The sequence below is a fragment of the Finegoldia sp. BIOML-A4 genome (assembly GCF_009679635.1).
Classification (GTDB): Bacteria; Bacillota; Clostridia; order Tissierellales; family Peptoniphilaceae; genus Finegoldia; species Finegoldia magna.
The window spans coordinates 57,672-504,715 of the sequence record NZ_WKZC01000001.1; the positions used below are offsets into that span (position 1 = coordinate 57,672).

Below are 447,044 nucleotides of genomic sequence, written 5' to 3' on the forward strand. Positions count from 1 at the left end.
GCAAAGAATAACAAGCTAAAACTTCACGACAAGATAGGTCTAAAGTTCATGAATATGAATGGAAATGGAGATACAAATAAAGAGACACAATATGAGATAGTTGGAATATTTTCAGGAAAAAAACAAGAAAAATATACAGGATTGTCTTCTGATTTCAGCGAAAACTCTATGTTTGTTAATTACAACTCAGCGCAAAATTCGTTGAATATAAAAGACGGTAACAAAATTGCCAATAAAATCTCAGTTTATACACAAAATTCAGACTTAATGGATAATGTAATAAATCAGCTGAAAAATCAAATCTCTAATTCTTCACAATACATTATCGAAAAAGATGACAATGCATTCAAAGAAGCTATTGATTCTATAAACGGTGTAAAGCACATCATACAAATGATGACATATTCCATAATGGTTGCAGGACTTGTAGTTTTATCGTTGATTTTAATATTATGGCTAAGAGAAAGAATTTACGAAATAGGAATACTTTTATCAATTGGAGTTAGCAAAGCAAAAATCATAGGACAATTCATCATGGAGCTTGTATTTGTATCCGTTCCTGCGGCAGTTTTATCATTCATTAGTGGGGATTTTATTATCAAACTAATTGCATCAGGAATAACAGAATCGGAAAATGCATCATTTACAGGTAGCCTATTAATTACTAAAATATCAGATAAATTAGAAGTGTTTATCAAAAGCTACGGATTGCTTCTATTAATAATAGCAGTTTCTGTGATTATCGCATCGATAATGATATTAATCAAAAAACCAAAACAAATATTATCACAAATAAGTTAGGAGATATAAAATGAATATTTTAGAAATCAAAAACGTATCATACAGTTATTCAAGTTCAAATGAAGAAGTTTTGTCATTAATTAACAGAGGATTTGAACAAGGAAAATTCTACGCAATCATCGGGAAATCTGGCACAGGTAAATCAACACTTTTATCTTTATTGGCTGGATTAGATTCACCAGATACAGGTCAAATTTTATTCAAAAACAACAACATCGAAGAAAAAGGACACAGTTATCATAGAAAAAACAATATATCGTTAGTTTTTCAAAACTATAACTTAATAGATTATCTGACTCCTCTTGAAAACATAAGATTAGTAAATAAAAATGCATCAGAAGATATTTTATTGGAATTAGGATTGGATAAAAGTCAAACAAGAAGAAATGTTATGAAACTTTCTGGTGGACAACAACAAAGAGTCGCGATTGCGAGAGCTTTAGTTTCAGAAGCTCCAATCATATTGGCAGATGAGCCTACTGGAAACTTGGATGATGTGACTGCTGGTGAAATTATAGATATATTGAAGCAACTTGCAATGGAAAGAAACAAATGCGTAATAGTTGTTACTCATAGTAAAGAAGTAGCAAAAGCAGCAGATATTGTTCTTGAATTAAAAGATAGAAAACTACAAGAAGTAGTTGACAATATTTAGGGAGGAAACTATGATAAAAAACGCATTTGCTTATGTAACTAGAAAAAGTCTCAAATCGATAATTATATTAATCGTAATAATGTTGATGTCAGCTTTAAGTTTGATTAGTTTATCCATCAAAGATGCCACTGACAAAGCTTCAGAAAAAACATTTGGAAATATTACCAACAGTTTTTCAATGGAAATTAACAGACAAGTAAATCCAGGAACGCCAAGAGGCGGTGGAAATGTCAAAGGACAAGACATCAAAAAAATCACAGATTCACCTGATATTGAAAGCTATGTAAAAAGAATAAATAGCGTGGCTGATTTGGATGGATTGGATATAATTGAAACACAAGAAACATTGGCTAATCAATCCCCAGAACGCGCTAAAAATTTTAAAAGCACTGTAATGTTGACTGGAGTTAATGAATCATCCAAGGAAACAAAATTTGTATCTGGAGCATACAAATTGGTAGAAGGTGAACATTTGAAAAATGACGATAAGAATAAAATTCTGATGCACAAAGATTTGGCAGCAAAAAACAATTTGAAAATAGGTGATAAATTAAAATTAAAGTCTAATTTATTTGATGCAGATAATGAAAAACAAGCCAATGAAACAGTAGAAGTTACAATTAAGGGTTTGTTTGATGGACACAACAACGGTGGCGTGAGCGCTGCTCAAGAATTGTACGAAAACACATTGATTACTGATTTGAATACGGCAGCCAAAGTATATGGTAACACTGAAGATACAGCAGTCTATCAAGACGCTACATTTTTCGTAAAGGGAAACAAAAAACTAGAAGATGTCATGAAAAATCTTTCCAAACTTGATATCAATTGGCAAGAATATAATTTAATAAAAAGTTCATCAAACTATCCAGCATTACAAGAATCAATCAGTGGAATATATGCAATAGCAGATAAATTATTTGTAGGATCACTTGCATTTGCAGGATTAGTAGTAGCTTTACTATTATTCTTATGGATGAATGCAAGGAAGAAAGAGATTGCAGTATTGTTGTCGTTAGGCATGTCCAAAGCGAAAATATTCGGACAATTTGTCACAGAATTATTGTTAGTTGCTGTACCAGCTTACATTGGTTCATTCTTCTTGGCTAGATTTGCAGGAGATAAAATTGGAAATAATATACTACAAAAAGTTACAGGAAATATCGCAGAAAAAATTGCGAAGCAATCAGCGTCAACTGGACTTGGTAGCGGTGCTGAAGTTGATGGATTCAATAAAACATTGACAAGTCTAGATATTAACATTTCATCAAAAGCCTTAGTTTATGTAGTAGTATTCATGACAATTGTGTTGCTCATATCATTGATTATTTCATCAACAAATATTCTTAGGAAAAATCCAAAAGATTTATTAATAGATACTAAGTAAAATTATCGGGGCATATGCTCCGATAATTTTGTAATTAAAATAAATATTGTATAATAAATAAAAGAGAGGAATAAATTATGAACTTACTTGTAGTAGAAGATGACAAAATGATACGTGAAGGAATTTGTGAATTTTTGTCTGAATTTGGATACAAAACATATCAAGCAGAAGACGGGAAACAAGCCATATCCATATTTGAAAATAACGAAATCAACTTAGCAATATTAGACATTCAACTTCCATACATAAATGGACTTGAAGTTCTCAAAAAAATCAGAGAAACAAGTGATATTCCAGCTATAATGTTGACTGCATTCAGTGATGAAGAATATAAAATCAACGCATTCACAAGTTTAGCAGATGGCTACATTGAAAAGCCATTCTCACTTCCTGTTCTCAAAGTTAGAATAGAATCTTTAATTAAAAAACATTATGGAAATAATGAAACATTTAATTACAAAAACACCGAAGTTAACTTCACAAGCTACACTGCAAAAATAAATGGTGAAAAAGTTGATATAAATGCCAAAGAACTAGAAATACTCAAATATATGATAGAAAATGAAGGTCAAGCACTCACTAGAATGCAAATAATCGATAGTGTATGGAAAGAAACCGATGAAATACCATTTGACAGAGTAATTGATGTTTACATAAAAGAATTGCGTAAAAAATTGCAACTAGATTGCATAGTAACCATCCGAAACGTCGGTTATAAATTGGAGAGAAAATGAAAAATTTAAAAATATTTCCGAAAATGTTCCTGCAAATATTTACAGCGTTAGCATTTACAGTTTTGTTCATACATTTTATGGTGTTTTTAATATTTCCTAAAACATATTTGGAAGATAGAAAACAAGAGATAAATAAAAAAGCAAATGAAATATCCAAGACATTAACAAATAAAGATATAGGATATGTTACACAGTCTTTGGATTTTTATTCTAATAACAACGATATTAAAGCTTACGTTAAAAATCAAAACAACGACAACGAATTAAAAATCAAAGAAATCATTGATTTTGACAAAAAAAGTGACAACAATTCACTTATAATTGAAGAACGAGATATTACAATTAACACTGGAGAGAAAATCTCACTTCAATTCGTATCAACAGCTGATATGAAAAAAGATGCCAAGAATTTGAGTCTAAGATTTCTTCCGTTTTCGCTTTTAATTTCTATGTTTTTCTCAGCAATCATTTCATTAATTTATGCTAAGTTAATCAACAATAATATACAAGAAATAAAACATATTACTGACAAGATGATGAATAGGGACAAAAACGCACTACTTGAAGTAGATTCTACCAATGAGATTGGACAGTTAAAATTGCAAATCAATGATTTGTACACTACATTGTTACATTCGATTGACGATTTGGAATCAAAAAACGAAGAAATTATCAAACTTGAAGAACTAAAATATGACTTTTTTAGAGGAGCATCACACGAACTCAAAACTCCTGTAGCGAGCCTCAAAATAATTTTGGAAAATATGAAGTATAACATAGGAAAATACAAAAACAGAGATTTGTATATAGACGAATCTCTTAAAATAATTGATGGATTGTCACATAGCATTTCACAAATACTTACATTGTCATCAATTGAAAACTTGAAAAATGACGAAGAAAATGTAGAGATTTTACCAATATTAAATGATATAATTAATAAGCAGGAAGTAATTGCAAATCAAAAACACATCACAATCGACAATCAGATTACAGATGAAAAAATTTATATAGGAAAATCGGCACTAAAAATTATACTTTCCAATGTAATTGGAAACGCTGTAAAATACACTGATGAATATGGGATAATTACCATAAAATCAGATGGAGAATGGTTTGAAGTAATTAATACTTGCGAAAAGGCAAGCGAATTAGATACCACTAAAGTGTTTGATGTGAATTGTGATTTGAATAAAGAAAACAGCAATGGACTTGGGTTGTATATCGTGGGAAATTTATTAAATAATTACAAAATCGATGCAATCATTGAAACACAAGAAGAAAACGTAACATTCAAAATCAAGTTATAAAGGAGAACAAAATGTATATTTTAGAATTGAATCAAAATGGTGAAGCGACAGAATTAGCGTTATTTGACACAATTGAAGAAGGAAGAGAATTTATCAAGAAAACAAACTGCTACGAAATCACAGAAGAAGATGGGTTTGTATATGAATATATCATTCCTGAAAAACTAGGTGAATACGTTGAACTAGAATACAATGGAAATATAATTCCAATAACCAAATTCATGTTTACAGAAGAAGGAAAAGCGGAAATATTTTGGAAAGAAATTCCGAATCTTTCAGAAAAAGGAAATGGAATAGTAGATAGTTCTACGAGAGTAGACGCTTATGTAATAGCTAACAAAGATGTGAAAACTTATATTGAAGCAAGAGAAAAATCCTACAACGAAGTAAAAAAATACTTGCAAGAAAAAGGATATGACGTAGACAGGGCTTACTTCGGATCAGAAGATGGAGAAGCAATAGTCTACAGAAAAAACGAAAAAGATGAATGGCACTTCTTAACACATATGGATCCATCATTTTTTGAAGACAAAACACCACAAGAAATAATCGACGAGATAGAAGAAGATTTAAATTAAATAGAATAAAATAGCATAGCTCTTCTTAAAGAAAATAAGAAGAGCTTTTTAATTTTTATATAATCCTTGACAAAATAATAAAAACACTCTAAAATGATAATGCAAATAATTTGCATTAATAAATTATTATTTGGAGGGTTTATGAAAAAAATTTATAGAATATTATTATTAGCTCTTATGATTGGTGTGGCATCAGGATGTACTAGACAAAACAATGATGTTAACAATCAAAAGGTTCAAGAACAAAAAGAAAAAAGTGATGACAAATCAACTGAAAAGTCAGATTCAAAGAAATTATATGTTAGTTTTTATCCGATTGAATATATGGCAAAAGAAATCGCTAAGGATAAAATTGAAGTGGTAAATGTTATGCCAAAAGGCGCTACAGTTCATGATTGGGAACCAACTGCACAAGATATTAAAAATTTATCTGATTCAAAGATGCTTATTGTTAACGGTCTTGGATTGGAAGGTTGGTTAGAAGATGTTAAATCTAGTTTAAAAAACACGGAAATAGTTGATTCATCTACAAATATTGATAAGATTAAAGCTGAAGAAGACCACGACCACGACCATGAAGAACACGACCACGACCATGACCACGAAGAAAAAGGTCACGATCATGATCACGAAGAAAAAGAACACGGACATGATCATGAACATCATCACCACGGTGAATTTGATCCACATGTTTGGATGAGTCCAAAACAAGCTAGAATTCAAATGAAAAATGTGTATGAAGCTATTATTAAATTTGACTCTGAAAACAAAGATTTCTATGAAAAGAATTACAAAGAATTAGATAAAAAGTTTGAAGAATTAGACAAAAAATACGCTGAAGTTTTGGCACCACAAAAGGACAAATATTTCATCGTGCCACATGAAGCTTTTGGATATTTAGCTAGAGATTATGAAATAAAACAAGTACCTATTGAGAGTATTAATTCAGATTCAGAACCTGATTTAAATAAGATGAAAGAATTGACTAATTTCGCAAAATCACATAAGATAAATACAGTATTTTATGAAATGGGAGAAAGCGATAAGATTGCAAATTCTTTGGCTAAGGAAATCAACGCAAAAACTGCTGGTTTGTCCACGATAGAAGCTAAGACTCAAGATATCGAAGATGGAAAGGACAATTATTTTTCATTGTTAGAGAAAAACTTGGATGCAATCTCACAAGCAAAATAATATGAATAGTATAATTAGTGTAGAAAATTTGAATTTTTCGTATAGAAACGAAAAACTATTAAGGGATATAAATTTTAATATCGAAAAGGGAGATTTCGTAGGGATAACCGGAGCTAATGGCTCCGGTAAATCTACGTTATTGAAACTTATTTTAGGATTTCTGAAAGCAGATAGTGGTGAGATTAAATTTGCCGGAGGAAGGGACAATTTTAGTTTTGGATATGTTCCTCAAAATAATCACGAAAAGAGCATTTCTTTTCCTATTACTGCATGGGAAATCGTGGCTATGAATGTAAGCGATGATGAGAATATGAAAGCTAATGAAAAAATCGAAAACGCGTTGTCTATTGTAGAAATGAAAGATAAGAAAAATTACGACTACAATAAGATGAGCGGTGGAGAACAGGAAAGAGTCATGATTGCAAAGGCGTTGGCTAACGATCCACAAATTTTGATTTTTGACGAACCTACTGCAGGACTAGATCAACGAAGCAAGGAAAATCTGTTTGATTTGTTGAAGCATTTGAATATTCATCATAATATAACGATTCTGGTGGTTACTCATGAGCTGGATTTTACTAAAGATTATTTTAACAGGATTTTTAGATTGGATAATGAATTTGTTGAGGTGAAACATGTTTGAGATGTTTTCTTATGATTTTATGAGAAGAGCTTTTATCGTGGGGATACTAGTGTCAATTATTGTTCCTTTGATAGGAACCTTTGTCGTTAACAAGAAAAACTCCATGGTAGGAGATGCTTTGAGTCACAGTTCCTTAGCTGGTGTTGCCTTGGGACTTATTTTTGGAATAAATCCTGTTATAGCGGCGATTTTCGTATGCGTGATTGCAGCTTTTGGAATAGAAATCATCAGAAAAAACTTTGCCAAGAGTTCTGATTTGTCAACTGCGATTGTGATGAGTAGCGGTATTGGACTTGCGGCGATCTTGTCAGATTTTGTTCCTGGCGCTGCGAATTTTCAATCATTTATGTTTGGATCTATTGTAGCTATTCCAGATATTGAATTGTACACAGTAATTATTGTGAGTTTTATTGTTATTGTGACTTATGTGCTGTTGTACAAAAAATTAGTGTATATTATCTTTGATGAAGATGGAGCTAGATTGTCTAATATCAACGTAGGACTTATCAATAAAATATTTACTTTTTTGATAGCTATCACTGTTGCTATTGCGTCTAGAACTGTCGGTGCACTTATGGTTTCAAGCTTGATGGTTATTCCTGTGTCTTGTGCAATAATGGTATCTCATTCTTTTAAAAGAACTGTGATTAATTCGTCTTTATTTGGAGTATTGTTTACGATTATCGGTATCAATATGTCTTATTATTTTCAATTAAAACCAGGTGGCTCAATTGTGTTGACAGGACTTTTAGTTCTGATAATTTTGATGATAGTAAATAAATTTAGAAAAAATAATTAACTGTAAACACTGCATTATGAATTGTGAATTAATTTATTTTGTGGTGTTTTTTGGTGTATAAAACGTTGTAATTTGCAATTTTTACAAGTATAATAAAAAGATAGGAGGCGATAGCATGAACAAAATGATTAAAAAAATAATGATATTAACATTGGGAACATTAATACTTACTTTTGGCTTTTTCTTTTTTATAATGCCTTTTAATTTAACTATTGGTGGAATTTCTGGTATTGCGATGAGTTTGAACGCTTTTGTTCCACAAATCCCAACGGGTATTTTTGTTATGATTATGGATACTATTTTGTATATTATAGCGTTTATAATTTTGGGAAAAAGTTTTGGGGTTTTGTCGATATATTGTTCTTTTATTTTTGCAAGTTCAACGACACTATTGGAAATTTTGCTACCAAATTTTAAACCTTTGACTGATGATATTTTGATTAATTTGATTTTTGGAATTATTATTTCCGCTGCTGGTATGGCATTGGTTATCAACCAAGGTGCATCGACTGGCGGTACGGATATTATCGCTATGATAATCAGAAAATATTTTTCAATTGATGTGGGTAAGTGTATGCTTGTAGCAGACTTTTTCGTTGTGTTACTTGGTATGTATACTTTCGGAACAAAAAGTGGAATGTATGCTATGCTTGGAATTTTCATAAACTCAATTGTCATTGACAAAGCTATCGCTGGTCTAAATACAAGGGTAAATATGATGATAACAAGCGATAAATACAAGGAAATTAACGCTTATATTATAGATCAAATTTCAAGAGGATCCACAATTTATAAAGCAGTTGGTGGTTTTTCTGATAATGAAAAATTTGTTATTAATACGATTGTTTCAAGAGGAGAGTATATTAAGATTAAAAACTACGTGAAATCTATTGATCCTAAAGCATTCGTATGTATTTCGTATGTCAGTGAAGTGGTTGGTGAAGGATTTACTTACGATCCAGTGGATAATCCAGAGCTTGAAATACTTCCTGGTGGAATGAGTTAGAATGGAGAAGAAATGTATAAATTAGGACAAAGAGAGAATTTAAAAATTGATAAGATAAATACGGAAGTTTTGTTGAAAAAAGACAACGAAAATAATTTTGTTAGAATGAATGTAGACGAACTTTCTGGAGAAAAAGTTGGCGATGTTGTAGATGTATTCATTTACAATGACAATAAAAAACTAATGGCAACGAAGAAGCAACCTAAGATTGAATTGGGTAAGATTGCAAGACTAGAAGTAAAAGATATTACTAGAATTGGTGCTTTCTTAGATTGTGGCTTAGATAAGGATATTTTGTTGCCATTTAAGGAACAAACTTCAAAATTGGTAAAAGGTCAAAAATATTTAGTGTATTTGTATATTGATAAGTCGAACAGATTGGCACTTACTATGAGAATTAAAAATTTATTGAAAAACGACAGCAACTATGTTAAGAACGATTGGGTAGAAGGCGTTATATACAACATAGTGGACGGTCTAGGAGCTTTTGTAGCTGTAGACAATAAATACGAAGGACTTATTCCTGCAAGTGAATTAACGGGCGTTGTAGACCTTGGAGAAGAAGTCAAATGTAGAGTTACAGATGTGAAGTCTGATGGAAAATTAGATTTGTCATTTTTTGAACCTGCATATAAGCATATCTCATCAGATGCTGATGTTATTATGGAAGAACTTAAAAACTCAGATGGATTTATTAATTTTAACGATAAAACAGACGCCAATAGAATTAAATCGGTATTTAATATGTCAAAATCCAGTTTCAAAAGAGCTGTTGGAAGACTATTAAAAGAAAATATGATACAATTTTATAAAGACGGAATAAAATTAACTAGTAAAGGGAGAGGTAATAATGGAAGACAACAAAGATAAAATATTAGCAGTAGTAAATGGTGAAGAAATTAAACAATCAGAAGTTGATAATTTTATTCAAGCTTTAGGTTATAGAGGAGCACAATTCAATAACGAAGAAGGAAGAAAAAGATTAACTGATGAATTAATCAATAGAAAACTTTTATTCTTTGATGCTAAGAAATCTGGCTTAGATAAAGATGAAATATATGTAAAAGAAGTTAAAAAACAATCCGAAGAATTGTTGAAGGATTTTGCTATGGCTAACATAATCAATTCTGTTAGAGTATCAGATGAAGATTTGAAGGAATATTATGAAAACCACAAAGATAATTTCAAAGTTCAACCAACATTCACAGCTTCTCACATTTTAGTTGAATCTGAAGATTTGGCTAATGAAATTAAAGAAAAAATCGATAACGATGGTGATTTTGCACAATTAGCAAAAGAGTATTCTACATGTCCATCAAAAGAACAAGGTGGAGATTTGGGAACATTCCAACAAGGTCAAATGGTTAAGGAATTTGAAAATGCTTTGATTGAAAATGAAATTGGAGATATCGTAGGACCTGTTAAAACACAATTCGGTTATCACATTATCAATATTAAAGATAAAACTGAAGGAAAAGTAAAATCTTTTGAAGAAGCTAAGAATGAAGTTAAACAAACACTATTACAATTGAGACAACAACAAGCATATATAGACGCTACAGACAAATTACAAAAAGAATACAAAATCGAAAAATTTTATTAATAACAAATGGAGAAGTTAAATGAATAATCTTAAGAAGAAGATAGTAGCTTTATGTCTAACATTTAGTATGGTATTTAGTACAGGCACTGCTGTATTTGCGAAAGAACAAGATGATAATGCAAGTCCTAAAAAAGTAGAGTCAACTATGAATAGAATTGAAGGGCGAGATAGATTTGCCGTTGCAAATAAAGTGATGGAAGATTATTATCAAAACTCTAAAAAAGTAGTGCTTGTATCAGCGATAAAATTTCCCGACAACATCAGTTCTACTGTAATGAGTCAAGGACAAATCCCGATCTTATACACTTATTCAGATAAATTAGACGCATCTACTGAAAAACTTTTAAAATCAAAAGATTTGGACGAAGTCATAATTATTGGTGGAGAAAAATCTGTTAGTAAGGCTGTTCAAAATCATATCGAAAATGATTTAAAAATAAAAGTTGTAAGATATTCTGGATACGACAGATATGCAGTTAATGCTAAAATAGTTTCTGAAAAGTTCTCTAGCAAAAATGCTGAAAAACAAAACTTGGTTGTAGCTAGTGGAGAAGTATTCGCAGATGCTATTAACGCTACTTCCTTAGCACAAAAACACAATGCACCAATATTATTAGTATCGAAAAACAAGATTTCTAGCGACACAAAAGATTATTTACAATCTTTCTATAAAGGAAATATAGGTAAAATTTTTGTAGTCGGTGGACAAAATACAGTTTCTGATAAAGTTGTTCAAGAAATCAAAGCTATTACTAATGTTAAGCCACAAAGAATTTTTGGCTCGAACAGATATATGACATCTGTCAGAGTTGCAAACGCAAGTTTTACTGCACCAACTAAAGCGATATTTGCTAGTGGTGAAGTTTTTGTAGATGCATTAGTAGCGGCACCACTTTCACAAAAGCTAAAAGCACCAATACTATTGGTTTCAAAATCATCCATTACAAGTGATGTAAAATCATATATTGGTAGTAATTCTTTTGAAGAAATGTATATTGTAGGTGGAAAAAATACAGTATCAGAAAAAGTAAAAGATTTGATTTTGGATAACAAATCAGACGAAACTATTACAACTGATCCGAAGTATCCTGGCAAGAAAGTTATTCGTAGAAAACCATTACCAGGATTAGAAAATGAACAAGAATTTCCTGTTCAAATCAGTGATGATACAATTGTAATGGTACGTGGTCATTACGATGACGAAATGGCAGATGAAATACTAAGACTTTTGAATCAATATCGCAAAGAAAATGGACTAAAAGCATTAAAACAAGATAATTCATTATCACCAGTTGCAAAAACAAGGGCAACTGAAATTGTTCATTTATTTGAACACGTTAGACCAAGAGGTGGATTGGTAACTGATATTTCTAACATCAATGGAGAAAATATCTATAATGGCCCATACACTGCAAGTGGTGCAATGGAAGCTTGGAAAAATTCTCAAGGACACAATGAAAATATGTTGAGAGAAGTGTTCACAAGAGTTAAAATAAAAGTATTCGTTACAAAAGCATATTACGAAGATTCTGATCAAACTTATGACAGATATTACGCAGTTCAAATATTTGGAATTTGATATCAGATTTTATCTAAAATTATATGATGTTATAATATTGACAAGAAATCGAAATATAAATTAAAAGAAATATTTAATTTTTGCAATTTAATAAAAAATATACGAGATTCATAATATGACCCTAACACAATATTTACAGATTATTGTAAGATTGGGGGCAGTATGAGTCTCTTTTTTTACATTAAAAATAGTGGGAAATTACGGCAGTTTGATAAAATATTATGATATTAGTGATTTTATATACGTTATTAAAATAAAATAAAACCAAGAATATAACAAAATTTAAATAAATCTGTTAAAAATCTATTGAATTACTTGCTCTTTTTTAAATTGTATTGTAAAATAATTTGGGTTTAAAATGCAATATGTATTTTACATATAAAACAACATAAAATAAGGAGTGATTTAAAGAAAATGAGTAAAACTGAAAAGAAAAAACTAGGATTAATACCAAAATTATTAATCGCGATTGGATTAGGTACTTTAGCTGGTTTGTATATGCCTCAATGGTTCGTGAAGACTGCTGTAACATTCTCATCAATGTTCGGCGCATTTCTAAACTTTGTTATTCCACTTATGATTATTGCTTTTGTAACAAAGGGAATTGCTGATCTTGGAGAGGGAGCTGGACAATTATTATTAGTAACTGTTGTAATTGCTTATGCATCTACTCTTATTGGTGGGTCATTATCATATGTTATGAGTTCAAATGTATTCCCAGCATTTATAAGTCCAGACCAAGTTTCTAAGATTCAAGCCTCAACTAAGATAGGCATGGATCCGTTTTTTGAAATTCCAATCAAACCATTTTTTGATGTAACTTCATCAATTATTTTCGCATTTATGATGGGAATTTCAATATCATGGTTAAGAAAACACGGTGAAGGAGAATATTGCTACAATTTAATCTCAGAATTTAATGACATAATCACAAAAGTATTGTCAACTGCAATTGTACCATTGTTACCTTTCTTTATTTTTGGTAATTTCTCAAAAATGGCATTCACTGGATCTGTATTTGCAGTTCTTTCAATTTTCTGGAAGATATTCTTATGTGTAATTGCACTTCACTTAATATATGTTTCTGTATTATTTATAATAAGTGGTACTTACACGAAGAAAAATCCTGTAAAGTTAATCAGAAATCAAGTAAAAGGATATTTAACAGCAATAGGAACTCAATCATCTGTTGCGACAATTCCAGTAAACTTGGAATGTGCTAAGCAAAATTCAGTAAGTAAAAGTATTAGAGATTTTGTAATTCCATTGGGAGCTACCGTTCATATGCCAGGTTCAATGATTACAATTACAGCTTGTACTTTTACAATTTTAACAATGTATGGAATGGGACATTCTTATTTACTAATGTTAAAATATATGGCAATTCTTGGGATAGCTATGGTTGCTGCTCCAGGAGCTCCAGGTGGAGCAATAATGAGTGCATTGCCATTTTTGCCAGTAGTTGGAATTCCATCTGAAGGTGAACTTGCATCATTGTTGATGACACTTTATTTGACACAGGATTCATTTGGAACTGCTGCAAATATTTCTGGAGATACTGCTATTTCAGTGGCTATCGATAAAATATTTAACAGACATATTGTAAAAAATGATGAGTATAAAGACGGTTTCAATGAAAAAGTAATAAATGAAGAAGATTTATAATAAAAAAATTTGGCTAGGCTCTGTGAGCCTAGTTTTTGTTTAGAAAATTTTTTTGATTTTTTTGATAATGAATACGAATTATTATTTATTGAATTAAATACACAGATGATATATAATGTTAAAGTAAAACATATGTTCAAGGGGTGAGTTATGGAATTTAAATTACATTCAAAATTCAAGCCAACAGGTGATCAACCACAAGCGATTGATAAACTTGCAAATGGTTTGGAAAATGGAAAAAATCATCAGATTTTAAAAGGTGTTACTGGTTCAGGTAAAACTTTTACGATGGCAAATATTATTCAAAAAGTTCAAAGACCAACTCTGGTTATAGCTCACAACAAAACTTTGGCATATCAATTGGCTAGTGAGTTTAGAGAATTTTTTCCAGAAAATGCGGTTGAATTTTTCGTTTCTTATTACGATTATTATCAGCCAGAAGCATACGTGGTTCAATCAGATACTTATATTGAAAAAGATTCAAGTATCAATGAAGAATTGGACAAGCTTCGCCACAGTGCTACGATGAGTTTATTCGAAAGAAGAGATGTAATTATAGTTTCTTCTGTATCTTGTATTTACGGTTTGGGAGATCCTATTGATTACGAAAATTTGGTTATATCTTTGCGTCCAGGAATGGAAAAAGATAGAACTGAAGTTATGAAAAAATTAATCGACATTCAATACGTTAGAAATGACATTAATTTTACCAGAGGAACTTTCAGAGTAAGAGGAGATAGCTTGGATATTTTCCCAGCATCGAGTGGAGAAAAAAGCGTTAGGATAGAATTTTTCGGTGACGAAATAGATAGAATTACTGAAATTGATGCTTTGACTGGAGAAATTGTAGGTGAAAGAAATCACGTTGCGATTTATCCTGCTAGTCACTATGCAACGACTCAGAAAAAAGTCGAAAAAGCTATCGTAACTATTGAAGAAGAATTAGAAGATAGATTAAAATATTTTAAAGACCACAATAAACTATTGGAAGCTCAAAGATTAGAGCAAAGAACTAGATACGATATAGAAATGTTAAAAGAAATGGGATTTTGTACAGGAATAGAAAACTATTCAAGACATATGTCTCAGAGAAAGCCTGGTAGCAGACCTTACACTCTTATCGACTATTTTCCAAAAGATTTCGTGACAATGATTGACGAATCACACGTTACTGTGCCACAAATCGGAGGAATGTACGAAGGAGATAGGTCCAGAAAAACTAGCTTGGTTGATTATGGGTTCAGATTGCCATCTGCATTGGACAATCGTCCTTTGAGATTCAACGAATTTGAATCGATGATGAATCAAGTAATATATGTGTCGGCAACTCCAGGAAAGTATGAAAAAGCAAAAACTAATGAGGTGGTTGAACAAATTATCAGACCAACGGGTCTATTAGATCCCAAAATTGAGGTTCGTCCCACAAAAGGACAAATCGACGATTTGGTTAGTGAAATCAATAAAACTATTGAAAAAGGTGAACGTGTTCTTATCACAACTCTTACTAAAAAGATGAGTGAAGATTTGACGCGTTATCTTGAAGATTTGGATATAAAAGTAACTTATTTGCATTCAGATATTGATACGATTGAAAGAATGGAAATCATAAGAGATTTGAGAGAAGGAAAATACGATGTACTTGTAGGAATTAACCTTCTGAGAGAGGGATTGGATTTACCAGAAGTTTCTCTGATTGCGATTTTGGATGCTGATAAGGAAGGTTTCCTACGTTCAGAGACTTCTCTTATACAAACTATAGGTAGAGCTGCTAGAAATTCAAATGGTCACGTTATAATGTACGGTGATACGATTACTAGGTCGATGGATGTGGCTATCACAGAAACTAATAGGCGTAGAGAAATACAAGAAGAATACAACGAAGAACACAACATTATTCCAACTACTATTAATAAATCTGTTAGAAAAAGAATCCAAAATACTTTCGTGGCAGAAGAAAATGAAAGTTATGATGTTAATAAAGTTACGGAATTTTCAAAGGACGAAATAGAAGTTATTATTGAAAATTTGAACACAGAAATGTTAAAAGCTGCAGAAGAATTGGATTTCGAGAGAGCTGCTACACTTAGAGATCAAATCAGGAATTTGAAAAACACTTACTAAAGGAGCAAAATGAGCAAAGATAAAATTGTTATAAAAGGTGCTAAGGAGAATAATCTAAAAAATGTTGACCTTACCATTCCTAGGAATAAAATGGTCGTGTTCACTGGATTGAGTGGGTCAGGTAAATCTTCTTTGGCATTTGACACTATATATGCGGAAGGGCAACGAAGATATGTCGAATCTTTGAGTTCTTACGCACGCCAATTTTTAGGGCAAATGGATAAACCAGATGTAGAATACATTGAAGGATTGTCGCCTTCGATTTCTATAGACCAAAAAACAACTAACAACAACCCACGTTCAACAGTGGGAACTGTTACAGAAATATACGATTATTTTAGACTACTTTTCGCAAGAGTTGGAACTGCTTATTGTCCTGTTTGCGGGAAAGAAATTGTTAGCCAAACTGTCGACCAAATTGTAGACAGTGTGAAAGAATTAGAGGAACGTTCGAGAATTCAAATTTTAAGCCCTGTTGTTAAGGGTAAAAAAGGTGAATTCAAAAAACTTTTGCAAAATTTGAGAAAAGATGGTTTCATAAGAGCTATTGTTGATGGTGAGCAAGTTGAATTAGCAGAAGATATCGAACTTGATAAAAACAAAAAACACGATATTGATGTAATTGTCGACAGAATTATAATTAAAGATGGAATTGATTCAAGGCTTACAGATTCCATAGAAACAGCTCTTAGATTGTCTGAAAATAATGTAAAAGTTGATGTTATTGGCAAAGATGTAATTTCTTATAGTACATCAATGAGCTGTCCAGACGGACATATTTCTTACCAAGAATTAGAGCCAAGAGATTTTTCGTTCAATAATCCGTTTGGAATGTGCCCTCATTGTAATGGACTTGGTTTTCATAAAAAAGTTGATGAAGATTTGGTAATTCCAAATAAAGAGTTGTCGATTTTACAAGGCGCAATAGATCCTTATCAATCTTCGAAACCAGGTGGATATTATTTCGAAATAATAAAAGCAATCGCAGATTCTTATGACTTTCCATTGGACAAACCAATTAAGGATGCTCCAAAGAAAATGATAAATGAAATCTTGAATGGATCAAAGAAAAATCTTTCATTTATTTTCGATAGTCATTTTTCTGGAAGAAAAAAATTCAACGGTAAATTTGAAGGAGTTTTGAAAAACTTAGAAGAAAGATACAACAGAAGCGCGACAGATTCTATGCATCAAAAAATTGGTGAGTATATGACTGACGTTGAATGCGATTATTGTCATGGAGCTAGATTAAAAGATGAGTATTTGTCAGTTCGCATAAATGAAAAAAATATTTATGAAATTTGTCAAATGCCTGTAAAAGATTCTCTTCAATGGTTCAAAGATTTGGAATTGGAAGAGTCCAAGAAATTTATTGGAGATGAAATATTGAAGGAAATTATCAGCAGACTTCAATTTTTGAACGATGTTGGGCTTGATTATTTAACTTTGGATAGATCTGCTTCTACTTTATCAGGTGGAGAATCTCAGAGAATTAGATTGGCAACACAAATTGGATCTGCATTGGTAGGCGTTGTGTATGTATTAGATGAACCTTCAATCGGACTTCACCAAAGAGATAATGACAAATTGATTAAAGCGCTTAGAAATTTGACGGATATTGGAAATACTTTGGTTGTAGTTGAACACGATGAAGATACGATGAAAGAATGCGATTATCTTGTTGACATCGGACCGGGAGCTGGTGTTCATGGAGGCGAAATCGTAGCTTGTGGAACTATTGATGATATTATCAAAGAAAAAAGATCCATTACAGGTAAGTATTTGTCAGGGGAACTATCAATTCCCGTTCCTGAACAAAGACGAAAACCAAATGGATATTTGGAATTTAAAGGTTGCAAAGAAAATAACCTTAAAAACATAAATGCGAAATTTGCACTTTCATGCTTCAACTGTGTTACAGGTGTTTCAGGATCTGGAAAGTCTTCATTGGTTAACGAAATTGTCTACAAGAAATTAGCCAGAGATTTGAATAATGCTAAGATGAAAAATGGTAAATTCAAATCGGCTACTGGAATTGAAAATTTGGATAAAGTTGTACAAATAGATCAATCTCCGATTGGTAGAACGCCTAGAAGTAATCCAGCGACTTATACAAAAGTATTTGATTTGATAAGAGATTTGTTTGCGTCAACACCTGAAGCAAATATGAGAGGATATCAAAAAGGAAGATTCTCATTTAACGTAAAGGGTGGAAGGTGTGAAGCTTGTAAAGGCGACGGAACTTTAAAAGTAGAAATGCACTTTTTACCAGATGTTTATGTTCCATGTGATGTTTGTAAAGGAAAAAGATACAACAGAGAAACTTTGCAAGTAAAATACAAAGGCAAAAATATCGCCGACGTGTTAGATATGACGATTGATGAAGCGTTAGAATTTTTCAGAAACTTCCCTCCTATAAAAAATAAATTGCAAACTTTACAAGATGTAGGTTTGGGCTATATTAAATTAGGACAATCTTCAACGGAATTATCCGGTGGAGAAGCTCAAAGAGTAAAACTAGCCAGTGAATTATCTAAAAAAAGTACAGGAAAAACTGTGTATATTTTAGATGAGCCAACCACGGGTCTTCATTCAGCAGATATTGACAAATTAGTTGAAGTATTGCAAAGACTTGTTGATCAAGGAAATACCGTTATTGTTATAGAACACAATCTTGATGTTATTAAGGTTTCTGATTATATTATAGATTTAGGACCTGAAGGAGGAAATGGTGGAGGACAAGTGATCTTCCAAGGAACTCCTGAAAAATTAATTAGTAAGAAAAATTCTTATACTGGTCAATATTTGGCTCCAAAATTGAATCTTTAAATTTTTGTAATAATCGCCTTCTGATTTTTAGTGTATAATAAAAGTTAAGAAGGTGATTTTTTATGTACAATATTATGGTTGTCGACGACGAAAAAGACATAGTAAAAGCCATAGAAATATATTTGAAAACAGATAATTACAATGTGTTGAAGGCTTATAATGGTTACGATGCATTAGAATTAATGGAAAAGAATAAAATAGATTTATTTTTGGTAGATATAATGATGGAAGGAATGGATGGATTAGAACTAACACAAAAAATAAGAGAAGTATCCAATGCGCCAATCATAATTTTGTCTGCAAAAAGCGAACTGAATGATAAGGTTATGGGATTGAATTTGGGTGCTGACGATTATATTACGAAACCTTTCGATGCTGTAGAATTATTGGCTAGGATAAAATCATGTTTGAGAAGATTGGAACTTAGCAAGGACAATTCTCTAAATGGAAATGTATTTTCAGCTGGAAGATTGACAATCAACGACGATAAAAAAGAAGTATTGATTGATGGTGAAGAAATAAAGTTAACTCCTTATGAGTATGGAATAATTTTACTTTTATTGAAAAACAAAGGAATAGTATTCACATCAGAAGAAATATATGAAAATGTGTGGGAAGCCCCACCTTACGATGTAAAAAAAATAGTTTCAGTCCACATATCAAGACTCAGAGAAAAAGTTGAAATCAATCCTAGAAGACCTGATTTGATTAAATCTGTATATGGAATGGGATATAAGATAGAGGACATTTAATGATAAATTGGATTAAAAAAAGTTTTCGTTCTATCGATGGTTATGTTGAAAAACAACTGGTAGATCTACTACTGTATTTTAGTTTTGGCTTCATTCTTGTATTCACTATATCATTTTTTATTGAAAATATAATTAATGTATATAATTTTTCGGTTGCCATAACGTTGATATATGCTATGTTTGCTTTCGTTTATTCAATGGTTAAAGTTGTAAGAACTATCTACAAAAAGAAGAAAAATGCTTTTTTAATATATCAATTCATAAGTAATTTCAAAGGAAAATACTACAACATTTATGTTGAGTCATTATTAACTTTGATATTTTTGATGTATACGATGGCGACTATTATGGTTTCAAACAGGAATTTGTTTGGGATTGTATTCATCGGTGCAATTTTAGCGAAAATTTACATATCAATTTTGATTAATAATCTGGGTAAAATACTGCTTAACAAAAAAGTGGAGGCTATGTATTCTGGAAAAGATATTGATGTGTTCATAGATGATGAAATTTACAAAGATTCTGTGTATCTTATAAACCATTTGCATGATTCGGTTATCAACACGATGCAAGATAAAATTAATTCAGAAAAAATGAAAACGGAGCTAATCACAAATATTTCACATGATATCAAAACGCCTTTAACTTCCATTATAAATTACGTAGATTTGCTGAATCACGAAACTGATGAATCAGAAAAGAAAAGATATATAGAAATTCTAGAATATAATGCTAAAAGATTGAAAACAATGGTAATAGATTTGATTTATGCTTCCAAAACTGGAACGGGAAATATTGATATCGAAATGGAAGTTGTGGAACTAAATGAATTAGTATTACAAGTTTACGGTCAATTTGATTCTGATTTCAATAAGATGGGATTGGAATTCGAATATATTGATAAAAGGAAAACAGTTTTGATGATGACAGATGGTGCAAAGTTATCTCGTGTAATCGAAAATATTTTTAGTAATATTGTGAAGTATTCCAAACCCAACACAAAAGTTTACGGAGAATGTGATGTAGTCAATGACAATATTATACTCAAATTCTCTAATGTATCCAAGAATAAAATTGAGGTTAGTGCAGAAGAATTGATGGGTCAATTTGTAAGAGGGGAAAGGTCTCGTCATTCTGAAGGTAGTGGACTTGGTTTATATATTGCGAAAAATTTGATAGAGTTGCTCGGGGGAACAAGTAAAATTTCAATTGATGAAGATAGATTTGTTTATGAGATTAATTTTAAAGTTACTAGAAAGAAAAAGATAGATAAATAAGAAAAAGGTTAATTTTGGAAAATTCCAAAATTAACCTTTTTTTAATTATTTCTATCATTTGACGAATCACGGTCACGATTACGTTTACGATCTCGGTCTCTATTATTTCTATCGTTTTCTTTGTCGCCGTCTTTCTTATCGTTATCTTTTTCGTCCTTGTCGTCTTTGTCCTCGTCATCTTTGTCTTCATCTTTTTTATCATCAGGTTTTAAAATATTAAAGATTGTTCTATCAGAATAACCAGGCATACTGTATTTCCAGTCTTTAGGAATAATGTTGTTATGTTCTGATGGTTTGTATGGAGGATCTCTTTTTATGAAAACTCCCCATCCTAATTCCCAAGGTGGAGTATTATCTGTAGCTAATTTTCCATCTACAACGTCAATTCTTCTAGATTCATACAAATCAGAAACTTCTGTAGGTTCTGTACCAGCTTTGTAGATTTCTTCTTTTACAATTCCACGAGGATCTCTCCAACTGTATTTGCTTGGCAATTTATTTGCCAAAGTATCGACCTTAACTCTTACGATACCGTCTGGTTCTTCAAATTTTATTGGAATTTTATCTTCCAAAGTATATCTGTTGACTGCACTCCAGATTTGTACAACTTTTTTCTGACTAATTTGAGTCATTTTCAATTGTTGATTGTCAAAGCCTAACCATGTACTAATTGTATAGTATGGGCTCATTCCGACAAACCATACGTCTTGGTAGTCGTTTGTAGTACCAGTTTTTCCACCGATATCAAAGCCATCTAGCCTAGCGTATTTTGAATAGTTGTAATCTGTAGAAGTTCTGAGTATATCTCTCATAATGTATGCGATTTGAGGGCTTACAACTTCATTTTGTTTTTGAGGATTTTCGATTATAACTTTTCCTAAACTGTCAGTAACTTTTGTAAAGGAAATAGGTTCTCTGTACTGTCCGCTATTATTGATAGCGTTGTAAGCACCTGCCATTTCTACAGGTGTAAATCCTTTAGTTAATGAACCTAGTGCCATTGCTGATGTGTTTTCATCGTTTTCTGAAGTGTTTTCAGCTGCACTTATATAGTTATCCGCTTTAGGATTTTTTGCGTTAATCAATCCAAATTTTTCTAAATAAGATTTTGATTTTTCAATTCCAATATCTTCCAAAACTTTTACGGCAGTAACGTTGATTGAATTTTCAACAGCATGTCTAAGTGAAACTAAACCTTCATAACCTTCGTACCAGTTTTGTGGCCACAATTCATGCTTTTCATTGTAGTGAGGTAAATCATCTAAGCCTGATGCAGGGGAGTACCCATTATCCAATGCAGGAGTATATACACCTAATGGTTTCATGCTAGAACCAACTTGTCTAGGAATATCGGATGCTCTGTTAGTAGTATCTTTATTATCTGAATATCTTCCACCAACTAATGCTTTGATTTGTCCAGTTGTTTTATCAACAACAACACTTGATGATTGTGGTTGTTTTATTCCATCTTTATTTATAGTGTAGAAATCCTTAGCAAAAATCAAATTGTCATTGTTGTCGTATTTGATTAAATTTGGATTTTCTTTTATATATTTGTTTGAGATTGTGATGTTACCTTCACCATCAGTATTCAAATTTTTGCTACCAATATTGATTGAAGATATTTTATGAGTTACCAAATTATTATTGTCATTTACTGAGTAATAATCTTTCAAATCCAAATAGTTTCCATATTGTTTTACTTTAATTGATTTTGAATAATTAAAAGTGACAGAACCATCTGGGTTTTTAGTATATTGTTCTGGTGAAATAAAGAACTCATCGTTGTCATTGATTATATTTTTCTTTCTAAAATAAATGACTTCATTTAAAGCGTTTGTAATGTTTCTGCCGTCATCGCTTGACCATTTTAATAAATTTGCTGATGAGCCATCTGCGATAATATCATCGACTTTTTTATCATATAATTTTTCCAAATTACTTTGCATATTCATATCAACACATGAATATATCTTTAATCCACCATTGATTAGTTTGCTTTTTGCTTCTTGTTGTGAGTATCCTTTTTCGATAAGTTTTGCAATAACTTGTTCATAGATAATATCTGAATAGTAGTTAGACAAGTTATCTACGTTTTTAATTCCCGGTTTTATATTAGCTGCGATATTTTCTTGAAGAGCTTTGTCGTATTCTTCTTTTGTGATTTTGTTGTTATCTAGCATTTTTTTAAGAACGTAATCTCTTCTGTCGATAGTTTGTTGATTGTAAACAGCTTTGTATGTTTCACCGTTTAAAGTAACTTCACCGACGATTTTTGATTGGTCTTTTACTTGACCTGGTTCAATCGCCTTGTATAACGCTAAGTTAGTAGGACTCTTCACAATTCCTGCTAAAGTAGCACATTCTGATAAAGTTAGTTCATCGATGTTTTTCTTGAAGTAAATTTCAGAAGCGGCTTGAACTCCGTAGGCATTTTGTCCCAAGAAAACAGTGTTCATATAAGTTTCCAAAAGTTTTTCTCTGCCTAGATAGTTTGTCAATTCCATTGCTAAATAAACTTCTTTGAATTTTCTGTCAAATGATCTTTCGTTAGTTAAGTACAAATTACGAGCCAATTGTTGTGCTAGAGTACTTGCTCCACGTTTCATAGAACCGGATTTTAAATTATCAAAAATAGCTGATGTGATACCGATAGGATCCACACCATTGTGTTTGTAAAATCTTTCATCTTCCACAGATGTGAAAGCATCCATCATGTATTTTGGTATCTTATCTAATTTAACAACCTCTCTATATTCAGTGGTTTTGATTTTCTCGATTAAATTTCCATCCTGATCCAAAATTTCTGATGTTTGATTCATCATATTATTTATTTCTTCTGGATTAACCTTTGGAGCTAATTGCATAGCTCGAACTCCAGCTACTCCGATTAATCCACCTACAAATGCAAATATACAAATCAAACATAATATTAAAATTTTTATGGATTTCAATATTATATTTTTATCTTTATTCATAAATTCCTCCATAAAATATATATACACTATTATACCACAAAGTGTAGATTCAACATATATTCCTAGAAATACGATGAACATTTTACTTAAGGAGAGATTATTATATAATATAAATAAAGGAGCAACAATGAAAGAAAAAACAATTTTAGTTTATTTTGAATTTAAAAACAAAAAAATAAACGATGAAGATATAAAAGAAATGGAAAGTTTGATTGAATCTTCTGGTGGTGAAGTCTGCGCAATTTCAGAAGTTAGAAAAAACTTTATTGATTCAAAATATTACATAGGAAAAGGGAAATGTCTGGAGATTAAAGATGCTGCAGAAAAAATGGACGTAACAACTTTGATATTTAATGTAGAACTATCTGGTTCAAATATAAAAAACTTGGAAGATATAACTGGACTTAAAATAGTAGACAAAACAAATTTAATTTTAGATATATTTGCAAGTAGAGCTAAAACAAAACAAAGTGTGCTACAAGTTGAACTTGCAGAATACAAATACAGACTTCCAAGATTAATTGGATTCAGAGATCACTTATCCAGAACTGGTGGTGGAATTGGAACTAGAGGTCCTGGGGAAACAAAACTTGAAGTAGATAGAAGAACTATCCAAAACAAAATTAACAATATAAAACGAGAATTAAAAAGTATCGATAAAAGCCAAGAAAACATGAGAAAACAAAGACTAAAATCTGATATAAAAATGGTGAGTATGGTTGGATACACAAATGCTGGTAAGTCTACTTTGTCCAACAAATTGGTGAATTTCTACAAAGATAAGTACACGGAAGAGTTTGAAACAGAGGATTTACTATTTAAAACACTGGATACTACTTTGAGAAAATGTACATTACCAAATAAAAAACAATGCCTTGTAATAGATACCGTTGGATTTATTAAAGATATTCCAACAGATTTAATCGAGGCATTTAAGTCAACGTTATTGGATTTGAAACATTCTGACTTGATTTTATTTATATTAGATTCTTCAAGTTCTGATTTGGACAATCAAATAACCACAACAATGAATATATTAAAAGAATTAAAAGTATTGGACAAACCAATGGTTACGTTATTTAATAAATCTGATAAAAATCCTAACATCATTTTTCCGTATAATTTAGAAAATAAAGTTAAGATATCAGCTTTTAACGATGAAGACATCGAAATGTTATTGTACAAAATTCAAGAAGAATTATATGGCAATTACAAATGTGTTAAAATGAGATTTGACTACGATCATCAGGATGTTTTGAACACAGTTTTACAAAATTTTAAATGTGAAGATGTAACATATAATAATGAAGATGTACGTCTTAAGGTTGAGATTTCTGAATCAGAGATAGAAAAATACGAGGAATTTATATATGAAAAATTATAAAAGTATTCACAAAAGCATACCTTTTTCTTTTGTAATCAACAAATCAGAATTTATTGGTAATTGTAAGTTTGTGGAATCAGAAGAAGAAGCTTTAGAATTTGTGGATAGTATAAAAACAAAATATCATGATGCAACTCACAATTGCTCTGCATATATTATAGGAGAGGACAAATTAATTCAGAGATTTGATGACGACGGTGAGCCTTCTCAAACAGCAGGGATTCCAATTCTTGAAGTAATTAAAAAAGAAGATTTGACTAATGTTTGTGTAGTTGTTACAAGATACTACGGCGGAATTAAACTTGGAGCTGGTGGTCTTATAAGAGCATACACAAAAGCTTCTAGTGAGTGTTTGAATGAGTCGGTTATTGTAGATAAGAAAATATTTAGAAATTTTCAGATGGAATTTGATTACACCAATGTTGGAAGTATTGAAAATTTTTTGATGAATAATGATATTTACGTAGCTGACAAGCAATATTTAGAAAAAGTGGTTTTTGATATTTTATTAGATGAAGATAAATACGAAGAAATAGAAAATAAGTTAATTGATTTAACAAGCGATAACATAAAGTTTACAATGATTGAATTTACTTACCAATCATCATTAAATGGTAAGTTAATATTTTAAAATGATGTAAATTGTGATAAAATTTGAGGGTGGATTAAAATGAATTACGCAAAATTATGTGAAGATATAACAAAATGGATAAAAGAAGAAGTCGAATCAGCTAATTTAAAAGGAGCGGTTTTTGGAATTAGCGGCGGAATCGACAGCGCTGTATTAGCGTGTTTGTGCAAAAAAGCTTTTGGAGATAACGCGTTAGGTTTGATTATGCCTATAAAAAGCAATCCTAAAGATGAAGAAGATGCTAGAATATTAGCAGAAGCGATTGATTTGAATTTTAAAAAAGTCGATTTGAATGATGGTTTTGATGCATTAATACAAACTTTTGAAAAAACTTCTGTAGAAATGGCAGTATCAAACATTAAGCCAAGGCTTAGAATGTTGACGTTGTACTATTATGCTCAAAATAATGGTTATATGGTATTATCCGGATCAAATCGTTCCGAATTTATGACTGGATATTTTACAAAATACGGAGACAGTGGTGCTGATCTTATGCCACTTTTGAATTTGTATAAAACAGATATTTTTGAGATGGCAAAAGTTTTGGGCGTTCCAGATGTAATTATTAATAAAAAACCTAGTGCTGGTTTGTGGGAAGGTCAAACCGATGAAGATGAGTTTGGGTTTACTTACGAAGAACTAGATAAATATTTGATGAATAATTCTGAAACTAAATCAAAAAATTTGATTGACAAAAAAATTAAACAAAGCGAACATAAAAGAAAATTTGCGAAATCATTTGAGTTCGATAGAAATAAATATTAAGGATGTGATTTTATGTCAGGACATAATAAATGGAGCAAAATAAAAAACAAAAAAGGTAGTGAAGATGCTAGAAGAGGTAAAGTATTCACAAAAATGGCAAGAGCGATAACTGTTGCTGTTAGAGAAGGTGGAGCTGATCCTGAATACAATCCTAGCTTAAAATCTGTTATAGAAAAAGCTCGTGCGGAAAATATGCCTAACGATAACATAGACAGAGCAATTAAAAAAGCGAGTGGCGACGGAGATTCTGCAAACTACGAAAACATAGTATACGAAGGATATGGTCCAGAAGGAGTTGCAGTTATAGTTGAATGTTTGACAGACAATAGAAATAGAACTGCTTCAGATGTAAGACATTATTTTGATAAATTTGGTGGAAATCTTGGACAAAATGGTTCTGTATCATTTATGTTCCAAAGAAAAGGTCTGTTATTAATTGACGCAGAATCCTTGGATGAAGAAGAAGTAATGATGGACAGCTTAGATGCTGGGGCAGAAGATTTTGAAGCTGATGATGGAATTTTTGTAATCAACACGGCTATGGAAGATTTCGCACAAGTAAGAGATACTTTATTGGATAAAGGATACAAATTTATAAAATCTGATTTGGTTTATGAACCATCAAATTACGTTAAAATTAACGACGAATCCAATGTAGATAAAATGGAAAAATTAATCGATAATCTTGAAGATAGTGATGACGTTCAACAAGTAAGTCATAACTGGGATTACGAATAAAAATGGACAGGGTAGCTTTTTCTATTTTTGGAATAGATATAATGTGGTATGGAATATTGATTACTTTAGGGGTGATTTTGGGCTATGTAGTAGCTGTAAAGTTAGCCAAATTAGAAAATATTTCAGAAAATACCATATTGGACATTTTAGTGTGGGCACTTCCTCTTGCAATTGTAGGAGCGAGGGCATATTATGTCATATTCGAATGGGATTATTATTCCAAAAATTTAGGAGAAATCATCGATATTCGCGGTGGTGGATTAGCGATTTATGGAGGAATAATTGCCGCAGTTATTACTTGTTACGTTATTTGTAAAAAGAAAAATCTTAAATTTTTGAAGTTGCTAGATATTTTTATGCCTGCGATTGCATTGGGACAAGCAATTGGTAGATGGGGTAATTTTATTAACAAAGAAGCCTATGGTACTCCAACTAATCTTCCTTGGGCAATTACAATAGATGGTGTAAAAGTTCATCCTACATTCTTATATGAATCATTAGGAGATTTTATAATATTTTTAATATTGGTGTATATATTTAAAAACAAGAAAAAATTCCATGGACAAATAACAAGTTTGTACATGGTTTTATACGGAATATTGAGATTTTTTGTAGAAGGACTCAGAACTGATAGCTTGTACATTGGAGCATTAAGAGTGAGTCAATTAGTGAGTATTGCAATTGTAATTGCAGGAATAATTTTACAAATTAAATACAAAAAGCAAGTTATTAAGTCAGATGAAAAGTAATTCATCTGGCTTTTTACAAATATAAAAGAGGTGATATATTTGTGTTCTAGATTTGAACTGAATATAAGTAAACTTGATTTATTGAAAAGATACAATAAAAAACAAATCACAAAATTTAATCCAACAACAGAAGTATTTCCTGGTCAACAAATTTTAACTTTATGTGACGAATTTGATCATATGAGGTGGGGAATAGATGTTGATTTTATGAAAAAATCTATAATAAATTCTAGAATTGAAAAGATTTATACTTCAAAGTTTTTCAAGGAAGATTTCGAATGCAGAAGATGCTTGATTCCTGCAACTGCTTTTTTTGAGTGGAATCAGAAAAACAAAGATAAGTATAGATTAACTGTTGCGAATCAACAAATATTTTCTATCGCAGGTATTTTCAGAGAATACAAAAGTGAAGAAACAAGTATAAGACATGTGAGTATGCTTACCACAGAAGCAAAAGGATTAATAGCTGAAATTCATACTAGAATGCCAATTATATTGCCGCAATCTTTTGAACAAACATATTTGCACGGAGAAAATTCCAAAGAAATACACGAGTTTTTGTTGGATAATTTTATTAACTTAGATATGGAAAATTTATCAGACAGTCAATTAACATTTTTGTAAATTTATGATATAATTTATATGAATATTGAAAAGCGAAGAAAGATAAATAATATAACAATTACAGAGAGTTAATGTGTGGTGAAAATTAACAAGTTATAACGGCAGTCTGGAGCTAATAATTCTAAGAGTGATGTTTTATCATAATTAGGGTGGAACCGCGGAAATTACATTTCGTCCCTGAAGTTTTACTTCGGGGATTTTTTATTATTCAAAAAAATGGAGGGTTTTATGAAAAACGAAGAAAAAACTATGGAGAAAATAGTAAGCTTATGTAAATCAAGGGGAATAATATTTCCTGGTAGTGAAATCTATGGAGGATTATCAAATACTTGGGACTACGGTTCATTAGGTGTTGAAATCAAAAATAATATAAAAAGAGCTTGGTGGAAAAAATTTATCCAACAAAGCCCTTACAATGTTGGTTTGGATGCAGCTATCCTTATGAATCCTCAAACTTGGGTAGTATCTGGTCATGTTGGTGGATTCTCAGACCCATTAATCGACTGTAAAGAATGTAAATCTAGGTTTAGAGCTGATAAATTAATTGAAGACTATTTCATGGATGAAAAAAATGAAGAAATAACTGGATTAGACGGAAAATCAGAACAAGAATTATTGGATATTATTGAAAAAGAAAACATCAAATGTCCTGAATGCGGTAAGCATAATTTTACTGATATCAGAAAATTCAACTTGATGTTCAAAACTTTCCAAGGTGTTACTGAAGATAACAAATCAGAAATTTATTTGAGACCTGAAACAGCACAAGGTATTTTTGTGAACTTTAAGAATGTTCAAAGAACTTCAAGAAAGAAAATTCCTTTTGGAATTGGTCAAATAGGTAAATCATTCAGAAACGAAATCACTCCGGGTAACTTTATTTTCAGAACAAGAGAATTTGAACAAATGGAACTAGAATTCTTCTGTGAACCAGGAACTGATTTGGAATGGTTCGAATATTGGAGAAACTTCTGTAAAGAATTCTTATTGAATTTGGGAATTAGAGAAGAAAACTTGAGACTTAGAGACCATGAACAAGAAGAATTATCATTCTATTCAAAAGCCACAACAGACTTTGAATATCTATTTCCATTTGGATGGGGAGAATTGTGGGGTATTGCCGATAGAACTGATTATGATTTGTCAAAACACAGTGAAGGTTCTGGAGAAAAACTAGAATATATGGATCCAACAACAAACGAAAAATATATTCCATATTGTATAGAACCATCTGTAGGTGTAGACAGAATGTTTTTAACTTTCTTATGTGATGCTTATGAAGAAGAACAATTAGAAGACAACTCTACAAGAACCGTTTTAAAAATTCATCCTGCATTAGCGGCATATAAAGTTGCAGTTCTTCCTTTAACTAAAAAATTAAATGATAAGGCAATGGAAGTTTATAATGAGTTAGCTAAGAATTTCATGACTCATTTTGATGATGCTGGTTCAATTGGTAAGAGATACAGAAGAGAAGACGAAGCAGGAACTCCATATTGTGTAACTATTGATTTTGATACTTTAGAAGATAATACCGTTACTATCAGAGATAGAGATACTATGGAACAAAAGAGAATGACAGTTGAAGAAATTATAGAATTTGTTAATAAAGAAATGGAGTTTTAATTATATGACAGAAACATTGAATCCGTTAGAAAATGCAAGATATCAAATAAAAAAAGCTTGTGATATTTTAGAATTAGATTATAGCGTTTATGAATTACTGAAAGATCCTTACAGAGTAATTGAAATAAATATTCCGGTGAAAATGGATGATGGATCAATGAAAGTGTTTAAAGGCTACAGATCACAACATAATAATGCAATGGGCCCTACAAAAGGTGGTTTGAGATTTAGAGAAGATGTTAACTTGGATGAAGTTAAAGCTTTGTCTATATGGATGACTTTTAAATGCCAAGTAACTAATCTACCTTATGGTGGAGGAAAAGGTGGAATAATTGTAGATCCATCAAAACTTTCTGAAGGTGAATTGGAAAGATTATCTAGAGGATTTGTTGATGGAATGTACAAATATTTAGGAGAAGATTTTGATATTCCAGCCCCAGATGTTAATACAAATGGGAAAATTATGAGTTGGATGGCTGATGAGTATAACAAATTAACTGGTACTAATCAAATGGGAACTTTCACTGGTAAACCAATTGAATTTGGAGGTTCCTTGGGAAGAACAGAAGCTACAGGATTTTCAGTAGCTTTAAGCGCTAAAAAAGCTGTTCTAAATTTAAATAAAAAATTAGAAGAAACAACTGTTGCGTTACAAGGATTAGGTAATGTTGGGATTTATACTTTAAAATACGTGCTTGAACATGGCATGAAAGTCAAATACATTATGGAGTATAACAAGCAAAGGGGAGTATTTGCAATTTATAAAAAAGACGGATTTAATTTTGATGAATGTTTCAAAATTTCTAAGACTAAAGAAAAAGACTTTGCTAGTATTGAAGGATGTGAAGTGATTTCTACGGAAGATTTTTTCTCAGCAGATGTAGATGTTATTATACCTGCAGCTTTGGAAAATGCAATTACAACTGAAAATGTTAATTCAATTAAAGCGAAAATCATTGTAGAAGGTGCAAATGGACCTATAACAAAGGATGCAGATGAAATCTTAAATGAAAAAAATGTAGTTATTGTTCCAGATATTTTAGCAAACTCTGGTGGAGTCACTGTATCTTATTTTGAATGGGTACAAAATAAAGCAGGATATTATTGGTCTGAGGAAGAAGTCAGAGACAAAGAATATCAATTGATTAATAAATCCTTTGATGAAATTTGGAAATTATCCGAAAAGCTTAATATAACATTAAGACAAGCTGCTTATGTACATTCAATCAAAAAGATAAGCGAAACAATGAAAATACGCGGATGGTATTAATGCAAACACAAATAGAATTTAATGATGAATTAAAACTTACTAAAATTAAACAATCATCTTTTAACCCTACCCACATTTTTGAATGTGGGCAGGCGTTTAGATGGTACAAAGAAGACGATATGTCCTATACAACTGTTGATGGTGATATGTACTGTAATGTAAGTTTGGTTGGAGATTACGTTTATATCAAAAACTGTACAGAAGATGATTACTATAAAAAATGGGAAAATTATTTTGATTTGAAAACAGATTATTCAGAAATCAAAGAAAAATTATCTTTCAATGAAACTTTAAAAAACGCCTTAGAATATGGTGATGGAATCAGAATATTAAATCAAGATAAATTTTCTACAATAATTTCATTCATAATCTCAGCAAACAATCAAATACCTAGAATTATGAAATCCGTAAATATAATTTGTGAAAATTACGGAAAATTTTTGGGAGAATTTAACGGTAGAAAATTATATTCTTTTCCTAAGCCTGAAGATTTAGCAAAAGTACCAGTGGAAGAAATGAGAGAAGTGTGCCGTGTTGGATTCAGAGATAAAAGAATTGTAGATGTGGCAAAAATGGTCGCGAATAATGAGTTTGATATTTTGGAAATAGATAACTTATCAAACGAAGAATTAAGAAAAGAATTAATTAAACTTCCAGGAGTAGGACCAAAAGTTGCTGATTGTATAATGCTTTTTTCATACAACAGACATAATACATTTCCAGTTGATGTGTGGATTAAACGAGTTATGGAATATTTGTTTATTAAAGAAGATACAAATAAAAATTTAATTGCAAAATACGCGGACGATTTATTCGGAGATTATGCTGGATATGCACAGCAATATTTATTCTACTATGGAAGAGAAAATACTATCGGAAAATAACTTTGAGAATTTCATCATAGAAAATAGAATTAAAGCGAGAAATATCAAAATAAATTGAGTTATTTGCTTTTAAATGCTAATAAATACGTTTGATTAAAACAAAAACGTGGTTTATTATATAAGAGGATTAACACTCAACAGGTTAGAGTGCTAACAAAAGATTCTGAAGGAGGATATCATGAATTTAAAACCTATTGGTGATAGATTAGTATTAAAAAAACAAGAAAAAGAAGAAGAAAAAACATTCTCTGGAATAGTTCTCCCATCTTCAGCTAAAGAAGCTCCTGTTTATGCAGAAGTTTTAGCTATTGGATCTGAAGTAGAAGAAGATGAAAAAATGAAAGGCAATATTAAAGTTGGAGATAAAGTTATATACTCAAAATACGCTGGAACAGAAATAAAACTAGAAGACACAGAATATATCTTAGTTAAATATGAAGATATTCTAGCAGTTGTAGAATAGGAGGATAAATTTTATGGCAAAACAAATCAAATTTTCAGACGATGCTCGTAAAAGCATGGTAGAAGGTATTAATAAATTATCAGATACAGTTAAAGTAACATTGGGACCTAAAGGTCGTAACGTAGTTTTGGATAAAGAATACGGCGCACCATTGATTACAAATGACGGTGTTTCAATTGCAAGAGAAATTGAACTTGAAGATGAATACGAAAACATGGGTGCACAATTAGTAAAAGAAGTTGCTACTAAAACTAATGATGTAGCAGGTGATGGTACCACTACTGCAACACTTTTAGCACAAGCAATTATTAGAGAAGGTTTGAAGAACTTAGCGGCTGGTGCTAATCCAATTGTTTTACAAAAAGGTATCAGAAAAGCTGTTGAAAAATCTGTGGAAGCTATTAAAGCAAGAAGTCACAGTGTTACTACAAAAGAAGAAATTGCAAATGTTGGTAGCGTATCAGCAGCTGATGAAACTATTGGTAAACTAATTGCAGAAGCTATGGAAAAAGTTGGAAATAATGGTGTAATTACTGTTGAAGAATCAAAATCTATGGGAACTACATTAAATGTTGTAGAAGGTATGGAATTCGATAGAGGATATGTATCTCCTTACATGGTTTCTGATTCAGATAAAATGGTAGCAGCAATGGAAGATCCATTCATTTTAGTTACTGACAGAAAAATTACAAATATTCAAGATATATTACCATTGTTAGAACAAGTTGTTCAACAAGGTAAGCCATTATTTATAATTGCAGAAGATGTTGAAGGTGAAGCATTAGCAACTTTAGTTTTAAATAAAATCAGAGGAACATTCAACTGTGTAGCAGTGAAGGCACCAGGCTTTGGGGATAGAAGAAAAGAAATGCTTGAAGATATATGTATTTTAACTGGAGCTCAATTGATCACAGAAGATTTGGGAATCGAATTGAAAGATGCATCTTTTGACATGCTAGGAAGAGCAAGAAAAGTTAATGTATCAAAAGACAAGACTACTATTGTTGACGGAAATGGTGAACAATCTAAGATTGAAGAAAGAATTAACCAAATTCAAAACAGAATTCCTGAAACTGATTCTGAATATGATAGAGAAAAACTTCAAGAAAGATTAGCGAAATTATCTGGTGGAGTTGCTGTGATTGAAGTTGGAGCAGCTACAGAAACAGAATTAAAAGAAAGAAAATTGAGAATAGAAGATGCACTTGCAGCTACCAGAGCGGCAGTTGAAGAAGGCATTGTAGCTGGTGGTGGAACAGTTCTATTGGATGTTCTTGAAGAAGTTGAAAAACTTGTCGATGAAGTTGAAGGCGATGAAAAAACAGGAGTTAAAATAATTCTAAAAGCGTTAGAAGAACCTGTAAAACAAATCGCAATTAATGCCGGAATCGACGGGTCTGTTATAGTTGAAAATGTTAAAAACAAAGACAAAGGAATTGGATTTGATGCATACAAAGGTGAATATGTAGATATGTTAAAAGCTGGTATTGTAGATCCAACAAAAGTAACATTATCTGCATTACAAAATGCAGCATCTGTTGCAAGTTTATTATTAACTACAGAAGCAGCAGTCGTTTCAATAAAAGAAGACGAACCAGCTATGCCTCAACCAGGTCCTGGAGCGTATATGTAGACAAATCAAAGGTGAGGATATATTCCTCATCTTTTTTAATGCAATGAATTAAAAATGTTAGTTGAAAATGAATATCGGGTATATATAAGATAAGTTGGTGAGATAATGAATAATTACGATTTAATAAATGAAGTGCTTGGCAAAACAAGTGAAGAAATACAAAAAATGAGTCCAATCAATATTTTATTGGTTGGGAAAACTGGAGTTGGTAAATCAACGTTAATTAATGGAATGTTTAGAGATAATTTGGTGGAGACAGGTGTAGGAAAGCCTGTCACTAAATATTTGCAAAAAATTACTAAGGAAAATATTCCTATTAATTTATACGACACTCAAGGACTCGAACTAAACTCACAAAATCAAAGAGAAGTTCTTACAGAAATAACAACTTTATTAAAAAATTTAAAACGTCAAGGTGAAAAAAATAGAATTCATTTGATATATTATTGTATTAACTCAAATGGATCTAGGATAGAAGATTCTGAAATAGCTCTTATTAATTCCTTAAAACAATTTGCACCAGTAATTATAGTCTTAACACAATCTCTAGGAGAAAATTCTGAAAAATTAAAAGACTATATTCAGAATTTGAATTTAGATGTGGCAGATGTTATAGAAATACTTGCAAAACCATATCGCATTAACGATATGGTTATTGAAGAAAAAGGGTTAAAAGAGCTGATGACTAAAAGTTTCGAACTTTTAGATGAGGAAATTAAAAATTCTTTTATTAATGCCCAACATGTCGACATTGATTTAAAAGCAAAAACGGCAAGACGTTGGGCAAAAAGATATATAAAAACAGCTTTTGGTATTGGATTTGTTCCTATACCTTTCTCAGATGCCTCCATTTTAGTGCCTATGCAAATTGGAATGATAGCTCATATTAATTCTATATTTGGAATATCGATGGATAAACAAAGAGTTGCTTCAATCATAGCGGCGATTGGAGGAACTGGGGGAGCTACTTTTGCGGGAAGATTCATAGTAACGAATGCGTTGAAGTTTATTCCAGGAGTAGGTAGCTTAGCTGGTGGATTAATATCTGCAGCGACTGCATCTATAATGACCACGGCGTTAGCGATGAGTTATATAGAAGTTTTGAGTTATATTGCTAAAAGAGAAAAATTGGGAATTAATATGGATTTTTCTGAAATTGAAAAATTAATGCAAAAAACTTACACAGAATATTTGAAGAATAGGAAGAAGAAAGACGATGAATGATTTAACTAAAAAAGATTTTATTGAAAAATACAAAGATGGAAAATTTGATTTTGCAGTTCAAAATACTTGCAGAGCTGTTGAATACGCAAAGCTTGAAGACTGTTTTAATGTAGCTGAAAGAAATAGAGAACCATCTGATATCATTATCTATGAAGATGATGATATGATTGACTATTTTCACTTTGATGGATTAAAATATCAAGATTAAAAAACACATAAGTGTGGTATAATAATAATTACAGAGTAGGGTTGATGCGTTTAGTGTAATGGGATAGGGAGTTGCCCATTAACGAAATTATTGCGATATCAATGCCGCTTCCGCTGATAATATGAATTAGTGGGAGCATTATCTTTGAAACAAAGGATAATGCTTTTTTTGTGGAGCACTCTCGGGTGCTCTTATATTTTTATAAATGAGAGGGATTTAAATGGATAAAGAAAAAATTGAACAAGCAGTATCGATGATAATAGAAGCTATTGGTGAAGATCCAAACAGAGAAGGATTATTGGAAACACCTCAAAGAGTAGCTAGAATGTACGAAGAAATATTTAGTGGATTAAATCAAAATGCAAAACTACATTTGTCAAAATCTTTTGAAATAGTTGATGACAATATGGTAATAGAAAAGGACATTCCTTTCTATTCTATGTGTGAACATCATTTACTACCATTCTGGGGAAAAGTTAATATTGCTTATATTCCTGATAAAAGAGTTGCTGGTTTATCAAAATTAGCTAGAACTGTTGACGTGTATTCAAAAAAACCACAATTACAAGAACGTTTAAATATCGAAATAGCTGATGCATTAATGGAATATTTAAATTGTAAAGGATGTTTGGTCACTATTGAAGCTGAACACATGTGCATGAATATGAGAGGAGTTAAAAAACCAGGTACTTCAACAATGACTTCAGTAGCAAGAGGAGCTTTTGAAGAAGATTTGGATTTGAAAAACGAAGCATACAGATTAATGGGATTATAATGAAAAATACCGACATTGTCCTTAAGCACAAATTATTTAATAAAAAAATAAATAAAATTGAAGATGATGAGAAAACTCGTGTGTTTTGCAAACATGATTTCTCTCATCTTATGGATGTAGCAAGAATCTGCTATATTATAAACTTAGAAGAGAATCTGAATATTGATAAGGATTTAATATATGTTACTGCGCTTTTGCATGATTTGGGAAGAGCTGACGAAGTAGATACAGGAATCAATCACAGTATATTATCACAAGAAATTGCACAAGAAATTTTGAAAGATTTAGATTTTAATGATGAGTCAAAAAAACGAATAATTAGTGCGATTAAACATCATAGAACTAATGAAGAAAACGACGACAGATTTATAGAGATTTTTTACAAAGCAGACAAGCTATCGAGGATGTGTTTCAGATGTCCTGCTAGAAGTATTTGTAATTGGCCAGAAGAAAAGAAAAATAAAACAGTTATTTATTGAAAGGATACAATATGTTAATTAGAAACAAAGAATTTGATTTTAAAAACGATGCTTATATAATGGGAATTTTGAATGTCACACCAGATTCTTTTTCAGACGGAGGAAAATGGAATGAAGTTGACAGAGCTGTGAAACATGTCGAAGATATGATAGACGAAGGAGCTAGTATCATTGATATTGGTGCTGAATCCACAAGACCAGGACACACTCCTGTATCTTCTGAAGAAGAACTTGAAAGAGTAATTCCTATAATTAGAAAAATAAGAGAAAATTTTGATATTCCAATTTCTTTGGACACTTACAAATCTAATACTTTAAGAGAAGTTGTGAAAGAAGGGGCAGATATTTTAAATGATGTCTGGGGATTGAAATCAGATCCAGAAATGTCTAAAACTGCTAAGGAACTAGATATTCCTGTAATATTGATGCACAATAAAGATAATAATAATTACAATGATTTAATGAAGGACTTAAACAGAGAAACATTAGAATCTGTTGAATTAGCAAAAAAAGCGGGAATCAAAGATGAATTAATTATATTGGATCCGGGAGTTGGATTTGCACTTGATTACGAAAAAGATTTAACCGTTGTAAACAGAATCAAAGAATTTGTCGATTTGGGATATCCTGTTTTATTGGGAACAAGTAGAAAAAGATTTATTGGTAAAGCTATGGGAATAGATGTAGCTACTGAAAGAGATTTTGGAACAGCTATAACTACTGCTATTGGTGTAATGAATGGATGTTCAATTTTTAGAGTTCACAATGTAAAAGAAAGTTATGATGCTATGAGAATGGCTTTGGCTATAAAAAGAGAAGGAAAATAATGGACTACCTATTAGTAAAAGATTTGGAAATATACGCTAACCATGGAGTATTTCAATCTGAAAAAGAATTGGGACAAAAATTTTTGGTGACATTAAAAATGGGATACAACATGAAAAAAGGCGCAACTTCTAATAATTTAGAAGATTCAATACACTATGGGGTTTTGAGTAAAGAAATTTACGATTATTTTCGTTCAGAATCGATAGATTTAATAGAAACAGTAGCTTATAAATTGGTTGAGTTTATATTTGAAAAATACAAAATCGTACAAGAACTTACTGTAGAAATTAAAAAACCATGGGCTCCAATAAATTTGCCGCTTGATACTGTAAAAGTGACAATTAATAGAAAAAAAAGAAGATATTTTTTGGGAATAGGATCCAACATTGGAGATAAACAAGAATATGTTAATTCTGCTATTGATAGATTGAAAAACACAAATAGTATTGAATTAAAAAACGTGTCTGAAATGTACACTACAAAAGCTTGGGGAAAAACTGATCAGGAAGATTTTCTCAATTGTGCCGTTGAAATAGAATCATACGAAGAGCCTGAAGATTTGCTGAAAATAACTCAACAAATTGAGTTGGATCTTGGCAGAGAAAGACACGAAAAATGGGGACCTAGAACTATAGATATAGATATTTTATTTTGCGATGGAGAAATAATATATACTGATGATTTGAAAGTTCCTCATCCTTATGTTCAAGATAGAAAATTTGTGTTGGAACCTTTGAATGATTTTGCACAATTTTTTGTACATCCTGTTCTAAATAAAACATTAAAACAATTGCTAAGTGAATTAGAAAATAGTTAATTTTTAAAATATAAATATCATAATAAACAAAGTCAAGCATAAAAAAATGCTTGGCTTTTTCTTATTCAAATTAATTGCAGAATTATTGAAATTAAAATATTTTTTTGATATAATTATATTAATAACAATGAATGGAGTGATAATATGGCAAGGGCAAGAGTATCATTAGCTGTTGTTAAGAGACTTCCAAAATATTACAGATATTTAGGAATGATCGAGCAAAAGGGAATAATAAGAGTATCAAGTCAAGAATTGAGCAGCATTACAGGTTTAACTGCTTCTCAAATTAGGCAAGATTTAAATCATTTCGGTGGTTTTGGTCAACAAGGATACGGATACAACGTTGAAGAATTGAAATCAGAAATTGAAAAAATTATGGGAATAAACAAATCTTACAAAGCAATCATTTTGGGTTGTGGAAATATTGGAAAAGCCATAATGAACTATAAAGGTTTTAAATCTTCAGGTTTTAATATTGTTGATGTATTTGACCATGGTAAAAAGGTGGGTACAAAAATTTCAGATTATGAAATCAAAGATATTGATAAAATTGAAGAGTATCTAAAAGAAAAGAAACCAGAAATAGCTGTTATTGCCCTACCAACAGATGTAGCTCAAGATGTTTGTGATAAGCTAGTTGATGGTGGCATAAAAGGTATTTGGAATTTTGCTTCATTGGATTTGAAATTACCAAAAAATGTTGTATTGGAAAATGTACATCTTGATGAAAGTCTGTACACATTAACATACTACATGAATAATTTGGCAGATTATCCAGGAACTAAAAATTAATTATATTCGGCGTTTTATAACGCCGTTTTTTATTGTAACGAATGTTACAATATTTTTTACGCTTTTATAATATAATTGTTGTATAAAAGGAGTGATAATATGGATAGTATTTTAGTTTTAGAAAAAGAACACGAAAATATAAGTAAAATAATAGGTTTAATGAAAGAAAAGTCAATTGAATTTATAAATAATAAGGATATAAATGTTGAATTCGTAGAATTATTGATTTATATTTTAAAAGAATACGCAGATAAATTTCACCACAGAAAAGAAGAAGAAATTTTGTTTAAAAAGATGAAAGAAGATTTGGGTAGAATTGGTGAAGTTATGGTTTTGAATGGAATGTTAGTAGAACACGAAATAGCAAGAGGTATAATTTTTGACCTTGGTCAAAGTATTAAAGAATACGAAAAAGAAAGATCGGATGAGAATTTTGTTGAAGTAATAGGAAATCTAATGGGATACAGAAGACATTTACAAAAACACATTGAAAAAGAAAATACAGTGGTGTATCCTTATGGAAAGAACAATCTATCTGATGAGAGATTAAAAGAAGTTGAAGATGAAACTATAAAATTTTTAGAAGAAAATAAAGAAGTTCATAATAATTTGATGGAGAAAATTGACAAATTATTTAATATGTAATGTATGAGAGGAATTAGGTAATAATTCCTTTTTTATTTGCATAAAATGTAATATTATTGTAACAAATACACACCTTTCATTTATGTTATAATCTTATGTGGAAGGTGTTTTATGAAAATATTAATAACCACAGATACATACAGACCGACAATAAATGGAGTTGTAACATCGATTGAATCTTTAAAGAAAGCTTTAGATAGATTGGGACACGATGTTAGGATTTTAACTTTTTCAGATAGTTTTAATTCAAAACAAGAAGACGACATTTATTATATGGGCTCTTTAGGAGCTGGAAAATTTTATCCAGACGCTAGAATGAATAAGTTATTTTATAATAGATTTTATGAAGATATTATGGATTGGAAACCAGATATAGTTCATTCACAAACAGAATTCACTATGTTTATCCAAGCAAAAAAGATTGCGAAGGATTTGGATATTCCACTTTTGCATACTTACCACACTGTTTACGAGGATTACACTCATTATTTTTCTTTGAATAAAAAGATTGGCAAGGAACTTGCAAAACAATTTACGAAACAAATTATTAAAACTACTGACGGTGTAGTAGTTCCAACTAATAAAATATATAATTTGCTTACAGAATACAATATACACGAAGATATATATGTGGCACCAACTGGAATTAATGTTCATAAGTTATCTGAATGTGACGATTTTGATATACGAAGTGGCTATAAAATTCCTGAAGATAAGCATATATTATTATTTCTAGGAAGAATAGGTAAAGAAAAAAATATCACCGAAATTCTTCAGTATCTTGAAAACATTGATAGAGATGATATTGTGTTCATTATTGCAGGTGCAGGACCATTTCTTTCGGAATTAAAAGATATTTGTTCAAATTCAAAAATAAGAGATAGATTGATATTTACAGGAATGATTGATTCCTCAAAAGTAGGAAACTTTTACTCCAAAGCAGATGTATTCGTATCTGCATCGACATCCGAAACACAAGGATTAACATTTATTGAGTCAATGGCATGTTCTACACCAATAATTTGTAGGCACGATGACTGCTTGGACGGGGTGTTGATTGAAGGTAAAACAGGATTCGGTTACGATACAGAAGAAGAATTTATTTATTATCTAAATCAAATTTTGGACAATAAAAAACTTAGAGATAAAATGGGTAAAAATTGTAAACAATTAGTAGATGAAAACTATACAGAAGATTCATTTGCAAATAAAATTGAGCAGATATATACAAAGGTAATTGAAAATCATGCAAAATCTGTTCAATAAGATACTCGAGGCTGACAACAAAAAATTTCAGATTATTATCCATGTTCTAAATGCACTTGGAATATTACTAAGTATATGCGTTATGATTTACGCATGGAAAACAGGAATACTTAAAGATATCGATAAGTTTCAAGAATTTATGAATCAGTTTGGGAAATTAGCTGCTCTGATATTTATCTTATTTCAGATTATGCAAGTCATTATCCCAATAATTCCTGGTGGTATAACTTGTCTCGGGGGAGTAATCTTATTCGGATCATGGATGGGATTTGTATACAACTATGTAAGTATTTGTATAGGGTCAATAATTGTATTTTTTATTGGTAGAAAATACGGTACGCCATTGATTATAGCAATTTTTGGAGAAAGGGCATATAACAAATACATCAAAATTCTTACCAAAAAGAACAGATTTGATCATGTATTTGCGGCTTTGATATTTTTTCCAATTGCACCAGATGATATGCTATGTTACATAGCTGGAACAACAAAAATGAAATTCCAAAAATATTTCTGGATAATTATATTAGGAAAGCCTATGTCTATAGCTCTTTATTCATTAGGATTAGAAGTATTATTTAAGAAACTAGTATTAAGGATTTAAGAATAAATGAAAATTTTGATATATAAAGGAGATTATGATTTAGTAAAGCAAAGTGGAGTAGGTCAAGCGATTGAACACCAGGAAAAAGCTTTGAAACTAAATAATATTGACTACACAACCGATGAAACTGACGATTATGATATTGTTCATATAAATACTATAATGCCAAAATCAAAAAAATTCGGACGAAAAGCAAAGAAACAAGGTAAGAAAGTTATTTATTATGGACATTCCACGATGGAAGATTTTAGAAATTCTTTTCGTGGAGCGAATTTATTGAGCAGACTTTTTAAAAAATGGATTATTAGTTGCTACGATATAGGAGATATTATTATAACTCCATCACAATATTCGAAAAACATACTTGAAGGATATGGAATCAATAAGAAAATATACAGCCTATCGAATGGTATTGACCTTGATAAATTTAAGGGCGACAAAGATAGCAGAAAGAGATTTCGAGATAAGTATAATTTGAAAGATGATGATAAAGTTATTATTTCTGTAGGTCATTTGATGAAGAGAAAGGGTCTGGATGATTTTATAGAAGTTGCAAGGAAGCTTCCGCAGTACAAATTTATTTGGTTTGGTCACACTAATCCTAAACTATTGACTACTCATATTAAAAAAGCAATAAAAAATAAGCCGGATAATGTAATTATGGCTGGATATGTTGATCAAAAAGAACTGGTAGATTGTTATCGAGGGAGTGATTTGTTCCTATTTATGACCAGAGAAGAGACAGAAGGAATTGTACTATTAGAGGCTTTCGCTTCTAAAATAAAAGTTTTGGTAAGAGACATTAAGATTTACGAAAATATGTTTACTGATGGTAAAGAAGTTATCAAAGCAAAAACCAATGATGAGTTTAAAAACAAAATTGTTAATATAATAAATGGCAAATATTCTACTGTTGAAGAAGCGTATAGATATGTTAAAGAACGAAGTGTTCAGAAAATTGGAGAAAAATTGAAAAGCATTTATTTAAAATTAGAAGATGCTTAAGATTTAGTGACATCTTAATCTCACAAAAATATATTATATATAAATGTTTTGTTTAATATTTACATTTATTTACAAAAGAGTTTTTTAGCGTTATAATTATATATATAAAACACAAGGTGGTGAGGTTATGCAAATTACAGATGTTAGAGTTAAAATACTAAATATTGATAACAGATTAAAAGCAATTGCTTCTGTTACTTTTGATGACGAAATAGTAATTCATGACATCAAAGTTATAGAAGGTGAAGAGGGGTTATTCTTAGCTATGCCTAGTAGAAAAATCGGTAATAATAAATATCGTGACATAGCTCATCCAATTAGTTCTCCAGCCAGAGAAAAAATTGAAGTAGCAGTTATCAATAAATACAATGAAGAATTTGAAAAGCAATCTTCTGAAGAAACTGAGCCAGTGACTGAAGAAAATATAGAAACTGCAGAAAATGAATAGTACAAAAAGCATCTATTAAGGTGCTTTTTTTAGTGCTTAAATTATCCGATTCAAATTATTTTACATATTTCGTATGTTTGATATAATAATAAAATATGGTTAATTTTGAATAAAGGAGATATTTATGGAATTAAAAGTACCGAAAGGATACAAATCCTCTTTGGATTTATTAGAAACACAGAAAGCTATTAAAATTATCAAAGATTTTTTTCAATATAGGTTGTCTGAGACTTTAAATTTGACTAGAGTTTCTGCTCCGTTATTTGTTAGAGCTAATACTGGAATTAATGACAACTTAAATGGCATTGAAAAACCTGTAGGTTTTGAATTCTTGGAAGACGGTTCAATGAGTAGGTTGGAAATCGTACAATCACTTGCAAAATGGAAGAGAATAGCATTAAAAAACTACGAGATCCCAGTAGGAGAAGGGATTTATACGGACATGAATGCTATCAGACCTTCAGAAGTTTGTGATAACACACATTCATTGTATGTGGATCAGTGGGATTGGGAAAAAGTAATTTCAAAAGAAGACAGAAATGTAGAATTTTTAAAAGATACAGTAAGAAATATATATCAATGTTTCTTAGACACTCAAACAATGTTGATTAATTCTTATGATGATTACAAAAAAATACTTAGAGATGAAATTACTTTTGTAACTACTGAAGAGTTAGAAGAAATGTATCCGGATAATACTTCAGATGAAAGAGAAACTTTGATTACTAAAAAATACGGTTCTGTGTTTTTAATTGGAATTGGTGATTCTTTAAAATCGGGTAAATCTCATTCTGACAGATCTCCCGATTACGACGACTGGAGCTTAAATGGAGATATATTAGTTTATAATCCTGTTTTAAACAATTGCCTTGAATTAAGCTCTATGGGAATTAGAGTTGATAAGGATAGATTGATTTATCAATTAGACAAAAAACAAAATAATGATAGAAAAAATTTAGAATATCATCAAATGCTACTTAATGATGCACTTCCTCAATCTATAGGCGGGGGTATTGGTCAATCTAGAATTTGTATGTTCTTCTTACAAAAAGCACATATAGGAGAAGTTCAATCATCAATTTGGCCTAAAAATATGCTTGATGAATGTGATAAATTGGGAATTAAATTATTATAATTTAGAGTTATAAAATTAGTTTTACAAAAGAGTTATTTATTTGAATAAATAAGTAACTCTTTTTTTGTAAAATGTTCAATAATTTGTTTTACTTTTAAATTCTTTTGTAGTATGATTTGTTTATGAAACATTTAAAAAAATATTTAGAAGACAATCCGCCATTGGTGTTGATTCTAAGTTTTATTTTTTTGATTATAGTAGGATCGTTATTATTGTCACTACCTATAAGTCAAAATGCAACAAAAGTTCCATACATTGATTGTCTGTTTACAGCAACATCTTCTGTATGCGTAACAGGTTTGGTTACTGTTGCTACATATAGCACATGGAGCGCTTTAGGAAAACTAATTATTATCATTTTAATCCAAATGGGCGGACTTGGTTTTATGACATTTGCAACTTTGATTGCACTTGTCATGGGAAGAAGAATTACTTTAAAAGATAGATTAATTATTAAAGAACAAACAAATAGTATTGATATGCAGGGAATGGTAAAACTAATTAGATATATACTGATATCTACTTTTTCCATAGAAACAATTGGTGCTTTTTTACTGATGACGAAATTTATACCAATGTATGGATTGAAGGGAATATTTTATAGTTTCTTCCATTCAATTTCAGCTTTTTGTAATGCAGGATTTGATATTCTAGGACCTAATTCTCTAATTGATATAAATACTAATTTTTTTATTATGCTAGTAATTGGACTTTTAATAGTAATAGGTGGTATTGGTTTTAATGTAATACTTGATGTGTTGCACAATGGTTTTGATTTTCAAAAATATTCATTGCATTCAAAAATTGTACTTACAACGACTGTATTGATGTTATCCATAACATCAGTTTTAATTTTAGCTATGGAATTTTTGAATCCTGAAACTATTGGCAATTTAAGCTTGGCAGACAAGATATCTAATTCTGTTTTTCAAGCTGTGACTTTAAGGACAGCCGGTTTTGCTTCAATTGATCAATCAAAATTATTGGACAGTTCAAGTGTTTTGTCTATATTGAATATGTTTATTGGTGGATCTCCAGCAGGTACTGCAGGAGGTATTAAAACGACAACTTTTGCACTGTTAATTATTGTGGCATTGAGTGAAATCAAAGGTCAAGAAGATGTAGAAGTATTCAACCGTAGAATTAGATTTTCTCAAGTAAAAAAAGCTTTAGCTATAATTACTTTATCAATGGTTTGGGTGATTTTTGTTACATTTGCAATTTTAGTTATAGATAAAGCAAAATATTTAGATGTAGTTTACGAAGTAGTAAGCGCATTTGGTACAGTTGGTTTAACTCGAAGTTTAACTCCGACTTTAAATATTATTTCAAAGATTTTGATAATTTCCACTATGTATATAGGTAGAGTGGGATCATTAACTATTTTATTTGCGTTGTCTAATACGAAAAACAAAAAAGCTTACAAAGAAGCTCATGAAAATATTATAATAGGTTAGGTTTTAAATATGAAACAATTTGTAGTAGTTGGCTGTGGTAGATTTGGTAGAGCATGTGCTATTGAATTATCCAATACTGGCCACGAAGTATTATTAATAGATAATAATGAAGATACTGTAGATGAAATGAGTCGTATTGTAACTCACGCAGTGTATATTGAACATTTGACGGAAAATTCATTGAGTTCAGTCGGTGTTGGAAATTTCGATGTGGCGATAGTTGCTATATCTTCAAATTTTGAAGCATCAATTCTATCTACTGTAGTTTGTAAAAAATTAGGGGTAAAAAAAGTAATCACAAAAGCTAAAGATACTCTTCACGGTAATATTTTACTTAAGGTTGGAGCAGATAGAGCAATAATTCCAGAAAATGATTCAGCGGTAAGACTTGCTAAGAGTTTAATAAGTGATCAAATCTTCGACTATATTGAATTTACTGATGATTATTCAATTGCAGAGATTACTCCCAAAAAAGAATGGATAGGAAAGAACTTCATTGATATTGGTATGAGAAGTAAATACGGCATTAACGTTGTTGCTGTTAAGAATAATGGAGAAATGAATATCAATCCTTCACCAGAATATACAGTAAAGTTTGAAGATTACTTGATAGTAATTGGATCAAATAAAGATTTGGACAAAATTACTGAAACAGGTGATAAAGATGATAACCTCTACTTCAAATAAAATATACAAACACGTAAAATCACTTTATAAGAAAAAATATAGGTACAAGTATAACGAATTTGTAATAGAAGGTTATAAGCTTTATGAAGAAGCGATTAAATCAAATTTAAATATCAAACAAATAATACTAAGAGAAGGGGAAGAATTTATTGATGGCTGTGTTTGTTTTGATTCAAAAACTTTCAACAGTCTCAGCGAAATGAACAATCCTGAAGGTATAATTTGTGTAGTTGATTTTATTGAGAACAAAGATAAGGATACAGATAAAATTCTATTTCTTGAATGTATAAACGATCCAGGAAATTTGGGGACAATAATAAGAAGTGCAGAAGCTTTTGATTATAATAATATTATTTTATCTGACAATAGTTGCGATATATATAATTTGAAAACTATTAGAAGTGCTATGGGTAGTTTATTCAGAATAAATATTTCTTATGAAAGTATAGATGTCTTAGAGAATTATAAATCAAATGGATTTAAAATTTATGAGACATCTTTAGAGAAAAATTCTAAAAGTATTCTTGAAATTAAGGACAAAGAAAAACATGTTCTAATAATTGGAAATGAAGCAAATGGAATTAGTGATGAAATAAAAAAATACGCTGATGAATTTTTGATAATTCCTATGGATAATTTAACCGAATCATTAAATGCTTCTATAGCTGCTAGTTTGAGTATGTTTTACCTATCAAAATTGACAAATTAGTAGTTATATTATAAAATAATTAAAAATGTTGAAGAAGAAAATACAAAACTAGATACAAAGAGAGATATGGGTTGGTGTGACATATTTATCGAATTTTGTTGGTTCGCTTTGAAGTTGCTAATATAGCCGTGTAGGGTGCGTTAAACTTGCGAGTGATGTTATCATAATTTGGGTGGTACCGCGGAAATACAATCTTTCGTCCCATAGGGGATGAGGGATTTTTTTATTGTTTAAGGAGAAAATAATGAAAGAAGAAATTTTGAAAATTAAAGAAAAAACTGTTGGTTTAATCGATAATGCCAGTGATCTAAAATCTTTAGAAGATATTAGAGTAAAAGTTCTTGGCAAAAAAGGTGATTTGACACTTGTTCTAAGAAATATGGGTAAACTTTCTAAAGAAGAAAGACCGGTTATGGGACAATTAGCAAATGAAGTTAGATCTGAAATTGAAGAATTATTGTCCAATAAATTTGAACAATTAAAACAAGAGCAAAAAAAGATTAAATTAAAAGAAGAAGAATTAGATGTAACTGCAAATAGAGGTGTCAGAAAGATTTCTCACAGACATCCACTTAATGAAACGATAATCCAATTGGAAAATTTGTTCCAAACAATGGGATTTGATATTGTAGATGGTCCTGAAATTGATACGGTTGAAAATACATTTGATTTATTAAATTCACCAAAATATCATCCTTCAAGATCTTTATCTGATACTTTTTATTTGGATGATAAAACTGTACTTAGACCACACACATCAAGTGTACAAATCAGAACAATGAAAGATCAAAAACCACCTATTAGAATGGTTTCTGCGGGAAGAACTTTTAGATTTGATGATGTAGATGATACACATTCACCAATGTTCCATCAAATCGAAGGATTGGTTGTGGACAAAGGCGTTACTATGGCTAACTTAATGGATACAATCAATATTTTCATCAAAAACTTATTTGGAGAAGAAATAGAAACAAGATTTAGACCACATTATTTTCCATTTACAGAACCTTCTATGGAAGTAGATGTCACTTGCTTCGATTGTAAAGGCGAAGGATGCCCAAGTTGCAACGATACAGGTTGGAGTATGGAACTTTTAGGATGTGGAATGGTTCATCCAAATGTTTTAAGAAATTGTGGAATAGATCCTGAAGTTTATACTGGATTTGCATTTGGTATGGGAGTTGACAGGATTACAATGGTAAAACACAAAATCGACAATATAAGATTGTTGTACGATAACGATAAGAGATTTTTGGAACAATTCTAGGAGGAAATATGTTATTACCTATTAATTGGCTTAAAGATTACGTCGATGTAGACGAATCGATAAAAACTATTACAGATAGACTTTCAGAAACAGGAAGTCACGTTGAATCGGTTATAGATAAAAGTAGATATTTAAACGATAAATTAATCGTAGCTCAAATAAAGAAAATTGATAAGCATCCAAATGCAGATAGATTATCCATAGTCACGTTAGATACTGGCAATTCAGAAATAGAAGTAGTAACAGGTGCAAAAAACATCAAAGAAGATATGTTTGTTTGTTATGCACAGGTAGGGGCAACTCTTCCTGGAGATATTGTTTTAAAAGAAGCTGATCTTAAAGGAATTATGAGCCCTGGAATGTTGACAAGCTTTGAAGAAATGGGATTTGAAACTTCAGTTGTAGATAAAAACTCCAAAGATGGAATTGCTGTTTTATCTGAAAACGAAATTGGCGAAACTGTTATTAATGCACTTGAAATCAATGAGCCTATAATTGAATTTGAAATCACACCAAACAGACCGGATTGCTTATCCGTTTTAGGAATGGCAAGAGAATATGCTGCCTCTTTTGGCAAAAAAATCAAATATCCTTCTATTGAAATCAAAAACTTTGATGAAGATATTAATGATTACGTAAATTCTGTTGATATTCAAACTAACAAGTGTACTCGTTATGTGGCTAGAGTTGTAAAAAATGTAAAGATAGGAGATAGTCCACAATGGCTAAAAAATAGACTTATTCAATCTGGAATTAGACCTATTAACAATATTGTTGATATTACAAATTTTGTAATGTTGGAAACTGGTCAACCAATTCACGCCTACGATTTGGATAAAATCGCAGATAAGAAAATTATAGTAAAAGAATCTGGTTCACAAAAATTTACAACACTAGACGATGTTGAACGTGAATTATCAGATGATATAATAATTTGTGACGGTGAAAACACATTAGGTATCGCTGGAATTATGGGTGGTTTTGATTCAGAAATAACATCAGATACTACAAATGTGCTTATTGAAGCTGCAAGTTTTGATAGCGATACAATTAGACTTTCATCAAGAAGATTATCTTTAAGAACTGATGCCTCCACAAGATTTGAAAAGGGTGTAAGCCAGCAATTATGTGATTTAGCATCATTGAGAGTTTGTAAATTAATTGAAGATATTACAAATGCCACTGTGATTAATAATTCTATAGATGTGATTACATGTGAAGAAAAATTAGAAGATGTAGAGCTATCTTACAAAAAATGCAATGATTTATTAGGATCAGATATTTCAAATGAAGAAATTAAAAATATATTACAATTATTGGAATTTAAAATTGTGTCAGAAGACGACGAAAGAATCAAAGTTAAAGTTCCATTCCACAGACAAGACGTTTCAATTTATCAAGATTTAATTGAGGAAGTTGGAAGAATTTACACATTTGAGAAAATTGGCGCTAAACCTCTTATCGGAAAACTAAAGAGAGGTGTTAAGAGCGAAGAAAGAATTGCCATAGATAATACGAAAAAAGCTTTGTATTCTATGAATACTTTTGAAGTGTTGTCTTATTCATTCATCAGCCCAAAGTCTTATTCTAAAGCAATGGTTGAAATGGATGATGATAAATTGATCAAACTAATCAATCCACTAGGAGAAGATTTCTCTGTGATGAGATCCACAATTATACCAAATATTTTGGATATACTATCTAAGAATTATAAAAATAAAATCAAAGATATTTGCGTATATGAATTGGGAAATACTTTCCACTTGGTCGGAAACGAAAGAATCGAAACTAAAAAATTAGCTTTGGGAATGTATGGAGATTATGATTTCTACGATGTTAGATCCATGATTTTGGCATTATTTAACGAATTGGGAATTGATAATTATGAAATCGTAAAAAACAAAGATAATAAAACTTATCACAGCGGTAGATGTGCTGATATATTTGTAAATGGTGAATTGAGCGCAACATTTGGTGAAATAAGTTATGAAGTAAGAGACAATTATGACTTTGATAATAGGGTTTATGTTGGAGAAATTCATTTTACAGAATTAATTAAACATATGGATTTCAAAAAGCTTTACTCACCAATTAGTAAATATCCTTCAATTGAAAGAGATATAGCTCTTGTGGTGGATAGAGAATTGGAAAGTATTGAAATTGAAAAAGAAATTCTAAAGCACTCTAATGGTATCATTAAGGATGTTTACTTATTCGATGAATATAAAGGTGAACATGTTGATAATGATAAGAAGAGCTTAGCTTACAGAATTATATATCAATCAAAAGATGAAACATTAAAAGACAAAACTATTGAAAAAATACAAGAAGAAATATTAAATTCATTAGAACAAAAATTCAACGCAACATTGAGAAAGTAGGAATGTATATGAACAAATTACAAGTTGTAATTCAAGGTTCAACTTACAATATTGTTACTGAAAAATCTAAAGAAGAAACAGATAAGATAGTTGAGAAAATTAACAAGGATATTGCAGATTGTAAAAACAGAAATTCAAAATTAACGACTTTGAATGCAACTATCTTAGCTCTTATGAATTTGGCAGAAACTCACGATAATTTAACAACTGAATTAAATGAATACAAAAAAGAGAATGATCCAATTATAAAGGATTATTCTAACTTAAAATCTGATTGCGAAAAATTATATCAAAATTTGGTTATTAAAGAAACAAACTTAAAGCAAATGACTAAACAATACAATGAAATTAAAGAAAATTCTGAAAAGGAAAAAGAAGATATAAAGAAAAAAGCTGAAAAATACGCTAACGAAATCAAAGCGCAATATGAACAAAACGCATCAGATTTAAATACAAAACTCAAAAAAGAAAATAAAATTACGGAAGATTTGAAAAAGCAAATTGAATTTTACGAAACAGAAAATGATGATATATCTCAAAAATACAAAGATTTAAAAGACGAATATAATAAATTAGCTTTTGAAAAAAATAAGCTAGAAAATATTTTAATGGATTATCAAAGGGATGAAATCATTGATTAGTGAAATATTAGCTCCTTGCGGAAATTGGGAAATGGTAAAAGCAAGTGTCCGTGCGGGAACTGATGCCGTTTATCTTGGAACAAAAGATTTTTCCGCAAGGGCTTATGCTGAAAATTTTACTGTAGAAGATGTTAAGGAAGTTGTAAAATACTGCCATTTAAGAAACGTAAAAGTTTATGTAACATTAAACACTCTTATAAAACAATCAGAAATTCACAAGGCAATTGATTATGTAAATAGATTATATAACATCGATATTGATGCACTAATTGTGCAAGATATTGGTCTGGCATATCTTGTAAACAAGTTATTTCCTGATATGGATTTACATGCATCTACTCAGATGAACATTAATAATTTGAATGGGGCATTAATTGCCAAAGAACTTGGTTTCAAAAGAATTGTATTGGCTAGGGAAACTGATTTAGAAGAATTAAAAAATATTAGGAATAACTGTGACATTGAAATTGAAGTTTTCATTCATGGATCATTATGTGTGTGCCAATCAGGGCAATGCTTGATGAGTTCATTAAATGGTGATAGAAGTGCAAATAGAGGAAGATGTGCTCAACCTTGTAGGAAGGATTACAATATTATTTTAGCCAACGAAACTATTAATTCAAATCTGTCTTACCTCAGTCCAAAAGATTTGTGTACTATTGATAATGTTGACGAAATCGCGAAATATTGTGATAGTTTGAAAATCGAAGGAAGAATGAAATCCAAGGAATACGTGTACTCTATTGTAAAATCTTACAGAGAAAAATTAGATAATGGTAAATACGATTATTATTTAGACGAAGTTAAAAATCGTGGATTTACAAAAGGATTAATCAATAATACAAATGGATACAATTACGTTGAACTTGGTAGGAAAAATCAAATTAAAGGTAACACAGTAGGAAAAGTATTAGGAAAAGGGAAAATAAAATTTACAGATGATGTATTTAAGAAAGATATTTTAATACTTTCTAACGGGAAAAATACTTTTCCGTTGACATTAACTGAAAATTATACGAAAAATAACATAGCTTCATTTAAAAATATAGGTGATGCTCTTGAAAATTCTGATGTAAAAAGAGTTAGTCACATTAAAATAGTTGATGAGTCAAATGAAGAAAAAAATGTGAAATTTAATTTACAAGTCAAGTTTATTTGTAAAAAATTTCAACCTATTCAAATATCTGTTAATGGACTAAAATATAACACTAATATAATTTGCGATGACGCAAAAAATAAGCCAATAGATGACGATTTTATTCGTAATCAAGTACTAAAAACAGGAAACTATCCAGTAAACATTAATAAATTGGAGATTATTCTAGATGATGGATTATTTTTATCGAAAAGTCAGATAAATCAGATAAGAAGAGATTTCATAGAATTCTATTTGAACGAAAAAGCTGATTTTAATCATAGAAAACAAAAAAATGTTGATCTGAAAAATTTAGATAAACTAATAGAAAAAAATAGAATTAATAATTCAAGTTATAAAACAGTTTATGTAGATGAAGTGGATGGTTACAGCGATAAAATTTCATCAGAATACATCGTGAGAGTTCCAAGATTTTTGAATCAAGAAAAAACGGATAAGTTTATAAAAAGGTGCAGAGAAAATAATGTATCCAAACTTTTAATCAATAATATTGGAGATATAGCTATAGCCAGGGACATTAATGCTAATTTCGTGGTTAGTGACTATCAGATGAATGTATTTAATACTTTATCAGCAAAAGTTTTAAATGATTTGGGAGTAGATGTAATAACTTTATCAGTTGAATTAAACAAATCTGAAATTAAAGAAATTGTAGAAAATTCAAATTACAATTATGAATTGGTTGTTGAAGAAAACTTAGTTAATATGATTACTATTTATTGTCCTTTTTCGAGCATAATAAAATGTAATGGGAAAAATTGTGAGTTCTGTAAGTTTAATGATTGTTATATTGAAGGAGATTTTTCTAAATATAAGGTTGTAAGAATGGACGATTACTCTTTAATTTATTCTTGTGATAGAATTAAGATAGATGAGAATGATATAGATTTTAACTTATATTCAATTAGAAAGAACAAATATGCAACTGGAAAATCTAATGAATTTCATTTTAAAAAAGGAATTTTATAAATGGATAAAAAGACATTAAACACACTTGAATACAACGAAATAAAAAATAAAATTGAAAAATTTTGCAAATCTAAATTGGGGAAAAGTATAGCCAATAAATTGGAACCTATGATTGATGAGGATGAAATCAGACAAAGCTTGGATGAAACTTATGAAGCTATGAGTATGATTTACAAATTTTCTAATCCTCCTATATATGAGATTATAAATGTTAAAGCAAGTATAATGCATGTATCAAAAGGTGGATACATAGTTCCAGAAGTTTTGTTGAAAATCGGCCAAATCTTAAGTAGCGTTCACGATATAAAAAGATACGCTGGAGAATCTGACGAAAATCACGAAAATTACCCTATGATTATGGCAATGATGGATTCTTTGGTGGAAGAGTCCGATTTAGTAGCAACTATAAATAATGCAATAATATCCGAAGATGAAATTAGCGATAATGCTAGTAGAAATCTCGCTAGAATTAGACAAACTAAAAGGCAAAAGACAGAAAATATTAGAGATAAAATTAACAGTATTTTATCTTCTAATGATCAAGCATTACAAGAAAATATCGTAACTATGAGAGATGATAGATATGTAATTCCTGTAAAAGTTTCACATAAATCATCTTTTAAAGGAATCGTACACGACCATTCATCTTCGGGTCAAACAGTATACATCGAACCGATGGAGGTTGTAGAATTAAACAATGAATTGAGAATGCTTGAAGCAGAAGAAAGAGAAGAAATAATAAGAATTTTGAAAGAAATTTCTGATAGAGTTTATGATGCTAAGGATTCGATTTTTGTGGATCAGGATGTTTTATCAAGATTAGATTTCATATTCGCTAAAGCAAAATATGCGATAGAAATTGATGCGACAAATCCCAAACTAAACACTAATGGATATTTTAATTTCAAAAATGCAAGACATCCTTTATTGGACAAGAAAAAAGTTGTGCCTATAAGTATTTATCTTGGTGATGATTATAATACATTGGTAATAACTGGACCTAATACTGGTGGTAAAACTGTAACACTTAAAACAGTAGGTCTGATAACTTTAATGGCACAATCTGGAATTTTAATTCCCGTAGATGAAAATTCGGAAGTAGCAATATTCGATAATATATTCACAGATATTGGTGATGAACAAAGTATAGAACAATCTTTGTCAACTTTTTCGGCTCACATGAAAAATATTGTACACATTGTAAATAATATTACGTTTAATTCTCTTGTGTTATTCGACGAGCTTGGAGCTGGGACAGATCCAACAGAAGGAGCGGCGTTGGCGATTGCAATTTTAAGAATTTTCTTAGACAAATCTATAAGAACAATTGCTACAACTCACTATTCTCAACTTAAAATATTTGCATTGACAGAAAGATACGTAAAAAATGGTTCAGTAGAATTTGATGTAAATACTTTATCACCAACTTATAGATTGCGAATTGGAATTCCTGGTAAATCAAATGCATTTGAAATTTCTAGAAGACTTGGTCTTGATGATGATATAATTAATAATGCAAAGGAAATCTTGTCTCAAGAAGACAAAGATTTTGAGGATGTTTTATCAGATATTGAATCTGAAAAGAAACAAATTGACGAAGATAAAAGAAGACAATTAGAACTTAAAGAAGATTTATTAAAGCTTCGTGACAGATACGAAAAAGAACTTGAAAAGACAAAACTCGAAAAAGAAAGAATTATTAATGAAGCAAAAGAAAACGCAAATGAAATTTATATTCAAGCTAAGGAAGAATCACGTGAGCTTATCAATAAATTAAAATTCTTAGAGAAAGAATCTGATGCCAGAACAGTAGCTAATGATGTTGAAAGTAAATTTAATAAAAGAATTAAAAAGAGTTCCAGTAAAAAACTATTGAACGAAACATCTAAGAAACAAAATCTTCAATTAGGAGATGAAGTCGAAATCTTAGGAATTGACCAACAAGGTACTATTGTTTCAGAGCCTGATAAAAAAGGTGATTTATTGGTTCAAGTGGGTATCTTAAAGATAAATGCCAATGTTAAGAACTTGAAGAAAATTAAAGAACAAGAAGTGATTCAATCATCAAAGAGCATTAAAAGTATTATAAAAAATAAAGCTAATTCTGATATAAAAAGCGAAATAGATTTGCGTGGTAAGAATATCGAAGAAGCGATATACGAACTTGACAAATACATTGATGACTGTGTAATTGTCGGTTTGAAAAAAGTGAATATAATTCACGGAAAAGGAACTGGTATGCTCAGAAAAGGTATCAGAGAATACCTAAGAAGTGATAAAAGAATCAAAAAGGTTGAAGATGCAGCTTATAATGAAGGCGGGCTTGGAGCTACTTTCATTTATTTAAAATAAGGGGATTAAAATGATAAATTTTAAAGAAGAAGTAAAACAAATTATACTAGGATTTGACACTGGTCTAACTGAAGAAGAAATATCAGATTTAATCGAAATTCCACCAAACAGTGATATGGGAGATTATGCGTTTCCAGTGTTTAAATTAGCAAAAACTTTTAGGAAAGCACCTAATTTAATCGCAGAAGAATTAGCTAAAAAAGAATTCAGCAATGAAAATATCAAAAAAATTGCAAATGTAGGTCCTTACGTAAACTTTTTTGTAGATAATTCAAAATTAGTAGAAAGTGTTCTAACAGAAGCTGTTAAAGATGATTTTGGAAGTAGTCATATTGGCGTTGGGAAAAATGTTGTGTTCGACTTTTCTTCTACAAATATTGCAAAGCCATTTCATATTGGACATTTACGCTCCACTGTAATAGGAAATGCCATAAGAAACATAATGAAATATCAAGGGTTTAATACAACAGGTGTTAATTACATCGGTGATTATGGAACTCAATTTGGTATGATGATATCAGCTTATTTAAAATGGGGAGACGAAGATAAAATAAATGCTGATCCAATAAAAGAACTTTTAAATCTTTACGTAAAATACAATAAAATTGCAAAAGAAGATGAAACTTACATGGATGAGGCACGCGATTGGTTCGATAAATTAGAAAAAAAAGATCCTACAGCTGTAAAATTATGGTCATGGTTTAGAGAAATTTCTCTAAAAGAATTTCAAAGAGTTTATGATTTACTAGGAGTTGAGTTTGACAATTTTAATGGTGAATCATTCCACTCACAATTTATTGGAGATGCATTAGAAGCAATTGATAAGAAAAATTTGCTAGAAGAATCCGATGGTGCAATGATAATCAATTTGGATGATGAAAACTTGCCACCTGTTTTAATAAAAAAATCAAATGGGTCTTCAACATACTTAACAAGAGATATTGCTACTGCAATGTATCGTAAAAAAACTTACGATTTTTATAAAAATGTATACGTTGTTGCTAGTCAACAAAAACTTCATTTTGAACAATTAAGAGCCGTTTTGAAAAAAATGGGATTTGATTGGTGGAATGATTGCGAACATGTTTCTTTTGGTATGGTTAGCATGAAAGATGGATCTATGAAAACAAGAGAAGGTAAAGTTATTTTCCTAGAAGATGTTTTAAATAGAGCTATTGATAAAACAAAATCAATCATAGAAGAAAGAAATCCTAATCTTGAAAATAAAGAAGAAGTGGCAAAACAAGTTGGTGTTGGAGCTGTAATATTCCAAGATTTATTCAATAATAGAATAAAAGATTATACGTTTGATTGGGATCAAGTTTTGAATTTTGATGGAGAAACTGGACCATATACACAATATACATTTGCAAGAAGCTGTTCTATATTAGACAAGGGAGAATTTGAATTAAAAGACAATAGCAAATTTGATTTATTAGTTGACGATACAGAAATCGACATTGTAAAACACTTATCAAAATTTGAAGAAGTTTTATTAAATGCTACTGAAAAATACGAACCTTCTTTCTTAACACGTTATACAGTAGAATTAGCAAAACTATTCAATAAATTTTATGCAAATTGTCCAATCAACACTGTAGAAGATGAACTAAAATATCAAAGATTGTATTTAACTTATTCTGTTAACAAATGCTTGAAATTATCTTTGAGCTTGTTAGGCATTGAAGCACCAGTTAGAATGTAGGGAGAATAATGGACTCATTTATAGAAATAATCAAAAATTCTTTTACAAGAACCGCACATACAATTAAATATTTTCCGTTGATTTTTGCATCAATGATTGTAATGAAATTATCGTTAAATATGTCGAATAATATTTTGTTTAGATTATCTGTATCTAAAGAAATATCTAGTGTGATAATAGCGGTTTTGGTTACATTTCTGTTGAGTATCCTTTTAAATATGCTTAGTATTTCGGTTCATACAAGAGATAACTATCAAATAGAACCGATTACTATTCCCAAATTAATGTTAAAGGTCGCTTTTAATGGAGGAATTTTATTGTTTTTGTATTTTTTCTTAAAAAAATACGAGGGAGCAGTAGTTGTTCTTTTATTAATATTTAATCCGTTAGTGGAGACACTTTACATGATTGACGAAGAATTTTATAAATCGATTTGCACATCATTAAAATTTAATTTTAAAAATTTTTTAACATGGAACATACCTAATGTTGTGATTTTTGCAATTTTATTTAATTTGATTATGAAAAATTACACATTTGAAGACTTTATAATGTCAAATGAAGTGGTGTCGATTTTGAAATTTGGATTACTTTTGATGTTTATTTCGTTATTCATGTTGTATAGGGCTAATTTGTACAGAATTTTAGAAACGGGGGAGAAATAAATGATTAATAAGATTGACGAATATTTCAGTAAATTTATGAATCAATTGGTTTATGTGAATTTATTAGAATCAAATGATTACATTGATAAAGATATTCCACTACCTGTTTTAGAGAAAGATTTGTTAGATGGGGTCAAGAATAATGATTTCGTCAAAAATTTTGATTTGGAATTAATAATTAAAGGCATGATTTATAACATAGCTTACGATAGATCATTCAAATACTGTGTAAACTACACAGATATTATGTACAATATTTTTCCTGATATTGAAAAATCAATAATATCTATGGGAGTTGAAAAGATTTCAAACCCAAAAGAAGCTGTTATTTATTTTAGAACAAATGATATATTAAAATCGGATATTGCAGATAATGCATATTACTACGCGTATTGTTTGAGATTAATGGCTCTTGAAGATGAATTTAATTCTAGTATTTTTATCGAAGAAGCATTCAGAGTTCTAAATGAAAATGTTGCAAATTTTCCTGATTTCTTCTTAAGTTATGTAGAACTTGCAAACTTAGAATTACTAAATCATAATTATATAAAAGCTTATGATTACTTAAAAAATACACACAAGATGGCAATTTCTCCTAATGATTACGATGAAAAAAGAGTATTAATTGTGATAAATGAAGTTGAACGTTTAATGGAGGATATAAAGCCTTTAAGAGATTTGGATTTTGCGACTACTTTAATCAATTCAAAACCACAAAAGGCACTTGAAATTTTCAGAGAACTTGAAAAAACTTCCAGAATTGTTTATCTAATGGGCAAGTGTTACTTGAATTTGAATGATTTGAATACAGCTATCGAATATTTTGAAAAAGCAGAGAATATGGGATTTGATCACGTTGATTTATATAATGATATGTCTGTGGCTTATTTCAACGATTATGATTTTGAAAAATCAATTCAGGTTTTAAATCGTGGGCTTAAAATTCATAAAGACAACGAGATTTTATTGTACAATAAAGCAGTTATTGAACTAAACTCAAATAGAGTTGCAAAAGCAAAAGACACATTGTCAACTTTGGTTTCTTATGATGATGTACACGAAGATATTTTTAATATGGCAATGCAATTATTGCAAAAAATAGAAGAAGACAATTAAATGTCTTCTTCTGTTATTTTTAGCGTATTGTCCAATCGGTCGATGATTTCCAAAGCGCTTATTATGTTTTTTCTTGCTTTGTAACAATCCAAATTAATATCTACCAATTCATTAATTTTGTTTATTCTATAAACGATTGAGTTTCTGTGAACATTCAGTCTTTGAGAGGCCTTTATTAATGAACGTTCTTCTACAAGATAAAAGTATAATGTTCTGAGAAGGTCTGTGCCATTATTTATATCGTCATATTTTAGTTTATAGATGAATTCTGGAACTAAAATTTCTATTTCAGAATCCAAGCATACCAAATCATAGATGATTTTACAGCAATTATCGTTTATGTTATCAGTTAATTCTATATTGTTTTCTAAAATTCTTCTAGATAAATCATAAGCTTTTTTCAAATTGAATAGGTTGTTTTTTAGTGATAATTTAATGCTTTTTAAGTCGTATTTTTCAGTAAAAAAGTTTAAGTTTGTCTTTACTGATGAAACATCTTTAATTTTATTATTAGTTAATAACACAAGGTATCCTTCTTGTAATACAGAATACATATACATCGGATAATCCAAAACAAACCTATTACCGTGTGAGAACATATCTTGGTATTTGAATAAACCACCTTCAATTTTTATTACATTAATATCGTAATTGTCATCTGTTTTCCAACCTATATTTGCGATATTTTCTTCGTCTTTTTCTGTAATATTTCCAGAAATCAAATTCTTAATAGTGCTGTATATGTCTTCTTTTGAATTTATCAGCCCGTTTACATTGTTATAAATATATGTTGAAATTATTTTGGAAATTTTTCTGAATTCAAATTCATATTCATCTTCAATAGTTTCAAAAGCGAGATATCCGTACAATTTGCTCAAGCTTTTCTTTTTTATTTCCAACGGATAAATCTTTTTTATAGTTGAAAAATCAAATGTATTTAGCAACAACTTTTTGTTTGAGTTCAATAGGCATACATTTACATCAAAATAATCTTTTATGATTAAAAGCAAATTATTAACGGCCTCACGGTTTGAAATTGTATTGTAAATTCTATTATAGAACTCTGCGTTTTTACGCAAAAATCCATTTATAATTTCGTAAACTTTGAAAATATCATCTTCTTTTGAATAAATAATATTTGCGTTCTCGTTTTCTATAATTTCATCTTCTGCTTTCAAAAAAAGAATATTAGAATTTTTAGGACACATAATATTTTTGCCATATTCAATTATGGATAGGGTGTTTTTCTGATCAGAAATACAATTTAACGAAATATTATCGATATCGTTTATTATTTTTATGTCTGAAGAGTTAACCAACTCATCCATTTGTTTTACCAATAACTTTATATTCATCTTATCACCTTTAATTATCGTTAGACCTGTGTTATTATCTATAGTATAAATAATATCACAACCAACAAATTTTTTAAATATAAACAGGAGATACTTATGAAAAAGACTGCAATTATACTGATGATAATTACACTACTATCAAAAGTCTTAGGATTAGTAAGAGAAACTACACTGGCATATTTTTTTCCTACAAATGGACCGGTTGCTAACGCATTTTTGGTTTCACAAATACTGCCAATAACAATAGTTAGTTTGTTTTCAGCGGGAATTTCAACATCTTTTATTCCTATATACAATAAAATAGTACATGAAAAGGGAAAGGAAGAAGGCGATATTTTTACATCAAATATCAACAATATAGTTGTTATTATAATATTAGCATTAATAGTAATACTTGAGATTTTTACACCATCTGTAATTAAAATTTTCGCTCCAGGATTTACTGGATATACAAAAGAATTAACTATAAAATTCATGCGATTGACTTTATTGTCAATGATACCGTCCATAATGTCATGTGTATTCAAGGGATATTTGAATGCGAATAATCATTTTGTAGTTCAAAATTTACAAGGTTTTATAATGAATTTTTTCATTATTCTTGCTCTTGTACTATCTAACAAATACGACAATAATATGATAGTTGGAATTGGTTTGTTATTGGGAAATGCACTTCAATATTTGCCTTACATATTTATAACGAAAAGAAAGAATTTTAAATATCATAAGATTTTAGATTTTTCAGATAAAAATGTAAAAATGATTGTATTACTATCAATTCCGATAATTTTAGGAGTATCGGTAAATCAAATTAATGTTATGGTAGATAAGTCGATAGCATCTACAGTTTCAGCTAATGGTATTCCAATTCTAAATTATGCATCAAGGCTTATTGAATTTGTAACTGGAATTGTTATAGCAAATATTTCTGTAATTGTGTATCCTGAATTGTCTAGAAATTTTATCGCAAATGATTTGAATAAAATGAAAGATAGCATAATGAAATCAATGTCTATGATTTGTATTTTAGTAATCCCAGCGACAATAGGACTTTTGGTATTATCTTATCCTATTACTAAGATGCTATTCTTTAGGGGAGCGTTCACGATGAATGATGTTGACATGACATCAGTTTGTATGTTCTTCTACGCTTTGGGAATCATAGGAACTGCTATCAGAGATATTTTATCGAAATCATTTTATGCCATGAATGATACAAAAACTCCTACGATTAATTCTGTTATTATGGTTGCTATAAATATAATAGGAAATATTATTTTATCAAGAATTTTTGGCTTAGTAGGATTAGCAGTAGCAACAAGTTTTGCAAATCTAATTGGAGCAATAATGATAATAATGAGATTACACAAAAAAATTGGGGATTTTAGCTCTACAAAATCATCATTTGTAAATATTTTTAAGATGTTGATTTCATCGTTGATAATGGGAGTTTTAGCTTATATTACATTTAAAACGACAAATATGAGATTTTCTAATACATTATCACTAATGATGTCTATAATTGTTGCAGGAATTAGTTATTTGAGTTGTATTTTAATTTTTAAGGTCGATGAACTAAACGAAATTATCGCTTTTTATAAAAACAGAAGAAAAAAATAGATGGTTTGACAATTGAAAGTTTTTTGAATATAATTTTGTTATAAAGACAAAGATAAAAAGAGCGCATTATGATTGATTTTCAGAGAGATAAGGGTTGGTGTGACTTATTATTCATAGTAATTGCAGACATTTTTGAGTCGAATTTTCCGCTTAATAGCGTTATAAATTAAAGTGAGGTTTACCTAATTAGGGTGGTACCGCGATTTAACTCGTCCCTTATCATAAGGACGGGTTTTTTTATATTTTAGGAGGTTTTTTATGAATAGTATGGGAAATCTTAGACGTACTCACATGTGTGGGGAGTTGAGATTAAGTGATGTAAATAAAGAAGTCATTCTTATGGGCTGGGTTCAAAAAGAGAGAAATTTAGGATCTCTTATCTTTATAGATTTGAGAGATAACACAGGAATAACTCAAATAGCTATAAAGGATGATAACAAAGAGATTTACGATAAAGCAAAAGATGTTAAAAGCGAATATGTTTTATGTGTAAAAGGTGATGTTAGAGAAAGAGAATCAAAAAACAATAACATTCCTACTGGAGAAATTGAAGTTATAGCTAATGAACTAATTGTTTTGGATACAGCTAATGTTCCTCCAATTTACATTAAAGATGATGATAATGCTCAAGAAGCTGTTAGGTTAAAGTACAGATATTTGGATTTAAGAAAACCTAAATTACAAAATAATTTAAAATTAAGAGCCAAAGCTAATAAATTAATTCGTGATTATTTAGATGAAAATGGATTTTATGAAATTGAAACTCCATTTTTAGGAAAGCCAACTCCAGAAGGAGCTAGAGATTATTTGGTTGCAAGTAGAGTAAATGAACACAGTTTCTACGCATTGCCACAATCACCACAGTTAATGAAGCAACTTCTTATGATTAGTGGAATGGACAGATACTACCAAATCGTTAAATGTTTCAGAGATGAAGATTTGAGGGCAAATAGACAACCGGAATTCACTCAAGTGGATATGGAAATGAGTTTTGTTGATCAAGAAGATGTAATGACATTGAATGAAGGCTTGATTAAAAAACTTTTTAAAGAAATTAGAGGAATTGATATTCCAACTCCTATTAAGAGAATGACTTACGCAGAAGCTATGGAAAGATATGGATGCGACAAGCCAGATTTGAGATTTGGATTTGAATTGAAAAATATCACTGAATTAGTAAAAGATTCAGAATTCAAAGTATTCTCAAGTTGTAATGATAAAAACAAGAGTGTTAGATGTATCAATATTGGGGATTATGAAAGTGAATACTCACGTAAAAAAATTGACAAATTAGAAAAATTTGTAAAAGAATACGGTGCTAAAGGTTTAAGTTGGATAAGAGTTCACGATGGAGAAATTCAATCTTCAATTAAAAAATTCTTATCTGATGAAGAAATGAATTCGATAATTGAATCTACAAAAGAAGACGAAAATGCTTTAATATTTATACTGGCAGACAAAAATGATGTTGTATTTAATGGATTAAGTGCATTAAGAAACAAAATTGCAAGAGATATGAATTTGGTTGACAATGATACATTCGAATTTGTTTGGATAGTTGATTTCCCATTATTTGAATTCGACGAAGAAGAAAACAGATTTGTAGCAATGCATCACCCATTTACAATGCCAAAAGAAGAAGACATTCAATATTTGTTAACTGACAAGGAAAAAGTAAGAGCTAAAGCTTACGATATTGTATGTAATGGAGATGAAATAGGTGGAGGCTCTATAAGAATTAACAATTCTGATTTACAAAAGAAAATGTTCGAAGCATTAGAATTAAATGAAGAAATGATTGAAAACAAATTTGGATTCTTCGTTGAAGCTTTCAACTATGGAACACCTCCACACGGTGGATTAGCGTATGGTATGGATAGACTTATGATGTTATTAGTTGGAACTGATAATATCAAAGATGTTATAGCATTCCCTAAAACACAATCTGCTACAGATTTATTGACAGGTGCTCCATCAAATGTTGACGAGAAACAACTTAAAGAAATTCACATCAAATTAGATTAGTATGGATAAAAGATTTGAAAGAACAAAACTTCTAATAGGTGAAAATGACCTAGAAAATATCATCAACTCCAAAGTAGCTGTTATTGGCTGCGGTGGAGTTGGAGGTTTTGTAATAGAAGCTTTGGCTAGATGTGGAGTAGGAACATTAGCAATAGTAGATTATGATACTATCGATATAACAAACATCAATCGCCAAATTATAGCTTTGGAAGATACTGTTGGAAATTATAAGGTAGATGAATTTGAAAAAAGAATTCACAGAATTAATCCGAATTGCAAAGTTATTAAATTTAGGGAAAAGTTTGATAATTCTACTGTTGATTTATTTAATCTTAAAGATTATAATTATGTTATAGACGCTATTGATTTAATATCAGCGAAGCTAGATTTGGCTGAGTATTGTTATAAAAACGATATTAAGTTGATAAGTTCTATGGGTGCGGGATCGAAACTAAATCCTTTTCTTTTTAGAATTACGGATATTAAAAAGACCCACACTTGTCCAATGGCTAAAGTAATGAGAAAAGAGCTAAAAAGAAGAAACGTTGACAAACTTACATGCATTTGGTCTGATGAACAAAGGTCAGGAGAAGTTCTATCTTCAAATGGAAGAAATGCTCCGGCAAGTATAAGCTTTGTACCTTCATGTGTCGGACTTATGATTGCATCATATGTTATTAAAGAATTGAGGTAATTTTTTTGGCAAAAGAAGGAATGGTTATAAAAACTGAATCCACAAAAGCATCTGTTCTAATAACTAGAAAAGGAGCTTGTGGTGGTGAAGGTTGCAGCAAATGTTCAGGTTGTGAACATCAAACGCAAGTTATAGAATGTGCAAACTATATAAGTGCTAAGGTAGGGGATAGAGTGCAAATTTCAGGTGATGATTCTTCAATGCTTAAATATACAGCATTGTTGTATTTAGTGCCTTTAACATTTTTCCTAATTGCTCTTATATCATCATATTCTATTTTGGAAAATAAAATAGGAAATTTTGAATTAGCATCTTTTGGTATAGGACTTGTAGGATTATTAATTGGCTATATAATTGTAAAATTTATAGATAAAAAATTTGTTGATAAGGACCTAGTTCATATCACGAAAATAATTGGAGGTTTGTATGAATAATTGTAGACAAAATTTAGAAAATTTTGACCCAGAGGTTTTTGGACATCTAAATGATGAAATCAAAAGACAAGAAGAACATATCGAGTTGATAGCTTCAGAAAACTTTGTTTCAAAAGCAGTACTTGAAACTATGGGTACTGAGTTAACTAACAAGTATGCTGAAGGATATCCTGGAAAAAGATATTACGGCGGTTGTGAACATGTTGATAAAATAGAACAATTAGCTATAGATAGATTAAAAGAATTATTTAATGCAGATCATGCTAACGTTCAACCTCACTGTGGAGCAAATGCTAATATTGCTGTATATGTTGCAGTTTTAAAACCTGGAGATACAGTATTAGGTATGAGATTAACAGAAGGTGGACACTTAACTCATGGATCACCGGTAAATATGTCAGGTAAATTCTATAATTTCGTAGATTATGGTGTAGATCCTGAAACTGAAACAATTGATTATGAAAACGTTCGTGAATTAGCTTTAAAACACAAACCTAAATTAATCGTAGCTGGTGCTTCTGCATATCCAAGAGTTATAGATTTCAAAAAATTCAGAGAAATTGCAGATGAAGTTGGAGCATATTTAATGGTAGATATGGCTCACATTGCTGGATTAGTAGCTACTGGAGATCATCCAAGTCCAGTTCCTTATGCAGATTTTGTAACTACAACTACACATAAAACATTAAGAGGACCAAGAGGTGGAGCTATCCTTTGTAAGGAAGAACACAAAAAATTAATAGACAAATCAGTATTCCCAGGATTCCAAGGTGGTCCATTAGAACATATTATTGCAGCAAAAGCAGTATGTTTCAAAGAAGACTTGCAACCAGAATTTAAAGAATACACTCATCAAATTTTGAAGAATGCAAAAGCAATGGAAAAAGTATTTTTAGATAACGATGTAAGATTAGTTTCTGGTGGTACAGATAACCACTTATTATTAATCGACTGCAGAAGCTTTGAAATGACAGGTAAAGAAGCTGAAGCATTATTGAGCGAAGTTAATATTACAACAAACAAGAACACTATTCCAAATGATCCAGAAACACCATTTGTAACTAGTGGTATAAGAATTGGTACACCAGCTATTACAACTAGAGGATTAAAAGAAGCAGAAGCTGCAAAAGTAGCAGAATTTATGTTAGACGCATTAAAGAAACGTAGACCTGCTGAAGAAATCAAAAAAGACGTTGTAGAATTGATGAAACAATTCCCAATCAATAGATAAATTTTAAGCTAATACTAGACAAAAGTTTAGTATTAGCTTTATTTTTTGATGAAATATTGTATATTTGACACATTTTATGGTATCATTTATAGAGAAATGAGGTGATAACATGGCAAAACCAGTTGTTGCTATTGTAGGAAGAGCTAATGTAGGAAAATCTACATTATTCAATAAATTAATTAAGAAAAGAATCGCCATCACTCAAGATGATCCAGGTGTTACAAGAGATAGATTGTATATGGAAGCTGAGTGGCAAAATAAATATTTTACAGTTGTAGATACAGGTGGTTTGGAACCAAAAAGTAATGAAATCATTACTAAAAATATTAAAAAACAAACAGAACTTGCTATTGAAACTGCAGATGTTATTTTGTTTATGGTTGACGGTAAACAAGGTATCACTCCAATTGATATGGAAGTTGCCGATATGCTTAGAAGAACGAAAAAAAGCGTAATTTTAGTTGTAAATAAAATTGATCACATCAAACAACAGGACAATGTATATGATTTTTATAATCTAGGATTTTATGAAATATTTCCTATAAGTGCTTCAAATTCTATGGGGCTTGGAGATTTACTAGAAGCTGTTGTTTCAAAATTTGATGATAATTCAAATACAGAATCTGATGAGGATATTACAAAAGTTTGTCTAATTGGAAAACCGAATGTTGGTAAAAGTTCTTTGATTAATAACTTATTAAACGAAGAAAGAATGATAGTTACTGATATTGCAGGAACTACAAGAGATGCCATAGATTCCAAGATTAATTACAAGGGAAATGAGTATATATTTATAGATACAGCAGGTCTAAGAAAAAGAAAAAAGATTGACACAGAAGTTGAGAGGTATTCTGTTGTTAGGACTTTATCAGCGATTGATAGGTCTGATATTTGCGTTCTAATGATAGATGCCACTGAAGGTGTTAGCGAACAAGATACTAAAATCTTGGGTTATGCTCATGATCAAGGTAAAGCTATGATTATTCTTGTGAATAAATGGGATCTTGTTGAAAAACAAACAAACACTATGAATGATTTCAAAAAAGATATCCGAACTAAATTGGGATTTGTAATGTATGTTCCTATCGTGTTCATAAGTGTAAAAGAAAACAAAAGAATAGATACTTTGTTTACTGAAATCGAAAAAGTAGATAATAATTATTCTATGAGAATTAGCACAGGTGTTTTGAATGATGTAATATCAAAAGCAGTATTATTAAATCCGCCACCATCAGATAAAGGTGTTCGTTTGAAAATCTTTTATATTACTCAGATAGAAGCCAGACCACCAAAATTTTTGGTGTTCATAAATAGAAATGATTTGATGCATTTTTCATACCAAAGATATATCGAAAATCAGCTAAGGGAAAACTTTAGCTTTGAAGGTGTTCCTTTGCAATTTGAATTTAAGACAAGGGGAAAATAGTGAATTATTTATATTTAATCATCCTTGGAATAATATGTTATTTCATAGGTAATATAAGTGGTTCTATTGTGCTTTCTAAGTTGATTTATAAACAGGATATAAGAAATTATGGAAGCAAAAATGCAGGTGCAACGAATGCTTTAAGAGTTTATGGAGTGAAGTTTGGTTTGGCAACTTTTTTGATTGATTTCTTAAAAGGATTATTGTGTGCATATTTGGGCTTTAAATTTTTCGGCAGTTTAGGTATACTAGTATGTGGGCTTTTATGTGTAATAGGACATATATTACCGGTTATTTATAATTTTAAAGGTGGTAAGGGAATTGCGACATCTTTCGGTGTTTTATTGTTTGCCCAACCTTTACAAATTTTATTTTTATTAATATTGTTTTTAATAGTTGTACTTATAACTAAATATGTTTCACTCGGAAGCATAATAGGATGTGTTTCAGCTGTTATTTATGGATTAATTTACATTAGAAAAGACTTTTACATTGGTTTAATTTATATTTTGCTAGGGATAATATCATTATTCAAGCATAGATCCAATATAAATAGATTGATTCATGGAAAAGAAAGTAAATTAGGTAAAAATTAGGAGGAAAAAATGAAAGTATTAGTAATCAATTGTGGTAGTTCTTCATTAAAATATCAATTATTTGATATGACTGATGAAAGTGTATTATGTAAAGGATTAGTAGAAAGAATTGGAATTGAAGGTTCTAAATTAACTCATAAAGTTAATGGAGAAAAATTAGTAGTCGAAGAACCAATGAAAGATCACACTGAAGCTATTAACCATGTTTTCGATGCTTTATTAGATGAAAAATATGGTGTTATCAAGAGTTTAGACGAAGTATCTGCTATTGGTCACAGAGTACTACACGGTGGAGATAAATTAACAGAATCTTGCATTATTGACGATAAAGTAAAAGATAAGATTAGAGAATTTATCAAATTTGGTCCACTTCACAACCCAGCTAACTTAATGGGAATTGAAGCGTGTGAAAAATTAGCTCCAGGAAAGAAAAATATCGCTGTATTCGACACTGCTTTCCATCAAACAATGCCAGCTAAAACATTTATGTATGCTATTCCTTACGAATACTATGAAGATTACAGATTAAGAAAATTTGGCTTCCACGGAACAAGCCACAGATATATTACTTTAAGAACTCAACAATTATTAGATAAAGAAGACATCAATATTATTACAGTTCACTTAGGTAATGGTTCATCTATAGCAGCTGTTAAAGACGGAAAATGCTACGATACATCAATGGGACTTACACCATTGGAAGGACTTTTAATGGGAACTAGAAGTGGAGATTTGGATCCTACTGTAATGACATTCTTAATGAATGAAAAAGGATATTCAGCTGATGAAATGAACCAAATTTTGAATAAAAAATCTGGTGTATTAGGAGTTTCAGGAATTAGTTCAGACTTTAGAGATCTTGAAGAAGAAGCAGAAAAAGGAAATGACAGAGCTCAATTAGCACTTGATATGTTTATTGAAAGAGTTAAGAGATATATTGGTGGATATATGGCTGAATTAGGTCATGTTGATGCAATTTGCTTCGCTGGTGGTATCGGGGAAAACTCTTCATCTATGAGAAAAGATATCTTAGATACATTTGAAGAACTAGGCGTTAAATTAGACCTTGAAAAGAACAATACTCGTGAAGAAGCTTTAATCTCAGCTGATGATTCAAAAGTTAAAGTTTATGTTGTTCCAACTAATGAAGAATTAATGATTGCTAGAGACACTTTAGACTTAGCAAAATAATAATATTTTTATTGACAACTTAACATTATTATATTATAATTAACTACGTTGTTTGTATAAATTTTAAGGACTAAAGTCCTTAAGGAGGTGTAGCATGGCAGTACCAAAGAGAAAAACTTCTAAAACTAGAAGAGATAAAAGAAGAGCTTCTTCGTATAAATTACCAAGAGTTACTATAACTACATGTCCTAATTGTGGATCTCCAAAATTACCTCACAGAGTATGTAAAGAATGTGGGTATTACGATGGAAAACAAGTTGTAGATAATTCAGAACAAAATTAATGAAAAGAGAGCCGCTTAATTATTATTAAGCGGCTTTTTTATTTGTTTGATGTTATAACATACAATATTGTGATAGAATATACTAGAGGTGAAGTATGAAAATTTTATTAGATACTTTGGGTTCCGATAAAGGAGCATCAGAATTAATAGAAGGGGCTATAATGGCTCTTGAACAAAAAGATTTTAACTTGACGATAGTAGGAAATGAAGAAGAAAATAGAAATATTGTAAATAAAAGATTTGAAGACAAAATAGATTTTGTAAATGCTACAGAAACCATTGAAAATAATGAATCACCAACGAAAGCGATAAGATCGAAAAAAGATTCTAGTATGAGAAAATGTTTTAATTTATTAAACGAAGATTACGATGGGTTCTTATCGACAGGCTCTACTGGTGCTTTATTAACAGGGGCTACACTTATAACTAGAAGACTTGATAATGTATCTAGACCTTGTTTGATGGTTACAGTACCTAGCTTAAAGGGTGATGTGGTAGTATTAGATGTTGGAGCTAATGTTGACGTCACTTCTGAGTTATTAGAACAATTTGCAAAAATGGGATATGTTTATTCCAAAAATATTTTAGGAAAAGAGGATTGCAAAGTAGGTCTATTAAATATTGGAGTCGAAGAACATAAGGGAGATTCATTAAGATTAGAAACATACAAGAATTTATCAAAATATCCTTATTTTAAAGGTAATGTTGAAGCAAGAGATGTTTTGAAAGGTGATTTTGATGTCGTGGTAACTGATGGTTTTTCAGGAAATATTCTTCTGAAAACAATAGAAGGTTCCGTTGAGTTTATTAAAACTTTAGCTAAGTCAAAATTATCTAAGCTTGATGAAAAATCTCAACAAGCTATTATTCCTATGATTAAATCAATGAGTACAGGTATTGATTATAACAGTGTTGGATCTGCACCATTTCTAGGAACTAAGAAGCCGGTGTTTAAAGCTCATGGCTCATCTAACAGGGACGCTATTATGTCTGGGATTTTAACGCTGATAAAATTCGTTGAAGAAGATGTTACTGATAAATTAAAAAAGGAGTTAGCAAATGAATAAAGAAATTTATGAAAAAGTTGTTGAAGGCTTAAAAAAGGAATTTAATAGAGACGATATAGACGAAAAAACAAGATTTGTAGAAGATCTTAAAGCGGATTCAGTACGCTTATTGGAAATCGTAATGGATGTAGAAGAAGAATTTGATATAGAACTTGATGACGAAAAGTTATCTGAGTTAAAAAATGTAGAAGATGTAGTTAATGAAATTGAAAGGGCACAAGGAAAATAGTTGTGGACAAAGCTAGAATTGAAATGCTACATGACCTAGAAGAAAAATTAGATTACAGGTTTACAGATATTAATCTGTTAAACCTGGCTTTTTTTCATAGCTCATACGGAAATGAAAACAAATCATATAAAGATATTTCAAACGAAAGATTGGAATTTTTAGGAGATGCAGTCTTGGATCTAATTGTTAGTGACTTCTTGTATAATAGTAAATCTTCGTTAAAAGAAGGTGCTATGACAAAGATTAGAAGTCAAATGGTATGTGAAAAATCTTTCTCAAATATGGCCAAGTATTTAGAATTAGGAAAATATTTAATGATGGGTCACGGTGAATTTATTTCAGGTGGCAGTGAAAAACCTAGTGTACTTGCTGATACTTTCGAAGCAGTTTTTGGTGCAATATATTTGGATTCTGGTTATGAATCGGCTTTTAAAATTGTAGAAAATAAGTTTAAAAGTCTATTCATAGCTGAAATAGAAACAAAGTCTAGTTTTATTGACTATAAGACTATGTTACAGGAAAATAATCAAAAAAATTCAAGAGATAAATTAAAGTACAAGATTGTTAAAGAAGAAGGCCCAGATCACGACAAGAAATTCTATGTTGATGTTTATGAAGGTAACTTGGTTATAGGATCTGGATTTGGATCTTCAAAAAAACATGCAGAACAAGATGCTGCAAGAAACGCCTTGATTAAATTAAGGGTAATAAATGAGTAAGAAAAATTACATTGTATCATTGTTCATTCCTCATTTAGGATGTCCAAATGATTGCATTTTCTGTAATCAACGCAAAATTACAAATTATATCGAAGTTGTTAAAAAAGATGAAATAATAAATGAAATAAGAAATCAACTTGCAAATTTTCCTAATAAAAGTCAAGAAGATATTCAGATAGCTTTTTATGGTGGATCTTTTACAGGAATTGAAGAAACAGCTATGATAGACTATTTAAAAATAGCAAATGAATTCATTGAAGACGGTAAAGTTCGATCGATTAGACTTTCTACAAGACCTGATTATATTGATAAACACATTTTAAATATTCTTAAGGAATTTAAAGTAGAAACTATAGAGTTAGGCGTTCAATCAATGGTAGATAGTGTATTAGATTCAAATTTAAGATGTCACGATAGTAAGTGTGTTAAAACATCTTCTGAGCTGATAAAATCTATGGGATTTAGTTTAGGGCTCCAAATGATGACAGGCTTATACAAATCAACCACAGAGATGGACTTATATACTGCAGATGAATTAATCAAGTTACAACCTGATTTTGTCAGGATATATCCAACTTTAGTTATAAAGAATACTATGCTTGAAACTTTTACCAAAATTAATAAATATAGTCCGGAAAATTTGCACGATTCGGTCGAAAATTGTACCAAAATATATTTGAAATTTATAAACGCTAACATTCCAGTTATTAGATTAGGTCTATTAAATACAGAAAATATAAAACAAGGCGAAGATATAGTTGCAGGGGCAATTCATCCAAATTATAGACAATTGGTAGAAGATAATTTGTACAGAAAAGTGGTAGATTATGTTTTGAAAAATGATAATCTTGAAACACTAGAAATACATGCCAAACCAAATATTTTGAATAATTTTGTCGGCTATAATGGGGAAAACAAAAAATATTTTAAAGAAAAATATGGATTAAAAACAATAAAATATTCTAATTCTAATAATAACTTCTTAGTGTTAGATCATATTAACAAAATTGATATTAATTTAGAAAATATTTTTAAATATATTGAAAAAGAGGTGTAGCTGTGGGATTAAAATCAGTTGAAATACAAGGTTTTAAGTCCTTTAAAGATAAAATAAAATTGAATTTTGATAATCCCATAACAGCAATTGTTGGGCCAAATGGTAGCGGGAAGTCAAATATTTCTGATGCTATTTTATGGGTTTTAGGTGAACAATCAGCAAAAAATCTCCGTGGGAATAAAATGCAAGATGTTATTTTTGCTGGAACTCAGAAGGAAAAACCTGTTAACTTTGCACAAGTTTCCATAACATTCGAAAATGACTTATGGAAAGACATTGATTATCAAGAAATTACAGTAACGAGAAGAGTTTTCCGTACTGGTGAAAGTGAATATTACATTAATAAAAACCAAGTTCGTTTAAAAGATGTAAAGGAATTATTCTTGAATACGGGAATTGGGAAAGAAGGATATTCTGTAATAGGCCAAGGTAAAATCGACGAAATTCTGTCATCAAAAAGTGAAGATAGAAGGGAATTATTTGAAGAAGCATCTGGAATTTCCAAACAAAAATACATTAAAGAACAAAGTGTTAAGAAACTTGAACAAACTAATGAGAATTTACTAAGAATTGAAGATATATTAATTTCACAAGTCGATAGATTAAAATATTTAGAAAAAGAAAGTAAAAAGGCTAAACAAGGAATTGATCTGGAAGAAAAACTAAAGGAAATGGAAATCCAAAAAGCTTTATTGGATATCGAAAAACTTTCTATTACACTAAGTGATGTCATTGAGAAAAAAGAAAATAATGATAAAAGCTTGATTGACTTAAAATCAAAACTTGTAAGATTTGCAAATAAAAGAAATGATTTATTAAAAAGCATCAATAAAATAGATATCGATACAGAATTGAAAATCTCTAATTTAGCGGATATTAAGAGTCAAAAAATAAAAAACGAATCAGATATTCAATTGAATGATGAAAGACTTAAAAATAGCAACACTGAATTAGAGAGATTAACAAAAGAAAACGAGAATTATTCATCAGAAATTAAAAATTTAACATCAAAAATTGATAATTTACAAAATACAATAAAAAACTCTGAGAAAAAGCTTGAAGAAATAAATTCAAATTTAGAAAAAATGAATATTGATGATTCTGAAGATGAACTTAACATTAAAAAAGAATTGAGCGATAAGAAATCAGAAAAATTAAATAAATTACAGTCAATTTATACACAACATATTATAGAAAAATCTTCACGTGATGCTATCGAACAAGAAAGGTTGAAAGAAATATCAGAGGTAAAAAAGCAAAAAGAAGAATCTGAATTCAAATTAAATCAATTAGTAGAAGCATTACGAAATTTAGAAGAAACGCTAAGTGATTATGACAAACATTTGGATAATTTAGATAAAGATAAAGAACGAATTTCTAGCATTATAAATGATAAAGAGAAAGCTTTAATTAATTTAAGAGACAAATTATCCAACTTAAAAGAAGAATCCATAACTAACAAAAATAAATATATGTTTTTGAAAAATACTATAGATAATCACGAAGGGTACAATTTTACAGTTCAAAACTTTTTTAAAAAGTTAAATCCTAGTTTACAAGATAAAGTAATAGGGACACTTGGGGATTTAATCAGTGTAGAAAAGCAGTATGAGAAATCTGTTGATGCAATAATGTCATCAGCGTTTCAAAATATAATTGTCAGCAATGAAAATGATGGTAAGGAATTAATTAATTTTTTAAAGTCAAATAAGATAGGAAGACTTACTTTTTTACCATTAAATAAAATAAAATCTAGAAATTATGATTATGTAAAAGATAAATTGGTACTTGGACATTTAAATGAATTTATAAAATCTGATGAAAAATTTAGGGATATTGTAGATTATTTTGCACAGAAAACACTTGTCACTCAAAATATGGAAGATGCTATTAACGTAAGTTCGAAATACAAAAACTATAGAATAGTTACATTAGATGGTGATATCATTAATAGTTGGGGTTCAATGGTAGGTGGATATAAAAAGCCTTCCAATTACTCAATACTATCAACAAAAAATAGTTTAAATTCTGTTGAAAATTTGTATAAAAACTGTGTTAATGAATACAACGATTTGAAAAAAATATACGAAGAAAATATTGATATTGTTAATCAAAACAAATCCGATTTAGAAATTATTGAAGATAAGATTGTAAAATTAAGAACTGAAAAGGATGCTTGTAATATCAACATAAAAGACAAACAGTTTGAGATTAAATATTTGAGGTCTAGTATTAGTGATTTTGATAATAAGTTAAATTCAAATACTATACAAAGTGAAGCCAATGATTTACAAGAAACTGATTTAAAAAATCAAATTGTAGAATTAGAAAATGTTTTAAAAGAATTAAGTGTTGAAATTGAGAAATTACAAGAACAATATAATTCGGAAAAAATGAATATAATTAGTTTAAAATCTGAATACTCTTCTGTACAAAGGGATTTAAATATATTTAATAATCAGTTAAATGATGCAAAAATCAGAAAAGAATATTTGGAAGATAACTTTAAAGTTAATTCAGTTAAAATTGATGAAATTCATAAAAGTATTTCTAAATACAAAAGCCATAAAAATGATATAAAATCTAAAACTGTTGATTATGATGATATTATTTCTGGGCTAAATAATGAAATTTTATATATGAAGTCCAATATGAATGAATTTAAATCAGAGTTAACAAAGATTGAGCAATCAATATATGATTCAAATGCTAGTGTTCAAAAAATAGAAATTAGCAATAACTCATTAATCGAAAAGGCTTTAAATACAACAGAGAAGTTAAATAATATTAAAATAGATATTAATGAGCTCTATGATATTAATATCGACACAATAGAATCTAATTCTGATATTAAAATTAGTCAGAAAGAAATCAATAAAATTATCAATGATTTAAGAAATATAGGTTCTTTTTCTGTAGATAGTATTCAAGAATATGAATCAGTTAAAAAAGAATTTGATTTTATGACTAAGAGTAAAAATGATTTAATTGAATCCAGGGCAGATATCATGAGCGCTATTAATAAGCTTAATAGAGAAATGAAAGAAGTATTCACCAAAAAATTTGAAGAAATAAATACAAAATTTATTGCGATTTTTAAACAACTTTTTAATGGAGGATATGCAAGTCTTAAATTGACCGAAGATGATGTTCTAAGTTCTGGAATTGAAATAACTGCTCAACCACCTGGGAAAAAACTTCAAAGTCTAAACTTGTTGTCCGGTGGAGAAAGATCGTTGACAGCGGTAGCGTTGCTTTTTGCGATTTTTGAGACAAGACCATCTTCTTTTTGTATATTAGACGAAATAGATGCTGCTTTAGATGAAATAAATATTAGGAGATACAAAGAATATTTAATTAAATTTAAAGAAAAAACTCAATTCATTATTATTACACATAGAAAGAGTACAATGGAGATAGCTAACATTTTATATGGAATAAGTATGGAAAAAGATGGAATATCTAAAATGATTAAATTAGATGTAGATAGGAGAGAGATATGCTAAATAAGTTCTTTGATAAGTTTAAGTCTAAAAAAGATGACGAAGAAACAAAAAATACAGAAGAAGATTTACAACAAGAAGAATTAGAAATTAGTCAATCCAATGAAAATATAGAAATAAGCGAAGAAGTTAATGATGCTGAAAAAGTCGTTGAAGAAAAGAATGAAAAGTCTGAAACTGATAACGAAAAATACCAAGAACAATCTGAAGAAATTATCGAAGATAAAGAAGAAAATAAGGAAGGATTTTTTGAAAAATTAAAGAATTCATTACTTAAAACTCGTGACAATATTTCTAATAAGATTGATCAAGTTTTAGCCAATTATAGAACGGTTGATGAAGAATTATTCGAAGAAATTGAAGAAACTTTGATTTCCGCTGACATTGGTGTTGAAACAACATTAAAGATTGTTGCTCAATTGAGAGATAAAGTAAAACTTAATAACATTCAAGATCCAAGTGAAATAAAAAATGTTTTGGCTGATATTTTAAAAGAAAATATAATTAATGATAAGATCGACAATAATTTAAATGTAGATGATAAAACTATTATTTTAGTAGTCGGTGTAAATGGTGTAGGAAAAACTACTACGATTGGTAAATTAGCCATGAAATTCAAAAAAGATGGGAAAAAAGTTTTGATGGTTGCTGCCGATACTTTTAGAGCAGCGGCTATAGAGCAGCTTACTGAATGGGCAAATAGAGCTAAAGTTGACATTATTAGTCACAAAGAAGGTTCTGACCCAGCTAGTGTTGTTTTTGATGGAGTTAGTGCTATGAAAAGTAGAGATGCAGATATATTAATTTGCGATACAGCTGGAAGGCTTCATAATAAGAAGAATTTAATGAATGAATTGAATAAAATAAAGAGAGTTATTGAAAAAGAATATCCGGAAGCTAAAAAAGAAATTTTATTAATTGTAGATGGCACAACTGGACAAAATGCTATTATTCAAGCAAAAGAATTTATGAATGCAACTGATTTAACAGGTGCTATAATTACAAAACTAGATGGTACAGCTAAAGGTGGAATGATATTTCCACTTGAAATGGAATTGGGAATTCCAGTAAAATTCATTGGAATTGGCGAACAGGTTAATGATTTGGTTAAGTTTGAACCAGAAAAATTTATAGAAGCAATAATAAATTAAAATTGAATTTTTTTTCATTTTTTGATAAAATTTGTGTGTGGAGGAATAACATGGATAATAAATTTAATAACGGATCTGTTAAGATCTCTAATGACATAATTTCACTTATTGCAGCAGAAGCTTGCATGGAAGTTGAAGGTGTAAAAGCTATTATGACACCACAATCAGAAAAAGTAAATATACAAAAAGGAGCTCAAAAATCAGTAATCATTGAAATTCTTGACAATGCTGTAAATGTAAGAGCCCATATTGAAGTAGATTCTGATTATAACATCAAGGATGTATGCTATAAGGTGCAAAAGAAAATAAAAGAAAATATCGGCATGATGACTGGGTTAGTTGTCATAAATGTAGATGTTGTTTGTGAGAAAATAAGTATTTAATGTAACCCTCTTATCAGAGGGTTATTTTCTTGGAGGAAATATGTCAAGAAGACAATCTAGAAAAAGCGCAATGCAATTAATCTATGAAATGAATATGAATGGAGATTACGATAAAAATAGAATTGAAGAATTTTGTAAATATCAGAATATTAATAAAAATGATATAGTATTTTTCAAAGAAATTGTATTAAATTTTATTGAACATATTGATGACATAGTAAATATTATAGAAAATAACACAAAACAATGGAACTTGGACAGAATTAACAAATTAGATTTATCGATTTTACAAGTTGGTGTTTGCGAAATTCTATACGTGGAAAGCACTCCAGATAGTGTTGCAATTAATGAAGCCGTTGAATTAGCGAAAGAATATTCTACAGAAAAATCATACAGTTTTATCAACGGCATATTAGGCTCTGTATTAAAGAGAAAAGAAAATGCAAGTTTATAGTGTTAAAGAGATCTCTGATTATATTCAAAATACTTTGAAGAAAGATCCAATTTTATCAAATGTGTGGATAGAAGGTGAGATTTCAAATTTTAATAAAAATATTTCAGGACATGTTTATTTTAGATTAAAAGATGAAAAAGCATTGATTTCTTGTATGATTTTTAAAACAATGTCTCTTGCAAAAACTATAAACTTAAAAGATGGAGACAAAGTTCAACTAAGAGGAAGTATAACAACATATCAAGGATCAAGCACTTATCAACTTCTTGTAAAAGAATGTAAGAAATCAGGCACTGGAGACCTTTTTCAAAAGTATTTAGAGTTAAAAGAAAAGCTTGAACAGGAAGGCTTTTTTTCGGAATCAACCAAAAAATGCATAACTAAATATCCTAAAGCTATTGGCGTGATTACATCTTCTACAGGAGCGGCCGTGAATGATATTTGCAGAACAATAAAGAGAAGATATCCTATTTGCGATATTTTGATATATCATTGTGTTGTTCAAGGAGAACAATCGTCAGAATCTATTATACAAGGCATTAAATATATGGATGAGCAAAATCTAGATACTCTTATAGTAGGAAGAGGCGGTGGAAGTTTTGAGGATTTAAATTCATTTAATGATGAAAATCTTTTAAAAACTATTTATAATTCAAAAACCCCTATCATAAGCGCCGTTGGTCATGAAAATGACTTTATGCTTTCTGATTTTGTAGCTGATTTAAGAGCATCTACTCCAACAGCAGCTGCTGAGCTAGCCACTGCTGATTTTGATGAATTAAAATATTTTTTACAGGAAAGTTACGCTAAAATTAATAGAATTTTGATGAGAAGATTTGAAGATGAAAATCAAGAATTAGAGTATTATGGTAAGCAGTTGGAATTTTTAGGCCCCAAAAACATTATTAAAGAACACATGGATAATCTTCAACTTTTGAAGGATAGCTTAAAAAAAGCTTATAAGAAAAATTTGGAAGATAAGTTCAATGAAGAATTAAATATTTACCACAAATTAAATCTGTTGAAACCTGATAAGCTATTATCTTTAGAAATCGAAAAACTAAATAAAATTCGAATAACAATGATTAAAAATTTGATTTCAAATATTAATTACAAAGAATTGATTTTAGACTCATATAAAAATAACTTATTGCATCTGAATCCAAGTACAATTTTAGAGAATGGATATGCAAAAGTATTAAAGAATGATAAGAGTATTTCATCTATTGATGATGTTATGGAGAACGAAAAAATTGTCTTAATTATGAAAGATGGTAAACTTGATACAACTGTTCAAAATAAGGAGAAATTCAATGAATGAATATAGAGAATACGATGAAGGATTAAAAAGACTAAGTGACATCGTTGAAAAGTTGGAAGACAGAGAGCTGAGTCTTGAAGAAAATATAAAATTATACGAAGAAGGCATGAAGCTTCACAAGAGATTAAGTTCTATTTTGAAAGAACAAGAAGGAAAAATGACTTTGATTAAAGATAACAAAGAAGAAGATTTTCAAATAAACATGCTTTTAAGTGATGATAATGAATAGTAAGGAAATTATAAATTTAATAAACACTTCATTAAAAGACTTAAAATTTTCCGATGATAAAATTGGCGAAGCTATGCAATACACCATTGTTGACGATGGTGCAAAAAGATTAAGGCCACTTTTGTTTTTGTTAACTTATCAAATGTTTAATGAATCGATAACTGAATCTGTAAATTACGCTATTGCCATAGAATTAATTCACAATTATTCATTAGTGCATGATGATTTAGAATGTATGGATAATGACGAATATAGAAGAGGAAAGTTAACAGTGCATAAAAAATACGGAGAAGATATTGCAGTTTTAGTAGGGGATGCACTTTTAAATTATTCATTTGAAGTATTATCTGAATCGATTAAGAACGAAATTGACGCAAAGTGTGCAAATTATATCGTAAAGAAATCAGGTTGTTTTGGCATGATAAAAGGTCAACTTTTGGATATTGACAGTGAGATTTCTGAAAAAAATATTATTGAAATTTACGATAAAAAAACGTGTAATTTACTTAAAGCAGCTACTGTATCTGCTGGAATTTTAAGTAAAGTTGACGATAATATATTATTAAAACTAGAAGATTATGCTTTTAATCTAGGAATGGCTTTTCAAATAATTGATGACATTATGGATTATGAAAATGATGTAAAAATTAATAAAAAAACTTATGTCACTATTTTTGGAAAAGAAAAAGGCATTGAAGATGCAAATCAGTACTCTGATAAAGCTATAGATTGTATTAAAGATATCGATAATTCTCAACCTTTAATTGAAATTACAAATAAACTGTTGGACAGGAAATATTAATATGAGAATTGATTTGTATTTGTGCGAAAAAAACTTTGCATCTTCTAGAACAAAGGCAAAATCTCTGATTGAGAATGAATTAGTTTATTATCAGGGTAATTTAGTAAAGAAACCATCACTTGAGATAAATTCTGATGAAGTTGAAGTGAAAGAACACATTGAATATGTGGGAAGAGGCGCTCTGAAGCTTTTAAAAGCTTTTGAGGTATTTAACATAGGTAAGCATGATTTATGCCTAGATATAGGCTCATCTACTGGTGGATTTACTCAGGTTTTATTAAAAAATAATGCAAAAGAAGTCTATGCTATTGATGTTGGCAATAATCAAATGGTTGACGAACTCAGACATGATAGCAGGGTTAAATTATTCGAAAATACTAATTTTCGAAATATTAATGTAGATGAGTATCCGAGATTTGATTTTATAGTATGCGATGTATCTTTTATATCATTGAAAATGATTATTCCAAATGCCGTTAAAATGCTAAAAAATAATGGCGAAATGATATTTTTGATAAAGCCGCAGTTTGAATTAAAAACAAAAAATCATATAATTAATAATAAAAAGGAACATTTATCTATAATAAATGATATTAATAATTATCTAAATGATGAAGGATTGTATATTTCTGAGATGACACATAGTCCAATAAAAGGTAAGAGTGGAAATATAGAGTATTTAATCCATATTACGACTTTAGATAATAAAAATATAAAATTCAAGGATGTTGTGGAGACAGCATTTAATAAATTGAGGTAGAAATATGAAAAAATACACAAGACAAAGATTAATTCTAGACTTAATAGAAGAAAATGAAATAAGAACTCAGGAAGAACTTTCTGACTATTTAGAAGCTCATGGAGTTAGAGCTACACAAGCTACTATTTCTAGAGATATAAAAGAATTAAGAATATCAAAAGTTCAAACTAGAGAAGGCGAATATCATTATGCAATAATTGACACTGTACACGATTCATTAAACGAAAGATTAGATAAGATTTTCAGATCTGCTGTGTTGACTATCAAGCATAATGAAGATATGGTAATTATTAAAACAATATCTCACACTGCAACAGTATGTGGTATGGCAATTACCAACGCTAAATTAGACAATATAGCAGGAATTCTAACAGGTAATGATACTATTTATATAACTGTTGAAGATAAATCTGGATTGGAAAAATTAGTTTCAGAAATCAAATCAATCATCAGGTAAAAAAATGTTAAATTCTCTTTATATAGAAAATTTTGCGATAATTGACAAAATCAATGTCGATTTTACAGATGGACTTAATATCATAACTGGGGAAACTGGTTCAGGAAAATCAATTTTGATAGAAGCTTTTGAACTTCTTCTAGGACAAAGATTTAACAAAAGTTTTATCAGAGATTCTTCAAAAAAAACTATTGTTGAAGCGACATTTACAATAGCTGATAATTCTAAAATTAAATTTTTAGAAGACATGGGATACAATGTTGAAGATGGAGTAATAATAATTTCAAGAATTGTAGATACTAATTTAAAAAGTATAAATAAATTAAACAATAGATCAATCACGCTTAACACACTAAATGAATTAATGAGTAAATTTGTTGACATTCATGGACAAAATGGAACTCAATCACTATTGAACAAGGATTTTTATCTAGATTTAATTGATTCTTTTGATAAGGAAGAAACTTTTAAAATCAAAACTGAGTTAAGGGAAATTCTCAATAATATTGCAGAATACAAAAAAGCGTACAAGAGTTTTAATATTTCAAACGAAGAAAAGGATAGACAACTCGATATAATAAATTATCAAATTGAAGAAATATCACAAATAGATCTTGAGAACTTGGATGAAGAAGAACTTGAAAATGAATATAATAAACTATCGAATGTTAATTTGATTAAAAATAATATCGGTGAAATATTAAACATGTATTCGGATGAAAACTACAATGAACAAGATATAAACACTATGTTTAATATTGTTTTAAGCAAAATGGACTCAATCTGTGAGTTTGATAATGAAGTGAATTCTTTTAAGCAAGATTTGGATAAGATTTATTATGAGATGGACGACTTGTTCTCAAGGATTAGTTCATATTCATCAAGCATTTATCAAGATGAGTTCAAACTAAATGATTTAGAAAATAAAATAGCAATAATTACAAATTTAAAGAGAAAATACGGAAAATCTATTGATGATATAATTTCATTTAGAAAAGATTTGGAACGTAGACTTAAAGAACTGAATGAAATTACAGAAAATAAAAGAAAATTCAAGAAATTAATTGATTCAGACAAGCAGAAGGGGATTGAATTATCAGATAGACTTCATAAAATTAGAAAAAAAATTGTTTCTAAATTAGAAAAATTGATTGTTCAAAATCTAAAAGATTTGAATATGAAACATGCTGATTTTCAGGTCAAATTTGAAAAGCTTTCTGATTTCAATGAAAAAGGTTATGATTCATTGGATTTTCTAATTAAAACAAATTTAGGGCAAGATTTAAAACCAATGGTATCTATTGCATCTGGTGGAGAAATTTCACGTATTATGCTTGGATTTAAGTCAGTTATATCAGATTTTGAAGATATCAATACTCTTATTTTTGACGAAATTGATACTGGAATTAGTGGTAGGACGGCATTGGTAGTAGGTGAAAAACTTATTGATTTATCAAAAGATAAGCAAGTGATTTCAATAAGTCATTTACCTCAAATAGCTTCATTGAGCGATAATCACATTTTAATTGAAAAGATTGATTGTAATAACGAAACAAAATCAATTTTAAAAGTATTAACTCCTGAAGAAAAGGTAAATGAAATTTCGAGATTGATCGGTGGAATAAACATCACAGAAACGACAATTGAACAAGCAAAATTAATGATCAATCAAGCAAATGAATTAAAAAATGATAGGAGATAATTATGGATTATGAAGAAAAAACTATAAAGAGTGAAATGATATATGAGGGAAGAATTTTAAACCTCAGATTAGATACGGTTGAACTTCCAAATAGAAAATACTCTAAAAGAGAAATTGTTGAACACGCAAATGCTGTGTGCATAATTGCGGTAAAAGATAATAAATTATTTTTTGTGAGTCAATATAGAAAAGCTATAGACCAACAATTAATGGAATTACCAGCAGGGTTAATTGAACACAATGAAACACCAAAAGACGCGGCGATAAGAGAGATGAGGGAAGAAATAGGTTATAATTGCAAGAATTTAACTTATCTGTTCGATGCTTATTCTTCTCCGGGTTTTAGTGATGAAAAAGTAAGTTTCTTTTTGGCTGAAGAATTATTCAGAGACGAACTAGAAGCAGATGATGACGAATTTTTAAATATAGAACTCATCGAACAAGAAAAATTAATGCAAATGATAGAAGATGGAGCTATTGTTGACGGGAAGACAATTATGGGAATTCTATATTTTTTAAGGAATGTGAATAAATGCTAGAAACGATAAATCATTATATTATAATTATACTTGTATTACTTCCAACTATTGTTCTCCATGAACTTGCTCATGGTTATGTTGCTTACTGGATGGGTGATAATACGGCTAAAAGCATGGGTAGATTAAGCTTCAATCCTATTGATCACATTGATCCATTAGGTGCAATTAGTTTGATTTTATTCAAGTTTGGTTGGGCAAAGCCAGTTCCAATTAACTCATACAATTTTAGGAACAGACATTTAGGGATGTTCTTGGTTTCAATTGCAGGAGTTACAGTAAATTTAATTTTAGGACTTATATTTTCGTTTTTATATGTTAAATTTTCTCATGTAAATCCTGTAGTATCAGAAATTTTGAGTTTATTTATTGTATACAATGTGTATTTTGCTGTATTTAACTTAATACCCGTTCCACCTTTAGATGGTTCTAAGGTTATAACTGCTTTTTTTCCAGGAAAATTTTTAGATTTTATGGCAAAATATGAAAAATACACTTATTTTATATTGCTTATATTAATTTTTTCAGGTGTGTTGGGTAAAGTTTTAACGCCTATAACATCATTTATAATTGATAAGTTTTTAAGGTTAGCAATTGCACTATGAGTTTAATTATTGAAACTGAAGAATTCAACGGTCCAATGGATCTTTTATTAAATTTGGTTGAAAAAGAAAAAATTGATATAGAAAATGTTGATTTAGCAAAAATTACAAATAAATTCATTGAAGAAGTTGAGAATTTGAAAAATCATTCTACTAAAGATTTGACTGATTTCATTTACTTAGCTTCTACTTTGTTATATATAAAATCAAAAAAATTATTACCCAAAAATGATTTTGATGAAGATGATCAGATAGATGAAGATTTAATTAAACAACGATTAATAGAATATAAAAAATTTAAAGAAATCTCTAAACAATTGATTGAATTAGAAAACATCTCATCGAAACATTTTAGAAAAATTCAAGAGGATTTATCGGTTTATCAATCTGAAAAAGAAAATTTGATTGTTCCTGACATTAATTTATTATCTGAAACTTTGTTAGAAATATTAAATAAGGTAGATAATAGAATTGTCATTGAAGAAACAGAAATTATAGAAGCGGAAGAATATAAGATTGAAGATTGTATTGAAGATATATTGTGGAAGGTAGAAAAAAATAACAAATATAGTTTTTCATATTTTTTATCCAAAAAGACCAATAGAAATGAAGTTATATCTGTTTTTTTAGCTTTACTAGAATTATTAAAATCCAACATACTAAAAGTTGTAAAAAATGAGGGTAATACGGAAATATTAATGAGGTAATTATGGAAGATAAAATTATTCGAAATAAAATTGAATCTTTACTTTTCTTATGGGGTGAACCATTAGATATTTCTTCAATATCTGAAGCTATAAACCTTGGCAAAAAAGAAACTAGAAATATGCTCGATGATTTAATTAAAGAATACGAATATAGAAACACTTCTCTGGAAATCAGATGCATCAACGATAGCTACCAAATTCAAACGAAAAAAGAATACTACGAATTTTTAAAAGAAATTTTTGTGAAAAATAAAAATACAAGATTAACTAATACCACCATGGAAGTTTTATCGATTATAGCTTACAAACAACCAATAACAAGAATTGAAATTGATGAAATAAGGGGAGTAAAATCTAGTTCATCAATTGACACTTTAACTAAAAAAAATCTAATAAAAGAAGTCGGAAGACTCGATAAAATCGGAAAGCCTATATTATACGGAACTACGGATGAGTTCTTGTATTATTTTAATATTAATTCTTTGGAAGATCTTCCTAAATTAAACGAAATAGAAAAACTTATTAAGGAAAAAGAAAATGAGAATAAATAAGTTAATCGCGCAAAGTGGATATTGTTCTAGAAGAAAGGCTGATGAACTAATCAAAAACTCAAAAGTTTGTGTCAACGGGACAATACTTTTAGATTTATCGTATCAAGTAAATGATGGTGACATTGTTGAAGTTGAAGGTAAGAAAATTAGAAAAAAAGAAGAAAAAGTTTATATTGCTATCAATAAACCTGTTGGATATACTTCAACAGTTAAGGATAAATTCGCTAATAAAAAAGTTGTTGATTTAATTAAATCTAATACAAGGGTTTATCCAGTTGGTCGTTTGGATAAGGATTCTCATGGATTATTAATATTAACGAATGATGGTGATTTAACTTATGAATTAACTCATCCTAAATTTGAGCATAAAAAAGTTTACGAGGTTTTAGTTAAAGGTAAACCAACCAAAAACAAAATACAAGAATTAAAAAATGGAATAATATTAGATGGTTATAAATTAAAAAAATCAAATATAGAATTTATTGCCAATGTAAAAGACAATACAAAATACATGGTAACTATTTATGAGGGTAGGAACAGACAAATTAGAAGAATGTTTGATTATATAAATCATCCGGTTTTAGATTTGAAAAGGGTTCAGATTGGTAATTACAAGATGGACGATAATTTAAAAAGCGGAGAATACGTACTGTTAAAGAGAAAAGATTTGGACTTAATAAGAGGTAAATATGATTGAAGTTAGACTTGCAAATAACAAAGACGAAGAAATTTTAAAAAATTTTAACTTAAAAATAGAAGATATTGTAGGGGATTTTTGCTTTATATATATTGACGACTTAAAACCAAAAGGGTATTCTCTGATTAGGACAGAAGATAAAAGAGCAAATATAGCAGATTTTCAATTACAAGAGGAGAATTCTAACAAGTTATTTTTTCTAAAAAGTATAGGGATGAATTTGAGAGATTTTGGTATTGAAGAGTTTTATGATAATAATGGTTTAGTAAAATCATTTTTTGAAAATCAAGGCAAAATAGACTTTAATCTACTTTTTAGGGGAAGCTGTAATGATTTATAACAATACTAAAACATTAGTTGAATCATTGATGAAAGATAAAATTCCAACTTCAAAAATTTGTTTAGATATGACATTTGGAAACGGAAACGATTCATACAAAATGTTATCCATAAACGAAACCATTGAAGTTTATGGGTTTGATATCCAAAAAGATTGTATAGATAATTCTAGAAAATTTGAGAACTTGAAAGTTATTAACGATTCTCATCTAAATTTTGACAAATATATTAATCAGAAAATTGATTTTGTGGTGTTTAATTTGGGATACCTTCCAGGTGGAGATAAAAAAATAACTACTGATTATGATACTGTAATTAAAACTTTAGATAAACTTTTGAAAGTGCTAAGCACAGAAGGTCAAGTTGTTATTACTTTCTATCCTGGGCACAAGCCAGGACTTGAAGAAAGTATAAACATAATCGCATATCTTCATAAATTAAACCAAAAAGAATTCAATGTTATTAGATACGATTTTATAAATCAAATAAACAATCCACCTTTTGTATGCTTAATTGAAAGGATTAAATAATGAATGTAGCGATAATAGGAGCAGGTGCAGCAGGATTAATGGCTGCAAGCTTCATTAAAGATGAATATGAAATTCATATTTTTGATCATAATGAAAAAATAGGTAAGAAATTGTTCATTACCGGAAAAGGAAGATGCAACATTACCAATTCATGTGATATACAAGAATTAATTGAAAATATTAATACAAACAAATATTTTTGTTACAGCCCATTTTATGACTTTACTAACGAACAAGTCATAAATTTTTTTAATTCAAATGGTCTTAGAACAAAAGTCGAACGTGGAAATAGGGTTTTTCCACAGAGTGATAAATCATCAGATGTGATTAAAGTATTTGAAAAAATATTGAAGGATAAAAATGTACATTTGCACTTAAATGAGCAGGTAAACAAAATTTACAAATCTAATAAATTTTATCTGACTACAAACCGTGATGAATATGGATTTGATAAAGTTATCATAGCCTGTGGAGGTAAATCATATCCAAATACCGGCTCAGATGGATCTCTTTACAGTCAAATAACCAAGCTAGGTCATACTATCCACGAAATGAAGCCTGGTTTGAGTGCAATTATTTTAAAAGAAAATGTGGAAGAATTAGAGGGAGTTAGTCTTAAAAACGTCGGACTAAAATGTTATTTGAATAAGAAATTGATATACGATGATATAGGTGAAATGATTTTTACAAGAAAAGGAATTTCAGGTCCCTTAGTACTTACTTTATCAAGTATATTGTGCAATAAAAATGGTGACATTAAAATATCGATAGATTTGAAACCAGGATTGAAAGATCAAAAACTTGATGATAGGATTTTAAGAGATTTCAGCGAAAATCAAAACAAAACAATTGAAAATGCTATAAGTAAAATAACAATCAAAAAATTAATACTGCCAATTTTAAAATCTGCAAGTATAAATCCAAATAAAAAAGTAAATGAAATAACAAAATATGAACGTGATAATTTAAGAAGAATTTTAAAAAGTTTTGATTTTACTTATGTATCAAATGAAAAGCTTGATTACGCAATAATTAGTGTGGGAGGAGTCGATGTTAATGAGATTGATCCAAGCACAATGGAATCTAAAATTGTAAAAGACCTATATTTTTGTGGAGAAGTAATTGATGTTGATGGTTTTACAGGAGGATTTAACTTACAATTTGCTTTTTCAACGGGTTATTTAGCGGGGATAAATATATGAAAAAAATCAAATACGAAAATGAATCAAAACTTTATGATGATATTAATGAATATATCAAAGACAAAAATTTTGACATATTATTGATATCGACGCCTAGAGTTATGAAAGAAATTTTCGACGATAGATTAATTAAAACAAATAAAAATATTTTGATCTCATCAAGAATGCTCAGAAAAAATGACGATGATAATGTTTATATTGAATTGATTAATAATGACGTATATTCTGTTACTGTTGATGGACCAAGTGGATCTGGTAAATCAACAGTTTGTAAATTAATCTCAAATATATTAAACATTGAATATTTGGATACGGGATCAATGTATCGTTCTCTTGCTTATTTTTGTTTGAAGAAAAATATAAATTTGGAAGACGAAGAAGAGGTCATGCATGTATTGAACAATTTGGACATAACATTTGAATCATCTAAGATTAAAGTTAATGGTGAATTCTTGAGAGATAAAATAAGAACTAATGATGTATCTATGGCAGCATCAAAAGTTTCAACATATTATTCTGTAAGGGAAAAATTAGTTGAAATTCAAAGACAGATTGCGAGCAACAAAGCGATTATTATTGATGGAAGAGATGCTGGTACTAACATACTAAAGAACGCTGATTACAAGTTTTATTTGGATGCATCACCCGAAGTTAGAGCCAAAAGAAGATTTAACGAACAAAAAGACGATTCATCTTATGAAACGATTCTAAAAGACATAAAATTAAGAGATGAACAGGATAAAAATAGAAAATATGCTCCTTTGAAACGAGCCGAAGATGCTGTTTATATAAATTCTGATGATATGAATATTGATGAAGTTGTTGAAAAAATAATAGAGATAATTAGAGGTAGAAATGTTTTATAGATTTGCAAGATTTTTATTGAAAATAGTATTTAAAATAAGATACAAATTAGTTGTTCATGGAAATACGAAACTTCCTGAAACTCCTTTAATTATTTGTGCAAATCACATAAATTTATGGGATCCAATTTTATTAGCGATAATTTTTGAGAGACCCATACGATTTATGGCAAAAAAAGAATTATTTGATAATAAATTTCTAGGTTTTTTACTAAACAAGTTTGGAGCTTTTCCGGTTGATAGAGATAATGTAAATATTAAAACGATAAAAGACGCTATCAAGCTTGTAAAAAACAATGAAGTTTTGGGAATATTTCCAGAAGGAACAAGAGTAAAAACAGTTAGTGAAGAAAATATGAAAACAGGAGTTGCTATGATTGCGTCAAGAGCAGGAGCAGATGTTATCCCAGTATTCATAAATTCTAATTATAAGTTCAGATCAAAAGTAGAAGTGTTTGTAAGAGATAAAATAGCTATATCAAGTTTTGATGATGTTTCAAAAGATATAAGAAATAAAGCAATAACTAGAGCTATATACGAAAATATTTACAAGGTGAATTGATGAATATAATAGTACAACAAAATGCGGGATTTTGTTATGGAGTTAAAAGAGCAATAGAGATAATTGAAAATGACCCATCAAAATTAAAGTATACTTTGGGTCAGCTTATCCATAACGAACAAGAATGTAAAAGATTAGAAGCTTTGGGTATAAAACAGATAGACGATTATACTCAAGCTGAGAAAGGCTCTACGATTTTTATTAGATCTCACGGTGCAACATTAAAATTAAAAGAAGAAATAAAAAATAATGGATACAAATTAGTAGATTTAACTTGCCCATCACTATTAAAAATTTATGAAAAAATAAATAAAAAACACGAAGAAGGTTACAAAATTATTATTATTGGAGATCCAAATCATCCGGAAATTATAGCGATGAAAGGACAAGTCGAAAATAATGTTGAAGTTGTTAACTCAATTGATGAGGCAAAAAAAATAAAAGGTGAAAAATTATATGTAATTTCACAAACTACTAATTTAAAGAGGAAATTTTTGGAAATTTCTGATATAATAGTAAGAGGTAATACTAACGTTGTGATAGATAATACTATTTGTGGGGCTACAAAAAGCCGACAAATGGCTTGTTTAGAGCTTTCTAAGAATGTCGATTGTATGATTGTGATTGGTGGCTTGAATAGTTCTAACACAAATAAATTGTATGATATTGCAAAACAAAATTGCAAAAAAGTTTTAAGAATTGAAACATACAAGGATATTTGTATCGATGATAGTATTATTGAATCTAAATTATTAGGTATTACAGCTGGTGCGTCCACACCGGCTTGGATTATTGAGGAGGTTGTAAATTTAATGGATAATTACAGCAAGGATTTTATGGAACAAGTAGAAGAAAGCATGAATAAGATTTACCCAAAAGAAATCGTAAAGGGTGAAGTTATTTATGTAACAGATGATGAAGTCATGGTTAATATTGGCTATAAGGCTGATGGTATTATTAAATTAGACGAATTATCAACAGAAGAAGGTAAATTACCTAAGGATTTGTACAAACAAGGCGACGAAATCGAAGTTTACGTTATTAAGCTAGATGACGGAGAAGGAAATGTTGTACTTTCTACAAAAAGAGTTGAAGGAATTAAAAACTGGAAGAATTTAGTTTCTAGTTTTGATAATGATTCAACTGTAGAAGCAAAAGTAACACAAGTAGTAAAAGGCGGCTTAATAGCTACAATTGATAATGTAAGAGCTTTTATACCAGGTTCTCAAGTAACTACTCACTTTGTAAAAGATTTATCTAAATATGTAGGAGAAACTTTGGTATGTAAAGTTTTGAATATAGATGAAAAGAAGAGACGTTTAGTTTTATCTCACAGAGCTGTTGTAGAAGCAGAACAAAAAGAAATTGAAGATAAGGCTTGGGAAAACATAACTGTTGGTGAAACAATAACTGGTAAGGTACAAAGATTAACAGACTTTGGTGCATTTATCGATTTAGGTGGAGTAGATGGTTTACTTCATATTTCAGATATTTCTTGGAATAGAATTGAATCCCCAGAAGATGTTTTAAAAGTTGGAGATGAAATCGAAACTTTAGTTCTTAAAGCTAACAGAGAAAAGAATAGAATCTCACTTGGCTTGAAACAATTACAACAAAAACCATTTGACGCTTTCGTTGAAAACAATCACGAAGGGGATGTTATTGAAGGAGAAGTTGTAAACTTAGTTGACTTTGGTGCTTTTATTAAATTAGCTGAAGGAATTGAAGGCTTAGTTCACGTTTCTGAAATTTCAAATGAACACGTTGATAAACCATCAGATGAATTAAATATTGGTGATACAGTTAAAGTTAAAATCTTAGAAATCAATCCTGAAAAGAAAAGAATAGCTTTAAGTATGAAAGCTTTATTACCAAAACCTGAAAAACCAGAAAGAAAGCCAAGACCTAAAAAAGTTAAACCTAAAAAAGTAGAAACTAAACCAGAATCAAGTGAAGAAACTTTGATTAACAGTGATTTAGGTGCATTATTAGATTTAAAATTAAAAGAAATCGAAGAAGATAACTAAAATCTACTTTATATCCAAAAGCCAAACAGGTGTTTGGCTTTTTTTAATGTATTTATGAATTATACACCGTGTTTTGGGGTATATAAAAAATATAGATTAGGGTGTGATTTAATATGAATGTAGATTTTAAATTATATGAAAATTATTATAGTGAATTTGCTACAAAATCAAATGAAGCTGCGAGAATTCAATCCGAACCAAATGATAATTTAAGAAATCCGTTTCAAATTGACAGAGATAGAATTATTCACTCAAAATCTTTTAGAAGACTTAAACATAAAACACAAGTGTACTTAAATCCTGAAAAAGACCATTACAGAACAAGGTTAACGCACACATTAGAGGTTACCCAAATAGCTAGAACTATTGCAAGGTGTTTACGTTTAAACGAAGATTTAGTAGAAGCAATAGGCTTGGGACATGATTTGGGACATACACCTTTTGGGCATGTAGGTGAAAAGATATTAGATAAACTCAATCCAAAAGGATTCAAACATTATAAACAATCCATTAATGTTGTCCAATATCTAGAACATTCAAGTTCTAGAATAGGTCTTAATCTAACGAAACAAACATTAGATGGAATAGTGAATCATTCAGGTAGCAACAAGGCAAATACCTTAGAAGGGCAAATTATTAAATATTCAGATAGAATTGCCTACATTAATCACGATATTGATGATTCTATTAGATCAAATATTATAAAACATAGTGATTTACCTATAGAAATTACAGAAGAACTAGGAGATAGAGGTTCAAAAAGAATTAATTTCTTAGTAAATGATTTAGTTGAAAATAGTTTCGATAAAAATCACATTGAAATGTCTGATAAAACTTATAGACTAATGGAAGATTTGCGATCATTTATGTTTAAGAACGTATATTTTAACGACATAGTAAGAAAAGATGATAAAAAAGTAGAATATGTACTAACTAATCTATATAGTTACTATTTAGAAGATATTAGTAGATTACCAAAATCACACACAGATATTTACAATAATATTGAGTTACAAAATAAAACCAAAGATGATATAGTTACAGATTATATCGCTGGTATGACTGATTCATTTGCAAAAAGAACTTTTAAAGAAATTTTCATACCAGATTCTTGGAGCATATAAAGATAGGATGATAAGATGGGATTTATACCACAAGATAAAATAGATGAGATAAAAAGTGTTGCAGACATAGTTTCTGTAATTGGAGATTATGTTGAATTGAAAAGGGCTGGTTCAAATTATGTTGGACTATGTCCATTTCACAATGAGAAGACGCCGTCTTTTAGTGTATCGCCATCAAAAGGCATTTTTCATTGTTTTGGTTGTGGTGTTGGTGGCGATGTTATATCCTTTATAATGCAAAAAGAGGGCATGTCATATCCTGAAGCTATTAAATTTTTGGCAGATAAGTTAGGTATTTTAGTCGAAACAAATGAAGTAAATAAAGAAAAATACGAACATCGCAAAAAATTATTTGAAATTAATAATGAAGCCAAATTATTTTATTACAAAAATCTATTGATAAATGACATACCGAAGGATTATATAAAAAAAAGAAATCTTAATAATAATTTGATTAATAAGTTTATAATAGGTTACGCTGATGGGAAAAACAGTCTTTATCGTCATTTACTACAAAAAGGGTATCAAAAAGATGATATAATAGAAGTCGGCCTCATAAATCAGGACGAAAAAGGGAATGTTTATGATAAATTTCGAAATAGGTTGATGTTTCCTATTATAGATATAAGAGGCAATGTTATTGGTTTTGGTGGTAGAGCTCTTGCGGATTCAAGGGCAAAATATATGAATTCTCCTCAGAGCCTAGCTTACGATAAAAGCAAGAATGTTTATGGAGTTTCTAATTTAAAAAATTCTACTAAAGTTGGGAAAATCATATTGGTAGAAGGATATATGGATGTTATCTCATTGACAAATTATGGATTTGACTATGCTATTGCTTCATTAGGTACTTCTCTAACACATGATCAAGCAAAATTAATCAAAAGATATTGTAAGAATATTTATATATGTTATGATGGTGACTCAGCAGGTCAAAACGCAACATCTCGTGCTATAGAAATATTTAAAGAGCAGGATATTAGTCCTAACATTATTGTCATACCTGATAATATGGATCCTGATGATTATATTAAACAATACGGAAATGAAAGTTTCGATAGGTTAATAGATAACGCAATGGATAGTGTTATTTATGAATACAAGAAAATACTTCAAAAATACGATATTAATGATGTAAAAGAAAAAATACAACTTATAGATGATTTGACAACTTTATTATCAAAATTAGATAGAGAAGTCATTAGGGATGAATATATTAAGAGATTTTCTGATGATTTAAACATAGAATATGTGAGTTTGAAAAAAGATGTCTATAATAAGCTGAAAGAAACTAAGCCTAACGTGAATTTTCATTATGAGAGAACTGAAGATAATCAAAATACAGAAAAAGATAGTATTAATAATCAGGAAAAAATAACTGCAATTGATATAATGACAATTGCTTGTTTTCATAAAGATATATACTATGATTTAAAAGAAGAATTCTCAAAATTCAAAACTAAAATCAGTTCTTATAATAACTTTATGGAGTTTGTGGATTTTTATTATTCTAAAAATAATGAAAATGAAATTGATGAAAAAGCGGCTAGAGATTATTTCAAAAATGATATTCAAATGGATCGAACTATCGATTATTTATATCAGAAATCTAGATATTCAATTAGTATTAATAATATTGGTAGAGTCGTATTGGAGATTAAAAAATACCTAATGACTCAAGAAAAAGATAATATTAAATCTCAGCTAGATCTAATGCAATCAGTAGAATTTAATGAAAAGATTAATAAAGAATACAATGAAATTTTGAATAAAATCTTAGAAATTAATAGACAAATTAAAGAGTACAAATAGTCAGAAAGGAGTTTTTTTATGTCAGAAGAAAACTTGGATGTTGAACAAATAAAAAAAGATGCATTAAACCAATTAATAGAGATAGGTAATGAGAATGATGGCATAGTTACTATCAAAGACTTCAAAAATATTGATGATATTTCTTGCCTTGATGAAGATGATATAGAAGATATAAGAAATTTGTTAATTGAAAATAATATTGAGATTTTTGAAAGTAATGATGAAATAGAGAAGAAATCATCTTCAAAGGATGATGACAAAGACGATATCGAAGATGATGAATCTATTGATGATGAAGACGATGACGATATTAAAGATGACAAAAAGATCATCGAAGATGTTTCTGATATTAAAGGAATTAATGTAGACGACCCAGTAAAAATGTATTTAAAAGAAATTGGAAAAATTCCTTTGTTATCAGCTGAAGAAGAAGTTCAATTAGCACAAGAAATGGAAAATGGCTCTAAGAGAGCTAAGAAAAAGTTAGCAGAAGCAAACTTACGTTTGGTTGTAAGTATTGCTAAAAGATACGTTGGACGTGGAATGAGCTTTTTGGATTTGATTCAAGAAGGTAATCTTGGTCTTATGAAAGCAGTTGATAAATTTGACTATACAAGAGGATTCAAATTCTCAACATATGCTACTTGGTGGATCAGACAAGCTATTACAAGAGCAATTGCTGACCAAGCTAGAACAATAAGAATTCCTGTACACATGGTGGAAACTATTAATAGACTTGTTAGAATTGAAAGACAATTATTACAAGATTTGGGAAGAGACCCTACAAATGAAGAAATAGCTAAAGAAATGGGAATTGAAGTAGAAAAGGTTAGAGAAGTCAGAAAAATTGCTCAAGAACCTGTAAGTTTGGAAACACCTATTGGTGAAGAAGAAGACAGTCATTTAGGAGATTTTATTGAAGATGATACTGCTATCGCTCCAGATGAAGCAGCAAATTTTACTATGCTTAGAGAAGAATTAGAAGGCATTTTAAACACTTTAAATGAAAGAGAAAGAAAAGTATTAGCATTAAGATTTGGACTTGTTGATGGTACTCCTAGAACACTTGAAGAGGTTGGCAAAGACTTTGATGTCACAAGAGAAAGAATAAGACAAATAGAAGCAAAAGCTTTGAGAAAATTAAAACATCCATCTAGAAGTCAAAAATTAAAGGATTTTTTGGAATAAAATGAAAAAACTTAGGCTTGAAGAAATAATTAACTTAGTAGATGATAATTCAATAGTTGCTGACATAGGAACAGATCATGGAATTGTTCCATTCGAATTAATAAAGTCAAATAAAGCAAAGAAAGTCATCGCATCGGATATTAGTGAAAAATCATTAGATAAATTAAGAGAAAAATTAGATTATCTTGATAAACCGGAAAAAATAATACTAAATGTATCTGATGGCTTGGATAATTTAAACGAATATCAAGTTGACACGATAATAATTTCAGGAATGGGAGGAAATTTAATCGCTGATATTCTGGGAAAAAATATCGATGTAGCTAAAAGTGCAAATTGCTTAATCTTAGGAGCAAATAATTCACTTTCCGTACTAAGAAAATTTTTACATGACAATTCTTTTGAAATTATAGAAGAAGTTGATTTGTTTGAAAATGACAAATATTATCAAATAATTAAAATTAAAGTCGGTAAGCAATTATTTTCGAATGATTATGAGTATGAATTTGGAAAATTTTTAATCGATAATAAATCTGAAAATTTGAAGCAATATATAAAACAACAGATAGAAAATAAGAAAACAATATTGTCGAATATATCAGAAAAAGACTCTGATAATGTAAAAAATGCTATTGATAATATTAATGTCGAAATAAAAGAACTTGAGAAAGTGTTGAATAAAATTGAAGCTTAAAGATTTTATAAGTTGGTATGAAAAATTAGTTCCTTTAGAAATTCAGGAAGACTTTGACAATAGTGGTATTCAATTTGGTAATTTAAATAGAGAAATAAATAAGATTTTGATTTCCTTAGATTTAGATGATAATTGCCTGAATAGAGCTATTAGAGAAAAATATGATTTGATATTTACACATCATCCAGTTATTTTTCATCCATTAAAAAATATTATAGAACAAGATAATAGTGTAAATACACGATTAATTAGTGCGATAAAAAATGAAATTTGTATTTATTCTTCGCATACCAACTTAGATAGTGTCGAATTTGGAGTAAGTGATGCGCTAGCTAAACAATTAGGCTTGACTAATACTAAAATTTTAGATTCTCATAAAAATAATATAGGATATGGGAAATATGCTGATATTGAAGAGGATTTTGCAGAGAATTTTATTTGTGATTTGAAAAATAAATTAAATCTTGAAAGTGTAATTGTATACGGTAATACAAATCGAAAGATTAAAAGAATAGCGGTGCTAGGCGGAAGTGGTGGTCACTTAATTGAAAATTGTATTGATACTAATTGTGATGTATTTGTATCTTCTGAATTTAAACACGATGAACAGATAGATGCACAAGATAACAATCTTATACTAATAGATATTGGCCACTATGAATCAGAAAAATTTATTCTTGAACCGTTAAGACAAACTATTCAAAAATCTTTTCCAGATATCAAAATAGATGTTAATTATTTAAAAAAACCAACTAGAAAAATTTTCTAATTATGTTATAATGTTATGGTGACTAAATCAGATAATCGCATGAATTCATGAGGAAAGTCCGTGCACTATAGAGCGAGGATGCTGGATAACGTCCAGTGGGGGCGACCCTAAGGCTAGTGCAACAGAGATATACCGCCATTTATTGGTAAGGGTGGAAAGGTAGGGTAAGAGCCTACCAGCATAAAGGTGACTTTATGGCTATGTAAACCCCATTCAGTGCAAAATCAAATAGGATTAAAGACGGCTGCTCGTCGTCTCCGGTAGGTAGATTGCTTGAACTAATTGGTAACAATTAGTCTAGATAGATGATTATCAAATACAGAACACGGCTTATAGATTTGGTCATAAAAAAAAGATTGGTAGCAATACTGTTACCAATCTTTTTTTATTTTACAATTATATCGTCATTAAAAGAAATCATCATTACTGTACCTAAGTTTAGTTTTGAATTAACTGATATATCAGCACCGATAATATCAGCGTAGTTTTTAACAATTGACAGACCCAGTCCGTAACCATTTTCTTTTGTGTTTCTGCAATCATCAACTCTGTAAAATCTTTCGAAAATTTTCGGCTTATTTTCTTCACTAATACCTATTCCAGTATCTTTTACGGAGATAACAATTTTTCTGTTGATATGTCTAGCTCTTAATAATACTGAATCTTTTGTTTGACAAGCTTTAAGTGCATTAGATAATAAGTTGATAATTATATTAGCTAACTTTTCTTTGTCAGTATGGATATCCAAATCCTCTGATATTTCCATATCAAATAAAACTCCTGCTTTATCATATTGTGTTTTCATAGATTTAAATATTTCATGTAAAAATTCAGTTAGATTAAAATCTGTAGGATTATATATAGTTTCTGGAGTTGATTTTTTAAATGTATTATTTAGCTGATTAATTAAGCTAGTCAATCTATCAATTTCTATAAGAAGAGTACTTACATTTTGTTCATTAGGTTCCATAATGCCGTCTTGAATCAATTCTAAATTTAACCTTAAATTAGTTAAAGGGGTTCTCAATTCATGACTAATATTTTGTGCATATTGTTTTCGATTAAATTCTTGAGATTTTAATGAATTTGCCATGTAATTGATATTTTGGGATAATTGATTTACTTCAACTATATTACTTTTTATAATTGGTAGAATGTAGTTTTGTTTTCTTATATTGACTGTAGCTTGAGTTAATTCTTCAATAGGATTAGTCACCTTTCTTGAAAGGAAAATTGATATTATCAAACTTGTAAAGTATGATAAAAATGTGGATAAAATTATTAATCTTAATAAGTTTGTTATGAATACTTCTCCTCTTTGTTTGAAATTATTATTAATCCTATAAATATATTTGATATGACCTATTTTTTTGTTGTTTTCATCGTATACATCTTTTACTATAGTGTTATAAAGTGGAGTTTTCTTAGCTAATTCGAATCCTTCTTTAAAAGAATATAATTCCTTATCGTTATTGTCATAAAAAATAACATCAAGATCTAACTCGCTCAAATACCACATGTACTTATCAATACTTTTTATGCTTAGTCCTTGTTGTTGATCTAAAAATAAGTTTTTAGTTAGCTGTTCAATTTTGTTTTGTCTGTTTAGTTCTTCATTGTTAACAAAATTTCTGAATGATAATTGAAAAATGAATACCGCAATAAATGACAATAACATGATAGGAAATATAATAGCTCTTAAAAACTCATATAATATTTCCGACTTAAGCTTCATCGTATACACCTAACTTATAGCCAACGCCATAAATTGTTTTAATATAACGAGGTTTTTTTGGATTATCTTCAATTTTATGTCTAATATTTTTAATGTGAGTATCTATAGCTCTGTCAAAAGCCTCATAATCATAACCAAAAGATAATTCTATTATTTCATCTCTAGTAAATATTTTATTGGGATTAGAGAATAAAGTTTTGATTATTTGAAATTCATTGCTAGTAAGATTTATGCTTTCTCCGTCTTTAATAAACGTGTTATCTTCAAAAGAAATACTTACACGTCCATTATCAAAATAAATTTTTTCGGATTTTGGGAGGCCAAGCTTTTCAACTCTTCTGAGAATTGTTTTTACTTTTTGAACTAATATTTTTAAACTGAAAGGTTTAGTAATATAATCGTCAGCTCCAAGTTTTAAACCCTCTAATATTTCAGATTCATCTACTTTAGCTGTAACCATGATTACTGGTGTTTCAGTTCTAGATCTAATTACTTCCATAACTTTTTCACCGCTAACTTTTGGCAACATTAAGTCTAAAATAATTAATGAATAATCTGTTGTATTAATCATAGTAATAGCTTCTTGTCCGTCAAATGCTTGATCAACTTCAAATCCTTCAACTTCTAAGTATTTTCTTTCTGCATTTGATATGTTTTTCTCATCTTCAACTATTAAAATTTTTATATCGGTTAAATTTTCTTTAAACAATTACAAAACCTCCATTTGGACTTAATATTTGTCCAGTCATAAATGAATTTTTATCTGATATTAAAAATTCTACAAGATTTGCAATATCTTCAGGTGTTCCAAGTCTTCCCATAGGGGTGTCTTCTATAACATAATCTAAATCATCTTTTGAGATATTATCTAACATAGGTGTATCTATAGCTCCAGGGGCAATAGCATTTATTTTAATGTTACTATATCCAAATTCTTTAGCTAAGGATTTTGTAAGCCCTATTATCGCAGCTTTTGTTGCTGAGTAACAAGATTCCATTGATCCGCCAATCATTCCCCAAATTGAAGTAATATTAATAATATTTCCTTCCTTTTTATCTAACATATCTTCCAATGCTAATTTGCACATATGATAGGTTCCATGCACATTAACATCAAACATATTATACCAATCATTAACTTTAATATCTTGAAATTGATCTACAATAGATATTCCTGCGTTGTTAATCAATATATCAACACATCTAAATTTATTTCTAATTGATTCGAACATTTTTTTGCATTCATCAAAATTTCTTAAATCACACTTATATGATATTGCATCTATGCCTTTATTTCTAATATTTTCAACGATTTCTTTAGCTTTATCTTCATTATTAAAATAGTGCACAACGATTCTATATTCTGGATGATTTTCTAACATTTTGCAAATTCCTTCTCCAATACCTCCGCTGGCGCCAGTTATTAAAATTGTCTTCATTTTTTCTCCTTTTAACTGATTATATTATAACATATAGGCAAATTAACAAGTCAAAATGTTTATGATATAATATTAAAACATGTTAAAATATATTAGAGTATAGGATTTGATAATAAGTGAGAGTTTTAGGAATTGATCCTGGTATAGCAATCGTTGGATATTCTATATTGGATTATGATAATAACAAAATAAAATGTCTTGAATATGGTTGCATAACAACAAGTTCAAAATCAACATTACCTGACAGATTATCATTTATTTACAACGAGATGAACAAAATTATCGATGAATTTCAACCTGAAGATTGCGCATTTGAAGAATTGTTTTTCAATAAAAATGTAAAGACAGCAATAACTGTATCTCAAGCAAGAGGAGTAGAAATTCTAAGCTGTATCAATAAGAATTTATGTCTTTATGAATATACGCCTCTTCAAATTAAACAAGCAGTTGTAGGATATGGAAGAGCTGATAAAAGACAAGTACAAGAAACTGTTAAAACAATTCTAAAATTTAACGATATACCTAAACCTGATGATGCTGCAGATGCTGTAGCTGTGGCTTTGTGTCACATTTTTGGAAGTAAATTTAAATATCTAAATGAAATGAAATAGGAGATAGTATGTATTCGTATATTATTGGAGTTATTACTGAAGTTCATGAAAATTACATAGTATTGGAAAACAACAAAATTGGTTATAAAATATTCATAACTGATTTTTTTAGGGATAATGTCAGTGCATTTGATGAATATAAAGTATATACTGAATTTGTCGAAAGAGAAGATGCAAGTATTTTGTACGGATTTTCATCTCAAAAAGAAAGAGACTTATTTAATTTGTTAACAGATGTAACATCTATTGGCCCAAAATATGCAATGAATATACTATCAACTATGACAGTTGATGAATGTAAAACCGCTATTATTACTGATGATATTAAACTTCTAACACAAGCACCTGGCGTTGGCAAAAAAACAGCATCGAGGATTATTTTAGAGCTAAAAGAAAAAATCGAAAAAGATTTTGCTCCATCAGAAAAATCTGTTAACAAAGAAGTGAAAAAATCAAGTGATTCAGAATTTGCAAGAGAAGCATTATTACAACTTGGTTATTTTAAAAATGATGTGGATGCATTTATCGAAAACACTGATATTTCTGGATTATCAATTGAAGATATAATGAAAAAAGCAATGAAAAGCTTGGACAGTAGTAGGTAGGTGAGAAAATGGAAGATAAAAACGATAGAATTGTTGGAGCATCTTTTACGAAAAGCGACGAAGATATTGATTTTAATTTAAGACCAAAATGGATGAGCGATTATATTGGTCAAGATAAAGTCAAGAAGAAATTGTCAATTTTTATTGAAGCTGCAAAGAATAGAAATGAACCATTGGATCACGCTCTATTATATGGACCACCTGGATTAGGTAAAACTACTTTAGCACACATTATAGCTAATGAAATGGGAGTTAACCTAAGGGTTACTAGTGGACCTGCAATCGAAAAGCCTTCTGATTTAGCAAGTATTCTTACAAATTTACAAAAAGATGATGTCTTGTTTATAGATGAAATACACAGAATTAATCGTTCTGTTGAAGAAATTTTGTATCCTGCAATGGAAGATTATGCTTTGGATATTATAGTGGGAAAAGGACCTTCTGCAAGAAGCTTACGAATAGATTTGGAGAAATTTACACTTATTGGTGCTACTACAAGATCAGGTCAATTGACAGGACCACTTCGTGATAGATTTGGTGTTCTATTAAACTTAGAGTTATATGATATAGAAAGTTTGAAGAAAATAGTTACTAGATCTGCGGGTGTTTTGGGAATAGGCATTGATGAAGAAGGTGCTATGGAAATAGCAAGGCGAAGTAGAGGCACTCCAAGAATCGCTAACAGGCTATTAAAAAGAGTTAGGGATTATGCAGAAGTAAGAGCAGACGGAACCATTACAAAGGAAATAAGTAATCGTGGTTTAAATTTGTTAGAAGTAGACAAATGTGGACTAGATTATGTTGATAGAAAAATAATAATGACAATGATTAATAATTTTGATGGTGGACCTGTTGGTGTTGATACAATTGCAGCGGCAACTGGTGAAGAAAGAATTACTATTGAAGATGTTTATGAACCTTATTTGTTGCAAATAGGATTCATCAATAGAACTTCAAGAGGAAGAATTGTCACAGATAAAGCGTACAAACATTTTAATATAGTTAGAAAGAGGTGATTTTATAAGATGAATACAGATGATTTTGATTACGAGTTAGATGAAAAATTTATCGCACAAACTCCATTAGATAAAAGAGATGAATCTAAGCTAATGGTTATGGATAGATTTAACGGAAATACAGAAATAAAAAAGTTTTATAATATTATAGATTATTTAAACCCTGGTGATGTTTTAGTATGTAATAACACACGAGTTATTCCTGCTAGACTTTTTGGACACAGACCAGGAAAAGAAGAAAAAATTGAGGTTTTACTTCTACAACAAACAGAAGATAAGTGGGAATGTTTGGTAAAGCCTGGAAAGAAAATGAAATTAAGTCAAGTAATAGAATTTTCTGATAAAGTAAGCGCAAAAGTCGTAGACATTACAGAAGATGGATCTAGAATTTTAAAATTCGATTATGAAGGAATTTTTGAAGAACGATTAGATGAACTTGGAAATATGCCACTTCCTCCATATATTAAAGAAAAATTGGATGATAAAGAAAGGTATCAAACTGTTTATTCAAAACACAAAGGAAGTGCAGCAGCACCTACGGCAGGTCTTCATTTTACAAATGAACTTTTAGAAAAAATCAAAGAAAAAGGAATTTATGTAGTATTCTTAACATTACATGTAGGATTAGGAACATTCAGACCAGTTAAAGTAGATGATGTTAAAGATCATCATATGCATTCTGAATATTATACTATAAGTCAAGAAACCGTTGATATTATTAATCGACAAAAAAGTAAAGGACATAACATTATAGCAGTAGGAACTACAAGCGTAAGAACTTTAGAAACAGTTACACACAATAATAATTCAAAATTAGTAGCTGAAAGTGGCTGGACAGATATTTTTATCTATCCAGGCTTTGAATTTAATATCGTGGACAGCTTAATCACTAACTTCCATTTACCTAAGTCTACTTTAATGATGTTGGTTAGTGCTTTTTCAAAGAAAGAATACATTTTTGATGCTTATGAAAAAGCAAAGCAAAATGATTTTAGATTTTTTAGCTTTGGGGATGCTATGTTCATAAATGGAGGCAAGAATGTTTAAATTTACACTAGAGAAAAAGTCTTCTCAATGCAAAGCTAGAACAGGGACAATAGAAACAAATCATGGTGTTATAAAAACACCTGTGTTTATGCCTGTAGGCACAAGAGCAACAGTTAAAGCAATGAACAATGATGAATTGAAATCTATTGGATCTCAAATAATTCTATCTAACACATATCATCTATATTTAAAACCAGGTCAAGAAATTATTAGAAAAGCAGATGGACTTCATAAATTTATGAATTGGGATAAACCAATTCTAACAGATAGTGGCGGATTTCAAGTTTTTAGTTTGAGTAAGACAAGAAAAATTACAGAAGAAGGAGTACATTTTAGAAGCCATATTGATGGATCAAAACATTTTATTTCTCCCGAAAAATCAATGGAAATTCAAAATGATTTGGGATCCGATATAATGATGGCTTTTGATGAATGTGTTCCTTATCCAGCAAGTTATGAATACACAGAAGACTCAATGAAAAGAACACTAAGATGGCTTAAAAGATGTAAAGATTATCATAAAAACACTGATAAACAAAATCTTTTTGGGATTATTCAAGGTGGCATGTACAAAGATTTAAGAGAATATTCTGCTAAGAATACAATTGATTTTGATTTGCCAGGGTATGCTATAGGTGGATTATCCGTAGGCGAACCTAGAGATTTGATGATTGATTTATTAGATTTTACAACTGATTTTATGCCAGAAAATAAACCGAGATATTTAATGGGTGTTGGTACACCGGATTACTTATTCGAAGCAGTTGAACATGGTGTTGATATGTGTGATTGTGTTCTTCCTACTAGAATTGCTCGTAATGGTACAGCCTTAACTTCTAAAGGTAAATTAGTCGTAAAAAATGCAAAATACAAAGATGATTTTTCTGCACTTGACGATAATTGCGATTGTTATGCTTGCAAAAACCATACTAGAGCATATATCAGACATTTACTAAATGTAGATGAAATCTTAGGCGCAAGATTATTGTCTATTCATAATTTGAGATTTTTAATCAAATTGATGGAAAATATTAGAAAATCTATAGAAGAAGATAGATACTTAGAATTCAAAGATGAATTCTATAGAAATTATGGTTATGATTATCACCAAAAATGTGATAATATTAAATAAGTAAATATTTAAGGAGGATTATTATGCCAAAAATGTTAGCATCATTATTGCCTTTGATTGCACTTTTTGCTGTAATGTATTTTTTAATGATTCGTCCACAACAAAAGCAACAAAAACAATTAATGGATATGAGAAACGCTATAAAAGTTGGAGACGAAGTAATTACAATTGGTGGAGTTAAGGGAACAATAGTTTCTGTAAATGATGATAGTGTCATCTTGGAAACTTCATCACAAAAAACAAGACTTGAATTTGTTAAAAATGCTATTGCATCAAATGTAAAAGCAGCAAAAGTAACAGAAAACAAAAAAGAAGATAATGAAGAAAAATAGAAATTGATTTATAGCTCAAACTTAAAATTTGAGCTATAAATCCATTTTTTTATTTGGAGAGAATGAATGAATAAATGGTTAATAAATAATAGAGGCAATAATTTTAGCGAGGTATCACAACGATATAATATTCATCCATTAATAGCAAAGATTTTATTAAATAGAAACATAACAGATTTCCAAACTTTTTTAAATCCTGATGCCGAAAATTCATATCATGATCCTTTTTTAATGAAAGATATGGATAAAGCGGTAGATATAATTATCAATGCTATTGAAAATGATCAAAACATAAGAATAGTTGGAGATTATGATCAAGATGGAAATTCATCGACTATGACTTTATTAGATGGCCTTGGATATTTTACAGATAAACTTTCTTATGATATTCCTAATAGAATGATTGATGGATATGGGATTTCTTTTAGCATAATAGACAAATGTATTGAAGATAATATTGATTTAATAATAACATGTGATAATGGTATAAGTGCTATAGAACAATGTGATTATGCCAAACAAAATGGCTTAAAAATAATTGTAACTGATCATCACCAAACAATAAAACTTGATGGAAAAGAAATCATTCCAAATGCTGATGCAGTTATTAATCCCCAACAACAATCTTGTAATTATCCATTTAAAAGTTTATGTGGCGCAGGAGTTGCTTATAAATTAATTCAGGCTATAAATATCAAAAAAGGATACGGTATGTTAGAATGTGAAAATTTGCTCCAATATGTAGCAATGGGAACTGTGTGTGATATCGTAGATTTAAAGGACGAAAATAGATATTTTGTGACTAAAGGATTAGAAGAAATCAATAATACAGAGAATTACGGATTAAAATGCTTAATTGATATGACTGGAATTAAAAATGGAGTAAATGTTTACAGTTTAGGATTTATAATTGGTCCATGTATCAATGCTGCTGGAAGATTAGATACTGCAAAATTAGGCGTTGAACTATTTCGCGATGAAAATATGGATAATGTTGAGGCTTACGCTAAAATTTTAGTTGATCTCAATGAAAAAAGAAAAAAGTTAACAGAAGATGGATTTAATAAAGCTATTGAAATAATTGAAAACACAGGACTGATAAATGATGATATATTGATTTGTAATGTTGAAGGAATTCATGAAAGTGTTTGTGGAATCATAGCTGGAAGAATTAAAGAAAAATATAATAAACCAACGTTAATACTAACACAATCAGAAAATCAAGATGTTCTTAAAGGATCAGGAAGAAGTATTTCAGAGTATGATATATTCAAAGAATTTGATGAGTTTAGAGAATTGTTTGTATCATTTGGTGGTCATCCTATGGCGTGTGGATTATCAATTGAAGTAGATAAATTAGATGAGTTTAGAACTAAAGTTAATCAAAGAAGCAGACTTACCAAAGAGGACTTTGTAAAAAAAATCCTTATTGATTCAAGCTTTTATGTAGACAAGATAGATTTTGATTTGATAGAAGAAATCGATCGTCTTCGTCCTTTTGGCAAGGATAATCCTAGACCGATTTTGGGAGATAAAAATCTGGAAATAATCTTTGCTAGGATGATTGGAAAAAATAAGAATGTTTTGAAGTTGAAATTACTCAAAAATAATAAAACAATTGATTCAATTATGTTTTCAGAAGCTATAGAAAAATATAATTATTTATTAGAAAAATTCGGTGAAAATGTAATGATTCAACTTGAAAATAGTATTGCTTGTAATGCAAAAATAGATATTATATACTATCCTGAAATAAATGATTTTAATAATGTTAAGAATATTCAATTAAATTTAATCGATTTAAGATAAATGTTAACAATAATGCTCATGTTATGGTATAATTATAACAAAATAATTATTAGGAGGTAGCTTTATGCATTATGAACAATCGGATTTACAAAGTTTGATAAAATCTATAAAATCATATAATCCAAATACTGATGTAGATGAGATAACTAGAGCATATGGCTACATGGTTAGAGCTCATGAGGGACAATTTAGAAATTCTGGTGAGCCTTATGCAATTCATCCGATGGCTGTAGCTAAAATTTTGGCTTCTTTGAACATGGATGATGCAACTATTATAGCCGGGCTATTTCACGATGTCGTAGAGGATACAGAAATAACATACGAAGATTTAGAGTATTTATTTAGCAAAGAAATAGCTGACCTGGTCGATGGTGTTACAAAATTAAAACAAATCAAATTTAAAACTAAAAAAGATAATCAAGCAGAAAATTTAAAGAAAATGATCTTGGCAATGGCCAAAGATATTAGAGTTATAATAATTAAGTTGTCTGACAGGCTTCACAATATGAGAACTTTGGAATACATGACTCGCGAAAAACAGATTGAAAAAGCCAATGAAGTTTTAGAAATTTATGCACCACTTGCTCACAGACTTGGTATGTCTACTATAAAATGGGAATTAGAAGATTTAAGCTTAAAGTATTTGGAACCAAATATTTATCAAGATATTGTAAATAAAATAAACGAAACTAGACAACAAAGAGAATCCCAAATACAAAATATTATAAGACAATTTCAAGATGAACTTGAAAAATATAATATAAAAGCGGAGATTTTTGGAAGGCCAAAAAGTGTTTTTTCAATATATAAAAAAATGTACAAAAAACATTTGGCTTTTGAAGAAATCAAAGATTTATCAGCCATCAGAGTTATAGTCAACAAAGAAAGTGAATGCTATGATGTTTTGGGAATAGCTCATAGATTTTTCAGGCCAATTCCGAATACTTTCAAAGATTATATTGCAACTCCAAAACCTAATATGTACCAATCTTTACACACTACAATATTAGCTCATGACGGAAGAACTTATGAGATACAAATTAGAACTTGGGAAATGCATAAAACTTCTGAATATGGTATCGCTGCGCATTGGAAGTACAAAGAAGGTACTACCAATAAAAAATCAAAATATGATAGCAAATTAGCGTGGCTAAGAGAAATCATGGATTGGCAAAAAGATTATACAGATTCAAAAGAATTCATGGATTTATTCAAAGAAGAATTTGCCAATGATGAAGTTTTTGTTTACTCACCAAAAGGTGATGTAATGGATTTGCCATCTGGTTCAACACCGATTGATTTTGCGTACAAAGTTCACTCTGCAGTAGGAAACAAATGTGTTGGTGCAAAAGTAGACGGAAAGATTGTACCATTAACTTACAAATTAAAAACAGGAAATGTTGTTGAAATTCTTACAAATCCAAATTCAGGTCCTTCAAAAGACTGGCTTAAAATTGTAAAATCTTCTCAAGCTAAAACAAAAATTAAACAGTGGTTTAAAAAAGAACAAAGAACTGAGAATATTGTTTCTGGAAGAGATATGCTTGAAAAAGAAGTTGCAAAAATGGGCTATAGTTTCAATGAATTACTAAAAAGAGAATGGCTTGAAGAAATTGCAAGTAAATTAAGTTTTTCATCTATTGATGATTTGTACGCTGCTATTGGTTACGGATCTACAAGGGTTACGCAAGTTATTCCTAAGCTAAAGGAATACCACAAAGACTATTACGAAACAGACCAAGTTGTCAATAAACCAAATCATGTCGATTTTGTTAATGAAGAGCCAAAAGAAAGTGGAGTAGTAATTGATGGAATTGATAATGTAGAAATAAAACTTGCTAAATGTTGTAACCCAATTCCTGGTGACGAAATAGTCGGCTACATTACTAGAGGTAGAGGAATTAGTGTTCACAGAAGAGATTGTTCCAATGTAAAATCAGTCAATGACAAAGATAGATTAATCACAGTTAGATGGGGCAATAATTTAATCAATCATAATTATCAAGTTGAACTTCAAATAATATCTTTTAGTAATGTCGGTTATCTTGCTGATATAACTAAAGTTATAAGTGAGTGTAAACTAAACATTAAAACATTTAATACAAGAACAAATGAAGATAAAACAGTAACGATTAATATAATATTAGAAATTAGTTCTAGTTCTCAGATCGATACAGTAATTGCTAGAATTAAAAATATTAAAGGAACTATAGACGTTTTTAGGGTGAATTCATAATGAAATTATTAGTTCAAAGAGTTAATAAAGCAAAAGTTGAAATAGATGGTACAACAAAAAGTGAAATTAAAGATGGTTTTTTAATACTACTAGGAATTCATAGTGAAGATAATGAAGCAGATATTGATTATTGCATCAGAAAACTTGTTAATTTAAGAATATTTTCTGATGAAGAAGATAAGCTTAATCTTTCAATTAAAGATTTAAATTATGAAATTTTATTAGTCTCTCAGTTTACATTGTATGCAAGTACTAGAAAAGGGAATAGACCATCATTTGATAAATGTGCCAAAGGAGAATTTGCCAGAGATTTATACGAAAAGTTTATTGAAAAGTTAAAAAAAGAAAATGTACCTTTTCAAACTGGAGAATTTGGAGCTGATATGAAGGTATCACTTACAAATGATGGACCAGTTACGATAATTATAGATAGTAGGAGTGAATGATGACATTAGACAAAATAGTTACTACAAAATATGGAGAAAACATGTACATTTTATCGGAAGATAATAAATGTTTTGTTGTGGATCCAGGTGCACAAGCTGATGATATTTGGGAATATATCAAAAATCGTAATTTAGAAATACAATTTATATTGATTACACATGGTCATTTTGATCATATATTTGCAGCTGAAGAATTAAAAAATAAGCTAAATACAGTTATTTACGCTCCAGAAAAAGAAAAAGATTTACTTGAAGATCCTGAAAAAAATTATACAAGGAAAGTTGGAAATCCAATTACTTTAAAAGCAGATTATTATGTAAAAGAAGGAGATACGATTGAGTTTAATGATTCTAAAATATCAGTCCTAGAAACTCCAGGTCATACTTATGGCTCTAGCTGCTATATTTACAAGGATGTAATGTTTTCAGGAGATATGTTGTTCAAGAATTCAATAGGTAGATATGATTTGCCAACTGCAAGTTTTGAAGACATTAAAAATAGTGTTGAAAAGCTAAAACTTTTAAATAATGATATAAAAGTTTATCCTGGACACGGACCAGAAACTAATATTGGTGACGAAAAGAAATACAATCCATATTTTAAATAAAATTTAGGAGAATTATGAAAAATTTAGAAAAAAATTACAATCCAAAAGATTTTGAAGATAAGATATATAAAATTTGGGAAAATGAAGGTTACTTCAAAGGCGTTATTGATAATGATAAAAAACCATTTACAATTGTAATGCCACCACCAAATGTAACGGGTAATTTACACCTAGGTCATGCGCTAAATAACACTATACAAGATATATTGATTAGAAAAAATAGAATGGATGGATATAGTGCTCTTTGGGTTCCAGGAACAGACCATGCTAGTATTGCAACTGAAGCAAAAGTTGTAAGTAAATTAAAAGAAGAAGGAAAATCCAAAGAATCTTTAGGTAGAGATGGATTTTTGGAAGCATCTTGGGACTGGACACGTGAATACGGTGGAAATATCAAAAATCAATTAAAAAAATTAGGAGTATCTTGTGATTGGAGTAGAGAAGCTTTTACTCTTGATGACAATTTAACAGAAGCAGTAGAAGAAGTATTTATAAAAATGTACAATGATGATTTGATTTACCAAGGTGACAGAATTGTAAATTGGTGTCCAAATTGTCATACTGCAATAAGCGACATAGAAGTTGTCCACGAAGATGAATCGGGACATTTTTGGAATATTCGATATAAATTCAAGGATTCTGATGATTATATTGTAATAGCTACTACTAGACCAGAAACATTATTGGGTGATTTGGCAGTTGCTGTAAATCCAGATGATGAAAGATATACTGACATTGTTGGAAAAACTTTGATATTACCATTAGTTAATAGAGAAATTAAAGTTATTGCTGATAGCTATGTGGATATGGAATTTGGAACTGGAATTGTTAAGATTACTCCTTCACATGATCCTAATGACTTTGAAGTAGGTGCAAGACATGAGCTAGGTCAATGTGTTGTAATTGATGAGGATGCAAAGATTGTTGAAGGATATGGTAAATATTCTGGATTAGATAGATATGAAGCAAGAAAATTAATTATCGAAGATTTGGAAAAAATCGGACAACTAGATTCAGTAAAAGAACATGAACATGCTGTAGGTCATTGTGAAAGATGCCATACTACTGTTGAGCCATTAATCAGTAAACAATGGTTTGTTAAGATGGATAAGTTAGCAAAATTAGCTTTAGACGCTTATAAAAATGAAGAAATTAGATTTATTCCAAAAAGATTCGAAAAAGTTTATGTAAATTGGTTAGAAAACATTAGAGATTGGTGTATTTCTCGCCAATTATGGTGGGGACATAGACTTCCGGTTTATTACCATAATGAAACAGGTGAAGTTGTAGTTGCAAGAAAAAATCCAGACCCTGAAAAATATACTCAAGATCCAGACACTTTGGATACATGGTTTTCATCTGCGTTATGGCCATTTTCAACATTAGGTTGGCCAAACGAAACAGAAGATTTGAAATATTTCTTCCCTACAAATGTGTTAGTTACTGGATACGATATTATTTTCTTCTGGGTAATTAGAATGGTATTCTCTTCACTTTATAATTTGGGGGAAGTTCCTTTCAAAGATGTTTACTTGACAGGATTAGTTAAAGACTCTCAAGGAAGAAAAATGTCAAAATCTTTGGGAAATGGTATTGATCCGATAGAAGTTATAGATCAATATGGAGCTGATGCTTTAAGATTTGCATTAATTACTGGTAATACTCCAGGAAATGATTCAAGATTCTACATGGAAAAAGTTGAAGCTAATAGAAATTTCTGTAATAAATTATGGAACGCATCTCGATTTGTTTTCATGAATGTAGAAGATGATGTAAAAAATATAGATGATGTTGAATTACAAATTGAAGATAAGTGGATTATATCTAGTTTAAATGATGTAATTGATGAAGTATCTACTAATTTAAATAAATACGAAATTGGTATAGCAGCTGAAAAAATATATGATTTTACTTGGAATGTATTCTGCGATTGGTACATTGAACTAGTTAAACCAAGACTTTATGGGGACGATTCTATTTTAAAAGAATCTGCAATCTCAGTTTTGATTTATACATTGACTAATGTAATAAAATTATTACATCCATTTATGCCATATATCACAGAAGAAATTTATAGCTATCTTCCAAATAAAAATGATATGTTAATTAATGAAACATGGCCAAAATATTCTGAAACAAAATCATATAAAAACGAAGAACAAATTATTGACAAGTTAGTTGAATCTGTAATTAGTATTAGAAATTCTAGACAAGAAATGAATATTGCACCTAAAAAACAATCTGATATATATATATTGACATCTGATAAGAGTTTGGAAGACGATTTTAAACAACTAGAGTCACTATTTAGATCAAGTGTTTCTATTAACGAATATAAGGTTAACGAAGATATATCAGAAGATAATAATATAGTAATTGTTAAAGATTCCTATAAGATTATCATTCCTTTGAATGATTTAATCGATTATTCTAAAGAATTAGAAAGACTAGAAAAAGAATTAAATACTGCTAAATCGGAATTAAAGAGAGCAGAATCAAAACTAAAAAATGAAGGATTCTTAAAAGGTGCTCCTGAAGCCCTTGTAGAAAAAGAAAAAGAAAAAGTCGAAAAATATTCACATTTAATCGACGATATTAATAATTCTATTAGTTCTATTAAGGAAAATATGTAATGAAATTCGAAATCATATTTGATTTTGTTTTGATTATGGTGTTGGTCAGCGTACAATATACTTTAAATAAAATTTTATTATCATTAAAGAAGATTGAAAAAAAGATAGATGAGAATATAATTAATACAAATACAGGGGTGAATAATGAAAGAAGAAATATTATTAAGTGAACAACAAATTAAAGAAAAAGTTAAAGAATTAGGTGCTCAAATTACCAAAGATTACAAAGATAAAAATTTATGTGTAGTATCTCTTCTTAGAGGAAGTTTTATGTTCATGTCTGATTTGGTTAGACAGATAGATATGCCAATTTGTATTGATTTTATGACTACATCTTCTTATGAAGACGCTGAAAAATCAACAGGTAAAGTAAAAATTCTTACTGATGTAAGAGAAAATTTAGAAAACTATGATGTGTTAATAGTTGATGACATTATTGATTCTGGAAATACAATCGTAAATACTTTGGAATATATTAAACAAAAAAATCCAAAAAGTGTTAAAACATGTGTATTGCTCGATAAACCAAGCAGAAGACAAGTTGAGTATAACGCTGATTACGTTGGTTTTGAAATTGATGATGTTTTTATAGTTGGTTATGGTTTGAACTATAAATCATCATATCGAAATATACCTTACATTTTCATTTGGAATCAAGATGTATAAAGAATTTGCGTATATTTATGATAAATTAACTTTTGATATTGATTATGAAGAGTATTCTGAAGTTATCAAAAAAGAATTAAAAAAATTAGACATAAAACCAAAATCTATTCTTGAGTTAGGAATCGGTAGTGGAAATATGACAAAATACTTCTATAACGCCTCAATTAATTATACTGGAGTGGATCTTAGTAAAGAAATGTTGAAAATTTGTGCAGATAAATTTCCTAATATCAGTATTATTAATGAGGATTTATGTCAATTAGAATTAACAAAAAATTATGATTTTATTTTTTCTACTTTAGATACAATAAACTATATACTAGACTCAGAAAAACTACAGAATTTGTTCTCAAATATTAATGTAAATTGTACAGGAGTGTTTATGTTTGATGTAAACACTCCTTATAAGCTAATAGAAGTAATGGGTAACAATCACTTTGTGTATGAATATGATGATATTTTTTATACTTGGGTTAATCAATATTATGAAGAAGATAATTTGATAGATTTTTATATTGACTTTTTTTTGAAAAATCAGGATAATTCTTATCAAAGGATTAGAGAAACTCAAACAGAAAAAGTTTATAGTTTGGATGCACTAAGATTTATGTTGTACAATAGTGGATTTAATACTGTTAAAATAATAGATTTTGATACAGGTAAAACTCTTAATAATTGTACCCAACGTGCATTATTTATATGTTATTAAGTAACGATAATTATTTCGTTGTATATTTTTATTGTGTATGTTATATTAGTATAGTAAATGAAAACTACGTTAAATATTGGAGGAAATATGACAAAAGGAACTGTAAAATGGTTTAATGCTACAAAAGGATTCGGATTTATCTCAACAGAAGATCATGGAGATATATTTGTGCATTATACTGCATTGGAAGATAACGGAGAATATAGAAAACTAGAAGAAAATCAAGAAGTTGAATTCGATATCGCCGATGGACCTAGAGGTCTTCAAGCTTGTAATGTAAAAAAATTATAATAAAATATTATTAATATGCCCCTTTTTAGGGGGTTTTTTATTTGGAGGTTATATGATAAATAAATTATATATTGCTACCGATTCTACAGAATCATTTAGATTTATAATTGTAGATTCTACGGAGTTAGTACAATCAGTAAAAAATATTCATAATACATCAGCAACAGCATCCGCTGCGTTGGGAAGATTAAGTACAATGGCTTCAATTATGAGTCACGAATTAAAAAATGACAAACACAATATTACATTAAATTTACAAGGAAACGGACCAGGTGGAATGTTAATTTCTACAGTTAACGGTAGAGGAGAGGTAAAGAGTTATGTAAGTCATCCAGAAGTTGATTTGCCATCAAAATATAATAAAAAATTGGATGTTGGTAATTTTGTAGGAAATGATGGTCTACTTACTGTTATAAAAGATTTTAAATTAAAGGAACCTTATATAGGTCAAACTAGTTTAGTTAGTGGTGAAATAGCTGAAGATTTAAGTAATTACTTCTATCAATCTGATCAAAGACCAACAGTTGTGGCTTTAGGTGTCTTGGTAGATACTGATTTATCGATAAAAAGCGCTGGAGGATTATTTATTCAAGCATTGCCAGGATATGATGAATCATTAATTGATAAATTGGAAAAAGATATTAATAATTTCCCACCAATTTCTTCTCTATTTGTAAATCATGAAAATCCTTTTGACGTTTTAAATCAATTTTTTGCAGACTTTGATTTAAAATTATTGGGTGAAAAAGAAGTAAAATATTTATGTGATTGCAATAGAGATAGAGTTGAAAAATCTTTGATTTCATTGGGAAAGGAAACGTTAAATGAATTGATTGAAGAGGATGGAAAGGCTGAATTAGTATGTGATTTTGCCATGAAAAATACAATTTTACTAAAGAAGACTTGATAAAATTAAGGGATAATATATAAAGGATGGTGTTAATTGAAAACTAGAAATCTTACTGAAGGTAATATTTATAAGGAATTAATAAGCTTATCATTACCGATTATGGCAACATCTTTTATACAGATGAGTTATAATCTGATGGACTTATTTTGGTTGGGAAGATTGTCTATAGAAGCAGTAGCTGCGGCTGGAACTGTAGGGTTTTTTGGATGGTTGAGTTATGCGATATGTATGATGCTAAGCGTAGGTGTACAAATATCTGTAGCAGATTGCATTGGTAAAAAGGATATGGATTCTGTACAAAAATACATATCTAATGCGATAAAATTTGCCTTAATAGTTGGATTTGTATTTATTTTATTAATGGTTTTATTTAAAGTACAAATAATACATTTCTTTAATCTGGATGAATCGGTCACAAAACTAGCTTTTGAATATTACGGATTCTTTGTAGCTTCAATATTTTTCAACTTTATAAATCCAGTTCTAACTGGAATTTTAAATGGACAAGGTGAAAGTAAAATTCCTTTTATAATAAACACAATTGCTTTGGGAATTAATATAGTGTTAGACCCTGTTTTGATATTTGGATTTGGATTTATAAAACCAATGGGAATAAAAGGGGCTGCTCTTGCAACTTTCATAGCTCAAATGTCCGCATGTATCATGTTTATGATAGTTAGATTTGAATATTTTAAATATTTGAAGGAAAAAATGCATTTAATTTATGCAAAGAGACTTTTTGATTTAGGATTTCCTATAGCCCTCCAAGAATGCCTTTTTGCGACGTTTTCTATAATAATGGCTGCTATTATAGCTCATTGGGGAAAAGAAGCTATAGCTGCACAAAAAATAGGCAATCAAATAGAATCTATTACATGGTTAACTGTAGGTGGATTCAGTGTTGCATTATCTACCTTTATTGCTCAAAATAATGGAGCGAAAAACTATTCCAGAGTAATGGAAGGTTATAAAAAAGGAATGAAAATATGTGTAGGTATAGGAATATTCACAACTATATTCTTATTCACTTTTGCTCCTCAATTATTTAAGCTATTTATTCCAGATGATCCTGATACTTTAAATATAGGGGTAGTGTATTTAAGAATATTATCAATTTCTGAAATATTTATGTGTGTAGAAATAGCTACTACTGGATTTTTGAATGGAATTTCATTAACTAAGTATCCTTCTATAAACGGAATTATATTTAATTTCATCAGAATTCCATTGTCCCTTTTGGTTATGTATAATAACTTGAGAATTGAATGGATATGGGTAATTATATCTTCACTTGTTATATGTAAGGGAATTAGCTTGTTTATTGTATTTTACAGAAAAGTGTACAAAAATAAATTAAAATATCTATTGGATTAATCATAACCACCAGCTTAGCTGGTGGTTTGCTCTGCCCCTATAAGGGGCTGTTGCCTGCAATGCACCTTGTGCATATTGAATGTCCGACAGCTGCACTGCCTTCTCAATTGACGCTAAAGCGCCTCTTTCTTCTTTTTATTTTTTATTCTTTTTCCCAGTAAATGGATCTATATACTCTTTCAAACTTATTTGGTCCGCTATATAATCTTCTTTCAATTGATTTCTTATATATTCTTCAATTTTCTTTGCATTTTTTCCTGCTGTATCTACATAATATCCTCTGCACCAAAAATTTCTACTTCCATATTTATATTTTAAATTTGCATGTCTATCAAATATTATTAGACTGCTTTTTCCTTTCAAATATCCCATTATTTCCGAAACGCTATATTTGGGTGGTATTTCAACCAGCATATGAATATGGTCTGGACATAATTCAGCTTCTATTATTTTTACGCCTTTTCTTGTTAATAAATCTCTTAATATTTTTCCTATATCTTGTTTTAATCTCCCATAGATTACTTGCCTTCTGTATTTTGGAGCAAATACTATATGATATTTACAATTCCATCTTGTGTGTGATAAACTATTCTTATCCATCAGGATGATAACCTCCTTTGTTAATATGTGCAGCTTGTCAGGCGTAACTATTTTATCATAGGAGGTTATATTTTGCTTGAAGCTAAAGCTAATGTCTTCCACCTGCATAGCAGGTGGTTTTTTTGTTTCTCTCACTTCGTTCGATCAACACACTTAAGTGTACAAAAAAACTAGGATTGATTATTATATCAATCCTAGTTTTATATTATCTGTGATTTAAAGCGAACTCAAATAATTTATTGATAAATTTATTAAATACTATGTCAAACTCTCCAATTGTAGCTAGCATTTCGGTGCCAAATCTTTTCTTAAATTCATATAGTCCGGCTTCATGGTCTACTACATTATCTTCTGGAGTATAACCTGATACTCCTCCGAAATCATACGATGTGCATCCTTTTTCTATAGCTCTTTTCATCATAGTCCATTGCATTAAATAATTTGGACTTAAATCTCTAAAATCATTTGAAGATGCTCCGTAAAGATAGTATGATTTTTTGCCACAAAAAGTTAGTAATGCTCCTGATAATACAATTTCATCAACACCATTTTCGATGTATCCATTCATTTGCTCGATTAAATCTTTACATCTTTTTCTTCTATTATCTAATACATCTAGTTCCTTTAAAAAATTATTCTTTTTCTCTTCTGTTATATCCTTTTCTAATTTATTTTTAGTTTTGAGTTCTTGTTTATCTATTTGATCCAATTCATCTTCATTGGATTTCTTTACACTTGAAGGTATAAGTTTAGTTAGATACAGTTCACAATCATTATCTGGAGCTAAAACATCATATAAATTCTCGAAATATTCATGACTTCTGTGATTGAATTCATCTCTTTTAGCTGTAATTTCCATTAATTTTGAAAACTTAAATAATTCATTCTTGTCGCATCTTTTACATACAAGTCCATTTTTTAAAGATTTTTTTACAACACTTTTAGTTCTAGATTGAAAAGAATTCATAACTTCTTTTTCAGATTTATCTATATCAGTTATCATATAATATCTAGGTTGATTATATTCTAACCCTTTTTTTAAACCATGATGATAACATCCAAGTTCTTTTAAGTAGTCAATTAATCCATCAATTTCCACAGAAACTTGAGGGTCAAATTTCAAAGAAAAAACATTGTTTTGTTTGCAAAAATCCTTTAAAATTTGGATTGTTGATTTTAAATCATCTTTATTTTCATAGTCAATCACAGGTCCTTTTGGAGCATAAGCAAAATAATAGGGAAGAACCGGGAGTTTTCTCAATAAAATTAAACAGGCACCAACAAGTTTGCCATCTTTTTTTATTCCAATATTTTTTCCAATCCATCCTTTTTTTACAAATTGCCATTTATATATTTGATTTAATTCTCCATATTTATGGTTTTTAACAAAATTATCATGTTCTTCACTACTAAGTGTAATCATTTCGTAAGCCATTTTATCACTTCCTTAACTTCATACATTATACCATAAATTGTTCCCATAATAAGTTATTAGAAATCAAAAAAAGATAGAGTAAACATAGTTACTCTATCTAATAAAACTAATTATTTTAATTTTTCTCTTGCTGCTGCTTGAGCTGCTGCTAATCTTGCGATTGGAACTCTGTATGGGGAACAAGATACATAATCTAATCCAATTCTGTGACAGAATTCAACACTTTCAGGATCTCCACCATGTTCACCGCAAATACCTACGTGTAAATCAGGATTTGAAGATTTACCTCTTTCAATAGCAATTTTGATTAGCTGACCAACACCTTCTTGGTCTAATCTTTCAAATGGACTTCTTGAATAGATTTTCTTTTCTTTATATTCTGATAAGAACTTACCAGCATCATCTCTTGAGAAACCGAATGACATTTGAGTTAAGTCATTTGTACCAAAACTGAAGAAGTCAGCTTCTTCGGCAATTTCATCAGCCATTAAACAAGCTCTTGGTATTTCAATCATAGTACCAATTTCATAATCTAATTTTTGATTTGTTTCTTCAAATACTTGATTAATTTCTTCAATTATTTGATCCTTAACGTATTTTAATTCTCTCTTTTCTCCAACAAGCGGAATCATAATTTGAGGAACTATTTCATGTGAAGTTTCTTCTTTAACTTTTAGAGCAGCGCTAATAATTGCTCTTGCTTGCATTCTATAAATTTCTGGATAAGTTACAGCTAGTCTACAACCTCTGTGTCCAAGCATTGGGTTTACTTCGTGAAGTTCTAAAATAATATCATTTACTTCATCATAAGTTAAATCCATTTCTTTCGCTAATTCTTCAATATCATGTTTTTCTTTTGGTAAGAATTCATGAAGTGGTGGATCTAAAAGTCTAATAGTAACTGATAAATCTCCCATTTCTTTGTAAATGTTGTAAAAGTCTTCTTCTTGGAAAGGTCTTAATTTATCAAGAGCTTTTTGTCTTCTTTCGGTAGTGTTTGAGAGAATCATTTGTCTAACGATTGGAATTCTTTCTTCGTTGAAGAACATGTGCTCAGTTCTTGTTAATCCAATTCCTTCAGCACCAAATTCTTTTGCTTGATGTGCATCTTTTGGAGTATCTGCATTAGTTTTTACACCTAATCTTTTAATTTCATCAACCCATTGCATAAATTGGGCAAAGTTACCAGTAAGTTCTGGACTTACCTTAGAAATTTCTCCTTTATAAACATATCCAGTGCTACCATCTAATGAAATCAAATCTCCTTCTTTGATTTCGATGTTTTTACCTCTGATTACTTTGTTTTCTTCGTCTACTCTTATTTCACTAGCACCTGCTACACAACATGCACCCATTCCACGTGCAACTACTGCAGCGTGAGATGTCATACCTCCTCTGGCAGTTAATATACCTTCAGCTTTAATCATACCTTCAATATCTTCAGGAGATGTTTCTTGACGAACTAATATTGATTTAATGCCTTTAGATGCAGCTGTTTTACAATCTTCAGCACTAAAATAAACGTGACCACTAGCAGCTCCAGGTGAAGCAGCTAAACCTTTTGTAATAACTTCAGCATTTTCTAATTCTTTTTGATCAAAAGTAGGGTGTAGGAGTTGATTTAAACTATTTGGTTCGATTCTTAAAATAGCTTCTTCTTTTGAAATTAAACCTTCATTTACTTGATCTACTGCAACGTTTAATGCACTGATAGCAGTTCTTTTTCCGTTTCTAGTTTGAAGTAAATATAATTTAGAATTTTCAATTGTGAATTCCAAATCTTGCATATCTCTGTAGTGTTTTTCTAATCTTTTAGTTATAGAATGGAATTGTTCATATACTTTAGGCATAACGTCTTGTAATTGACTGATTGGTTGAGGAGTTCTTATACCAGCAACAACATCTTCACCTTGTGCATTCATTAAGAATTCACCAAATAATTTATTTTCACCAGTTGCAGGGTTTCTTGAGAATGCAACACCTGTTCCAGATGTATTTCCCATGTTACCGAATACCATTGATTGAATGTTTACTGCAGTACCTAATTTATCATCGATGCCGTTTAATTGTCTATAAATTTTGGCTCTAGGATTATTCCAAGATCTAAAAACTGCTTCTATTGCATATCTCAATTGATCGATAGGGTCTTGTGGAAAATCTTCGCCCATTTCTTCTTTGTAGATTTGTTTGAATTTTTCAACAATTTTCTTTAAATCTTCGCTATCAAGATCTGTATCATCTGTAACGTTTTTTTCTTCTTTTATTTTATCTAATTCGTTTTCAAATAATACTTTAGGAATTTCTCTTGCAACATCTGAAAACATTTGAATAAATCTTCTATAAGAATCATAAGCGAATCTTTCGTTATTAGTTGATTTGGCTAAACCGATAACAGATTTATCATTTAAACCTAGGTTTAAGATTGTGTCCATCATACCTGGCATAGATATTACAGCGCCAGAACGAACAGAAAACAGTAGAGGATTTTCTTCATCGGAAAATTTCTTGTTTAATTCTTTTTCTGTTTCTTCAATATGAGATTTGATTTCTTCAAATAATCCATCCCATAATTTTTCGTCTTCTTGATAAAATTTGTTACAAGCTTCAGTAGTAATAGTAAATCCTGTTGGAACAGGTATATCCATATTAGTCATTTCGGCTAAGTTGGCACCTTTTCCACCAAGAAGGCTTCGCATGTCTTTATTACCTTCTTTAAAACTGTAAACATATTTTTCTGTCATTTAAAAAACTCCTTTTTAATCATTCATTTTTTTTAGATGTCTGATAATAACTTCTGCCGTTTCTTCAATTGCTCTGTCAGAAACGTTTATAATAGGACATCCGATTTTCTTCATTACCTTCTCAGCATAATCTAATTCGTCAAGTATTCTACCCAAATCAGAGTATGTACTTTCAATTGGCAATCCCATAGATTTTAGTCTTTCTTTTCTGATTTTGTTTAGCTTATCAGGAGAGTTAGTAAGACCGATGACTCTTTTTGGTTCGATTTCAAAAAGTTCCTTTGGGACTGGTGACTCTGGTACAAGTGGAATGTTGCAAACTTTGTAATGCTTATTTGCAAGATACATAGATAATGGTGTTTTCGAAGTTCTAGAAACACCAATAATTGTTATATCAGCTCTAGCGACTCCTCTTGGATCTTTTCCATCATCATATCTTACAGCAAATTCAATTGCATCAATTCTTCTAAAATAATGTTCGTCAAGTTTACGTAATGCACCTGGATTTGTTGCTGGAGATCGTTTGGTTAGCCTTTGGATGGCTACAATTGATGGAGTTAAAATATCTACCGATATGAGATTATTCATATCACAAAATTTCTTTAAACTATCAATTAAACTTTCTTCAACTAAACTATAATATATAATAATATTATCCATTTCTAAGCATTTTTGTAATGTAGAATTAAGATGCTCGATAGATCGGATATGTCCAAATAAGTGAAATTTAGCATTTTCACAAGTAATATCAAATTGAGCTAAAGCGGCTCTTGCTATTTGATCACCTGTGTCCCCGGTAGAATCTGATAAAACTACCAGATTAATATTTTCCATAATTCACCCCTTTATTTGTATTATCAATTTAATTATACATCATTTTTTACAATTTTAAAGCAAATCTTTGTTATTTTATTTAAAATTATCACAAATTTAATTAAGTATAGATTATAGAAAAAGTATAATTTAATATAAATGTTTACTAGTGTTGTGTATTTATGATATCATTCTAGGTACAGAAATAATTAATAGAAGGTGATAAATTGAAAGATGATTTACAAAAATATGAAGACAATAAAACTAGTCAAGTAAATAATGAGTCTTCAAAAAATAATAGTATTTATAAACTGAAAGAATCTCAAAAATCACACTCATGGATTTGGGTTGTATCAATTCTTTTAGGTATTTATATATTGGTTTCAATATTTTTTAGCTTCATGACTTATCCTAACGCAAAAATTAATGGTGAAAATTTAGGTGTAAGAAAAATTTCTGATGTTAAAAATATTTTTGATGAACAAACCACATCAATTATCGGAAGAGATAATAAAACTGTTGCATTGAATAATTCACAAGCGGGTTTAAAACAAGTTGCTTTGGAAAATCAAACCTATGTGCAACATGGTTTTTTGTGGCCAGTAGAACTTATAAAAGGAATAGAAACAGATGTAAAAGTTAAGAAAAGTGTAGATTCTGATAAATTAAAAGAAACCTTAAAAAATAGTGAGTTATTTAAAAATATCAAAGAACCAAAAAACGCCCAATTGATTTTTGAAAACAAAAAAGCAATAATCAAACCTGAAGAATTAGGTAATAAGCTTGATTTGGATAAAGTTTGTGAATCCGTAATAAAAGGATTTAATGAACACAAGGATGAAATCAAATTATCTTCAGAATATATTAATCCTCAAGTTACGAAAAAATCATTGGAGCCAAACAAAAAAGAACTTGAAAATATTGCAAAAGCTTCTATTACCTTAAAATTGCCAAACGGAGAATCACAAAAAATAGAAGATAATTCTATTTTCTTAGATGAAAATTATAAGTTTGAAGATAAAAAAGTTCGAATTTTTGTAGATGACTTGAAAGAAAAATTTGAAGTTGTTGGAAAAGATTTTGATTTTACAACTCATAATGGTAAATCCATAAAAGTTAAAGCAAAAGTTTTTGGAAATGAAATTAACAAAAAACAAACAGTAGCTATGATTACAGATGCTTTAAAAAATGGTAAAACCATAGATAGTGATTTAGTATATAGCAGAAGAAGCCGAAATAATGGAGTTCTTGGAAAAAGCTATATTGAAATAAGCTTGGGAGCACAACATTTGTGGTATTTTAAAGATGGTAAACTAGTATTAGACACACCTGTTGTTACAGGAGATCCATCAATTGACCACGAAACACCAACAGGATTATTTGAAATTTGGTCAAAAGAAACTGATAGATTTTTAAGAGGATTTAATCCAGACGGATCAAAATATAAAGTTCATGTAGATTATTGGATGCAAATTGACTATACTGGTGTAGGAATTCACGATACAAAGGGAAGGGCCGCCTACGGTGGACAAATCTTTAATGGTGCTGGAAGTCATGGTTGTATAAATACTCCTATAAATCATGTTCGTACAATTTTCAATTCGGCTGAAAATGGAATGCCAGTTGTAATCTATTAAAAATTAGTCGATTATTTTATAATAGTCGACTTTTTTTATTGTAAAAAAATAAATATTAATGGTATTCTATATATAAAGAAAAGGAGTAAATTATGGATTCAGATTTATTATTATTTTTGAGTAGTTTAAACACGAATTATAATTGGATAGGTCCAATTATTGAAAACTATAATACATTAGATGATATTATCTACGATAATGCAAAAAAACTTTTAGAAGTAGATCCTAAAATTTACGAATTTATTCTAAAAAATATGAAAAAATTCGATATAAATTTGTACAAAGAAAAATTATGGAAAAACAGTATAAAATTTACTACATATGGTGATTCAAAATATCCGAAAAAATTACTTGAAATAGATGATGCACCATATACTTTGTACTATAAAGGTGATTTGACTGAAGATTTCGATAATTGTGTTTCATTTGTCGGAGCTAGAAAATGTAGTCAATATGGATCTTATGCATGTAAAAAATTTGTATCTGAAATATCACAATATAAAATACCAGTTGTTAGTGGTTTGGCTCTTGGTATAGACAAAATTTCTCATCAAACTTCTCTTGAAAATAATAATAAAACAATTGGAGTTTTAGGGTGTGGAATAGACCAAGTTTATCCAAGGAGCAATTATAGAGTGTTTCAAGATATGATTTCTTCACATAACGGAGTAATTATGAGTGAATATCCTTTTGGAATAGCACCATTGCCATATAATTTTCCATTTAGAAATAGAATTATTTCTGGTTTATCACTTGCAACTGTCGTTATTGAAGCAAAAGAAAAAAGCGGTACATTAATCACATCATCTTATGCCTTGTCTCAAGGTAGAGATATATTTGCTGTTCCAGGAAATATTAACTCAGTTTATTCGACCGGAACTAATCAATTAATAAAAGATGGAGCTTACATATTAACCGACGTTTTGGATATTATAACTCAAATCCCTGAGTTTCAAAATAAATATATGGAAAAGCCACAATTAAGTTTTGATTTGAATGATTTAGAACGTAAAATATATAATTTATTGAAAATTGACGCCAATTCACCAGATGAAATTTCTATAAAATTAAATGAAGATATATCTGATGTATTGATGAGTTTAACAAAAATGGAATTGTTGGGAATTGTTGTGGATATTGGAAGCAAATACTCATTAAAGTAGATTAAATAATGTGATATAATAACATTGGAATTTTATAGAGGAGAATGATATGGACAAAAAACAATTATCTATTAACACTATTAGATTATTATCTGTAGAAATGATTCAAAAAGCGAATTCAGGCCACCCTGGACTTCCTTTAGGTGCAAGCCCCATGACATTTACATTATTTAATGACATAATGCATTTTTCACCAAAACACAGCGATTGGATAAATAGGGACAGATTTATTTTATCAGCTGGACATGGGTCTGCAATGTTATATTCACTTTTACATTTGTTTGGATTTGGAATAACTGTTGATGATTTAAAAGAATTTAGACAATACAACAGCTTAACACCAGGACATCCAGAATATTTGCATACAAAAGGAATTGATGCTACGACTGGTCCTTTAGGACAAGGATTGAGCATGGCTGTTGGTATGGCAATTGCTCAGGAATATATGGCCAGCCAATTTAATACCGAAAACCACAAAATTTTTGATAACTATACTTATACAATTGTTGGTGATGGTTGTCTTCAAGAAGGAATAACTAATGAAGCTAGTTCAATAGCTGGATCATTAAAACTTTCAAAATTGATTTGTTTATATGATTCTAACAATATAACAATTGAAGGCGATACAAAAAATATTTTCTCGGAAAATGTCAGAGCTAGATATGAAGCGTTGGGCTGGGATACTTATTTTGTAGAAGATGGAAATGATATAGAAAAAATAAGAGAAACTATCGAACTTGCGAAAACAACAGATAAACCATCATTTATTGAAATAAAAACAAAAATTGGCTATGGAAGTGTCGTTGAAGGAACTGCAAAAGCGCATGGAGCTCCAATTGGCGCAGAAAACATTCCAAGTTTAAAAGAAAAATTAGGATTAGACTTTACAGAAGAATTTTATATTCCGCAAGAAGTTAAGGAACTTTTTGCTCAATCAACTTCAGAAAAGGAAAACTATTATTCTGAATGGGAAAGTATGTTTGAAGACTATAAACACACTCACAAAGACCTTTACGATAAATTAATGAAATTCTTATCTAAAGAAATTGATGAAGAATATTTAACATCTAAAGAGTTTACTAGCTTCGAAAAAGATGATGCTACTAGATCATACTCACATGTTTTATTAAATAGATTAAAAGATAAACAATTAAATATTGTTGGAGGATCTGCAGATTTAGCTCCATCTAATAAAACATTTATGGATGGTTTAGATGTATTTACGCAAACAAATAGATCTGGAAGAAACATACAATTCGGTGTTAGAGAACACGCAATGGCTGCTATCACGAATGGTATAAGTTTATATGGTGGATTAATTCCTTATTGCGCTACATTTATGATTTTTTCAGATTATTTAAAACCAGCGATGAGATTGTCATCTTTAATGAAGAGACAAGTACTATATATATTGACTCATGATTCAATTGGTGTTGGAGAAGACGGACCTACTCATGAACCAATAGAACAATTAGCAATGCTTAGAACTATTCCAAATCTTAATACTATTAGACCTGCTGATGGCTTTGAAACATCAATGGCATACAAGATAGCATTAGAAAATAAGGAAACACCAACTGCTTTAGTATTATCTAGACAAAAATTAGTTAATTTAAAAGAAACTAACGAACAAGCCTTAAAAGGAGGATATATTCTAAAAAAACAAGAGTCTCCTGATTTAGTAATAATAGCAACAGGTTCTGAAGTTAAACTTGCATTAGATGCAAGTGAGGCTCTTGAAAAAGAAGGAGTTAAGGCTCAAGTTGTATCAATGATGTGTCAAGAAATTTTCGACAAACAAGATCAAGAATACAAAGATTCTGTTATTCCAAAAAATGTTGAAAAAAGAGTTAGCATTGAATGTTTGTCAACTTATGGATGGCAAAAATATACTGGACTTAATGGATTAAATATAGGAATAGATGAGTTCGGAATGAGCGCTCCAGGTAGTAAAATAATGGATCACTTTGGATTTACAACAGAAAAAATAGTTGAAAAAATAAAACAATATTTATAATCGACAGACCGTCAACAATTTTGTGTTGATGGTCTTTTTGTTTTAAAATTTTAATCGTTTTTAAAATTGAAATACTATTTCTTTTATGGTATATTTTTTATGGGAATATTAAAATATAGTTAAAGAATCGTAAAGAGGTGGATATGATAAATATTGTTCTTTTAGAACCTGAGAAACCTTCAAATACAGGGAATATAGGAAGAACTTGTGTTCTAACTAATTCTAGATTACATTTAGTTAGGCCATTTAGCTTTAGACTAGATGACAAATTATTAAAGAGGTCCGGCATGGATTATTGGGATAAAGTTGATTTAGTTATTCATGATGATATGAATGAATTTTTAGAATATATTAAAGGAAATGATAGAGTTTTTTATGTTGAAACTTTTGCAACAAATTATTATCATGAGCTTGAATATCAAGATGGTGATTTTTTCGTGTTCGGAAAGGAATCTTCAGGTATAGATAAAGATTTGGTAGCTAAGCACAATGATCATTCTATAAAGATTCCAATGAATATGGAAATTGATAGATCATTAAATTTAGCAAATTCGTGCAATATAGTTTTATTTGAAGCATTGAGACAGATAGATTTTCCAGGATTAAAGTAGGAGGTATTATGGATATTATAACTCCGGTTTTAGGTGGGTTAGCACTTTTCTTGTTCGGAATGACAATAATGGGTGAAGGTCTCCAAAAATCGTCAGGTAATAAATTAAAAAAGATAGTAGGTTCTTTAACTAGGAATAAATACATAGGTGTGTTACTAGGTATAGTAGTAACGATGGTAATACAATCATCATCTGCAGCAACAGTAATGGTTGTGGGCTTTGTAAATGCAGGTTTAATGCCTTTGAATCAAGCTGTTGGAGTAATTATAGGAGCAAATGTCGGAACTACAATTACTGCGCAAATAATCGCTTTTGATATTGCGAAATATGCACCATTAATTGTAGCTTTTGGTGTACTTTTATATATGAGTGCAAAAGATGATAGGAAAAAAAATCTAGGTGAAGTCTTTGTTGGTCTAGGTTTAATTTTCATAGGAATGAATACTATGGGAGATGGATTAAATCCATTATCTAAAGAATTGTGGTTTAAAAATGCTTTATTAAAATTAAACTCACCGATAATTGGAGTTTTTGTAGGATTTTTCTTAACTACTGCAGTACAATCATCTTCGGCCTCTATTGGTTTAATACAAGCTTTGGGGAAACAGGGATTATTAACAATCAATCAAGCAGCTCCTCTATTATTAGGGGGCAATATTGGTACTACTACTACTGCTTTACTTTCATCAGTAGGAGCAGGGAAAAATGCTAAAAGAGCAGCAATAATACATTTATTATTTAACGCAATTGGTACGATAATTGTACTATTATTTTTAAATAAATTGATGCAAAACATTGTATCTATGTTAACTCCATTAAATGTTTCAAGACAAATAGCAAATTATCATACTTTATTCAATATAATAAACGTTGCAATTCAACTTCCAGTTTCAAACTTTTTAGTTAAAGCTGCTATGAAAATTGTTCCAGGTGAAGAACACGCAAAAGACTTACAATATTTAGATGACAGAATTTTAGAAACTCCTTCTATTGCGGTTGAACAAGCTAGACTTGAAGTTATTAGAATGAGTGACATTGTATATCAAAATTTTAAAAATGTTGATGAATACTTTATGACAGGTAACAAAAAACTAAGATCAAAAATATTAGCAGAAGAAAAAAGAATTAATAATTTGGAAAAACATATCGTTGAGTATCTTGTAAAATTATCTAATAAATCTATTTCAGATGAAGAACATACACAAATTTTTATTATGCAAGATATGCTTAATGATCTCGAGAGAATAGGAGATCATGTTGAAAATATATGTGGAATTGTAACTCTTGTTTATGACGAAGAAAAAGAATTTAGCAAAGTAGCTATCGATGAATATAAAGATTTATATACAAATGTAGAAAATGCAATTATAGATTCAACTATGGCATTTAAAAATAATGATCAATCATTGGCTTCTAAAGTCGCAAATATTGAAAATAATGTAGACTTTTTAGAAAAAAAATATAGACATAATCATATCAAGCGAATTAACAACAATGAATGTGATTCTACAGTTGGAGTTAATTTCTTAGATATTCTATCGAATTTGGAAAGAATATCTGACCATTGCACAAATATATCCAATTATACTCTTCATATTGAGGTTTAAAATTTGATTAATAAGATTATATATCGGGTATATAATAAAAGTATGTATTATGAAATATTTCAAGGAGGATTAAATGAAAGTAGCAATTAGTGGATTTGGAAGAATAGGTAGAGATGTAACAAGAATTTTAATTCAAAAAAATGACCCTGATCTTGAATTAGTGGCATTGAACATTACAAGTGACCTTAAAACAAATGCACATCTTTTAAAGTATGACTCAATTTATCGTACTTTTGAAAAAGACGTTGAAGTATTAGCGGATGACAAAATTAAAATTGGTGATAGGGAAATAACTGTTGTAAATAACAGAAATCCAGAAGAATTACCTTGGAAAGAATTAGGTGTTGATCTAGTTATCGATTCAACGGGCGCTTTTAAAGACAAAGAAGGTTTATCAAAACATATTAAAGCTGGTGCAAAGAAAGTATTATTAACTGCTCCAGGTAAATCAGATGTTAAAATGATCGTAGTTGGGGTAAATGACAAAGAATATGACCCAGAAAATGATGATATTATTTCCAATGCATCATGTACAACTAACTGTTTAGCTCCAGTAGCTAAAGTTTTAGATGATGAATTTGGAATTGAAAAAGGGTTAATGACAACAATTCACGCTTATACTAACGATCAAAACATTCAAGACGCTCACCACAAGGATTTAAGACGTGCAAGAGCAGCTGCTTTAAGTATGATTCCTACAACTACAGGTGCTGCTAAAGCTGTTGGTAAAGTTCTACCACAATTAGAAGGTAAAATGACAGGACTTGCAGTTCGTGTACCAACTCCTACTGGATCTATTACTGATTTAACAGTTCTTTTAGGTAAGGAAGTTACAAAAGAAGATATCAATAATGCTATGAAAAAAGCTAGTGAAGGCGAATTAAAAGGAATCTTAGGATATTCTGAAGATCAATTAGTGTCTTCAGACATCATTGGAGATGAAAGAAGTTCAATATTTGATGCTGATATGACTTATGCTTTAGGAAATATGGTAAAAATTGCTTCTTGGTATGATAATGAATGGGGTTATAGTTCAAGAGTATTTGATTTAGCAAAGATTATAGCTACAAGATAATAAAACTATTTAGAGTCGATGGTAAAATATTTTTGCAATCGACTCTTTTCAAAGAAAGGTTAATCTATGAATAAAAAAACACTAAAAGATTTAAATGTTGAAAATAAAAGAGTATTAGTTAGAGTAGACTTTAATGTTCCAATTAAAGATGGTATTATTACAGATACGAATAGAATAGAAGCATCTATCGCAACGATAAAGTATTTAATAGATAATAATGCTAAAGTTATTTTAATGAGTCACTTAGGTAGGCCAAAAGGCGAACCAAAAACTGAATTCACATTAAAGCCGGTTGCAGAAAAGCTTTCTGAAATTATTGGTCAAGAAGTAAAATTTGTTGATAATGATAAAGTTGTGGATAATTCTGTTATTGAGCAAAGTGAACAATTACAACCTAAAGAAATTATGTTAATTCAAAACACAAGATATAGAAAAGAAGAAGAAAAGAACGATGAAGAATTTTCTAAAGAATTATCACAATTAGCTGATTTATATGTAAACGATGCTTTTGGAACCAGTCATAGAGCTCACGCATCAAACGTTGGAGTGTCTAAGTTCTTACCAAGTGCTGTAGGATTTTTAGTTCAAAAAGAAATAGAAATCATGGGAAAAGCTCTTGATGATCCGCAAAGACCTTTTACAGCAATATTAGGTGGTGCAAAAGTTTCTGATAAAATTGGAGTTATAGAAAACTTATTGGATAAAGTTGATACTATACTAATAGGTGGGGCTATGGCATTTACATTCATTAAGTCACAAGGGAAAAATGTCGGTAAATCCTTAATTGAAGAAGATAAATTAGATTTAGCAAAATCTCTATTGCAAAAAGCTCAAGAAAGAGGAGTTAAAATATTCTTGCCAGTGGATTTCGTGGCAGCTAAAGAAATGACTGAAGAATCTGATTCAAAAATAATTGGTATAGATGAATTTACAGACGATATTGCTGGATTTGATATTGGCACGAAAACAATAAAGATTTTTGACGAAGAAATACAAAAATCCAAGACTATTGTATGGAATGGGCCAATGGGTGTATTTGAAATTAAACAATTTAGTAAAGGTACTTTTGAAGTTGCAAATTCTTTAGTAAAATCTGATGCTACAACTATTGTTGGTGGCGGCGATAGTGCTTCAGCAATTGCAAAATCCGGAAATAAAGACAAGGTAACACATGTTTCAACAGGTGGTGGAGCTTCTTTGGAATTTCTAGAAGGCAAAGTGTTACCTGGTATTGATTGTATTGATGAGAGATAGTAATATGAGAAAACCATTAATTGCAGGAAACTGGAAAATGAATATGACAGATGGAGAAACTAAGCATTTCTTAAATGATTTAAAGAATCTGAGAGTTTCTGATAATGTCGAAGCTTGCATTATATCTCCATTCACATCACTAAAAACTCTTACAGAAGCCTTAAAACATACAAATATTTCTACTGGAGCACAAAATATGTATTTCGAAGATAGCGGTGCTTTTACAGGAGAAATTTCTCCAAATATGCTTAAAGATTTGGGAGTGGACTATGTTATAATTGGTCATTCTGAAAGAAGAACACTATTCAAAGAAGATGATGAACTATTAAATAAAAAAATAATATCAGCTTTAAATCACAAACTTAAACCAATACTTTGCTGCGGAGAAAACTTAGAACAAAGAGAATCTAACAATCACGAAAAAATTGTAGAATCACAAATTAGATCAGACTTAAAGGGAATAAGCGAAGAAGAGTTAAAATCTAAACTTGTAATCGCTTATGAACCAATATGGGCTATTGGAACCGGTAAAACAGCTTCAAGTGACGATGCACAATCAATGTGTAAATTTATTAGAAATTTATTAACAGAAATGTATAGTAAAGATTTAGCTGATTCAGTTCGAATACAATACGGTGGAAGTGTAAAACCTGAAAATGTAACTGATATTATGTCGAAAGAAGACATTGATGGAGCTTTAGTAGGGGGTGCGAGTTTAGAAGCAGGAAGTTTTTCTAAACTAATTAATTATGGAAAATAAAAAAGACAAATTAATTCTTATAATCTTAGATGGTTGGGGATTAGGCAAAGACTATCCAGGAAATGTTATTAAATTAGCTGATACTCCAACTTTTGACAGACTAATGAGTGAATATCCAAATTCACAATTGATTGCTTCAGGAAATGAAGTAGGTCTTCCGGCGGGTCAAATGGGAAATTCTGAAGTAGGACACATGAATATTGGTTCTGGTAGAATAATTTATCAAGATTTAAGTAAAATTACTAATGACATAGAATCTGGAAAATTTTATACAAATGAAGTTTTAAAAAATATTATCTTAAAAACTAAAGAAAAAAATAAAAAACTTCATCTACTAGGATTAGTTTCTTTTGGTGGAGTTCATTCTCATTATGACCACCTTGTAGCAATTCTTAAAATGTGCAAAAAATTAGATTTTCATGATGTAGTAATACATTGTTTTACAGATGGTAGAGATGTGTCACCAACATCTGCAATAACAGACTTAAAACAATTACAAGACGATATAAAAGAAATTGGTGTAGGTAAGATTGCATCTGTTTGTGGTCGTTATTATGCAATGGATAGAGACAAGAGATGGGACAGAGTAGAAAAAGCATATAATTGCATTACTAATGGAGTAGGAAATAAAAATAATGACCCAGTCGAATATTTACAAGATAGTTATGATAAAAATATCACTGATGAATTTATTGAACCATGTGCAATAGTCGATGAAAATGATAACATAACAAAAGTCGAAAATGAAGATTCTTTTATATTCTTTAATTTTAGACCAGATAGAGCAAGACAACTTACAAGAGCTTTTGTAGACGATGATTTTGATGGTTTTAAAAGAACAAAATACAAAGATATTTTGTTTGTAACAATGACAGAATATGATAAAACTATCCAAAATGTCCAAATAGCTTATCCAAAACAAAGATATAATAATGTATTAGGACAAATTATTTCTGAAAATGGATTAAAGCAATTAAGAATTGCAGAAACAGAAAAATATGCCCATGTAACATTTTTCTTTAATGGTGGTATAGAAAAAGAATTCAAAAATGAGGATAGGATACTAGTTCCATCCCCAAAAGTATCAACTTATGATCTTAAGCCAGAGATGAGTGCTGTAGAAGTTAAAAATCATGTAGTTGATGTCATTAATAAAGATATATACGACTTAATCATTTTAAACTTTGCAAATTCGGATATGGTTGGTCATACCGGTGTAATTTCAGCAGACAAAATAGCCGTTGAAACTGTTGATAAATGTCTAGACGAAATATTACAATCTATAGATAAAAATGGAAAGTATCACGCTTTGATAACTGCTGATCATGGGAATAGTGAATATTTGATTGATGAAATGACAGGAGGGCCATTCACGGCACATACAACTAATCCCGTGCCTTTTATAGAATATCCTGACAAAGATATCAAATTGAATAATGGTATCTTAGCTGATATAGCACCAACAATTTTAGAATTGATGAAAATAGATAAGCCTTCAGAAATGACAGGTAAATCTTTAATTAAAAAAGGAGAATAAATAATGAGCTCAATAATTGACATTTATGCAAGAGAAGTTTTAGATTCTAGGGGAAATCCTACAGTTGAAGTTGAAGTTTATACTGAAGCGGGAGCAATGGGATCAGCGATAGTTCCTTCAGGTGCTTCTACTGGAGTACACGAAGCAGTAGAATTAAGAGACAATGATGAAAAAAGATTTCTAGGAAAAGGAGTAGAAACTGCTGTTGATAATGTAAACTTAGAGATAGCAGATGAATTAGTAGGTTGGGATGTGTTTGATCAAGTTGGAATAGATAATTATCTAATAGAATTAGATGGTACTGAAAATAAATCTAGACTTGGTGCAAATGCTATTTTAGGTGTTTCTTTAGCTGTTGCAAAAGCTGCTGCAGATGAAAATGGACAAAGATTATTTGAATATATTGGAGGCGTAAACGGTAAGACTTTACCTGTACCAATGATGAACATTCTAAATGGTGGACAACACGCTGATAATAATGTGGACATTCAAGAATTTATGATTATGCCTGTAGGTGGAGAAAACTTCAAAGAATCTTTAAGAATGGGTACTGAGGTATTTCATAATTTAAAAAATGTATTAAAGTCTAGAAAATTAAATACTGCTGTAGGAGATGAAGGTGGTTTTGCACCAAATCTAGAATCTAATGAGGAAGCATTACAAACTATAGTTGAAGCTATTAAAAAAGCTGGGTATGAGCCAGGAAAAGATGTAATGATTGCTATAGATGCTGCAGCTAGTGAATTTTATGAAGATGGTAAGTACAATATGGCAGGAGACAATGCAGTTAGATCAAGTGATGAAATGATTGAATATTATAAAAACTTAGTTGAAAAATATCCTATTATTTCTATTGAAGACGGATTAGCTGAAGATGATTGGGATGGTTGGAAAAAACTAACTAAAGAATTAGGTTCAAAAATTCAATTAGTTGGCGATGATTTATTTGTAACAAATGTTAAGAGATTACAAAAAGGTATAGAAATGGGTATATGTAACTCCATTCTAATCAAATTAAATCAAATAGGAACTTTAACTGAAACTCTTGATTCCATAGAACTAGCTAAAAGACATGGATACACTGCCGTAATATCTCATAGATCGGGAGAAACAGAAGATACTACTATAGCCGATGTTGCTGTCGCTACAAATGCTGGACAAATTAAAACTGGCTCAACATCAAGAACTGATAGAATCTGTAAATATAATCAATTATTAAGAATTGAAGATATGCTAGAATCTACTGCAGTATATGATGGAATAAAAACTTTTTATAATTTAAGCAAATAATTAAAAATACAAGGAATCACAGCGATTATTAGCTGTGATTCCTATTAATTAGGTGAAAAATGTTAATCACTACGGTAATTTTAATACAGATAATTTTAACAACAATTTTATACATATATTTCAATCCGATATTTCTAGCAGTTGATGTAGTGGTTACAGGATTGCTTCTATTTAAAGATAAGAAGAAACTTATTGTCTCACTGTTAGTATTATTTCTGACTATTTTTCATTTAAACATTATTAATGATAATTATAAAAATATTAAAGATAATGAATTTGTAGATATTAACGCTGTAGTAATCAATAAAAACAGATCCAATAAAAAGTATATTGTAAAGGTAACTAATCACTATAATATAAAATTTTTATTAACAACAAAAAAAGATTTGAATATAGGAGATATTGTCAATATAAGATCAAAAGTTAACAAAGCATATACGAATGGTAATCCATTTATGTTCAACTATAAATTTTATTTATTAAAGAGCAATATATATGGAGATATATACTGTAGGACTGATCCTGATATAATAGGAAAGTCTAATTCACTTTTTTTAAGTATTAGAAGCAAAATTTTAAACCACATAGTTTTTAAATTAGATTCAAATTTTAATGATATTGAATCATCTGTTTTAAAGTCAGTATTTACATGGTTTAATTTTTTGAGTGAAGATTACACTAATAATGTTAAGACATTAGGAATAAGTCATATATTTGCAATAAGTGGGCTACATATTATTATTCTATACACGATTTTTAATAAATTATTTGGTATTTTTAAGATTAACAGAAAAATTATTTCTTGGTTATCTTTGTTTTTAATCGCAATATATGGATATGCAGTAGGACTACCTTCATCAATATTAAGAGCGTTTATTATGTTAGTTATAGTGGAATTATCTAATCAAATGCAGATAGACTGGTATAATTTAAATAATTTAATTATTGCAGCTATCTTAATTTTGCTTATGAATCCATATAATCTACTTGATGTTGGATTTATTTTTTCTTTTTTAGCAACATTTACTATTTTATATTTATATCCAAAATTCAAAAAACAAAATAGCAAACTACGTAATTATTTGATGCTTTCTACTTTAGTTTATATAATATTATTACCAATACAACTGAGGTTTTTTAATGAATTTACATTTGGTTTTATCATTGGAAATACCATTATTTTACCTATTTTTACACTTATCATACAATTGTCGGCTATTGTACTTTTGATACCTAATAGCTTTAATTATGTATTTGTTCAAATTATAAAATTTTGTTTAAAGATTATAAATTATATCTTCATTACAATTAATTCATTTAATATACAAATTCATAGTTTTATGAGCTTTTCTCTATTGATGATTTTTGTTTATTATATAATAATATTTGCAATTTATAACAAACACTACATTAAAACTTTAAACGATTTTAATAAACAAACTTTAAAAAATATGTTTTTTATAAGCGTAATTATGCCGGTAATTTTAAATATTTTTAATCCTATTACGCATATAAACTTTGTAGATATTGGTCAAGGTGATTGCTTACTTGTAAGACAATATTTTAAAAGTTTTATGATAGATACAGGAGGTTCATACAAATCAGAAGATAAATCTGGAACTTACCTTGTAGAATATCTTCACAAAATAGGTTTAAATAATCTTGATTATGTATTCTTGACACATTTTGATGAAGATCATAGTAAGAATCTAATTTATATAAATAAATCTTATAATCCAATAGTTTTATCTAGGAACAATGGAGAAAAAATATTAAAAATCAAGTATAATCAAAATAACCATTACGTAAATCTACAAAATAATCAATTACTAAAAATTGGAAATGTTTACATCAAAGTCATTGATAAACCCATAAGTGATGAAGAGAACGATAAATCTATAGTTTACAAAGTATATGTTAATGATATTTCATTACTAATTACAGGAGACATTTCTGGAGAATATGAAAGAAATATTTTAAATGAAGATATAACATCTGATGTGTTGAAAATTTCTCATCACGGAAGTAAAAACAGTTCAGATTTAAATTTCTTAAAAAAGGTTAATCCCAAATTATCTATTATTTCTGTAGGTCTAAGAAATGATTATGGACACCCACATCATCAAACACTAGATAATTTAAATAAACTAAATATTCCAATAAAAAGAACTGATAAAGATGGAAACATTGAGATTGTCTCAAGCAAGATATTTAATACTATAAGATCTAATAGAGATAAATATTCGATTTTTAATATTTTAGTGAAAGAGCAAAATTCAATTATTACAACAATTTTCGTATTATATTACTTTAAGAATAGAGGAGCAAAAGATGGATTTTTCATTGGCGAAACAAAAATTATATAATAATTTGTTATCTAATCTAATTTTAATACACGGAGAAGAAAAATTTTATATAGAAAAATATCTCTCATTAATAAAAGAGCACTACAATGCTCAAAGTTTTGATGAGTACGAATTATCAGATTTCGAAAAAATATATAGTTCTTCTGAAACTATTCCTATGTTTAGTGATAAAAGACTCATTTTAATCGATGATGTAGATTTAACTAAAACAGGAATTTCAAAAAACAAGGAAAGTATTGATAAATTATTACCTTATATAAAAGATATTCCAGAGTATACTTTGATTATCATGACATCATACGGTAATGTATTTAAGTCTAAATTTTTAAAAGAAATAACAAAATATGGCTCAGATATTGAATTCAATAAGTTAAACAGAAATCAATTAAAAGCCTATATAATAAATTACCTAAAAGGGAAGAAGATTAATAATAATATCGTTAATGTTTTCATTGAATATTCACTTTATCTTATAAAAAATTCTGAAAAGACATTAATTGATGTTAATAATGAATTAGATAAGTTTAGAAACTTAGAGAAAGATGAAATAACAGAACATGATTTGAATTCTCTTATAAATCAGTATGATAAAAATATTTTTGATCTAACAGATTCAATAGCATCAAAAGATTTATCTAAGACGATATATTACTTAAATTTACTTATAAATGACACATCAGACACTTTTAAAACACTTCATATGGTTATTAGATTATTTAGAAATTTATTATATATAAAAGAACTTCTACGTTTGAAAGTTTCGCAAACTGAAATCACAAAGAGAGTAAAAATATCATCATACGAATTAAATAAAGTTCAAACTTTTGTGAAAAATTGGAGGTATGACCAGTTAAGATTTGCGATTCATAAAATGTATGAAATAGAAACTACCTTAAAAACAAATACGTTAAATTCTAAGTACTATATAGAAAATAGTATTTGCGAAATTTTAGCAAAAAAATAAAGGTTGAATTTACTTCAACCTTTAAATAATGTAATGGATCCTTTACATTATTTCTATGCTAATTTGTTTAATTCTTTAGCCATTCTGCTAATTTTTTTAGCTGCACTGTTTTTAGAAATTGTGTTCTTACTTGCAGCTTGGTCAATCTTTTTAGTTGCTAAATTAAATAATTTAGTAGCGTCTTCTTTATCGTTTTTTTCAACAGCTGCTTCAAATTTCTTTATGAAAGTTTTGATAGCTGATTTTTTAGATTTATTTCTAGCTGTTTCAAGTTTAGTTACATCAATTCTTTTAATTGCTGATTTAATATTTGCCATAATATCCCTCCTTTATTTTTGAACAGTGTTATTATTATACACTATAGAATTAATTATTTCAAGTAATCTAGAACATTAATTGTAAATTATGTTATAATAGGTTGGTAAAGAATGGTGATAGTATGAAGAAATTTTTAAATAATAAGTTTTCAAATTTGCTATTTGCAATATTTATAGCTTTAGTAGTATGTTTCGTAATAAAAACTTTTATTTTACAAACACAAATAGTAAAATCATCAAATATGAGTCCCACTTTAACTTCTGGAGATTTTGTTCTCATTAACAAATTAAACAAAATTACTGGATATATTAAAAAAACTGATATAGTTCAGTATTATGATCAGAAGGATTCAGAATCTAATATTGCAAGAGTTATTGCAATGCCTAAGGATTCAGTGGAAATTATAAATGATGATATTTTTGTTAATGGAAAAAGAATATATGAACCTTATATTCTACTACAACAGTCCAAAAAATTAAACAACAATAAATGGGTTTTAAGTAAAGATGAATATTTTGTTATAAATGATAATAGAGAACTAGATGATTATAATGACAGCAGGTATATCGGACCCATTAATAAAGATTCAATAATCGGTGTTGTTTTCTTTAGATTATATCCTGTTGATAAGATTGGTTCGATTTAGGAGATTTAAATGAAACACGATAAAAAATACATAAGAAATTTTTCAATAATAGCGCATATAGATCATGGCAAATCAACTTTAGCTGATAGATTGATTGAAGAGACAGGTATGCTTACTCATAGAGAAATGAGTGAACAGGTTTTGGATTCTATGGATTTAGAACGCGAAAGAGGAATAACAATCAAATTAAAGGCTATTAAATTATCATATAAGGCTAAAGATGGTAATGTATATAACCTAAATTTAATAGATACACCTGGCCATGTTGATTTTACTTATGAAGTAAGTAGATCATTAAAAGCGTGTGAAGGTGCAGTATTAATCGTCGATGCAACACAAGGTGTAGAAGCGCAAACATTAGGAAATGTATACTTGGCCATCGACCAAAATTTAGAAATTTTACCTGTAATAAATAAAATTGATTTGCCAAGTGCCGACATTGATTTTGCCAAAAAAGAAATAGAAGATATTATTGGATTAGATGCTGAAAATGTTCCTGCAGTATCGGCGAAAGAAGGAATAAATATAGTAGATGTTTTAGAAGACATAGTAAACAATGTTCCTGCACCAATTGGAGATGAAAATAAGCCTTTAAAGGCATTGATATTTGATTCATATTACGATTTTTACAAAGGTGTTGTCGTTTATGTAAGAGTTTTTGATGGTTGTATAAAGCCAGGATCAGAAATTTTAATGATGTCTACTAACAAATCATTTGAAGTTACTGAATGCGGTTACACATCTTCCGGAATGATAAGCACAGATGAAATTAGTGCTGGAGATGTAGGATATGTTGTCTGCAGTATAAAAAATGTAAAAGATGCTAGAGTAGGTGACACTATAACAGATAAAAACAATCCTGTGGATAAACCTCTGGAAGGATATAAGCAAGTTACACCAATGGTTTATTGTGGTATTTATCCTGCTGAAGGTGAAGATTTCAATTCTGTAAGAGATGCACTAGAAAAACTTCAAGTTAATGACGCAGCTTTAACATTTGAAAATGAAACATCAATCGCACTAGGTTTTGGATTGAGATGTGGATTTTTAGGGTTGTTACACATGGAAATTATTCAAGAAAGATTAGATAGAGAGTTTGACTTAGATATCATTGCTACTGCTCCAAGTGTAATATATAAAGTTCATAAAAAAGATGGAACTGAAGTAGAAATACAAAATCCTACAAATTTCCCAAAGGAAACTGAAATTGATTATGTTGAAGAGCCTGTTGTTAATGCAGAAATCATGACTCCTACAGATTATGTCGGAGTAATTATGGAACTTTGTCAAGGAAAAAGAGGAACTTTCATTGACATGACTTACCTTGATGAAAAAAGAGTAACAATAAAATACAAATTACCATTAAATGAAGTAATTTATGATTTCTATGATGCTTTAAAATCAAAAACAAGAGGTTACGCATCTTTGGATTATGAATTAATTGGTTATGAAAAATCTGATTTAATTAAACTTGAAATAATGATTAATTCAGAAAAAGTTGACGCGTTAACATTAATTGTTCACGAAGATTTAGCTTATGAAAGAGCAAGAAAAATAGTAACGAAACTTAAAGATGAAATACCAAGACATCAATTTGTAATTCCTGTACAAGCTGCAATAGGAAATAAAATTATCGCAAGAGAAACTATAAAAGCATACAGAAAAGATGTACTTGCTAAGTGTTACGGTGGAGATATAACTAGAAAGCGTAAACTATTAGAAAAACAAAAAGAAGGTAAAAAGCGAATGAGATCTGTAGGTAGCGTAGATGTTCCTCAAGAAGCTTTCTTATCAGTCTTAAAATATGATGAAGGAAATTAAATTTGTTAAGCCAAGCGAAAGTTTGGCTTATTTTTATAGGAGGAGTTATGAAAGGAATCTATATTCACATACCTTTTTGTGCTTATAAGTGTAATTATTGTGATTTTTCAACAATGACGAAACAATATCAAAGAGTTGATGAATACTTTGATTTATTACAAAAAGAAATAAGTATGTACAAAAATCCTAATGACAGAATAGATACCATTTATATAGGAGGAGGAACACCGAATCTTGTGGATTCTAAATATATTGAAAAAACGTATAACTTAATAGATAACTGTTTTAACTTACAATTAGAGGAATTTACTATTGAATGCAATCCAGAGTTCGTCACAAAAGAAAAAATAGAAAACTATAAAAAAGTTGGTATAGATAGAATATCATTGGGAGTTCAATCATTTAATGATCAGTACAACAAATTTTTAGGAAGAGGGCACAAAGTATCAGATGTTTTAAAGTCATTTGAAATAATTAGAAATTACATTGATAATATTTCAATTGATTTAATATTTGGATTTCCAAATCAACCCTTAGAGTCTCTAGATAATGATCTTTATTATATTAGAAAACTTAATCCAAACCATGTATCGTGGTATAACATGATATTAGAACCTGGAACAAAATTTTACAAAAACTATAAAGACATAAATAGAAATGATGATATAGAATACGAAATGTATATGAAGATTTGTAATGGATTAGAAAATTACAAACATTACGAAATTTCTAATTTTGCAAAAGATAATTTTGAATCCATTCACAACAAGATTTATTGGAAAGACGAGCAGTATTACGGATTTGGTTTATCTTCATCTGGATATTTAAATCAACTGAGATATACAAATGAGTTTTTCTACCCCGATTACAAAAACAAAATAATAAAAAATGAAAAGCCTATTAGTTTTTCTGAGATAATTGATTTAGAAAAAAGAGAATTTGAATTCATAATAACCAATATGAGATTAAAAGATGGATTAGATTTAAAAGAATACTTTGAAAAATTTGGCATAAATTTATATACGAATAACAAAAAATTAATCGAAAACTGGATCAATAAAGGATTGTTAACTTTAAACAACAACAATATAAGCTTTACAAATCAAGGCTTTTTCGTGTCAAATAGTTTTTTCGTAGATATTTTAGTATAACACTTGACACAGTATAAATCGTAGTGTATAATTTTATTATCACTCAAGGTAATAGGTTGCTAACAAAAAGAGGTGAGGTCTTGAATGAAAATTTAACACAAAGAAAATTTAATATCTTACTCGCGACTATAGACAATTATATAAAGACTGCTCAGCCAATTGGATCTCGAGTTTTATCTAAGAATTATAATATAGGATTCAGTCCAGCTACTATCAGAAATGAGATGAGCGATTTAGGAGATTTGGGATATTTAGTACAATCTCATATTTCATCAGGAAGAATTCCATCCCAAAAAGCTTTCAGATTGTATGTGGATTATATTCTAGACAAACTTTATAAAACTGATGATTCTAGTTCTTCATTAATGTCTATAAGAAAACCCTATGAAAGAATTGTTGAACCTGAGAAATTGATTAAATCTTCTTCTCAGTTTATTTCTGAAATAACTCAGTATCCGGTTATTTCTATGTTAAAAAAATCAGATAGGATGCATTTATCACACATAGAGTTACTTCCTATAAGCGATTATAATTATGTTTTATTAACGTTATATGATTCTGGTGACTTAAATCATACTGTGATTTCATCAGAGCAAGCCATAGAATCAAATGAATTAATTAAGATTAATTTTCTATTGAAGAAACTTTTTTTAGGGAAAAATTTAAATGAAGTTTATGATAATTTAGATGAATTTTCTTCAAAATACAAATATAATAATCTTTTTAAAGGTGCAATTACCGATATTATTGAAAATGAAAAAGATAAGTTATCTTCAATGTATGTATCCGTTGAAGGCTTATCAAATATTTTCAAATATAGTGAATACAGCGACTTAGACAAAGTCAAAAGCATAATAGAATACCTTGAAGATAAAGACAAAATAGTGAACATTCTGAATTCTTCAGATAATTTCTTGGACATTAAAGTGGGAGAGGAAAATAAAGAACAATCACTTGTTGAAAACACAATCATCAAGAGTTCTTATTTCTTCAACAAGAATAACATCGGTGTTATAGCTATTGTTGCTCCCATGAGAATGAATTATGAACTTTCAATAGAAGCTATGTTTAAATTATCTAGAAGAATTAATGGATTAATTATTAGGGGGGATTATTATGAAAGATAACGAAGAAAATTTGAAGCAAAATCAATCTTCAGAAGATGTAAAAAATGGAGAAAAAGACTTAGAAAAAGAAAAAATAAATAAAAATGAAGCTGAAAATGAGTCAGTAAAAGGAGAAGTCGAAAGCGACAAAGATGAAGTTGTAAATTCTGAAATAGAAGATTTAAAAGATTCTTTAAAAAGATTACAAGCTGATTTTATCAACTATAAGAATAGAACAAATAGAGAAAGACAACAGTCTATTGAATTAGCCAATGAGTCTTTGATTTTGAAAATTCTACCTATAATAGATGACTTAGATAGAGCTATCAGTAGTAAAGAAGAAAAAGATGAGTTCTCTAATGGAGTTGAGCTAATTAGAGATAACCTACTTTTATCTTTAAAAGATTTTGGATTGGAAGAAGTAGATTGTTCAGATAAATTTGATCCAAACTATCATCATGCTGTTATTACTGAAGATAGTGATAAGGATTCAGATATGATCTTAGAAGTATTCCAAAAAGGTTACATTTTGAATAACAAATGTATTAGACCTGCAATGGTCAAAGTTAGTAAATAAGAATTTTAAATATAGATAAAAATCTAAAAGGAGGATTTTATAATGAGTAAAGTAATAGGTATTGATTTAGGTACAACAAATTCAGCAGTAGCAGTTATGGAAGGTGGAGAATCTGTTATAGTTCCTAACTCAGAAGGTAATAGAACTACTCCATCAATCGTAGCATTTACTAAAGATGGTGAAAGATTAGTTGGTGAAACAGCAAAAAGACAAGCAATTACAAATCCAGACAGAACAATCACATCAATTAAAAGAGAAATGGGTACTGAATACAAAGTAAACATTGATGGTAAAGATTATTCTCCAGAAGAAATTTCAGCAATGATTTTGCAAAAATTAAAAGCTGACACTGAAAGTTATTTAGGAGAAGAAGTTACAGAAGCAGTAATTACTGTTCCAGCTTACTTTACAGACTCTCAAAGACAAGCAACTAAAAACGCTGGTAAGATTGCTGGTTTAAACGTAAAAAGAATAATCAACGAACCAACAGCGGCTGCATTGGCTTATGGTATTGATAAAGAAACTGATCAACACAAAGTTATGGTTTATGACTTAGGTGGTGGAACATTCGACGTTTCAATCCTAGAAGTTGGAGATGGCGTATTCGAAGTATTAGCTACACGTGGTAACAACAGACTAGGTGGAGATGATTTTGATGAAAAATTATTAAACTATCTTGCAGATGAATTCATGAAACAAAATGGTGTAGATTTAAGAAAAGATGCTACTTCTAAACAAAGACTTAAAGATGCAGCAGAAAACGCTAAGAAAGAACTATCTACAAGAGTTTCTACTAATGTTAACTTACCATTTATTTCTGCAGTAAATGGAACTCCAGTTCATTTAAATATGGATATTACAAGATCAAAATTTGATGAATTAACATCTGACTTGGTTGAAGAATCTTTAAAACCAGTAAGACAAGCACTAGAAGATGCTGGATTAAGTCACAACAATATTGAAAAAGTATTATTAGTTGGTGGTTCTACAAGAATTCCAGCTGTTCAAGAAGCTGTTAAAAAATTAATAGGAAAAAATCCACAAAAAGATATTAACCCAGATGAATGTGTTGCTATTGGTGCAGCATTACAAGGTGGAGTATTAACTGGTGAAGTAAAAGATTTATTGTTACTTGATGTTACACCTTTATCATTGGGTATCGAAACTTTAGGTGGAGTATGTACAAAATTAATCGAAAGAAACACTACAATTCCAACTAAAAAATCTCAAGTATTTACAACAGCAGCTGACGGTCAAACATCCGTGGAAATCAAAGTGCTACAAGGCGAAAGAGAAATGGCAGCTGACAATACTTTGTTAGGACAATTCAACTTAACTGAAATTCCAGCAGCCCCAAGAGGAGTACCTCAAATTGAAGTAACATTTGATATTGATGCGAATGGTATTGTAAACGTAAGTGCTAAAGATTTAGGATCTGGAAAACAACAAGCTATGACAATTACTTCTTCAACTAAAATGAGCGATGAAGAAATCAAGAGAAAAGTTGACGAAGCAAGTAAGTATGCTGAAGAAGATAAAAACAAAAAAGAAACTATTGAAACAAAGAATAACGCTGAATCTGTAATTTACCAAGTTGAAAAGACAATCAAAGACTTAGGCGACAAAGTTTCAGAATCCGAAAAATCTGATATCAATTCAAAGGTAGAAGCTTTAAAATCAATCCTAGACTCAGGAGATAACAACGATATTAAAGCTAAGACAGATGAATTAACTCAAGAAATGTACAAATTAAGTTCTAAACTATATGAAAACACAGCTCAACAACCAGGAGCTTCACAAGAATCTAAAAAAGATGATGATGTTGTAGATGCTGATTATGAAGTTGTTGATGACGACGAAAATAAATAATAACTAAAAAATCTTAAAAAGGGGTAAAATTCTTACCCCTTGATTTTTTTGTATGTTTTAGTAAAATAGAAAAGTCAGTAGATTAGGATGGTGAATAATGAAAAATTTGTACGAAATACTTGAGGTTAATGAAAACGCAACTCAAGAAGAAATAAAAAAATCATATAGAAAATTAGCGAAAAAATATCATCCAGATATAAACAGTGGTGATCCTGAAGCTGAAAATAAATTTAAAGAAATTAACGGAGCATATGAGGTTTTAGGTGATAAAGAAAAAAGAAAAAAATACGATATGTACGGAGATAGAATATTTGATCAAGGATCAGGTGGAGGATTTTCAGATATCGGTGATATATTTGGTGATTTTTTCGGTGATATATTTGGTGGTTTTAGTTCTAGATCATATTCTAGAAATCCAAATGCCCCTAGAAAAGGCTCTAATATTCAAGTTGAACTGGAAATAGATTTTGAAGATTCAATTAACGGTACCAAAAAAGAAATTTCTTATAAGAAAAAGGTAAAATGTCATGTTTGTAATGGCGATGGAGCAAAGCCAGGAACAAAAAAGAGAAAATGCGATAAATGTAATGGTACTGGGATCATAAACGATACTAAAAGAACACCTTTTGGAATTTTTACACAACAATCTGAATGTGATAAATGTCATGGAGAAGGCTATGTAATCGATGAAAAATGTGAAAATTGTAAAGGTAAAGGATACGAAGTTCAAAGAAAAACAATAAACATTACTATACCTAAAGGAATAAACAATGGAGCTATCATGAGTGTAAAGGGAGAAGGTAATGATGGCGAAAATAATGGTAGTCCAGGCGACTTATATGTTATCATAAAGATTAGAGAACATGAATTTTTCAGAAGAATTAATAATGATATTGTTTTTGATATGCCTATCACATATGCTCAGGCTGTACTTGGTTCAAAAATTGAAGTTCCAACTTTAGATGGCATAGAAGAATTTGAACTTCCAGAAGGAACTCAACCAAATACAACATTTAAACTTAAATCAAAGGGAGTTCCATATTTAAATTCTAATACAAGAGGAGACATATTATTTACTGTTAAGATCATTGTTCCTAAAAAAATAAATAAAGATCAAAAAGAAAAATTGATTGAATTTTCAGAAAGTATGAATCAAGAATTAAATGTAAATGAAAAGAAATCAATATTTGATAAAATAAAGGATATGTTTGAATAATGGAAAAATGGCTAAGCTTTGATATTAAATGTCCAAAAGGATATGACGAAATCATAAGTTCTATACTATACGATTTAGGAATAGAAAATTTACAAATAGATGATTATCAAGATGTTTTAGATTTTAAGAAAGATCAACCTTACTGGGTGGTAATAGACGACGAAGATTTTACACCACATGATAATGTCATCATTAAAGCTTTTTACGAAGATGATAAAGTAAATTATGAAGAAATTGAAGCAAAAATTAATGAATTCTCTATCAATAACAAGATAGATGTTCAAATTAGTAAGAACAAAGAAATTGAAAATATGGATTGGGCCAATGAATGGAAAAAGTATTACGAACCATTTTATATCGGCAATATTCTTATAAAACCTAGCTGGATTGAAATAGATGAAACAGATCACACCGTGTTAGAAATTAATCCTGGAATGGCATTTGGTACAGGACTCCACGAAACAACAAACTTATGTATTGAACAACTTCAACAGCTGCAGCTTGATAATAAGAGTGTTTTAGACATTGGTTGTGGATCAGGAATACTCTCTGTAGCTTCTTCAAAATTAGGTGCTAAAGAAGTTTTTGCTACAGATATTGACCCATTAGCTGTAGAAGCAACATTAGATAATGCAGAACTGAATAAAATATCTAATATCAAAGCTGTAGAAGGCTCTCTATTAGATAAAGTTGACAAAAAATACGATGTAGTAATAGCTAATATTTTATTGAACGTATTAGACATTTTAATTCCAGATTTAACAAAAGCATTAGAAAAAGATGGCATTTTCATTTGCTCAGGATTGATCAATTCTCAAAGAGATAACATTGTAAATATTTTAGAAAAAAACAACCTTGAAATTGTAGAAATATCTGAAAAAGGTGAGTGGATTAGCGTAATAAGTAGGTTCAAAAATGTATAGAACTTTTCGAAATCCCAAAGATAAGATAGATGATAAAATTATAATAAAAGATGAAGATTATAATCATATCAAAAATTCTTTAAGACTTTCTAAAGGTGATTTGATTCATCAAGTAATTGGAGATACAACTTTTGTAACTGAAATTGAAGATATTACTCCCGATGAAATAATTTGTAAAATAATAGATGAAGATAACGTTCAATATGAATCTCCTTTGAACATTACTTTATATCAATGTATCCTTAAATCAGATAAAAATGAGTATATCATTCAAAAAGCCACTGAATTAGGTGTAAATAGAATTGTATTTGTAGAAACTGAAAGAACTGTTGTCAAATTGGATGAAAAAAAGTGGATTAAAAAACAGAATAGATTTGAAAAAATCGCACTAGAATCATCGAAACAGTCAAAGAGAACATCTATCCCTGAAATAGAAGGACTACTTAATATCCATGAAATATCAAACCAAGATAATAGTTTAAATTTGGTATTCTATGAAAATGAAACAGAAAGCATTCAATCTTTGTTGACTAATTCAAATTATAAAGATATAAATATTTTCATTGGCCCAGAAGGCGGATTATCTGAAGAAAATTTAAATTTTTTAAAGTCAAAAGGATTTAAATCAGTTTCATTGGGAAACAGAATTTTACGCGCAGATACAGCTCCAATTTGTGCTTTGAGTATTATTCAATATGAATTAGGAGATATAAAATAATGAAAAAAGTAAAATTTTCAACATTAGGTTGCAAAGTTAATCAATACGAAACAGAAGCAATGGCTGAATTATTTGTGAAAAATGGTTATGAGATTACAGAAGATTATAATTGCGATGTTTTTGTGCTTAATACATGTACCGTTACAAATTTGTCCGATAGAAAAAGTCGACAACAAATATCTAAGATTAGATCTGAAAACAGTGATGCAATAATTGCTGTTGTAGGTTGTTACTCTCAAGTTAGTCCTGATGAAATAGAAAACATTGAAGGTGTAAATGTAATTCTCGGAACAAAATACCGAAAAGAAATCGTAGAACTATGTGAACTAGCAAAATCATCTAATAAAATTATAAACAAGGTCGAAAATATAGGTAAGAATAGAGAATTTGAAGAATTAACTATAAATACAGAGCATTCTATGACAAGAGCTTATATTAAAATACAAGAAGGTTGTAGTCAATTTTGTTCGTACTGTATAATTCCTTACGCGAGAGGACCTATACGTTCTAGAAATATTAGAGATATTGTTTTAGAAGCAAAAAGATTAGCAGATAATGGTTTCAAAGAAATTGTACTGACAGGCATCCACGTAGCGTCATACGGAAAAGACTTAGAAAATGATGATATTGGTTTAATTGATGTAATAGAAGATATCGGACAAATTGATAAAATAAAGAGAATAAGATTGAGTTCATTAGAGCCAAGAATTGTCGACAAGCAATTTTTAGATAGATTAAGTAAAGTGGAACAATTTTGTGATCATTTTCATTTATCTTTGCAAAGCGGTTCTGATTCAATACTTCAATCTATGAATAGAAAATACGATACTAATTTGTATGAAAAAACTATCAATTTAATAAGAAAATATTACCCAAATGCTGCAATTACTACAGATATAATAGTTGGTTTTCCTGGAGAAACTGATGAAGACTTTGAAAAAACATTAGACTTTGTTGATAAGATTCAATTTTCAAAAATACATGTGTTTAAATATTCAAATAGAAAAGGCACTGTAGCAAGTAAAATGAAAAATCAAGTATCCGGAGTTGTAAAAAAAGAGAGAAGTAAACTACTAATAGAAAAATCAAAATACTATACAGACAAATTTTTAGATAATATGTTAAATGAGCCAATAAAAGTATTGTTTGAATCAAAAAATGATGATGGATATATTAAAGGATATACAACAAATTATATAAGAGTAAAAAGAGAATATAATCCAAATCTTTCTAATAAAATAATAGACGTCGTATGCAATAGAAGAGAAAATGAAGAACTTGTGTGTGAATAATTGAAAAGTTAAATATTTTTTGGTATAATAACACCGGAGGCGAGTCATGGACTGTGTATTTTGTAAAATAGTTAATGGAGAAATACCTTCTAAAAAAATATATGAAGATGATTTGGTATACGCTTTTCACGACATCAATCCTGTTACTCCAGTACATTTTTTAGTTATACCTAAAGAACACATTTCTGGTGCTAATGATATTGATGAATCAAATTCACAAATTGTTGCTCATATATTTGAAGTAATTGCAAAACTAGCAAAAGAGTTCGATATTGATAAGTCTGGCTATAGAATAGTAAATAACTGTGGAGAAGATGGTGGACAAACAGTACATCACATGCATTTTCACGTGTTAGGTAAGAAAAAACTTAGCTGGCCATAAAAATATTGTTATTTTATTAGAATTGTGTTATACTATTTTGGTATAAATTCTGCTCTTTTGTGAGCATTCTTGCAATAAAGAGGGGAGGGAAACCATGTCAGAAATTAAAGTAGGAGAAAACGAATCATTAGATAATGCTATAAAAAGATTTAAAAGACAATGTGCTAGATCTGGAGTTTTATCTGAATATAGAAAAAGAGAACATTATGAAAAGCCTAGCGTAAAGAAAAAGAAAAAATCTGAAGCAGCTAAAAGAAAAAAAAGAAATTTCTAATGAAATTGATATTTAATGAAAGATTCCTTATAGGAATCTTTTTTTATTGCTTTATTTAGTGTATAATTGTGTTATAAAGATTATTTAGGAGGTGTTATCGTTTTCTATGGATATATTTTCTAATCATATTTTAAGTATGATTTTTTTAGCAGTAACATTTATTTGTATCACACTGCTTATGTTATCAAATAAGAAGATTAAATACGGTGTTCTAACTGCTGTTTTTTCTGTTCTATTTATTTTGTCTTATTATAATCACGGTGATATCAACATAGTGGGTATATTAGTATTTTTAATAGGGCTCTTATTCGTAGGATTAGAACTAATAGTTCCAGGTGGTTTTATTGCTGGAATTGTGGGTGTCTTATCAATAATTGTAGGAATAAGCATGATTATTAATAATCTGTACCTAGCATTTTTGACAGTAGTTATTGCCATAACAATTGATGTTTTGTTTATATTAGTATTTTTAAGTAAAGATTTTGACTCAAGTAAATTCAATAAATTTGTTTTAAATGAAACTAATTCAAAATCATTTACTCAGTCATCAAAAAAATACTTGAACAAAAAAGGAATTACTATAACACCTTTGAGGCCGAGCGGCAAAATCGAAATAGATGGCGATTATATTGACGCTATTACTAGGGGAGATTTTATTCCGAAAGGGTGCGAAGTTGTTGTTAGTGAAATAAAAGATTTTAAAATTATAGTAAGGAGAGTGTAAAATGCCATTTGAAATTCCATTTTTATTACCTATATTAATAGTTATATTGCTATTAGTATTCTTTTCGTTAGTTCCTGTAGGTTTATGGGTTACTGCTCAGTTTTCAGGAGTCCACGTTAAAATCTCACAATTAATTGGTATGAGATTACGTAGAGTTATTCCTAAAAACATTATAAATCCACTTATAAAAGCAACAAAAGCAGGATTAAATCTAACTACTAATCAACTTGAAGCGCATTATCTAGCAGGTGGTAATGTAAATACTTTAGTAAATGCATTAATCGCTGCACAAAGAGCAGATATTGAGTTAGAATTTGAAAGAGCAGCAGCTATTGATTTAGCTGGTAGAAATGTATTAGAAGCAGTACAAGTTTCTGTTAACCCAAAAGTAATTGAAACTCCAAACATTGCAGCAGTTGCAATGAACGGTATTGAAGTTATTGTTAAGGCCAAAGTTACTGTTAGAGCAAACATTGAAAGATTAATTGGTGGTGCAGGAGAAGAAACTATAATAGCTAGAGTTGGTGAAGGTATTGTAACTACTGTAGGTTCATCAGAATCTCATACATCTGTTCTTGAAAATCCAGATTCAATCTCAAAAACTGTATTGAACAAAGGATTGGATTCAGGAACTGCATTTGAAATACTTTCTATTGATATAGCAGATGTCGATGTAGGAAGAAATATTGGAGCGAAACTACAAACAGATCAAGCAGAGGCGGACAAACGAATTGCTCAAGCAAAAGCAGAAGAAAGAAGAGCTATGGCTGTTGCAAAAGAACAAGAAATGATAGCAGAAGTTCGTTCAATGAGAGCAAAAGTAGTTGAAAGTGAATCAAAGGTTCCACTAGCTATAGCTAAAGCTTTAGAATCTGGTAATTTGGGAGTCTTGGATTATTATAATATGAAAAATATTATAAGTGATACTGAGATGAGACAGGCTATTTCTGGAAATAGCGAAAAAATTAAAGAGGATGATAAGTAATGTTTTCTTTTCTATCTCTTGTAATTACGATAATAGTTGTAAAGTTTTTCGCTAATTATTTTATTCACATGAGTAGTTCTAGACGTTACCAAAAAAACTTTAACCGTAAGGATTATCGCAAGAAAAAGACATTAGAAGATTTAAGAAAAGATAAATCAAATACCAAATTATCTTATAATAAATCAAACAATTCTCAATACAATCAAAATAATATCAATAATTTTGAGCAAACAAATAATAGAAAAGAAAATCAAAAATTAATTGATAAAGATTTTTTCGAAGAAAAAAACGACGAATTAGAATTGATTAGAGTTGAGATTAATGATGAATTTAAACATAAAGATGAATTAAAAAAAGCTATCATTATGAAAGAAATAATTGATAAGCCTTTGTCTTTAAGAAATAGAAGATAGTTTGATTATTATGATTAATTATGATACAATTAGTTTAGAATAAATTGTGGCTAAGAGTGGGGAATCCCACTCTTATTTATTTAAATAATTTACGAAAAGGAGATATATGAATAAGAAATATCTTAGGGAACTTATGAATAATGATCTCAGCCCTTTAATTGAAGATACTGGAATCGACTTTTATGATGTAGAATATTCAAATCAAAATGGAAAAAATATTTTGACTTTTTACATTGAAAAGGATGAAGGTCTAATATCAATTGATGATTGTGAGTTAATAAATAATAGAATAACTGACAAATTAGACGAAATAGATCCTATTTCAGATCCCTATTATTTAGAAATTGCATCAGTAGATATAACTACACCATTTACTAGAGATAAAGATTTCAAAAAAAATTTAGGGAATGTTGTAATAGTAAATTTATATCAAAAATTAGATAGTAAGAAAGAGTTCAAAGGTATTTTAAAAGATTTCAATGATCAAGAAATATCTTTGGAATTAGAAAAAAATCAAATTAAAATTGAAAGGAGTAATATATCATCGATTAAGCTTTCGTTATTCGATTGATAGTAATATATGAACAATGATTTTATAAAAGCTCTTGATGAATTAGAAAAATCAAAAAAAATACCAAGAGAAGTTGTTTTCGATGCTTTAGAAAAAGCATTGATTAAAAGCTATGAGAAAAATTTTGATTATCAAGACCATGAAAACGAAGAAAGTTCTGTAGAAGTTAACATAAATAGAGACAACGGTAAGGTGAATTTATATGCAATCAAAACTGTTGTTGAAAATGTTGAAGACAAAAATACTGAAATAAGTTTAGAAGAAGCTAAGACTATTAAACGTAAATACGATTTAGGTGATAAAGTGAAAATTGAAATAACACCTAAAAACTTCGGAAGAATAGCTGCTCAAACTGCTAGAAATATTGTTATTCAAAAACTAAAAGATGCAGAACGTGATAATATTTATAACGAATTTATTGACAGAGAAAAAGAAATAATCACTGGAACAGTTCAACGTGTTGAACGTGGAATTGTCTATATAGATTTGGGTAGAGTAGAAGGTATAATACCAGTTTCAGAACAAATAAAATCTGAAGAATATACTCCTAACAAAAGATTAAAACTTTTTATTAAAGAGGTCAAGAACACTACAAAAGGAGCTCAAATAATATTATCAAGGACAGATAATTCTCTAATAAAAAGATTATTTGAATTAGAAGTTCCGGAAATAAATGATGGAACTGTTGAGATTTTTAGCGTTGCAAGGGAACCTGGCTCAAGAACTAAGATCGCGGTATTCAGTAATGATGAAAATGTTGATCCAGTTGGCTCATGTGTAGGTTTCAGTGGAACCAGAGTTAAGTCTATTGTGGATGAGTTGAATGGCGAAAAACTTGATATTGTTATTTGGTCAAAAGATATTAATACTTTCATATCTAATAGTTTAAGTCCATCTGAAGTTATAGCTACATTCATTGACGAAGCTCAAAAAATATGCCGTGTAATTGTTTCAGAAGATCAATTATCTTTAGCTATAGGAAAAGAAGGACAAAACGCTAGACTTGCAGCTAAGTTAACGAACTGGAAAATAGACATCAAAGGACTCAACCAATACTTAGAATCTTATGGTGATGGTAGCTTGTCTGTTGAATTCGATGGAGAAGTAGATTTTCTAGAATCTAATGGTATTGAAGTTAGAGATGAAGATAAAGAAAAAGTTTTTGATAAAATTAAATATCATGAATCAGATGATATAGAAGAAATTGAAGAAATTGAAGATATTGAGGATACTGAAGAAGATAATTCTTTAGAATCCGAAAACACTGAAATTGCAGAAGATTCTGAAAATTAAATGTATTTAAGTTTTGGAGTATTAAATGAAAACTAAAAAAATTCCTTTAAGAAAATGTGTTGTTTGTGGTGAAAATAAACCAAAGCAAGAACTAATGAGAGTTGTTTTTAATAAAGAAGACGGAGTTTCTGTAGATTTGACAAATAAGAAAAATGGCAGAGGGGCTTATTTATGCAAGGATTTAAAATGTATAAACAAGGCAAAGAAAAACAGAAGACTAAATCAGGTTTTAAAAACAGATGTAGACGCACTTATATATGAGGAGTTAATTAACCATGTAGAAGATTAATCAAAAGGAGGTCTTTGTATGGAAAAGATAAGAGTATATGAATTGGCAAAACAATTGAATGTTTCAACAAAAGACTTAATGAACAAATTAAAAGAAAACAAAATAGAAGTTAAAAGTCACATGTCAACATTAGATAAAGACCAAATATCAAAAGTTAAATCTTTTTATGAAAAACCAAAAAAAGTTCAAAATAATCAAAAGAACAGTAATTCAAAAAAAGAAAATAGACAAGATGTAAATAAAATTTCAAAAGAAAACGTGGAAAGTAAATCGCATACTGAAGCTAATAAACAAGATGATAATTCTAAAAAAAGATTTAAACCAAAACATCCAAGAAATAATGATGATGAATCTGTATCTCATTTCGATAAGATAAAACATAAAAACAAATCTGAAATGAATGAAAAGCATGATTCTAAAGATAAGAAAAAGAATAAGAATTTTAAAAATAACAAAAATAAAAATTCTAACAATAATAAAAATAATACAAATAACAAGAACAATAGAAATAATAAAAATTATAATAAAAATAAAAAAGAAGAGGTCATCAAGAATGAGCCAAAAGAACCTAAGAAATTTATTATTCAACCTACAATTACAGTAAAAGATTTATCTGAAAAAATAAGTGTATCTATTAGTGAATTAATAATGAAACTAATGGAATTAGGTATAATGGCAAATCAAAACCAAGAAATTGATTTTGATACTGCTAGTTTAGTAGCTGGTGAATTCAATGTTATCGTTGAACAAGATGAAGTCGAAGATTTTGATGACGATGACGTGTTTAACCTAGATTTTGAAGATAAGGATGAGGATTTAAAAGAAAGACCACCTGTCATCACTGTAATGGGACACGTTGACCATGGTAAAACATCTATACTTGACAGAATTAGAAATTCTAGAGTAGCTGGTAGAGAAGCCGGAGGAATTACACAACATATAGGTGCGTATACTATTAGAGTTAACGACAAAAAAATAGTATTTTTAGATACACCAGGTCACGAAGCTTTTACAGCAATGAGAAGTAGAGGGGCACAAGTAACAGATGTTTCAATATTGGTAGTTGCTGCAGATGATGGTGTAATGCCTCAAACGGTGGAAGCTATAAATCACTCAAAAGCTGCTGGCGTTCCAATAATTGTCGCTGTTAATAAAATAGATAAAGAAAATGCTAATATAGAAAGAGTAAAAACTGAATTAGCTGAAAATGGATTGGTACCTGAAGACTGGGGTGGAGATACAGTTTTAGTTCCAGTTTCTGCTAGAACAGGTGAAGGTATTGATGAATTACTTGAAATGATTTTAATGGTCGCAGAAATGGAAGAACTAAAAGCTAATCCAAATAGACTTGCTGTAGGTACTGTAATTGAAGCTCAGTTAGACAAGGGAAGAGGTCCAACTGCTACAATTTTGGTGCAAAAAGGTACTCTAAAACATTCGGATATGGTATTTAGTGGACAAGCAAGTGGTCGTATCAGAGCTATGTTTAATGATCAAGGAAAGCAAGTTAAAAAAGCAGGTCCTTCAACACCGGTATTGATTTTAGGTTTAAACGAAGTACCTGAAGCTGGCGATATGATATACGCTGTCAAAGATGAAAAAGAAGCTAGAAATTATGCTCAAAAAATAAAAGACCATAACCGTGAAGAACAAATCAAGTCTTCTTCAAACGTGAACTTAGACGAGTTATTTGGAAAAATTTCAGACGGAGAAACTAAAGATCTTAATATTATAATAAAAACTGATGTTAAAGGTACAATTGACGCTATTAAACAATCATTAATAAAATTAAGCAATGATGAAGTAAAAGTTAATATAATTCACGGTGCTGTCGGTGGTATTACTGAATCTGATGTTAACTTAGCATCTGCATCAAGTGCTATAATCATTGGCTTTAACGTAAGACCAACTCAAGTGGCTTTGGATATGGCAAAAAATGAATCTATAGAAATAAGAACTTATAGAGTTATATATGATGCTATAGAGGATGTGAAAAATGCAATTACTGGTATGTTAAAACCACAATATCAAGAAGAAGTTTTAGGTAGAGCTACAGTTAGAGATACTTTCAAAGTTCCAGGAGTAGGTACTGTTGCCGGAGTATATGTTAATACAGGAAAAGTAACTAGAAATGCTGTGGTTCGTTTGTTGAGAGATGAAATATTAATTTTCGAAGGTCCTATTTCTTCATTGAAGAGATATAAAGACGATGTTAAAGAATTGACTCAAGGATATGAGGGCGGTATGGGCTTAGAAAATTATAATGACATTAAGCCAGGAGATGTACTGGAAGCATACGTGCTAAACGAAGTACAAAGATAGGAGAATTATGAATATTAAAAGAGTAAGAAGAATTTCATCAGAAATCAAAAAAGTTATTTCAAGTTCTATAATTAATTCACTAAAAGATCCTAGGATTGACAAACTAAATGTTTCTGTTACAGACGTAAAAGTAACAAATGATTTGAGTTTTGCTACAGTATATATAGCGGTAATAGGCAATGATGAAAAGAAAAAACAAACTCTTGAAGGATTGAATAAAGCAAAAGGATTCTTAAAAAAACAAATTGGTGAAAGTGTAGATTTAAGACATGTACCACAACTGATTTTCAAAATTGATGAAACAAGTGAGCAAAGTATGCATATTGAAAATCTAATAAAATCAATTCACGAGGAAAATTATAATGAAGATTAATGATGAAATCTTGAAATTTAAAGAGCAATTGAATGAAGCAAGTTCAATTGCTCTAATTTCTCACTTAGACCCAGATGGTGATAACTTAGGTTCATTAACTGCTTTATCAAAAAGTTTACTCAATTTAGAAAAAAAGGTTTATCCTATTGAGTTTGACAAAATTCCTGAAAATTTAAAATTTCTTCCTAATTTGGATTTGTTATCAGATAATACAGATATTAATATTGATATGATAATTTGCCTAGATTGTGCTAATTATAAGAGATTAGGTCAGATTGATGAATTATTTAACAAAGCAAAATTCAGAATAAATATAGACCATCATCAAAGTAATGAGTTTTACGGTGACGTCAACATAGTTAAAAAAGGATATAGCTCAACTTGCGAATTAGTATTTGATGTAATAAACGAAGTAAATCTACCAATTGATGAAGAAATTTCGATGTCACTTTTAACAGGAATTTCAACTGATACTGGAAGATTTTTATATTCTGCTACAACTGCTGATACATTAGCTAAAGCTTCTAAATTAGTTGAAAATGGTGCAGACATGATGAAAATCAATGAATTAATTTATCAATCAAAAAAATTTGAAGCACAACTTTTAGAAAATGAAATCTTATCTAAAACTGAAATTTATAATGATTATGTTGCAATTGGTTTTGTAATGACAGATCAATTAAATAAGTATAATGTTGAAATTTCAGATATTGATAGTGTAATTAATACTTTCAGAGATACTGACAAAATCAAAATATCAGTATTAATTAAACAACAAACTGAAAATGAGTACAAGGTAAGTTTCAGAAGCAAGGGAAATATTGATGTAGGATTAATTGCCAAAAATCTTGGTGGAGGTGGTCATAAGAATGCTGCTGCTACAAGAATTACAGGGGATTTTGAGACAGTTTCAAATAAAATAAAAGAAGAAATTGATAGATATGGATTGTGTAATTAATGTTTTTAAGGAAAAGGGATATACATCTCAAGATGTTGTTTCTATATGTAAAGGAATTTTAAAAACTAAGAAGATCGGACACGCTGGTACTCTAGATCCTGATGCTACCGGAGTTTTGTTATTAGGCGTTGGAAAAGGAACTAAAATAACAGAATATCTAATGGAATATGGTAAAACATATATATTTGAAATGATTTTTGGTACAAGTACAGATACTCTTGATTTGTCTGGTAATGTCACAGGTTTTTCTGATAAAAAATACGATAAAGAAAAATTAAAACAAATTTTAGATGATTTAAATGGTAAAACCATTGAACAAGTACCTCCGATGTATTCCGCGGTTAAAGTAAATGGAAAAAAACTTTATGAATACGCAAGAGAAAACAAAGAAATTAAGAGGAAATCCAGAAAAATTACAATTTATAATATTGAACCATTACATCTTCTAGAAAATTCATGTATAATCAAAGTTAGATGTTCTAAGGGAACGTATATTAGAGTTTTGATTGAAGATATTGCCAAAAAATTAGATAGATTAGCATACATGAAATCACTTATCAGAGTAAATTCTGGAGGTTTCGACATAAAAGATTCAGTAAAAATAGAGTCGCTTAGAAAATGTAACATTGAAGATGTATCATTTTCAGTCTACGAAAGTTTGACAGAAATGAAATCTATCGAACTTGATGATAATTTATATAAAAAAATTACCAATGGTGTTAGAGTGAACATCAACCACGAAAACATTGATAATGTCAAAGTAGTTTGTAAGAATAAATTTATTGGAATCGGCAGTATTGAAGATAATATTTTAAAAATGAATAAGGTATTTGATATATGCAAATAATTGATTTAGACAAAGATAACGTAAAAATTAATATTGATGCTATCACTTTAGGAAATTTTGACGGATTACATTTAGCACATCAAAAACTTATAAATAAATGTGTTAGCTTAGGTAAATCAGGGGTTATTATATTCAAGTCACATACTTCAGAAATTTTAGAAGATGATAAGTTTAAAAACATATTAACAACGGATGATAAAATAAATATATTAAAAAGAATGAATGTAGATTACTGTTTAATAAAGTCATTTGATAAAGTTTTTTTATCCTTAAAGCCTGAAGAGTTTTTAGATTATGTAAAAGAACATACTAATTTCAAAAATTTAGTTGTTGGCAAAGATTTCAAATTTGGCATTAATGCATCTGGTAATGTATCTACTTTAGAAAATTACCAAAAGGTTTTTAATTATAAACTCTATATTATAGATGACCAATTTATTAATGGTGTCCCTATTAGATCGACAACAATACGCAAATTTTTAATGAGTGGAGAAATTGAAAATGCTAATTCAATGCTCTACAGACCATTTAGTATTAATGGAGTTGTAATTGACGGGAAACATAGAGGAAGAAATTTAGGTTATCCTACTGCTAATTTGGAATGTAAACAATATATTATACCAGCAGCTGGCGTTTATTATACTAATGTTATTTATGATAACAAACTATACAAAGGTATAACTTCTGTAGGAGAAAATCTAACCTACGATGAGCATGATGTAAAGATTGAAACTCATATTTTAGACTTTAAAGGTGATTTGTATGGAAAAATTTTGACATTAGTATTCATAAACAGAATAAGAGATAATGTAAAATTTAATTCTGAGATTGAACTTATCAATAAATTAAAAAGCGATTATAATTTTGCAAAAAAACAAGATTTAGATTTACAATTACAAGATTATATGATAGTATAAATAAGTACTACTGTTACATTGATATTCGAAACCTCAACGATATCGCTGTAATGGTGAATATTAAAATTTATGGAGGAAATTATGTACAACAAAGAAATCAAAGAAGAAATAATCAAAGAATACCAAACAAAAGAAGGAGACACTGGCTCTCCAGAAGTTCAAGTAGCTTTATTGACTTACAGAATAAACTACTTAACTGAACATTTAAAGTCTCATAAGAATGATCACCATTCAAGAAGAGGTCTTTTCAAAATGATCGGTAAAAGAAGAAATCTTCTTAACTATCTTAGCAATAAAGACATTGAAAGATACCGTGATTTAATTAAAAGATTAAACATTAGAAGATAATTGAAAGAGCGGGTTTTTCCGCTCTTTTTATTTATAAGGAGAATATATGATAAAAAAATATGAATATGATTTATGCGGTAAAAAAATAGAAGTTACGATTGGAAAAGTTGCTGAACAAGCTAATGGAGCATGTTTAATTCAATCTGGAGAAACTGTACTTCTAGTTACTGCTGTAGGATCAAAAGAGCCACGTGAGGGAGTTGATTTCTTCCCATTAACATGCGATTTTGAAGAAAAACTTTATTCTGTAGGAAAAATCCCAGGAGGATTTATAAAGCGTGAAGGTAGACCTAGTGAAAAAGCTACATTAACTGCTAGATTAATCGATAGACCTTTAAGACCATTATTCCCTGAAGGATATCATAATGATGTACAAGTTATAGCTACTGCACTTTCTGTGGATCAAGATAATACTCCCGATATTTTAGCTATGATAGGATCATCTATCGCATTGAGCATTTCGGATATTCCTTTCTTAGGACCTACTGGTTCTGTAGCTGTAGGAATGATTGATGATGAATTTATTATAAATCCTACGCAAGAGCAAAGAGATAAGTCTGATCTTGAATTAACTGTCGCTGGTACTAAAGATGCTATCATGATGGTTGAAGCTGGATGTAATAATATTACTGAACAACAAGTGTTAAAAGCTATTCTTAGAGCACATGAAGAAATCAAGAAAATTTGTGAATTTATTGAATCAATTCAAAAACAATGCGGAAAAACAAAACAAGAATTCGTTCAACCAGAAAAAAATATAGAGTTAGATGAAGAAGTAAAATCATTCTGTATTGAAGATTTAAAGAAAATTACAGTTAATGAAGATAAATTGGATAGAGAAGATCACATTAATACACTTAAAAGAAGCGTAGTAGATCATTTTGTTGAAAAATATGATGAAAGTATAGCTTCAAAAGTTTCTACTATATATGATGATTTAGAAAAAGCAGAAGTAAGACGTTTAATATTAGAAGATCATATCAGACCTGATAATAGAAAACTTGATCAAATTAGAGAAATAACTTGTGATGTTGATATATTACCTAGACCACATGGTTCAGGTTTGTTTAAAAGGGGTCAAACTCAAGTTTTATCTGTTACAACATTAGGAACTCCATCTGATGCTCAAGTATTAGATGGATTAATTGAACAAGAAGATAAAAGATATATGCATCAATACAACTTCCCACCTTATTCTGTAGGGGACGCAAGACCTTTAAGAAGTCCAGGTAGACGTGAAATTGGTCACGGCGCTTTAGCTGAAAGAGCTCTATTACCTGTAATTCCATCAGAAGAAGAATTCCCATACACAATAAGAGTAGTATCTGAAGTATTAAGTTCTAACGGTTCTAGTTCTCAAGCATCTGTCTGTGGTTCAACACTTAGTTTATTAAATGCAGGTGTTCCAATAAAAGAACCTGTTGCAGGTATTGCCATGGGATTGATTAAGGAAGATGATAATGTTGTAATTCTCTCTGATATTCAAGGTTTAGAAGATCACTTAGGAGATATGGATTTTAAAGTTGCAGGTACAAAAGATGGTATAACTGCATTGCAAATGGATATTAAAATTACTGGAATTTCTGAAGAAATATTAACTGAAGCTTTAGAAAGAGCTAGAGTTGGTAGACTTCATATATTATCATTAATGAACGAATGTATAAGTGAACCAAATAAAGAAATTTCAAAGTATGCTCCTAGAATTATGGTAATTAATATTGCACCTGAAAAAGTAAGAGAAGTTATTGGACCAGGTGGAAAAGTAATAAACAAAATAATTGATGAGACTGGCGTGAAAATTGATACCGAAGATGATGGTAAAATTACAGTAGCTGGTGAAAACACTGAAAGTGCTCAAAGAGCCATAGATATGATTAAAGAAATAGTTAGAGAACCTGAAGTCGGTGAAAAATATTTAGGAAGAGTTACTAAGATTATGAATTTTGGTGCTTTTGTTGAAATATTACCTGGAAAAGAAGGTCTTCTTCACATATCTAATATAGCACATGAAAGAACTAATAAAGTTGAAGATGTTTTAAAAGAAAACGATGAAATAATGGTAAAACTTATGGATATTGATGAACAAGGTAAGATGACACTGTCCAGAAAAGCTCTTTTACCAAAACCAGAAAGAAAAGAAAAGAAGAATTTTGATAAAAAATCTGAAGATAAAAATATAGAAGATAAATAATTAATAGTTGAGTAATTTTATTACTCAACTATATTTTTGAAAGGGGACATTATGAAAGTTAAAATAATTAATAAATCTAATAACCCTCTACCAAAATATTCAACAATTGGGTCTAGTGGTATGGATTTGAGAGCTTATACTGAAAATGATATAACTTTAAAACCACTTGAAAGAACTCTTGTACCTACTGGAATATATATTGCAATTCCAGAAGGTTATGAGGTTCAAATCAGACCAAGAAGTGGTTTGAGTATTAAACATGGAATAACTCTGATAAATTGTGTTGGTACTATAGACAGTGATTACAGAGGAGAATTAAAAATTCCTGTAGTCAATTTGTCGAATGAGGAATATACAATTTCATCTGGGGATAGAATTTGTCAAATGATACTTCAAAAATACGAAAATATTCAATTTGAGGAAGTTGAAGTACTAGATGAAACAGATAGAAATGATGGCGGATTTGGCCATACAGGCTACTAATTATGGCTAGAAATACTAAATCACGAAACAAAACTCAATCAAAATCTAATAGCAAAAAAAATGCTAAATCTTCGACAAAATTAATAATTATATTAGTGTTAATTATTTCACTTATTTTTATGGCTAGTAGTAGAGTTGGTGTTTTGGGAATTATTGTAAAAAATATATACTTTAATACTTTTGGCATCTTTTCATACGTTTTTATATCATTAGGTATACTGTATACAATATCGACGATATCTGATATAAACCATGGAAATAAACTAAGAAAAATTACTTATATATTGGCTGTTTCTTCAATATTCGTAATGAGTTTAATTAATATATCAAACTATCCAAATCTTAATATTAATCAAAGGATTGATTTGAATTTAAATTTAGCAAATGACTACAGTGGTATTGGAGTAATTGGAGCTATTATAGCATCAATATTAAACATTGCTATAGGCTACATAGGTTTATATGTTGCACTCGTTTTTTGTTCTTTGTTTTTTATATCTGCAATAATGAATTTAACTTTAAAAGAGTTATTTCAAGAAATTTTTACTTTTGTTAAAAAGACATTAATAGATATAAAAACAAAAAATAAAAAGAACAAAAAAAATAAAAGTATCGAAAAATCACACGAGATTAAGCAAAATAAACCTATAAAAGAAAGAATTTCTAAAAATCCTATTAAAGAAAAGTCTGATTTAAATAAATCTACAGAATATGAACCTCCAAAACCAAAACTCAACGATTATAAATCGAATGAAAAAGAATCTGGAGAACAGCTTTCTGTTATAGATTTTGGTGAATTTTCTGGACAAAGTAATTATACTTTTCCACTATTAGAACTTTTGAAAAATGCTGAATATGCGGAAGATAATGATGATTCTGTTTTACAGAAAGCAAAAATGATTGAAGAAACTTTAAAAAACTTTTCAATAGATGCGACTGTTGTTCAAATCGATAGAGGTCCTACGGTTACTTGCTATGAATTAGAGCCTAAGGCAGGTGTGAAAGTCTCAAGAATAGTGAATCTAGCAGATGACCTATCACTTTCTTTAGCTACAAGTGGAATTAGAATACAAGCTCCAATTCCCGGTAAATCTGTAGTGGGAATTGAAGTAGAAAATGACGTTAAAAATTCTGTAATGTTAAAAGAGATTTTAATGTCTGATAATTTTGTAAAAGAAAAATCATTGATGCCAATAGCTTTAGGAAAAGATATTTCTGGGAAATGTATTGTAACTTCTGTTGATAAGATGCCACACCTACTTATAGCAGGAGCTACTGGTAGTGGTAAATCTGTTTGCATCAATACCATAATAATGAGTATTTTGTATAAGTCAAATCCAAATGATGTAAAACTTATATTGATTGATCCAAAAGTTGTCGAATTGAGTATATACAATAATATTCCACATCTTGCTATACCGGTTGTTACAGATCCAAAAAAGGCAAGTGCTGCTTTGAACTGGGCTGTAAGGGAAATGGAAAGAAGATACCAAATATTTTCAGAAAATCACGTTCGAGATATCAAAGCTTATAATAAGAAAAATAAAAATGATGAACTTGAAAAACTACCATATATTGTTATTATTATAGATGAGTTAAGTGATTTGATGATGGTCTCAGCAAATGATGTTGAAGACGCTATTTGCAGACTAGCTCAAATGGCAAGAGCGTGTGGTATCCATCTAATTATTGCAACTCAAAGACCAACAGTGGATGTAATTACTGGTACAATAAAAGCAAATGTACCGTCTAGAATTTCTTTTGCTGTTAGTAGCCAAATCGATTCTAGGACTATTTTAGATCAATCTGGTGCAGAAAAGCTTATAGGAAGAGGCGATATGTTATTTTTCCCATCATCAATGGCAAAACCTAGTAGGGTTCAAGGAGCTTTTATTTCTGATGAAGAAGTCGATAATGTAGTTAAATTTTTAATAAATAAAAATGAAACTAATTATAAGGAAGAAATCATAGAAGACATAGATAAATCAGAGAGTATTGATCTTGAAGATGACGATACAGATATTCTATTTACAGATGCTGTAGAAATTATTTTGAATGAAGATTCTGCATCAATTTCTCTATTGCAAAGAAAATTAAAAATAGGATATGCTAGAGCGGGAAGAATTATAGATCAAATGGAAGAAAAAGGTATTGTTGGTCCTAGTGAGGGAAGCAAACCTAGAAAAATTTTAATACCTAAAGATTATTTAGAAAGACGTGATTGATATGAATATTGCAAATAAGTTTACAACATTAAGAGTTATTTTAATACCATTTTTTGTGGCATCATTACTAGTATTCAAAACAGACAATTATATACCTGCGTTAATATTTATAATCTCTGCAATAACAGATTTTATTGATGGTCAACTCGCTAGAAGGAAAAATTTAGTTACTACATTTGGAAAGTTTATGGATCCATTAGCAGACAAAATGTTGAGTTGCAGTGCATTAATTGTCCTAGTACAACTAGGAAAAGTTCCTGCATGGAGCGTGGTTATAGTTGTATTAAGAGAACTTACTATTAGCGGTTTCAGAATATTAGCTGCATCTAATGGAGTTACATTAGCAGCAAGTTATTGGGGAAAATCAAAAACTATGACACAATTTGTCGCTATTGTTTTAATTTTGATTAATACTGGGGATAAATTAGGGTTTGCTTTAGATATGTACCTATATTATATATCGATTGTATTAACTGTAATCAGCTTATGTGATTATATTTTTAAGAATGTTAATGTATTAGATTTAAAAAATATATAATTATTTTTTGGTTTGTGGTATAATAAACACAAGAACTTATGTTCTGTTTAAATTTTAGGAGGTAGTCATGGATTTTTCTAATGGATCTGAAAAAGATCAAGCTTTAAGAGAAGCTTTTGCAAGCATTGAAAAACAATTTGGAAAAGGCTCTATAATGAAACTTGGAGATCATGTTCAAAAAGATATCGAAGCTATTCCTACTGGAGCTATAAATTTGGATGTTGCTTTAGGAATAGGTGGCTTACCAAGAGGTAGAGTTATTGAAATTTATGGACCTGAATCTTCTGGTAAAACAACTTTGGCACTCCATGTAGTTGCTGAAGCACAAAAGATGGGTGGTACTGCAGCTTTTATCGATGCTGAACACGCATTAGACGCAATTTATGCTAAAAACTTAGGTGTAGATACAGACAATCTTATCATTTCACAACCAGATACAGGTGAACAAGCTTTAGGAATATGTGATTCTCTTGTAAGAAGTTCTGCTGTAGATATTATTATCATTGACTCTGTTGCAGCACTAGTTCCAAGAGCTGAAATAGAAGGAAATATGGGAGACAGCCATGTTGGTCTACAAGCAAGACTAATGTCTCAAGCTTTACGTAAATTAACAGGTGTTATTTCCAAGAGCAATTGTACAGTTATTTTCATTAACCAACTTAGAGAAAAAGTTGGAATAATGTTTGGTAATCCAGAAGTTACAACGGGTGGTAGAGCTTTAAAATTCTATTCTTCAGTTAGAATTGAAATTAGAAGAGGAGAAGCTATTAGAAAAGGTGACGATATTGTTGGAAATCGTACTAAAGTTAAAATCGTCAAAAACAAAGTAGCACCTCCATTTAAACAAGTAGAATTCGACATTATGTACGGAGAAGGTATTTCTAAAATAGGTACAATATTAGACTTAGCCACTGACTGCAAAGTTGTAAAAAAAGCAGGTGCTTGGTACAGTTATGAAGATGAAAAATTAGGACAAGGTCGAGAAAACTCTAAAGTATTTTTAGAAGAAAATCCAAAAATACTAGAAGAAATTATCGATAAAACTTATGAATTTTATGGATTAAGATCAAAAGAGGATTCAGAGGCTATCAAAACAGAAAATAACGATGATATAAAAGACGAATCGAATAACGAAATAAGTGAGGATGAATTAGACTAGGGCAAGTATTACTTGCCCACTATTTCTATTATGAAGATATTATTTTTTACAGATACACATATAAAATCTAGAAATCCTAGATCTAGAATTGACGATTACGAAGATTCTATTTATAAAAAAATTGAAGAAATAAGAGAAATATCAATAAATGAAAATGTTGACATGATACTTCACGGTGGAGATTTGTTTGATAAAGCAGATGTTGGAATAAAAACAGCATCTAAATTTGGTAAATTATTTCAAACTTTTCCGAAGAAAATTCATATAATAAGTGGGAATCATGATATATATGGTTATAATCCAAACTCTATAGATAGAGCTATGATGGGACTATACAATTCATTAGATGTATTAGAACTAGTTGAAGAAGATAATCCTATTATCATAGAAAGGGATGGTTTGAGGGTTCAAATATCTGGCCAACCATATACTCATGATATTGATTCATCTGATAAATCCCATTATTATCCGAAAAGATTGGATAATATAGACTATCATATACTAATGATACACAGTTTTTTATTGTATAAGAAATTTATTGAACAAATTGAGTATACTTTAATCGATCAAATTATGGATACTGATTGTGATATTGTGTTAAGTGGACACTATCATACTGGATTTAAGACTGTAAAGGTCAATGAAAAGTATTTCGCAAATCCAGGAAGTATCGCTAGAATGACTAATACTGAATCAGAAAGAAAAAGAAGACCTAAGGTCTTGATAATCGAACTTACAAAAGATGATATCAAAATTGAAGAAATTTTTCTAAAAAGTGCTAAAAATAGCAGTGAAATTTTTTCTAATGATAAATTAAATCCGTATTCTATTAAAAACAAAAGCCTACTGGATATAAAAGAAAGACTTTCAAAGTTATCAAGCAATCCGATTATAGACATCAATAACAACTTAAAATCCATAGGAAGAGAAATGAAAATAGATGAAGAAATTATTGATGAAGCCATAAGGAGAATAGAATAATGTATATTACCGATATATATTTAACTAATTTTCAGTCATACGAACAAGGTCATTTTGAGCTTTCAGAAAAAGTAAACTTAATTACAGGTGCTTCTGATAGTGGAAAAACTGCCTTAATTAGAGCTCTATCATGGGTCTTATTCAATGATTACACAACTGATTTATTAATCAGAAATGGATACAATAATGTTGAAGTCAAAATTGTATTTAACAATGGTAATTTTATTTTAAGAGGTAGAAAAGGTAATACTAATTATTACTACATTAAAAATAATCCTGATAATGAAGAGATAAAGAAATATGAAAATTTCGGTAGAGAAATACCATCAGAAATTCAAGATGATTTTCTTTTTAAAAAAGTTAATCTCTTGAACGAGAAATACAATATTTTAATCGCTTCACAATTAGAAAATTCATTTTTGCTGTCAGAAACAGATTCTACAAAAGCAAATGCTATCGGGAAACTAGTAAATATTGATATACTAGACAATGCATCCAGAAATGTCTCAAGAGAAATAAAAAGCACAAAAGGAGAATTAAATTTTAAAAAAAGTTTTATCAACGAAAAAGAAGAATCTCTAAATAAATATGATTATTTAAATGAAGAAAAAATAAAAATTGACAACCTAAAAGTTTTATACAATAATTTAGCCAAAAATTCTGAAAAATTAAATATATTGAAAACATTATCCATTAAACTTTCTGAATTAAATGTCAGGATTAAAAATGGTTATAAATACTTAGATAACTACAAAGGACTAGATATTTGTTCAGAAACTTTGCAGAATACAGAAGATAATATGTCTTCCTTTACAAAACTTAATCAACTATATGAGTATTCTCAGGAAATAATAAAAGGTATCGAATCTAGTAATGTAAAATTGAATAATTTAAGATATACGGATTTGATATCAGAAATTATTGATAACATCGATAAAAATCTTACTTTATTGAAGTTTTTGAAACCATTATATGATAGATTAACTTACGTAAAAAGTAGTTATACCAACTATAAAACTATATTAGAGAAATTTAAACAAGTGCCTAAATCCTATAATATCTTATTAAATACTCAAAATGATATCCAAATTTTAAATCAGTTATCTAATTTAAATGAAAATTACTATAGAATTAACCAATCAATAAGCAATAATAGTCAGGTATTAACAAGTATTAATACATCTAAAGTATCTGATTTAATAAATAGAATTGATAAAAACAAAGAAAAATATATACAACTATATAAACTTAACATTTCATATCTAAAAATTAATAAAATCATTTTAGACCAATATGATAAATTAGATAAATTGAATTCTATCAATAATTTACAAATTATATTATTAAATATTAACAAAGCTTTCGAATTGTTAACCAAACTAAAAATAATAAAAAACACCTTAGATGAAAAACAAGAGATTTATCAACAGAATACTAAAGTATTAGCTGAATGTAATTTTTTAATAGATGACTTGATAAATAAATACAAAGAAAATCTTTACAAAGAAAAAATATGTCCATTTTGTCTAAGTGAAATAGATGAAGATCATGTTACTCAAATAGTAAAGGAGTTAAGAAAATAATGAATACTAATGAACGTTTTAACAACATAAAAGAAAGACTTGATAAAGCTAAAGAAGAAAAAAATAGAGCCGAAATTGCATTAGAGACTTTAGAGAAGCAAAAAGAAGATATACTTAATCAGTTGAAAGAATTAAATATAGATCCTGAAAATTTGGAATCAGAAATTACTAAACTTCAAAATCAAATCGAACAAGATTTACAAAAAGCTGAGGAGCTTCTTCCTGATGCAAAAAATTGATTTAACTCAAATTCAATCCAAAATCACTTCTATGGAAATTAAGTATCAAAGTGAATTAGCGGTAAAAAAATCAATAGAAGAAGAAATATTAGCTACAAAAAAAAGCATTGATGCCCTTGAAAAGCAAATAGAAAAACTTGAGATCATCAAAATGCTCTATGACAAGACTTCAGAATATTCAAGAGAACAAGCCAAAATTCAAATAGAAAACCTTGTAAGTAGATGTTTAAGTTATATCTTTGAAAAAGAAATGAATTTTAAAATCGAAATAAAAATCAAAAACAACAATCCTTCTGCCAAGTTTTTTATAGAAGAAAGCTTAGATATTGATGGTGAGATTAAAACTTTTACCTACGATATTGTCGATGCTAGAGGTGGTGGAGTAGTAGATATAGTTTCTTTGGCACTAAGAATTTCTTTTATCATGCTATATGAAAATAATCTTGCCAATATTATTGTACTTGATGAACCTTGTAAGCATGTTAGTGAAGACTATATACACAATGTAGCAAATTTTATCAATGAAATTAGTGAAGAATACAATAAACAAATTATAATGATTTCCCATAACGCTCACTTATCAGCTATTGGAGATATTAACTATAGAATTACAAATAGAAATAATACATCTGAAATAGATGTTATATAATTTTCTATTATATATCTAAATATTGACAATCAACGGTATTTGTACTACACTAAAAGAGTAAATTTATCCAAAAGATTTATTTAATGAATATTGAAAATTGAATAAAGGGGGTGTATTTATGAGCACCGCGACATCTTTAATAATTGCTATAATTGCTGCAATTTTAGGTATTGTAATAGGTTTCTTTTTGAGAAAAAGCATGGCCGAGAAAAAAATCAGAAGTGCTGAAGATTATGCTGTTAAAATAATTGAAGATGCAAACAAAGATGCTGAAGCTAAGAAAAAAGAACTATTAGTAGAAGCAAAAGATGAAATCTTTAAGATGAAAAGTGATTTAGATCGTGAAAACAAATCTCGATTGAAAGAAATCAGTCGTCAAGAAGATAGACTTAATTCTAAAGAAGAAAATTTAGAACGAAAAAATGCATCATTAGAGAAGAAACATAAAAAGCTAGATACAGAATTAAAGAAAGCTGACGATATGCAACAAAAAATTCAATCCATAATAGATGAAAAGGAATTAGAATTGGAAAAAGTTGCAGGATTAACAAGCGATGAAGCCAAGGACATTGTTCTTGATAGAGTTAAATCTGAAACAATACGTGAGCAAGCTGCTATTATTAAAGAAATCGAATCCAAAACTAAGGAAGAATCTGAAAAATTTGCAAGAGAAATCATTAGTACATCAATTCAAAGATATGCTGCAGATCAAGTAGCGGAATCTACTGTGTCTGTTGTTAATTTACCTAATGATGATATGAAAGGTAGAATCATTGGTCGTGAAGGTAGAAACATAAGAGCATTTGAAACTTTAACAGGTGTAGATTTAATAATTGATGATACTCCAGAAGCTGTTGTATTATCAGCTTTTGATCCTGTAAGACGTGAAATTGCAAGAATCGCTTTGGAAAAACTTATAGTTGATGGAAGAATTCATCCTACTAGAATTGAAGAAATGGTTGAAAAAGCCAAGAAAGAAGTAGATAATACTATAAGAGAAAAAGGCGAAGAAGCTTGTGATGAAACTAATGTACATGGTTTACATCCAGAATTGATTAAAATTCTAGGTAAACTACATTACAGAACAAGTTATGGACAAAATGTTCTTAAACATTCTATTGAGGTATCTAATATCGCTGGAATGCTTGCAAGTGAACTAGGAGTAAACGTGAAATTAGCTAAAAGAGGTGGATTACTTCACGATTTAGGAAAAGCAATTGACCACGAAATCGAAGGACCACACGTTGAACTAGGCGTTAACGCTGCCAAAAGATTCAAAGAACCAAAAGATGTTATCAATTGTATTGAGGCTCATCATGGCGATGTTGAACCAACATGTATTGAATCTATATTAGTTCAATCTGCTGATGCAATATCAGCAGCAAGACCTGGAGCTAGACGTGAATCTATGGAAAACTATATCCAAAGATTAGAAAATCTAGAACAAATAGCTAATTCATTTGATGGTATTGAAAGTTCTTATGCTATACAAGCTGGTAGAGAAATCAGAATTATGGTTAAACCAGAAGTTATTGATGAAAGCGCTATGGTTATATTAGCAAAAGATGTAGCTCATAAAATTGAAAGTGAATTAGAATATCCTGGACAAATTAAAGTAAATGTCATAAGAGAAAATAGGGTATCTGATTACGCAAAATAAGAATTAACTTAGAAGGTCAACAAATGTTGACCTTCTTCTAATATGAAAAACTTTAAAAGGATTTAAAAATGATTGATATGCACGTACATTCTACAGAAAGTGATGGAAGATTAAGTATTGAAGAAATTCAAAAAACTGCAAATAAAAATCATATAGATGAAATTGCAATTACTGATCATGATATTTTAATGTCTGCTGATCCAGAACTTTGTAATACTAACATCATTAAAGCTGTAGAATTTGGTATAACTTACAAAAACAAAGAAGTACATATTCTTGGATACTATGTAGATAGTTCCAATGAAAACTTACGAAAAATTTCTGAATTAGCTATAAATGATAGAGCCAATAGAATTGATATTTTTGAGAAAAATTTTGCTAAATTTGGAATCAAAATTGACAAAGAAAAAGTCCTAAATTATAGTAAGGATAAAGTTTTTTCTAGAAGTAATTTAGCTCAATATTTAGTAGATATTAATATATGCAAAAATAAAAACGAAGCGTTTAACGAATATTTATCTCCAAAAGGTAAATGTTATGTCGCAAAAAGCTTCACATCACTACAAAACATTATTGATTCTATAAAATCAGCTAATGGAGTATGTGTTTTAGCACATCCTATAACATTGAATGATGATAATATTGTAGATGAAATAATAGAAATGGGTATTGATGGAATTGAAGTAATTAATTCAAAACATTCATTTACTGATATCAAAAAATATTTAAATATAGCGATAAAAAACAAACTAATATATACAGCAGGAAGCGACTGTCATGGAAAGCAGTTTGATGGTAACTATTTAATGGGAAATTTTGCATTAAATTATACAACACTTAAATCTATAAAAAAACTACACGAATTAAGGAGCAATTATGTTATCAAATAAAATTAACAGTATAAATCCATCTTTAACACTTGAGTTGAGTGCTAAAATTAATAAATTAAAAAAAGAAGGAATAAAAGTCTATAACTTTACAGTTGGAGAACCAGACTTCAAGACTCCAAGATATATAATTGATAAAACTTTAGAGTACTTGGATAACGGAATTGTTAGATATACTGATACTAGCGGAATACCTGATTTACGAGAAGAAATAAGTTTAAAACTTAACAAATGTAATCATATAAAATGCGATAAAGATTCTATAGTTGTATCCACTGGTGCTAAACAAGCAATAGTTAATAGCTTATTTGCATTAACAAATCCTAATGATGAAGTTCTTATACCATCTCCATATTGGTTAAGTTATCCTGAAATGTGTAAATTAACAGATTGTAAGCCTGTCATTTTACCATATAATGAAAACTTCAAAGTCGATGTCGATATATTAAACCAATATAAAAACTCAAACACTAAGTGTCTTATATTAAATAATCCTTCTAATCCTACAGGAGTTATTTATTCAAAAGAAGAATTACTTAGTATTGGTAACTGGGCAGTCGAAAATAATATTTATATTATATCTGATGAAATTTACGAAAGATTATCATATGATAAAGAATTTATAAGTATAGGCTCATTATCTGATGAAATTAATGAGATAACAATAACAATTAATGGTTTTTCAAAGGCTTATGCAATGACTGGATTTAGGTTGGGTTATTCTTGTAGCTCTAAGGAGGTCTCTAAGCTCATAAAAAGACTTCAAGGACATATTACATCCAATGCTAATACATTGAGCCAAATAGCCGGTTTAACAGCGTTAAAAGACGAATCTGATGAAGTAGAACAAATGATTGGTGAATTTAAGTCCAGAAGAGACTATATAGTATCCAAACTAGATGAATTTGACATAGAATATATTTATCCAGCAGGAGCATTCTATATATTCATTAAAATAGATCAATTTTATAATAGTACAATTAATAATTCTTTAGAATTATGTAATGAATTGCTTTCCAAATATAACGTTGCATTCGTACCAGGTATTGTTTTTGGAGACGACAAATATATTAGAATGAGCTATGCAACAAGTATTGAAGACATTAAACAAGGATTAGAAAACTTAAAAAATTTTATAGTAGATCAAAAAATATAGCAAATTTTAATTGCTATATTTTTTGACAATAGAGGAGGTTTTTGATAAAATTACAATGTCACAAAATAATAATTTTGTGACATTGTATATGAAAAATTTGGAGGTACTATGAACTATGAATAGCTATCCTATGATACTTATGGACTTTTTAGACTACTTAGAAACTATTAAAGGACGTTCGTCAAATACAGTTAAAGAATATGCTTACGATATCAATTTAATGATTAAATACATTATAGCACGTAAGCAAAATATAAAATTAAAATCGTTTGATGATATTGTTCAGATTGATTCTTCTGATGTAGATTTGAATTTTTTCAAAAATATTGATGTTATTGATCTGCATTCTTTTATGGGATTTTTAGATCATAATAGATCCAATGGTTCGTCTACACGCAGTCGTAAAACTTCTAGTATTAGAACGTTTTATAAGTATCTTATCAATATTAGAAAACTTGATATAATAAACCCTGCAGAACTCTTAGATTCGCCAAAAAAAAATATAAGACAACCAGTATATCTTACTCTAGATGAATCACTAAGTTTACTTAAAGTTATACTACGTGAAAAAGATGAAGAAATAAAAGCTCGTGATTACTGTATTACAGTATTATTTTTAAACTGTGGCATGAGACTATCAGAGCTTAGTAGCATAAACATCGATCATATAAAAACAAATACATTGAGAGTTATCGGTAAAGGAAACAAAGAAAGAACTGTTTATCTAAATGCTATGTGTTTAGATGCTTTAGATAATTATCTTAAAATAAGACCAGAAATCGATAATGACGCACTATTTATCAGCAAAAAAAGAAATCGAATGAGCAATCGTGCAATACAGTACAGAATAGAACATTATTTAAAAGTTGGTGGATTTGACACTAGTATATACAGTGTTCATAAATTACGCCACACAGCAGCTACTTTAATGTATCAATATGGTGATGTCGATATAAAAGTATTACAAGAGATTTTAGGACATGAATCAGTATCAACAACACAAATTTACACACATGTAGATAATAATAGTTTAAGAAATGCAGTAAATAAGAACCCTCTTAATAGCTTGGACAACGATTTAAAAAATAATAAGTAAGAAAAACAAAAAGATCAAGACATGCGCTTGATCTTCATTACTGTTATTAGATAGTATTAGGAGTATAACAGTATCTTATTTATTTATTAAAGGTATGTTCAAATGTTCGCCTACTTTAATTGAGCTACCCTCTATAAATCTATTGTATTGTTTTATTATAGATATAAATTGTCTTGTACTCATATTATCTGGTTTGAATTTTGTAGAAATTTTCCATAATGAATCTGATGGTTCTACGATATAATACTCAGTGTTATATTCTTGATTCTGATAATTACCATAACTAAGATTAGACGTTAATACTAAAATCATAAAGCATAATGCTACAAAACAAATTGATATAAATCTAAAAAATTTGAACTTATTTGTAATTTTATATTTTTTCATATTTCCTCCCGTTCAGAAACTATTTTCTGTACATATGTTCTATGTTTTTATTCTACAACATATGTTCTTATATGTCAACAAAAGTTTTTATGTTCTATTAAAAAAGGAAACAAATGTTTCATTTCTTGAAGAAATATGATATAATCAAGAAAAGAATAGAAAAGGAGTATATTAATGTACGATGATTTAACCTCTAAGCAAATAGAAATATTAAAATTTATAAAAAGATATATAGATTACAAAGGATATCCCCCTGCTATTCGCGAAATTGGTGATAGTTTGAATATCAATTCTACATCAACTGTTCATAATAATATTTTGAAATTAGAAATGAAGGGTTATTTAAGAAGAGATCCTTTAAAAAATAGAGCTTTAGAAATTATAGATAGTGTTTATGAAGAACAAGAAAATGAAATAAAAAAAGAGACTATAGATGTTCCTATTGTTGGAAAAGTTCAAGCTGGAATGCCAATTTTGGCCATAGAAAATGTCGAAGATACATTTCCTCTTCCTATTGAATATACATCACAAGGTGTAGTATTTATTTTGAAAGTCCAAGGAGAATCTATGATTGAAGATGGAATATTAAACGGTGATAAGATAATTGTAAGAAAACAAAATACTGCAAATAATGGAGATATTGTCGTTGCATTAATGGATGAATCAGCAACTGTTAAAAGGTTTTACAGACATTCAGACCATATTGAACTAAGACCTTCTAATTCAACTATGTATCCTATTATTGTAAAAGATGTAGAAATTCTAGGAAAAGTTATTGGCCTATACAGAAATATTTATTAAATAATACCAAGAAAGCCTTCTTATTTTGCAATAGGAAGGCTTTTATTAATTTAGATTAGATTTTTATTTTTTAAATTCTTAACAACTTTCATACAAGCAAGTAATGCTTGATTATAACTCAGTGATCCTTGAAAATAAGCTACATATGGCTCTCTTAATGGACCGTCAGCTGAAATCTCTATACTAGAACCATCAATAAAGCTTCCAGATGCCATTATAACTTTATCATCATATCCTGGCATATCCCAAGGATAAGGAACTACGTGTGAATCTACAACAGATGATTCTTGAATAGATCTACAAAATTCAACAACTCTTTCTTCATTTTTTAAAATAATCGCACAAATTATATCACTTCTTTTATCTTCCACATCAGGTATTGTTTTAAATCCCAATTTTTTAAATACATGAGAAAATAATAATGCTGATTTCATAGCTTCTATTGTAATCTTGGGAGCCATAAATAACCCTTGCAGTGTGTTTCTAGTAGTGCCAAAAGTTATTCCTACTTCCTTCCCTATTCCTGGTGCTGTTAATGTATTCGCTACCCTATCGATGATGGATTTTTTACCAGCAATATATCCACCAGAAAGCGCTATTCCACCACCTGGATTTTTTATCAAAGATCCAGCAATAACATCACATCCAACCTCAATAGGTTCTTTGTATTCAGTGAACTCTCCGTAACAGTTGTCAACCATGATGATAATTTCAGGAAACTTATCTTTGATAAATTTAGCTGCTTTTTCAATTTGTTCAATATTTATAGCATTTCTCAAGCTATATCCTGTTGACCTTTGAATAGCAATCATTTTTACTGAAGAGTCTATTTTAGATTCTACAGATTCTAAATCTATATTATTATCGACCAAATCAACATAGTCAAAGTCAATACCATACTCTTTTAAATTACATGGTGAATTACCTTCAATGCCTATCACTTCTTGTAATGTATCGTAAGGCAAACCCGTAATATATAATAACTTATCTCCAGGTAATAATACGCCCTTCATCAATAAGCTTAAAGCGTGGGTTCCAGAAGCAATTGAAGGTCTAACAAGACAGTCTTCTGCCTTAAAAATATCCCTAAAAATCGCTTCACATTTATCTCTTCCAACGTCTCCATATCCGTATCCAGTTGTTGATGCAAAATCTGTAGCTTGTAACTTATTATCTTGGAAAGCTTTCAAAACCTTAAGTTGATTAACAAACTCCAAATTCTCCAATTCTTTAAATTTATCTGATAGTTGATTATTACTTTTTATTACTGTATCGTAGCTATAATTATCTACATCATACCATTCTTTTATTTTATCTTTTATCATATAACCATTCTTTCACATTTTCCAAACAAATTTGTTCAATATCTTCAAATTTTTTAAAATCTTTCAAATTCATCCAATGAATTCTTTCATCTTGTCTGAACCAAGTTAATTGTCTCTTGGCATATTTTCTGCTATTTTTTTTCATTAAACTAACCATATCTTTAAAAGAGATCTCATTATTCAAATACATAAAAGCTTCTCTGTAACCTATAGCTTGTATTGATTGGGAATTTTCATCTGTCATTTCATAAATGTACTTACATTCGGCCATAAAGCCTTCATCGATCATCTCATCCACTCTTTGATTAATCCTTTCATAAAGGATATGTCTGTCATCATTTAACCCAATTATATAAAAATCATAATCATCATTATAGTGATCAAATTTATCGTTTATTTCACTAAACTTATGTCCAGTAAGCTTATACACTTCAATTGCTCTAATAACACGTCTCACATTATTCATATGAATTTTACTTGCCGACTCAGGGTCTATATCTTCTAAGATTTCGTGAAGTTTTTGATTACCTTGTGATTCTGCAATATTTTCCAATTCATATCTTAATTTTTCATCAGACTTAACAGTGTTAAACTCTAATTTATGTGTTATAGAATTGATATATAATCCTGTTCCTCCAACAATAATTGGAATTTTGTTTTTAGCTGAAATGTCTTCAATTTTTTCTATGCAAAGACTTTGAAATTCCTCTACATTAAAATTCTCATCTGGTTTAACTATATCTATCAAATGATGTTTTATTTCTTTCTGATATTTTGGTTCGACTTTTGCAGTACCAATATCCATATACTTATAGATTTGCATAGAATCTGCAGAAATAATCTGACTGTTTAATCTTTTTGCTAAAAAAATACTTAACCTAGTCTTCCCTACTCCAGTAGGTCCGACGATTACAATACATTTTTTTTTCATTTTATCCTCATAAACATTTTTTCTAAATCTTTTTCATTCATTTCAATAAAAGTTGGCCTTCCATGAGGACAAGTTAATGGATATTCACATTTAAATAAATCTTCTAAAAGTTTAATTATTTCAAAGTTACTTAATGTATCGCCTGATTTTACGCTCATTTTACAAGATCTCTTTATTACTTTAGACTCTATTACATCAAAAGGATCATTTGAATTCTTAGCAATAGTATCCAAAATATCAGTAAATAAAAACTCAGCATTTGAATTTCCAAATAAATAAGGAACAGCACGAATAACAACGGAATCATCTGAAAAAACATCACTTTCATACCCCAATTCTTCAAATATATTCTTGTTATTTGCATATATTTCCATTAATTCATCAGTTAAAGATATATTAATTGGAAAAGCTAAATTTTGAGATACTACTTCTTTATCTTGCATTTGTTTTGTTAATTTTTCATAATTAATTCTCTCATGACATGCGTGTTGGTCAAATAAATATATTTTACTGTCAAACTCATCCTTAGCTAAAATATACGTTTTAAACAAAACTGTTAATATATCAAATTTTTCATATTTTTTTAAAGAAGATTCGACTTTAATTTGTTCACTATCGTTATTAAATAAATTATTTTGATTTACTATCTTGTTACCATCAAAAAATTCTTCGGTAGTTTTTGGATTTCTTATAATATCTTCTGGCTCATCTTTATATTTTATATTTCTCAAATTACTTAATTTTGAATTATCATTGAAAAGATTATAAGAATAAGTAGGTTCTGACACCTTATCGTTCTTATAGTTTGTTGTGCTAAAATCAGATTCAAAATAATTTTTTCTTAAATCTTTGTACTTGTCATCATCAGGAATTGACTGGCTAATATTTGCAATTCGTGAATTATTTTCTAATAAAAATCTAACTTTTTTATTAAGTTCTTCCAATATTTCATCTAAAATAGAAATTTTAACTTTTTGTTTATTTGGATGAACATTAACATCTACAAGCTTTGGATTTATTTCAAAAAACAACCAAAATAATGGAAATCTTCCATTAGGTATTACAGATTTATAATTAGATTCTACGGTATTTCTTATGTCTTCAGATTTAACAAATCTTCCATTTAGAAATATATATTGCATTTGTCGATTAGCTCTATACAAATTATTATTTGAAATATAGCCATGGATTTTGTAATCTCGTGAATTTATATCTATATCAATTAAATTATTTGACATCGAAGTTCCAAATAAGTTAATAATATTCTCCCTAATTGAAGAAATCTTTTTAGTCTCAAACAGAGTTTTGTTATCCTTAATGTATTTAATTGAAACATCTGTGTTGCAAATAGCAAATTTGTACATTGTAGTTGTTATGAGATTTGCTTCTGTCTGGTCTGACTTCATAAATTTTTTTCTTACAGGTACATTGTAAAATAAATCCTTGATTATTATCTTAGTTCCTACATTCATTGCAACATCAGATTCACTAATAACCTTTGAATTTCTAAACTCAACTTTCTTCCCTATTTTTTCTGATTTTGTTCTCGTACTGACAGAAAGTTTACTCACAGCAAGAATACTAGCTAACGCTTCTCCTCTAAAACCTAATGTCCTTATATCATACAAATCATCAAATTTTTCAAGCTTACTAGTTGAATGTCTTTTAAACGCTAATTCTATTTCATTTTTTTCAATTCCAGAACCATTATCGCTAACAGATATAAAATCTTTCCCACCATTTTTAATTTCTACAACAATAGTATCACTTCCAGCATCTATAGAGTTTTCAACTAACTCTTTTATAACTGAAACAGGTCTTTCAATAACTTCACCTGCTGCGATTTTTTGAATTGTATCTTCTGACAATAACTTAATCATCTTTATCACCTAATTTCGAAGCCCTTATAACAAGCTCATTCAACAGTTGTAGGGACTGAAGAGGAGTAATCTCATTTATATTAATATTTTTAATTTCATCCTTGAAATTTTCCAATTCATTAATATTTTTTTCATCGTCATCATCGTTATTAACTGTAAAATCTGCAATTGGTAAATCAATTTTAGTATCTTCCTTGTCAATTTCTTTTAAAATTGATTTTGCACGTTTTATAAGAGTCTTTGGCATTCCAGCTAACTCAGCTACTTCAATACCATAGCTTTTATCAGTCGAACCTCTAGTAATTTTTCTTAAAAATATAATAGAGTCATTAGTTTCTTTTATATCGACTTTCATATTAATGAGATTATCCAACTTTTTTTCTAATTCTGTAAGTTCATGATAATGAGTTGCAAACAAAGTTTTTGCTTTTATATTCTTTGAAATATATTCAACGATAGCCCACGCAAGACTTAGTCCATCAAATGTCGATGTACCTCGACCTATTTCATCTAGAACTAACAAACTATTTGAAGTAGCATACTTGATAATATTGCTCATTTCTTTCATTTCTACCATGAAAGTAGATTCACCTTTAAATAAATTATCACTTGATCCAATTCTTGTGAAAATCTTGTCCACAATCGAAATATTTGCCTTGGTAGCAGGTACGAATGAACCTATTTGATTCAATATACAAATCAAGGCAACTTGTCTTAGGTACGTAGATTTACCACTCATATTAGGGCCAGTAATTAACTGTATATCATTTTTCCCAGATCCTATTAGAATATCATTAGTTATGAACTCAGATTGGCCCACACTCAACTCCACTATAGGATGTCTGGATTCTAATACATCAATTAATCCATAAGTATTGATATCAGGCTTAATATAATTATTCAAGTAAGCACATTTAGCAAGTGAATTTGATACATCAATGATTGCAATCAAATCAGCTGATTTTTTTATTCTAGATAAATTTTTTAGAATTATTTTTCTAATGTCCTCAAATATTTTATACTCAAGTTCAAAAATCTCATCCTCAGAATCTAATATTTTTGATTCTATATCTTCTAATTGTTTAGTCTTAAATCTTGATGAATTAGTTAATGTTTGTCTTTTTTCATAATCATCTCCAACTTTATTTAAGTTAGATTTGGTTACATCTATGAAGTAACCAAGTTTTTTATTAAATACAATTTTTAAGTTTTTAATTCCTAATCTATCTTTTTCAGACATTTCGTATTCTACTAATTCATTTTTCCCATTCACTCTGTTATATCTCAACTGATCCAATTCAGTAGAAAAATTAGATTTTATTAAGTTTCCTTCTGTCAAAGTTATTGGAGGATCATCAACTATTGATTTATCAATTAAATCGTATATGTCTTGTAAATCATCTAATTTTTCTCCTAATAATTGCATGTTTTTCTTATTGCAATTTAAAAGATTTTTTAAATAAGGAATCTTTTCAATAGAAACCTTTAGAGCAATTAAATCCTTGGCATTGGCACTTTTATATGATAATTTCGCTATAAGCCTATCTAAATCGTATATACCATCAAGACAATCTTCTAAATTAACTAATAACTCATAATCTTCAAAAATTTCTTCAACCCTATTTTGTCTAGTCAAAATTTCTTCTTTATCCATCAATGGTCTCTCTAAATAGCTATGCAATAGTCTAGATCCCATAGAAGTTTTTGTATGATTCAATACTCCGAACAAACTACCATTTTTAGAATTTGTATATAAGTTTTTTTGAATTTCTAGATTAATAACGCTATTAGAATCAATCTCCATAAACTCATTAATATAATATTTACTAGAGCTATTGATATGAACTAAATCCTCTTGATATCTGAATACATATTTTAATAAATTCACAACACAAATATTAGTTGTTTCACTGTTGCTATTATCGTATTTTATCTTGCTATTAATGAAATCTAAAGCATTAGTGCTATTATTAACAGTTGTTAATACAATAGAAAACTTAGTTGCTATTGTTTCTAATGATTTAACAGAAAACTCATGATCATTAAATATTATTTCTTTTGGAGTAATTTTTGAAATCTCGTTTTCAATTATTTTATAAATATCATCAGATGTAGTATTAGTATACGAAATATTACCTGTTGAAATATCTATATATGAAATAGCTACCTCATTCGATTTTCTTGAAATACTCATCAGGTAATTAAAATTTCCAGTGTCAGAATTTTCATTTTCTATTACTGTAGCAGGAGTATAGATTTTAATGATTCCTCTTTTAACTAAACCTTTTACCAATTTGGGATCTTCAAGTTGTTCACATATAGCAACCTTATATCCTTTTGATACCAATTTATTAATATATACATCACTCACATGGTAAGGAATACCACACATTGGACATTTTTGGTTTTCCCCACAGTCTCTTTGTGTCAAAACAATTTCAAGTTCTTTGGAAGCTAGTAAAGCATCTTCAAAGAACATTTCATAGAAATCTCCTAATCTAAAAAATAATATACAATCTTTGTTTTGTTCTTTTATTTCTTTGTATTGTTTGATCATAGGAGTATAACCCATATTAATCCACCATTTCCCCTGTTAATGCAAAAGAATTAAAATCTACAATTTTTGTATTTACTAATTTCCCTATATAAGATTTATCACATTTAACATTTACTAACTTAAATGTTCTAGTTCTTCCTGTCATTACTTCAGGATTATTCTTACTTTCCCCTTCAATTAATACTTCTTGTATAGTACCAAGGTATGATTTGTTCTTCTCGTAAAAAATCGGATAAGCAACATCCAAAAGTCTTTCTAATCTATCTTGCTTTACATCTTCATCAACTTGATCTTCGAATAAATCAGCTTTTGTTCCTGGTCTTCTGTTATATTTAAATGTAAAAGCTTGTTCGTATCCAACCTTTCTAACCACATCCAATGTGTCTTGAAAATCTTCTTCTGTTTCTCCTGGAAAGCCTACTATAATATCAGTTGAAAAAGTAATTCCTTTTACGCTTTTCTTTAATTTTTCTACCTTCTCTAAGTAAGATTCCTTAGTATATCTCCTATGCATTCTTTCTAGAACCGAATTTGACCCAGCTTGAAAAGGTAGATGAATGTTTTCGCAAACTTTATCTAATTTACCCATAGCATCGATTAGTTCATCGGAAATATCTTTAGGATGACTTGTCAAAAATCTTAATCTTTCAAGTCCTTCAACGTCATTAACCTTAGTTAATAATTCCGTAAATGTAACCGGTTTTTCAAGAGTTTTTCCGTAAGAATTTACATTTTGCCCTAGTAAAGTTATATCTTTATAGCCTTGATCTACCATTCTTTTCACTTCAGATAAAATACTTTCAACAGATCTACTTTGTTCTCTTCCCCTTGCATAAGGAACTATACAATAAGTGCAAAAATTATTGCATCCTGTCATTATATTTACATATCCAACATATTCATTGTCCCTTTTGATAGCAATATCTTCGTCAATATCATCTTTTCTTTCAATATCTACAACTAATTTTCCGCTGCTTAGGTGTCTGTCTATAAGATATGGTAATGAATTTATGTTATTTACACCAAATACTATATCAACTTGAGGATATTTTTCTCTAATTATATCTCTTGCTGGGCCAGTTTGCATCATACATCCACAAACTGCAATAAGCATATCTGGATTTTCTCTTTTTAAGTTTTTCAATGCTCCAAGTTGACCGTATACTTTCATTTCTGCATTTTCTCTTACTAAACAAGTATTAAAAATAATAAAGTCTGCATCTAATTTTTCATCAGATTGTTCAAATCCCATGTTTTGTAGTAATGTTTTGATTTTTTCGGAATCATGTTCGTTCATTTGACAGCCATGAGTAATTATCGAATAAGTCGGAGCATGTCCGTGTCTATTTATAAATAAATTAACATAAGAATTTGAAGCTAATTTATTATTGTTTTCTTCCATTTAAATCTCCTTTATAAAATATAAGCCATCGATATTCGATAGCTTATAAATAATTTTTATATTTTAATTAATGTAATTGTTATATTATCATCGGATTTATTAATTACATTTTCTGATAATGTATTGCATTTTTCTTTTACGGTTAAGTTTGATTTCAAAATATATTCAATACTACTATTATCAATGAATTTGTAAAAACCATCGGTAGCCATGAGTATCTGATCATCAGAGTTTAATTCCTTAATTATATAATCAGGTTTATCCATACTCAAAAAGCCAAGTCCTCTTGTTATAGCATTTTTAAGATTTTCATTATTTTTTACAACATGGTCTTTTGATATTTGATAAAAACCATATTCATTTTGCAAATAAGCTCTGCTATCTCCAACATTGAATAAATACATTGTATTTTCTTTAATAATAGTAGCTAAGAATGTTGTTCCTATATTATTTAGGCAATTATTCGATTTTGAGAAATCCAAAATTTTATAACCTGCATGATGAATTGATCCATAAATTAGATCTTTCATGGTAAGTTTTTCATCGTAATGATTTTTAAAACAGATCAAAAACTCTTCAACAGCAATTTCAGAAGCTTTTTCCCCGTATTTGCATCCTCCCATACCATCTGCTATTAAAAAAATTTGGGAATCTTTGAAAGTTTCATTTTTATAGTAGTCTTCATTTTTTTCTCTGATATCACCCTTATATGAAATCGAAAAATACTCCATATTATTCCCCACTGTTATTATCGTTTTTTCTAGTATTTGCATTATCTGATTCTTGATTATTATCTGAATTTGAATCTGAATCATTATTATCTACACTAGAATTTTCAGTTTCATCTTCATTAGGTCTTTCATTTTCTTCAGGTGGAGTATATTCATCTTCAACTGTTTCTGTTTTTCTTGCTTTACCAGAACTTACAGTTATAGTAATGAAATCTCCATTTTTAATATTTCTACCAGCTTCAATGCTTTGGTCAATTACTACACCTTCATCATATACTGAACTTTTTTTGTATCTAACTTTCTTAACATTTAAACCTAGATTAGATAGCTCTTTTTTAGCTTTTTTCAAATTTAAACCTATTAAATTAATCATAGTATCTTCTTTTTCTAATCCAAGTTCTACCTTAATTTTTTTCTTAAATAAAAGCTTATCGCCAACTTTTGGACTCTGACCAATAACTACATATTTATTAAAATCTGACTTGTCTACGCTTACTGATTTGTCCACAACTAATTCAATACCATTCGCTGTAGCTTGATTAACAGCAAGTCTTAGGTTTTTTCCAACATAGTCAGGTGCTTTTGGCCTCAAATTATAGTAAAAAATTATTGCTGCAGCAGCAATAAAAGCTAATAATACAGATGTAAAATATACTAAAAAAGACTTAACATAATTATGTGATTTCTTTGTATCTTTTATCTCTTCTTCCTCAAATAAATTTTCATCTATTTTATAGGACATATTTTTCTCATGCTCATTTTTTAAATCTAATTTAATTGTATTATCTATAGAGTCATTATTTGAACTTGTCATTTTATAATTATTAATTACATTTAAATCTTTCATAATACCTTGTGTATCATCATAAGAATTATTTCTTAGTTTTTGATAAAATCTATTCAAATTACTATTTTCTATATCTATATTAGAATTTTCTAAAATTTCTAATAATAGGTTAATATTATGATTTAACTGAGCTTCACTATTACCAAAGTTTTCACCATCAAAGTTTTTAAAAATATCAATCTTAAGATTATTATTTTCATCTACTAACATATTATAAATACGTAAATTTCCAAAAAATATTCCATTATTTTCAGAATAAATTAAAGATAACAAAATCTTTTTTAAAATATCTATTATAAATGATTCTGAAACATTCTTTCTTTTAAACAAATTATCCAATGATATTCCGTCAAAAAACTCATAAGTTAAAAAACACTTATTATTAGAACTAATCATTAAGTCATACATTTCAAGAATATTAGGATGATGTAAGTTTGATAAAGATTTTAAATTATTTGCTAATGAAACAAAATATTTTTTGTCGTTATACTCCTTGAAACTAAGGTATCTATTTAATTTTTTATCATAAGCTTTAAATGTCGTAGAAAATTTGTCTTCATTTATTTTTCTTTGAATTTCGTATCTACTATTTTCCACATTTACCTCCAGTATTCTCTTAATATTTTATCATAATTCAATAGCTAAAACAAAAAAGCTCTCAAAAAATGAGAACTTAAATTTTACTGTTATTTATCAATATATGAAATTATTTCATTAGAAGTTTCGTCAATTGTTTTATCTGTAACATTAATTATTTTACAGCCTATCTTGTTCATAATTTCTTTTGCATAATCAAGCTCTTTTTCTATCCTTGAATCATCTGAGTAGCATAGCTGCAAACCAATTTTAGCCATTCGATTTTCCCTGATATTATTAAGTTTATCAGAATCAATAATCAAGCCAATAATTTTTTTCTTATCAACTTTGAATAATTCAGATGGGACCTCTACTTCTGGTAAAATTGGAATATTACATACTTTATAATTTTTGAATGCTAAATTTAAACTCAATGGCGTTTTTGAAGTTCTTGAAACTCCTATTAATATAATATCAGCTTTTAAAATACCAAACTTATCCTTACAATCATCGTATTTTACTGCAAATTCTAAAGCTTCCATCTTTTCAAGATATTCTTTGTCAACTTTTCTATTTAATCCAATATCGAATTTAGGTTGTTGCTTAAAAAACTTACTTGAAACTAAGATAGGATATGATAGAACATCTACTAAATAAATCGATTCATTCATTTCTGTTTTCTCAATCAAATAATTCAGCAAATCACGATCTACGATTGTTGAAAATATTAGGATTTCTTCATTAATTTCGTTTAATATTTCATCAATCTGTTCTCTTCTAATAATTTTTGAGAATTTTTTTACTCTAACATTTTTAATATCAAAATGAACTTTAACAGCATCCAAAACTTGATTCGCTGTTTCACCCGTGGAATCAGAAATAACTACCATGGTTTTATTCATAACATTCTCCTTAATTTATTTTCTTAAATACACCTTTGAAAATTAATTTATAGTAAGGTAAGTCTTCATCAGAACAGTTTGCTAATTTTTCTAATAAATTGCACAAATTATTGTTATCTAATTCCATCGGAGTATACTTGCACTCACTAGAGTTTATCTCCAACATCTTTAGAATTTGAATCATTAACTTGCCATTGTTTTTTGTGTTTATGTCATGAAGATTAGTCAATAAACGATTTAACTTAAAAATATTTAAATTGTTATAATTTATCACATCAACTTCATCAAAATCATACCCTAATTTTATACACTCATCTCTGTAAACATCAAGAATAATTTCTTTTATACTTTTTTCAAAATACTCATAATCTACTATTCCCTTGTCTTGGAGAAATACATATAAGATTTTAGTAATAAAATCACTTAAATTAAAATCTAATTCTGATCTAAGTATTATTGAAATCACAGATGTTATAGTTTTTCTTAACTTATAATTATATTTAAAATTATCATCACTACTAGATATTATGTAAGACATAACATATTCCATTTTATCAGAAATTGCAACAATTCTAGCAGCAGTTGAATTTGGAATGTTTTCAGATAAAAATCTCGGTTTAATGTGTTCATATACTCCGTCATAAACAATTGTATCTTCGCCATCAGACTTAGCATATAGTTTTCCAATTAAGCCGTGTAAATAAGGACATTTTTGTACAATTTCAGTTGCTTTATCCGCTTTACATAGAAATGCTATTCTTTTGACAGAATCAATAGTTTCGTTACTAACTGTTAGCATTTTACATAATTCAACTGATATCTTTATTAGTCTTTGAGTTTTGTCATAAAAGTTACCATAATTATTGATATAATTGACTGTTTTCAAATCCTCAACAAAGTCTTCAAGTTTTCTATCTGATTTTTGGTTTATCAAATTATTTATTTCTTCTAATTTGTCATTAATTTCTTTAATCAAAATATGAGAATCTTCAGAACTCTTGTTTTTAGCGTAAACAAAAAAGTTTGAACTATTACCGTTATCAAATTCCATTGGTAATACCGTAAAATTCTCCATCAAAACTGTATAAAGTATTGATTTATCGATACACAAATATTTTTCGTCAAATGATCCTTCAACGCTTACAGGATAATCAAATTTATTTGCGTATTCGTTGAGTATGCTTTTGTTATTAATAATTGAACAACCATTTGCTCTAGCAAGTTTATTAGCGCTTTTTTCAAATGATTGTAATCTTTCTTCTTTTTTTAATATTATTTGATTTTTTCGTAACTCTGAAGAAAAATTGTTAAAAGTAGAAGAATTAACTAAGTTGTCATCTTTATCTTCTTTTAAGCCTTTGAATTCTATTGTTTTATTTTCTTTTTCATTAAAAATTTTAATGTACAAGATAGACTCTCTAAATGATAAACTTTCAGAATCATATTTGTATTTGAAATTTATCGAATCAATAGCTTTATTTATTACATTTTCGTAATTTTCTAGTGTATATCCTGGATTTTCTATATTAGTAATGTAAATAAAAAAATGATCTTTTATTGTATCCAAATCTATATTTGAATATACTAATTGCAGTTTTTTTAATTCTTTTCTTATTTTTTCGTCAAGTGATCTATTTATAAATCCTATAAAATTCTCGGGAATATTATTAGTCACTATATCTATTAATAAGTTATACATTATTTCTCCTTATAAATATTCAAGGTAGCCTAATGACCCCAAATATTCAATTCCAAAATTGTTCATCGTGTATTTTAACAAAATTTTTAAAATTTCGTTTTCATTTATAGATTCATACTTTTTATTAACTATGTCATCATACCTATTTTTCATTAAGTATATCATATATTTTGCGTGTAAATTATCTATTTGGTAGTATTCTCCGTCAGAATCTACAAATCCACCATCTAAATAAAACCTGTTGTGACTATTTTGATAAAACATACTAGGTTGATATCCAAGATATGATACAAGTTTCAAAATAAACGCATTTATTAAAGCGTATTGATCTTCAGAATATTTGGATAAGAATATTACTGTTTTCAATATCAAAGCGTATACTTTTTCATTGCAAACTTCATTGTAAAAAATTGACTTTATTAAATCAACTATAACCAAACTAAATAATTCTGATTTATAGTTTGTTCTTATATTAAAATTAGAGTTAATTAAATCATAATCCACTAAATAATAGAATTGATTTCCTTTTTTTAAGGTAAAATCATTCACTGACAGAACATTAAATTCTATAATTGATTTCATGGAATTAATATTATTGATGAAAATTCCAATAATACCTTCTTCTTTACTGAAAACATTCAAAATTATAGAATTTTCTCCATAAATTATATGCTCCAACACAATAGCTTGTGTCTTGATGTAATCTTGTTCCATTAGTTATAACCCAAATACCTTAATCTAGAATCTTTATTTCTCCATTCTTCATCTATTTTAACCCATAGTTTTAGATTTACTTTTGCGTCTAATAATTGTTCAATATCAATTCTGGCATCAGTTCCAATTTTTTTAATCATTGATCCTTTTTTACCAATTACCATGCCCTTATGGCTTTTTTTCTCAACAATAATAGTAGCATCTATATCAATTAGATTCTTATCTTGTCTTTCTTTGAATTTTTCAATAGTTATAGCTATTCCATGTGGTAATTCATCAGATAAATTTATTAGTGCTTTTTCCCTAATTAGTTCTTGTACAATTTGTCTAATAGGTTGATCTGTTACGCTATCTTTGTCATAATACATTGGCCCTTCAGGCAAATTATTTTTTAAAGAAGTTAAATAACCTTCTACATTATCCCCATTTAATGCACTTATTGGAATTATTTCTTCAAATATTCCAACTTTACTGTACATTTCTACTATTTCATTGACATTATCGCTTGATATTTTATCTGTTTTATTGATTAGTAGAATGATTTTTGTATTAACTAATTTTAATTTTTTAATAATTTCAGAGTCTAGCTTTCCTATTTCTTCAGTAGTATCTACGATATATGTTATAACATCAACTTCGTTCAAAGTTGACATCGATACTTTAAGCATATAATCTCCAAGTTTATTTTTTGGTGTTTGTATCCCTGGAGTATCTAAAAATATTGCTTGCATATTTTCGTCAGTATATATCAATTGTATTTTATTTCTAGTAGTTTGAGGTTTGTCAGAAATAATTGTTAGTTTTTCTCCTAAAATTCTATTCAAAAGAGTTGATTTCCCCACATTACTTCTACCTATAACTGAAACAAATCCAGATTTAAACATTTACATCATCTCCACTAAAACCATGAGGTAATAAATCTTCAATATTATAAATTTTATACTCATTTTCATTTTTAGCTATTATTATTTTGGTATCTTCGTTAGAAAATTCTTTAATTACTTGTCTACAAACACCACAAGGATACGTAAAATCAGAATCTCCAATTATTAAAATAGTATCTATTAATTTAAATCCTTCAGAAACCATCTTCGAAATTGCTGTTCTTTCAGCACAAATAGTCGGACTGAATGAAGCATTTTCAATATTACAACCTCCATAATAGTTTCCTTCCTTGTCTTTGACACAACATCCTACGTTGTAATTAGAATATGGCGTGTATGCGTTTTGTTTATATTGCAATGCAATTTTATACATTTTATTAATTTCCATAATACTCCTAAATAATTACTTTAAATAATAATATTGCCACTAATGTCCCAATTATACCACCAACTATAACTTGACTCAGTGTATGAATTTTTCCTTCTACTCTACTTTCTGCAACCAAAAAAGCTATAAAATATGATAGTATTGTCACTAATGTATTATTAGCAAGAAGAGCAATTATTGTAGCGCTGCAAAAAGAAACCGATGCGTGACCACTCACGCTTCCACCTTGCAAATAAGTCCATTTATTCTGATATATAAAACTTTTTAATACTAAAGTTATAACAACTACCAAAATCAAAGCTATAAATGTCAAATGAGTTGGTGAGTTCTGTAATTTTATAACTGCTGTATGACTAAGTGGTACAATCCTATCATAAAACATAAAATAACCTACAAAAATAGAATTAAAAGCAGCTAGTAGTACAGCCCCTGCACCTACATCTTTTGCTATTTTTGCTTTATCATCATATTTGTCATAAATCAAATCAACAATCGTTTCAATGGCGGTGTTAATCATTTCTGCCATTAATATAAATGTTATAGTTATGCACAAACAAGCCATTTCTACCCTTGATAAGTCAAACATTAATGACGCAATCATAACCAGAACGGTCATCAAAATGTCAGTTCTAAAATTTCTTTCATTTTTCAAACAATGAATAATTCCATCCATTGCATATTGAAAACTAGTAATAAAAGAAGTATTTTTAGAAATATTTTTATCCTTTGACTTCCTAATTAAATTCTTCATCTTTATAGATACCTATTTCTTTCAAGGCTGATTTTTCTTTATTTCTCATAATAATTTTATCACTTTCATCAATATGATCATAACCCAACAAATGAAACATAGAATGTACAACCAAGTACACAATTTCTCTTTTAATAGAATGATTGTATTCTTTAGCTTGTTCTACAGCTCTTTTGCAGCATATAATAATATCACCCAAAAGATTTGTTTGAACTTGAAAATCATCTTCTAAAGGAAAGCTCAACACATCTGTTACACTATCTTTATTTCGATAATCTCTATTAAGTTCTTTAATTTCTTCTTCACTAACAAATGACAAAGATATCTCATAATTATCATTATTTAATTCTTGAAGCAAACATATTTTTATTGAGTTTTCAATATTCGATCTTAATTCATCATCAATTTGAAAATCATCTTGTCTATTACTTATCTGTATTATCATAATTTGACCTATTGTTATCTAATTTTTCATAAGCTCCAATAATTTTTTGTACTAGTGGATGTCTTACAACATCTGTTTTTTCAAATTCTAAAAAGCTTATTCCTTTTATGTCCCTAAGAATATTAGTTGCAACTAGTAATCCTGATTTTTTACCTCTTGGTAAATCTACTTGTGTAATGTCTCCCGTTACTATAGCTTTTGAACCATATCCTATTCTAGTTAAAAACATCTTCATTTGTTCATTGGTAGTGTTTTGCGCTTCATCTAATATAATATATGCATTATCTAAAGTTCTACCTCTCATATATGCCAATGGTGCTACTTCAATCAATCCTCTTTCTTTGAATTTTTCAAAATTTTCATAACCTAGTATATCAAACATAGCATCGTATATTGGTCTTAGATATGGATCAATTTTTTCTTGAAGATCTCCCGGCAAAAATCCTAAACTTTCTCCAGCTTCTACAGCAGGTCTAGTTAAAATTATCCTATCCACTTCATTATTTCTGAATGCATTTATTGCCATCGCCATTGCCAAATAAGTTTTTCCAGTACCGGCAGGACCTATTCCAAAAACTATATCATTTTGATTAATCATTTCAACATAATTTCTTTGATTTACAGTTTTTGGCTTTAAAGGTTTCCCTTTTGAATTGTAACAAATTACATAGTCCTTAATTTTTGAAATATTTTCTTGTTTTATTTTTTCTAAGTTAGAAAGCAAATAATCCAAATCTTGATCTGTTATTTCATTCCCGGATAAAGTATGTGTATTTAATGATTCTAAAAGATTACTAGCACTTTCAATATTCAAATCAGAACCACTAATTAGAATACCTTCTTCAGAAATCTTTAATATAACATCACAAGCTTCTTCAATTTTTTTTGCGTTTTTTTCTAATTGACCAAAAATAAAAGTTATTAATTTTTCATTATTAGTTTTGTAAATTAAATGTTTATCCATAATCACTCCATTTATCTAATTATAACATATCACTAAAAATCAAATAAACTTATTTGGTTTTCATTTTGTAAACCATCTAAAACACCGTGGTTTTCTAGTATTTCTAAAGCTGTTTTATTAACTTTCGTTCTCATAGTAAAATCTTGTTTTGAAATAAAATCACCTTTTTGTATTTCTTCAAAAATAGCAATAGAGTTTGCATCGCTAACTCCCTCAAGTGCATTAAAAGGAGGTTGAATAAATCCTTTTTCTAATACTTTGAACCTAGCTTTATCAGATTTATGCAAGTCCACTCTTGATTGTTTTATTCCCCTGCAATACATTTCTTCTGCTACTTCTAATACAGAGTATTTGTTACTATCCTTTGCTGTCATCTTAGAATTTGATTCTTTGTATTTATCCTTCAAAGATTGCATTTCTTCTCTAATTGCACTTAATCCTCTCACAATAACATCACCTGGATAATCTTGTAATTTTATAGTAAAAAATGTTGAATAAAAAGCTTCTGGATAGTGTACTTTAAAATAAGCAATTCTGTAACTCATCATAACATAAGCTACGGCGTGCGCCTTAGGGAAAAGATATTCAATTGTTTTACAAGATTCAATATACCAATCTGGAACACCATTTTCAGTCATATAATTTAGTGTATCCTCATCAAGAAGTCTATTTTTTCTTACTGTTTCCATTATTTTAAATGATTTTTTCTTTTCAAGACCTTTATTTATTAGATAAATCATAATATCATCTCTTGTACAAATAGTATCTTTTAATTCAACAACACCATTTCTTATTAGATCTTGTGCATTATTTAACCATACATTTGTACCATGTGATAACCCAGAAATTCTGACTAACTCTGAAAAAGTTTTTGGAGTTGTATCTCTTAACATTCCTCTTACAAAGTTTGTACCAAACTCTGGTATTCCTAACGTCCCTATATCTAAACCATCAATTAATTCTTCAAAGTGTAAAGCATCTATCGATGAAAAAATACTCATTGTCTCTTTATCATCCATAGGAATAGTTAATGGATCCACTCCTGTCATATCAGATAACATTTTTATAATTGTTGGAACATCGTGTCCAAGCAAATCAAGCTTTAAAATCCTACCACTTATAGACTTATAATTGAAATGAGTAGTAATAATGTCACTATTAACATCATCAGCGGGATGTTGAACTGGACAAAAATCTTCAATGTCCTTATCTCTTGGAACTATCATTACTCCACCCGGATGTTGACCCGATGTTCTTTTAACTCCCAAGATTCCTCTTTGCAAATATTTTATCTCTGAATTGTTAACATATACGTTTTTATCTTCAAAATATTTTTTTATATATCCATAAGCTGTTTTATCGGAAATTGTACCAATAGTTCCAGCTCTGAACACCTTTCCTTCCCCAAACAATTCTTCAGTATATTTGTGAACAGTAGGTTGATATTCTCCAGCAAAGTTTAAATCAATATCTGGCTCTTTATCACCATCAAATCCTAAGAAAACTTCAAATGGTATATTATGACCTTCTTTTTTTAATGGTTGTCCACATACTGGACAAATTTTATCTTCAAGATCCACCCCTGAACCTATATTTTCATCATGTATGAACTCAGAATGTTTGCAATTCTCACAAATATAATGCGGAATTAAAGGATTAACTTCTGTTATATCAGCCATTGTCGCAACAAAACTTGATCCTACAGATCCTCTTGATCCAACTAGATATCCATCTTCGTTGCTTTTCTTTACTAATTTTTGAGCGATAATATATAATACAGCATATCCATTTGAAATTATAGATGATAATTCACGTTCTAATCTACTTTCAACAATTTCTGGTAAATCATCTCCATATATACTTCTAGCTTTTTTATAAGTCATTTCTCTTAATTCTGTATCAGATCCTTCAATAACCGGTGGAAAAGTTCCATCTGGTATTGGCTTTATATCTTCTAGCATTTCTGAAATTTTTATGGTATTATCTATTACTATTTCCTCAGCCACATCTTTTTCTAAAAAACTAAATTCATTCATCATTTCATCAGTTGTTCTGAAAAACAAAGTAGGGAATTTTTCGCCATAAATTTTTCTAGGTTGACCTTCTAATATTATATTTCTAAAAATATAATCCGTTTTTTCGAAGTATTTTGCATAAGAATCAGCCACAAGAGGTTTATTGTGCTTTTTTGATAAATCATATAGTTTTCTAGTTAATTCTTCACAACTCTTTAAGTTAAAGCTCATTCTTTTTGACTTTACTCCATCATAATAAAGTGGTGGTTGAACCTCCAAAAAATCATACCTTGAAATAATCTCATCTAATTTTTCATCTGATTCAAATCCAAGTATTGCTTTTATTAATTCTCCATCTTCGTTTCCAGATCCAATTACAAGACCTTCTCTTCTTTTATTCAATTCAGAATTTGGTATTCCGCCTTCTCTGTAAAAATATTTTAAATTAGAAGCAGTCACAAGTTTATACAAGTTTTTCAAACCTACTAAGTTTTTGGCGTATATTGTCGCAGTATGAGATTCTCTTTTTGAAATGTTCCATTCAGAATCCATTTTATTTATATTTATATCAAATTGTACTCCTCTTTTTTCAAGATCTTTGACCATACAAATAAACACTTCTCCCGTTGCTCTTGCATCATCACAAGCTCTGTGATGATTGAATAAATTAACGTTGTATTTTTTTGTCAAAGTATCAAGTTTATGATTTTTGAGATGAGGTTCCAATGCCCTCGCAAAAGCTAGTGTGTCTATATATGTTCTTACGGGATTAATTCTCAAATCAATACAATTTTTCTTGATAAATCCCATATCGAAATCTGCATTATGTGCTATTAAAGTGCAGTCACCAACAAATTTTAAAAACTCAGGTAATACTTCGTCTATTTTAGGCATATCTTTTACCATTTCATTTGTTATAGACGTTAATTCCGTAATTTTTTCTGGTATTGGAATTTCTGGATTAATTAACTGGTTAAATTCATCTACAATTTGATTGTCCACAATCTTTACAGCACCAATTTCCGTAATTTTTTCAGTTGAATTTGATAATCCTGTAGTTTCTATATCAAAAACTACAAATTCTTGCAAATTCATAGAATCATAAGGATTTGTGATTATCCTAAAATCATCTTCTATTATTTTAGCTTCCATTCCAAAAAGTGGTTTTATTCCATTTTTGCTACAAGCATCATACAATTGTGGATAACCTTGTACTACAGATTTATCTGTTAAGCCTAGAGCTGTATGTCCCCATTTTTTTAGAGTTTTACAGCATTCATCCAAGTCAATAAATCCATCTAGTTGGCTCATTTGAGAATACATGTGTAGTTCTACACGTTTTTTCTCGTATTCATCTTTTCTAGATTCCGGCTTTTCAACTTCTTGCATTTGTCTTATTGAAAAGGTCTTTCCAGAAGTAAATCTATCAAATTCCAACCTTCCTGTTAATAAAAGATAAACTCCCGATTTCAATTTATCACCAAATGCTTCAAATTCTTTTTTCTTCAAAAATTTCTTTGCAAAAACAGCTCCACTTTCATCCCTTAGATCCAAAGAGATAATAAAACTTTCTCCATCTTTTATGCTTCTTATATCTACATCAATAATCTCAGCTCTGATACAAGTATCATCTTCATTTTCTATAATTTCTTTAATTTTTATTGGAGACTTGGTTATGTCTTTACCACATTTTATTCCCGTTTTTTTAACTTCTTCTTTTTCTTGCTTTGGAGTATCTTTTATGGATTCAGCTATTTTTTTTCGAATTGAATTATCATACTCGATTAAATTTTGCCTATAATCATCGTTATCCTTTAACTCAACAATTTCAGATTTGACAGAATAACTTAAATTATATGTCTTATTTATTAATTCTGTTAACTCATTATCCTTTTGATCTGAAATAAACTTATCCCTTATTTGCTCAAAATTAAAAATAAGTGAAATTTCTGATTCGTCTATGTTTGAACTTTCAAAATCAATACAAGAAGAATATTCACAAAAATCACTTGTTTTTAAAATTTTAATCAAATCATCTTTTGAAAAATTGATTTTTGAATCTTCATACTCTGTAAAATCAATATTAATTTTTGTTATAAAATTTAATAAGTCTTTTTGTATAAATTCTGCCAAGTTGTCCTTACTCTCATCTTTTTGAATGTTTATCAAACAATCTAACTCATCATTATCCTTATTATAAGTCAATTTATCAATATAAATTGGGGATTTTGAATCATATTTTAGGCCGATTTTCTTTAATACATCGTTGAGTAATAAATGCATTTATAACCTCTCTATCTCTTCAATTAATACATCTAATAATTCTTCTTCTTTAACTTTTCGTACAATTTCCCCTTTTTTAAATATTAAGCCTACTCCATTTCCTCCTGCTATACCAATATCAGCTTCTTTTGCTTCTCCTGGTCCATTTACAACGCAACCCATAATAGCAACTTTAATGTGTTTATCTATTTTATCCAATTTCTTTTCAGCTTCATTCACTAGACTTATCAAATCAATCTTGGTTCTAGCACATGTTGGACATGAAATTATTTCAATTCCTTCATTTAATAAACCTAAACTCATTAAAATTTGTCTTCCTACAATGATTTCTTCTTTAGGATCACCAGTTAAAGAAACTCTGATAGTATCTCCAATTCCTTTTGACAAAATACTTCCTATTCCTACACTAGATTTTATAATCCCTTTTGTAGAAGGACCTGCTTCTGTTATACCGACATGTAGAGGATAATTACATAACTCTGACATTTTTTCGTAAGCTTTTATTGACATATTAACATTAGAAGATTTTAACGATAATTTGATGTCATCGAATCCCATATCTTCGATCATTCTTATTTGATCAAGGCAGCTATAACATATTGAATCCACATTTACTCCGTGATATTTATCAATGAATTTTTGATTGACAGATCCACTGTTTACACCAATTCTCATGGAAATTTTATGATGTTTGCAACAATCTACAATTTCTTTGACTCTATCTATTCCACCAATATTGCCAGGATTAATTCTAATACAATCACACCCGTTTTCAATTGCAGCTATTGCTAATTTGTGATGAAATTGAATGTCAGCAATAAATGGTATATTCGTCATACTTTTTATAATTGGTATCGCCTTAGCATCTTCCAAATCATTAATTGCACTTCTAGAAATATCACATCCTACAGATTCAAATTCTTTAATTTGTTTTACAGTACTTTCTATATCTTTTGTATCAGTATTAGTCATAGATTGAACTGTAACTCTTGCTCCATTTCCTACAGCAACGTTTCTTACGTAAATTCTTTTTGTATCTTCTCTTTTCATTACTTCACCTTTCAAATTTAAAAAGGCCCGTAAAGGCCTAATCAAAACATTTAAAATAATTTAATAACATCTTTAATTGTAACTATGGCGATTAATGCTAAAAGCAAAATTAATCCTACCATGTGTATATAGCCTTCTTTTTCTTCAGATATTTTTTTACCAAATATCATCTCAATTAGTATGAATATCGCTCTTCCTCCATCTAAAGCTGGAATAGGCAATAAATTAAAGACACCTAAATTAATGTTAAAGTACGCTAATATAAAAATTAAATTAGAAACACCTGTTTTTGCAGCATTGCCAATCTCTTTGACCACGCCAACAGGTCCACTAACTCCCCCTAAACCTAATTGACCAGTTATAAGCATCCCTAGGAACTTATATAACATCCCTGTCAAATTAAGAAAAGTTATCAAGCCTTTTTTAAAGCCTTTTACTATACTAAAATTTTTAATATTATATTCTTCTTGAAAGTTTACTCCAATTTTTCTAATATTATTTTCTAATCTTGGAGTGACTTTTATATTCTTTGATTGAGAATCTCTTATTACTCCAATATTTAAATCACCTTTGGATTCTTTGATTCTTTTTAATAATTCTTCTCCATCACGTACATTCTCTCCATTTATAGATACAATTTGATCTCCTGTTTGTAAACCCGAAGAGTATGCAGGTGAATCTTTTATCACACCGGATATTTCTGTACTAACTCTACTTACAGACATTAATAAAATTAACAATATAAAAGCTAATATAAAATTCATAATAGCACCAGCTAAAATTACTTTAAGCCTTACAAGCGGAGATTGATTATTCAAAGAATTCGGGCTGTCGTTTTCTTCGTCTTCCCCTTCTAGCTGACAATAACCTCCCACAGGTATCACTCTCAAAGAATAAAGAGTTCCATTTGATTCTCTTTGGAAAAGTTTTGGTCCCATACCTATTGAAAATTCCAAAACAGATACTCCATTCCTTTTCGCTACGATAAAATGTCCAAATTCATGTATTAAAATTACAAGTAAAAATATTATTATTGATGAAATTATTGTAATCACATTTCCTCCTTATTAAAGCCCTAAACAATATAATATTAAAAGATAAGGCAAAACAAAAATAAAACTATCAAATCTATCCATTACTCCACCATGTCCAATAAAAATATTACCAAAATCCTTCACATTGGCTTTTCTTTTAATTTTAGAAGCGCTTATATCCCCAATTTGAGATATAATCGAACCGAATAAAGCTATGATAACTATCTTAACAACATTTAAATTACCGTAAAATATAGAAAAAATAGCTCCAATTATCATGCTTCCTATAATTCCACCAATAGCTCCTTCAATAGTTTTTTTAGGACTAATCTTAGTCAATTTGTGTTTTCCGAATAACATTCCTGTACAATATGCTGCTGTGTCTGTCCCCCATGAACATATATAGATAAGCCAAATAAATTCAGTTCCAGAAATAAAATACATTAACGAAAAAGTAATCGTAATATATATGTGTAAGAAATAGTTATTTAATACTTCTTTGATAGGTTTGTCAAAAATGGTATATAAAGTCAATTCTATCAAACTAAAACTACACAATAAAGCAATTGCAAATAATTCTTTTTTAAGATAAATACTTAAATTAAAACTAACATTAAACAATATATTAATAATCAAATTATTAATGTTAATGATATTCGAATAATCCTTGTTAATTACATTTTCTAGTTCGTAAATTGCAACAGTGCTTAGGAATAAATTCATTATTAAAAGATAAATTCCACCTTTAGAAACGCAAAAAATAGATAACAATAAAATTATTATTCCTGTTAATGTCCTTTTTAAAAATTTCATTTCAATCCACCAAATCTTCTATTTCTATTTTGATACCAATAAATTGCATCTATAAGTGATTCTAATTTGAAATCAGGCCAATATATATCCGAAAAATAAAGTTCTGCATAAGACATTTGATAAAGCAAGAAATTGCTTAGCCTTTTTTCTCCTCCTGGTCTAATCAGTAAATCAACGTCTGGTTGATTTCTCGTGTATAAAAGTTTTGAGAACTCGTCATCAGTCAGTATTCCTCCATCTACTATCGCAGTATTCACAGCTCTTAATATCTCTTGTCTTGAACCATAATTAATAGCTATATTTAGAATAAGTTTATCATTATCTTTTGTTGAATCCAATGCGTATTCAATCTTTTGAATTACTTTTTCGGGCAATACACTAATGTCTCCCAAAATATTAATCTTGACTCCTTGAGTTACTAGTTTATTTAATTGGTCATCTATATATTTTATGAGTATTTGCATCAAAAAATCTATTTCTTTTTGAGGTCTTTTCCAATTTTCTGTCGAAAAAGCATACAAGGATAAATATTTTATTCCAATATTTAAAGAGTTTTCAACAACATCAACAACTCTTTTCATCCCTTCATTATGTCCAAATACTCTGGGTTTATTTCTTTTTGTAGCCCATCTTCCATTTCCATCCATTATTATGGCAATATGTTTAGGCAGTCTATCTTGATCTAAATTTGATAAATCCATTTTCAATTCCTTTTAGTTTATTCTTAATTATTGTATCATATTTTGATTTTTTCTTACACAAAAAATAAGCCTTTATATTTGAATATCTCATGAAGAAATCTTCAAATTAGGCTTATTTTTATAATATATTATTTGCTTTTAATTTCTCTTGAACCAGGTTTTACCAATTCTATTCCTTTTTTACATAAAGGACATTCTTCCGGTTTGAAAATTTCAATATCAATTTTTGTTGCACTGTACAAAGGTAAATCAATATCCAGATTTACACTTCTATCTACTAAGCAACAAATTCCTACTACTTCTGCACCCAATTCTTCCAAAACTTTTTTAGTCTCATATGAAGATTTAGCAGTGGTTACAACATCTTCTGAAATAATAACTTTCTCGCCTTTTTTTACTTCAAAACCTCTTCTAAGACACATTTCACCATCTTTTCTTTCAGTAAATATAGCTGGTTTATGTAGTTGTCTTCCTAGTTCATAAGCTACTATTATTCCTCCCATTGCAGGTCCAACAACAGTATCAAATTCAACATCTTTAAGCTTTTCAGCAATAACTTTTATTACTTCTTCAGCTTTGTCTGGATATTGTAATAACTTTGCACATTGACAATACTTATCACTGTGATTTCCAGATGACAATAAGAAATGACCTTCTAACAATGCATTACTTTCTTTTAATAATTCAACAACTCTATCCATCTTTTTCCCCCTAAATAATATTCCTTATTTCGTCTATTGATTTAAAATTATTTTGTTTTAAATATTTTCCCATACCATTTGCTATTTCAACCATAACATTTGGATTAACAAAATTTGCCGTACCAACTTGAACCAACTGACAACCTACCATAATAAATTCTAATGCGTCTTTGTAATTCTGAATTCCACCCATACCACAAACAGGAATTTTAACATTTTTGCACACATCTCTACACATTCTTAAAGCTATCGGTTTTATACAAGGTCCTGAAAGACCAGCAGTTATATTGTCAAATACTGGTTTTCTCTTATTAATATCTATCGCTAACGCATTAAAAGTATTAACAAGACTAATCGCATCTGCTCCTGAATCTTCACACGTTTTAGCCATTTCAACTATATCATTAGCGTTTGGAGATAATTTTACCATTAAAATTTTATCGGTATGCTTTCTTACTTCCGATACAACTTTTTCTGCTATATCGCATTTTATTCCAAAAGCCATTCCCCCCTCTTTAACGTTGGGGCATGAAATATTTAACTCAATTATTTTTATGTCAGTGCTTGATATAAGTTCAACTGCTTCAATATAACTTTTTATATCGGAACCACCAATATTTGCAATAGTAACAGTATCCAAAGATAACATATAGTCCAGATCCCTATTAATGAACTCTTGAACAGATGGATTTTGTAACCCTATACTATTCATAATTCCAGAAGGTGTTTCATATATTCTCAAACCAGTATTTCCATTTTTAGGTTGAATAGTTAATCCTTTTGTAGAAATACCTCCTAACTTATTTAGATCTGTAAAATTTTCATATTCCCTTCCAAATCCAAAGGTGCCAGAAGCTCCGATAACAGGATTTTTGAATTCTACGCCGCAAAAATTTGTTTTAAGCATCAAATATCACCTCATTTTTTTCAAAAATAGGACCATCTTTGCAAACTCTTTTAAGTCCATTAGTTGTATGAACAGTACATCCTAAACACGCTCCTATTCCACAGGCCATGTGAGCTTCTAGTGAATAAAATTCTGTCGCATCCAGGTTTCTTTTCTTTAAGGAATTCATCATTGGATTTGGACCACAAGCATAAATATAGTCATAATCGTCTTTTACGTATTCCGTTATATATCCTTTAAATCCAATTGATCCATCTTCGGTAGAAATGATTGTTTTGTTTTTGTTTAAAATCTCATCTTCCATATATGTTGTGTTTCTGTATCCAACATACAAATCCACGTTTTTTAATTTTCTGGACAAATATTTCATTGGAGCAATCCCAATACCACCAGCAACTATAGCACATTTAGCTTCTGGATGTAATTCGAATCCGTTTCCTAAAGGCCCAAGAATTTTTATACTTTCTCCCACTCTCATCGACGAGATTATAGATGTTCCTTTGCCTACGACAGCATATAAAAATGTTATACTTTCCTCATCTAAATCACAAATACTTAGAGGCCTAGGAAGAAGTGGTGATTCATCCCAAGCTCTCAACATATAAAATTGTCCAGGATCACCTTGGAATTTTCCTTTTAAAACCAATTTAAAAATTCCATCACTAATTTCTTCATTAAGTATTATTTCAGAATCGATATATTTATTCACCGTAAATATCCTTTCTCATATCTTCTACAGCTTTTCTAGCATATTTACCGATATTTTCTTCTCCATCATCAAAATTTCTGTAATTTAATATTATGCCTCTTGATGAATTCACAATTCCTTTTTTAAAATTATCAAGGTAAACTCTGATATCTTCAGGTTTAGCTCCTTGTGCACCGTAACCTGGAATTAAAAACATTATATTTGGATATCTCTCTCTGATCTTGTTTGCATTTTCACTTTGAGTTCCACCTACTACAAATCCTAAAGAACTTAAAGTGCATTCTCCGAGATAATCCTTTGCGATGTTATTCAAATTATCACCTATTTCGTAATATAGTGGTTGACCTTTATAATCCTTATATTGGATATCTTTTGAACCTGGATTTGATGTTCTCATTAATACAAATATTCCTTTTTCTTCGGATTCAAGGTAAGGTAAGTAATGTTCTAAAGTATCATATCCCATAAATGGATTTACGGTTATAAAGTCAGCTTCAAAATCACCTTCAAAATGTGCTTTTGCATATTCTTTTGCTGTATTTGCGATGTCTCCTCTTTTTACATCGGCAATTGATATTAAATTATTATCTTTAAGATATTTGAGAGTGTTTTTGTAAGCTATTAATCCTTCTATACCATGTGCTTCGTAGTATGCAATTTGCACCTTAAAACATGCTACTAAATCTTTTGTATTATCTATGATTTCCTTATTAAAATCAAATAAATATTCGCTAACTTTCTTTCCTTTTTTCATATTTTCTGGTACATAATTTGTACTAGTATCTAGTCCTACACATACTATAGATCTTTCGTTTATTCTTTCAGAAAGCTTATCTATTATCATTTTTAGCCCCTTTCTCAAATTTAACTTTTCCATTTACGATTGTCATTTCAATACTACCCCTGAACTTTTCGCCAATAAACGGAGAATTATTTGATTTTGAATTAAATTTTTCTACTTTGATTTCTTTATCAATATCAATTATAACTAAATCAGCATCGTATGTTGGATTTATAACACCTTTGTTTTCTCCTAATATCTTAGCTGGATTGTAACTCATTAATTCAGATATTTTGTTTAATGATATATCATTTTCTTCATGCAACACTTTATATGCAATATTAAAGGCTGTCTCTAATCCAATCATTCCACATGCACCTTTATCTTTATCATCTTTAGTATGAGGTGCATGATCTGTTGCAATAGCATCTACTGTATTATTTTTTATCATTTTTATTATGCAATCTATATCGTTTTGAGTTCTTATTGAAGGATTTACTCTAAAATCACTATCTTTCATATATATGTGATGAGGAGTAACTTCGCAAGTAATTGGTGCGTTTTTTTCTTTGTAGAATTTTATCGCTTCCAATGAGTCGATAGTGCTAACGTGACAAAAATGAACTCTACATCCTGTTTTTAAGCTTAGGTAACAATCTCTAATTGTTTCTAAATCCTCTGCGTACCTTGTAGAAATCTTTGTTAGATTATGGTCTTCTGCATGTACCATAATACCCTTATCTATTTTTTCTATTTCTGTAAAGATATTAAAAGCTAGTAAAGAATCTGTTATACCTTTCCCGTCTTCACTAAAGAATTTGATATTATTATCTGCTTTTTCAAAATTAATCATTTCTATAGATTTTAAATCTTTTGTTGTGGCCATACATTGATATATATTTATTAGATCAATTTCTTTTGATTTGTCTATAATTTGATTGTAGATTTCATTATTATCCACAACTGGTTTAGTGTTTCCCATCAAATTACAACTTGTGTAGCCTCCAGCAAGAGCTGAAAGGCTACCAGTATATAAATCCTCTTTATTTTCTTGACCGGGATATCTGAAATGAGTGTGCAAATCTATGAATCCTGGCATTACAATTTTATTGTTTATATCAATGATTTCATCACATTTTTCTAATATTTCTCCTATTGCTTTTATTTTACCATTTTTTATTAAAATATCAGCAAATATATCTTTATCTCTATCTATGATATGACAATTTTTAAGCAGCAGTTTCATTATTCCTCCACGTTATATAAATGATCACAATAATCACATTTATAAGTTCTAGTATCCTTATCAACTAAACTAAATTTTTGTACAATACTTCGTTCAGACTGAGTAATACATCTAGGATTTTTGCATTTAATAAAGCCTTCGAAATGTTCTGGCAAATTCAAACTAATTTTTTCTTTTATTTTTTCATTTTCAATTATATTAACGGTCATATTATCATCGAATACTCCAAGTATATCAAAATCTATATCAATAACATTTTCGATTTTAATCATATCTTTTCTTCCCAATTTACCTGATTGTGCATTCATAATCAATGCAACTGTATAGTCAGCCTTGTCTAACTTTAAAAGTTGGAATATTTTATAACCCATTCCACATTTAATATGATCGATTACAATACCTTTTTCAATACTATTAATGTTTAACATTATCTCACCCCTAATAATTTCAATATTAACGCCATTCTAACAATTACACCGTATCTAACTTGCTTAAAATAAACTGCTCTTGGATCGCTATCAACTTCTGTAGCTATTTCATTTACTCTTGGCAATGGATGAAGTACAGCTAAATCATCTGAAGCTAATTTCATCTTATCATTATCTAATATATACGAATCTTTCAATCTAACATAATCTGCTTCATTGAAGAATCTTTCACGTTGGACTCTAGTCATGTATAAAATATCAAGTTCACCAATTACATCTTCCATTTTTTCAACTTCTTTAAATTCTATATTTTTTGATTTTAAAAATATCTTAATATAATCAGGTACTTGAAGTTCTTCTGGAGATATTAAGACGAATTTGTTGTTTTCATATCTTGACATTGCTTTTATCAAAGAATGTACTGTTCTACCAAATTTTAAATCCCCACACAATCCTATTGTCATGTTGTTTAATCTTTTTTTAGTCATCCAAATTGTCAACAAGTCTGTCAAGGTTTGAGTTGGGTGTTGATGACCCCCATCACCTGCATTTATCAATGGAACTTCTGCATAAGAACTAGCTAAAACCGCTGAACCTTCTTTAGGGTTTCTCATTGCAATTATATCTGTATAATTCGATACTGTTCTTATTGTATCAGCTAAAGATTCACCTTTTGATGTTGATGAGCTTGCACTTTCTGAAAAACCGATGCAATCTCCACCTAATCTATGTATCGCTGATTCAAAACTTAATCTTGTTCTTGTTGAAGGCTCAAAAAAAAGAGTCCCTAAGATTTTTCCATTACACAAATTAGAAAAATCAGAAGGACTCTTTATAATTTCTTCTGCTAAATTTAATATTTCATTTATCTCTTCTACATTAAAATCATCTGCGTTAATTAAACTTCTATTTTTTAACATAACTATCTCCTTTGATTTATTTTCATTATAATAACATCAAAAAAGATATCTGTCAATAGTTTTTTTAATTAAGAATTGTAAAATTTACATCTGTCGTTCAATATACATTCTTCACATTTTGGATTTCTAGCCTTACATAAATTTCTTCCGTGCCAAATAAATAAGTGATGACTTTTTGACCATCTATCTTTTGGTATTACTTTCATCAAAGCTATCTCAGTACTTAATACATCTTTTTCATTTACAATTCCAATTCTGTTAGTTACTCTAAAAACATGAGTATCCACAGCTATAGCTGGTGTACCAAATGCATTGCTCACAACTACATTTGCAGTTTTTCTTCCAACTCCTGGTAATTTCATTAATTCCTCTATAGTATCAGGAACTTTTGAATCATAATCATGATATAAAACATTACATGTATTAATAATATTTTTTGATTTTGTTTTGTACAATCCACAACTTTTGATGTATTTTGTTAATCCATCTACACCTAAGCCTAATATAGCTTTAGGGGTATTGTGTTCTTTAAATAAAACAGCTGTAACTTTATTAACTCTAACATCTGTACATTGTGCCGATAAGATAGTGGCAATTAATAATTCGAATGGAGTAGTAAAATCCAAACCAGCTTTTGCATTAGGATATAAGCTATCTAAATCATCCAAAATTTTATTAATTTTCTCGTAACTCATAAAACTTTCTCCTTATTTTTTCAATTTCAATTTTATATCCATCTAAGTTGTTAGGCGTTTCCAGTATTATTGGTCTGCCTTCTAACCTTTCATTAAAGATTACATTAAAAAGGTCTGATTCTCCAATCAATCCCTTACCAAACTTTTCATGTCTATCTTTATTTGCTCCAAATGGCATCATAGAATCATTGCAATGAATTACTTTTATTTTCTCAATACCAATTAACTTGTCAAATTCATCAAGATAATCATCAAAATTAACCAGTTTAATTCCTGAGCTAAACAAATGACAAGTATCGATACAAACATACAATGGAATACTAGCATTACTAATAATATAAGCAATTTGATTTAAATCAAATCCAACTTCACTACCTTTTCCGCTCATAGTTTCAATACATATCTTCTGACCATTTGAAACATCTATTTGATTCAAGCCTTCTACAATTAAATCAAGTCCTTTCTCAATGCCTTGATTTTTATGACTTCCTGGATGAAGAACGTATTTATCAATTTTCAGATTTTGAATTTTTTTCATATCTTCATTAATAAGCTGAATTGCCAATTCTCTTAAATCTTCTCTATCACTACATAAATTCATGGTATATGCTCCATGACATACTATTTCGTTTATATCATGAGTATCTCTAAGCTTCAAAAATTTTTCTATTTCTCTATCAGGAATTAATCTAGACTTAGATCCTCTTGGATTTCGTGGAAAGAATTGAAAAGTGTCAGCATTTATTTCTAAGCATTGTTCTATAGTTTTGTGAAGTCCTTTTGATGTAGATAAATGACATCCTATTCTGTTCATAAAACCTCCTAATCACCTCTAAATCATTATTATATCACACCTTAATATTTTAATATGTTATAATACTAGTTGAGGAAGTGAGACATGTTTAATATTAGCAAAAAAAATATATCAAAAATAGATAAAACTCTAATTATAAGCGTTTTAATACTTGTTATTTACGGTCTTGTAGTATTATATAGTGCTGGATCAAGTCTTTCAAACCATTATTTCAGAAAACAATTAATAGCTACAATTATAGGAATAATTGTTGTTTTTTTTATAATTTCACTAGACAACCACATAATAAAAAAACTTAACATTCCAATGTACATAATTTGCAATGTTTTACTGGTTCTAGTTTTATTTTTTGGTGTTGGTGATGAATGGGGTGCAAGAAGTTGGTTTAAGTTTGGACCAATTAATTTTCAACCTTCTGAAATAATGAAGATAGTTCTTATTATTTCGCTAGCAAATATTATAGAATCTAACAAGAACAGCCTTAATAATCCTAAAATTTTAATAAAAATACTAATTTTTGCCTTCATTCCTGTCGCTCTAATTTTAAAACAACCAGACGCAGGAACAGCTATGGTGTATACATTCATAATAATAGTAATGTTGTTTACAGCTGGAATTGATTGGAAATATTTAATAGGAGCAACTATTTTAGGTATAATCAGTTTACCTTTTCTATACTTGAGGCTTGATCAATTTCAAAGAGATAGAATATTAAATTTTGTTCATCCTGAAAGAGATTTATCGAATACTGGATGGCAAGCTCTCCAAGGTAAAATAGCAATAGGATCAGGAAAATTAACTGGTGAAGGTTTCTTAAACGGAGTTCAAAGTCAATATAATTTTATTCCTGAAAAACAAACAGATTTTATTTTTGCAGTATTAGTTGAAGAATTTGGATTTATAGGTGGATTTATATTGATTTTATTATATGCCCTTATGCTTTATAGATGTGTGGTTATTGCTCAAAACTCAGATAATTTATACTCAAAATTATTGACTATTGGATTTGCAGCAATGTTTTTATTCCACATATTCGAAAATATTGGAATGACTATTGGGGTAATGCCAATAACTGGTATCCCTTTACCATTTTTTAGTTATGGTGGAACATTTCAAATTATCAACTTAATTTCAATTGGATTGATAATATCTTCATCAATTCAAAAAGACCCATTGAACTTTATTTAGGAGGAAATATGAATAAAATAGAAAGTTTTAAAATTAATCACTTAAAATTATTACCAGGAATTTATGTATCAAGAAAAGATTACTTAAATAATGAAGTATTAACTACTTTTGATTTAAGAATAACTGCGCCTAACAGAGAACCTGTTATGAACACAGCAGAAGTTCACGCAATAGAACATTTAGCCGCTACATTTTTAAGAAATAAACTTGAAAATGAAGTTATTTATTTTGGTCCTATGGGTTGTAGAACAGGATTTTATCTAATCTTGGTCGGAGATAAAAAATCTGAAGATATCGTAGATTTAGTTAAAGAACTCTTTGAATTCATATCTAATTACGAAGGCGATATACCTGGTCAATCAGCAAAGGACTGTGGCAACTATTCAGATATGAATTTAAATATGGCAAAATTCTATTCTGATAAGTACTTGAAGGTTTTAAATTCTATTAAAACAGAAAATTTAATCTACCCAGAATAGAAAAAACACAATTTAGTTATACTAAATTGTGTTTTTATTTTTTTAATCTTTATCTAAATATGTTGTTTGTAGTTCTGTTAGCTTCTTTTCATTCATTTTTTCAATATAGTGTTTTCTACATAATGGCATATATGCCTCACTAGCACCCAACTGTATTCTGTTTTTATCGTCTGATATACGATAACTTACCCATGCATCATTTCCACACACAGCACACACAGCGTGGTGTTTTTCGACGTAATCACATATAGGCAATAATTCCTTAACAAGTTGAAATGGCTTGGCTTTATAGTCCATGTCAAGTCCAGCAGCAATAATTGTGAATCCTTTTTCCAAAAGATAGTTAATTTGTTTTACAAAATGATCTGCTTTTGAATTAATAAATTGTACTTCATCTATAGCAATGACATTTACATCATGAGTTTTTGTATATTCAACTATATCGTCAATATTATCGACATTTATTGCTTCAATTTCGTTTTTATCATGTGTTACTACTTTTTCCTTAGAATATCTAGAATCCATCTTCGGCTTAAACACAACTACATTATATTTAGCTATTTTAAACCTATTCACTTCTTTCCATAAACTAGATGTTTTTCCAGAAAACATAGATCCAGTATGCACTATTAATTTGCCTCTATATTGATGCATATTAATTCCTTGAAATCTCTATTGATTGAATAATAATATCATCCAACGGTTTATCTGAAAAGTCAGTATTTGCGTTAGCAATTTTGTCTACAATATCCATTCCACTATAAACTTGACCAAATACAGAATGTTTTCCATCTAACCAAAAACATCCCCCATTATTTTTATAGTATTCTTTTTGTTCTTCATCCAAATCACATTCGTCAAGATATTTAATATAATCTTTTCTAATTGAAGTATTTTGAACTATAAAAAATTGAGATCCATTAGTGTTCGGTCCAGAATTAGCCATTGATAAAGCTCCTCTTATATTTTTCAAATTATCAGAAAATTCATCTTCAAAAGGCTTTTCCCAAATACTTTCACCACCATAGCCTGTGCCTTGTGGATCTCCTCCTTGAATCATAAAATCTTTAATAACTCTATGAAAAATAGTTCCATCATAATATCCTTCTTTTGCATGAGTTACAAAATTTTCTACACAATTTGGAGCATCATTTTCAAACAAACAAATTTTTATTTCTCCCATGTTTGTAATTATATTTGCAATTAATTGATCTTTTTTAGGTATATCAGTTTGATACATATTCCCTCCATAAATAATTAAACTGCTTTTTAAAAAGCAGTTTAAACTTTTGTATTTGATGAGAAGTAATATCCTTCTCCCCATTTTGTTCTAATTATTAATGATTCGTTATCTTTGATTTTTTCTCTCAATCTTTTAATGTGAACATCAACAGTCCTGATATGAGACTGTGCATCTTCCCATAATTTCGCAGCCAATTCCTTCCTTGAAAGAACCTTATCTTTATTAGAAACAAGTGCATATAGCAATTCAAATTCTCTTCCTGTTAATTCTATATATTGACCATATCTTTTTACAGTTCTTGATATTAAATTAAATTCAAATTCACCGATTTGTATTATGCTTGTTTTATTATTGTCATTTACTAAATCTGATTTCGTTCTTCTAAGAACTGCTCTAATTCTTGCTTTTAACTCAAGCATATTAAATGGATAAACTACATAATCATCTGCGCCATATTCTAACGCTAGGATTTTTTTCATATCATCTGATTCGTCACTAACAAAAATTGTCGGAATGGAATATAATTTGCTAATTTCTTTTTTGAAGTCTAAGCCTGTACCATCCGAAAAATTCATATCACTAAGCAAAAAATCATAGTAACCTTTTTTTAGTTTTTCAAGTGCATCTTCAATTGTAGAACATTCTGAAACTTCATAATTTTCATCATTAGAGAAATTCAAAATGATCTCATCTTTATACACATTAGATGGAAAAACTAACAGAATTCTAAGTTTCATAAGTTTAATTAGATTACTTCAATAAAGTGATCTGTTTTTTCCTTTACTCTTCCTATTATACTTCCAACTTGGCCTGATTCATGTAATTTTTCTACAAGTTTATCAGCATCTTCCTTAGATAATGCAATTAATAATCCGCCTGATGTTTGGGGATCAAAGACCAAATCATCTACAAAGCTACTAACATTTTTGCTGATTTTTACATCATTTCTGATAAAGTTTCTGTTGTCATAAGCTCCTTTTGGAACTAATCCTAAGTTAACAAACTCTTCTACTCCTTCAAAAATAGGTAAGTTTTGTGAGTCAATTTCTATTGTTAAATCAGATCCCTTAGCCATTTCAAGTGCATGGCCGCACAAACCAAATCCTGTTACATCAGTAGCAGCATGAACTTCTAGTCCATCGCAGGCTTCCTTAGCGTATTTATTCAAAGTAGACATAGATTTGATAACTTCATCAAATAATTTTTGATTATCCATTCCACCTTTTATAGCAGTATTTACAATTCCTACACCTAATTTTTTAGTTAATACAACCACGTCTCCAACTTTAGCTGTAGAGTTGGCCCAAACTTTATCAGGATGGTTTATCCCTGTCACAGACAATCCATATTTAGGTTCATCATCTTGAATTGTGTGACCACCAACTAACAGACATCCCGCTTCTTTAGCCTTATCAGCACCGCCTTTTAAGATTTCAACCAAAATATCTTGATTCATGCAATCTGAAAAACAAACAATATTTAAAGCTAACAATGGATCTGAACCCATAGCATATAAATCACTTAAAGAGTTTGCCGCAGCTACTTGACCAAATGTATATGGGTCATTAACAACCGGCGTAAAGAAGTCTAGAGATTGAATTAAACATAAATCATCTCTTACTTTGTATACAGCACAATCATCGCTTGTATCTAATCCTACTACTAAATTATCGTCATTTACTTTTTCAAGATGACTTAATACCTCAGCTAATTTACCAGGTCCTATCTTTGCTGCACATCCAGCTGTTTGAGTAAACTCAGTTAATTTGACATCTTCTGGTTTAATTGTTTTGTACTTTTTGTCTAACATTTTTATCTCCTTTAATCTATAGTTATTAAACTTTTCAATGATTCAAAAGTTTTATCGCCTATTCCATCTACATTTTTTATTTCTTCAATTTTTTTAAATTGATTTTTCTCTCTAAATTCTATTATTTTTTTAGCTTTGGAAGGTCCAATACCTGGTAATGTTTGCAATTTATTACTATCAGCGGTGTTAATATTTACAAGATTACTTGAGTTATTATCTCTTATTGTAACTAAATCAGAGCTTTGTGTATCATTGTTTTGTTCTTTTGAAGTTTCTGATTTAGAAGGAATATAGATCTTCATTTCATCTTTTAGCTTCATCGCCAAATTTACACTTTTCGTATCAGCATCTTGTTTAAATCCACCTGCTAGTTCAACGATATCTTTAATTCTATCATCTTTTTTAAAATGATAGACACCAGGTTTGTTTACACAACCATCTATTTGACACATCTTAGTAGAATTATCTTCGCTGTTATGTGCACTATTTTCAGACTGCTTATTTACACTTTCTGTTGATTTTGTATCAACTAAAGCTTGAATTTGATTGTGATTCAAATTATCTGAATTAGATTTATAGTAACCAAAACCAGCTAAAACAATTATTGCTATACCAATTAAAATTTTATCTTTAGAAAAATTGAAATTCATAGTGCGCCTCTTATATCTATATACTCTATAATATCATATGCTCAAGCAATTCGTCCAATAAAAAAAGCTACTAGCATTAAATGCCAATAGCTTATGATTTTAGTTTAAGATTCTTCTTGCTGTTACAAATGTATTTGAGTAATAGTTTGAGTCAATGTCTGAAATAATTACACCAGTTGAAGGTGTTGATGCATGAATCATTTTTCCATTACCAACATAAATCCCTACGTGAGAAATACTACCTGATCCATTTGTACTAAAGAATAACAAATCTCCTTGTTTTAAATTGCTTTTACTTACAGGATATCCATTATTTGATTGTGCAGCTGAATTTCTATAAAGAGAAATACCGCAAACTTTATTATATAAATAACTAGTTAATCCAGAGCAATCAAATCCTACTCCTGGTTGTGCAGAACCCCAAACATATCTTTCTCCCAAATAATTATAAGCTGCTTGAGCTACAGCACTGCCAGAACCACCTTCATTAGATCTTACAATCTTAGAATTAGAATCTTTTTTGTAAGAATCTTTAACTTCTGTGTTTTTTGTTTGGTTTGATTCAACTTTATTGTCTTGAATATAATTTACAGAAATATATTTTCCTTCAGAAAGTTTTAACCAATATTTTCCTTTGATACCACTAACTTTAGTACCTTTTTCTAATACAGAAACTACGTTAGAATCCATGCTGTCTTTATCTCTAACATTTACAGCTTCCTTTACATATCCAGTATAGTTAGCTCCTTCAAATTTTGTAGAATTTGATTTCTTTACTTGTTCTTTGTTTTTAACTTCTGAAACTTGAAGTTCATCATTTTTCTTTTCTTCAATTTTAGTGTTTTGCAAGTATTTTATACTAATAAAACCATTATTTCCATTTACAGAAGTTTTGAACCATCCATCTTCAACTACACCTTGTACTTTAGTGTTTTTCTCTAATACACCTAGTTTATTAGAGCTGATTGATTTTTCACTTCTTAGATAAACTGGAGATTTTACCCACATATCTACTGACTTTTCAGTAGATTTAGATTTTACTTCAGATTTTACTTTCTTAACTTCAGGATTATTTTTTGAAACTTGTTTTTTAGCTTCAGAAACTACTTTTTTATTTGATTTTTCATTGGTCAAGAAGTCTTTACTTACGTATGCTTCTTTGTTTTTATAGCTTATTTTTGCCCATGATTTATTGCCATCATCTTTAACAACAACTTTTGTATCTTTTGGTAAAACACCTATTGCTTCAGATTCTTTATCCGCCTTTTCTCTTACAAATAAATCACCTGTCGTAGATTTTGTTATATTTGAATAAATCTTTTCTTCTTCATTTTCAGAATTTCTTGAAAGAGTTAATGAAGCAACTTCAGATTTTTCTTTCTTTAGGCTTGATTTTGAATTCTCATTACCTTCTGAAATTTTCCCAACATTTGCAGTAGATAATTTCACTTTTTTAGATTCATCTTTTTTTGTATCTACTTTTTCACTATTTTTTTTGTATGTAGAAACGTTATTGTCGGCAGAAGTCTTTAATTCTTGTTTATTATTTCTAACTTGTTTTACATCCGAATTAATTTCTTCTTTAACTTTCTCAGCTTGTTTATTAGATATAGTTTTTGTGGAATCATTTAATACGTTTCTTACTTGTGAATTTCTTATTTCTTTAAGAGCTTTCTCTTTTTCTTCTTTTTCAGCATTTGGAGTCAATACATCATTGCTTTTTATTGCAACTGAATATTTAGAATCATTTAATTTATTAGATTCAACATTATTGTCTCCTATTAAAGTTGTGGAACTTAAATAAGGCGATACAAAAGTTCCTACAGCTATGACTGAAGCTAATCCGATAGATAAGCCAAGTCCTTTTTTGTTCATATTAACTTCCTCCTAATACATCCTAAGATAATATTAAAAGAATTAAAAAAATATGTCAAGTAAATTCAACAAAAAAGTTACAAATAAGTTTCAAAAAAGTAATAATTGTAACATTTTTGTCATAATTACTGATTTCTCCACTTTTATATAAGTTAATTCAGGATAAAGATTTAATTAAATAAAAAATCTATTCATAACATGATGAATAGATTTTTTATTTAATATTAACTTTTTAGATTTCCATTAGTTCAGTTTCTTTATCAGAAACAATATTGTCAATTTCTTTTGTTAACTTATCTGTTAATGATTGAATATCATCTAATAATACGTGTAATTCATCTTCAGATATTTCAGCATTTTTTTCCATTTTTTTTGCATCGTCTACAAAATCTCTTCTTATAGATCTTATAGTTACTTTAGATTTTTCGCCGTATTCTTTAACGACTTTTGTCAATTCTTTTCTTCTGTCTTCAGTTAATTGTGGAAATGGTAATCTTATAATACTTCCATCATTTGAAGGAGTGATTCCCAAATTAGATGCTTGAATTTGCTTTTCAATTTCTTTCATTATTGATTTATCCCATGGCTGAATTGTAAGTAATCTAGCTTCTGGAGCAGAAATCGTAGCAACTTGTTTTAAAGGTGTTGATGTCCCATAATAATCTACCATAATATTATCTAATACGCTAGGATTCGCACGACCAGCTCTTACTGTTTTTAGTTCTTCCCTTAAAGCATGCAATGTTTTCTCAGCTTTTGTTTCCATATCTTTTAAAATTTGTTTACTCATTTTTATCCCCCTCAACAATTGTTCCAATATTTTCTCCATGAGAAACTCTAATTATATTTTTAGGATCATCTATACCAAAAACTACTAATCCCATATTATTTTCCATGCAAAGTGATGTAGCTGTTGCATCCATTATTCCTAAGCCTTTGTTTAAAATATCAATATAAGTAAGTTTATCGTATTTGATTGCATTTTTATTTTTATTAGGATCAGAATCGTATATACCATCTGTTCCTCTTTTACCTGCTAAAATAACATCAGCGTTAATTTCTACTGCTCTTAACGCAGCTGTTGTATCAGTAGAAAAATATGGTAATCCTGTTCCTGCAGCAAAAATTACAATTCTACCCTTTTCAATATGTCTTATCGCTCTCCTTCTAATATAAGGTTCTGCAACTTGTTTCATATCTATTGCTGTTTGTACTCTTGTTTGAATACCTTTTGCTTCCAAAGATGCTTGCAATCTCAAAGCATTTATTGTTGTTCCTAACATTCCCATTGAGTCCGATGTAGCTCTGTCAATTTTAGATGATCTTCCTCTCCAGAAATTTCCACCACCAACAACAATAGCAATTTCTAATCCTTCTTCGTGGACAGCTTTTATAGAATCGCAAATATTTTCTATAATATCATCATCTAATCCGTGTCCTTGGTCTCCACTTAAAGCTTCACCGCTTAATTTTAGTAGAACTCTTTTATATTTTAAACTCAAAATTTCCTCCTAATTAATAATAAGGTTTTCTTTAATTAATCATACCAAATTAACATTTTAAAATCAATATGATACTATGTAAAATAAAAAAAGCTGCAATATAGAAATTGCAGCAATAATTTTTATTGACCCATTTGTTTTTTTACTTCTTCAGCAAAATCTTCGTTTTTCTTTTCTAAACCTTCGCCAACTTCAAATCTAGCAAATCTACGAATTTTAATGTTTTCACCTATTTTTGCAATTAAATCTGTTAATAATTCTTCTACAGATTTATTAGGATCTTTAATGAATGGTTGTTCTAATAGACAAATTTGTGAGTAGAATTTGTTTATTCTTCCTTCAACTTTCTTTTCAGCAATCATTTTTGCTTTATCTTCAGGAATATTTTTTCCGTCGTTTTCGTTCATAGCTTGATGAACTAATACTTCTTTTTCTTTTTCTACTTCTTCAGATGGTACTTCATCACGACTTACGTATTTTGGATTTGATGCTACAACTTGCATTGCTATATCTTTTGCGAAATCCTTAAATTCTTCATTTTTTGCAACGAAATCAGTTTCGCTATTGATTTCAACAATAGCAGCAATTTTTCCACCGTGAATATAAGTTTCAACAATACCTTCAGATGCTAATCTTCCAGCTTTTTTTTCTGCTCCAGCAAGTCCTTTTTCTCTCAAAAGGTCAATTGCTTTTTCAATATTTCCATCTGCTTCAGTTAGGACTTTCTTACAGTCCATCATTCCTGCGCCAGTTTTTTCTCTTAATTCTTTTACCATACTAGCAGTAATTTGTGCCATTTTATTACCTCCAATTGAATTAAAAAGCGACTGTCAAACAATTATTTAATTTTAAGTTTAACCGTCGCTTATTTTTTATTATTCTTCGTCTGATTGTTCTTCAGAATTTTCAACAAATTCTTTTAAATCTTCTTCTGATACTGATTCTTCGTTTTCAGATTCTTCTGTATCATTTTCAGTTTCAGAATAAACTTCTTCTGAATCTTCACGACCTTGATTTGCTTCAATAACAGCATCAGCAATTGTAGAAGTTAAAAGCTTAACCGCTCTAATTGCATCATCGTTACCAGGAATAGCAATATCCAATTCGTCTGGATCACAGTTAGTATCTACGATACCTACAACTGGTATTCCTAATATTTTTGCTTCGTGAACAGCAATGTATTCTTTTTTAGGATCAACTACAAAAAGTACACTTGGCATTTTTGTCATTTTTCTAATACCACCAAGGTTTTTTTCTAGTTTTTCTCTTTCTCTTTCTAATTGGCTAACTTCTTTTTTAGGTAAAAGATCGAAAGTTCCATCTTCTTCCATTTCATATAATTGGTGAAGTCTATTAATTCTTGTTTTGATAGTTTTGTAGTTTGTTAACATACCACCTAACCATCTTTGGCTTACATAATGTTGTCCACATCTTTTAGCTTCTGTTTCGATTGCTTCTTGAGCTTGTTTTTTTGTTCCTACGAAAAGAACTTCTCCACCATCTGCGACGATGTCTCTTACATAATTGTAAGCATCATCAATTTGTTTTACAGTTTTTTGAAGATCTATAATATAGATTCCATTTCTTTCTGTAAATATAAATTTTGACATTTTTGGGTTCCATCTTCTTGTTTGATGTCCAAAGTGAACCCCAGCTTCTAACAATGATTTCATTGATACTACTGACATTTTTTCTACCTCCGTTTTTTTCCTCCAGACGACTCATCTACAAATGCGACAATTAAGCAACTGCATCAGTATCATCGGCTGTGTGTTTTACTTTCAAAGTATATCATATATGCTTTTATTTTTCAAGCTTTTTATAATCACATTTTTCATTAGAACAAAGAATGGATTCTCCATGCCTATTTTTTCTATGAACTAGTAAACTACCACATTCAGGACATTTCTCACCTGTAGGCTTATCCCATAAAGCGAAGTCGCAATTTGGATAATTTTCACATCCATAAAAAACTTTACCTCTTTTAGAAACTTTTTCTATTATTCTGTGACCACATTTTGGGCATTTTACTTTAGTATCTTTTACAATAGTTTCAGTATATTTGCAATCAGGAAAAGCACTGCAACCAATAAACTTTCCATTTCTCCCATGTTTTATTACCAAATCACTGCCACATTCAGGGCATTTGCGTCCAATTGGTTCGTCTTTAACTTTAAATTTATCTTGTGCATTTTTTGCATTGATTAAATCTTCATTAAATCCATCATAAAAATCTCTAATTACTTTTTTCCATTCAACGTCGTTTTCAGCAATATTATCTAATTCATTCTCCATTTCAGCAGTGAATTTTTCATTAATAATTGAATCAAAATATTTAACTACAAATTCACAAACTTTTTCTCCGATTTCTGTTGTATAAAATTTTTTCTCTTTTAATTCAACATAATTTCTAGACAAAATACTGCTTATAATCGATGCATAAGTACTTGGCCTACCAATGCCATCTTCTTCAAGTGTTTTTACAAGGCTTGCTTCTGTGTATCTAGGTTTTGGTTTAGTAAAATGTTGTTTAGATCCTATTTCTTTTGAAATTATAGAATCTTTTTCCTTTAATTCAGGCAATTCGCTATCTTTGGTATTCAAAGAATATACTCTTGTAAAACCGTCAAAAATCACCACGTTACCATTAGATCTAAAAGTATAACCATTGTTATCAAAATCTATCGATGTAGATAAATATCTTGCATCTTTCATCTGACTAGCAACAGTTCTTTCCCAAATCAATTTATATAATTTGTATTGATCATCTGTCAAATATTTTTTAATTTCATTCGGTCTTCTTTTTACTGACGAAGGCCTAATACCTTCATGAGCATCTTGTGATCCTTTTTTCTTTTTAGAATAATCGTATCCTTTTGTGGCATATTGTTTTCCGTAGAGATTATTAATAATATCTAGGCAATCACTCACGCAAACATGAGAAATTCTTGTTGAGTCCGTTCTCATATAAGTAATCAAACCTACTGAACCTTCGCTACCCAAACTAATTCCTTCATACAACTGTTGAGCTATTCTCATAGTTTTAGAAGTTTGAAAATACAACTTTTTATAGGATTCTTGTTGAAGTGTAGAAGTAGTAAAAGGAGCGTAAGGTTTCCTAGATTTTTTTTGTTGTTTTATAGAATCTACAACAAAATTATCTGACAAATCATTTAAAATTTTATCCGCTTCATCCTTGTTTTTTATATTGATTTTATTAGATTTATCGTTTTTTGAATAATATAGCTCAGAATCAAATTCGAATTTTCCCTTGGATAAATTTGCATGAATAGACCAGTATTCTTCTGGTTCAAACTCTCTGATCTCTTTTTCTCTTTCACAAATTAATCTTAAGGCTACAGACTGTACTCTACCGGCGCTTAGTCCAGATTTAACTTTCTTCCATAATAATGGAGAAATGCTATAACCTACTATACGATCTAAAACCCTTCTTGCTTGTTGAGCATCTACCAATTTTAAATCGATAGCTTCAGGTTTTTTTATTGCTTCTTTTACAGAGTCTTTAGTTATCTCTTGAAATTTTACTCTATTTTCTTCCTCTGGATTTATATCTAATAAATAGCACAAATGCCAAGAAATAGCTTCTCCTTCCCTATCAGGGTCGGTTGCCAAGAAGATTTTTTGAGAATTTTTGTAATCTTTTTTTAAAGAATTGATTACACTGGCCTTACCACGCACATTAATATATTGTGGTTCGAAATCATTCTCTATATCTATGCCTAGTTTACTTTTTGGTAAATCTCTTAAATGACCAATTGTAGCTACAACTTTATATCCTGACCCTAACATTTTTTGAATTGTCTTTGCTTTAGTCGGAGATTCTACTACCACTAGCTTTTTGTTTGCCATTAAAAGTCTATCCTTTCTGTTAACTTTCTTGTAATTTCGATCTTAGTTCACTTATAGATTCAGTTGAAATTTGATCTTTATTTATTCCTAATTTATTTATTATCTCATTTAAATGTTCTTCATTTTTTACTTCAATTTCTAAATATGGATACGGATAAAAATCTTTATCCCAGCAATCAAAATCCAGTCTTGCATCCATAAACTCAAAAGATTTTCTTTCTTTCTTAGATGAAGATTGCTTATCCAATTTAACAAATTTTAATATTTGTTTCAAGTTTTCTTCGCTATCAAACTCTATAGTATATTCATCATAATGTCTAACGTTTGTATCATTAACTCTCTTCTTGTAAGTAAGAAATTTCTTGTTTTCATTATTAAAAATATCTTTTGAAATTCTAATTCTAAGATAATCACTACTATCAATTAAATCAAAATTATTAGATTCAATTAAAATATTTTCTTGAATTTCATGAGCAATCATTTTAGCTCCCATTTCAATAGCTTTATCCATCAAACCATTAAAATCATCAGTAAATACCTTGCATTCTAATTCTTTTTCCATTTTATTCCCTAATTTTCTTAACTTTAAAATCAATATAATCCGAGGACACACAATGTACATGTATTCCGTCTATTGTTCCTTCGACGACATTTTGATGTCCATATCCGTGCAAATGTCCATATATTAAATCTGTAACATTATAATTTTTCAAACAATTAAACAACGCATTAGGTTGTTTATTGATATCAAAAGGAGGATAATGAAGCATAATAATAATATCGTTGTTATTTCGGACACTTTCTAAACTCATATTCACTCTCAAAATTTCTCTTTGAAAAATCTTTTCATCTTTTTCTGTAGCTTCTTTGCTAGTTGGATCAAGCCATCCTCGTGATCCACATATATTGATATTTCCTAAGTCCAATGAATCATTTTGAATAAAATTAATAGATTCTAAATCTAATTTTCTTAATTTGCTTATACCAGACCACCAATAATCATGGTTACCTCTAGTTAAAATCTTTCTGCCTGGACTCTTATCGATTCTTTTCAAATCCACAAAAGCATCATCTAGTTGCATTGCCCAGGAAATATCTCCTGGAATAAGTATAATGTCTTCTTCATTTAATTTTTCTAGATTACGAAATATTTTTTCTTCATAATTATCCCAATTATCACCGAATACATCCATTGATTTTTCTTTTGTATAATCCAGATGTAAATCACCCATTGCATATATCATAATTACTTTAACTCAATTTTCTTATATATTATGTCTAGTTCATTTAACAATTGCTCATCTCTGTTTTGGCAAGAAAAAAGTATTATTTGATTATTATTTGAAATTTTAAATAACAAATCCAGACATTTCTTATATCTTACATCATCTAATTGAACAAAACAATCATCTAGTATCATCAAATAATCAAGACCCATTAATTCTTCAAGCACACTTATTCTAATAAAAACAGAAAGCAAGTCAAATGTTCCAGAACTTAAATGTTTTTGTTCATAAAATTTTACTCCATCATAAATACTGACATCTAAATTTTCATCAACCCTAAATTTGTCCTTATATTTAGTTGAATAAGCCATCATTTCTGAAACTTTCTTGTTAATTCTAGGTATAAAATTTTTGTGTAGTTTATTTATACTTTTATTGATCAAATCCATAGCCAATTCTATAGATGTAATTTCACTTTCGTATTTTTGAATATTCTCATTGATATCTGCTAATCTTTCTTCTTTTTCCAATAGAAGATTTACAGATTTTTCAAGTATTTTAGTCCTTTCAAATAATTTCGCATTTTCTTCAATAGATTCGTCAATTTCTTTATTAAGTAAGTTGATGTCTTTTATATCATTATCCTCAAGTTTTATTGAATCTGAATTAACATCTTCTAATAAGATACTAAAATCATATTCAGATGATATCTTTTGAAGTTGAGCATCTTTATCAGAAATTCTATCCATCAATTGGTTATACTCTATTTTTTTTCTTCTATAATCTTCAACATCTATGTTCTTCAAATTTCTTGATGAAGATAAAATATTGTTGATTTTAGACTTGGAACTTTCATCTTCATTTATAATTGAATCCAATTTTGAATCAATATCTTGAAGCTGTACCTCAAGTTTGCTCAAATAATCAATGCTTTTATCCATGTTTGAGTCATATCTAAAGTCATTAATTACTTCATTGTAATTTTTATAACTCATATTAGTAATTTGATTAACCTTTTGCACAATCTTATTTAATTGACGATTGTACGATAATTTCTTAAACTTATTGGATATACTAACCAAAATATAATAAAGAACAAATAATACAGGAGCAATAACTATTTCTTTTGTATAACCCGTCATATAAATCATTCCGGCAATAATTAATGTAACTATAACTCCAATAATGAGTAATTTAATCTTTAATTTAGAAATTCCATTTAATTTTTTAATTAAATTATTCACTTCATCAATATAATCTCTTATAGTTTCATAATTACTAAGTTTTGCTTTTAATTGGTAATAGTCCTTACTTAATAATTTCTTTTCCTTCGATAACTCATTAAATGTAATTCTATTATCGTTTAATAATTTATTTTGATATTCCAAATTATTGACATCATCTTCGTCAATGTCATTGATGTATTTAATCTTTGATACTTTGTCTAATAAACTTGCTTTTTCTTTTAAAATCTGCATTTTATAGTTTTTTGCATCTTCTATTTTTTCTATATCGTTCTTCTTGTGTAAATTAACTAATTTTTCTTTATTTAAAAGAAGTTTCTCGTGTCTAAGCTTGTACTCATTTAACTTATTTAAACTATCTTCATATTCTTTTTTGTCTTTATTAATATTTTTGATTTCATCTTCTAAATCAAACTTTTTTTGATATAAACTCCCCAAAGGTTTTGCCTTAGATTGTTTAGTCCCAATATTTGATTTCATCTTTTCCAGATTATCTAGAGCTTTTTTAAATGAAACAGAATCATTATTGCTATCTGATGAATTCAATAGCATATCAACAATAGAACTTACATTCTTATTTTCTGCATCTAATTCTTTCAAATTAGAAAAAACAGTGGATTTGAAGATATCTGAAGGCATTTTAAAAAAGTATTCACCAGGAAATGATAAATTATCTTGATTAAAACCATCTAGTTCAGTTTCGTTATTACCAGTAGTCTCATTGAAAATATTAAAATATTTTTCTTTAAAATTACGATAAATTACATATCTCTTATTATCTTTCTCCACTAAAACACTGCCCTCATAGTTTTCGCTATTCCAAGGGCGATATTTTTCGTAGTCTTCAGTAAATACAGTTCTCTTTAAGTAAGGTTTAACAAATCCATAAAATACACCTTCTATAAATTTGGATATAGTGGTCTTTCCTGACTCATTTAACCCGTAAATTAGATTAAATTTGTCTCCAAACTCAATTGTGTAATTATTAAATCTTCCAAATGATATCAAATCTAATCTAATAATTTTCATAAATTATTCTCCATTAAGGACTTAATTCCTAAATTAATTGCTCTTTTAACCACAGGATCTTCTTGATCCAAGTTTTTTGTTTCCTCAATAAAATAACCCAACACATTATTTCTGTTAAATTCATAAATTTTATCCAAATTTATATTAGATTCTGTGTTGTCAATTATTTCTACATATTCGCAATATTTTTTTAAACTTTCTTGTAAAGAATCTATATCTAGATCAAGCCCTTCTTCTAATTGTCCATTTAAATTAATTCTAATGTAATTTTTCTTATCTTCAACTAAACATTTAGACAATGTACCCACTAAATCATAATAACTAAATTTATCTGATATATTATAGTCAAATTCATTGAAGTTTGATTCTGAGCAATCTAAAAAATCGATGTCAAGTCTATTATCAACTATACTTCCAATAACAGCACCGTGCATCCCTTTTTCTTTAAAACTCAATGGTTCAATAGAACCTGGATACACAAATTTATCATTAAAAATAGTCGGTTTATGTATATGACCTAAAGCCACATAATCAAAACCCAAATTATTCACTTTATCTTGATCAAAAAACATATAACAATTGTTATCATTTAATAAATCAGAATGAATCATTAAAACATTAGTTTTTAACTTGTCTAGTTTTAAATCATCAAAAATGTTCATGAAATCGTAATTGTTTTTATTGTAACTTATCCCATAAACATCAGTGTCATCAAATTCTATTTTTTCAAGAGTATCCTTTTTGAAAATATTCAGATTATCACTAATATTTACCATGTCCCATAAATTATCTTTATAAATCGGGTCGTGATTTCCACCTATAATGCAAATTTGTGAATTTGTTCTAGAAAATAGATCAATTAAACGATTCATATCACTTAGGCTAAAATTTTCCAAATTATACAAATCTCCAGACAGAAAAATATAATCAACATTTTCATCAATACTATATTTGATTAATTTTTCAACTGATGTCCAAATTCTTTGTCTTCTTATTTTAGACATAGATTGTGGAATTGAAGATTTTTCAAATTTCATGCCTAAGTGAAAATCAGCTGAATGTATGAACTTCAAAATATATCCTACTTTTCTGAATCTAATTGCTTTAATTCATCTTCAATTAATGCATGTAATACTCTTAATTCTTCTTCTGTGAATGTAAGACCTTTACTCATTCTTGTATGATCAGGATTCCATTCTCTAATATCGTATTTTGCATCGTAATCAGACCATTTTACGATATTTAATTCCTTGTTCCAGTTGTTAGCTTTTGTAGATAAAACTCCAATTCTTTCTACTATTTCAAATTTTAAATCAGCCATAATTACCTCCATTTTTATAAATATATTATAGCATTATTTTAAAATATGCAAATATATGTTTTTGTGTTAGAATATCATAGAGGTGAATTTAATGAAAAAACAAAAATTAGCTCAAGTTATAGCGTTTATTTTGGTAGCAATGATGGTTGCTCCATTTATACTAAATGTAATAATGAACACGAGATAAAATGATAATAAATAATATTGAGTTCAATGATAAAAAAGATAAGTTCGTAATTGATACTGATACAAAAGAAAGTTTTTTACTAAGTTACAATGATTTTGAAAAATATAAAATTCATAACGAAATGATAATAGATGATGAATTATATACTCATTTATTGAATATCTCAAAATTTACAGAGGCTTTTGAAATCAGTCTTAATTTTTTATCGTATAAATTACGAACTGAAAAAGAAATAACGACAAAATTAAAATCAAAAAAATTTAGTTCTGAAATTATTGAAGACGTTATAGAAAAATTAAAAGAGCTAGATTTACTAGATGATTATAACTACGCGAAAATATTTATAAACGATAAAATTAATCTAACAAATTACAGTAAAAGAAGAATAATCAATGATTTATACCAAAAAGGTATTGATAAAAGAATTTATGAAGATTATTTAGAAGAAGTTTTTGGATATAATATGGAGTTAGACAAAGCAACTCAAATAGTTGAAACTAAAATCAATATTTGGAAAGAAAAGCATGAAGGCTATGATTTAAAAAATAAAATAGTTACCTTCTTACTTCAAAAAGGTTTCAGCTACGATATTGCAAAACAAGTAAGTGGTATGTATTAATGTATTATCTATATATCTTAGAATGTGCTGATAAAAGTTTATATACAGGTATTACCAATGATTTTTCAAAAAGAATTAAAATGCACAATAAAGGTAAAGCCAGTAAATATACAAGAGCAAGGCTTCCCGTAAACTATGTTTTTATGAAAAAAATTGATAATAAAAGTGATGCATTAAAATTAGAAATTAAAACAAAAAGTCTAACTCGTGATAAAAAGTTAAAGCTAATAAATTCAAATGAAAACGAAATTAATGCTATATTAAAAAAAGCTTAAGTATGATATAAATCAACTTAAGCTTTTTATTTTATAAATTATTTTTTGCTAATTCAACTAATTTTGCGAATTCTTTTTCATCTCTAACAGCCATGTCAGCAAGAACTTTTCTGTTCAAGTCAACACCTGCTACTTTTAAGCCGTGCATAAATTTGCTGTAGCTTAAATCATGCATTCTTGTAGCTGCGTTAATTCTAGCAATCCATAATTTTCTGAAATCTCTTTTTCTTCTTTTTCTTCCAACGTATGAATAAGCCAATGATTTCATTACAGCTTGGTTAGCTGTTTTGTATAATGTATGTTTTGAGCCGTAATATCCTTTAGCTTGTTTTAATACTTTTTTATGTCTTTTTCTATTATTTGTACCACGTTTAATTCTAGCCATTTATATTTCCCCCTCTAACTAAGGAATCATTTTATCGATTCTTCTCATATCTGCATCGCTAACTGTTGTACCTTTTCTTAAGTTTCTGATTCTCTTTGCAGATTTCTTACCTGTTAAGTGACTTGCATAAGCTTTGTATCTTCTTAACTTACCTGTACCAGTTCTTCTAAATCTCTTAGCAGAACCTCTATGTGTCTTCATTTTTGGCATATTATTTCCCCCTCTAATTATCTTTATCAGTCAAAGGACCCATAAACATTATCATCATTCTACCTTCCATAGAAGGTTTCTTTTCTATTTGTCCTACATCTTTTGTTAATTCATAAAATTTATCAAGAACTTCCTTACCCAAATCTTTATGACCAAGTTCTCTACCTCTAAATCTAACAGAAACTTTTACTCTATTTTCATTGCTTAAAAATTTAGATGCTTGATTAGCCTTAACTTCTAAATCATGTTTTTCAATATTTGGTGAAAGTCTTATTTCTTTTACGTTAATTACTTTTTGATTTTTCTTCGCTTCTTTTTCTTTCTTTAATGCATCGTATTTGTATTTTCCATAATCTAATATTTTGCATACAGGTGGCTTAGCATTTGGTGCTACATTTACCAAATCTAGATGCTTATCTTCAGCCATTTTTAAAGCTTCTTTAATAGGAATTACACCTATTTGTTCACCTTCATCATCGATTAATCTAACTTTAGAAGATCTTATCTCCTCATTAATCATTAAATCTTTTATATTATTCACCTCCAAAAAAATAATGGCGGGTAAAAATACCCGCCAAAAATTAATAATCAAATTAAATTTTAACCTTATGAATTCGAAATTATAAGGTGAGAGCGGATATCTCTACTTATCAACAATAAATATTGTATACTATGTCGTACATTTTGTCAACTATTTTTTCTTTGAATTTACAACATTAATTAAAATATATGGTAAATTAAAGTCTGAAGTATATGCTATATACTTATTTGACCAATTGGGCTTAAATTTATCCTTGTAGTTTCTTAAACCTTTAAAATTATATATCTTATTTTGAGTATTGTAAACAATATTTAGAATTTTTTCCTTCTTCTTTGAATAAATTTTATCTCCAACTTTAGATAACGGTGCCATTCCTAGGTAGAATTTTTCAAAATTATTTTCTTGACCCCATAAAATTAACTTTATGAATATAAAATCCATCAAACCATCTTCATTTGATTTATCATATCTCATTAAATCGATAGAAAGTGTCTTATCATCATAAAACGGTTGAAGATTTGCAAAAGCAAGTAATTCATTGTTTTTGTAAATACATGCTATTTTGGTTCTTTTTAGATAATCTTCGTCAAAAAATCCTAAACTAAATCCCATTTCATTTTTACTTTCTAACCATTTATCCGAAACAATTTTCATTTGAGATAAAAGGTTATCGGTTGGATTTTCAACTTTGAATTCATAATTTCCTTTATCGAAGTTATTAAGAACATGTCGCCAAGTTCTATTTTTCTTTCCTACCAAAGAAAATTGAGTTAAGTCTACTGTTGCGTCTTGTCCAACCTTAACGAATCTAAAACCTTGATCACAGTATAATTCAAGATTTTCTCCATTTATTTCATAAAAACAAACATTCATGTGATATTCATTGCAATAAACTATAAAATCATCAATTGCTTCAACGAAATTTTCTTTCTTACCTATTGGATCACCTAATACGATAACGCTGTTTTTTACTGGGCGATACATAATCATTACTGTATTTGTCTTGTCAAAATAAACATTTTTATCATTCAAATAAACTAAATGACTAAATTCATTTCCACCAAATTCTTCCAAGAATTTATCAATATTTTCAAAATCCTCATCTGTTAATTTTGTAAATGTGATCTTCTTAGTTCGTGTATATTGAGCAAGGTAAGATAATATCAGAACAAATAAAACATATAGAAGTATAAATTTCTTGTTTTCAACCAAATAATTTAGAGAATATTTTCGATGTGATGTCAAAAAATTTACCTTGCGAACAGTATTGCTAATAAAGATAAATAATACTGTGACAACTGATAATTTACCGATAGTATTTATAAAATATTTTGGGTTGATTTTGATAGCTTTTTCTGTGAATCCATCTTTCATTATATACATTACAATTCCCAATACTAATGTAATAATAGATTCTTCAATGTCTAATCCTTTTAATAGTGTTGAAAAAACTGAAACTATTAATACTGCTTCCGCTATATAAAAAGATTTTTTAACTGATTTTTTTATTCCTTGTGAAAGAAGTATTAGTAATCCACCCGATGTAAGAGTTATAAATCTAGCCAAAATCACTACATCTTTCTTAACAAATCTCTTTAAAAATTTTATTCTTAATAACATTGATGGAGTGGCAACACTTAAACATAATATTAGCCCAACGATTAGAGTAAAAATAGACAAAATATTAAATGCGAACTGTTTCTTGTATTGATCAGTATTGTAATTGTCGTAAATTCTTTTTAATATCATAATTAAAGAAATTATCCATGGAATAACACTACTTACAATTCTGTATATCAATATAGCAATTATTGCAGCTCTAGGTTCTATCAATTTACATAAAAAGTGTATTTCTATTAAATCCGAAACAACAAATCCATCCTGCATCAAGCTAACTTGCCCAAATACATTTGAAACACAATAAATAAGCACCAAAGATGAAAGATTTACATTAGTAAATTGTTTTATCGCAAAAACGAAAAATAATATATTACATATTGTAACAACAGTTTCATAAGCAACTGATAAAACTTTTCTTTTGACACTTATGTTATCCTTTACAACAAAATCTAAATAATATGGACTTTTGTTTTTAAAATAAATAACGCAAATACCAATAACCAATATTACTAAATAAATCAAAAATAGTGTCCATTCTGGTTTCATTAAAAATATCGTGAATATACTAATTAAAGATAAAGCGATAAAATTAGAAATATTTTTGTTTAAGTTCTGATTCCTATACTCATCTTCACCAATAAATACTGATTCTATTCCCTTTATCCATACAAATTTTCTTAATGATTCTAGAACCCAAAACTTTTTTATATCCTTGAAATCAAAATTTTTATTATATAAAAAATAGGAAATTGATGAAATAAGAAATACTAAAAGTCCAAATAAAGCAATTTGTAATTTTTGAGCAATACTCAAAAAAATCTTATATTTAAAGATATGATTAGGTGCTATAAAATTGTTCCTTACTATATATAAGACAATAATTGTGAATATTATAGTGTATATTGTCCTAATATATTTTAGTTTTTTATCCATTAATCCCCCTTTAAATTGATGATTGCTCATCGTACATTTGTTTGTAGAAACCATCTTTTAGTAATAGTACATCATGAGTTCCACTTTCTATTATTTTACCATTGGATAATGCAAAAATCTTGTCTACATTTCTAATTGTAGATAATCTGTGAGCTACTATTAATGTAGTTCTTGAATATTTTAATTTTTCTAATGGTTGTTGGATAATTTGCTCTGTTTCAGTATCAATGTTCGATGTAGCTTCATCTAAAATTAATATTCTAGGATTTCTAATGTATGCTCTTGCAAAGGAGATTAATTGTCTTTCTCCTTGTGAAAGATTAGAGCCTTTTTCTTTTATAGGTTCATTTAAACCTTTTTTAAGCAATGTATAGCATCCTAATTCTTCTAACGCATGTATCACTTCCTCGTCACTATAATCCTTATCTAAAGTGATATTTTCTTTTAATGTAGTTTCAAAAAGAAACGGATCTTGTAGTACAACCGCAAAGTTTTCTCTCATAATATCTTCATTTAAATTATTGATATTTATCCCATCAATTAAAATTTCACCACTTTTTACATCGTAAAACTTCAATATTAAATTAAGGATTGTTGATTTTCCACTACCTGTAGTTCCTACAAAAGCAGCACTAGTTGATTTTGGTATTTTGAACGAAACATCTTTCAATACATCATTTTTATCATAAGCAAAATAAACATTTTTAAATTCGATATTTCCTTCTAGGCCATCAATCACACCATCTGACTTTTCTATTGTATTTAATTTCATGATATCGAATATGTGACTTGCAGATGCATATGCTTGTTCCATATCTCCAAATCTTGTAACAATTACGCTAACATTAGAAAATATCTTCGAAGTATAATCAATAATGATATAAAGGCCACCAACCGTAACTGGATAACTTTTCGTTATCTGACCATATCCAAAATAAAATAAAATTATAACTGTTGATAATAAACCAATTATATCAATTGCCCTGTATCCACCATAACTTCTCAGTTTTGTAAGGGCCAAATTATTATCAAAAATTTCTTTGTTAATTTTATTAAATTTATTCTTTATAGTTTTCTTGACATTTAATGCTTGAATTATTTCCATATTATTAATATTTTCATTAATATTTGCATTTATTTTACTAACTAGATGTCTGATTCTTTTGTTATGCTTTGCTGACTTGTATCTATAATCATAAAATATTAAGAAAACCAATGGAAACAATATAAGAAGCATCAGCGACACTTTTATATTTGTTACAACCATCATAATATATATTGCAATTATCATTATTGCAGCAGTTGTAATATCTGCCAATATAAGTTGAAACATTATCTTTAATCTCATAGTGTCATTCGTAATCCTTGATACGATACTTCCTGCTGCCAGATTATCAAAGTATTCTATAGGTAATTCATTGATATGTTTATAAATATCATTTTGTACAAAATATGTTACGTTATTTGCTGCCAATTCAAAATAAATCATACTCAAGTTACTGAAAATTCCACACGCAACGTAAATCACCAAATAAATAGCCAAGTATTTAATAATTGATGAAAAATTTCCAACTATATTATTCTTAGCTACAAACTCATTTAATACAAATCCTATTACAATTGGCCCCAAAATTTCCATTGAAGTTCTTAATAAGGAAAAGACAAATCCAATCACCAATTCTTTTGATTGCTTCATGGAATACATTTTTAGTTTTTCTGATACAAATTTATTTCTTAATTTACTCTTCATATCTGCCCCTCACTAATTGGATATTATATTGATTGTAATACCATTGTTTGTTTTCCATTAATTCCGAATGAGTACCCATCTCACTTATTTGACCATCTTTCATAACTATTATTAAATCAAAATCGTCAATCTGATTTAATCTATGAGTTGATAATATTACGGTTTTTTTAAGTTTTTTTAACTCTCTTAAAATATTTTTCTCAGTTTGAGTATCCAATGCGCTTAAGCAGTCGTCTAATACAACCAAGTTTGAGTCTTTTAATAAAGCTCTTGCTAATGAAATTCTTTGTTTTTGACCTCCAGATAACGACAGTCCGTTTTCACCACACAAAGTGTCAAATTCATCATGAAAATTGACTATATCCTTATAAATATCCGCGCTTTTAGATACTTTAACCACTTCTTCATCTGTGGCCTCTATCTTGGAAAGTTTTATATTATTTTTTATTGTATCCGAAAAAATCATACTTTTTTGAGACACATACGCCATATTATCTCTTGCTGATCTCAAATTAATCAAATTCGTGTATTTACCGTTGATTTCAAATTCATCTTGCCTTGGATATAAGAATAATAATTGTTTAAGAATAGTTGACTTTCCTGACCCTGTCTTTCCAACAATAGCCACCCTCATATTCTTCTTGAATTCAAAAGAAATATCTTTAAGTGCGAATTCTTTAGAGTAAGGATATTTGAAACTATAATTTTCAAACTTAATACTTTCTATATCATCAATTTCCTTGTAATCTTCGTTTAAATCTAAGTCATCTTCATAATCAAGTATATTATCGATTCTATCCATTGATGCATCGGCTTGTTGATATACATTTATGAAGTTTCCTAATGCATACATTGGCCAAATTAACATATTTAAATAATAAGTAAAAGAAACCAATTGACCAACAGATATTTGATTCTTACTTATTAAAAATGTTCCATATCCGATTGCTATAACAAATGTTATTGCTGGGATTATTCTTTGAAAAGGAGCCATCATTGCTCTGTATTTTACAACATCCATGTTTTTTTGAACCAACATTTTAGATCGATTTTGAAACGAAAAATATCTAGCATCTTTTATCCCAAAAACTCTTATAATTCTAATACCTTCAACATCTTCTAGCACACTATTGTTTAGCTTATCAAATGTGGATTGCACTATTGAGTATTTTTCATGGATTTTCTTACCTATTTTTAAACACAAAAATGCCAATATAGGAAGAGGTATTATAGAAACAAGTGTTAAACGAACGTCAACGACGACCATCATTATAATTATTATAAACAAAGGAAATACTGTAGAATCGAAAAATGTAAGAGTTCCAAATCCCATCAAATCGCTTAAACTATTGACATCTCCAGTAGCTCTGTTCATAAGTTCTCCCGTTTTGAAGGTTTGAAAATATTTCATGGATTCGTTTAAGTATTTATCCATAAGTCTATTTCTAGTTACATAGTCTATTTCATTCGAAGCTCTGAATGTGTAATAACACCATCCCATTGCAAAAAAATATTTAATTCCTATTACTAAAATATCAATTAAAAGTATAATTAAAAAAGGTTTTAATTCTATCGAATTGTTTAATACTCTATCGGTTAATTTCCCTGTAATATATGGAGGAATTAATCCGACCAGGTCACTTAATAAAAGAAATGTAATAGCAAGAATTAATTTGTTTTTGTAATATTTGAGAAACCAATAAAATTTCTTGTACATTTTACCTCCTTCTATTAAAAATTTGCTCTGAGAAATTCAGAGCAAATTTTTTATATTGTAAAATAAGCTTTCTTTAAAGCATTATTTTCTATTTTGATATTCATCTACTAATTCATCAATAAATTCATCAGTATTCTTAGATCCTACATCTCCGATATCTCTTTTTCTTACTGATACCTCATTGTTATCAATTTCATTTTGTCCAATTATTAATGAATAGTTCACTTTCTTCAATTGAGATTCCCTGATCTTAAGACCGATTTTTTCACTTCTATCATCGACTTTCACTCTCAATCCACGTGCTTTCATTTTTTGTTGTAATTCATACGCATAATCATTGAATTTATCGCTAATAGGAAGAATTTCTACTTGAACTGGTGATAACCATAATGGGAATTTTCCAGCATAGTGTTCTATTAGTATTCCCATAAATCTTTCTTCACTACCTAAAATTGCTCTATGAATCATTGCTGGACGTTTTTTAGATCCATCACTTGCGATATAAGTCATATCAAATCTTTCTGGCATTTGGAAATCTAATTGAATAGTTCCACATTGCCAAGTTCTACCAATTGCATCTTCCAAATGGAAATCTATTTTAGGGCCGTAGAAAGCACCGTCCCCTTCATTAATTTTATATTCAAGACCTTTGTGTTCCAACGCACTCTTAAGTGAATTGATTGCTAAATCCCAATCTTCATCTGATCCCATTGAATCTTCTGGACGAGTTGACAATTCAACTTCGTATTTAAAACCAAACTTAGAATAAATATAATCACAGAAATCTATAATCTTAGTTACTTCTTCTTCTATTTGTTCAGGTAAACAGAATACATGTGCATCATCTTGTACGAAAGTTCTAACTCTGAATAAGCCATGCAATGCCCCAGATAATTCATGGCGGTGAACTTGACCCAATTCTGCAACTTTAATTGGAAGCTCTCTGTAGCTGTGCAATTCATCCTTGTAAACTAAAATTGATCCTGGACAGTTCATTGGCTTTATTGCATAATCATCACCATCTATTTGAGTGAAATACATATTTTCTTTGTAGTGATCCCAGTGACCTGATTGGTGCCATAAATCTTCGTTCAAAATCAATGGAGTTTTGATTTGACCATATCCTCTATCTAAAAGTTGTTCCTTCAAGAATTTTTCTAGTTCATTTAACACAACCATTCCATTTGGATGGAAAAATGGGAAACCCGGTCCTTCTTCTTGAATTGAGAATAGCCCCATTTCTTTACCAATTTTTCTGTGATCTCTTTTCTTAGCTTCTTCCATTCTTTCTAAATATTCGTCTAATAATTTTTTCTTAGGGAATGAAATTCCGTAAATTCTTTGAAGCATCTTGTTATTTTCATCACCTCTCCAGTATGCACCGGCAATTGATAATAACTTGAATGCTTTAATATTTTTCACTTCTAATAAATGAGGTCCTCTACACAAATCAACGAAGTCTCCCATTTCATACAATGTAATTGTAGCATCTTCATCAAGATTTTCTATTAAGTCAACTTTATAATCTTGACCTTCTTTCTTAAATCTTTCCAAAGCTTCTTCTCTTGAAATCTCAACTCTTACTAATTTAGGATTTTCCTTAACTATTTTTTTCATTTCGGCTTCAATTTTTTCTAAATCCTCAGGTACAAACTTGTGATCTGTATCTAAATCATAATAGAATCCAGAATCAATTGATGGCCCAATTGCAAATTTTGTATTTGGATACAATCTTTGAATAGCATAAGCCATTAAGTGAGATGAAGTATGCCAGAAAACTTGCTTTCCTTCTTCATCATCAAATTTTACGAATTGAACTTCACAGTCAGAATCAATAGTTTCCATTAATCCCATTATTTTACCATCTACAACTGCTCCGACACAGTCTCTTGCTAATCCTTCAGAAATTGATTTGCAAACATCTAATAAACTTATTTCTTCATCAAATTCTTTTACGGATCCATCTTTTAATTTTACTTCAAACATAAATACCTCCTAATAAAAAAGAGACCCTCATCCCGATAGGGACAAGTGTCTCGTGGTTCCACCCTAATTTTTTCTCATTTGACAATAGGCTCCAAATTAGTATTCAGCATACTGATCTCTTAAGTAAAATTTCAGCCTAAGTTTTACTCTCTCTGAAAGTTCTTATATGCCTACTGGGATTTTTCATCGCCTTTATTTTAACTTTTCAATAATTTGGTTAAGCTCTAATAATTCTTGATTACCATTTACCATATTTCGTAAAGTAAATTTATTTTGCTCAACTTCATCTTGTCCTATTATTATAACATATTTTACGGATAATTTGTCAGCATAATTAAATTTCTTTTTTAATTTATCATCTTCAAGATAACTCATACATCTTACATAAGAACTTCTCAAATCATTCATCAACTTCACTGCATTTTTTTCATAACCTTTCATAGGAATAATGATGCAATCAAAGTTAGTTTGTTGTCCTTTAACCAAATTTAATTCTTGAAGTTGATAGAATAATCTAGTTAAGCCGATACTCATTCCTACTCCAGGCAACTTGCTTTTAGTAAAATTATTCGCTAGACTATCATATCTTCCTCCAGAACAAATCGATCCGATTTCACGATATTCCTTAAAAAATGTTTCAAATACTGAACCTGTGTAGTAATCAAGCCCTCTAGTTATAGATAAATTTATTTTAATATTATCTGGACTAACTCCTAAAGATAAAATATCGTCATATACAAATTTCAATTCATCAAGCCCACATACAAATAAATCATTAGCAATATTCAATAATTCAAGTTTTTCGATTATTTCTTGGTTAGTTCCATCTATTTGTAAGAAATTTAAAATCGAATCAATTTTTTCATTATCCAAGTTTAGCTTAGATAATTCTTCTTTTACATTATCTATTCCTATTTTATCTAATTTGTCAATTATTCTCAAACATGATTCAAAGTCTTCAACACCTAAATTAGAGAAATATCCATTCAATATTTTTCTGTTATTAAATTGAAATTCAAAATCTGGAACATCTATTGATTTTAAAGCTTCATACATGCATTTTACTATTTCTGCATCATTATATAAGCTCAATTTTTGATTTCCTATGATGTCTATATCGCATTGATAAAATTCTTTATATCTTCCTTTTTGATTTCTTTCTCCTCTATACACCTTAGCTATTTGATATCTTCTAAATGGGAATGCTAAGTCTTGCATGTACATTGAAACGTATTTTGCGAGTGGCACAGTTAAGTCAAATCTCAATCCTTGATTTTTCTTACTACTATCAATTCTATACACTTGCTTACTTGTTTCTCCTCCACCTTTAGATAGCAAAACGTCTAATTTTTCTATAGCAGGTGTATCGATTGAAAAAAATGCATTTTTAATAAAAACATCTTCTATTCTTCTTTTAATTGTATCGAACACCATTTGGTCTTCAGGAAGAAGTTCCATCATTCCCGGTAATGTAGATGGTTGAATCATAATTGACCTCCTATTAATTAAAAATTATAGATCCGCGATCTATAAAATCATCATCATCTGTATAATAGTATTTTATATTTTCTTTTTCTAAAAATTCAATAAGTTTATTTTTAAATTTATAATTTTCAAGATTGCCATAAAACACAACCCCTAAATCAGCACAATATCCACAAGTCCCACCAATAAATCCTGTATCATAACCTTCTAGTTTTATTTCACCAGAATCTATCAAATATGCCTTAATATTTTGTTTCTGAACACTATTATATATAGATTTATCACTGGTAATTACAAATTTATCAGTAACTATTGTTGAACATTTGGAATATCCTTGTTTGACCATTATTATTTTCTCATCTTTAAGTAATTTTAATACAACAGGATCTACAGATTTTTTATTACAGACTAAATGATTTTCAATTGAAAAGTTATTTAACAGGCAATCTTTCGGGTATGTGTTCGTTATCTCAAGCTCTGTTACATATAATGCTATATAATTTGGAAGATATACCCTATAATGAAAATACGATTCTTGAGTACAAACGAATGCATTTTCATTTATTTTCCTAATTTGCATATCTACATGGTCACTAACTTTTTCATCCATTTTTTTACTATCGAAACTGTAAATAACTTCATAATTATTGCCTTTTAAAAATTTTATCAAGCCATTTTTAGCTTTAAAACTAATTATCGCAAATTTCTTATGAGATTCTTCAAACATATCATTCTTTATTTCTAATCTATTTTGATCATCCAAATGTTCTTTTATAATTTCATCGAAAATAAATCCATTGAACTTAAATTTAATTATATCAAATAAGTTTGATAGTGCATAATCCATTAAAAATCTAAAAATTTTAAAAAGTATTGATTTATTAATTTTATCTAAATATATCTCTTTGATTAGCAACTCTTTATCATCTAAATCTAACACCAAATATCCTATTAACTTAGTTTCTTCAAAAATCACGAAATGATTTCTATTAGATATTTGTTTTTTCAAAGATTTGATTATTGTTGTTCTATTTTTCGCCAAATTTGAATCAAACTTATTTTGAAATAAAAAATTATTTCTCAGTTTGTATACAAAATCTGATAATTCCTCAATATACTCATCTTTTAATAAATCAATAAAAATCATATTAACTCCTTTACATATAAAAAAAAGGAAAGTCTATAATAAACTTTCCTTTGGAGGCGACACCCAGATTTGAACTGGGGGTGAAGGTGTTGCAGACCTCTGCCTTACCACTTGGCTATGTCGCCGTATGGAGCGGAAGACGAGACTCGAACTCGCGACCCTCGCCTTGGCAAGGCGATGCTCTACCACTGAGCCACTTCCGCACACATTTTGGTGCCCAGAGCCGGAATCGAACCAGCGACACAAGGATTTTCAGTCCTTTGCTCTACCGACTGAGCTATCTGGGCTTAATGTATCAAACATTACTTTACTAGTATAAACGATTAAATTTGTTTTGTCAAATTTTTTTACAACAATTTAAATCCGACTTTACAATTTACTTATACCTTTGTAATACTCTGTCATTTAACCCATACCACAATGCATCTTCTATAGAATTATTTAAAACAGTTTTCAAAGTTTTAACAATTTTTTTGTACAAATTTTCTAATTGCCACATATTCAAGAATTTTTCTTCAGAAATCACTACTCTATCATTAATAGATTTCATCACTAACTGTTTGTCCATCTTGCTATTAATGCTAAATATCTTGTCTTTTAAGATATTTTCACAATAATTATCTATTATTGAATCTTGTACTCTAAATGCATTTGATTTGTTTTTAATTGAACTAATCATCTTATTTTTTAAAAACTTAGCACTTCTGCTTTCAGTATTATGAAGAAGAATATCCGATTTTTTAATCGTAGATGCTGGAATATGTCTTAATGCATAAAACTCCAACTCATCACTTATATTTTTATTATTAAACCCTTCAGTATAAGCTTGAAGATAATAAGTGAATTCAATTTTATTAATATCTTCTGATATCAAATCAAAAATAGCTTTAATAATAATTTCTCTATCATTTCTATACGACAAATGATTAATTAAAACATTGTAAATTTTATTAAGAGCGTTATATTTGACATAACAAGGTTGTATTTTGTTTTCTTGTTGAACAATATCAAGCATTAAGTATAAAGCTAATAAATCGTCTTCGAAAAGAAATTTTTTCTCAAGCTTTTTCTTTAAATTGTTCGTGTTATAAGCTTTATACATAACTCCTACTCCTAATTATATTTAAAAAACAAAGGACTTTTGATAGTATCTTTCTGTAGAGAATACTTCAATAGTTTCAAAGATAAAACAGAAAATAGAATAATTCAAACCGTACGCGAAGTCCAAATCTCTTGTTTTATCTTCTGAAATGCTATATTCATCTACTATATCTTCAATATAATTCTTAACCAATGTTTTTAACATCACACATTCATCATTATCTATGCTTATTTGACTTGATGTTATTGCTTTTTTGTCAAATATATGATTTTGTGCTAACTTATTCAAAACTCTTTCGTAATTCATGTGATCTTTAAGGTGTTGATTACACCTCCATCTTTTTGCATGTGGAAGACACACATAATCACTTAGATAATGACTTATTACTCCAAGTTTTGTACTTAAAATCTTATTTTGCAATGAATTCAATCTTGTTAAGTCTGTAAATTGAAAAAGATAAATTATAGTGATAATTTCTTTTACAATATAATTTATACTTTCTTCTTTGTAATGTGCTATTAGCTTGTATTTTGGTAAAATATCTGGACTAACAGCTCCCCATTCTAATTTTTTTATATTTAAATTGATTCCATAGGAATCTTTAATGTCTTGATTTATTTCTCTAACAATTCTCTTATGAGTTTCTGGAAAAATATTAATCACTACCTTTCGTCATTGGACATAATATTATTTTAGAGTAATTTAAGTTAAAAGTCAATTATTAACTTTTGCACATAAATACAAGAAAATCGCTAATTCTCAACGATTTTTCGTCTATAACTTCATTTATAAGATTAACAAATTCACTAGAATATTTTTCAGTTAAAAAAGAATAATCTATGTTAAGCGAATGTATTTCAAATTTTTTCATTTCACAAAAAACATTATAGATTAGATTTTTGAAAATATTTTTGTTGTTATTTCTTAAATCATCTGGCAAATTTGCCAATATCACATAATCCGAAGTTATGTTAAAAGCGGGAATGATTTTACATTCGCCTTTTTCTATTCCACTTATTTTTGTAAGAGGTTCTAAAATTCTTTCTCCAGCTTTTTCAACTAATTTTTTTGAATTCTCTTCCAGAAGTGAATTTTCGATAAAATATAAAATTGCATCGCTTTGTAGCTCAAAAATATTGCCTTTAACAAATCTTATATCCATAAAATCTACCCCTTTTTATTTACTATATTACCAATATCAATTATAATACAACATAAGAAAAAAGTATATGAAAGGAATCAATAATTATGAATATAGCTATAGTGTGTGAATACAATCCGTTCCATTTTGGGCATTTACATCAAATAAATCAAATTAAAAAAAATTTCCCAGAAGCAAATATAATTGCAGTTATGAGTGGAAGTGTCGTGCAACGTGGTGAGTTTTCTATTTTAGATAAACTTCATAAAACTAAAATTGCTTTGGAACACGGAATAAACTGTGTTATTGAAATTCCTTCTGTATTTTCTTTACAATCAGCGCAAAATTTCGCCTATTACGCTATTAAAATAATAGACACTATTGGATGTGATTATGTTTCTTTTGGAATTGAAACAGAAATAAAAGATCTAATTTCATACAAAGATTTTCTACTAGAAAATGAAGGTAATATTAAACAGTTTATACTAGAAAACAAAAATATTTCATATAATAAAAACATAATGATATTTTCAAAGCAAAACTACTCTGAATATTCCGATGAAATATTCAAATCAAATAACATTCTTGCTTTGGAATATATGAAATCATTAGATAAACTACACTCTAAATGTAAAATTCTGCCAATAAGAAGAGTCAATAGCGAATACAATTCAAATTCCTTAGAATGTATTTCTTATAGTGCCTCTTCTATTAGATCTAATTTGAAACTATTAGAAGAATTTAAAGACAAAATACCATCCTTAACTTACGAATATCTAAAACACAATTCTATTAGATCTAACAAAAAACTTTTAGACATATTATCTTATAAATTATTCGTGGAAAAATCAGAATTAGATAATATAACGGGTTATGAGAAAGGATTAGATAATCTTTTATCCAATGCATTGAATGAAAATTATGATGATTTTTTTGAAAACATAAAAAATAAAAAATATACCAAAAATCGACTTCAAAGATTGATTTTAAATTATATTTTAAGAGTAGATAAAAAATTTGTTGATGATATCGTAAATGCAGATATTGAAGCTGTTCGCCTATTGGGATTCAAAAAAAACTTCGATTTGTCCGCAATTAAAAAAAATTGTAAAATTTATTCTTTGAACAGAGATTTTTCAAATTTATCTGATAATTACAAAAAATTATTTGAATATGATATAAAAGTCAGTAGACTAATATATTCTACAAAAAAGGTTAATGATTTTTATAATTTTCCAGTAATAAAAAAATAGAGAATATTTTGAGGACCCCCCAAAATATTCTCTTTATTTTATTGTCCTTGTTGTTTAGTCAAAATTCTTGGACCATCTTTTGTGATAGCTAATGTATGTTCATATTGGCATGATTTTTTTCCGTCAATAGTTCTAGCTGTCCATCCATTTTTATCAATTTTCAACTTATGAGTTCCCATATTTATCATTGGTTCAATAGTTAAAACCATTCCCTCTTGTAATCTAAGACCTCTGTGTTCTTTACCATAGTGAAGAACCATTGGATCTTCATGCATACCTCTTCCAATCCCGTGGCCTGTGAATTCGCGTACTACAGAATAGCCATTAGTTTCTGCTATTGATTGAATTTTAGCTCCTATATCTCCTAATCTATTGCCAATAACAGCTAATTTAATTCCTTCATACAAACATTCTCTTGTAACATCCATAAGTTTTTGAGTATCTTCATCTATTTCACCAACTGCATAACTCCAACAGGAATCACTCATCCAACCATTCAATTCAACTACTGTATCTACTTTTAACAAATCACCTGATTTTAAAATATAATCAGATGGATATCCATGGCATATTTCATCATTTACAGAGCAACATGTAGCGTATGGGAATCCCTCAAATCCTATTTGAGCTGGTATTGCTGCCTTGCTTCTAATAAATTTTTCGCAAAAATCATTAACTTGCATTGTAGTCAAACCTGGTTTAACAAATTCCCTCAAAGCTTCATGCATTCCAGAAATAACATTTCCAGAAATATCCATTTTTTCTATTTCTTCTTTATTTTTTATAATAATCATTTAATCACCTATTCAAAAAAGTTCTTAGGTAATGTAATTTTTACCTTTTTAATTCTTTTATCTTCCACAAAAATTATATTGTACAAAACACCATCTATTTCTATTTTTCTTTTAAAACCATCTTCAGGTATATATCCCAATCGATTTATTAACATACCCCCTAATGTATCATAATCATCCGATAGCTCATCAATCTCAAGTCCAATGTTAGAATTAATTTCTTTTATAGAAGTACTACCTTTTACTATATAATTAAACTTGTCAACCTGAATAATATCAGGAGCTTCATGATCGTATTCATCTTCAATATTTCCAACTATTTCTTCAATTAAATCTTCCATCGATACAATACCTGAGAAACCACCATATTCATCAATTAAGATTGCCATGTGAATTCTTTTTTTCTTCATATCTGAGAATAAATCATTGATATTTTTAGTTTCTGATATAAAATACGCTGGCTTTAAAATCTTTCTTAAGTCAACATTATTAAATCCATGTTTGTAAGCTTCACTCATGTAATCTTTAATGTAGATGATGCCCAGTATGTTGTCAATATCACCTTCATATACTGGAATTCTTGAAAATTTTAGTTCCATTAATTTATCCAAATAATCTTCAATACAATCTTCAAGGTCAATTGCAAATACTTCTGTTCTTGCTGTCATTATTTCTTCAGCTGTTTTTTCATCAAAGTTAATAACAGCATCAATCATATCTTTTTCGTTTGAATTTATAATTCCTTGTTCCTTTCCGACCTCTACCATTGATTTTATTTCTTCAACAGTAATTTTGCTCTCCACATTCAAAGTTTTAATTCCAATTATACTCAGTATAAATTTTGTTGACTTTGAAAGTAAAAAAACAAATGGTTTTAAAATAAAGTAAATAAATTTTACAGCATTAATCGAAAATAACGCAAAAGAATCCGCCACACTCAAAGCAATTCTTTTTGGAATCAATTGTCCAAACAAAATATACAAAAACGATAAAACAATAAGTACAACACACACTGATATCCAATAAGTTACAGATTTATTTAATCCTAAAAATATCATCTTTTTACTCAAACTTACACTTAAACTAGATGCACATATTGCTGAAGCAACAAATCCAATATAAGTTAATATAACTTGAATAGTAGACAAAAATTTTGTGTGTTTTTCAAATTGTTCTAAAACAGATTTTGCCTTTTCATTTCCGTCATCACTCATAACCCTAAGCTTATTTTTATCACAAGATACAATTGCTATTTCACTTGCTGAAAAAAAAGCATTAATTACTATAAGTATTAATAAAATAACCAATTCTACAATAAGATTGGGCCCGACTTCGTCCATTTAATCCTCCTAAAATTATAGATAATAATATTATACAATAATTTTGAATTAAAATAAAACAAAATTAAAAACGGAATGTTTTCCGCAATAGAAAGATAACATTCCGCTTAAAATCATTTAATTCAATTCGTGTTTTAGAAAAACACTTCAAATACTAAAATATTCGATTTTTAGAATAAGTTTAGTATTACTCCACCATGCTGAGCAATCAATGGTGCGAATACTAATGATACTACCGTCATCAATTTAATTAATATGTTTAATGATGGACCTGAAGTATCCTTGAATGGATCCCCAACAGTATCTCCAACTACAGCTGCCTTATGAGCATCTGATCCTTTTCCACCGTGTTGACCTGATTCAATATATTTTTTAGCATTATCCCATGCTCCACCACTGTTTGACATGAATATTGCCATTAATACGCCTGTTACAAGTGAACCTGCTAAAAGTCCTCCTAAAGCTTCTGCGCCTAATAAGAATCCCATTATAACTGGACAAACTACAGCTAACAAACCTGGAACAAGCATTTGTCTTAATGCAGCACCTGTAGAAATATCTACACATTTTTTGTAATCAGGTTGTTGAGTACCTTCCATAATTCCTGGGAACTCTTTAAATTGTCTTCTAACTTCAACAATCATATCATTTGCAGCTGTTCCTACAGCATCCATAGTCAATGCTGAGAATAGGAATGGTAACATACCACCAATGAACATACCAGCTACAACTTCTGGACTTGTAACATCTATTTGTTTCAAACCTACTACAGCTGTATATGATGCAAATAATGCTAATGCTGTTAATGCAGCACTACCGATTGCAAATCCCTTTCCTATCGCAGCGGTAGTATTTCCAACTGAGTCTAATTTATCTGTAATATTTCTAACATCTTCTGGTAATTCGCACATTTCAGCAATACCACCAGCATTATCTGCTATTGGACCATAAGCGTCTACTGCAATTGTCATTCCACAAGTAGATAACATACCTATAGCAGCTACTGCAATACCATACAAACCTTCTGTAGGGTTTGTAGCACCATTTGATGCAAAGAATGAAATTATTATACCAATAGCTATAACAATAATTGGACCAGTAGTTGATTTCATTCCTGTAGCCAAACCTGAGATAATATTTGTAGAAGAACCTGTTTCTGATTCTTCAGCAATTTTTTGAACTGGCTTTTTATCTTCAGATGTGTAGTATTCAGTAAATTGTGAAATTATCAATCCAACTAATATACCAGCTAATACAGAGAAGAAAGCATTATTACTACCAAGAATAGATCTTGATAAGAAGAATGATCCTGCGATTGCTAATATTGAGCTGATAATTGTACCTGTATTCAAAGATTTTTGAGGATCTTTTCCTCCTCTAACTGTAAATACACCTATAATAGATGCAATAACACCTAAAGCTGCTGTTGCTATTGCAAATGATACACCAGCTTCTTTATAAGCTAATAAACCTAATGTAATACCTGATAAAATACTACCAGCATAGGATTCAAATAAGTCGGCTCCCATACCAGCAACATCCCCTACGTTGTCCCCAACATTATCTGCAATTACTGCAGGGTTTCTAGGGTCATCTTCAGGGATACCAGCTTCAACTTTACCAACCAAGTCTGCTCCAACATCAGCTGCTTTTGTATAGATACCTCCACCAACTCTGGCAAATAAAGCTATAGAAGAAGCACCAAAACTAAATCCAGTAACAACTTCAGCATCTTGGAAAATAATATAAGAAAGAGTTATACCTAAAATTCCTAATCCAACAACGCACATTCCCATTACTGCTCCACCAGAAAATGCTACGTTTAATGCTCCATTCATTCCTTCTTCTTTTGCCGCATTAGCTGTCCTAACGTTTGCCTTTGTTGCAGCTTGCATACCGATGTAACCTGCAAGTACACTAAATATTGCACCAGCTAAAAAACAAATAGCTGTCTTATAATCGATTGCAACACCTAGAATTACACATACTATAACTACAAAAATAATAAGTGCTTTGTACTGGCGAGAAAGATAAGCCATTGCTCCGTCGTGAATAAATCCAGATATCTCCCTCATTCTTTCATTACCAGCACCTTTTTTACTTATGCTACTAAATTTTATTGCAGCAAATAATAAAGCGATAATACCTGCTGCAATAGCTAAATAGTAATACATATTGTCCATGATTTACTCCTTTCAACTATTAAATTATTTTATATATGCTAACGCCAAAGCTGAAACCAAGAATATAACTGATGATACAATAACAACTCTGTTAATATAATTATCCTTAGTTAATCTTCTACCATGTCCACCGACATTAGTTTCGCCTGTTAACGCTGCCATCCCTTCTGATTTAGTTTCTTGACTCATCACTGCAATTATTATTACAATGCTGGCAATAACTAAAATTACTGAAAAAATAGTCTTCATTTATCCACCTCATTTCAATTAAGTTGATATATAAAATATAACATAGACATTCGATATTATCAAGATACTTCATATATCATTATTGCACAAAGTTATTATACCACAAATTTCTTTGAATTTAATTGATAATCAGTATTGATTTATCAGAAATCATGTGCTATACTTATTATGATATCAATTATCAATACTTATTATAGAGGTGGTTATGTTACAAGACATATTATTAGAACATTGTTATCCCACACTAAGTAATCTCAAATTTGCAAATATGATAAATGTTGATTATACAGATAGCATATTTGAAGACATATTTAAATTAAACGAAAAATTATCAGAATATAATTTTAGCTTAATTATTTTAAAGCAAACTAGAAAAAAGTTGTTGCTGTACTTAATAAATTACAATTTAATAGAAAACTATAATGATAAAAGGCTGCAAAATGCTTTGAAAAGTTATGGTTATCCTGCAGATAATTTTAATAGCAGCATAGATTTTTTAAAGAAAAGATTACTTGAAAATGAATTTCCTCATGAAATCGGATTTTTCTTAGGATATCCTTACGAGGATGTTCTTGGTTTTATCAATTACAACGGAAAAAATGAATGTATTTCCGGAAAGTGGAAAGTATATTCTGATGTAGAAAAAGCAAAAGATATATTTAAAAAATATGACTATGCTAAGCTCGTAACAAAAAGATTATCATTACAAGGAAATAACTTGTTTGATATAATAAATTATTTTAAGGAGTAAATTATGAATTTATTAATTTTATACTGGTCTCAAACTGGTAATACTGAAAAAATGGCTCAAATTATTAAAGAAGAATGTGAGTCAAAAGGATCTAAAGTCGAAATGGTATTTAGTGATGATTATAAAAACTATGATATAGACAATTTCGATGTCATTGCTTTTGGGTGCCCTGCTATGGGTGATGAAGAACTAGAAGATACTTCATTTGAACCGATGTTTTCTGATTTAGAAAATACATTAAGTGATAAAAAAATTGCTCTCTTTGGTTCTTATGAATGGAACAACGGTGAATGGATGGGCTTTTGGAAAGAAAGATGTTCGAAAAATAATTTAAACGTTATTGATACTGTAATTTGCTATGATACACCAGACGAAAATTCTACTGCTGATATCAAAAAATTCGCAGATAATTTATTAAAATAATACTTAAAAAAGCTTGGTAGTCATCTAAAACTACCAAGCTTTTTATTAGCCTTTTAATTCATTTCTGTTTTCTTGTAATTCTTCCAATAGATTGTTCAATTTGTCTTGAGTTGTTTCCAACATTTCATCGATATATTGGATAGATTGACTCTTTAATAGTCTAGCATTGTTTTCAGCTTGAGAAGTAATTTCTTCTGCATTTTTTTGAGCTGCAATAGTAACATCGTGTTCATTTACCATTGTTTCAAATCTGTTTCGAGCTTCTTGGTCTATTTTTTCTGCTTCTTTGTAAGCTTGAGTTCTAATATTTTCAGATTCTCTGTTAGCTTCATCAATAATTCTATTCTTTTCAGCATTAGTCCATTGAGCTTGTTTGATTTCTTCTGGTAAATTTTCTCTCATATCTTTTAAAACTGATAGAAGTTCTTCTCTTTCAACCATAACTTTTTTAGAAAATGGAACTGTTGATGCTTCATCAAGTATGTCTTCCATTTCTTCTATTAACTTAATAATATCCATGTAACCCTCCTGCATTGAGCTAATTATTCTTACAATTATTATAATAAAAATATCAAATTAATTCAAGATAAAGCATTTATTTATCGTTAAATTTATCCTTTATATCGTCAATGATATTTTCAGGAACAAGTTCTGATATATCAGCGCCGTAGGAAGCTATCTCTCTTACTATAGAAGACGAAAGAAATGCATATTTGCCATCTGCAACTAAAAACAATGTTTCTAATTCATTATTTAATTTCTTATTAGCCAAAGACATTTGCATTTCTGATTCAAAATCACTAACAGCACGTAGTCCCCTTATAATTGTACTACATCCTATTTGTTTTGCAAAATCTACAGTCAATCCTTCAAATTGATGAACTCTTACATTAGATAAATGGCTACAAGATTTTTTAATCATCGAAACTCTTTGTTCAAGAGAAAATGTGCTTTTCTTTTGAATGTTTTTTACAACAGCTACATTTACTTCTTCAAAAATTTTTGCACTTCTTTCAATAATATCCATGTGTCCATTCGTAATTGGATCAAAACTACCCGGATATAATACCTTTGTTTTATTCATTATCATTCCTCAAAAAATATATATTCTTCTTTTTACCATATTGTTTTTGTTTTTCTAATTTCAAATTTTTGAAATATTCATCAGACAATTCTTTTTCGGATTCTAATATAACAAGACAATCATCATTTAAAAGATCATTATCTATTAGCATCTGAATGGATTCTTTGTAATAATTTAATCTTTCATAAGGCGGATCGATAAAAACATAATCAAATTTTAATCCTTGTCTTCTGATATTTAATAAATTTTTCTTAAAATCACCTTTAAAGACTTTTGCGAATTCCTGTGATTTTGTATGTTCAATATTCTCATTGATGCATTTTATATTATCATTAGAAGCTTCACTAAATACTACTAAATCACATCCACGACTTATGAACTCTATACCAACTGCTCCACTTCCTGCAAATAAATCTAATGCTTTGGAATTAGGTTTTACTTGAAAAATCACGCTGAATATAGCTTCCTTTATTTTACCTTCTGTCGGTCTTGTAAATCTATCTAAATCGCTATTTAAGTTCATACCTCTCATTTTCCCTGAAATAACTTTCATTTCTCACCTCAATTAAAAATAACATTGTCTAGTAATTTATCTTTAAACTTATTAATTTCTTCATCCAAATACATATATTCTTTAGTTTCGCATAAATCATTCGTATATATATACTCAGTTATCACAGCAGCCTTTTCTATCAAATCATAGTCTTTTTCTAGATCTGCAATGTTTAGAAGTGGTATTCCTGATTGTCTAGTTCCTAACAAATCACCACTACCTCTCATCATCAAATCCTTTTGTGATAGTTCAAATCCGCTATTCGTATTAACCATAATATTCATTCTTTCCATTTGTTCATCAGAATATGCATTGTTGATAAGAATACAATAAGATTGATCTGAAGATCTGCCCACTCTACCTCTTAGTTGATGAAGTTGTGAAAGTCCAAATCTTTCTGCATTATATATAACAATTACATTTGCTTTTTTGACATCAACGCCAACTTCAATAACTGTTGTAGATACCAATATTTTTGTTTTTCCGTCTACAAAATCTTTCATAATCTCTTCTTTTTCCGAAGATTTCATTTTACCATGTAACATTCCAACATTTATATCAGAAAAATACTCACTAGATAACCTATTGTAAAGTTCTGTTACATTCTCTAAATCCAATGCTTCAGATTCTTCTATCAATGGACACACAACATAAGCTTGAAACCCATTTTCAACTTGTTTTCTGATAAAAGCTGCTATTCTTTTTTCATAACTAAATCCAACAGAATATGTTTCTATTACTTTTCTGCCTTTAGGCATTTCATTTATTGTTGATATATCCAAATCCCCATAGTAAGAAAGTGCTAAAGTTCTTGGAATTGGTGTAGCTGTCATCACAAGAACATCTGGATTTTTCCCCTTGTCTGAAATTTTCTTTCTTTGCCCTACACCAAATCTATGTTGCTCATCGGTAATTACGAGTCCAAGCTTTTTAAAATCCACAAAATCTTGAATTATTGCATGCGTACCAACTATGACATCAAAATAACCCGACTTTATTCCTTCTAAAACAGAATCTTTTTCCGATTTTGTTAAATCAGATTTTAATAAACAAACTTTTAACCCAAATTTTGAAAAATCATCCGATAAGTTTTCATAATGTTGTGTCGCTAAAATATCCGTAGGAGCCATAAAAGCTGATTGATAACCACTTGAATATGATTTGAATATCGCTGCTTCAGCTACTATTGTCTTTCCACTTCCTACATCTCCTTGAACCAATCTATTCATTCTCTTTTCAGATGTCATATCACTTTCAATATCTCTAATTGCTTCTAACTGTCCTTTTGTAAGTTCAAATTTTAAAGACTGTATGAAAAGATCCATGCTTTCGTCAGTTTGAAATTTTATATAATTTTGTTCGTTTAGTGTTGTCTTCATTGATTTCATTGCCAATTGCATTATAATAACTTCTTCAAGAACAAGCGCTGTCCTAGCTCGTTTAAATTGTGCATAATCCACAGGTTTGTGTATGTTTTTTATTGCATTTCTTTTGTTCTCAATATCGTAGTTTTTAATCATACTATAAGGAATAACATTTTTAATTTCATCAATACAATGTTTAATAGCAAAATCAATGAATTTAATCATATCATTATTTGTAACGCCTTTTTTTACTTTGTAAATTGGATAAATAATGCCCAATTTTCCACCAAAAGTTTTACTTAAAATTGGTGACGATATTTTGAATTGATTTTGAACTCTATTTATTTTCCCATACAAATAGTAGGTAGTGTTTGGTAGAATTTGATTTCTGATAAAAGGCTGATTAAACCATGACACACTTATTTTAGAAGTATCGTCAAAAGCAATAGCAGATGTTAAATTTAAATTTCTTCTAAGATATTTAGTTACAGGTTTTGAAATAAATTTGACTTTTATAACGCAGTTTTCTTCATTCCTTGTATCTATAATGTTTTTAATGATCGATCTATTTTCATATCTATATGGGAAATAATTCAATAAATCATTAACATCAAAAATACCCATTGAGTTTAAAACTTCTAATTTTTTCTTTCCTATTCCTTTTACTTCTGATAATTGCATAACTCACCACACAAAAAAATCCCTACATTAAACATACAAATAATAGACCGATGAAAATCGATCTATTATCTGTAATTATTTGTAAGGAGTTATTCTATTGAAAATACATAGTAATATAAAGGTTGAGATCCTTCGACAACCTCAATATCAATGTTTTTATATTCTTCTTCCAAACTATCTTTCAATTTATTAGCAACCATTTCATCACAGCCTTCACCGTAATAAATTGTAACCAATGAATCGTCTTTTTGAATTAGTTGTCTCAATAAATCCATTGAAACTTTATTAATATCATTACCAACCGCTCTGATATTCTTTTGGTCAAGACCGATAATGTCATCTTTCTTTACTTTAATATCTGACATATTTAAATCTTTTACCGCAAAAGTAACTTCACCAGTCTTAACTGTTGCTATTACATCGTTAAAACTATCAAAGTTTTCTTCTGCACTTGCTTCTTCATTGAATGCTAAAAGAGCCGAAATAGATTGTGGTACGGCTTTTGTCTCTACAACGAAAACTTTTTTATCAACTATTTGTTTTGCTTGATTAGCTGATAATATGATGTTCTTATTGTTAGGAAATACAAAAACTGTCTTTGCATTAACTTTTTCTATAGAATTAACTATATCTTCAGTTGAAGGATTCATTGTTTGTCCACCAGTAATCACTTCATCGACATTTAACATATCGAAAACTTTACTGAATCCTTTACCACTACTAACCACTACAAATCCAAAATCTTTTTCTGGTTCTGAAGGTTTTGTAGAAGCTTGACTAATTTCTTCTTCAGTAGAATGCAAGTTTTGATGTTGTAATCTCATATTATCTATTTTGATATCTCTTAGAGCACCTAATTCCATGGCAATTTCTAAAACTTTACCAGGATTATTAGTATGAATATGAGTTTTGATTACTCCATCACCTTTTACAACTAGTAAACAATCCCCAAAGTTTTCTAATTTTGATCTATATGAATTTTCATCTGCATCAGTCATTATAAAAAATTCAGTACAATATCCGAATTCTATTTCTTCGTCTGATACAACATTAGTATTTTCATTAATAGTTCTAGAAGATTCGTCAATTACTGTTTCTGAAATCAATTTTTCATTATCGTAATTTAAAACGCCTTCTAAGAATAACATTAAACCTTGTCCACCTGCATCAACTACGTCGGCTTCTTTCAAAACAGGTAACATTTCTTTAGTTTTAAGAAGTGCCTTGTTACCTTCAGATATAATATCTGTCAAAAATTCTTTAATATCTTCGTAATTTTGGTAGTTTTGATCAGCAAACTCACCCATACATCTAGAAACTGTAAGAATAGTTCCTTCTGTTGGTTTCATTACGGCTTTATAAGCAGTTTTATAACTTTCAACAAATCCATCTCTTAATGCAAATATATTAAATTCAGTATAATCTTTAAATCCATTATAAAAACCTCTCATGATTTGAGAAGTAATTACACCAGAATTTCCTCTAGCTCCCATAAGAGAACCATCACTCATAGCTTTAGCTAAATTTGCAATACTCAAATCAGTTACGCCATTAACTTTTGAAATAGCTGATTTAATTGTCAATGTCATATTAGTACCAGTATCTCCATCTGGAACTGGAAAAACATTTAAGCTATTTACTATTTCTCTTTTATTTTCTAAGTTCTTAAATCCCGCTAGAAGGCAATTCTTGAACAGTGTTGCGTCATTCTTCATTGTGCCCCCTATTTTTCTTCGTTTATTCTCATATCTTGAACAAGAACATTAACACATTCTACTTCAAGACCAGTTTTGTTTTCTACACTATATTTAACTGTATCAATAATATTTTGGCAAACCACAGCAATTTTAGTACCATATTCCAAAACTACAGTTAAATCTATTACAATTTTATTATTTCTTGTATAAACTTTTACTCCCTTACTCATATTGTCTTTATTGAGTAACATTAAAAATCCGTCTGATAAATTTTTATAAGCTAGTCCAACAATCCCGTAACAAGTCATAGCTGTTTCACTAGCAATAGTTCTAACGATATTATCTGATATTAATATTGAACCATATTCGTTATCAATTTTAGTAGTCATATTACCTCCTATTTGTGATACCTAATTAATTATATTATACTCTTTTAATGTTTAAGATTCTAATTTACATATTAATACTATATTATTATAACATATTTTAGCTCTAAAAGCTTGAAATTCAGTTTTAAAATATGCTATAATATCAAGAGACATTTGAAAAAGAACCAGGAGGTGTAATTATGTCCAAAAAATGTGAAATTTGTGGTAAATCAAGAACTTTCGGAAATAATAGATCATTTTCTTTAAGATCTTCAAATAGAAGCTGGGCACCTAACATCAGAAAAGTTAGAGCTTTAGTCGATGGCAAACCAAAAAGAATCAATGTATGCACTAGATGCTTAAGATCAGGTTTAGTTGAAAGACCTCAATTTATCAAAACAACAGAAGAAGAATAAAACAAAGAGTCGAAAACTTCGACTCTTTTTTAATCTCTAGAATCAATTAAAAGACCATATCCATCTATTAATTCTATATATGCTTTTTTATTTTTTATTTTATTACTAATCGTCAATGTTGAACAAAAATCAACATCTAAAAATTCGCTGTCGTATTCAAAACCATTTAACCTAATTTTCATTCCACTATTCGATAAAACTACAATGGAAATATAGTCATATCTCATAACACATTCTGTGCTTTCTCCTAAGAATTTAATTATATTATTGTTACCAATAAATATAATTTCAATTCCTTTTTCATAGCATCTTTTTGAATAAATTAAATTCGACATTGTGTGATCTAATCTGGTTCCTGTTGCCCCAAAAGCATATATTGTTGAGCAATTTTTTTCGATTAATATATTTATTGCGGCTTCAAAATCAGTAAAATCTTTTTTGCAATTATATTTTTCAAAAATCTTGTTATTTTCTTCTAGAAAAATTTTGTCCTCATTATTTATAGAGTCAAAATCTCCTATAGCGAAATCAAAATCTTTATGATAATCGGTGAAATATTTTGTTCCACCATCTACAGCTATTTTAAAGTCTGATTTTTCATAATATTCTTCAAAAAGATTCTTATCAGATAATTCCCCTGCGCAACAAATCAAACCAATCATTTTTTACTTACCTTTGATACAGGTTTAATTAAAATTAATATGACAACTATAGCTATAATTCCATTAGGAACAATGTAGGTGATGTTATATAAGAATGATCCTAGTAATGCAGGAATATCTGATGGCAATGTGTCTTTGAAAAATACATAACCACTTAAAATCGCAGCTACTCCTCTCATTAAAATAGCGAATATACATGCTAAAATCATTTTATAATTAATTTTGCCACCCAAAGTTTCTTCATTACATCCTAACCCTGATAATCCTAAAGCCATATAAGCTATTGGATAATCTAGCATATATTGTATTGGGTGGATAACGTAAGGATCAACAAAGCTATCCAAAACTCCATACATTAATCCAATTACAATCCCTGGTTTTAGCCCCCATCTTAGTCCAAATAATAAAATCGGAACATATCCCGCTAGGGAAACAGATCCTCCTCTTGGCATTTTAAAAATAACAATGCTATTTAGTACAGCTGTCAAAGCTAAAGTAATTGCTCCTTCAACCATAAATCTCAAATTTTTGTTCAAGATATCCTCCTATTAATTATAATTTTTGATTGTAAATATCTAGTTGAGATTCTATGTCTTGATTAAAAACATCTGAACCACTTACAATTAGATTAGCTCCAGATTTTAACACTTTATTGACATTAGAAGTTTTCACTCCTCCATCAACTTCCAGTAAAATATCTTTTTTTGATGTTTCTATCATTTTTCTTGCATCTTTTATTTTTGAATATTGACTCTCTATAAAGGATTGTCCTCCAAAGCCTGGATTTACACTCATTACAAGTATTATATCCAAATCATCAATAATATAATCACAACATTCCAATCCTGTGGATGGATTAAGTGCTAATCCACATTTTTTTCCAGCTTTATGAACAGTCTGAATGATCCTATGTGGATGAAAAGTTGCTTCTGGATGAAAAGTAATTATATCAGCTCCGGCATTCAAAATGTCATCTATAATATTTTCTGGTTTGTTAACCATCAAGTGACAATCAAGAATAAAGTCCGGATATTTTTCTCTTATTTGTTTTATAACTGCTGGACCAAAAGAAATATTTGGCACAAAAATTCCGTCCATAACATCCAAATGTAAATATTTTATTCCCTTATTTTTTAGTATATCTAAGTTTTTTTCTAACTCAAAAAAGTTACATGCCAACAAAGACGGACTTAAATTAGCCATTAATACCTCCTAATTTTTTTGTATTCTTCAACTATCTTCAAATAATTATCATATCTACTCTGGGATATTTCTCCAATTTCAACAAGTCTTTTTATTTCACATTTTGGTTCATTAATGTGATCGCAATTATTGAACTTACATCTTAAACTATTTTTTCTAAATTCTACAAAATTATTTTTAATTTCTGATTTGTCATTTAAAAAAGACAAATCAAAAGAACTAAAACCCGGTGTGTCTAAAACGTAAGTATTGTCATCTACCATTTTAATTTCAATGTGTCTTGTCGTTTGCTTTCCTCTCTGAGTTTTATCACTTATTTTACCAGAAATAAAATCCTCACTTGGAAATAATTTTTTTAAAGTACTGGATTTCCCCGCCCCGCTGGGACCAATAACACAATTGATATGATTTCTGAATTCATTTAATAATTCTTCATTAGTGATTGAAGATTCATTTGAGTTGAATATTACTTTATAGCCGACATTTCTGTATATATCAGCATAAATTTTTTTCTCATCTTCAGATACCAAATCAGACTTATTAAATACAATGACGCAATCAATGCTGTTTTTCTCAATCATTAATAGATATTTGTCTAGTAACATTAGATTAATATTAGGTGACTTAATGCTACTTAGAACAAAACATTTATCTATATTACTCACTTCAGGTCGGTGCAAAAGCACAGATCTTGGATGTATTTTTAAAATAAATCCAAGACCATTTTCTACGTTTATATCTACTTTATCGCCTACAACTGGAGTTATTTTCTTATTTCTAAAATTTCCTTTCGCTTTTGAAGGATACACTTCGTTTCCAACTCTTACGTAGAATAATTCCCTTTGAATTTTCGTAATAACACCTGTTTTATCCGACATTAACTAATTCTCCATTAATATAGACTTTAATATCATTATTAGGTTTTACTTTTACTTTAATTCTGATATCTCCTTCAGAAGCATCATGATTTTCTTCGAATATTATATTATTTTCAGTTTCATCTTTAATAGTTACTGTGTAAATTCCTTTTTCTACAGGTTGACTTATTCTGTATACTTTATCAATCATTTCAGGTTCTTTTTTACCTTTACTGATTATAACATCAATTGAACTATCTTTTTTTAGTTTCTTTCCAGCATCATATTGTTGCCATATAACTTGATTTGTATCATATGAATTGCTAAATTTCTTTTCAATATTTCCTATATTTAGTCCGATTGATTTTAATTTATTACTAGCTTGACTTATATCAGCTCCTAATAAATCAACCATCTCTACAAGTTCTTCTTTTTTACCTAAAGAAATTACAACATCAACTTTAGAGTCTTTACTTATGCTAGTTCCTGCATCTGGATGTTGTTGCATAATTTTTCCAGCTTCAAAATTATCGCTGTTTTCTTTAGTTATTTCACCAATTTCTAAGCCTAATTTATTTAGTTGAATTTTAGCATTTTCAATAGTCATATTGGATAAATTAGGTACAGACACCTGTTCCTCTCCTTTGCTTACAACTAATTTTATAATAGTTCCTTTTTTCACTTCTGTACTGGATTCAGGATCTTGTTCTAATACTTTTCCTGGTTCAACATTACTTTCAGTCTTATATTCTGAAACAACAGCAATTAAATTATTAGCCTTAGCTTTATTTAAAGCTTCGGTTTCCGTTAAACCAGTTAATGCAGGAACTAAAACTAGGTCTTGCTTATTCTTGTTTATATATTTCTTGCCAAATATAATTGCAACAAATACCAAAGCTGCTAAAACTATAGGCAATAGAATCCACATAAATTTTTTAGATTTATTTTTATTATCTTTTGTAGAAGATTGTTTAGGCGTTTTATAAACTGCTTCCTTTATTTCAGGTTGTTCATCATTTTCCTTAATTATTGGGTTTTTAGTAGTTTTTTGATATAAATCAGAAGAATAGTTTTGATAATTTCTCAACATTTCTTTCAATTCTGTAGCTGATTTAAATCTATCATTGGGATCTTTTGCCATCGCTTTAACTATTATATCATTAAGACCTTGTGGTAAATCATGACGAAGATTTATAGGCGGCACCAATGGATCTTGAATATGTTTCAATGCAATTCCAACAGCATTTGGTGCATCAAACGGTACTTCTCCTGTAGCCATTTGATACAATACAACACCTAATGAATATATATCACTTTTCTCATCGATAAATTTACCCTTTGCTTGTTCTGGTGAAATATAGTGAACAGTTCCCAATACAGTTGAAGTATATGTCAATGTCGCAGACGAAGAAATTCTTGCAATGCCAAAATCTGTCGCTTTTAAATTGTTAGACTTATCAATTAACATATTATGTGGTTTAATGTCTCTGTGAATAATTCCATTTTTATGAGCACATTCTAAAGCACTTGCTATTTGAACACCATAATTCACAATATCTTCGATCGGCAGAATTTGTTTTTCATCTATTATATCTTTTAAAGTCTTACCATCTACATATTCCATTACAATGTAATTATATTTACGACCATCAACATACGAACTTCCAACATCGAACACACTTACTATATTAGCGTGCGTCAAAGATGCAGCAGATTGTGCTTCCATTGCAAATTTTCTCAGAAAATCTTGGTCTTCCATATATTCATTTTTTAATACTTTCACAGCGACATATCGGTTTAAAACAGTGTCCAAAGCTTTGTACACTTTAGCCATACCACCAACGCCTACTTCTTCTATTATCTCGTATCTATCGCCTAAAACTTTACCTATCATAATTTTCCCCTTCATATAAATAAAGCGTAATAGTTATATTATCAATACCTTCGATATCATTTGCTTCATCAATCAGATTTTGAGTTATTTTATCCAAATCTGTTTCTTTTTTAATAATATCAACAATATCCTCATTTTCTAATTGTGAAGTCAAACCATCTGTGCACATTAATATCAAATCATCTTTAATAAGTTTAATATTAAAAATGTCTATATCTACAGTATCTTGAATTCCTAAAGATCTTGTAATAACATTTTTTTGTGCAAAATCTAAGGCTTCTTCTTCAGTTATAGTTCCAGATGATAATAAATCATTCACAAGAGAATGATCTACGGTAATTTGCTTTAATTCTCCATCCCTGTATAAGTACATTCTACTGTCTCCAACATTTGCGACAATAGCATTATCATCATAAACTAAACAAGCAACTATCGTTGTGCCCATATTTCGATGTTCAGAATTATTTTCACTATCTTTGTAAACTTCCTCATTTGCTAAAGTAATCGCTTTTATCAGTGTATTCTCGTAATCTTTTTTATTTTCATTTTCTTTTACGTAGTTTACAACAGTTTCGACAGCTTTCTTGCTTGCAACTTCACCAGCTTTATGTCCACCCATTCCGTCGCACACAACAAGTAAGCTAAAATCATCTGTAATATAATTCATATGATAATCTTCATTAAGCTTTCTTACCAATCCGATATCTGTGCTTGAAGCATATTTCATTTCACACCTCTTTTAGTCATATTGTTAATTCTTAATTGTCCACAGGCTCCTTCAATATCAATGCCTTGTTTTCTTCTTATTGTAGTATTAACATTGTTTTTATTCATGTAATTCATAAATTCCATCATCTTGTTTCTATCTGGAGATTTTTGATTAAATTCTTCAATAGGATTTAATGTTATCAAGTTCAAAAGACAATTTCTATTTTTTAATAAATCGACAAGCTTGTCCATATATTTTTTTGAATCATTTACATTTTCAATTACAGTATATTCGAATCCAATTCGCCTTTTGGTTTTATCAAAATAATAGTCGCAAGCATCTAGAATTTCTTCAATTGAGTATTTGTTTCCAATAGGCATTAGCTGATTTCTCTCATTATCAAATGGATTATGAAGTGAAATAGTTATGTTTATACCTATATTTTCATCTGCAAGTTTAATTATTTTATCTACTAATCCACATGTAGATAATGTTATATTTCGAATAGACATATCTTGTCCTTCTTTGTCTGTAATCAAATCGATAAACCTTATAACATTATCGTAATTATCTAATGGTTCCCCTATGCCCATTAAAACCATATTATTGATTCGTATACCCAAATCATTTTCTACCAAATATATCTGAGCACACATCTCATAAGGTTGTAAATTTCTTATGAAACTTTTCTTTGTCGATGCACAAAATTTGCATCCCATTTTACAACCAATTTGTGTTGATAAGCATATTGAAGTGTGAGTTTTATATTCTATAAACACCGTTTCTACGATATTACCATCACTCAACTCTATAAGATATTTTTTCGTGTTGTCTAATTTTGAATCAATCCTTTTGATAATAGAACAATTTTTGATATCATTGTAATCGTCTAGTTTTTCTCTTAAATCATTTGAAAAATTAGTCATTTTATCAGGATTGAATATTCTATTTTTATGAATAGCTTGAAAATACTGCAATGCTCTGAAAGATTTTTCTCCATTATTCACAAAAAATTCTTTCAGTTCATCGACAGTCATATTTTCCAAGACAATTTTATTTTGCATATTATTCACCAATCTAAATTATATCAAAAATCTCAAGTTTTGTAATCTATTAGTCTTTTACAAACTTTGAAATGAAAAAGCCCTGCGTTCCTTTTTGGAATGGCATAAGTTTTATAAATTCATTTTTATCTCCATAAAAATCAATATCTTCTCTTTTTAAGTTTAATTTGTTTTCAATATAATCCACATTTTCTTCGTTCTCTTCTTTTAAAAGAGAGCATGTAGAATATACTAAGATGCCGCCTTTTTTTAAATATTTTTCACAATTTTCAAGAATTCTTCTTTGGATTCCAACTAAATCTTCTACATCTTTTTTCGTTCTGAATAACTTTATCTCTGGATTTTTATTGATAACACCAGTTGCAGAGCACGGTGCATCCACAAGAATTCTATCAAATTTATTTATCAAATCTTCTTGTAAAATAGTTGCATCAAAATTCATATATTGAACATTTTCAACTCCACATTTATTCACATTCTCTTTTATTCTATATATTTTATTCTCGTTAATATCATTACAATAAATAATCGATTGATTATTTGTTATTTCTTGAATGTTGCATGATTTTGACCCAGGAGCTGCACAAATATCAAGAACTATGGAGTTCTCCACTGGCTCTAAAACCTCTGCGCACAAACTACAAGAACCATCTTGGATAATAAATTTACCTTCTTTAAATTCGTTCGTATCTATTATCGATTCAGGATTTCTTACGATAAAACTATCTTTTAAAAAAGGATGTTCTTCTAATACGAATCCCTGATTTTCTAAATTTATTTTTAAATTATTCTCCTTTATTTTATTTTGTTTAATTACAAAATCAGATTTGTAAAAGAAAGATTTGAGAAGTTTTTTTACAGTTTTTTTAGAATAAGATTTGTTCAACATCTTAAGTAATTCTTTGTTTATGGAGAATTTAATTTCATCTCCTAAATCTTCCTCATCCAAATTAATCCTGCAAACCTCCCTTAGAACAGCATTAACATAATCTTTATAATGTGTTAAGTTGTTAGCCAATTCTACTGCTTCGTCAACTACAGCATAATCAGCTGTTTTCATAAATAGTATTTCTGTAGTTGCCATTCGCAAGATTTCCAGAACAATTTTATCAAGCTTATTTAATTCCAAATCGCTGCACTTAGATATTACATAATCTATGAAAAATCTATTTTCTATTTCTGTAAATACACACCTTTTAATGTACGCGATATCTCTCTTGTCCAAATCACCATAATCATAAGTCTTTAATAATTCAGAAGAGTATCCTGATTTATTATTAATTGAATTGGTAATATTAATTATTTCGTTTCTAATATTCATAATCTCTCATTTCTTTTAATTATTTTAATTACATAATATATTTTACACTAAAACAGCAAAAATAAAAAAATTGAACCTAAAAGGATTAACCTTAGGTTCAATCTACATTAATTTTTAATCTCTATCTCTTGATATCAGTACTAATCTTACCAATTGTAAAAGTGAAACCAAAGCACTTGCAATATAAGTTAATGCAGCTGCTTTTAAAACTTGTTTCGCAGGTTCTATTTCATCATCAGTCAATAGTCCATTTGATAAAGCTCGTATAGCTCTACTACTAGCATCAAACTCAACAGGTAATGTAACTAATTGGAACAAAACAGTCGCTGAGAATAAAATAATTCCAAATTCTACTAATGGTCTCATACTAAACATAAATCCAAGTAAAATTAAAATCCATACTGATTTCGATGCGAAATTCACAACAGGAAACAAAGATTCTCTAAATCTCAAGAAACCATAATTTTCCTTGTCTTGAATCGCATGACCTACTTCGTGACTTGCTACAGAAACTGCAGAAATCGACTGACTATTATACACTGCATCTGATAAAGCCAAAACTTTTTTTGATGAATCATAGTAATCAGTCAAGCTTCCTTGAACATTTACTATTTCTATATCAGACAAACCTTCGTAATCAAGCAAAACTCTTGCCATTTCTTTTCCAGTCAATCCTTTTGAATTTGTAATTTTCTTATACTTATCAAAAGTATGAGTGACTTTGATTTGTGAGTAAAATGCTAATATCAAAGCCGGAATCAAAAGTAGCATAGTTCTATCATAATAAAAATTAAACAATGATTCCTCCTACAAAATTATTCCCTCTTCAAATGAATTTCCATTCAAATATTCGCTAACGTTAAGAGGTTTTTTATTTGGAAGTTGTAATCTTGTGATAACTATAAATCCATCTTCACAAGCAACTTTAATCCCATTCTTATCTACTTTTACAACTTCTCCATTCTTATTATCATTATATTGTTCTATTATGTTGATATTGTGAACTTTTACAGTTTTATCGTTTAATTTAAAAAACAAACCTGGCCAAGGAGTCAATCCTCTAAATTTATTGTAAATTACATCTGCTTTTTCATTAAAATTAATTTCACCCATAGATTTTTGAATTTTGCCTACTGTAGATGCTTCATTTTCATTTTGTTTTTCTCTTGAATCGAAATATTTTTTATAATCATTGATAACTTTATCTATTAAGTCAGCACCCATTATCATTAATTTATCGTGCAATTCTTCAAGCATAATTTCTTTGTTAAGCTTAATTTTATCTACAGCTAAAACATCCCCAGTATCAAGTCCTTGTTCAACTAACATTATACTTACACCGGATTCTTTATCGCCATTTATTAGAGAGTAATTTATCGGAGAAGCTCCTCTGTATTTGGGCAAAATTGATGCGTGAACATTTAAAATCTTGTTTTTAAACCTATCCAGTATTCTTTTTTTGATTAATTGACCATAAGCTACCACCACAATAAAATCAGGATTAAGTCTATCTAATAGATTAAAAACTTCATCGTCATTTATATTTTGTGGAGTAATAACCTCTATTCCCAAATCCATAGCTCTTTTTTTAACTGCCGTAGGTGAAAACTTATTTCTATTTCGTTTTTTATCTTGTTGTGATATCACTAATTGAATTTCGTTATTTGGGTTATCATATAATCTTTGCAAACTCTCAACTGCAAAATCTGGAGATCCCGCAAATACAATTTTATTTTTCATTATTTAATCTCTCAATCTCTTCATCAGAAAGATTCAATACTTTATCAGTGTACAATACGCCATCTAAATGATCTAATTCATGACAAAAACAATGTGCTTTGTAATCAGTGCCTGTTTTCCTTTGAACGTTTCCGTCCAAGTCTGTGTATTCTACAGTAACAATCTTAGGTCTTTCAACATATCCATTTTTACCAGGAACTGACAAACAACCTTCAACATTAATTTGCTTTTCATCTGATCTTTCTACGATTCTAGGATTTATTAGAACCATTTTACCGTCTTCATCTTGCATGTCTATTACTACTATTCGCTTAAGCATTCCTACTTGTACACAAGCCAATCCTATTCCTTTATTTTCATACATTGTTTCAAACATATCATCTACGATTTGTTTGATTCTATCATCTATTTTTTCAACCTCTCTTGATTTTTTTCTCAAGATTGGATCATTTTCTAATCTTATTTGTCTTAATGCCATTTTATCTCCTAAAAATAACTTTGAGGATCTAATGTTATTTTAAGCGTTATTCCCTCTAAGTTAATATTGTATTCATTGTTTATTAAAACTTTTTTTATTATTTCTATTATTTTATCCTCTCCATTAGGGAATTTATAGTACAAATCAAACCTGTACATATTATTAATTCTCTCTATTGGAGAAGGATGAGGCCCATTTATTAATGTTGTAGATAGTTTGTATCTTCTGATAAGGGCAGCAACGTAATTTGAAACTTCATTGATTTTTTTCATAGCAACATTTCTGTTTTTACTGGAAATATTGATATTTAATATTCTGAAAAAAGGAGGATAATTAAATGATTTTCTTAGCTTTATCTCCTTTTCATAAAACATCTTATAATCATGAAGTGCCGCCGATGTTATAGCAAAATTATCAGGCTTATATGTTTGAATAATCACATCTCCTTCATATTCTGCTCTTCCTGCTCTTCCAGCTACTTGAGTTATCAATTGAAAAGTTTTTTCATTAGATTTGTAATCTCCTAAGTTTAAACTAATATCTGCAGCCATTACTCCGACTAATGTAACATTTGGAAAATCAAATCCTTTCGACAACATTTGCGTCCCGATTAATATATCTATTTCTTGATTATTCATCATATCATAGATTTTTTTGTAATCTTTTTTTGTGTTCGTAGTGTCTCTATCCATTCGTGCAATTCGTGCATTTGGAAAAAGCTCTCTAGTTTCTTCTTCTAATTTTTGAGTACCCGCTCCAAACTCTTTTATAAATTTCGAGCCACAGTTTGGGCATACTTTCGGCTTTAGAGCTGTTCTTCCACACATGTGACAAATCAACCTATTTTTTGTTTTATGATATGTCATGGAAACATCGCAGCTATCACATTTTAGTACATATCCACATCTTCTGCACGAAATAAAAGAAGTGTGCCCTCTCTTGTTTAAAAACAAAATAGTTTGTTTTTTGTTGTTTAAATTATTTTGAATTTTATTGAGTAGAACTTTACTGAACATTCTCATGTTTCCAGTTTCAAGTTCTTTTCTCATATCTACAATCGTGCATTCAACAGGGTTTGTATCATTAGCTCTTTTATTCATTTGAATAAGATTGTACTCACCTTTTAAAGCTTTGCTGTATTCTTCAACTCCAGGAGTTGCTGAACCCAATAAAAGCTTTGCACCATTATATTCTGCTCTAAATCTGGAAATATCAATAGCGTTGTATTTAGGATTTTTTTCACTTACATAACTTGTTTCGTGCTCTTCATCTATTATTATCAATCCTAAATTTTTAAACGGAGAAAATACAGCACTTCTAGCTCCAACTACTATTTTATATTCTCCATTATACATTTTTCGAAATTGTTCGAATTTTTCGTTAACATTTAGCTTAGAGTGAATTATCGCAACTTTTCCTGGAAACCTACCCTCAAACCTTTCAATAGTCTGCGGAGTCAATGATATTTCTGGAACCAGAACTATGCTATCTTTACCTTCATTTAACATTTTTTCAACCAAATGCAAATACACTTCAGTTTTACCACTACCCGTTACACCATGTAACAAATTAAATTGATTTTCTAAAATCGAATTATAGGCTTTTTCTTGCTGTGAATTTAGTTTTATTTTTTGATAAGTTCTAGTATCGTCGACGACAACTCTGTCAACTTCTTTGAAGTAAATTTCAACAATTTTCTTATCTTCAAGTGCTTTTACTACACTTGAAGTCGTATTAGTTTTCGCTAAAAGCTCACTATAAAGTATGTTCTTTTTAGTTTTTAGCATATCAACTATTTTTTGTTGAGCATTTGCTCTTTTTGAAATAACTGGATTATCATCTATAAGTTTGACGTATTTCAATAGCTTTGGTGTGATTTGTTGATCATATACTAAATCCATTTTCAAAAAATCAGATTTTACATATTCCATTAGCTTTTTATGGCTAATGTCTGAAATTTCTTTAATTTCTGAATATTCTTTCTTGGTTTTAAGAATATTGTACAAATCTTCATCTACATTCAGTAGTTTATCATTTGCAGTGAAATATTCTTTTAATTCTTCAAAGTTTCCAGGCGGCAAAATAGTTTGAAAAGCAGAGCTAAAATCGCTTAAATATTTATCAACCATGAAAAAAGCAATATCGATGGATTCTTGTGTTACAATAGGATTCAAGTCTACTACTGATATTATTTCTTTGTAATCAATATCTTTTCTAGGGTTATCATTAATTCTAACCACTAACGCTAATTTATTAATATTTGATTTGCCAAAAGGGACTATAACTCTCATTCCAACTTCGACATCTTCACTTGAATAATATGAGTATAGCCTGTTAGTCATCTTCGATTTGTTTCTAAAAATAACATCAATATACATGTTTACCTACTTTATCAAATCCAATATCTTATCTGCGATATTTAACTTTGTGTCCTTATCAATTTCTAATATATTATCTTTGCTGATTATAGTTACCTTATTATATTCTGAATTAAATCCAATGTCTTTTTTTGATACATCGTTTAATACTATAAAATCTAGATTTTTTTTATCTAACTTTTTCTTAGCATTTTCTAATAAATTATTTGTTTCTGCGGCAAATCCAATAAAGATTTGATTATCTTTTTTATTTAATGATTTTAAAATATCTGGGTTTTCTTCTAATTCTAAAGAATTAATGCCATCTTGTTTTTTTATTTTTAAATCTTTTCTGTTCTTTACTTTAAAATCACTTACAGCTGCCGCCATAATTAAACAGTCAAAGTCGTCAATATAACTTTCAATTTTTTCTTTCATTTCAATTGCAGACTCCACTTTTATGTTTTCAATACCATATGGATTTTCTGCTGTTGTTTTTCCAGAAATAATTGTTACATCGGCTCCTCTCATACAAGCTTTCTTAGCAATCGAATATCCCATTTTACCACTGGAATCATTCGTTATATATCGTACAGGATCAATTCTTTCAACTGTTGCTCCTGCAGTAATCAAAATTTTCTTACCTTGTAAATCTTTTTCGCAAAAGTATTTTTCAACTTCTTCAACAATTTCCCAAGGTTCTTTTAATCTTCCGTTTCCTTCTGTATTACAAGCAAGCATTCCACTATTTGAATCTACAATTAAGTGTTTTTTTTGTTTCAAATCTTCTATGTTTTTTTGTGTCGCAGGATTATTCAACATATTGGTATTCATACTTACACAAAACATTATTGGCTTGGTATATGCTAGCGCGGTAGATGATAACAAATCGTCCGCGATACCATAATTTATTTTAGCCATCGTATTTGCACTAGCAGGTGCAATCAAAAACAAATCTGCCCATTTTGCAAGCTCTATATGTTCAACAACCTTGTGTGAATTATTATGAAACATTTTGTTTTTTACATCGCATTTGCCAATTGTTTCAAAAGTCATTGGACTTACAAATTCACAAGCTGAATCAGTCATAATTATTTTGATATTATAGTCAAGTTTTTTTAGTCTACTTACAACATCTACAACCTTGTAAATAGCAATTCCTCCAGTAACACCTAAAAGAATATTTTTATTCATTTGATTTGTTTTCCCAAACCTTTTTTTCCATAACTTCTTCTAAAGCTGTAGTAACTGGTTGAGCTTTTGCTTTCTTTAGTTTTGTGTCTTTGCCATCTATTAACATTCTTGCTCTTTTGCTTACCATTACACAAAGTGCATATCTACTATTGTTTATTTCTGATAATTTTTTAAATGATGGATTAATCATATTTTTCTCCTTTTACAACTCTAAATTTTTCTGCATCAATTATAGTTTCAATATTTTTTACAGTTTCATCGACATCTTCATTGATAACTGCATAATCATATTCATCAATAAAACTCAATTCTTTCTTGGCGTTTTGCATTCTAATATTAATTGTTTCTTCGTCTTCTGTATTTCTTCCTTCAATTCTCCTCCTAAGTTCAATCAAATCTGGTGGAAGAATGAATACAAAAACAGCTTCTGGATAGTTTTCTTTTACTTTTAATGCTCCTTGAACATCAATTTCTAGAATAACTATTTCTCCTTTATTTATTTGATCAAAAACAAATGATTTTGGAGTTCCATAATAATTATTATGCACATTAGCATATTCAATGAAATCTCCTTGCTCTATTTTCTTCTTAAACTCATCTAAACTCAAAAAATAATAATTTTCTCCGTCTACTTCATAAGGTCTCTTCTTCCTTGTTGTAGCAGATACAGAATATACAATATCATTTTTTTGTGATATTAATTTTTCACAAACAGTTCCTTTTCCAACTCCCGATGGACCAGAAACAACTAATAAAAATCCGTCTCTCATTTTAATCTTCCTTATTATTTGATTTATCTAATCTCATTTGTAAAGTCTCTGGTTGAAGGCAACTCAACACAACATGACTTGAATCCATAATTATTACGCTTCTAGTTTTTCTACCAAAAGTAACATCGATAAGATTATTGTCTTCCTTTGCTTTTTGAACAATTCTTTTAATTGGATTTGTTTCGGGACTAACAATCGCAATAATCCTGTTGCTATTTACTAAATTTGAAAATCCTATACCTAAACTTTCCATTTTCCCTCTATTCAATGTTTTGTACTTGTTCTCTCAATTTTTCAATCAAACTTTTAACTTCAATAACGCAAATAGAAATAGATTCATCATTCGATTTCGAAGAAATTGTATTAATTTCGCGATTCATTTCTTGAATTATAAAATCCAATTTACGCCCTATGCAATCTTTCATATCCATTGCTGATTTAAATTGAACTATATGAGAATCAAATCTCTTTAATTCTTCGTTAATGTCCACTTTGTCAGCCATTAAAGCAACTTCCAAGTACATTCTGTCCTTATCAATTGTTTCTTCATCTAACAATTCAGATATTTTATTAAATAAATTTTCTCTGTATTCTTTTACACTATTTTCAGTCAAGCTTGATATTTTAGATATTTGTTCTTCTATTTTTGATAGATTGGTCGATAAATCTTCCATCAAATTATCGCCTTCAATAGATCTCATCGAATATATTTTATTCACAGCTTCATCTAAAACTTTTAAAATATTATCGTGTAAAAATTCATTATCTAAATCTTTGTAAGTAAATGACATTACATCATCATATTTTACTAAATCCCTGACATTGATATCTGATGCCATATCTAACTTTTGATTTAATGAATCAAGCTTTTCCTTGATTTTTTGAGCTAATTCATAGTTGATATCCACACTGTCAACTGATAGTTGATATTTTTTAATTTTGATATAAACATCAACTCTTCCACGTTTTAACTTGTTTTTGATTAATGATTTCATGTCTTCCAACATAAGATTCAAATAACTCGGCATTGAAAAATTGAAATCCAAATACCTATTATTAACAGATTTGATTTCAATATCTATGCTGCAATCTTCCAATTCCAAACTAGAAGATCCAAATCCTGTCATAGACTTCATTCTATCGCCTCCTCTGATATTGTTAGTGTATATTAATATTTAAGAATTTACAATGATTTATTACAATTTTTAAACAATTTCTTTGATTTTGTCAATATCATAAGAACTCATATCGACATTAACAGTGTTGAAATTATTGTAAAACACCATTCCAGGTTTTGCTCCCTTAGCTTTTTTAACATTTTTCTTTTCGGTATAATCAACTTCAACGTATTTTTCTTTACTCATTGAGGAGAAATACGCCGCTAAGAAACAAGCAATGCCGTAGTCTTCTTCAGTCAAGTTTTCGTTTCGCATTATGACGTGTGAACCTGGCATATCTTTTACGTGAACGAAAATATCTTCTTTATTAGCTTGTTTCAAAGTTAGATTATCATTTTGGTAATTATTTTTACCTACAAAAATATCAACGTTATTTTCTGTTACAAAATGTCTTGGCTTTGATGGTTTTACTTTTGCAGTTTTTTTCTTAGATTTTTTTATCAAACCTATTTTTACTATCTCATCCTTAATTTCTGATAGTTCTTGATACTCTGTTACTCTCTCCAAAGTTTCTAGAAGTTGTAGAAGATATTCATTCTCTTGTTTTATAAGAGGAAGCTCTTGTGTAATCATTTTTTCTCTAGTTTTTAATTTACTAAATTTTTTGTAGTAATTTTGTGCGTTTTCATTTCCAGATTTTATTGGATTCAATGGAATCTCAATTGGGTTCATTTCATCATAGAAATTTTGTACATTTATTTTATCCACGCCTTTATGAATCAAATGCATATTTGAACTTATCAAATCAGCATAAACTTTGTAAATATCCCTTTTCTTAGCTTCTTGCAAATCTACAGTTAAATTGCTCAATTTATTTGAATTTCTTTGAATTTTATTTGAAACGATTTTCTTCAAGTGCGAAGATTTTTGTGTAATTGAATCGTTTGAACTGTGTTTTTTATAATAATAATCCAACATTTCGTGAATATCATCAAAGTTTTTCTTTTGATATCCGTATTTTTCTAATTTAATTACATGAAAATCCTTTAATTTTTCATCTTCATCGATGACTATAGAATAATCATAATCACAATTTCTGATAGCTTCTCTAACTTCAATAAAAGCTTGATTAAATCGAGATTTTTCATCTTCGGTCAAATCTTCGAGCCTTATATTAAAATCCAAATCTGCTCTCAGGCATATTTCTCTAGAAATAGTTGGAGAAAATCCAGTATAATTCATATAAAAAACTTTTTGTAGTTTAGTAGTCCCCTCAGCTATTTCTGTTGGAAGATCATCTGATTGCAGAATGTTTCTCTTGTCATCTTCCAAGCATGAATACTTGGTTTTTGGAAGTATTTGTCTGATGCTTTTAGTGTCGAAGCTAATTCTTTTGATTGCATCTACAATCATCTTACTTTCTTTTTCAATTAAAATTATATTAGAATGCTTGCCCATAAGTTCTACAACTAATGTGTAGTTCATGTCATAACCCATCTCATCTCTGCTATTGATGTCAATATTAACAACTCTGTCCATCGATTCTTGATAAATATCAGTTATAACTGCTCCTTGTAAGTATTTTCGCATCAGCATACAGAAATTATACGCCTCAATTGGATTTTTCTTATTTTCATTTGTAAAATGCATCCTCGGTAATGATGAGGATGCAGAAATAAGAAGTTTATAATTTTGTTTGTTATTATAGATAATTAAATCCAATTCGTTTTTATCTGGTTGATTAACCTTACTGATTTTACCGTTCGTTAATTTTTCTTTTATATCATCTACTATCGCTTTTGTTACAATTCCGTCAAAGCTCATTATTACTCCTTATCTTCTCATTGCTCTTTGCATATTTCTCAAATCATCGCGTTTTTTCAAAGTTTCTCTTTTATCATACAGATTCTTACCCTTTGCAAGAGCTATCTCTACTTTTACAAGTCCATTTTTTTCATAAACTCTTAAAGGTATCAAAGTATAACCTTGTTCTTTTGTTTTTCCTATTAATTTTCTAATTTCAGATTTATGCATTAAAAGTTTTCTTTTTCTTAAACTATCCACATTAAAAATATTTCCTTGAGTATACGGACTTACATTCATCGAATAAACAAAAACTTCTGAATTTTCTATCATGCAATAACTTTCCTTAATGGAAACTTTTCCTTTTTTGATAGACTTTACTTCAGTTCCTTTTAGTTCAATTCCACATTCGTACACATCTTCGATAAAATATTCGTGACGTGCTTTCTTATTGTTTGCTAATAATTTTATATCACTCATTATTTCCCTTTTCTAATTTACAAATTCAAAATCTATTTGACGTTTATCTTTGTCACTATTTATAACTTTAACTCTAACTTTTTGCCCAATATGGTATGATTTTTTAGTTCTTTCTCCATAAACTGTGTAGTTTTTATCGTCAAATACGTAATAATCATCTATCATAGATTGAAATTGTACTAAACCTTCAATCGTGTTGTCAAGTTGTACAAAAATTCCAAATTTTGTTAGCGAACTAATAATTCCCTCAAATTCTTCATCTATGTGTTGTTGCATATATTCTGCAGATTTCATATCAATAGCTTCTCTCTCAGCTTCCTCAGCTCTTCTCTCAGTTGCTGAGCATTGTTTTGCAATGTCTTTGATATATTTCATGAATTCTTTTTCGTTATTAGTATCTGGCTTATGATTTATAAAATTCTTCACAATTCTGTGTATAAATAAATCCGGATATCTTCTGATTGGAGATGTGAAGTGCGTATAGAACATCGATGCAAGTCCAAAATGAATACTAGGATTTTGGCTGTACTCAGCTTTTTGCATCGACCTTAATAATAGCGAAGATAATAGAGGTTTTTCAGGCTTGCCATCTAGTTCATTTAAAATTCTTTGGTAATCCTTTGAATACAAATTCTTACCTTTCAAATGGTATCCAAAATTAGACAAAATTCTTTTAAAAGTATTCACCTTTTCTTCGTCAGGTTCTTCGTGAACTCTGTATAAAAATGGTCTATCCAAATATCCAAAATGACTTGCCACTGTTTCGTTTGTAATCAGCATGAACTCTTCAATCAATTTATTTCCAATTCTTCTCTCATCTTTTGTAACATCAACTACTTTAGAATTTTCATCTAAAATAATTTTAGTTTCTGGAAAATCAAAGTCAATACTTCCTCTGTTTTTTCTTCTAACACTTAGAATTTCATACAATTCTTTCATTAGTAATAAATTATCCGTGAGTTTTTCATCATCATAAGGATTTTCTATGTCTTCCAAAAAGTCTGACACATTTTTGTAGACTAATCTATAATCAGAGTTTATAACAGACTCATAGAATTTGTAGTCAAGAGTTTTACCCGTTGGTGAAATTTCCATTTTAACCGTTAAACAAAGCCTGTCTTCATTAGGGTTTAGTGAGCAAATTCCATTAGATAATTCTATAGGTAACATAGGAATTACTCTATCCAACATATACACACTTGTTCCTCTTCTGAAAGCTTCCTTATCAAGTGCAGTATTCTTTCTAACATAGTGGCTGACATCAGCTATGTGAACATATAATATAAAATTGTCACCTTTTTTTGAAATACTAATAGCATCATCAAAATCTTTTGCATCAGACCCGTCAATTGTAACTGTAAATAAATCTCTCAAATCCATTCTAGATTTCTTTTCTGATTCATCGACCTGTTGTTCTATTTCCCTAGCTTGTTCTTTTACTTTCTTTGGAAATTCATATGGTAATTTAAAAGTCTTTGCTATAGAATAAATGTCAATTCCAGGATCGTCCTTGCCTCCTAAGACTTCAACTATAACACCTTCTGGATTTTTGTGTTTTTTAGATGGAGTTTTGATTAATTTAACTACGACTTTATCGTTGTTTTTCGCCCCATTCTTATTACCAGATTGGACAAAAACGTCGAATCCGTATTTTTTATCATCTAATATTACGAATCCATAACCCTTTGCTTCATCAAAAGTTCCCACAAGTTTTTTTGTTTCTCTGGACAGAATTTGTAAAACTTTCCCTTCAGGACTTCTGTTTGGTTTTTTATCTACAGTTATTGTAACTAAGACTTTATCTTTGTGTATTGCACCATTTAAATCTTTTTTGGCAATAAATATATCATCAATGCTTTCATCATCGGGAATAAAATAGCAAAAATCACTTCCAGATCCTTGAATTGTACCTGGATATGCTTTTTGCTCTGTAATTGGAATTATATTAGAATTTTTATCAAGTAAAATTTTCTTATCTTTTTGTAGTTCATTAATAATCTTATGAAAAATTTTCTTATCTTTTTTTTCAATATTTAATCTTGAAGATAATTCATCAAAAGTTAAAGGAATATAATCATTAGAATTTACGATATTAAGTACCTTTTGCTTTATTTTCATTAAATACCTCCTGGTTGTTTCCTATCTATATTATACCCTAAATGATAAAAAACTACCTAATTATTGTATTTAACGTTTATTTTACAATTTTCCCTTTATCAATAAAAATTAATCTATCAGATAAAATTTCTGCCTCAACTCTATTATGGGTAACCATGATAATTGGAATATCCAATGATTTTTTGATTTCGATTAATTCTTCATAAAATTTATTCTTAAATTTTTCATCAATTGAACTGAAAGGTTCATCCATTAATAGCAAACGCGGCTTATTTGCTAACGCTCTAACTATTGAAACTTTTTGTTTTTCTCCACCTGATAAAGTATTTGGAAAATTTCCCAAAAGATATTCAATTCCTAGTTTTTCTATAAGTAACTTTGTATAATTTATGTCAGGATTCATAAAGAAAATATTGTCTTTAACACTCATATTTGGAAATAGTGCGTAATCTTGAAAAACATATCCAATTTTTCTTTCCTGTGGTTTTAAATTTATTTTATCTGAAAACAAAATATTATCATCAAGAATAATCTCTCCTTTATCCGGAGTTAATAAACCTGCGATCGAGTTTAAAATAGATGTTTTTCCGCTTCCAGACTCACCCATTATGCACAAAATTTCATTTTCTACTGTAAAATCCACGTTCAGTATAAAATGATTTAATTTTTTTTCAATATTACACTCCAGCATTTCTATTCCTTCTCTTTTCTATCCATCTATTCAAGAAATATATCAATGAAAATGAAAATACTACAACAACAACCATTAAAGTATTTGCCGTTGTTTTATCACCACGTTCAACCGCGTAGTACATCGCCAATGGAATTGTTTGAGTTTTGCTCGGAATATTTCCAGCAACCATCATAGTCGCTCCAAATTCTCCTAAACTTCTAGCAAAAGCAAGTACCAAACCACTAATTATTCCTGTATAAGCTAAAGGAATTGCTATTCTGAAAAATATTTTCCATTCACTAGCCCCCATAGTTCTTGCTGCATTCAAAATTTTCTTGTCTATACTTTGAAAAGATGCTTTACAGTTTTGATACATAAGTGGAAACGAAACTATTACAGACGCAATAACACACGCTTTCCAAGTAAAAATAACACTCCATCCAAAATTATCATAAAAAAATTTCCCAATTAATCCATTGTTCCCTATTACAATTAAAAGTATATACCCTAATATTGATGGTGGTAAAACAAGAGGCAATGTGATAATTGCCTCTAATATACTACCATTTTTCTTGTTAAATTTTACCATCATCCATGCAATAAATATTGATAGAATAGACGTAATAATAGTTGAAATTATGGATACCTTTAATGAAATAATAATAGGCATCATAATATCATTATTCATGGCTAGATTCAAAACCTGCTTCCTTGAAATATTTTGCTGATAATTCGTTTTGTAAAAATTCATACAATTTATTTTGCATTTCGGTATTCTTAGAGTAAGTTGTTTTAGTTATCGGATAAATAATAGGTTTGTGAGAGTTCCCATCAACATTAAAAGCTACTTCAACCTTATCATCAGTTACCGCATCAGAAGAATATACAAATCCTACTTCAACTTCTTTACTATCAACAAATCTCAAAGTATCTTTCACATTTTTACCATATACAAATTTTTCTTGAAGTTTATCTAATAAATTGTAATGATTTAAACTTTGTTTTGTATATTGTCCGACTGGAACTGTTTCTAATTCTGCTACAGCAATTTTACCTTTAATGTTTTCCAAATCTTCAATTTTAGAAATTTTAACATCTGTTTCTTTGTGTTTAACAATAACTAACTTGTTTTTTAATAAACTTCTTGATTCTTTTACAAGTTTTTCTTTTTCAAGAGCTTTTACTTGTTTTTGTCCTGCTGAAACAAATACATCACAGGGAGCTTTTTGTTCAATCTGTTTTTGTAATTTTCCTGAACTTGCTAAGTTTACATCAACTTTAACATTGTTTTCTTTTTCAAATTCCGGAATAATTTTTTCTAATGATTCTTCTAACGAAGCTGCTGCAAATAGGCTTATGTTTTCATTATTCGTTTTTTCTTCCGTTTTCTTTTCCTCTTTTTGTCCAGTATTTTGTTTTTCATTTTTTGCGCAACTAGACAAAATTAAACAACCAACTAAAATCAACAATAAGTACTTTTTTCTCATTCCATTATTCTCCTTGGCATATAACGCTATGTATTAAAAAAGCCTATCAAAAGGCTTTTTCTCAATTAAAAATTAACTGATGCGATATATTTGCAATTGTCTTTATCGTTTAATTCTTCTTTTACAATCCAATTTGCGTCTATATTATTATAATTAGCTAATTCTGTATAATAGTACATTACAATTCCTGCATCTATTAAATTTTCTATTCCTTTGTAATCTTTAATATACAAATCAAAATCGTCATCATTTAATACAAATCTCCATGGTTGTTCGTTTTTAGTTGAAGGAGCAAATCTCAAATAACTAAATAACTCATCCAAGCCATAATTTTGTAATTTATCTATATCGATTGGAGTAGACAATGATTTGTCGCAAACAAATTCTTCAACACCAATTCTTGAGCTAAATTTCTTTTTACCAAATCCAAATTCGTTTGGAGCATATCCCATAGCAAGTAAGAAATCTACATTAGAATTATCTCCAAAAGCTGATTTTTTTGATTCTTCTGAAGCGTTGGATATAGTCACCCAGCAGCTTCCTACATTTAGTGCATCTAATTTTGTGATTAAATTTTCAAAATAAAATGCACCAAATATCATTGATAATTCATTATTCTTGTCAGCTTCCATTGCAATATAATGGTTAGCTTTTATCATAGTTCCATCGTATCCACCCTCTCCATCAAGAGCATTGTAAACCACAGAACCATCTTTGTATAATTTAAAATTAACTTCGTATTTCTTTGCTAAATTGTTTATATCAAAAATAATAGATTCAACTTTTTTTAAATCTGAATCACTAAGATTTTTTGATTTAAAATCTCTTACTGATTTTCTATTTTCTAAAAATTCATTCATTGACATTTTAATTACCCCTTATAATAAATCTTATAATTAAATAATACTACAAATTGCAAATAATCACAAACATTTTGATATAATAATTAATGGTGATAATATGAAATTTACTGAAAATCAGCAAAAAGCAATATCTCATTTTAAATCTCCTGCATTAGTATTAGCAGTTCCAGGAGCCGGTAAAACAACCGTACTTCTTAATAGAATTAAACACTTGGAAAATGTTCACAATATTGATCCAAAAAGTATTTTATCCATAACATTTAGCAAATCTCAAGCAGTAGATATGAAAGAAAGATTTTCTGAAAAATTTCCAGAAACAGATTCTGCGTATTTTTCAACGATTCATTCTTTTTGCTATTATATTATAAAACTACATTATAAAATGAATAATAGAATATTTAAAATTCTTGAATCCAATAATGATATCAATAAATATCTTGTTATTAGAAATATAATAAGAAAAGTCAATAAAACAAACTCTAAAGATGAAGACGTTGAAAAATTTTTGCAATATTATGGATACTGTAAAAATATGATGATATTCAAGGATTTTCCCAAATTCGATATCCAAAATTTTGAACAAATATACCTTGAATATGAAAACTTCAAGAAAAAGAATTTTTATATTGATTTTGATGATATGCTTACTAAATCATTTGAAATCCTCAACGAAGATGATTATATATTAAAAAGAATTAAACGTAAGTACAAATTTTTTCAAGTAGATGAAGGACAGGATACTTCCAAAATCCAATTTGAATTAATCAAAAAAATCGCCTACCCTGAAAATAATTTGTTCATTGTCGCTGACGACGACCAGTCGATTTATTCTTTTAGGGGAGCAGATCCTAGCTATTTATTAGATTTTAGTAAAATTTTCCCAGATGCTAGTATTTATTATATTGATCAGAATTTCAGATGCAGCGACAAAATAGTTAATGCTAGTAACTTGTTTATCAAGCAAAATAAAAATCGATACAATAAGGATGTTACTTCCACAAAATCATCAGACAGGAAAATAATTATAAAATTTCCACAAAACTTTTTGTCGATGTTTTCTTATCTAAAAAACAATATAAATCCTGAAAAAAAGACGGCAATTTTGTACAGAAAAAATATTTCCTCTATTGCCTTGAGTAAGTATTTACACGATCAAGATATTGATTTCCACTCTAGATATCAAAAAGATGATTTTTACAATCATTTTGTGCTCAATGATATTTTAAAAATGATTGCATTTTCTGAAAACAAAACGTCTGTTGGACTTTTTAGGGATATTTATTACAAATTAAACAGCTATATCAAAAAAACTTCCATAAATCAACTGGAAACCTATGATGAATCAATGCCTATTTTAGATCGTCTTTTGGATGATTCAACTCTAAGTAGATATTATGTAGACAGGTTTATGGACTTAAAATCATTTTTTTCAGGAATAAAAAGAGCAAAAGGTTCCAAAAAAATTGATATCATTATGAATGATATTGATTACAAAACATATATTGAAGACAGTGTTCTACTCCAAAATCAAAAGATATCATTGGATCTTTTGATAGAAATTTATAAATATTTGTTTAAAGATTGTGAGTGCTACGAAGATTTTATTAATGAAATTGAAAATTTGAAAACAATCCAAAAAGATTCGATAAAACATACTAGTAATCTTAATTTATTAACTGTCCACTCTGCAAAAGGTTTGGAATTTGATGAAGTATTCATTATAGATTTGATAGATGGCGAGTTTCCTACAAATATCGACTCCAACAACAAGAATTACGAAAATATATTTGAAGAAGAAAGACGAATGTTTTATGTAGCTATGACTAGGGCTAAGGATAAATTAACACTGTTATCTCCCAAAACTAGAAATTCCGTTGAAGTTGATTCATCCCAATTTTTAAAAGATATCATAGAAATTGAAAATAATTTAAAAAACTAGCTGTAATTTTACAGCTAGTTTTACTATTTATAAGTTACCTACTAGGTCAATTCCTGGTTTTAAAGTGTCTTGACCAGGTGCCCAGTTTGCTGGACAAACTTGATCACCATATTTGTCTACATATTGTGCAGCTTGTAATTTTCTTAATAATTCGTGTGCGTTTCTACCAATTCCATCAGCAGATACTTCGTATAATACAACGTCTAAATCAGGATTAATCAAGAAAGCTCCTCTTTGACTTTGACCGTCAGCTTCTTTTAAAACGCCAAATTGTTTTGATAAAACAAATGCTCTATCTGATAACATTGGATATTCGATTTTTTTAATCTTTTCAGATTTATCATGCCATGCTTTGTGAACAAATTCTGAATCTGTAGAGATAGAATATATTTCACAGTTTAATTCTTTAAATTCTGAGTATAGGTTTTGTAAGTCTTCTAATTCAGTAGGACATACAAATGTAAAATCTCCTGGATAGAAGAACAATAATGACCAGTGACCTTTTAAATCTTCACTAGAAACTTCTGTAAGTTCTTCATTGTGATAAGCAGGAACTTTAAATTCTTCAACATGTTTTTTAATTAATGACATAAATAATCATCCTTTCCTATTTAATTTACAATTTAATTATACCACATTTTGTAATGATTACAAGTTGCATTGATATTATTTCTTATATTTTATAATTTTAAAAAAAGAGGCTCTAAAGCCTCTAATTTTGTTATTTATTTGAATCAAAAGAATCTGCAATTGATTTTATGATTGAAGAGAAAAAGTTGATTATTTTGTCAATAATACCTGCATCCTCTGCCTTTTTATAAATATCCTTAGCTCCTTCTATTACTTTATCAGAAATATTAGACAATTCATCTTTAATATCTTTTGAATCAATAGATTTCACATTAGAATATTTTTCGAAAAAATTAACCAATTCTTGTTTTTGATCTTCTGTGATTACATTTTCGAGATTATTCTCTTTGATTGCGTCGTTGACAATCTTTTTAATTTCTTCAAGAGTTGGAGCTTGACCATTATTGTTGATATTGATGTTAGCAATATTATCTTTTATTACAACAATGACATCATTTAATTTGTCTCTATTGAAGTCGCTCTTATCTTTGTTTTCTTTATTAATATCACTGACAACTTCTAGTTCTTCTTGGGCAACTTTTATTCTGTCACTGTCAAGCTTTTCACCATTTGACTCAAAAGCTTTGAATACACCAGTGAGAGCAGATTCTCCGGTTACCGGTCGAACTGCTGCTACCATTATTGTACAGTCTTTTACACCTGCTGTAATTGCAGCATTTTCATATTGTTTTTCAGTAATTAATGTAATGTTTTTTGGTGTTGTAATATTGACTTTTATACCTTTATTCTTGTTTTCTTTTTTGACCAAAACGCTTGAAATCATACTACCAGGATTTGAATCATCTCCTCCAATGTATTTCAATAAATCATTATAAGTAACCATAACCGACTTTATATTGTCATCATCTTCAATATTCAAAAGTCCTTTTGTTTTTCTAATTTGAGATTTATCTAAGCTTTCACCATACACAAAAGTTGGTTTTCCCCATCTCTCATCAACAACCTTCGTGTCTATCTCTCCGGCAAAACTTATAGTTGATGATAATGAAATCAAAATAGCTAATAAAAAAACTGTAATTTTTTTCATAGATTGTTATCCTCCGTTCACATTGATTATAGCACAAAATCAAGCGTTCAAAGTCTACAAAATTATTAAGAAAAACTAAACAAAATAAGCCAAATCTCAAAGACTAATAAATTAATTTCAAATTTTTACAAAAATTCCTTTACATTGTTTTTACTTTATGCTATACTTATAAAGTCAGCCGGAGTGATGGAATTGGCAGACGTACTGGACTCAAAATCCAGCGGTGGCAACACCGTGCGGGTTCAAGTCCCGCCTCCGGCACCATATACAAGATAGCTTTTAAAGCTATCTTTTTTTTTGCAAATTTTAAAACCCAGGTAAAAATTTTTACCTGGGTTATTTTCGTTTTGTTATTAAATAAAAGCTAAAATTTCTTAGAGAAATCAAAACACAAAAACTAAAATCATACCAATAAAAATTGTTACGTTTCTTGTTACGTTTTATCATTAAATGTGAAATCAATTAAATTAAATACACAAACAAAAAAGACTCAATTCCAATGATTTAATCATTTGAATTGAGTCGATATAATTTGGTGCAGGAAAGAGGACTTGAACCCCCACGTCAAAGACACTAGATCCTAAGTCTAGCGCGTCTGCCAATTCCGCCATTCCTGCTTATGGGGTGGATGAAGAGATTCGAACTCTCGATCTTCAGTGCCACAAACTGACGCCCTAACCAACTAGGCTACATCCACCATAGCCTCAATTGACTACTTTATAAGTGTACCATAATAAGATATGATTGTCAAGCATTTGTAAAATTTATTTCAAGTGAACTTGACTTTATTATTATAGCATCGTGTTTTTAATTTTGCAAGTATTATTTTGAAGATTTTGAAAAACCTTCGTCTTGCGCTTCTTTTTCTGTTACGAAATATTTCTCACCTTTTTTGAAATTGATTTTTACATCTTTGTAACTCTTCTGATTAGGCATGTGATATATTTTCAATCCTTTATTGTTGATATTTCCTTTTATCATTCCCCTACCTTTAGAATCGGTGTATTTTATATATAAATTTGGATCATTTACATAAAAATCTTTCCAGAAGCCTTTTTTATTCTCCCTTGCATATTGTTCGGCTTTTTTTAATCGTTCAGAGTATTTTTGATTGGTTGTCTTAGTGTATAATTTGGCCATTCCTTCTTTTAGTAATTTTTCATTAATAAATTCATCATTTAAGAACAAATAGCCAAGTTTTCTTTCATAGACATCCTGTTTTTCTTCGTCGAATTCTACTCTGACTTTTTTGTTTTCAAGCAAGTTTTTTGTATATTCACTTGCAATTTTACCTTCTTTAACATTGCGACTTTTATCTTCCGCTACACTTTCTGGTGTATCAATTCCTATAAGCCTTACTCTTGTCCTCTGTCCGTCTATATTTAATATAACAGTGTCTCCATCAACAACTCTGACTACTTCGTATAAATTATTTTGATTTTCTGTTTGAATAATTGTGTCACAGCTTGTTAAGGATATTAGTATTAATAATCCTACTAAAAATTTCTTCATGTTTTCCTCTCACTTTTTATTATTTATAGCTTGATAAAATCTTTTCGGCTATTAGTATCATGTGATTATTGACTTTTTCTCCCCAATTCTTATCACTAGCATAATTTTTGTTCATAGCGTAAGAATTGTACCCTTTAAAATACTTCCCATTGTCGCTAAGATACAATATTTTGATTTTTTTGCCTATATCTTGAATTCCTTCATCAAGTGAATCATATTGACTTGCTCCGTTGTAAGGATCAGAGTCAACAGCATTGAATCCAAACAAATTATTCTTGTCCTTTGCTATTCTGCTTTGTCCAAAATCAGATTCATGATTTGCTATAGCTAATAAATACAAGGCGTTCACACCGTATTTCTTTTCTACTTTAATAAATGAATGCGCATTGCCCTTTAAATCAGTGCCTTCTAATGCAACCTCTAACATTCGTTCAGATATTTGAGATTTGTGAGTTGGATAAAACATATTATCTTCTGTAATTTTTAAAGCGCCTACTCTTTTAAATTCAGCCAAATCTTTTTCTATTTTGTTTAGTGTTTTCAACTCACTATCTTCCAATTCACTTCTTTGATAAGTGATTTTGTTAGAAAAAGAAAAATAATTTTCAGAATAATTAATTATTAGACAGGCACAAAATACCAACATAAGCAAGAATATTCCAACTCTTTTTTTTATTAGTTTCTTGTTTTTCATTCTGCCTCCTAGAATATGACTAGTATTTTATCATAATTTTTACAAATTTCCTATTGATTTTCATTATTATAATAATCTTGAATTATTGCACTCTAAAGCTTATAATAAATGTATATGCTGTTGTGGCTCAGTTGGTAGAGCAATTGATTCGTAATCAATAGGTCGGAGGTTCGATCCCTCTCAACAGCACCAATAAAAAAACAATACTTATCTGGAGGTAAGAATGTCTATAAAAATAATCACAGATTCTGCTTGTCAAATAACAGATTCTAATAAAAATGAAAATTTAATAATACTGAATATGCCAGTTATTAGTTCTGATAAAGAATACATAGAAGGTCAAACAATTAATTCTTCAGATATGTTTTCTAGAATGAAAAATGGAGAAGTTTTCAAAACTAGTCAAGTTCCATATAAAACCTACTATGAATCATTTAAAAATGAATTAGAAAGTGGAAATGATGTTATATGCATTACACTATCAAGTGGATTAACTAGCACCTTCCAAACTGCTACAATGGCAATGAATGCATTATTAGAAGAAAACAAAGATTATAAAATAATAGTTAAGGATTCTCTTTGTGCCTGCTCCGGAGAAACTTCTGTCATTAACAAAGTACTAAAGCTTGTAGAATTAAATTATTCGTTCGAAGAATTAAACGAAAAATTGGATGAAATTATCTCCGCACAAGAGCATATTTTTACTGTTACTAACTTAGAGTATTTGTACAGAGGTGGAAGATTATCTAAGACTCAAAAGGTAATGGGATCATTATTGAACATAAGACCTGTAATGAGCGTAGATAAAAATGACGGTAGCTTATATGTTGTAGAAAAAGCGCGTGGCGAAAAGCAAACTTTTATTAAAATGAAAAATTTAATGATTGAAAAATGTAACAACAATGTGAATTTAAATCAAACTCTTTATGTTTGTTACGGAGAAGATGAAGATGAAGCAGATCTCCTTATTGAAAAAATTAAAGAAGATTTTGATTTCAAGAAAATTGTTAAATGTCCTTTAGGGTGTGTAATAGGCGCTCACACTGGACCAAATATGTTAAGTATATATTTCAGTAACAAGGATTTGGGAGAAGAGCTATCAGAAGTATAAAAATAAACCTTCTAAGTTATAACTTAGAAGGTATTTTTGTGTAATCTAGGTTTGTTTTTTTTATAGCTGTGATAAAATCCTGTTTCAAATTTCCAATTACATTGATATTTTCATGAGTATGAGGATGAACAAATTGGAGATTGTATGCGTGTAGAACTTGACTGTCGAAAAGTATTTTTTCTTTTTTCAATCCATATAATTTGTCACCTAAAATCGGATGATGAATATAATTCATATGAACCCTAATTTGGTGAGTTCTGCCCGTTTTGATTTGGACTTTTACAAGGGAATAATCGTCATTATAATCAAGTCTTTCATAATTAGAAATAGACAATTTTCCTTCGTCAGAAATCATCATCTTCTTTCTATCTTTTGGATTTCTAGTCATATATTCTTCAACTGTTCCACATTCATCGATTTTTCCATGAACAATACACAAATAAGTTTTTGTAATTTCGTGATTTTTAATAATCTTCTTTAATTTTAGATGTGTATCGTTGTCTTTTGCAATAATTATTAGTCCGGTAGTATCTTTGTCTAATCTGTGAACAATTCCTCTTCTGTAGTCTCCGTCAACATCACTCAAATTTTCAAAATTATACATCAAATAATTTACCAATGTATCAGAATATATAGTCTCTGTCGGGTGAACTATTATATTTTTGTCTTTATTTATAATCGCAAGATAATCGTCTTCATATACAACATCCAAATCGTATTTTTGCGGTTTTATAGTTTTGTCTGGCTTTTCATACTCCAATTTAATCTTATCGTAAAGATTTAACTTGTAGTTTTTTTTCTGAAATTTTTCATTTACCAGTACTTTTTTTTCATCGATAAGTTTTTGAATTTCACTTCTGGATAATTCAACTTCATTAGCCAAAAAAACATCCAATCTTGAGTTTTGATTAGAATCATCTATTAAAAATTCGTGCATCATATATTTTCTATCTTCCAATCAATAGGTTCAAGCCCGTTATCCTTCAAATAATCGTTAGTTTTTATAAAATGATTGCAACCGAAAAATCCCCTATTTGCAGAAAAAGGAGAAGGATGTGGTGATTCTAATATAAGAGCATTCTTGCTTTTAATTAAATCTTTTTTCATTCTAGCGTTGTTTCCCCACAATATAAATACTATCGGTCTATCAGAATTTCCTAATAATTCGATAATTTTATCAGTTAAAATTTGCCAACCAATTTTGGAATGAGAATTTGGTTTGTTTTCGATTACTGTAAGTGAAGTATTTAATAACAAAACTCCTTGCTTTGCCCATTTCATCAAATATCCATTGTTTGGAATAGGATATCCAAATTCATTTTGCAATTCCTTGTAAATATTGATCAATGAAGGAGGTGTTTTTACATTTGGCTTTACCGAAAAACTAAGTCCATGTGCTTGATTAGGATTGTGATATGGATCTTGACCTAAAATCACAACCTTACAATCTTCAAATGGAACTAATTTCAACGCTTCAAAAATATAATTCATATCAGGATATACTCTGTAATTTTGATAATCGTGTATCAAAACTTCTCTTATTTTTTTATAATAATCCTTGTCCCATTCATCTTTTAATAAATCATCCCAACTATTTCCTATACTAACACTCATTATTTCTGTCCTTTTAAGCTAAATATCACAAGTAAAATACAAGATACTACAACAGCTATATCTGCAACATTAAATACTGGAAAATCGTAATTAAAAGGTAATCTTACAGAAATAAAATCGATGACATAACCTCTGAAAATTCTGTCGATAAGATTTCCCAATGCACCTCCAAGTAATAGCCCGTATATTACTTTTTCAAAACTAACCAAGCTTTTGTAATTCTTAAAAATATATACGATTACAAATCCAATTATTAATAATGTAATTATCATTAAAATAATTTTCTTATTTTCTAGAATTCCAAAAGCCGCTCCTCTATTCTCAAGGTAAGTAAGCTTCAAAAATTTATCAAAAATGATAATATCTCCTTCTTTTAGAGAAATTGCCATATATTTTGTTAAATGATCCAAGCCAATTACCAAAATCATCATTAAAATAGTAACCATTTTTACTCCTAAATGTATTTAATATATTTTATTCTCAATTTGTCTTTTTTTGTGCTTCCCAAATATTCTATAAGCCTGTATCGACCATATCCTCTTATTGAAACAAGAGAATTTTCTTCAACTGATTTGCTTGTATTGGATATTACTTCATAATTAAGCTTGATTTTCTTGTTTTTTATCATAATCTGAGCATCTTTCCTGGAAATATTTGCCATCTCAGAAACCAAGCAATCCAATCTTTCTGAATTAATAATTCCTGTAAATGATTTAAACATTTCTTCATCTTTTTCTATATTTCCTTCAATAATTGATGTCGAAATATTGAACTTTTTTATCTTCGTTAAATTCAAATTCAAAAATTTAATCATCGTATTTGTAGCGCAAAGATAAAATCTTTTATTATGTGTAAAAATATCTCCAATTTTCTCACGATTAATTCCTAAATTCAATACAGCCCCTAAAATATCTCTATGTGTTATTTCCTGATCAGTCTGTATTTCCAAAAGACCAATGTAATCGAACATATTGATATATTCTTCCGAGTAGCAATATCTATCCCACATTATAATAATCTTATTTTCACAATTTACAGGACAATTTGTAACCATATATCCTACATCAGTCTCTGCGTTCAATATTGATGTAGCATACTCTATTTCTTTTGGATTCATAAAATCAGTTCCATAAATAGTTTTTGTCCTTTTAACTGAAATAAGACTATCAATAAATCTATCGATAGTCTTTTTAATTTCTATATCTTGAATGTAATTTAATTCATAACTCATTTTAAACCAATCCTACTATTAACGATCCAATAATTTGAAGAAATATCAATGTGATTAATGGAGACCAGTCTATAATGCCTCTATCAAGTCCAAACATATTTAAAAATCTTTTCGCAGGATACATTATATAATCAGTAATCAAATAAATCGAATCGACTAAGGCATTGTCTCTGGATATGTGAACAAAAGACAATATAACTCTAATAAATATCGACCATTCTATTAGCTTCAAAATGGTTAAGAAAAAATTAACGATACTAAATCCATTTATCATAATTGGAAAAATCCATTATTTTTTGTGATTTGATCCTTAATCTTGCCGTCTATTTCTACTCCTTTTGGAACTAAAACAAAAATATCTTTAGTTACTTTTTGCATTTTACCATCAAGTGAATAAATAGCACCACTAACAAAATCAAATATTCTTTGTTTTACGTCTTTTTCAAGCATTTCAATATTTAATACAGCAACTTCGTTTTTTAATATAACATCAATAACTTTTGGTGCATCATCAAAACTGATAGGTTCGTGAATATTGATTTTAACTCTATTTAAAGGTTTTGATTCCACAGGTTTAGTTGTAGAATTATTCATGCTTACTATATTGTTTTTTGTTTCGTAATTTTGTTTTGGTTCATAATCGTTTGATTCAGCTTCAACATGATCTGAGTCATCATAGTAGTATTCATCATCGTAATATTCGTCGTAATCGTCTTCTACCCCTACTAATTTTTTAAATGAATTCATAAATGACATAATGTCCTCCTAATTGTAATTTCTTTTACCAAAAATAAAGCTTCCAACTCTTACCATATTGGATCCTTCTTCAAGCGCCACTTTGTAGTCGTGGCTCATTCCCATTGATAAGTATTTCATTTCTATATTTTTGTATTCTGTATTTTTTATTTTATCATAAATTTCTCTCATTTTCTTGAAAACCCATCTAATTTCTTCTGGATCTTCTGCAAATGGAGCAATGCTCATCAATCCTTTTACTTTTACAAACTCTGTTTTTTCTATTTCTTCAATAAAAGAATCCAAATCATCAAGATATAAACCAGATTTTTGCTCTTCTTCAGCAACATTTAATTGAATCAAGCAATCTTGTGGTTTATTAATTGCACGAGCTCTTTTTTCTATTTCTTTTAAAACACTCATTCTATCTAATGAATGAATCAAACAAGCTTTTCCTACAACATCTTTTACTTTATTAGATTGCAAGTGACCAATCATATGATAATTAACACAATCTTTTAATTCATCATATTTCCAGCTCATTTCTTGGGGCTTGTTTTCGCCAATATCAGTTACTCCACATTCAATAGCTTCTTTAATTCTGTCAATGTCCACAGTTTTTGTAACCGCAATAAGATGTGGTGTTTCTCCATGAGATGCAAATTTTTTCAAATTTTCATTAACTTCATTTAGATTGTCTTTTATACTCATTATTTTAAAAGTTCCCCCTCTTTAACAAACTTTGGATTTTTGACAATATAATCGTATAGCTCCAAAGTTTTTACTTTTCTGTTATTAACATCAATCTGTCCATCAGTGCCCGTTGAAACGTAGGCAAATTTATCGTCAGTTTTTAAAACTTTTACAGCTACAAATTTGATAATTCCTGTTTCTTTTTTGATGTAAACGCCTTGTGTAGAATCTTTCGTAATAATTGATTTTTTAGGTATTTTGAATACTTTTGTTTTTTTATCAATCACAGTTATAGGCATAAATCTTTTATTCATTAAATCATTAATACCATCACTCATATCGCATACTATTGTAATGATATTCCCATTTACTTTTATGTCTTTTATATGAGCTGAATAATCGTTTTTGTCAACATTGATTTCAATTTCGTCGTTATTTTTCAAATTTCTATTCAACTTAGAACTTTCCACATCAAATACCAACGATAAATTCATACTATCAACAACTGATAAACCTTGAGTAGTATAATTGTCATCAATATCTCTTAAATAAAAATCATTACCTAGAATACTTGAAGAGTTATATCCTACAAAGTTTTCATAGTTATCAATATTGTTTTTTAACACTCCACTAACTGTGGTCTTAACAGTAGATGATTTTGAGTTTAAAACTTGTTTCAATATCTCTAATTCTTTTTTAGAATGAAAATACTCTTCTTCTGTGATATTCTTTTTCTTATCATATTCAGACAAAAACTTATCATCAAAGTTTCTATTTCTTATAGAATTCGATAGTGTTTCAATATCTGTATCTTTTATCTCAAATTTACTTGTAGTCTTATCGCTGTGATTTATTTCCAAATCGTTCAATTTATCATCTATATATTTCGTACTCATTTGTAAGTTGATGTCTTTCGGTACGTTTATTACATTAGATCCCACAGGATATTTGACATTTTCAGCTGCTTTCGTATCCACATCATTTAAATAAATGTACTCATCTTTTAGAACAAGAGCATTTACATTTATTTCGTTTTTTATTTTGGAAATATCGTTCACAAGATATAGGTTTCGTTTGAATAAAAAACCTAATAAATTGTGAACAATAAATACTAATAATAAAACAGAAATAATTATTATAAAAATTTCTTTTTTGTTAAGTTTTTTCGTTTTCATAATCTGATTATATCATAGTATAATTTACATTCCAAAATTAATTATCGCTCTTTTTTCTCATCATAGAATTCGGTTGAAGTTTTTGATCAATCTTAATTTTAAAAATTTGTTGAGCCTTATTTGCCACTTCAATTTCATTCATTTTTTCGTCATACATTTTTTCAAGCTTTGTTGTAATAAACCCGTCTTCTGGACCAAAAATCTCTACTTCGTCCCCTTCGAAAACTCTATTTCTTTGTTCAAAAGTAGCAATTTTACTTTCTTCATCATAATCTAATAATAACCCTACAAAATCATATTTTCTAATATAAGAAGATGATTCGTACAATTGGTCATTTTCATCAGGTTTTTTTTCAAAAAATCCTGTAGTAAAATCTCTATAAGAAACTTTTTTAATCTCTTCTAAAAGTCTCTTCGCTGTTTGTTCATTAAATTCATTATTATAATACTTGTCAATGGCGATTCTATAGCTTCTAACTACCGTAGCTACATAATATTGACTCTTTACTCTACCTTCTATTTTCAAACTATCAATTCCTGCTGAAATTAATTTATCTAAGTGTTCAATCATACACAAATCTTTTGAATTGAAAATAAAAGTTCCTTTTTCATCTTCTTCGATTGGAAAATATTCTCCAGGTCTTTTTTCTTCAACAAGTCTGTACTTCCATCTACAAGCTTGTGCACAGTCCCCTCTGTTAGCATCTCTTCCTGTCATGTAGTTACTCAATAAACATCTTCCTGAATAAGACATACACATAGCTCCGTGTACAAAACATTCTAATTCAGAATCAGGAATGTTTTTCTTGATGTCTTGAATTTCTTTCAAAGATAATTCACGAGCTAACACAATTCTTTTGATTCCTTGATCCATCCAATATTTTACTGTTCTAAAATTTGTCACAGATGCTTGTGTTGACATGTGAACTTCAATATCTTGATTAATACTTCTAATAATAGAATAAATTCCAGGATCAGAAACAATCAAAGCATCTACATGTATATCGATTAGGCTTTGAATATATTCTTCAATGCCTTCCAAATCATCATTGTGGGCTAATATATTCATTGTTATATATATTTTCTTGCCCCTGCTATGAGCGTATTCCACTGCTTCTTTCATATCATCTAATGTGAAATTTTTAGATGCAGTTCTCAAACCATAGTCAGGGCCTGCCATATACACTGCATCTGCGCCATAATCAATGGCTGTTTTTAATTTATCTAAATCACCTGCTGGTGCTAATAATTCAACTTTTTTCATTTAATCTCCTCAAAAATAGTCGGAAATCATAGACTCCCGACTAATGCTATTTTAATTTAGTTATGCTCATTCCATCATCAATTGGAATTATAGTTGTATCATATTTTGAACTATCAGAAATAATTTCCAAAAATTCTCTTAATCTCTTAACGATTGTTATCTTTCTGTGTCTGTGTTCATAGAATTCTTTTTCGCATACCATCCCTCTGAACAAAACATTGTCGCATACAATAACGGAATTTTTGTTAGATAATCGAACTGCTTCTTCAAAATATTTTATATATTGTCCTTTCGCGGCATCGATAAATATCAAATCAAATTTTGTATTCATATTTTTCATAACTTCATATCCGTCACCAAATATCAATTCGATATCATCATAACCGTACTTTTTGAAGTTTTTTCTGGCAAAATTTGCATTTTTTTCATAATTTTCGACTGTAGTAATTTTTGCATCAGGACATGTTTTTTTCATAATAATCGAGCTGTAACCAATAGCTGTCCCTATTTCTAAAATAGATTTGGGTTGTTCCATCAGCAAAATCATCTTTAATAGCTGTCTAACTTCTGGTTCAACTATCGGTATATGATTGTTCTTAGCAAATTCTTCTAGTTCTAAAATAGTTTCATCGTTACTTTTTGATAGTTGTCTTAAATAATCTTGTAGTTGTTCATTTACAATGCTATTCATCTTCTAATTTTATGCCACCTTCTAATGCATCGTAGACATCTTTCAAAATCATAGAAAATCTTGCATCTGCTTGTAAATAAGCTGCTATATCGTGATTTGTCATGATAATATTTTGTAAGTTTTGAAGTTTTTGTACATCTTCAGGATTTTCTTTTCCTGTTTGTTGAATTTTTAATTGATACTCAAAAAGATGCTTTTTAAAATCATCTATCATATTTTTGTTAGTTTCATTCTTCTTATAAACTTCTTTATGAAGTTTTTTAAGCTCTTGAAACTCTTGAGAATTGTTCAACATTTGTGCTAATTCTTCAGCTTTTTTCTTATATTCCATATTATACCTCCATTATTACTGGCAATATCATTGGATTTCTCTTAATTTCTTGATACAAGAATTTCTTTAGTGTTTCTCTTATATTGTGTTTAAGAGTAGACCAGTCATATATATTTTTTGTATAACATTCATCTAGGACTTTTTGGACAACAGATTTGCAATCTTCCATTAAATCATTATTTTCTTTAACATATACAAATCCTCTTGAAATGATGTCAGGACCAGCTATAACTTCTTTATTTCTAGCATCTAAAGTAATTACTACAACTATTAGTCCATCTTCTGATAAATGTCTTCTATCTCGTAATACAACATTTCCTACATCGCCTACTCCAAGTCCATCTACTAAAATATTACTTGCAAATTTAGTGTCAACAAGGTTAATACTTTTTCTTGTAAATTCTATAGTATTACCATTATCAGCGATAACTATATCTTTTTCTTTCATTCCAAGATCAAGTGCTAAATTCGCATGACATTTCAAATGTCTCATTTCACCATGAAGTGGAACGAAAAATTTAGGTCTAACTAACGAATGCATCAACTTTAATTCTTCTTGACAAGCGTGTCCACTTACGTGCACATCAGCCAATGAAGAATAAATAACTTTTACTCCCATTTCCATTAATTTATTGATAACTGAGCTAACTTGATTATCATTTCCTGGAATTGGTGTTGCAGATAAAATAACAGTATCTGTTGGATCCAGATGGACTTTTCTATGAGTTCCATTAGCCATTCTTGTCATTGCACTCATAGGCTCCCCTTGAGAACCAGTTGTTAGAAGAACTATTTCGTTTGGACGGTACCTATTGATATCATTTATATCAATAATAGTTTTTTCATTAACTTTAATGTATCCCAACTCACGAGCTACATTAACAGTGTTGATCATTGATCTGCCCGAAAGCGCCACTCTCTTATTGAAATGTTCAGCTGCTGAAATAACTTGTTGAATTCTGTGAACATTAGACGCAAAAGTAGCTACAATTATTCTAGCAGGTGCATCATCAAATAAATTTATAAATGTTTTTCCAACGCTTTTTTCGCTTAAAGTATAGCCTTGTCTTTCAACATTTGTACTATCAGCAAAAAGTGCAAGGACACCCTTGTTTCCAATGGCAGCAATTCTACCAAAATCCATTCTATTGTTATCAATTGGAGTGTAGTCAATTTTAAAATCACCAGTAAAGAACAAAACTCCCACAGGAGTTGTTATAGATAAACTTGCAGCATCAGGAATTGAGTGACATACTTTTACAAATTCTACGCTAAATGCTCCAAGTTTTATTGATTTCTTATAATCAACTGTGTGAAGTGACTTCAAACTTAACTTGTGCTCCAATATTTTGTTTTCTAAAAGTCCCATTGTAAGTTTTGTACCATAAACAGGAACGTCTAATTTTTTTAATACATAAGGAATTGCCCCGATATGATCTTCGTGACCGTGAGTAATTACAATGCCTCTGATTTTTTCCTTGTTTTTTTCTAGATAAGAAATATCTGGGATTACTATATCAACTCCCAACATTTCTTCATCTGGAAATGTCATTCCACAATCCACAACAATAATATCATCTTTGTATTCAATTACTGTCATGTTCTTTCCTATTTCGTTAAGTCCTCCTAGTGGAATAACTTTTAATTTATCAATATTCTTTTTTGCCATTTATTTCTCCTCATTTTTAATTTTTTCTTGGCAATCAGAACATATTCCATAAAACTTTAAATCGTGATTTTGGATATCGAAGTTGTAATCTTTGCTGATTTGCTTTTCGATATCTTCCAATAAATCGTATTTTACTTCGTCAACTTTACCACAATTTGTGCATATTATATGGTGATGATGGTGGTCTTCATCCTCATCAACCAATTCATATCTATATCTTTTATCATCAAAATCTAACTTGTAAACCAAGTTAAGTTCTTCAAAAATTAATAAAGTTCTATAAACCGTAGCTATACCAATTTCCGGATCTTTTTTGCTTACTATTTCGTTCAATTCTTCCGGAGATAGGTGTGAATCCATATTTTCTAACAATGCTTCAAAAATTACTTCTCTTTGCTTAGTAACTTTGTATCCGGCATTGATTAGCCTAGTTTTCAATGTTTCTATGTTCATTATTGCTCCTTTTGTGAATTCATTAGATCTTCGTATATTTCGATAGCATCGTTTAATTCTTGTTCATTTTCTAATCCAATAAATTCAACTTGTTCATCATTTTCAATATATTTCAAAATAACATTCTCACCATTTGATACATCTTCTAATACGCAATAATTATCATCGTCCATACCAAATGTATTGATTATTTTAAATTCTTTTTCATTGTTGTTTTCATCGTATAATTTTATAGTTTCCATAATTATCTTCCCATATCCAAATAAGTTTGCAGAATATAAGTAGCTGCAACACTATCAATTACATCTTTCCTTTTTTTTCTTGAGACATTTTGTTCTATCAGAACTCTTGTAGCACTAACAGTTGTTAGTCTCTCGTCAACATATTCAATATCTAGATCAGTGTGTTTTCTTAGTTCTTTTACAAATGTTTTAACTTTTTTTGCTTGAGGGCCAATAGTATTATTCATATTTTTAGGTAGACCTACTATAATTTTACTGACTTCCTTTTCTTTAATTATATCATTTATGATTTCTATGTCTTCAATCTTGCTTTTTCTATTAATAGTCATCAAAGATTGGGCAGTCAATAAGAATGGATCACTTATGGCGATACCAATAGTTCTATCTCCCACATCAAGTCCAATATATCTTTCCATAATTATTTACATATTTTGAGAGCTGTTACAAGTAACAGCTCTACATTATCCTTTATTTATCTATTTCGTTCAAATAAACTTCTAACATTTCTCCCAATAAATCATCTCGATCTATTTGTCTAATCAAATTTCTCGCATTATTAAAGCTTGTAATGTAAGTAGGATCACCTGATAATATATATCCAATAATTTGATTTTTAGGATCATATCCTTTTTCCTCTAAAGCTTGGTAAACTTTCTTCAAAGTTTCCTTTATTGATTTCTGTTCAAGTTTTGATGCTTCAAATCTAACCGTATGGTTTAAATCCTTACCTTCCATTTTTTGCCTCCTTTAAGCATTAATTTTTGATCTTACTGTTTCAATTCCCTTTTGTAGTGCTTCATCAACTTTAGAGTTATCTTTTGCACCAGCTTGTGCAAAATCTTTACGTCCGCCGCCATTTCCACCGCATACTTTGGCAACTTCTCTTACAATGTCCCCAGCAAATACACCTTTCTTAACTGCTAAGTCCGTAACTAAAGTTATAAATGATACTTTTGATTCATCTGAATTAGCTAGTATTACAACACCATCTTCTAATTTTGATTTAATATTTTCTCCAAAATCTCTAAAAGAATTATTGTCCAACCCACTTAACTCAAATATACAAACTTTTGTGCCGTCAATGTCTACAGCATCCTCAATAACTGAATCAATATTTGAAGATAAATCCTTATTTGTTATATCTTTAAGTTTTTTCTTCAATTCTTTAATTTCTTCAGTGTTCATTTCAATTCTTCTTGTGATTTCATCTTCATTAGTTGCCTTTAACGAATGCTTAACAATATCAATCAAACTATCTCTATCTTTTAAATATTTGTATACTGCGCGACCAGTAATTGCTTCAATTCTTCTGACACCTGCAGCTACACTTGATTCAGAAAGTATTTTCAACATTTGAATGTCACTTGTTGTCTTAACGTGAGTTCCTCCACATAATTCTTTAGAATAATCTCCCATTTGAACAACCCTTACAACATCTTGATACTTATCTTCAAAAAGACCTCTAGCTCCAATTGATTGAGATTGTTCTAATGACATTTCATCAATTTTTACAGGAATACCTAAAGCTATTTTTTCATTGACAATTTGTTCAACTTTTTCTAATTGTTCTTTAGTAACTGCTTCAAAATGTGTAATATCAAATCTTAATCTTTCTCCATCAACATAAGAACCTGCTTGATTAACGTGATCTCCTACAACATCCTTTAATGCTTGATGCAATAAGTGTGTAGCGGAGTGATTTTTCATAATATCTCTTCTATTAAGTTCATCCACTTCGATTGTAACTTTATCGCCTACATTTAAGCTTCCTTCGATAACTTTTACGTAATGCAAGAATACTTTCTTTCCAGTTTTTTTCGTGTCATAAACTTCAGCTTTGAAATTACCGTTATAGATAATTCCCTTATCACCTACTTGACCTCCACCTTCTCCATAGAAAGTTGTACGGTCTAATACTATTATACCCATATCTTCAGCATTTAAATTATTATCATTTTCACCGTAGATTTCGATAACTTCACTTTCATCTTTTAAAGAATAATATCCATCAAATTTTGTTTCAGGAAGTCCTTCGCCATATTTTTTGTCAGAAGACCAACCCATGTTAGATTCATTTCTTGATCCTCTAGCTCTTTGTTTTTGTTCTTCCATTAATTTTTTGAATTCACCTTCATCTACAGTTTTGTTGACTTCACCAACCAATTCCTTAGTTAAATCTATAGGGAATCCATAAGTGTCATATAATTTAAATGCATTTTCTCCACTGAACACATCTGAGTCAGTTTCTTTTAGCATAGAATCCAAAATACTCAAACCTAAATCCAAAGTTTCTTGGAATTTCTTTTCTTCAGCATTAGCTATTTTTACAATTCTATCTCTTTCTTCTTTTAATTCAGGATATCCAGATTCATAAACTTTAATGCAAGAATCTATAACTTTTTCTATAAAACTGTCGTTTATTCCCAACAATTTTCCGTGTCTACAAGCTCTTCTTATAAGTCTTCTTAGTACATATCCTCTTTGCTCATTGCTTGGAATAACACCATCATATATTAAAAATGTCATGGCACGTACGTGGTCAGCAATAATTCTGATTGAAACGTCGTTTTGATGATTTTCTTTGTATTTTACGCCTGAAATTTCTTCAATAGTTTTGATTATATCTTTTACAAGTCCAATTTCAAAAATATTATCAGCATTTTCCAAAACCATTGTAATTCTTTCAAGACCCATACCAGTATCTATGTTTGGATGAGCAATTCTTTCGTATTTTCCGTCAGCAGTTTTGTTAAATTGTGTGAATACCAAATTCCATACTTCCAAGAATCTTTCGCCCTCATCACCAGGTTTTGCATCTTCTCTAGGGTCAAATTCAAATCCTCTGTCTACGTGAATTTCAGAACATGGTCCACAAGGTCCTTGATCTAATTCCCAGAAGTTATCAGCTTTTCCTAATTTAACAACTCTTTCTGGACTTACTCCTACTTCATTTACCCAAATATTATAAGCTTCTTCGTCTTCTTCATATACAGTTATCCACAATATATCTTTTGGAACTTCTAATTCATTTGTTAAAAAGTCCCAAGCCCATGTAATGGCTTCTTTTTTAAAATAATCTCCAAAAGAGAAATTACCAAGCATTTCAAAAAATGTACCATGTCTTTGAGTCTTTCCTACTTCGTCAATATCTGCTGTTCTGATACATCTTTGTGAAGATGTTGCCCTGTCTTTTTTTAATTTTTTCTCACCTGTAAAATACTTTTTCAAAGGTGCCATTCCAGCATTTATAAGTAAAAGACTTTTATCATCTTGTGGTATAAGAGGAAATGATTTGATAACAAGATGTCCTCTTTCCCCAAAATAATCTAAGAATTTTTTTCTAATTTCATTTAAACCGTAATCTTTCATTATAACCTCACTAATTTTTAAAAAACATTTTAATCTTATCTTTAAAATGTAAATATAATATTTTAACTGTAGCAACGAATGGAACTGAAAGAATCATACCTACAACTCCAAACATTCCTCCACCTATAATCAAACTAACAATTACTAACAATGGATTAATTCCAATTTTTGAACCTAATAATTTAGGAGCTAGAATATTATTTTCAACCCATTGAATAGAAACGAACACAATTACTACAACTACTGCTTTTAATGGACTGTCCAAAAAAGCCAAAATAAAAGCTGGAGTAACCGCTATAAAAGGACCAATATATGGAATAATATCGCCTACCATAGTAAGTATTCCAATTATAATTGCAAAATCGACTTTCATAATGATTAAGGCAATCGCAGTCAATACTCCCACAAAAATCGCCATAATCAATCTGCCGCGAATAAATTCACTGTAAGCTTTATCCATATCAGAACATATATTAAAAAATTTATCTTTATTCTCATTTGGTATGAATCCCATTATAAAGTCAATGCATTTTTCTTTATCTAAAAGCATATAAAAGCTTACAACTGGAACTAAAACAATTCTAAGTAAATTACTAAATATATTTCCCGTAACATTTCCTGTTTGGGATAATTTGTCCAATATTGAAGTTTGGATAGTTCCAAGCTTTTGATTAATTGTTTGCATTGCGTTGGACATAATTTTGCTAACATTCGGATATTCCTTAAATATTTTATTGTTAAGAGCATTTAATTTCACAGATATATCCGACATAAAGCCAGGTAAGCTTATTATCATTTTTTTAATTTGTTGTATAGTTTGTGGAACAACAATCATCCCCAATAAAATAATCAAAAGGATTACTATAACGTAAATGATTAAAATAGCTATTGACCTTTTAACTCCTTTGTTTTCAATATGTTTTACCAAAGGATTTATAATATATGAAAGCACTATTCCTATCAATAAAGTATTAATTGTATGATATATGATTGGATATTTTGAAAATAAAGCTGCAATTCCTAGCAATATAAGTATTAATATGGTAGTCTTTTTTATTTTATGAAAATTAAATACAATTTTGTATTTTTCGTCTACTTTACTATTTCCCACAGTAATTAGAAAATAAGTTCCAAAAACCATGAAAATAATAGTTATAAATATTAAAGCGTTACGCAAAAATTCAGAACTAATAAGCATATCTATTTCTCTTTGCTAATTAAATCTTGCAAACTCACGTTTTTAATGCTGTTAATCATATCATCGTGCATTTGAGTCCAAATAAGCCTAGATGGACAAGTGTCTTCTCTTGAACAAAGTCCGGAAACTGCAGAACATTCTGTCACTCCAAAAAATTCTTCTAAACACTCCAAAATTTCAGCTACTGAAATTTCTTTTGGAGATTTTTTCAATAAATAACCGCCTTGTACACCTCTAACTGAAATCACTAAATCTTGTTTTTTCAATTCTCGTATAAGTTGTTCTAAATAATTATTACTCAGTCCTGTGGCTTTAGATATTTCATTCAAACTAACTGGATTATCTCCATATTTTTTGCCTAAATATATCATAGCCGCAAGTCCATATCTTCCTCTCGTAGATAATCTCATAAGCCCTCCTATTTATGATAAATTTTATCATAGTAAAATAGTTGTGTAAATATCCTATTGCAATAATAATAGTAGATTAAGAAAACTCAATCTACTATTACCAAAATTATTTTACAATTATATTAAAAATTCTACCTTTTACATAAATTTTCTTAACTACGTTTTTGCCTTCAAGATATTTTGCTACAACATCATCTGCAATAGCTTTTTCAAAAACTTCATCTTCAGAAGCATCTCTAGATATCTCTACAGTTGCTCTTAGCTTACCATTTACTTGGATAGGAAGCTCTATTACATCCAAAATAGTTTTCGATTCGTCATATTCTGGCCAACTAGCTTCGTGAACATATCCTTCATATCCCATTCTTTGCCAAATTTCTTCTGTGATATGAGGACAAACTGGATTTAATAATATCAAGAATATCTTGAATTGTTCTTCGGAAATTTTATCTAAGTTGTTGAATTCATTCAATAATGTCATAAGTTGAGCGATTGCTGTATTAAATTTCAAGTTTTCATAATCTTCTGAAACTTTTTTAATAGTTTGATGAACCAAAGTTTCCATTTTTTCAAAATTAGAATCTCCATCAACTAATTCTTGCGTTCTCCAAACTTTATCCAAGAATTTTCTGCAACCTTTAACACCATTTTCAGACCAAGGAGCTGATTTTTCAAAATCTCCAATGAACATTTCATAGCATCTCAAAGTATCTGCACCAAAATCTCTGACGATATCATCCGGATTTACAACATTACCACGAGACTTACTCATTTTTTCATTGTTGTCGCCTAAAATCATTCCATGGCTAGTTCTCTTCATATATGGTTCTTTTGTAGGAACTACTCCAATATCATACAAGAATTTGTGCCAAAATCTTGAATACAATAAGTGAAGTGTAGTGTGTTCCATTCCACCGTTATACCAGTCAACTGGAACATAATAGTCCAAGTTTTCTTTACTTGCTATCGCTTCGTCGTTGTGTGGATCAGTATATCTCAAATAATACCAAGAAGATCCTGCCCATTGTGGCATAGTATCAGTTTCTCTGACAGCATCTCTACCGCATTTTGGACATTTTGTATGAACAAATTCATCTATATTAGATAGTGGTGATTCTCCATTATCTGTAGGTTCATAATTATCAACCTTAGGCAATACTAGTGGTAAATCTTTTTCTTCCAATGGAACCCATCCACAATGTTCACAGTAAACCAATGGAATTGGTTCTCCCCAATATCTTTGTCTAGAAAATACCCAGTCTCTTAATTTATAATTTGTTTTCTTGTGACCTATTTCTTTTTCTTCAATGTATTCATACATTTTTTGTTTTGCTTCGTCTACACTCAAACCATTTAAAAACTCAGAATTAATAAGATTTCCTTCATTAGTTTCAGTGAATGCAGAATTTTCTATGTTGGATCCTTCAATTACAGGAATCATTTCAATGTTGAATTTTTTAGCAAATTCGTAGTCTCTGTCATCGTGAGCAGGAACTGCCATAATAGCACCTGTTCCATAAGTCATCAATACATAATCTGATACATAAACAGGAATTTCTTTGTTAGTCAAAGGATTAATCGCTGTTAATCCATCAATTTTGTATCCTGTTTTTTCTTTAGATAAATCTGTTCTTTCCAATTCGGATTTCTTAGCAACTTCTTGTCTGTAACTTCTGATTTCTTCGATGTTTTTAATTCTATCACTATATTTTTCAATCAAAGGATGATCAACTGAAATAACCATATAAGTTGCACCAAATATAGTATCTGCTCTTGTTGTAAAAACAGTAATTTTTTCGTCAACTTCTTTTATTGAAAAATTAATTTCTGCACCGTATGATCTTCCAATCCAGTTGATTTGTTGCGATTTTATTCTATCCAAATAATCGACATCTTTTAAATCATCTATAAGTCTATCAGCGTATTCAGTAATCTTAAGCATCCATTGATTCTTAACTTTTCTGATTACTTCACCGCCACATCTTTCGCAGTGACCGTTAATTACTTCTTCATTTGCAAGTCCTGTTTTACATGAAGGACACCAGTTAATTGGCATTTCCTTTTTGTAAGCAAGTCCTTTTTTAAACATTTGGATGAAAATCCATTGAGTCCATTTATAGTAGTCTGGGTCTGTTGTATTTATTTCTCTGTCCCAATCAAAAGAAAAACCTATTGATTGCATTTGTCTTTTGAAGTTTTTGATGTTGTTTTCAGTAACAATTTCTGGTCTTATTTTATTTTTAATAGCAAAGTTTTCTGTAGGAAGTCCAAATGCATCCCAACCCATTGGATACAAAACATTATATCCTTGCATTCTTCTTTTTCTTGAAACGATGTCCAATGCAGTGTATGGTCTTGGATGACCTACGTGTAGTCCTTGTCCAGAAGGATAAGGAAACTCTACCAATGCGTAGAATTTTTCTTTTGACTTGTCATCAGAAGTCTTGAAAGTTTTGTTTTCTTCCCAAAATTTTTGCCACTTTTTCTCAATTGAATTCGGATTATATCTATCCATTTTTACCTCCAAATAATAAAAAATTCGCCTCTTACATAGAAGAGACGAAATAAAATTCCGCGGTACCACTCTTATTGGTTAATCCCACTCAAATCTTTAACGCAGATATACGAATATTCTATTAATAAACAAGTTCAATAATCTCAAATATTGATTCACACCAACCATCAATTCTCTGAAAATTTTTAATTATTTACTACTTTTATTCAAATATTATTATAAAAACTTATTACTATGATATCACATCACAGAATTAAATTCAATATTAGTATTCACAATGTCCAACAGTTCTTGGGAATGGAATGACATCTCTTATGTTTGACATTCCTGTCATATACATTACCATTCTTTCGAAACCTAATCCAAATCCACCGTGCTTAACTCCACCGTATTTTCTTAAATCAAGATACCATTTGTATTCTTCTTTGTTGAATCCTAATTCATCCATTTTCTTATCTAACAATTCGTATCTTTCTTCCCTTTGGCTTCCACCAATTAATTCACCAATTCCTGGAACTAAAAGGTCTGTTGCTGCAACTGTTTTGTTGTCGTCGTTAAGTCTCATGTAGAATGCCTTGATTTCTTTTGGATAATCAGTAACAAATACCGGCCCGTCAACAACTTTTTCACTCAAATATTTTTCGTGTTCTGTTTGTAAATCCATTCCCCATTCAACAGGATATTCAAATTTTTCTCCTGATTTTTGTAAAATTTCAACAGCTTCAGTATAAGTTAATTTTTTGAATGATTTATTGGCAACTTTTGTTAATCTTTCAATTAAGTTCTTGTCTACAAAACTGTTGAAGAATTTTATTTCTTCTTCACAATTTTCCATAACATCTTTTATGATATATCTAACCATATCTTCAGCCAAATTGCATACATCATCCAAATCAGCAAAACATATTTCAGGTTCCATCATCCAGAACTCTGCAGCATGTCTAGGAGTATTAGAGTGTTCACTTCTGAAAGTTGGTCCAAATGTATACACATTTCTAAATGCTAATGCGTAAGCTTCTGCTTGTAATTGACCACTTACAGTTAAGTTAGTAGATTTTGAGAAGAAATCTTGTGAAAAATCAACATTTCCATCGTCATCTTTTGGGATATTATCCAAATCTAATGTTGTAACTCTGAACATTTCTCCAGCGCCTTCAGCATCACTACCGGTTATTATTGGAGTATGAACATATACAAATCCTCTTTCATTAAAGAATTTATGAATAGCAAATGCTAATCTACTTCTAACTCTAAATACAGCATTAAATGTATTTGTTCTTGGTCTTAAATGTAATATTGTTCTCAAAAATTCAAAAGTATGTCTCTTCTTTTGAAGTGGATAATCATCTGTAGATTCCCCTTCAACTATAATTTTTTCTGCTTGAATTTCAAAAGGTTGTTTAGAATTTGGAGTCAAAACTAATTTACCAATAACAATAATTGCTGAGCTTAATTTTAACTTTTCACACTTTTCAAAATCTTCATTATCTTTTCCTACTACTATTTGAACTGGATTGAAGAAAGTTCCATCGTTTAGTTCAATAAAACCAACATTCTTACTGAATCTTGAGTTTTTAGTCCAACCTCCAACTTCAACTTCTTTGTCAGAATACTTTTCGTAATCTTTAATCAAATCTTTAATTAATATCATTCTTTACTCCTCGTTTTTTTATATATTTTGCTTTCATGTCCAATATCTTTTGGATCGTAATATTTTTGATTTTTTAATTCGTCTGGTAAATATTGTTGATACGAATCATCATTATGTGGATATTTGTATCCAATCCCTCTGTCCAATGATTTTGCTCCACTATAGTGCGCATCTTTTAAATGACTAGGAACATCGTAAATCTTATTTTGTCGAATATCTTCCAAAGCCTTGTCAATTGCGACATAAGACGTATTAGATTTCTCACTAGATGCAAGATAAATTACACCATTCGATAAATTTATCCTACATTCTGGTAACCCTATTAAATTAACTGCATTGAACACATTAATAGCGACAGTCAAAGCTTCTGGATTTGCTAGTCCAATATCTTCTGATGCAAAAATCACCATTCTTCTAGCAATAAATTTAGGATCTTCTCCACTTTCAATCATTCTTGCTAAGTAATACAAAGCTGCGTCAATATCAGAACCTCTCATAGATTTAATGAATGCCGATATAACATTATAGTGATCTTCTTCTTTGTCATATTTCAACACAGGTTTAAATACCGAATTTTTTATCGCATCTTCATCTATGATTAAACATCCATTAACTAAATCTGAGCTTTCGACTGCAATTTCCAAAGCATTCAAGGCACTTCTTGCATCTCCATTTGCAGAATTGACAAGAACATCAATTGCTTTTTCATCAAATTGAATGTTCATTTCTCTAAGCTTTTTATCTTCTGTAAGCGCATTTTCTATGATATTTCTAATATCTGTATCAGTCAACGGTTTCAACTCGATAATTTGACATCTAGATAAAAGAGCCTTGTTAACTTCAAAGAATGGATTTTCTGTAGTAGCGCCTATCAGTGTAATTGTACCGTCTTCAACATATCCAAGCAATGCATCTTGTTGCGATTTATTAAATCTGTGAATTTCGTCTATAAACAAAACGGTTTTTTTATTATACATACTCAAATTATTTTTAGCTGTTGAAATGACTTCTCTAATATCTTTAACTCCACTAGAAATAGCAGATAATCTTTCGAACAACGAATTAGTTTGGTTCGAAATTATTTCTGCCAAGGTTGTTTTTCCAGTTCCGGGAGGCCCATAAAAAATCATGGAAGGAATTTTATCAGCCTTTATCAACCTATTCAAAAGCTTTCCTTCTCCAACCACATGGGATTGCCCAAAATATTTATCCAAACTTTTAGGTCTGAGTCTATTTGCTAACGGCGAACTATTTTCTTTTTGTAATTGTAAATTATATTCAAATAAATCCAAAATATTTCCCCTTTAACATTTATTTTATTTATATCTTACCACAAAAACTAAATATCGTTAAATAAAAATTAAAGGTCGGATAATCACCCGACCTTATTCATTATCTAATTTTGATATTTCCTCGTTAAAAGATTTAACATCTGTAAATTCTCTATACACAGAAGCAAAACGAATATATGCCACCTTGTCAATCTTCTTAAGCTTTTTCATTATTAATTCACCTATTTCAGATGAATCTACCTCCCTTTTATTGCTATGTGTTAATTCAACTTCTATCTCTTTAGTAGCCTCAAGCAACACTGAATCTGGAACGGGTCTTTTTTCACAAGACTTTTTCATTCCACGATACACTTTATCCCTATCAAAAGCTTCTCTGTTTTTATCTTTTTTTACCACTGTAAGGTTATTAAAATCATATCTTTCATAAGTGGTAAATCTTTTGTGACAAGAAATACATTCTCTCCTTCGTCTAACTATCTTATCATCTTCCGATGCTCTAGTATCTACAACTTTTGTATCAGATGCATTACAGAACGGACATTTCATTAGAATCCTCTTCTCTTCAAGAATGAAGGTATTTCTATATCGTCGTGATCTTTTTCAGAAGTTTCTTCTGATTTTTGAGAAACTGAATCAGATTTTTTGTTTGATTTTAATTTGTTAGCCATTGGATTGTCAGAATCAAATCCTGTTGCAATAACAGTAATCTTGATGTCATCTCCTAGTGAATCATCGATACCAGCACCAAATATAATATTAGCATCTGGATCTACTTCTTCTCTAATTAATTCTGCAGCTTCATTAACTTCGAATAATCCTAATTCTTTTCCAGTAACGTTAATTAACACAGCTTTTGCTCCACCAATTGATGTTTCTAATAAAGGAGATTTAACTGCAAGTTTAGCAGCTTCCATTGCTCTATTATCTCCGTTTGCTTTACCAATACCCATATGAGCAATACCTTGGTTTAACATAATTGATCTAACATCTGCAAAGTCTAAGTTGATTAAGTTAGGTACAGCGATTAAATCAGAGATACCTTGAATACCATCCATTAGAACTTCGTCAGCCATCATGAAAGCTTCAGACATTGTAGTTCTCTTATCGGAAATTTGTAACAATTTATCGTTAGGAATAATTACCAAAGTATCAACTTTTCCCTTCAAAGCTTCGATACCTTGTTCAGCTTGCATTTGTCTTTTTCTTCCTTCGAATGTAAATGGTTTTGTTACAACACCAACTGTAAGTATTCCTTTTTCTTTTGCAATTTGAGCAACTATTGGTGCAGCACCAGTACCAGTTCCACCACCCATACCAGCAGTTACAAATACCATGTCTGTTTTGTCAAGTGCTTCTTCGATTTCGTTTCTACTTTCTTCAGCAGCTTTCATACCAACTGCAGGATTAGCTCCGGCTCCCAAACCCTTTGTAATCTTGCTTCCGATTTGCAATTTAGTATTAATATCTAAATTATTTAAAATTTGTTTGTCAGTATTAACTGCAACAAATTCTACACCTTGCAAACCTTCTTCTTTCATTCTCTTTACGGCATTATTTCCGCCGCCACCAACACCAATTACTTTGATTTTGGCTAAATCATTATCTTCTAGTTCCATATCAAAAGTCATAACATCCTCCTAATTTGTAATTAAAATTCCTTTTAATCTCTTTAACTTAATTATACTACAAGTTCAACAATATTTTTAATGACATTTAGCGTTTTTCACTTCTCATTTGTTTTGTACCTGTAGTTTAATCTTTATTATATTTAATTATTTTCAGCTATATTTAGCTATGTTGATTTGTATCTCTAACATTTTTGAAGTTTGTTGCTCTTTCTTTGAGTTTGATATAATTTTAAAATCATAAAACTAATAATACACCAATGTATTATAAATACACCATATTTTTTATGCATCTTATAAAATCTTTTTTCAAGGCAAACTCCAAAACTGTAATTACTCAGTTTGTTCTGGATTTTCTTTTATCAAAAATGGTTTTTGAGGATCTTTAGTATCTAGTATTTTTGTGTTTATACTTTTAGTACTAATTTCTTTTAAAATCTTCAAAATATTATTTGATTTCTTCTCTGAGTCATTTAAATCTCCAAAAAACACTTTTATTTCGTTTTTTGTAACCATGGTTACATCGTTTGAATTTACGACGTTAATTTCAGTTAATTGTTCTAAAATTTTGTGTGAATAAAGATTATACAAAAACTCATAAAATTTTTCGTCTGATTTTAAATTACTAATTTTTAACAGATTTTCATTTGCTCCAACAATTTTAACAATTTTTGAATAGTCTATTCTATCCTTGTTCTTTGCAATTTTAAAATCTGAATCTACGAAAATTTTATCTTTTCCAACTTCAAAATAACAAATATCATTTGCCTCTTCCACTGTTATTTCAATAGTATTTGGATAAATCTTCTTGATATTTGCATTTCTAATATAAATATCTTTATTAATCTTTTCCTGTAATTTTTTCTTATTAAATCTAAAAATATTTTCGCCTAATGAGTAATTAGCATAATCTTTTATTTCAGATATTTTTACTATTTTATTGTTTTTAACTGTGATTTTTTTTATTGAAAAATAGTCAAGTGTAGCACATAAATACGCTATGAGTCCAATCAATAGCGATATTGCTACAATAATTACTACTCTATGCTTTCTCATCTTGTTCTACCAATCTGTAAAGTTCATCTACAATATCTTTACAAGCAGTTGGATAAGACATTTTCTTCGAGTTTTCTGAAAGTTCTTGTAACAATTTATCATCACTTAGTATTTCATTTATTTGGTCAAATAGGGTATTAGCATTCACGTCTTTTTCCAATATAACCTTACTTGCTCCTATTTTTTCAAATGCTCTTGCGTTGTGTTCTTGATGATTTTCTGTTGTATATGCTTTTGGAACAAGTATTGACGCTTTCCCCAAGAAGGATAGTTCAGCTAGTGTTATAGCCCCACTACTTGTAACGATCAAATCAGACACAGAATAAGCTTTATCTATGTCATCTATATATGGATAGATGTGTAAATTTCTAATGTCATTTCCTGATTTTTGTATAAACTCATCGTAATTTAATTTACCTGTAGCTAAAATTACCTCAAATACATCTTGATTAGATATTTTATCAACCATATCAAGTGTTGCTTTGTTTAATATTTCAGAACCATTTGATCCGCCAAATATGAATACAACTTTTTTGTTTTCTGATATTTTGTATTGTTCAATTGCTACATCTTTGTTTTTTCCAATATCAGTAAATCTGTTCCTAATTGGATTACCAGTTACTACGGCTTTTTCTTGATTTTTGAAGTATTTAATAGATTCTTCAAATGTGACAAAATATCTATCAACATATCTTGATAATATCCTATTAGTAACTCCCGGAAAACTATTTTGTTCGTGAAAAGCTACCTTTGCTTTAGTTTTAGTGGCTTTGTATAATATAGGTCCACTCACATATCCACCAGTTCCAATAACAAGATCTGGTTTAAAATCTTTAAGAATTTTGTTTGCTTCTTTTAATCCTTTGAATAATTCTTTCAAAGCTTTAAAAGAATTCGCATTTATTTTTCTAGGGATTCCTCTAACATGTATAGTTTTAAAATCTATTCCCAATTTCGGAACAATACTACTTTCCAATCCTTTTTCGGTTCCTACATAAAGTATTTTATTATTTTTATCTCTTTTTTTTAATTCTTCAATTAATGAAATGGCTGGATATATATGTCCACCTGTTCCGCCGCCAGATACTATTATATTCATTGTCTCTCCTCTTCATTGTTTCTGTCTACATTTAAAATTATCCCTACTAATGCCAACATAATCATCAAAGACGTTCCACCATACGATATAAATGGTAATGTCAATCCTGTTGGAGGAATTAATCCCGTAACCACCGTCATATTAACATACGCTTGTATCCCGATTACGAAAAGTATTCCAGAAACCAATAATCTTGAATAAATATATTTTGTTTTCATCGCAATTCTGATTCCAAAAACTAAGAAGGCAAAATAAGCAATAATTAAAACCAAAGCTCCTAAAAACCCAAATTCTTCACAAATAATCGCAAAAATAAAGTCATTATGAGCTTGGGATAAATACAAAAATTTCTGTTTACTCATACCTAATCCACTGCCAAGAAAACTACCATTAGACACTGCTGCCAACGATTGGGATAATTGCCATCCCTCATCTTCTAAATTCCCCAGTGGATCAATAAAAGCTATAATCCTGTCAATTCTACTGTAACCTATTTTTACTTTAAATATAGCTATGTATCCAAATACAAGTGCAGTTATAAATGTAGATATAATGTATCTAATATTTAAACCACTTACCATAAATACGCAAAAAACACTTCCTATAATTACTATTGCTGTTGATAAATCAGGCTGGATAAATACAACACCTCCTGATATCGCAACTAATATAATCATTCTCAAAAACCCTTCTTTGAAGGTTTTAATTTTATTGATATTTTGTGATACAATAGCTGCTGCTAAGTTAATCGATGCAAATTTAAGAATATCCGATGGCATAAAGCTAAATGATTTAATCTTGATCCAACGTTTTGCGTAATTTATTTCTTTTCCCAACGGTGTAAAAACAAGCATACACAATAAAATTGCAAAAGCAAATATCCACAATGCATTTTTTTTGTAATTCTCATTATTAAATACACTTGTAAATTTCATGAAAATAAAACCAAGCAATGCAAAAATTCCTTGTCTTAGTCCATAATAATACCAAGCTCTATGTTCACTAACTGCCGTTGGCCAACTTGAACTTAGTACCATAATTATTCCAAAAATTGTCAGGAAAATTGTTATATACAAGATACCTTTCCCATCTTTTGAAAGTTTCATGCTTCTATCCTCGCAAATTTTTTACTAATTCTTTAAATTCATTTCCTCTTTCTTCATAGTTATTGTACATTCCCCAACTTGCACTAGCTGGAGAAAGTAGCACCACGTCTCCACTTTCAGATATTTTATTAGCTTGAATAACCGCTTGTTTCATATCATCTACTAAAAATATATTTTCAAATCCATATTCTTTTGCTTTTTTTTCGAACAACTCTCTAGTTTGCCCCATTAAAATTAATGCTTTAAACTTGTTCTTACCAGCTATGAAAAAATTATCCAAGCTTACTTTTTTGTCGTATCCACCAGCTAATATAATAACATTCTTATCAAAAGATTCTATTGCTTTAACACTTGCATCAACATTGGTTCCCTTAGAATCGTTGTAGTATTTTACTCCCGATAATTCTCTTACAAATTCTAGCCTATGTTCTACACCAGAAAAACTCATTAAAGTTTTTCTGATACTATCATCATTAATACCTATCAACTTTGCTAAAGTAACGCAGAATAGAACATTTTGATAATTATGATAGCCTATTAATTTAACATCTTTTAAGTCAATTATTTTGTTGCAATCTGAATCAGAAAAATATATTGAATCGTCTTTGATGAATGAACCTTTTTTCACATCGTTTGAAGTAGACACATCATATACATTTGATTTTGTAAAATTTTTGCATTCTTCGTAGTATTCATCATCAACATTAAGTACCGTGTAACAATTATGGTCTTGATTCTTTAATACATTTTTTTTAGCGTTTACATAATTTTGCATACTTCCGTGCCAATCAATATGATCTGGAGTAATATTGATTATGCAAGAATATTGTGGTTTAAAGTTTTTCGTACTTTCTAGTTGGAAGCTTGAACATTCAATAACAAAATATGTGTCTTTGTCGCTGTTATAAATTTCCCATAACATTCCAACACCAATATTTCCTATTGAGATAGCTTTTCTTCCTGAATCATTCAACATTTTAGTCATCAAAGAAGTTGTAGTTGTTTTTCCATTCGTTCCAGTAATTGCTACAATTTTAATATCTTCAAAAATTCTTTGTGCCAATTCCAAATCACTAACAACTTCGATATTTAATTTATTAGCCTTTAATATCACTGGATTATCCATTCTAATGCCCGGACTTTTTAAAATAGTATCGTATTTATCAATGGTATCTATAGATTCTATTTGAACGTCTAATTCCTTTAATATTTTTGTTTTTTCTTCGTCAATATTATCATCGATAGCTCCCAAATCATATCCTTTTAATTTTAATGTTTTTAGAGCTGATATTCCTGTTCTGGCTAATCCAAATACTAATATTTTTTCCATAATTCACCTACAATATATCTATTAGTGTAATTAAACTTGTAATTACTGATACAACCATAAAAGTTGATACTATTTTTTGTTCTTTGTAGCCTTTTAATTCATAATGATGATGAATAGGGCTCATCAAAAATACTCTTTTTTTGTTTCTCAATTTGTAGCTAGTCATTTGAATTATTACAGATAATACTTCAATCATGTACACAAATCCTAAAATGATCAAGTACAAACTCAAGCCATACATAGCCATAATCATAACTAAAGCGCCACCTATAGCCATCGAACCTGTATCACCCATAAAAACTTTGGCCGGATTTGAATTGTACACCAAAAATCCCAAAAGGCTACCTGCAAATATAATACTGAATATACTAGCTGTTGAATTTAAGTTATATAAAATAATACTTGTAGCAATGAACACAGGAATTGATACAGAAGTTGCAAGTCCATCTAATCCATCAGTAAGATTAGTAGCATTAGATGTTCCCATCATTACGAAAATCAAGAATGGATAAGTTATTATTCCAAAATCTACTGTTTTATGGAAGAAAGGAATAACTTGTTTTGTAAAATTTGGATTTACTTGTTTAATCAAAAAACAAGCTATGATGGAAAACAAAAGTTGTAACACAAGTTTTTGTTTTTCGTTTAATCCCAATGAACGTTTCATTACTAATTTCATGAAGTCATCTATAAAACCTATCGCTCCAAATGCAAGCATTCCATAAATCGCCAACAAAACTTCACTATTAAATAATCTAAATACAATAACAGTAATCAATGTAGATATTATAAATATAATACCTCCCATAGTTGGTGTTCCCGCTTTTGAATAGTGTGATTTGGGGCCGTCATCTCTGATTTCTTGACCAATATGTTTTTGTCTTAAAATCCTGATTATAAACTTTCCTAATATCAACGAAATTACGATAGATAATAACATCGACATTAAAATTTCACTTTTAAAATTCATATTTATCTCCTTAAATTATGAACACAAATTATGTCCAATTTTATACCTCATAAGTATTTATTATACCACACGGAAAAATTATTCTTCAGTATTTTTCTCTTGTTCAGTATAAATTTTAATATAAGATTTTGGATCCATCAACTTGTTTTCTTCAGGATCAGTTTTTACTACTTTACCTTTTTTACCATTTTTTATTTCGATATTTCTAATTCCGTATTTTTCTAAAGTATCCACTGCATCTTCAACTGTGAATCCTACTATTTCAGGAATTCTAATCATTGAGTCCTCTACACTTCCCGTTGTAAGTTCAATTATATCCCCTTTATTTACCTTAGAATATGCAGCTGTTTCTTGAGATTTTACAATTGAATTTAAATTCGAATTTGAATTTGTAACCTTAGACTTTAAGCCCAATGAATTCAACTTATCAACAGCTAACTTCAATGTTAGCCCTTCTAATTCTGGAACAGTAACCTTATCTGAATCGTCAGAATCTAGTCTAGTTTTATTTATTCTCTTATATTCAATAATTCTTGAAAAAATCTTACCTGCAGAAGGTGCACATACAGCACTTCCTCCGTTTTTTCTTTGAGGCTCATCTACTACGATTAAAACAGTGTATTCTGGATGATCTGTTGGAAAAGATCCAAAAAATGAAGCAGTAGTTTTGTCGTCGGTGTATTTACCGTCTTCGATTTTTATACTTGTTCCCGTTTTACCACCTATACCAAATCCTTGAATTGAAGCTTTTTTACCACTTCCATCATCTACAACTCCCTGCAACATTTTATTGATTTGCTTTGAAGATTGTGCAGAAATTATTTGTCTTTTGACTTTTGGCTGAACTTTTTCTATCTTTTTTGTCTCCTTTGAAATAAATTCCTTAGCAACATGTGGTTCTATCAACATTCCACCATTCACTATTGAGTTTAAAGCTGTTATCATTCGAATTGGCGTTGCCGAAATACCGTGACCATAAGAAAGTGTAGCAAGTCTTGCTGCATCTATATCTTTCACACTTTTCGGAGCTATTCCCAATTCTTCAGCCGGTAAATCAATATCTGTTTTTTGATTAAAACCAAATCCATTTACGTATTTTTGAATATTTGCTTTTCCCAAATCTCTACCAATATTTACATATGCAATGTTGCAAGAATTGTTAAAAGCTTCTTGGAAAGTTTCGTCACCATGAGGATTCCAATATCTTTCGCATCTTATAACAACGCCTGGAATATCCCTGATAAATCCATTACAAAAATAATGTGATTCTTGTGTTGCTGTATGCTCTTCAGTTGCAGCCGCACTAGTTATAGTTTTAAATACACTTCCCGGCTCGTAAGTCCATGAAGTTGCTTTATTTTCCCACATATTAAAATAAAATTCACTGATTTTATCTTCATCATTTTCTTTTTTCAAATCATTTAATTCATTTATTTGATCTCTTAAAAGCGGAGTTTTAGGATCATTAGGGTTAAAATTCGGATAAGATCCCATACCCAATACATCCCCATTATTTGGATTCATAACGATTATCGTCGCTGATTTTGGCTTAAAATTATTCTCTATATCTTTTAAACTATCTTCTACAAAACCCTGAATAGTACTATCTATAGTTGTTTTTAAATCATATCCATTTTCTGGATTAATAATCACAGAACTATCATCAGATAAATCAATCGATCTATTAACTGAACTGTTCAGAATTCTTTTTCCGGGTTTTCCTTTTAATTTAGCATTATAAAAGCTCTCCAACCCAACAACTCCATCATTATTTACATTTGTAAATCCTAAAACTTGAGCTAACATTTCCTTGTTTGGATAATACCTCTTTTTCTCAGAAACGATGCTAATAAATTTCTGATTACTAATAGGTAGTTTTTTTATGTTTTCTATTTCTGTTTTTGATAATGATGGTTTAACTAGAACTGTTTTCTTTTTATCTAAAACTTTTCTTAATTCTTCGGGTTTCATACTTAAAGTTTTTCCTAACGAATCAATTAAGTTTGATTTCGATTGATCATTTAAATAAGTAGCATTTACATACAAATTATTGGATACGACGTTATCTGCCAATGTCTCTCCATTTGTATCTAATATTTTCCCTCTTTCAGCATCAATATTAATAGTATTGGTGCTTTGTTTTGCCGATAGTTTTCGGTATTTATCTCCGGCAGGAGTCAATTGTAAATAAATCAATTTACCAACTATTAATAATACAATAATTGTCAGTATACAAAATAAAACTACAATACGAAAATTGTAGTTTTTATTGAAATTTTTATTGATTTTTCCTTTGCTTAAATTGCGCCTTCTCATTATTTTTCCTCTAATTTTAAGTACATAATTTGAGCATTTTCAGGAAATTGCATACCCAAATTATTTTTTGCTATTTCTTCAATATTTTTACTAGTTAATTTACTTTCTATATGAGATTTTATCACATCTCGGTTGCCTTCTGTAAGCATTACCTGATCTTTTACTTCTTTTAATTCACTGGACATGCTTTGAATCTTAGAATAACGATTCATCACCAAAATGGATAAACAAATAACCACGCATATCATTACTTTATTAAAAGTAGAAAAAAGATTTGTTTTTCTACTAGGTCTATTTAATTTTTTTGTTTGTTCAATTTTTTTGACTTCAAATTCTTTTTTTTCTACATACTGTGGAAAAACTTCGATTTTTCTTTGTGCATTACCCATTTTTGTCTCCATTTATTAATCAAATCATATAATTATCAAATAATCTTTTCAGCAACTCTCAATTTTGCACTTCTAGCCCTAGAATTTTGTTTTAATTCTTCTGGTGAAGGCTCAATAGGCTTTCTAGTAATAATCTTAATTTCAGGCTTATGATTGCAAACACATACCGGAATTTCTGGAGGACAGATACAACCTTTTTGTCTTTGCTTGAAAATATCTTTACAAATTTTATCCTCCAAAGAATGAAACGTTATTATGCAAATTCTACCTTCAGGATTCAATAAATCTATACAATCACCAACTGCTTGTTCTAAAACTTCTAATTCTTTATTAACTTCAATCCTAATTGCTTGAAAAGTTTTCTTTGCACTGTGGCCTTTTTGATTCATTCTTACTTTTTTAGGAATCGCTTTTTCGATGACTTCCACTAATTCGAAAGTAGTATTAATAGGTTTAATTTCCCTTTCATTGCATATAAACTGAGCAATTCTTTTCGCCCATTTTTCTTCTGAATATTTGAAAATAATATTTTCCAAATCCTCTTGTGAATAAGTGTTGACAATATCCTTGGCCGTAACTGGATTATTTTGATCCATTCTCATATCCAAAACCGCATCATGCATATAAGAAAAACCTCTACTATCTTCATCGATTTGATAAGAGCTAACACCTATATCCATTAAAATTCCATCAACTTTTTCAATTCCTATATTTTGTAAATCGCTTTTAATATTTTTAAAATTATCCTTTATAAAGATAACCTTATCTCCATATTCCTTTAAGCGTTCTTTTGCTACTGTTAATGCGTCTTCATCTTGATCAAAGCAAATTAGCTTACCATTCCCAATTCTTTTTGCAATTTCTCTGGAATGTCCAGCGCCTCCAACAGTGCAATCCACATAAACTTTTCCGTCTCTAATATTCAAATTTTCGATGCATTCATTTAATAAAATTGGCACATGTTTGAATTCCATAATTCACCTACAAATCAAGATCATTTAAATCATCAGCTAAGTCGTCATAGTTTAGTGAAGAGTCATTAGAATATTGTTCCCATTTTTCTTTATCCCATATTTCAATACGATTGGATACTCCAATAATAGCAACTTCTTTTTTGATATCTGCATAGTTTCTCAAGGATTGTGGAATCAAAAATCTTCCTTGTTTATCAATTTCTTGATTACTAGCACCAGCAAAAAACACTCTTGAAAACGCTCTTGCTTGTCTTCTAGTTAATGACAATTTATTAAGCTTTTCTGTCATTTGGATAAAAGCAGATACAGGATATACGAAAAGACATTCATCCATACCTTTTGTAATGTAGAATTCTTCTCCTATTTCATCCCTAAACTTTGAGGGCATAATAACGCGACCTTTTGAGTCAATATTATGAAAATATTCGTTAATAAACATTTTTCCCTCCACTTTGTTCCACTTTCATTCCACTACATTAATAATATCTTTAATATATGATGCTTTCAATGTTTTTATACGTTCTGAATATACGTTCTTATCGATATTTACTTATATTTCAATATATGTTAAAATACTCTACGTAATAAAAATTAAAGAGGATGAATATGAGAAAGAAATTTGGAATTTTTTTAATGACGATAGGTATTCTACTATTTGCTTTGTATTTTGCAGCAAGATTAATACCTAACTATTATAGTGAAAATGATATAAGTAAAGATATATCATCCACAGAAATGGAACAAAACAATAAAAAGGAATTCAAAAACGACTTTGACGCTGTAAACTCCATTAGCACAACTACATCGTTGTTTAATTTTACAGCTATAAGCGGAGAAAATGTTATTGGACAAATTATTATCCCTGATTATAATTTGAGTTTACCTATTCATCGTGGAGTAACTGATGAACACTTGTTAAGTGGTGCAGCTACAATGAAAGAAGACCAAAAAATGGGAGAAAAAAATTACACACTAACAGGTCATTACATGAAAAGAAATGGCTCTTTATTTAGTAAAGTGTATGATTTAACTAAAGGTACCAAAGTTTACATTACCGATAAGAAGAACATCTACGAATATGAAATCGTAGATAGAAAAGTTACTGACTCATATGCATTTTATATGTTAGAAGACGACAGAATTGAAAAATATGATAATAAACCTATTCTTTCTTTGATGACATGTGATATGCCAAATGATCCTAATAACAGAGTATTCCAAATAGGAAAACTTGTTAGATCATTTAAATACGACAAAAATTATTTCAAACAAAATTAGAGTAAATTTTGACCACAGATGAAATTCAAAATTTTCTGTGGTCTCTTCATATAAAAAACTCTCCTCACAACTGTAAAGAGAGTCTGTTATGCTTTTTAAATATCCAAAATTTTACCATTTTTAGGAAATTCGTATATTACATCTTTTCTTTCAATGATTATTTTGGTTTTTTCATTTATTTTTTCGTTAGCTCTTATTAGTTCAAATAACTCTTTGGTAGGATTAATCGCTGTTGGTTTTCCCATCATATTAATCATAGAAAAATCACCCGAAGTATCCCCGTAACAGTATGAATTATCGACATCAATTTCATAACGTTCAACAATTTCATCGATCACAGTCTTTTTACTATTTTTATCCCACATTGGAACCACTTCTCCAGTGTACATTCCTGAATTTTTCAAATACAAGGATGCTCTGTATTCAGTTACTCCATAGCTCTCAGCCATTTCTTTTACTAAAAAGTCGGGGCTTCCTGAAATAAAGAATATCAGATGATTATTTTCTTTGTGAAATTTAATCATCTCACGAGTATATCTGTAAACTTTCTCTTTAACTTGACTGATTACTTGATTTGATATATATTCATTGAACTCACTACTAAATCCTTTGAGCTTATATTTATAGACATCAACCAATTGATTGAGATACTCATCATAGTCAATTTTTCTTTTTTCGTATTTTTGGTATGCTGGATAAACTTTTTCGTAGTATAATTTTTGATCTATTATTTCAAAATTAACCAATTTTTTGAAATGTTCAATCATTAGTGAATCTCTGGCTATTGTTCCATCAATATCAAAAAACGCGCCTATTTTCATTATTTTGTACTCCTAGATTCTTCAACCAATCTGTCAAATTTTTCGATTATATTACGAAATTCTAAGTTTTTTTTCTTTTCAGGTATAGGTTTTATGATATCCAAAATCAAAGAATATGCTAAGCAAATTACAGCCGATGCAAATGTAAAAGTAAACATCATTAACAAAGCGAGTCCAAACTTACTTAAAATCGACAACATCGACATTACAAAAAGAATAGCTGATAAAATAAAAATAGCAGTTGTGAATATATATTTTTTTTGTTTATTGTGTAATTTATTATGTAAAATATGCACTATAATCATTAATAAAACTACAAATACGAAAAATAAAAAAGTAAAACCTTTGTACTTCCATACTACAGATAATATTGATTTCATGTTCGTCCTCCTTTTTTTATTATATCATATATATTGAACTTTTAAGTTAATTTAATTTTCTAAAATAAAAAAATCCGAGTCAATCCCGGATTAGATGGTGCGCCTTCAGGGACTCGAACCCTGGGCCCACTGATTAAGAGTCAGTTGCTCTACCAACTGAGCTAAAAGCGCATATTAAATTTAAAAAAGTGGTGCGCCTTCAGGGACTCGAACCCTGGGCCCACTGATTAAGAGTCAGTTGCTCTACCAACTGAGCTAAAGGCGCATATCTTTACCACAACAATATTATTATACACTATTTTAAGAATTTGTAAAGAGTTTTAAATATTTTTCAAATTCAAATTATTGTAATAACGTAAAAAGAAGCAGATAAATTTATAGATTATCTACTTCTTTTTTTCTATTAAATTTTTATTGTCTTAGGTTAGTAATAAATGATGATGGAATTTTATCGTTGTTTTGAAATTCTTTTTTCCACATTTCTGCATAATTTCCTATTGCCCATTCACTCATTATAATAGAATCATCTTTCGTAATTGGTATACTACCTATTAATTTATTATCGTTAGAATAATCATAAATTAATATTTCATCCGTCGTTTGAACTATTAGTATTCTTTTATCAGGAGAAGAATAAGCATCTATCGCACTGCTCTTTAAATTTTTTATAGATTGCCAATTCATAGATAATTCATCAGGTGATAAATTCAAATGTGAAACGATATTAAGGATTACATTTTTCAACTTAACTTCGTTATTTTCTTTGAATGTATATTGTGTTTGATAATTCCATTTACCAGAATTTCTTACAATTCCAATATTTTTATAATCTTCATTTTTATCGTTCGCGGTAATTTCGGAATTAGAATCTGTTGATTCTTCTGCGATGGAATTCTTCAATACATTTACAGCTTCTTTTCCTCCGATTTGATCAATATTAAGTTCATTATTATTGCTCATTTTATCGATATCATATATAGAATAATCTTCAAATTGATTCTTATTTCTCATGATTGAAATATATTCTGGACCAAGGTATGTTATTTCTGCAGATGAGTCAAATTCCAATTTTTTATTTTCCTTAGAATTATCGCCCGAATAAACTGGCTTTGCTAAGAATTGCTCTACATAGTTATTATCAAACTCATTCTTCTTGTATTCCATAAGCCAAAATCCATTTTTCCTAGGGAAAAACAATGCTGATGTTTGATAAATTTGTGCACGGTTTTTCTTATCGATGTCTAACAAAATAGTCCTATAAGAAATATCTGCTTTTTCATTTCTTACAACTTTATTTTTGATTCCTATTAAAAGAGCAATATTTTCTTTGTCTTTTAAATTATTTCCCTTATTTTCATAATATTTACTTTCATACGTAGACTGGTAATTTTCAATAAAAGTTCTGCTAACTTGATTTTCAGTTTTTTTCATGTAATATAGCACACCGTTGTATGGAAGTATTATATTGTTTTTATCCATTACAACAACATCTTGATAAAACTTGCTGCCATCAGAAATTGTAATGACCATTTTCTTATCTTTAGAAAATTTCTTACTTATATTTTCGTCGCTTGTTTTTTTGCTTAGATAATTTTGCAAACTGACAAATTTGGACGAAAATTTGGGATTTATGGTGAATCTTTTTCCGAAAACAACTATAGATTCATCGACGTAAAGTTTACCTATTTCATCTGAAGCTTTGGATTTGGAATCAGAAAAACTTTCTTTCTTATCAATTTGCCACACACCTGCTGCGACCAATAAATTATTTTCTGGAACTTTAATATTTTCAACTGCAGATTGTTCTTTATTTCTGAACATTATGAAAACAATCAACAAAATTAAAACTATCGTACCTACCAAAATACTAGTTGTCTTCTTCATTTTCATCATCTCCTAATGGCAATGTAAACGAAACTGTAGTTCCTTCATCTAATTTAGATTTAATCATCAATTCTCCCTTGTGAAGTTTTACTATTTCCTCACAAATAGAAAGCCCCAAACCTACATGGGAATTCGAATTAGAGCCTTTGTAAAATTTTCCAGTTACAAGTTCTATTTCTTCAAATGAAATTCCAATCCCTGTATCTATTATAGATACTTCTGCAAATTCTTCCGTTTTTTCAATATTAATAATTATCGTCCCTTTTTCTGGAGTAAATTTTATGGCATTATCTAAAATATTAATGAAAACTTGCTTGATTCTATCTTCGTCAAATGTAGCGATGAGTTCTGGACTTTCATAATTTAATATCAAATCAATTCCTTTTGAGCGAACTTTAGGAAGCAATTGGTTTTTGATATGTTCTGCTAATTCAATTAAATTTTGTTTTCTCTTAACTATTGAAATTCTTCCAGAAGTAAATCTTGAAAAATCAAGTAACTCCTCAACCATATTTGTAAGTCTGTCGCATTCGCTATCGATTATGTCTATTCCCATAGTTGTTGTTTCTAAATCTGAAGGATCATATTTTAATGTTTGTGCCCATCCTTTTATAGAAGTTAACGGTGTTCTCAATTCATGTGACACACTTGAAATAAATTCGTTTTTCAATTGTTCTTTCTTGTTAATATTGTCCGTCAATAAATTCAAAGTCATTCCAAGTCTTCCGATTTCATCTGCATCGTTTTCTTTTGCTCTTACTTCCATATCACCTTTAGCCATTCTTTCAGCAGTTTTTGCAAGACTATTTATTGGTTTGATAATGCTTTTAGTTAAAATTTTACTCAATAAAATACTAAATAATATTACCAAAAATCCGAACAAAGCGAACGATACTGACTTCACTCTTATTGCCCTGTCTACTTCTTTTAAACTTGAAATGTATCTTAAAACTCCGACTTGTTTTCCCCTGGATTCAAGTGGTACTGAAACAGAAATAATATTTGAATCAGAATAACTAACTTTTCCAGTGTATCTTCCACTTTGACCATTTATCGCGCTAACTACATCAGATGTTTCTATTTTTTCACCCAAATTAGGGCTTGCTATTGAGTCAAACACGACAACTTGATTATTATCCAAAATTTGCACTTGGCAGTCAGTTTGTCTATAAAATTGGTTTTTGTCTTCGGCAATTACTTCATCTAATTCATAGTCTGCCATATAAGAACTATATAAATTAGTAGAGTACCTTATTTCGTTATTCAAAACACCTTCCATTGTAGAATAATAATAAAACTTAGTAGCATAAATAGAAAATATAACAAGTATTATCGCGGTAATACTTGTTAAAAATACAAAGGAATACATTATTTTGTTTTTAATACTCATTATTTTTTATTTTCCCATCTGTAACCAACTCCCCAAACTGTTACGATATATTTTGGATGAGTTGAATCTTCTTCAATTTTACTTCTCAACCTTCTCATATTTACATCAACAATTTTAGCATCACCTATGAAATCTTCACCCCATGCTTTATCCATTAATTCATCTCTAGTTATTGCTTTCCCAGGATTTTGCATTAAAAGCTTTATTATGTTAAGTTCTGTTGGAGTTAATGTAATTTCTTTTCCATTTTTATAAAAAGTTCTTGAATACATATCAAGTTTGAATGTTTCATCTTCAATAATTTGACTATTATTTTGTTTTTGTGGACTTCTTCTCAAAACAGATTTTATTCTAAGTATCAACTCACGCGGATTAAATGGTTTTGTCAAATAATCGTCTGCTCCTCTTTCAAGTCCTTCAATTTTATCGTTATCTTGAGTTTTTGCAGTCAACATTATAATAACAATATCCGGAAATTTATTTCTTAAAATTTTACAAACTTCAAATCCGTCAATCCCAGGAAGCATTATATCTAAAACAGCTACATCTGGCTTGTTTAATTCTGCTAATTCTACGCCTTTTTCTCCAGACTCAGCTTCTAATATTTCAAATCCTTCTCTTGCTAAATTTATTTTTGTAAATTGTCTTATATTATCTTCATCTTCCACTAAAAGAACTTTAATACTCATATCACACCTCATGTATTATTATAACTCATAATTTAGCTAATTCAATTGATTTACATAATTGTTAAGAAAAACCTCAACCTCTTGTTCGCAATTTTGGTCATAATTTTTTTCAATAATGTATCCTTTTCTTAAATTTACAAGAATCATTTTAATGTTTTTGTTGTATTTTTTGTTCAAAACATAAGAATAAAACTTCAATTGCATGTGGTATTTTTCGTACAAGTATTCTTGTGATTGTGAACTAATTTTATAATCATAAACTTTTATTTCTTCATCACAAAATTCCACTCTGTCCATAAATCCTGATATCATTAAATTTTCGTACAGCAAATTAAAATCCATTTCATTTTTATAATTTGAAAAATCTGTTATGAATTGGTTAAAGTTTTTAGTTGCGACATTGAAAATTTTCTTCTCATCATAATTTAAGAAATCTGCTTCTTTTATACATGGATAATTACTTCCGTCAGATAATTTCGCAAACATATGAACCAAATTACCAAGTAATATATAATTTATTGAAGATTTTTGAAGATTACTATCAAAAATTTCTTCATTGGAATTTAAAATACTTGTAATACCAATTGGAATAAGTTTTTCGACTTTTACTTTCTTTGGTTCTGGTATATCGAATTTTGTTTGTATTTTTTTTAGTAAAAAAGGTTTCTCATTTAATTCTAAAAATCTTATACTTCCTCTTTGTTGCAAGTCCTCAATGTATGGACTTATTTGTTTGAAATGTCCAGATTTTTTTGAATTCGAAAATGATAATTCTTTTTTTGCACGTGTGAATGCCGTATAGTATACGTTGTCAACTTCGTAATCTTCCTCTTCTTCAATTAATTTCTTAACTTTTGTCATTCTGAATTTTGAAAAAGGAAAATCTAGCACGAATTGCATCTGAATGTTTTCGTTGTCGATAAATAATAAAAATTTATCTTTGTTAACTGATGGCTTTGACAAATTATCCACTATGACCTTGCTAAAACCTAACCCCTTTGATTTATGAATAGTCATAAGTTTTACCAAATCACTGTGTTCATCTTCAAAAGACATTTGATATAAGTTAGTATTGTTTTCAAAATAATCTACAAAATCTTCTATACTATAGTTGTTGGCATCAAATTGCTTAGCAATTTCCAAAAATTTAATTATATTTGCCTTTGCTTGAAGATCATTAAATAATCCTAAGTATTCAATCTGTTCAATATAATTAGACATTGAATCGTAAATCGTATATTTTGTAAGATTTTCCGTAAAATTTTGAACTTGCTCATCAATTTTTTTCATAGTAGATTGATAGTTATCTGTTTGATTCAATATTTCATTGTAATCCACATCATATACATTAGATAGTATTCCTACTTTACTTATGTCATCACCGTATCGTGCATATTTTATGAACTGAATCAGATTTAATACTTCTCTGCATTCTTCAAGTCCTTGTTTGTCAAAAATATAATAAGGAATATTTCTATTTGTTAAACTTTTTTCGTATTCCGAGAAATCATTCTTAGTTCTTGCTAAGATAGCAGTGTCTTTAAAATTATCTTCATTGATGTATGAAACCAAGATATCTGCGGAATCATCTTTTGTTTTTTCATCCTTATTGTTAAGTTTAAATTCATCTCTGCCGATTACATCTCCTACTTCATTAACTGCGATTAAGCTATCGTATCTATCCTTCATTTTATTAGAATAAATGTAATTAATAGGCTCCATTATATTCGGATGTGTTCTGTGATTTTCATGGAAAGTTATATCTTTACCGCCACTTTTTTTAATGCCTTCTCTGGTTTTTTCAAATACTTTTATGTTAGCTCCCCTAAAACTATATATGGCTTGTTTCGGATCACCAACTACGAAAAGATTATTTCTATCCAAGGCCTCATTGTCGCTGCACAGTGTATAAAAAATATCTCTTTGGAGATTTGATGTATCTTGATATTCATCTATCATAAAATATTTATACTTTTCTTTACACGATTTTAGAATATCACCATTTTCCAGAGCTTTTTTACACATTATTTCAATATCGTTAAAATCTAAGAAACTTTTTTCATTCTTTTTTATTGAATATTCTCTATTAACTTCTATCAAAATATCGAAAAAACCTTCATACAAATCTATATAATCTTTTTCTTTATTTGAAAGTATCGCATCAACTCTCTTATTAACTTCATCAATTATTTCCTGAACATTTTCTTTCTTGCTCTCTCCCAAATTTTCATAGCTTTTTAATAAAAATCTAGTAAATTCTTGGAGTTCTAAATTTTGATTATCATCATGCAAAAATTTATATAGTCTACTATTTTTCGTCAACCCTTTAATACTATCTGATTCTTCTCTTAAATCGAATAGATAATTTTTGATTCCGATTATATCCTCATCATCAATATTTCTCAAATTAGTTAATTGAAGAATTGTTTCTCTTTTAATAACTTCAAAGTCTATGTTATTTGTTCTTAATTTATTGAAAGAATCTCTGATAATTTTAAGCGTGTCTGAATATGAAATATCTAACTCACTACCAAGCTTTTTAATAAAATCAATCCTATCTTCTAAGATTGTATCAAAAAGTTCATTAATCATTTTGTTAGATTGATCATCTTCTATAATTTGAAAACTAGGATCTATTGATAAATAGTACGAATTATCCGACACGATTTTTTTGCAAAAAGATGAAATGGTGGATACATTTATGTCGTCAATTAGTCTGGGATTGTTTAGCTTTTGAATAATTCTATCTTTCATTTCATCAGCAGCTTTGTTCGTAAAAGTAATGCACACGATACTTTTAATGTCGATACCTTTTTCGTACATATATCTAAATCTTTCAGAAACTACTTCTGTTTTACCAGTTCCTGCACCTGCATTTACACAAACGTTTTGATTTATAGTAGAATAAGCTAATTTTTGATTGTCGCTGAATTTAATCATTGCTAGCTTTCCCTTCCGTGTTTTTTAATTTGCAAATTTTATTAAAATCACAATATTTACAAGCATTGTCATCACTTGCTTTTACGAATAAGTTCTTATTACTAATATTTTCTCTGAATTCTTTTACTTTCTGAATCATAATTTCATCCAACTGATCCTTTGAAACATTTTGAAGATATTCATATTCTTCATTATCTCTAATGCTTTTGTATTTACAACTTACAACATCACCGTACGAAGAATATATTACAAATTGAAATCCTTTGTTTTTGTCCAAATCTTTTGCTTTCCTGAAACTATTTTTCGATAATTTATAGTCTATTAATCTAATCTTACCTGAATCTGTTCTATCAACCCTGTCAATTCTTCCAATAAATTTGGTGTTTTCATCTAAACTAACAATAAAATCTTCTTCTAATTTATAAGGGTAAAACTTTTCAGCTTCGTTTTTCATGTTGTAAATGTCAGCGATGACAAAATCCTTGAGTTTGTTCAAATATTTTTCGTAATCAAATTCATTTTCCTTAATACAAGTGTTTAATCCGAACTTTTCAAACGAATTTTTAAGCAATCCATCCAAACTTGAAACATCTAACTCACATTTGCCATCTATAGCATCTCTTATTTTCGAAATATTTATTCCGTAAAATTCTTCCAATGTGTTGTGCAAAATAGTTCCAATATCCAATTGTCTAGACTTTATTTGTGGTTTAAGCTTCAAATAATATCTAAAATAAAACTTCATTGGACATTCAAAATATGTTTCAAGCTGAGTTGAAGATAATTCTTTCTTCAATATATATTGTGTTGTTTTGTCATCCACTTCAAAATCTGAAATATCCTTTGAGGATATTCTGTTTTCTATTCTATTTAAATGTTGTTTCAAAGAATATTTCTCATAAGCTGACACACTGTGAAGTTTTTTTGTGTCAATTTTTTTGATATTTTTCATGTTAATTTTCTTTATCTTTTGACTTGATTTTATGTTCTTATCCAAAATCAACCTTGATTTTATGTTGCTCTCAGTATTGTAAGACAGATAAATTTTTTTATTCGCTCTATTTATAGCATCAATAAATCTATCAATATTTCTTTTCCTATTTTCTGCGTCTGACAAAATGTCGATTCCTCTTTTTTGTAGAAATTCTATATTATCTTCATTGTTAAAGAAATCATAATTAGTTTTTCCTGGAATCACATCATCATTCATATTAACTACGTATAAAACATCGTAGTTTGAAAGTCTAATATCCGTAAGGGAATATATTCTAATTCCATCTACTAAATAATCTGTAGAATCAACCTTCAAATTTTTTATCAAATCCATCAAATAAGAGTTAATATTTTTTGATTTTTTAACAAGTTCAGCATAATTTTTATCCAAATCCTCAAGGATTATCAAAAGTTTTTCAGAAAACAAATTAAATCCTTTATCATTACTTTCATTTTTTTGAATTAGTGCTATAAGATTAGCTAAAACATTAATGTTTGTTTCTATAAAAGAGAAATAATACGATTTAACCTCTTTTAGAATTTGTAAATTAGTTTCATAATTAACATTTACTTTTAAAATTTTAACTAAATCTTCCCAATCATCAAATTCAAAATCGGACAATATACTTCTGAACGTAACTTTATCCTTCAAATCAAATTCGAAAAAACAACTATCTAGTGTAGAAAAAATATATTGCTTTAAAGTTTTCGTATTATCAAGTAGATTAATTATATCTAAGAAAAATTTGTAGTCACGATACGAAATATAATCATCTCCAAAAACTGGAATATCGTGTAATTTTAAGGAATTCAATATTTCCCTTTTTGAGGAATCTTTTTCTAAAAGAATTGCCATTTTATTATAATCATAAGTGTATGAATCTTTTGATATTTCATTAATTAGTCTGTCTTTTTCCAAAATTTCATTGGTTAATTTAACTACCTTTTTTTCAATGAATTTATTTGGTTTTGATTTATCCCCATTTTGAATAACATCAAATCCAATATCTTGCAATTGATTCACTAATTCACTTTTGTATTCATTATAATAATCCACGTAAATATAGACTTTAACATCATAATTTTTCAACTGATTTATTACTTCCAATTCAATTGGTCGAAACTCACTGAATCCATGAATGTAAATATCCTTGTTTTTTTGAAGATTAAGATTTTTTGTGTCATAGGCATCAAATTTATCCAGAAAATTATACTGTTTCATAATGCTCTGATATTTTTCATACACTTTACTTAAAATATTTAAACTAACATTGTGATTAGAGATTTCTTCAAGTTCATCTATTTTTTTATTTGAATACTTACATGTAGATATAAATCTTTTGGATGAATTTATCATTCCATTAGAATTGAAAAATTTATTATCCTCAAACACCCCTTCATCGATAAGTTCTTGAATTGCTAGTCTCAAAATCAAATCTGTCAGATAAGTTGAAATATCTGAAGCATTTACTAGATCATCTATAGTCCAAATTTTCACGTCGCATAGCACCGATTGTTCTTTTAAAAACTTATTTCTAATATTTTTAATTAGCTTTCTATTTGGCAAAATTAAAATAAAATCAGTGTTGCCATTTCTAATTTGATTTTTTAAGTAAGATATATTTTCATCAAAAAGCTTTGAAGAATTTGAATTAGTGTACACAATTCTCTTATTCATTGTAATCTCCTATGAATTCTTGTAAAATTGAGTTTTTAGGGACTATTGAATCGTCTTTTATTTCTATAAAATAATTCAAAATGGATTTTAACCTTTCAATCTCTGTAAAGTTATGACCGTTTTTGTCGTAATTTTCCACTAATTTCAAGACGTATTTTTTCAAAATATTAATTTCATAAATTAATGATGAGTCTATTATACTGTCTGCTTCATTTTGATATGGAAAAACATTAATATATTCAGCAGCGTGAACTCTTGGCCATTCAGACAACGTATCATCTACGCTTTTATCTCTTTGAACGAAATCTCTCACCATTCTTCTCATAAGTCTCATATCTGTAGTTGAGATTCTGTTGTGACAATCAATACTTAGTTGCGTCAATGCTGATACATAAATTTTGTATTTGTCCTTGTCGGGAACTAGACTTGTAAGTTTTGGATTAAGTCCATGAATTCCTTCCACAATTATAATTCCATTTTTGTCAAGTTTGGTGTAAGTATCACCATATTCTCTTTCGCCAGTGATAAAATTATAAATTGGCAAATTAACATAATCGCCTTCTAATAATCCCATTAAATCTCTGTTAAACGTTTTTAAATCAAGTGCATTAATCGATTCGTAATCCCTGTTGCCGTCTTCATCCAAAGGAGTGTCCACTCTATTTACAAAATAATTATCCATAGAAATAGGAATAGGATTTTTGCCTCTTACAGCTAATTGCACAGATAGTCTTTCTGCCATTGTTGTTTTCCCTGATGAAGAAGGTCCAGATATTTGAACTAATCTCGCATTGTTGTAGATAATCTTGTCGGCAATATATGAAATTTGATTTTCAAAATAAGCTTCATTTACGCTAACCAAAAAATCCATATTTCCGTCCTGAATTTTTTCATTCAAACTTCCCACATAACCAATATCCAACATTTCAGTCCATTTTTTTGATTTGGAAAATATTTTTGAGAGAGCTTTTTGTTCTTTAAAGTCGGTAAATTCGCCAGTTCTGCTGACACTTAATGCTACTCCTGGAAAATAATTAATAAGTTTGTAATGTTTTAAAAATCTCGTAAATGGAGCTACAAATCCTTCTATACCGAAGTAATGATTGTGACATTTGTACAAATACACTTCATCCTTGTCTAAACTTTTTAGTAGTCTTGATTTTTGAATGTATCCTTCCTTTTCAAAAATATCAAAAGCTTCTTTCCTGGAAACTTTTACTCTTTCAATTCTAAGATTTTGATTAATCAAATCATCCATCAATTCTCTAATTTCTTCCAAATCTCTAAAATGAATTTCGTTGTTATTTTCGAATTCAAGATACATATAGTTTCCAATTGTATATTCAACTACCAATTGATCTTCGGGAAATTTTATTTTAAATGCCAATAACAGCAGCAAAATTCCTGTTTTCATCAATGTGTCTTGTGAATAAACGCTGTTTTCATTTACAAACTCAATCGTATCTCCATCATCTATACTACTCATAATATCGACAAGCTTATTGTTCTTTAACGCAACAATACTATCTTCAAAACCACATTGAATGCCATAATCATAAATCGTCTTATCTTCATAGTCGTATATCTTGTTGTTGTTAATTATCTTAATCATATTTACTCTCCAAATCGTTCAATATTTTCTCAAATAAATCATCTCTTTTGCTTTCAAAAACCATAGATTCATATTTTTGGTATTTTTCCATTTTTTCTGGAAATATTAGCTTATACGAATGTAATAATTGAAAATTCAAATCGTACTTATTTTTGAAATATTTATTAACATCTCTGTTTCCATATTTAATATCGCCAATTATCGGATGATTAATGTGTGACAAATGAGCTCTGATTTGATGTGTCCTTCCAGTCAATAAATCTACGTTGACTAGCGAATATTTTCCAAAATTTTTTACATTCCATACTTTTGTCATGCTTTTCTTTCCACTAGAATTGACCACAGATTTGTTCTTATCATTATCTTTTTCTAGCGCCAAATCAATTGTTTGGTCTTTGAGATTACCAACCACAATAGTTTCGTAAATCTTAGTAATTTCGTGTTTTTTGAATAAATCATTAAAATATTTCAAGCTATCATAAGTTTTCGCCCCAACAACAATGCCAGAAGTATTTCTATCCAATCTATTTACTAAAGCTGGTGTAAATGTGGAGTTTTGTGTTGGAGTAAACTGATTTGTTTTTATCAAATAACTTACCATCATATCCACTATATTTTTCCCATAATCTCGAGAATTAGCTGCGTGTGATAATACTCCTGTTTTTTTATTAATCAATATTAAATCATCATCTTCATAGATTATATCCAAGTTAAAATCCTCAGCGGAGTATACCTTATTATCTTGATATTTTTCAATAACTTCATCGTACAAATAAATATTTACCACATCGTCAATTTTCAGATTATAATCAGGTTCTGTCCTTTTTTTATTAACTTTTACTTTTTTAGTTCTGATAAGTTTTTGGATATGATTTTTGCTCATTTTTGGCATCAATTTCATAATAAACCTATCTACTCTTTGGTTGCTATTTGAATTATCTATATTTATATGTCTCATTATTGCTCCTATTTGAAAAATTGTTAATAAATCATTATAATTTAATAAGGAAGGTGAAAAATGAAAAATTTTATTGATACAATAGTAGACTTTATTTATAAATTTGCAAAGCTTTTATTATTATTGCTCATTCTAGTAGCTACAACATTTTATGTTTACAAAACAATTAATTCAATGTTTTCCAAAAACTATACAAGTTCACAAACTTACTCAAAGGATTTAAAAATCCAACAAGTTACTGAAGAAGTTAAAGACATTGAAATCACAATTCCACCTGAGGCAAAAGAATTGGATGTTTCAAAGATTTTAATCAGTGGAAACATAATTACCGATGAACAAGAATTCTTAGATTACTTAAAGCAAAACAATGTTACTGCTTTTAAGGATGGCAATTACAAATTAAATAAAAATATGACTACAGAAGAAATAGTAAATCAAATAAAGAAATAATTAATATCCCTTATTGACATAAGAATCGATAAGGGATTTTTTCTTTATTGGTTCAAAAACATTATTTGATATCAAATGTTGTTTGATATTTTCATTTATTGTGTGAAAAATCATCTTTTCATAATCTTTGAGTACAATTTCAAAAAGATTATCCCTCATTCTGTAAGACAAAATGTCTATGTAATATGCTTCAACATTCTTGTATTCTATTAATTCCAAAATCTTTAAAATTGTATTATCTTTTTCTAGGTAATAGTTTCTGCATTTGTTTAAAGATGCAATATACTTCTTAGGTTTTTTGTTTTTGTATCTGTTAGCTATTGTATTGTATTCCTTAGCCTTTAAATTATAATATTGATAGTTAAAAACTCCCTCATTTACTGTTTTAATATCAGTGAAAGGTCTTAGATTAAAACTATTAATCAATACGTTGTTTCTTGAAATAAATTCCTGTTTTGTTAATTTCTTCTCATCTAACAAATCAATCAATTCATTTCTTTTTTTTACATAAAAATCTACATTTCTTTTCATAATTTTCCTCTAACTAAATTATAATTCATATTTCATACTTTTCAAAATTTGCAAATAAAAAACGGTAAAATATTTTTTTAAATTATTTTACCGCTAATATTCTTATTCTATTATTGAAATATCATGATTTATAATTGAGTAAAATTCGTCTTGTATTTTTTGAATATCTCTGTTGTATTTTCCCATTACATACATCATTTTACATACTACTGATTCTAATGTCATATCTTTTGATTCCAATACGTCTAAATTTTCTCTGATTCTCATTCCTACTTGATATACTCCAATATCTGATCCTTCTTGTGGAACTTGAGTTGTCATCACGATTATTTTATTTGTAGAGTATTGTTCCATCAATCTTAAAAACTCTTCGGATATTCCTGCAGGCATTCCACCCACTCCATAACTTTCTACGATAATACAGTCGTATTTTTCGAAAATATTTTCTAAAATATCTGCTCTCATTGATGGAATTAATTTCAACAAATACACGCTTTCATCTAATTTATCGTAAAATTCTACATTACTCTCTGACTTATCATCAATATATCTTAAAACTTTACCATCGTGAATAATAGCAATTAATGGATAATTTATTGAGTCAAATGCATCAAAACTTTTTGTTCTAACTTTTCTGGCTCTATTTCCACAAATAACTTTTCCATTGAACACTATATTAACTCCGTGTGATTTTTCTTTACTAGCAAATATCAATGCATCAATTAAATTATTCTTTGCATCTGTAATATCATTTGAAATGGATTTTTGAGCACCTGTAATTACGATTGGCTTCGGACTTTTTTGAATTAAATAACCCAACGCAGATGCAGTGTACGCCAAAGTATCCGTACCATGTGTTATTACAAACCCATCGTATTTATCATAATTCTCTTTAATTGTTTGTTTGATAAGTAGCCAATGCTCTGGTCTTATGTCTGTTGAATCAATACTGAATAAACTGATAGTATCTAATTCAAAATCAAATTTTCTAAATTTTACATATTCTAATATATCTTTTGCTTGAAGACCCGGCGCTAATCCTTTATCTGTAGCAACTGAAGCAATAGTTCCTCCAGTTGTAATTAATAGTAGTTTTTTCATACAATCCTCCTAGAAATAGTATAACACTTTACTTTTAAAAATTGTAAACAAATAACTTTACATACAATTTACAATAATATTATATGAATTTTAAACATTACATGTATTCTATTAGTGAATTAAATATGAAAGGATGATTTATTTGAAAATCAAAAAATTTATGTTAGTTGCTATGATGCTAGTATTTGGAGTATTCATGGTAGCATGTGCAAAACAAGATGATGGAAAAACATCAGACAACTCAAACAAAACAGAAACTACTTCTACAGATTCTAAATCAAACGAAAGTGCTGGAGGAGAAATCCACGTAGTATCAAGAGAAAATGGTTCAGGTACTAGAGGAGCTTTTACAGAAATCACTAAAATCTTAGAAAAAGGTGCTGACGGTAAAGAACAAGACAAAACAGTTTCTTCTGCAATAGTACAAAACAGTACAAACGCAGTTATGATGACTGTAGGTCAAGACAAAGACGCTATTGGATATATTTCATTAGGATCTTTAAATGACAAAGTTAACGCAGTAAAAATCAATGGTGTTGAAGCAACTTCTGAAAATGTTCAAAAAGGTGATTACAAAATCTCAAGACCTTTTAATATTGCTTATAAAGGAGAACTAAAACCACTTCCAAAAGATTTCTTAGATTTCATTTTATCTAAAGAAGGACAAGAAATTGTTAAAAAAGAAGGTTATGAACAACTTCCTGAAGAAGCTAAAGCTTACAACAAAAATTCTCAAAAAGGTAAAATCGTAGTTGCAGGTTCAACTTCAGTTTCTCCATTAATGGAAAAATTAGCAGAAAGCTACAAAGCAATGTATCCAGAAGTAGAAATCGAAATCCAATCAACAGGATCTTCAGCTGGTATGAACTCAGCTATTGAAGGTGTATGTGATATCGGAATGGCTTCAAGAGAATTAAAAGACAAAGAAAAAGAACAATTAAAAGCTCAACCTATCGCTATTGATGGTATAGCAGTTATAGTTAACAAAGAAAATACTAACGCAACAGATTTAACTCTAGAACAAGTAAAAGATATCTTCACAGGCAAAGTTAAATCTTGGTCTGAAATTTCTAAATAATTCCTCTCAAAAAGCAGATCTCTTATGGGATCTGTTTTTTATTTTAAAAAATTTTAATTTACATTTGTAAAGTTTAATAATTCCCTATTTCTACGGATTTTAACTTTATTGCTCGTAAAACTTTACATTTAATTAACATTGTTATCGCATTAATTTTACAAGCTCTTGATATTATTAAAGTGAAAAAAATAAAGAAAGGATTTAATATGAAAAAGAAATATTTATCTGAATCAATAATGAAATACGTATTTTTAGTATCAGCATTGACTTCTATCTTTGCGATAGTTTTAATATGTTTTTTCATTTTTGGTGAATCAATGCCTTTTATAAAAAAAGTTGGCTTAACTAATTTTATATTTGGTAAAAATTGGGCTCCAGTCGATGTACCTGCTCAATTTGGTATACTTCCAATGATTATCGGTAGTATTTATGTAACTATTGGCTCCATAATTATAGGAGTACCAATTGGAATTTTTACAGCGATTTATCTTGCAAAGTTCTGCCCAAAAAAATTATATAATTTTTTGAGACCTTGTATTGATTTAATGGCTGGTATCCCATCTATCGTTTATGGTTTCTTCGCTTTGGTGGTTATAGTTCCAATGATTAGAAAAGCTTTTGGAGGAACTGGTATGAACATAGTTACAGCTTCTATTCTTCTAGGAATTATGATTTTACCGACGATAATCACTTTATCTGAAAGTGCAATAAATACTGTTGTAGATTCTTATTATGAAGGAAGTGTTGCACTTGGAGCTAGTCACGAATTAGCTGTAATGGGAGTTGTAGTTCCTGCTGCAAAGTCAGGTATATTATCATCAGTTATACTTGGAATTGGACGTGCTATCGGAGAAACAATGGCAGTATACTTAGTTGCAGGAAATCAACCTGTAATAGCAAAAAGTATTTTTTCAGGAACGCGTACTATGACAACTAACATCGTATTGGACATGGCTTATGCGTCTGGTGCCCATAGAGATGCTTTGATTGCAACCGCTATGGTATTATTCGTATTTATACTTTTAATAAATCTAATATTTAATTTGATTAAGAGAGGTGTAAATAATGGAAAATAATTCTATTGATGTATCGACAAATAGTTTGAGAAATTTAAGAAAAAATAAAACTAAAAGTAGAATCATTAAAGGTTTTATTTATTTGATGGCTTTCATTACTTTAGCTGTATTGTTTTATTTAATTATTTACATGTTAGTTAATGGTATTCCCCATTTAAAACCTAGTATGTTCTCAAACCACTATACTTCTAAGAACGTATCAATGATGCCTTCAATTAAAACTACTGTTATGTTAGTTTTGTTGACATTATTAATTGCAAGTCCTATCGGAATATTTACAGCAATTTATTTGTCTGAATACTCTAAGAAGAATTCTAAAGTAGTTACTCTTATCAGACTTGCAACAGAAACATTATCTGGTATTCCATCAATTGTTTATGGTTTATTTGGTATGTTGTTATTCGTAATGAGATTAAAGTTTAGATATTCTTTAATATCTGGAGTTCTTACAATGTTCATAATGGTGCTACCATTAATAATTAGAGCCAGTGAACAAGCATTGTTATCAATCGATGACGAATTAAGAGCTGGAAGTTATGCATTGGGAGCCGGAAAGTTGTATACTATAAGAAAGGTACTACTTCCTGTCGCAATGCCTGGAATCATGGCTGGAATTATTCTTTCAATAGGAAGAGTTGTAGGAGAAACAGCTGCATTGATGTTTACATTAGGAACAGACCCTCGTGTGCCATCAAGTTTGATGCAATCTGGAAGAAGTTTAGCATTACACATGTATGTATTATCATCTGAAGGATTCCATGTAGAAGAATCTTATGCAACTGGCGTTGTATTAGTAATTTTAGTTTTAATAATAAATATAGTTTCCAATTTAATAGGAAAAAAATTGACGAAAGGAAGTAAATAATGTCTAAGATAAGTATAAAGGATGTTGATTTATATTATGATGATTTTCAAGCTCTAAAGAAAATCAATATGGAAATGAAATCTAATGAGATCACCGCTTTTATTGGACCTTCTGGCTGTGGTAAATCTACAATGCTTAAGTGTCTAAATAGAATGAACGATCTTATTGATGGCTGTCGAATCGAAGGCTTAATAACTTTAGATGGCAAAGATATATACGATAAAAATTACGATGTAAACTTGTTGAGAAAAAGAGTCGGTATGGTTTTTCAAAAACCTAATCCATTTCCAATGTCAATCTACGATAATATAGCTTATGGTCCAAGATTGCATGGAGAAAAAAATAAATCTAAGTTAGATGAAATTGTAGAAAAATCTTTAAAAGGTGCGGCTATTTGGGATGAAGTAAAAGATAACTTGAAAAAGAACGCACTTTCAATTTCAGGTGGTCAGCAACAAAGAATTTGTATAGCAAGAGCCTTGGCTGTTGAACCTGAAGTATTATTAATGGATGAACCTACATCAGCTCTTGACCCTATCTCAACTAATAAAATCGAAGATTTGTGTCAAGATTTGAAATCAAAATATACTATTATAATGGTAACACACAATATGCAACAAGCTGCTCGTATTTCTGATAAGACAGCATTTTTCTTGACAGGTGAAGTTATAGAATTTAATAATACTGATATACTGTTCTCAAAACCTGAGGATAAAAGAACAGAAGATTATATTACTGGTAGATTCGGTTAAAAAGAGGTGGTATTATGAGAAAATATTTTACACATCAATTAGAAGAATTAAAACATAATTTAATTTTTCTTGGAGCAAATGTCGAAAGACAAATCGAACAAAGCACTTACGCATTGGAAACTCAAGACTTGGAAATAGCACAAAAAGTTTATGATTCTCAAGAAACTATTTATGAAATGTCAAAAGAAGTAGAAGATACTTGTTTGAGACTTCTTACTACACAATCTCCTGTAGCAAAAGACTTGAGATTTATTTCATCAGCACTTAGAATTCTTTCTTGTATGAGTAAAATCGGAAACCATGCACAAGAAATTTCAGAACTTGTTATGTTGATTGGTAAATCACAACTTCCAAAAGATTTGACTATGATAAGATCCATGGGTAAATGTGCACAAAAAATGCTTGTAGAAAGTATCAACGCTTTTACTGATGATGATGTCGAATTGGCAAATTCTGTAATCAAAAAAGACGATGAGGTTGATGAGCTTTTTGCACACTTCATGGAAGAATCAATAGAATTGATTAAATCTGGTTGTGAAAATCCTGAACAAATTATCGATTTAATTCAAGTTGCAAAATACATTGAAAGAATTGGCGATAATGCAGAAAGAATCGCAACTTGGGTAATATTCTCAGTTACTGGCGAAAGATACGAGGAAAATGCACAATGATTTGCTGTGTAGAAGATGATAAAAGCATAAGAGAATTAATTATCTATGCACTTAATAATGAAGGCTACGATGCAATGGGATTTGGAGACTATGGAGAATTCAAATCCACATTGTATTCTTCTAGCATAGATTTAATTATTCTAGATATTATGCTTCCGGGAAAAAGCGGGCTTGAAATTTTAAAAGAAATAAGAAATAATGAAAAAACAAAAAACATCCCAGTAATGATGCTTACTGCCAAGACTACAGAATACGATAAAATAGTAGGTCTTGATAGTGGCGCTGATGATTATATGATCAAACCTTTTAGTATTATGGAACTACTAGCAAGAGTCAGAGCGCTACTAAGAAGATCCTCACTAAGTAAAACAAAATCTAAAATTATCTATAAGAATATTGAATTAGATTATGATAAGAGAACAGTTAGTGTTGATGGAGAAAATATAGAATTAACTTACAAGGAATTTGAATTACTGTACTATCTCCTATCAAATATCGGAAAAGTTTTGACTAGAGAAAATATCATGACAAAAATTTGGGGATTCGATTTTGAAGGAGAATCACGTACAGTTGATGTTCATATAGCCACTTTAAGGCAAAAACTTAAAAACGCTTCCAGCATAATCAAAACGATAAGAAATCTTGGATACAAAGCTGGTGAATGATGAAAAGAAAAATTTACACTAGAATTTCTCTTGTCATTATAATAGCTTTAGCAGTTGGATTAGGCTTACAAACATTTATATTTTATAATTATAACAAGTCTAAAGAAGAAACTTCTCTCCTACGTGAAATACAATACGTAGATTCTATCAGCGATAATAGTCGTGATAAGACTATTACAAATGTTAAAAAGTTTAAAAGGATTAATCCTTCAAATAGATTTACAATAATTGATGAAAATGGAAGTGTAGTATATGATACTGATACAAATGTAGACTCTTTGGATAATCACTCAAACAGAGAAGAAATACAAGATGCAAGAGAATCCAAAATCGGCTCAATAACACGTAAGTCTGATAGTTTTGATAAAAGTATGTATTATGTTGCTATACTTCAGCAAAATTCTGATGTTCTTAGAGTTAGCTGCGAATCTTCTAGTTTTTTGAAAACTATTTTGGATTTATTGCCTTATACCCTATTGATATTAGCATTATCATTAATATTATTAATCGATATTAATAGAAGACAAATAAGACAAATCTTAGACCCTATAGAAACTATTGCCAATGAATTAGATGATAACATCGTTAATGACAAAGAATCAAAATTATTAGAACAACCTGTTTACGATGAGCTTATACCTTTTATCAATATTATTAGACGCAAGAATGATACAATAAAAAAATATGTAGATGAATTAGAAGAAAGGTCAACTACAATTAAAACTATTACAGACAATATGAGAGAAGGTCTTATCCTACTTGATAAGAATATGAATGTTTTGTCAGTTAATAAGTCTGCTGAGTTTTTATTTGGAGCAAATGATTCAAAGTATGAAGGAAGACCCTTTATTTCATTAAACAGAGATTTAAAAATCCATTCTGCAATAAAAAATGTAATATCAACTAAAACAGCGCATCATATAAATATTGAAATGCAAGGAATTCTATTATCAATGTATATTGCACCGGTATTAGATGAAGATACCATCAATGGAGTTTTATTGTTCTTAGTAGATGAGAGTGACAAGATTAAGGCTGAAAAAAGAAGAAGAGAATTTTCAGCGAATGTTAGTCACGAATTAAAATCTCCTCTTACTTCAATTAATGGTTATGCAGAAATGATAGAAAACAACATGGTTAGTCCAGAAAATGTAAGTAAGTTTGCTACAATAATACACCAAGAAGGATTGAGATTATTAGAATTAATCGATAATATTATTAAACTTTCCAAGTTAGATGAATCAGAAGATAACATTGAAAAAAGTTTATTTAATCCTGAAAAAATAATCGATGAAATAGTCACTTCTAACCAAAACAAATTGGATAATAAAAAAATTGAACTTGTTACGGATTTACAGGAAAATTGCATGATATACGGTAACGAAAATTTAATTAAAGAAATGATTGAAAACTTAGTTACAAATGCAATTAAATACAACAAGATTTCAGGTAAAATTAAGATTTCAATATTCAAAGAAAATGACAAAACTAAAATAATTTGCGAGGATACTGGAATTGGTATAGCTGAAAAATACCAAACTAGAGTGTTTGAGAGATTCTTTGTTGTTGATAAATCACGTTCTTCACAAGAATCTACAGGGCTTGGATTATCAATCATCAAACACATAGTTGATATCCACAATGGATCTATTACTCTTGAATCTAAATTAGATGTTGGAACAAAAATCACGATAACGATTTAAATACGGCAAACTGCTTGTCGTATTTTTTTCGTTAAAATGATATAATAGTTATGTTAACTTGTATATACAAAATTATTAAACGATTTAGAAAGGAATAAAAAATGCAAAAAATTGCTATTCTAACTGATACTACATCTGATGTAGATCCATCAATTATTAAAGAATACAATATTGTAGAAGTCCCTCTTCAAATCATTTACAATTCGGAAGTTACGTATAAAGATAAATATGAAAAAAATATTGACGACGTTATAAACGACATTAATAGTAACACTATTAGTAGTTCGCTTCCCTTAACAAGTGATTTGATTGACAAAATAGAATACATCATATCAGAAGGATACACACATATAATAGCTACATGCATGAGCTGCGGAATTAGCGGGACTTATAATCTATTTCAACAAATATTAAACTTATACTCTGATAAAATTACATATCATTTGATAGACTGCAGATCATGTTCAATGGGAATGGGTTTTCTAATTGAAAAAGCTGTAAAAATGAAGGAAAATGGCACAAGTTTCGAAGAAATAGTAAAAGAATTAGAAAAACTCAAAACAAAAGAAGATTTCTTTTTTACTGTAGACAAATTGGATTATCTTTACACAAGTGGTCGTATTAAACGCTCAAGTAAAGTCGTTGGAAATTTATTAAACATAAAACCAATTATAACTTGCATCAAAAAAACTGGAAATTTGGAAGTTATAGATGCAGTAAGAGGCAGAAAAAAAGTCAACCAACAAATCCTTAATTATATAATTGACTTCGCAGCTAACAATCAAATAGACAATATCTATATAATGCATTCAAACCTACAAGAAAATGCAGATGAATTAGAAAAAGTAATACAAGATTATTATCCTAATGTTAAAATCTATAAGAAACCTATTTCTAGTCTTTTTGTTATACATACAGGTCCCCATATCTACGGAGCTGTCGTAACATTAAAATAAGGAAGGCATGATGCCTTCCCTTTTTAATTTAGTTTATTTTAATCCACTTTTATTTTCTTCTTCTTTTTTGTTTTTCAAGTTGAATTCTTTTCTTGTCATAACATCAACTACTTTGCAGTTAACTTCTACAACATCTAATCCAGTCATTTTCTTTACACTTTGTTTTACAACTTCTTGTAGTTGTTGGAATACTTTTACAGCTGATACGCCATATTCTAATATTACTGATACATCAATTGCAGCTTCTTTTTCACCAACTTCAGCATCAATACCTTTAGTTGCATTATATCCACCGAAAGTTTCTTGAATTCCTGAGAAGAATCCACCTTCCATATCTAAAACACCAGGAATTTCTCTAACTGCTATTGCAGCAATTTTTTGAACTACAGAGTTATCAAAAGTTAATTTTGATTCGTGTTTTTGTTCCTTTTCTTTTTCAGCTTTTTCTTCATTTACTTTGTTTACTTCATTGTATTTTTTTTCTTCCATCATTCTAATCTCCTTTTATACTATATTATTTCCTAAATAAATTCATCAAAAATCTGATAAATTTAGGATTACCTTCTTTATACAATCCATAACCATAACCTATACCAAAAAGCAATAGTATTAAGATTGTTGACCAAAAACCAAGCTTCAAAAATGAAAGTGCAATTATTACACCTAAAATTCCATACTTAATTGGTTTCCTTAACCCTGATAAATTTTTTATTAACCTTTCGTCAAATTTATCCTTTGAATCTTCTTTTACAAAAATTATTTTTCTTTGTTCATCTGGGGATTGAAAATTGTCTAACATTTTGTTATTATTCATTCTTACCCCCTATACTACCCTTTTATTTGTAGATTTTGCCAAATCCAAGAATTTTACAGTAATATCTTTAACTTTGTAACCAGTTAAAGTTTCCAGATTAGTCTTGATATCATTTTTGATGTTTTCACCAAGACCTCCTACATTTGACATATCCCTTACTCCAACCTCTACATCACAATTCATATATGGTTCATTTGAATTGTTGACTCTTACATTAACATTAGAAGTTCTAACATCATTAAATCTATTTACTGTACTTTTTACAGTATTTTCAAGTGCATCTGTAGATATCATAACTTCTCCATCCTTGTCTTTCGAGATCAAGAAATCACTTAAACTATCAGAGAGTATTGCTTTAAACATTATTATAAGTGCCCCTAGTAAAATTAAGGCTCCAATAACTGCTAATATATAAAAGCATACCTCATTCATCATGAGCTCTCTGAGATTATAACTAACTTGTCCAAAATTGAATACTGTGAAAAACATTACTAAAGAAAACAAAATTAGTAATATTGAAAACAATATATGAACAAATTTTTTAAATCCACTCATAAAACCTCCTTGTAAATTATTGATATATTTGTTACCTAATATATATACCACTTTTGAATAAATTCTAAACAGTAATTTGTTAAATTATAAAAATTTACTCTTTATTAATTGTTTTAAAAATGGTTTTAACCTCTAGCGCCTTAATTTAATTATACCCTTCTTATAAATTTCTAAACATTTTAAAAATTAAAAAACGCGAAAAATCACACAATTTGTTCAATTACGATTTGCAAAATTATTTAAGGGGTATATAAATATTGAATAAACTTACAATATAGGTTAATTTAAAGGAGGCAAATTTATGAAATTAAAAAATGTAACTGTCGCTGGTGGAGGCGTTTTGGGATCTCAAATAGCTTTTCAAACTGCTTTTAAAGGCTTTGATGTCAACGTGTGGTTAAGAAGTGAAGGTTCAATAGAGAGAGCTAAGCCACGTTTTGATGCATTAAAAGAAACATATCTAAGTATACTAGATAGAATTAAGGTTGGATTATCTGATGAAAACACTGTTAACTCAGTAATTATACCTAGAGGTATTTCTTCAGATCAATTGACACTTGATGATATTGAAAATTTAAAAAAAGATGTAGAAGAAGGATTCAATAGAATTCATCTTTTAACAGACTTAGAAAAATCAGTTGAAAATTGTGATTTATTGATTGAAGCTGTTTCTGAGAATCCAGAACAAAAATCTGATTTCTATAAGAATTTGGCAAAAGTATTAAATGATAATACTATAGTTGCAACAAATTCATCAACATTATTACCAAGTTCGTTTAAGGATTTACTTCCTCATCCAGAAAAATATCTTGCTCTTCACTTTGCAAATGAAATTTGGAACAATAATACAGCAGAAATTATGGGACACAGTGAAACTTCCCATGAAGTATTCGATGAAGTAGTTAACTTCGCAAAAGATATAGGAATGATTCCATTAAAATTAAAGAAGGAACAACCAGGATATCTACTAAATTCATTATTAGTTCCACTATTAGATGCAGCAATGACTTTAAAGGCTTTGGACATAGCTGACATCGAAGACATCGACAACGCTTGGAGATATGGAACAGGTTCTCCATTTGGACCTTTCCAAATACTAGATGTAGTCGGTCTTAAAACTGCTTATAATATCACTTTAAATAAACCAGATGTAAATGATGAAAATTCTGTAACATATCAGATTGCACAAATGTTAAAGAAATATATAGATGAAAACAAATTAGGTAGAGGAACAAAAGAAGGATTCTACAAATACTAATTAAATTGAAACAAGCTCTTGATAAAAATCAAGAGCTTGTTTGTTTTCAAAATATTTAATTAGTCGATCCAGCCATAAGCCTTCATTAATACTTCAACTGGCTTTCTTCCTTCGTGACCATTGATTAGCGGCTGAGTATCTGTATTTATTGCGTGAATAAAATCTTTGTACAATGGAGTGTGTCCGTTTCCGTACACATTATCGATAGATTTATCATCTTCCAATTCTCCGGTTTCAGACTCATCTTCAAATACCCAAGTTTTTATTTCGTTAACAGCTAACCCACCGATAACAGCAGTTCCTGTTGATCCAAAGACAGAAATAGTTTCTTCAAGATTTTTAGGATAAACATCGGCACTACCTTCCAATAGTCCAATTCTACCGCTCTTAAATCTCATTAAAATTACGCCGTAATCTTCCATTTCTATGTCTCTTAGGAAAGTTTCAGTTTCAGCTTTTACGCTTACTAATTCATCGTCCATCATCCATAACAACAAGTCTAGTGCATGTATACATTGGTTCATCAATGTACCACCATCTAATGCCTTTGTTCCTCTCCATGGAGCTAAGTTATAGTAGTTTTGATTTCTGTTCCATAAAACCCTTGCTGTGATGTTTGTCATCTTTCCAAATTTATTAGCGTCAATTGTCTTTTTCAATTTTTGAATTGGAGGATTAAATCTATTTTGGTGACACACTCCAACTTTTAATCCTTTTTCATCAGCTAACTTATTAATTTTATCTATTTCTTCTAAACTCATAGCCATTGGTTTTTCAATCAATACGTGTTTTGATTGTTCTAAACAGTAAAGAGCTATCTCACCGTGGTAACCACTTTCTGTTGAAATAGAGCACATATCGATGTCGACTTCTTCTAACATTTTTTTGTAATCAGTGTATACTTTTACATCTCTGTCAGAAAATCTTTCCAAATATTCATCTCTTTTTTCGATGGCTCTTTCTTCAATAATATCGCATACTGCAACTAATTCCATTTCTGAATCATTGTTTGCAATTCCCTCTACGTGTTTATAAGAAATTCTACCACAGCCAATGATTGCGCATTTAATTTTTTGCATATTACCTCTTATAATAATTCTATTTTATCTTTATTGTTTTCTACGTTTCTTGTAGCGTATTTTGTATCAAATACAAATGGTGCATTGTCTACAACCATTTGATAATCAACATTTGTGTGATCTGCAGTTATAACAACTAAATCATAACCTTTAACTACTTCTGGATTAATTTCTTTTAATGAGTAAGTCTTAGATCCATCTGGATTGAAATATGAAGGATTGAATCCATCATAGTAATCGATAATAGCTCCTTCTTCTCTAAATTTATCCATTACAACAAATGCTGGAGAATCTCTTAAATCGTCGATGTCTTTTTTGTAAGCAATACCTAGAATTAAAACTTTTGAACCATTTAAAGGTTTTTTAAATTTTCTAGATAAAATCTTCATTGATCTATCTACAACCCATTCAGGCATACTATCATTTACAGTACCACTTGCTTCTATGATTGGCATGTGTACATCGTATTCTCTAGCTTTCCAAGTCAAATAGAATGGATCTAATGGTATACAGTGTCCACCTACACCAGGACCTGGATAAAATGCTTGATATCCATAAGGTTTTGTCTTAGCAGCGTCTACTACTTCCCACATATTGATATCCATTTTATTAGCTAGTTTAGCAAATTCATTTACCAATCCTATATTTACATTTCTATATGTGTTTTCAAGAATTTTTTCCATTTCAGCAACTCTTGGTGAAGATACAGTCATAACTTCTCCTTCAAGTACATTTCTGTACAATGCTGCTGCAACTTCTGTAGATTCTGACCCAATTCCTCCAACAACTTTTGGAGTATTCTTAGTTTTGTATTGTTTGTTACCTGGATCTACTCTTTCAGGAGAGAATGCTAAGTAAAAATCTTCTTCACATTTCAAGCCTGAACCATTTTCCAATATAGGTCTCATTAATTCTTCAGTAGTTCCTGGATAAGTAGTGGATTCTAAGACAACTATAGATCCTTTTTTCAAATGTTTAGAAACATCTGTAGTTGATTTCTCAACGTAAGAAATGTCTGGTTGTTGGTAAATATCCAATGGTGTTGGAACAGCAATAGCTATGAAATCACAACTTGCAACTGATTCAAAATCACTTGTAGCTCTTAATTTTCCAGATTCAACAATAGCTTTTAATTCTGAATCAACAACATCACCAATATAATTAACTCCATCGTTAACCATTTGAACTTTTTCAGGTTGTACATCAAATCCAATAACAGTATAACCTGCTTTTGCCTTTTCAACTGCTAATGGCAATCCTACATAACCTAATCCAACAACCCCTACTACTAGAGATTTATCTTCGATTTTGCCCAATAATTCTTCTTTTAAATTATTCATTTGATACCTCACTCAATTTATAATCATTTAATAAATATTTCTTGTCACAATTTTCACATATATAATCTGTGAGGGAAACTCTTTTTAGGTTTTCTCCACATGAACATGCATATCCATGATGTCTTGCTGGATTTCCTACTACAATTTCGTAATCCCCGACATCTTTTGTAACAACTGCTCCTGCTCCAATTATAGCATATTTGCCAATTGTGTTTCCACAAACAATAGTCGCATTGGCGCCAATAGACGCGCCTTCTTTAATAGTTGTTTTTCGATATTCATCTTTTTTCTCAATAAAAGCCCTTGGATTAATAACATTTGTAAACACACAAGAAGGTCCTAAGAACACACCATCTTCACAAACAACACCAGTATACACACTAACATTATTTTGAACTTTACAATTATTACCAAGTGTAACATCTGGAGAAATAACAACATTTTGACCAATATTACAATTTTCTCCAATAGTGCTACCTGACATCACATGACTAAAATGCCAAATTTTAGTACCTTTACCAATCTTTGTCTCTTCATCTATATAGCAAGACTCATGAGCAAAAAAGTCCATTATACTATCTCCTTTATAGAATTAATAATATATTCTCTTTCTTCATCGTTCATTTCTGGGAACAATGGAATTGCAAAAGTTCTTTCTGAAAGATATTCCGCATTAGGAAAATCTCCCTTTTTATATCCTAAATCATTAAAAGCTTTTTGTAAATGCATTGGGACTTTGTAATAAGTTCCAGTAGCAATGCCTTTTTCTTTTAATTTTGATTCTATTTCCTCTCTGTTTTCAGATTGTAAAATAAATAAGTGGAAAACGTGCTTTCCGCCCTCAGTTTCAGTTGGCATTACCAATGAAGTATCCTTCAAAGCTTCGATGTATCCGTGTGAAATACTTCTTCTATTTTCTGTATATTCATCTAAGTGTTTCAATTTAATTCTCAAAATAGCAGCCTGGATTTCGTCTAATCTTGAATTGTGACCGATTAAATAGTTGTAGTATTTCAATGGATTGTAAACAGTGTTGTCTCCTGAATTTTGTTCCACAACCTCAACTTCTTCATCATTTAATATAGCATAAGCTTTCATTCCATTTTCGCCACTACCGTGAACCTTCAAAGCTCTTATAATGGTTGCCAAATCATCATCATTAGTTGTGATCATTCCACCATCACCAAAACATCCTAAGTTTTTTGTAGGGAAGAATGAGAAACAAGCTACATCTCCTAAATTACCAACATTTTTTCCCTTGTATTGTGAATTAATTGCTTGTGCTGCATCTTCAACAACATACAAATTATGTCTTTTGGCAATATCATTTATTTCATCCATTTTACATGCATTTCCAAATAAATGAACACAAACAATTGCCTTTGTTTTGTCTGTGATCTTTTCTTCTATTTGAGAAGGATCGATATTATAAGTATCCAATTCAACATCACAAAATACAGGTGTAGCTCCAACAAATCTTATAGCTTCAGCAGTTGCAAAGAAAGTGTAATCAGTAGTTATAACTTCATCTCCTTCTTTGATTCCCAAAGACTTCAATGCTATAATCAGCGCGTCAGTTCCATTTCCAACTGTAATTGCATGTTTTACGCCAATTTTATTAGCTATTTCTTTTTCAAATTCTTTAACATTTTCACCCATTATATATTGTGCATTTTTGAAACACTCTAATACACTTGCATTTACTTCTTCTTCAATGTTTTTATATTGTCTTTTTAAATTCAACAATGGTATATTCATTAAAATCCCCCATTTAATTTCTCTTTATCTATATAAATAACTAATTAGTTATAAAATCTTCAATGTTTGAAGAATTATTTTAATATCATTTAATAAATTAATATTTTCAATGTATTGTTTGTTTAGTTCGATTTTATTAGGCATAATTTCTTCAACATATGTCTTTTCAGGATTGTCAGATTTGTCCAAAATTTCTGATTCATCTCTGTATTTTATACTCGCCAAATCCGTAATTCCTGGTCTAATTTTCAAAATATCTTTGTCTGAATCAGAATACATATCGACGTACTTTCTAACTTCAGGTCTAGGACCAACAAAACTCATATCTCCGACCAATACATTGAACAATTGTGGAAACTCATCTAATTTAGTTTTCCTCAAAAACTTTCCTACTTTCGTTATTCTAGGATCGTCTCCAACTGTTATTGCCATTCCCAATTTTGGAGCATCCACAACCATCGTCCTAAATTTCAAAATTGTAAAGTCCTTATTATTTTTCTTAACTCTTTTTTGCTTGAAAAACACAGGACCTTTTGAATCTAATTTTATAGCAATGGAAATTATAATCATTGGGATTGCCATAACCAAAATTCCAAATAAAGATGCTAAAATATCAAATAATCTTTTGATGAAAAGATTAAATTTGCTATTTTTAAGGATTTCATCTACTCGATTGTCCATATTATTTACCACTAACTATATCCTTGTAAGTTTCGATTACATATGCTACTTCATCATCTGACAATAATGTGTGAAGCGGCAATGTTATTTCGTTTTTGTATTGTTCAAAAGTATTAGGATAATCTTTTATATCAAATCCCAAATTTTTGTATCCTGTCATCATTGCAATTGGTTTGTAGTGAACATTCGTAGCAATGCCTTTTTCTGCCATCTTGACGATTATATCGTTGCGAGTTTGTTCATCTATACCTTCAACTCTTGTTAAATACAAATGACCATTACTTGTGTAATCTTCACCAAAATGATTTAAATAACTAATTGAAGTATTATCAAAACCATCGTTATACATTTTGATTATTTCTTTTCTTCTAGCCAATAAATCGTCATATCTTTCTAATTGTGCAAGACCAATTGCCGCTAATATGTCAGGCATATTGTATTTGTAATAAAGACCTTTAATGTCGTATTCCCATGCACCTAATTTGGTTTTGGCTAATGCATCTTTATTTTGTCCATGTAAGGAATATAATTGTAAATCATTGTAAATCTTATCTACATCACCAATATTTATTGCAAGCATTCCACCTTCAGCTGTAGTAAAGTTTTTAACAGCATGGAATGAAAAAGACGCAATATCTTGGAATGATCCAATTTTTTTGCCTTTATAAGTTGAGCCTAACGCATGAGCGCTATCTGAAATCAAAGCTACTCTTCCCAATGATTCTTGAATTTCGTTTGAAGGTCTGAATATTGATTTCTTAGCTTCAATAATTTCGTAAATTTTATCGTAATCAACAGGAACTCCTGCGATATCAACTGGAATAATAGCCTTAGTATTTTCATTTATGGAATCATATAATTTATCATAATCCATAAAGTAGGAATCTTTTTGAACGTCTACTAATTTAATTGTAGCATCCAAATGATCTATAACTGAACAACTTGCAGTATAAGTGTAAGCCGAAGTAATACATTCATCCTTCTTACCATTTACGCCCAAAATCCTAAGCGCACATTCCAATGCAGCAGTTGCTGAATTGAAGCAACAAGTCTTTTTTGATTGTGTATATTCTTGTAAGTTTTTTTCTAATTGTTTGGTTTTTGGTCCAGTTGTAATCCAACCGGATTTTAATGCGTCTACCACTTCTTCAATTTCTTTATCAGAAATATCAGGTGGTGAAAATAAAATGTTCATAAACAACTCTCCTTATTTCACTAACTATATATTATACCACTAATCTGTGAAATTTTAGATATTAATAACGAAAAAGTTGACAAATTGTAGCATTCTTCCAAATTTAAAATTGAAATATTCATAAACATTTCATAATAAAATGATATAATAATTATAGGTGATAATATGAAAAACGAAATCTTGTTAAACAATGGTTTAAGAATCACAAAAGCAAGGAAACTTATGATATCGATTTTAGACAAAACAGAACAACCTATATCTGCAGAAGATTTGTATGAGATTTTTAAGGAGAAGGAAGAATCCAATTTGTCTACAATTTACAGAAATTTAAAAATATTAAAAAATAAAGGAATAGTTGAAATTGTATGTGAAATTGATGGTATTTCATACTACAGATTAAAAGGCAAAAAACATAAACACAGCATAATTTGTGAGTCTTGCGGCAAAATCATTCCTATCGATCATTGCCCTATCGAAAAAATAGAGACGGATTTGGAAAACAAAACCGGTTTCAAAATCGACTCACATACTCTTGAATTTAGAGGCGTCTGTCCGGATTGCCAAAATAAAAATAAATAAATTAATCAAAAGCATGACTTTGATGTAAGTCATGCTTTGTTTAATTTATTTGCCGTTTTTGAATTTCAGAATTTGAGACATTATTGAAATAGCTATTTCTTCAACAGAGCCATCATCAATATCAAGTCCTACTGGAACATTAATACTATCGACTAAGCTCTTATCCACATTTCTTTCTATCAAATTTCGTTTTAACGTGTCTGCCTTTTTTCTTGAGCCTAACATTCCGAAGTATTTATGGGGTTTGTTCAAAATATTAAAGGCAACTTCTTCGTCGTGCTTATGGTCTCTAGTTGCAGATATAATAAAAGTATCAGGTGTAAATCTCAAATCATCAATCGAATCTTCGATTTCTTTATTGATATATTTTTTAATATTAGAAAAATCTTCGTTATAAATGAAATCGTCCCTATCATCAACAACTATAACTTCAAAATTTGTTAAAGTTGCAATTCTGGCTAGTTTTTGAGAACAGTGACCAGCTCCAAAAATAATCAAAGTTGGTTTAGGAAAAAACACTTTACCAAATCCACTAGCTCTACCTCCACAACTCATACTAACTTTTTCTCCCTCATTAAGAACATAATCAAATTCGAAGTCGCTATCTTTTTTTAAGTTTTCAATAGAATCTTTGATTACTTGGTGTTCGATAGCACCACCTCCTACAGTTCCAAAAGTTTTTCCGTCCTCACGAACAGCCATAATGTTTCCTTGTTTACCAGGAACTGAACCTCTATTTTTAAACAATGTTACCATCATACATTTATATCCATCTTCCAAAGACTTATACATTTCTAACAAAACATCATTTTGCATCCTTTTCTCTCCTGTTTTCTAACATCATAATCGCTTCCAAAACTGCCCCACCAATTGCTCTAGCTTTATCGCTAATTGTAAAACAATTTTCTACTTCTTCATATCTCGGATCAATATCAATTATTTTAAGTCCTTTTTTGACCTCAAAATTATCTCTAATCATTCCGCGTATAACGCCATCTAAAGTCGCTCTTATATAATTATCTCCGACTTTTGCTATAATCTCTTCCTTATTAACAATATCTGAAATACTTTTAATATGTGTAAATTGACCATCAAAATCAGAATATATTACTCTTTCATTGGAAAATCCATCAATAATTCCTGGAATACTTGTGTTTTTCTTTGCGAATCCTTGTTCGATAATTCTTGCTAAATCATGACCGCGCATAGTTTCAATCACAATATCGCAATCAACACCTGCTTCGAAACCAGGGCCTAATCCTATCGTAATGTCAGCCATTTCTTTTTTTAATCCTGTGTTTTTCTTCGCTAATATAGCATCCACCACTACATCAAATTTCATCTTATTTAATATTGTGAGTTTTGGATCTATTATTATCACGGGATTGTATCGTTCTAAGTATTGCCCAATTTCATCTAAATTTTCGCACAAAACAGCTTCTATATCTTCTACAACTGTTTTTTTCTCGTAAACCGCCTCAGAAAGTGACACTTTTCTTCTTATACTACTTGGATTTGAAACTTCAGTAACAACACATTTGAACCCAGCGCGAACAAGTTTTTGAATTGTACCTGTGGCTATATCACCTGCGCCTCTAACTAAACAAATTTTCTGCATTTAAAATCCTTTCATAATCTTCACTCGTGTCTATGTCCATTAGTTCTCTTTCATAATTTACATCTACATATTTTACATCATTCAAATTCTTGTTCTTAACTATTGAACCTTTTTCATCGTTTTTCAGTGATAATAATTGATTGAAAAATTTATTTGAGAAAATTACGGGATTTCCAACTTTATCATTAAACTTCAATTGACAAATCTTGTCTTTTTCAAATGAATTAATTAATTTTTCTATTGTAGTTTCTGTTAAAAATGGCTGGTCAGAAACTAAAAAACAAATACCATCCATTTCTTTGAAATATTTTACTCCTAATTTGATTGATTCGCTTTGCCCAATTTGATTATTAGGATTATTAATCGTTTTGATTCCGATTTTTTTGCAATATTTTATTATCGTAGAATTATTCGTAATTACAACTCTATCACAAAAGTTTGATTTTGCTACCAAATCAATAATATATTCAAAAATAAATTGATCATTATATTTCAGCATTAATTTGTCAGATTTCATTCTCTTGGACAAACCACTTGCCATTATTACTGCACCTATTTTCAAAATTATCACCTAATCTATTATACACTTTTAGTTTATTGCAATCAAAAACCTCTTTATCAATTAAGATAAAGAGGTTTTTGGGATAAAAATTATTGTCTATTCAAAGCGCCTTCAACCATTTGCAATAATAATACTCTTGTTGTGATTTTTCCAACGCTATTTGCCAATACTTTTACGTTAACTTCTGGATTAACATCGCCTGATAATTTTCCGTTTTCATCCAAGCTAACTCCAACATCTACTACATAAGAATCTTCAGTAAAGTAAGAATCATCAAACATTTTAGCTTTTCCAACTGCAGTTACAACCAAATCAGCGTTTTTAGTAAATGATTTTATGTCTTCTGTTCTAGAATGACACATTGTAACAGTCTTGTTTTCTTTTATAAGCATATTGAAAAGTGGTTTACCTAAAACTAATGATCTGTTTACGATTACTACGTTTTTAACGTCAAAGTTGTAGTATTTAACTATTTCAACAACAGCTCTAGCTGTAGCTGGATAATATGCATCTTCTTCTGCTGCCAAAACTTTTCCTAAGTTAACCATTCCCATCGCATCGATATCTTTTTCTGGAGCGATTATATATTGAATTTCTTTTTCCAATTTTTTATCTTTTAATGGTCTAAACATCAATATACCGTCGTGTGTTTCATTTAGTTCTTTGATAGTTTGGATTAATTTTTCATTTTCTCCTTCTTCTAAAACTATTTGATCACAAGTTATGTTCAACTTAGCACAGTTGTTTTTTACAGCTTTTTCGTAAGAAATATCTCCTGCATTTTCACCAACTCTTACAGTTGCAACCTTAACTTCTCTGCCTAATTTTTCTACACCATCGATAATTCTTTTACCTAAATCTTCTCTAAGTTCTTTAATGTCTAAAACGTTCATAAAAGTATCCTTTCTATTTGTTCTTTTTTTGTATCGTATATTACAAATCCAGCTTGTCCATCTCTTGGATAAGTTACAGATCCTGGATTGATAACCCAAACGCCATCAATTGTTTCATTAAAATACCTATGCGTATGTCCATACAAACACATTTTGCAATTTAAAGATTTGCACTTTTTGACTAATCTTGTCACTCCTGAAGATACATTGTATTTATGGCCGTGTGTTATGAAAATATTTTTATCAGAAATTCTAATAACCTTGTCATATTCACCACCAGCAACATAAAAATCGTTATTTCCTTTTACATAAATGACTTCTACTTTTAATAAATCTTCAAGTAAAATTGCATCATCGCACACATCTCCTAAGTGAACGATGATGTCAATTTCTTTATCAAATAAATAGTCATAAACTTTTGCGATTTTGTTATGTGTATCACTAATTATTGCTACTTTCATTTAAACCTTTCAAGATGATTTTGGCGTTTTCCAAAGCTCTTTTTCTGTGACTAATCTTGTTTTTCTCACAATCTTCCATTTGTGAAAAACTTTTATCGTAGCCATCTGGCATGAATATACTATCATATCCGAAACCATGTTCTCCACATTCTTCAAGTAAAATCTTGCCATCTACTCTGCCTTTTGCTTGATGAATTTCATTATTTGAATCTATGATTGTAATCACAGTTTCAAAATAAGCGCTTCTATCTTCTTTATCTTTTAATTCAGATAAAAGTTTTTGACGATTTTTAGTGTCGTCGCATTCATCTCCAGCAAATCTCGCAGAGTATACGCCAGGTCTTCCTCCTAAGGAATTTACAAAAAGTCCAGTGTCATCACTCATTACAATATCATCTGTATATTTTTTTAGAAATTTAGCTTTGATAAGTGAATTGCCTTCCAAAGTTTCTGCATCTTCTACTGCATCTTCATTTATACCCAATTCGGATTTGGAATACACATCATAGTTTAAATCAGAAAGTATTTCTTTTATTTCAGAAACTTTTCCTTTATTTCCTGTAGATAAATATATTTTCTTCATTAGATTTTCTCTTTTATTAATTCATTGAATTTTTGAGGATTTCCTTTGCCTTTTGATTTTTTCATACATTGTCCAACTAAGAAACCAATCGCACGATCTTTACCATTTCTAATACTTTCGATTGATTCTGGATTTTCTGCTACGACTTCATCCACTATTTGTTGTAATAAATTATCGTCATCAACTTGTAATAATCCTTTTTCTTTTACATAAACTTCTGGGTCAAAGTTTTCGTTGAACATTTCTCTCAAAACTTTTTTTGCAGTTTGATTGTTTATCTTCTTGGCTGAAGAAAGTTTAATCAATTTTGCTAAGTTTTCAGCAGACATATTCATTTCTTCAATGTCAATTTCATTTTCGTTTACTTGACGAAGAACATCACCTAATAGCCAATTTGAAGATTGAACAGGATCATTTGAAATTTCTACAACTTTTTCGTAGTAGTCAGCCAAGTAACCATTTCTAGTTAAAATATCAGCGTCGTATTCATCTATCTTGTATTCGTTCATGAATCTTTCTTTACGCATTTGTGGAAGTTCTGGCAAATTATTTTTGATTTCTTCGATATATGATTGTTCCACATAAGTTTTAGGAATATCTCCTTCGACTGAGAATCTGTAATCATTTCCTTCTTCTTTGTGTCTCATAACTATTGTAGTTTGAGTGTCTTCATCCCATCTTCTAGTTTCTTTTTCTCCAATTTTGTTTTCCTTAGATAATTGTATGTGTCTTTCTTGTTCGTAAACCAAAGCTTTTGATACTGATTTGAATGAGTTTAAATTCTTAATTTCAGAAATTTTAGTTTTAAAATCAGAATCTTCATCGTAAACATTGATGTTAACATCGCATCTCAATGATCCTTCACTCATCTTAACATCTGATATTTTCAAATATTTAATTCTTTCTCTTAAAGTTTCTAAAAATTCTCTGGCTTCATCAGGAGTACTCATATCTGGCTCACTAACTATTTCAATTAGTGGAACTCCTGCTCTGTTATAATCCATTAAAGTGTTTCCACTTTCGTTGTGGATTGATTTACCTGTATCTTCTTCTATGTGAATTCTTCTAATTCTAACTTTTTTACCTTTAGTTGACGATTTTAATTCAATATATCCATTTGTGCAAAGTGGTTGGTCTTCTTGCGTGATTTGATATCCTTTAACTAAATCAGGGTAGAAGTATTTTTTTCTGTCCATCTTAAATTCATTTGCAATGTCACAATCAAAAGCCAATCCTGCCATGATAGCGTATCTTAAAGCTTCTTTGTTCATGTGAGGAAGTGCTCCAGGATGACCTAAACAAATCGGACATACATTTGTGTTTGGAACTTGTCCGAATTCATTCTTACAACCACAAAACATTTTAGTTTTTGTTGATAATTCAACGTGAATTTCCAATCCTATAAGTGTTTTTAAGTTCATGCTATCTCCTTTCAAACGCTAAAGCTGCATTCAATAAATTTTCTTCGTCGTGACTATTTGCAATTAGTTGCAAACTAGTTGATATTCCTGATTTGTAAGGAATTGAAATAGCACATAATCCACTCAAGTTTACAATTACATTGAAAATACCTGAATCGTATACAGCCAAAGGATCGTCTTTTCTACTGTCTAATTCGTAAGGTAAGCTTGTCATTGTAGGTGTAGCAATTAAATCAAAATCCTTGAAAATATTTTTAAATTCTTGTGAAAGTAGATTTCTAACTTTCAAACCTTGTTTGTAAACTTTTTGGTCATTGGAACTTGCTAGATAAAAAGTTCCCATAGCAATTCTTCTCTTAACTTCTTCGCCAAATCCTTCACTTCTAACCTTAACGAACAAATCTCTTGTATTTTCATAATCATCTGTCAAATATCCATATCTAATTCCATCAAATCTTGACATATTAGATGACACTTCACTAGTTACGATTACGTTGTATAATGCATTTGCATATTTTAAATATTCAAAGTCGATTTCTACTAAATCGGCACCTAATTTTTTTAGTATCTCCAATATTTCTTGGTATTCTTTGATAACTATTTCATCATTGCTATATTTTTTTAAATCAACAACGGCAATTTTTTTGCCCTTAAAATCATAGTCTTTCTTTTGAACATTTACTTCAGATTGAATTGTAGTCATATCATTGTCATCGTGACCTGCAATTACATTGTAAGTATCCATTATATCTTCAACAGAATTTGATAATATACCAACTTCATCCAAAGTATTTGCCATTGATTGAACTCCAAATCTAGAAATCGAACCATAAGTTGGCATAAATCCAACGACATTACAACAAGATGCTGGTTGTCTGCTAGATCCGCCTGTGTCAGTTCCCAAACTTACAACAGCCATTTCAGCTTTGATACTAGCAGCTGATCCTGATGAAGAACCTCCTGGGATTAATTTTGTGTCTACAGGATTTTTTGTAGGTCCAAAATAACTCGTTTCAGAAGAAGATCCCATGGCAAACTCATCCATATTAACTTTTCCAACTATAACGCAGTCTTCTTCTTTTAATTTTTTGATTACAGTGGCATCATAAATTGAAACATAATCCTCTAACATTTTTGATCCACAAGTCATCTTCAAATCTTTTACATTGATATTGTCCTTGACGCTTACTGCAACACCGAACATTTTTCCCAACTTTTCGTTGTTTTTCGCTTTTTCAATTAGTTTTTCAACCTGTTGGTCAACGAATGATTTGTCGTAAGTTATGAACACATTCAAATCTTTTTTTGATTCTATTAATTTGTCCAAATCTTTGTAGAAGTCCTTTAAACTCTCAGGATTTTCTACAAATTTGTTTCTAAGATTTTCTATCATTATTCCACCACTTTCTTCAATTTAAAATAACCATACTCACGAGATTTTGCATTTTTTAACGCAACTTCTCTTGGAATTGATTCTTTTGGTGTATCTTCTCTAAGTATACTGTGATATTGTGGCAAGAATTCCATATATTCCACTCCTTCAGTATCACATTCCATAATCATACTTGCAAAATCCAATACAGTATTATATTTTTCATATAAATCATCCACGTTTTCAGTTAACTCTAGGTTAGCCAAATCATAGATTTTTACTACTTCATCTCGATTAATCATACTAACTCCTTTTTAATTCATGATTAAATTTTATCATAAATAAATTAAATTTATAAGTTGTCTAAGAATGAATTCAATTCATCTTCTGTCATTAATTTTACACCCAAATCCTTCGCTTTTGTAAGTTTGGATCCAGCTTTTTCTCCATACACCACATAATCAGTATTTTTGGATACAGAAGATGAAACTTTTGCCCCCAAATTTGATAACTTATCTGTAAGTTCTTTTCTAGAATAATTCACCAAACTTCCTGTCAATACAAAAGTCAAATTGTCCAATTTCTTTTCAATATTTTCAGGGTTTTTAATTTTAATTCCTTTTGACAAAAGTGAATCGATAGAATGAGAAATAGTTTCGTCATGGAAGAACTCTACGATTTCTTCTGCAATTACATTTCCAATATCTTCGATTTGAATTAATTCTTCAAACTTCGCTTCTCTCAAATTATCAAAGCTTTTATATTTTTGTGCCAATTCAAAGCTTGTCTTCTCACCAATTTCAGGAATTCCCAATGCAAAGATGAAATTAGCCAAATCAACATTTTTACTTTTTTCAATTGCATTGATAAGATTTTGGCTCTTCTTTTCTTTAAATCCTTCTAATTGCAACAACTGCTCTTTTTTTACATCGTAAATTTCTTCAATTGATGTGATGTTTAATTTTTCAAGCAAAACTTCCAAAGTTTTTTCGCTTAATCCGTCGATATTCATTGCATTTCTACTTGCAAAATGAACCATTCTCTTAACTAATTGTGGAGTACAACTCATTGAATTTGGACAGAAAATATGGACTCCATCTCTAAATAATTCACTGTGACAATATGGACAGTAATGCGGGATTTCAATTTCTTTGGTATCTTCTTGCTCAGGATTTACGACTCCCATTATTTCTGGAATTACATCGTTTGATCTTCTAATGAAAACTTCTGAATTCAATCTTACTTGTTTTCTTTCAATATCGTCAATATTATTAAGTGTAGCTCTTTTTACAGTTACATTCCCAATTTCTACAGGTTCCAACAAAGCCGTCGGAGTTACTTTTCCAGTTCTTCCAACATTCCATTCCACTTCTTTGACAATTGTTGTAAATCTTTCAGGTTCAAATTTGTAAGCTATTGCCCATCTTGGAAATTTATTAGTGTAGCCTAATTTTTCTCTAGTTTTAAAATCATTTACTTTAATTACCACACCGTCAGTCAAAACGTCTATTTCATTTCTTAATTCAAAAATCTCATCAATAAATCCTGAAATTTCTTCGAATGACGTAGCGTGTTTTTCGTATGGATACAATTTGAAATAATTATCTCTCAAAAACTTCATCATTTGTTCTTGAGTTTCAAGCCCGTTTTCTTCCAAATAATTTACATTGTAGAAATAAGCATCCAAATTTCTTTCTCTTGTTACCACTGGATCTAAGTTTCTAAGAGCTCCTGCTGCTGCATTTCTAGCATTTTTTAGCTTTGGTTCATGAGTTTGGTTGTATTTTTCTAATGATGAAAGTGGCATTACTCCTTCACCTTGAATTTCCATCAATCGTGTGTCTTTTATTTTCAATGGAATTGAATTGATAGTTCTCACTTGGCTTGTAATAACTTCTCCGATAGTGCCGTTACCTCTTGTAGTTGCCATTACCAAATATCCGCCATCATAAGTCAAATTTATTGTCAAACCATCAAACTTAAATTCTACATAAAATTCAACAGTTGGCAATTTGTTTACATGAATTTTATTGTAATTTTCTACAAACTCAATGGTTTTATTGACCCAATTTCTAACTTCTTCTTTACTTTGTGCTTTTCCTAAACTGTACAAAGTATTCAAGTGCACATGCTTTTCAAATCCCGATAAAACTTCTCCACCAATTCTATTTGTAGGAGAATTTGGTAGAATAATTCCCGTTTCTTTTTCAAGATTTACAAGCTCATCATACAAAACATCGTACTCTGAGTCCTCAATCAAAGGATCATCCAAAGTATAATAATGAAAAGCGTATTTATTTAGTATGTCTACTAAATATTTTATTCTGTCTTCCTTTTCCATTATTCAACCCTTGTTAGTGGTGCTAGTGATGAATTTAGCTTCTTCAATCCTTTTTTATCGAAATTAATCGTCAACTCATCTCCATTGTCTTTTTCTACAATTCCAACGATTACACCAGTTCCGAACTTCTTGTGTGAAACCTTATCTCCAGCTCTGTACTTTTCATTGTTTTTAGTAACAGCATTTTGTTTTTTAGTGATTGAAGCTGATGCTTCTGTCCTGTAATCGTCAACTACTTTTGTGTTGAACGATTCTCTAAAACTAACCTCTTTATTAGGAGATTCGTCTTTATATTTATTTTCCATTTCCTCTATAAACCTCGATTCAGCTTTTGTTTGAAATTCATTAAATCTTCTTCTCGATTGTACACTTGTAATGTATAATTTTTTCCTTGCCCTTGTGATTGCCACGTAGCACAATCTTCTCTCTTCTTCTACATCTTCATCTACTCTTGATGGAATAGTACCTTCTTCTAGTCCAGTGAAAAATACAACATCAAACTCCAATCCTTTTGCCGCGTGGATTGTCATCATTGATACACCTTTAGTATTGTCATCAGTTTTATCCAAATCAGTCATAAGTGATGAAGTTTCCAAGTATTCTCTCAAGTTTTTATCAGGATTATCTTGAACAAATTGATATAAAGACGAAATGTATTCGTCAATATTTTCCAACCTTGTCTTATCATCTCTATTAGTTGATTTTTCTAGATTCGCTCTGTATCCTGTTTTATCCAAAATATATTCCATAAGTTCTGCAACATTCAAATCGTCTTTTGGAAAGCTTTTGATTAAATAATAAAACTCTTGAAGTTTTTTTGCTGTTGCATTTGAAAAATCAGGAAGATCTGTGTCTCTGATGTATTCCATCATGCTAATTCCTCTACTTTGCGAATATTGCAACAACTTATCCATAGTTGTTTTGCCAATTCCTCTTTTCGGCTCATTGATAATTCTATTTAATGCCATATTATCATTCAAATTTTCAACAATTCTAAGATAACTAACGCAGTCTTTGATTTCTTTTCTATCGTAGAATTTCAATCCACCTACAACTCTATTAGGAATTCCTAATCTATTCAATCTTTCTTCGAAAAGTCTGGATTGTGCATTAGTTCTGTACAAAATCGCCATTTCTTCGTATGGATTTTGTCGATATCTTTCTTGCTCAATCCATTGAACCACTTGGTCTGCCTCATCTAAATCAGAATACATTCTCCTATATATAGGCATATCCCCTTCATTTTTTGCAGTCCACAAATTTTTATCTTTTCTAAGTGAATTGTTTTTAATCACAGTGTTTGCCAAATCTAAAATAGGTTGTGTTGAACGATAATTTTGTTCTAATAAAATAACTTTTGCATTCTTAAAATCTTTTTCAAAGTTTTGAATGTTTTGTATGTTTGCTCCTCTCCAACCGTAAATTGATTGGTCAGAATCTCCTACACAGCAAATATTATCGTTTTTAGAAACCAAATTTTTGATAAGCTTGTACTGAGTATCGTTTGTATCTTGGTATTCATCTACAAACACGTACTTAAATCTTTCAGAATATTTTTCTCTCAAGTCGGGATTTTCTTCGAACAACAAATTAGTCTTAACAATCAAATCATCAAAATCCAATGAATTGTATCTTTTTAATTTGTGTTCGTATTTTTGGAATAATTCCATAGTAAAAGTGCTTAAACTTATATCAAAATCTTCTTTGTCGATATTTTTTTCTGTAGCACCTGCGTTTTTTAATCTAGAAATTGTATTGATTTCGTTTTTGATTTCGACATTTTTAGGATCTACTCCCATATCCTTTAAACATTCTTTTACAAGAGATATTTGATCTGCTCTGTCATAAACTGTAAAGTTTCTTTCGAAGCCAATTCTTTCTATTTCTACTCTCAGTATTCTAGAACAAATGGCATGAAAAGTTCCTATCCACATGCTGTCTACGTCTTCTTGTAAGATGTTTTCAACTCTTTCTTTCATTTCTTTGGCAGCTTTGTTTGTGAAGGTAATTGCCAAAATTTCGTATTTTGAACACAATCCTTTCTCCAAACAATATGCAATTTTGGTAGTCAAAACTTTTGTTTTACCACTTCCTGCTCCTGCCAATATCAACATAGGACCATCTGTATTTTCGACTGCTTCTCTTTGTCTGTCATTTAAATTATCTAAATTCATCATAACTCCTTATGTATCAATAAAAAAATAAGTCGCTACAACTTATTTTTTCAAATATATATTCGTCTATGTTTTCTAATGTTCATTTAGGAATAATTGCAACCATTCCTCCTCATTATTATATCACAACTACCTGATTAGTCCGAAATAAATTAGAACCAATACACCAAGAGCAATTCTGTAATAACCAAACACTTTGAAATCATTGTTTTTGATGTAATTCATTAGGAATTTAATTGTAATTACAGATACAATAAAACTTACTGCAGTTCCCAATAATAACACGAATGCTTCCATTGCTGTAAAACTAAATCCAAATTTCACAAGTTTTAGTAAACTTGCTCCAAACATTGTTGGAATTGCCAAGAAAAATGTAAATTCAGCTGCAATTGTTCTGGATAATCCTATAGCAATACCACCTAGAATTGTAGCTCCGGAACGTGAAGTTCCTGGGAACACCGCTGCAATTACTTGAAATAATCCTACAATAAAAGCTTGTTTGTAAGTAATTTTATCGATACTATCGACTAATTTTTTGTGTGATTCTTTGTTTTTATTTTCAATTATAATAAAAAGAATACCGAAAATTATTAGTGCTAATGAAATCACAAAATAATTATAAAAGTGTTCTTCAATAAAATCATCAAATTTTATACCAATAATAGCCGCTGGAATGCACGCAACAATTATTTTTGCCCACATTATCATTTTGCTTTTACTAATTGAAATCAAATGAGTTTGACCTTTCTTAAATGGCCACACTTTGTTCCAGTAAATTACTACTACGGCCAAAATTGCCCCCAATTGAATTACAACGGTAAACATTGATTTGAAAGCATCTGACATGTTCAATTTGATAAATTCGTCCAATAATAAAATATGACCAGTTGAACTAACTGGCAACCACTCTGTTACTCCTTCAATAATTCCTAAAAGAATAACTTTTAATATTTCTATAAACATATTTCCTCCAATTCTTAACTAATCATATTATATGAAAAATCCGTTTATTATTCAATCTCAAATGAAAAAAGTGCAAAAGTAAATCTCTTGCACTTTCTAGGTTAATTTGCTTTTATATCAGCCCATATATCATCGTATTTTTCTACAAAATCTGATGGGTCTTTAAATATTTCCATATTTTTATGCTTTGATAAATCAGGATAAGCTGTATCATCTTCCTGGATTTCCTTGTCCAAAAGTTTTTTGGCTTCTGTAGATGGAAGAGAATAACCAATATAATCGGCATTAACTTTTGCATTCTCAGGATCTGTCAAAAAATTTATAAATTTTTCGGCATTTTCTTTGTGTTTTGCATTTTTCAAAATAGCTAATGTATCAAACCATAAATTTGAGCCTTCCTTTGGAATTACATATTCCAAGTTTTCATTCTCACCTTTAGCGACGATTGCATCACCTGAATACATTACTGCAATGTCCGCTTCTTCATTTACCATTTGATTTTTCGTTTCGTCTACAAGATAAGCAAGTACAATATCTTTTTGTTTTATCAATGATTCTTTTGCCTTCTCTAACTCAGCTTCATTTCTAGAATTCATTGAATACCCTAACCTTTTTAAAGCTACTCCTAAGGTATCTCTAGTGGAGTTCATCATTATGATATTATCTTTGTATTTTTCATCCCACAAAATATTCCAGCTATCCACATTTTCTTTTACTTTATTTTTATTGTAAAGAATTCCCACAGTTCCCCACATATAAGGAACTGTGTATTCGTTTTTGGGATCATAATCCAAATTTCTAAATTTCTCATCGATGTATTTGAAGTTTGGAATTTTGCTGTAATCAATTTTTTCAAGCATTCCTTGCTTTATCATTTTCTCAGCCATATAATCTGAAGGAACTACAACGTCGTAATTATTCCCTCCTTCTTTTACTTTCATATACATATCTTCATTTTGCTCAAAAGTATCATATATTACTTTAATTCCCGTTTCTTTTTCAAACTTTTCTATCAAAGCTGGTTCGATGTATTCTCCCCAATTGTACACATACAAAACATTTGAATCATCTTTAGAGCAAGAAGTTAAAACCAATATAGTTAATAAAAATAATAAAATTTTTTTCATCTTACAATTCCTCCAATAGATTTGTTCTCTTGTGAAGAATCAATAATAGAATAACCATTACTAAAAACATAATCGTACTCAACGCATTAATTGCTGGATTTACACCTTTCTTTGCCATAGAGTACACAGTAACGGATAAGTTTGACACGCCATGACCTGTTGTAAAGAAGCTTATTACAAAATCATCAATACTAAGTGTAAATGCCAACAAGCTTCCTGAAAATACTCCTGTTTTTATTTCTGGCAGCACAACTTTTCTCAAAGTATAAGAAGGAGTTGCTCCCATATCCATTGCGGCCTCTGGCAAGAATTTATTCATTTGCGATAATTTTGGCAACACCGCAAGTATTACATAAGGAGTTGTAAATGTGATGTGTGACAATAACATCGTGAAAAATCCGAATGGAAAATTCATCAAGTTAAATATTACCATCAAACTTACTGCTGTCACTATATCTGGGTTTAAAACAGGTAGATAATTCATATTTAAAAGCAAAGTTTTCTTGTAACCTCTCAAATAATAAATTCCTATCGCTGCTATTGTCCCTAAAATTGTTGCAATTATTGTGGCTAATATCGCAATTATTATTGTGGTTTTAAATGAAGACAAGATTTCTTCATTATGCAATAATTCCTTGTACCATTTGAATGTAAATCCTACCCAGCTTCCTTTCAAACGAGAATCGTTAAATGAAAATACCATTAATACAGCAATTGGTCCGTAAAGAAATAGAAATACTAATGCCAAATAAAATTTCTTAAAAAATTCCTTCATTTTATTCTCCTTTCTCATTTGTAAAAGCTAATGAAATTAAAATCATAACTATCAAAACAACAGAAATCGCACTACCATAATGCCAGTTTCCTGCTATTCTAAATTGATGCTCAATTATATTACCAATCAAATTGTATTTGTTACCACCAAGCAATGCAGATATTTCGAATGTAGATATCGCAGGAATAAACACCATAGTAATTCCTGTAATAACTCCAGGCAAACTCATCGGAAACACTACTCTCAAAAAAGTTTGCAACTTTGATGCTCCTAAATCGTAACTTGCTTCTACTAGTGAATAATCTGATTTGTCTAGTATTGAGAAAATAGGAAGTATCATAAAAGGTAAGAAATTGTAAACCATCCCCATTAAAATAGCTCCTTCAGTGTAAAGCATTTTTATTGGAGAAAAACCAAAATGTATCAACACGCTGTTGATTATTCCATTTTTGCCAGTTAAAATAATCCACGCATAAGTTCTCAACAAAAAATTCATCCACATTGGAATAACTATCATAAGCATCAACACAGCCTTGTACTTTTTGTCTACTTTACTGATAAAATAAGCTGTTGGATATCCTATCAACAAACAAATCACTGTACTAATAAAAGCCAATCTTATTGAATTCAAAAGCACTTTTACATATTTTGATGTAAAAAATCTATGAAAGTATTCCAGCGAAAATTGTGGATTGGAAAAATCTCTCAATGATCCAGTTGTAACTGAATAATACACTATAAGAAACAAGGGAAATACAATGAAAAATAATATCCAAATAGCATAAGGAATGGATAATTTCTTAAGCTTCATTGTCGCACCTCTTCATAATATGAATATTATCTGGATCAATGTTAATGCCTACAATACTTCCTTGAGGTTTGTTGATAGTTGATTGTGCCTTGTATTTGAAATCTCCAGTATCCACAAACATTTCGTAGTGAATTCCTTTGAACCTGTCGCTAATAACTGTCCCTTTAATTTGTCCTTTATCTGGAGCAACTATCTCCACATCTTCAGGTCTAATAACTACTTGTACATTTTCGTTTTTCTTAAATCCTTTATCCACACACTTCCATTTATGATTGGAGAATTCTACCATGCAATCTTCTAAAAATACCCCGTCAATTATGTTACTTTCGCCAATAAATTTAGCTACAAACTCATTCTTAGGTTCATTGTAGATATCTTCTGGTGTTCCTATTTGTTGAATTACACCATTATCCATAACAACAATAGTGTCGCTCATAGTTAAAGCTTCTTCTTGATCGTGTGTTACATAAACAAAAGTAATTCCAATTCTTTCTTGAATATTTTTGAGTTCGTTTTGCATTCCTTTTCTCAACTTCAAATCCAATGCACCCAATGGTTCATCTAACAACAAAACACTTGGCTCATTAACCAAAGCTCTTGCTATAGCAATTCTTTGTTGTTGACCACCACTCAAATTATTTATCTTTCTTTTTTCAAAGCCAGACAAATTAACAAGTTTCAAAACTTCTGTTACTTTGTCTCTGATTAATTTTTCGTTCATTTTTTTGATTCGCAAACCAAAAGCGATGTTTTCGAAAACATTAATATTAGGAAATAGAGCGTATTTTTGAAAAACCGTGTTCACATTTCTCTTATAAGGTGCAATATGACTGATGTCTTTTCCTTCAAAAATAATCTTTCCAGTATCTGGAGTTTCAAATCCAGCAATTAATCGTAAAGTCGTAGTCTTTCCACAACCTGACGGTCCCAATAATGTCAAAAATTCTTTATTTCTAATGTAAAGATTTAAATCTTTTAAAATATGTTCGTCTTCAAAAGATTTATTAATACCGATTAATTCAATGATATTATCCATTAAACATTCCCCCTAAAAATTTGGTGGTGACATAATCCATATCACCTTGCAGATTTTTGTGCCATTATTTTCTAACATTCTAGTTTTATTGCACTTCGTATAAAAACAATCACCCTTATTTAGCTTAAATTTTTCGTTGTCTAGATAAATGTTACAGCTACCTTCAATCACATATCCAAACTCTTCGCCCTCAAATGGAGTATATTCTTTTGTTTCTCCATTATGATCAAGTGTAATTATCACAGGCTCCATAGTGTTAACCTGAGATTTTGGAACAAGCCATGTAATAGTAGAATTCATGCTCAAATCTTCACTTGACTGATAATCGTCTTTTGTGAAAATCTCTTTTACTGTAGGCTTATCCATAAAAAAAGTTGCCATATCAGTTCCCAAAGCATTTAATAAGTCATTAAGTGAATCTACAGAAGGACTTGTCAAATCTCTCTCTAATTGTGATATGAAACCTTTTGTCAAATCAGACCTTTCTGCCAATTCTTCTTGGGTCAATCCAAGTTTTAACCTCAATGATCTTATTTTTTCTCCTATTTCCATTACTATCTCCTTACTTAAAATATTAAACCAAAAGTATTATAACATAAAAGCATATAAAACTAAACAAAAAGTTAAAAATATTTTACTAAGTTTTCGCAAAAAAATACTCTCAAAATTAATTGAGAGTATTTCATAAATTTGATTAAAAGCTCCTTCCAGCTCCTCCGCCTCCGGATGAGCCTCCTCCTCCAGAGAATCCACCGAATCCTCCAGAAGATCCACCGCCAAAACCTCCGCCGAATCCGCCGAAGTCATCATCATCGAATCCTCCTCCAAATCCAGGGAAGAATATTGTACCACCACGTCTTCTGCCTCTGTGTCTATTATTTCTACGATTATTTCTTGAGATAAAGTACAAAACAAGCAGAATTATTACCATTCTTAGTACAGAATTAAAAACTTGTGGATCTGTTTTTCTGTTTAAATTTTCTTGGTATTTGTCAAAATCTCCAGTTAATTCAACATCATACTCAGCTGCAACTTCACTGACAACTGCATTGAATCCTTCTTGTAAGGCATTAGAATAATTTCCGTCTTTTAAATCATCTAGCATATATTCATCAATTATTCTACCGACTTTACCATCATTAAGTCTTCCTTCTATTCCATAACCTGTAATGATATTGATGTGACGATTACGACCCTTAGATTCATTTAAATCTTGTGACAACAAAATCAGAACCCCGTTTTTCTTAGTAGCATCCCCGATTTTCCATTTGTTGAACAAATCAACGCCATAATCAACCGGATCTCTTCCTTTTAAATCTTTTATGGTTACAACAAGTACTTGTGAGCCTGTTTTTTGCTCAAGTTCTACATTCGTCTTAACTATTTTATCTTTAACTTCCTGGCTAATCACACCCATCTCATCAAGATAAAAAGTATCCGGTGATTTCGGCAAATCTTGGGCAAAAGCATTTACATTAAAAATTAATAAAAAAGCTAAAACAAATGAGAATATCAATCTATATTGCTTTCTCATTATTTATTTGTCCTATTCAAAGTTAACTTGTGGTGCTTTTTGTGCTGAAGCATCTGCTTCAAAGTATTTTTCAGAGCTGAATCCCATTAATCTAGCAAATATTACTGTTGGAAATCTCTTAACTTTTTGATTATATGATTTTACAACTGTGTTGTAATTCTTTCTTTCTGTAGCGATTCTGTTTTCTGAACCTGCTAATTCATCCATAAGTTGTGTAAAGTGGGTATCTGATTTTAATTCAGGATATCTTTCTACAACAACATTCATACCGTTTAATGCACTTGTCAATTCATCATTTGCTTTTGCTAATTCTTCTGGATCTTTGGCATTCTTTACCCCAGCTCTAGCTTCAGAAACTTTGATGAATACATCTTCTTCGTGCTTTGCAAATCCTTTTGCTGTGTTAACCAAGTTTGGAATCAAATCCGCCCTTCTTTGAACAACGTTTTGGACTTGTGCATAAGCTTCATTCACATCTTCCTTTGATTGAACCAATCCATTGTATTGTGGCACTAATAATAATGCTAACACAACAATAATACCTATAATAACTCCTGCTTTTTTCATACTTCCTCCTATTGTCTAATCTTAATTAATTCCATATTATCTATACATTCTTGAACCAAGCCTTCAATATCAAGGTTTTCTTCTTCTCTTTTGACATCGTAAATTCTTGGTTTTGTGACCGGTCTTTTTGGTGTAAACACCGTGCAACAATCTTCAAAAGGCAAAATCGATGTTTCATACGTTCCTATTTCCCTTGCAATTTCTATGATTTCTGTTTTATCACTTGCAATTAAAGGTCTTAAAATAGGTAGGCTTGTAACTTCATTGATTACTGAGACCCCTTGAATAGTTTGACTTGCAACTTGACCTAAGCTTTCTCCTGTAATCAAAGCGTCAATTTTGTTTTCATTTGCTATTCTTTCTGCAATCCTCATCATAAATCTTCTAGAAATGATAGTCATCATTCTTTCCTTGCAGTTTTTGGTGATAGCTTTGTACACTGGAAGCAGGTTCACAGAATAAAAGTTAATATTACCAGTATAATACGAAACTTCCTCTGCTAATTGCTTAACCTTTTCAAAACCTCTTTGACTTGTGAATGGGTAGCTGTGGAAGTGCAAACAATCCACACGAACACCTCTTTTCGCCATAAGAAAAGCAGCTACGGGACTATCTATACCCCCAGATAATAACAACAAACCTCTTCCAGAACTACCAATTGGAAGACCACCCCAACCTTTTATTCTATCCGTGTAAACATAACAATTATCCTTAATATCTACATAAACAAAAAAGTCAGGATTTTTGATATCAACCTTAACATAATTTCCATATTTTTTTAATATAGTACCACCTAAAAGTGGATTTAATTCTGGAGATTTTGGTTCAAAGTTTTTGTCAACTCTATGAACATCAACTTTGAAGGTTTGAAGTTTATCTTCGATAATTTTACCTTCTATTATCTTTAATACCCCATCTTGCATACTTTCAACCGTTTTTTCACATTTTATGCAAGGACTAATGTACACAATCCCGAAAACTTTTTTAATTCTAACTATAATTTCATCAAAATCATTGACATCAGCCTTGATGTACAACTTACCTTGTTCTTGATAGTATTCTTCAATTTTATAATCAGAAATCGCATCCAAAATCTTACTTATTGCACGCTTCTCAAAAGTGTGTCTGTTTTTTCCTTTTAAGGTTAGTTCTCCAAAACTAACCGAAATATACCAATCTAACATTTATCTCCTCATAATATCTCTAATATCTTCTAATCTAAGCTTTAGTTTCTCTACAAACACATCCAAAACATCCTCAGACGTATCATCTGTAAATGAAATTCTTATACATCCATCTGAAAACTCATCAGGTGTGTTGATGCTTTGTATAATTCTGGATTTTTTGGAACCATTGCATGCACTCCCAGTAGAAATGTATATTTCATCTTGTTCCAAATAGTGTAGCAATACTTCACTCTTAATGTAATTAAAGCACACATTCGTAATGTATGGACTATATCCTTCTAGCTTAGAATTAAAATACACACCGTCAATTTTTGATAATTCATTCATCAAATATGACTTCATCTTGTATAATCTGTCGTAAGTTTCATCAATTTTAGAAAAAACTTCTTCACTAGCGCATTTTAAAGCCACAATCCCCGCTACATTTTCGGTTCCAGGTGAAATTCCCGATTCTTGTGAACCTCCTATTATAATAGGCTTAACTCTTTCAGGATTTCTAATGAAAATCGCACCAATCCCTTTTGGAGCGTGGATTTTGTGACCACTAATTGTGTAAAAATCAATCTTCGCTTCATTAATATCTAATTTAATCTTGCCAAAACCTTGAATCCCATCTACATGAAACAAAGTATTCGGATTTTTTTCTTTAATTTTTTTGCCCAATTCTGTAATTGGAAGAATTTTTCCAGTTTCATTATTAACATGCATAACTGAAACTAAGCGTGTTTTTTCATTTATCAAATCAATGATATCATCAGCTTTAAAATCATCACTTACATTTACAAAATGAACAGTCCTATTTTCCTTCAATTTATTATAAGTCTTAAACACAGAAGAATGTTCGATATTTGTAGTTATGAATTCTTCTTTTTTATCATTTGTAACACTTCCATTGATTGAAATATTATTACCTTCAGTTCCACAAGATGTAAAAAAAACATTCTCTGGTCTAACATTTAATAAGTTTGCAATTGAATTTCTGGAATCAGTAACAAGCTTTTCCGCTCTCATTCCAAAATCGTATAAACTTGAAGGATTCCCAAAATCAACAGTCATTGCATTAACCATTTCTTTTACCGCATTTTCTGACACTTTCGTAGTAGCAGCATTGTCTAAATATATCATTATATCCCTTCATTTCTATTTAAAATCATACTAATATTATAACATGTAGAGAAAATTTACCAAAATAATAGTATAATGAAAATGGTGATAAAATGAATGAAAATCAGGCTATTATAAATATAGAAACAACAGGAATTGATCCTCACAAAAACCATATTTATCTTATAAATATCTTTACAAATGATAGATATTATAATTTCTACTCAAAAAATAATGAATCTGAAGAAAAAATCATAAAATCAGCTTATAAAATCTTACAAAGCAAACAAATCATTAGCTTTAGTGAATTTGACGTAAAATTTATCAATACCAAGATAATCAAATATACAGAATTTGATATCATTAATAATTGCGTTTACTTGCAAAAATTAATAAAAAATTACTACAAAAACTCATTCACTTCCCTTAAAGCAAAAGATTTGGCATCAAAATTATTCGATATCAATATAGATGATAAATCAAAATCAGTGAAACTATACAAAAAGATTTCAAAATCAAATCGTATTTCAGATGAATTAATAGAATTTTCTAAAACATCAATGAGTTTTAAGATAAAACTGTACAATTATATGAGAGAATTCTTCGAAGAAAATTGTGATACGTTTGATGTATACACAAATTTTGTTAGATATTTATTGTATGATATTAAGAAAATAAAAAATAACTTAGAAATTATTTTGATTACAGATAACAAAATGGAAATTGATGCCATGTATGAATCAACTCAAATCAAATCACAAGGAATATTTATTACTTTATGTTTGAGCTTGCATGAAGGATACATTGAAGATGATTTTGTGGAATGCACAATGACAAGTATGGACAACAATTATAATTTAATAAACAATTACTACCCTTTAGTCATAAATGAAGAGTTTATTTATGATAATATTAAAGAATTAGTAAAATACACACTTACGGAGATTTTTAATGAATAAAAAGACAAAACAAATATTGTTTGCAATATTAGGAAACATAATAATAGGGTTTAGTATCGGAATACTCAGACTATCAAAATTAGGCGTAGATCCTCTTAGTTTTATGAATAGTGGATTTTCAGACTTTTTGAATAAAGATTTTGGAACTGTAATTACTGTGACCAATTTCATATTAATCGTTATAGTTTTTATTGGCCACAGAAAATCTATCGGACTTGGAACAGTTATAAATATGGCGACTGTAGGATACAGTGCTGATTTTTCGTACATGCTACTAAAGTTTATGGATACTGACAAATTTTGGGTCAACTTTATTCTGTTGATAATTGGAATAAATGTTATGAGTATAGGAGTTGGAATTTATTTGGAAGCTGACCTAGGTGCCAGTGCTTATGACGCTATGCCCTATGTTGTGGACAATATAATTAAAAGAGATTTATCATATAAGTATACAAGGATCGTATTAGACATAATATGCATTGTAGTTGGTCTATTATTTGGAGAACAAATCGGAATAGGAACTATATTTTTAGGATTTTTATCAGGCCCACTAATTGTTTTTTATAGGAATTTGGCCAAAAAATTGATTTTTGAATAGATTTAAAAATATTTAATTATTTGTATTGAATAATCCTTGATTTTGATTATAATAAAAGTAAGTAGAAGAATAAATAACTGGAGGAAATCATGAAACTACAATCTTTAAAAAAGAAGAAAAAAGGATTTACATTACTTGAATTATTAGTAGTACTTGCAATACTTGCAATACTTATAGCAATTGCTATCCCAGTCTACAAAAACCAAAAAGAAAAAGCAGCCATAACTGCACACAACGCAAACGTAAGAGTCTTAGAAACAGCTGTGGAAAGCTATAGGCAAGATACAGGGAATTTTCCAGGAAAAATAGAAGACTTAAATGGCAATTACATTAAAACTGTACCAAAAGTTCCAGCAAGTGAAAACGTAAAGTTAAAAGGTAAATCTTATTCAATAGGATCTGATGGAAAAATTTCTCCTGCAGAAATTCATAATGATAATGAAACAGATAAAACACATAATGATAATGGAACAGATAAAGCAACTAACAAATAAAACCATACAATATAAAATCTGCATAGATAAGCAGGTTTTTATATTGAACATAATGACACGCAAAAAGATAGCTAGTTTTAGCTATCTTTTTTATATGGCAGAGATTGAAGGAATCGAACCTTCATCCTTCAGATTCGGAGTCTGACATTTTACCAATTAAACTAAATCTCTATGCCCTATTATTTATGACTATAATTTAAATTATAGTTTTTTTATAAAACAATACATAATTTACGTATTATAAATTTTACTTAAACTGAAAATATATAATCTCATAAAAAATTGTTACGTTAATTGTTACGTTCTATAATCGTAGATTAAATATATAAAACATAAAAACGGCTTGATTCAATGTCTAATAACACATAGAACCAAGCCGTTAAGTCGTGGCAGGGTACTAAAAGCATCAAACGAACATTTGTTTATTTATATTTCTGATAATGAATTTGTGATAAAAGCAGGTTAAATATTTATAGTTTTATTATATACCCATTTAAATCCATTTTACAAGCTTTTTAAACTTTAGCCATGTGATTATACTACTATTATCAAAAACTCTTTGTATGTTTCGTCTGATGAAGTTGTTTTTTAACAAAACCTAATTTTAAGCAATCATAACCACCAGCTTAGCTGGTGGTTTGCTCTGCTCTTAAGATGGAAAACGTGAATGGCTATTTTTCAATGGTTATAGCTTGTTGTGTTGCCCTTTTGTTACCTAAATTGTAGCTGTTGACTTTTTTATTCAATTCTATATAATTAAATTATCAAACTTAAAAAGTTTGAGTATGGTTTAATCATATAGGTATTAGAAAGGCACTATTTAATGAGTGCTTTTTCTTCTTCCAGTCTTTCTCTAATTTCTTTCATTTGTCTCCAGTCGTATGTTCCCTTTGCGTAAATTCTAGCATCAACTCTATTTTTAAAACCTTCATATATTTCTAAAATTTGTTCATAATTAAAGTTATATAAATATAAATCTTTTATATCGTGTGATAAATACATATCTAAAATATAAATTTCTTTTAAAGTATCGTGTTTTTCTTTTCCATCGTAGTCGTCTTCTAAATAAAGTAATACATTATTGATTTGAACTATAGTTTCATTATCGTATAGCTTTAAAATACATCTTCCAATTTTTTTCTTTAATTCTAAATCATTTTCTCTGTTTCTGTGGTAACACATTTCAAATAACATATCTGCAACGAAATCTTCGTCGAAATCTAATTCGCCTTCGCATTCTTCATTTAACATATTCCAAACTGGAAGTGATAATAAATAACAATGAAAACATTCGATAGCAGCTATTATTTTTTCTTCATCTGTATTAATATCTTTATCTATATAGTTATAACTTTCAATATTTTGTTTTCCGTTCAACCATCTTGTATTGTTTTTGATTTCTATACTTTCTAATTTTAAATCCTTCATCTTTCTACTCCTTTGATTTTTGCATTTCCTTTTCTTTACATCTTAATTATATACCTTTTAAGGTATATTGTCAACATCTTTTTTCGCATTTTTTATCATTTCTTCTAGTTCTTCTAAATCGCTAAGTTCTGCGAATTCTTTAATGTATCTCTTACAGTTTGATTTCAATACATATTTTTTTTGTAGATTTTTGTTTTTTTCTTTCCATTTTTCATTAGCTTTTCTTTGTGCTTCACTTGTTTTGTATTTCAAAATTTTCCCCCTTGACTTTTTTATTATTCTTGATATAATTAAATTGTAATTACAATCTATCCAACTTGGAATGTAAATATATTAGTAACTTATCAATTACTATCTAATTTACAAAAATTTTAAAATCTACCCACATTGGAATGTAAAGGTATTTGTAATTATATCTTAAGTAATTAATTTACTTAAAAATTAAAATTTAACCAAAATGGAATTTTGGGGAGCAGGTTTTGCACCTGCTCTTTTTATTTTGTAGAATTATACATATCTAAAATTGGTTTAAAATACATTTCTTCTGCTTTCTTTCGTGCTTTCTTAGCTTCTTCTATATCATCATAAGTTCCTAAGTGTTTTCTTTTACCTTTGAATTTAATATAAGCAATGTATTTTCCGTCTTTTATTTTCGTAACACCTTTAATACCTGTTTTTGAATTTGAACTAACATTTTGTGTTAAGGCATTAATTCTCGTACCCTGAAAACTTAATTTATCATTTGCTTTTTGAGTGTTCTTTCTAATACTTTCTAAATGCTTTCTTGCTCTGTCAGCTCTATAGCAACCACAACTTTTAGTTTTTCCATGTATCAAGTAGAAATCTAAGACCGATACAATATTCCCACAATCACATTTGCATATCCAATGATTTTTTCTGTCTTTGTCTTTTTTGATCACTGTTAATCTTTCAAACTTTTTATCTGTTAGATCTTCTTTCATTTTGTCTCCTTTAAAAATATAATTCTTTTTCATCGCTTCTATAATCTCTTATATCACATACTAATTCATAGCTGTAATCTTCTAATGTATCAATGTATTGTATTAATTGTTCTTTGTCTAATTCTTCAAACATTTCATCGTTACATTTTTCATACATATTTTCTCTAATTTCATCACATTCAACTTCAAAATCATCTCTTAGTTCTTCCTGTTCTTCTTCTGTATCAAAAATTTCTAAATCTTCTTCTAATTTATTTTCTAATTCTTTTTGCTCTAATTCGATTGTTTCTTCTCTTATAGCATCGAAGAACGAATCTTGTACTCTTTCTAAAAAATATTCTCTAAAACCTTCATTCAAATTAATATAGTAGCTTAAGCTTCCGTTTGCTTTTCTTAGATTAAATCTATCAGCAATATATACAACCTTTGCTATTTTTCTTTCTGCAACTTCTCTTAATTTTTCTACTGTTAAATTTTTTAATTCTTTCATGATTAATCTCCTTTATACTTTTTGATTTTTGTAGTATAATTGAGATATCACTTTATTAGTGATATCAGCTAATAGTTGTTAGTTTGTTGATTTTGCGGTCTTCAACTAGCAACTATTTTTTTATACCTCTTTCTAACTTTGTAACTATAGTATATACCTTAAAAGGTATTATGTCAACACTTTTTTCTCAAAAATCTTCAAAATAATTTCAATTTATTACAAAAATTACACAAATTCATTTAAACTTAACTCACACGCCCATTACAAGCTTTTTAAACTTTACCCATATAATCACACCACTACACCTCAAAAAACCTTATATATTCGCTCTGATAAGGTCATTTTCATCTGATAAATCAATTTGCACATAAAAACCTGCTAACAAAAGTCAAGCATAACCTGAAATTAATTTCAGGTTATTTGATTATTTGAGTAATTAAATTAGTGCATGGCAAACAAACCGAGTGTAATCAATCGGTTTTTTTAGTGTAATTTTAGATTTTATGCTACTTTTAATTCTTGTTTTTGGGCTTTTGATTCCATAACTCTTGCATAGTAGATTCTTAAGAATTTGTTTAATCCTGCAAATTTACATACTTTTTTGGCTTTTCCTTCTTTTTCTTTTTTTATCATGTACTTATATATTTCATTTTCTGGTTTTTTAGCACTCATCATACATTTCATTGCCTGGTAGCCCACTTTTCTTAGTATTGCGTTTCCTCTTTTACTTATTTTCCTTTGATCTGATTTAAAGTTTCCTGATTCATATGGCGGTGCGTCTATTCCCATAAAGGATATTAAACTTTTTTTGTTTTTAAATTTTGATAAGTCTCCAAATTCTGCTACTATTTGTACTGCTAATTTTTCTGATATTCCTGAGAATTTTTTTGCTTCTTTATATTCTTCTAAGGGCTCGGATATTTCTATCATTTGTGATAAAATGCTATTTAGAATCTGATTTATTTGTTTTATCAGGTTTATTCCTTCTCTGATATTCGTTTCTATTTTTGAGTTATGGGAAGGTTGTGTTGAGATACTATCCTCTGCTANTGATTCCATAACTCTTGCATAGTAGATTCTTAAGAATTTGTTTAATCCTGCAAATTTACATACTTTTTTGGCTTTTCCTTCTTTTTCTTTTTTTATCATGTACTTATATATTTCATTTTCTGGATTTTTAGCACTCATCATACATTTCATTGCCTGGTAGCCTACTTTTCTCAGTATTGCGTTTCCTCTTTTACTTATTTTTCTTTGATCCGCTTTAAAATTTCCTGATTCATAAGGTGGTGCGTCTATTCCTATAAAGGATATTAGACTTTTTTTGTTTTTAAATTTTGATAGGTCGCCAAATTCTGCTACTATTTGTACTGCTAATTTTTCTGATATTCCTGAGAATTTTTTTGCTTCTTGATATTCTTCTAAGGGCTCGGATATTTCTATCATTTGTGATAAAATNTATTGCGTTTCCTCTTTTACTTATTTTCCTTTGATCTGATTTAAAGTTTCCTGATTCATATGGCGGTGCGTCTATTCCCATAAAGGATATTAAACTTTTTTTGTTTTTAAATTTTGATAAGTCTCCAAATTCTGCTACTATTTGTACTGCTAATTTTTCTGATATTCCTGAGAATTTTTTTGCTTCTTTATATTCTTCTAAGGGCTCGGATATTTCTATCATTTGTGATAAAATGCTATTTAGAATCTGATTTATTTGTTTTATCAGGTTTATTCCTTCTCTGATATTCGTTTCTATTTTTGAGTTATGGGAAGGTTGTGTTGAGATACTATCCTCTGCTAATTGGTAAATGGCTTTTGCTTTGTTTGCATTTGGATGGTATCTCTTTTCTTTTGCCCACCTTTTATATTCTTCTATAAATTCTTCTTCTGTTTTTTCTAATACTAGGTCTTTATGCCACCATTTTTCTAAAAAGTCTAAGAGTTTGTCTTTTGAAAAGTCTCCTGAATTATGTGGTATTAGTTTTTTTATGCCTGGAAATGTTTGATGTATTGTTTGATCTATGTAGTTCATTTGATCGATTCTTAGCTCCATGTAATGTTGGTAGCTTCTGTTTAATTCTTTTAAGATTTTGTAGTTTTCTTCATCTACTTTGTATTCTTCTAATTCTTTCCAATACATTAGTCCATATTCTGCTATTTGTTTTGCATCTATTTTGTCATTTTTTGCTTTTCTAAAGTTTAATGCTCGACAATATTGTTTCATCTTTAGTGGATTTATTACTGCTACAAAGTATCCTCTATCTTTTAATTCATAAAGTATTGGTAGATGATATTTTCCTGTTGCTTCCATTGTTATTTTTACTTCTTCTTTTAATTTTTCTAGTTTCTCTATTAATTCTTCTACTTCTGTTTTGTTTAAAGAAACATCAAATGGTTTCCAAATTATTTTACTTCCTTGTTCTAATGCACAAACTGTGATTTTGTCTTTTGATATATCTATTCCTACAGATATCATAATTTTCCTTCTTTCTTTTTAGTTTGTAGTTTCTACCTGCACCATTACACTCTTTTTAGCTTGTGACACGGACGTTTTGCCCAACCTGCTTAACCGAATATGAATAATGAAAAGGTAGTTGACAGTTTTTGTGGCGGATGTTTCAACCCTAAAAGAGGCTCGTCATACTACTTCTTCATTATACAAAAATAGTGCAAGATAGGAATTACTTCCTTTCTTACACTATTTATGGTACTAAAAACAGGGACAAAACCCTGTTTTACTATCTTGAAGTTGGCGATGTCATTCCTTTGAGCAATTGACCAGTGACAGCGTCTCTTTCATTTTCGTGTCTATGATGTAGTGCGTTGTATTTTACTGTGTATGTTTGCGATTCTTTGTCTAATTTGATTTCCCAATCTTTGATGTCATCTTTATCAAGGGAATTTTCCTTTATTTCCATCTCGAAGATTTTGTCTTCGTCCAAGAATACATTATTCTTTCTTTTTTCTTTTGTTACTGGATCTTCTCCTTCAAGGTCGAGTCCGTTTTGCACTTTAACTCCTTCAGCGCTGACGTTTGCTTCGGAGTCACCGTTTTTTGCGATGATTCCATCTTTTCCGATTTTTGCTTCAGAGTCGCCGCTTTTTGCGATGATTCCATCTTTTCCGATGCTTACTTCTGCATCTCCGTTTTTCATATGTATGCCATTATTTCCAACGTTGTTCACTCCACAAGAACTTAGCATAGCGCATGCCAACAATACTACTAATAATTTCCTCTTCATGATATTGTCCTCCTTAAACCTATTATACCCCTTATATTGATTTGCAACGTGGAAAATGTTTACAAAATGTCAACGATGTGAAAAATTAATTGCACCAAATTCATTTATAGAATATTTCAATAAATGATACGTCTGATTTTCTCATATTTTGCTAATTTGCTATGATATAATAAAGCAGAAGGATAGTATGAGTTATTATAATTACTGGACAAGCATTCGAATTGTGTTTGATTAATTGTTGACATATTTTTTATTTTGCATATAATTGTTAAATGGAAGATTATTGTTATTAGAAGGAGTGAGTGATTGAAGAAAGTACTTGTTGAATTTATTAATACATGACCAAGTTGTGACTCCATAGGGAGAAATGTCAAGGATGTGGCAAAAGAATTTGGGGATAAAGTTGAAGTTAAACTCTATAGTCAAGGCAAGGATATGGAAGCTTTGAGAAAATATGGAATGGTATTTCAAGGAACCATGATTATAAACGAAAAAAAGAAAGTAACTAAATTAAGTATAAAGAACATAAGAAATGAAATTGCTCAGGCGGTTGATAATTTAAATGAATAAAAAAAATAATGGATTTTTAATTAATTTTTTATTAATCGTTGCAATAGTCGCCATTGTAGCACTAATATTTAATTTTCCTGAAAGAGAAGAGAAGGGCACTTTAAGAATTGGTGCTGGCGATGATATGGCAGGATCAATTTTAAAAAAAGTTATAAGTCAAAACGAGTTTGATTTTGAAATTGAGCCGTACTACTTAAAGGACTGCTGAGCGCCAACTGCTCAATGGTCATTGAAATCAAATGTTTATGATGTGGCAATAGTGTGTACTGACGCCGCAGATAAATTCATAGAAGCTAGCGATGATTTTGTTTTGCTTGGAACAGTAACTGAAAATACCGATGTGTTAATTAAAAAAGACAATAATATAACAAAGATCGGACTGACGAGCAATAAAAATTATCTTTCAGATTTTATTAAAGAAAAATATGCGGATGCAGAAATTAAATATATGAATCCTCACAGTTTTGGATACGCCTATGAAAGTGGTCAAATAGATGGATATGTTATAGATATAGGGCTTATTAATTCCAATTTAGAAGGCGAAATTGAAAATGTATCTGATAGTGACTATGGTTCAAATGTAATAATTGCAAATAGAAAAATCCTTAAGGATAAAAAATTTGAAAAGTTTTTAAAAGCTTATAATAAAATGGTTTTGGAATATGATAAAAATCCAAATCCAGATTATTTTGAGTTTAAATTTGGAAAAGATGAAAGGAGGAATGAGATTTGGAAGGTAAAATTAAAAGAAATAGATTTAAAAAAATGATGAAGTCCGATGATTTTAAACAAAAATTATATAAATTTGGCTTTTTAATTCTGTTACTTATAGTTTGGCAAGTTGCCTCAACCAAAATAGGCATACCACTGTTATTGCCAACACCAAAATCTACCTTTACAGAACTTTACGCTAACGTTACAAGTTCAAAAGTTATGACAAATATAGGAATAACAATGTCAAGGGTAGTTAAAGGATGGCTTATAGCTGTTCTTGTAGGAGTTCCAATAGGAATGGCAATGGGCCTATCAAAAATATTTGAAGGTATTTTAGGTGGTGTTGTAAACTCCCTAAGACAAATACCTATGATGGCATGGGTGCCGCTTTCAATTATTTGGTTAGGAATTGGAGATGGTCCAACACTATTTATGATTGCACTTAATGGGGTGTTTCAAGTTATTATGAATACATCTTCAGGAGTTGCATCAATAGATAGGGATTATTATAATGCAGCAAAGAGTATGGGAGCTTCAAAAATGAGTACTTTTGTGAATGTAGTTGTACCAGCGTCCATGCCTCATATTCTTGTAGGTGCAAGGCTTGCCATAGGCGCAGGCTGGATGTCTGTTATCTGAGCGGAGTTCATCGCGACAAGTGCAGGTATCGGTTATGAAATGATGCAAGCACAGTCAATGATGCAGACCAATAGGTTATTGGCGCTTATGATGTTATCAGCATTAATTGGATTTATTTTGGATAGGTTTTTACTTTTATTAAATAAAAAACTTACCGCATGGAGGTATATACGTTGAAATTAGAAGTAAAAAACATATGCAAGGGATTTGAAGAAGATCAAGGAAGAAGAATAGTTTTAGACAATATAAGTTTTAATGTGGAAGAGGGAGAAATAGTAACATTACTTGGACCTTCAGGATGTGGTAAGACTACAATGTTAACCACAATTGCGGGTTTTAAAAAGCAAGACAGCGGGGTTATCCTCTTAAATGGAGAACCAGTTACAAAAGCTGGTCCAGACAAGGCATTTATGTTCCAAAATTATGCACTATATCCTTGGAAGACCGTTGAAAATAATATTCTCTTCCCAATGAAACAGGCGAAGATGAGTTTAGAAGAACAGAGAAAAAGACTGGATTACCTACTGGAAATCTCTAGACTTAAAGAGTATAAAAATCTTTATCCTCATCAAATGTCTGGAGGTATGAAACAGAGAACTGCTTTGGTAAGAGCATTGGCAGTTAGACCAGAAATACTACTGATGGACGAACCCTTGGGGGCGCTGGACATTGAAATGAGACAGAGCCTTCAAAATGAGTTGATTGATATATTTAGAAGAGAAAAGCTTACTGTGATAATAGTAACTCACGATGTAAGTGAAGCAATTTATTTATCTGATAGAGTAATTTTAATGTCAACAAACTATGGAGAGATTATTCTTAATGAAAAAATAGAGTTAGATAGCCCGAGAAACCCAGAGGATGAAAAATTCAAAGAATACGTAGGGCTTTTATCTAATAAATTTATTGAAGCAGGGAGAAGGAAAAAAGAAAGGAGTGGAGGTGAATTTTGAAAATAATTAATGAAAACATCTATTGATATAAAAGACGTTGAATGTAATGAAGAGATTTTAACACCTGAAGAACAAAAAGACAGAATTGGTATTTTAAATCTTATGGTGGATGAAGGTGGAGTACTTCCGATTTCAAAATGTTCAAAGTTTAAAATACTGGACAGTTTGATAAAAAAGAGAAAGCTTATATTAGATGAGGAAGGCAAAGAGATACAATTTGCATATCCAGTTTCAGGACTCCCAACATCACATCACATTACATTGAAAGATGGAAGAGAGTTTTACTCAATGTGTGCCATAGACTCCCTTGGATCCTACTTTACATTTTGGCAGGACTTGGAAATTGATTCCGTATGTTCCACAAGTGGAGAACCAATTAAAGTAGTGGTAAAAAATGGGGAGATTGTTTATAAAAGCAGTCCAGATATTCATTGTATCCATGTGGATTTAAACGAGTTTGATGATTGGTCAGCATGTTGCTGAAACGTAATGAACTTTTTTCTGGATGAAAAAAAGATGAAGGATTACTTTGAAGACAAAGAATTAGATTATGAAACAACCTATGGATTAAGCTTAGATAAAGCTTTTGAAGTAGGCAAAAAAATATTTTATAGTGAGGTATTGAAATGAGAGTAGCTTATGTTGTTAGTTCAAGCAATTCCAGAAAGATTTTAAGGGATATGATTATTCCTCAAATGGAAGCTGGAGAACATGTTGCAGAAGTCGTAGGAATGTTCTTTGTTTTTGACAATACATTTATGTTGTTAGACAACACCGACTTGGGAGGAAGAATTCAAAAGTTAATTGATGAGAAGGACATGGTAGTATTAGCATGTGATCAATGTGTCTATGAAAGAGAAATTGAAGACAAGCTAATCAAAGGAGCACATATAGGTTGTTTCCCTATGTTATATGGACTTTTGAAGGATGCAAATTTAGATCAAGTTATAACTATTTAAGAGCTTGACAGAATTAAAACCGGTGGTACGGTTTTTAATTCTAAACAACATTAAAGTTAGCTTTAGAGTTTGGAGAGATAGATGTTTGACTATATTAAAGAGATAATTTTAAGATCTGTGGAGTTACTTAACGGAGCTTCAACATGGCTTGTAATTAGCTTACTCATAGCAGGTCTAATGAGAAATATAATTTCACCAGTAAGACTGCAAAGGTCACTGGGAAATACAAAGATATCCTCAATATTTAAAATAACTGGATATTCAATGCTACTTCCAGTATGTAGCTGTGGCTCTGTTCCAATAGGAATAAGTCTTTATTATTCGGGGGCGTATGCTGGACCTACTTTAGCATTCCTAGCTTCGTCACCGGTATTAAACCCTGCGGCGTTAATACTTAGCTTTGGACTACTGGGAAAAGAGATAGCTCTAATTAATATTTTTGCAGGAATCACATTACCTATAATAATTGGAATTATAGGCAACTTAGTTTCTGGTAAAGAACTTAGAAATGAAGTGGTTGCAGAAGAGATAAACCATATAAATTTAGAAGAGGAAAAGAAAAAAAGTCTTAAGATAAAAATATCAGAAGGAATGGAATGGGTGAGAAATGACTTTGCCATTACACTTAGTAAGTATGTTGTATATGGAATGTTGTTTGGAGGTTTTGTATTAACAATTTTCCCAGAGTCATTTATCCAAAAATACCTTGGAGACCCAGGTCTTTTATCACTTTGGAATGTTGCAGTACTTGCGGCGTTGATGTATGTGTGTGCAGTTGGTCATATACCTTTGATTGCAGCGTTAATTGCATCGGGAGCATCCCCTGGAGCGGCAATAACATTCTTGATGGCAGGAGCTGCAACAAATATTCCTGAAATAATTAGTATTGGTAAGATGATTGGAAAGAGAACTGCAACAATTTATACTGTGGTTATTTCTGCATATGCTATGTTTATCGGATTTATGACCAATAAGTTATTAATGCCAGGTTTTCAAAGGCAAATGGAATATGATGAAGTTACAAATGCTATAAACTATGCGAACAAGATGATGTTATCATTCCCAGAATGGGTTAAGTACGTTTGTTCTGCAATTGTTTTTTACTTTTTCCTAAAATCAGTATTCTTTAAATTAAGAACTTACTATTATTCAAAAAAGGACAATTAATATGAAGGCAGAAAAGAATAAGAGTATAATTTTAAGGAAAGTCTTAATCATAATTCTTGCTTTGCTTTTAGGTTATTTTGGATACAGGAACAATATAAAATATAAAAAGGTCGACTTCGGTGTTGAAAAGGATCATTACTTGTTGCAGGCGTTTTATGATGAATTTCCAGGAAAAGAAGTTGTAAAATGTAAGCTTGCAGATGTATCAGGTAACGGCAAAAATGACCTAATTATTATTTTTAGAAGGACTAAAGAGGCAAATCACTTAGTAGTAGCTATTGACTCAGGAAAAGGAATCTATTTTTCAGACGAAAGTAGAGCTCCATATGAAAACCAAAAAATTGAAATTAAAAACGTAGATAATAAACCGCCAAATGAATTTGTTGTAAGTGGTTCTAAAAGGGGACAATATGGTTATGGTATCTTTAGAATTGAAGACAAACATCTTCACAATTTGTTTTCAGAGGGCATGGGTATTTGCTGATAGGATTTTTTTACTTGAGGTCAAGTAAGGAGATATTATGAAAGTTAAAGAGGTATGCGAATTAACAGAACTTAGTGACTCTGCAATAAGGTATTATGAAAAACAGGGGTTACTAATGGATGTTAAAAGGTTGGATAATGGTTATAGAGATTATAATGAGTCCCATGTGGAAAATTTAAATTTTATAAAAAAAGCAAGAAATTTAGGTTTTAGTCTGGATGAAATAAAAGATATTATTATGCTTAAGAGAAGTGGGAATTCAACTTGTAGCTATGTAACTAGCCATATGCGAAGAAAGATTGAGGATATTGATAAAGAGATAAATAGATTAAAGCAAGAAAAGGAACTTTTAATCGAACATCTTCAAGAAGGAGATACAGTAAGTTGTTGTAAAGGACATTTTTGTCATTATATTGAAGGATTAGATGAATAACGCTTGACCATTAACTTAAGTTTAAGGTTTATAATAATTATATAGATATATCAATAAAAGGAGGTTAATCATGAAAAGAAAGATTTTATCTATTTTACTTATTTCATGTATGCTATTTTCACTTACAGCATGTAAAGATAATTCAACTGGGAATGTTGAAAAAGTAGCATATGATGCAAAGGCTGTAGCGGCAAAGTATAACTTGCCAGAAATCCCTGAAGCCGACAAGAATCTAAAGATTCAAATGGGATACAATAACTGTGACCATATGGTAGCAGCTATTGTTGGAGAACAAGCGGGAATTTATAAAGCTTTAGGATTAAATGTTACAGTTACAAAGACAAATAACACAAACATAGCACAAGCAATGACAACAGGTGAAATGCACGTAGGTTATATGGGTATTGAAGGGGCATTAAATGCAAGAAATGAAGGAGCTCCTATAATCATGGCGGCTGCAAATCACCTTGGAGGATCAAGATACTTAGTTGTATCTAATGACATTAAAGATCCTAAGGACTTAGTTGGTAAAAAGTTAGCTATCACAGAAGATCCTGAAAATGATCCTGAATGGATTAAATGGGCATCTAAACTTGGAATACCAACTGAAAAAGACAAATATCAAATTGTAAAGATGGGACAAAAAGATGCCCCTATGGCACTTAAATCAGGACAGATTTCAGCATTTTCATGTTGTGACCCATATGCTTCACAATGTGAATATCAAGGACTTGGAAGAGTTGTTGCTGTAGGCTGGGGTGGAACAATTGATGAAACTAAAGAAAAAAATGACCATAAACATGGTTGGGGAATGTGCTGTATATATGCAATGAATGAAAACTTCAAAAAAGAACATCCAGAAGTTGCACAAAGACTTTTAGTAGCACATTCAATGTCACTTAAATACTTATACGAACATCCATATAACGCAGCAATGATGTTTGCAGACGGATTTGGTACAGCACCTGAAGTTGGTCTTATGACAATCTATATGAAGACCATTGCAGAAGGTAGAACACTTACTTGGGAATTTAATCAAGAAAATATTGATAACTTTGTAAAACAATACGATGAATACAAGATTGATAAAAAATTTAGACCAAAAACTGATAAGCTTGGTGAATTTGTAAATCTAAATTTCGTTAAAGAGTCAGGAATAGAATCCTTCAGTGATTTTACTAAGGAAGATAAAATTGATGAAAAATTCCCTATAGGAATTAGCTTTGAAGATTGGTTAAAGAAAGCTAAGGAAATTGATGGAATTAAGAATGAAGTCGGAAATGACATTAAAATTCCAGAAGTTTATAAGGAACAAAAATAATAAAAAGGTCGGAGGAAACTGACCTTAACCCCAAAATCCGGAATACGGATGGAGGGGTTTTTGTTTGCCAAAATACACAAAAGAATTTAAAATAAAATTAGTACTAGAATATTTATCAGGAGAAACTGGCGGCCGGGAAAGAGTAGCAAGAGACACGTAGGTGAATGATAACAAACATCTCGACCGAATATCTAGACTACAAAAATAAATAAATTCTAAGCTTGTGAACCTAAAATTGTGAACTCATGCTACGCACTCAAACAGCACAATTTTTTAACGGTTCACTTCGCTTGAATTTATGCTTATTTTTTCCGTATGATATTCTTAGCTTCGATTGTTTGCTTAGACGAACACAAGAGTGGGGATTGCAACACGAACGTAGGTCAGATCTTTCGCAAAGGCAAGAATAATCGCCACACCCACGTTCATCTCCTAACCACCAAAATGAACACAAAAAAACAGGGAGTATTCCCTGTTTTACAATTTTATGCACTATCTTGAAACAGCTGATGTCATTCCTTTTAACAAATGACCTGTGACAGCGTCTCTTTCATTTTCGTGTCTTTGATGTAGTGCTTTGTATTTTATTGTGTATGTTTGGGATTGTTTGTCCAATTTGATTTCCCAATCTTTGATGTCTTTTTTTTCAAGGTAATTTTCTTTTAGTTCCATTTCTTTTATTTTGTCTTCGTCCAAGAATACATTATTCTTTCTTTTTTCTTTTGTTACTGGGTCTTCTCCTTCAAGGTCCAATCCGTTTTGCACTTTTACTCCATCTGTGCTGACATTTGCTTCTGAGTCGCCGTTTTTTGCGACTATTCCGTCTTTTCCTATATTTGCTTCTGAGTCACCGCTTTTTGCGATGATTCCGTCTTTTCCGATACTTACTTCTGAGTCGCCGTTTTTGATATGTATGCCGTCTTCTCCAGAAGTTTTCACGCCAGTATTTCCAACGTTTTTCACTCCACAAGAACTTAGCATAGCGCATGCTAATAAAACTACTAATAATTTCCTCTTCATGATATTATCCTCCTTAAATCTATTATACCCCTTATACTGATTTGCAACGTGGAAAATGTTTACAAAATGTCAACGATGTGTCAAACAAATTACAACAAATTTATTTATAAATTATTTCAATAAATGCCACGTCTGCTTTTTCTCATATTTACTATTTTGCTATGGTATAATAAAGTTGGAGGATAGTATGAGTTATTTTAATTACTGGACAAGTGTTCTGGTGGTGTTTGCAATTATATTTTTGTTTGCCAGAACGATTTCAAATGAAAAGCAAATTGTCGCATTTTTTTCGAAATTAATCTACGTTGTAATTATTCCGGCGAATATTGCGATTAGTTTGAGTGAACTTACGTACAAGAATTTCAACATCAAACTTGGTGTGTTTTTTGTGTATTTGTGGATATTGTCTAAGATTATGACGATGATTTTCCAAATCAACACTAAGGACAAGGATTCGTTGGAACCTGCGTTTATTTTCTCAAATATTATTGTTATGAGGCCGTTTTTGCAAAATGTTATGGACAAGAATATTATGAACAATCTGATTATAATTTCTTGTGTGATTTATCTTGTGTACATGCTTTACAAGAGAATTTTCAATGTGACAGACTTTTTGATGGCGATGGGCTTTTCCGTAGCTTTTTGTATTAGTGCGATTTACAAGTTTTCATACATACTAACTCCTCTAAAAATCATTCAATCGACAAGTTCAGTTGTGATTATAATAGCATTTGCACTTGCAATTTCAAGCATTGATATGAAAAGTTTGTTTGATTTGACATCCATTATGCTTACTGTTGTGAATTTGCTGATAATTCCAGTGTTTACATACGTCGTTGTGAGTGCTGTGACGAACAATCAGCAGTTGATTAAATCTATAATTATGTACATTGCGATTGGCCCAGCTTTTGTGATTTCGTCTGATTTTTACAAGAAAACGAAGACCAGAATTACGGAGCTTGGATTTTTGCTGTCGGTCGTTACGGTGTATGTTTTGAATTATTTGTTTTTTTAAATAATCTAGTAAATAGGCGAGACAATTCGCCTATTTTTTGTATCAAAAAAAAGAGGACAATGTCCTCTTCTAATTCATTTCAATGTTATTCCAATGGTCTGTAATCTTCAGCCAATGCGTCTCTCAAATAAACAAATAATTTGTCGTATTCTTTGATTGAGTTGTAGTATTTGTTGTTAGGAAGTACGTAGTATTTTTTGTAATCTTTTGTGAATGCTTTGATGAGCCCTCTTCCTTGTTTATCTACAAGTGGCTTGTCTATGTCTAGTCCCGATATCAATATTACTTGTGTGGAGTAATTGTTCTTGGTAACTGTGTTGTATCCACCGATTGTAGTCAATTTGTAGATGGAGTTGGTGTCTTTCATATATTCTCTAACTGAAAGTGGTAGGACGTCTTTTTTAACAAGCAAGATTGGCGCTTTGATTTTTTGTGCAACTGTAGATGATACAAGTGCATCTGCGAACACTTCTCCGCTTGTAGTGATAACTTCCGCTGGATTTGCGTTAACTCTCTTAGCGACCTCAACGCTGGATTCGTATCTGTCCACACCTGCAAGTCTTGTGACACGTTTTTTAGTTAAAGCTTCGATTTGGTTTTTAACAGATTGATTTACAGATATTTCTCCACCGACTATTGTAACGCTGTCGATATTTCCGATTGATTGTATAAATTTTCTCGTAGATTGTGATAATCCTTCGTTACTTACAAGCAAGATTGGGGCGTTTTGGTGTGCTGCAAGGCTTGTAGCATACAATGCATCTGCATAATTTGTCCCTGCTGCAAATATCAAATTCGTAGTATTTGCACGTGTTCTAGCAGACTCTGCTGATGTGTCGTAGCGGTTATTTCCCATAATTCTAGTGATTTTGGCGTGTGGAAAGTTCTTTCTCAACTTATTTTCAACTTTTTTGCTGATAGTATTCACACCACCCATCAGATAAATCTCGTCCAAGAACATCTTGTCAAGCGCTGATTTGGTCTCAACAGATAATGAATTCTTGCCAGTGTACAAAAGTGGGTATTTGCCCATAGACACATTCGTCGCACTGATTGCATCGGGATATGCGTTGTCGTTTACAAGAATAACCTTGTTCGTATTCGCAAAGTAATGACGTTGCACATTCACTGCGGTCTTCGCTCTGTTTTCACCTTGGAACCTTTGGTGAATCACATTTTTGAACACACCATCTTCATTAGTGGTGATTTCTTCCTGTTTTTTCTCGTTTTTAGTTTGTTCATTCGTATTACTTACGTTCGTTTCATTTGTACTTGATTCTACTTTTTTAGAAGGCGTATTACTTGGGCTATCCTTATCTGCAGCACTAACCACAGGAAAGCTCAACATACACACAAGCATCAAAGCCACCAATTTTTTCATAAAACTCTCCTTATTAATTTCCAACTAACACACGACTAATTCACAACGATGAAGAACAACAAAGTTGTACCCATCAGAAAACCAATCGCACTCATAACAATCTTCACAATAGCAGCAGTTACAGTAGCCTTGTTCAAAAAAGAAGGCTTAAATTTGTCATACATCACAACGCTGTACACAAAACCCGAAATCACATTCACAATCACACTAACAACTGGAATTCTAGTGTTAAACATAGAAGATAGCACAATCGTAACCAAAGTGTACACACTAGCCTTCGCCAAAAATTCTGCGTTCGAAATCTTTGCCACCATATCTTTTTTTAAAAAACTAGTCGCAATCCAAAAACTCAACACACACGAAAAAGGTGTCATAACAGTCTTCGAAAAATACGACAATGGAAGGGATAAACTTAGAAAATCCTGCGACGAATTAGGAGGGCTTATCCTCATCCACAACATAAATGAAAGTAAACTAATAACTCCTGAAATAATCAGCGTGAACATCCACGCACCTTGTTTCTTTTCTATTGTTTTAATATGTTTTTGCAAACGTGAAAACACTTCACCATAAAATTTTTCCATAAAAACTCCTCTTAATTTATACATTTATTATAACCCAGTACAACAAAGCATTCAATAATCGGATTTCATAAGATTAATCACTAAATACATTTTTATAACAAAAGAATAACATACTACAACGTTTTGAATACAAAATGAATAAAATAAAAACAATCAAGACAAAATAAAGAGAAAAAAAGGATTTTGATTGACGTTTGTATTCATTTTAAAGTATAATCTAAGCAGAATAAACTAAATATTTTTAAACTACTAGTATATTTCAAAAATAAAATAAATTACAAGGAAATTACAATAATTTAAGGAGGAAAGTGTTTTGAAAATTAACAAGAAATTACTCATGGCAGCATTAGCCAGTGCAGTAATAGTATCGGCACCGCAAGCTAAAACATATACACTAAGTAACGCAGAAAGTGTCGCAACAAATACAGGGATAGGGCTTTCTGAAGAAAAGCCACAAGCAGCAGTAAGATCTGAACAACAATCAACTGATCCAAACTATGCAGAAGATGAAGAGAATGTAGGTAGCTACAAACAAACTCAATTGGAGAGAGGGAATGGTCCATATACTAGTTATGATAATCTTGATGAAGAAAATAGGTTTATAGATGGTTATCGCTATAATACCCTAGAACCTGGTGCAACTAGCCCTGACAAAACTCTTTGGGGTTTTGAGATTGAATTTGACAGAGATCAAGGTCAAAGGACTTATACCGATTTTACCTTTACCAACTCTGGTTTACTTGCAGCATTCCTTCCAGGGGGCACAAATGAGGATCCTGAGAAAGTCCCTTCTGTCCAACCAGGCATAAAGATAGGGAATGACTTTAAAGAGGCTAGTTATAAGGCAAATACAAGCATTGATTTAGTAGCTTCTAGACAACAAAGGAATTTAAATCTTTATGCATCTGAAGAAGATCTAAAGCATATAAACAGCATTGATACTAACAATACAACCATGGCTTGGGAAGGCCACTATTTAAAAGATCACTCTGGGACTTTATATGCTACACAAGGTCCAAATTCTACCTTTACCTTCACAGTCAACCCATGGCCAAATGAAAACGATCAGCTTAGCCTTATAACTCTAAGCGGAAGTCATGATAAAAAAGAATTTGTCCAAGGTCAAACTATAAATACAGAGGTAAAAATAAATAACCTAGATAACAATGCTAAAAAAAGGCTAGTAGGTCAAGTCTACCATCCTATTACAGGTGAAGTGGTACCAGGAGCAGAAGCCTATATTGATGAAAATGACAAAGTAGTAGTTAAGATGCCAAAAGGTGTCATAGATGAAAATGGAAATCTAAACAAAGATTCTATCTTCTATAGTGACCCTAACTACAAGGGACTACAAAACCTAGAAGTTAAATTCTTTGCCCGTCCAAGAACAGCTGAAGAATTTAAAACTGTTTCTGACGAGGCAAATTTCGGTGGAGGTTTTTACACACCAACAGGTGCTGGAGAAGAAACAATTAATCACAAGGGTGAATCTGTAACAATTGACAAGCAAGGTATACCTCGTTACGATCACTACAACGAAGTAGGAAGATTCAAAATAAACCTTGATGATACACGTTACTACGACCAAGCATTCAAGAAACCTAATGGTGAAGATACAACAAAACACACTTCAATTTCTGTAAAACCGGAAGAAGAGTTTATAGTAGATCTTTATGTACCAGAAGATAAAAAAGATAAAGATGCATTCCCAAATCAAAAGACACCGGAAGAGATGGAAGCTGCTAAAGATGGAAATCAAGCAGTAGGTACTATTGACTGGCAATTTATAAACAAAATAAACGAAGGCAAGAAACCAGAAGACCAATGGAAGTTAGAATATGACGAAAGTACTCTACCAACAACATTCAAAATTACTCCACCGAAATCAGCTAAGGCGGGAGAATTTGTTGCAGTACCATTAACTTACACTTATACAAATGGATCTACCGACGTTCATTGGTTCCACTTTGTTGTCCAAGAGTCAACAAACAATGTTCCAGAATACTCTGTTAAAGTTAATTATCCATCAGAAGAACAAAAATCAACACCAAAGCTTCCAGAAAATCCGGATGATAAAAAACTTGAACCAAAAAGATACACTATTCCTGACGGAACAGAATTTAAGGATGACAAGGGTAATGAATGGACTGTTTCTATCGATGATACAACTGGCGAAGTGACAGCTAAACCTAATGACCCATCAAAATTTGATGGTGGAGAAACTCTTACAGTGCCAGTAGTAGCCCACTACGAAGACCCATTAAAGCCAGGTGAAGATATAACAGAAAAGACTAAGGCTGAGTTTGTTATCGAAGAAAGAGCCAACATGACTCCTCGCTACAATGCAAAAGCAGGTAAGGCAGGGGATACTCTTTCATCAAATGTTATTCTAAATGAAGAAGACAAATACAACAGAAGACCAACTAAGTTTACCCTAGATTCTAACACCTATGTAGATGACAAAGGAAATACTTGGAATGTATCAATCGATGAAGACACAGGTCAAGTAACTGCAACAGTTCCAAATGCAGAGGAAGGTCAGTCAATTGATGGAGCCCTTCTAAACGTACCTGTAAAGGCCCACTACTATGAAAATGATGGAACAGAAATTGCTACAAAAGAAGTAGAAGTCCAATTTGTTGCATCAGGAACAGATGGAACTTATGTAAAGAAAGAAGACATTCCTTTTGAAACGAAGGTAGAAAAAGATTCTACACTTAAAAAAGGCGATATCAAAGTTATCACTGAAGGTAAAAAGGGTTCTAAAGAAGTAACTTATGTTATCAAAGACTCTCAAATTGATGAAAGTAAGACAACAGAAAAAATATTAGAAAAGCCTCAAGAGCGTCTAATTCACGTTGGTGAAGGAACTGAAGATGGAAAACACGAAATCAAAGAAACAGTTGAAGTTCCTTATGAAGTTGAAATTCAGTTTGACGACAGCCTAAAACCAGGTGAACAAAAAGTAACACAAGAAGGAATACCTGGAGAAAAAACTAGAACAACAACTATCACAATCCAAGATGGCAATGTTACAAACACCCAAGTAGGCGAATTTACTGAAACAAAAGCACCACAAAAGAAAATTATTAAAGTTGGTGCCAATACTGAAGGTAAAGTTGTTCACGAAGAAAAAATTCCATTTAAGTATGAAATTTCTTACGATCCAAATCTAAAATCAGGCGAATATGTTATAGATGTACCTGGAACTGAAGGAACAAAGAAGACAACTTGGACTATTAAAAACTCTGAAATAGTTGGAAAACCAGAAGTTGAAACTACAGACCCAGTGAATGCCGTAATTAGAGTTGGTAAGAAAGACTTCACAGGAACTCTTGAAACTAAGAAGACTAAGGCTATTGAATTTGAAACAGAATATAAAGTAGACAATTCATTAGAGCCAGGCAAGGTAGTTGTAGAACAAGAAGGTTCTCTTGGGGAAGAAGAAACTACAGTAACTCACACTATCGTAAATGGCGAAGTTACTAAGTCAGAAGAAGGTACACCTGTACAAACAAAAGCTCCAGTTAAGAGAATTGTAAAAGTCGGCCCTGGAAAAACTGACGGAACTCATGAATACACTAACAAAATCCCTTACGAGGTTGAAATTAGAGTAAATCCTAAACTTAAAAAAGGTGAACGTAATGTTATTCAAAAGGGTGAAGTTGGAGAAGAAAAATATACAATCAAAATAGAAAACTCTAAGGTAGTAGAGACATCTGATCCTGTGGTGACAAAAGAAGCTAAGAAAGAGATCATAGAAGTTGGTACTGAAGATTACACTGGAGAATTTGAATATGTTGATAAGGAAGTAATTCCATTTGATACAGAAGTTAAAATAAATCCAAATCTTGAGCCAAATCAAATCAAAGAAATTACTCCAGGTGAAAATGGTTCTAAGGAAAGAAAAATAACTCAAAAGTATACTAATGGAGAAAAAGGTGACTTAGTTGTTGGTGAATATGAGATAACAAAACAACCAGTAACTAGAGTTATAGAAGTCGGTCCAGGAAAAACTGACGGCACTCACACTTATACAAGTAAGAAGCCATTTGAAGTAGAAGTTAGAGTAAATCCAGAACTTAAAAAAGGTGAATACAAGGTAGTTCAAAAAGGTGTAGATGGTGAAGAAGAATATACAATTACAATTGAAAATTCAAAGGTAACAAATATTTCTAAACCAAAAGAAACAAAGGCACCTGTTAACGAAATCATCGAAGTTGGCGAAGGCTCTACTGACGGTGAAGTTAAACACGTAGAAGAAATACCATTTAAATATCAAGTAGAAGAATCAGACGAACTTAAACCAGGTGAATACAAGATTGTAAAACCAGGTAAGGTTGGAACGATAACTACAACATGGACTATTAAAGATTCTCAAGTTGTTGGCAATCCTAAAGTAGAAAGAGTAGAACCAGAAGATGCTCTTATCCAAGTAGGTAAGGGAACTCCTGATGGTACTCACGACTTTACAGAAAAGAAAGAAATTCCTTTCGAGACAATTATAGAATACGACGATTCCTTAGAACCAGGTGAAGAAAAAGTTGTTCAAGAAGGTAAGCCAGGAGAACAAGAAAGAACTAACACTATCGTTATAGAAAATGGTAAAGTAAAAGAAATAAAAGAAGGGGAATTCAAGACAACCTCAGAACCTGTTAATAAGATAGTTAAAATTGGTAGAAAAAAACCTGACGGCGAAACTACTAAGACTGTAGAAAGAGAAATTCCTTATGAAACTAAGGTAATCTATGATGAAACTCTAGAAGCTGGTTTCCAACAAATTGAAAACGAAGGTAAGCCAGGTAAAGAAAAAGTAACTATCACAACAAAGCTTGTCGATGGTAAGCTTGTAACTACTGAATCAACTGAAAAGATTGAAGATAAAGAAGACAGAGTAGTAAGAATCGGTGTGAAACCAGTTGTTAAGGAAACTGAACTTGGACACGATACTGAGTATAGATACAATCCAAACCTTAAAGAAGGCGAACAAAATGTTATCGAAGAAGGTACTAATGGAAAAGTTGAGTACACTATAACATTCAACAAAGAAACAGGAAAAATTGAAGTAAGTGAAAAGAGAACTGAACCTAAGAATAAGATTGTAGAAATTGGTTATAAAACTGATGGAAAAGTTAAAGTAGAAAGCGAAATTCCTTTTGAAGTTGAAATCATAGAAGATCCTGAAATGGAAGCTGGTAAAACTGAAGTTGTTCAAGAAGGTAAACTAGGTAAGAAAGAAACAATAGTAACTATAGAAAATAGTAAAGAAGTTTCTAGAGAAGAAAATATAATTGAAAAACCGGTTAAGAAGATTATAAAAGTTGGAACTAAGAATGTCTGCGAACTCCCACCAGTAAATCCAGATAAGCCAGGTAAGCCAGGAGATAAAGATCCAGGAACACCGGATAAACCAGGAGATAAAGATCCAGAAAATCCAGACAAACCAGGGGACAAGGATCCAGAAAATCCGGACAAACCAGGGGACAAGGATCCAGAAACACCAGGTAAACCAGGAGATAAAGATCCAGGAACACCGGGTAAACCAGGAGATAAAGATCCAGAAACACCAGGCGAAGATCCAAAAGATCCAGAAACACCAGGTGAAGATCCAAAAGATCCGGAACAACCAGATGGAAAGGATCCAGAAAATCCGGACAAACCAGGGGATAAAGATCCAGAAACACCAGGTAAACCAGGAGACAAGGATCCAGAAACACCAGGTGAAGATCCAAAAGATCCAGAAACACCAGGCGAAGATCCAAAGGATCCAGAAACACCAGGCAAAACTCCAGAAGAAAATGGCAAGACACCAGAAAACAATGGTAAGACACCGGAAAATAATGGCAAAACTCCGGGAGCGAATGGACAAGTAGACGGAAAATCAACAATTACAAATAACAAAACTCCTAAGAGATTGCCAAAATCTGGTAGTGAAAGTGAAATAATGACTCTTGCAATGTCAGGATTATTAACAGCAGCAGGATTCATAGGATTGAAGAAAAAACGTAAAGACAGATAATCTTGAAACTAGGATAAAGTCTTATACAATAATCAAACAAAGCCTAACTCATTTGAGCTAGGCTTTTTGATTGCACACAAAAACCCGACCTCACTTGAGATCGGGTAAAGTTTTATCTAATCATATTTGAAAATGAATTATAAATTAAAATTCCAACCAAAGCTACCAATAACATCTCTAATATAAATACGATAACTTTGATTACGATTTGTGCGATGAATGATTTCAAACCAACCTTGAAACTGTCCTTTTCCAAATACAAATCCAAGAAAGTTGCAGAGTAAGCTATCATTCCTGTGAAGCAACCAATAATGCTTCCGATAAATCCTAACGGCGTAAGTATGAACATGAACAATGCGTTAATTATCGAAAATACCCCACCTTTCACATCTCTTGTACAAGGAGGTGGAGTTGGTCTCATGTATTTCTTCGTAAACATGTATATGAATCTTGTCATCACATAGTTGATTAATGGTACTAAAATCAAAGTCATTATAGAAATAGTAGGTCTGTGGAAAACTTTCGACAATTCTCCAAGTGATCCTTGTGTTGTAACGCTAACCCACACTGCGCTAGTCAAAGCGGCGATTAAACCTGATGTCAAAAATGAATAAATGATTCCGTGTTTTGTTGATGCGTAAAAATCATAGATTTTGTCAGCATATACACTGACGAATTTTACGCACTTCAAATACCAATCAGGTGAATCGTTTTGCTTGTAGTTTTCGTATTCTTCGTTATCTTCTTTTCTTTGTTTATTAGTGTATTTTTGGTTGATTTCTGCAAAATAATCGTCATCAGATTTAGTGGATTCTTGTGACTGAGTAACATCAGATACCCCATTCACATCATCATTCACATCATTATTAACACCCACATCTACAGGTTTTTCTTCGAAGTAATCGTCAGGCTGAACAATTTCTTCATCCGATACATAACTTTTAAGATTTTGTTTGAAATCTTGTTTCTTATCGTCCATGGTTTCCTCCAATTAATATTCTTAATTAATAATATACCCATTTGAAAAACTTTAATTCACAAATTTGGAAATAAAGAAAAGTTGTTTGAATTACAAAATTTGATTTGTATTGTATAATATAAGATATATTAAGAAAAACTCTTAGCGTAAATGCAAAGATTTGAGGAGAGATTTATGTCAATTTTAGTTATAGGAAGCGTGAATGTAGACACTATATATAATTTGGAAAATTTCCCAAAACCAGGCGAGACAATATCATCGCTATCAAAGAGCAGATCTGTCGGGGGCAAAGGGGCTAACCAAGCGATTGCTTGTCAAAAACTCGGTGGCGATGTGAAGTTTCTTGCATGTGTGGGAAATGACGTGGACGCTGATTTTATTTTCGAAAATATGAAGGAATACGGAGTGGACACTACAAACATTATTAAAAAGGATGTGGACACAGGGACTGCACTAATAAATGTGGACAAAACTGGACAAAACGAAATAGTTTTGGATCATGGGGCAAATTATGCGATAACAATCCAAGATATCGACGATAACATCGAACTTTTGGATGAATGCGATATTTTGATTTTGCAAATGGAAATTCCGCAAGAAGTCAATGAATATGCTATTAAAAAAGCGAAGGAAAAGGGAGTTTTCGTAATATTGAACCCTGCCCCAAGTGAGTTTGAAGTGGAAGATATATTGGACAAAGTGGACTTATTCGTGCCTAATGAAAATGAAATTTTGAGATATTCAACCAAAGAAAACTTAAAAGAAGCAGCAAATGAATTGCTGGACAAAAATGTAGGCTCTGTGATAATAACATTGGGAGAAAATGGCTCTGAGTATTTTTCGAAAAAAGAACACATAAAACAAGAGCCTATCAAAGCAAAAGTTGTGGATACAACATCTGCAGGGGATTGCTATATTGGAGCGATGGCTGTGATGTTAGATCAACAAAAATCCATCAAAGAAGCGATGGAGTTTGCCACAAAAGCATCATCAAAGACAGTAACCAGAAAAGGATCGGGAGAATCCATCCCAACAATCGATGAGATTATGTAGAACTTTCAGGATTTTTCCTGAAAATTTTTGATGTAATAAAAAGCAAATCGTTAGTAGATAAACCATCATACACGAATATCAGATATTAGTGCATGATGGTTTGCTTTTTGTATGATTATAATTTTTACGAAAATCACAAAACCATCCAGAATTGTCTGGATGGTTTTTCAATAAACTCTATTCGTTCAACGCCAAATCTTGTATGATTTCATAGTTTTCTTTTAATAATTTGAAATCTGGGATGTAGGATGCGGCGATGATTTCGTCTGGGTTGTATTTTTGTTTTATTTCCATGAATTGATCTTTTACAGAATTCACATCTCCTTCGATTCGAAGTCCACGGGCAGTTCTTATCATGAATTTTTCGATTGATGTGAGTTCAGGGCTGTTGTTAGGGTCAGCTTTTAAGAATGCATCTCTGTTGTTTCTGTTTTGGATTTGCAAGAATATGGAGATGGCTTGTTGTTTGATGTGTTCTGCGGCGTCTTTCTCGTAAGCTGCGTTTGCAGATACTCCAAGCATTACGTATGGTTTGTCCAAATATTTTGATGGTGTGAATTCTTCGCGGTAGATTTTGAGTGCGACTTCAACTGTGTTTGGAGAAAAATGTCCTGCGAATGAGTAAGGTAGTCCCAATTGTGCTGCGATGTGCGCTGATGTCATGGAGCTTCCTAAAATATACACTGGAACGTGTGTGCCAACTCCAGGATATGGACGCACTTTGAAGTTTTCTGCCTCTTCTTCAAAATAGCTTAGCAATGTTCTGATGGCTTCTTTGAAGTTATCTTCTTTATATGTGTCACGATAGATTAATTTCGCTGTTTCGATGTCTGTTCCAGGCGCTCTTCCAATTCCCAAATCAACTCTTTCGGGATACAATGTTTCGAGCGTTCCGTATCTTTCTGCAACTTGAAATGGTGTGTGGTTAGGAAGCATTACGCCGCCTGCTCCGACTTTTATTCTTTGTGTATTTTCCAAAATATATCCTATAATCAAATCTGTTGCTGAGCATGAGATTGATTTGGAATTGTGGTGTTCTGCGACCCAATATCTTTCGAATTTTTGTCCGTCTGCCCATTTTGCAAGTTCCAATCCACGTTCGATGGATTGTTTGGCAGTTTCATCTATAAATCTTGGTATTAAATTTAGTATTGATATTTTCATAATAGTTCCTCCTTTTGATTAATATGAATTTATTATATAAAATGGCGATTGTCAAATAAATTTTACATAATACTAATGTGATAGTAAACTATTGAAGAAAACTTGAACAAATGATATAATTAATTCAATAAATGAAATTGTTTTATTTTTACCCAATTTGGATAAATATATAATAACGATATTAAAAGGAAGTATATTATGGATATTAAGAAATACAGGGTAAAACCTAACAAAAAAGTTGATTTGGAAAAATTTAGCACTAAAAAAGATGATTCATATTCAAAACAAGAAGTGAAGGAAGAAATTCTTCCACAAAATTTGGAAAAAATGTTTGAATTTCAGGAAAAATTATACGCTGAAAACAAGAGGGGAATTCTCGTTGTGCTTCAAGCGATGGATGCTGCGGGTAAGGACAGTTTGGTGAAAAAGGTGTTCACGGCACTTAATCCTGCGGGCTGCAAGGTCACAAGCTTCAAGCAACCTTCCACAGAAGAATTGGATCACGATTATCTGTGGAGAATTACACAAAAGACTCCTTCTTACGGTGAGGTTGGAATTTTCAACAGATCACACTATGAGGATGTTCTTGTAACCAGAGTTCACAATTTGGTTAACAAGAAGAACGACGATGATTTTTGGGAAAAAAGATTCGAAGATATCAATGCGTTCGAAAAATATTTGGACAATAATGGTATCAAGGTTGTGAAGTTTTTCTTGCATGTGTCAAAGGACGAACAAAAAGAAAGACTTTTGGACAGGATTAACTTGGACGAAAAACATTGGAAGTTTGCAGCAAGTGATATTTTGGAAAGAGAAAACTGGGACGATTACCACAAGGCTTATGAAGATATGTTGGAGCATACTTCAACTGATTATGCACCTTGGTATGTAGTTCCTGCGGACAACAAATGGTTCACGAGGTTTGTTGTGAGTGAGGTTATGTTGGATTTGTTCGAGCAATTGGACCCACAAACACCAAAACTTTCCAAGGAAGAAGAATCACAACTAGACAAATGGAAGAAGGTTTTGTTGGAACAAGACGAGAAGGATGAAAAAGAAGACTAATAATAAGTAGGAGGAGAATATGTCAGACGACAGAGATTACAGAAACTTTGAAAATGATGACAGTGAATACACTAAAGACGGCAACTATTTTAGTGAAAAAGAAGATGTGAGAGGCGGATTTAGCGAAGATAAGGACAGTTATTCTGACAGAAATAGCAATTATTTTGAAGCATCTAATGATGATAATTATTCTAATACGAAACAGGATCATTACGAAAAAACAGACGACAGTTTTTTCTTTGAAGGGCAAGATGACGAAGAAGAATACATCGAAGATTACACTCAACGTGAAAGCTCAGGTTATGCTGGTTTTTGTCAAAATATTTTCTCAATGTTACATGGACTTATTGAAAAATTCAATAAAAAAGGTGCATTTGTAATTTTATTCTTGTTGTACGGGGTGTTCACGTTTGTGGCATCAATTGTGCAATTCAAGCTTCACCCAGAACAAGCACAACAATTGGAACAAGTAACAAAAACTGGATTGAATCCAATAACATATAATATTATTTTGGCTGTTATATCGATGTTTTTCTACTATGCAGTATGTAGACTTATGTTCCATTTTACTAAAAAGGACATGCAACCCGTTCCAAATCCTGTAGAAAGAGATGCAAGACTTGGAGTGTATGTAGCTTGTGAAGCGTTGATTAACATTTTGTTGATGGCACTTCCAACAACGTTCCTTCCTTCAATTGTAGGCATGATAGTTGGAGTTATCCTTTACTCATCAGTTTTCTACGACAGAATTTCTGACGAAAGAATGCTTGCAGTAGGTGTAAAATCAGCGATAGTAAGTATTGTTTCAGGACTTGTTTTCGGACTTATAGTTGGAATCGTAGCAATAGCAGCTGTAGTAGCTTTTATGAAATAAATCAAACTTATAGACTGATCACTAGGCTAGTGGTCAGTTTTTTTGTGAAATAACTTCTGTGTTATATAATAATATATAAATGAAACTCAAAGGGGATAACCAAATGAAATTAACTGATATATTAGAGAAAATTGATTATATAGATTACACGAAAAACAACGACGACGAGATTACAAATGTGACAAATGACTCCAGGAAAATCGAAAAAGGTGGAGTGTTTGTGGCGATTTCAGGGATGGAATTTGATGGACACAAATTTATCGACAAGGCGATTGAAAACGGCGCAAACACGATTGTGGTTACACAAGATACACAAAAAATAGAAGGTATCAACTACATCAAAGTCGAAGATGCAAGGATAGCTCTTGCCCAAATCTCAAATGTGGTGTGTGATTTTCCATCAAAGAAGCTTCGCGTGATAGGAGTCACTGGAACAAATGGCAAGACTACAACAGCTTCTATGATTAGTCATATTTTGGAAAACTTAAACTCACAATGCACAAATATCGGCACGAACGGAACTTTTATCGCGAAAGAAAAATACGAAACGCCAAACACGACTCCAGAAATTTGCGAAATCGACAAGATTTTGAAGCTTTCGGTGGACAAAAAAATCGACAACGCTGTTGTGGAATGTTCAAGTCATGGATTGTATTTGCATAGACTAGACGGGATAGAGTTTGATGTAGCTGTGTTTAATAATTTATCGATGGAGCATATGGATTTTCACGAAAATATGGAGAATTATTTCGATGCTAAGATGATTTTGTTCGAAAATGCTAAGAAAAAAATCGTGAACGTAGATGATGAATACGGAAGAAAAGCAAAGGGGAGGTTTGAAGAAGCGTATACATTCTCTCTTGAAAATGAATCCGATTTTAAGGCTGAAAATGTAGAATTGATTGATGGAAAGATGCATTTTGAACTCAAAAACGTGAAATTCGTACTCAACAGATTTGCTATGTTTGATGTTTACAATGCGGTGGCTGCGATTGTTGCGGTGAATTTATTGGGATACGAATTGGAAGACATCGCCAAAGCGTTGGAAAGTTTTACAGGTGTTGAAGCGCGATTTGAATTCGTCAACAACGATAGAGGAATAAATATTGTCATTGATTTTGCACACACTCCAAAAGCTTTTGAAAATATCTATAAATCTGTGCCAAACGACAAACGAAAAATTGCAGTTTATGGAATGAGTGGCGACAGAACTCGTGAAATCAGACACGAGGTCGGAAAGATTTCAGCTGAAAACAACGTGTTCTCGGTGGTGACAACTGACGATCCAAAATTCGACACATACGAAAACATTGCAGATGACATCGTCAGTGGGATTGAAGAAGAAAACGGTGAGTTTGTAAGAATCAAGGACAGGAAATCTGCCATTAAACATGCGATAGAAATGGCAAATGATGGAGATTTTGTTCTACTTTTGGGAAAAGGACAAGAAAACTTCATCAAGCTCAAAGGAAATGAAAAGACGCCTTATTCTGAAAAAGAAACAGTCAACGAAGTGTTGGATGAATTGAAGAAATAAAGAAGCAGCAAAGATACGAACATATCTTCAATAAAAGCAAAAATAGACACCGATACGAACGAATATCTAGACTACAAAAATTGATAAATTCATCGCTTGTGAATCTAAAATCGCAAACTCGCTAACGCTCAGACAGTGCGATTTCTTAACGATTCAGTTCGCTTGAATTTAGTGCAATTTTTTCCGTATGATATTCTAACCGTATCGGTTGTCTATTTTATTTCACTGAAATACAATAATTGTCGTAGGTAGCTTTCGAATACACAAAGCAGAAAACCAATTTGCACGAATATCTAGACTACGAAAATAAATAAACTTTAAGCTTGTGAATCTAAAATCGCAAACTCTCTAACGCTCAGACAGTGCGATTTCTTAACGGTTCACTTCGCTTGATTTTATTATTATTTTCTCCGTATGATATTCTTAGCAAACTTGGTAATCTGCTTTTTTGATTGAATTTAAAACAATTTTTTACGAATGATTCGCTTCTTTACGATGTTTTTGGTTTTGAAAAATTACTAAGATTTTCCTCAAATCATCTATGAGAGAGAGGCGAGGGAGGTCATTTATAGAAAAAATCTATAAATAACGATTATCATTTTGATATATTATTGATTAAATGATATTATTTGTTACGAGGTGATTAGATGGTTGATTTAAAGAAGGAATTACCAGAAGTTTTTAACGATTTTGCAGAAAGTCGTCAAAATGCTTTTTTGAAGGTAAAAGAAATAAAGGATAAGGATATTCCTGTTATAGGGATTTTTTGTACGTTTTTTCCACAAGAGTTAGCTGTTGCAGCTGGTGCTACTTGTGTTAGTTTGTGTGCTACAAGTGACGAAACTATTCAAGATGCTGAGAGGGATTTGCCTAAAAACTTATGCCCACTTATCAAATCTTCTTATGGTTTTGCGTTGACTGATAAGTGTCCGTTCTTCTATTTTTCTGATTTGGTTGTTGGAGAAACTACTTGCGATGGCAAGAAGAAGATGTACGAATATTTGGGAGAATTCAAGCCAGTTCACGTTATGGAGCTTCCAAACAAGAACACTGAACAAGGTCTTATTTTATGGAAAGAAGAAATCAGAAAAATGATTAAGACTATCGAAGATTTATTCGGAGTTGAAATCACAGATGAAAAATTAAAGCATGCAATTGAAGTGAAAAACGCTGAGAGATCCGCTGTAAAGGACTTCTATTCTATAATGAAGGCTGATGATTTGCCAATCACAGGTGGAGAATTGTGGCATGTTTTAAATGGCGTGCAATTTGATTTTGACAAGGAACAAATTCCACAAATGCTTGAAGAATTAAAAGCTAAGGTTATGTCTGAACACAAGCACATCAGTGGAAAGCCAAGAATTTTGATTACTGGTTGTCCTATCGGTGGTGCGACTGAAAAAGTTATCGAAGCAGTCGAAAACAACGGTGCAGTTGTGGTTAGCTACGAAAACTGTGGTGGCGCTAAGGCTATTGATGAAAATGTCGATGTTGACAATCCAGATATGATTGATGCGATTGCTAGAAAATACATGAACATTGGTTGTGCATGTGTGAGTCCAAACGAAAACAGACTTAAATTATTGGATAAATTAATCGACGAATACAAGGTTGATGGTGTTATCGACATGCATTTACAAGCTTGTACTCCTTACCAAGTTGAAGGTTTGGCAATTAAGAGATTCTGCAACGATAAGAAGAATGTTCCATACATCGCTGTGGAAACTGATTATTCAAAATCAGATATTGGACAATTAAATACAAGAATTGGTGCTTTTATTGAAATGTTATAACATTTTTTAAAAAATTGTGGTATAATAGATTCAGCAAAGTCCATACAGGTTTTACCTGGAAAATAATCGCCATTATTCATAACAGGCGGTTATTTTTTTGTTGGAAATTTTGAAATGTTGTAATAATCTATCTAGATAGGTGTGATACAATATAGTAAGTATAAATTTTGCACATAGGAGAGGAAAAACTTGGCAAAGCAAAAATCACTTAAATTAAACGCAATGCTTAATTTAATTAAAGTTGGGCTGAGCGTTGTGTACCCGTTGATAACTTTTCCTTACGCTACTAGAATTTTGCAAGTAGCAAACATGGGAAAGGTAAGCTACGGGGATTCAATTATTAAAATATTCATGCTGATTGCATCGCTTGGAATTACCAATTACGCAGTCAGAGAAGGTTCCAAATACAGAGAAAATAGAACAAAACTCAATCAATTTTCGAGGGAAGTTTTCTCCATCAACTTGTTGTCTACGTTGATTTCTTATATTTGTTTAGCTATATTCTGCGTAGTTTCTGTGAAAATGCACGACTATGCAACGCTTGTTTTCATTCAAAGTTTGAGCATAATCTTCGCCACGCTTGGAGTTGAATGGGTCAACGCAATCCACGAGGATTATTTGTACATTACAATCAGAAGTATTATAATTCAAACTATTGGTGTAATTTTATTATTTTTCGTAGTAAAAACCAAAGACGATTACTTAAAATACGCTGGACTTACGGTTTTCGTAAATGGTTTGGTGTGCATTTCAAACATGTTACATGTAAGAAGATATGTGGACTTGAAACCAACTCTCAAACTAAATCTGAAAAGACACTTGAAGCCTATCATGCTTTTCTTTTCAAACAGCATCGCAGTTTTGGTTTATGTCAGTGCAGACATGACAATGCTTGGCTGGATTTCTGGAGATATATACACAGGACTTTACGCAGTAAGTGTGAAGGTATATTCTGTTGTAAAGCAAATGCTAGGCGCTATTTACATGGTTACAATTCCAAGGCTTTCCAAGGCAGCGACATTAGATGATAAAACAGAATTCAGACAATTGTTAACAGAAATTTCAAGTTTCTTGCTATTATTAATGATACCAATGTGCACAGGACTTGGAGTTTTATCCAAAAACATCGTATACATTCTCTCTGGAGAAAAATTCATTGCGGCGACACTTTCGTTGCAAATTCTAGCAGTGTCAGTGTTTTTCGCAATAACAGGTGGTGTAATCACAACATGCATGAACGTTCCATTGGGAAAAGAAGCGTTGAACTTAAAAGCGACGACGATATCGGCGTTTGTAAATGTAGGGTTAAATCTAGTTTTCATACCACTTTGGCAACAAAATGGTGCAGCTGTGACTACGGCGATTTCAGAATTAGTAGTGGTTGTTGTGTGTCTATTTGAATTTAAAGAAGCAAGAGTTTATTTTGAAATGGACAAATTATTCTACACAATGAAATACGCAGTAGCAGGAGCGTTGTGGATACTTTTGACAAAGTTTGTAATCACAAAATTTATCACACATTACACACTTAACTTGTTGGCGGTATTCTTCATCAGCGTCATCGGATACACATTGATATTGTTCTTCGGCAAAAATGAAGTATTTATAGAAACATTGAAGAAAACACCACTTAAAAAATTGGTAAAATAGATAATGAGAGCATCATGCGATGCTCTTTTTTGATTGGAGAAGAATAGACCGTTTCAAAAATTACATAGCAGAAAACCAGTTTGCACGAATATCTAGCCTACGAAAATAAATAAACTCTAAGCTTGTGAACCTAAAATCGCAAACTCGCTAACGCTCAGACAGTGCGATTTTTTAATGGTTCACTTCGCTTGATTTTATGATTATTTTCTCCGTATGATATTCTTAGCAAAACTGGTAATCTGATTTTTTCATTGCAATAAATCACAGAAAATATACAGGTTACTGGGAAAAATCACAACCCTTAGCAAACTAATTTTCTGCTTTCGTTCACCTTGAAAAAACCTTCAACAGTTTTCCTCTCTCTCATTTCGCACATCAAAGTCCAAAATTAATACTAGAAAATTTTCACAATAATGGTATAATAAAATAATTGGGCATAAGATTTTGTGTTTATCGACGATATTTTCGGTGGTGACTTTGACGGTGATAATTACGATTGGCAGTTTAATCCTTTAAATTGGCAAATTTTTTTGAAACGCATATATAATCTAATGTGAATATATGGTAAAATAAGGTTAACAATACTTTTGTTAACCAATATTTTTTTGTAAAGAGGTGATAGTTTGAGCGATTTAATAAAAAAAGAATTGATACGAATTGAAGATCATGCAAATGATTGGAAGGATGCAATAAGAATTGCAGCAAAAAGTTTGTTGGACAATGGTTACATTAACGAACAATATGTAGAAGACATGATAAAAAGCGTTGAGGATGCTGGCCCATACATTGTGCTTGCTCCGAACATTGCGGTTCCTCACGCACGACCAAACGGCAATGTAGACAAAATGGCTATTAGTTTGACAAAATTAAATGAGCCTGTGAATTTTAGAAACGAAGAAGAAGATGAGGACAACTGGGTAAGAATTTTGTTCTGTTTGGCAGCTGTGGATTCTTCATCACACATTGTAGCACTTCAACAATTGGCAGTGCTTTTAGATTCAGATGAAATTACAGATGAGCTTATAAATGCAAAATCTGAGGACGAAATGTTGGATATTATTAACAAAAAATTAGAGGAGGGAAATGATGATTAATATTGTTACTGTATGTGGTAATGGAATTGGAAGTAGTCTTCTTTTGAAAATGAAGGTTGAAACTATTTGCAAGGAAATGGGAATTGAAGCGAACGTTGAATCTTGTGATTCTAACGCAGCTGTAGGAAAAGGCGCTGACCTTTTCGTAACTGTTAAGGAATTCAAATCAATTTTTTCAGATGATCAAAAGGTAGCTATAGTTAAAAGCTACACTAACAAGAAAAAAATCGAAGAAGATTTGGTTCCTGTTTTAGAAGAATTCAAATAAAATTTAAAAATTTAGGAGGAATTTATGGGATTTTTAAACGTATTAAAGGATATTTTATCTGAACCTGCGTTTTTGATGGGTCTTATCGCGATGGTAGGTCTTATCGCTCTTAAAAAACCAGCTCACAAGGTTATGACTGGTACATTAGGTCCAATCTTAGGATATTTAATGTTGTCTGCAGGTGCAAATGTCATCACGACTAACTTGGATCCATTGAGTCAAATGATTCAACACGGATTCAACATCACAGGTGTTGTTCCTAATAACGAAGCTATCACATCTGTTGCGCAAAAAGTTTTGGGCGTAGAAACAATGTCAATTTTGTTAGTAGGACTTATTTTTAACTTATTAATAGCAAGATTTACAAGATACAAATATATTTTCTTAACTGGTCACCACAGCTTCTTCATGGCTTGTCTATTGTCAGCAACTTTAGGTGCAATCGGATTTAAGGGTGTGCCTTTGGTATTGGCTGGTGGATTTATATTGGGAGCTTGGAGTTCTATCTCTCCAGCAATCGGACAAAAATACACTTTGAAAGCTACTGACGGAGACGAAATAGCTCTTGGTCACTTTGGTTCATTGGGATATTATTTGTCGGCGTTTATCGGTTCATTAGTTGGAAAAGATTCCAAATCAACTGAAGATATCGAAATTCCTGAAAAATGGGGTTTCTTGAGAAATACTACAATTTCAACAGCGTTAACAATGATTGTGTTCTATCTAATCGCAAGCATCAAAGCTGGTCCAGATTTCGTTGGCAAAATGTCTAACGGACAAAACCCATATTTGTTTGCAATCATCTCTGCGTTAAACTTCGCAGTTGGTGTAGCAATCGTATATGCCGGTGTTAGAATGATTTTGGCAGATTTAATTCCTGCATTCGAAGGTATTGCTACAAAATTAATTCCAAACTCTGTTCCTGCAGTTGACTGTGCAGTATTTTTCCCATATGCACCAACAGCAGTTATTTTGGGATTTGCATGTAGTTTTGTAGGCGGATTAATCGGTATGTTTATTTTGGGAGCTATCGGTGGAGTATTAATTATTCCAGGACTTGTTCCTCACTTCTTCTGCGGTGCAACTGCTGGTATTTACGGTAATGCAACTGGTGGTAGAAGAGGAGCTATGATAGGTTCATTCATCAACGGATTATTCTTGGCATTCCTTCCAGCATTCTTACTTCCAGTTTTAGGACAATTAGGATTTAACAATACAACATTCGGAGATTTTGACTTCGGAGTTTTGGGAATTTTATTAGGAAAAATCGGAAATGCTATGGGTAATGTCGGAGTGTATATCATTATCGCAGTTTTATTAGTAGCGTTAATCGCTCCATCAATAATTACAAAGAAAGATACTGCAATTAACAACGAACAATAATTTGAACTACACAAGAAAGAGGTTGAAATGGATAAAATTAACACAAAAATTTACTCAGACGGTGCAGTATTAGAAGACATGTTAGAATCATTGGCATCAAAAAAAGTAACGGGATTCACAACTAATCCATCATTGATGAAAAAAGCTGGAATTACTGATTACGTTGAATTTGCTAAGAAAGTTCTAGAAGAAATTACAGAATATCCAGTATCATTTGAAGTATTTGCAGATGATTTAGAAACTATGGAAAAAGAAGCAGACAAAATCTCTTCATTGGGAGATAATGTTTACGTCAAAATTCCAGTAACTACAAGCAATGGAACATCAACTGCTCCATTATTGAAAAAACTTAGTTCAAAAGGAATTAAACTTAACGTAACAGCAATCTTCACAGTGGATCAAGTAAGAGAAGTTGTAGACAACTTGACTGAAAATGTTCCAAGCATTGTTTCAGTATTTGCTGGAAGAATTGCAGACACAGGGGTTGATCCAATGCCAATCATGAAAGAAGCCTTGGAAATTTGCAAAACTAAAAAAGGTTGCGAATTGTTGTGGGCATCTCCTAGAGAAGTGTTCAACATTTACCAAGCAAATGAACTGGGAGTAGACATCATCACATGTACTCCAGCCATCATCAAGAAACTTTCATTGATGGGAAAAGACTTAAACGAATATTCACTAGACACAGTGAAGACATTCTGCAAAGACTCAAAAGAATTAGGATTTTCAATACTTTAATAAATACAAGAGCTCACAAATGTGGGCTCTTTTTTTAGTCCTGTGATTGAAAAATCATCATGCACGAATATCTAGGCTACGGCAACAATCGCGCACGAATATCTTGGTGAAAATTTAATAATCTTATTCAGACACAACACAGATCAAGCATTTTGCACGAATATCTAGACTACAAAAATAAATAAATTCTAAGCTTGTGAACCTAAAATTGTGAACTCGTGCTACGCACTCAGACAGCACAATTTTTTAACGGTTCACTTCACTTGAATTTATGATTATTTTCTCCGTATGATATTCTTAGCAAAAAGGCTTGACTGTTTACATGGATTTACAATATAGGTATGTTCGATTACTTGCCTAAACGGACACAAGGATGATTGCGGAGTGAATTTTAACATAAACGGAAGGGGAGAACATCTAGCATGAATATCTAGAATACTAAGAATGTTTTTTAATTGTACTCCGAAGTTTTAAAATTATTAGAATAAAAAATTGAGGAATTAAAAAATATTTAAATTTTTAAATTAACAATATTAAGATAAATTTATTTTATTAATATTCTAATATGAACTAAAGAAATATCAATTAAAAGTAAATTAATCGTAAGTTTCATGTAGCTAATTACGTATAAATATACATCAAGAAAAAAGGCAGATAAATCCCTAAATCAACAGTTAAAACAAGCAAAAAAAGTGGTTGACAAATCAGAATATTAATGAATATAATATAAGAGAGAAGAAGTTAGAGAGTAGTGCAATAAAATGAGGGAAAAGGCGTGTATCGCCTATACTGCATCGCGTTAAAGCGATAAATACTTGCGTTTCAATTGTATTATAATTCAAATTTTTTCTAAAAAACAATCATTCTCAAAGCATTTTACACCGATCGCGATTTTGAGAGTTGAATTAATATTAGGAGGAATATATGACAGACAAACAAAAACTTAGTTTGAAAGCGCTTATACTGATGATTTTTACGTCGGTTTTTGGTTTCACTAACATTAGTAGATCATATTATTTAATGGGATACTCCGCTATTCCTTGGTATATTTTATCTGGTATGGCATTTTTCCTACCATTTGCATTCATGATAGCAGAGTATGGTTCTGCATTTAAAGATGCAAAAGGTGGTATTTATTCTTGGATGGAAAAAAGTTCTGGCAAGAAGTACGCTTTTGTAATCACTTTTATGTGGTTTGCATCCTACATAATCTGGCAAGTAAATGTAGGTTCAGGTATTTGGATTGTTTTATCGAATGCTATTTTCGGGGTTGATAAGACTCAAGAATGGTCTTTGTTCGGGTTAGACTCAGTAAAAACTTTGGGTATTTTGGCAATCTGCTGGATTATAATGGTTACTTATGTATCTAACAAAGGTTTGGAAAAAATTAAAAAGATTACTTCTGTTGGCGGAAGTGCTGTAGCTCTTATTAATATTTTCTTGTTTGTTGGAGGATTAATTATACTTATTTTAAACAAAGGAAAAGTTTTACAACCAATTAATTTTGAAGCGTTTTTCCAATCTCCAAATCCAAAATACGCAGGTGGAGGAATTGCTGTTTTATCATTTGTTGTATACGCAATCTTTGCATATGGTGGAATAGAAGTTATAGGTGGTCTTGTAGATCAAACAGAAAATCCTGAAAAAAATTTCCCTAAAGGTGTAAGCATCGCAGCTATAATAATAACTGTTGGATATGCATTGGGGATTTTGATGTTTGGATCTTTTACTAATTGGGATTTTGCTTTCAAAAGTTTCTCAAAAGAAACTATTACTTTAGGTAATGTTTCATATATTGGTATGAATCACATGGGTTATCAATTGGGACTTGCTTTTGGGATGAGTGAAGCTGCAGCTAGAACTTGTGGTTTGTGGATTTCAAGATATATGGGTATTTCGATGTTCTTAGCATTGACAGGAGCATTTTTTACTTTGATTTATTCTCCACTTAAGCAATTAATAGGTGGGACTCCAAAAGAATTATGGCCAAAATCTTGGACTGTTGAAAAAAACGGTATGTATGTGAATGCTATGAAGTATCAAGCAGCGTGTGTTATTGTAATTATCGCCATTGTTTCATTCGGAGGAAAAAGCGCAAAACAATTCTTCGAAGTATTGGTGTCAATGACTAACGTGTCAATGACTTTACCATATTTTTTCATTTCTTATTCTTTCTTAGCGTTTAAGAAAAATCAAGAAATAGAAAAACCATTTGAAAAATTTAAATCTATGGGAGTTGTCAAGGCGGCTGTGTTCTTAGTATGTTTAGTTGTAGGATTTGCGAACCTATTTACAATTATTGAACCAGCTATTAGTAGTGGGGACTGGTTGACTACAATAATGTCTGTAGCAGGACCATTACTATTCACACTATTGGCATTGTATTTGTACAATAGAATGGAAAAGAAATACGGAAAATTAAATTAAAACTATCGGTGTAACAAAAGAGAGCTTCGGCTCTCTTTTATATTGAAGATGATTTTATAAATAAATTTTTCGGATTTTTACCTAAAATTATATGCTCTGTAATTTATTGGTAAATTTTATAAGTGATTTCCTTTAAATGTTGATGTTTTTGTTGTAAATGATGTATTTTAATGTTAAAATAAAAGGTAGTATTTATAGATATTAAAGTAAGGAGATTTATATGGGAGTATTTGAATCTATTTTTGGCTCAGCTAATAAAAAAGAGCTAAAGAAAATAGAACCAATTATTAAAAAAATTGAATCATATGATAAGTCTATGCAACAATTATCAGATGATGAATTAAAGCATAAAACTGTTGAATTCAAGGAAAGATTAAAAAACGGAGAAACTTTGGACGATATTTTGCCAGAAGCTTTTGCTGTAGTTAGAGAAGCCAGCTACAGAGTTTTGGGTATGAAACAATATCGTGTGCAATTAATCGGTGGTGTTGTTTTACACCAAGGTAGAATTGCAGAAATGAAAACTGGTGAAGGTAAGACTTTGGTTGCAACTTTACCTGCATATTTGAATGCGCTTAGTGGTAAGGGCGTTCACGTGGTTACTGTCAATGATTATCTTGCAAAGAGAGATAAGGAATGGATGGGAAAAGTTCACGAATTTTTGGGCTTAACTGTAGGCGTTATCGTTTATGGTTTGGATAATGACGAAAGACGTGAAAACTACGCTTGTGATATTACTTATGGTACTAATAACCAATATGGTTTCGACTATTTGCGTGACAACATGGTTATTTACAAAAAAGACAAGGTTCAAAGAGGCCTTAACTTTGCAATCGTGGACGAAGTTGACTCTATTTTAATAGATGAAGCTAGAACTCCACTTATTATTTCTGGTCAAGGCGACGAATCTACAGATATGTACATGAGAGCAAATATGTTTGCTAATGGTTTGACTGGACGTATTATGGATCCGGAAGAAGACAAGCCAGATATTTTCGATCGTGAATTTAAGGATGAAACTGTAGATTTCTTGGTTGACGAAAAGAGAAAAACTGCCAGTCTTACAGAAATTGGTACTAAAAAAGCCGAAGAATATTTTGGCGTGGAAAACTTGTCTGACCCTAATAACATGGAATTAGCTCACCACATTAACCAAGCTTTGAAGGCTAACAATACAATGAAACGCGATATTGATTACGTAGTAAAAGATGACGAAATCCTTATCGTTGATGAATTTACTGGTCGTATCATGGAAGGTAGAAGATATTCTGATGGTCTTCACCAAGCTATAGAAGCAAAAGAAGGTGTTGAAGTTAAGAGCGAATCTAAAACTTTGGCAACAGTTACATTCCAAAACTACTTCAGAATGTACAACAAATTAAGTGGTATGACTGGTACTGCCAAGACTGAAGAAGCGGAATTCAATGAAATCTACAAGATGGACGTTGTTGAAATCCCTACTAACAAACCAGTAGCCAGACTTGACGAACAAGACAGAGTTTACATCAACGAAAACGCTAAGTTCAACGCAATCGTTGAAGAAATAAAAGAAATTCACAAAACTGGACAACCAATTCTAGTTGGTACTATTTCAATTGAAGTTTCAGAAAGATTGTCCAAATTGTTGAAGAAAAACGGAATCAAACACGACGTATTGAACGCTAAGCAACACGAACGTGAAGCAGAAATCGTAGCACAAGCAGGTATGTTTGACAAAGTTACTATCGCAACAAACATGGCAGGTCGTGGTACCGACATTCTTTTAGGTGGTAACCCAGATTTCTTAGCAAAACACGATATGAAAAAACAAGGTTACGGCGAATACGTAATCGAAAGTTTGGATTCATTCTTGCCAAGTACAGACGAAGAATTAGTTGCAGCAAGAAATGTATACAATGAATTATACAAAAAATACAAGAAAATGACTGACGAAGATAAGAAGAAAGTTCTTGAAGTCGGAGGATTATATATCATCGGTACTGAACGTCACGAATCACGTCGTATTGACAACCAATTGCGTGGTCGTTCTGGCCGTCAAGGAGACCCTGGTAAATCAAGATTCTTCGTATCATTAGGAGACAACTTAATGAGATTGTTCGGTGGAGAAACTATCCAAAAATACGCTGAATCTGGCAAATTCCCAGAAGACGAACCAATGGAATTCAGAACAATCACTAAAGCAATCGAAAGAGCGCAAACAAAAGTTGAATCTAATAACTTTGGTATCAGAAAGAACGTATTGAAATACGACGACGTTATGAATGCACAACGTAAAGTAATTTATACTGAAAGGGATAAAGTACTTGACGGAGAAGATATGCACGAATCTATCGTGGCTATGATTAAAGACATCATTGCTAATGCAATTGACACATATTGCCAAGATCCAAAATCAGAAAATTGGGAAATGGAAGCGTTGATGACATATCTTAACACATTCATTCCAGAAGGAACATTGGATCTTACAAGACTTAACAGCTACAACAAGAAAACTTTCACAGATTATGTAACACAAAAAGCATTGGAAGTTTACGGCGAAAAGGAAGAAGCCATTGGCAAAGAAAAATTCAGAGAAATCGAACGTGTAATTCTTCTTATGGTTGTAGATAGAAAATGGATGGACCACATTGATGCTATGGATCAATTGCGTCAAGGTATCGGTCTAAGAGCTTTCGGTCAACAAGACCCAGTAAGAGCTTACAACAATGAAGGTTTCGAAATGTTTGAAGATATGAACCACTCTATAAAAGAAGACACAGTTAGAGGAATGTTCAACGTTCAACCAGTTGAAGAAATCGAAAGAAAACAAGTAGCTCACGAAACTTCTGCATCAAGTGGTGAAGAAGAAATCAATAAACCAGTAGTTAAAGGTAAGAAAATCGGCAGAAACGATCCATGTCCATGCGGAAGTGGTAAGAAATACAAAAACTGCTGTGGTAAAAATAGATAATAAATAGTGGAATAGGTAGAAGCGAAATGTTTGGTTTTGATAATTGAACATAAAACATTTATAGCTAGGGAGAGGCGAAGTAAATTATCCTTATGCACGAATATCTGACTACAAAAATTGATGATTTCATAATTTCGAGCTCCTAAAATCGCAAGCCTCGCTAAAGCTCGGGCAGTCCGATTTTTAGACGGAGCTCTTCAATTTAAAATCAAAACAATTTTTTCCGTATGATATTCTTAGCATAAGAATAAATACTTCTTAGAATGCGAAAAGGTAGATATCTGTGCTATAAAGTTTGGTGTCATTTATGAAACTTTTCAAACACCACCACTATTACAAAAACAAATACAAACACAAAGGAGGAGAAATCCTCCTTTTTTGTTCAAAAAATATATGCAATTGGAGGATAAAAATGGACGTATTTTTAATTAACGAAAAAATAGAAAGTTTATCTCAAAATCTAAAAGAAATAAAGGAGTCTCTTTGACTTAGACAATTTAAGAAAAAAATTAGATGAATTGCAACAAGAAACATTGAAACAAGGCTTTTGGGATGACAGCGATAAAGCACAAGCAATCTTCGACGAATTGAATTCCATAAAAGCTGATGTCGAAAACTACGACGAAATCGAAGAAAAAATCGAAGAAGTAAGAATGATGCTTGAAATCAGCAAAGAAGACAACACAGAAGAATACGAAAAAGAAATCTCCAAGACACTCAAAAGTTTGGAAGAAAAAGTCGACGAATTCAAAATCAAAACGCTCTTAGTGGGAGAATACGACAAAAATAATGCGATTATGTCCATTCACGCAGGTGCAGGTGGGACTGAAGCACAAGATTGGGCGGAAATGTTACTGAGAATGTACACGAGGTGGATTGCGGACAAGAATTATTCCTACAAAATCACCGACTACAACCAAGATACAGAAGGTGGCATCAAATCTGTATCGTTAATCGTACAAGGAATTAACGCCTATGGATTTTTGAAAAGCGAAAAAGGAGTCCACAGACTTGTCAGGATTTCTCCGTTTGACCAACAAAAACGTCGCCACACATCATTCGCATCAGTGGACGTCTTCCCAGAAATCAAAGATAATCACAACATCCAAATCGACGACAAAGATTTGAAGATTGACACCTACAGAGCATCAGGTGCCGGAGGACAACATGTCAACATGACAGACTCTGCAGTTAGAATCACACACATTCCAACAGGTGTCACAGTCCAATGTCAAACAGAAAGATCGCAAATCGCCAACAGAAAATACGCCATGGATATGCTTATCGCCAAGCTTATCATGATAAAAGAAGAAGAAAAGCGTGAAAAAATCGAAGACATCCAAGGAAAATACAACCAAATAGCGTGGGGCTCCCAAATCAGATCCTACGTCTTCCAACCGTACACATTGGTAAAAGATCACAGAACAAACTTTGAAAGTTCACAAGTGCAAGATGTGCTTGACGGTGATTTGGATAAATTCATAAATGCGTATTTGAGCCACAATTAAATTTACAATAAAATAACACAAATATAGTACAATATAGAAAAGGAGGGGATAGAATGGAATATGTAATCTACAATAAAAACACGCCGGTGTTTTCTTTTGAAATGATTCACAATAGAATCATAAAAATCATAGAAATATACAATCCAAAATACAGACCGGTGCAAGTTAAATACAACAATAAGAAAAATATAATCGAAAAAAGTAGCTTTGAGCATTTTCTAAAAGGTAGAAGAATTCCAGATACCAGACAGGACAAGGACATTATTTTGAAAAACATTCAAGGCAAATCGCTTTACGAACTTAGCTTGGCGTATTTCGGACTATCTCTTTCGGATCAATATTGGATAAAAGAAAAAAACGACAGCGTAGAATGGAAAGACATCAACTTTTTCCAAAATGATTTCTCACAAGATATGGGGCTTTTTATGTTTGGTAAATCCGACATTTCTTTTTCACTAAAAACTCCGAACAACACATCAGATGGTTGGCTTAAAAAAGCATGGATGCTAAATGAAGGTAAGAGAATTCTCGTTAAAGGCTCTTCGAAACCATTCTATCAAGAAGCTTTCAACGAAAAAATAGCCTATGAAATCTCAAAAATTCTTGGAATTAATCATATAAAATACGAGATTAAAAAAATCGGAGATAAATATTGTTCGGTGTGTGAGAATTTCATCGATGAAAACACGGAGCTTGTCCCAGTTAATGCGATTGTCCAAAACACTCAAAAACCTAACCATATTTCAATGTATGATTTCGTGATTGAAGAATTGGAAAAACTAGGAGTTAATGGTGCGAAAAAAAGAATCGATGAAATGCTATTTCTCGATTATATAATTTTCAATGAAGACAGACATTTTAATAATTTTGGATTCATAAGAGATGTTGAAACGCTTGAAGTTAGAGGAATGGCTCCGATTTATGATTCGGGAACAAGCTTATTCTACAACACACTTGATACTGCGATAAATTCTTACAATCCTGATGTGAAGCCGTTCTACACTGACAGAAAAAAACAGTTTGAGCTAATCAAAGAAAAAATCGACAAAAAAATTGATGCTAATAAAATTTACGAAATAATCGTAGACGTACTTTCAGAAAGTGATTATCTCGAAGAATTTGCACCTGATAGGAAAAAAATCATCGCAGACAGAGTAGCAAAATCTATATAATTAATGCATAAAATTTGTGGTTTTTGATTTCATAATGGGTATATAAGTCTTGAGGTGTAATTAAATGAAAAATATAGTATTAGAAAATTTCAGAGAATTGTCGAATGTTCCACGTTGTTCATTTGACCAAAAAAGAATTAACGAATACTTAGTAAATAAAGCAAAACAACTAGGGCTTGACTACGATGTTGATGATGAATTAAATATCGTAATCAGAAAGCCTGCAACAGAAGATAAAAAAGGTCATCCAGGAGTTATTTTGCAAGGTCACATGGACATGGTTTGCGAAAAAGAAGATGACAGCAATCACGATTTTACAAAAGATCCGATAGAATTTATCGAAAAAGATGGCAAGTTAACTGCCAACAAGACAACACTTGGAGCTGACAATGGAATAGCAATCGCAATGGGATTTGCTATTTTGCAAGATGAAAACTTGTCACATCCTGATTTGGAATTGATGATTACGACAAACGAAGAAGTTGGACTTATCGGTGCGAATGCCGTAAGCGAAGATTTCTTAAAAGGCGAATATCTTATCAACGTTGACAGCGAAGAAGAAGGAATCATGACTTGTGGTTGCGCTGGTGGAAACACTTTGAATTCTGAATTTGCAATCAAACGCGAAGATTTTGGAAAATATTTCTACAGAATTGCAATCAATGGTTTCAGAGGTGGTCACAGTGGTCAAGATATCAACAAAAATCACCTTAACGCCATAGAATCCACAGTTAAAATCCTAAAAGAATTATCGACACGTCACAATTTGAGAATCGTTTCATTAAATGGTGGAACAAAACACAACGCAATACCAAGAAATTGTGAGCTTATCATTGCAAGTGAAGACGAAATCAAAGACGGCGAAATCAACGTTGATGGTTTCAAACAAGTTGAAGAAAAAATGGAGTTTAAGTTTGAACAAGTAGATGGAAAGACTCCAATGGATGCACAATCTACAGAACACATCTTGAATTTCCTAACAACAATTCCAAACGGAGTTTTGGATATGGTAAAAGGAAACGACGATTTGGTAGAAACATCGCTTAACCAATCAATTGCAACAACAGAAGATGACAAATTCGTGTTTATGGTATCAATCAGATCTTCAGTTTTGGATAAGATAAAAGAAGTTGAAGATTTGATTACAAATACAACAAAATCAAACAGTGGAATAGTTAAATCTGAAGGGTTCTACGAACCTTGGGAATACCGCGAAGATAGCGAACTAAGAGACAAATGTTTGAAAGTTTACAAGGAAGTCACAGGAAAAGACATGCAAGTGAATGTTATTCACGCAGGACTTGAATGTGCAGTATTTTCAAAGAAATATCCGGACATGGACATGATTTCCATCGGCCCTGATATGACGGGAGTTCACACACCAAAAGAAACTTTGGATTTAAAATCCACATATAGAGTGTACGAATTCTTGAAGAAATTAGTAGAATCATTATAAAATGGAGGATAAAAATGAGTGACGAAAGAAATTTAGAAAACGAAGAATTAAACGAAGAAATGTATGATGAAGAAGAGTTAGATACAATCGTACTAACATTAGAAGATGGCGGCGAAATCGAATGTGGAATACTTGGAGTATTCGAAGTTGAAGGATACGACAGTGATTACATCGCACTTGTATCTGAAGATGACAACGAAATTATGATTTACAAATACGAAGAAATCAACGAAGAAGAAGCTAACTTAGATGTGATCGAAGACGATGCTGAATACGAAAAAGCAAAAGAAACATTCGAATCTCTTTTCGTGGATTTTGAAGGAGAAGATGAAGAATAATTTTAAGGCTGTTATGATTGATCTGGACGGAACTCTTCTGACAGACGATAAAAAAATTACTGATTTCAGTAATCAAATTTTACAAAAACTTTATGACGACGGCATAAAGATTATTATTGCGACAGGAAGAGGTCTATCCAGAGCTAAGCAATTAACCGAAAAATTAGATTTTGACAAAATAATCCTTGCAAATAATGGAGCTATTATTCACAGTAGCTCCAATATTGCAACGGATGAGGATTTGAAGTTGGAATCCAATGAGGTGGATGAGCTTAGCACTCTATCAGAGGAGTATGGGATAAGGCCGTATTTTTTTGTGGAAAACAAATGCGCACTTCTCATCCAAGATGAAGAAGATAAGAAGAATTTTGAGGATAGCGTTGGGGATATTGGTGAGATAATGACAGTGTCTGAGAGGAATTTGCCGATAGATGATTGTGTAAGCATGATTATGATAGCAAGAAAAGACCGTATTTACGATATTGTTGAGCATATCAAGGCCAATCCCAACGTGACATATCACATTCACACGAAGTATTTTTCCAAAAACATCAGAATGCTTGAAGTGCAAAACGTTAACACGGACAAATACAAAAGGGCAATTCATGTGCTTAAACATTTTGGAATAACAAGTGATGAAGTGGTTGCTATTGGCGATGCGCACAACGATTTGGAAATGGTTGTGAACAGTGGACTTGGAGTTGCGATGAAAAACTCCGACGATATTTTGAAACAAAACGCAGACATCATAACACAATACACAAACGAACAAGACGGACTGGCGAAATTTTTAGAAGAACTATTTGAGTTGAGGGATTATGAATAATTTAAAAGAATTTTTGAATGAAGAATATTATGACAAATACAAGGGCAAAAACTTGGTAGTATACATCTATCCAAAAGATAACACAAGTGGATGTACAATAGAAGCGGACGGATTTTCCGAAATTTACGACGAATTTCAAAAGCTTAACACAGAAGTTGTGGGAATTAGCAAGGACACAGAAAAGACACACGAAAATTTCAGAAAAAAACAAGGACTAAAACAAGAATTGATATCCGACCCAGAAAGAATATTCTTGAACAATTTTGGTTGCGTTTACAAGGGCAAAATGTTCGGCAAAGAAGTTACCAAAACAGAAAGAAGCACGTTTGTATTTGACAAGGATATGAACTTGGTCAAAGAATTCAGAAAAGTAAAACCAGACGAAAATCCACAAGAAGTGTTGGATTTCGTACGAGACAACCTAAATGACTGATAGATATAATATTTACAGCAAATATCTAAAAGAACATTACGGAGAAAAAGTCTACAAACTTCCCATAAAACTGGATTTGACTTGTCCCAACAGAGATGGAAGGTTGGGGCATGGTGGTTGCATTTATTGTCACGAAGAAGGTGGAAGCTTCGAAAACAAAGAAAAACACCTTTCAATTACAGAACAATTGGAAAAAGACAAACAAACCATCGAAAACAAATACAACGCCCACAAATTCATATCGTATTTTCAAAATTACTCCAACACATACATGCCGCTTGAATTGTTCAGACAATACGTCAACGAAGCAGTTGTAGAAAATGTCGTTGCAGTCAGCGTATCCACAAGGCCGGATTGTATAGCACGTGAGCATTTGGAAATATTGAAACAACTTCAAGACGAAAAAAACGTCGACATCATCATAGAGCTTGGACTTCAAACATCCAACAACAAAACTTTGAAGATAATCAACAGACAACACACGGTCGCAGACTTCGTTGGCGCATGTCTGATGATAAAAGAATACGGATTTAGAATTTGCACACACGTAATACTTGCACTTCCATGGGATGACATGGACGATGTCAGAGAAACAGCGAAGCTTTTATCGGTATTAAAAGTTGACGAAAGCAAAATCCATTCACTGTACATTCCCAAACACACAATACTTGCGAAGTGGTACGAAGAAGGAAAAGTTAAACTCAAATCACTGGACGATTACGTAAATGAAGTTTGTGAATTTTTGAAATATTTGGATAAGGATATCCTCATTCAGCGCTTAGTCGGCAGAATGCCCGAAGAGGATTCCGTGTTTTGCAACTGGAATACAAGTCACTGGAAAATACAAGATATGATAATTGAAAAAATGGAACGAGAAAATATTTTCCAAGGTGATAATTTTAGTAAAAGAATGGGTATAATAATATAAAGTAAATTAAACTTTTTAAAATGGTTTAAGAAAGGATGATAATAATGGTTAAATTTGTAGTAGGTCCTAAAGGCAGCGGAAAAACAAAATGGTTGATCGACAAGGCCAACGACGAAAAACAAAACAAAAACGGTAACATAATATTTATAGACTCTGATGACAAGCATATATTCTCACTTGATCACTCAGTAAGACTTATAGATGCATCGACATTCCACATCTCAAGTCCAGAAAGTTTGTATGGATTTTTGGCAGGAATAATGTCAAGAGATTTCGATATCGAAACAATTTACGTAGACGGAATTTACTCAATCGTTGAAATGACTGAAGAACAATTAGAAGAATTCCTAGAAAACTTGGAAGTTTTATCAAAAGAAGCTAACGTTAACTTCTTCATTGGAATGAACAAAGAAAAATCAAGCTTACCAGCAAAATACCACGAAGACACAGTGGAATTGCACGAATAATACACTCACGATAGACCCTTTTATAGGGTCTATTTTTGTTTGGAGTAAAAGGAAATCAGAAAACCGTTTTGCACGAACACATGGACGAGAAAATTTATCGCAACACAAAGATAATGAATAAAAGTTGTAACACGCATCGTCTGGCTTACGTAAATTGACAAATTCTAACCTCGAAATTCTAAAATCTCAAACTCGTGCTACGCACTCAGACAATGAGATTTTTTAACGAATTTCTTCGATTGAATTTGACCCAATTTACTCCAGATGACTCGCTTAGTTACAAGCTTTTATTAGAGTGCTACGATTGATTCTTAGCAAATGTAGTAATCTGATTTGTTTCACTGAAAAAGGGAGTGGAAATTTGTCGCTTCACAAACATACAGAATAAAAGTCGTAACACGCATCGTCTGGCTTACGTAAATTGGCAAATTCTAATCTCAAAATTCTAAAATCTCAAACTCGTGCTACGCACTCAAACAATGAGATTTTTTAACGAATTTCTTCGATTGAATTTGACACAATTTACTCCAGATGACTCGCTTAGTTACGATCTTTTATTAAAGTGCTAGTATTGGTTTTTAAAAAAGAACAAAAATCTGATTTTGTTTAACAGTAGAGAAAAAACGGAAAAATTGTTGAAATATTAAGGATATATTGTATTACTTAAAATCATATAGTATAATAAAAATATCAATATAAATAGTTATATGCAAAACTACTTTTGATAAACCAAAATTTGTATACATATTAACAAAAAATTCAAATTTTTTTGTGCAGAAAACGAGGAGTATTTCGGTAGGAATATTTCTGTTGGAGATAATACGATTAGATAGTGTAAATGGAATGGCAAGAAATTGCTTGGAAACGGATTTGAAATGTATTTGAAAAGTTGAAGGGAGGCGACAAATTCCACCCGTTGAGGGAAGTTTCCATTGTCATATTAATATGAAATTTAATAAAAAATTATTGGTAGCAATGCTTGCGGGAACTTTAGTTCTTGGCAGTGGAGTTAGCACTTATGCTACAGCGGACAATACAAATAATGCGAAAAGGCTACAAGAAAAAGTTTCTGTTGAAGTTTTAAATGAAATATTGAATAATGTTGATAAAATTATAGAAAAATTAGAAAAAGATTCTGAATTATTAAAATTAGAAAAAAATCCTGAGTTAAAAAAACAAGGAAAAATTTCTGAAGTAGAAAAATTAAAGATAGAATTAAAAAAGGAAAGAGCGGTCTTTGATATACCAACAGGTTTAAATACTGAATATGCAATAGGAATGTTGAGACGTTTTGATGAAGCAATTGAAAAAATCAAACAATTAAAAGCTCAACCTGAATTTCACACTAAAGAAAAAGCAGAAGAAGCAGCAAAAAAAGACTTGGAAACAGAATTAGTAAAAAATGCATTTGACCTAGAAGAAAAAGACGGCAAATGGCACTACACATTAAAATTCAAGGAAATCGAACCAGAAAAATCAACTAATTCAGATAAAAAAGAAAAAACAGAAGATAAGACTGCTGAAGAAAAGAAACAAGCAGAAAATGAAAAGAAAATCGATGGATTGAAAAATTCAGCAGAAAAACAAAAAGAAGAAGAAGCAAAGAAGAAAGCTGAAGAAGAAGCGAAAAAAGCTGAAGAAGAAAAGAAAAAGGCAGAAGAAGAAGCTAAAAAGGCCGAAGAAGAAAAGAAAAAGGCTGAAGAAGAAGCAAAGAAAGCCGAAGAAGAAAAGAAAAAAGCTGAAGAAGAAAAGAAATCTGAAGAAATGAAAGCTGAAGCTAAGAAAAAAGCGGAAGAATTCAAGAAAAATGCAGAAAAGAAGAAAGCAGCTCTTGTTAAAAAATCAGAAAAAGTTAATACAACTACTTCAGACAACAAAGTTAGTGGACCAACCAAAACTACAACAGATAAGAAAAAACTACCAAAAGCTGGTATTGAAACAGAAGTATTAACACTAGCAACAGCATCATTGGCAAGTGTTGTGGGTGCATTCTTATCACTTAAAAAACGTAAATAAAACTAAGATTTAAGAATAGTAAAATGGGGTCTTGTGATCCCATTTTTTATTTGGAAATTAGAACATTGCCACGACTGTTTCGGATCAAAAAATCAGAAAACTGATTTGCACGAATATCTGACTTACGAAAATAAATCGCTATACAAACATACGGAATAAAAGTCGTAACACGCAGAATCTCACTTACGTGAATTGAATGCCGAAATTGTTTCAGACCTAGATAAATCAGAAAACTGTTATGCACGAATATCTGCTTACGAAAATAAAAAAATCCTCACGCTCGTGCCCCTAAAATCTCAAGTGCACCTACGGCTTTCACGAGTGAGATTTTTGACGGGTCACTTCGCTTGAATTTTTAGTTATTTTCTCCAGATGATATTCTTAGCAAAAGCAGTAATCTGATTTATTTCACTGACAAGGAAAGAAAATTTGTCGCTACACAAAGATATGGAATAAAAGTCGTAACACGCATCGTCTGGCTTACGCAAATTGGCAAATTCTAAACTCGAAATTCTAAAATCTCAAACTCGTGCTACGCACTCAGACAATGAGATTTTTTAACGAATTTCTTCGATTGAATTTGACACAATTTACTCCAGATGACTCGCTTAGTTACGATCTTTTATTAGAGTGCTAATTTTTTTCTTCGTAAAAGCAGTAATCTGATTTATTTCAATAAAATATACTTTATCCCACTAAAAAATCCCTTGCCACACGACAAGGGATTGATTATTATAATTTACTTCTATCGTTATCTGAGTTCATCAACAATTGATAAACTTGGATTTCTCCGATTAACTTCAATTCTTCAAAGCCACGGCGGCGAAGTTCGTCACGTTCGTGTTCGTTTTCGTAATTTGCATCTGTTTTGAAATAATTTTCCAAAATCTCTGACACTTTTTCTTTATTATTTGCATTTTTAAGTACTTCTTCTCTAATATACATAACATACCTCCTACACTTGTTGTTATCTTACATATAATTATACCCCAAAAACGCACAAATCTACCTTATAATATTAATTCCATCTTCCACAACGTATTTCAAATCACAATCGCTCAACAAACCATTCATCCACGCACGACGAAACTCATCGTAAACTTCAGAAGATTCTCCGTAAATATAATACTGTTCGTGCACATCAATTCTCTTAATCCAACGGAACTCTCCATCATCTGATTCCACTGGCAAATTCGCCATATCGCATGGCATCCCATCCAAGAATTTATCGGACATAAATTGAAACGCATCAGAAGCATCACCCGAGAAATCCTCCTTCGCACCAAAATCATAGGCGATTTTAAGAGCATCTTCAAGCTTTTCTTCTTTTTTAAGTTCACTCAAAACCTTCGCCAAATTATCCTCGACAATTCCAACTCTCACCTGCAACCATCCGTGAATATTGTCCGTGTCAATCAAATCCTCCAATGCTCCACGTTCAATATTTTTCAAATCAACATTTTCATCCAACAACTCACTCATCTTGCGTGTGATTTCATTAACGTAATTTATCTTATCAAACATTATATAATGAATTTTTCCTAAAAATCTTGACATACTATCCCTCCATTTTTTGATTATATTATACTGATAACAGTTACAATAATCCGTAACCATTGTTACGGGATATAATTAAATTGAGAAGAAAAATTGGTAAAATTAGCTCATAAACCAAAGAAAAACTGGTCGTTCACACTCGGAAATTCGAATTCAAAACATCATAAAATAATAAAAAAATAAATAATTGTAATAATATTTAAGCACAACACAATAAGTGATTAGGAACAAAGCAAATACACAATATGTTGGTTTTGAAATAAAAAATGTTGAATAACAAATTGCATAACTATTCTGCAAAATATATACACAAAAAGATTTTTGTAAACTTATTGTAATATTTGAACTTATGTAGTATAATGAGCATAAGTCAATATAGTAATGTGGTAAAGAAAACTTTATGAATAGCAAAAGATTGGATAATTATTAACGATTATTCAATTTAAGAATGTGGTGATAAGTTTTTGTTCAATAATGCAACAAAACTTAACACTGTTATTATATTGGTCGAAAAATGTTTTCATATAAACACACTAAAATATGATTATAACTACTAGGAATAGTAGCTAAAATAAAAGGTAGGCGTTGAACTTACCGAACCTAACGCTTGTGGACATTGCCCTTGGGAAATTTTGGACAGTGGACGAAGCAAGAACACCGATTTAATGAATTGGTGAAATTCGATTGTTGAAATACCTTTTTGGGTAAACAATAACTAAGGAATGGCAATATAATTGCTTGGAAACGAATTTGATTTAAATAGCATTGAATGCAAAAAATTTAAAAGGAGGAGACAAATTCCACCCTTATTCAAGGGAAGTTTCCATTGTCATGATATTATGAAAATTAATAAAAAATTATTAATGGCTGCACTTGCAGGGGCAATTGTAGTTGGTGGCGGCGTTAACACTTACGCAGCAGAAGATGGAATTCCTAAACCTGTAGAAGATAAAGGACAAGGTATATTTGAATTACCAGAAAACTATAATGGTCCAACAGAAACAAAAGCTAATGCTGAAAAAGAAGCTGATGACAAAAAAGCTGAAGAAGAAGCAGCGAAGAAATTAGCAACAGCAAAAGAAGTAGCAAAAGAAGAAATAAATAAATTAGGTTTAAGTGAAGTACAAAATAACCACTTTAATGAAAAAATAGATGAAGCTACAGATGAAAAAGGTGTTAATGCTATAGTAGGTGAAGCAAACGCATTATATAATGCTATAGTCGATGCTAAATTTAATAAATTAAATGAAACTGATGATGAAACAAAACTTCAAAAAGCATTGGAAGAACTTGACAAAGCTTTAACTGTAGAAGACGTAAATAAAGCAGTTTCTGGAATTAATAAAGAAATAACAGATGAAGAAAAAGATAAAGAAGAAGAAGCAAAACAATTAGCAGAAGCAAAAGAAGCGGCTAAAGAAAAAATTAACAAATTAGACTTAAGTCAAGTACAAAAAGATCACTTCAATTCAAAAGTTGATGAAGCTAAAAATGTAGATGAAGTTAATGCTGTAGTAGAAGATGCCAATGCATTGTATAATGCTTTAGTTAATGCTAAAGATGGTGATGATGGATTAAAGGCTACTGATGATCCGGCAATCATGGAAAAAGCATTAGAAGAACTAGATAAAGCGCTTACAAAAGAAGATGTTGATAGAATAGTTGCTGAAATTAATAAAGAAATAGAAGCTCAAGAAGAAGAAAAACAAAAAGAAAAAGAATTAGCAGAAGCAAAAGAAACTGCAAAGAAACATATAGATGAATTAAAACACTTATCAGATAAGGCAAAAGAATTAGCTAAGAGAGATATAGATGCAGCTACTACTATTGATGAAATCAATGATATCGTAGCAAGAGCAGATGTAATGGACAGAAAATTAGCTGAACTAGAAGAAGTACAAGATGGTTATGCAACATATGAAGAAGCTGAAGAAGCAGCTAAGAAAGCTTTAAAGAATGATGAAGTTAACAATGCATATGAAGTAGTTCAAGGTGCGAATGGAAGATACTATTATGTATTGAAGATTGAATCTGAAGAAGACGAAGAAAAACCAGAAGATCCAGAAAAACCAGAAGTACAAAATGGTTTCGAAACTTATGAAGAAGCTGAAAAAGCAGCTAAAAAAGCTTTAGAAAATGATGAAATTAACAATGCATACGAAGTAGTACAAGGTGCAGATGGAAGATACTACTATGTATTAAAGATTGAAGACAAAGAAGACGAAGAAAAGCCAGAAGAAAAACCTGAAACACAAAAAGGATATGACACATACGAAGAAGCTGAAGAAGCAGCTAAGAAAGCATTAGAAAATGATCCTATAAATAATTCATATTCTATTAGGCAAGGTGCAGATGGAAAATACTACTATGTATTATCTCCATTAGAAGAAGATAAAAAACCAGACGTACCAGGAACTCCAGACGTACCAGGAACTCCAGATGTTCCATCAACTCCAGATGTTCCATCAACTCCAGATGTTCCTTCAAACCCAGAAAAACCTGATGAAGGTGAAAAACCTGGCGAAGGTGAAAAACCTGGTGAAGGTGAAAAACCTGGCGAAGGTGAAAAACCTGGCGAAGACAAAAAACCTGGTGAAGACAAAAAACCTGGTGAAGACAAAAAACCAGAAAAACCTGGAAAAGAAAACACTGATTCTCCAAATAAGAAGAAAGAAAAAGCTAAATTACCAAAAGCTGGTAGCGAAGCTGAAATCTTAACATTAGCAGCAGCAGCTTTATCAACAGCAGCAGGTGCTTACGTTTCTATCAAAAAACGTAAATAATTTTTCCTTTCATTGATAGGCAGATTTATATTTTAAAATGGGACTAATTTTGGTCCCATTTTTTCATGCAAAAAACTGATACAAATATGGTGAACCATAAATGTATCAGTTTTTTTGTGATTATTCTCTTGTGAGTATGTCCAAGTTTGTCGTATAATCATCTATCACAAGCCTGGCGAGTTTCGCTTTTTGGATTTTGTCTTCGATGCTTTTCTTGGATTCTAGTGTTGTGATTTTTTGATTATTCGAAAGTATTATGTGTCCTGTTTTTATTTCTTCGATGGATTCGATGTTGAACAGTCCATAACTTCCGTCGTTTTTGGATATTGGTTTTCTGACTTTGATCATGCAGTACGTTCCGTTTTTAAAACAAATAGGAGGATTTTTGGTTATGTTCAAGGATTTTTTGATTAATTTTTTGGCCTCTGTGATGTCGATTAATTGGTTACGGGCGATTTTTTTGATGCAGCAATCCAATGAACAATAATTGGTAGTGGTGAAATCATTAAAATAAAGTTGGACTGCATTGCCGATATTGTCTACGTATATCGGAATGATTGCTTGTAATTGTTTCATAAATTCTCCTTTTATTTTATGATAATTTTATTATAACAGAACATACGTTCCCGTTCAAGCGTTTTCAATTTGAATTTACAATGAATTGGTTTGTTTTGTGAAGAATGATGATGCTTTTTTACAAAATAGTCGAATAGTTCACGCAATTACTATCTGTTTTGGTGTGGTTTTACGTTTCATTCTTGATTAATAAAATCTTCTTATCGATTGTAAAATTGAGTAAAAGGAGATGGAAATCATGAATTTTGAAGAGATAGATTATATTGTGAACAACAAAATTTTGGATGATGAGAGAATTTACAAGGCATTTGAGCCGTTGATTATTAGTAGTATAAAAAAATATTATGATAGGGCGGATATTTTTGAGGAGCTTGTGGATGATGGCAAGACTGAGATTATGTATGCGATTATGGAGTATGATGGTTCGAGGAAGGTTCCGTTCAATTATTATTTGAAGCAGAGGTTGAGGTTTTTCTATTTGAAGAAGAATCCTAGAAGAAGTATTTCTTCGTTGAATTATACTAATGAGGATGGTGATGAGGTGATGAATTTGATTGAATCTGATGAGAATATAGAACAGGATTTTGAGGATAGGTTGGAGATTAAAAAGCTTTATGAGAAGGTGCGTAAGCTTCCCGATAAGCAACAGAAGATTATTTACGAGAATTTCCTTAGAGAAAAAAGCGCGAGGGAGATTTGTAAAGAATTGAATATGAAACAGTCGACATTCTACAATACGAGAAGCAAGGCTTTGGAGAATTTGCGTAAGATGTATTGAGCTTTGGGTGTGGAGTGGTGGGTTAATATAGATGGAATCGATGCGATTCCATTTTTGTTTGCGTGGAAATATTTAATTGTATGCTTTGTGGTGCGTGAATTTTCGTGATTTGTGGTATATTATAATAAGTATATATTTTAATGAGGGGGACAAGGTGGATATTTTAGAGTTGATGCACAAGAGGCATTCTGTTAGAAAATACATAGATGAAGAGATTGATAATTCTGTGAAGAAAATTATTGAACAGAAGGTTGATGAGGTTAATCGTGAGTCGAATTTGAATATAAGGGCTGTGTTTGATGACAAGGAAGGTTTTAATTCAAAGCTTGCGAAGTATGGTAAGTTTGAGAATGTGAATAATTTTCTGATTATGAAGGGTGTAGGCAATGATTTGAGCGAGACTTGCGGATATTACGGCGAGAAGCTTGTGATGGAACTTATGAATTTGGGTTTGGGTTCGTGCTGGGTTGCTCTTACATATAATAAGAAGAATATAAGAAAATACATGGAGCCTAACGAAAACTTGGTAATTGTGATTGCGTTCGGTATTCCTGCGAACTGGGGTTATAATCACAAGAGCAAACTTCCAAGACAAGTGTCAAATGTGAGTGATAATTCGCCACAATGGTTCAAGGATGGTGTCGATTGTGCGCTTAATGCTCCGACTGCGATTAATCAACAAAAATTTATGTTGACTTTGGTTGATGATAAGGTGAAGGCTAAGGCGAAGTTTGCTCCTTCTGCAAAGGTCGATTTGGGAATTGTGAAATACCATTTCGAAGTGGGAAGTGGCAAGGATCATTCCATATGGATATAATGATTTAATTTTAGAATCAAAATAAAAAATAAAAATCAAAGGTCAAAGATAAAAATCAAAAGTCAAAGATATTGCAAAGATTGCAAATACTATTGATTATGCACTCATAAGGGTGTATAATAATATCAAGGTCAAAGAAAGTCAAAAACAAATTACGGGAGGTTTTTATGGAATATAAAGATTATTACAAAGTTTTGGGGGTGGATAAAAAGGCGAGCTCCCAAGAAATTAAAAAAGCATACCGAAAACTCGCCAAGAAATATCACCCTGATTTAAATAAAGGCGATGAGAAATCACAAGAAAAATTCAAAGAAATCAACGAGGCTTACGAGGTTTTGGGTAACGAGGATAAGCGTAAAAAATACGATATGTTTGGCTCAAATTATAATTTCCAAGGCGGACAAAACTTCGATCCGAATGCGTACGATTTTGGAAACTTTGGTGGATTCGGTGGTTTCGGCAAGAATTCTGGTTCGTACACTTACACAACTGGTGGCAGTGGCGGAGGATTCTCAGACTTTTTCAATGCGTTTTTCTCAGGTGGACAAGGTAGCGGCGGAGGATTTTCCGATATTTTCGGTGGTTTCAAAAATGCTGGAAGAAAATCTCAACCAAGGCAAAGATATGACACAGATATTTCCGTTTCCTTATCAGATATCTACAACGGTGTAGAAAAAAGATTGGGACTTATGATTGGAGATAAAAGTGTCAACTTGAATTTGAAGGTTCCAAAAGGGATTTTGCCTGGTAAAAAGATTAAGGTCAAGGGCGAAAAATTCGGCGTTGACGGGGACATTTACGTGAAGATTAACCTGGTTGATGTGTACAACAAGCTTGAAGATCACAATATTATAAAGAAGGTTGAACTTAAACCATGGGAAGCTTATTTTGGAAAATCTATCAATGTTGAAACGATTAGTGGCGAAAGAATCAAGGTTAAGATTCCGAAAAATATCAAAGCTAATCAAAGAATTAGAATTAAGGATAAGGGATTCGTGGATATGAAAGGTGTCAAAGGTGATTTGTATCTTGAAATTTCCATTGTAAATCCTACAAAATTAAACGAAGAACAAGAAGAATTATACAAAAAATTATACGAATTATCTGAATAATGTTAGGAGGTAAGGATTATGGATTTAAACAAATTCACACAAAAATCTGTTCAAGCAATTCAGGATGCACAAAATACTGCGATAAAATTGGGCAATCCAGAAGTAACGGATGTTCATTTGAGCTATGCGTTGTTGTCTGATTCAGATTCAATAGTTGCAAAGACTATTCAAAAATTGGGCGCAGATTATAAAAAAGTTGAGAGCGTTTTTAATCAAAAAATAGATTCTCTTCCTAAAAACGACAGTCAATCGAGTGTGTACCCAAGCACTGCTTTCCAAAGAATTTTGTTGAAAGCAGAGGACGAAGCTAAGTCTATGGGAGACAGTTTCGTGTCAGTGGAACATATTTTTATGAGTATTTTAGGAGAAAAAAACACTGTTAGTGCAGTTTTGTTGAAAGATTTTAATGTCAACAAACAAAACTTCGCTTCTAATTTGAAGGATTTGAGGGGAAATCAAAAGATAGATTCTGACAATCCAGAAGATACGACTGATGTGTTGACTAAATACGGTCGTAATTTGACTGATTTGGCGAAGGAAGGAAAGCTTGACCCAGTTATCGGTCGTGATGATGAAATCAGACACAGCGTTAGGATTTTGAGTCGTAGGACGAAGAACAATCCAGTGTTGATCGGTCAACCTGGTGTTGGTAAGACTGCAATTGTGGAAGGCTTGGCGCTTAGAATTGTGAACGATGATGTTCCAGAAACTTTGAGAAACAAATCTATTTTTGCATTGGATATGGGAAGTTTGATTGCCGGTGCGAAATTTAGAGGAGAATTTGAGGAAAGACTGAAAGCTGTCCTAAAAGAAGTGGCAGAATCTGATGGCAAAATCATTATGTTTATCGACGAGATTCACACTTTGGTTGGAGCCGGCAAATCAGAAGGCGCAATGGATGCCGCAAACTTGTTGAAGCCGATGCTTGCACGTGGTGAGATAAGAACAATCGGCGCTACAACGTTGGATGAATACAGAAAATACATCGAAACAGATGGCGCATTGGAAAGAAGATTCCAAAAAGTTTTAGTTGAAGAACCTTCAGTAGAAGACACGATTTCGATATTGCGTGGTATCAAGGATAAATACGAGATTTATCACGGAATCAAAATCACAGACAATGCTGTAATCGCTGCGGCAACTTTGTCGGACAGATATATTACTGACAGATTTTTGCCAGACAAAGCTATTGATTTGATGGACGAAGCGAGTGCGATGGTTAGAACTGAGATAGATTCTATGCCTGAAAGCATCGACGAAACTAAGAGAAAAATATTGCAACTTGAAATCGAACGTGCTGCTTTGAACAAAGAAGACGATGAAATGAGTAAAATCAGACTCGAAAATTTGGCAAAAGAATTGCAAGATACTAAAAACGAGTTTGATGCGATGTATATGGAATGGACTCAACAAAAATCTAAGGTCGACGAAATCAAGGACACAAAATCTGAAATAGAAGCTGTAAAACACGAAATGGAAGAAGCTCAAAGAAAATACGATTTTGAAAAATTATCTGAATTAAAATACGGAAAATTGGTCGAACTTGAAAACAAGCTTGAAGAATTGAACAAGAAAATGGACGAAGATGACAGTTCAATTATAAAAGAAAGCGTAACTGAAGATGAAATCGCAGAAGTTGTGAGCAAGTGGACTTCAATTCCTGTGACGAAATTAGTGGAAACAGAACGTGACAAGATTTTGAATATGGACAAGTTGTTGCACAAGAGAGTTGTGGGACAAGATGAAGCTGTAACTGCTGTGACTGACGCAATCATCAGAGCTAGAAGCGGTTTGAAATCGCTCAACAGACCAATCGGTTCATTTATATTCCTTGGACCAACTGGTGTTGGTAAAACAGAACTTGCAAAAGCTTTGACTGAAAATATGTTTGATGACGAAAAGAATTTGATTCGTATCGATATGTCAGAATATATGGAAAAACACGCAGTAAGTAGACTTGTGGGAGCTCCTCCAGGATATGTTGGATACGATGAAGGTGGTCAACTAACTGAGGCTGTCAGAAGAAAACCATACTCAGTGATTTTGTTCGACGAAATCGAAAAAGCACATCCAGATGTGTTTAACATTTTGTTGCAAGTTTTGGATGACGGGCGTTTGACTGACAACAAAGGTAGAACTGTCGATTTCAAAAACACAATCATTATTATGACAAGTAACATTGGATCGATGGATTTGATTGAAGGAATTGACGACAGCGGAAATATTTCTGATGAAAGCAGAAATTCTGTAATGGACGAATTGAAATCGAGATTCAAACCAGAATTTTTAAACAGAATTGACGATATCGTAATGTTCAAACCTTTGACAAAAGATGACATCTACAAGATTATTGAAAAACAAGTTTCGTTGTTGCAAAAACAATTGGAAGACAGACAAATCACTATCGAAATCGACGAATCTGCAGAAGATTTGATTATCGACAAAGCATATGATGTATTGTACGGTGCAAGACCAGTTAAGAGATTTATCGAATCCAACGTTGAAACAAAACTTGGACGTGAATTGATAAAAGGAACTGTGACTGACAAAGATACTGTCGTTATCACAAATGTAGATGGTGAATTGGGAATTAAAAAGAAATAGATTTTAGAGAATAGGTAAGAGCACAGGGCTTGCCTATTTTTTTAAATTGTAGCACTCATAATAAAAGCTCGTAACTAAGCGAGTCATCTGGAGAAAATTGTGCCAAATTCAATCGAAGAAATTCGTTAAAAAATCTCATTGTCTGAGTGCGTAGCACGAGTTTGAGATTTTAGAATTTCGAGATTAGAATTTGCCAATTTTCGTAAGCCAGACGATGCGTGTTACGACTTTTATTCCGTATCTTTGTATCGCGACTTTATTTCTGTTACCATAACAAAAAATGGGAAAGTTGTATAACGAGGGAGAAAATTGCCCACACTATATATATTAATAGAAAAGCAGAAAAACTGATTTGCACGAATATCTGGCTTACAAAAATAAAAAAATCCTCACGCTCATGCCCCTAAAATCTCAAGTGCGCCAAGGCTTTCACGAGTGAGATTTTTGACGGGTCATTTCGCTTGGATTTTTGATTATTTTCTCCAGACGATATTCTTAGCAAATGCAGTAATCTGCTTTTATTTCATGGACAAGCTTTTGAAATTATCACAGCAAGAATCAAAAGAGGGAGTGTGCAAATCGGTTTTGCACTTTTTGATAGCATACGCAACTTCAAAATCCTGCAATATTGCCCCCACCCACACCCCCCTTATAGCAAAAATCAACATTTCTTGTTACAATATTATTAGAGACAAATGATTTATGGCGTAAAATTATAACACGAGGAGTGACAATGAAGGTAAGAAAAGCGGTTATTCCTGCGGCTGGTTTTGGTACGAGGATGCTTCCTGCATCGAAATCTGTTCCGAAGGAGATGCTTCCAATCTACGACAAACCAACTTTGCATCATATTGTAAAGGAGGTTGTGGATTCTGGAATTACGGATATTTTGATTATTATAAGCAAGGATAAGGGATCTATCGAGGATTATTTTGATGTGAATTTCGAATTGGAATACGAATTGAACAAGAAGTCTTCGGAGATATCACGAGAAATTCACGAGCTTTCGAAGATGGCGAACATTTACACTATTAGACAGAAGAAGAAAAATGGTCTTGGAGATGCGATAAAATACGCAGAAAGTTTTGTTGGTGGTGAGCCTTTTGCGATTTTGTTGGGCGATGATATTATCTACAATACTTCTGATGAGCTTCCTTGTATCAAACAAATGGCTGATATTTACGAAAAGGAAGAGACGCCGGTTTTGGGTGTGCAAGAAGTTTCCTGGGATGATGTTGATAAGTACGGGATTGTGAATGGTGTGAAGACTTCGGATAGAATTACTGAGGTTGAGTCGTTGGTTGAAAAACCAAGTCGTGAGGAGGCTACAACTAACTTGGCAATTCTTGGAAGATACATTGTAACGCCAGATATTTTTCCGATTCTTCACGAAACAAAACCTGGCAAGAACAACGAAATTCAATTGACTGATGCTTTGAACAAGTTAGCCGAAAAACGCAAGATGATTGCGTATGATTTCATCGGCAAGAGATATGATGTAGGTAACAAGCTTGGTTTTGTGAAGGCTACGGTTGATTTTGCACTTCATGATGAGAAAATAAAGGATGAATTGTTAGAGTTTTTACGAGAAAAATAATTATTAGCTATTGGCACAAGGTGTCAGTAGCTTTTTTTAATGGAAAACAATTTGTTGTGATAAAATAAGACAGAGGTGTGTTATGAATATTGCAATCGTTGATGACGAAGAAAATATAAGAAATTTGTATAAGAAATATTGTGAAGAATGGGCAGATATCAACAAAATTGATTTGAAGGCTGAGCTTTTTTCATCTGGTGAGAATTTTATATTCAATTACGATGAAAATGATTATATAGATATTTTATTGTTGGATGTTGAGATGAAAAAAATTAATGGCGTGGAATTATCCAAGAGAATTCGTGAGAAAAATTCCGATATTCAGATTATTTTCATCAGCGGTTATCCAGAATATATCGGATACGGATATGATGTCAATGCTTTGAATTTTTTGATTAAGCCTATAAAAAAGGAGAAACTTTTCGAACTTTTGGACAAGGCGACTAATCAAATGAACAACAAGGAGAAGTTCATCATTGTTAAGGACGATGGTATTAATACGAAGATTTTATTGAAGGATATCTTAAGTTGTATTTCGGACAAAAATTACGTGGATATTTTCGCACAAAATAAAAATTACAGAGTTAGGATGACGTTGACACAACTATTGGATATGCTGGATGACAGATTTTTCAAGGTGAGTCGTTCGGAGATTATTAATATAGAAAAAATCTCAGAAACAAAGAAGGATTATGTTTTGTTGGAAGATGATAGCAAATTTTTGTTGTCAAATGCGAAGTTCAACGAGCTTAACAGAAAAATTATTGAGTTTTATTAGGTGAGATATGAGATTTTTGAGTAAAATTAGGATTTTGTTTTCTAAAAAAGATATTTTTGAATATCAACAGCAACTGTTGAACACTCATTATCAAGAAGTGGAGAATATGTACCGCGATATCAGAAAATTTCGCCACAATTACAGAAATCACTTGCAAACTTTGCGCTCTTTTGTTGCTGAAAATGATATGGAATCTATCAAGAACTACTTGGATAATTTGGATGAGAATTTGCATTCAATAGCACCTGTGATTAGGACTGGAAATAGGATGGCGGATGCTATTTTGAACTCCAAGATTACTATGGCGACTAATGAAAATATAAAATGCATTGCCGACTGCAAGATTTCAAATATTTTGGATATAAAAGATATCGATTTGGCGACTATTATCGGAAATTTGTTCGACAATGCGATTGAATCGGTGAGAAATTTGCCAGAAGAGGATAGATTTATCAGGATTTATATGGATATGAAGGGCAATAAATTGTACATTTCATTTACTAACAAGACAAGTAGCAAAAAACAGGAGAAGTTTGGCAGAATTTTCAAGTCGACAAAGGGCGAAAACAGAGGTCTGGGACTTATCAGTATCGACGAAATCGTTGACAAATACGATGGTTACATCAACAGAAATTCAGAGGACAATGCTTTTACGACGGAGATTTTGATATAGTCATCCCTGTTTTTGATATGCTTATCCCTAAAACGAAAATACGATAGTATTTCGGTTAATATATTATTGGGAGGTAATTATGAAGAAAAATTATTCTACAAATGATAATATTAAATTTATGTTCAATCTTGCGTGGAACAACCAAAAAAGTTTGATTTTCATGCTGATAATTATGGCTATCACGACTGCTGGAATTGATATTTTACAGTTGTATTTTACTCCACAAATTATCAAAATGGTTGAAAACTCACAAGATTTCACAACGATTATGCTTACTGTTGTCGTGTTTGCGGTTTTGATTTTCGTATGTTCTGCGATAAAAGAGTCGTTGGATTTGAGAATATTGTCCAAGAAAATCTACATAAGAAGTATTTTGATGAATCAATGTATAGAAAAATTCTTGTCGATGGATTATGAGATGACATTGGACAAGAATGTGTTGGATTTATCCGAAAAGGCGAACATAAACTTAGAAGGAAATGATAAAGCTACAGAAAATATCTGGCTTACGATGAAAGACGTTTTGTATTTATTAATCAGCACAAGTGTGTATTTGATTTTACTTGCAAGACTTCCTATTTTCATAATTTTGGTGTCGATTATCGCTAGTTTGATTAGTTTTCTGTATTCAAAAAAATTTAAACAATGGAAGTACGATAATAGGAAAACACAAGCTAAGTTTGAAAAGGAATTCAACTACATTTATTCAGTGAGCAGTCAAGAATACTCAAAAGATATCAGAATGTTTGGCCTAGGAAATTGGCTGGACGATATATACGACAGCGTTTTTGTGTTGTACGATGATTTCTTGAACAAAATGGGCAACAAAATGTTGATAGCAGATTTCTTGGATTGCGTGTTCAACCTTTTGAGAAATTCCGTTACATATTATTATTTGATAAATTTTGCAGTGAATGGCAAAATCGATGCCAGTATGTTCTTGTTGGCTTTTTCTGCACAAACAAAATTCGGATACGATGTTCAAAGATTGTTCAATTTTCTCAGTGTGCTTTTTATGGAAGCGAAGGACATCGCAACTGTGAGAGAGTTTGTGGATTTGGAAGAAAAGTTCAAAAAAGACGGAGGAATCGAATTAAATCCTGACGAGGATATTACGATAAAATTTGAAAACGTGGGATATAAATATCCAGGTAGTGACGAATATGTTTTGAAGAATGTGAACTTTCAAGTCAATCCACAAGAAAAGGTCGCTGTAGTTGGGCTCAATGGATCGGGGAAAACTACGTTGATCAAACTTTTGATAGGATTTTTGGATCCAACAGAGGGTCGTGTGCTTGTCAATGGAATTGATTTGAGAGAACTCAACAGAAGAAAATATTACGAGATTTTCTCTGCGGTGTTCCAAGATTATTCGATATTGCCGGAAACAATTTACATGAATGTAACTCAATCAAAATCCACAGATGATGTGGAAGGCGTGGAAGAGGTGTTGAAATTAGCAGGACTTTACGACAAAGTTAAGGAATTTCCAAATGGAGTATTCAACACGATTGAAAAATATATCTATCAAGATTCTCCAGTTTTATCAGGAGGGGAAACACAAAAACTACTTCTTGCGAGAGCTTTGTACAGAAATTCGAAGTTTTTGATATTAGATGAGCCAACAGCAGCGCTTGACCCATTGGCGGAAAGGGATTTGTACAACAAATACAATGAACTAACGAAAAACCACACGTCCGTATTTATTTCTCATAGAATGGCTTCGACGAGATTTTGCGATTACATTTTGCTGATTGGAAATAAGGGGATTGAAGAGCGTGGAACTCACGAGGAATTGATGGAAAAGGGTGGAACGTACAAGTATTTGTTCGACACTCAAGCGAAATATTACAGGGAGGACTACAATGCAAAAGAATCTTAAACTATTCAAAGATACTTGGAGTGTTTTGTGGAAAAATTACAAAAAACTTATCATCAACTACACTCTTAACTGTTTATTCTCAGCTATATTCCCTTTAATTAGTATTTACGCATCTGCTAGAATGATAGATGGAATTGTCAACAAGATGCCTGTGAGATTTGTAGGTAAATGGGCAGTAATTGCTTTGTTGTCAGTGTTTTTCATTCAAATAATTCTTGCTTTGACGAATAAAATCCAAAACACATACAAGGACAAGAAATACGAGATATTTTTCCATATTTTATCCAAAAAATTCAATGAATTAGATTACAAACAATCCCAAGACACAGACATTATCGGAGAAAAATCGAATATAGAACAAAACATAAACATCGGTGAATTCGGAATTATAAGAGTTCTTTACGCATACGATATGATATTGGAGTCTTTATTGGCGATGATAGGTAGTTTGGTGTTGTCGTATCAATTTCTCATTACAAGCTGGAATGCACCAGAAAGTTTTTCGTTTCTAAATAGCGTCTGGATAAATGTTTTGTTGATTGTAGTTGTTGTATTTTTATCATGGATTTCACAGAAATTCAACGCAAAACAGTTTGAAATTTGGAACAAAATAGCTGAACAAGGAAAATTTGGAAATCGAGTGTTCTCATTTTATTGTTGGCGAATGAAAGATAAAAGCAGGATGCTGGATACAAGAATGTATCGTCAATATAATATTGCAGCTAATATGCTTAATGAATGTGGGATTTTTAATCCTGGTGGATTTTTCGATAGAATTATGTCGACAGAAGGTGTCACTTACAAAATACTCAGCGAATTTTTCTCGAAATTACAAGTTTTGTTGATTTATCTTGTCGTAGTATCCAAATCATTGCTTGGAGCTATTTCAATAGGAATGCTCAGCCAATATTTGGGAAGTTTGATAAATTTTACAAGTAATTTGTCGAAATTCTTGGAAGGAGTTGCATTGTACAAGAGCAACACTCCGTATGCAGAACTTATGATGGATTATTTGCACAAAAAATCGGAGTTTTACAATGGAAGTTTGACTACGGAAAAAAGATCCGACAAAAAATACGGAGTCGAATTTAAAAATGTCAGCTTCAAATATCCTGGAACTGACAATTGGGTATTGAAAAATATCAATTTGAAATTCGACCTTGGGAAAAAATTGGCGATTGTAGGGCAAAACGGTTGTGGCAAGACTACTTTTGTGAAGTTGTTGATTAGATTTTACGATGTTACTGAAGGGGAAATCTTGTTGAATGGAATTAACATCAAAAAATACAGATACGATGAGTATTTGAAAATATTCTCAGTTGTATTCCAAGATTTTAATTTGTTCGCATATCCATTGGCACAAAATGTTGCTTCGGGAATGGATTACGACGAAGAAAAAGTAGTTCAATCGCTCAAAGATGTCGGAATGTACGACGATGTTCAAAAATGGGACAAGGGAATCCAAACTTATCTGTACAAAGATATCGACGAAAATGGAATTAGCGTTTCCAAAGGTCAAGAACAAAAAATCGCCATTGCAAGAGCATTATACCAAGACAGTCCGTTTTTGATTTTGGATGAACCGACTGCGAGCCTTGACCCTATAAGTGAAGCTGAAATTTACGAGAAATTGGGCGAAATAATCAAAGACAGAACTGCGATTTTTATATCTCATAGGTTATCTAGTTGCAAATTCTCCGACAAAATTATCGTGTTCGACAAGGGAGAAATTGCTGAAACTGGAGATCACGACAGCTTAATAAGCAAGAACGGAATGTACAAAAAATTGTGGGATGCACAAGCGGAATTTTATGTATAGAAAATGATATTATTTCCTCGATATGTGGTATAATTTTTATTGAGGAGGAAGGTATGAATAAAAAGAAGTTATTGATAGCTTTTCTACTAGCATTTTCAATGACAACAGGAATTAGTTACGCCGAAGAAGAAATTATTTCACCAAAAGTTGAAATAAATGACGAACAATTAAATCCCGAAAATAGTTCAAAACAAGAAAATTCTACAGAAAAAGCTGACCAAACAGAAAAAAAGGACGAAGAACAACCAAATGAACAACCAAAAAAGGAAGAACACAAGGAAGTTCTTACGGACAAAAACGTAGCTGAAAGAGTCGAAGGACATGACAGATTTGAATCTGCAAACAAAATCCACGACAAGTTTTTCGAAAAGACAGAAGAAGTTGTACTTACATCCAGCGATGTGTTTGCGGATGCTATAAGCTCTGGCAACATCACTGATGGCAAAATGCCTATTTTGTACACAGAAGGTTCATCTTTAAACGAAAAAACTAAAAAACAACTTCTAGACAGAAAAATCAAAAAAGTTCACATCATTGGTGGCGAAAAGACAATCAGCAAAGATGTTGAAGAATTTTTGAAAAAAATGGGAATCGAAGTTGAAAGAATCGACGGACATGACAGATACGCTGTCAACGCAAAATTAGCAAAGAATAAGAAAAACGCTGACACATTGGTGTTTGCTAGTGGAGAAAATTATGCAGATAGTTTGAGTTCTGTTGGACTTGCAAACAAAACAAAATCTCCAATTCTTCTAGTACAAAAAAACACACTACCTACATCAATCAAAGAGTATTTATCATCAATCGATAAGACAAAGATTTTAAAAAGTTATATTGTAGGTGGAGCTAACAGCATTAGCGATTCTGTAAAAGCAGAAATCGACAGCATTCTTAATTTGAAATCTACAAGAATTGCAGGTCACGACAGATACAAAACAAGCGTTGAAGTATCCAAAATAGCTTATCCAAACGCCAAAAAAGCTATATTTACAACGGGAGAAGTGTATGCAGATGCATTAGCAGCAGCTCCTGTTAGCCAAAAAATCGACGCTCCAATTGTTTTAGTTCCAAAAGACAACATTCAATTGGAAAAAGAAGCGAACTCTTCTAACAAAACTCAAACTCACGAAAACTACTTGAAAGGTTTGAATGTAGAAGAAAAATCTTATGTTTTTGGCGGAGAAAACTCTATCTCAGATGATTGCTTCACAAATATTAAGAACGCATTATTAAAGAAAGATTTAATCAAAGTTTATAAAACTGATAGAAATGTATTCAGATTAAAAGATTACGTTGTTAACAACAAAGCTATCTCTTTGTTAACAGAAATGAAAGATTCAGCTAAAAAAGTAATCGATGTTGCAGTTAACAAGATTTTGAAGGTTGTTAAGGTTGAAGATAAATGGGTTAACTTATCATTTAACGGAATTAAGGGATGGATTAGACCGGAAGGATTCAAATACTACAATCCACAAGATTTCGGAATATCACACATAACAGTTCCAAATATAATGAACCAAATGAACCCAAAATCACAACGTGGAATTAAACAAAAAGCGGCCCCAATTGGTTGCGAACCTACTGCAATGTATCACGCATTACAAGCAAAAGGTTATGCGTTAGAGTACACTTACAACGAATTTTTGAATCAACTTCCTATGAACACTAACAATAACAACACAGGTTTTTCAAGAAATCCTTACGTTTGGGATGCTTATTACCACACAAGAGTTATGGCAACATATATGAATCCAGAACCAATGACTAAGTTTGCAAACAGATTTGCAAATGGAAAAGCGGAAAATATTTCTGGTTCAAATATGAGAGATATAATAGCAGAACTTCAAAATGGTAACACAATCATGTACTACGGAACATTAAGATGGGAAAAACCAAGATGGTCAACTAATGTTTACGGAAAGAGATTTTTCGCAAACAACCACGGAATTTGCATCAACGGCTACAATCCAAAAACAAACAGATTCTACATTGCAGATCCTTGGTACTCAAACGAAATCACAAAATCATATAGCGAAGTATCGGAAAATTATTTGTCAAGAAGAATGGCAGTAGTAGTAAGATAGATGAATGGTCTCTTTTATAGGGACCATTTTTTGATTGACGATTATAAAAATGAGCAAACTTCATGCACGAATATCTAGATTACTGAAATTGATGATTTCTAAATCTTAAAATCCTAAAATTTGAAGCACGCTTCGCTTACGCGGTCAAATTTTTGACGGATTTTTTCGATTTGAAACCAAAGCAATTTCATCCGTATGATATTCTTAGTATGAATGTTTGCTATATTTGAAAATCTTTTAAGTAAGGAACGATAAAATTGAAAACTTCATGCATGAAAATTGCGTTCGCTGAGATTATTGATTTCTGAATCTTAAAATTGGAAAAATTAAACACAAAATTGTAATAGTTTGTTATAAAAAAATTGTGGACTGTTTTAATAGGAGATAACGACATAAAAAGATTTTTACATTAATACATTTATGATGTATAATATAATTGTAAATACAAAAACGGTATCCTCACATAAGGAAACCTAGTATTAATAATTAGAAGGAGAAAAATTATGAAAAACAAAAAAGTATTGGGATTAATGTTAGCAGGAGTAATACTAGCAAACATAATTCCACAAGTGTCATTTGCAGCTAAAGGTGTGGATGTTCAAAGAATTAAAGGCAATAATAGATACGACACATCAATCGAAATTAGCAAGCACGCTTTTTCAAAGAGTGACAAGGTTGTGGTGGTTAGCGGCGAAAAATTTGCTGATGCATTGACTGCTGGAAACTTTGCGGATCAAGCACCAATTTTATTGACAGAAAAAGCAGGAGCATCTTCTGATTTGCAAAAAGAAATCGACAGACTTGGAGCGAAAGAAGTCATCATTATCGGTGGTAAAGGATCTGTATCTGAAAGTGTAGAAAAAACACTAAAACTTCAAGGTAAAAAAATCACTAGAATTTCTGGAAATGACAGATACGAAACATCGACAAAAGTAGCTGAAGTATTAAATGCTAAGAACAATATCGTATTGGCTAATGGTGAAAAGTTCGCTGATGCGTTGTCCGCAGCTCCTTACGCTATTTCAAAAAACAAAACTCTTGTATTAACTAACGGAAAAACCTTGCCAAAAGGTGTTGAAGCAAAAAACATCAGTACTATAATTGGCGGCAAAAATTCTGTAAGTATTAAAGGATTGGAAAATGTAGCAAGAATTTCCGGCAAAAATAGAAATGATACTTCAATAGAAGTAATGAAACAAATCGGTACAACTGAAAAAGCTGTAATCGCTGATGGAAGAGATTATCCAGACGCTTTATCAGCAGCACCACTTGCAGTTAAAATGAATTCAGGAATTTTATTATCTGACGATTCAGCAATAGACAGCATAATATCATTTATAGACAAAAATGGAATTAAGCAAGTAACTATAATTGGTGGAGAAAAATCAGTTTCAAAAACTCAATACGAAAAATTAACTGGCGAATATAAACCAGAAAAGAAACCAGAAAAGAAACCAGAAAAGAAACCAGAACAAAAACCAAATACTGAAGGTAAAAGAGTAAAAGATACTAATCTTTCCAACTTCAACATCAACACACCTCTTTCATTAAGAGAAGAAGAATTAGCTAAAAGAATCAATGACTATCGTAAATCAAAAGGATTGAAGCCATTAAAAGTTTCTAAGTCATTGACATTTGTTGCAAGAACTCACAACAACGACCAAAACAAATATTACAGCGAAAGTTGGAAGGACAAAAGAGGAATACCAGCAAATCTTCACAGCTGGTCAAATCACGGAAAATGGAAACCGGTAATGTACACGCCAGATCACAAATACCAAGAAGGTATGTGGAATAAACCAAAAGAATTGACAAACTTCAAAGTTGACGGATACGAAATTTCTGCCATGAGTGATTTCACAACAGATGATGCAGCAGCAAGAGCGCTTAATATTTGGAAGAATTCCCAAGGTCACAACGCAGTTATCGTTGGAGAAGGTGACTGGAATACGATTAGTGTGATGGGAGTTTCAATTAACGGTGGATATGCTGATATTTGGTTTGCAGATGAATCAAATGATCCAGCAGGATTCCATAAATAAAATAAAATTTAGGGAGGCTTTGGGCCTCTCTTTAGTACCATAAATAGTGTAAGAAAGGAAATAATTCCTATCTTGCACTATTTTTGTATAATGAAGAAGTAGTATGACGAGCCTCTTTTAGGGTTGAAACATCCGCCACAAAAACTGTCAACTACCTTTTCATTATTCATATTCGGTTAAGCAGGTTGGGCAATACGTCCGTGTCACAAGCTAAAAAGAGTGTAATGGTGCAGGTAGAAACTACAAACTAAAAAGAAAGAAGGAAAATCATGATATCTGTAGGAATAGATATATCAAAAGACAAAATCACAGTTTGTGCATTAGAACAAGGAAGCAAAATAATATGGAAACCATTTGATGTTTCTCTAAAAAAAACAGAAGTAGAAAAATTATTGAATAAACTAGAAAAGTTAAAAGAAGAAGTAAAAATAACAATGGAAGCAACAGGAAAATATCATCTACCAATACTTTATGAATTAAAAGATAG

The 447,044-nt window shown here is 30.1% G+C and carries 425 protein-coding genes, 10 tRNA genes, 1 other RNA gene, 1 pseudogene, 1 riboswitch and 4 other annotated features (1 of these 442 only partly in view); of the genes and pseudogenes, 234 read left to right on the forward strand and 203 right to left on the reverse strand.

Annotated features, from left to right (window positions below):
* The 18 genes from GKG01_RS00180 to GKG01_RS00265 all read left to right on the forward strand — a co-directional run.
* On the forward strand, positions 1 to 801 hold the 3' portion of the coding sequence (locus GKG01_RS00180; protein WP_154271066.1) for an ABC transporter permease. The gene continues 477 nt to the left of window position 1, outside the view; the window shows 801 of its 1,278 coding nt (coding positions 478–1,278); the start codon falls outside the window, past its left edge; its stop codon occupies positions 799 to 801.
* Positions 802 to 811: 10 nt separating this feature from the next.
* On the forward strand, positions 812 to 1,456 hold the full coding sequence (locus GKG01_RS00185; RefSeq protein WP_154271067.1) for an ABC transporter ATP-binding protein: 645 nt from the start codon (positions 812 to 814) through the stop codon (positions 1,454 to 1,456).
* Positions 1,457 to 1,466: 10 nt separating this feature from the next.
* Positions 1,467 to 2,843 (forward strand): ABC transporter permease, encoded by a 1,377-nt coding sequence (locus GKG01_RS00190; RefSeq protein WP_154271068.1) that lies wholly within the window; start codon positions 1,467 to 1,469, stop codon positions 2,841 to 2,843.
* Positions 2,844 to 2,920: 77 nt separating this feature from the next.
* Entirely contained in the window at positions 2,921 to 3,577 is a 657-nt protein-coding gene (locus GKG01_RS00195) for a response regulator transcription factor (protein WP_094203785.1), read from the forward strand.
* Positions 3,574 to 4,887 carry a HAMP domain-containing sensor histidine kinase gene (locus GKG01_RS00200; protein WP_094207260.1) on the forward strand — a complete coding sequence of 438 codons (1,314 nt, stop codon included), beginning with the start codon at positions 3,574 to 3,576 and terminating at the stop codon, positions 4,885 to 4,887. Before GKG01_RS00195 ends, GKG01_RS00200 begins: the two co-directional genes overlap by 4 nt.
* 11 nt (positions 4,888 to 4,898) lie before the next feature.
* Positions 4,899 to 5,465 (forward strand): hypothetical protein, encoded by a 567-nt coding sequence (locus GKG01_RS00205; protein WP_094207259.1) that lies wholly within the window; start codon positions 4,899 to 4,901, stop codon positions 5,463 to 5,465.
* 141 nt (positions 5,466 to 5,606) lie between these two features.
* Positions 5,607 to 6,659, forward strand: coding sequence for a zinc ABC transporter substrate-binding protein (locus GKG01_RS00210; protein WP_154271069.1), 1,053 nt, complete (start codon positions 5,607 to 5,609; stop codon positions 6,657 to 6,659).
* A gap of 1 nt (position 6,660) precedes the next feature.
* Complete coding sequence (locus GKG01_RS00215) at positions 6,661 to 7,302, forward strand: metal ABC transporter ATP-binding protein (RefSeq protein ID WP_094207285.1); 642 nt, start codon at positions 6,661 to 6,663, stop codon at positions 7,300 to 7,302.
* Positions 7,295 to 8,101, forward strand: a complete 807-nt coding sequence (locus GKG01_RS00220; protein WP_094207257.1) for a metal ABC transporter permease — start codon at positions 7,295 to 7,297, stop codon at positions 8,099 to 8,101. The genes GKG01_RS00215 and GKG01_RS00220 overlap by 8 nt, the downstream gene beginning before the upstream one ends.
* 115 nt (positions 8,102 to 8,216) lie before the next feature.
* Positions 8,217 to 9,107 (forward strand): YitT family protein, encoded by an 891-nt coding sequence (locus GKG01_RS00225; RefSeq protein ID WP_094207256.1) that lies wholly within the window; start codon positions 8,217 to 8,219, stop codon positions 9,105 to 9,107.
* A gap of 12 nt (positions 9,108 to 9,119) precedes the next feature.
* Positions 9,120 to 9,977: a S1-like domain-containing RNA-binding protein gene (locus GKG01_RS00230; RefSeq protein WP_094207255.1), complete on the forward strand. Its 858-nt coding sequence runs from the start codon at positions 9,120 to 9,122 to the stop codon at positions 9,975 to 9,977.
* A complete protein-coding gene (locus tag GKG01_RS00235; RefSeq protein WP_094208716.1) occupies positions 9,958 to 10,710 on the forward strand; it encodes a peptidylprolyl isomerase in 753 nt (250 codons plus the stop codon). Before GKG01_RS00230 ends, GKG01_RS00235 begins: the two co-directional genes overlap by 20 nt.
* Before the next feature lie 19 nt (positions 10,711 to 10,729).
* Positions 10,730 to 12,289, forward strand: coding sequence for a cell wall-binding repeat-containing protein (locus GKG01_RS00240; RefSeq protein WP_094207253.1), 1,560 nt, complete (start codon positions 10,730 to 10,732; stop codon positions 12,287 to 12,289).
* A gap of 414 nt (positions 12,290 to 12,703) precedes the next feature.
* Complete coding sequence (locus GKG01_RS00245) at positions 12,704 to 13,954, forward strand: dicarboxylate/amino acid:cation symporter (protein ID WP_094207252.1); 1,251 nt, start codon at positions 12,704 to 12,706, stop codon at positions 13,952 to 13,954.
* A gap of 150 nt (positions 13,955 to 14,104) precedes the next feature.
* The gene (gene uvrB, locus GKG01_RS00250) at positions 14,105 to 16,075 is read left to right on the forward strand and encodes an excinuclease ABC subunit UvrB (protein WP_102163929.1); all 1,971 of its coding nucleotides are present in this window, start codon (positions 14,105 to 14,107) and stop codon (positions 16,073 to 16,075) included.
* A 9-nt stretch (positions 16,076 to 16,084) separates the two neighbouring features.
* Complete coding sequence (gene uvrA, locus GKG01_RS00255) at positions 16,085 to 18,904, forward strand: excinuclease ABC subunit UvrA (RefSeq protein WP_154271070.1); 2,820 nt, start codon at positions 16,085 to 16,087, stop codon at positions 18,902 to 18,904.
* 62 nt (positions 18,905 to 18,966) lie between these two features.
* Entirely contained in the window at positions 18,967 to 19,656 is a 690-nt protein-coding gene (locus tag GKG01_RS00260; protein WP_002836609.1) for a response regulator transcription factor, read from the forward strand.
* Complete coding sequence (locus GKG01_RS00265) at positions 19,656 to 20,933, forward strand: HAMP domain-containing sensor histidine kinase (RefSeq protein ID WP_154271071.1); 1,278 nt, start codon at positions 19,656 to 19,658, stop codon at positions 20,931 to 20,933. The genes GKG01_RS00260 and GKG01_RS00265 overlap by 1 nt, the downstream gene beginning before the upstream one ends.
* A gap of 41 nt (positions 20,934 to 20,974) precedes the next feature.
* Here the strand turns inward: GKG01_RS00265 and GKG01_RS00270 are convergent, their stop codons facing one another.
* Positions 20,975 to 23,911 carry a transglycosylase domain-containing protein gene (locus GKG01_RS00270; RefSeq protein WP_154271072.1) on the reverse strand — a complete coding sequence of 979 codons (2,937 nt, stop codon included), beginning with the start codon at positions 23,909 to 23,911 and terminating at the stop codon, positions 20,975 to 20,977.
* Between the two features lie 127 nt (positions 23,912 to 24,038).
* Between GKG01_RS00270 and hflX the strand changes: the two genes are divergently transcribed.
* From hflX to GKG01_RS00445, 35 genes are all read left to right on the forward strand, one after another.
* Complete coding sequence (hflX, locus tag GKG01_RS00275; RefSeq protein WP_154271073.1) at positions 24,039 to 25,295, forward strand: GTPase HflX; 1,257 nt, start codon at positions 24,039 to 24,041, stop codon at positions 25,293 to 25,295.
* Complete coding sequence (locus GKG01_RS00280) at positions 25,282 to 25,926, forward strand: YigZ family protein (RefSeq protein WP_154271074.1); 645 nt, start codon at positions 25,282 to 25,284, stop codon at positions 25,924 to 25,926. The genes hflX and GKG01_RS00280 overlap by 14 nt, the downstream gene beginning before the upstream one ends.
* A 39-nt stretch (positions 25,927 to 25,965) precedes the next feature.
* Positions 25,966 to 26,691, forward strand: coding sequence for an NAD+ synthase (locus tag GKG01_RS00285; RefSeq protein WP_094207243.1), 726 nt, complete (start codon positions 25,966 to 25,968; stop codon positions 26,689 to 26,691).
* Positions 26,692 to 26,703: 12 nt separating this feature from the next.
* Positions 26,704 to 27,429, forward strand: a complete 726-nt coding sequence (locus tag GKG01_RS00290; protein WP_154271075.1) for a YebC/PmpR family DNA-binding transcriptional regulator — start codon at positions 26,704 to 26,706, stop codon at positions 27,427 to 27,429.
* Positions 27,430 to 27,431: 2 nt separating this feature from the next.
* Positions 27,432 to 28,178, forward strand: a complete 747-nt coding sequence (gene lgt, locus GKG01_RS00295) for a prolipoprotein diacylglyceryl transferase (RefSeq protein ID WP_154271076.1) — start codon at positions 27,432 to 27,434, stop codon at positions 28,176 to 28,178.
* A 30-nt stretch (positions 28,179 to 28,208) separates the two neighbouring features.
* Entirely contained in the window at positions 28,209 to 28,802 is a 594-nt protein-coding gene (locus GKG01_RS00300; protein WP_347233088.1) for an SOS response-associated peptidase family protein, read from the forward strand.
* Positions 28,803 to 29,030: 228 nt separating this feature from the next.
* Positions 29,031 to 30,428, forward strand: a complete 1,398-nt coding sequence (locus GKG01_RS00305; protein ID WP_154271078.1) for a glycine--tRNA ligase — start codon at positions 29,031 to 29,033, stop codon at positions 30,426 to 30,428.
* 4 nt (positions 30,429 to 30,432) lie between these two features.
* Entirely contained in the window at positions 30,433 to 31,698 is a 1,266-nt protein-coding gene (locus tag GKG01_RS00310; RefSeq protein ID WP_154271079.1) for a Glu/Leu/Phe/Val dehydrogenase, read from the forward strand.
* Entirely contained in the window at positions 31,698 to 32,582 is an 885-nt protein-coding gene (locus GKG01_RS00315; protein WP_154271080.1) for a DNA glycosylase, read from the forward strand. Before GKG01_RS00310 ends, GKG01_RS00315 begins: the two co-directional genes overlap by 1 nt.
* A gap of 178 nt (positions 32,583 to 32,760) precedes the next feature.
* Complete coding sequence (locus tag GKG01_RS00320; RefSeq protein ID WP_002836581.1) at positions 32,761 to 33,045, forward strand: co-chaperone GroES; 285 nt, start codon at positions 32,761 to 32,763, stop codon at positions 33,043 to 33,045.
* Between the two features lie 13 nt (positions 33,046 to 33,058).
* On the forward strand, positions 33,059 to 34,678 hold the full coding sequence (gene groL / locus GKG01_RS00325) for a chaperonin GroEL (protein ID WP_154271081.1): 1,620 nt from the start codon (positions 33,059 to 33,061) through the stop codon (positions 34,676 to 34,678).
* Between the two features lie 105 nt (positions 34,679 to 34,783).
* Entirely contained in the window at positions 34,784 to 35,902 is a 1,119-nt protein-coding gene (locus GKG01_RS00330) for a GTPase (protein WP_154271082.1), read from the forward strand.
* A complete protein-coding gene (locus GKG01_RS00335) occupies positions 35,895 to 36,110 on the forward strand; it encodes a hypothetical protein (RefSeq protein ID WP_094205784.1) in 216 nt (71 codons plus the stop codon). Before GKG01_RS00330 ends, GKG01_RS00335 begins: the two co-directional genes overlap by 8 nt.
* 29 nt (positions 36,111 to 36,139) lie before the next feature.
* Positions 36,140 to 36,228: riboswitch (THF riboswitch) on the forward strand.
* Between the two features lie 102 nt (positions 36,229 to 36,330).
* Positions 36,331 to 36,885 carry a GTP cyclohydrolase I FolE gene (gene folE, locus GKG01_RS00340; RefSeq protein ID WP_154271083.1) on the forward strand — a complete coding sequence of 185 codons (555 nt, stop codon included), beginning with the start codon at positions 36,331 to 36,333 and terminating at the stop codon, positions 36,883 to 36,885.
* Positions 36,885 to 37,364, forward strand: coding sequence for an HD domain-containing protein (locus GKG01_RS00345; RefSeq protein ID WP_154271084.1), 480 nt, complete (start codon positions 36,885 to 36,887; stop codon positions 37,362 to 37,364). Before folE ends, GKG01_RS00345 begins: the two co-directional genes overlap by 1 nt.
* 11 nt (positions 37,365 to 37,375) lie before the next feature.
* A complete protein-coding gene (folP, locus tag GKG01_RS00350; protein ID WP_154271085.1) occupies positions 37,376 to 38,191 on the forward strand; it encodes a dihydropteroate synthase in 816 nt (271 codons plus the stop codon).
* On the forward strand, positions 38,191 to 39,009 hold the full coding sequence (gene folK / locus GKG01_RS00355) for a 2-amino-4-hydroxy-6-hydroxymethyldihydropteridine diphosphokinase (protein WP_154271086.1): 819 nt from the start codon (positions 38,191 to 38,193) through the stop codon (positions 39,007 to 39,009). Before folP ends, folK begins: the two co-directional genes overlap by 1 nt.
* Before the next feature lie 144 nt (positions 39,010 to 39,153).
* A complete protein-coding gene (locus GKG01_RS00360) occupies positions 39,154 to 39,801 on the forward strand; it encodes a redox-sensing transcriptional repressor Rex (RefSeq protein WP_002836571.1) in 648 nt (215 codons plus the stop codon).
* Positions 39,802 to 39,900: 99 nt separating this feature from the next.
* On the forward strand, positions 39,901 to 40,446 hold the full coding sequence (locus GKG01_RS00365; protein WP_094207228.1) for a hemerythrin domain-containing protein: 546 nt from the start codon (positions 39,901 to 39,903) through the stop codon (positions 40,444 to 40,446).
* Positions 40,447 to 40,557: 111 nt separating this feature from the next.
* Entirely contained in the window at positions 40,558 to 41,712 is a 1,155-nt protein-coding gene (locus GKG01_RS00370; protein WP_094207227.1) for a glycosyltransferase family 4 protein, read from the forward strand.
* Between the two features lie 82 nt (positions 41,713 to 41,794).
* Positions 41,795 to 42,316, forward strand: a complete 522-nt coding sequence (locus GKG01_RS00375) for a VTT domain-containing protein (protein WP_241673559.1) — start codon at positions 41,795 to 41,797, stop codon at positions 42,314 to 42,316.
* 6 nt (positions 42,317 to 42,322) lie between these two features.
* Complete coding sequence (locus GKG01_RS00380; RefSeq protein WP_154271087.1) at positions 42,323 to 43,321, forward strand: glycosyltransferase; 999 nt, start codon at positions 42,323 to 42,325, stop codon at positions 43,319 to 43,321.
* Positions 43,322 to 43,448: 127 nt separating this feature from the next.
* The gene (spoVG, locus tag GKG01_RS00385; protein ID WP_094207224.1) at positions 43,449 to 43,769 is read left to right on the forward strand and encodes a septation regulator SpoVG; all 321 of its coding nucleotides are present in this window, start codon (positions 43,449 to 43,451) and stop codon (positions 43,767 to 43,769) included.
* A gap of 124 nt (positions 43,770 to 43,893) precedes the next feature.
* On the forward strand, positions 43,894 to 44,904 hold the full coding sequence (asnA, locus tag GKG01_RS00390) for an aspartate--ammonia ligase (protein WP_154254316.1): 1,011 nt from the start codon (positions 43,894 to 43,896) through the stop codon (positions 44,902 to 44,904).
* Between the two features lie 122 nt (positions 44,905 to 45,026).
* Complete coding sequence (locus tag GKG01_RS00395) at positions 45,027 to 46,361, forward strand: potassium transporter TrkG (protein WP_154254315.1); 1,335 nt, start codon at positions 45,027 to 45,029, stop codon at positions 46,359 to 46,361.
* 9 nt (positions 46,362 to 46,370) lie between these two features.
* Complete coding sequence (locus GKG01_RS00400) at positions 46,371 to 47,048, forward strand: TrkA family potassium uptake protein (protein ID WP_094207221.1); 678 nt, start codon at positions 46,371 to 46,373, stop codon at positions 47,046 to 47,048.
* Positions 47,026 to 47,757: an RNA methyltransferase gene (locus GKG01_RS00405; protein WP_154254313.1), complete on the forward strand. Its 732-nt coding sequence runs from the start codon at positions 47,026 to 47,028 to the stop codon at positions 47,755 to 47,757. Before GKG01_RS00400 ends, GKG01_RS00405 begins: the two co-directional genes overlap by 23 nt.
* 19 nt (positions 47,758 to 47,776) lie before the next feature.
* Positions 47,777 to 47,964: a binding site (T-box leader), on the forward strand.
* 37 nt (positions 47,965 to 48,001) lie between these two features.
* Positions 48,002 to 49,024, forward strand: coding sequence for a phenylalanine--tRNA ligase subunit alpha (gene pheS / locus GKG01_RS00410; protein WP_154254311.1), 1,023 nt, complete (start codon positions 48,002 to 48,004; stop codon positions 49,022 to 49,024).
* Positions 49,025 to 49,032: 8 nt separating this feature from the next.
* Positions 49,033 to 51,405, forward strand: coding sequence for a phenylalanine--tRNA ligase subunit beta (gene pheT, locus GKG01_RS00415; protein ID WP_154254309.1), 2,373 nt, complete (start codon positions 49,033 to 49,035; stop codon positions 51,403 to 51,405).
* Positions 51,406 to 51,413: 8 nt separating this feature from the next.
* The gene (locus GKG01_RS00420; protein WP_094207217.1) at positions 51,414 to 52,046 is read left to right on the forward strand and encodes a cell division protein ZapA; all 633 of its coding nucleotides are present in this window, start codon (positions 51,414 to 51,416) and stop codon (positions 52,044 to 52,046) included.
* Positions 52,030 to 54,171 carry a U32 family peptidase gene (locus GKG01_RS00425; RefSeq protein ID WP_241673646.1) on the forward strand — a complete coding sequence of 714 codons (2,142 nt, stop codon included), beginning with the start codon at positions 52,030 to 52,032 and terminating at the stop codon, positions 54,169 to 54,171. Before GKG01_RS00420 ends, GKG01_RS00425 begins: the two co-directional genes overlap by 17 nt.
* Positions 54,172 to 56,523, forward strand: a complete 2,352-nt coding sequence (locus GKG01_RS00430; protein ID WP_094207216.1) for an endonuclease MutS2 — start codon at positions 54,172 to 54,174, stop codon at positions 56,521 to 56,523. It abuts the gene before it with no gap.
* 10 nt (positions 56,524 to 56,533) lie between these two features.
* Complete coding sequence (gene argS, locus GKG01_RS00435) at positions 56,534 to 58,228, forward strand: arginine--tRNA ligase (protein ID WP_094207215.1); 1,695 nt, start codon at positions 56,534 to 56,536, stop codon at positions 58,226 to 58,228.
* A gap of 8 nt (positions 58,229 to 58,236) precedes the next feature.
* Complete coding sequence (locus tag GKG01_RS00440; RefSeq protein WP_094207214.1) at positions 58,237 to 58,893, forward strand: hypothetical protein; 657 nt, start codon at positions 58,237 to 58,239, stop codon at positions 58,891 to 58,893.
* Complete coding sequence (locus GKG01_RS00445; RefSeq protein ID WP_094207213.1) at positions 58,894 to 60,009, forward strand: hypothetical protein; 1,116 nt, start codon at positions 58,894 to 58,896, stop codon at positions 60,007 to 60,009.
* Here the strand turns inward: GKG01_RS00445 and GKG01_RS00450 are convergent.
* Entirely contained in the window at positions 60,006 to 61,364 is a 1,359-nt protein-coding gene (locus tag GKG01_RS00450; protein ID WP_094207212.1) for a helix-turn-helix domain-containing protein, read from the reverse strand. The genes GKG01_RS00445 and GKG01_RS00450 overlap by 4 nt on opposite strands.
* A gap of 96 nt (positions 61,365 to 61,460) precedes the next feature.
* Between GKG01_RS00450 and murJ the strand changes: the two genes are divergently transcribed.
* The 40 genes from murJ (at position 61,461) to rnpB (ending at position 99,250) form a co-directional block, all read left to right on the forward strand.
* Entirely contained in the window at positions 61,461 to 62,984 is a 1,524-nt protein-coding gene (gene murJ / locus GKG01_RS00455; protein WP_154271088.1) for a murein biosynthesis integral membrane protein MurJ, read from the forward strand.
* A 40-nt stretch (positions 62,985 to 63,024) separates the two neighbouring features.
* Positions 63,025 to 63,204 (forward strand) — a binding site (T-box leader).
* A gap of 38 nt (positions 63,205 to 63,242) precedes the next feature.
* Entirely contained in the window at positions 63,243 to 65,009 is a 1,767-nt protein-coding gene (aspS, locus tag GKG01_RS00460) for an aspartate--tRNA ligase (protein ID WP_154271089.1), read from the forward strand.
* Position 65,010: 1 nt separating this feature from the next.
* Positions 65,011 to 65,703 carry a tRNA threonylcarbamoyladenosine dehydratase gene (locus tag GKG01_RS00465; RefSeq protein WP_002836544.1) on the forward strand — a complete coding sequence of 231 codons (693 nt, stop codon included), beginning with the start codon at positions 65,011 to 65,013 and terminating at the stop codon, positions 65,701 to 65,703.
* A gap of 5 nt (positions 65,704 to 65,708) precedes the next feature.
* Entirely contained in the window at positions 65,709 to 66,137 is a 429-nt protein-coding gene (locus GKG01_RS00470; RefSeq protein WP_002837908.1) for a SoxR reducing system RseC family protein, read from the forward strand.
* A complete protein-coding gene (gene glyA / locus GKG01_RS00475) occupies positions 66,130 to 67,368 on the forward strand; it encodes a serine hydroxymethyltransferase (RefSeq protein ID WP_094207209.1) in 1,239 nt (412 codons plus the stop codon). The genes GKG01_RS00470 and glyA overlap by 8 nt, the downstream gene beginning before the upstream one ends.
* Before the next feature lie 109 nt (positions 67,369 to 67,477).
* A complete protein-coding gene (gene der / locus GKG01_RS00480) occupies positions 67,478 to 68,794 on the forward strand; it encodes a ribosome biogenesis GTPase Der (RefSeq protein ID WP_094205757.1) in 1,317 nt (438 codons plus the stop codon).
* Positions 68,794 to 69,390 (forward strand): glycerol-3-phosphate 1-O-acyltransferase PlsY, encoded by a 597-nt coding sequence (gene plsY / locus GKG01_RS00485; RefSeq protein WP_172975075.1) that lies wholly within the window; start codon positions 68,794 to 68,796, stop codon positions 69,388 to 69,390. The genes der and plsY overlap by 1 nt, the downstream gene beginning before the upstream one ends.
* 9 nt (positions 69,391 to 69,399) lie before the next feature.
* The gene (locus tag GKG01_RS00490; RefSeq protein WP_094207207.1) at positions 69,400 to 70,581 is read left to right on the forward strand and encodes an acetate kinase; all 1,182 of its coding nucleotides are present in this window, start codon (positions 69,400 to 69,402) and stop codon (positions 70,579 to 70,581) included.
* A gap of 94 nt (positions 70,582 to 70,675) precedes the next feature.
* Positions 70,676 to 70,864 (forward strand): 50S ribosomal protein L32, encoded by a 189-nt coding sequence (gene rpmF, locus GKG01_RS00495; protein ID WP_002836538.1) that lies wholly within the window; start codon positions 70,676 to 70,678, stop codon positions 70,862 to 70,864.
* A gap of 95 nt (positions 70,865 to 70,959) precedes the next feature.
* Positions 70,960 to 71,931: a phosphate acyltransferase PlsX gene (plsX, locus tag GKG01_RS00500; protein WP_154271090.1), complete on the forward strand. Its 972-nt coding sequence runs from the start codon at positions 70,960 to 70,962 to the stop codon at positions 71,929 to 71,931.
* Positions 71,924 to 72,160: a phosphopantetheine-binding protein gene (locus GKG01_RS00505; protein WP_094207205.1), complete on the forward strand. Its 237-nt coding sequence runs from the start codon at positions 71,924 to 71,926 to the stop codon at positions 72,158 to 72,160. The genes plsX and GKG01_RS00505 overlap by 8 nt, the downstream gene beginning before the upstream one ends.
* Before the next feature lie 2 nt (positions 72,161 to 72,162).
* Positions 72,163 to 72,879 carry a ribonuclease III gene (gene rnc / locus GKG01_RS00510; protein WP_156849977.1) on the forward strand — a complete coding sequence of 239 codons (717 nt, stop codon included), beginning with the start codon at positions 72,163 to 72,165 and terminating at the stop codon, positions 72,877 to 72,879.
* Positions 72,872 to 73,936 carry a radical SAM protein gene (locus GKG01_RS00515; protein ID WP_154271091.1) on the forward strand — a complete coding sequence of 355 codons (1,065 nt, stop codon included), beginning with the start codon at positions 72,872 to 72,874 and terminating at the stop codon, positions 73,934 to 73,936. The genes rnc and GKG01_RS00515 overlap by 8 nt, the downstream gene beginning before the upstream one ends.
* A gap of 2 nt (positions 73,937 to 73,938) precedes the next feature.
* The gene (gene smc / locus GKG01_RS00520) at positions 73,939 to 77,442 is read left to right on the forward strand and encodes a chromosome segregation protein SMC (RefSeq protein WP_172975076.1); all 3,504 of its coding nucleotides are present in this window, start codon (positions 73,939 to 73,941) and stop codon (positions 77,440 to 77,442) included.
* Positions 77,436 to 78,590, forward strand: coding sequence for a signal recognition particle-docking protein FtsY (gene ftsY, locus GKG01_RS00525; protein WP_154271092.1), 1,155 nt, complete (start codon positions 77,436 to 77,438; stop codon positions 78,588 to 78,590). The genes smc and ftsY overlap by 7 nt, the downstream gene beginning before the upstream one ends.
* A gap of 50 nt (positions 78,591 to 78,640) precedes the next feature.
* The gene (locus GKG01_RS00530) at positions 78,641 to 78,973 is read left to right on the forward strand and encodes an Asp23/Gls24 family envelope stress response protein (protein ID WP_002836527.1); all 333 of its coding nucleotides are present in this window, start codon (positions 78,641 to 78,643) and stop codon (positions 78,971 to 78,973) included.
* A 40-nt stretch (positions 78,974 to 79,013) separates the two neighbouring features.
* The gene (gene nusB / locus GKG01_RS00535) at positions 79,014 to 79,427 is read left to right on the forward strand and encodes a transcription antitermination factor NusB (RefSeq protein ID WP_094205749.1); all 414 of its coding nucleotides are present in this window, start codon (positions 79,014 to 79,016) and stop codon (positions 79,425 to 79,427) included.
* Entirely contained in the window at positions 79,414 to 80,748 is a 1,335-nt protein-coding gene (gene xseA, locus GKG01_RS00540) for an exodeoxyribonuclease VII large subunit (RefSeq protein ID WP_094207199.1), read from the forward strand. Before nusB ends, xseA begins: the two co-directional genes overlap by 14 nt.
* Entirely contained in the window at positions 80,741 to 80,977 is a 237-nt protein-coding gene (gene xseB / locus GKG01_RS00545) for an exodeoxyribonuclease VII small subunit (RefSeq protein WP_002836523.1), read from the forward strand. The genes xseA and xseB overlap by 8 nt, the downstream gene beginning before the upstream one ends.
* A complete protein-coding gene (locus GKG01_RS00550; RefSeq protein WP_094207198.1) occupies positions 80,970 to 81,779 on the forward strand; it encodes a polyprenyl synthetase family protein in 810 nt (269 codons plus the stop codon). The genes xseB and GKG01_RS00550 overlap by 8 nt, the downstream gene beginning before the upstream one ends.
* 1 nt (position 81,780) lies before the next feature.
* The gene (locus GKG01_RS00555) at positions 81,781 to 82,539 is read left to right on the forward strand and encodes a TlyA family RNA methyltransferase (protein WP_094207197.1); all 759 of its coding nucleotides are present in this window, start codon (positions 81,781 to 81,783) and stop codon (positions 82,537 to 82,539) included.
* Between the two features lie 4 nt (positions 82,540 to 82,543).
* Positions 82,544 to 82,996 (forward strand): arginine repressor, encoded by a 453-nt coding sequence (gene argR / locus GKG01_RS00560; protein ID WP_002836519.1) that lies wholly within the window; start codon positions 82,544 to 82,546, stop codon positions 82,994 to 82,996.
* A 4-nt stretch (positions 82,997 to 83,000) separates the two neighbouring features.
* The gene (gene recN, locus GKG01_RS00565) at positions 83,001 to 84,698 is read left to right on the forward strand and encodes a DNA repair protein RecN (RefSeq protein ID WP_094207196.1); all 1,698 of its coding nucleotides are present in this window, start codon (positions 83,001 to 83,003) and stop codon (positions 84,696 to 84,698) included.
* A gap of 2 nt (positions 84,699 to 84,700) precedes the next feature.
* Positions 84,701 to 85,237 (forward strand): NUDIX hydrolase, encoded by a 537-nt coding sequence (locus tag GKG01_RS00570; protein ID WP_094207195.1) that lies wholly within the window; start codon positions 84,701 to 84,703, stop codon positions 85,235 to 85,237.
* The gene (locus GKG01_RS00575) at positions 85,231 to 85,839 is read left to right on the forward strand and encodes a site-2 protease family protein (protein ID WP_094207194.1); all 609 of its coding nucleotides are present in this window, start codon (positions 85,231 to 85,233) and stop codon (positions 85,837 to 85,839) included. Before GKG01_RS00570 ends, GKG01_RS00575 begins: the two co-directional genes overlap by 7 nt.
* The gene (locus GKG01_RS00580) at positions 85,836 to 86,543 is read left to right on the forward strand and encodes a segregation/condensation protein A (protein ID WP_094207193.1); all 708 of its coding nucleotides are present in this window, start codon (positions 85,836 to 85,838) and stop codon (positions 86,541 to 86,543) included. Before GKG01_RS00575 ends, GKG01_RS00580 begins: the two co-directional genes overlap by 4 nt.
* Positions 86,544 to 86,545: 2 nt before the next feature.
* Positions 86,546 to 87,094, forward strand: a complete 549-nt coding sequence (gene scpB, locus GKG01_RS00585) for an SMC-Scp complex subunit ScpB (RefSeq protein ID WP_002836510.1) — start codon at positions 86,546 to 86,548, stop codon at positions 87,092 to 87,094.
* The gene (locus GKG01_RS00590; RefSeq protein WP_094207192.1) at positions 87,081 to 87,791 is read left to right on the forward strand and encodes a pseudouridine synthase; all 711 of its coding nucleotides are present in this window, start codon (positions 87,081 to 87,083) and stop codon (positions 87,789 to 87,791) included. Before scpB ends, GKG01_RS00590 begins: the two co-directional genes overlap by 14 nt.
* Positions 87,784 to 88,131 (forward strand): hypothetical protein, encoded by a 348-nt coding sequence (locus GKG01_RS00595; RefSeq protein WP_094207191.1) that lies wholly within the window; start codon positions 87,784 to 87,786, stop codon positions 88,129 to 88,131. The genes GKG01_RS00590 and GKG01_RS00595 overlap by 8 nt, the downstream gene beginning before the upstream one ends.
* Positions 88,121 to 88,660, forward strand: coding sequence for a class I SAM-dependent methyltransferase (locus GKG01_RS00600; RefSeq protein ID WP_094207190.1), 540 nt, complete (start codon positions 88,121 to 88,123; stop codon positions 88,658 to 88,660). The genes GKG01_RS00595 and GKG01_RS00600 overlap by 11 nt, the downstream gene beginning before the upstream one ends.
* Positions 88,660 to 89,862: an NAD(P)/FAD-dependent oxidoreductase gene (locus GKG01_RS00605; RefSeq protein ID WP_154271093.1), complete on the forward strand. Its 1,203-nt coding sequence runs from the start codon at positions 88,660 to 88,662 to the stop codon at positions 89,860 to 89,862. The genes GKG01_RS00600 and GKG01_RS00605 overlap by 1 nt, the downstream gene beginning before the upstream one ends.
* Positions 89,859 to 90,728, forward strand: a complete 870-nt coding sequence (gene cmk, locus GKG01_RS00610) for a (d)CMP kinase (protein WP_154271094.1) — start codon at positions 89,859 to 89,861, stop codon at positions 90,726 to 90,728. Before GKG01_RS00605 ends, cmk begins: the two co-directional genes overlap by 4 nt.
* Positions 90,718 to 91,287, forward strand: a complete 570-nt coding sequence (locus tag GKG01_RS00615; protein ID WP_094207187.1) for a lysophospholipid acyltransferase family protein — start codon at positions 90,718 to 90,720, stop codon at positions 91,285 to 91,287. The genes cmk and GKG01_RS00615 overlap by 11 nt, the downstream gene beginning before the upstream one ends.
* A complete protein-coding gene (locus GKG01_RS00620) occupies positions 91,287 to 93,314 on the forward strand; it encodes a bifunctional 4-hydroxy-3-methylbut-2-enyl diphosphate reductase/30S ribosomal protein S1 (protein ID WP_110058003.1) in 2,028 nt (675 codons plus the stop codon). Before GKG01_RS00615 ends, GKG01_RS00620 begins: the two co-directional genes overlap by 1 nt.
* Positions 93,315 to 93,427: 113 nt before the next feature.
* Positions 93,428 to 94,438, forward strand: a complete 1,011-nt coding sequence (locus GKG01_RS00625) for a deoxyguanosinetriphosphate triphosphohydrolase (protein ID WP_154271095.1) — start codon at positions 93,428 to 93,430, stop codon at positions 94,436 to 94,438.
* Between the two features lie 15 nt (positions 94,439 to 94,453).
* Positions 94,454 to 96,250 (forward strand): DNA primase, encoded by a 1,797-nt coding sequence (dnaG, locus tag GKG01_RS00630; RefSeq protein WP_154271096.1) that lies wholly within the window; start codon positions 94,454 to 94,456, stop codon positions 96,248 to 96,250.
* Between the two features lie 18 nt (positions 96,251 to 96,268).
* Complete coding sequence (gene rpoD, locus GKG01_RS00635; RefSeq protein WP_094207179.1) at positions 96,269 to 97,438, forward strand: RNA polymerase sigma factor RpoD; 1,170 nt, start codon at positions 96,269 to 96,271, stop codon at positions 97,436 to 97,438.
* A gap of 1 nt (position 97,439) precedes the next feature.
* Positions 97,440 to 98,132: a class I SAM-dependent methyltransferase gene (locus tag GKG01_RS00640; RefSeq protein WP_094207178.1), complete on the forward strand. Its 693-nt coding sequence runs from the start codon at positions 97,440 to 97,442 to the stop codon at positions 98,130 to 98,132.
* Positions 98,122 to 98,901 (forward strand): Nif3-like dinuclear metal center hexameric protein, encoded by a 780-nt coding sequence (locus tag GKG01_RS00645; protein ID WP_154271097.1) that lies wholly within the window; start codon positions 98,122 to 98,124, stop codon positions 98,899 to 98,901. Before GKG01_RS00640 ends, GKG01_RS00645 begins: the two co-directional genes overlap by 11 nt.
* Before the next feature lie 19 nt (positions 98,902 to 98,920).
* Positions 98,921 to 99,250, forward strand: an RNA gene (gene rnpB, locus GKG01_RS00650) — RNase P RNA component class A.
* A gap of 36 nt (positions 99,251 to 99,286) precedes the next feature.
* On the opposite strand, the gene GKG01_RS00655 is transcribed toward rnpB, so the two are convergent.
* From GKG01_RS00655 to fabG, 3 genes are read right to left on the reverse strand one after another with little or no spacing between them, the layout of a single operon-like run.
* The gene (locus GKG01_RS00655; protein WP_094207176.1) at positions 99,287 to 100,636 is read right to left on the reverse strand and encodes a HAMP domain-containing sensor histidine kinase; all 1,350 of its coding nucleotides are present in this window, start codon (positions 100,634 to 100,636) and stop codon (positions 99,287 to 99,289) included.
* Positions 100,626 to 101,345, reverse strand: coding sequence for a response regulator transcription factor (locus GKG01_RS00660; protein WP_094207175.1), 720 nt, complete (start codon positions 101,343 to 101,345; stop codon positions 100,626 to 100,628). The genes GKG01_RS00655 and GKG01_RS00660 overlap by 11 nt, the downstream gene beginning before the upstream one ends.
* Positions 101,338 to 102,075 carry a 3-oxoacyl-ACP reductase FabG gene (gene fabG / locus GKG01_RS00665; RefSeq protein WP_094207174.1) on the reverse strand — a complete coding sequence of 246 codons (738 nt, stop codon included), beginning with the start codon at positions 102,073 to 102,075 and terminating at the stop codon, positions 101,338 to 101,340. Before fabG ends, GKG01_RS00660 begins: the two co-directional genes overlap by 8 nt.
* A 116-nt stretch (positions 102,076 to 102,191) precedes the next feature.
* On the opposite strand from fabG, the gene ruvC reads away from it, so the two are divergent.
* The 17 genes from ruvC (at position 102,192) to GKG01_RS00750 (ending at position 118,500) form a co-directional block, all read left to right on the forward strand.
* Complete coding sequence (gene ruvC, locus GKG01_RS00670; RefSeq protein ID WP_094207173.1) at positions 102,192 to 102,686, forward strand: crossover junction endodeoxyribonuclease RuvC; 495 nt, start codon at positions 102,192 to 102,194, stop codon at positions 102,684 to 102,686.
* An 8-nt stretch (positions 102,687 to 102,694) separates the two neighbouring features.
* Complete coding sequence (gene ruvA / locus GKG01_RS00675) at positions 102,695 to 103,291, forward strand: Holliday junction branch migration protein RuvA (protein ID WP_094207172.1); 597 nt, start codon at positions 102,695 to 102,697, stop codon at positions 103,289 to 103,291.
* An 8-nt stretch (positions 103,292 to 103,299) separates the two neighbouring features.
* Entirely contained in the window at positions 103,300 to 104,307 is a 1,008-nt protein-coding gene (ruvB, locus tag GKG01_RS00680) for a Holliday junction branch migration DNA helicase RuvB (protein WP_094205723.1), read from the forward strand.
* A 9-nt stretch (positions 104,308 to 104,316) separates the two neighbouring features.
* Entirely contained in the window at positions 104,317 to 105,354 is a 1,038-nt protein-coding gene (gene queA / locus GKG01_RS00685; RefSeq protein ID WP_094207171.1) for a tRNA preQ1(34) S-adenosylmethionine ribosyltransferase-isomerase QueA, read from the forward strand.
* Positions 105,347 to 106,486, forward strand: a complete 1,140-nt coding sequence (gene tgt / locus GKG01_RS00690; RefSeq protein WP_154271098.1) for a tRNA guanosine(34) transglycosylase Tgt — start codon at positions 105,347 to 105,349, stop codon at positions 106,484 to 106,486. The genes queA and tgt overlap by 8 nt, the downstream gene beginning before the upstream one ends.
* Before the next feature lie 23 nt (positions 106,487 to 106,509).
* Positions 106,510 to 106,818, forward strand: coding sequence for a preprotein translocase subunit YajC (gene yajC, locus GKG01_RS00695; RefSeq protein ID WP_094207169.1), 309 nt, complete (start codon positions 106,510 to 106,512; stop codon positions 106,816 to 106,818).
* Positions 106,819 to 106,884: 66 nt separating this feature from the next.
* Positions 106,885 to 108,627, forward strand: coding sequence for a single-stranded-DNA-specific exonuclease RecJ (gene recJ, locus GKG01_RS00700; RefSeq protein ID WP_094207168.1), 1,743 nt, complete (start codon positions 106,885 to 106,887; stop codon positions 108,625 to 108,627).
* Positions 108,628 to 108,691: 64 nt separating this feature from the next.
* Positions 108,692 to 110,863, forward strand: coding sequence for a bifunctional (p)ppGpp synthetase/guanosine-3',5'-bis(diphosphate) 3'-pyrophosphohydrolase (locus GKG01_RS00705; RefSeq protein WP_154271099.1), 2,172 nt, complete (start codon positions 108,692 to 108,694; stop codon positions 110,861 to 110,863).
* Positions 110,863 to 111,309 (forward strand): D-aminoacyl-tRNA deacylase, encoded by a 447-nt coding sequence (gene dtd, locus GKG01_RS00710; RefSeq protein ID WP_094207167.1) that lies wholly within the window; start codon positions 110,863 to 110,865, stop codon positions 111,307 to 111,309. Before GKG01_RS00705 ends, dtd begins: the two co-directional genes overlap by 1 nt.
* On the forward strand, positions 111,309 to 111,917 hold the full coding sequence (locus tag GKG01_RS00715) for an MBL fold metallo-hydrolase (protein ID WP_094207166.1): 609 nt from the start codon (positions 111,309 to 111,311) through the stop codon (positions 111,915 to 111,917). The genes dtd and GKG01_RS00715 overlap by 1 nt, the downstream gene beginning before the upstream one ends.
* A 14-nt stretch (positions 111,918 to 111,931) precedes the next feature.
* Positions 111,932 to 114,550: a valine--tRNA ligase gene (locus GKG01_RS00720; protein ID WP_094207165.1), complete on the forward strand. Its 2,619-nt coding sequence runs from the start codon at positions 111,932 to 111,934 to the stop codon at positions 114,548 to 114,550.
* Positions 114,550 to 114,720 (forward strand): cation:proton antiporter, encoded by a 171-nt coding sequence (locus GKG01_RS00725; RefSeq protein WP_094207164.1) that lies wholly within the window; start codon positions 114,550 to 114,552, stop codon positions 114,718 to 114,720. Before GKG01_RS00720 ends, GKG01_RS00725 begins: the two co-directional genes overlap by 1 nt.
* Positions 114,695 to 115,216, forward strand: coding sequence for a hypoxanthine phosphoribosyltransferase (gene hpt, locus GKG01_RS00730; RefSeq protein WP_002836478.1), 522 nt, complete (start codon positions 114,695 to 114,697; stop codon positions 115,214 to 115,216). The genes GKG01_RS00725 and hpt overlap by 26 nt, the downstream gene beginning before the upstream one ends.
* Complete coding sequence (locus GKG01_RS00735; protein ID WP_094207163.1) at positions 115,209 to 115,925, forward strand: class I SAM-dependent methyltransferase; 717 nt, start codon at positions 115,209 to 115,211, stop codon at positions 115,923 to 115,925. Before hpt ends, GKG01_RS00735 begins: the two co-directional genes overlap by 8 nt.
* Before the next feature lie 87 nt (positions 115,926 to 116,012).
* Positions 116,013 to 116,216 (forward strand): cold-shock protein, encoded by a 204-nt coding sequence (locus tag GKG01_RS00740; RefSeq protein WP_094207162.1) that lies wholly within the window; start codon positions 116,013 to 116,015, stop codon positions 116,214 to 116,216.
* A 52-nt stretch (positions 116,217 to 116,268) separates the two neighbouring features.
* Positions 116,269 to 117,123 carry an Hsp33 family molecular chaperone HslO gene (gene hslO / locus GKG01_RS00745; protein ID WP_241684722.1) on the forward strand — a complete coding sequence of 285 codons (855 nt, stop codon included), beginning with the start codon at positions 116,269 to 116,271 and terminating at the stop codon, positions 117,121 to 117,123.
* A 36-nt stretch (positions 117,124 to 117,159) separates the two neighbouring features.
* A complete protein-coding gene (locus GKG01_RS00750) occupies positions 117,160 to 118,500 on the forward strand; it encodes an MATE family efflux transporter (RefSeq protein WP_154271100.1) in 1,341 nt (446 codons plus the stop codon).
* Positions 118,501 to 118,635: 135 nt separating this feature from the next.
* Here the strand turns inward: GKG01_RS00750 and tnpA are convergent, their stop codons facing one another.
* The 4 genes from tnpA to GKG01_RS00770 form a co-directional block, all read right to left on the reverse strand.
* The gene (tnpA, locus tag GKG01_RS00755) at positions 118,636 to 119,100 is read right to left on the reverse strand and encodes an IS200/IS605 family transposase (protein ID WP_094205134.1); all 465 of its coding nucleotides are present in this window, start codon (positions 119,098 to 119,100) and stop codon (positions 118,636 to 118,638) included.
* 205 nt (positions 119,101 to 119,305) lie between these two features.
* On the reverse strand, positions 119,306 to 120,535 hold the full coding sequence (locus GKG01_RS00760) for a peptidoglycan bridge formation glycyltransferase FemA/FemB family protein (RefSeq protein WP_094207159.1): 1,230 nt from the start codon (positions 120,533 to 120,535) through the stop codon (positions 119,306 to 119,308).
* Positions 120,536 to 120,645: 110 nt separating this feature from the next.
* Entirely contained in the window at positions 120,646 to 123,276 is a 2,631-nt protein-coding gene (gene ppdK / locus GKG01_RS00765; protein ID WP_154271101.1) for a pyruvate, phosphate dikinase, read from the reverse strand.
* 15 nt (positions 123,277 to 123,291) lie between these two features.
* Positions 123,292 to 124,110, reverse strand: a complete 819-nt coding sequence (locus GKG01_RS00770; RefSeq protein WP_154271102.1) for a pyruvate, water dikinase regulatory protein — start codon at positions 124,108 to 124,110, stop codon at positions 123,292 to 123,294.
* Positions 124,111 to 124,316: 206 nt separating this feature from the next.
* Between GKG01_RS00770 and GKG01_RS00775 the strand changes: the two genes are divergently transcribed.
* From GKG01_RS00775 to holA, 12 genes are all read left to right on the forward strand, one after another.
* On the forward strand, positions 124,317 to 125,726 hold the full coding sequence (locus tag GKG01_RS00775) for a L,D-transpeptidase family protein (protein WP_154271103.1): 1,410 nt from the start codon (positions 124,317 to 124,319) through the stop codon (positions 125,724 to 125,726).
* Positions 125,727 to 125,818: 92 nt separating this feature from the next.
* On the forward strand, positions 125,819 to 126,889 hold the full coding sequence (gene dprA, locus GKG01_RS00780) for a DNA-processing protein DprA (protein ID WP_154271104.1): 1,071 nt from the start codon (positions 125,819 to 125,821) through the stop codon (positions 126,887 to 126,889).
* A gap of 49 nt (positions 126,890 to 126,938) precedes the next feature.
* Positions 126,939 to 128,906: a transketolase gene (gene tkt / locus GKG01_RS00785; RefSeq protein ID WP_154271105.1), complete on the forward strand. Its 1,968-nt coding sequence runs from the start codon at positions 126,939 to 126,941 to the stop codon at positions 128,904 to 128,906.
* Positions 128,907 to 129,049: 143 nt separating this feature from the next.
* Positions 129,050 to 129,517, forward strand: a complete 468-nt coding sequence (locus tag GKG01_RS00790) for a tRNA (cytidine(34)-2'-O)-methyltransferase (protein ID WP_094205704.1) — start codon at positions 129,050 to 129,052, stop codon at positions 129,515 to 129,517.
* An 8-nt stretch (positions 129,518 to 129,525) separates the two neighbouring features.
* Positions 129,526 to 131,124, forward strand: a complete 1,599-nt coding sequence (locus GKG01_RS00795) for a Na/Pi cotransporter family protein (protein ID WP_154271106.1) — start codon at positions 129,526 to 129,528, stop codon at positions 131,122 to 131,124.
* Positions 131,125 to 131,197: 73 nt separating this feature from the next.
* Positions 131,198 to 132,199, forward strand: a complete 1,002-nt coding sequence (gap, locus tag GKG01_RS00800; protein WP_094205702.1) for a type I glyceraldehyde-3-phosphate dehydrogenase — start codon at positions 131,198 to 131,200, stop codon at positions 132,197 to 132,199.
* Positions 132,200 to 132,265: 66 nt separating this feature from the next.
* Positions 132,266 to 133,453 (forward strand): phosphoglycerate kinase, encoded by a 1,188-nt coding sequence (locus tag GKG01_RS00805; protein WP_154271107.1) that lies wholly within the window; start codon positions 132,266 to 132,268, stop codon positions 133,451 to 133,453.
* A gap of 4 nt (positions 133,454 to 133,457) precedes the next feature.
* Positions 133,458 to 134,213: a triose-phosphate isomerase gene (tpiA, locus tag GKG01_RS00810; RefSeq protein WP_154271108.1), complete on the forward strand. Its 756-nt coding sequence runs from the start codon at positions 133,458 to 133,460 to the stop codon at positions 134,211 to 134,213.
* A complete protein-coding gene (gpmI, locus tag GKG01_RS00815; protein ID WP_154271109.1) occupies positions 134,203 to 135,750 on the forward strand; it encodes a 2,3-bisphosphoglycerate-independent phosphoglycerate mutase in 1,548 nt (515 codons plus the stop codon). Before tpiA ends, gpmI begins: the two co-directional genes overlap by 11 nt.
* A 3-nt stretch (positions 135,751 to 135,753) precedes the next feature.
* A complete protein-coding gene (gene eno, locus GKG01_RS00820) occupies positions 135,754 to 137,040 on the forward strand; it encodes a phosphopyruvate hydratase (RefSeq protein WP_154271110.1) in 1,287 nt (428 codons plus the stop codon).
* Between the two features lie 59 nt (positions 137,041 to 137,099).
* Complete coding sequence (locus tag GKG01_RS00825; protein WP_154271111.1) at positions 137,100 to 139,406, forward strand: DNA internalization-related competence protein ComEC/Rec2; 2,307 nt, start codon at positions 137,100 to 137,102, stop codon at positions 139,404 to 139,406.
* Entirely contained in the window at positions 139,372 to 140,370 is a 999-nt protein-coding gene (gene holA, locus GKG01_RS00830; protein ID WP_154271112.1) for a DNA polymerase III subunit delta, read from the forward strand. Before GKG01_RS00825 ends, holA begins: the two co-directional genes overlap by 35 nt.
* Positions 140,371 to 140,423: 53 nt before the next feature.
* On the opposite strand, the gene rpsT is transcribed toward holA, so the two are convergent.
* Entirely contained in the window at positions 140,424 to 140,687 is a 264-nt protein-coding gene (rpsT, locus tag GKG01_RS00835) for a 30S ribosomal protein S20 (RefSeq protein ID WP_002836452.1), read from the reverse strand.
* Between the two features lie 122 nt (positions 140,688 to 140,809).
* Here rpsT and lepB point away from each other — a divergent pair, with 122 nt between their 5' ends.
* The 37 genes from lepB (at position 140,810) to GKG01_RS01020 (ending at position 177,550) form a co-directional block, all read left to right on the forward strand.
* Positions 140,810 to 141,334: a signal peptidase I gene (lepB, locus tag GKG01_RS00840; protein ID WP_154271113.1), complete on the forward strand. Its 525-nt coding sequence runs from the start codon at positions 140,810 to 140,812 to the stop codon at positions 141,332 to 141,334.
* 9 nt (positions 141,335 to 141,343) lie between these two features.
* Entirely contained in the window at positions 141,344 to 143,155 is a 1,812-nt protein-coding gene (lepA, locus tag GKG01_RS00845) for a translation elongation factor 4 (RefSeq protein ID WP_154271114.1), read from the forward strand.
* 47 nt (positions 143,156 to 143,202) lie between these two features.
* Positions 143,203 to 144,306: a radical SAM family heme chaperone HemW gene (gene hemW, locus GKG01_RS00850; RefSeq protein ID WP_154271115.1), complete on the forward strand. Its 1,104-nt coding sequence runs from the start codon at positions 143,203 to 143,205 to the stop codon at positions 144,304 to 144,306.
* A gap of 80 nt (positions 144,307 to 144,386) precedes the next feature.
* Positions 144,387 to 145,433, forward strand: a complete 1,047-nt coding sequence (hrcA, locus tag GKG01_RS00855) for a heat-inducible transcriptional repressor HrcA (protein ID WP_094207144.1) — start codon at positions 144,387 to 144,389, stop codon at positions 145,431 to 145,433.
* Positions 145,423 to 145,989, forward strand: a complete 567-nt coding sequence (locus GKG01_RS00860) for a nucleotide exchange factor GrpE (RefSeq protein ID WP_094207143.1) — start codon at positions 145,423 to 145,425, stop codon at positions 145,987 to 145,989. Before hrcA ends, GKG01_RS00860 begins: the two co-directional genes overlap by 11 nt.
* Before the next feature lie 42 nt (positions 145,990 to 146,031).
* Positions 146,032 to 147,858, forward strand: a complete 1,827-nt coding sequence (dnaK, locus tag GKG01_RS00865; RefSeq protein ID WP_094207142.1) for a molecular chaperone DnaK — start codon at positions 146,032 to 146,034, stop codon at positions 147,856 to 147,858.
* Positions 147,859 to 147,955: 97 nt separating this feature from the next.
* Entirely contained in the window at positions 147,956 to 149,074 is a 1,119-nt protein-coding gene (dnaJ, locus tag GKG01_RS00870; RefSeq protein ID WP_094207141.1) for a molecular chaperone DnaJ, read from the forward strand.
* The gene (gene prmA, locus GKG01_RS00875; RefSeq protein WP_094207140.1) at positions 149,074 to 149,997 is read left to right on the forward strand and encodes a 50S ribosomal protein L11 methyltransferase; all 924 of its coding nucleotides are present in this window, start codon (positions 149,074 to 149,076) and stop codon (positions 149,995 to 149,997) included. The genes dnaJ and prmA overlap by 1 nt, the downstream gene beginning before the upstream one ends.
* Positions 149,990 to 150,715: an RsmE family RNA methyltransferase gene (locus GKG01_RS00880; protein WP_094207139.1), complete on the forward strand. Its 726-nt coding sequence runs from the start codon at positions 149,990 to 149,992 to the stop codon at positions 150,713 to 150,715. The genes prmA and GKG01_RS00880 overlap by 8 nt, the downstream gene beginning before the upstream one ends.
* Positions 150,715 to 152,007, forward strand: coding sequence for a tRNA (N(6)-L-threonylcarbamoyladenosine(37)-C(2))-methylthiotransferase MtaB (mtaB, locus tag GKG01_RS00885; RefSeq protein WP_094207138.1), 1,293 nt, complete (start codon positions 150,715 to 150,717; stop codon positions 152,005 to 152,007). Before GKG01_RS00880 ends, mtaB begins: the two co-directional genes overlap by 1 nt.
* A 46-nt stretch (positions 152,008 to 152,053) precedes the next feature.
* Entirely contained in the window at positions 152,054 to 152,389 is a 336-nt protein-coding gene (locus tag GKG01_RS00890) for a histidine triad nucleotide-binding protein (RefSeq protein WP_094203655.1), read from the forward strand.
* A 94-nt stretch (positions 152,390 to 152,483) separates the two neighbouring features.
* Positions 152,484 to 152,663 (forward strand): 30S ribosomal protein S21, encoded by a 180-nt coding sequence (gene rpsU / locus GKG01_RS00895; protein ID WP_002836438.1) that lies wholly within the window; start codon positions 152,484 to 152,486, stop codon positions 152,661 to 152,663.
* Positions 152,664 to 152,769: 106 nt separating this feature from the next.
* On the forward strand, positions 152,770 to 153,387 hold the full coding sequence (locus tag GKG01_RS00900) for an NfeD family protein (protein WP_094207137.1): 618 nt from the start codon (positions 152,770 to 152,772) through the stop codon (positions 153,385 to 153,387).
* Position 153,388: 1 nt separating this feature from the next.
* Entirely contained in the window at positions 153,389 to 154,372 is a 984-nt protein-coding gene (floA, locus tag GKG01_RS00905; RefSeq protein ID WP_094207136.1) for a flotillin-like protein FloA, read from the forward strand.
* Positions 154,372 to 154,785: a hypothetical protein gene (locus tag GKG01_RS00910; protein ID WP_094205684.1), complete on the forward strand. Its 414-nt coding sequence runs from the start codon at positions 154,372 to 154,374 to the stop codon at positions 154,783 to 154,785. The genes floA and GKG01_RS00910 overlap by 1 nt, the downstream gene beginning before the upstream one ends.
* Positions 154,786 to 154,891: 106 nt before the next feature.
* Positions 154,892 to 155,356: a ribosome maturation factor RimP gene (gene rimP, locus GKG01_RS00915; protein WP_002836434.1), complete on the forward strand. Its 465-nt coding sequence runs from the start codon at positions 154,892 to 154,894 to the stop codon at positions 155,354 to 155,356.
* Positions 155,357 to 155,365: 9 nt separating this feature from the next.
* Positions 155,366 to 156,649: a transcription termination factor NusA gene (nusA, locus tag GKG01_RS00920; protein ID WP_094205683.1), complete on the forward strand. Its 1,284-nt coding sequence runs from the start codon at positions 155,366 to 155,368 to the stop codon at positions 156,647 to 156,649.
* 25 nt (positions 156,650 to 156,674) lie between these two features.
* Positions 156,675 to 156,938, forward strand: coding sequence for a YlxR family protein (locus GKG01_RS00925; protein ID WP_094205682.1), 264 nt, complete (start codon positions 156,675 to 156,677; stop codon positions 156,936 to 156,938).
* An 18-nt stretch (positions 156,939 to 156,956) separates the two neighbouring features.
* Entirely contained in the window at positions 156,957 to 159,260 is a 2,304-nt protein-coding gene (infB, locus tag GKG01_RS00930; RefSeq protein ID WP_094205681.1) for a translation initiation factor IF-2, read from the forward strand.
* A 7-nt stretch (positions 159,261 to 159,267) separates the two neighbouring features.
* Positions 159,268 to 159,633 carry a 30S ribosome-binding factor RbfA gene (gene rbfA / locus GKG01_RS00935; RefSeq protein ID WP_094205680.1) on the forward strand — a complete coding sequence of 122 codons (366 nt, stop codon included), beginning with the start codon at positions 159,268 to 159,270 and terminating at the stop codon, positions 159,631 to 159,633.
* The gene (locus GKG01_RS00940; RefSeq protein ID WP_094205679.1) at positions 159,623 to 160,591 is read left to right on the forward strand and encodes a bifunctional oligoribonuclease/PAP phosphatase NrnA; all 969 of its coding nucleotides are present in this window, start codon (positions 159,623 to 159,625) and stop codon (positions 160,589 to 160,591) included. Before rbfA ends, GKG01_RS00940 begins: the two co-directional genes overlap by 11 nt.
* Positions 160,575 to 161,438, forward strand: a complete 864-nt coding sequence (gene truB / locus GKG01_RS00945) for a tRNA pseudouridine(55) synthase TruB (protein WP_094205678.1) — start codon at positions 160,575 to 160,577, stop codon at positions 161,436 to 161,438. The genes GKG01_RS00940 and truB overlap by 17 nt, the downstream gene beginning before the upstream one ends.
* Positions 161,429 to 162,355, forward strand: a complete 927-nt coding sequence (locus GKG01_RS00950) for a bifunctional riboflavin kinase/FAD synthetase (RefSeq protein ID WP_154271116.1) — start codon at positions 161,429 to 161,431, stop codon at positions 162,353 to 162,355. Before truB ends, GKG01_RS00950 begins: the two co-directional genes overlap by 10 nt.
* An 81-nt stretch (positions 162,356 to 162,436) precedes the next feature.
* The gene (gene rpsO / locus GKG01_RS00955) at positions 162,437 to 162,703 is read left to right on the forward strand and encodes a 30S ribosomal protein S15 (RefSeq protein ID WP_002838220.1); all 267 of its coding nucleotides are present in this window, start codon (positions 162,437 to 162,439) and stop codon (positions 162,701 to 162,703) included.
* A 46-nt stretch (positions 162,704 to 162,749) separates the two neighbouring features.
* Complete coding sequence (locus GKG01_RS00960) at positions 162,750 to 164,894, forward strand: polyribonucleotide nucleotidyltransferase (protein WP_154271117.1); 2,145 nt, start codon at positions 162,750 to 162,752, stop codon at positions 164,892 to 164,894.
* A gap of 51 nt (positions 164,895 to 164,945) precedes the next feature.
* Positions 164,946 to 165,377, forward strand: coding sequence for a dUTP diphosphatase (dut, locus tag GKG01_RS00965; protein ID WP_094223464.1), 432 nt, complete (start codon positions 164,946 to 164,948; stop codon positions 165,375 to 165,377).
* Positions 165,378 to 165,379: 2 nt separating this feature from the next.
* Positions 165,380 to 167,602 carry a DNA translocase FtsK gene (locus GKG01_RS00970; protein ID WP_154271118.1) on the forward strand — a complete coding sequence of 741 codons (2,223 nt, stop codon included), beginning with the start codon at positions 165,380 to 165,382 and terminating at the stop codon, positions 167,600 to 167,602.
* Between the two features lies 1 nt (position 167,603).
* On the forward strand, positions 167,604 to 168,140 hold the full coding sequence (gene pgsA / locus GKG01_RS00975) for a CDP-diacylglycerol--glycerol-3-phosphate 3-phosphatidyltransferase (RefSeq protein WP_154271119.1): 537 nt from the start codon (positions 167,604 to 167,606) through the stop codon (positions 168,138 to 168,140).
* Between the two features lie 67 nt (positions 168,141 to 168,207).
* Positions 168,208 to 169,299 (forward strand): recombinase RecA, encoded by a 1,092-nt coding sequence (gene recA / locus GKG01_RS00980; protein ID WP_154254210.1) that lies wholly within the window; start codon positions 168,208 to 168,210, stop codon positions 169,297 to 169,299.
* A gap of 30 nt (positions 169,300 to 169,329) precedes the next feature.
* On the forward strand, positions 169,330 to 170,280 hold the full coding sequence (locus GKG01_RS00985) for a metallophosphoesterase (protein WP_094207184.1): 951 nt from the start codon (positions 169,330 to 169,332) through the stop codon (positions 170,278 to 170,280).
* The gene (locus GKG01_RS00990) at positions 170,280 to 171,863 is read left to right on the forward strand and encodes an AAA family ATPase (protein ID WP_154271120.1); all 1,584 of its coding nucleotides are present in this window, start codon (positions 170,280 to 170,282) and stop codon (positions 171,861 to 171,863) included. The genes GKG01_RS00985 and GKG01_RS00990 overlap by 1 nt, the downstream gene beginning before the upstream one ends.
* Entirely contained in the window at positions 171,863 to 172,102 is a 240-nt protein-coding gene (locus GKG01_RS00995; RefSeq protein WP_094205671.1) for a hypothetical protein, read from the forward strand. Before GKG01_RS00990 ends, GKG01_RS00995 begins: the two co-directional genes overlap by 1 nt.
* A complete protein-coding gene (locus GKG01_RS01000; protein WP_094203642.1) occupies positions 172,089 to 172,751 on the forward strand; it encodes a chromosome partitioning protein ParA in 663 nt (220 codons plus the stop codon). The genes GKG01_RS00995 and GKG01_RS01000 overlap by 14 nt, the downstream gene beginning before the upstream one ends.
* A gap of 118 nt (positions 172,752 to 172,869) precedes the next feature.
* Entirely contained in the window at positions 172,870 to 174,411 is a 1,542-nt protein-coding gene (rny, locus tag GKG01_RS01005) for a ribonuclease Y (protein ID WP_094205670.1), read from the forward strand.
* A gap of 68 nt (positions 174,412 to 174,479) precedes the next feature.
* Positions 174,480 to 175,301 carry a PHP domain-containing protein gene (locus GKG01_RS01010; protein ID WP_094205669.1) on the forward strand — a complete coding sequence of 274 codons (822 nt, stop codon included), beginning with the start codon at positions 174,480 to 174,482 and terminating at the stop codon, positions 175,299 to 175,301.
* Positions 175,288 to 176,454: a pyridoxal phosphate-dependent aminotransferase gene (locus GKG01_RS01015; protein WP_148131170.1), complete on the forward strand. Its 1,167-nt coding sequence runs from the start codon at positions 175,288 to 175,290 to the stop codon at positions 176,452 to 176,454. The genes GKG01_RS01010 and GKG01_RS01015 overlap by 14 nt, the downstream gene beginning before the upstream one ends.
* Positions 176,455 to 176,569: 115 nt before the next feature.
* Positions 176,570 to 177,550: a tyrosine recombinase XerC gene (locus tag GKG01_RS01020; protein WP_094205668.1), complete on the forward strand. Its 981-nt coding sequence runs from the start codon at positions 176,570 to 176,572 to the stop codon at positions 177,548 to 177,550.
* 75 nt (positions 177,551 to 177,625) lie between these two features.
* On the opposite strand, the gene GKG01_RS01025 is transcribed toward GKG01_RS01020, so the two are convergent.
* The gene (locus GKG01_RS01025) at positions 177,626 to 177,937 is read right to left on the reverse strand and encodes a LysM domain-containing protein (protein ID WP_094205667.1); all 312 of its coding nucleotides are present in this window, start codon (positions 177,935 to 177,937) and stop codon (positions 177,626 to 177,628) included.
* A 174-nt stretch (positions 177,938 to 178,111) separates the two neighbouring features.
* On the opposite strand from GKG01_RS01025, the gene lexA reads away from it, so the two are divergent.
* A complete protein-coding gene (lexA, locus tag GKG01_RS01030; RefSeq protein WP_094205666.1) occupies positions 178,112 to 178,738 on the forward strand; it encodes a transcriptional repressor LexA in 627 nt (208 codons plus the stop codon).
* A 50-nt stretch (positions 178,739 to 178,788) separates the two neighbouring features.
* Here lexA and GKG01_RS01035 read toward each other — a convergent pair whose 3' ends face one another.
* The 29 genes from GKG01_RS01035 to GKG01_RS01175 all read right to left on the reverse strand — a co-directional run bounded on the left by GKG01_RS01035 (position 178,789) and on the right by GKG01_RS01175 (position 210,831).
* Complete coding sequence (locus tag GKG01_RS01035) at positions 178,789 to 180,063, reverse strand: methionine gamma-lyase family protein (protein ID WP_154254200.1); 1,275 nt, start codon at positions 180,061 to 180,063, stop codon at positions 178,789 to 178,791.
* Positions 180,050 to 180,994, reverse strand: a complete 945-nt coding sequence (gene miaA, locus GKG01_RS01040) for a tRNA (adenosine(37)-N6)-dimethylallyltransferase MiaA (protein WP_154254199.1) — start codon at positions 180,992 to 180,994, stop codon at positions 180,050 to 180,052. Before miaA ends, GKG01_RS01035 begins: the two co-directional genes overlap by 14 nt.
* Entirely contained in the window at positions 180,991 to 182,874 is a 1,884-nt protein-coding gene (gene mutL, locus GKG01_RS01045) for a DNA mismatch repair endonuclease MutL (RefSeq protein ID WP_154271121.1), read from the reverse strand. Before mutL ends, miaA begins: the two co-directional genes overlap by 4 nt.
* The gene (gene mutS, locus GKG01_RS01050; protein WP_154271122.1) at positions 182,867 to 185,446 is read right to left on the reverse strand and encodes a DNA mismatch repair protein MutS; all 2,580 of its coding nucleotides are present in this window, start codon (positions 185,444 to 185,446) and stop codon (positions 182,867 to 182,869) included. Before mutS ends, mutL begins: the two co-directional genes overlap by 8 nt.
* Before the next feature lies 1 nt (position 185,447).
* Positions 185,448 to 186,833: a tRNA (N6-isopentenyl adenosine(37)-C2)-methylthiotransferase MiaB gene (miaB, locus tag GKG01_RS01055; protein ID WP_154271123.1), complete on the reverse strand. Its 1,386-nt coding sequence runs from the start codon at positions 186,831 to 186,833 to the stop codon at positions 185,448 to 185,450.
* A 56-nt stretch (positions 186,834 to 186,889) separates the two neighbouring features.
* On the reverse strand, positions 186,890 to 187,564 hold the full coding sequence (locus GKG01_RS01060; protein ID WP_154271124.1) for a protein phosphatase 2C domain-containing protein: 675 nt from the start codon (positions 187,562 to 187,564) through the stop codon (positions 186,890 to 186,892).
* Between the two features lies 1 nt (position 187,565).
* Positions 187,566 to 189,008 carry a PASTA domain-containing protein gene (locus GKG01_RS01065; protein WP_172975077.1) on the reverse strand — a complete coding sequence of 481 codons (1,443 nt, stop codon included), beginning with the start codon at positions 189,006 to 189,008 and terminating at the stop codon, positions 187,566 to 187,568.
* A gap of 89 nt (positions 189,009 to 189,097) precedes the next feature.
* A complete protein-coding gene (locus GKG01_RS01070; RefSeq protein ID WP_154271126.1) occupies positions 189,098 to 189,889 on the reverse strand; it encodes a pyruvate, water dikinase regulatory protein in 792 nt (263 codons plus the stop codon).
* Between the two features lie 10 nt (positions 189,890 to 189,899).
* Positions 189,900 to 191,588, reverse strand: a complete 1,689-nt coding sequence (locus tag GKG01_RS01075) for a glycine--tRNA ligase subunit beta (RefSeq protein ID WP_154271127.1) — start codon at positions 191,586 to 191,588, stop codon at positions 189,900 to 189,902.
* A gap of 9 nt (positions 191,589 to 191,597) precedes the next feature.
* A complete protein-coding gene (gene recO / locus GKG01_RS01080) occupies positions 191,598 to 192,302 on the reverse strand; it encodes a DNA repair protein RecO (protein WP_154271128.1) in 705 nt (234 codons plus the stop codon).
* Positions 192,302 to 193,186, reverse strand: a complete 885-nt coding sequence (era, locus tag GKG01_RS01085) for a GTPase Era (protein ID WP_094205655.1) — start codon at positions 193,184 to 193,186, stop codon at positions 192,302 to 192,304. Before era ends, recO begins: the two co-directional genes overlap by 1 nt.
* Entirely contained in the window at positions 193,179 to 193,574 is a 396-nt protein-coding gene (gene cdd / locus GKG01_RS01090; RefSeq protein ID WP_094205654.1) for a cytidine deaminase, read from the reverse strand. Before cdd ends, era begins: the two co-directional genes overlap by 8 nt.
* 7 nt (positions 193,575 to 193,581) lie before the next feature.
* Positions 193,582 to 194,325: a diacylglycerol kinase gene (locus tag GKG01_RS01095; protein ID WP_094205653.1), complete on the reverse strand. Its 744-nt coding sequence runs from the start codon at positions 194,323 to 194,325 to the stop codon at positions 193,582 to 193,584.
* Complete coding sequence (gene ybeY / locus GKG01_RS01100; protein WP_154271129.1) at positions 194,309 to 194,770, reverse strand: rRNA maturation RNase YbeY; 462 nt, start codon at positions 194,768 to 194,770, stop codon at positions 194,309 to 194,311. Before ybeY ends, GKG01_RS01095 begins: the two co-directional genes overlap by 17 nt.
* On the reverse strand, positions 194,751 to 195,734 hold the full coding sequence (locus tag GKG01_RS01105; RefSeq protein ID WP_154271130.1) for a PhoH family protein: 984 nt from the start codon (positions 195,732 to 195,734) through the stop codon (positions 194,751 to 194,753). The genes ybeY and GKG01_RS01105 overlap by 20 nt, the downstream gene beginning before the upstream one ends.
* A 32-nt stretch (positions 195,735 to 195,766) precedes the next feature.
* Positions 195,767 to 200,032 (reverse strand): PolC-type DNA polymerase III, encoded by a 4,266-nt coding sequence (locus GKG01_RS01110; RefSeq protein WP_154271131.1) that lies wholly within the window; start codon positions 200,030 to 200,032, stop codon positions 195,767 to 195,769.
* On the reverse strand, positions 200,033 to 201,082 hold the full coding sequence (gene ispG, locus GKG01_RS01115; RefSeq protein ID WP_094207111.1) for a flavodoxin-dependent (E)-4-hydroxy-3-methylbut-2-enyl-diphosphate synthase: 1,050 nt from the start codon (positions 201,080 to 201,082) through the stop codon (positions 200,033 to 200,035).
* A 50-nt stretch (positions 201,083 to 201,132) separates the two neighbouring features.
* Positions 201,133 to 202,137, reverse strand: a complete 1,005-nt coding sequence (rseP, locus tag GKG01_RS01120; protein ID WP_094207110.1) for an RIP metalloprotease RseP — start codon at positions 202,135 to 202,137, stop codon at positions 201,133 to 201,135.
* Between the two features lie 12 nt (positions 202,138 to 202,149).
* Entirely contained in the window at positions 202,150 to 202,929 is a 780-nt protein-coding gene (locus tag GKG01_RS01125; RefSeq protein WP_094207109.1) for a phosphatidate cytidylyltransferase, read from the reverse strand.
* Positions 202,926 to 203,630, reverse strand: a complete 705-nt coding sequence (locus GKG01_RS01130) for an isoprenyl transferase (protein WP_094207108.1) — start codon at positions 203,628 to 203,630, stop codon at positions 202,926 to 202,928. Before GKG01_RS01130 ends, GKG01_RS01125 begins: the two co-directional genes overlap by 4 nt.
* A 128-nt stretch (positions 203,631 to 203,758) precedes the next feature.
* On the reverse strand, positions 203,759 to 204,331 hold the full coding sequence (gene pyrE / locus GKG01_RS01135) for an orotate phosphoribosyltransferase (protein WP_094207107.1): 573 nt from the start codon (positions 204,329 to 204,331) through the stop codon (positions 203,759 to 203,761).
* A 10-nt stretch (positions 204,332 to 204,341) separates the two neighbouring features.
* Entirely contained in the window at positions 204,342 to 205,238 is an 897-nt protein-coding gene (locus GKG01_RS01140) for a dihydroorotate dehydrogenase (protein WP_094207106.1), read from the reverse strand.
* Positions 205,231 to 205,947: a dihydroorotate dehydrogenase electron transfer subunit gene (locus GKG01_RS01145; protein WP_094207105.1), complete on the reverse strand. Its 717-nt coding sequence runs from the start codon at positions 205,945 to 205,947 to the stop codon at positions 205,231 to 205,233. Before GKG01_RS01145 ends, GKG01_RS01140 begins: the two co-directional genes overlap by 8 nt.
* Complete coding sequence (gene pyrF / locus GKG01_RS01150) at positions 205,940 to 206,791, reverse strand: orotidine-5'-phosphate decarboxylase (RefSeq protein ID WP_094207104.1); 852 nt, start codon at positions 206,789 to 206,791, stop codon at positions 205,940 to 205,942. The genes GKG01_RS01145 and pyrF overlap by 8 nt, the downstream gene beginning before the upstream one ends.
* A complete protein-coding gene (locus GKG01_RS01155; RefSeq protein ID WP_094207103.1) occupies positions 206,778 to 207,974 on the reverse strand; it encodes a dihydroorotase in 1,197 nt (398 codons plus the stop codon). Before GKG01_RS01155 ends, pyrF begins: the two co-directional genes overlap by 14 nt.
* Positions 207,974 to 208,402 (reverse strand): aspartate carbamoyltransferase regulatory subunit, encoded by a 429-nt coding sequence (locus GKG01_RS01160; RefSeq protein WP_002836363.1) that lies wholly within the window; start codon positions 208,400 to 208,402, stop codon positions 207,974 to 207,976. The genes GKG01_RS01155 and GKG01_RS01160 overlap by 1 nt, the downstream gene beginning before the upstream one ends.
* On the reverse strand, positions 208,402 to 209,322 hold the full coding sequence (gene pyrB, locus GKG01_RS01165; RefSeq protein WP_154271132.1) for an aspartate carbamoyltransferase: 921 nt from the start codon (positions 209,320 to 209,322) through the stop codon (positions 208,402 to 208,404). The genes GKG01_RS01160 and pyrB overlap by 1 nt, the downstream gene beginning before the upstream one ends.
* A gap of 68 nt (positions 209,323 to 209,390) precedes the next feature.
* Positions 209,391 to 210,017: an endonuclease III gene (nth, locus tag GKG01_RS01170; RefSeq protein ID WP_094205639.1), complete on the reverse strand. Its 627-nt coding sequence runs from the start codon at positions 210,015 to 210,017 to the stop codon at positions 209,391 to 209,393.
* Complete coding sequence (locus GKG01_RS01175) at positions 209,998 to 210,831, reverse strand: deoxyribonuclease IV (RefSeq protein ID WP_094207102.1); 834 nt, start codon at positions 210,829 to 210,831, stop codon at positions 209,998 to 210,000. Before GKG01_RS01175 ends, nth begins: the two co-directional genes overlap by 20 nt.
* 84 nt (positions 210,832 to 210,915) lie before the next feature.
* Between GKG01_RS01175 and rodA the strand changes: the two genes are divergently transcribed.
* Positions 210,916 to 212,019, forward strand: coding sequence for a rod shape-determining protein RodA (gene rodA, locus GKG01_RS01180; protein WP_094207101.1), 1,104 nt, complete (start codon positions 210,916 to 210,918; stop codon positions 212,017 to 212,019).
* An 8-nt stretch (positions 212,020 to 212,027) separates the two neighbouring features.
* Positions 212,028 to 212,498, forward strand: a complete 471-nt coding sequence (locus GKG01_RS01185) for an S-ribosylhomocysteine lyase (protein ID WP_094207100.1) — start codon at positions 212,028 to 212,030, stop codon at positions 212,496 to 212,498.
* Between the two features lie 42 nt (positions 212,499 to 212,540).
* On the opposite strand, the gene GKG01_RS01190 is transcribed toward GKG01_RS01185, so the two are convergent.
* The 16 genes from GKG01_RS01190 to GKG01_RS01265 form a co-directional block, all read right to left on the reverse strand.
* Positions 212,541 to 213,152: a thymidine kinase gene (locus GKG01_RS01190; protein WP_094207099.1), complete on the reverse strand. Its 612-nt coding sequence runs from the start codon at positions 213,150 to 213,152 to the stop codon at positions 212,541 to 212,543.
* Position 213,153: 1 nt separating this feature from the next.
* On the reverse strand, positions 213,154 to 213,738 hold the full coding sequence (locus tag GKG01_RS01195; RefSeq protein ID WP_094207098.1) for a peptidylprolyl isomerase: 585 nt from the start codon (positions 213,736 to 213,738) through the stop codon (positions 213,154 to 213,156).
* Between the two features lie 41 nt (positions 213,739 to 213,779).
* On the reverse strand, positions 213,780 to 214,421 hold the full coding sequence (locus tag GKG01_RS01200) for a response regulator transcription factor (protein ID WP_241684764.1): 642 nt from the start codon (positions 214,419 to 214,421) through the stop codon (positions 213,780 to 213,782).
* A 65-nt stretch (positions 214,422 to 214,486) separates the two neighbouring features.
* Positions 214,487 to 215,551, reverse strand: a complete 1,065-nt coding sequence (gene selD, locus GKG01_RS01205; RefSeq protein ID WP_094207097.1) for a selenide, water dikinase SelD — start codon at positions 215,549 to 215,551, stop codon at positions 214,487 to 214,489.
* 11 nt (positions 215,552 to 215,562) lie between these two features.
* Positions 215,563 to 216,201: a helix-hairpin-helix domain-containing protein gene (locus GKG01_RS01210; RefSeq protein ID WP_154254160.1), complete on the reverse strand. Its 639-nt coding sequence runs from the start codon at positions 216,199 to 216,201 to the stop codon at positions 215,563 to 215,565.
* Positions 216,202 to 216,300: 99 nt separating this feature from the next.
* Positions 216,301 to 218,076, reverse strand: coding sequence for a C40 family peptidase (locus GKG01_RS01215; RefSeq protein ID WP_154271133.1), 1,776 nt, complete (start codon positions 218,074 to 218,076; stop codon positions 216,301 to 216,303).
* 232 nt (positions 218,077 to 218,308) lie between these two features.
* A complete protein-coding gene (frr, locus tag GKG01_RS01220) occupies positions 218,309 to 218,866 on the reverse strand; it encodes a ribosome recycling factor (RefSeq protein WP_094207095.1) in 558 nt (185 codons plus the stop codon).
* Positions 218,859 to 219,578, reverse strand: coding sequence for a UMP kinase (pyrH, locus tag GKG01_RS01225; protein WP_094205628.1), 720 nt, complete (start codon positions 219,576 to 219,578; stop codon positions 218,859 to 218,861). The genes frr and pyrH overlap by 8 nt, the downstream gene beginning before the upstream one ends.
* A 122-nt stretch (positions 219,579 to 219,700) precedes the next feature.
* Positions 219,701 to 220,375 carry a translation elongation factor Ts gene (gene tsf / locus GKG01_RS01230; RefSeq protein WP_094207094.1) on the reverse strand — a complete coding sequence of 225 codons (675 nt, stop codon included), beginning with the start codon at positions 220,373 to 220,375 and terminating at the stop codon, positions 219,701 to 219,703.
* Positions 220,376 to 220,453: 78 nt separating this feature from the next.
* Complete coding sequence (rpsB, locus tag GKG01_RS01235; RefSeq protein ID WP_094203599.1) at positions 220,454 to 221,266, reverse strand: 30S ribosomal protein S2; 813 nt, start codon at positions 221,264 to 221,266, stop codon at positions 220,454 to 220,456.
* A 115-nt stretch (positions 221,267 to 221,381) separates the two neighbouring features.
* Positions 221,382 to 223,448, reverse strand: coding sequence for a type I DNA topoisomerase (topA, locus tag GKG01_RS01240; protein ID WP_094207093.1), 2,067 nt, complete (start codon positions 223,446 to 223,448; stop codon positions 221,382 to 221,384).
* Between the two features lie 19 nt (positions 223,449 to 223,467).
* Entirely contained in the window at positions 223,468 to 224,010 is a 543-nt protein-coding gene (locus GKG01_RS01245; protein ID WP_094207092.1) for a class IV adenylate cyclase, read from the reverse strand.
* Position 224,011: 1 nt separating this feature from the next.
* Entirely contained in the window at positions 224,012 to 224,692 is a 681-nt protein-coding gene (locus tag GKG01_RS01250; protein WP_154271134.1) for a metallophosphoesterase, read from the reverse strand.
* Positions 224,693 to 224,694: 2 nt separating this feature from the next.
* Positions 224,695 to 226,947, reverse strand: coding sequence for an AAA family ATPase (locus GKG01_RS01255; RefSeq protein WP_154271135.1), 2,253 nt, complete (start codon positions 226,945 to 226,947; stop codon positions 224,695 to 224,697).
* Positions 226,944 to 228,020 carry a DNA repair exonuclease gene (locus GKG01_RS01260; RefSeq protein ID WP_094207089.1) on the reverse strand — a complete coding sequence of 359 codons (1,077 nt, stop codon included), beginning with the start codon at positions 228,018 to 228,020 and terminating at the stop codon, positions 226,944 to 226,946. The genes GKG01_RS01255 and GKG01_RS01260 overlap by 4 nt, the downstream gene beginning before the upstream one ends.
* An 8-nt stretch (positions 228,021 to 228,028) precedes the next feature.
* Positions 228,029 to 228,268, reverse strand: coding sequence for a PC4/YdbC family ssDNA-binding protein (locus GKG01_RS01265; protein ID WP_035109486.1), 240 nt, complete (start codon positions 228,266 to 228,268; stop codon positions 228,029 to 228,031).
* Between the two features lie 188 nt (positions 228,269 to 228,456).
* On the opposite strand from GKG01_RS01265, the gene GKG01_RS01270 reads away from it, so the two are divergent.
* Together GKG01_RS01270 and GKG01_RS01275 are read left to right on the forward strand one after the other, a co-directional pair.
* Positions 228,457 to 229,074, forward strand: coding sequence for a RecX family transcriptional regulator (locus tag GKG01_RS01270; protein WP_094207088.1), 618 nt, complete (start codon positions 228,457 to 228,459; stop codon positions 229,072 to 229,074).
* A complete protein-coding gene (locus GKG01_RS01275) occupies positions 229,074 to 229,349 on the forward strand; it encodes a GIY-YIG nuclease family protein (RefSeq protein ID WP_094207087.1) in 276 nt (91 codons plus the stop codon). Before GKG01_RS01270 ends, GKG01_RS01275 begins: the two co-directional genes overlap by 1 nt.
* 31 nt (positions 229,350 to 229,380) lie before the next feature.
* Here the strand turns inward: GKG01_RS01275 and rplT are convergent, their stop codons facing one another.
* From rplT to GKG01_RS01350, 15 genes are all read right to left on the reverse strand, one after another.
* Positions 229,381 to 229,734 carry a 50S ribosomal protein L20 gene (gene rplT, locus GKG01_RS01280; RefSeq protein ID WP_094203591.1) on the reverse strand — a complete coding sequence of 118 codons (354 nt, stop codon included), beginning with the start codon at positions 229,732 to 229,734 and terminating at the stop codon, positions 229,381 to 229,383.
* Between the two features lie 18 nt (positions 229,735 to 229,752).
* Positions 229,753 to 229,944, reverse strand: coding sequence for a 50S ribosomal protein L35 (rpmI, locus tag GKG01_RS01285; RefSeq protein WP_002836329.1), 192 nt, complete (start codon positions 229,942 to 229,944; stop codon positions 229,753 to 229,755).
* Between the two features lie 13 nt (positions 229,945 to 229,957).
* Positions 229,958 to 230,464, reverse strand: coding sequence for a translation initiation factor IF-3 (gene infC, locus GKG01_RS01290; RefSeq protein WP_002838237.1), 507 nt, complete (start codon positions 230,462 to 230,464; stop codon positions 229,958 to 229,960).
* A 23-nt stretch (positions 230,465 to 230,487) separates the two neighbouring features.
* Positions 230,488 to 230,599: a sequence feature (ribosomal protein L20 leader region), on the reverse strand.
* A gap of 36 nt (positions 230,600 to 230,635) precedes the next feature.
* Positions 230,636 to 233,092 (reverse strand): bifunctional lysylphosphatidylglycerol flippase/synthetase MprF, encoded by a 2,457-nt coding sequence (gene mprF / locus GKG01_RS01295; RefSeq protein ID WP_322743222.1) that lies wholly within the window; start codon positions 233,090 to 233,092, stop codon positions 230,636 to 230,638.
* Positions 233,049 to 234,788, reverse strand: coding sequence for an ABC transporter ATP-binding protein (locus GKG01_RS01300; RefSeq protein WP_154271137.1), 1,740 nt, complete (start codon positions 234,786 to 234,788; stop codon positions 233,049 to 233,051). Before GKG01_RS01300 ends, mprF begins: the two co-directional genes overlap by 44 nt.
* Entirely contained in the window at positions 234,778 to 236,505 is a 1,728-nt protein-coding gene (locus GKG01_RS01305) for an ABC transporter ATP-binding protein (RefSeq protein ID WP_154271138.1), read from the reverse strand. Before GKG01_RS01305 ends, GKG01_RS01300 begins: the two co-directional genes overlap by 11 nt.
* A gap of 81 nt (positions 236,506 to 236,586) precedes the next feature.
* Positions 236,587 to 238,491, reverse strand: a complete 1,905-nt coding sequence (gene thrS, locus GKG01_RS01310; RefSeq protein WP_154271139.1) for a threonine--tRNA ligase — start codon at positions 238,489 to 238,491, stop codon at positions 236,587 to 236,589.
* Between the two features lie 192 nt (positions 238,492 to 238,683).
* Entirely contained in the window at positions 238,684 to 239,979 is a 1,296-nt protein-coding gene (hisS, locus tag GKG01_RS01315) for a histidine--tRNA ligase (protein WP_094207082.1), read from the reverse strand.
* 13 nt (positions 239,980 to 239,992) lie between these two features.
* A complete protein-coding gene (locus GKG01_RS01320; protein ID WP_154271140.1) occupies positions 239,993 to 241,123 on the reverse strand; it encodes a DUF6873 family GME fold protein in 1,131 nt (376 codons plus the stop codon).
* A gap of 51 nt (positions 241,124 to 241,174) precedes the next feature.
* Positions 241,175 to 241,248 (reverse strand) — tRNA-Cys (locus tag GKG01_RS01325).
* 3 nt (positions 241,249 to 241,251) lie between these two features.
* Positions 241,252 to 241,326, reverse strand: a tRNA-Gly gene (locus GKG01_RS01330).
* 8 nt (positions 241,327 to 241,334) lie between these two features.
* Positions 241,335 to 241,410: transfer RNA gene (locus GKG01_RS01335), tRNA-Phe, on the reverse strand.
* 89 nt (positions 241,411 to 241,499) lie between these two features.
* Positions 241,500 to 242,225: a hypothetical protein gene (locus GKG01_RS01340; RefSeq protein ID WP_094207080.1), complete on the reverse strand. Its 726-nt coding sequence runs from the start codon at positions 242,223 to 242,225 to the stop codon at positions 241,500 to 241,502.
* A gap of 21 nt (positions 242,226 to 242,246) precedes the next feature.
* Positions 242,247 to 242,888: a zinc dependent phospholipase C family protein gene (locus GKG01_RS01345; protein ID WP_094205609.1), complete on the reverse strand. Its 642-nt coding sequence runs from the start codon at positions 242,886 to 242,888 to the stop codon at positions 242,247 to 242,249.
* Positions 242,889 to 242,946: 58 nt separating this feature from the next.
* Positions 242,947 to 243,387, reverse strand: a complete 441-nt coding sequence (locus GKG01_RS01350) for a hypothetical protein (RefSeq protein ID WP_094207079.1) — start codon at positions 243,385 to 243,387, stop codon at positions 242,947 to 242,949.
* A gap of 86 nt (positions 243,388 to 243,473) precedes the next feature.
* Here GKG01_RS01350 and GKG01_RS01355 point away from each other — a divergent pair, with 86 nt between their 5' ends.
* A complete protein-coding gene (locus GKG01_RS01355; protein WP_094207078.1) occupies positions 243,474 to 244,619 on the forward strand; it encodes a nucleotidyltransferase family protein in 1,146 nt (381 codons plus the stop codon).
* Positions 244,620 to 244,657: 38 nt separating this feature from the next.
* On the opposite strand, the gene map is transcribed toward GKG01_RS01355, so the two are convergent.
* From map to secG, 4 genes are all read right to left on the reverse strand, one after another.
* Complete coding sequence (gene map, locus GKG01_RS01360; RefSeq protein WP_094207077.1) at positions 244,658 to 245,413, reverse strand: type I methionyl aminopeptidase; 756 nt, start codon at positions 245,411 to 245,413, stop codon at positions 244,658 to 244,660.
* Between the two features lie 8 nt (positions 245,414 to 245,421).
* Positions 245,422 to 246,753, reverse strand: coding sequence for a hemolysin family protein (locus GKG01_RS01365; RefSeq protein WP_094207076.1), 1,332 nt, complete (start codon positions 246,751 to 246,753; stop codon positions 245,422 to 245,424).
* 170 nt (positions 246,754 to 246,923) lie between these two features.
* Positions 246,924 to 248,936, reverse strand: a complete 2,013-nt coding sequence (locus GKG01_RS01370) for a sodium-translocating pyrophosphatase (protein WP_094207075.1) — start codon at positions 248,934 to 248,936, stop codon at positions 246,924 to 246,926.
* A 24-nt stretch (positions 248,937 to 248,960) separates the two neighbouring features.
* Positions 248,961 to 249,185 carry a preprotein translocase subunit SecG gene (secG, locus tag GKG01_RS01375; protein ID WP_154271141.1) on the reverse strand — a complete coding sequence of 75 codons (225 nt, stop codon included), beginning with the start codon at positions 249,183 to 249,185 and terminating at the stop codon, positions 248,961 to 248,963.
* 205 nt (positions 249,186 to 249,390) lie between these two features.
* Between secG and GKG01_RS01380 the strand changes: the two genes are divergently transcribed.
* Both GKG01_RS01380 and GKG01_RS01385 read left to right on the forward strand, forming a co-directional pair.
* On the forward strand, positions 249,391 to 249,936 hold the full coding sequence (locus GKG01_RS01380) for a DUF3793 family protein (protein ID WP_094207074.1): 546 nt from the start codon (positions 249,391 to 249,393) through the stop codon (positions 249,934 to 249,936).
* A 3-nt stretch (positions 249,937 to 249,939) separates the two neighbouring features.
* Positions 249,940 to 250,359 carry a flavodoxin gene (locus GKG01_RS01385; protein ID WP_094205602.1) on the forward strand — a complete coding sequence of 140 codons (420 nt, stop codon included), beginning with the start codon at positions 249,940 to 249,942 and terminating at the stop codon, positions 250,357 to 250,359.
* A 45-nt stretch (positions 250,360 to 250,404) separates the two neighbouring features.
* On the opposite strand, the gene GKG01_RS01390 is transcribed toward GKG01_RS01385, so the two are convergent.
* From GKG01_RS01390 to GKG01_RS01415, 6 genes are all read right to left on the reverse strand, one after another.
* Positions 250,405 to 250,878, reverse strand: coding sequence for a hypothetical protein (locus GKG01_RS01390; RefSeq protein ID WP_035109473.1), 474 nt, complete (start codon positions 250,876 to 250,878; stop codon positions 250,405 to 250,407).
* Positions 250,879 to 250,954: 76 nt separating this feature from the next.
* Positions 250,955 to 251,443, reverse strand: a complete 489-nt coding sequence (gene coaD, locus GKG01_RS01395; RefSeq protein ID WP_094205600.1) for a pantetheine-phosphate adenylyltransferase — start codon at positions 251,441 to 251,443, stop codon at positions 250,955 to 250,957.
* A complete protein-coding gene (rsmD, locus tag GKG01_RS01400) occupies positions 251,436 to 251,996 on the reverse strand; it encodes a 16S rRNA (guanine(966)-N(2))-methyltransferase RsmD (RefSeq protein ID WP_094207073.1) in 561 nt (186 codons plus the stop codon). The genes coaD and rsmD overlap by 8 nt, the downstream gene beginning before the upstream one ends.
* A gap of 8 nt (positions 251,997 to 252,004) precedes the next feature.
* The gene (gene recG / locus GKG01_RS01405) at positions 252,005 to 254,041 is read right to left on the reverse strand and encodes an ATP-dependent DNA helicase RecG (protein WP_154271142.1); all 2,037 of its coding nucleotides are present in this window, start codon (positions 254,039 to 254,041) and stop codon (positions 252,005 to 252,007) included.
* Between the two features lie 89 nt (positions 254,042 to 254,130).
* Positions 254,131 to 255,756 carry a DAK2 domain-containing protein gene (locus GKG01_RS01410; protein WP_154271143.1) on the reverse strand — a complete coding sequence of 542 codons (1,626 nt, stop codon included), beginning with the start codon at positions 255,754 to 255,756 and terminating at the stop codon, positions 254,131 to 254,133.
* A gap of 8 nt (positions 255,757 to 255,764) precedes the next feature.
* A complete protein-coding gene (locus tag GKG01_RS01415) occupies positions 255,765 to 256,127 on the reverse strand; it encodes an Asp23/Gls24 family envelope stress response protein (protein ID WP_154271144.1) in 363 nt (120 codons plus the stop codon).
* Positions 256,128 to 256,306: 179 nt separating this feature from the next.
* On the opposite strand from GKG01_RS01415, the gene rpmB reads away from it, so the two are divergent.
* Complete coding sequence (gene rpmB, locus GKG01_RS01420; protein WP_002836298.1) at positions 256,307 to 256,522, forward strand: 50S ribosomal protein L28; 216 nt, start codon at positions 256,307 to 256,309, stop codon at positions 256,520 to 256,522.
* Positions 256,523 to 256,551: 29 nt separating this feature from the next.
* Here rpmB and GKG01_RS01425 read toward each other — a convergent pair whose 3' ends face one another.
* From GKG01_RS01425 to GKG01_RS01540, 24 genes are all read right to left on the reverse strand, one after another.
* On the reverse strand, positions 256,552 to 257,184 hold the full coding sequence (locus tag GKG01_RS01425; protein ID WP_154271145.1) for a thiamine diphosphokinase: 633 nt from the start codon (positions 257,182 to 257,184) through the stop codon (positions 256,552 to 256,554).
* On the reverse strand, positions 257,181 to 257,720 hold the full coding sequence (gene thiT, locus GKG01_RS01430) for an energy-coupled thiamine transporter ThiT (RefSeq protein WP_154271146.1): 540 nt from the start codon (positions 257,718 to 257,720) through the stop codon (positions 257,181 to 257,183). Before thiT ends, GKG01_RS01425 begins: the two co-directional genes overlap by 4 nt.
* 16 nt (positions 257,721 to 257,736) lie before the next feature.
* The gene (gene rpe / locus GKG01_RS01435; RefSeq protein ID WP_154271147.1) at positions 257,737 to 258,387 is read right to left on the reverse strand and encodes a ribulose-phosphate 3-epimerase; all 651 of its coding nucleotides are present in this window, start codon (positions 258,385 to 258,387) and stop codon (positions 257,737 to 257,739) included.
* Complete coding sequence (gene rsgA, locus GKG01_RS01440; RefSeq protein ID WP_154271148.1) at positions 258,387 to 259,265, reverse strand: ribosome small subunit-dependent GTPase A; 879 nt, start codon at positions 259,263 to 259,265, stop codon at positions 258,387 to 258,389. Before rsgA ends, rpe begins: the two co-directional genes overlap by 1 nt.
* Positions 259,255 to 261,138 carry a Stk1 family PASTA domain-containing Ser/Thr kinase gene (gene pknB / locus GKG01_RS01445; protein ID WP_154271149.1) on the reverse strand — a complete coding sequence of 628 codons (1,884 nt, stop codon included), beginning with the start codon at positions 261,136 to 261,138 and terminating at the stop codon, positions 259,255 to 259,257. Before pknB ends, rsgA begins: the two co-directional genes overlap by 11 nt.
* On the reverse strand, positions 261,128 to 261,865 hold the full coding sequence (locus GKG01_RS01450) for a Stp1/IreP family PP2C-type Ser/Thr phosphatase (RefSeq protein ID WP_154271150.1): 738 nt from the start codon (positions 261,863 to 261,865) through the stop codon (positions 261,128 to 261,130). Before GKG01_RS01450 ends, pknB begins: the two co-directional genes overlap by 11 nt.
* Entirely contained in the window at positions 261,862 to 262,911 is a 1,050-nt protein-coding gene (gene rlmN / locus GKG01_RS01455; RefSeq protein WP_154271151.1) for a 23S rRNA (adenine(2503)-C(2))-methyltransferase RlmN, read from the reverse strand. Before rlmN ends, GKG01_RS01450 begins: the two co-directional genes overlap by 4 nt.
* Positions 262,912 to 262,960: 49 nt before the next feature.
* Complete coding sequence (rsmB, locus tag GKG01_RS01460; protein ID WP_154271152.1) at positions 262,961 to 264,232, reverse strand: 16S rRNA (cytosine(967)-C(5))-methyltransferase RsmB; 1,272 nt, start codon at positions 264,230 to 264,232, stop codon at positions 262,961 to 262,963.
* 114 nt (positions 264,233 to 264,346) lie between these two features.
* The gene (locus GKG01_RS01465) at positions 264,347 to 265,030 is read right to left on the reverse strand and encodes a zinc metallopeptidase (protein ID WP_154271153.1); all 684 of its coding nucleotides are present in this window, start codon (positions 265,028 to 265,030) and stop codon (positions 264,347 to 264,349) included.
* 9 nt (positions 265,031 to 265,039) lie between these two features.
* The gene (fmt, locus tag GKG01_RS01470) at positions 265,040 to 265,972 is read right to left on the reverse strand and encodes a methionyl-tRNA formyltransferase (protein ID WP_154271154.1); all 933 of its coding nucleotides are present in this window, start codon (positions 265,970 to 265,972) and stop codon (positions 265,040 to 265,042) included.
* Entirely contained in the window at positions 265,962 to 266,450 is a 489-nt protein-coding gene (def, locus tag GKG01_RS01475) for a peptide deformylase (RefSeq protein WP_154271155.1), read from the reverse strand. Before def ends, fmt begins: the two co-directional genes overlap by 11 nt.
* Before the next feature lie 8 nt (positions 266,451 to 266,458).
* Entirely contained in the window at positions 266,459 to 268,828 is a 2,370-nt protein-coding gene (gene priA / locus GKG01_RS01480) for a primosomal protein N' (protein ID WP_094207060.1), read from the reverse strand.
* Positions 268,829 to 268,834: 6 nt separating this feature from the next.
* Positions 268,835 to 270,001: a bifunctional phosphopantothenoylcysteine decarboxylase/phosphopantothenate--cysteine ligase CoaBC gene (gene coaBC / locus GKG01_RS01485; RefSeq protein WP_154271156.1), complete on the reverse strand. Its 1,167-nt coding sequence runs from the start codon at positions 269,999 to 270,001 to the stop codon at positions 268,835 to 268,837.
* Positions 269,994 to 270,191, reverse strand: coding sequence for a DNA-directed RNA polymerase subunit omega (gene rpoZ, locus GKG01_RS01490; protein ID WP_094203559.1), 198 nt, complete (start codon positions 270,189 to 270,191; stop codon positions 269,994 to 269,996). Before rpoZ ends, coaBC begins: the two co-directional genes overlap by 8 nt.
* Complete coding sequence (gmk, locus tag GKG01_RS01495; RefSeq protein WP_094207058.1) at positions 270,184 to 270,771, reverse strand: guanylate kinase; 588 nt, start codon at positions 270,769 to 270,771, stop codon at positions 270,184 to 270,186. The genes rpoZ and gmk overlap by 8 nt, the downstream gene beginning before the upstream one ends.
* Position 270,772: 1 nt before the next feature.
* On the reverse strand, positions 270,773 to 271,024 hold the full coding sequence (locus GKG01_RS01500; protein WP_002838275.1) for a DUF370 domain-containing protein: 252 nt from the start codon (positions 271,022 to 271,024) through the stop codon (positions 270,773 to 270,775).
* Between the two features lie 7 nt (positions 271,025 to 271,031).
* Entirely contained in the window at positions 271,032 to 271,907 is an 876-nt protein-coding gene (locus GKG01_RS01505) for a YicC/YloC family endoribonuclease (protein ID WP_154271157.1), read from the reverse strand.
* Between the two features lie 69 nt (positions 271,908 to 271,976).
* Complete coding sequence (locus tag GKG01_RS01510) at positions 271,977 to 273,713, reverse strand: NFACT RNA binding domain-containing protein (protein ID WP_154271158.1); 1,737 nt, start codon at positions 273,711 to 273,713, stop codon at positions 271,977 to 271,979.
* A gap of 9 nt (positions 273,714 to 273,722) precedes the next feature.
* Entirely contained in the window at positions 273,723 to 274,172 is a 450-nt protein-coding gene (gene smpB / locus GKG01_RS01515) for an SsrA-binding protein SmpB (RefSeq protein WP_094205581.1), read from the reverse strand.
* 12 nt (positions 274,173 to 274,184) lie between these two features.
* Complete coding sequence (gene rnr, locus GKG01_RS01520; RefSeq protein ID WP_154271159.1) at positions 274,185 to 276,290, reverse strand: ribonuclease R; 2,106 nt, start codon at positions 276,288 to 276,290, stop codon at positions 274,185 to 274,187.
* Between the two features lie 76 nt (positions 276,291 to 276,366).
* Positions 276,367 to 276,981 carry an ATP-binding cassette domain-containing protein gene (locus tag GKG01_RS01525; RefSeq protein ID WP_094203553.1) on the reverse strand — a complete coding sequence of 205 codons (615 nt, stop codon included), beginning with the start codon at positions 276,979 to 276,981 and terminating at the stop codon, positions 276,367 to 276,369.
* Complete coding sequence (gene modB / locus GKG01_RS01530) at positions 276,968 to 277,651, reverse strand: molybdate ABC transporter permease subunit (protein WP_241684723.1); 684 nt, start codon at positions 277,649 to 277,651, stop codon at positions 276,968 to 276,970. The genes GKG01_RS01525 and modB overlap by 14 nt, the downstream gene beginning before the upstream one ends.
* Complete coding sequence (modA, locus tag GKG01_RS01535; protein WP_154271160.1) at positions 277,644 to 278,450, reverse strand: molybdate ABC transporter substrate-binding protein; 807 nt, start codon at positions 278,448 to 278,450, stop codon at positions 277,644 to 277,646. The genes modB and modA overlap by 8 nt, the downstream gene beginning before the upstream one ends.
* A gap of 65 nt (positions 278,451 to 278,515) precedes the next feature.
* On the reverse strand, positions 278,516 to 279,310 hold the full coding sequence (locus GKG01_RS01540) for a nitroreductase family protein (RefSeq protein WP_241684765.1): 795 nt from the start codon (positions 279,308 to 279,310) through the stop codon (positions 278,516 to 278,518).
* A 100-nt stretch (positions 279,311 to 279,410) separates the two neighbouring features.
* Here GKG01_RS01540 and GKG01_RS01545 point away from each other — a divergent pair, with 100 nt between their 5' ends.
* Entirely contained in the window at positions 279,411 to 281,252 is a 1,842-nt protein-coding gene (locus tag GKG01_RS01545) for an ATP-dependent helicase (RefSeq protein WP_154271162.1), read from the forward strand.
* A 27-nt stretch (positions 281,253 to 281,279) separates the two neighbouring features.
* Here GKG01_RS01545 and GKG01_RS01550 read toward each other — a convergent pair whose 3' ends face one another.
* Together GKG01_RS01550 and GKG01_RS01555 are read right to left on the reverse strand one after the other, a co-directional pair.
* Positions 281,280 to 281,843 (reverse strand): redoxin domain-containing protein, encoded by a 564-nt coding sequence (locus tag GKG01_RS01550; RefSeq protein WP_002836263.1) that lies wholly within the window; start codon positions 281,841 to 281,843, stop codon positions 281,280 to 281,282.
* Positions 281,844 to 281,973: 130 nt separating this feature from the next.
* Positions 281,974 to 282,930, reverse strand: a complete 957-nt coding sequence (locus GKG01_RS01555; protein WP_094207048.1) for a DUF1002 domain-containing protein — start codon at positions 282,928 to 282,930, stop codon at positions 281,974 to 281,976.
* A 177-nt stretch (positions 282,931 to 283,107) separates the two neighbouring features.
* Here GKG01_RS01555 and GKG01_RS01560 point away from each other — a divergent pair.
* Positions 283,108 to 283,194, forward strand: a tRNA-Leu gene (locus GKG01_RS01560).
* 269 nt (positions 283,195 to 283,463) lie between these two features.
* Here GKG01_RS01560 and GKG01_RS01565 read toward each other — a convergent pair.
* The 4 genes from GKG01_RS01565 to GKG01_RS01580 all read right to left on the reverse strand — a co-directional run bounded on the left by GKG01_RS01565 (position 283,464) and on the right by GKG01_RS01580 (position 285,136).
* Positions 283,464 to 283,547, reverse strand: a tRNA-Leu gene (locus GKG01_RS01565).
* Positions 283,548 to 283,550: 3 nt separating this feature from the next.
* Positions 283,551 to 283,627, reverse strand: a tRNA-His gene (locus GKG01_RS01570).
* Positions 283,628 to 283,752: 125 nt separating this feature from the next.
* The gene (locus tag GKG01_RS01575; protein ID WP_094207047.1) at positions 283,753 to 284,442 is read right to left on the reverse strand and encodes a thermonuclease family protein; all 690 of its coding nucleotides are present in this window, start codon (positions 284,440 to 284,442) and stop codon (positions 283,753 to 283,755) included.
* A gap of 19 nt (positions 284,443 to 284,461) precedes the next feature.
* A complete protein-coding gene (locus tag GKG01_RS01580) occupies positions 284,462 to 285,136 on the reverse strand; it encodes a glucosaminidase domain-containing protein (protein WP_094207046.1) in 675 nt (224 codons plus the stop codon).
* Between the two features lie 116 nt (positions 285,137 to 285,252).
* Between GKG01_RS01580 and GKG01_RS01585 the strand changes: the two genes are divergently transcribed.
* Positions 285,253 to 285,328 (forward strand) — tRNA-Thr (locus GKG01_RS01585).
* Positions 285,329 to 285,359: 31 nt separating this feature from the next.
* Entirely contained in the window at positions 285,360 to 286,247 is an 888-nt protein-coding gene (locus GKG01_RS01590; protein ID WP_154271163.1) for a DegV family protein, read from the forward strand.
* A 16-nt stretch (positions 286,248 to 286,263) separates the two neighbouring features.
* On the opposite strand, the gene GKG01_RS01595 is transcribed toward GKG01_RS01590, so the two are convergent.
* The 33 genes from GKG01_RS01595 to mraZ all read right to left on the reverse strand — a co-directional run bounded on the left by GKG01_RS01595 (position 286,264) and on the right by mraZ (position 318,084).
* Positions 286,264 to 287,187, reverse strand: coding sequence for an RluA family pseudouridine synthase (locus tag GKG01_RS01595; protein ID WP_154271270.1), 924 nt, complete (start codon positions 287,185 to 287,187; stop codon positions 286,264 to 286,266).
* Positions 287,184 to 287,861, reverse strand: coding sequence for a uracil-DNA glycosylase (locus tag GKG01_RS01600; protein WP_094207043.1), 678 nt, complete (start codon positions 287,859 to 287,861; stop codon positions 287,184 to 287,186). The genes GKG01_RS01595 and GKG01_RS01600 overlap by 4 nt, the downstream gene beginning before the upstream one ends.
* Positions 287,861 to 288,307 (reverse strand): signal peptidase II, encoded by a 447-nt coding sequence (lspA, locus tag GKG01_RS01605; protein ID WP_094203541.1) that lies wholly within the window; start codon positions 288,305 to 288,307, stop codon positions 287,861 to 287,863. The genes GKG01_RS01600 and lspA overlap by 1 nt, the downstream gene beginning before the upstream one ends.
* Positions 288,308 to 288,315: 8 nt before the next feature.
* Positions 288,316 to 289,092, reverse strand: a complete 777-nt coding sequence (locus GKG01_RS01610; protein WP_154271164.1) for a YlmH/Sll1252 family protein — start codon at positions 289,090 to 289,092, stop codon at positions 288,316 to 288,318.
* Between the two features lies 1 nt (position 289,093).
* A complete protein-coding gene (locus tag GKG01_RS01615; RefSeq protein ID WP_094207041.1) occupies positions 289,094 to 289,366 on the reverse strand; it encodes a YggT family protein in 273 nt (90 codons plus the stop codon).
* Positions 289,363 to 289,848: a cell division protein SepF gene (locus GKG01_RS01620; protein WP_094203538.1), complete on the reverse strand. Its 486-nt coding sequence runs from the start codon at positions 289,846 to 289,848 to the stop codon at positions 289,363 to 289,365. Before GKG01_RS01620 ends, GKG01_RS01615 begins: the two co-directional genes overlap by 4 nt.
* Before the next feature lie 9 nt (positions 289,849 to 289,857).
* Entirely contained in the window at positions 289,858 to 290,538 is a 681-nt protein-coding gene (locus tag GKG01_RS01625) for a YggS family pyridoxal phosphate-dependent enzyme (RefSeq protein WP_094207040.1), read from the reverse strand.
* Positions 290,538 to 291,695, reverse strand: coding sequence for an HlyD family efflux transporter periplasmic adaptor subunit (locus GKG01_RS01630; RefSeq protein WP_154271165.1), 1,158 nt, complete (start codon positions 291,693 to 291,695; stop codon positions 290,538 to 290,540). Before GKG01_RS01630 ends, GKG01_RS01625 begins: the two co-directional genes overlap by 1 nt.
* Before the next feature lie 37 nt (positions 291,696 to 291,732).
* Positions 291,733 to 292,959, reverse strand: a complete 1,227-nt coding sequence (locus GKG01_RS01635) for a U32 family peptidase (protein WP_154271166.1) — start codon at positions 292,957 to 292,959, stop codon at positions 291,733 to 291,735.
* 46 nt (positions 292,960 to 293,005) lie between these two features.
* Positions 293,006 to 293,650: an O-methyltransferase gene (locus GKG01_RS01640; protein ID WP_094207037.1), complete on the reverse strand. Its 645-nt coding sequence runs from the start codon at positions 293,648 to 293,650 to the stop codon at positions 293,006 to 293,008.
* Complete coding sequence (locus GKG01_RS01645) at positions 293,643 to 293,981, reverse strand: YlbF family regulator (protein WP_094207036.1); 339 nt, start codon at positions 293,979 to 293,981, stop codon at positions 293,643 to 293,645. The genes GKG01_RS01640 and GKG01_RS01645 overlap by 8 nt, the downstream gene beginning before the upstream one ends.
* Before the next feature lies 1 nt (position 293,982).
* Complete coding sequence (locus GKG01_RS01650; protein WP_002836243.1) at positions 293,983 to 295,650, reverse strand: ribonuclease J; 1,668 nt, start codon at positions 295,648 to 295,650, stop codon at positions 293,983 to 293,985.
* Positions 295,651 to 296,103, reverse strand: a complete 453-nt coding sequence (locus tag GKG01_RS01655; RefSeq protein ID WP_094203531.1) for a Fur family transcriptional regulator — start codon at positions 296,101 to 296,103, stop codon at positions 295,651 to 295,653.
* Complete coding sequence (locus tag GKG01_RS01660; protein WP_094203530.1) at positions 296,103 to 296,345, reverse strand: DUF1292 domain-containing protein; 243 nt, start codon at positions 296,343 to 296,345, stop codon at positions 296,103 to 296,105. Before GKG01_RS01660 ends, GKG01_RS01655 begins: the two co-directional genes overlap by 1 nt.
* Positions 296,346 to 296,347: 2 nt before the next feature.
* Positions 296,348 to 296,761, reverse strand: a complete 414-nt coding sequence (gene ruvX / locus GKG01_RS01665; protein WP_154271167.1) for a Holliday junction resolvase RuvX — start codon at positions 296,759 to 296,761, stop codon at positions 296,348 to 296,350.
* A 52-nt stretch (positions 296,762 to 296,813) separates the two neighbouring features.
* The gene (locus tag GKG01_RS01670) at positions 296,814 to 297,080 is read right to left on the reverse strand and encodes an IreB family regulatory phosphoprotein (RefSeq protein WP_094205556.1); all 267 of its coding nucleotides are present in this window, start codon (positions 297,078 to 297,080) and stop codon (positions 296,814 to 296,816) included.
* A 12-nt stretch (positions 297,081 to 297,092) separates the two neighbouring features.
* Entirely contained in the window at positions 297,093 to 299,714 is a 2,622-nt protein-coding gene (gene alaS / locus GKG01_RS01675; protein ID WP_154271168.1) for an alanine--tRNA ligase, read from the reverse strand.
* 10 nt (positions 299,715 to 299,724) lie between these two features.
* Positions 299,725 to 300,912, reverse strand: coding sequence for an AI-2E family transporter (locus GKG01_RS01680; protein WP_154271169.1), 1,188 nt, complete (start codon positions 300,910 to 300,912; stop codon positions 299,725 to 299,727).
* A 2-nt stretch (positions 300,913 to 300,914) separates the two neighbouring features.
* Entirely contained in the window at positions 300,915 to 301,322 is a 408-nt protein-coding gene (locus GKG01_RS01685; protein ID WP_154271170.1) for an Rrf2 family transcriptional regulator, read from the reverse strand.
* Between the two features lie 106 nt (positions 301,323 to 301,428).
* The gene (gene leuS / locus GKG01_RS01690; protein WP_154271171.1) at positions 301,429 to 303,837 is read right to left on the reverse strand and encodes a leucine--tRNA ligase; all 2,409 of its coding nucleotides are present in this window, start codon (positions 303,835 to 303,837) and stop codon (positions 301,429 to 301,431) included.
* Between the two features lie 37 nt (positions 303,838 to 303,874).
* Positions 303,875 to 304,055, reverse strand: a binding site (T-box leader).
* 47 nt (positions 304,056 to 304,102) lie between these two features.
* Complete coding sequence (asnS, locus tag GKG01_RS01695; protein ID WP_154271172.1) at positions 304,103 to 305,488, reverse strand: asparagine--tRNA ligase; 1,386 nt, start codon at positions 305,486 to 305,488, stop codon at positions 304,103 to 304,105.
* A complete protein-coding gene (locus GKG01_RS01700) occupies positions 305,485 to 306,780 on the reverse strand; it encodes a replication-associated recombination protein A (protein ID WP_094207030.1) in 1,296 nt (431 codons plus the stop codon). Before GKG01_RS01700 ends, asnS begins: the two co-directional genes overlap by 4 nt.
* A 93-nt stretch (positions 306,781 to 306,873) precedes the next feature.
* Positions 306,874 to 307,326 carry a transcriptional regulator NrdR gene (nrdR, locus tag GKG01_RS01705; RefSeq protein WP_002836229.1) on the reverse strand — a complete coding sequence of 151 codons (453 nt, stop codon included), beginning with the start codon at positions 307,324 to 307,326 and terminating at the stop codon, positions 306,874 to 306,876.
* Entirely contained in the window at positions 307,326 to 308,408 is a 1,083-nt protein-coding gene (gene ftsZ / locus GKG01_RS01710; protein WP_094207029.1) for a cell division protein FtsZ, read from the reverse strand. The genes nrdR and ftsZ overlap by 1 nt, the downstream gene beginning before the upstream one ends.
* Positions 308,409 to 308,738: 330 nt before the next feature.
* The gene (locus GKG01_RS01715) at positions 308,739 to 309,461 is read right to left on the reverse strand and encodes an FtsQ-type POTRA domain-containing protein (protein ID WP_154271173.1); all 723 of its coding nucleotides are present in this window, start codon (positions 309,459 to 309,461) and stop codon (positions 308,739 to 308,741) included.
* Positions 309,448 to 310,560 carry an undecaprenyldiphospho-muramoylpentapeptide beta-N-acetylglucosaminyltransferase gene (gene murG / locus GKG01_RS01720; RefSeq protein WP_154271174.1) on the reverse strand — a complete coding sequence of 371 codons (1,113 nt, stop codon included), beginning with the start codon at positions 310,558 to 310,560 and terminating at the stop codon, positions 309,448 to 309,450. Before murG ends, GKG01_RS01715 begins: the two co-directional genes overlap by 14 nt.
* Entirely contained in the window at positions 310,557 to 311,666 is a 1,110-nt protein-coding gene (locus GKG01_RS01725) for a putative peptidoglycan glycosyltransferase FtsW (RefSeq protein WP_154271175.1), read from the reverse strand. The genes murG and GKG01_RS01725 overlap by 4 nt, the downstream gene beginning before the upstream one ends.
* A gap of 4 nt (positions 311,667 to 311,670) precedes the next feature.
* A complete protein-coding gene (murD, locus tag GKG01_RS01730; RefSeq protein ID WP_154271176.1) occupies positions 311,671 to 312,996 on the reverse strand; it encodes a UDP-N-acetylmuramoyl-L-alanine--D-glutamate ligase in 1,326 nt (441 codons plus the stop codon).
* A 7-nt stretch (positions 312,997 to 313,003) separates the two neighbouring features.
* Complete coding sequence (gene mraY, locus GKG01_RS01735) at positions 313,004 to 313,966, reverse strand: phospho-N-acetylmuramoyl-pentapeptide-transferase (protein WP_154271177.1); 963 nt, start codon at positions 313,964 to 313,966, stop codon at positions 313,004 to 313,006.
* 78 nt (positions 313,967 to 314,044) lie between these two features.
* Positions 314,045 to 316,282 carry a penicillin-binding transpeptidase domain-containing protein gene (locus tag GKG01_RS01740; protein ID WP_154271178.1) on the reverse strand — a complete coding sequence of 746 codons (2,238 nt, stop codon included), beginning with the start codon at positions 316,280 to 316,282 and terminating at the stop codon, positions 314,045 to 314,047.
* On the reverse strand, positions 316,282 to 316,671 hold the full coding sequence (locus tag GKG01_RS01745; protein ID WP_094207022.1) for a cell division protein FtsL: 390 nt from the start codon (positions 316,669 to 316,671) through the stop codon (positions 316,282 to 316,284). Before GKG01_RS01745 ends, GKG01_RS01740 begins: the two co-directional genes overlap by 1 nt.
* Before the next feature lie 35 nt (positions 316,672 to 316,706).
* Positions 316,707 to 317,645 carry a 16S rRNA (cytosine(1402)-N(4))-methyltransferase RsmH gene (gene rsmH, locus GKG01_RS01750; RefSeq protein WP_154271179.1) on the reverse strand — a complete coding sequence of 313 codons (939 nt, stop codon included), beginning with the start codon at positions 317,643 to 317,645 and terminating at the stop codon, positions 316,707 to 316,709.
* Positions 317,646 to 317,652: 7 nt separating this feature from the next.
* Entirely contained in the window at positions 317,653 to 318,084 is a 432-nt protein-coding gene (gene mraZ, locus GKG01_RS01755) for a division/cell wall cluster transcriptional repressor MraZ (RefSeq protein ID WP_035109458.1), read from the reverse strand.
* Between the two features lie 167 nt (positions 318,085 to 318,251).
* On the opposite strand from mraZ, the gene GKG01_RS01760 reads away from it, so the two are divergent.
* Positions 318,252 to 318,923, forward strand: coding sequence for a class A sortase (locus tag GKG01_RS01760; protein ID WP_094207020.1), 672 nt, complete (start codon positions 318,252 to 318,254; stop codon positions 318,921 to 318,923).
* Between the two features lie 95 nt (positions 318,924 to 319,018).
* Here GKG01_RS01760 and GKG01_RS01765 read toward each other — a convergent pair whose 3' ends face one another.
* The 11 genes from GKG01_RS01765 to GKG01_RS01815 form a co-directional block, all read right to left on the reverse strand.
* The gene (locus GKG01_RS01765; protein WP_094207019.1) at positions 319,019 to 319,744 is read right to left on the reverse strand and encodes an HAD-IB family hydrolase; all 726 of its coding nucleotides are present in this window, start codon (positions 319,742 to 319,744) and stop codon (positions 319,019 to 319,021) included.
* Positions 319,744 to 320,124: a hypothetical protein gene (locus GKG01_RS01770; RefSeq protein ID WP_154271180.1), complete on the reverse strand. Its 381-nt coding sequence runs from the start codon at positions 320,122 to 320,124 to the stop codon at positions 319,744 to 319,746. Before GKG01_RS01770 ends, GKG01_RS01765 begins: the two co-directional genes overlap by 1 nt.
* Before the next feature lie 95 nt (positions 320,125 to 320,219).
* Positions 320,220 to 320,295 (reverse strand) — tRNA-Lys (locus GKG01_RS01775).
* Between the two features lie 18 nt (positions 320,296 to 320,313).
* Positions 320,314 to 320,389, reverse strand: a tRNA-Lys gene (locus GKG01_RS01780).
* A gap of 146 nt (positions 320,390 to 320,535) precedes the next feature.
* Positions 320,536 to 322,008 carry a hypothetical protein gene (locus GKG01_RS01785; RefSeq protein ID WP_154271181.1) on the reverse strand — a complete coding sequence of 491 codons (1,473 nt, stop codon included), beginning with the start codon at positions 322,006 to 322,008 and terminating at the stop codon, positions 320,536 to 320,538.
* Positions 321,992 to 323,275: a HAMP domain-containing sensor histidine kinase gene (locus GKG01_RS01790; RefSeq protein WP_241684724.1), complete on the reverse strand. Its 1,284-nt coding sequence runs from the start codon at positions 323,273 to 323,275 to the stop codon at positions 321,992 to 321,994. The genes GKG01_RS01785 and GKG01_RS01790 overlap by 17 nt, the downstream gene beginning before the upstream one ends.
* A gap of 122 nt (positions 323,276 to 323,397) precedes the next feature.
* Positions 323,398 to 324,087: a response regulator transcription factor gene (locus GKG01_RS01795; protein WP_094207016.1), complete on the reverse strand. Its 690-nt coding sequence runs from the start codon at positions 324,085 to 324,087 to the stop codon at positions 323,398 to 323,400.
* A 36-nt stretch (positions 324,088 to 324,123) separates the two neighbouring features.
* Positions 324,124 to 327,027, reverse strand: coding sequence for a UvrD-helicase domain-containing protein (locus GKG01_RS01800; protein ID WP_154271183.1), 2,904 nt, complete (start codon positions 327,025 to 327,027; stop codon positions 324,124 to 324,126).
* Positions 327,020 to 329,698, reverse strand: coding sequence for a PD-(D/E)XK nuclease family protein (locus tag GKG01_RS01805; RefSeq protein ID WP_154271184.1), 2,679 nt, complete (start codon positions 329,696 to 329,698; stop codon positions 327,020 to 327,022). Before GKG01_RS01805 ends, GKG01_RS01800 begins: the two co-directional genes overlap by 8 nt.
* Complete coding sequence (locus GKG01_RS01810; RefSeq protein ID WP_154271185.1) at positions 329,691 to 331,310, reverse strand: nucleoside kinase; 1,620 nt, start codon at positions 331,308 to 331,310, stop codon at positions 329,691 to 329,693. The genes GKG01_RS01805 and GKG01_RS01810 overlap by 8 nt, the downstream gene beginning before the upstream one ends.
* Positions 331,303 to 332,268 (reverse strand): RluA family pseudouridine synthase, encoded by a 966-nt coding sequence (locus tag GKG01_RS01815; protein WP_154271186.1) that lies wholly within the window; start codon positions 332,266 to 332,268, stop codon positions 331,303 to 331,305. Before GKG01_RS01815 ends, GKG01_RS01810 begins: the two co-directional genes overlap by 8 nt.
* Positions 332,269 to 332,328: 60 nt before the next feature.
* On the opposite strand from GKG01_RS01815, the gene GKG01_RS01820 reads away from it, so the two are divergent.
* Positions 332,329 to 332,718, forward strand: coding sequence for a hypothetical protein (locus tag GKG01_RS01820; RefSeq protein ID WP_094224576.1), 390 nt, complete (start codon positions 332,329 to 332,331; stop codon positions 332,716 to 332,718).
* Here the strand turns inward: GKG01_RS01820 and GKG01_RS01825 are convergent, their stop codons facing one another.
* A complete protein-coding gene (locus GKG01_RS01825) occupies positions 332,719 to 333,249 on the reverse strand; it encodes a DUF6648 family protein (protein WP_154271187.1) in 531 nt (176 codons plus the stop codon).
* A 102-nt stretch (positions 333,250 to 333,351) separates the two neighbouring features.
* A complete protein-coding gene (locus GKG01_RS01830) occupies positions 333,352 to 334,350 on the reverse strand; it encodes an asparaginase (protein ID WP_094207009.1) in 999 nt (332 codons plus the stop codon).
* Positions 334,351 to 334,492: 142 nt separating this feature from the next.
* Here GKG01_RS01830 and GKG01_RS01835 point away from each other — a divergent pair, with 142 nt between their 5' ends.
* The 8 genes from GKG01_RS01835 (at position 334,493) to GKG01_RS01870 (ending at position 342,116) form a co-directional block, all read left to right on the forward strand.
* The gene (locus GKG01_RS01835) at positions 334,493 to 335,428 is read left to right on the forward strand and encodes a substrate-binding domain-containing protein (protein ID WP_154271188.1); all 936 of its coding nucleotides are present in this window, start codon (positions 334,493 to 334,495) and stop codon (positions 335,426 to 335,428) included.
* Between the two features lie 206 nt (positions 335,429 to 335,634).
* Complete coding sequence (gene pstC, locus GKG01_RS01840; RefSeq protein WP_094207008.1) at positions 335,635 to 336,504, forward strand: phosphate ABC transporter permease subunit PstC; 870 nt, start codon at positions 335,635 to 335,637, stop codon at positions 336,502 to 336,504.
* A complete protein-coding gene (pstA, locus tag GKG01_RS01845) occupies positions 336,494 to 337,369 on the forward strand; it encodes a phosphate ABC transporter permease PstA (RefSeq protein WP_094207007.1) in 876 nt (291 codons plus the stop codon). Before pstC ends, pstA begins: the two co-directional genes overlap by 11 nt.
* Positions 337,369 to 338,121 (forward strand): phosphate ABC transporter ATP-binding protein PstB, encoded by a 753-nt coding sequence (gene pstB, locus GKG01_RS01850; RefSeq protein WP_094207006.1) that lies wholly within the window; start codon positions 337,369 to 337,371, stop codon positions 338,119 to 338,121. Before pstA ends, pstB begins: the two co-directional genes overlap by 1 nt.
* A 14-nt stretch (positions 338,122 to 338,135) precedes the next feature.
* The gene (phoU, locus tag GKG01_RS01855; protein ID WP_154271189.1) at positions 338,136 to 338,792 is read left to right on the forward strand and encodes a phosphate signaling complex protein PhoU; all 657 of its coding nucleotides are present in this window, start codon (positions 338,136 to 338,138) and stop codon (positions 338,790 to 338,792) included.
* On the forward strand, positions 338,789 to 339,457 hold the full coding sequence (locus tag GKG01_RS01860; RefSeq protein ID WP_094207004.1) for a response regulator transcription factor: 669 nt from the start codon (positions 338,789 to 338,791) through the stop codon (positions 339,455 to 339,457). Before phoU ends, GKG01_RS01860 begins: the two co-directional genes overlap by 4 nt.
* Positions 339,457 to 341,160: a PAS domain-containing sensor histidine kinase gene (locus GKG01_RS01865; protein WP_154271190.1), complete on the forward strand. Its 1,704-nt coding sequence runs from the start codon at positions 339,457 to 339,459 to the stop codon at positions 341,158 to 341,160. Before GKG01_RS01860 ends, GKG01_RS01865 begins: the two co-directional genes overlap by 1 nt.
* Before the next feature lie 101 nt (positions 341,161 to 341,261).
* Complete coding sequence (locus GKG01_RS01870; RefSeq protein WP_154271191.1) at positions 341,262 to 342,116, forward strand: DegV family protein; 855 nt, start codon at positions 341,262 to 341,264, stop codon at positions 342,114 to 342,116.
* A 33-nt stretch (positions 342,117 to 342,149) separates the two neighbouring features.
* On the opposite strand, the gene GKG01_RS01875 is transcribed toward GKG01_RS01870, so the two are convergent.
* From GKG01_RS01875 to amaP, 3 genes are read right to left on the reverse strand one after another with little or no spacing between them, the layout of a single operon-like run.
* Complete coding sequence (locus GKG01_RS01875; RefSeq protein ID WP_227905412.1) at positions 342,150 to 342,608, reverse strand: Asp23/Gls24 family envelope stress response protein; 459 nt, start codon at positions 342,606 to 342,608, stop codon at positions 342,150 to 342,152.
* Between the two features lie 22 nt (positions 342,609 to 342,630).
* Positions 342,631 to 342,930 (reverse strand): DUF2273 domain-containing protein, encoded by a 300-nt coding sequence (locus GKG01_RS01880; RefSeq protein WP_154271192.1) that lies wholly within the window; start codon positions 342,928 to 342,930, stop codon positions 342,631 to 342,633.
* Between the two features lie 9 nt (positions 342,931 to 342,939).
* On the reverse strand, positions 342,940 to 343,485 hold the full coding sequence (gene amaP, locus GKG01_RS01885) for an alkaline shock response membrane anchor protein AmaP (protein ID WP_094224567.1): 546 nt from the start codon (positions 343,483 to 343,485) through the stop codon (positions 342,940 to 342,942).
* 301 nt (positions 343,486 to 343,786) lie between these two features.
* Between amaP and GKG01_RS01890 the strand changes: the two genes are divergently transcribed.
* Positions 343,787 to 344,743, forward strand: a complete 957-nt coding sequence (locus GKG01_RS01890) for a 3-hydroxyacyl-CoA dehydrogenase (RefSeq protein ID WP_154271193.1) — start codon at positions 343,787 to 343,789, stop codon at positions 344,741 to 344,743.
* Between the two features lie 59 nt (positions 344,744 to 344,802).
* Here GKG01_RS01890 and GKG01_RS01895 read toward each other — a convergent pair whose 3' ends face one another.
* Genes GKG01_RS01895 through GKG01_RS01920 form a run of 6 tightly spaced genes read right to left on the reverse strand, consistent with a single transcriptional unit; the run spans position 344,803 to position 350,796 of the window.
* Positions 344,803 to 345,822, reverse strand: a complete 1,020-nt coding sequence (locus tag GKG01_RS01895) for a Gfo/Idh/MocA family oxidoreductase (RefSeq protein WP_094205516.1) — start codon at positions 345,820 to 345,822, stop codon at positions 344,803 to 344,805.
* 8 nt (positions 345,823 to 345,830) lie between these two features.
* Entirely contained in the window at positions 345,831 to 347,162 is a 1,332-nt protein-coding gene (locus GKG01_RS01900; RefSeq protein WP_154271194.1) for a nucleotide sugar dehydrogenase, read from the reverse strand.
* A complete protein-coding gene (locus tag GKG01_RS01905; protein ID WP_154271195.1) occupies positions 347,155 to 347,733 on the reverse strand; it encodes an acyltransferase in 579 nt (192 codons plus the stop codon). Before GKG01_RS01905 ends, GKG01_RS01900 begins: the two co-directional genes overlap by 8 nt.
* Positions 347,733 to 348,920, reverse strand: a complete 1,188-nt coding sequence (locus GKG01_RS01910) for a DegT/DnrJ/EryC1/StrS family aminotransferase (protein WP_154271196.1) — start codon at positions 348,918 to 348,920, stop codon at positions 347,733 to 347,735. Before GKG01_RS01910 ends, GKG01_RS01905 begins: the two co-directional genes overlap by 1 nt.
* A gap of 48 nt (positions 348,921 to 348,968) precedes the next feature.
* Positions 348,969 to 349,601 carry a sugar transferase gene (locus tag GKG01_RS01915; RefSeq protein ID WP_094205512.1) on the reverse strand — a complete coding sequence of 211 codons (633 nt, stop codon included), beginning with the start codon at positions 349,599 to 349,601 and terminating at the stop codon, positions 348,969 to 348,971.
* A gap of 1 nt (position 349,602) precedes the next feature.
* Positions 349,603 to 350,796 carry a DegT/DnrJ/EryC1/StrS family aminotransferase gene (locus GKG01_RS01920; protein WP_154271197.1) on the reverse strand — a complete coding sequence of 398 codons (1,194 nt, stop codon included), beginning with the start codon at positions 350,794 to 350,796 and terminating at the stop codon, positions 349,603 to 349,605.
* 165 nt (positions 350,797 to 350,961) lie between these two features.
* Between GKG01_RS01920 and GKG01_RS01925 the strand changes: the two genes are divergently transcribed.
* Positions 350,962 to 351,375 carry a Fur family transcriptional regulator gene (locus GKG01_RS01925; RefSeq protein ID WP_154271198.1) on the forward strand — a complete coding sequence of 138 codons (414 nt, stop codon included), beginning with the start codon at positions 350,962 to 350,964 and terminating at the stop codon, positions 351,373 to 351,375.
* Positions 351,376 to 351,420: 45 nt separating this feature from the next.
* On the opposite strand, the gene GKG01_RS01930 is transcribed toward GKG01_RS01925, so the two are convergent.
* The 21 genes from GKG01_RS01930 to GKG01_RS02030 all read right to left on the reverse strand — a co-directional run bounded on the left by GKG01_RS01930 (position 351,421) and on the right by GKG01_RS02030 (position 371,925).
* Positions 351,421 to 352,191, reverse strand: a complete 771-nt coding sequence (locus GKG01_RS01930; RefSeq protein WP_154271199.1) for an XdhC/CoxI family protein — start codon at positions 352,189 to 352,191, stop codon at positions 351,421 to 351,423.
* The gene (yqeB, locus tag GKG01_RS01935; RefSeq protein WP_154271200.1) at positions 352,181 to 352,993 is read right to left on the reverse strand and encodes a selenium-dependent molybdenum cofactor biosynthesis protein YqeB; all 813 of its coding nucleotides are present in this window, start codon (positions 352,991 to 352,993) and stop codon (positions 352,181 to 352,183) included. Before yqeB ends, GKG01_RS01930 begins: the two co-directional genes overlap by 11 nt.
* A complete protein-coding gene (locus tag GKG01_RS01940; protein ID WP_242428093.1) occupies positions 352,971 to 353,564 on the reverse strand; it encodes an NTP transferase domain-containing protein in 594 nt (197 codons plus the stop codon). The genes yqeB and GKG01_RS01940 overlap by 23 nt, the downstream gene beginning before the upstream one ends.
* An 80-nt stretch (positions 353,565 to 353,644) precedes the next feature.
* The gene (locus GKG01_RS01945; protein ID WP_094206992.1) at positions 353,645 to 354,448 is read right to left on the reverse strand and encodes a bifunctional 5,10-methylenetetrahydrofolate dehydrogenase/5,10-methenyltetrahydrofolate cyclohydrolase; all 804 of its coding nucleotides are present in this window, start codon (positions 354,446 to 354,448) and stop codon (positions 353,645 to 353,647) included.
* On the reverse strand, positions 354,445 to 354,909 hold the full coding sequence (locus GKG01_RS01950; RefSeq protein WP_154254921.1) for a metallophosphoesterase: 465 nt from the start codon (positions 354,907 to 354,909) through the stop codon (positions 354,445 to 354,447). Before GKG01_RS01950 ends, GKG01_RS01945 begins: the two co-directional genes overlap by 4 nt.
* Positions 354,890 to 355,492: an RdgB/HAM1 family non-canonical purine NTP pyrophosphatase gene (gene rdgB / locus GKG01_RS01955; RefSeq protein ID WP_154271201.1), complete on the reverse strand. Its 603-nt coding sequence runs from the start codon at positions 355,490 to 355,492 to the stop codon at positions 354,890 to 354,892. Before rdgB ends, GKG01_RS01950 begins: the two co-directional genes overlap by 20 nt.
* Positions 355,492 to 356,913, reverse strand: a complete 1,422-nt coding sequence (gene gatB / locus GKG01_RS01960) for an Asp-tRNA(Asn)/Glu-tRNA(Gln) amidotransferase subunit GatB (protein ID WP_154271202.1) — start codon at positions 356,911 to 356,913, stop codon at positions 355,492 to 355,494. Before gatB ends, rdgB begins: the two co-directional genes overlap by 1 nt.
* Position 356,914: 1 nt before the next feature.
* Positions 356,915 to 358,306, reverse strand: coding sequence for an Asp-tRNA(Asn)/Glu-tRNA(Gln) amidotransferase subunit GatA (gatA, locus tag GKG01_RS01965; protein ID WP_154271203.1), 1,392 nt, complete (start codon positions 358,304 to 358,306; stop codon positions 356,915 to 356,917).
* Entirely contained in the window at positions 358,306 to 358,587 is a 282-nt protein-coding gene (gatC, locus tag GKG01_RS01970) for an Asp-tRNA(Asn)/Glu-tRNA(Gln) amidotransferase subunit GatC (RefSeq protein ID WP_002836168.1), read from the reverse strand. Before gatC ends, gatA begins: the two co-directional genes overlap by 1 nt.
* Positions 358,588 to 358,637: 50 nt before the next feature.
* On the reverse strand, positions 358,638 to 360,626 hold the full coding sequence (gene ligA / locus GKG01_RS01975; protein WP_154271204.1) for an NAD-dependent DNA ligase LigA: 1,989 nt from the start codon (positions 360,624 to 360,626) through the stop codon (positions 358,638 to 358,640).
* Positions 360,626 to 362,800, reverse strand: coding sequence for a UvrD-helicase domain-containing protein (locus GKG01_RS01980; protein ID WP_154271205.1), 2,175 nt, complete (start codon positions 362,798 to 362,800; stop codon positions 360,626 to 360,628). The genes ligA and GKG01_RS01980 overlap by 1 nt, the downstream gene beginning before the upstream one ends.
* A gap of 129 nt (positions 362,801 to 362,929) precedes the next feature.
* Positions 362,930 to 363,763 (reverse strand): undecaprenyl-diphosphate phosphatase, encoded by an 834-nt coding sequence (locus tag GKG01_RS01985; RefSeq protein ID WP_094224548.1) that lies wholly within the window; start codon positions 363,761 to 363,763, stop codon positions 362,930 to 362,932.
* 101 nt (positions 363,764 to 363,864) lie between these two features.
* Positions 363,865 to 364,890, reverse strand: coding sequence for a spermidine/putrescine ABC transporter substrate-binding protein (locus GKG01_RS01990; RefSeq protein ID WP_154271206.1), 1,026 nt, complete (start codon positions 364,888 to 364,890; stop codon positions 363,865 to 363,867).
* 1 nt (position 364,891) lies between these two features.
* Entirely contained in the window at positions 364,892 to 365,665 is a 774-nt protein-coding gene (locus tag GKG01_RS01995) for an ABC transporter permease (protein ID WP_154271207.1), read from the reverse strand.
* 1 nt (position 365,666) lies between these two features.
* Positions 365,667 to 366,476, reverse strand: coding sequence for an ABC transporter permease (locus GKG01_RS02000; RefSeq protein WP_094205495.1), 810 nt, complete (start codon positions 366,474 to 366,476; stop codon positions 365,667 to 365,669).
* Complete coding sequence (gene potA, locus GKG01_RS02005; protein ID WP_154271208.1) at positions 366,466 to 367,512, reverse strand: spermidine/putrescine ABC transporter ATP-binding protein; 1,047 nt, start codon at positions 367,510 to 367,512, stop codon at positions 366,466 to 366,468. Before potA ends, GKG01_RS02000 begins: the two co-directional genes overlap by 11 nt.
* A 12-nt stretch (positions 367,513 to 367,524) precedes the next feature.
* On the reverse strand, positions 367,525 to 368,064 hold the full coding sequence (locus GKG01_RS02010; protein WP_094206981.1) for an XRE family transcriptional regulator: 540 nt from the start codon (positions 368,062 to 368,064) through the stop codon (positions 367,525 to 367,527).
* 142 nt (positions 368,065 to 368,206) lie between these two features.
* The gene (locus GKG01_RS02015) at positions 368,207 to 369,046 is read right to left on the reverse strand and encodes a TPM domain-containing protein (protein WP_154271210.1); all 840 of its coding nucleotides are present in this window, start codon (positions 369,044 to 369,046) and stop codon (positions 368,207 to 368,209) included.
* A gap of 12 nt (positions 369,047 to 369,058) precedes the next feature.
* Positions 369,059 to 369,613 carry a LemA family protein gene (locus GKG01_RS02020; RefSeq protein ID WP_094205491.1) on the reverse strand — a complete coding sequence of 185 codons (555 nt, stop codon included), beginning with the start codon at positions 369,611 to 369,613 and terminating at the stop codon, positions 369,059 to 369,061.
* 8 nt (positions 369,614 to 369,621) lie between these two features.
* Entirely contained in the window at positions 369,622 to 370,797 is a 1,176-nt protein-coding gene (gene thiI / locus GKG01_RS02025) for a tRNA uracil 4-sulfurtransferase ThiI (protein ID WP_094223344.1), read from the reverse strand.
* Positions 370,798 to 371,925, reverse strand: coding sequence for a cysteine desulfurase family protein (locus GKG01_RS02030; RefSeq protein WP_154271212.1), 1,128 nt, complete (start codon positions 371,923 to 371,925; stop codon positions 370,798 to 370,800).
* 92 nt (positions 371,926 to 372,017) lie between these two features.
* On the opposite strand from GKG01_RS02030, the gene GKG01_RS02035 reads away from it, so the two are divergent.
* The 3 genes from GKG01_RS02035 to GKG01_RS02045 all read left to right on the forward strand — a co-directional run bounded on the left by GKG01_RS02035 (position 372,018) and on the right by GKG01_RS02045 (position 373,955).
* A complete protein-coding gene (locus GKG01_RS02035; protein WP_154271214.1) occupies positions 372,018 to 372,863 on the forward strand; it encodes a ribonuclease H-like domain-containing protein in 846 nt (281 codons plus the stop codon).
* Positions 372,856 to 373,461 carry a hypothetical protein gene (locus tag GKG01_RS02040; RefSeq protein WP_154271218.1) on the forward strand — a complete coding sequence of 202 codons (606 nt, stop codon included), beginning with the start codon at positions 372,856 to 372,858 and terminating at the stop codon, positions 373,459 to 373,461. Before GKG01_RS02035 ends, GKG01_RS02040 begins: the two co-directional genes overlap by 8 nt.
* A gap of 89 nt (positions 373,462 to 373,550) precedes the next feature.
* The gene (locus GKG01_RS02045; protein ID WP_154271220.1) at positions 373,551 to 373,955 is read left to right on the forward strand and encodes a prepilin-type N-terminal cleavage/methylation domain-containing protein; all 405 of its coding nucleotides are present in this window, start codon (positions 373,551 to 373,553) and stop codon (positions 373,953 to 373,955) included.
* A 95-nt stretch (positions 373,956 to 374,050) separates the two neighbouring features.
* Here the strand turns inward: GKG01_RS02045 and GKG01_RS02050 are convergent.
* The 8 genes from GKG01_RS02050 to GKG01_RS02085 all read right to left on the reverse strand — a co-directional run bounded on the left by GKG01_RS02050 (position 374,051) and on the right by GKG01_RS02085 (position 380,077).
* Positions 374,051 to 374,126: transfer RNA gene (locus tag GKG01_RS02050), tRNA-Arg, on the reverse strand.
* A 645-nt stretch (positions 374,127 to 374,771) separates the two neighbouring features.
* Positions 374,772 to 375,383: a hypothetical protein gene (locus tag GKG01_RS02055; RefSeq protein ID WP_154271222.1), complete on the reverse strand. Its 612-nt coding sequence runs from the start codon at positions 375,381 to 375,383 to the stop codon at positions 374,772 to 374,774.
* Positions 375,384 to 375,440: 57 nt separating this feature from the next.
* Positions 375,441 to 375,635, reverse strand: coding sequence for a hypothetical protein (locus GKG01_RS02060; protein ID WP_094205114.1), 195 nt, complete (start codon positions 375,633 to 375,635; stop codon positions 375,441 to 375,443).
* Positions 375,636 to 375,877: 242 nt separating this feature from the next.
* Positions 375,878 to 376,345 (reverse strand): AP2 domain-containing protein, encoded by a 468-nt coding sequence (locus GKG01_RS02065; protein WP_154271224.1) that lies wholly within the window; start codon positions 376,343 to 376,345, stop codon positions 375,878 to 375,880.
* Positions 376,346 to 376,355: 10 nt separating this feature from the next.
* On the reverse strand, positions 376,356 to 376,835 hold the full coding sequence (locus GKG01_RS02070; RefSeq protein ID WP_154271226.1) for a hypothetical protein: 480 nt from the start codon (positions 376,833 to 376,835) through the stop codon (positions 376,356 to 376,358).
* 501 nt (positions 376,836 to 377,336) lie between these two features.
* Positions 377,337 to 378,281 (reverse strand): transposase, encoded by a 945-nt coding sequence (locus GKG01_RS02075; RefSeq protein WP_154274619.1) that lies wholly within the window; start codon positions 378,279 to 378,281, stop codon positions 377,337 to 377,339.
* Positions 378,166 to 379,311 carry an IS110 family transposase gene (locus GKG01_RS02080; RefSeq protein ID WP_241684766.1) on the reverse strand — a complete coding sequence of 382 codons (1,146 nt, stop codon included), beginning with the start codon at positions 379,309 to 379,311 and terminating at the stop codon, positions 378,166 to 378,168. Before GKG01_RS02080 ends, GKG01_RS02075 begins: the two co-directional genes overlap by 116 nt.
* A gap of 262 nt (positions 379,312 to 379,573) precedes the next feature.
* Positions 379,574 to 380,077 (reverse strand): hypothetical protein, encoded by a 504-nt coding sequence (locus tag GKG01_RS02085; protein WP_154272014.1) that lies wholly within the window; start codon positions 380,075 to 380,077, stop codon positions 379,574 to 379,576.
* A gap of 354 nt (positions 380,078 to 380,431) precedes the next feature.
* Here GKG01_RS02085 and saoT point away from each other — a divergent pair.
* The 11 genes and pseudogenes from saoT to saoX form a co-directional block, all read left to right on the forward strand.
* A pseudogene (gene saoT / locus GKG01_RS02090) lies at positions 380,432 to 380,647 on the forward strand (thioredoxin-like (seleno)protein SaoT); the annotation flags it as partial.
* Positions 380,640 to 380,855, forward strand: a complete 216-nt coding sequence (locus tag GKG01_RS02095) for a hypothetical protein (protein ID WP_094207764.1) — start codon at positions 380,640 to 380,642, stop codon at positions 380,853 to 380,855. The pseudogene saoT and the gene GKG01_RS02095, both read left to right, overlap by 8 nt.
* A gap of 21 nt (positions 380,856 to 380,876) precedes the next feature.
* Entirely contained in the window at positions 380,877 to 381,416 is a 540-nt protein-coding gene (locus GKG01_RS02100) for a hypothetical protein (protein ID WP_154272015.1), read from the forward strand.
* Entirely contained in the window at positions 381,413 to 382,177 is a 765-nt protein-coding gene (saoP, locus tag GKG01_RS02105; protein WP_256369399.1) for an ABC transporter permease subunit SaoP, read from the forward strand. The genes GKG01_RS02100 and saoP overlap by 4 nt, the downstream gene beginning before the upstream one ends.
* Entirely contained in the window at positions 382,174 to 382,953 is a 780-nt protein-coding gene (gene saoA, locus GKG01_RS02110; protein WP_154272017.1) for an ABC transporter ATP-binding protein SaoA, read from the forward strand. The genes saoP and saoA overlap by 4 nt, the downstream gene beginning before the upstream one ends.
* Positions 382,954 to 382,962: 9 nt before the next feature.
* Positions 382,963 to 383,436: a MerB-like organometallic lyase SaoL gene (gene saoL / locus GKG01_RS02115; protein WP_154272018.1), complete on the forward strand. Its 474-nt coding sequence runs from the start codon at positions 382,963 to 382,965 to the stop codon at positions 383,434 to 383,436.
* 143 nt (positions 383,437 to 383,579) lie between these two features.
* Positions 383,580 to 383,912 carry a DsrE-related protein SaoD gene (gene saoD / locus GKG01_RS02120; RefSeq protein ID WP_154272019.1) on the forward strand — a complete coding sequence of 111 codons (333 nt, stop codon included), beginning with the start codon at positions 383,580 to 383,582 and terminating at the stop codon, positions 383,910 to 383,912.
* Between the two features lie 81 nt (positions 383,913 to 383,993).
* Positions 383,994 to 385,079, forward strand: coding sequence for an efflux transporter SaoE (saoE, locus tag GKG01_RS02125; RefSeq protein ID WP_154272020.1), 1,086 nt, complete (start codon positions 383,994 to 383,996; stop codon positions 385,077 to 385,079).
* A 1-nt stretch (position 385,080) separates the two neighbouring features.
* Positions 385,081 to 385,563, forward strand: a complete 483-nt coding sequence (gene saoC / locus GKG01_RS02130; protein WP_154272021.1) for a Cys-Cys-COOH (seleno)protein SaoC — start codon at positions 385,081 to 385,083, stop codon at positions 385,561 to 385,563.
* A gap of 37 nt (positions 385,564 to 385,600) precedes the next feature.
* The gene (locus GKG01_RS02135; protein ID WP_094207756.1) at positions 385,601 to 385,996 is read left to right on the forward strand and encodes a MerR family transcriptional regulator; all 396 of its coding nucleotides are present in this window, start codon (positions 385,601 to 385,603) and stop codon (positions 385,994 to 385,996) included.
* A gap of 70 nt (positions 385,997 to 386,066) precedes the next feature.
* Entirely contained in the window at positions 386,067 to 387,317 is a 1,251-nt protein-coding gene (saoX, locus tag GKG01_RS02140) for an ABC transporter substrate-binding subunit SaoX (protein WP_094207755.1), read from the forward strand.
* Between the two features lie 492 nt (positions 387,318 to 387,809).
* Here saoX and GKG01_RS02150 read toward each other — a convergent pair whose 3' ends face one another.
* Positions 387,810 to 388,337, reverse strand: coding sequence for a hypothetical protein (locus GKG01_RS02150; protein ID WP_154272022.1), 528 nt, complete (start codon positions 388,335 to 388,337; stop codon positions 387,810 to 387,812).
* Positions 388,338 to 388,524: 187 nt separating this feature from the next.
* Between GKG01_RS02150 and GKG01_RS02155 the strand changes: the two genes are divergently transcribed.
* A complete protein-coding gene (locus GKG01_RS02155; protein ID WP_154272023.1) occupies positions 388,525 to 389,352 on the forward strand; it encodes a hypothetical protein in 828 nt (275 codons plus the stop codon).
* Between the two features lie 85 nt (positions 389,353 to 389,437).
* Here GKG01_RS02155 and GKG01_RS02160 read toward each other — a convergent pair whose 3' ends face one another.
* A complete protein-coding gene (locus GKG01_RS02160; RefSeq protein ID WP_154272024.1) occupies positions 389,438 to 390,733 on the reverse strand; it encodes a cell wall-binding repeat-containing protein in 1,296 nt (431 codons plus the stop codon).
* A 35-nt stretch (positions 390,734 to 390,768) separates the two neighbouring features.
* Complete coding sequence (locus GKG01_RS02165) at positions 390,769 to 391,317, reverse strand: hypothetical protein (protein WP_154272025.1); 549 nt, start codon at positions 391,315 to 391,317, stop codon at positions 390,769 to 390,771.
* Positions 391,318 to 391,630: 313 nt separating this feature from the next.
* Here GKG01_RS02165 and GKG01_RS02170 point away from each other — a divergent pair, with 313 nt between their 5' ends.
* The gene (locus GKG01_RS02170) at positions 391,631 to 397,336 is read left to right on the forward strand and encodes a G5 domain-containing protein (protein WP_172975114.1); all 5,706 of its coding nucleotides are present in this window, start codon (positions 391,631 to 391,633) and stop codon (positions 397,334 to 397,336) included.
* A gap of 112 nt (positions 397,337 to 397,448) precedes the next feature.
* On the opposite strand, the gene GKG01_RS02175 is transcribed toward GKG01_RS02170, so the two are convergent.
* On the reverse strand, positions 397,449 to 398,315 hold the full coding sequence (locus tag GKG01_RS02175; protein ID WP_154272026.1) for a hypothetical protein: 867 nt from the start codon (positions 398,313 to 398,315) through the stop codon (positions 397,449 to 397,451).
* 174 nt (positions 398,316 to 398,489) lie between these two features.
* On the opposite strand from GKG01_RS02175, the gene rbsK reads away from it, so the two are divergent.
* On the forward strand, positions 398,490 to 399,368 hold the full coding sequence (gene rbsK / locus GKG01_RS02180) for a ribokinase (RefSeq protein WP_154272027.1): 879 nt from the start codon (positions 398,490 to 398,492) through the stop codon (positions 399,366 to 399,368).
* Between the two features lie 177 nt (positions 399,369 to 399,545).
* Here the strand turns inward: rbsK and GKG01_RS02185 are convergent, their stop codons facing one another.
* Positions 399,546 to 400,532, reverse strand: a complete 987-nt coding sequence (locus tag GKG01_RS02185) for an LLM class flavin-dependent oxidoreductase (RefSeq protein WP_154272028.1) — start codon at positions 400,530 to 400,532, stop codon at positions 399,546 to 399,548.
* Positions 400,533 to 400,730: 198 nt separating this feature from the next.
* Between GKG01_RS02185 and GKG01_RS02190 the strand changes: the two genes are divergently transcribed.
* The 20 genes from GKG01_RS02190 (at position 400,731) to GKG01_RS02285 (ending at position 425,455) form a co-directional block, all read left to right on the forward strand.
* Positions 400,731 to 401,597, forward strand: a complete 867-nt coding sequence (locus tag GKG01_RS02190; RefSeq protein ID WP_154272029.1) for a polyphosphate kinase 2 family protein — start codon at positions 400,731 to 400,733, stop codon at positions 401,595 to 401,597.
* A gap of 19 nt (positions 401,598 to 401,616) precedes the next feature.
* On the forward strand, positions 401,617 to 402,471 hold the full coding sequence (locus tag GKG01_RS02195; protein ID WP_154272030.1) for a beta-carotene 15,15'-monooxygenase: 855 nt from the start codon (positions 401,617 to 401,619) through the stop codon (positions 402,469 to 402,471).
* A 103-nt stretch (positions 402,472 to 402,574) separates the two neighbouring features.
* Positions 402,575 to 404,008, forward strand: a complete 1,434-nt coding sequence (locus GKG01_RS02200; protein WP_154272031.1) for a UDP-N-acetylmuramoyl-L-alanyl-D-glutamate--2,6-diaminopimelate ligase — start codon at positions 402,575 to 402,577, stop codon at positions 404,006 to 404,008.
* A gap of 647 nt (positions 404,009 to 404,655) precedes the next feature.
* Complete coding sequence (locus tag GKG01_RS02205; RefSeq protein WP_094225198.1) at positions 404,656 to 405,801, forward strand: double-cubane-cluster-containing anaerobic reductase; 1,146 nt, start codon at positions 404,656 to 404,658, stop codon at positions 405,799 to 405,801.
* Positions 405,802 to 405,990: 189 nt separating this feature from the next.
* A complete protein-coding gene (locus tag GKG01_RS02210) occupies positions 405,991 to 407,451 on the forward strand; it encodes a flippase (RefSeq protein WP_154272032.1) in 1,461 nt (486 codons plus the stop codon).
* A 623-nt stretch (positions 407,452 to 408,074) separates the two neighbouring features.
* Positions 408,075 to 408,545: a PTS sugar transporter subunit IIA gene (locus GKG01_RS02215; protein WP_154272033.1), complete on the forward strand. Its 471-nt coding sequence runs from the start codon at positions 408,075 to 408,077 to the stop codon at positions 408,543 to 408,545.
* Complete coding sequence (locus GKG01_RS02220; RefSeq protein WP_094204450.1) at positions 408,538 to 408,813, forward strand: PTS sugar transporter subunit IIB; 276 nt, start codon at positions 408,538 to 408,540, stop codon at positions 408,811 to 408,813. The genes GKG01_RS02215 and GKG01_RS02220 overlap by 8 nt, the downstream gene beginning before the upstream one ends.
* 24 nt (positions 408,814 to 408,837) lie before the next feature.
* The gene (locus tag GKG01_RS02225) at positions 408,838 to 410,196 is read left to right on the forward strand and encodes a PTS ascorbate transporter subunit IIC (protein WP_154272034.1); all 1,359 of its coding nucleotides are present in this window, start codon (positions 408,838 to 408,840) and stop codon (positions 410,194 to 410,196) included.
* Between the two features lie 27 nt (positions 410,197 to 410,223).
* Positions 410,224 to 410,934, forward strand: coding sequence for a transaldolase (locus tag GKG01_RS02230; RefSeq protein ID WP_094207736.1), 711 nt, complete (start codon positions 410,224 to 410,226; stop codon positions 410,932 to 410,934).
* A gap of 924 nt (positions 410,935 to 411,858) precedes the next feature.
* Positions 411,859 to 413,361, forward strand: coding sequence for a glutamate/gamma-aminobutyrate family transporter YjeM (gene yjeM / locus GKG01_RS02235; RefSeq protein WP_154272035.1), 1,503 nt, complete (start codon positions 411,859 to 411,861; stop codon positions 413,359 to 413,361).
* 220 nt (positions 413,362 to 413,581) lie between these two features.
* Positions 413,582 to 416,311 carry a preprotein translocase subunit SecA gene (gene secA / locus GKG01_RS02240; RefSeq protein WP_154272036.1) on the forward strand — a complete coding sequence of 910 codons (2,730 nt, stop codon included), beginning with the start codon at positions 413,582 to 413,584 and terminating at the stop codon, positions 416,309 to 416,311.
* Positions 416,312 to 416,723: 412 nt separating this feature from the next.
* A protein-coding gene (gene prfB / locus GKG01_RS02245; protein ID WP_194164485.1) for a peptide chain release factor 2 occupies positions 416,724 to 417,819 on the forward strand; the annotation gives its coding sequence in 2 pieces (ribosomal slippage) (positions 416,724 to 416,795 and positions 416,797 to 417,819; 1,095 coding nt in all).
* A gap of 53 nt (positions 417,820 to 417,872) precedes the next feature.
* A complete protein-coding gene (locus tag GKG01_RS02250; RefSeq protein WP_154272037.1) occupies positions 417,873 to 418,991 on the forward strand; it encodes a HipA domain-containing protein in 1,119 nt (372 codons plus the stop codon).
* 64 nt (positions 418,992 to 419,055) lie between these two features.
* Positions 419,056 to 420,447: a beta-Ala-His dipeptidase gene (gene pepD / locus GKG01_RS02255; RefSeq protein WP_154272038.1), complete on the forward strand. Its 1,392-nt coding sequence runs from the start codon at positions 419,056 to 419,058 to the stop codon at positions 420,445 to 420,447.
* Between the two features lie 14 nt (positions 420,448 to 420,461).
* Positions 420,462 to 420,785 (forward strand): DUF1292 domain-containing protein, encoded by a 324-nt coding sequence (locus GKG01_RS02260; protein WP_002836077.1) that lies wholly within the window; start codon positions 420,462 to 420,464, stop codon positions 420,783 to 420,785.
* The gene (locus tag GKG01_RS02265; protein ID WP_154272039.1) at positions 420,775 to 421,611 is read left to right on the forward strand and encodes a Cof-type HAD-IIB family hydrolase; all 837 of its coding nucleotides are present in this window, start codon (positions 420,775 to 420,777) and stop codon (positions 421,609 to 421,611) included. Before GKG01_RS02260 ends, GKG01_RS02265 begins: the two co-directional genes overlap by 11 nt.
* The gene (locus tag GKG01_RS02270; protein WP_094207729.1) at positions 421,604 to 422,044 is read left to right on the forward strand and encodes a peroxiredoxin; all 441 of its coding nucleotides are present in this window, start codon (positions 421,604 to 421,606) and stop codon (positions 422,042 to 422,044) included. Before GKG01_RS02265 ends, GKG01_RS02270 begins: the two co-directional genes overlap by 8 nt.
* A complete protein-coding gene (locus GKG01_RS02275; RefSeq protein WP_154272040.1) occupies positions 422,037 to 422,972 on the forward strand; it encodes a TIGR01212 family radical SAM protein in 936 nt (311 codons plus the stop codon). The genes GKG01_RS02270 and GKG01_RS02275 overlap by 8 nt, the downstream gene beginning before the upstream one ends.
* 44 nt (positions 422,973 to 423,016) lie before the next feature.
* Positions 423,017 to 423,439 carry an ATP-binding protein gene (locus GKG01_RS02280; RefSeq protein WP_154272041.1) on the forward strand — a complete coding sequence of 141 codons (423 nt, stop codon included), beginning with the start codon at positions 423,017 to 423,019 and terminating at the stop codon, positions 423,437 to 423,439.
* 945 nt (positions 423,440 to 424,384) lie between these two features.
* Positions 424,385 to 425,455 (forward strand): DUF5633 domain-containing protein, encoded by a 1,071-nt coding sequence (locus tag GKG01_RS02285; RefSeq protein WP_154272042.1) that lies wholly within the window; start codon positions 424,385 to 424,387, stop codon positions 425,453 to 425,455.
* 732 nt (positions 425,456 to 426,187) lie between these two features.
* On the opposite strand, the gene GKG01_RS02290 is transcribed toward GKG01_RS02285, so the two are convergent.
* Entirely contained in the window at positions 426,188 to 426,400 is a 213-nt protein-coding gene (locus GKG01_RS02290; protein WP_154254768.1) for a hypothetical protein, read from the reverse strand.
* Between the two features lie 60 nt (positions 426,401 to 426,460).
* Positions 426,461 to 427,012 (reverse strand): hypothetical protein, encoded by a 552-nt coding sequence (locus GKG01_RS02295; protein WP_154272043.1) that lies wholly within the window; start codon positions 427,010 to 427,012, stop codon positions 426,461 to 426,463.
* An 839-nt stretch (positions 427,013 to 427,851) separates the two neighbouring features.
* On the opposite strand from GKG01_RS02295, the gene GKG01_RS02300 reads away from it, so the two are divergent.
* Positions 427,852 to 429,795: a DUF5633 domain-containing protein gene (locus tag GKG01_RS02300; RefSeq protein ID WP_154274620.1), complete on the forward strand. Its 1,944-nt coding sequence runs from the start codon at positions 427,852 to 427,854 to the stop codon at positions 429,793 to 429,795.
* Positions 429,796 to 429,915: 120 nt separating this feature from the next.
* On the opposite strand, the gene GKG01_RS02305 is transcribed toward GKG01_RS02300, so the two are convergent.
* Positions 429,916 to 430,371, reverse strand: a complete 456-nt coding sequence (locus GKG01_RS02305) for a hypothetical protein (protein ID WP_154272045.1) — start codon at positions 430,369 to 430,371, stop codon at positions 429,916 to 429,918.
* 238 nt (positions 430,372 to 430,609) lie between these two features.
* Between GKG01_RS02305 and GKG01_RS02310 the strand changes: the two genes are divergently transcribed.
* The 12 genes from GKG01_RS02310 to GKG01_RS02365 form a co-directional block, all read left to right on the forward strand.
* On the forward strand, positions 430,610 to 431,149 hold the full coding sequence (locus tag GKG01_RS02310) for a sigma-70 family RNA polymerase sigma factor (RefSeq protein WP_154272046.1): 540 nt from the start codon (positions 430,610 to 430,612) through the stop codon (positions 431,147 to 431,149).
* Between the two features lie 154 nt (positions 431,150 to 431,303).
* Positions 431,304 to 431,966 (forward strand): nitroreductase family protein, encoded by a 663-nt coding sequence (locus GKG01_RS02315; protein ID WP_347233089.1) that lies wholly within the window; start codon positions 431,304 to 431,306, stop codon positions 431,964 to 431,966.
* 167 nt (positions 431,967 to 432,133) lie between these two features.
* On the forward strand, positions 432,134 to 433,078 hold the full coding sequence (locus GKG01_RS02320; protein WP_154272047.1) for a DnaJ domain-containing protein: 945 nt from the start codon (positions 432,134 to 432,136) through the stop codon (positions 433,076 to 433,078).
* A gap of 18 nt (positions 433,079 to 433,096) precedes the next feature.
* The gene (clpB, locus tag GKG01_RS02325) at positions 433,097 to 435,682 is read left to right on the forward strand and encodes an ATP-dependent chaperone ClpB (protein ID WP_154272048.1); all 2,586 of its coding nucleotides are present in this window, start codon (positions 433,097 to 433,099) and stop codon (positions 435,680 to 435,682) included.
* Positions 435,683 to 436,415: 733 nt separating this feature from the next.
* Entirely contained in the window at positions 436,416 to 437,279 is an 864-nt protein-coding gene (gene galU, locus GKG01_RS02330; RefSeq protein ID WP_094225176.1) for a UTP--glucose-1-phosphate uridylyltransferase GalU, read from the forward strand.
* Positions 437,280 to 437,361: 82 nt separating this feature from the next.
* Positions 437,362 to 438,057, forward strand: coding sequence for a LytTR family DNA-binding domain-containing protein (locus tag GKG01_RS02335; RefSeq protein ID WP_154272049.1), 696 nt, complete (start codon positions 437,362 to 437,364; stop codon positions 438,055 to 438,057).
* A 7-nt stretch (positions 438,058 to 438,064) separates the two neighbouring features.
* Positions 438,065 to 438,730, forward strand: coding sequence for an ATP-binding protein (locus GKG01_RS02340; protein WP_094204424.1), 666 nt, complete (start codon positions 438,065 to 438,067; stop codon positions 438,728 to 438,730).
* 79 nt (positions 438,731 to 438,809) lie between these two features.
* Positions 438,810 to 440,612 (forward strand): ABC transporter ATP-binding protein, encoded by a 1,803-nt coding sequence (locus GKG01_RS02345; RefSeq protein ID WP_154272050.1) that lies wholly within the window; start codon positions 438,810 to 438,812, stop codon positions 440,610 to 440,612.
* Complete coding sequence (locus GKG01_RS02350) at positions 440,596 to 442,431, forward strand: ABC transporter ATP-binding protein (protein ID WP_154272051.1); 1,836 nt, start codon at positions 440,596 to 440,598, stop codon at positions 442,429 to 442,431. The genes GKG01_RS02345 and GKG01_RS02350 overlap by 17 nt, the downstream gene beginning before the upstream one ends.
* Before the next feature lie 53 nt (positions 442,432 to 442,484).
* Positions 442,485 to 444,515 (forward strand): cell wall-binding repeat-containing protein, encoded by a 2,031-nt coding sequence (locus tag GKG01_RS02355; RefSeq protein WP_154272052.1) that lies wholly within the window; start codon positions 442,485 to 442,487, stop codon positions 444,513 to 444,515.
* A gap of 503 nt (positions 444,516 to 445,018) precedes the next feature.
* Entirely contained in the window at positions 445,019 to 446,557 is a 1,539-nt protein-coding gene (locus GKG01_RS02360; RefSeq protein ID WP_154272053.1) for a cell wall-binding repeat-containing protein, read from the forward strand.
* A gap of 269 nt (positions 446,558 to 446,826) precedes the next feature.
* Positions 446,827 to 447,044: transposase (locus tag GKG01_RS02365; protein WP_154272054.1), on the forward strand; the 218-nt coding region annotated here is incomplete at its 3' end.

Bases quoted from the DNA above. Each gene is read 5' to 3' on its own strand.
- GKG01_RS01785 (WP_154271181.1), bottom strand. From the start codon at position 322,008: ATGAAGAAGACAACTAGTATTTTGGTAGGTACGATAGTTTTAATTTTG.
- saoE (WP_154272020.1), top strand. From the start codon at position 383,994: ATGTTTGACTATATTAAAGAGATAATTTTAAGATCTGTGGAGTTACTT.
- pstB (WP_094207006.1), top strand. From the start codon at position 337,369: ATGTCTAAGATAAGTATAAAGGATGTTGATTTATATTATGATGATTTT.
- GKG01_RS01670 (WP_094205556.1), bottom strand. From the start codon at position 297,080: ATGGAAGGTAAGGATTTAAACCATACGGTTAGATTTGAAGCATCAAAA.
- GKG01_RS00900 (WP_094207137.1), top strand. From the start codon at position 152,770: ATGGATATATTTTCTAATCATATTTTAAGTATGATTTTTTTAGCAGTA.
- GKG01_RS02030 (WP_154271212.1), bottom strand. From the start codon at position 371,925: ATGATATATTTAGACAATGCTGCTACTACGAAAGTGTCAGAAAATGCG.
- GKG01_RS01160 (WP_002836363.1), bottom strand. From the start codon at position 208,402: ATGTTAAACATTAATAGTATTGAAAAAGGTATTGTAATCGATCATATT.
- rpoD (WP_094207179.1), top strand. From the start codon at position 96,269: ATGTCAGAAGAAAACTTGGATGTTGAACAAATAAAAAAAGATGCATTA.
- GKG01_RS01110 (WP_154271131.1), bottom strand. From the start codon at position 200,032: ATGCATTTATTACTCAACGATGTATTAAAGAAAATCGGCCTAAAATAT.
- scpB (WP_002836510.1), top strand. From the start codon at position 86,546: ATGGAAGATAAAATTATTCGAAATAAAATTGAATCTTTACTTTTCTTA.
- ruvB (WP_094205723.1), top strand. From the start codon at position 103,300: ATGGAAGATAAAAACGATAGAATTGTTGGAGCATCTTTTACGAAAAGC.
- GKG01_RS01550 (WP_002836263.1), bottom strand. From the start codon at position 281,843: ATGTCATTAATTAAAAAACATGTTGAAGAATTTAAAGTTCCTGCTTAT.
- GKG01_RS01985 (WP_094224548.1), bottom strand. From the start codon at position 363,763: ATGTTTATAGAAATATTAAAAGTTATTCTTTTAGGAATTATTGAAGGA.
- GKG01_RS00305 (WP_154271078.1), top strand. From the start codon at position 29,031: ATGAAAAACGAAGAAAAAACTATGGAGAAAATAGTAAGCTTATGTAAA.
- rsmB (WP_154271152.1), bottom strand. From the start codon at position 264,232: ATGAATATTAGAAACGAAATAATTAATATTACCAATTCAATTAATAAT.
- GKG01_RS00605 (WP_154271093.1), top strand. From the start codon at position 88,660: ATGAATGTAGCGATAATAGGAGCAGGTGCAGCAGGATTAATGGCTGCA.
- GKG01_RS02135 (WP_094207756.1), top strand. From the start codon at position 385,601: ATGAAAGTTAAAGAGGTATGCGAATTAACAGAACTTAGTGACTCTGCA.
- asnS (WP_154271172.1), bottom strand. From the start codon at position 305,488: ATGATATTAATTAAAGATTTGATTAAAGATTACGAAAAGTATTCTGAC.
- GKG01_RS01125 (WP_094207109.1), bottom strand. From the start codon at position 202,929: ATGAAATTTTTAAAAAGGACATTAACAGGAATAATAATTTTATTGTTA.
- GKG01_RS02230 (WP_094207736.1), top strand. From the start codon at position 410,224: ATGGATAAAATTAACACAAAAATTTACTCAGACGGTGCAGTATTAGAA.
- frr (WP_094207095.1), bottom strand. From the start codon at position 218,866: ATGAGTAAACAAATTTTAAAAGATATGGAAACAAAAGCTGAGAAAACA.
- fmt (WP_154271154.1), bottom strand. From the start codon at position 265,972: ATGAAAAATAAAATTGTATTTGCGGGATCTCCAGATTTTGCAGTTGAG.
- GKG01_RS00245 (WP_094207252.1), top strand. From the start codon at position 12,704: ATGAGTAAAACTGAAAAGAAAAAACTAGGATTAATACCAAAATTATTA.
- uvrA (WP_154271070.1), top strand. From the start codon at position 16,085: ATGAGCAAAGATAAAATTGTTATAAAAGGTGCTAAGGAGAATAATCTA.
- galU (WP_094225176.1), top strand. From the start codon at position 436,416: ATGAAGGTAAGAAAAGCGGTTATTCCTGCGGCTGGTTTTGGTACGAGG.
- GKG01_RS01545 (WP_154271162.1), top strand. From the start codon at position 279,411: ATGAAATTTACTGAAAATCAGCAAAAAGCAATATCTCATTTTAAATCT.
- phoU (WP_154271189.1), top strand. From the start codon at position 338,136: ATGAGAAAATATTTTACACATCAATTAGAAGAATTAAAACATAATTTA.
- GKG01_RS02280 (WP_154272041.1), top strand. From the start codon at position 423,017: ATGGTTAAATTTGTAGTAGGTCCTAAAGGCAGCGGAAAAACAAAATGG.
- GKG01_RS01505 (WP_154271157.1), bottom strand. From the start codon at position 271,907: ATGAAGTCTATGACAGGATTTGGATCTTCTAGTTTGGAATTGGAAGAT.
- pyrF (WP_094207104.1), bottom strand. From the start codon at position 206,791: ATGATAATAGATAAGCTTTCTGAAAGAATAAACGAAAGATCTATAGTA.
- pgsA (WP_154271119.1), top strand. From the start codon at position 167,604: ATGAATATTGCAAATAAGTTTACAACATTAAGAGTTATTTTAATACCA.
- saoC (WP_154272021.1), top strand. From the start codon at position 385,081: ATGAAGGCAGAAAAGAATAAGAGTATAATTTTAAGGAAAGTCTTAATC.
- GKG01_RS02175 (WP_154272026.1), bottom strand. From the start codon at position 398,315: ATGGACGATAAGAAACAAGATTTCAAACAAAATCTTAAAAGTTATGTA.
- GKG01_RS00880 (WP_094207139.1), top strand. From the start codon at position 149,990: ATGTATAGAACTTTTCGAAATCCCAAAGATAAGATAGATGATAAAATT.
- recA (WP_154254210.1), top strand. From the start codon at position 168,208: ATGGATTTTTCTAATGGATCTGAAAAAGATCAAGCTTTAAGAGAAGCT.
- GKG01_RS01765 (WP_094207019.1), bottom strand. From the start codon at position 319,744: ATGAAAATAGGCGCGTTTTTTGATATTGATGGAACAATAGCCAGAGAT.
- miaB (WP_154271123.1), bottom strand. From the start codon at position 186,833: ATGGAAGAAAACAATAATAAATTAGCTTCAAATTCTTATGTTAATTTA.
- GKG01_RS01895 (WP_094205516.1), bottom strand. From the start codon at position 345,822: ATGCAAAAAATTAAATGCGCAATCATTGGCTGTGGTAGAATTTCTTAT.
- GKG01_RS00310 (WP_154271079.1), top strand. From the start codon at position 30,433: ATGACAGAAACATTGAATCCGTTAGAAAATGCAAGATATCAAATAAAA.
- GKG01_RS00860 (WP_094207143.1), top strand. From the start codon at position 145,423: ATGAAAGATAACGAAGAAAATTTGAAGCAAAATCAATCTTCAGAAGAT.
- hflX (WP_154271073.1), top strand. From the start codon at position 24,039: ATGAAAGAAAAAACAATTTTAGTTTATTTTGAATTTAAAAACAAAAAA.
- GKG01_RS00315 (WP_154271080.1), top strand. From the start codon at position 31,698: ATGCAAACACAAATAGAATTTAATGATGAATTAAAACTTACTAAAATT.
- thiI (WP_094223344.1), bottom strand. From the start codon at position 370,797: ATGTTAGATTGGTATATTTCGGTTAGTTTTGGAGAACTAACCTTAAAA.
- GKG01_RS02220 (WP_094204450.1), top strand. From the start codon at position 408,538: ATGATTAATATTGTTACTGTATGTGGTAATGGAATTGGAAGTAGTCTT.
- yqeB (WP_154271200.1), bottom strand. From the start codon at position 352,993: ATGCAGAAAATTTGTTTAGTTAGAGGCGCAGGTGATATAGCCACAGGT.
- GKG01_RS02165 (WP_154272025.1), bottom strand. From the start codon at position 391,317: ATGGAAAAATTTTATGGTGAAGTGTTTTCACGTTTGCAAAAACATATT.
- GKG01_RS00345 (WP_154271084.1), top strand. From the start codon at position 36,885: ATGAAAAATACCGACATTGTCCTTAAGCACAAATTATTTAATAAAAAA.
- GKG01_RS01580 (WP_094207046.1), bottom strand. From the start codon at position 285,136: ATGAAAAACAAGAAACTAATAAAAAAAAGAGTTGGAATATTCTTGCTT.
- dprA (WP_154271104.1), top strand. From the start codon at position 125,819: ATGGATTCAGATTTATTATTATTTTTGAGTAGTTTAAACACGAATTAT.
- GKG01_RS01825 (WP_154271187.1), bottom strand. From the start codon at position 333,249: ATGAAAAGAAATGTAGATTTTTATGTAAAAAAAAGAAATGAATTGATT.
- infB (WP_094205681.1), top strand. From the start codon at position 156,957: ATGGAAAAGATAAGAGTATATGAATTGGCAAAACAATTGAATGTTTCA.
- GKG01_RS01890 (WP_154271193.1), top strand. From the start codon at position 343,787: ATGAAATTAAAAAATGTAACTGTCGCTGGTGGAGGCGTTTTGGGATCT.
- GKG01_RS00795 (WP_154271106.1), top strand. From the start codon at position 129,526: ATGGATATTATAACTCCGGTTTTAGGTGGGTTAGCACTTTTCTTGTTC.
- rpe (WP_154271147.1), bottom strand. From the start codon at position 258,387: ATGGCTAATTTAAGTCCGTCTTTGTTGGCATGTAACTTTTTTGAGTTA.
- plsX (WP_154271090.1), top strand. From the start codon at position 70,960: ATGAAAATTTTATTAGATACTTTGGGTTCCGATAAAGGAGCATCAGAA.
- GKG01_RS00465 (WP_002836544.1), top strand. From the start codon at position 65,011: ATGGATAAAAGATTTGAAAGAACAAAACTTCTAATAGGTGAAAATGAC.
- GKG01_RS02345 (WP_154272050.1), top strand. From the start codon at position 438,810: ATGAAGAAAAATTATTCTACAAATGATAATATTAAATTTATGTTCAAT.
- saoL (WP_154272018.1), top strand. From the start codon at position 382,963: ATGAAAACATCTATTGATATAAAAGACGTTGAATGTAATGAAGAGATT.
- folK (WP_154271086.1), top strand. From the start codon at position 38,191: ATGGACTACCTATTAGTAAAAGATTTGGAAATATACGCTAACCATGGA.
- GKG01_RS00335 (WP_094205784.1), top strand. From the start codon at position 35,895: ATGAATGATTTAACTAAAAAAGATTTTATTGAAAAATACAAAGATGGA.
- GKG01_RS00425 (WP_241673646.1), top strand. From the start codon at position 52,030: ATGAAATCATTGATTAGTGAAATATTAGCTCCTTGCGGAAATTGGGAA.
- GKG01_RS00735 (WP_094207163.1), top strand. From the start codon at position 115,209: ATGTATAAAGAATTTGCGTATATTTATGATAAATTAACTTTTGATATT.
- GKG01_RS01660 (WP_094203530.1), bottom strand. From the start codon at position 296,345: ATGGAAACTATAAAATTATACGATGAAAACAACAATGAAAAAGAATTT.
- GKG01_RS01945 (WP_094206992.1), bottom strand. From the start codon at position 354,448: ATGAACGTTTTAGACATTAAAGAACTTAGAGAAGATTTAGGTAAAAGA.
- GKG01_RS01645 (WP_094207036.1), bottom strand. From the start codon at position 293,981: ATGGAATATAAGAAAAAAGCTGAAGAATTAGCACAAATGTTGAACAAT.
- GKG01_RS01370 (WP_094207075.1), bottom strand. From the start codon at position 248,936: ATGGACAATATGTATTACTATTTAGCTATTGCAGCAGGTATTATCGCT.
- GKG01_RS01175 (WP_094207102.1), bottom strand. From the start codon at position 210,831: ATGAACAGAATAGGATGTCATTTATCTACATCAAAAGGACTTCACAAA.
- rnr (WP_154271159.1), bottom strand. From the start codon at position 276,290: ATGAAAATAAAGCAAAAGGTACTTAATATCGTAAATTCTAATGATTAT.
- rpmB (WP_002836298.1), top strand. From the start codon at position 256,307: ATGTCCAAAAAATGTGAAATTTGTGGTAAATCAAGAACTTTCGGAAAT.
- saoD (WP_154272019.1), top strand. From the start codon at position 383,580: ATGAGAGTAGCTTATGTTGTTAGTTCAAGCAATTCCAGAAAGATTTTA.
- GKG01_RS01905 (WP_154271195.1), bottom strand. From the start codon at position 347,733: ATGGACTTTTTTGCTCATGAGTCTTGCTATATAGATGAAGAGACAAAG.
- GKG01_RS01745 (WP_094207022.1), bottom strand. From the start codon at position 316,671: ATGGGTAATGCACAAAGAAAAATCGAAGTTTTTCCACAGTATGTAGAA.
- GKG01_RS01190 (WP_094207099.1), bottom strand. From the start codon at position 213,152: ATGCATCAATATAGAGGCAAATTAATAGTGCATACTGGATCTATGTTT.
- nusA (WP_094205683.1), top strand. From the start codon at position 155,366: ATGAACAATGATTTTATAAAAGCTCTTGATGAATTAGAAAAATCAAAA.
- rpmI (WP_002836329.1), bottom strand. From the start codon at position 229,944: ATGCCAAAAATGAAGACACATAGAGGTTCTGCTAAGAGATTTAGAAGA.
- ligA (WP_154271204.1), bottom strand. From the start codon at position 360,626: ATGGAAAAGGAAGACAGAATAAAATATTTAGTAGACATACTAAATAAA.
- GKG01_RS01020 (WP_094205668.1), top strand. From the start codon at position 176,570: ATGAATAGCTATCCTATGATACTTATGGACTTTTTAGACTACTTAGAA.
- GKG01_RS01980 (WP_154271205.1), bottom strand. From the start codon at position 362,800: ATGAATTTAGATAATTTAAATGACAGACAAAGAGAAGCAGTCGAAAAT.
- GKG01_RS01140 (WP_094207106.1), bottom strand. From the start codon at position 205,238: ATGCTTAAAACAAATTTTTGCGGCGTAGAATTCAAAAATCCTGTTATC.
- GKG01_RS02225 (WP_154272034.1), top strand. From the start codon at position 408,838: ATGGGATTTTTAAACGTATTAAAGGATATTTTATCTGAACCTGCGTTT.
- GKG01_RS01070 (WP_154271126.1), bottom strand. From the start codon at position 189,889: ATGAATAAAACCATGGTAGTTATTTCTGATTCCACGGGTGAAACAGCG.
- GKG01_RS00970 (WP_154271118.1), top strand. From the start codon at position 165,380: ATGGCTAGAAATACTAAATCACGAAACAAAACTCAATCAAAATCTAAT.
- coaBC (WP_154271156.1), bottom strand. From the start codon at position 270,001: ATGAATAAAAATATTCTTTTAGGTGTTACTGGAGGAATTGCTATTTAC.
- GKG01_RS01410 (WP_154271143.1), bottom strand. From the start codon at position 255,756: ATGAAGAATGACGCAACACTGTTCAAGAATTGCCTTCTAGCGGGATTT.
- queA (WP_094207171.1), top strand. From the start codon at position 104,317: ATGAATACAGATGATTTTGATTACGAGTTAGATGAAAAATTTATCGCA.
- GKG01_RS00285 (WP_094207243.1), top strand. From the start codon at position 25,966: ATGAATTACGCAAAATTATGTGAAGATATAACAAAATGGATAAAAGAA.
- rpsT (WP_002836452.1), bottom strand. From the start codon at position 140,687: ATGGCAAATATTAAATCAGCAATTAAAAGAATTGATGTAACTAAACTT.
- GKG01_RS01590 (WP_154271163.1), top strand. From the start codon at position 285,360: ATGTCTATAAAAATAATCACAGATTCTGCTTGTCAAATAACAGATTCT.
- hslO (WP_241684722.1), top strand. From the start codon at position 116,269: ATGATAAATAAATTATATATTGCTACCGATTCTACAGAATCATTTAGA.
- clpB (WP_154272048.1), top strand. From the start codon at position 433,097: ATGGATTTAAACAAATTCACACAAAAATCTGTTCAAGCAATTCAGGAT.
- GKG01_RS01625 (WP_094207040.1), bottom strand. From the start codon at position 290,538: ATGAGTATAAAAGACAATCTAAATGAAGTTAATGAAAATTTGAAAAAA.
- GKG01_RS01990 (WP_154271206.1), bottom strand. From the start codon at position 364,890: ATGAAAAAAATTTTATTATTTTTATTAACTATATTGGTTTTAACTTCT.
- pstC (WP_094207008.1), top strand. From the start codon at position 335,635: ATGAAAAAGAAATATTTATCTGAATCAATAATGAAATACGTATTTTTA.
- GKG01_RS02205 (WP_094225198.1), top strand. From the start codon at position 404,656: ATGGTTGATTTAAAGAAGGAATTACCAGAAGTTTTTAACGATTTTGCA.
- GKG01_RS01900 (WP_154271194.1), bottom strand. From the start codon at position 347,162: ATGAATAATTTAAAAGAAGAATTATTGGGCAAAATCGAAGATAAATCT.
- gatB (WP_154271202.1), bottom strand. From the start codon at position 356,913: ATGAACTTAAAAACACTTATAGGATTGGAAATTCACGTTGAATTATCA.
- map (WP_094207077.1), bottom strand. From the start codon at position 245,413: ATGATTATTATAAAAAATAAAGAAGAAATAGAAAAAATGGATATTTCT.
- GKG01_RS00995 (WP_094205671.1), top strand. From the start codon at position 171,863: ATGAATACTAATGAACGTTTTAACAACATAAAAGAAAGACTTGATAAA.
- GKG01_RS00400 (WP_094207221.1), top strand. From the start codon at position 46,371: ATGAAACAATTTGTAGTAGTTGGCTGTGGTAGATTTGGTAGAGCATGT.
- GKG01_RS00200 (WP_094207260.1), top strand. From the start codon at position 3,574: ATGAAAAATTTAAAAATATTTCCGAAAATGTTCCTGCAAATATTTACA.
- GKG01_RS02095 (WP_094207764.1), top strand. From the start codon at position 380,640: ATGAATAAAAAAAATAATGGATTTTTAATTAATTTTTTATTAATCGTT.
- GKG01_RS01450 (WP_154271150.1), bottom strand. From the start codon at position 261,865: ATGAAATATGCTTCAAGCACAGATATCGGATTGGTAAGAAAGCTTAAT.
- dnaK (WP_094207142.1), top strand. From the start codon at position 146,032: ATGAGTAAAGTAATAGGTATTGATTTAGGTACAACAAATTCAGCAGTA.
- hisS (WP_094207082.1), bottom strand. From the start codon at position 239,979: ATGATTCAACCATCTACATTACCGGGAATGATGGAACTTCTTCCTGAA.
- GKG01_RS01805 (WP_154271184.1), bottom strand. From the start codon at position 329,698: ATGAATAAGAGAATTGTGTACACTAATTCAAATTCTTCAAAGCTTTTT.
- xseA (WP_094207199.1), top strand. From the start codon at position 79,414: ATGCAAGTTTATAGTGTTAAAGAGATCTCTGATTATATTCAAAATACT.
- mutL (WP_154271121.1), bottom strand. From the start codon at position 182,874: ATGATTAAGTTATTGTCAGAAGATACAATTCAAAAAATCGCAGCAGGT.
- GKG01_RS00790 (WP_094205704.1), top strand. From the start codon at position 129,050: ATGATAAATATTGTTCTTTTAGAACCTGAGAAACCTTCAAATACAGGG.
- uvrB (WP_102163929.1), top strand. From the start codon at position 14,105: ATGGAATTTAAATTACATTCAAAATTCAAGCCAACAGGTGATCAACCA.
- GKG01_RS00220 (WP_094207257.1), top strand. From the start codon at position 7,295: ATGTTTGAGATGTTTTCTTATGATTTTATGAGAAGAGCTTTTATCGTG.
- GKG01_RS02185 (WP_154272028.1), bottom strand. From the start codon at position 400,532: ATGAAAATATCAATACTAAATTTAATACCAAGATTTATAGATGAAACT.
- recJ (WP_094207168.1), top strand. From the start codon at position 106,885: ATGAATAAATGGTTAATAAATAATAGAGGCAATAATTTTAGCGAGGTA.
- GKG01_RS01920 (WP_154271197.1), bottom strand. From the start codon at position 350,796: ATGAACATTTTATTTTCACCACCTGATATTTCTGATAAAGAAATTGAA.
- GKG01_RS01910 (WP_154271196.1), bottom strand. From the start codon at position 348,920: ATGAATATACCATTGTTGAATTTAAAAAGACAATATAAAAACATTGAA.
- GKG01_RS01640 (WP_094207037.1), bottom strand. From the start codon at position 293,650: ATGAATAGCATTGTAAATGAACAACTACAAGATTATTTAAGACAACTA.
- GKG01_RS01415 (WP_154271144.1), bottom strand. From the start codon at position 256,127: ATGACTACTAAAATTGATAACGAATATGGTTCAATATTAATATCAGAT.
- recG (WP_154271142.1), bottom strand. From the start codon at position 254,041: ATGCAATTATCAGAAGTAAAAGGAATAGGAAAGAAAAAATTAGAAGTT.
- ppdK (WP_154271101.1), bottom strand. From the start codon at position 123,276: ATGACAGAAAAATATGTTTACAGTTTTAAAGAAGGTAATAAAGACATG.
- GKG01_RS00990 (WP_154271120.1), top strand. From the start codon at position 170,280: ATGTATATTACCGATATATATTTAACTAATTTTCAGTCATACGAACAA.
- GKG01_RS01500 (WP_002838275.1), bottom strand. From the start codon at position 271,024: ATGGAAAGTTTAGGTATAGGATTTTCAAATTTAGTAAATAGCAACAGG.
- alaS (WP_154271168.1), bottom strand. From the start codon at position 299,714: ATGAAAGATTACGGTTTAAATGAAATTAGAAAAAAATTCTTAGATTAT.
- GKG01_RS00960 (WP_154271117.1), top strand. From the start codon at position 162,750: ATGATAAAAAAATATGAATATGATTTATGCGGTAAAAAAATAGAAGTT.
- GKG01_RS02040 (WP_154271218.1), top strand. From the start codon at position 372,856: ATGAATAAAAAGACAAAACAAATATTGTTTGCAATATTAGGAAACATA.
- GKG01_RS00555 (WP_094207197.1), top strand. From the start codon at position 81,781: ATGAGAATTGATTTGTATTTGTGCGAAAAAAACTTTGCATCTTCTAGA.
- GKG01_RS00770 (WP_154271102.1), bottom strand. From the start codon at position 124,110: ATGGAAAATATTAATCTGGTAGTTTTATCAGATTCTACCGGGGACACA.
- GKG01_RS00725 (WP_094207164.1), top strand. From the start codon at position 114,550: ATGAAATTCGAAATCATATTTGATTTTGTTTTGATTATGGTGTTGGTC.
- GKG01_RS00270 (WP_154271072.1), bottom strand. From the start codon at position 23,911: ATGAATAAAGATAAAAATATAATATTGAAATCCATAAAAATTTTAATA.
- GKG01_RS02335 (WP_154272049.1), top strand. From the start codon at position 437,362: ATGAATATTGCAATCGTTGATGACGAAGAAAATATAAGAAATTTGTAT.
- aspS (WP_154271089.1), top strand. From the start codon at position 63,243: ATGAATAGTATGGGAAATCTTAGACGTACTCACATGTGTGGGGAGTTG.
- GKG01_RS02275 (WP_154272040.1), top strand. From the start codon at position 422,037: ATGACTGATAGATATAATATTTACAGCAAATATCTAAAAGAACATTAC.
- rny (WP_094205670.1), top strand. From the start codon at position 172,870: ATGAGCACCGCGACATCTTTAATAATTGCTATAATTGCTGCAATTTTA.
- asnA (WP_154254316.1), top strand. From the start codon at position 43,894: ATGGAATTAAAAGTACCGAAAGGATACAAATCCTCTTTGGATTTATTA.
- hpt (WP_002836478.1), top strand. From the start codon at position 114,695: ATGAAAGAAGAAATATTATTAAGTGAACAACAAATTAAAGAAAAAGTT.
- GKG01_RS00280 (WP_154271074.1), top strand. From the start codon at position 25,282: ATGAAAAATTATAAAAGTATTCACAAAAGCATACCTTTTTCTTTTGTA.
- GKG01_RS01130 (WP_094207108.1), bottom strand. From the start codon at position 203,630: ATGGATTTATCAAATTTAGATCAAGATAGACTGCCTAAACATATTGCC.
- GKG01_RS00445 (WP_094207213.1), top strand. From the start codon at position 58,894: ATGATTAATAAGATTGACGAATATTTCAGTAAATTTATGAATCAATTG.
- GKG01_RS00760 (WP_094207159.1), bottom strand. From the start codon at position 120,535: ATGGCTTACGAAATGATTACACTTAGTAGTGAAGAACATGATAATTTT.
- GKG01_RS01540 (WP_241684765.1), bottom strand. From the start codon at position 279,310: ATGAATGAATTTTTAGAAAATAGAAAATCAGTAAGAGATTTTAAATCA.
- GKG01_RS01800 (WP_154271183.1), bottom strand. From the start codon at position 327,027: ATGATTAAATTCAGCGACAATCAAAAATTAGCTTATTCTACTATAAAT.
- GKG01_RS01355 (WP_094207078.1), top strand. From the start codon at position 243,474: ATGAATATAGCTATAGTGTGTGAATACAATCCGTTCCATTTTGGGCAT.
- GKG01_RS01620 (WP_094203538.1), bottom strand. From the start codon at position 289,848: ATGTCATTTATGAATTCATTTAAAAAATTAGTAGGGGTAGAAGACGAT.
- GKG01_RS02260 (WP_002836077.1), top strand. From the start codon at position 420,462: ATGAGTGACGAAAGAAATTTAGAAAACGAAGAATTAAACGAAGAAATG.
- GKG01_RS01300 (WP_154271137.1), bottom strand. From the start codon at position 234,788: ATGAAGAGTAAATTAAGAAATAAATTTGTATCAGAAAAACTAAAAATG.
- nrdR (WP_002836229.1), bottom strand. From the start codon at position 307,326: ATGAAATGTCCGTTCTGTAATGCATCTGATACAAAAGTTGTAGATACT.
- tnpA (WP_094205134.1), bottom strand. From the start codon at position 119,100: ATGGATAAGAATAGTTTATCACACACAAGATGGAATTGTAAATATCAT.
- GKG01_RS00370 (WP_094207227.1), top strand. From the start codon at position 40,558: ATGAAAATATTAATAACCACAGATACATACAGACCGACAATAAATGGA.
- argR (WP_002836519.1), top strand. From the start codon at position 82,544: ATGAAAAAATACACAAGACAAAGATTAATTCTAGACTTAATAGAAGAA.
- GKG01_RS01615 (WP_094207041.1), bottom strand. From the start codon at position 289,366: ATGATAAATGGATTTAGTATCGTTAATTTTTTCTTAACCATTTTGAAG.
- recO (WP_154271128.1), bottom strand. From the start codon at position 192,302: ATGGAACAAGATTACATCAAGACACAAGCTATTGTGTTGGAGCATATA.
- tkt (WP_154271105.1), top strand. From the start codon at position 126,939: ATGGACAAAAAACAATTATCTATTAACACTATTAGATTATTATCTGTA.
- GKG01_RS01245 (WP_094207092.1), bottom strand. From the start codon at position 224,010: ATGGAAAAAGAATTAGAATGCAAGGTATTTACTGATGATTTTAATGGT.
- hemW (WP_154271115.1), top strand. From the start codon at position 143,203: ATGAAAGGAATCTATATTCACATACCTTTTTGTGCTTATAAGTGTAAT.
- spoVG (WP_094207224.1), top strand. From the start codon at position 43,449: ATGCAAATTACAGATGTTAGAGTTAAAATACTAAATATTGATAACAGA.
- def (WP_154271155.1), bottom strand. From the start codon at position 266,450: ATGGCATTAAGACAAATAAGATTAGAAAATGATCCAATCTTGAGAAAA.
- rdgB (WP_154271201.1), bottom strand. From the start codon at position 355,492: ATGAAGAAAATATATTTATCTACAGGAAATAAAGGAAAAGTTTCTGAA.
- selD (WP_094207097.1), bottom strand. From the start codon at position 215,551: ATGTTAGACAAAAAGTACAAAACAATTAAACCAGAAGATGTCAAATTA.
- miaA (WP_154254199.1), bottom strand. From the start codon at position 180,994: ATGAAAAAAAAATGTATTGTAATCGTCGGACCTACTGGAGTAGGGAAG.
- GKG01_RS01865 (WP_154271190.1), top strand. From the start codon at position 339,457: ATGAAAAGAAAAATTTACACTAGAATTTCTCTTGTCATTATAATAGCT.
- GKG01_RS00380 (WP_154271087.1), top strand. From the start codon at position 42,323: ATGAAAATTTTGATATATAAAGGAGATTATGATTTAGTAAAGCAAAGT.
- GKG01_RS02055 (WP_154271222.1), bottom strand. From the start codon at position 375,383: ATGAAGGATTTAAAATTAGAAAGTATAGAAATCAAAAACAATACAAGA.
- GKG01_RS00640 (WP_094207178.1), top strand. From the start codon at position 97,440: ATGAAAAAACTTAGGCTTGAAGAAATAATTAACTTAGTAGATGATAAT.
- rpsO (WP_002838220.1), top strand. From the start codon at position 162,437: ATGTACAACAAAGAAATCAAAGAAGAAATAATCAAAGAATACCAAACA.
- GKG01_RS01950 (WP_154254921.1), bottom strand. From the start codon at position 354,909: ATGAAAGTAGCAATAATTAGTGATACACATAACAAAATCGCAAAAGTT.
- GKG01_RS00890 (WP_094203655.1), top strand. From the start codon at position 152,054: ATGGACTGTGTATTTTGTAAAATAGTTAATGGAGAAATACCTTCTAAA.
- GKG01_RS01390 (WP_035109473.1), bottom strand. From the start codon at position 250,878: ATGGATATTATTAAGTTAATAGAAGAAATGGAAGACATACTTGATGAA.
- gmk (WP_094207058.1), bottom strand. From the start codon at position 270,771: ATGAGAGACGGATTTTTATTAGTTGTTTCTGGTCCATCGGGAGTTGGA.
- GKG01_RS01880 (WP_154271192.1), bottom strand. From the start codon at position 342,930: ATGAATAATAACAAAATGTTAGACAATTTTCAATCCCCAGATGAACAA.
- yjeM (WP_154272035.1), top strand. From the start codon at position 411,859: ATGACAGACAAACAAAAACTTAGTTTGAAAGCGCTTATACTGATGATT.
- ftsZ (WP_094207029.1), bottom strand. From the start codon at position 308,408: ATGACTTTTGATATGGAACTAGAAGATAATGATTTAGCCAAAATCAAA.
- GKG01_RS01820 (WP_094224576.1), top strand. From the start codon at position 332,329: ATGAAAAATTTTATTGATACAATAGTAGACTTTATTTATAAATTTGCA.
- GKG01_RS02295 (WP_154272043.1), bottom strand. From the start codon at position 427,012: ATGTCAAGATTTTTAGGAAAAATTCATTATATAATGTTTGATAAGATA.
- GKG01_RS02200 (WP_154272031.1), top strand. From the start codon at position 402,575: ATGAAATTAACTGATATATTAGAGAAAATTGATTATATAGATTACACG.
- GKG01_RS00375 (WP_241673559.1), top strand. From the start codon at position 41,795: ATGATTTACGCATGGAAAACAGGAATACTTAAAGATATCGATAAGTTT.
- lspA (WP_094203541.1), bottom strand. From the start codon at position 288,307: ATGGTTACTATTTTAATGATGATTTTGGTAATTGGCTTGGATCATTTA.
- pheT (WP_154254309.1), top strand. From the start codon at position 49,033: ATGTTATTACCTATTAATTGGCTTAAAGATTACGTCGATGTAGACGAA.
- rsmH (WP_154271179.1), bottom strand. From the start codon at position 317,645: ATGGAATTCAAACATGTGCCAATTTTATTAAATGAATGCATCGAAAAT.
- gpmI (WP_154271109.1), top strand. From the start codon at position 134,203: ATGGAAAATAAAAAAGACAAATTAATTCTTATAATCTTAGATGGTTGG.
- ruvA (WP_094207172.1), top strand. From the start codon at position 102,695: ATGTATTCGTATATTATTGGAGTTATTACTGAAGTTCATGAAAATTAC.
- xseB (WP_002836523.1), top strand. From the start codon at position 80,741: ATGAATGAATATAGAGAATACGATGAAGGATTAAAAAGACTAAGTGAC.
- GKG01_RS02010 (WP_094206981.1), bottom strand. From the start codon at position 368,064: ATGGAAATAGGAGAAAAAATAAGATCATTGAGGTTAAAACTTGGATTG.
- GKG01_RS00430 (WP_094207216.1), top strand. From the start codon at position 54,172: ATGGATAAAAAGACATTAAACACACTTGAATACAACGAAATAAAAAAT.
- GKG01_RS01185 (WP_094207100.1), top strand. From the start codon at position 212,028: ATGAATAAAATAGAAAGTTTTAAAATTAATCACTTAAAATTATTACCA.
- secG (WP_154271141.1), bottom strand. From the start codon at position 249,185: ATGAAGACTATTTTTTCAGTAATTTTAGTTATTGCCAGCATTGTAATA.
- murD (WP_154271176.1), bottom strand. From the start codon at position 312,996: ATGGAAAAAATATTAGTATTTGGATTAGCCAGAACAGGAATATCAGCT.
- rbsK (WP_154272027.1), top strand. From the start codon at position 398,490: ATGTCAATTTTAGTTATAGGAAGCGTGAATGTAGACACTATATATAAT.
- lexA (WP_094205666.1), top strand. From the start codon at position 178,112: ATGTACGATGATTTAACCTCTAAGCAAATAGAAATATTAAAATTTATA.
- rsgA (WP_154271148.1), bottom strand. From the start codon at position 259,265: ATGTCGGATAAAACAGGTGTTATTACGAAAATTCAAAGGGAATTATTC.
- GKG01_RS02070 (WP_154271226.1), bottom strand. From the start codon at position 376,835: ATGAAAGAATTAAAAAATTTAACAGTAGAAAAATTAAGAGAAGTTGCA.
- lgt (WP_154271076.1), top strand. From the start codon at position 27,432: ATGGACAGGGTAGCTTTTTCTATTTTTGGAATAGATATAATGTGGTAT.
- GKG01_RS02320 (WP_154272047.1), top strand. From the start codon at position 432,134: ATGGAATATAAAGATTATTACAAAGTTTTGGGGGTGGATAAAAAGGCG.
- GKG01_RS01525 (WP_094203553.1), bottom strand. From the start codon at position 276,981: ATGCTGGAGTGTAATATTGAAAAAAAATTAAATCATTTTATACTGAAC.
- GKG01_RS01995 (WP_154271207.1), bottom strand. From the start codon at position 365,665: ATGAAGGAATTTTTTAAGAAATTTTATTTGGCATTAGTATTTCTATTT.
- tsf (WP_094207094.1), bottom strand. From the start codon at position 220,375: ATGGCACAAATTACTGCTAGTATGGTAAAAGAATTAAGAGAAAAAACT.
- GKG01_RS02160 (WP_154272024.1), bottom strand. From the start codon at position 390,733: ATGAAAAAATTGGTGGCTTTGATGCTTGTGTGTATGTTGAGCTTTCCT.
- floA (WP_094207136.1), top strand. From the start codon at position 153,389: ATGCCATTTGAAATTCCATTTTTATTACCTATATTAATAGTTATATTG.
- GKG01_RS00740 (WP_094207162.1), top strand. From the start codon at position 116,013: ATGACAAAAGGAACTGTAAAATGGTTTAATGCTACAAAAGGATTCGGA.
- GKG01_RS02195 (WP_154272030.1), top strand. From the start codon at position 401,617: ATGTCAGACGACAGAGATTACAGAAACTTTGAAAATGATGACAGTGAA.
- rpsB (WP_094203599.1), bottom strand. From the start codon at position 221,266: ATGTCAGTAGTATCAATGAAATCATTGTTAGAAGCTGGGGTTCACTTT.
- GKG01_RS01320 (WP_154271140.1), bottom strand. From the start codon at position 241,123: ATGATTTTTATTGATTTATTAAAAGATGAGTATATTGAGGAATTATCA.
- GKG01_RS01860 (WP_094207004.1), top strand. From the start codon at position 338,789: ATGATTTGCTGTGTAGAAGATGATAAAAGCATAAGAGAATTAATTATC.
- infC (WP_002838237.1), bottom strand. From the start codon at position 230,464: ATGATTAATGAGGAGATAAGATCTTCTAAAGTTAGATTAATCGATGAT.
- GKG01_RS01655 (WP_094203531.1), bottom strand. From the start codon at position 296,103: ATGAACATAGAAACATTGAAAACTAGGCTAATCAATGCCGGATACAAA.
- GKG01_RS00320 (WP_002836581.1), top strand. From the start codon at position 32,761: ATGAATTTAAAACCTATTGGTGATAGATTAGTATTAAAAAAACAAGAA.
- topA (WP_094207093.1), bottom strand. From the start codon at position 223,448: ATGGCAAACAAAAAGCTAGTGGTAGTAGAATCTCCGACTAAAGCAAAG.
- GKG01_RS02035 (WP_154271214.1), top strand. From the start codon at position 372,018: ATGAATGAAAATCAGGCTATTATAAATATAGAAACAACAGGAATTGAT.
- GKG01_RS00405 (WP_154254313.1), top strand. From the start codon at position 47,026: ATGATAACCTCTACTTCAAATAAAATATACAAACACGTAAAATCACTT.
- GKG01_RS01795 (WP_094207016.1), bottom strand. From the start codon at position 324,087: ATGAGTATTAAAGTTCTTTTAGTGGAAGATGAAGATAATATAAGACAA.
- amaP (WP_094224567.1), bottom strand. From the start codon at position 343,485: ATGAGTGGATTTAAAAAATTTGTTCATATATTGTTTTCAATATTACTA.
- GKG01_RS00550 (WP_094207198.1), top strand. From the start codon at position 80,970: ATGAATAGTAAGGAAATTATAAATTTAATAAACACTTCATTAAAAGAC.
- GKG01_RS01555 (WP_094207048.1), bottom strand. From the start codon at position 282,930: ATGAAAAAAATTACAGTTTTTTTATTAGCTATTTTGATTTCATTATCA.
- GKG01_RS00515 (WP_154271091.1), top strand. From the start codon at position 72,872: ATGAGTAAGAAAAATTACATTGTATCATTGTTCATTCCTCATTTAGGA.
- GKG01_RS00185 (WP_154271067.1), top strand. From the start codon at position 812: ATGAATATTTTAGAAATCAAAAACGTATCATACAGTTATTCAAGTTCA.
- smpB (WP_094205581.1), bottom strand. From the start codon at position 274,172: ATGAGTGATATAAAATTATTAGCAAACAATAAGAAAGCACGTCACGAA.
- GKG01_RS00190 (WP_154271068.1), top strand. From the start codon at position 1,467: ATGATAAAAAACGCATTTGCTTATGTAACTAGAAAAAGTCTCAAATCG.
- GKG01_RS00265 (WP_154271071.1), top strand. From the start codon at position 19,656: ATGATAAATTGGATTAAAAAAAGTTTTCGTTCTATCGATGGTTATGTT.
- ybeY (WP_154271129.1), bottom strand. From the start codon at position 194,770: ATGATAATACAGATAAGTAATAGACAAGATGATTTTCAAATTGATGAT.
- GKG01_RS02000 (WP_094205495.1), bottom strand. From the start codon at position 366,476: ATGAAGCTTAAGAAATTATCCATTCCTTATGCTATTTGGATATTATTT.
- GKG01_RS02310 (WP_154272046.1), top strand. From the start codon at position 430,610: ATGAATTTTGAAGAGATAGATTATATTGTGAACAACAAAATTTTGGAT.
- GKG01_RS02150 (WP_154272022.1), bottom strand. From the start codon at position 388,337: ATGAAGAGGAAATTATTAGTAGTTTTATTAGCATGCGCTATGCTAAGT.
- secA (WP_154272036.1), top strand. From the start codon at position 413,582: ATGGGAGTATTTGAATCTATTTTTGGCTCAGCTAATAAAAAAGAGCTA.
- dnaG (WP_154271096.1), top strand. From the start codon at position 94,454: ATGGGATTTATACCACAAGATAAAATAGATGAGATAAAAAGTGTTGCA.
- groL (WP_154271081.1), top strand. From the start codon at position 33,059: ATGGCAAAACAAATCAAATTTTCAGACGATGCTCGTAAAAGCATGGTA.
- GKG01_RS02290 (WP_154254768.1), bottom strand. From the start codon at position 426,400: ATGTATATTAGAGAAGAAGTACTTAAAAATGCAAATAATAAAGAAAAA.
- GKG01_RS01510 (WP_154271158.1), bottom strand. From the start codon at position 273,713: ATGAGCTTTGACGGAATTGTAACAAAAGCGATAGTAGATGATATAAAA.
- GKG01_RS00225 (WP_094207256.1), top strand. From the start codon at position 8,217: ATGAACAAAATGATTAAAAAAATAATGATATTAACATTGGGAACATTA.
- saoX (WP_094207755.1), top strand. From the start codon at position 386,067: ATGAAAAGAAAGATTTTATCTATTTTACTTATTTCATGTATGCTATTT.
- murJ (WP_154271088.1), top strand. From the start codon at position 61,461: ATGAAAAAGACTGCAATTATACTGATGATAATTACACTACTATCAAAA.
- GKG01_RS01760 (WP_094207020.1), top strand. From the start codon at position 318,252: ATGAGAAAGAAATTTGGAATTTTTTTAATGACGATAGGTATTCTACTA.
- GKG01_RS01015 (WP_148131170.1), top strand. From the start codon at position 175,288: ATGTTATCAAATAAAATTAACAGTATAAATCCATCTTTAACACTTGAG.
- GKG01_RS00440 (WP_094207214.1), top strand. From the start codon at position 58,237: ATGGACTCATTTATAGAAATAATCAAAAATTCTTTTACAAGAACCGCA.
- cdd (WP_094205654.1), bottom strand. From the start codon at position 193,574: ATGGAAATTAATAAAATGTATAAAATTGCATTGCAATATAAACAAAAC.
- glyA (WP_094207209.1), top strand. From the start codon at position 66,130: ATGAATAATTGTAGACAAAATTTAGAAAATTTTGACCCAGAGGTTTTT.
- GKG01_RS01630 (WP_154271165.1), bottom strand. From the start codon at position 291,695: ATGAAAACGAAAAAACTTAACAAAAAAGAAATTTTTATAATAATTATT.
- GKG01_RS01575 (WP_094207047.1), bottom strand. From the start codon at position 284,442: ATGAAGAAATTTTTAGTAGGATTATTAATACTAATATCCTTAACAAGC.
- der (WP_094205757.1), top strand. From the start codon at position 67,478: ATGGCAAAACCAGTTGTTGCTATTGTAGGAAGAGCTAATGTAGGAAAA.
- GKG01_RS01875 (WP_227905412.1), bottom strand. From the start codon at position 342,608: ATGATGGAAGAAAAAAAATACAATGAAGTAAACAAAGTAAATGAAGAA.
- nth (WP_094205639.1), bottom strand. From the start codon at position 210,017: ATGAGTTACGAGAAAATTAATAAAATTTTGGATGATTTAGATAGCTTA.
- GKG01_RS00365 (WP_094207228.1), top strand. From the start codon at position 39,901: ATGGATAGTATTTTAGTTTTAGAAAAAGAACACGAAAATATAAGTAAA.
- GKG01_RS00210 (WP_154271069.1), top strand. From the start codon at position 5,607: ATGAAAAAAATTTATAGAATATTATTATTAGCTCTTATGATTGGTGTG.
- fabG (WP_094207174.1), bottom strand. From the start codon at position 102,075: ATGAAGACAATTTTAATAACTGGCGCCAGCGGAGGTATTGGAGAAGGA.
- dut (WP_094223464.1), top strand. From the start codon at position 164,946: ATGAAAGTTAAAATAATTAATAAATCTAATAACCCTCTACCAAAATAT.
- GKG01_RS02265 (WP_154272039.1), top strand. From the start codon at position 420,775: ATGAAGAATAATTTTAAGGCTGTTATGATTGATCTGGACGGAACTCTT.
- GKG01_RS01810 (WP_154271185.1), bottom strand. From the start codon at position 331,310: ATGATTAAGATAATTAACAACAACAAGATATACGACTATGAAGATAAG.
- GKG01_RS02190 (WP_154272029.1), top strand. From the start codon at position 400,731: ATGGATATTAAGAAATACAGGGTAAAACCTAACAAAAAAGTTGATTTG.
- GKG01_RS02300 (WP_154274620.1), top strand. From the start codon at position 427,852: ATGAAAATTAATAAAAAATTATTAATGGCTGCACTTGCAGGGGCAATT.
- GKG01_RS01025 (WP_094205667.1), bottom strand. From the start codon at position 177,937: ATGAAAAAATATAAAATTACAAATAAGTTCAAATTTTTTAGATTTATA.
- GKG01_RS02285 (WP_154272042.1), top strand. From the start codon at position 424,385: ATGAAATTTAATAAAAAATTATTGGTAGCAATGCTTGCGGGAACTTTA.
- GKG01_RS01635 (WP_154271166.1), bottom strand. From the start codon at position 292,959: ATGAAAAAAGTTGAATTATTAGCACCAGCAGGTGATTTAGATAAATTA.
- GKG01_RS02015 (WP_154271210.1), bottom strand. From the start codon at position 369,046: ATGAGAAAGCAATATAGATTGATATTCTCATTTGTTTTAGCTTTTTTA.
- GKG01_RS01915 (WP_094205512.1), bottom strand. From the start codon at position 349,601: ATGGACAATCGAGTAGATGAAATCCTTAAAAATAGCAAATTTAATCTT.
- mutS (WP_154271122.1), bottom strand. From the start codon at position 185,446: ATGGGTTATACTCCTATGATCAAACAATACAAAGAAATAAAAGAACAA.
- GKG01_RS01010 (WP_094205669.1), top strand. From the start codon at position 174,480: ATGATTGATATGCACGTACATTCTACAGAAAGTGATGGAAGATTAAGT.
- coaD (WP_094205600.1), bottom strand. From the start codon at position 251,443: ATGAATAAAACAAAGGTATTATATCCGGGTAGTTTTGATCCAATTACG.
- GKG01_RS02020 (WP_094205491.1), bottom strand. From the start codon at position 369,613: ATGAAAAAAGCAGGAGTTATTATAGGTATTATTGTTGTGTTAGCATTA.
- GKG01_RS01930 (WP_154271199.1), bottom strand. From the start codon at position 352,191: ATGCAAAATGATGTTTTGTTAGAAATGTATAAGTCTTTGGAAGATGGA.
- GKG01_RS01060 (WP_154271124.1), bottom strand. From the start codon at position 187,564: ATGGAGTATTTTTCGATTTCATATAAGGGTGATATCAGAGAAAAAAAT.
- GKG01_RS01715 (WP_154271173.1), bottom strand. From the start codon at position 309,461: ATGAGAAAGCATAGAGTAGTAATTATTGTAGCAATATCGCTATTGATT.
- GKG01_RS01925 (WP_154271198.1), top strand. From the start codon at position 350,962: ATGAAAAACGAAATCTTGTTAAACAATGGTTTAAGAATCACAAAAGCA.
- GKG01_RS01350 (WP_094207079.1), bottom strand. From the start codon at position 243,387: ATGGATATAAGATTTGTTAAAGGCAATATTTTTGAGCTACAAAGCGAT.
- GKG01_RS01155 (WP_094207103.1), bottom strand. From the start codon at position 207,974: ATGAAACTGCTGCTTAAAAATTGTCATATCATAGATAGAGATAAAGAT.
- GKG01_RS01270 (WP_094207088.1), top strand. From the start codon at position 228,457: ATGATAATAAATAATATTGAGTTCAATGATAAAAAAGATAAGTTCGTA.
- GKG01_RS02250 (WP_154272037.1), top strand. From the start codon at position 417,873: ATGGAATATGTAATCTACAATAAAAACACGCCGGTGTTTTCTTTTGAA.
- GKG01_RS01650 (WP_002836243.1), bottom strand. From the start codon at position 295,650: ATGGCAAAAAAGAATATTGATAAATTAAAAGTTATTCCACTAGGAGGA.
- GKG01_RS02355 (WP_154272052.1), top strand. From the start codon at position 442,485: ATGAATAAAAAGAAGTTATTGATAGCTTTTCTACTAGCATTTTCAATG.
- GKG01_RS01305 (WP_154271138.1), bottom strand. From the start codon at position 236,505: ATGTACAAGAAATTTTATTGGTTTCTCAAATATTACAAAAACAAATTA.
- ispG (WP_094207111.1), bottom strand. From the start codon at position 201,082: ATGAAAAGAGAAGATACAAAAAGAATTTACGTAAGAAACGTTGCTGTA.
- dtd (WP_094207167.1), top strand. From the start codon at position 110,863: ATGAAATTATTAGTTCAAAGAGTTAATAAAGCAAAAGTTGAAATAGAT.
- GKG01_RS02305 (WP_154272045.1), bottom strand. From the start codon at position 430,371: ATGAAACAATTACAAGCAATCATTCCGATATACGTAGACAATATCGGC.
- folE (WP_154271083.1), top strand. From the start codon at position 36,331: ATGGATAAAGAAAAAATTGAACAAGCAGTATCGATGATAATAGAAGCT.
- GKG01_RS00615 (WP_094207187.1), top strand. From the start codon at position 90,718: ATGTTTTATAGATTTGCAAGATTTTTATTGAAAATAGTATTTAAAATA.
- gatA (WP_154271203.1), bottom strand. From the start codon at position 358,306: ATGATAGAAAATCTTAGAAACAAATTTGTAGAAAATCCTGAGAGTTTA.
- GKG01_RS01035 (WP_154254200.1), bottom strand. From the start codon at position 180,063: ATGATAAAAGATAAAATAAAAGAATGGTATGATGTAGATAATTATAGC.
- mprF (WP_322743222.1), bottom strand. From the start codon at position 233,092: ATGGTTTCTACAAACAAATGTACGATGAGCAATCATCAATTTAAAGGG.
- murG (WP_154271174.1), bottom strand. From the start codon at position 310,560: ATGAATATAATAGTATCTGGCGGCGGAACAGGTGGACATATATATCCA.
- lepA (WP_154271114.1), top strand. From the start codon at position 141,344: ATGAAACACGATAAAAAATACATAAGAAATTTTTCAATAATAGCGCAT.
- GKG01_RS00620 (WP_110058003.1), top strand. From the start codon at position 91,287: ATGAATATAATAGTACAACAAAATGCGGGATTTTGTTATGGAGTTAAA.
- pheS (WP_154254311.1), top strand. From the start codon at position 48,002: ATGAAAGAAGAAATTTTGAAAATTAAAGAAAAAACTGTTGGTTTAATC.
- GKG01_RS00950 (WP_154271116.1), top strand. From the start codon at position 161,429: ATGCAAATAATTGATTTAGACAAAGATAACGTAAAAATTAATATTGAT.
- GKG01_RS01725 (WP_154271175.1), bottom strand. From the start codon at position 311,666: ATGAAACTTTCAAAAGATGGGAAAGGTATCTTGTATATAACAATTTTC.
- GKG01_RS01265 (WP_035109486.1), bottom strand. From the start codon at position 228,268: ATGGCTGATTTAAAATTTGAAATAGTAGAAAGAATTGGAGTTTTATCT.
- rodA (WP_094207101.1), top strand. From the start codon at position 210,916: ATGTTTAATATTAGCAAAAAAAATATATCAAAAATAGATAAAACTCTA.
- GKG01_RS01000 (WP_094203642.1), top strand. From the start codon at position 172,089: ATGCAAAAAATTGATTTAACTCAAATTCAATCCAAAATCACTTCTATG.
- tgt (WP_154271098.1), top strand. From the start codon at position 105,347: ATGTTTAAATTTACACTAGAGAAAAAGTCTTCTCAATGCAAAGCTAGA.
- GKG01_RS01095 (WP_094205653.1), bottom strand. From the start codon at position 194,325: ATGAAGAATTTAATTAGGAAGTCAAAGGATAAAAATATTTCTAAAAAT.
- GKG01_RS02340 (WP_094204424.1), top strand. From the start codon at position 438,065: ATGAGATTTTTGAGTAAAATTAGGATTTTGTTTTCTAAAAAAGATATT.
- pknB (WP_154271149.1), bottom strand. From the start codon at position 261,138: ATGATAGGTAAAGTTTTAGGCGATAGATACGAGATAATAGAAGAAGTA.
- pstA (WP_094207007.1), top strand. From the start codon at position 336,494: ATGGAAAATAATTCTATTGATGTATCGACAAATAGTTTGAGAAATTTA.
- GKG01_RS00240 (WP_094207253.1), top strand. From the start codon at position 10,730: ATGAATAATCTTAAGAAGAAGATAGTAGCTTTATGTCTAACATTTAGT.
- GKG01_RS01105 (WP_154271130.1), bottom strand. From the start codon at position 195,734: ATGGATAAACATTTAATTTACAAAACTAATAATGAAAAATTAATAACT.
- GKG01_RS00940 (WP_094205679.1), top strand. From the start codon at position 159,623: ATGAAGATTAATGATGAAATCTTGAAATTTAAAGAGCAATTGAATGAA.
- GKG01_RS01425 (WP_154271145.1), bottom strand. From the start codon at position 257,184: ATGATTGGTTTGATTTGTTGCGCAGGGGAATTATCTGATAAGAATCTT.
- GKG01_RS01210 (WP_154254160.1), bottom strand. From the start codon at position 216,201: ATGAATTTCAATTTTTCTAAAGATAAAATTTTAATTGGTATAGCAATA.
- GKG01_RS02045 (WP_154271220.1), top strand. From the start codon at position 373,551: ATGAAACTACAATCTTTAAAAAAGAAGAAAAAAGGATTTACATTACTT.
- GKG01_RS00625 (WP_154271095.1), top strand. From the start codon at position 93,428: ATGAATGTAGATTTTAAATTATATGAAAATTATTATAGTGAATTTGCT.
- GKG01_RS01610 (WP_154271164.1), bottom strand. From the start codon at position 289,092: ATGAGTTATGAATTAAATTACATTCAAGATATAGAAATTAAAAAGACT.
- GKG01_RS01255 (WP_154271135.1), bottom strand. From the start codon at position 226,947: ATGAAAATTATTAGATTAGATTTGATATCATTTGGAAGATTTAATAAT.
- priA (WP_094207060.1), bottom strand. From the start codon at position 268,828: ATGTATATTGATGTTATTTTTAGAAACAAATCGAAGATGACTAACAGG.
- GKG01_RS02360 (WP_154272053.1), top strand. From the start codon at position 445,019: ATGAAAAACAAAAAAGTATTGGGATTAATGTTAGCAGGAGTAATACTA.
- GKG01_RS00230 (WP_094207255.1), top strand. From the start codon at position 9,120: ATGTATAAATTAGGACAAAGAGAGAATTTAAAAATTGATAAGATAAAT.
- thrS (WP_154271139.1), bottom strand. From the start codon at position 238,491: ATGTTTGAAGTAAAATTAAAAGATGGATCCGTAAAAGAATTTGATGAA.
- GKG01_RS01365 (WP_094207076.1), bottom strand. From the start codon at position 246,753: ATGGACGAAGTCGGGCCCAATCTTATTGTAGAATTGGTTATTTTATTA.
- GKG01_RS01830 (WP_094207009.1), bottom strand. From the start codon at position 334,350: ATGAAAAAACTACTATTAATTACAACTGGAGGAACTATTGCTTCAGTT.
- folP (WP_154271085.1), top strand. From the start codon at position 37,376: ATGTTAATTAGAAACAAAGAATTTGATTTTAAAAACGATGCTTATATA.
- GKG01_RS01195 (WP_094207098.1), bottom strand. From the start codon at position 213,738: ATGTATCAAACTGATATACCTAAAAAAGATCAATTAATTGCAAATATA.
- GKG01_RS01075 (WP_154271127.1), bottom strand. From the start codon at position 191,588: ATGTATAACTTATTAATAGATATAGTGACTAATAATATTCCCGAGAAT.
- GKG01_RS00805 (WP_154271107.1), top strand. From the start codon at position 132,266: ATGAATAAAAAAACACTAAAAGATTTAAATGTTGAAAATAAAAGAGTA.
- pepD (WP_154272038.1), top strand. From the start codon at position 419,056: ATGAAAAATATAGTATTAGAAAATTTCAGAGAATTGTCGAATGTTCCA.
- GKG01_RS00600 (WP_094207190.1), top strand. From the start codon at position 88,121: ATGATTTATAACAATACTAAAACATTAGTTGAATCATTGATGAAAGAT.
- rpsU (WP_002836438.1), top strand. From the start codon at position 152,484: ATGTCAGAAATTAAAGTAGGAGAAAACGAATCATTAGATAATGCTATA.
- yajC (WP_094207169.1), top strand. From the start codon at position 106,510: ATGCCAAAAATGTTAGCATCATTATTGCCTTTGATTGCACTTTTTGCT.
- GKG01_RS01740 (WP_154271178.1), bottom strand. From the start codon at position 316,282: ATGAGAAGGCGCAATTTAAGCAAAGGAAAAATCAATAAAAATTTCAAT.
- GKG01_RS00570 (WP_094207195.1), top strand. From the start codon at position 84,701: ATGGATTATGAAGAAAAAACTATAAAGAGTGAAATGATATATGAGGGA.
- GKG01_RS00360 (WP_002836571.1), top strand. From the start codon at position 39,154: ATGGCAAGGGCAAGAGTATCATTAGCTGTTGTTAAGAGACTTCCAAAA.
- GKG01_RS01250 (WP_154271134.1), bottom strand. From the start codon at position 224,692: ATGATATATGCAATGGGTGATTTACATCTGGATTATACAAAAGAAAAA.
- GKG01_RS00655 (WP_094207176.1), bottom strand. From the start codon at position 100,636: ATGAAGCTTAAGTCGGAAATATTATATGAGTTTTTAAGAGCTATTATA.
- lepB (WP_154271113.1), top strand. From the start codon at position 140,810: ATGAAGAAATTTTTAAATAATAAGTTTTCAAATTTGCTATTTGCAATA.
- mraZ (WP_035109458.1), bottom strand. From the start codon at position 318,084: ATGTTTATTAACGAATATTTTCATAATATTGACTCAAAAGGTCGCGTT.
- GKG01_RS00235 (WP_094208716.1), top strand. From the start codon at position 9,958: ATGGAAGACAACAAAGATAAAATATTAGCAGTAGTAAATGGTGAAGAA.
- GKG01_RS01215 (WP_154271133.1), bottom strand. From the start codon at position 218,076: ATGAACAAAAAAGGACTTGGCTTATCTATCGGATTAGCTTCAGTCATA.
- GKG01_RS00490 (WP_094207207.1), top strand. From the start codon at position 69,400: ATGAAAGTATTAGTAATCAATTGTGGTAGTTCTTCATTAAAATATCAA.
- GKG01_RS00205 (WP_094207259.1), top strand. From the start codon at position 4,899: ATGTATATTTTAGAATTGAATCAAAATGGTGAAGCGACAGAATTAGCG.
- GKG01_RS00825 (WP_154271111.1), top strand. From the start codon at position 137,100: ATGTTAATCACTACGGTAATTTTAATACAGATAATTTTAACAACAATT.
- cmk (WP_154271094.1), top strand. From the start codon at position 89,859: ATGAAAAAAATCAAATACGAAAATGAATCAAAACTTTATGATGATATT.
- GKG01_RS00925 (WP_094205682.1), top strand. From the start codon at position 156,675: ATGAAAACTAAAAAAATTCCTTTAAGAAAATGTGTTGTTTGTGGTGAA.
- GKG01_RS00505 (WP_094207205.1), top strand. From the start codon at position 71,924: ATGAATAAAGAAATTTATGAAAAAGTTGTTGAAGGCTTAAAAAAGGAA.
- dnaJ (WP_094207141.1), top strand. From the start codon at position 147,956: ATGAAAAATTTGTACGAAATACTTGAGGTTAATGAAAACGCAACTCAA.
- GKG01_RS00720 (WP_094207165.1), top strand. From the start codon at position 111,932: ATGAAAAATTTAGAAAAAAATTACAATCCAAAAGATTTTGAAGATAAG.
- GKG01_RS00260 (WP_002836609.1), top strand. From the start codon at position 18,967: ATGTACAATATTATGGTTGTCGACGACGAAAAAGACATAGTAAAAGCC.
- GKG01_RS00575 (WP_094207194.1), top strand. From the start codon at position 85,231: ATGCTAGAAACGATAAATCATTATATTATAATTATACTTGTATTACTT.
- ruvX (WP_154271167.1), bottom strand. From the start codon at position 296,761: ATGGAAAGATATATTGGACTTGATGTGGGAGATAGAACTATTGGTATC.
- argS (WP_094207215.1), top strand. From the start codon at position 56,534: ATGATAAATTTTAAAGAAGAAGTAAAACAAATTATACTAGGATTTGAC.
- era (WP_094205655.1), bottom strand. From the start codon at position 193,186: ATGTTTAAATCTGGATTTGTTTCAGTTATAGGTAGAAGTAATGTGGGG.
- GKG01_RS00330 (WP_154271082.1), top strand. From the start codon at position 34,784: ATGAATAATTACGATTTAATAAATGAAGTGCTTGGCAAAACAAGTGAA.
- leuS (WP_154271171.1), bottom strand. From the start codon at position 303,837: ATGGATAGATATAATCCGAATTCAATTGAGAAAAAGTGGCAAAAATTT.
- GKG01_RS01600 (WP_094207043.1), bottom strand. From the start codon at position 287,861: ATGAGTGTTAGTATAGGAAATAGTTGGGATGATTTATTAAAAGATGAA.
- gap (WP_094205702.1), top strand. From the start codon at position 131,198: ATGAAAGTAGCAATTAGTGGATTTGGAAGAATAGGTAGAGATGTAACA.
- GKG01_RS02065 (WP_154271224.1), bottom strand. From the start codon at position 376,345: ATGAAAGAAGATCTAACAGATAAAAAGTTTGAAAGATTAACAGTGATC.
- GKG01_RS01385 (WP_094205602.1), top strand. From the start codon at position 249,940: ATGAATTTATTAATTTTATACTGGTCTCAAACTGGTAATACTGAAAAA.
- GKG01_RS01380 (WP_094207074.1), top strand. From the start codon at position 249,391: ATGTTACAAGACATATTATTAGAACATTGTTATCCCACACTAAGTAAT.
- rplT (WP_094203591.1), bottom strand. From the start codon at position 229,734: ATGGCTAGAATTAAACGTGGTACAAATAATAGAAAAAGACATAAAAAA.
- ftsY (WP_154271092.1), top strand. From the start codon at position 77,436: ATGCTAAATAAGTTCTTTGATAAGTTTAAGTCTAAAAAAGATGACGAA.
- GKG01_RS00290 (WP_154271075.1), top strand. From the start codon at position 26,704: ATGTCAGGACATAATAAATGGAGCAAAATAAAAAACAAAAAAGGTAGT.
- GKG01_RS00910 (WP_094205684.1), top strand. From the start codon at position 154,372: ATGTTTTCTTTTCTATCTCTTGTAATTACGATAATAGTTGTAAAGTTT.
- GKG01_RS02350 (WP_154272051.1), top strand. From the start codon at position 440,596: ATGCAAAAGAATCTTAAACTATTCAAAGATACTTGGAGTGTTTTGTGG.
- rlmN (WP_154271151.1), bottom strand. From the start codon at position 262,911: ATGCAAAATAAAATTGTCTTGGAAAATATGACTGTCGATGAACTGAAA.
- GKG01_RS00420 (WP_094207217.1), top strand. From the start codon at position 51,414: ATGAACAAATTACAAGTTGTAATTCAAGGTTCAACTTACAATATTGTT.
- eno (WP_154271110.1), top strand. From the start codon at position 135,754: ATGAGCTCAATAATTGACATTTATGCAAGAGAAGTTTTAGATTCTAGG.
- potA (WP_154271208.1), bottom strand. From the start codon at position 367,512: ATGGATAATATCATTGAATTAATCGGTATTAATAAATCTTTTGAAGAC.
- GKG01_RS01685 (WP_154271170.1), bottom strand. From the start codon at position 301,322: ATGAGATTATCTACGAGAGGAAGATATGGACTTGCGGCTATGATATAT.
- GKG01_RS00595 (WP_094207191.1), top strand. From the start codon at position 87,784: ATGATTGAAGTTAGACTTGCAAATAACAAAGACGAAGAAATTTTAAAA.
- pyrB (WP_154271132.1), bottom strand. From the start codon at position 209,322: ATGTTAAAAAATAGAAGTTTAATTAACGCAGATGATTTTAATGTAGAA.
- rpmF (WP_002836538.1), top strand. From the start codon at position 70,676: ATGGCAGTACCAAAGAGAAAAACTTCTAAAACTAGAAGAGATAAAAGA.
- gatC (WP_002836168.1), bottom strand. From the start codon at position 358,587: ATGATTAATCGAGATGAAGTAGTAAAAATCTATGATTTGGCTAACCTA.
- GKG01_RS00195 (WP_094203785.1), top strand. From the start codon at position 2,921: ATGAACTTACTTGTAGTAGAAGATGACAAAATGATACGTGAAGGAATT.
- holA (WP_154271112.1), top strand. From the start codon at position 139,372: ATGGATTTTTCATTGGCGAAACAAAAATTATATAATAATTTGTTATCT.
- mraY (WP_154271177.1), bottom strand. From the start codon at position 313,966: ATGAATTTTAAAAGTGAAATTTTAATGTCGATGTTATTATCTATCGTA.
- rimP (WP_002836434.1), top strand. From the start codon at position 154,892: ATGAATAAGAAATATCTTAGGGAACTTATGAATAATGATCTCAGCCCT.
- GKG01_RS01275 (WP_094207087.1), top strand. From the start codon at position 229,074: ATGTATTATCTATATATCTTAGAATGTGCTGATAAAAGTTTATATACA.
- GKG01_RS01340 (WP_094207080.1), bottom strand. From the start codon at position 242,225: ATGTATAAAGCTTATAACACGAACAATTTAAAGAAAAAGCTTGAGAAA.
- GKG01_RS02085 (WP_154272014.1), bottom strand. From the start codon at position 380,077: ATGAAGAGGAAATTATTAGTAGTATTGTTGGCATGCGCTATGCTAAGT.
- GKG01_RS01770 (WP_154271180.1), bottom strand. From the start codon at position 320,124: ATGAAATCAATATTATCTGTAGTATGGAAGTACAAAGGTTTTACTTTT.
- GKG01_RS02155 (WP_154272023.1), top strand. From the start codon at position 388,525: ATGAGTTATTTTAATTACTGGACAAGTGTTCTGGTGGTGTTTGCAATT.
- GKG01_RS01815 (WP_154271186.1), bottom strand. From the start codon at position 332,268: ATGAGACATATAAATATAGATAATTCAAATAGCAACCAAAGAGTAGAT.
- GKG01_RS01680 (WP_154271169.1), bottom strand. From the start codon at position 300,912: ATGCTTATTAGTTCTGAATTTTTGCGTAACGCTTTAATATTTATAACT.
- rbfA (WP_094205680.1), top strand. From the start codon at position 159,268: ATGAATATTAAAAGAGTAAGAAGAATTTCATCAGAAATCAAAAAAGTT.
- tpiA (WP_154271108.1), top strand. From the start codon at position 133,458: ATGAGAAAACCATTAATTGCAGGAAACTGGAAAATGAATATGACAGAT.
- truB (WP_094205678.1), top strand. From the start codon at position 160,575: ATGGATTGTGTAATTAATGTTTTTAAGGAAAAGGGATATACATCTCAA.
- GKG01_RS00715 (WP_094207166.1), top strand. From the start codon at position 111,309: ATGACATTAGACAAAATAGTTACTACAAAATATGGAGAAAACATGTAC.
- nusB (WP_094205749.1), top strand. From the start codon at position 79,014: ATGTCAAGAAGACAATCTAGAAAAAGCGCAATGCAATTAATCTATGAA.
- GKG01_RS02270 (WP_094207729.1), top strand. From the start codon at position 421,604: ATGAATAATTTAAAAGAATTTTTGAATGAAGAATATTATGACAAATAC.
- GKG01_RS00395 (WP_154254315.1), top strand. From the start codon at position 45,027: ATGAAACATTTAAAAAAATATTTAGAAGACAATCCGCCATTGGTGTTG.
- pyrE (WP_094207107.1), bottom strand. From the start codon at position 204,331: ATGGATAGAGTTGTTGAATTATTAAAAGAAAGTAATGCATTGTTAGAA.
- GKG01_RS00985 (WP_094207184.1), top strand. From the start codon at position 169,330: ATGAAGATATTATTTTTTACAGATACACATATAAAATCTAGAAATCCT.
- recN (WP_094207196.1), top strand. From the start codon at position 83,001: ATGTTAAATTCTCTTTATATAGAAAATTTTGCGATAATTGACAAAATC.
- GKG01_RS00590 (WP_094207192.1), top strand. From the start codon at position 87,081: ATGAGAATAAATAAGTTAATCGCGCAAAGTGGATATTGTTCTAGAAGA.
- mtaB (WP_094207138.1), top strand. From the start codon at position 150,715: ATGAAAAAAGTAAAATTTTCAACATTAGGTTGCAAAGTTAATCAATAC.
- GKG01_RS00450 (WP_094207212.1), bottom strand. From the start codon at position 61,364: ATGAATATAAAGTTATTGGTAAAACAAATGGATGAGTTGGTTAACTCT.
- modA (WP_154271160.1), bottom strand. From the start codon at position 278,450: ATGAGAAAAAAGTACTTATTGTTGATTTTAGTTGGTTGTTTAATTTTG.
- GKG01_RS00215 (WP_094207285.1), top strand. From the start codon at position 6,661: ATGAATAGTATAATTAGTGTAGAAAATTTGAATTTTTCGTATAGAAAC.
- GKG01_RS01870 (WP_154271191.1), top strand. From the start codon at position 341,262: ATGCAAAAAATTGCTATTCTAACTGATACTACATCTGATGTAGATCCA.
- rsmD (WP_094207073.1), bottom strand. From the start codon at position 251,996: ATGAAAGTTATTTCAGGGAAAATGAGAGGTATGAACTTAAATAGCGAT.
- rpoZ (WP_094203559.1), bottom strand. From the start codon at position 270,191: ATGATTAATCCATCATTTAAAAAATTATCAGAAATAAACAATAGTAGA.
- GKG01_RS00705 (WP_154271099.1), top strand. From the start codon at position 108,692: ATGCATTATGAACAATCGGATTTACAAAGTTTGATAAAATCTATAAAA.
- prmA (WP_094207140.1), top strand. From the start codon at position 149,074: ATGGAAAAATGGCTAAGCTTTGATATTAAATGTCCAAAAGGATATGAC.
- GKG01_RS00530 (WP_002836527.1), top strand. From the start codon at position 78,641: ATGGATAATAAATTTAATAACGGATCTGTTAAGATCTCTAATGACATA.
- modB (WP_241684723.1), bottom strand. From the start codon at position 277,651: ATGAATAATGATATTATGATGCCTATTATTATTTCATTAAAGGTATCC.
- GKG01_RS00580 (WP_094207193.1), top strand. From the start codon at position 85,836: ATGAGTTTAATTATTGAAACTGAAGAATTCAACGGTCCAATGGATCTT.
- GKG01_RS01595 (WP_154271270.1), bottom strand. From the start codon at position 287,187: ATGATGCACGAATTTTTAATAGATGATTCTAATCAAAACTCAAGATTG.